Source organism: Citrobacter sp. MGH106, assembly GCF_001037495.1.
Classification (GTDB): Bacteria; Pseudomonadota; Gammaproteobacteria; order Enterobacterales; family Enterobacteriaceae; genus Citrobacter; species Citrobacter murliniae.
The window spans coordinates 2987280-3448652 of record NZ_KQ089822.1 but is presented as its reverse complement, the minus strand read 5'-3'; the positions used below and the strand labels follow the sequence as shown (position 1 = coordinate 3448652).

Below are 461373 nucleotides of genomic sequence, written 5' to 3'. Positions count from 1 at the left end.
TCAATGTATTATCGCCAATAAAACAGATCGCTAACGGTGAAATAAGAATGCTATCATTCGCACCAGACGATGCAGGCAACCGCTGGCACACGGCATTCACCCCGGAGCAACTGATGAACAACGAAATTTCGCTGAAGTATTATGATATTGCCGACGAGTATGCGACGGAGACGACAAAGCCGGTGAACGAGCCGGAACGCGACTCCCTGGCGCATTACTTCCAGCTACTGATCACTCGTTTAATGAACAACGAGGAGATCAGCGAAGAAGCGCAGCAGGAGATGGCTGGTGTTGCTGGCATCGACGAACAGCGTATCGATGAGATAGCGGAGTTTCTCAATCGCTGGGGTAACGAGTAACCAAAGGCGTAGCCTGCACTGGCATTGTGTTTTACACTGCGCACAGCAATAATTTAGTAGATTAACGATTAACCAGGCGGTAAAGCAATGAACGGAACAATCACAACGTGGTTTAAAGATAAAGGCTTTGGATTTATCAAAGATGAAAACGGAGATAACCGTTATTTTCATGTGATTAAGGTTGCTAACCCTGAGCTGATCAAGAAAGATGCGGCGGTGACTTTCGAACCCACGACCAATAACAAGGGTTTGTCAGCTTATGCGGTGAAAGTCGTACCAGAGAGCAAGTACATTTATATCGCGGGCGAGCGACTAAAGCTCACGGCGATCAAGTCTTACCTGGTATACAGTGAAGAAGTGCCTGTTGAGACTCGCATTGATAAAGAAAATGCGGTGTTGTCTGTGGGCGTACTGATGAACAGCATCAAACCGAAGTCAGATGTGAAGCCCGGAGAAATGCGTACGCTGAAAAAGTTGGCAATCACCACCTTCCAGGGAACAACGCTGATCTTCTCGGAAGATGAGATAGACATCGACGCCACGGTGAAACTCCTCAAGGTCTGAAATCTTTTGGACTGACTGTGATCCGAAATTCTGCGCCGTTCAGGTGCAGAATTTCGGGGGGTATTTTTGTTCTTTTAACTCTGTGACAGATGGCTTTTGTTCGAAGTCTGAGAGTAATATCGCTATGGAAATACGCCATGGGATACTATTTAAGGTACTATCTTAACGGCTGACACAAACAGATGCTGTCCATAACGCATTGTATCCATTCTCAAACCATTTATCCCCAAGAATATCAATATCTCCATTGTCATGAAATTTAACAAAAGCCGCTATATCAATTTTTTCTCCGGTTTTTATATAAGAAGCAATTCCTTCGCAATACCAAAAGTCTGTTTTTTTATTTAGCGAGACAAAATAGCGGCTATCGCCCCATTGCAGATCAAATTTTATTCCTACATCAGAGCGAATAAAGTTTGAAATGTTAACAATAGAAGGTTTTTCATCTTCATAATAGAAACGACATTCATCAGATGTTTCATAGTTAATTTTTTTAGTTAGCATGTTTTTTTTGACGCCTTCAATGATTTTTATTTTTGCGCTTTTAGATGGAATTCTTCCGGCATGGCTTAATAACTTAAATAATTCATTTTGGAGATATGAATAAGTAATGTCATCAATGTCTGAGCTGAATTTTGATAACTGTTTTTCAGTTATCTTTCCATCCAGTTCAGGATATGTCTTATTATAAATGTCAATGCTTATTTCAGCGTAGCCTATATATTTGCTTGGACCAAAGCACCATTCATTATTGAGTTCATCTTTATAAGCATACCAGCATTTAAATCGTCCAGACTGTTCAAATATTGGATTTCTAGGCGTTTCGTTAAGTGCTTGAGTAAAAGAAAAAATATTATCAACGATTTCTTCTTTTGAGTTTACTAGCCGTAACATCATAATCTCCGAAATTAGCGATTTCCAGATTAGCGCCATTACCGCATTTAGATCCATTAAATCCATATGTTTCTGAGATGTTTATCACGAATTATTAATGATCTTGTGACTACTTACATTGACTCGCTATGTAGCACACATTGTATGAGGAGCACTAAGTCTTACCGGATATATAAGAAAATCCATAATTATCGGGTTACATTTCGATTGAAATACAGCAATCAACCCTCAGTGTTTTTTTTCACCCCTGACACCGCTTCCTGATTAAGTTCTTTTCGCATCACTGCATTCTGCAGCGTCACGCCACGTCGAACAGGATGTTTTCGCTTCACCAAATAAAAACCATGACGTAAAAAGAAAGACTCCGCGGTTTTGCTCACGTGCGATGTGAGTTCGTTCAAACCGAGTAATCTGGCCTCTTGATGAATGCGATTCATAAGCAAAGTACCAACGCCTTGCCCAGGACAGGTTCCTGATACGAAAAAATGGTCAATATATCCATTGGGCTGAACATCAGCATACCCGGCTATTTCACCATCAATCTCAACGACAAAGGGTTGTAACGTCCTCATATGGCTGGCCCAAAGTTCCTGATCAATATCCGCTGGAGCCCACGCATCGATTTGTTCTGGCGTGTAGTCGCGTGACGCGATGTTATGTACGGACGATAAAAAGACGCGAAATAATGCGGCCTCATCCCCATTTTTGAAACGTCGAATTTCCATCAATTCCTCTTGAACCGCGGTGCCAGATGCAATACTCCACAGCCATGATACACCTGTAGAATCTGTCAAATTGAGTTAATTGGACTCAGCTCTGTGCATGCAGAGAATAAATGTGGTCGATTTTACCACCCGGAACCTCATCCAGAAGTATGAGTGTGGCCAGAAGGTTCCCACTTCAGTGTGAACGCCACTGAGTGTTTCCATTGCCAGAGTTTACATAAAGCCTGGCAATGGAGGCGTTATGAGCTGGCGGCCTTTTTTATATCTTATTATTAATCCTCATCCGGTATTGAGCACCCGGCGCGGGCATCTGCGTCTGGTACAGGGATGACTTTGCATTCTGTTAACAAACACGATATAACAAACCTTCTTTGGATGTTTAGATGTCCATACGTTTGGAAGGTTATATGCAAACAACACAACAAAATGCGCCGCTGAAGCGCACGATGAAAACGCGTCACCTGATTATGCTCTCCTTAGGTGGCGTTATTGGCACAGGGTTATTCTTCAATACCGGGTACATCATTTCCACCACTGGCGCGGCGGGGACGTTGCTGGCCTACCTGATTGGCGCGCTGGTGGTCTGGCTGGTCATGCAGTGTCTGGGAGAATTGTCGGTGGCGATGCCGGAAACCGGAGCGTTTCACGTCTATGCTGCGCGCTATCTTGGTCCGGCGACAGGTTACACCGTCGCCTGGCTCTACTGGCTGACCTGGACCGTGGCACTTGGTTCGAGCTTTACCGCCGCCGGATTCTGCATGCAGTATTGGTTTCCGCAGGTACCGGTATGGATCTGGTGCGTGGTTTTCTGCGTCATTATTTTTGGCCTGAACGTTATCTCTACGCGCTTTTTTGCCGAAGGGGAGTTCTGGTTCTCGCTGGTGAAAGTGGTCACCATCATCGCGTTTATTATTCTCGGTGGAGCGGCTATTTTTGGCTTTATCCCGATGCATGACGGTTCGCCCGCGCCGGGGCTGAGTAATATCACGGCAGAAGGCTGGTTCCCGCACGGTGGTTTACCTATCCTGATGACCATGGTGGCAGTGAATTTTGCTTTCTCTGGTACTGAGCTTATCGGTATTGCTGCAGGTGAAACGGAAAACCCACGCAAGGTCATTCCGGTGGCAATTCGTACCACTATCGCGCGACTGATCATTTTCTTTATCGGCACCGTATTTGTGCTGGCAGCGTTGATCCCGATGCAGCAGGCTGGCGTGGAGAAAAGCCCGTTTGTGCTGGTGTTTGAGAAGGTAGGGATTCCGTATGCCGCCGATATTTTTAATTTCGTGATCCTGACGGCCATTCTTTCTGCGGCGAACTCCGGACTGTACGCCTCCGGGCGTATGTTGTGGTCGCTGTCGAATGAGCGCACGTTACCTGCCTGTTTTGCGCGGGTGACGAAAAACGGTGTGCCGCTGACGGCGTTGTCGGTCAGTATGCTTGGCGGCGTGCTGGCGCTGTTTTCCAGTGTGGTTGCCCCGGAAACAGTATTTGTCGCACTCTCGGCGATCTCCGGGTTTGCGGTTGTCGCGGTGTGGCTTAGCATCTGCGCCTCGCACTTTGTTTTTCGCCGCCGGCATCTGCAGCAAGGTAAGGCATTGAGTGAATTACATTATCGCGCACCGTGGTATCCGCTGGTGCCTGTACTGGGGTTTGTGCTGTGTCTGGTGGCTTGTGTGGGACTGGCATTCGATCCGGCGCAGAGAATTGCGTTGTGGTGCGGGTTACCGTTTGTTGCGCTGTGTTATGGTGCTTATTTCCTTACTCAACCCCGTAAAGCAAAACAGGAGCCAGAACATGTCGCAGAATAATCCGTTAAGCGCTCTCCTTGATAAACAGGACTTCCTGTTGCTGGATGGCGCAATGGCGACGGAACTGGAAGCGCGTGGCTGTAATTTAGCCAATAGCCTGTGGTCAGCCAAAGTGCTGGTAGAAGATCCGCAGCTTATCCGCGAAGTTCACCTTGATTACTATCGGGCGGGGGCGCAGTGCGCGATCACCGCCAGCTATCAGGCAACGCCTGCAGGCTTTGCCACGCTCGGACTGGATGAAGCGCAGTCAAAAGCGCTGATTGGCAAAAGCGTGGAGCTGGCACGTAAGGCGCGCGAGGCGTATCTGGCGGAGAATCCGCTGGCAGGGGGACTGCTGGTGGCTGGCTCCGTGGGGCCATATGGTGCGTATCTGGCGGATGGTTCAGAGTACCGCGGCGATTACGAGCGAAGTCAGGAACAGTTTCAGGCGTTCCATCGTCCGCGCGTAGAAGCCTTGCTTGATGCCGGGGCCGATCTGCTGGCCTGTGAAACGATGCCGAATTTTGCTGAGATTAAAGCGCTAGCGGAGTTGCTGAGCGCGTACCCGCGAGCGCGGGCATGGTTCTCTTTTACTCTGCGTGACAGCGAACATCTGAGCGATGGTACGCCGCTGAGCGAAGTTGTCGCGTTTTTGGCTCACTATCCGCAGGTAGTGGCGATTGGTATCAACTGTATTGCGCTGGAAAACACGACCGCTGCGCTACAGCATCTGCATGGATTAACGACGCTGCCGCTGGTGGTCTATCCCAATTCGGGGGAGCATTACGATGCGCAGAGCAAAACCTGGCATCATCATGGTGAAGGTTGTGCGCGGCTGGCGGATTATCTGCCTCAGTGGCGGGCTGCCGGTGCGCGGTTGATTGGCGGGTGTTGTCGCACCACGCCAGAGGATATTGCCGGGTTAAAAGCCTGTTTTTGAGCGTTACCGGGCCGGAAGGCCCGGTAAATCATCACGCCGCATCCGCTAATACAAACATCCCGTACGGGTGGATTTCGAGATAGTAGTGCTCACCGACGTCCGGCTGCAGGCGGGTTGCGTTAACCTGCAGTAAGATTTCCTGCCCGTGCCACACGACGGTCACCTCATACTGCGGCCCCATATAGGCGACGTGCTGGATCACACAGCGCTGGCTCTCTTCACCGCGATCGCTCAACGTAATTGCTTCTGGTCGTACGCCGACCGTGCCTTCGCCCTGAGTAGCAAAATGCAGTGGTCGCGGCAGTCGGTAACCGTAGATATCAACATATTCCTGACTGAACGCCGCCGGAAACAGGTTGGCGTCACCCATAAAGCTTGCCATAAAACGTGACGCAGGTTGACGGTAGAGATCCTGCGGCGAGCCGATCTGCATGATATGTCCCTTGTTCATTACCAGCACGGTGTCGGAAACGGCAAAGGCTTCACTCTGATCGTGGGTCACGTACAGCGAGGTGATATCAAACTGCTTTTGCAACTCACGGATCTTATCGCGCATGCTACGACGCAGGTTGGCATCAAGGTTGCTGAGTGGTTCATCGAACAGCAGGACTTTCGGTTTGAGGATCAGCGCGCGCGCCAACGCCACACGCTGCTGCTGTCCACCGGAGATCTGATCGACATAACGGTCTTCGAATCCTTCCAGATCGACCATCGCCAGCGCTTCTTTTACGCGGGCCTTCACTTCCGCGCGTGAGATACCGAGCATTTTCAGACCATAGCCGACGTTCTCTCCCAGCGACATATGCGGGAACAGAGCGTAGGACTGAAACACCATACAGATATCGCGCTGCTGAATAGAGCGATGGGTGACGTCTTCGCCATCAATGTAAATCTGCCCCTCGCTCGGTTTTTCCAACCCGGCGACCAGACGCAGAATGGTAGTTTTTCCGCAGCCTGACGGCCCCAGCAGCGTCACCATTTGCCCTTGTGGGATGGTGAGGTTGATATTGTCGATAACCGTGTTGCTGCCGAATCGCTTGGTGACGTTGCGCAGCTCAACAAAATTTTTCTGACTCATAGTGCGCTCCATTACGCCTGGTTTTTGGCTTTTGAACGGGAGGTACGTGATTCACCGATCAGCCAGTCAAAGATGAAAATAATCGCCAGCATCACCACGATCAGAATCGAACCGTAGGCAATCGCCACGCCGTATTCGCCGTCTTCCACGCGGTTCAGGATGTAGGCGGTCGCCACGCGGGTATCCGGCGTCACGAGGAACACAATGGCGCTGACGGTGGTAATGGCACGGACAAAGCTGTAGATGAGCGCCGAGAGGATCGCCGGGCGCAGCAGTGGCAACAGGATGTGCGTGATGGTTCGCAGCGAACCGGCGCGCAGGCTGAGTGACGCTTCATCCAGTGATTTGTCGATCTGTCCGAGTCCGGCGATTCCCGCGCGGATCCCGACCGGTACGTTACGCATGACCATCGAGATAATGACTATCGCCGCCGTTCCGGTGAGATACACCGGTGCGCTGTTAAAGGCCAGAATGTACGATACGCCAGCCACGGTGCCGGGTACTGCAAAACACAGCATGGTAGTGAACTCGATGGTCTTCTTGCCTTTGAACTGCTGGCGCACCACTACCCAGGCAATCAACAGGCCGAAGATGGCGGTGATGGGGGCGGCAATACCTGCGTAAAGCAGGGTATCGAGCAGTGAAGGCCATGCTCCGTCGCTCATGCCCTGGCCGAACAGCTTGGTAAAGTTCGCCAGCGTCAGGGTGTAGTCCACGCCCCAGTTAACGGTAAAACTACCGTAGAAAATGCTGCCGTAGAGCAGGGCGTTAAAGGCAATCCACACGGCCAGTAGGGCGACGACGCTCCACACCAGGGTCACCGGCAGCGGCTGCACGTCGCCACGATAGGATTTACCCGAAACGGTGACGTACGAGCGTTTACCGATCCACATGTACTGCACGCAGAACACCAGCAACGAGAACAGCAGCAGGAATGCACCAAGCGTACTGGCGGCCTGGTAATCGAGCTGTGAGCCGGTGATGTAGAAGTAGATTTGTGTTGCCAGTACGTCAAAGTTACCGCCGAGGACCAGGGGGTTACTGAAGTCGGCCAGCGATTGCACCACGACAATCAAAAAGGCGTTAGCCAGCGCCGGTTTCAGCAGCGGGACAAATACACCGTTAAAGGTCTGCCAGCGACTGGCGCGTAGGGTGTAGGAGGCCTCTTCCAGCGAGGGATGAATAGTCTTGATCGCCCCGTCGAGGATCATAAATGCCATTGGGGTGAAAGCCAGCACTTGCGCCAGCCAGATGCCGGTAAAACCATACAGCCAGTTGGTATTCGTCAGCCCGAACCACTCCACCATAAATTCGGTGATGTAGCCGGAGCGTCCCATCATCAGAGTGACGCCTAAGCCGACGACAAACGGCGGAGTGACGATCGGCAGAATCGAGAAAATACGACCAATGATGGCGCTGCGTCTGGCGATACGGGTGGTGTAAATCGCCAGCACCAGACCGAAGAAGGTACAGCCGACGCCGACGGCAATCGACAGCATAATGGAGTTGAGGATCACCTGAATGATATGCGCCTGTGACAGCACATTCATAAACGCCAGTGGCGCAAACTCTCCGGTGTCGTTGGTGAACATCGGAATGAAAATGGCGATGCTTGGCCAGACGATAAAAATACCGATCAGCGCGACAATAGCCGTAAGTGAACCGATGACGAAACGGTCGCCGCCCAGCCATTCGAGGCGGGTGAGCGCCAGGGTCATGATCGCGCCCAGGGCCACAAACAGTACGATAGTGGCATAACCTAAACCGCGTCCTTCTAGTGTGGCGCTGGCGACAATAAAGGCCATGCAGAAAAACGCCCAGCCCGCATCGAGATAGTGGCGGCTGCGCTGTTCGCGTCTGGCTTCCTGGAACGGGCGCACCAGCAGCAGGCTCGGCAGCAGATACCATAACCAGCTGATATTGAAATGCGACCAACTGTAAGCAGCGATAATTTCATCGCTTGTCGATTCCAGCAGGCCGTAGTCCAGACTCCAGCTTGGCAGCAGGGCAAATGCCAGCCAGCCCAGCAAAACCCAAAGGAATATCGCATCCCGTTTTTTCACGGGATGGAGTGCAAGTGTGTGTGACATAAGCGTTCCGGTGTTGTATGTAGGCCCGGTAAGCGCGAGCGCCACCGGGCATTAACCGCAAAATGTGGGCTTATTTCCCCATCTTCACTTCGCTGACCCACTTGTTGATCAAGGCTTTACGCACATCGGTAGAACCATACTTATCCATGTCGTAATTGATAAGTTTCAGATCATCGAGTTTCAGTGAGTTTGGCGAGGTTTCGGCAGTGGTGTTGGTCAGGATCTGATAGGATTTGCCTTTCTTCCATGCCAGCTCCTGGGCGTCTTTCGACAGTACCCAGTCGACGAACAGTTTGGCGTTGTCAATATTACGAGCGCCTTTCAGAATGCTGACGCCACCAATTTCATAGCCGGTACCTTCGCAAGGGGAGATCAGTTCCAGCGGCGCGCCTTGTTCTTTTTCCAGCGAATAGTCGTGCAGGAAACCAATGCCGATAGCCGTTTCGCCACGGGCGGCGTTACGTGCCGGGGCTATGCCGGATTTGGTGTACTGGGAGACGTTGGCGTTGAGTTGCTTCAGATAATCAAAGGCCTGATCTTCACCCCATAGCTGGGCAAAGGTCGCCAGTGCGGTGTAAGCCGTGCCTGAACTTTGCGGGTCGGCAATCTGAATTTCACCTTTGTATTCCGGTTTGGTTAGATCTTTCCAGCATTTTGGTACTGGCAGGTTTTTCTCTTTCAGACGCTGGGTATTGACGCCAAAGCCCAGAATACCGACGTAAACCGCCGAGGAGAGGTTACCTTTAACCTTGGCGGGATCGCGGAATTTCTCCATGATCTGGCTGAGGTTCGGTGATTTATAGGGCTGCAGCAGACCCATTTCACCTGCCTGAGATTGCGGATCCAGCGTACCGCCGTACCAGACATCCGCCTGCGGGTTTTTCTTCTCGGCATCGACTTTCGCCAGCGTACTGCCCGATCCGTTACGGATGAACGAGGTCTTCACGTCATATTTGTCGCCGAAAGCTTTGGTTTCGGATTCACACATCTCGTTGGTGGCACTGCAATAGACCACCAGGCGACCTTCTGCTTGTGCAACGCTGCTTAAGGCAGCCAGCGCAATGCCGGATGCAATCAGGGTAGAGGTAAGCGTCAGTTTCATTGTTTTATCCTTTGACTGAGAGAAGGGGTAATGCCTGCAATAAGTAGCGGCATCAGCAATAAACCCATAAAGACAGCGGCTACCGAGAGCAAACTGAACATTCCCGACCAGCCGTAACGTTCTATGACCAGCGACAGCGGCCAACCCGCCAGCGCGGCCCCCAGATAGGCGAACAATCCGAGAAAACCCGTGATTGAACCTGCCGCCGCCTTGTGTCCGCATTCGACAGCTGCCAGGCCAATCAACATTTGTGGGCCAAAAACAAAAAAGCCCACGGTAAAGAAACAGACCGCCAGCAGTGCGTAGTGGTGAACCGGTGCCAGCCACAGGGCAGCGACAGAGACCATCAGCCCCAGCGTGAACAACAAAATCATTGGCGCGCGTTGTCCACTGAACAGCAAATCTGATCCCCATCCGGCAAACAGCGCCCCGAGTAAACCACCGACTTCAAACAGCATCACTGTGGCATTGGCGCTGAGCAGGTTGACGCCGTGGCTTTCCGTCAGCCAGATGTTGCCCCAGTCATTGAGGGCAATGCGGATCAAATAGACCAGTACATACGACACGCCGAGCAGCCAGATCATCGGGTTCTTCAGCATCGTCGTGCGTAACATTTGCCACAGTCCCATCGGCGGGCTTTGCTGCTCCTGGCGCAACTCCAGCGGGTCATGTCGCCATTCTCCAACCGTGGGTAATCCCTCTTCCTGTGGCGTGCCTTTGAGTTGCAGAGTAAGCCAGATGCCTAATGCCATGCTGATGATCCCAGGTGCCAGCATGGCGGCCTGCCAGCCCCACCAGTGGGCGGCAAAGGCGCTAATCAGTGGGATCACCGCTCCACCGATGTTGATCGACATATTCCAGCAGCCCCACCAGAAGCCGCGCTCGTTGCGTGAATACCAGTGGGTCAACAGTCGGGCGCATGGCGGCCAGCCCCAACCCTGGAAAAAACCGTTTAACGTCCAGACAGCAAGCAACAGGGGCAGTGATTCGCCAAACGCAAACACCACGTTTAATATGCCGGTGGCGAACAGGCCGATGCCCATAAACGCGCGCTGCCCGTGGCTGTCATGCCATAATCCGGCGGTGAATTTCGACAGGCCGTACGTCAGATAGAACAGCGATCCCAGCAGGCCGATATCGCCTTTATCCAGCCCAAGATCGGTTTGCAGCGCCGGAAGTACGTAGTTGACGCTTTTGCGCGTCAGGTAAAACGCGGCGTAGCCAATCACCATGCACATTAGCAGCCGGGGGCGTAGTGCCCGATATTGTTGGTCTGTTTTGCTGGCTGAGCGTGCGTGCATAGATAGCCGTCTCCGTTTTGCTGACTATATGAAAGTGAAACCGAAAGGGGATGAGAGAAAGTCCGGACTGACTAAGACTTTTTCCTGGTTAATGGCGGGTTTGTTGCAAATTTGTGGGCAGGTTAACAATTACCCGCGTACCATTCTGCGATTCGATCGTCAACTCGCCGCCGAGTGCATTAACGCGCTCACGCATTCCCTGGATACCGAAGCCAGGGATTTTTTCGGGTAGAATACCGACGCCGTTATCATCAACTTCCAGATGCAGGCTGTTTTCTCGCTGGCGTAACGCAATCGACACCTCGCTGGCGTCAGCATGTTTGCAGACGTTATTGAGTAATTCCTGCAAAAGACGATAAAGGGTGAATCTGACCGTTTCATTTTCTGGCGTATTTTCCATCTGATACTCAAACCGACAACGAATACCCCGTTCGGCAAACGCAAATTCGTTCACCAGATGATGTAGCGCATCTTTAAAGGACAGCTCGTCGAGAGCGGGAGGGCGTAACTGGCGCAACAACTGACGGGTAGAGTGGTGAATACGTCGGGCAAGATCGTTGATCTGATTGGCGGCCTCGAGTGTTTGTTGTGGATTGTGCGCCCGTTTGACTAACTGCGACTGGATTTGAATCGCGGTAATGTTCTGGCCAATTTCGTCATGCAGTTCCCGCGCCAGGTTCTTGCGGGTATTTTCTTCGGTGCGGATCAGTTGTTCGGTCAACGCTCGCCGCGCTGTCAGTTCAGATTCCAGACGCTGGCGATAATGATGCAGGTTCTGCGCCAGATGCTGCTGGCGACTGATGGCGATGCCCAGCCCGATGCCCAGCAGTGCCTGGGTGGCGAGAAAAATCTCCAGTTCGAGTAGATTGCTGAATCCTACGCCTATCTGCCGGGCGATGGTGATCATCATGCTGCCGAGTAGCCCGGACAATACGCCCCCCTGCCAGCCAAATTTCCACGCCATCACCACGTTTGGCAGGAATACCACGATCAGCAGCAGTCGCTCGATATCCGGTGACAGAACCATCTGCGTACCGATGCCGATAATAAAAAACAGGCTGCACCAGATAATAAGCGACGTGCGCAGCGGTGGATTGGTGGTATCCAGACCGAGCAAATGATACCGGTGCTGCTGGCGGAGAAACTCGTAGATCAGATAGACAAATGGCGTCAGCAACACGCCACCGGTAAACGATGCCAGACCCGTCAACATAGCCGGACTTTGAATAAAGGGCGAAAGCAGGGCGGTGTTGAGTAATGACGTCACGGTCACCGCGGCCAGTAACAGCGTTAATCGCTGCCAGTAAAGGGGGAAGCGGTGCCAGTAGGATTGCCCAATGCTCGCTGGGATCAGGCTGATAAACGGCGCTGCCAGCAGGATGTAGCCATTCAACAACTGCTCGCTGTGCAACCACAACAGCATCAGCACCGGCGGCAGCACCAGCGCGGGCCAGTACCGGCGCGAAAGCAGGATCAGCAGAGCAAGGTAGACGCCGTGAGGCAGAAATAACGCCGCCTGTTGGCCGTTATGGGTCAGGTAAAAACCTAGCGTCCACAGCATCAGCCAGCCCGATCCCCAGGCCAACAGGATAAAAAGTGAGATCACCCCATGGCGAGCCGATCGTGACATTAATGCCCCGTCAGCAACTGGTGGTCGAGGGCGAAATGCACCAGATCGATGGTGCTGTGACATTGCAGCTTGCCCAGTACGTTAGCGCGGTGGACATGGACAGTTTTATGGCTGAGATCGAGCTTAAAGGCGATTTCTTTCACGCTATCGCCTTTGACCAGCAGATCAAAGACTTCCCGCTCGCGTGGGGTCAGTACTTCCAGAACCTGCGCGGGCTGTTCACCACCGCGTAGCGCCCGTAAGGCATCGGCACACAGGTAATGCCCGCCCATACCCACTGAGCGTACAGCCTGTACTAATTCCTCGGGGCCGCAGCGTTTGGTCAGGTAGCCGCTGGCTCCGGCATCCAGTGCGCTTTGAACAAATGTAGGCGCGTCGTAAATGCTGAGAATGATGGCGCGAAAGCCGGGTTTCTGCGACCGCAGTCGTTTTAACAGGCTCAGACCATTTTCATCCGGCATGGCGATGTCCATTACCGCCACGTTGACGTCATCGCGCAGTAATGCGGGCCAGGCTTGTGCCGCGCTGCTGTACTGACCGATGACGTCAATGTCATCTTCGAGGCTGAGTAATTGCGCAAAGCCGGAACGCACCACCACATGGTCATCCACCAGCACAACATGAATCATGATATTGCTCTCTTGTCTGACAATGACGTCTATGATGCCTGCCAGGGCTGTGCTGGCAATCAATCAGGTATAGTTATGTAACGGATGTAACAAAATCGCAATAAAAAGGCGTGGCGCGGTTTTTGTGGAAAATCACTAACCTTTGCCGGTTTTTTTCTAAAAACGCTTTGTTCTTAGCCAGAATTTTTAATTCCTTTATCAAATTCAGCCGCAACGAAATACTGCCTCCATAACAAGACAGGGGAGCAGACAATCATGGGTATTTCATCGCGTAACACACTCCTTGCCGTACTGGCATTGGTTGCATTTCAGGCGCAGGCGGTCAATGTCACCGTCGCGTATCAGACTTCCGCCGAACCCGCCAAAGTGGCGCAGGCGGACAACACCTTTGCCAAAGAGAGCGGGGCCACCGTTGACTGGCGTAAGTTCGATAGTGGCGCGAGCATCGTGCGGGCGCTGGCTTCCGGCGATGTGCAGATTGGCAATCTCGGTTCCAGCCCGCTGGCGGTCGCCGCCAGTCAGCAGGTGCCGATTGAGGTTTTCTTGCTGGCCTCAAAACTGGGTAACTCCGAAGCGCTGGTGGTAAAGAAAAATATCAGCACACCGCAGGATCTGATTGGTAAACGTATCGCCGTGCCGTTTATCTCCACGACCCACTACAGCCTGCTGGCTGCACTCAAACACTGGGGTATTAAGCCTGGCCAGGTGGAGATTGTGAATCTGCAACCTCCGGCGATTATTGCCGCCTGGCAGCGCGGAGACATTGATGGTGCTTACGTTTGGGCGCCTGCGGTAAATGCACTGGAAAAAGACGGCAAAGTATTAACCGACTCCGAAAAAGTGGGGGAATGGGGGGCGCCGACGCTGGATGTGTGGGTGGTGCGTAAAGATTTTGCCGAGAAGCATCCTGAGGTAGTGAAAGCCTTTGCCAAAAGCGCGATTGCTGCACAGCAGCCCTATATCGCTAACCCCTATGAGTGGCTGAAGCAGCCGGAAAATATCAGCAAGCTGTCGCGCTTAAGTGGAGTGCCGGAGGCAGACATTCCTGCGCTGGTGAAGGGTAATACCTATCTGACACCGCAACAGCAAACCGCCGAACTGACCGGGCCGGTAAACAAAGCGATTATCGACACCGCGCAGTTCCTCAAAGAGCAGGGGAAAGTACCTGCCGTAGCGACGGACTACAGCCAGTACGTCACCGATCGCTTTGTGCAATAAAGGGGGCGCTGATGCTGCAAATCTCTCATCTTGCCGCCAGTTACGGTGGAAAACCTGTGCTGGACGATATCAATCTGACCCTGGATGGCGGTGAACTGCTGGTGGTGCTTGGGCCTTCAGGCTGCGGGAAAACCACGTTGCTGAATCTGATTGCCGGATTTGTACCTTATCAGCACGGCAGTATTTTGCTGGAAGGGAAAAAGGTCGAAGGTCCTGGGGCTGAACGTGGCGTTGTGTTCCAGAACGAAGGTCTGCTGCCCTGGCGTAACGTGCAGGATAACGTCGGGTTCTGTCTGCAACTGGCTGGCGTAGAGAAAATGCAGCGTCAACGTGTCGCTCTGGAAATGTTGAAGAAAGTTGGATTAGAGGGCGCAGAAAAACGCTTTATCTGGCAGCTTTCTGGCGGTCAGCGTCAGCGCGTGGGTATTGCCCGGGCGCTGGCGGCGAATCCGCAATTGTTGCTGTTGGACGAGCCGTTTGGGGCGCTGGATGCGTTTACCCGCGAACAGATGCAAACCCTGCTTCTTAAGCTCTGGTATGAGACGGGTAAACAGGTGCTGCTGATCACCCACGATATCGAAGAGGCCGTGTTTATGGCAACGGAACTGGTGCTGCTGTCCCCAGGTCCTGGCCGGGTGCTTGAACGTTTGCCGCTCAATTTCTCCCGCCGCTTTGTGGCCGGAGAAGACAGCCGCAGTATTAAGTCCGATCCGCAGTTTATCGCGATGCGTGAGTATGTGTTAAGCCGCGTCTTTGAACAACGGGAGGCTTTTTCATGAGTGTGGTGATTAACGATAAACCCCGGCAGCGCGCGCTGAGCTGGCGCTGGCCGTTCTCTCGCCAGATTACGTTAAGTCTCGGTACGTTGACCGTTATCCTGGCGATATGGTGGACGGTGGCAGCTCTGCAATTGATCAGTCCACTGTTTTTACCCTCGCCGGGGCTGGTGTTACAAAAACTTATTACCATTGCCGGGCCGCAAGGCTTTATGGATGCCACGTTGTGGCAGCACCTGGCGGCAAGTCTGACGCGTATTGTGATAGCTCTGCTGGCAGCGGTGTTGCTTGGTGTTCCTGTGGGGATTGCGATGGGGCTGAGTCCGACTGTGCGCGGTATCCTCGATCCGATTATCGAACTGTATCGTCCGGTTCCACCGCTGGCCTATTTGCCGCTGATGGTCATCTGGTTTGGGATCGGCGAAACCTCCAAGATCTTGCTGATCTATCTGGCCATTTTTGCACCTGTTGCAATGTCGGCACTGGCGGGTGTTAAAAGCGCGCAGCAGGTGAGGATTCGGGCCGCGCAATCGCTGGGGGCCAGCCGTATACAGGTATTGTGGTTTGTTATTTTACCGGGGGCATTGCCGGAAATTCTTACCGGATTGCGCATCGGACTGGGCGTGGGCTGGTCGACGCTGGTGGCAGCAGAGCTGATTGCCGCGACGCGAGGTTTAGGTTTTATGGTGCAGTCAGCCGGTGAATTTCTGGCAACGGATGTGGTGCTGGCGGGGATCGCGGTGATTGCCGTTATCGCCTTTATTTTAGAACTGGGTCTGCGTGCGCTCCAGCGCCGTCTGACGCCCTGGCATGGAGAAGTACAATGAGTGAACGTCTGAGTATTAGCCCGCTGGGGCCGTATATTGGGGCACAGATAACAGGTGCGGATCTGACCCGTCCACTGAGCGATAACCAGTTTGAACAGTTGTACCATGCGGTACTGCGCCACCAGGTGGTATTCCTGCGCGATCAGGTTATTACGCCGCAGCAACAACGGGCGCTGGCGCTACGTTTTGGCGATCTGCATATTCATCCTGTCTATCCCCATGCTGAGGGGGTGGAGGAGATTATCGTGCTGGATACGCATAATGATAATCCGCCGGATAATGACAACTGGCACACCGATGTGACGTTTATTGAGACGCCGCCTGCCGGGGCGATTCTTGCAGCTAAAGAGCTGCCCTCAACCGGTGGTGACACGCTGTGGACCAGCGGAATTGCCGCCTATGAGGCGCTATCTGCGCCGTTTCGCCAACTGCTAAGGGGTCTGCGGGCTGAACATGATTTCCGTAAGTCATTTCAGGAGTTTAAATATCGTAAGACTGAAGAGGAGCACCAGCGCTGGCTGGAGGCGGTAGCAAAGCATCCGCCGTTGTTGCATCCGGTCGTGCGCACGCATCCGGTGAGCGGTAAACAGGCACTGTTTGTGAATGAGGGATTTACGACACGGATTGTCGATGTGACGGAGAAAGAGAGCGAAGCGCTGCTCGGATTCCTGTTTGCCCACATCACTAAACCGGAGTTTCAGGTGCGCTGGCGCTGGCAGCCCAACGATGTGGCGATTTGGGATAACCGTGTGACGCAGCATTATGCTAATGCTGACTATCTGCCGCAGCGACGCATTATGCATCGGGCGACGATTCTGGGGGACAAACCATACTTCCGTGCGGGCTGATTGCCTGCTGGCGCTTCGCTGACCTGGCCAACAATGTGGCTGGCCGTATAACGCGAAGCGCCATCTGGCAAAATAACTTAACGCAGTATTTTTTTCTCTGCCAGATCCAGTGCGAAGTAGCTGAAGATCAGATCCGCGCCCGCGCGTTTGATCGACCCTAAGCTTTCCAGCACCACTTTCTCTTCATCTATTGCTCCCGCCATCGCCGCGAATTTGATCATCGCGTACTCACCGCTGACCTGATAGGCGCCAATCGGCAGTTCCGTGCGTTCGCGGATATCACGCAGAATATCAAGGTATGCACCAGCCGGTTTTACCATCAGACAGTCTGCGCCCTGCGCTTCATCAAGCAGCGATTCGCGGATCGCCTCGCGACGGTTCATTGGGTTCATCTGATAGGTTTTACGATCGCCTTTCAGCGCAGTGCCTGCGGCTTCACGGAACGGGCCGTAGAACGATGAGGCAAACTTGGTGGAGTAGGACATGATGGCGGTATCGGTGAAACCCGCGGCGTCCAGCGCCTGGCGAATAGCCTGTACCTGGCCGTCCATCGCAGCGGAAGGGGCAATGAAATCAGCACCCGCAGCAGCGGCGACGACTGCCTGCTTGCCGAGGTTGGCAAGGGTCAAATCGTTATCAACACCATGTTCGCATAACACGCCGCAGTGACCGTGCGAGGTGTATTCACAGAAGCAGGTATCGGACATGACGATCATTTCCGGGACAGTTTGCTTGCAGATACGAGACATGCGCGCTACCAGCCCGTCTTCTTTCCAGGCGTCGCTGCCGGTGTCATCTGTGTGGTGGGAAATACCAAAGGTCATCACCGAGCGGATACCGGCATTGGCAATACGTTCAATCTCGCGTGCCAGATGTTTTTCCGGAATGCGCATCACGCCGGGCATCGCCTCGATGGCTTTGTAATCGTCGAGTTCTTCTTCAACAAAGATCGGCAACACCAGGTCATTTAAGCTGAGTGTTGTCTCTTCAAACATAGCGCGCAGCGCAGGGGATTTGCGCAGGCGGCGAGGGCGTTGGATTAGGTCTGTCATGGTATGCCTGATGTTTGTGGAATCGAAGGCCGTAGTATACCCGAACCAGAGTGAAGGGAGTTTATGAAAGTTGCTTTCTTGTGGCATACCGGAGAATGCGGCTGGGTGAATCAGGCAAACGGGTCCGCATCAACCGTTTGCCTTTTGAGCAGTCAATCAGGACGCGGGAATGACCAGCGGCTTATTACCGCTTAATTCTGTGACCAGATTATTGATACCGTCACTCATATTGGTAAATCGGGTCAGCGGAGAACGGGTGACCACGACAAAAGCGCCGACATTTTTCTGCGGGATCATCGCCATGTAAGTAATGAATCCACCGCCGCCGCCGGTTTTCTGAATAATCCCCGGACGACCATTTTTCGGTGCCATATACACCCAACCCAAACCAAGCGCATCGGCTTTGCCTGGTACATCCATTCCGATCACTTTGGTCAGTTGTGTACGCTGATAAATCAGTGTCTGCATCCGGTCAGCCTGCTGGCTACGATGATAGAAGTCAGATGAGAGATACTGTTGCATCCAGCGCATCATATCACCAGGTGTAGAATAGACGCCGCCGCTGCCCATCGCCGCCAGCGTATTGTTACACGGGCTGGCCCCTTTTTCCGCGACCATCAGACGTTTGCACTGATCGGGTGAGGGGGTGAAAGTGGTGTCTTTCATCCCGAGCGGTCGGGTGATTTTCTCTTCAAAGAGTTGCGGATAAGGCTTACCGGACGCCGCTGCCAGCGCATCGGCCAGCAGGTCGAATGCCAGGTTTGAATACGAAGCCTGCGATCCTGGTGCGGCTTTCAGCGTCGCGGTAGAAAGGTAGCTCCAGCGCTGTTCGCGCGTAGGCCAGACAAATACCGGACGCTTTGCTGCACCGCCAGGCTGTTCGCGCGGCAGGGCGCTGGTATGCGTTGCCAGATTCACCAGGGTGATTGGCGTTCCCTGATATGTGGGGACGCGTGCGCCGGGAGGTGCATATTTACTCAACGGATCGTTGAGTTTTACCGTGCCTTGATCGAGTAATTTAACCAGCATTTCACTGGTCATCAATTTTGTAATCGAGGCGATTCGAATCACGGAATCCAGTTGCGGGTGAACATTATTGCCGGGGCGCGTTTCACCAAAGCTGCGAAATACGCGCTGATTACCATCAATCACCACGAGTGCCATCCCCGTAGCCCCACTGCCGTAGAAAATATGATCGGCGTAGCGATCAACGATGTCGGAGGCGAAGACCGGATCGGTTATAGGCTGTGCCGCCTGGACAGATGTCAATGACGCCGCACACAGCGCGGCAGAAAAAAGCAGACTACGTTTCAACGGTGGTGTCCATGAGTTAGAGGAAGTAAAAGGTGACGTGCGTATGCGTATTTATACTACTGAACGGCATATTGCAAAGCGCTAATACGCCAATGATAGTGTGAAAAACGTAACGATGAGTAAACGTGAGCTTTTCCCTGATAGTGGATGTTCGCTTTTGTGATCTTACGCTGTGATAATCTGAATATGCTGGAACGCAGTGTTAGGTGAAAACCACAGAAACAATTCTTCAGAACCGGGTAGCGAACTAAGTTCGCTGATTCTGGTCACAATGGTCGGTTTCAGCTTGTGTTTTTGGGCGTTAGCCGTCTTGCCACCGTCTGTGGCAAATGCACAGCAGTCGTCATAACGATAAGAAGTTAGCAGGAGAGCACTATGTTTAAGTCTTTTTTCCCAAAGCCGGGGCCGTTCTTTATTTCGGCATTTATTTGGGCACTGGTTGCCGTTGTATTTTGGCAGGCAGGTGGGGGAGCCTGGGTGGCGCGCATTACTGGCGCATCGGGGGACGTACCGATTAGCGCAGCGCGATTCTGGTCGCTGGATTATCTGATTTTTTATGCTTACTACATTTTGTGCGTCGGCCTGTTCGCGCTGTTCTGGTTTATCTACAGTCCACATCGCTGGCAGTACTGGTCCATACTCGGCACGTCGTTGATTATCTTTGTGACCTGGTTTCTGGTTGAAGTCGGGGTCGCCGTTAACGCCTGGTATGCGCCATTTTATGACCTGATTCAAACTGCACTCAGCGCTCCCCATAAGGTGAAAATTGAGCAGTTCTATCATGAAGTGGGGATCTTTCTTGGTATTGCGCTGATTGCCGTCGTCATTGGCGTGATGAACAATTTCTTCGTCAGCCATTATGTTTTCCGCTGGCGTACCGCAATGAACGAACATTATATGGCGCACTGGCAGCATCTGCGTCATATCGAAGGTGCCGCGCAGCGTGTGCAGGAAGACACTATGCGTTTTGCCTCGACGCTGGAAGATATGGGCGTCAGTTTTATCAACGCCATCATGACGCTGATTGCCTTCTTGCCGGTACTGGTTACGCTTTCTGCGCATGTCCCTGATTTGCCAATAGTCGGACATGTGCCTTATGGTCTGGTGATTGCTGCGATTGTCTGGTCGCTGATGGGAACCGGGATGCTGGCGGTAGTGGGGATAAAACTTCCGGGTCTGGAGTTCAAAAACCAACGTGTGGAAGCGGCTTATCGTAAAGAACTGGTGTACGGTGAAGACGATGCCAACCGCGCGACGCCACCTACCGTTCGCGAACTGTTTCACGCGGTGCGTCAGAACTATTTCCGCCTCTATTTTCACTATATGTACTTCAATATCGCCCGCATTCTTTACCTGCAGGTTGATAACGTTTTCGGGTTGTTCCTGCTGTTTCCATCGATTGTTGCCGGTACGATTACGCTCGGTCTGATGACGCAAATTACCAACGTGTTTGGACAGGTGCGAGGATCGTTCCAGTATCTGATTAACTCCTGGACGACGTTAGTCGAACTGATGTCTATCTATAAGCGTCTGCGCAGCTTTGAACGTGAGCTAGATGGCAAGGAAATTCAGGTAGTTACCAATACACTTAGTTAACAAAGGAGATGTTATGTCGACGGTTTCCCGTCTTTACCCCTGGTCTTGTCTGGCTGTACTGGTGTTGGTGGGGTGTAGCAGCCAACCCTCGCAGCCGTTAAAAAAAGGGGAGAAAGCCGTCGATGTGGCGAGCGTCGTGCGTCAGAAAATGCCGTCCAGTGTGAAGGACAGAGACGCCTGGGCGCAGGATCTGGCGAAGACGTTTGAAAGCCAGAAGCTGGCACCGACGGTCGAGAACGTCTGTTCGGTGCTGGCAGTGGCGCAGCAGGAGTCCAACTATCAGGCCGATCCGGTCGTTCCTGGCTTAAGTAAAATTGCCTGGAAAGAGATCGACCGTCGTGCTGAGCGTATGCATATTCCGGTGTTTCTGGTTCATACCGCACTGAAGATTAATTCCCCGACAGGAAAAAGCTACAGTGAGCGCCTGGATTCAGTGAAGACGGAAAAGCAGCTTAGCGCCATCTTTGATGATTTTATCAATATGGTGCCGATGGGACAGACGCTGTTTGGTTCACTAAATCCGGTTCATACCGGCGGTCCGATGCAGGTCAGCATTGCGTTTGCGGAACAGCACACGACGGGATACCCATGGAAAATGGCAGGAACAGTGCGTCAGGAAGTGTTCAGTCGCCGTGGTGGGCTGTGGTTCGGAACTTATCATTTGCTGAACTATCCGGCGAACTATAGTGCACCTGTTTTCCGTTTCGCTGACTTTAATGCGGGCTGGTACGCCAGCCGGAATGCCGCTTTCCAGAACGCTGTCAGTAAAGCCAGCGGTGTGAAGCTGGAACTGGATGGTGACTTGATTCGCTACGACAGCAAAGATCCAGGTAAAACGGAGCTGGCAGTACGTAAACTGGTTGGGAAGCTGAATATGAGTGAGAGCGATATTCGGCGTCAACTGCAAAAGGGCGACAGCCTTGCTTTTGAAGAGACCGCGCTTTATGAGAAGGTCTATAAGCTGGCTGAAGCGAAGGTGGGCAAAGCGTTACCCCGTGAAATGCTGCCGGGTATTCAACTGGAAAGTCCGAAGATCACCCGCAACCTGACCACTGCGTGGTTTGCTAAACGGGTGGACGAGCGCCGGGCGAAATGTATGGCTCAGTCTGCTTTATGATGGCGTTGGCGCCAGCGCATAAAGCCAGCGACGATGCCAAGGATCAGCCCTCCGGCCAGGAAGGGGATCACGCCAAAAATCGTACCGACGCCAAAACCGATTTCGATTCGTGGACGTCCGGTTTCCTGCATTTGTAGCTGCATCAGTTGCTCGTAAATTCCGGGTGCGTGAGCTAACAGATTTAAAATCTGTGCTCCCACCCAGAAACAGAACAGTACAAATACGGCATACGCAATATTGCCGGTCAGGGAGGAGGTATCCCGATACTTGCCCTTAAAAAGGGTTTTAGAGAGCGTAAAATCAGCCATAAAGACCTCCGGAAATAACCTGCTTCTTTCGACGTAATGCCAACAACTGACAGTGAGTTTGACAGGTGATCGCCATTGTCAATATCAGAATGATGGTAATTTCAGCCAGGGATTATTCCTGGATTTAAGTTTTTTGCGGATAGTCACAAATCTTTAACCTTAAGTGAAATTTTGTGACATTTAAGAAATTCCGCATACACCACAGACGTCTCAGAGAAAATGTGCGAGGATGCGCCTAATGTGTGTTTCTCCGGAGCTGCTATGAACCTGCCTGCTAAAATTCGCCGTGACTGGCACTACTATGCGTTCGCCATTGGGCTTATCTTTATTCTGAATGGTGTGGTGGGATTACTGGGTTTTGAAGCTAAGGGATGGCAAACCTATGCGGTGGGGCTGGTCACATGGGTGATCAGTTTTTGGCTCGCCGGACTCATTATACGCCGTCGTGTGGAAGCTGATGATGTGAAAGATACCCAATAACGTTTTGTTATACCCCTCATACTTCAAGTTGCAGGAGTGTTGACTTTCCTGGCTCACCCCAGTCACTTACTGATGTAAGCTCCTGGGGATTCACGGCGTGGCCGCCTTTCTGTAACCCGAAATATTTAGGGTATATCAGGCATTCTGGTCAGTTTTACATACTGGTTTTCAACGCACTATCCGCAGCGTGGCGTTCCAGCGCCAGTTCGATCAGACGGGTGATCAAATCGGTATAGCCTAAACCGCTCGCCTGCCACAGTTTTGGATACATACTGATATTGGTAAAGCCTGGCAGCGTGTTGATCTCATTGATCACCACGTCGTTTTCATCAGTCAGGAATACATCCACCCGGGCCATGCCGGCGCAGCCCAGCGTCTGGTATGCCTGAATCGCAATCTCGCGGATCTTATCGTTAATTTCTGGCGCAATCGCCGCAGGAACGACAACTTTTGCCCCGTTGTCGTCAATGTATTTGGTGTCGTAAGCGTAAAAATCACTGTTCAGAACGATCTCGCCACAGGTGCTGGCCTGGGGGTGATCGTTCCCCAGTACCGCGCATTCGATCTCGCGGCCTTTGATCCCTTGTTCCACAACCACCTTATGATCGAATTCAAATGCCAGCGCGACGGCCTGGTTGTACTGTGCTTCGCTGGTGACTTTGCTAACGCCAACGGATGACCCCTGATTGGCAGGTTTCACGAACAGTGGGAGACCCAGGCGTGATTCAACCTCGGCAAAGCTGATGGTGTGGCGGTTTGCGCGGGTGAGCGTAATAAATGGTGCGATGTTTAACCCGGCATCACGCAGCAGACGTTTGGTCACGTCTTTATCCATACAGGCTGCGGAACCAAGCACATCGGAGCCGACGAACGGTAAGTTCGCTACGCGTAGCATGCCTTGCAGAGAACCATCTTCTCCCAGCGTACCGTGAACGATTGGAAAAATAACATCCACCGTTGGCAGCGGCTGACCATTCTGCGCGTCGATCAGTTGATGCTCTTGTTTACCCGGTACCTGAGCGAGGCTGGTTAGTGAAGGACGCAACGCAATATGAGCCGGATCGTCTGCATTAAGCAGATAATTACCGGCATCGCTGACGTGCCATTGCCCTTGTTTATCAATACCTAACAACACAACATCAAAGCGAGTCTTGTCGATGGCATCGACAATATTTTTAGCCGATTGCAATGACACTTCATGTTCTGCTGACTTACCACCAAATACGATTCCTACCCGCAACTTTGCCATCTTAAAAACCCATTCCATGAATGCAAAGCACATACATTACCACGACAAAACGCAGGATTCCTCGGCTTCTGGCAGAATGTTTTCGTGAAGTACAGGGGAACAAATTTGTTTAAACACGAGTGTGCTGGTTAAAGCATAATCACCTGTATAAAGTGTGGATTTGATGTGATGGATATCACAATTATGATGAGCGGGGAGATAAAATACTAAACTGTGATACATCGCACCGCTGAACCTCCGTCTGGATACGTAATTTGTTAAGCTGCTCGCAGTTTTCAGCTGCTTATCGTTATGAGTCTTATGGAATCCTGGAGAATTAACCTTATTTCCGTTTGGTTCGGGTGCTTTTTTACCGGACTGGCGATCAGTCAAATCCTGCCTTTTTTACCGCTCTATATCTCCCAGCTTGGGGTGACCTCGCATGAAGCGCTGTCGATGTGGTCCGGCTTAACGTTTAGTGTCACTTTTCTTATTTCTGCCATTGTTGCACCGATGTGGGGTAGCTTAGCCGATCGCAAAGGGCGCAAATTAATGCTATTGCGCGCTTCGTTAGGGATGGCCATCGCGATTTTACTGCAGGCATTTGCGACTAACGTCTGGCAGCTTTTCCTGCTCCGTGGCGTGATGGGGTTAACATCGGGATATATCCCCAATGCGATGGCGCTGGTCGCGTCACAGGTACCGCGTGAACGCAGCGGTTGGGCGCTGAGTACGCTCTCTACGGCGCAAATTAGCGGTGTTATTGGCGGGCCGCTGATGGGTGGGTTTATTGCCGATCATATCGGCTTACGGGCGGTATTTTGTATTACTGCGGCGCTGCTGGTAGTAAGTTTTCTGGTCACATTGTTTTTAATTAAAGAGGGCGTGCGTCCGACGATTAAAAAAAGTGAACGTTTAAGCGGCAAGGCGGTTTTCGCCTCACTGCCTTATCCGGCGTTGGTGATTAGCCTGTTTTTTACCACTATGGTTATTCAGCTGTGTAACGGCTCAATAGGTCCCATTCTGGCACTGTTTATCAAATCTATGGTGCCAGACAGCACAAACATTGCTTTTCTCAGCGGCTTAATTGCTTCGGTACCTGGCGTATCGGCGCTGATATCGGCGCCCCGACTTGGAAAACTGGGCGATCGAATTGGCACGGAGCGAATTCTTATGGCGACGTTAATCTTCGCCGTGGTGCTCTTTTTCGCCATGTCCTGGGTTACTACGCCATTGCAGTTGGGAATATTGCGTTTCCTGCTTGGTTTTGCCGATGGCGCGATGCTACCTGCTGTGCAGACGTTGCTGGTCAAATATTCCAGCGATCAGATTACCGGTCGCATCTTTGGGTATAATCAGTCGTTTATGTATCTGGGTAACGTCGCAGGGCCATTAATGGGCGCAACGGTATCTGCAATGGCGGGTTTCCGCTGGGTTTTTATCGCGACCGCATGTATTGTACTTATTAATATCTGGCAACTGGCCATCGCGTTACGACGCCGGCGTCTTGCGCACTAAGCTCACGTAGGTATTGTATATCTGTGTGATTATTCATCCCCTTACTCTTTAATATTGAATAGTTCTGGAGTAAGGGGCATTGCACATTATTTTGTGTTGTGATTGTTTTCGCAAAACGTCTTATTATTTATAAAAATACAACTTTTATCCCCTAGGCAGTCGTGAGCCATAATGCTAACGTGACCCATATTTTGTAAAGGGAATACGAAAATGAAAAATCTCGTCACCGAGTTACTACTTAAGCTTGCCCAAAAAGAAGAAGAGTCGCAGGAGCTGGCTGCCCAGGTAGAAACGTTAGAGTGGGTTATCATGGAGATGCTAAGCAATATGGCGAAAAATGATCAGCAAATATTGATTCGTCAAATTGAGGGGGCGCTGGCGGGCGTAAGCCGTATGCCGGCATTTTTGACAACTCTGCATAATCCGGGTGAAAGCCTACCAAAAACGTATTGAGCGATCTCCAGAAATTCACTACTCCCTGACATCATAAAAGTGTCACATCAAATACTTATAGTCACTTTGTTTTAATTTTACTGTATTTATACATGGAGAAAATAAAGTGAAACAAAGTGCACTCGCTATTGCCCTGTTACCATTACTGTTTACCCCGGTTATTTATGCTGAATCATCTGCTGTACCGGTTATGGATAATCGTGCCGCCCAGGGGGATATCACCACGCCAGGTGGGGCGCGCCGATTAACCTCTGATCAAACGGCGGCTCTGCGTGATTCACTGATTGATAAACCTGCCCGGAATATTATTTTATTGATCGGTGATGGCATGGGGGATTCAGAAATTACAGCAGCTCGCAATTATGCCGAAGGCGCAGGTGGATTTTTTAAAGGTATTGATGCATTACCTCTGACCGGGCAATACACACATTACGCGTTGGATAAAAAAACGGGTAAACCTGATTATGTAACGGATTCTGCGGCGTCAGCAACGGCGTGGACGACCGGCGTTAAAACCTACAATGGTGCGTTGGGCGTTGATATTAACGAAAAAGATCACATCACGATTCTGGAAATGGCGAAAGCCGCAGGTCTGGCGACAGGCAACGTTTCTACTGCTGAGTTGCAGGATGCGACTCCGGCTGCCCTGGTGGCGCATGTGACCTCACGTAAATGCTACGGTCCGAGTGTAACCGCTGAAAAATGCCCGACCAATGCGCTGGAAAAAGGTGGTAAAGGGTCGATCACGGAACAATTATTGAACGCCCGCGCCGATGTTACGCTTGGAGGTGGGGCAAAAACCTTTGCAGAGACCGCGGCAGCAGGTGACTGGCAGGGGAAAACGCTGCGTGAACAGGCACAGGCGCGTGGATATCAGTTGGTGAGCGATGCCGCAACGCTTGCAGCAATCACTGAAGCCAATCAGGATAAACCGTTGTTGGGTCTGTTCTCCGAGGGCAACATGCCGGTACGCTGGGAAGGTCCGAAAGCGTCATATCACGGCAACATTGATCAACCCGTCGTGACTTGTGCGCCGAACCCAAAGCGTAACGATACCGTGCCCACGCTGGCACAGATGACGGATAAAGCGATTGAGCTGTTGAGCAAAAATGAGAAAGGTTTCTTCCTGCAAGTTGAAGGGGCGTCAATCGATAAGCAGGATCACGCCGCTAACCCATGTGGGCAGATTGGAGAAACGGTCGATCTGGATGAGGCGGTGCAGCGTGCGCTAGCATTTGCGAAGAAAGATGGCAACACCCTGGTTGTAGTTACCGCCGATCACGCCCATTCCAGCCAGATTGTTGCGCCGGATACGAAGGCTCCGGGTTTAACCCAGGCGCTGAACACCAAAGATGGCGCGGTAATGGTTATAAGCTACGGCAACTCCGAGGAAGAATCCCAGGAGCATACCGGCAGCCAGTTGCGTATTGCGGCCTATGGACCACATGCTGCGAATGTTGTCGGCCTGACCGACCAAACCGATCTGTTCTACACCATGAAAGCCGCATTAGGGCTTAAATAAGCAGACATCCGGCGGCAATACTTTTGCTGTCGGGTGGTTTTTTTGTGTTTAGCAGCCAGACTTATACCTACATGCTGTCGTTCAGAATAGGGCGGCGTTTAGAGTTGCATGCTTATAAAAGGATGGTGCTATGAAAATAACATTACTGGTTACGTTGCTATTTGGTCTGATTTTCTTAACTACCGTCGGTGCTGCCGAGAAGACATTAACCCCGCAACAACAGCGTATGACCACCTGCAACCAGCAAGCGACGGCGCAAACCTTAAAAGGGGATGCCCGTAAGACGTACATGAGTGATTGCCTGAAAAACAGTAAATCTGCTCCAGAGGAAAAGAGCCTGACGCCACAGCAGCAGAAAATGCGTGAGTGCAATGTCCAGGCGACAGAGCAGTCTCTGAAAGGCGATGATCGTAATAAGTTTATGAGTGCCTGTCTGAAAAAAGCTGCGTAATACATACGGGTGAGCAGAGAAAATCGCTCACCCGAAATATCATACTTTCACCGCCAGACCCCTTCCTATAATTTGGGAAATTTGTTTCAGAATATTCCCAAATACGATGAATGATGAAAATTTCTATCAAAAAAAGGTCGTACAGAATGAAGCGTTATTATCACTTCATCGAAATGACCATCAGCGCTCCGGACTGCGATTTGCCCGACGGATCAGGCTGCCGCGTGCGGTAGGGCTGGGGGGAATGTTTTTCCCCATTGCTTCTGTATTAGTTTCACAGCCGATTACCGGCGGCTGGTGGCTGTTGTTGGTGGGATGGGCCTTTGTCTGGCCACACCTGGCGTGGCAGTTGGCGAGCAAAGCAGAAGATCCTCAACATGGTGAATTCACTAATTTAAAAGCGGATGCGATCCTGGCGGGTATGTGGATGGGGATTATGGGGGTTAACCTGCTGCCATCCACGGCACTGCTGATGATTATCTGCATCAACCTGATGGGCGCAGGTGGTGTGCGATTATTCATCGCGGGTGCCGTGTTGTTGGTGGTTTCATGCCTTGTCACGTTGCAGTTAACGGCTATCTCCGTTGCTTTTAGCAGTACACAATTGAGCGTATTGCTATCTTTGCCGGTGCTGGTTATTTATCCGTTGCTGTTTGCCTGGGTCAGCTATCAAACGGTAATAAAGCTGGCGGAGCATAAACGTCGGTTGCAGGTAATGAGTACGCGGGATGGTATGACCGGGGTGTATAACCGACGCCATTGGGAATTTTTACTGCGCAATGAATTTGATAATTGTCGTCGCTATCAGCGTGATGCCACGTTACTGATTATTGATATCGACCACTTCAAGAGCATCAACGATACCTGGGGACATGACGTCGGGGATGAAGCTATCGTCGCTCTGACTCGTCAATTGCAGATGACATTACGCGGCAGTGATGTCATAGGGCGTTTTGGCGGTGATGAGTTTGCTGTGATTATGTGCGGAACGCCGGCAGCCAGCGCTATTGCAGCAATGTCGCGAGTCCACGAACGGCTCAGCCAGTTACGCTTATCATGCGCTCCGCAGGTTGCCCTGCGGATTAGCGTGGGTGTGGCGCCCCTGACCGCAGAGACTGAACATTATCGAGAATGGTTAAAATCGGCGGATATGGCGTTATACAAAGCAAAGAATTCCGGACGTAACCGCACTGAAGCGGCGGCCTGACGTCCGGTTATCCACTCAGGATTTGCTGAGTTTCTCCGATTGTTCCATACACTTAACCATCGCTTCAATCACCGAAGAACGGAAGCCGCGTTCTTCCAGGACACGGACAGCTTCAATGGTGGTTCCACCAGGCGAACACACCATATCCTTCAGCTCACCAGGATGTTTACCCGTTTCGAGGACCATTTTGGCCGATCCCATCACCGCCTGTGCCGCGAATTTATACGCCTGTGTGCGCGGCATGCCACCCTGAACAGCTGCATCCGCCATTGCTTCGATAAACATAAAAACATATGCCGGTGCTGAACCGCTGACCCCAACGACTGGGTGAATCATTGATTCTGCGATGACTTCCGCTTCACCAAAGCAGCGGAAAATATTCAACACGTCAGCGGTATCTTCTGGTGTAACCAACGCGTTTGGTGTCACAGATGTCATACCGGCATTAACCAGTGACGGAGTGTTTGGCATTGCGCGAATAATTTTGCGGTCATGACCCAATGCACGGGCGAGCTGATCGAGGGTGACGCCAGCCGCAATAGATACGACCAGTGAATCTTTGCTCAGGCTGGAGGTAATTTCACTCAGCACTTTAATCATGATGCCTGGTTTCACGGCCCCAAAAACAATGTCGGCAATTTGCGCGACTTCCTGCGCAGATTGTGCTGCATTAATGCCGTACTGGTCGTGCAGGGCGGCGACTTTTTCGGGGGAAGGGGTATAGACCCAGATTTGTCCGGGGAGAACCTGGCCGCTGGCGATCAGGCCGCCAAGAATCGCTTTGCCCATGTTACCGCAGCCGATAAACCCAATTTTCTTGTCCATTGTGTCACTCCCTATACGTGATACTCGTTGTTTTACCTGGGAAAGGTAAGCTTAGCGCGGAATGAATGTGTTCAGAAGGAGAAACAGCACTTTGCTGGAAAGTAAAAGCACGAGACAATACGCGATTGCACATGAGTCGGGAGGTGATATGACAATATGGGTGGATGCGGATGCGTGTCCTAATGTGATTAAAGAAATATTATACCGTGCTTCTGAACGTATGCAGATGCCGCTGATTCTGGTGGCAAATCAGAGTTTGCGCGTCCCGCCTTCGCGTTTAATCCGTACCTTACGTGTTCCTGCCGGGTTTGACGTCGCAGATAATGAGATTGTGCGCCAGTGTAATGTGGGCGATTTAGTGATCACGGCGGATATCCCGTTGGCTTCTGAGGTTATTGAAAAAGGTGCGGCTGCACTAAACCCACGCGGAGAACGTTATACCGAAGCGACAATCCGTGAACGCCTGACGATGCGTGATTTTATGGATACCCTGCGTGCCAGTGGGATCCAGACCGGCGGGCCTGATAGTCTTTCACCACGCGATCGCCAGCATTTTGCAGCTGAACTTGATAAATGGTGGTTGGAAGTTCAGCGCAGAAAATAGTGGCTGTAATTTATTTTTTACACTTTCATCATGGTGAATTCTTGTTATAGTAGGGCTTAATTAATTTAATTGCCCTAAATGGAATGTATTGTTTACACTTTGGTGATGTACTAGTTTGATGGTATGATTATAACTTTAACAGCATCAGATCCCGCTCGCTTGCGGTTCTCTGGGGAATTTCTGTGATGACGCAACCTCTTTTTCTTGTTGGCCCCCGGGGGTGTGGTAAGACGACAACCGGAATGGCGCTCGCCGAGGCTATCGATTTCCAATTTGTTGATACCGATCGCTGGTTGCAATCTCATGTACAAATGACCGTGGCGGAAATTGTCGAAAGAGAGGGATGGGAGGGGTTTCGCGCCCAGGAGACGGCTGCTCTGGAAGCCGTTACCGCACCTTTAACCGTTGTTGCGACCGGCGGCGGTATCATTCTCACCGAATACAACCGGCACTACATGCGCAATAGTGGTGTAGTCATTTATTTAAGCGCACCCGTATCAGTGCTGGTTAACCGCCTGGAGGCCGCGCCGGAAGAAGGGTTACGCCCGACCTTAACCGGTAAACCATTAACTGAAGAAGTGCAGGAAGTGCTGGAGCAGCGCGATGTCCTGTATCGGGAAGCGGCGCACTACATTGTTGATGCAACAAATAAACCTTCTCAGGTTGTTGCCGATATTCTGGGGCTACTGTCGCAGCCGGCGTCACGGTTACAGGGTGGTGTCTATACTTAAAGCTCATCCACTCAAAAGGAAGAGATATGCCGACAAAACCACCTTACCCGCGCAAAGCTACCATTGTGACAGTTGAGAAAGGGACGCCTGGCCAGACGGTAACCTGGTATCAACTTCGCGCCGATCATCCTAAACCCGATTCATTGATCAGTGAACATCCTTCCGCGCAAGAGGCCATGGACGCCAAAAAGCGCTATGAGGATCCCGATAAAACCTGACGCCAGGCGTTGCTGGTAAAGAAATCAGAGTACCCTCTGCTCGTATCGGTATCACATTTTTCGCACGTCGTCATACACAGCGAAAATTGAAAATTAAACGATAACAACATAATACTGGAATGATTAGGAATCTTTACATTATGCCTTGCTTATCTGCTGCTACGCTTTTGAGCATTTGTAGCGCAGGTAGGTGTCCGGCATTTGCCTGGGAATTCATGACGCAGTAAGAAGACGGTGGAGTAACAAATGAGTACGTCGCTGGCTATCCTCACGATTGGTGTTGTCCCGATGAGTGAGGTATTACCGCTCCTGACGGAATATATTGATGAGCAACACATCACGCACCATAGTCTGCTGGGGCAGATGCAGAGGGAAGATGTGATGCTCGAATATGCCGTATCGCCAGGTGATGATTTGTTATTAACGTTGCTCAGCGACCATCGGCTTGCTCATGTCTCGCGCCAGAAAGTTGAGCGCGATCTCCAAAGCATTGTTGAAGTGCTGGATAACCAGGGTTTTGACGTCATCTTATTGATGAGTACTGCTTCAATTGCCCGCCTGACGGCACACAATAGCATCCTGCTTGAGCCCCTACGTATTATCCCCCCTCTGGTGGCATCGATTGTGGATGGGCATCAGGTCGGGGTGATTGTGCCTGTCACTGAGTTGCTTGAGGCCCAGGTGAGTAAATGGCAGGTATTACAGACCCCGCCAGTTTATGCCGTGGCAAATCCTCTTGATGGATCCGCACAACAACTGATCGATGCGGGGAAAGATCTCATTGAGCAAGGTGCTGATGTGATCATGCTGGATTGTTTAGGGTTTAATCAGCGACATCGTGATTTACTGCAAAAATCGCTGGATGTTCCGGTGCTTTTGTCTAATGTCCTGATTGCGCGGCTGGCTTCAGAACTGCTCGCTTAATTTTGCGTGACAGGTGGAACGTCAGGCCCCTATATTGTTTGTTAACTTAATAACGAGATAGGGCCAGTTGTATGCTTCAAAGTAATGAATACTTTTCCGGCAAAGTAAAATCGATTGGTTTTACCAGCAGCAGTACTGGCCGTGCCAGCGTTGGCGTCATGGCGGAAGGCGAATACACTTTCGGTACTGCGGCACCTGAAGAGATGACGGTGGTTAGCGGCGCGCTGAATGTGTTGCTGCCAGGGGAAACTGAGTGGAAAGTGTATGCTGCAGGGGACGTGTTCAACGTGCCAGGGCACAGTGAGTTTCATCTGCAGGTGGCAGAGCCAACATCGTATCTTTGCCGCTATTTGTAATTGTAAAATGCCGGATGACGAAGCTGCCATCCGGCACATCCTAATCAGCGCTGTGCTTCTCCGCCTAATCCTTCCACCAGGCTTTTGATTAACGCCGCCAGTTCTCCGGTCATCAGGATGAAATCGGCATCAAAACGTTGAGCATAGTCTTCTCTGTCGATGTCTTCGTTTTGATCGCGCAGTTCATCACTGAACTTCAGACGCTTTAGTGAGCCATCGTCACACATCATAAACTGAATACGTTGTTGCCAGTCGAGAGCCAGTTTGGTGACGACTTTACCGGCTTCAATGTGAACGGCAATCTCGTCGCTCACCAGATCCTGTTTCTTCGCGCGGATCACGCCGCCATCTTCCAGCATGGCTTTCAGTTCAGCTTCATCCAGCAACTGGAAGCCCTGGGCGACAGAGCCGGAACGCACCCATTCGGTGAGCGTTAACTCGATCGGATTTTCCAGCGCTAACGGAACAACCGGCAGAGAACCCAGGCTTTTACGCAACAACGCCAGCGTATCTTCCGCTTTCTTCGCGCTTGCGCAGTCGACCATGATCAGGTCATTGACGGTGTCTATCCACATCATTGTCTGGCTGAAGCGGCTAAAGGCGCGCGGCAGCAATGAATGCAACACTTCATCTTTAAGCGAGTCTTTTTCGGTCTTTTTGAGTTTGCGACCCTGCTCAGCTTCCAGTTTGAATATTTTGGCTTCAAGCGCCTGCTTAATCACAGGGGATGGCAGGATTTTCTCTTCTTTGCGGGCGCAGATAATAATTTGGCCGTTGGCGGTATGCGTCAATGCATCGCTGTGCGATCCCATCGGCGGAACCCAACCCATTTTTGCCATATCCTGGCTGCCACAAGGGGTAAACGTCATTGAGGCTAGCTGTTTTTCCATCTCTTCGGCACGCAAAGAAACATCGCGGCTAAGACGGTAAACCATTAAATTTTTGAACCACAGCATGATAATTTCCACGGCCTTGTCGTTAAATCCAGCGGGCATAATAGCGAATTGTCGCTATGCTTGCATTGTTAATCGGGAAGAGGGACATACAGTGCGTATAGGTATCGATTTAGGCGGCACGAAAACAGAAGTGATTGCGCTAGGTGATGTGGGCGAACAGCTTTTTCGCCATCGCCTGCCCACGCCGCGTGATGATTACCGGCAAACAATAGAAACAATCGCTACGCTGGTGGAAATGGCGGAAAACGCAACCGGCCAGACGGGAACCGTTGGTATGGGGATCCCAGGTTCGATTTCCCCTTACACTGGTGTGGTGAAGAACGCCAACTCGACCTGGCTCAATGGTCAGCCTTTTGATAAAGATTTAAGCGCGCGGTTGAAGCGTGAAGTGCGTCTGGCAAACGATGCCAACTGTCTGGCCGTTTCTGAAGCGGTAGATGGCGCGGCGGCGGGTGCGCAAACCGTGTTTGCAGTGATTATCGGTACGGGATGTGGTTCTGGCGTGGCTTTGAATGGGCGAGCGCATACCGGTGGCAACGGTACGGCGGGAGAGTGGGGACATAACCCGCTACCGTGGATGGATGAGGATGAACTGCGTTATCGGCAGGAAGTGCCTTGTTATTGCGGCAAACAGGGCTGTATTGAAACCTTCATTTCTGGGACAGGGTTTGCTACGGATTATCATCGGCTGAGCGGAAATCAGCTAAAAGGCAGTGAAATTATTCGCCTGGTAGATGAGCAGGATGCCCTGGCTGAGCAGGCACTGAGACGATATGAGTTACGCCTGGCGAAATCGTTAGCTCATGTGGTGAACATTCTTGATCCTGACGTCATTGTACTGGGCGGCGGGATGAGCAATGTCGACAGGTTGTATCAAACGGTCCCGTCGTTGATTAAGCAGTTTGTCTTCGGCGGCGAGTGTGAAACGCCTCTACGAAAAGCGCTGCACGGTGACTCCAGCGGCGTACGCGGTGCGGCCTGGCTGTGGCCGCAAGAGTCATAATCTCTTTTGCCGGATAACCCGTCATACTTCAAGTTGGCTGCGCGTTACCCGGCTCATCCATTAACCTCATTCTGACGGGCCGCCGCTCCACAGCATTCAAATCTGCTCCTGACAGATTTGTCACTCCCCCAGTCACTTACCTGAGTAAGCTCCTGGGGCTTCACTCAATTGCCGCCTACAAGCAACTCGAATTATTTTGGGTATGCACGTTTATCTGTGCTGTCCGGCATTACAACAGAGTCTGGCCTATTCCACCGCAAACATCCTGTCGAGTTTGCTGTAACCCAGTCCATTGATTTTTTTAACTTTTATCTGCACCGGAATACGCTCTTTCATCGCTTCGACGTGGCTGATAACCCCAATGGCCTTGCCGGTAGCGTTAAGGGCATCCAGCGCGTCCAGGGCGGTATCAAGCGTCTCGCTGTCCAGCGTGCCAAAGCCTTCATCGAGGAACAGGGAATCAATTCGCGTCTTGTGGCTGACCAGATCGGACAGCGCCAGCGCCAGTGCCAGACTGACGAGGAAGCTTTCGCCGCCGGAAAGTGTCCGGGTATCGCGAACGGCATCGGCCTGCCAGGTATCAACCACTTCCAGCTCCAGCGCTTCGCTGGCTTTTCTCTGTAGCAGGTAGCGGCCATGCAGGCGGGTCAGTTGGTTATTGGCCAGCCAGACCAGATTATCCAGCGTCAGCCCCTGCGCAAATTTGCGGAACTTGTCACCTTCTTTAGAGCCGATAAGGGCGTTCAGATAACCCCAGTCTTCGACCTGCTGCGAGACCTTTTCAATCTCCTGCATCAGACTCTTTTGTTGCTGACGGTTTTCGGCATCTTGCTTGAGCTGCTGGCGAATTTCTCCCTGACGAGTGGTGTTATCCCGTAGCCTTTGAGCGAGCTGCGTCAGCGTATCGCGAAGATGTTCCTGACTAAGGGTGAGGTCCGCGCCGACGGGCGGTTGCTGTTGGTGCGTCGCCAGCGCCTGTGTCGATTGATTGACCAGTGTTTGAGCCTGCTGTAACTGGCTTTCCAGCGACTGCTTTAGCTGTTCGAGTCGGTTAAAGGTCTCTTCATCCAGCAGGGCGGCAAGAAAAGCGTCGCGATCGTCGAAGATGCTGGTTTGCAGTGCGGCATCAAATTGCGCCTGAATCTCAGCGACGCGTTGGAGGTCTTGTGCCTCCTGCTGTTGCAGTGTTTGCAACTGGCCCTGTAACGAAAGGCAATCATCGTGCACCTGTCGCCAGTTTTCCAGTGACAGGTTATCTTCGTTATCCTGAATGACTTCGGTCTCAGGTAGTGTTTCCAGCAGAGGAGTAAGTTGCGCAATCTGCGCTTGTAGCTCGGTCAGTTCACTCTGGCGGCTCTGCCATATTTGTGTTTCGCTTGCCCGCTCGCTGAGCCACGCAGCTTCTTCACCATTGGCAGGAAGAGACAGGCCATTCCGGGTTAGCTCAGCCTGCAACGTGCTCTGGCGTTGATCAATCTGTTGCTGCAGGTGAGAGATTTGTTCTGTATGCGCGGTGATTTGTGCCTGCAGGGCATGGCGCAGGCTCAACTGGTGAAGTTGTTGCTCGTGCTCTTCTTCGGCGGCGAGCCAACTGGAGATATCGTCCTGCGGTTGGAGGGTAATGTTCAGACCGGCGGTCACTGTTTGCCACTCTTGAGTAAGTGCTTGCTCCTCCTGAGAAAGCGTCTGCGCTTCGTGTTCATCACGCTGTAGCTGCTGAGTTATTGCGTCGAGCTGCCCACGTAGGGTAGAGCCTTCATCAGCCAGCGTTTTGACCTCTTTTTCTAACGCTTCACGCCGTGCCTGGTTGACGCTCAGCTCAAGCGTTTGATAAGTCGCGATCGCCGGATGCGTGGTGGAGCCGCAGAGTGGACACGGTTGGCCTGACTGCAGTAATGCCCGCTGACTTTCCAGATCTTTAATGCGGGCTTCCTGATCGCAAATCGTTTTTACATCAGCAAGTTGCTGATTCTTATCTTTATAGCGCTGGCGTTTATCCGCCAGAGCGGCGTTGCGCTGAAGCTGCTCCTGCTGTCGCTGTTGGATAGTCGTGCGCAGTTGCGTTAGCTGTTTTTGCCTGGGGGCAATTTGCCCATGAAGCGTGCTCAGACGCTGGCGTAACGGACGAAGCTGTGCATGTTGCGCCAGCGCCAGGGATACGTCTTCAGCCGAAAGTGACAGCGTCGGTTGCGCAAGAGCCTCCAGTTTACGCGTGTCGTTCTCCCGCAACTGTTGCCACTGGCGTAGCTGGTTTTTGGCGTCAGACTGCTGGGCAAAGAGTGCTTTCCACCCCGCCAGTTCGCTGTTCCATAAACGGAAACGGTCATGCTCGGCCAGCCAGTTCGTTAACGTCTGTTTTGCGGTTAACATTATGACGGATTGCCTTTGCGCATGCTGACGAATGCGACTGCGCAGCGCTAAGCTGTGGTGTAAGCGAGCATTCACTTCTTGAATATTCTGGCGTGTTTGGGTGAGTGTAGCCGTTTGTTCCTGAATTCGATCCCAGTACGGGCGTAATGCTCTGGCAGGTAGTGCCAGGCTGAGTGACGCCAGCTGCGGCTGCGCTTGTTCCTGCGCCTCTTGTGCGACCCGCAACGCATGCTGATGGCGGTTTATTTCCGTCTGTAGCTCATTTTGCCGAATTAACCAGTTGAGGTGCTGTTGCTGAGTTTGCTGACTGACAATATGCTGTTTTTCTTCGTCAGTAAGTACCTGCAAACTTTCTGTGAGCGATTGCACCTGTTCTGTTGCTAACAGCGAAACGCCGCTGGCCTGCGCCTGCAGTTTTTCCAGCTCTGTGCGGGCCGTTTTGTGTTTTTCAAATACCATCGCCGAGATTTGGCCGTAGATCTCTGTGCCGGTCAGCTCTTCCAGCAGTTCGGCACGTTCTTTCGGTTTGGCGTTAAGAAACGCGGCAAACTGCCCCTGTGAAAGCAGCATGGAGCGGGTAAATCGTCCGTAGTCCAGCCCGGTGAGCGTGGCGGTCATCTCCAGTTTGTCTTTGACTTTATCTGCAAGGATTTTCCCGTCGGCGCAACGGGCAAGCTCTACGCGTGGGACCTGCAGGTTACCTTCTGGCTGGTTACGGGCACGGTTCTGGCTCCAGAAGGCACGATAGGCTTCGCCTTTGACTTCGAATTCCACTTCCGCCAGACACTCTGCGGTGTCGCGGGTCATCAGATCGTTTTGTGACTGAGATACGTTACTCAGTCGCGGTGTTTCGTGGTACAGCGCGAGGCAAATAGCATCCAGCAGTGTGGTTTTTCCAGCCCCTGTCGGACCGGTGATAGCGAACAAGCCGTTGCTGGCGAACGGCTCTGCCGTGAAATCGACTTTCCATTCCCCTTTCAGGGAGTTCAGGTTTTTCAGGCGCAAGCTGAGAATTTTCATGCTTCATGCTCCCCGGCGAGTGTCTGTAATGTGGTACTGAACAGCTGATTCAGGCGCTCGCGCTGTGGTTCTTCCAGCTCTTCCAGCGCCAGGCGGCGGTCAAAGACTTCTGTCACGCTCAGTTCGCTCAGCGTTTCGCGTCGTTCATTCGCCATAATACGTTCACGCTGTTCCCGGCTGCGGCGTACCAGCAAGACTTCTACCGGTAAGTCTTCAGTTAAGGCCTGAATTTTACGCTGCATATCGTGCAGATAATCATCAGTGGTAATTTCGATATCTAACCAGACGGGTGGTTCCTGATCTGTGTCGCGCCACTGCTCAAGTTGAGCAGTAATAGACGCTAAATCGCCTTTCAGTACCGCAAGCGGCTGTGTAACCGGCACGGTGAGGTTTTCAACCGCGCGCAGCTTACCCTCTTCGAAACTCACCAGATGAACGCATTTATTTTTGCCGCACTCATCAAAACTCAGCGCAATCGGCGAGCCACAGTAGCGAATATGCTCTGTTCCGCCGATGACCTGCGCCCGGTGAATATGTCCCAGCGCGATGTAATCCGCTGGCGGGAAATTTTGTGCCGGAAATGCATCCAGCGTGCCAATGTAGATGTCACGAACGGCGTCACTTTTACTGGCACCGACGGTAGTCAGATGCCCTGTCGCAATAATGGGCAGGTTCTGGTCGCCGCGTAGCTTACAGGCGTCCTCATATTGCTGTTGATAATAGTCGGTGATGGCTCCCAGCAGATGCTGCTGCTTTTCTCCGCCTGTGAGTCCTGCCTGGCTGGTGATGATGTCGCGTGGACGTAAAAAAGGGATCGGGCATAATATCGCACCCGGCGTGCCGTCGCGGCGCTGGAGTATCTGTGGCGCATGACCTGCGCTGGCGACCACCGTGGTGTTCAGAAACGCCAGAATATCGCGGGATTCATTGAGCGTGGCGACAGAGTCGTGGTTTCCTGCCAACACCACCAAATGACAACCTGTTTGTTGCAGATTTACAACAAAGCGATTGTATAGCTCACGGGCGTAGCTTGGGGGAGAGCCGGTATCAAAAATATCGCCAGCCACAATAATCGCATCCACCTGATGGGATTGTGCCGTATCCAGAAGCCAGTCGAGAAAGGCCTGATGCTCAGCGGCGCGGCTCTTGCTGTAGAAGTTTTGGCCCAGATGCCAGTCAGACGTGTGAAGGATGCGCATAAGTGTTCCATGGCAAAAAACGTGAACAGGATTATAACCTTTGCAGGACGGTAATATCTTGCCTCCGGGCTGTCATAATTCAACAACCTTCGTTAAACCTGGACTATCTTTTCATAAATCTGTCATAAATCTGACGCATAATGACACCGTATTGATGATAAACGAGTTAATTAAAAAACAGGGCAAATCATGGCGAGACGTATTCTGGTCGTAGAAGATGAAGCTCCAATTCGTGAAATGGTCTGCTTCGTGCTCGAGCAAAACGGTTTTCATCCCGTAGAAGCCGAAGACTATGACAGTGCTGTGAACCAACTTAATGAACCCTGGCCGGATCTCATCCTGCTGGACTGGATGCTTCCGGGCGGGTCGGGTCTGCAGTTCATTAAACATCTCAAGCGAGAAGCGATGACGCGGGACATTCCTGTGATGATGCTGACGGCAAGAGGGGAAGAGGAGGACCGCGTGCGTGGTCTGGAAACCGGTGCAGATGACTATATCACTAAGCCGTTTTCTCCCAAGGAACTGGTAGCGCGTATTAAAGCCGTTTTGCGTCGTATTTCGCCAATGGCGGTTGAAGAGGTCATTGAGATGCAGGGCCTGAGCCTGGATCCAACCTCGCATCGTGTGATGACCGGCGAGGATCCGCTTGATATGGGACCCACCGAATTCAAGTTATTGCATTTCTTTATGACCCACCCTGAGCGCGTCTACAGTCGCGAGCAATTACTCAATCATGTCTGGGGCACCAATGTTTACGTGGAAGACCGGACAGTAGATGTGCATATCCGCCGGTTGCGCAAGGCGCTGGAGCACAGCGGACACGATCGCATGGTGCAGACGGTGCGTGGGACGGGATATCGTTTTTCGACCCGCTTCTGACTGGTAAGAATACAAGCCTAATGGACCTGGCTGTAAATGGAGTATGACGTTTGCTTGAACGATTGTCATGGAGAAGGCTGGTACTGGAGCTGATACTTTGCTGCATACCGGCTTTTATCCTTAGTGCTTTTTTCGGTTATCTGCCCTGGTTTTTACTGGCGTCGGTAACAAGCCTGCTTGTCTGGCATTTCTGGAATTTATTACGTTTGTCCTGGTGGTTGTGGGTCGACAGGAGTATGACACCACCGCCGGGGCGAGGAAGTTGGGAACCGTTGCTGTACGGTTTGCATCAAATGCAGCTACGTAACAAGAAGCGCCGTCGTGAACTGGGTAATCTGATCAAACGCTTTCGTAGTGGGGCTGAATCACTCCCCGACGCGGTTGTACTGACTACCGAAGAGGGCGGTATTTTCTGGTGTAATGGCCTGGCGCAGCAGGTTCTGGGATTACGCTGGCCGGACGATAGCGGCCAAAATATTCTTAACCTGCTGCGTTACCCGGAATTCACGTTGTACCTGAAAACGCGCGACTTTAGTCGACCGATCAATTTGGTTCTCAATACCGGACGACATCTGGAAATTCGCGTGATGCCCTATACCGATAAGCAATTGCTGATGGTGGCGCGTGATGTCACCCAGATGCACCAACTGGAAGGCGCGCGGCGTAACTTTTTTGCCAACGCCAGCCATGAGCTGCGTACGCCAATCACGGTGCTGCAAGGCTATCTGGAAATGATGCAGGAACATCCCCTGGAAGGTGCAACGCGAGAAAAAGCGCTGCACACCATGCGTGAGCAAACACAGCGTATGGAAGGGCTGGTTAAGCAACTGCTGACATTGTCGAGAATCGAGGCCGCACCAGCGCTGCTGTTGAATGAAAAAGTCGATGTGCCGGTGATACTGCGCGTGGTTGAACATGAGGCGCAAACGCTGAGCCAGAATAAACACACCTTTACCTTTGACGTTGATAGCCAGCTAAGTGTGTTGGGTAATGAGGAGCAATTGCGCAGTGCTATCTCGAATCTTATCTATAACGCGGTCAACCATACCCCTGCGGGAACGCATATCACCGTTCGCTGGCAGCATGTGACTCAAGGCGCTGAATTCAGCGTCGAAGACAACGGCCCCGGCATTGCTTCTGAGCATATCCCGCGTCTGACTGAGCGATTTTATCGCGTGGATAAAGCGCGATCCCGGCAAACGGGCGGTAGTGGATTAGGGCTGGCGATCGTGAAGCATGCGTTAAATCATCATGACAGTCGGTTGATTATCGACAGTGCACCAGGAAAAGGAACGCGGTTTAGTTTCATACTCCCGGAACGTTTAATTGCCAAAAGTAACCGCTAACGCTCATTTGTAATGTTAACTTTCCAAAAGCCAGCGCAAGCTGGCTTTTTTCATCATCGTCAATAATGACATCCTGAATTTTACGACGTTTGATTGTTTTTTGTTCGCATTATTGCCCATGACTTTTTCACGGGAATGGTGTTTTGTGCTGGTTCAATTTTTCATATCACTATATTGTTCTGGTTTTTAGATCCCACCTTGCTTTAAAACGTTATAAGCGTTTAAATTGCGCACCAAGTGCTGTCATACCGACTGCATTTACGCGGTAAATCGAAAAACTATTCTTCGCTGCGTCTGGTTGGGAGGATATCCCGCTGGAATTGATTAAAAATGCCGCTGTATTGTCCCTCAGGGAACGGCAGAAAATTAAACGTTTTCAACACCACATCCACAGGCTGTAAGACTTTATGACCCATCAGTTAAAATCACGCGATATTATCGCCCTGGGATTTATGACATTTGCACTGTTCGTTGGTGCAGGTAACATCATTTTCCCCCCAATGGTTGGTTTGCAGGCCGGCGAACACGTCTGGACTGCGGCTTTTGGCTTTTTGATTACCGCCGTTGGTCTTCCGGTGCTTACCGTTGTAGCGCTGGCGAAAGTCGGTGGCGGTGTAGACAGCCTGAGCACCCCGATCGGCAAAGTAGCAGGTTTACTGCTGGCTACCGTTTGTTATCTGGCGGTAGGGCCGTTATTTGCTACTCCGCGTACCGCGACAGTCTCTTTTGAAGTGGGAATTGCTCCGCTGACTGGTGACTCGGCGCTGCCGTTGTTTATCTATAGCGTGGTTTATTTCGCGATTGTTATTCTGGTGTCGCTCTATCCGGGCAAACTGCTGGATACGGTGGGGAATTTCCTTGCGCCGCTGAAAATTATTGCGCTGGTTGTGCTTTCTGTTGCAGCGATTGTCTGGCCTGCGGGCCCGATCAGTAACGCCATGGAAGCCTATGAAACCGCAGCGTTTTCTAATGGCTTCGTGAACGGGTATCTGACAATGGATACGCTGGGTGCGATGGTCTTTGGTATTGTTATTGTTAATGCCGCTCGTTCGCGTGGCGTTACTGAAGCGCGTCTGCTGACCCGTTATACCGTCTGGGCGGGTCTGATGGCTGGTGTGGGCTTAACGCTGTTGTACCTTGCGTTGTTCCGCCTGGGTTCTGACAGTGCGACGCTGGTCGATCAGTCTGCTAATGGTGCTGCGATTCTGCATGCGTATGTTCAGCATACCTTCGGTGGCGCAGGTAGCTTCTTGCTGGCCGCACTGATTTTTATTGCTTGTCTGGTGACTGCAGTTGGCCTGACCTGTGCGTGCGCTGAGTTCTTTGCCCAGTATGTGCCGCTGTCTTATCGTACGCTGGTGTTTATCCTCGGCGGCTTCTCGATGGTGGTATCGAACCTGGGTCTGAGCCACCTGATTCAGATCTCCATTCCGGTGCTGACGGCTATCTATCCGCCATGCATCGCACTGGTTGTATTAAGCTTTACCCGCTCATGGTGGCATAATTCTTCCCGCGTCATTGCACCTGCGATGTTTATCAGCCTGATTTTTGGTATCCTTGATGGCATTAAAGCTTCTGCAATTGGCGACATCTTACCGGCCTGGACCCAGCGTTTACCGCTGGCGGAACAAGGTCTGGCGTGGTTGATGCCAACAGTCGTGATGGTGGTCCTGGCAGTAATCTGGGATCGCGCAGCGGGTCGACAAGTGACCTCCAGCGCACACTAAAATCACTGACAATAAGTTTTAACCACGGGGCTATTAATATGGCCCCGTGGTTTTTTTATTGTGTTAACAGGTTAGGAATCGATGGAAAGTAATAACAAGCTAAAGCGTGGGCTGAGCACCCGGCACATTCGCTTTATGGCATTAGGTTCAGCAATTGGTACCGGGCTGTTTTATGGTTCGGCCGATGCCATCAAAATGGCGGGGCCAAGCGTACTTTTGGCCTATCTTATCGGTGGCGTGGCGGCGTACATAATTATGCGTGCGCTGGGCGAAATGTCAGTTCATAACCCTGCAGCCAGCTCTTTTTCGCGCTATGCGCAGGAAAACCTCGGGCCTCTCGCGGGCTACATTACCGGTTGGACCTACTGTTTTGAAATCCTGATTGTCGCCATCGCCGATGTTACTGCCTTCGGTATTTATATGGGTGTCTGGTTCCCGGCCGTACCGCACTGGATTTGGGTCCTCAGCGTGGTATTGATTATCTGCGCCATTAACCTGATGAGCGTGAAGGTGTTTGGTGAACTGGAGTTCTGGTTCTCATTCTTTAAAGTCGCCACTATTATCATCATGATTGTTGCTGGTTTCGGCATCATCATCTGGGGCATTGGTAACGGTGGGCAACCGACCGGCATCCACAACCTGTGGAGTAACGGCGGCTTCTTCAGCAACGGCTGGCTCGGTATGGTGATGTCGCTGCAAATGGTAATGTTCGCCTATGGCGGGATTGAGATTATTGGCATTACCGCAGGTGAAGCAAAAGACCCGGAAAAATCTATCCCGCGTGCTATCAATTCTGTACCGATGCGTATCCTGGTGTTTTACGTGGGTACGCTGTTCGTCATTATGTCCATCTACCCGTGGAACCAGGTCGGCACAGATGGAAGCCCGTTTGTACTGACTTTCCAGCACATGGGGATTACTTTTGCCGCCGGCATCCTGAATTTTGTGGTGCTGACCGCTTCGTTGTCGGCGATCAACTCTGACGTCTTTGGCGTAGGCCGTATGCTGCACGGTATGGCGGAGCAGGGCAGCGCGCCGAAAATGTTTGCTAAAACCTCACGTCGCGGTGTGCCGTGGGTGACGGTGATGGTGATGACATTCGCACTGTTGTTTGCGGTTTATCTCAACTACATCATGCCGGAAAACGTCTTCCTGGTGATTGCCTCACTGGCAACGTTTGCCACGGTATGGGTGTGGATTATGATTCTGCTGTCGCAGATTGCCTTCCGCCGCCGTCTGCCGCCGGAAGAGGTTAAGGCGCTGAAATTCAAAGTGCCTGGCGGAGTGACGACGACCGTTGTTGGCCTGATTTTCCTGGTCTTTATTATCGCGCTCATCGGTTACCACCCGGATACTCGTATTTCGCTTTACGTTGGTTTCGCGTGGATTATCCTGTTGTTGGTTGGCTGGGTATTTAAGCGTCGTCGCGAGCGTCAACTGGCTGAAGCACAGTAATTTTTTTCCGGATGACCGCTATGTCTTATCTGGCCTACTCGAGAGTGTGTAGGCCAAAGATGCGTAGCGCCATCCGGCGAAATCTCCTCCCCCGAACTCCTCCCCCAATAAACGTTAAGATGATGAGTGATCCTGCACTTCGCTATGGCAAGGTGGCTTCATTTTCATCAAAGGGGATACGTGATGTTGAACGCCTGGCACCTTCCGGTTGCCCCATTTGTTAAACAAAACAAAGATCAACTGACGATTACGTTATGGCTGGCGGGAGATAATCCTCCCCAACGTATAACGCTACGCGCGGAAAATGATAACGAAGAGATTTCGCTGATTATGCGTAAGCAGCGCAGCCAGCCTCAGCCTGGCGTTACTGCGTGGCGAGCCGCAATCGATCTTTCCAGCGGTCAACCTCGTCGGCGTTATAGCTTTAAATTGTTGTGGCTTGATCGTCAGCTGTGGTTTACCCCGCAGGGATTCAGCCGTATTCCGCCAGCGCGTCTGGAACAGTTCGCCGTGGATGTGCCGGATAACGGACCGCAATGGGTAGCCGATCAGATTTTCTATCAGATTTTCCCGGACCGTTTTGCACGTAGCCAGTCACGTGAAGCGTATCAGAACAACGTTTATTACCACCATGCAGCAGGACAGGATATTGTGCAGCGTGAGTGGGATGAGCCGCTGACTGCGCAGGCTGGCGGTTCCACGTTCTATGGCGGTGATCTGGACGGTATCAGTGAGAAACTGCCCTATCTGAAAACGTTGGGTGTAACCGCGCTATATCTGAACCCGGTGTTTACCGCACCAAGCGTACATAAGTACGATACTGAAGATTATCGTCATGTTGATCCACAGTTTGGTGGCGACAGGGCGTTACTGCGCCTGCGACACAATACACAGGCGCAGGGAATGCGGCTGGTTCTGGACGGCGTATTTAACCACAGCGGCGATTCGCACGCCTGGTTTGACCGGCATAGTCGGGGAACGGATGGCGCATGCCATAACCCACATTCCCCCTGGCGCGATTGGTACCATTTTTCAACGGAAGGCGTCGCGCTGGACTGGCTGGGGTATTCAAGCCTGCCCAAACTGGACTTTGCATCTGAAAGCCTGGTGAATGAAATCTATCGCGGCGAAGACAGCATTGTCCGTCACTGGTTAAAAGCACCATGGAATATGGATGGCTGGCGGCTTGATGTCGTACACATGTTGGGTGAAGCCGGTGGTGCGCGCAATAACCTCCAGCATGTTGCCGGGATCGCCCAGGCGGCTAAAGAAACTCAGCCAGAAGCATACATTGTTGGCGAACATTTCGGTGATGCGCGTCAGTGGTTGCAGGCTGATGCTGAAGATGCCGCGATGAACTATCGTGGCTTTACCTTTCCCATATGGGGATTTCTTGCCAATACCGATATCTCTTATGATCCGCAGTTTATTGATGCCCGAACCTGTATGGCGTGGATGGATAACTATCGTGCAGGTTTATCACATCAGCAGCAACTGCGCATGTTCAATCAGCTCGACAGCCACGACACGGCCCGTTTTAAATCGCTGCTAGGTAAAGATGTCGCGCGCCTGCCGCTGGCGGTAGTCTGGTTGTTTACCTGGCCGGGGGTTCCCTGTATCTACTACGGTGATGAAGTTGGGCTGGACGGTAATAACGATCCGTTTTGCCGCAAGCCGTTCCCATGGCAGAAGGACAAACAGGATTCTGACCTGCTGGCGTTGTATCAGCGGCTGGCTAAAATGCGTCATCTGAGTCAGGCGCTACGCCACGGCGGTTGTCAGGTGATTTACGCAGAGGATAACGTGGTGGTATTTGTGCGAGTACTAAACCGACAGCGCGTGCTGGTAGCAATCAATCGTGGCCAGGCCTGTGAAGTGGTGTTGCCAGCCTCGCCATTGCTCAATGCCAGCCAATGGCTGCACAAAGAAGGCAAAGGCCAGCTCGCGGATGATATTCTGACGCTACCTGCGATTTCTGCCTCAATCTGGATGTGTCATTGATACAAACGCGCAATCTCCTCACTGGTCAGCAGCGTTTCCCGCCACCAGCGCTGCGCCAGTCCGTCATTGCTATTGCGCCACGCCATATAGGCGACGTCTTTTTGACGAAAAGACAACACGGGTTTTTCCACCAGCTCGCCTGTGGCTAACCATGGGCTTGCGATGTGGCGTGGGAGAAATCCGCAACCGGTTCCCGCCCGCAGTAACATCACTTTACTGTGGAAATCATCGACACGAATCTGCGCCTGTTCATCCATCAGGTTGCTTTGTAACGGATGACAATAGCGGGCGCTGTCGCTGATGACTATCGCCCGGTGCAGGCACAGTTGTTCATTGGTTAAACTATCCGATGCCGCTGCCAGTGGATGCCCGGGTGCGACAACAAACACATTATCCAGCGTGCCGAGCATTTTGTAAGACCAGGCCGCTGATGTTGGTGGCTCATTAATAGCGCCCAGAATAATATCCGCTCCGTTATGGGTGAGTTCTTCCCAGGAACCTGCCAGCGTGTGGTGAGTAAAGTTGAGGCGAGTTTGTTTATTGAGTGCGTAAAAAGCTTCGATAATCGGCACCAGTGCGGCGAAGGGGAAGGAGGCATCCAGCGCAATTGCCAGCTCTTTTTCCCAGCCAGCGCTCAGTTGTAACGCCTGTTTTTCGAGGTCTTTGGCAGCGCTGAGGAGCAAACGTCCTTTTTCCAGCATCATCAGGCCGGTATCGGTAAATTTTGCCCGATGCCCGGAACGGTCGAGCAATTCGATATTCAGATCGTTTTCCAGCTTCTGAATCATATAGCTGAGTGCGGCAGGGGTTTTAAACAGTGATTCGGCAGCGGCAGCAAATGAACCATGCCTGTCGAGTGCGTCGAGGATGAGCAGAACGTCCAGATTGATGCGCATAAGCTGAATATATCCTGAAAATTAAACACCTCATTTTTACAGAATAGAGAAAAACAATGCCAGTGAATAAATTAGATAAGACATTCGCATTTTTTTGATGATGATTGAGATATATCTCAAGACAAAATTATTATCATCACTCGATGATAAGTTTTCTTTAATAACTCGTTAGAAAATTCCCGCTATACTCAACAAGCTTTCTGATTCAGGATCCTGCTGCTGACGGCAGTTACAGACCGTTGCCTTTTAACTCATTGATTAAGAAGGTGTGCTATGTCTATTCGGGAACTGATTGACCCACAAAACTCAACGCTTATTTTTATTGACCATCAACCGCAAATGTCATTTGGTGTGGCGAATATTGATCGCCAGACGTTGAAAAATAATACTGTAGCATTAGCCAAAGCCGGAAAAATATTTAATGTTCCAGTGATTTATACCTCGGTTGAAACGAAAAGTTTTAGCGGATATATCTGGCCGGAATTGTTAGCTGTTCATCCTGATGTCAAGCCTATCGAGCGTACTTCAATGAACTCCTGGGAAGATGCGGCCTTTGTTAAAGCAGTGGAAGCGACCGGGCGTAAAAAACTGATTATCTCTGCACTGTGGACCGAAGTTTGCCTGACATTCCCGGCGTTGATGGCGCTGGAAGCGGGTTATGAAGTGTATGTCGTCACCGACACTTCCGGCGGTACATCCGTGGATGCTCATGAACGTTCTATCGATCGTATGGTGCAGGCGGGTGCGGTACCTGTTACCTGGCAGCAGGTGCTGCTGGAGTACCAACGCGACTGGTCACGTAAAGAGACTTACGACGCGGTGATGGACCTGGTGCGCGAACACAGCGGTGCGTACGGTATGGGCGTGGATTATGCCTATACCATGGTACATGGTGCACCAGAACGTAAGATTTAATTCCGCTGGCGGGGCAATCCCGCCATTATCCTTCAGCAAGGAACCCTTCATGGCGCAGAATAAACATGTGACATTGGTGATTACTCACACCTTGCGGCCTGACCAGGCGCAGCGGTATGAGCAGTGGCTGGGGAAAATCATGCCAGTGGCCGCAGAGTTTCCTGGTCATCTTGGCGCTAACGTCATTCGCCCTACCGACGGACAAAACCTGTGGAACATTATTATCCGCTTTGACACCGTCGAGCATCTGTATAACTGGACCCAGTCTGATACGCGCCGTGCGCTGGTCGAGGAGATCGCGCCATTGCTGGCGGAGGGCGACAAAACCGAGATTCGTACGGAAGCGGCATTTTGGTTTACCCCGCCTGCATCACATGTTCGCCAGCCTAAACGCTGGAAGCAGTTCCTGATAACTCTGCTGGTGATTTTTCCCAGCACCAATCTGGTGCCGTGGCTGACCGGCATCGTGCTGCCCTCAATGAAGGGATCATTGCTCCTGCATCTGATTAATGATGCCTGTGTGGTTGCGCTGGTGGTCTGGTTCTGGATGCCTATCGTAACCCGTCTGTTTGCCGGCTGGCTGAAAAAAGCCTGACCGGTTTCTCAGGAGATTGTTATGTCTCAAACTGCAACACTTATTCTGACTCACGGAAAAATCCATACTCTTGATCGCCAAAGCCCTCAGGTGGACGCCGTGGCGATTAAAGATGGAAAAATTCTGGCGACCGGCTCTCATGATCAGATCATGAATTTTGCGACTGATGGGACACAGATTATTGATCTGAAAGGTCATACAGTGATCCCAGGTTTAAACGACTCACATCTGCATCTCATTCGCGGAGGGTTGAATTACAACCTTGAGTTACGTTGGGAAGGTGTGCCGTCGCTGGCGGATGCGCTACGTATGCTTAAAGATCAGGCTGACAGAACACCCTCGCCGCAATGGGTTCGCGTGGTAGGCGGCTGGAGTGAATTTCAGTTCGCTGAACGCCGTATGCCGACGCTGGAAGAACTCAATGAAGCCGCGCCGGATACACCGGTATTTGTGCTGCATCTCTACGATCGGGCGTTGCTAAATCGCGCGGCCCTAAAAGCGGTCGGTTACACCAAAGCAACGCCGGATCCGGTAGGGGGAGAAATTGTTCGCGATGGCAATGGTAATCCTACGGGGATGCTGATCGCCAAACCGAACGCTATGATCCTCTACTCTACGCTGGCGAAAGGACCAAAACTTCCGCTGGAAATGCAGGTTAATTCCACCCGTCAGTTTATGCGAGAGCTAAATCGACTTGGGCTCACCAGCGCCATTGACGCCGGCGGCGGCTTTCAGAATTACCCGGAAGATTATGAAATTATCGAGCAACTACATGCCAATAAGCAGATGACGGTCCGTATTGCCTACAACCTGTTTACCCAGCGTCCTAAGCAGGAACTGGAAGATTTCGAACGCTGGACCGATATGCTCAAACCAGGGCAAGGGACTGATTTTTATCGTGCTAATGGAGCAGGGGAAATGCTGGTCTTCTCGGCGGCGGATTTTGAAGACTTCCTGCAACCGCGCCCGGATTTACCTGAAGGCATGGAGGATGAGCTGGAACGTGTCGTCCGCCACCTGGTGGAGCATCGCTGGCCGTTCCGTCTGCATGCAACCTATGATGAGTCCATCAGCCGGATGCTGGATGTCTTTGAGAAGGTGAATCGTGATATTCCGTTCAACGGCCTGCACTGGTTCTTCGATCACGCAGAAACGATTACCGAACGTAATATTGAGCGCGTAAAAGCGCTGGGTGGCGGTATTGCAGTTCAGCATCGGATGGCGTTCCAGGGCGAGTATTTTGTCGATCGCTATGGAAAAGATGCGGTTAAACATACGCCACCGGTAGCAAAAATGTTGGCGGCTGATGTTCCGGTTGGACTGGGGACCGACGCAACCCGCGTGGCAAGTTACAACCCGTGGACGGCGCTCTACTGGCTGGTTTCCGGACGTACTGTCGGCGGGATGGCGATGTACGACGATAACAACCGACTGGCGCGCGATGTGGCGCTGGAACTGTGGACCGCAGGCAGTGCCTGGTTCTCCAGCGAGCAGGGTAAGAAAGGCCACATTGAAAAAGATCAACTTGCCGACCTGGTGGTGTTATCAAAAGATTATTTCAGCGTACCGGAGGAGGAGATCAAAGGTATTGAGTCGGTGATGACCATTGTTGATGGCAAAGTCGTTTATGCTGCCGGGCATTTCACGCCGCTGGCACCGCCTGCGATCCCTGTTGTCCCTGACTGGTCACCAGTGGTAAACGTTCCGGGGCATTATCGCTCTGCGCCACCTACTACTGCGAAAGTTGGTGCTATGGTCCAGATGCATCAGTGTTGCGGTAGCTGCGGCGTTCACGGACATCAGCACGATATGGCGCGTAAATCGGGGATCCCGGTGTCAGACGATCGTGCGTTTTGGGGCGTGTTGGGTTGTTCTTGTTTCGCGTTTTAATCATTGCCCGGTGGCGCTTCGCCGCCATCCGGCAACAAAAAAGGCTCGCCTGCGCGAGCCTTTTTGCTAAACGTTAGCCTATTACAGGCTGGATACGTTTTCGGTCAGGTATTTTGCAACGCCGTCCGGAGACGCGTTCATACCTTCTTTACCTTTTTCCCACTGAGCCGGGCAAACGTCACCGTGCTCTTCGTGGAACTGCAGCGCGTCAACCATACGCAGCATTTCGTCAATGTTACGACCCAGCGGCAGATCGTTTACAACCTGGTGACGAACAACGCCGTTAGCGTCAATCAGGAAAGAACCGCGCAGAGCAACGCCCGCTTCCGGGTGCTCGATGCCGTAGGCTTTCTGGATTTCGCGCTTAACGTCAGCAACCATTGCGTATTTCACTGCACCAATGCCGCCTTTGTCGACAGGGGTGTTACGCCATGCGTTGTGGACGAATTCAGAGTCAAAAGAAACACCAACGACTTCAACGCCGCGTTTCTGGAATTCTTCGTAACGTTTGTCGAACGCGATCAGTTCTGACGGGCAAACGAAGGTGAAGTCCATTGGCCAGAAGAACAGAACGGTGGTTTTACCGTTGGTATGCTGTTTGAAGTTGAAGTTTTCAACAATCTCACCGCTACCCAGTACCGCAGCTGCTGTGAAATCCGGAGCCTGACGAGTTACCAGTACCATATAATTCTCCTGCAAAGTTAAGGGGTTTTTGGAACGCAACGCGGGCCAGTATAGAGACTGTTCGGGAATAAGACAAAGAGGCGCTGGCAATCAATGAGACAGGTTTTGGCTATCAATGCATTACCGGATAGCGGTTTCGCCTTATCCGGTCTGCAACCCCTGATACAACAGGCAGGCCTGATAAGCGTAGCGCCATCAGGCAATCAAAGAGCCTTGCTGCTGGCCTGCGCCATCATGCGCGGATAAAACTGCCAGAAACGTGCTTCCAGGGCATCGTAATGCGCATCCAGGTCATACCAGGAGTCGCGCAATGCGTCGAGTTTTGGACGGCGGCTGGCCATGCCGTTTAAGACATTCTGAATAAAGTCCATATCACGATAGCGCTCCAGCCATTTCTCTGACCACATAAAGTTGTTCAGATTCACAAAGCGCGGCGGCGATTCAGGCAGGATAGTGGCAACCTGCGTGTGGGCGTAGCTGACAAAGGCCGCGAGCGGGAAGTCCGGTGATATTTCTGACCAGTGACGCGACAGGAAGTGATCCCACATGACATCCAGCGTAATAGGCGCGACGCGGCGAGTCTCGCGGCGAAACCACTCTCGGGCTTCACGCACTTCAGGCAGGTTATCGGTCATTACGTCGATACGACGGTGCATAAAAATGCCTTCCACCACGTCAGGTGGAAAACTGGCTTCCGGGTTCCCCCGAACAAAATCGGCCAGTAAATTGCCAGAAAGCGAGCTGTCGGCAAGATGGGCTAAGTGCAGGTGTGCTAGAAAATTCATATCCACTTCATCCTTCAAACTGCCCCTTTGTTGGCTGCTGAGTTACTCGTCTCATCCATGAGACTCGCCCTTACGGACCGCCGCTCCGCGACGTTCAAATCTGTTCCCTATAGATTTGTCACTTACCCCAGTCACTTACTAGTGTAAGCGCTTGGGGACTCATTCAGTTGCCGCCTCGATGCATCTTGAATGATTTTTGCGTATAGATTATGTCACTCATCTTGAGGGGTAAAGGTTGCAGGGAGAGCGCCCCGGCACTAGACTACCCGCCTCTTATTTTAGTCTGAGTCAGTGTCATGCGCGTTACCGATTTCACCTTTGAACTACCCGAATCCCTGATTGCCCACTATCCGCAGGCAGAGCGCAGTAGCTGCCGCTTGCTGTCACTGGATGGGCCGACTGGCGCGCTGACACACGGTACTTTCACTGATTTGCTCGACAAGCTCAACCCCGGAGATTTGCTGGTCTTTAACAACACCCGCGTAATTCCGGCGCGTCTGTTTGGCCGTAAAGCCAGCGGCGGCAAGATTGAAGTGCTGGTCGAGCGTATGCTGGATGATAAACGTATTCTGGCACATATTCGCGCATCTAAAGCGCCGAAGCCGGGTGCTGAATTGTTGTTGGGCGACGATGAAAGCATTAAAGCGACAATGGTTGCCCGTCATGACGCACTGTTCGAAGTGGAGTTTGACGACGAGCGCAGCGTGCTGGACATCCTGAATGCTATCGGCCATATGCCACTGCCGCCGTATATCGACCGCCCTGACGAAGATGCCGACCGCGAACTGTATCAGACGGTCTACAGTGAAAAACCCGGTGCCGTGGCGGCGCCGACTGCTGGTCTGCACTTTGACGATCCGTTGCTGGCAAAACTGCGCGATAAAGGCATTGAGATGGCGTTCGTGACGCTGCACGTTGGCGCGGGGACGTTCCAGCCGGTGCGTGTCGACACCATCGAAGATCACATCATGCACTCCGAATATGCGGAAGTGCCGCAGGATGTGGTCGACGCGGTGCTGGCGGCGAAAGCACGCGGTAATCGTGTTATTGCGGTGGGGACGACCTCGGTTCGCTCGCTGGAAAGCGCGGCGCAGGCGGCTAAAAACGACCTGATTGAGCCATTCTTTGGCGATACGCAAATATTTATTTACCCAGGCTATCAGTACAAAGTGATCGATGCGTTGGTGACTAACTTCCATCTACCTGAATCAACATTGATTATGTTGGTTTCAGCGTTTGCGGGCTATAAAAACACCATGAACGCCTATCATGAAGCCGTAAAAGCGGAATATCGCTTTTTTAGTTACGGGGATGCCATGTTTATCACGTACAATCCGCAAGCTATTTCCGAGCGTGTCGGGGAGTAAATCCCCGGCATGAGTGTTTAACGTCAGACTGTTTTTCTGACGCAGGAGTTAAAATGAAATTTGAACTGGACACCACAGACGGTCGCGCTCGCCGCGGCCGCCTGGTTTTTGATCGTGGCGTAGTAGAAACGCCAGCCTTTATGCCGGTTGGTACTTACGGCACCGTGAAGGGCATGACGCCGGAAGAAGTTGAAGCTACCGGTGCACAAATTATTCTCGGTAACACTTTCCACCTGTGGCTGCGCCCGGGTCAGGAAATCATGAAGTTGCATGGCGATTTGCATGATTTCATGCAGTGGAAAGGGCCAATCCTCACCGATTCCGGCGGCTTCCAGGTCTTCAGCCTGGGCGACATTCGTAAAATTACCGAACAGGGTGTGCATTTCCGCAACCCGATCAACGGTGATCCGATTTTCCTTGATCCAGAAAAGTCGATGGAGATCCAATACGATCTCGGTTCCGATATCGTGATGATTTTCGACGAATGTACTCCTTATCCGGCTGACTGGGACTATGCTAAACGCTCGATGGAGATGTCTTTGCGCTGGGCGAAGCGTAGCCGTGACCGTTTTGACGGGCTCGGCAACAAAAATGCGCTTTTTGGCATCATTCAGGGCAGCGTTTACGAAGATTTACGTGATATCTCTGTCAAAGGTCTGGTAGATATCGGCTTTGATGGCTACGCTGTCGGCGGTTTGGCTGTGGGTGAGCCGAAAGCAGATATGCACCGCATTCTGGAGCATGTTTGCCCGCAGATTCCGGCAGATAAACCTCGCTACCTGATGGGCGTCGGCAAACCAGAAGATCTGGTTGAAGGTGTACGTCGTGGTATTGATATGTTTGACTGCGTGATGCCAACACGAAATGCCCGTAATGGTCATTTGTTTGTGACTGACGGCGTGGTAAAAATTCGTAATGCGAAACATAAAAGCGACACCAGTCCGCTCGATGCCGAGTGCGATTGCTACACCTGTCGCAATTATTCACGCGCCTACTTGCATCATCTTGACCGTTGCAACGAAATATTAGGCGCGCGACTCAATACGATTCATAACCTTCGTTACTACCAGCGCTTGATGGCGGGTTTACGCAAGGCTATTGAAGAGGGTAAATTAGAGAGCTTCGTGACCGATTTTTACCAACGTCAGGGTCGACCTGTTCCACCTTTGAACGTTGATTAATTTTAATAATGAGGGAATTTGAATGAGCTTTTTTATTTCTGATGCGGTAGCGGCAACAGGTGCTCCGGCGCAGGGCAGCCCGATGTCTCTGATTCTGATGCTGGTGGTGTTTGGTCTGATTTTCTATTTCATGATCCTGCGTCCACAGCAGAAACGCACCAAAGAACATAAAAACCTGATGAACTCCATTGCCAAAGGTGATGAAGTGCTGACTAACGGTGGCCTGGTCGGTCGCGTGACCAAAGTAGCAGAAACTGGCTACATCGCTATCGCGCTGAACGACACCACTGAAGTGGTTATCAAACGTGATTTCGTAGCTGCCGTTCTGCCGAAAGGCACGATGAAGGCGCTGTAATTTATTGTTTTCCCGAAGGGAACTGCCGTGTTAAACCGTTATCCTTTGTGGAAGTACATCATGCTGGTCGTCGTGATTATCGTCGGCCTGCTTTACGCACTTCCCAACCTGTATGGTGAGGATCCGGCTGTTCAAATCACTGGCGTGCGCGGTGCCGCCGCCAGTGAGCAAACGCTGATCCAGGTCCAGAAAACGTTACAAGAAGAAAAAATTACACCTAAGTCTGTGGCTCTGGAAGAGGGCGCTATTCTTGCGCGCTTCGACTCCACCGATACCCAACTGCGCGCACGTGAAGTGCTGCTGGGCGTGCTGGGTGATCAATATGTCGTGGCGCTTAACCTTGCTCCGGCAACACCACGCTGGCTGGCTGCTATTCACGCAGAACCGATGAAACTCGGTCTTGACCTGCGTGGCGGCGTTCACTTCCTGATGGAAGTGGATATGGACACCGCGCTGGGTAAACTGCAGGAACAAAATATCGACAGCCTGCGCAGCGACCTGCGTGAAAAAGGCATTCCTTATACTACCGTTCGTAAAGAAGATAACTACGGTCTGAGCATCACCTTCCGTGACAGCAAAGCCCGTGACGAGGCTATCTCTTACCTGAGCAAGCGTCATCAGGATCTGGTGATTTCAAGCCAGGGCAGCAATGCGCTGCGTGCGGTGATGACTGATGCGCGTTTGAGCGAAGCTCGTGAATACGCGGTACAGCAGAACATTAACATTCTGCGCAACCGTGTTAACCAACTGGGTGTCGCTGAGCCGGTTGTTCAACGCCAGGGCGCTGACCGTATTGTGGTCGAACTGCCTGGTATTCAGGACACCGCGCGTGCGAAAGAAATTCTGGGTGCGACTGCTACGCTGGAATTCCGTCTGGTAAATACCAACGTTGATCAGTCTGCTGCTGCATCCGGGCGCGTACCGGGTGACTCAGAAGTGAAACAGTCCCGCGAAGGACAGCCAGTTGTGCTGTATAAACGCGTGATCCTGACCGGCGACCATATCACCGACTCCACGTCGAGCATGGATGAGTATAACCAACCGCAGGTTAACATCTCGCTGGATAGCGCGGGTGGTAACATCATGTCTAACTTTACCAAGGACAATATCGGTAAGCCGATGGCGACCTTGTTCGTCGAGTACAAAGACAGCGGTAAAAAAGATGCCAACGGCCGTGCGATGCTGGTGAAACAGGAAGAGGTGATTAACATCGCCAACATCCAGTCTCGCCTGGGTAACAGCTTCCGTATCACTGGAATTAACAACCCGAACGAAGCGCGTCAGCTGTCGCTGCTGCTGCGTGCCGGTGCGTTGATTGCGCCGATTCAGATTGTTGAAGAACGGACTATCGGCCCGACTCTGGGTATGCAGAACATCAAGCAGGGTCTGGAAGCCTGTCTGGCTGGTCTGGTGGTTTCTATCCTGTTCATGATCTTCTTCTATAAGAAGTTCGGCCTGATTGCGACAAGTGCGCTGATTGCCAACCTGGTACTGATCGTCGGTATCATGTCGTTGCTGCCGGGTGCCACGCTAAGTATGCCGGGTATTGCGGGGATCGTCTTAACCCTTGCCGTCGCGGTCGATGCGAACGTACTGATCAACGAACGTATCAAAGAAGAGTTGAGCAACGGACGTTCGATACAGCAGGCGATCAACGAGGGCTATGCGGGCGCGTTCAGTTCCATCTTCGATGCGAACATTACGACGCTGATTAAGGTCCTGATCCTGTATGCAGTCGGTACTGGGGCAATTAAAGGGTTCGCGATTACTACCGGTATTGGTGTGGCGACGTCGATGTTCACCGCGATCGTCGGTACACGTGCCATCGTAAACCTGTTGTATGGCGGCAAGCGCGTCAAAAAGCTGTCAATCTGAGGAGTGCGATGTGGCACAGGAATATACTGTTGAACAATTGAACCACGGCCGTAAAGTCATCGACTTTATGCGCTGGGACTACTGGGCTTTCGGCATCTCTGGTTTTCTGCTGATTGCGGCCATCGTGGTGATGGGCGTACGCGGATTTAACTGGGGGCTCGATTTTACTGGTGGTACGGTAATTGAAATCACGCTGGAAAAACCAGCGGAAATGGACGTGATGCGCGATGCGCTGGAGAAAGCGGGCTTCGTTGAGCCGCTGCTGCAGAACTTCGGTAGTAGCCACGACATTATGGTTCGTATGCCGCCAACTGAAGGTGAAAACGGCGGGCAGGTACTGGGTAGTAAAGTGCTGAGTGTAATTAACGAAGCAACTAACCAGAATGCCGCTGTGAAACGTATCGAGTTCGTCGGACCCAGCGTGGGTGCTGATCTGGCGCAAACCGGTGCGATGGCGCTGATGGTGGCGCTGATTTCCATCCTTGTGTATGTCGGTTTCCGCTTTGAGTGGCGACTGGCCGCTGGGGTCGTGATTTCCCTTGCGCACGACGTGATTATCACCTTAGGGATCCTGTCGTTGTTCCATATCGAGATTGACCTGACAATCGTCGCATCGTTGATGTCGGTAATTGGTTACTCGCTAAACGACAGTATCGTGGTATCTGACCGTATTCGTGAAAACTTCCGCAAAATCCGTCGCGGTACGCCTTACGAAATCTTTAACGTGTCACTGACCCAGACGTTGCACCGTACGTTAATCACCTCCGGTACGACGTTAGTGGTTATTCTGATGCTGTACCTCTTTGGTGGTCCGGTGCTGGAAGGCTTCTCGCTGACCATGCTTATCGGTGTCTCCATCGGTACTGCCTCGTCTATCTACGTAGCATCGGCGTTGGCGTTGAAGCTGGGTATGAAGCGCGAGCACATGCTGCAGCAGAAGGTCGAGAAAGAAGGGGCGGATCAGCCGTCTATTTTGCCGTAACCGAAGCTGCGCGTAAAAGCTGGAATCCCGATCGCAAGGTCGGGATTTTTTTTGCCTGTAGCACGCTGATTTCGTGTGGATATTAGCGAGTGGAGTAGAATCGCCCCAAGCTGGGGTGACCCGGTGAGGCACAGTGTTGCGGGGCTTGATCCCCGTTGGCCTTGTCGCCGCGTGGCAACATGCGCCCGAAACGGGCCAGAGGGAAACTTTTGGCCCTTTTTGCAAACACTACTGACAGTATGCTGTCAGTAGTCCTGTTTTATAGTCCTTCTGAGATTACCCACAAAGGCAGGAGGATGTATGAATAACGTGATTAACTGGTTTGAAATCCCGGTAGCGGAAATGGATCGTGCCATTGCTTTTTATGAACCGGTGATGCAGGTTTCGCTGCGTCGGGAGAATATGGATTGTGCTGAGCTGGCAGTGTTCCCGCATCAGGACCCAGCCCCCGGTGGCGCACTGGCTAAATTTGATGGTATTACGCCTTCGCAGCAGGGCGCTATTATTTATCTGCATACGGACGATCTCCCGGCTACGCTTGCGCGTGTCGAAACAGCGGGTGGTAAGTGTGTGTTTGGACCACTTGAGCTGGGGCAGGATATTGGCACGATTGCGTTATTTACCGATAGTGAAGGTAATCGCGTTGGCTTGCACCAGCCTGCATAATATTTCTAAATACAGAGGGTTAAGATGACCAGGCGCGCTGACCGTTTATTTCAGATTGTACAGATCCTGCGTGGCAGGAGGCTGACAACGGCGGCGCATCTGGCGGAGCGGCTCGAGGTTTCTCCTCGCACGATCTACCGCGATATCTGCGATTTATCATTATCCGGCGTGCCTGTTGAAGGGGAGGCGGGCAGCGGGTACCGTTTAATGGCAGGATTTGATCTGCCACCATTAATGCTCACTCACCGTGAGTCAGAAGCACTGATGGTCGCAATCCGATTACTGAAAACCTGGGGCGGTGATTCGCTCTCGCGGGAGCTGGAATCGGCGCAGGAAAAAGTGTTGGCGATCCTGCCAGAAGAGAGTCGTCGCAGGGCAGAACAGACGCGTATTTTTGCCCCTGACTTTGGAACTCAATTACATTCTCGTAGCACATTTGATCTTATACACCGGGCTGTATCTACCCAACAGGTTCTGGCACTGCATTATCGTGACGAAGCCGGGCAACTCTCCTGGCGAGATGTGCAGCCGCTGGGGTTATTTTTCTGGGGAGAGCACTGGCTACTGGTTGCATGGTGTGAAAGGCGTGAGGATTATCGTTGTTTTCGTGTTGATCGTTGTCTCTGTGTTACCCCTGTGGACAGGCATTTTCGTGAGGATACCGGACGTTCGCTAAGCGACTTTTTGCGTAAAGTTCGCTGTGACGATAAGCCATAAAAAAGCCAGCGGTTAAGCTGGCTTTAACATGCTGGTCTCCGGGTTGGCGCAGTGCCGCCCGGTATCAGGCAAAATTAGAAGTTGTAACCGACAACCAGATAGCCGCCCCAACCGGTAGAACGAACGTTTTCTTTCATCCAGCTCAGATCAGCGTCATCGTTCCACTGACCGCCGTTGTGCCAGTAACGAGCGACGACGGAATAGTGCCAGTGGTCGTAGTTCAGTGCCAGAATGTGGCTGGAGGCGATAGAGTCGTTAGTACGCTGTTTAATACCATTCTCAGCATAAGCACTCTTATCACCGAGATCGGAACCCCAGTCAAAGTTAGTGAAACCAATGTAGCTCAGGTTACCACCCCACAGTTCGGTAATTGGCACAAAGTATTTCACTTTGAAACGGTAGCCGTCCCAATCGTTTTGATTTTCTGCACCGTAGTTCTGCCACTGATACTTAGCGTATACGTTCATGGACAGGCTCATCGGCAGGCCAGTGTCGATATCGGTACCCAGACCCATATACCAGGTGCTCTGACGGCCATCTTTGTTACGACCCATGTCGTAGATATAGTTGTTGGCGAAGTACCACTCTTTGAACGGACCAAAGCTCAGATCAGTACCGGTCAGTTTGTCGATGGAGAAACGCGGTTCAATTTCCATAAACAGCGGGGAACCGTGGTTCCAGATACCTTTCGCATCGGTGTTACCACCGAAGAAGACTGGCGCATCCATGTAACCATAGAAGTCGAACCAGTCTTTCTTAGCGAAAGCTTCATATTCCAGATAGGTATCGTTACGGATCTGTGGTCCGAAACGGGTGTGGTAGCTACCTACTACGTTAACGCTCTGATGCCACCAGTCGGAAAGATATTGCGGTTTGTCATTTTCTGCCGCATTAGCAGTAAAGGACGAGGAGAGCGCCAGTACTGCACCGGCTGCAAGTAATGTTTTTTTCATATGTATGCCACTGTTTGAAATCCCTTTCGGGAGTGAAAAAGGCGCAATTTGCGTTTCTAAATATTTCGTATTTCTTCGGAGCCTATTATAAAAATCATTGTTCACAAAAATATGTCTTGTTTCACAGTTCTATCATTTACGTAATCGATTGCGTTCACGTTTGCGTACTTTAGGCGGCGAATTGTACTGGCTCCCATGAATGTTGCCAAGTTTTACTAAAAATCTCGATGATGTCAGAGGAGTAACAAAATGAAGGCTGGTGATGTTGCGGAACGCACAAAACGTTCCGCAAAAAAGTTTATTGTGTCACAGGCTGGATGTCGTGGATGCGTACAAACCCCAGTTGCTCCGGAGACAGGCCATTAAGCTGTAACGAAATGTCTACGTCGCTGGGTGCAAGAATACTTGCCGGAGCGTTTATCAATTGATTCTGAACATTCACCTCCTGATAGTTGTCCGTGGTGCCCTGAATTTGTCCGTACTCTACGGTGGCGCTAAAAGCGGGTAAAGGGGTGTCGGATTCGCCCTGAATACGTAATGTCAGGCGCGTACCGTCTGCATTTGGTGCAATATTCACCAGTGACATGCGTAACGTACCGATCTGACTGTTCAGTCGGGCGGGGGTTTTGGAACCCGGTAGTAAATAGACGCCACTGGTGGATTTTGCATTCAACATATTCTGCTGCGTTATTTTCACCGTTTCCTGATTAAGCTGTGTCATCTCTTTGTTCAGCGTGCTGACGCTTTGATGCATTTGGCGTACTTCGCTTTGCTGTGCACAGGCGCTAAGACTAAAGAGACTTCCCACCAGGAGAATTCTTAGGTAACGTCTTGTCATGTAGGTTACTTCCTTTATTGTCGCGATAGCATAATGGTAGTGTGCAAAGAGCACGAAGGCATCGATCCTTTATCTCAAAAGTGCTCTGCCTTTGTTGTCACGCCAGTTCAGGGTAAAATAGATTTCTGTTAACCACCTGGTCAGGACGCCGTATGCATTGCCCATTCTGTTTCGCCGTAGACACTAAGGTAATTGACTCTCGTCTTGTAGGCGAGGGCTCCTCGGTACGCCGCCGCCGGCAGTGTCTGGTCTGTAACGAACGTTTTACCACTTTTGAAGTGGCTGAACTTGTCATGCCGCGCGTTGTAAAAAGCAATGATGTGCGTGAACCTTTTAATGAGGAAAAACTGCGTAGCGGTATGCTCAGAGCACTTGAGAAACGACCTGTTAGCGCTGATGACGTCGAAATGGCGTTAAACCATATAAAATCCCAGCTGCGCGCGACAGGCGAACGTGAGGTTCCGAGCAAGATGATCGGTAACCTGGTGATGGAGCAACTGAAAAAGCTCGATAAAGTCGCCTACATCCGCTTTGCCTCGGTCTACCGGAGCTTTGAAGATATCAAAGAATTTGGCGAAGAGATTGCTCGCCTACAGGACTAAGCCATGCAGGATGAATTTTACATGGCGCGAGCGCTGAAGCTTGCTGCGCGCGGACGTTTTACCACACATCCCAACCCCAACGTAGGCTGTGTGATTGTTAAAGATGGCGAGATCGTCGGTGAAGGTTATCATCATCGCGCAGGTGAACCGCATGCTGAAGTTCATGCGTTGCGGATGGCGGGTGAGAAAGCAAAAGGCGCAACGGCCTACGTTACGCTGGAACCCTGCAGCCACCATGGTCGGACTCCGCCGTGCTGTGATGCGCTGATCGCCGCAGGCGTGACGCGAGTTGTGGCCGCCATGCAGGACCCCAATCCGCAGGTCGCTGGGCGCGGGCTTTATCGCCTGCAACAGGCGGGCATTGACGTCAGCCACGGGCTGATGATGAGTGAGGTTGAACAACTTAATAAAGGCTTCCTCAAGCGGATGCGTACAGGATTCCCGTATGTGCAGCTTAAGCTTGGCGCATCGCTCGATGGCCGCACTGCGATGGCCAGCGGCGAAAGTCAGTGGATAACCTCGCCCGAGGCGCGCCGCGATGTGCAGCGCCTGCGCGCACAAAACCATGCCATTTTGACCAGCAGCGCCACGGTACTGGCGGACGATCCTCAGCTTACCGTCCGTTGGGAGGAGTTGGGGGAGTCAACCCAGGCTCTCTATCCGCAAGAAAATCTGCGTCAGCCGATCCGCATTGTCCTTGATAGCCAAAACCAGGTGACGCCGGAGCATCGTATTGTGCAGCAGCCGGGAGAAACCTGGATTGCCCGTACTCATGACGATCCTCGCAGCTGGCCGGAGGCGGTTCGTAGCCTGAAGATTCCTGAACATAACGGGCATCTGGACCTGGTGGTGCTGCTGATGCAACTAGGCAAGCAACAAATTAACAGCATTTGGGTTGAGGCTGGCCCGACGCTTGCGGGCGCGTTATTACAGGCCGGAGTGGTTGATGAGCTAATCATCTATGTTGCGCCTAAACTGTTAGGGAGCGATGCACGAGGATTATGTGTGCTGCCAGGACTTGAGAAACTGGCTGATGCCCCCCATTTCAAATTCAATGAGATACGCCATGTAGGTCCGGACCTTTGCCTGCATTTAGTGGGCGCATGATCTCCCGGTTCGAAAGGGAAGCAGCGCACAGATTATTATGATAAAATCCGCCCCCCTGCGGGGTCTAGTGAATCCGAAGGAAGAATATGAACATTATTGAAGCTAACGTTGCTACCCCGGACGCTCGCGTCGCCATCACCATTGCGCGTTTCAACAACTTTATCAATGACAGCCTGCTGGAAGGTGCGATCGACGCCCTGAAACGTATTGGTCAGGTTAAAGATGAAAACATTACCGTCGTTTGGGTTCCAGGCGCGTATGAGCTGCCGCTGGCGGCAGGTGCGCTGGCAAAAACCGGTAAATACGACGCGGTGATTGCGTTAGGCACGGTGATTCGTGGCGGTACCGCACACTTCGAATATGTGGCTGGCGGTGCAAGCAATGGCCTGGCGCATGTCGCTCAGGACAGTGGCATTCCGGTAGCCTTCGGTGTTCTGACCACCGAAAGTATTGAACAAGCCATTGAACGCGCTGGCACTAAAGCCGGCAACAAAGGCGCAGAAGCTGCACTGACTGCACTTGAAATGATTAATGTATTGAAAGCCATTAAGGCCTGATTTTTGTAAGGGGAAATCCGTGAAACCTGCTGCTCGTCGCCGCGCCCGTGAGTGTGCCGTCCAGGCGCTCTACTCCTGGCAGTTGTCCCAGAACGACATCGCTGATGTTGAATACCAGTTCCTGGCGGAACAGGACGTAAAAGATGTCGACGTTCTGTATTTCCGTGAACTGCTGTCCGGGGTGGCGACTAACAGCGCGTACCTGGATGGACTAATGAAGCCTTACCTGTCTCGCCTGTTGGAAGAGCTGGGTCAGGTAGAAAAAGCCGTGCTGCGTATTGCGCTGTTTGAACTGTCTAAACGTAGTGATGTGCCGTATAAAGTGGCCATCAACGAGGCGATTGAACTGGCGAAAACCTTCGGCGCTGAAGATAGCCATAAATTCGTTAACGGCGTACTGGATAAAGCAGCACCTGCGATTCGCCCCAACAAAAAGTGATCTCCAGGCCGGTAGGATAGCGGAATTATATTTCCGCTGTCGCCGGCCTTTTCTTTTTTCCTGCTGAGGCATAACGTATGGCATGTGGCGAATTCTCCCTGATTGCCCGTTATTTTGACCGTGTTAGAAGCTCTCGTCTTGATGTCGAAACCGGTATTGGTGACGATTGCGCACTCCTGAATATCCCTGATAAACAAACCCTGGCGATCAGTACTGACACGCTGGTAGCGGGTAATCACTTCCTTCCTGACATCGATCCCACCGATCTGGCCTGGAAAGCGCTGGCAGTGAACTTGAGTGATCTGGCTGCGATGGGGGCTGATCCTGCATGGCTAACGCTTGCGCTCACTTTGCCTGACGTCGATGAAGCCTGGCTCGAAGCCTTCAGTGATGGCCTGTTTGAACTCCTCAATTATTATGATATGCAACTGATTGGCGGTGACACCACGCGTGGGCCATTGTCGATGACGTTGGGTATCCATGGCTACGTCCCGGTAGGACGGGCCTTAAAACGCTCCGGTGCGAAGCCAGGAGACTGGATCTACGTGACCGGTACGCCAGGCGACAGCGCTGCAGGGCTGGCGATTTTGCAGCACCATTTACAGGTTGCAGATGCAAAACATGCGGACTATTTGCTTAAGCGGCATCTGCGTCCAACGCCACGAATTTTGCAGGGCCAGGGCCTGCGCGACCTGGCGAGTGCGGCAATCGATCTTTCTGATGGTCTGATTTCTGATCTGGGGCATATCGTCAATGCCAGTGGCTGTGGCGCACGGGTTAACGTCGATGCCTTGCCATATTCGACAGCGCTTGCCCAATGCGTTGAGCCTGAACAGGCGTTGCGTTGGGCGCTCTCGGGTGGTGAAGATTATGAGTTATGCTTTACTGTACCGGAAATAAACCGTGGCGCCCTGGACGTGGCGCTGGGGCATCTGGGCGCATCATTTACCTGCATCGGACAGATGAGTGCTGACGTGGAAGGCATTCACTTTACGCGTGACGGCAAGCCTGTCACTTTTGACTGGAAAGGATATGACCATTTTGCCACGCCTTAAAAAAGATGTCGCAAAAAGCCGTTTGAGTATGCGCAATCCGTGGCACCTGCTGGCCACCGGATTTGGCAGTGGGTTGAGTCCCATTGTACCGGGCACCATGGGATCGCTGGCGGCGATCCCATTTTGGTATCTAATGACGTTTCTGCCGTGGCAGCTCTATTCTCTGGTTGTCATGCTGTCGATCTGCATCGGCGTCTATCTTTGCCATCAGACGGCGAAAGATATGGGGGTGCACGATCACGGCAGCATTGTCTGGGACGAGTTTGTCGGGATGTGGATAACCCTGATGGCGCTGCCGACCAATGACTGGCAGTGGGTTGCCGGCGGATTTGTGATCTTTCGTATTCTGGATATGTGGAAACCCTGGCCGATTCGTTGGTTCGATCGTAACGTGCATGGCGGTACGGGGATCATGATTGATGATATTGTGGCCGGGATCCTTTCTGCTGGGATCCTCTATTTTATCGGGCATCACTGGCCGATTGGGCTGTTCTGAGAGTGAACAGGTATGCCCGATAAGCGTAGCGCTATCGGGCAATTTGTTATTTAAATCCCACGACCGGATGCTGTTTGTACGGCATTTCCAGCTCAGCAATCTGCTCTGGTTTCAGCGTTAAATCCACCGCGTTAAGTAATTCATCTAACTGTTCTTCACGCGATGTGCCGATAATCGGTGCGGCAACACCGGGTTTGCTCAGCAGCCATGCCAGAGCCACCTGCGCACGTGTTGCGCCAATTTCCTCACTGACTCGGGTCAGTCGTGCAGCAATTTGCGCGTCGTTTTCATCGCTCTCGTTGTACAAATTTTTGCCAACCTCATCAGAAACCAGACGCGCTGTCGTCTCTCCCCATGGCCGCGTCAGGCGACCACGCGCCAGCGGACTCCACGGGATCACCGCGACACCTTCCTGAGAGCAGAGAGGCAACATTTCGCGCTCTTCTTCGCGGTAAATCAGGTTGTAGTGATCCTGCATGCTGACAAACTGCGCCCAGCCGTGTTGTTTTTGCAGGGCCAGCGCCTGAGCAAACTGCGAAGCGTGCATGGAGGATGCGCCGATATAGCGTGCTTTCCCGGCTTTCACCACGTCGTTGAGAGCTTCCAGCGTTTCTTCAATTGGCGTGTTGTAATCCCAGCGGTGAATTTGCAGGATATCGACATAGTCCATGCCGAGTCGTCTCAGGCTGTCGTCAATAGAACGCAAAATTTGCGCACGGGATAACCCTTCCGGCAGGTCGTCAACGCGGTGAAAAACTTTGGTTGCCACCACCACCTCCTCACGACGGGCGAAATCGCGCAGGGCACGACCGACAATTTCCTCACTGCTGCCTGCGGAGTAGCTGTTAGCGGTGTCGAAAAAGTTGATGCCACCCTCAAGGGCGTGTTTGATGATTAGGCGACTGCTTTCTTCAGGCAGCGTCCAGGCGTGATTACCACGGTCAGGTTCGCCAAACGTCATGCAGCCCAGACAAAGACGAGATACCCGAAGGTCGGTTTTTCCTAAGGTGTTGTATTGCATGCTGCAGCTCCCGCTATGAATAATCTCTTAAGCATAGCAGGAGCGAAGAGGGGATTATGCCAGCCAGGCCTTGATTTTGGACTCAATTCCAGCGGCGTCAAGACCAAGATCTGCGCGGGCTTCGTCCTGGGTGCCTTGTGGAATAAAGAAATCAGGCAGACCAATATTGAGCACAGGAACCGGCTTGCGGTGTGCCATCAGCACTTCGTTTACGCCACTGCCAGCACCGCCCATAATGGCATTTTCTTCCAGCGTGACCAGCACCTCGTGGCGGGCGGCCATCTCCAGAATTAATGTTTCATCCAGCGGTTTGACAAAGCGCATATCGACCAGCGTAGCGTTCAGCGCTTCCGCAACTTTAGCGGCTTCTGGCATCAGTGTACCAAAGTTCAGAATTGCCAGTTTCTCACCGTGGCGCTTCACGATCCCTTTACCAATCGGTAATTTTTCCAGCGGTGCCAGCTCAACGCCAACGGCATTACCGCGCGGATAGCGTACGACGGTTGGGCCGTTATTGTAGTGATAGCCGGTGAACAGCATCTGACGGCATTCGTTTTCATCACTCGGGGTCATAATGACCATTTCCGGGATGCAGCGCAGGAAGGAGAGATCGAACGCCCCCTGGTGGGTTTGCCCGTCCGCACCCACGATCCCCGCGCGGTCAACGGCAAACAGTACCGGCAGTTTCTGAATGGCGACATCGTGCAGCACCTGATCGTAGGCGCGTTGCAGGAAGGTGGAATAGATAGCGACGACGGGTTTATAACCGCCAATCGCCAGACCAGCTGCAAAGGTCACCGCGTGCTGTTCGGCAATCGCCACGTCAAAGTAGCGGTCCGGGAACTTGCGTGAGAATTCCACCATCCCAGAGCCTTCGCGCATCGCCGGGGTGATTGCCATCAGCTTGTTGTCTTTCGCTGCGGTTTCGCACAACCAGTCACCGAAGATTTTTGAATAGCTCGGCAGACCGCCGCTGCTTTTCGGCAGACATCCGCTGGAAGGATCGAATTTTGGCACTGCGTGGAACGTGATCGGGTCTTTTTCTGCAGGCTCGTAGCCACGACCTTTTTTGGTCATGATGTGCAGAAACTGCGGGCCTTTCAGGTCACGCATATTTTTCAACGTGGTGATGAGTCCCAGTACGTCGTGACCGTCTACCGGGCCGATATAATTAAAGCCCAGTTCTTCAAACAGCGTGCCCGGCACCACCATGCCTTTGATGTGTTCTTCAGTGCGTTTGAGCAGTTCTTTAATTGGCGGCACGCCGGAGAAGACTTTCTTTCCGCCTTCGCGTAGCGAAGAATAGAGCTTGCCAGAGAGCAGTTGCGCCAGATGGTTGTTCAGCGCGCCGACGTTTTCCGAAATAGACATTTCGTTGTCATTCAGGATAACCAGCATGTCAGGCTTAATATCCCCCGCGTGGTTCATGGCTTCAAACGCCATTCCCGCAGTGATAGCTCCGTCGCCAATCACGCAAACGGTGCGGCGCTCTTTGCCTTCTTTCTCGGCGGCAACCGCAATACCAATGCCTGCGCTGATAGAGGTTGAGGAGTGCCCAACGCTTAATACGTCATACTCGCTCTCGCCGCGCCATGGGAACGGATGCAGGCCGCCTTTCTGACGAATGGTGCCGATTTTATCGCGGCGACCGGTAAGAATTTTGTGCGGATAAGCCTGATGTCCCACATCCCAGATTAACTGGTCGAAAGGGGTGTTGTAGACGTAGTGCAGCGCGACGGTAAGCTCCACAGTGCCCAGACCGGAGGCAAAATGCCCGCTGGAACGGCTCACGCTGTCGAGCAAATAGCGGCGCAGTTCGTCGCAAAGCTTTGGCAGGCTCTCTTTTGGCAGCAGTCTTAACTCCTGGGTGGAGTCGACCAGCGCCAGGGTCGGGTATTTGGCTATATCAAAACTCATCGCAAGCTCATTGGATATGTTAGTTTATTTATCACGCTGGATTATGTAGTCCGCTAGCGCTTCCAGTGCCGAGGTATCGAGTGACTGTGCGGCCAGCAAACTTAACGACTGGCGGGCGTCCTCAATCAAATCCCGGGCTTTATTCCGGGCTTGCTCAAGACCCAGAAGTGCAGGATAGGTACTTTTGCCAAGCTGCTGATCGGCACCCTGACGTTTACCCAATGTTGCAGTATCGCCTACCACATCCAGTATGTCATCCTGAACCTGGAAGGCCAGACCGATGCTTTCTGCGTATTTATCGAGTATTGCCAGGCATTCTCGCCCTTTATCACCCGCGCTTAACGCACCCAGACGAACGGCGGCGCGAATCAAAGCTCCGGTTTTATGGCGGTGAATACGCTCCAGCGCATCCAGCTCAACCTGGTGACCTTCTGCTGCCAGATCAAGTGCCTGTCCGCCGCACATACCGGCGATACCGCTGGCCTGAGCCAGTTCAGAGATCATGGCGATGCGGTCACGGTCAGCGACTTCCGGCATCGGCGCGTCGCTGATGATGGAAAACGCCAGCGTTTGCAGCGCATCTCCGGCCAAAATCGCGTTTGCCTCGCCAAATTTCACGTGGCAAGTTGGCAGGCCGCGACGCAGGTCATCGTCGTCCATGGCGGGCAAATCATCGTGCATCAGCGAATAAGCATGGATGCATTCGACGGCGGCTGCGGGAGCGTCAAGTGTACTCAGGCTCACGCCAAACATCTGACCGGTGGCGTAAACCAGGAACGGGCGCAGACGTTTACCGCCTAATAATGCGCCATATTGCATGGTTTCAACCACGGGAGTGTTCTGAAAGGGCAGTGGCGCGATAAAACGGCTCAGTGCCTGGTTGGCCTGCTCAACGCAAGCCTGAAGCTGCTGCGTAAAATCCATTTATTCATTATCCGGTGTAAAAGGCGTAAGGGCGGCGTCTTCCGTATCTGACAGCAGAATTTGCACGCGCTGTTCAGCCTGTTGCAACTTCACCTGTCCCTGACGCGCCAGCTGTACGCCACGTTCGAATTCGTTCAGCGCCTCTTCCAGCGGCAGGTCGCCGCTTTCCAGACGGGTAACAATCTGTTCCAGCTCGCTCAGCGATTTTTCAAAGCTGGCGGGCGCTTCATTTTTCTTCGGCATAATGAATGTCTGACTCTTAATATTTTCAGCCTGGTCATGGTAACGGACTCAGCGCAATTATCAAATAACGCGCAATGGTAAGGCAATGTGCACAGGATGACCATGATGGTGGTATACTTGCGCGCCTGGATGCAGCCGCAGGGTATGGGCTGCTGTATTTTTCCCATTACAAGTCGTTCAGACTTGCCAAAGAACCATTGCCGCCATGAAGTTTATCATTAAATTGTTCCCAGAAATTACCATCAAAAGCCAATCTGTGCGTTTGCGCTTTATAAAAATTCTGACAGGGAACATCCGTAACGTTTTAAAGCACTATGATGAGGACCTTGCCGTCGTCCGTCACTGGGATCACGTTGAGGTTCGCGCTAAAGATGAAAGCCAGCGCCTGGATATTCGTGACGCACTGACTCGTATTCCAGGTATCCACCATATTCTCGAAGTGGAAGACGTGCCGTTCACTGATATGCACGATATTTTCGAGAAAGCGCTGGTGCAATACCGCGATCAACTAGAAGGTAAAACCTTCTGTGTGCGCGTCAAGCGTCGCGGTAAACATGAGTTTAGCTCCATCGAGGTGGAACGTTATGTTGGCGGTGGACTGAATCAGCATATTGAATCCGCACGCGTGAAGCTGACGAAACCTGATGTGACCGTCAATCTTGAAATCGAAAATGACCGTCTGCTGTTGGTAAAAGGTCGCTATGAAGGAATTGGCGGTTTCCCTATCGGGACGCAGGAAGATGTTCTTTCCCTGATTTCCGGTGGTTTCGATTCCGGCGTCTCCAGCTATATGCTGATGCGTCGCGGCTGTCGCGTACACTATTGTTTCTTTAACCTCGGCGGTGCCGCGCATGAAATCGGCGTTCGTCAGGTGGCACATTACCTGTGGAACCGCTTTGGTAGCTCGCATCGCGTGCGTTTTGTCGCTATCAACTTTGAGCCGGTGGTCGGTGAGATCCTGGAAAAAGTCGACGATGGTCAGATGGGCGTGGTCCTCAAACGTATGATGGTTCGCGCGGCGTCTAAAGTGGCCGAGCGTTACGGCGTACAGGCGCTGGTGACCGGTGAAGCGCTGGGCCAGGTGTCCAGCCAGACGCTGACTAACCTGCGCCTGATCGACAATGTATCTGACACGCTGATCCTGCGCCCGCTGATTTCTCACGACAAAGAGCACATCATTAATCTGGCGCGGGAAATTGGTACTGAGGATTTTGCCCGCACCATGCCGGAATACTGTGGTGTGATCTCGAAAAGCCCAACGGTGAAAGCCATCAAAGCGAAGATTGAGGCCGAAGAAGAAAACTTCGACTTCTCGATCCTCGATAAAGTGGTTGAAGAAGCCAATAATATTGATATTCGCGACATTGCCCAGCAGACGCAGCAGACTGTCGTGGAAGTAGAAACCGTGAGTGGTTTCGGCCCGAACGATGTGATTCTGGATATCCGTTCTGTGGATGAACAGGATGACAAACCGCTGAAGGTTGAAGGTGTCGATGTGGTTTCTCTGCCGTTCTACAAACTCAGCACTAAATTCGGCGATTTGGACCAGAATAAAACCTGGTTGTTGTGGTGTGAACGTGGCGTGATGAGTCGTCTGCAGGCGCTCTATCTACGCGAGCAGGGCTTCGAAAATGTGAAGGTGTATCGTCCTTAGTTCTTTTGTTGCCCGGTGGCGATTTGCTTACCGGGCTTACAAACGATAAATGACGTCATCCGGCAACGTTATTCAAATCGAACGGGGAGTGTCTTCCCGTTCGATTCCCAAACCCCCTGATAAACACCCCCTTTTAAATCCAGCGTCATCTTCTCTTCAGAATCTGCAGAGGCTGTCGTTTTTAATTCATAATGCTGATTATTTTCAGCGTCACATTTACCGGTTAGTTCAATAGGTGCACCAAACTTCTCGTAGTAGTAGGCTCCGTTCAGATATCCATCTTTGCAGTTTGCCTGTAACACAATGCGCATACTTTTCCCCAGTGTGCCATAGAGCAACTTGCCGTTAAGACCCGGTGCAGAAGGGTGCGGTTTTTCACTGTTTGCGGTTGTCAGATACTGGCCATAAGGCGTGAGTTGACTGCGCAGCGTTGCGGTAGGAATCTTCGTCGTGAAGTCGCCCAGGTCGTCAAGTGCGCGGTTGGCATGATTGCTACAGCGTTCGTTCAGGAAGACCAGTTGCTCTTTTTGCAGAGAGTATTTGTCGACATAGTACAAACCGTCGGTGTAGGTGGCGCATGAGGCGTAGAAGTCGGCATAGTTAAAATCCTCGCCTTTCTCTTCTTTGAGCTGCTCAGGCGTCCGCGATTTATTTTGCTCAATAAACGCATCGATTTGGCCGCGAATATCTTTTCTGACGCGCGTATTTAATTCTGCGATGGTGGCTGAGGAAAACAGATCGTTGAGCGTAATATTCGCGCCGTTGGTTAAATCGAAATTTATCGGCACATTGTACGATTCACAATACGCCCCGCATCCTTCGGCGAATATGTTCAGCGACAGGATTTTGTCATCGCGATACTCAACTGTGTAGTCAAGGTTTGCCGTGCCATCAATGCCTGATCTGGCGAGCTGATCCAATGTGATCTGTGGGTTATTACCCGGTAACTGATTGAGGACGTTTGCGAAAACATAATCATTGATGCGCTTTGCGACCTTTGGGTTTTCAGTCGAGGAAAACCAGGGCAGGCGATACTGTATTTCAGTGCTATCAGGATAGCGGTACTCAATGTTCTTTATTTCAAGTTGGGTTGCTGTGGAGTAGCTGGAAAGGAGCATTAAAGCCACTCCGCTCAGATATCCTTTCATAACGGTTCCTTTTATAGGGAGTGGCCTGAAGTGTTACTCGTAGTAGTTATAAATACCCGCAGCTATGACCAGTTGTGACGCCACTTCATGGGCTTTTTCGCGTCCAACCAGCAGATCGATTATTTTCAAGCCGAAGTCGATAGACGTCCCTGGCCCCTGGCTGGTCAACAGGTTGACGCGAGGATCCCATACGACGCGCTTATCCTGCCACTGCTCCGCTGGAATGCGGTCTTTCAGCGCCGGGAAACCGGTCATGTTGCCGATGGGGAAAATATCATGTGGGACGAGTACGGTTGCCGCTGCGGCGCAAATCGCGGCGACAATTCTCCCGGAGCGGTGAAACTGTTTTACGGTTTCAACCAGCAGTGGGCTGTCACGGAAACATTCCGCGCCTTTAATACCGCCGGGCAGGATGATGATGTCATAATCGCCATCAGCGACTTCGACCAACGGCGCATCCGCCAGGAGCTTCACGCCGCGTGAGCAAACAATCGTCAGGTCGCCATCGCTGGCGACACTTGCGGTAGTTACCTGAATGCCTCCACGCACCAACAGGTCGATAGTGGTGACCGCTTCGGTCTCTTCACTACCAGGGGCGAGACATACCAGTGCTTGAGCGCTCATACTCACTCTCCTTTCGCTTAACCATTTCAAACAGGCGGGCATTTTCCGGGACGGCGATGCCGTGCGCACGTGCGCGTTTTAACAAATAGCCGGTAATGTAATCGATCTCGGTATGACGCAGGGCTTGAATGTCCTGCAGCATTGATGAGATGTTTTCCGCCGTACTGTCAATCACTTGCTCGACATAATAACGTAAATCATCCACTGATGTATGGTGACCTTCGCGTTCAATGACCGCAGCTACTTCCTGGCATATCAGCGCTATTTTTTCAGGATGTTGGCGTAGTTCGCCGTTAGGGCAGTCCCATAGCGCGGTGAGCGGATTAATGACGCAATTTACTGCCAGTTTACGCCACAGCTCAGCGCGAATGTTGTTATGCCAGGCAACGTCCGGCAGCACATCCTGCAGGATTTCGGCCAGATAACTAAAATCACCATCTTGCTCACGCGCCGGGCCGATACGCGTTGTACCTTTCGCCACATGAATAATGACATTGCCGTCACGACGCGCTGCCTGCGTCGTGGTGCCTATTAACAATGGCTGCGGAATGTTATGCAGTTCTTCTATCGTTCCCATTCCATTGTGAATCAACAGAATAGGCGTGGTTTCAGGCAGAACTGTAGCCAGGCTCTTTACCGCATCAGAAACCTGCCAGGCTTTTAGTGTGACCAGCAACAGATCGCTTTTCGCCAAAAAGTCGGGGTCGTTTGCCGTCAGGGATTCATTAAAAACTGACCCATCCGTGTCAATCAGGTTAACGCTGCAATAAGGTTGTGGTACGCGTAGCCACCCTTGTACCTCATGTCCATGTTTGCACAGCGCTGTAAGCCAAAGTTGCCCTAAGGCTCCACATCCCAGTACGGTAATTTTCATTCTTCCTCCTCACCTGCAACAGCACCAGGTGTTAATCCATATCGGCCGCACCCTATTATTGTTCGCGGATATCAGTACCACGTACAATTAAAAGGTACAGCCTAGTATAGCGCTGTCTGTTGAGTAACTTTGCAGGTATTATGCTTCGCATCAAAAATGAAGGGAGAAGAAAAGATGCCATCTTTCGATATTGTCTCTGAAGTTGATCTTCAGGAAGCCCGTAACGCGGTCGATAATGCGAGCCGCGAAGTAGAGTCACGTTTTGATTTTCGTGGCGTAGAGGCTACTTTTGAGCTGAACGAGTCAAATAAGACCATTAAGGTGCTGAGCGAATCTGATTTCCAGGTTAATCAGTTGCTGGATATTTTGCGTGCCAAGCTCCTGAAGCGTGGTATTGAAGGGACTTCGCTGGACGTGCCGGAAACCTTCGTGCACAGCGGCAAAACCTGGTTTGTGGAAGCGAAACTGAAGCAGGGCATTGAAAGCGCAGTGCAGAAGAAAATTGTGAAGCTGATTAAAGACAGCAAGCTGAAGGTGCAGGCGCAGATTCAGGGCGAAGAAATTCGTGTGACTGGTAAGGCTCGTGACGATCTGCAAGCCGTTATGGCGTTGGTTCGCGGTGGCGATTTGGGGCAGCCATTCCAGTTCAAGAACTTCCGCGATTAAGTTCTTATGCCGGATGGTGGGTTACTCACTATCCGGCAAGCTCACGATCACGCCTGGCTTATCGCCTGCTCAACTTCAAATCGATTGGTCACTTTACTGTCGATTTTCACGTAGGCCGAATGTTCATTCGCCACAATCAACACTTCGCTCACCCCTTCTTTGGCCAGCAAACGCTGCTTAAGTGTGTCATCCGCGGCAATTTCCGGTGGAATTTCGACACGCAGGCTACTGACATACGGCGGCTCTTTCATTGTGCTTGCGACCAGCAGCCAGACCGCTGCCAGCAATGCACCGGCGAGGAATACAGCCTGGCCATCAAACATCTCGACAACCCATCCACCAAGTGAGCCGCCAATCGCGACACCGAGAAACTGGCTGGTGGAGTAAACGCCCATTGCCGTCCCTTTATAACCTGCGGGAGACTCTTTGCTGATAAGCGAAGGGAGGAGGGCTTCCATGAGGTTAAAGGCAAGGAAGAATAACTGAACACCCGCAATCAGGCCCCAGAAATGAATGTTTGCGATCCACAATACAATCTCTGCGGCAAGAATTAGTACCACACACGACAGGAAAACCCGTTTCATCCGACGTTTTACTTCGGCATAGATGATGAATGGCACCACAGAAACAAAAGACAGCAGCATCGTTACCAGATAAATTTTCCAGTGTTCCGCTGCGGGGAAACCCGCTTTCGCAAGCTGGCCAGGCAACGCGACAAAGGTGGACATTAGCAAGATGTGCAGGCACATGATGCCGAAATTGAGCTTCAGGAGTTTAGGCTCTGCCAGCACTTTGCGGAAGCTGCTTTTTACCATGCCCGATTCGCGGTTCAGCACATGGGTGGTGCTATTGGGGACTACCCAAATCGTCAGCACGATGCCGGTGGTGGCGAGGGCTGCAATCATCCAGAACAGCGCGTGTAATCCCAGCGCATGGGTGACGATCGGACCTAACACCATTGCAATGGCAAAAGTGATACCGAAGCTGACGCCGATAAACGCCATCGCTTTAGTGCGGTTTTGCTCACGCGTTAAGTCGGACAGTAACGCCATCACGGCGGCAGCAATCGCCCCGGAACCCTGCAGCGCGCGACCGAGAATAATTCCCCAAATGGAGTCTGAAAGTGCAGCAATCACGCTGCCAAAAACGAATATCGCCAGCCCGCCAACGATAAGCGGTTTTCGACCAATGCGGTCAGAGACCAAACCAAAGGGGATCTGGAAAACGGCTTGCGCCAGGCCATAAATGCCGATGGCAAGACCAATAAGCGCTTCGCTGGCACCCTGTAGCGCCATACCGTATGTGGTCAGAACCGGCAGGACCATAAACATGCCAAGCATGCGCAACGAGAATACGGTCCCTAAACCCCAGGTGGCGCGCAACTCACCAGGCGTCATTTTATAATCGTTCATTCCCACCTCTGTATTAATTTCGCGCCTAGTGTAAAGCGGTATGGTGGCGGGGTAAATACACGGTTAATGAGTAAATATTACGTTTCAGGAGGGATTGTGACGCACATAAAAAAGGGTGCCTAAGCACCCTTTTTCGCATCAGCAGATTTTACCAGACGTAAGTCAGCAGGTTCTGCGAGTTTGGCACCATAAAGTCGACGGACATCATCACGCTCAGCGCAGTAATGGCGATGATGGAGAAACCGAACAGCTTACGTGCCCAGACCCGGTCATCTTCCACTTTATAACCACGCAACGCCATGCCTAGCCACCAGACACTCACTGCTGCTGCAACCACCAGATATTTGTATCCAGCGTAACCGCCCAGTGAGAGCATCAGCGTAGCGATGGCAAACGCAATGATATACAGAGTGATATGGTTCTTCGCGACTGAAATGCCTTTTACCACCGGCAGTACCGGGATGTTGGCTGCCTGATAATCCTTAAAGCGGAAAATCGCAATCGCGTAAGAGTGCGGCATCTGCCACAGGCTGAAAATAGCCAACAGAATCAGTGCACCGCTATCGAACTCACCAGTTACCGCACAGTAGCCAATCACCGGCGGCGCAGCGCCGGAGAGTGAGCCAATCAGCGTGCCGTAAACCGAGTGACGCTTCATGTACAGACTATATACGCCAACATACACGACGAAGCCCATAACCCCCAGCCAGCAGGCCAGAGGGTTAGCGCCAAACCACAGCAGCGTAAAGCCAGCAATACCCAGCAGGGTGGCGTATACCAGCGAGACCGCAGGGGAAATCAGACCCTTAACCAACACGCGGTTTTTGGTCCTCTCCATCTTCCTGTCGATATCCCTGTCGATGTAGTTGTTAAATACACAACCCGACGCCACAACCAGTGACACCCCAACCAACGTGTAGATAAACAGGGGATAGTCAATGCTGCCTTTAGAGGCCAGCAGGAATCCCCCAATCACCGAGATCAGGTTGCCAAAGATGATGCCTGGTTTCGTTACTTGCAGGTATTGCTTAAACATCATAATCGCCGCTCTTAGTGCATCATCATGTTGTAGTTGAGGTTCCACATAATCCAGATGGAGCCCACAACCAGGATGGCGATGATAAGCACAGTAAAGACAAAGGCCGTCATGTTCCAACCTTCATCAGATTTGGTATTCATGTGCAGGAAGCACACCAGGTGCACCAGAATCTGTACCACTGCCATCGCCAGAATAGTCCCCAGAATGACGGCCGGAGAGGCAGAACCTGTCATTACCATCCAGAACGGAATGACCGTCAGGATGATCGACAGGATAAAACCTGTCATGTAGGTTTTTACGCTGCCATGGGATGCGCCGCCGCTCTCGTTAGAATGACTCATTACATCGCCCCCATCAGATAAACAACAGTGAACACACAGATCCACACCACGTCCAGGAAGTGCCAGAACAGGCTCAGGCACATGATACGGGTACGGTTAGTACTGGTAAGGCCACGACGAGCAACTTGCACCATCAACACTGCCATCCAGATAAGACCGGAGGTGACGTGCAGACCGTGGGTACCGACCAGCGCGAAGAATGCTGACAGGAAGCCGCTACGATCCGGGCCCATACCGTTAACAATCAGGTGATGGAATTCATAGAGTTCCATCCCGATAAATCCGGCACCAAACAAGAAGGTCAACGCCAGCCAGGAGATAACCTGGCTCTTGTTGTTCTTGTACATGGCGATAGCCGCCATGCCGTAAGTAATGGAGCTGAATAACAGCAGGAATGTTTCAACCAGAACGAACGGCAGTTCAAAAATGTCCTTACCTGTTGGGCCACCTGCGGTGCCGTTCACCAGAACGGCATAGGTTGCAAACAGAATAGAGAACAGAATGCAGTCGCTCATCAGGTAGATCCAAAATCCGAAGATTTTGGTCTGGCCTGCATCGTGGTGCCCGTGTTCGTGCGCGTGGGCATTCGCGTGCGTCAAAGTATCAGTTGCCATTTTTCAGCCCTGCCTTAGTAATCTCATCGAAATGCTGGTTTTCCAGTTTTTCGACTTCCGGTACCGGCACGTAGTAATCCACGTCTTCATCAAAGCTTTTCACAATCCAGCTGATGATCATGCCTGCGAAGCTTGCAATCGCCAGCCACCAGATATGCCAGATCATGGCGAAACCAAACAGTGTTGCGAAGGCGGTAATGACGATACCTGCACCGCTGTTTTTCGGCATATGAATCTCTTCATAGTGCGCAGGCTGTTTGTACGCGTCACCTTTTTCTTTCATTTCCCAGAAGGCATCACGCTCGTGAACGTGCGGCACAACGGCAAAGTTATAGAACGGAGGCGGGGAAGAGGTTGCCCATTCCAGTGTACGGCCACCCCATGGGTCACCGGTCAGGTCACGGTTCTGCTCGCGGTCGCGAATAGAAACGAAGATCTGAATCAGCTGGCACAGGATACCCAGTGCAATCAGCGCGGCACCGCAAGCGGCAACGACCAGCATCGGATGGAACTGAGGGTCAATCTGCTGGCTGAGGCGACGGGTCATCCCCATAAAGCCCAGCACGTACAGCGGCATAAATGCCACGAAGAAGCCGATGATCCAGAACCAGAATGCGCGTTTGCCCCAGGTTTCGTTCAGCGTGAAGCCGAACGCTTTTGGCCACCAGTAGGTCATACCCGCGAAGCAACCGAACACGACGCCGCCGATGATAACGTTATGGAAGTGCGCAATCAGGAACAGACTGTTGTGCAGTACGAAGTCTGCACCCGGAACCGCCAGCAGCACGCCGGTCATACCGCCGACTGAGAAGGTTACGATGAAGCCAATCGTCCACAGCATTGCTGAGTGGAATACGATGCGGCCCTGATACATGGTGAACAACCAGTTGAAGATCTTCACCCCGGTCGGGATGGCGATAATCATCGTGGTGATACCGAAGAAGGCGTTTACGTTAGCGCCCGCACCCATGGTGAAGAAGTGGTGCAGCCAAACAACGAACGACAGTACGGTGATACACACGGTTGCCCACACCAGCGAGGTGTAACCAAACAGGCGTTTACGCGAGAAGGTTGCAGCGATTTCGGAGAAAACACCGAAGACCGGCAGAACCAGAATGTACACTTCCGGATGGCCCCAGGCCCAAATCAGGTTGATGTACATCATCATGTTGCCGCCCATATCGTTGGTAAAGAAATGGGTACCCAGATAGCGATCCAGGGTCAGCAACGCAACGGTGACGGTCAGGATTGGGAAGGAGGCGATAATCAGTATGTTTGCGCACAGAGATGCCCAGCTAAATACTGGCATCTTGAACATAGTCATACCTGGTGCACGCATCTTAATGATGGTCACAAAGAAGTTGATACCGGTCAGTGTTGTACCGATACCGGACAGCTGGACCGCCCATATCCAATAATCGACCCCGACGCTTGGACTGTACTCTATTCCCGAGAGTGGCGGATACGCCAGCCAACCGGTCTGTGCGAATTCACCTACGCCCAGAGACAGGTTAACCAGGATTACGCCGACAACGGTGAACCAGAAGCTCAGGTTGTTCAGGAATGGGAATGCAACGTCACGTGCGCCGATCTGCAGTGGAACCACCAGGTTCATCAGACCGATAACAAATGGCATTGCTACGAAGAAGATCATGATCACGCCGTGAGCCGTGAAGATCTGGTCGTAGTGGTGAGGAGGCAGGAAGCCCGCTTCACCCGCAGAAGCCAGCGCTTGCTGACTACGCATCATGATGGCGTCAGCAAAGCCACGGATCAACATGACGATTGCGACGATGACATACATGATGCCAAGGCGTTTGTGGTCAACCGAAGTTAGCCACTCTTTCCACAGGTAGGTCCACTTACCAAAGTAAGTGATAAGGCCTAGTAAGGCCGCTCCACCGATGATAATGGCAGCGATCGTAACCATGACGATTGGTTCATGGAACGGGACTGCATCCAGTGTCAATTTTCCGAACATCGTATTCTTCCTCGGCCCCTTAGTGAGCGGATTCCGCGTGGCTCATGTCCATGCCTTCCATCCCTTCGTGTGCGCTGTGCTCACCTTCTGGTTTGGTCATGTCCATGCTCTTACCGTGAGCCATAAATTTGTTAATAACGTCTTTAAACAAATCCGGTTTCACGTTGGAGAAGTATTCCACCTGGTTGTATTCACTTGGCGCAGCCACTTTCTCGAACGCCGCCATGTCACTCATGGTGTTCGTGGACTGTTTCGCTTTAGCAACCCATTGGTCGAATTCGGTGCGGTCCTTTGTTGCGATAGCCTTGAACTTCATACCGGAGAAGCCTGGTCCGCTGTAGCTTGCGGAGATACCATCATAAGTACCGACTTCGTTAGCGATCAGATGCAGGCGAGTCTGCATACCGGCCATGGCATAAATCTGGCTACCCAGACGCGGGATAAAGAAGGAGTTCATCACGGAGTTGGATGTCACTTTGAATTCAACCGGAGTGTTCGCCGGGAAGGCGATTTCATTCACGGTAGCGATACCCTGTTCCGGATAGATGAAGAACCATTTCCAGTCCATGGAAACCACTTCGATGGTAATGGGCTTCTCGTCATGCGCCAGCGGTTTACTTGGCTCAAGTGCGTGAGTGGTTTTCCAGGTGAGTACAGCAAGGAAAATGATGATCAGAATCGGCACCGTCCAGACCACAGCTTCCACTTTGTTGGAGTGTGACCAGTTCGGGCTGTACTTCGCATCTTTATTGCTTGCACGGTACTTCCAGGCAAAACCAACAGCCATCAAGATGGCAGGAATAACGACAATCAACATCAGGCCAAATGCCGTCAGTATCAGTGAACGTTGTTCCAGTCCAATCTGTCCTTTAGGGTCAAGCAGCGCAGAATTACAGCCACTGAGTAATGCAGTGCCTGCAATTAATGACAACCATCCCAAACTTTTATTGTATTTCCTGAGTCTCATTTAACGACCTCAATTCCACGGGACCGGGTGGCGTTTAAAGTGTGAGGGCATTTTACGGGAAGGTTACATTACTGTAAACATCATTGGATCTGTGTTACCGGGTTCTGCCGTGCGTGTCACATATGTTGCAATATATGTCAGGTTGGCTTTAAGAACCTGTTGCAACATCATGTTATAACGAAAGCGGGTTCATGGAGAAGGCATAGAGGGCAATTGGTATAACCAATGGTAAAATAAAACAATTGTTTAACAATTGATTATCAATAAAGAGACAATTGAAGGGCGGAAAATAAATCTGTCTTGGCTGAATCGAGTAAGGAAAATAGAATTTATAAAAGGCGTCAATAATTTCCAAATTCTATGGGGCACAAAACAACAAATATTATTTTTATCAATCGTTGTTTATTTAGCCGTTATAATTACGCAGGGTGATTACAACGGCCAAATAAACCGGTCAAATTACGCCAGACGCGTTTTGCGTAGAGCCAGGTAATCCAGCAGTCCACCGAATACGATCCCACAGACGGCGATCAGGACCGCAACTTCAAGGAGTTCCGACAGGAAGGAGAAATTGGTGTAATCGAGGGCGTTCATCGTTAGCAGTAACAGCCATACAGCCAGTAGACAGCAGCCCACCAATAGCGTCATTAATGCCAGATTGTATGCTCCGCGGAATTCCGTGCGCGGGATAAAACTTTCGTTTTGCCAGCTATGTTCCAGCGTCTGACGGCAAACCAGCAACAACACGAGACCTGGGATCGCGGCAAACACAGAGAACAGATAAAATGTTGGCCAGCCGTGCGCTTCGACAAACCAACCCGCTACCGGACCTACGTAAACGCGTCCAACTGCGGAAAGGGCTGAGAGCAGGGCGAATTGCGTTGCAGAAAAAGATTTATTACACAACGTCATTAACAGGGCGACAAACGCCGCTGTCCCCATGCCGCCGCAGAGGTTTTCGAAGAATACTGCCGCGCCCATACTGAACATGTGCTTATCAGTAATGGAAAGTAACCAGTAGCCTGCATTTGACGCCCCTTGCAGAACGCCGAAAATCAGCAATGCACGGAACAGCGACAGACGCTGCATCAGGATCCCGCCGTAGAGTGCGCCAACAATTGTGGCCAGCAGCCCCAGCGTTTTATTGACGACGCCGACTTCGCCTGCGTCAAATCCGACGCCGCGAATTAAAAATGTCGTGGTCAGGCTCATGGCGAAGGCATCGCCAAGTTTATACAGCACAATGAGCAGCAGGATAAGCCAGGCGTTGTTACGCCCAAAGAAGTCACGTAGTGGGGCGACAACCGCTTGTTCCAGCGTTTTGGGAACCGGAATAGTATCTGTGGGTTCTGGGGCCAACAGGGTGGCGATAATACAAGGAATGAGTAGTGCTGCCATCAACCAGTACATTCCTTGCCAGCCCAACCAGCGATCGGCCATCCACAGGGCCAGTCCACCGGAAACCAGCATCCCCAGGCGGTAACCCAGCACGCTGATTGCAGCGCCGGTTCCTCGTTCTTCTGCGGGCAAAACGTCCGTTTTCCATGCGTCAAAGACGATATCCTGTGAGGCTGAGCAGAACGCGATGACTACTGCGAGTGCAGCCATCCAGCGTAGTTGCGAGCCAGGTTCCAGGAATCCCATTGCGGCGATAGAAATGAGTAGTAATAGCTGGGTAGTGAGCAGCCAGCCGCGACGTCGCCCTAAAAAAGGTGGCGTGTAGCGGTCCATAACCGGGGACCAGAGGAACTTAAAGACGTAGGCCTGGCCGACCAGAGAAAAGAAGCCGATGGTTTTAAGGTCGATATTCTCAACCGTCATCCATGCCTGGAGCGTACCGGAGGTCAGTGCGAGTGGTAAACCGGAGGCAAAGCCTAGCATCAGCAGAATAGCTGATTTCGGTTGCTGGAAAATGCGTAAATAGTGACTGGGCATGAGTATTTAAAGCTGACCCGGCGTTAGCCGGGTCAGGATGCAGAAATTAACGTGCGTTCTGCTTGATGAAATCATGAACGCTGGTGTCCTGAGACATATCAGAGATGGTGTCTGTCAGGACGCTGTTAACGGCGTCCGCAATATTTTTGTTAGAGGCCTGGAAAGCGCCTTCAACAGAGTAGCTTGCGCGGTAGTTTTTCGTCATCTTGTTGCCGTTTGCCGCGGTTGCGATAATAGCGATGTCGGCTTTGGTGGCGATGTTATAGCGCACGCTACCTTGAGACACATCAGCATACAGTTGGCTAACGATGATTTGCAGGTTAACTGCACCGTTCGGACCTACCATGTAACCGCGCGCGGTCATCTGTTTCTCCAGTACTTCTTGCAGCAGGAAACGCAGATCGCGGGAAGCAGTCAGAGTAACCAGTTGATTGTCGCGGGTCACTTTCGCCAGTGCCTGATCCTGACGCTGGTCGGCGCCGTTGATGCTGACAGTCACACCCATCAGGCTAGGATCCTGCTGCGGCAGGGTAATTCTCGGAGAAACGTTAATGGTGGTGGGGGGAGTTGCGCAGCCAGCCAACATAAACAGCGCGACTAAAGGAAAGAGGATTTTTTTAAACATGCCAGGGCTCTCAGCGAATCTAAATTGTATGGTTAGAGAAATTTCCCGCCATCATAACATCGCCAACGACGAGGGGAAGTGGGTAACGCATGTAAATTCATCGCGTTGTCCGTTTAGTTACTTTGTAGATACCATAAGTGGAGTTTTTGCAATCAAACGAACAGATGAACCAGTGAACTTCATTCGTTTGAATGAGAAAATCAGACAAACGCTAATTATTTGTTGCTTAGGTGTAATGAAAACGGTAAAAGCGGCTAGTATTTAAAGGGATGGGTGACATCTCAGCGTTGTCGGAGGAAATATTTCATGATGATTCGTGAGCAAATAGAAGAAAAATTAAGGGCAGCGTTCCAACCCGTGTTCCTCGAAGTTGTGGATGAAAGCTATCGTCACAATGTTCCGGCAGGTTCTGAAAGCCACTTTAAGGTTGTGCTGGTCAGCGATCGCTTTGCAGGTGAGCGTTTTCTTAATCGTCATCGGATGATTTACGGTACGTTAACGGCGGAGCTCTCCACAACCGTGCATGCACTAGCCCTGCATACCTACACGACTAAGGAGTGGGAAGGGTTGCAGGATACTGTTTTTGCCTCTCCTCCCTGTCGTGGAGGTGGAGCGGGAAGCATCGCGTAGAAAAACGGATTTGCAACAACCGGCGCTTTTCCAGTATGTTGCTACAGATTATGTGAAAACGGCCTACGGGCCGTTTTGTTTTGTCTGAATTCTGAGCGAGCCGTATAGTATTCAGACAAAAATTAGCCGGGAATTGTGAAAAAAGCCGCAGCAACGCGCGATAACCGTTCTCGACTCATAAAAGTGATGCCGCTATAATGCGCGTCTTATTTTTCGGAATGTCTTCGGGATGATTCTGACGACAGGGAATGTGATTGATTATGAGAACATCCCGGTTCCGCGAAGCCAACAACCTGTGCTTGCGGAGAAGAGTTGACCGAGCACTGTGATTTTTTGAGGTAACAAGATGCAAGTTTCAGTTGAAACCACTCAAGGCCTTGGCCGCCGTGTAACGATTACTATCGCTGCTGACAGCATCGAGACCGCTGTGAAAAGCGAGCTGGTCAACGTAGCGAAGAAAGTGCGTATTGACGGTTTCCGCAAGGGAAAAGTACCGATGAATGTTGTTGCTCAGCGTTATGGCGCATCTGTTCGCCAGGACGTTCTGGGTGACCTGATGAGCCGTCACTTCGTTGACGCAATCATTAAAGAAAAAATTAATCCGGCTGGCGCACCGAACTACGTTCCGGGCGAATACAAACTGGGTGAAGATTTCACTTACGCGGTAGAATTCGAAGTATACCCGGAAGTTGAATTGACCGGTCTGGAAGCTATTGAAGTTGAAAAACCAGTTGTTGAAGTGACCGACGCTGACGTTGACGTTATGCTGGACACCCTGCGTAAGCAGCAGGCAACCTGGAAAGACAAAGACGGCGCTGCTGATGCAGAAGACCGTGTAACCATCGACTTCACCGGTTCTGTAGACGGTGAAGAGTTCGAAGGCGGCAAAGCATCTGATTTCGTACTGGCGATGGGCCAGGGTCGTATGATCCCGGGCTTTGAAGAAGGTGTTAAAGGTCACAAAGCTGGCGAAGAGTTCACTATCGACGTGACCTTCCCGGAAGAGTACCACGCTGAAAACCTGAAAGGTAAAGCCGCTAAATTCGTTATCAACCTGAAAAAAGTTGAAGAACGTGAACTGCCGGAACTGACTGAAGAATTCATCAAACGTTTCGGCGTTGAAGATGGTTCCGTTGCCGGTCTGCGCGCTGAAGTGCGTAAAAACATGGAACGCGAGCTGAAAGGTGCCGTGCGTAACCGCGTTAAGACTCAGGCGATCGAAGGTCTGGTGAAAGCCAATGACATCGACGTTCCTGCTGCTCTGATTGACAACGAAATCGATGTTCTGCGTCGTCAGGCTGCTCAGCGTTTTGGTGGCAACGAGAAACAAGCTCTGGAACTGCCGCGTGAACTGTTCGAAGAACAGGCTAAACGCCGCGTAGTTGTTGGCCTGCTGCTGGGCGAAGTGATTCGTACCAATGAGCTGAAAGCTGACAAAGAGCGTGTTAAGGGCCTGATCGAAGAGATGGCTTCTGCTTACGAAGATCCGAAAGAAGTTGTTGAATTCTACAGCAAAAACAAAGAGCTGATGGAAAACATGCGCAACGTCGCTCTGGAAGAACAGGCTGTTGAAGCGGTTCTGGCGAAAGCGAAAGTGACTGAAAAAGCCACTTCTTTCAACGAGCTGATGAACCAGCAGGCGTAATTCGTCGCTTTTTTAGCACGAAATATATACGCAAGCCCGTCACCTTCAGGTGGCGGGTTTTTTTTTGTCATGGATTTTGCATGGGAAGAGTGCGAAAACAGCGTTTCAGTGTTAGCGTTACAACAAAAGATTGTTATGCTTGAATTATGGCGATGTCGTACCCATTACAGAGGGACTAGCTGATAATCCGTCCATAAGGTTACAATCAGCACAGCAGGTTTTTTCAAATTTTATCCAGGAGACGGAAATGTCATACAGCGGCGAACGAGATAACTTTGCACCCCATATGGCGCTGGTGCCGATGGTCATTGAACAGACCTCACGTGGTGAGCGCTCTTTTGATATCTATTCTCGTCTACTTAAGGAACGCGTTATTTTTCTGACTGGCCAGGTCGAAGACCATATGGCTAACCTGATTGTGGCGCAGATGCTGTTCCTGGAAGCGGAAAACCCGGAAAAAGATATCTACCTGTACATCAACTCCCCGGGTGGGGTGATTACCGCAGGGATGTCTATCTATGACACCATGCAGTTTATTAAGCCGGACGTCAGCACCATTTGTATGGGCCAGGCGGCCTCAATGGGCGCGTTCCTGCTGACTGCAGGGGCAAAAGGTAAGCGTTTTTGCCTGCCTAACTCTCGCGTCATGATCCACCAGCCTCTGGGCGGTTACCAGGGCCAGGCGACGGATATTGAAATTCATGCCCGTGAAATTCTGAAAGTGAAAGGGCGCATGAATGAACTTATGGCGCACCATACGGGTCAATCTCTTGAGCAGATTGAGCGTGATACTGAGCGCGATCGCTTCCTCTCCGCTTCTGAAGCGGTGGAGTATGGTCTGGTCGACTCGATTTTGACCCATCGTAATTGATGCCTGAGGTGCAGGTGTGCCGCTACACACTTTATCCTTAAAGTTACCTCTTTGTAGGCTGCCAGTGCTTACCCCTGTTACTTACTTATGTAAGCGGCCGGGGATTTGCTTAGTTGCCGCCTCGATGTAGCTCGAATGATTTTGTGTATATACTAATGAAGGGCGGCACAACGCTGACAAGCGGCCTTGCGCCTGAGAATGGCATTTGCGTCGTCGTGTGCGGCACAAAGAACAAAGAAGAGGTTTTGACCCATGACAGATAAACGCAAAGATGGCTCGGGCAAATTGTTGTACTGCTCTTTTTGCGGCAAAAGCCAGCATGAAGTGCGCAAGCTGATTGCCGGTCCATCCGTGTATATCTGCGACGAATGTGTTGATTTATGTAACGACATCATTCGCGAAGAGATTAAGGAAGTAGCACCGCACCGTGAACGCAGTGCGCTGCCGACGCCACACGAAATTCGCAACCACCTGGACGATTACGTTATCGGTCAGGAACAGGCGAAGAAAGTGCTGGCGGTCGCGGTATACAACCATTACAAACGTCTGCGCAATGGCGACACCAGCAATGGCGTCGAGTTGGGCAAAAGTAACATCCTGCTGATTGGCCCGACGGGTTCCGGTAAAACGCTGCTGGCTGAAACGCTGGCGCGCCTGTTGGATGTTCCGTTCACTATGGCTGATGCCACCACCCTGACCGAAGCCGGTTATGTGGGTGAAGACGTTGAAAATATCATTCAGAAACTGTTGCAGAAGTGCGATTACGACGTACAGAAAGCGCAGCGCGGGATTGTCTATATTGATGAGATCGACAAAATCTCGCGTAAATCAGACAACCCGTCTATTACGCGTGACGTTTCCGGCGAAGGCGTACAGCAGGCGCTGCTGAAACTGATCGAAGGGACAGTTGCTGCAGTTCCGCCTCAGGGGGGACGTAAGCATCCGCAGCAGGAGTTCTTGCAGGTTGACACCTCTAAGATCCTGTTTATCTGCGGTGGTGCTTTCGCAGGGCTGGATAAGGTGATTGCTAACCGTGTTGAAACCGGCTCCGGCATTGGTTTTGGTGCGACGGTAAAAGCCCAGTCTGATAAAGCCAGCGAAGGTGAACTGCTGTCGCAGGTCGAACCGGAAGATCTGATCAAGTTTGGTCTGATCCCTGAATTCATCGGTCGTCTGCCGGTTGTGGCAACTCTGAGCGAACTGAGTGAAGAAGCGCTGATCCAGATCCTGAAAGAACCGAAAAACGCCCTGACCAAACAGTATCAGGCGCTGTTCAATCTTGAAGGTGTCGATCTGGAATTCCGTGAAGAAGCTCTGGATGCGATTGCTAAAAAAGCGATGGCGCGCAAAACCGGTGCCCGTGGTCTGCGTTCTATCGTGGAAGCTGCGCTGCTCGACACAATGTACGATCTGCCTTCTATGGAAGACGTCGAAAAAGTAGTGATCGACGAGTCCGTGATCAGTGGCCAAAGCAAGCCGTTATTGATTTACGGTAAGCCGGAAGCACAGCAGGCATCTGGTGAATAATTAACCATTTTATACAATCGGTTAATCAAAAAGGGGGGATTTTATCTCCCCTTTTATTTTTCCGTAAACATGGCGTTGAATGTGTGGGAAACATCCCCATATACTGACATACATGTTAAAGGTGGTATGAAGCACAGCAATGCCATCCGATTACCTGGCGGACACTAAACTAAGAGAGAGCTCTATGAATCCTGAGCGTTCTGAACGCATTGAAATCCCCGTATTGCCGTTGCGCGATGTGGTGGTTTATCCGCACATGGTCATACCCTTATTTGTAGGGCGGGAAAAATCTATCCGTTGCCTTGAAGCGGCTATGGACCATGATAAAAAAATCATGCTGGTCGCGCAGAAAGAAGCTTCAACGGATGAGCCGGGTGTAAACGATCTTTTCACCGTCGGGACCGTGGCCTCTATTTTGCAGATGCTGAAACTGCCTGACGGCACCGTAAAAGTGCTGGTCGAGGGGTTACAGCGCGCGCGTATTTCTGCGCTGTCTGATAACGGCGAGCATTTCTCTGCGAAAGCGGAGTACCTTGATTCGCCAGCCATTGATGAGCGCGAACAGGAAGTGCTGGTGCGGACCGCAATCAGCCAGTTCGAAGGCTATATCAAGCTGAACAAGAAAATCCCACCAGAAGTGCTGACGTCGCTTAACAGCATTGACGATCCTGCGCGTCTGGCGGACACCATCGCTGCCCATATGCCACTGAAGCTGGCGGACAAACAGTCCGTGCTGGAGATGTCCGACGTTAACGAACGTCTGGAATATCTGATGGCGATGATGGAATCTGAAATCGATCTGCTGCAGGTTGAGAAACGCATTCGCAACCGCGTTAAAAAGCAGATGGAGAAGTCCCAGCGTGAGTACTATCTGAACGAGCAAATGAAAGCCATTCAGAAAGAGCTCGGCGAGATGGACGATGCGCCGGATGAAAACGAAGCGCTGAAACGTAAGATCGACGCGGCGAAAATGCCGAAAGAGGCAAAAGAGAAAGCGGAAGCTGAACTGCAGAAGCTGAAAATGATGTCTCCAATGTCGGCAGAAGCGACTGTAGTACGTGGCTACATCGACTGGATGGTACAGGTTCCGTGGAATGCGCGTAGCAAGGTCAAAAAAGACCTGCGTCAGGCGCAGGAAATCCTTGATACCGACCATTACGGTCTGGAGCGCGTGAAAGACCGTATTCTCGAGTATCTTGCGGTTCAAAGCCGTGTGAACAAAATCAAGGGGCCGATCCTGTGCCTGGTTGGACCGCCGGGGGTGGGTAAAACCTCTCTGGGCCAGTCCATCGCTAAAGCGACCGGGCGTAAATACATTCGTATGGCGCTGGGCGGCGTGCGTGATGAGGCTGAAATTCGTGGTCACCGCCGGACTTATATTGGTTCGATGCCGGGTAAACTGATCCAGAAAATGGCCAAAGTGGGCGTTAAAAACCCGCTGTTCCTGCTTGATGAGATCGACAAAATGTCTTCCGACATGCGTGGCGATCCGGCTTCCGCACTGCTTGAAGTGTTGGATCCAGAGCAGAACGTGGCGTTCAGCGATCACTACCTGGAAGTGGATTACGATCTCAGCGACGTCATGTTCGTTGCGACCTCTAACTCCATGAACATTCCGGCGCCGTTGCTGGATCGTATGGAAGTGATCCGTCTGTCCGGTTATACCGAAGACGAGAAGCTGAATATCGCCAAACGTCACCTGCTGCCGAAGCAGATTGAGCGTAACGCGCTGAAAAAAGGCGAGCTGACGGTCGACGATAGCGCCATTGTGGGCATTATTCGTTACTACACTCGTGAAGCAGGCGTACGTAGTCTGGAGCGTGAAATCTCCAAACTGTGCCGTAAAGCGGTTAAACAACTGTTGCTCGATAAGTCACTGAAGCATATCGAAATCAATGGCGATAACCTGCATGATTACCTGGGGGTACAGCGCTTTGACTACGGCCGTGCGGACAACGAAAACCGCGTTGGTCAGGTTACGGGGCTGGCATGGACGGAAGTAGGTGGCGATCTGCTGACCATTGAAACCGCTTGTGTACCGGGTAAAGGCAAGCTGACCTACACAGGTTCTCTGGGTGAAGTGATGCAGGAATCCATTCAGGCAGCGCTGACCGTGGTTCGTGCGCGTGCGGAAAAACTGGGCATTAATCCGGATTTTTACGAAAAACGCGACATCCACGTCCACGTACCTGAAGGGGCAACACCGAAAGATGGTCCGAGTGCGGGTATTGCCATGTGTACTGCGCTGGTGTCTTGTCTGACTGGTAACCCGGTGCGTGCAGATGTAGCAATGACCGGCGAGATCACTCTGCGTGGTCAGGTTCTGCCTATCGGTGGTTTGAAAGAAAAATTGCTGGCAGCACACCGTGGCGGCATCAAAACGGTCTTAATTCCAGATGAAAACAAACGTGACCTGGAAGAGATTCCGGACAACGTAATTGCCGATCTGGACATCCATCCGGTGAAACGCATTGAGGAAGTTCTGACTCTCGCACTGCAAAATGAACCGTCTGGAATGCAGGTTGTAGCGGCAAAATAGTGACCTCGCGCAAAGAGCACTAATAAAAACAGGGCTGGCAGGTCATTTCGGACTTGCCAGCCTTTTTTTGTATAGCTAATTTAGATGACGGATTAGGTCTGCCATCATTAACGGGTGTTGTAAGGGCATGGCAGGCCTGATATAACTGCTGCGCGTTCGCACTTTGAAGGATTCAGGTGCGATATAAATTATAAAGAGGAAGAGAAGAGTGAATAAATCTCAACTGATCGACAAAATTGCTGCAGGGGCTGATATCTCTAAAGCTGCGGCTGGCCGTGCGTTAGATGCAATTATTGCTTCTGTTACCGAATCTCTGAAAGAGGGTGATGACGTAGCGCTGGTAGGTTTTGGTACTTTTGCCGTTAAAGAGCGTGCTGCCCGTACTGGTCGCAACCCGCAAACTGGTAAAGAGATCACCATCGCCGCGGCAAAAGTACCGGGTTTCCGTGCAGGTAAAGCACTGAAAGACGCGGTAAACTAAGAGTGATCCCCTTGGGGATGTGACAAAGTACAAGGGCGCATCAACTGATGTGCCTTTTTTATTTCCCATTCCGGGACTTTCTACGTGTTGTGGGCTGACAATTGCCCCTGTTTCTTGTCACAATAGACCTTTCCGCGCAGCGTTCAGAAAACGCTATGCTGCGTGAGGTATACAGTCACCTACAGCGGAGTGTGGTTACACCATGATGGACAGCTTACGCACGGCTGCTAACAGTCTCGTGCTCAAGATTATTTTCGGTATCATTATCGTGTCGTTCATTTTGACCGGCGTGAGTGGTTACCTGATTGGCGGAAGCAACAACTACGCCGCAAAAGTGAATGGCCAGGAAATTAGCCGCGGGCAGTTTGAGAATGCGTTTAACAGCGAACGTAATCGCATGCAGCAGCAGTTGGGCGATCAGTACTCTGAACTGGCGGCAAACGAAGGCTACATGAAAACGCTGCGTCAGCAGGTGTTGAATCGTCTTGTGGACGAGGCTCTACTGGATCAGTACTCCCGTGAGCTTAAGCTCAGCATCAGCGACGAGCAGGTTAAACAGGCTATTTTTGCTACTCCTGCTTTCCAGGTTGATGGCAAATTTGATAACAACCGCTACAACGCGATTGTGAATCAGATGGGGATGACTGCAGACCAGTATGCTCAGGCACTGCGTAACCAGCTCACCACGCAGCAACTGATCAACGGCGTTGCCGGGACAGATTTCATGCTGAAAGGTGAAACGGATGAGCTGGCGGCGCTGGTCGCACAACAACGTGTCGTGCGTGAAGCGACGATTGACGTCAACGCCCTTGCTGCGAAGCAATCGGTGACCGACCAGGAAGTAGCCAGCTACTACGAGCAGAATAAAAATCGCTTTATGACGCCGGAGCAGTTCCGTGTGAGTTACATCAAGCTGGATGCTGCAGCAATGCAGGAAACAGCCAGCGATGCTGATATTCAGTCTTACTATGACCAGCATCAGGATCAGTTCACCCAACCTCAGCGTAGCCGTTACAGCATCATTCAGACTAAAACGGAAGATGAAGCCAAAGCGGTACTGGATGCGCTGAACAAAGGCGGCGATTTTGCCGCTCTGGCCAAAGAAAAATCCGCCGACATTATCTCTGCCCGTAACGGCGGTGATATGGGATGGCTGGAAGAATCTACTACGCCGGATGAGTTGAAAAATGCTGGCCTGAAAGAAAAAGGTCAGCTGTCAGGTGTGATCAAATCTTCGGTTGGTTTCCTCGTTGCCCGCCTGGACGATATCCAGCCAGCACAGGTTAAACCTCTGAGCGAAGCGCGTGATGATATCGCGGCGAAAGTGAAGCAGGAAAAAGCGCTGGATGCTTACTATGCGTTGCAACAGAAAGTGAGCGATGCTGCAAGTAACGATAACGAATCCCTGGCGGGGGCTGAGCAGGCTGCTGGCATGAAAGCGGTCGAAACGGGCTGGTTTAGCCGTGACACCCTGCCGGAAGAGCTGAATTTCAAACCTGTCTCTGACATCATTTTTAACGGTGGTCTGATTGGTGAGAATGGTTCTCCGGGCAGTAACTCTGACATCATCACAGTGGATGGCGATCGTGCGTTTGTGCTGCGTATTGCGGAGCATAAAGCAGAGGCTGTTAAGCCACTGGCGGATGTGAAAGAGCAGGTCATCGCGCTCGTTAAGCATAATAAAGCTGAGCAACAGGCGAAACTGGATGCAGACAAACTGCTGACTGAGCTGAAAGCCGGTAAAGGTGATGAAGCAATGAAAGCAGCCGGTCTTAGCTTCGGCGAAGAGAAGACGCTGAGCCGAACTGGCCAGGATCCCGTGAGTCAGGCTGCATTTGGCCTGGGGCTGCCAGCGAAAGACAAGCCGAGCTACGGTGTGGCGAACGATATGCAGGGCAATGTAGTTCTGCTGGCACTGGAAGAAGTGAAAGCGGGTTCTATGCCTGAGCAGCAGAAGAAAGCGATGGTTCAGGGGATTACCCAGAATAACGCACAGATTGTCTTCGAAGCGCTGATGAGCAACCTGCGTAAAGCTGCAAAAATTAAAGTCGGTGATGCGCTGGAACAGCAGCAGTAACCGAGGCTCTTCGCAAAAAATTGCAAAAAGTTGTATTCCCCAAAGGCCGCTTTCGCGGCCTTTTCCATTTCTGATATTTGCTATTTGTCTGCTGTTCTTCACCTCGCTATCGTGACTCTACTGTTAACAAACAAGGAGCAAACAGTATGAAACATGGAATCAAAGCACTGCTTATTACCCTTTCGTTGACTTGTGTGGGTATGACACAAAGTGCGCTGGCGGCGGAACCTGTCGCAAACAGTCAGATGACCCAGACCAAAGCAGATACCTCTGGTGCGGCGCATGGAAAAGCAACTGCACCGGCAAAATCCAGCGATGATGAAGGCACCAGGGTAAGTATCAATACAGCCTCTGCGGAGGATTTAGCGCGGGTTATGAATGGTGTGGGATTGAAGAAGGCGCAGGCGATAGTCAGTTATCGGGAGGAGTACGGACCGTTTAAAACCGTCGATGATTTAAAGCAGGTGCCGGGAATGGGAAGTTCACTTGTGGAACGTAATCTGGCATTTTTAACACTTTAATAACTTGCGCAGTGGCAAAAATTTGCCAGACTATAGAGGTCATACCAGTTATGACCTCTATACTCGTCGCCTTTCAAGCTGTAGATGTGTTGGTTACGCTCACTTGCCCGAATTATACGCTTGCTGCGTTACTCGGTCTGCGACCTCCCTCTTAGGGGCCAGCGCAAGCGCTGTTCAAAACACAGCGTGTTTTGTCCTGCAACTCGAAATCCTTAGAGTATGTTCTTATAAAAAAATTAGGGTTCCCGCGCTATGCAAACACAGATTAAAGTCCGTGGTTATCATCTCGATGTCTATCAGCACGTCAACAATGCCCGTTATCTTGAGTTTCTGGAAGAAGCCCGCTGGGACGGTCTTGAAAACAGTGATAGCTTTCAGTGGATGACCGCACACAACATCGCTTTTGTGGTGGTTAACATCAATATTAACTACCGGCGTCCTGCTGTGCTGAGCGATCTGCTGACCATAACCAGCCAGGTACAACAGTTAAACGGAAAAAGTGGAGTTTTAAACCAGACAATCACTCTGGAGCCGGAAGGGCAGGTCGTAGCCGATGCGTTAATTACTTTTGTCTGCATTGATTTGAAAACTCAGAAAGCGCTACCGCTGGAAGGAGAGTTGCGAGAAAAGCTGGAGCAGATGGTGCAGTAATTGTCGGTTGCCTGATGGCGTTTTTCTTATCAGGCCCAGAAGTTCATTATTTGTAAGCCGGATTAGGCGGTTATGCCGCAATCCGGCTCAATTCAAAAATTACTTTAACCCGGTCTTGCGCTTCATTGCAGCCATAATCTCGGATTTATCCGCCAGATAATGGTTCAGACCGTTAGCGCGCAGATTACAGGCGGCACAATGACCACAACCGTCGCCCTTAATTCCGTTGTAGCAGGTCAGTGTCTCATTACGCACCAGATCCAGTTTGCCCCAGTAATCGGCCAGCGCCCAGGTTTCAGCTTTATCAATCCACATCAGCGGGGTTTCAAAGCGGATGTCTTTTGCCATCCCCAGACTAACGGCATGGTTCAGCGCTTTGACAAATTCATCGCGACAATCCGGATAACCGGAGAAATCGGTTTCGCAGACGCCGGTAATGACAGCCTCCGCTTTCACCTGGTAAGCATAAATAGCCGCCAGCGTTAAAAACAGAATATTGCGCCCTGGCACAAAGGTATTGGGGATGCCGTCAGCATCCGGTTCATAATCCGGAACCGGAATATTATCCCGGGTCAGACTACTGACAGCCAGTTCGCTGAGCAGCGTGACATCAAGGACTTTGTGTGCACGGGCACCAAGTTTTAAGGCCAGGTCACGTGCGACATCAATCTCAGCGCGATGGCGCTGACCATAATCAAAGGTCACGCAGTGCACTTCATCATACTGATGCAGCGCTTGCGCCAGACAAGTGGTGGAGTCCTGACCTCCACTAAATACTACAACGGCACGTTTCATGGCTTTTCCTGACAAATAACAAAAATCCTATGGTAGCGCCTGGGCGTGGCGCCGACCAGCTTCTTCACACTGAAGGGGGTGGGAGCCAGGCTTCGGCGAACTCAAACCAGCCTCGTGGGTTCAGGCGTACGCCATTTACGCCTGGTGGAGCGCTAATGCGATAGTGATAATTGAACAGCGGCGTTAGCGTGGCGTCATTCATAAGGCTGGCGAAAACCTGTTGTAAAGCCGCGTGTCGATGGCCCTCATCAGCCTGAATTTGCAGTGCATCCAGCGTCGCTTGCAGATGGGAGAACGCTGGAGCGTCCAAAACATGCGGCCATAGCTGATCGCAGCGCAACCACTGTTCGAGGGTATATTCTGGCGCCTCGCCAATTAGCCTGTCACCCATCATCAGGTCAGCCTGGGCCAGAGGATGGTCGCCATCCCAGTTCTTCGCATTATGAAAAATCAGCGTTAATTCGCAGCCCAGTATTGCCAGCGCCTGGCGAAGCTGTTCGGCCATGGCGTGCAGTTCAACCGGAAGGTGATAGGCCAATGTCAGTTTTTCCGGCAGTGGTACTTCGTCCTGGTTATCCCATTGTGGGATGGTCCACCCTGGCAACAGCGCATTGCTTGGGGTAATGAGATTTTCATCCACATCAAGAGTTTGTAACAGGGAAGAACGATGAATGATATTGACCAACCGGCGAGCCTGGAGCGTGTTCAGACGAGAACTTTTCCGCAGCGTCAAATAGCAAAATCCGAGGCTGATCCCGCTGCTAACCTGACTTAGCATGGCAAGCTCGTCAGGTTTACCAATCGCAATTTGCACCGGATGACGACAGCTGGTACCCAGGTCCTGGGCGAAAAGTTGCGGGGTGATCCAGTATTCAATAGCTTTCAGTAACGGATGGTTTAGATGATAGTGCTCATGGCTCTCTATGCGTACCAGATCGGGTGTAAACAGCGTCAGCCGGAACGGACCGGTGCCGACGAGTGGCTGTTCAGGATGGGCAAGGTGGCTGCTGTAGCTTGCCAGACGGTGCGCCAGCCAGAAATCAGGACGATGGAGAATAAAGGTCAGACATTGAGGATGCGTTACTTCAATGCGTTTAATGCTGATAAACAATTTATTGAGCGCAGGAAGTTCGAGCAGCATTAACAGGCGCTGATGTAGCTGTGCAGTATTTACCGCATCACCATTATGCCAGTACAGCGTGGAGCGAATATAGAAATCCCAGCGCAGGCCGTCGGCGGAGATATCCCAGTGATGAGCTAAATCTCCACAGGGGCGTTGGGTATAACTATCAAAGCGGGTCAAGCCAGAGAATATCTGCCCGGCGAGGTGTTGTTCAGCACGACCGGGGAGAAAGCCTGGATGTAGCGGATCAAGCTGGCGGTAATAGGGGATACGCAATGTCGGTGTATCGTTTTGCCACTGCCCCCCCATAAACGGTTGCAGCAGAGTTCTTAACTCTCCGGGGGCCAGCTGGGCCAGTTCCAGTACGCTGAGTTGTTCTCCCTTTTGTAATGCCTGTTCCATCATCGTGTTGCGCAGTGAGTCGGGTGTTACCAAAAAGCGCAACAGGCCCCGTTTTCCGCGCCCGGGCTGTGCTTCCCATATCAGCCATCCGGCATCCTGCGCCTGTCTCAGTAACGTTCTTGCATGGCGCTCGCTGCAAAAACATCGCTCAGCCAGTTCGCCAACGGTGACCGACTGGGGTTCTCCGCTCGACGGCTGCCAGAGGCGTTGGTACTGGTTCAGGCGATTTAAAAGTCGCATTTATACTTCATCATTCAAGCTGCCTCTTTGTTGGCTGCACATTACCCGCCCCTTAAGGGGCCGCTACAGGTAGAGTTCAAATCTGCTCCGCCCCTGTCACATACTGGAATATATGTTCCTGGGAATTCCTTCACTTGCCGCCTCGATGCTTCTCGAATGATGTTGTGTAAAGAAACCCGGAACAATTTGTTTTATCTATTCACTATTACTTCCGTATATCTCAGGTGATACTGAAGCACAAGTTAACTGCGTCACAGTGTGGAGAAAGAAATGGCTCGTCTGGCTGCGTTTGATATGGATGGCACCCTTTTGATGCCGAATCACCATTTAGGTGATGAAACGCTCTCAACGTTGGCACGCCTGCGTGAACGCGATATCACTCTGACGTTTGCCACCGGTCGCCATGTCCTGGAGATGCGCCATATTTTAGGTACGATCTCGCTGGATGCCTTTTTGATAACGGGCAACGGGACGCGCATTCATTCGCTGGAAGGCGATGTACTTCACCGTCAGGATCTGAACCCCGCTGTGGCTGATATTCTCCTGCATCATGTGTGGGATACGCAGGCCAGCATGCATGTCTTCAACGATAACGGCTGGTTTACCGGACAAGAGATCCCGTCGATCCTGAAAGCGCATGTATACAGTGGATTTCGCTATCAGATAGTTGATGTGAAACGAATTCCGGCCCATCAGGTAACGAAGATCTGTTTCTGCGGCGATCATGACGATCTCATCCGCCTGCGCATTCAATTAAATGAGGTGCTGGGCGAGCAGGCAAATCTCTGTTTTTCCGCCGTAGATTGTCTGGAGGTTCTGCCGCTGGGCTGCAATAAAGGCTCCGCGCTGGCGGTGTTGAGTGATCATTTAGGTTTTTCGATGGCAGAGTGCATGGCATTTGGTGACGCCATGAACGATCGTGAAATGTTGGGCAGCGTCGGGCGCGGGCTGATTATGGGGAACGCCATGCCGCAATTGATTGCTGAACTTCCTCATTTATCGGTGATTGGGCATTGCCGCAATCAGGCTGTATCTCACTTTTTGACGCATTGGCTGGATAATCCGCATCTACCTTATTCCCCCGAATGAGAGATCCCTTCCAGCAAGCCAGACCTTTAGGTCTGGCTTTTTTTTATCTGCTTTAGTCGATATTCAGTAACCGGGATATTTCCGCTTTCCATGGCGCTAAATCACCGATATGCACACTGACCCATTGCGGGTTGTAGTAAGTCTCAAGATAGCGTTCGCCGCTGTCGCACAGAAGCGTCACCAACGAGCCAGTTTCTCCTGCATCGCGCATGCGGGCGGCAAGTTGTAACGTTCCCCACATATTGGTTCCTGTTGAGGCACCGACTTTTCGGCCCAACTGTGTTTCCAGCCAATGTGCAGTGGCAACGCTGGCTGCATCCGGTACGCGCAGCATTTCATCGACGACATCGGGAATGAAAGACGGTTCTACGCGCGGGCGACCGATACCCTCAATTTTACTTCCCACAGGGCTGCGTAACGTGGCATCACGATCCTGCCAGTATGGCAGAAAGACAGAGTTTTCCGGGTCAACTACCATCAGATGAGTGTCATAACCCTGGCAGCGAATATAGCGGCCTATCGTTGCTGATGTACCACCGGTTCCGGCGCTCATCACGATATGTCTGGGAACGGGGTTGGGTTCACATTCCATCTGGCGGAAGATGCTGTCGGCAATGTTGTTATTGCCACGCCAGTCGGTAGCGCGTTCGGCGTAGGTGAATTGATCCATGTAATGACCGTTTAGTTCACGTGCCAGTTGCTCGGACGCAGCATAAATTTCGCAGGCGCTTTCCACAAAATGACAACGGCCGCCGTAAAACTCAATCTGTTCAATTTTACGTTTTGCCGTACAGGAAGGCATAACGGCAATAAACGGCAGTCCTAACAGCCGGGCGAAATAGGCTTCTGAAACCGCCGTTGACCCCGAAGACGATTCAATAATGGTGGTGCCTTCTTTGATCCAGCCATTACACAATCCGTACAGGAACAATGAACGCGCCAGTCGATGCTTCAGGCTGCCAGTTGGATGCGTACTCTCATCTTTCAGGTAGAGCTGAATACCTGGAAACGCCGGGAGTGACAGGCGAATGAGATGCGTATCTGCGGAGCGCTGATAATCCGCATTGATTTCATTAATGGCGTTTTTAACCCAGGATCTATTCATCATTAATATCCATTTGTCATTTTGTGCCTAGATTAGCGAAAAGCACGGAAAAAATTGTTGCCATTTAGCCTTTAAAATAGAATGTAAGGAGAAAATTCTTCTCTGTGGAGTGGATATGTTAGACAAAATTGACCGTAAGCTGCTCGGCTTACTGCAACAGGACTGCACCCTTTCTTTGCAGGCATTGGCGGATGCCGTTAATCTGACCACCACTCCCTGCTGGAAGCGACTCAAGAGGCTGGAGGATGACGGCGTACTCCTCGGTAAAGTCGCGCTACTGGATCCGGAAAAACTGGGGCTGGGTTTAACCGCATTTGTGTTGATTAAGACCCAGCATCACAGCAGTGAATGGTATTGCCGCTTTGTCACTGAAGTCACCGGCATGCCGGAGGTACTGGGTTTCTGGCGTATGGCGGGGGAGTACGACTACCTGATGCGGGTTCAGGTCGCCGATATGAAACGTTATGATGATTTCTACAAGCGCCTGGTGAACAGCGTACCGGGGCTATCGGACGTTACCTCAAGCTTTGCCATGGAACAGATTAAATATACTACTGCTCTACCTATTGAATAATTCTTCCGGCGGTCATTGCCGAAAATCAAGTCAGGACATAACGCGTGCGATTATTTGCTCAATTAAGCTGGTACTTTCGTCGGGAGTGGCGTCGCTACCTCGGGGCAGTGGCCTTGCTTATCATCATCGCTATCCTTCAGCTTATTCCACCAAAAGTTGTGGGTATTATTGTGGATGGCGTCAGCACTCAGCAGTTCACGACTGAACAAGTGCTCTTGTGGATCGGCACGATTGCTCTGATTGCTGTGGTGGTCTATTTGCTGCGCTATGTCTGGCGCGTGCTGCTGTTTGGTGCTTCCTATCAACTTGCTGTCGAGCTGCGGGAAGATTATTACCGCCAGCTTAGCCGCCAGCATCCTGAGTTTTATCTGCGCCATCGCACGGGTGATCTGATGGCGCGCGCCACTAACGATGTCGACCGGGTGGTGTTTGCTGCCGGGGAAGGTGTACTGACGTTGGTGGACTCACTGGTGATGGGATGTGCGGTATTGATCGTGATGTCGACGCAAATTAGCTGGCAGCTTACGCTAATCGCCTTATTGCCGATGCCGGTGATGGCACTGATGATTAAACGTTACGGCGATAGGTTGCATAACCGCTTTAAACTGGCGCAGGCGGCATTCTCCAGCCTTAACGATCGTACTCAGGAGAGCCTGACCAGCATTCGTATGATTAAAGCCTTTGGCCTGGAAGACCGTCAGTCGGCCTTATTTGCGGCAGACGCCGAAGATACCGGGAAGAAAAATATGCGCGTTGCGCGTATTGATGCCCGCTTCGACCCAACAATTTATATCGCTATTGGCATGGCGAACCTGCTGGCAATTGGCGGCGGAAGCTGGATGGTGGTTCACGGATCGCTAACGCTAGGTCAGTTGACCAGTTTTATGATGTATCTCGGTTTGATGATTTGGCCAATGCTGGCGCTGGCGTGGATGTTTAACATCGTCGAGCGCGGTAGCGCTGCGTACAGCCGCATTCGAGCCATGCTTGCCGAAGCTCCTGTGGTAGATGATGGCGTGGAGTCAGTGCCGGAAGGTCGTGGAGAATTGTCGGTAGCGATCCGCGAATTCAGCTATCCGTTAATGACTCACCCAACGCTTGAAAACGTCAGCTTTCAGCTTAAGCCTGGGCAGATGCTGGGTATCTGTGGTCCGACAGGTGCAGGAAAAAGTACCATTCTGGCGCTGATCCAGCGCCACTTCGATATTACGCAGGGCGATGTGCGTTTTCATGATATTCCGTTAACGCGCTTACAGCTTGATAGCTGGCGCAGTCGGCTGGCAGTTGTTAGTCAGACACCATTTTTGTTTTCGGATACGGTCGCCAACAACATTGCGCTTGGACGCCCGCAGGCGACGCAGGACGAGATTGAACATGTGGCGCGCTTAGCCAGCGTACACGAGGATATTTTACGTCTTCCCCAGGGGTATGACACCGAAGTCGGTGAGCGTGGCGTTATGCTGTCAGGTGGGCAAAAACAGCGTATTTCCATCGCCCGCGCGTTGCTGCTCAATGCGGAAATCCTGATTCTGGACGATGCCCTGTCGGCGGTAGATGGTCGTACTGAGCATCAGATCCTGCACAACCTGCGGCAGTGGGGCGAAGGGAGAACCGTTATTATCAGCGCTCACCGCCTGTCTGCTTTGACGGAAGCCAGCGAGATTATTGTGATGCAGCATGGACATATTACCCAGCGTGGCGAACATGATTATTTGGTGCAGCAACCAGGCTGGTATCGTGATATGTACCGTTATCAACAGCTGGAAGCGGCGCTGTCTGACGCCCCGGAAATAAATGAGGAGGCGGCTAATGCGTAGCTTTGGGCAATTATGGCCGACCCTGAAAAGACTGCTGGTGTATGGATCACCGTGGCGAAAACCGCTGGCCATTGCGGTGGTCATGCTGTGGGTAGCCGCGGCGGCCGAAGTCAGTGGTCCGCTGTTGATTAGCTATTTCATCGATAACATGGTGGCGAAAAACAACCTGCCGTTAGCGATGGTCGCCGGGTTGGTCGCGGCTTACATAGGTCTGCAACTGCTGGCTGCGGGTTTGCACTACGCGCAGTCACTGTTGTTTAACCAGGCCGCTGTCGGTGTGGTGCAGCAGCTACGTACGGATGTTATGGATGCCGCGTTGCGCCAGCCACTGAGCGAATTTGACACCCAGCCAGTCGGGCAGCTTATCTCCCGCGTAACCAACGACACTGAAGTTATTCGCGATCTGTACGTGACGGTAGTGGCGACGGTTCTGCGCAGTGCCGCCTTAATTGGCGCCATGCTGGTGGCAATGTTCAGTCTGGAATGGCGTATGGCGCTGGTGGCAATGGCTATTTTCCCCGCTGTGCTGGTGGTGATGGTGATCTATCAGCGTTACAGCACACCTATTGTGCGCCGCGTTCGCGCCTATCTGGCGGACATTAACGATGGCTTTAACGAAGTCATTAACGGTATGAGCGTGATCCAGCAGTTCCGCCAGCAGGCGCGCTTTGGTGAAAGAATGGGCGAGGCCAGCCGTTCGCACTATATGGCGCGAATGCAGACCCTGCGACTGGACGGTTTTTTATTACGACCGTTGCTTAGCCTTTTTTCTGCGCTGATCCTTTGTGGTTTATTAATGCTGTTCAGCTTCACGTCTGGCAGCACAATTGAAGTCGGGGTTCTGTATGCGTTTATCAGTTATCTCGGGCGTCTGAACGAACCTCTGATCGAGCTGACGACTCAGCAATCGATGCTGCAACAAGCAGTTGTCGCCGGTGAACGTGTTTTTGAACTGATGGATGGGCCGCGCCAGCAATATGGCAAGGATGAGCAGCCTCTGAGGAGTGGAAATATTGAGGTTGATAATGTGTCATTTGCTTATCGCGATGACAATCTGGTCCTGCAAAATATCAACCTGTCTGTTCCTTCGCGCAGTTTTGTGGCACTGGTCGGACATACCGGAAGCGGCAAGAGTACGCTCGCCAGCCTGCTGATGGGCTACTACCCGCTGACTCAAGGGGAAATCCGTCTTGACGGACGACCTCTCTCCTCATTGAGTCATGACGTCCTGCGTCAGGGTGTAGCGATGGTGCAACAGGATCCGGTGGTGATGGCAGATACCTTTCTGGCTAACGTCACGCTGGGTCGTGATATTTCAGAAGGTAGGGTCTGGCAGGCACTTGAGACCGTGCAACTGGCGGAACTGGCTCGTGGCCTGAGTGATGGCATTCACACCCGACTGGGTGAGCAAGGGAATAATTTGTCCGTCGGGCAGAAACAGCTGTTAGCGCTGGCGCGGGTACTGGTTGAAACGCCGCAGGTACTGATCCTGGATGAAGCCACCGCCAGTATTGACTCGGGAACGGAACAGGCAATTCAGCAGGCGCTGGCGGCGGTACGTGAACACACTACGCTGGTGGTGATTGCGCACCGGTTATCAACGATTGTGGATGCAGACACTATTCTGGTGCTGCACCGTGGTCAGGCCGTTGAACGCGGTACGCATCAGCAATTACTGGCGGCGCAAGGGCGATACTGGCAGATGTATCAACTGCAGTTAGCCGGTGAAGAGCTGGCGGCCAGCGCGCAAGAGGACTCGCTTATCGCCTGATGCACCAGCTTCGCTGTAGCCAACGCTGTTGGTGCAAAAAAATAACGCATCATGCACTGTCATGGTGCGTTTTTCTTTCCATTTATTGTTTCTGATGTACATCACGTTTCAGCCTTTCAACTCGATCCCCTGTTTTCTGCACTAAATAACGGTCCATTTCTGTTTTTTCGATTCCTGGCACACCCCTTGCAATATTCATCCCGTGTATCTGCAGCCACTACTGAATTCTGACTGGAGGGGATCTATGAAGCTGGTTACCGTGGTAATCAAACCGTTCAAACTGGAAGACGTCCGTGAAGCACTGTCGTCTATTGGTATTCAGGGGCTGACCGTCACCGAAGTGAAGGGCTTTGGACGACAGAAGGGCCATGCCGAGTTGTACCGGGGGGCCGAATACAGCGTCAATTTTTTACCGAAGGTGAAGATTGATGTGGCAATTGCCGACGACCAGCTTGATGAAGTTATTGATGTCATCAGTAAGGCGGCCTACACCGGAAAAATTGGCGACGGCAAAATATTCGTCGCCGAGCTGCAACGTGTGATTCGCATTCGTACCGGCGAAGCCGACGAAGCCGCACTGTAACTTCTGGCACACAGTGATAGGAAACCAAAAAATGAAGATAGCAACGATGAAAACGGGTATTGCTTCACTGGCGTTGCTGCCGGGGCTGGCGATGGCGGCACCGGCAGTCGCAGATAAAGCTGATAATGCCTTTATGATGATTTGCACCGCATTGGTGCTGTTTATGACCATTCCGGGCATCGCGCTGTTCTACGGCGGTTTGATTCGCGGTAAGAACGTCTTATCGATGCTGACTCAGGTCACAGTGACGTTCGCGCTGGTCTGCATTTTATGGGTTGTTTATGGCTACTCGCTGGCTTTTGGCGAGGGGAATAATTTCTTCGGTAACTTCAACTGGGTAATGCTGAAAAGCATCGCGCTGACGGCGGTTACGGGGAGTTTCTATCAGTATATCCACGTTGCTTTCCAGGGCTCGTTCGCCTGCATTACCGTTGGGCTTATCGTCGGTGCACTGGCTGAACGAATCCGCTTCTCTGCGGTACTGATTTTTGTGGTGGTGTGGCTAACGCTTTCCTACATCCCTATCGCGCATATGGTATGGGGCGGTGGACTGCTGGCTTCCCATGGCGCTCTGGATTTTGCTGGCGGAACGGTTGTACATATTAACGCGGCGATTGCCGGTTTAGTTGGGGCTTATCTGATTGGCAAACGTGTTGGGTTTGGCAAAGAAGCCTTTAAACCGCATAACCTGCCAATGGTCTTTACCGGTACCGCTATCCTCTATATCGGCTGGTTTGGTTTTAATGCCGGTTCTGCAGGAACGGCAAATGAAATCGCTGCGCTGGCATTTGTGAATACAGTTGTTGCCACTGCTGCTGCCATCCTGGGGTGGATCTTCGGTGAGTGGGCATTGCGTGGCAAACCATCTTTATTAGGTGCATGCTCCGGTGCTATTGCAGGTCTGGTTGGCGTGACGCCTGCCTGTGGCTATATCGGAGTTGGTGGGGCGCTGATCATCGGAGTCATTGCCGGTCTGGCTGGCTTGTGGGGGGTGACGATGCTGAAACGTTTTCTGCGTGTCGATGACCCCTGTGACGTGTTCGGTGTCCACGGTGTCTGCGGCATTGTTGGCTGTATCCTGACCGGGGTATTTGCAGCCAGCTCGCTGGGGGGAGTGGGCTTTGCTGAAGGCGTTACAATGGGGCATCAGCTACTGGTTCAACTGGAAAGTGTAGCGATTACCATCGTCTGGTCCGGCGTGGTAGCGTTCATCGGTTATAAGCTGGCAGATATGACCGTGGGGCTGCGTGTACCGGAAGAGCAGGAGCGTGAAGGGTTGGATGTTAACAGCCACGGTGAAAACGCCTACAACGCGTGATCCCTCGACTGCTGGTTTCGGCCTACAACGAGTATGCTTGTAGGCCGAAACCGGCATTTATTAATTACGGTTACGCATGACCCCTTCCTGTACGGTAGAAGCTACCAGCACGCCGTCCTGAGTATAAAACTCCCCACGAACAAAGCCCCTGGCTCCGGAGGCGGAAGTGCTCTCCACGTTATACAGCAACCATTCATTGATATTGAAAGGACGATGGAACCACATCGAATGGTCGATAGTGGCTATTTGAATACCTTTCTCCAGGAAACCAATGCCGTACGGTTGCAGCGCAACGGGCAGGAAATTCAGATCAGAAGCGTAGCCAAGGAGGTATTGATGTACGCGCAAATCGTCCTGCAGCGTGCCGTTGGCACGGATCCACACCTGACGGGTTGGTTCGGCAACATGACCTTTTAACGGGTTATGAAACTCTACTGGACGAACCTCCAGCGGACGGTCGTTGATAAACTTTTCTTTCAACAGCGGCGGCAGCAGATGAGCCACAGAGCGGGCAATTTCCGTTTCCGATTTCAGCTCTTCTGGGCCCGGTGCGGCAGGCATGGTTTTTTGATGTTCAAACCCGTCTTCCGGCGCCTGAAAAGAGGCGGTCATATAAAAAATGGGTTTCCCGTTCTGAATAGCGGCAATGCGGCGAGCGCTGAAGCTGTTACCATCGCGCAGAACTTCTACATCGTAGATTATCGGTTTTTGGCTATCTCCCGGGCGTAAAAAGTAGCTATGGAAAGAGTGCACCAGACGTTCTTCCGGCACGGTCTCTTTTGCGGCGTACAGCGCCTGGCCGACGACCTGTCCCCCAAAAACCTGACGCAACCCTAAGTCTTCACTTTGGCCCCGAAAGAGTCCTTCTTCAATTTTTTCCAGATTCAACAATGTCAGCAAATTTTTCAGTGCCAGACTCATACGTGCTCTCCAGGTGATATCGATGTCGCAGCGAGGTAGGCAGAGTATAACGCAATTTTGAAAGTGGTCCGATGGGTGCAATTGTCTGAATAACAGGTCTATTACAGGCAAAAATAGCTGATTTGTGCCACACTTAGTCACGTTATGTTTTTGTTAACCACTCTTCTGGCGGGGATAGTTCTCGCTGGTGCATAGATGATAAGGAGAATTTAATGAAACTCGTGCACATGGTAAGTGGTTTAGCGGTTGCGGTCGCGCTGGCGGCCTGTGCTGATAAAAGTGCAGATATTCAGACACCTGCGCCAAGCCCTAATACGTCAATTGCTGACACACAGTCAAAAATTCAACAGCCGAATGTTTCTGGTACAGTTTGGATCCGCCAGAAAGTCGCTTTGCCACCGGATGCTGTGCTGACCGTCACGTTGTCGGATGCTTCACTGGCCGATGCTCCGTCAAAAGTGCTGTCACAAAAAGCGGTTCGAACCGAGGGCAAGCAAGCGCCATTCAGCTTCGTGCTCCCGTTTAACCCGGCAGATATTCAGCCCAATGCACGCATCCTGCTGAGTGCGGCTATCATGGTGAATGATAAGCTGGTCTTTATTACCGATACTGTTCAGCCAGTCATCAATCAGGGCGGAACTAAAGCCGATCTGACGCTGGTTCCTGTTCAGCATACGGAAGTACCGGTGCAGGCAGGTGGCGGGGCAGCGACTACGGTTCCTTCGACTTCTCCGACCCAGGTGAATCCTTCTTCTGCCGTTCCTGCTCCCACACAGTATTAATGCAGTTTATAACCCTCTCCGTCAGGAGAGGGTTAATACACCCAGCGATACCGTTGCAAATCGATTTGCCCACTACCTGAAACCACCACACCTTCCGCCAGCAATGCCTGACGCTGTCGTTGTAGATCGGGACCGGTCAGGGATATTGCGCCATGGCGATTGACAACTCGATACCAGGGCAGGGCGCTGCCTTCCGGGAGTCTCTTTAGCACACCTCCCACCTGGCGCGCTGCTCGCGGTGAACCGGCGAGCCGGGCGACATCACCATAAGTGGTGACAAATCCTTCCGGGATTGAGGCGACGATTTGCCAGACGCGTTGGGGGAAAGAGTCTTGTATATCCATCATTTATTCCTGCAATAATCTTCCAGCATAATCCGGAATGGCGAGGGAGTGAAGCCTCATTGAGCAAGAAAACAGCATCCGATGCTGGATGGGTTGCAATTACAGGGTGCAGCAGTGATAATGCGCCTGCGCGTTGGTTAACAACGCTCTCAATGGGGGCTCTGTTGGTTCTCCCGCAACACTACTCTGTTTACCAGGTCAGGTCCGGAAGGAAGCAGCCAAGGCAGATGACGTGTGTGCCGGGATGTAGCTGGCAGGGCCCCCACCCAATTCTGCTTTACTGCAATCTCCTTCTCTTAATCTTCTCTTTCTTGTCATCGTAATGTCATTTTATTGTCATCAAATGCTGTCACTGTGTTTCAGGGATGTTATTTGATGTTTTTACTGCCTCAATCTCGCCGGAAAGATATGGGTCTTGTACCCGCTATGCTTTGGCTGACCACAAGGATTTATTACGATGCCTACCGCAGTATTGAACGTCAAAATTGATGAAGCGCTAAAAGAAAAACTTCGCCATTACGCTGAAGTGAATAATGAAAATTTAAGTATATCAACGGAAAAGCTGCTGCTTATTGCATTTTCCGCAGTAGAAGAGGCGGGAGTCTCCGCTGATGATATTGACAGCCAGCATACGGAAGAATCCGTGGTTGATGCACTGACTCCTAAAGAAATCAAAGCATTGCGCAGATTACTGAAGAAGAAAAAATGAAACAACAACCGCTCTCAAGCGCCTGTAATTATGGCGAAGCCTGTGAATTGCTGCGTTCCGGTTATGTGAAGCATGTTCGCCTGAGCTGGAATGTCGGCAGTGATGAATTTTTCCGTATCGCTTCTGACTGGTGTGATGCCGGGGCAAAGATTAAAAAAGACGGCGATAATTTTATTATCTCCCTGAAAGGCTTCCCGGTTCCCCGCCAACAGTAATGTTGTCTGCCTCTAATGGGCAATGGCAAGTAACGAGCCTTTAGGCTCGTTACTTAGATTATTTTGCGTAGTTTTCCACTACTGGCCTGTAAGCGCAGGTCATCCCAAATTGGTTGTAACGTCTTAAAGGCTGAACGCATTGTGTCATCCGGTAGCGCGAAAGGCATGCGTAAGAAGCGATCGAATGCGCCAGCCAGACCGAAACGCGTTCCGATACCAAGCTGAATGCCTGCATTTTCTGCACGAGTGGCAAATAATGTCGCCAGCGTGTCAGGTAATTCGACCCAGAAAGATAATCCTCCCTCTGGGTGGGTAAAACGCCACTCCGGGAAATGCGAGCTCATCAGAGCGCGGCACAAATCACGTCTTGTCGTGAGCAACTGTCTTCTGTCGGGAAGAAAAGTGGCTGCGTTATCCAACAGCCAGCCGGTGGCGAGTTGCTCAAGAACGGGTGAACCCAGATCAAATGTATCGCGGGTCTGTACCAGCGCGGCAATAGTACGTGACGATGCGCGAACCCAGCCCAGACGTAGTCCTCCCCAGAAGCTCTTACCCGCGGAACCCAGCAGAATGATGGGGGCGTCGCGATTGTATGCGGCGAGCGGAGGTGGCGGTGGTGCGTCATACCACAGGTTGACCATGGTTTCGTCCACCACCAGTGTTGTATGTGTTCTGGCGGCGATATCGGCCACGACCTGGCGAGTTGCAGCATCCATACAGCGTCCGGTTGGATTGTGAAAATCTGGCATCAGGTAGGCCATTCTCGGGGCAGTTTGCGCGATAGTGGCGACCAGACCGGCTGTATCCCAGCCGTGTTCAGGCAGTGACACACCGACGGGGCGGCAGGATGCACCCTGAATCGCAGCAATGGCAAGCGGATACGTGGGATGATCAACCAGTACGCGATCGCCTGGCCCCGTGAGCAATCGCAGGATCAACGCCAATCCGCTGACCGCACCATTCACTACCATTATCTCATCAGCCTGCGTGGGTAATCCGCGTTCGCAATAATGTTGGGCGATGGATTCACGCAAAGAAGGTAATCCCTGCGACAGATAGCCCGAACTCAGCAGGTGTTGCGGCATAGCAAACAGCGCCTGCTGGTAAGCCTGATGAATTTCCGGACCGGCGCTGAGCGCCGCGGTAGAGAGATCGAGCGCTGTACTGGTGTGCATCCTTGTTGGGACCAGGCGAATATGTTCCGGTAGGATCACCCTTGAACCACTACCGTGGCGGCTTTCGAGATACCCTTCTTCACGTAGCTGCGCCAGGGCGCTGGCGATGGTTGTCCGGCTCACTTCCAAAACGGCAGCGAGTTCGCGTTCGCCGGGCAATCGACTATCCAGTGCCAGCCGACCATCGAGTATCAGTAGACGCAGCGCTTCTGCCAGCTGCCGCCAGAGAGGCATCCGCGAAGGGACTTCCTGCCAGTGACCAAGCAGGCGTTGAAGAGACTGACTTCCGTAGCGGCGAGATGACATAGCAGTCCACTTTTTGAAAACTGGACATTAATCATAGTGCCAATTGCAGCGAAGATGAAGGTTATCTGAGCGGAGACAGGGGAAAAGTATGCTGCGTCGTTTACTTCAACTGTATATAGGGTTGGCGCTTTATGGTGTGTCGACAGCCATGTTTGTGCGTGCGGATTTAGGGGCCGATCCCTGGAACGTTTTCCACCTTGGTGTGGCGAATTTACTGAAGATGAATATCGGTGTGGTGATCATTGCCGTTGGAGTTCTGGTGCTCCTGCTGTGGATACCACTGCGTCAGCGCCCGGGGTTTGGCACACTGAGTAATGTCATTATGATCGGACTGGCTGCAGATGTGGCGCTGATGGTTATTCCGCAATTTGAATCTCTTCTTACGCGCAGCGGGTTGTTAGTTTCCGCAGTGATACTGAATGCGCTGGCGACCAGCCTGTATATTGGCGCTGGTTTTGGTGCTGGGCCGCGTGATGGTCTGATGACGGGTATTCATGCGCGTACTGGCTGGTCAGTCCGAACCATTCGTACCGCAATCGAAGTGTCGGTTTTGCTCACAGGCTGGCTACTCGGTGGGACCGTGGGGATAGGGACGGTATTGTATGCGCTGGCTATTGGTCCGTTAATTCAGCTTTGCCTGCCGTGGTTTCGGCATCAACCGCAATCTCGTATTCGGGTTCGCGATGAGCCTGCGGCATGATCCCACGTGGGCGACTAAACTTAACCTCTACTGACGCGGTCGGAATCGGCTTGCCGCGCAGTACACTTCGGAGGTTTTTCTCATGAAGTATGTCGATGGTTTTGTTGTTGCCGTACCCGCTGAAAACAAGGAGGCGTATATCGCGATGGCGGCAAAAGCTGCTCCGCTTTTCAAGGAGTTCGGTGCATTGCGCGTTGTGGAGTGCTGGGCGGATGATGTCCCCGACGGCAAGTTGACCGATTTTCGCATGGCAGTGCAAGCGCAGGATCATGAAGAAGTGGTATTTAGCTGGATTGAATATCCTTCAAAAGAGGTGCGTGACGCGGCGAATCAGAAGATGATGTCCGATCCCCGTATGAAGGAGTTCGGTGAGTCCATGCCATTTGATGGCAAACGCATGATCTACGGTGGATTCTCGCCCATTATGGATGACTGACGTGACTGGCTGTGCGGCGTGCCGCCAGCCATCTCAACCGCTTATCAGCGCCACGCTAAAGCCGCTTTTTTGCCCACAATATAAATTCTTGTTTCACCAGAGCTTTGCTGTAAAGCCAGCCCTGACCGTACTGCACGCCATGATCACGTAACCAGCTTTCCTGATTTGCGGTCTCAATACCTTCCGCCACCATTTCCAGCTTCAGCGTTTTGGCTATCTCGATAATATGCGGAGTCACGTTATTGTATTCCAGTGCATCCACGAACGATTTGTCTATCTTCAGAATATCCACATCCAGATCTTGTAAATAACTTAGGCTGGAGTAGCCGGTGCCAAAGTCATCAATGTAAATAGAATGCCCCGCCTGGCGGTATCTGGCGATAAACGGTGCACTGGTTTTCGGATCGGCAAATGCGCGTTCGGTCAGTTCCAGGGCGATTTGCGAAGGTTTGATCTGCCAGTGATTTACCTTCTGGCTTAACAGGGTTGGGAGGGTTTCTGATGTCAGGTTGTCTGACTCAAGATTGATGGATATATGCTGTTCTGGATGCTGGTGTAGCCATTTACCCAAATCGTCGAATACGCTTTCAATAATCAACTGAGTAAGTTGCTTTGACAGCCCGGTTTGCTCCGCCAGTCCGACGAAAATCTCCGGTGAGAGGAAACTCCCGTCAGCCTGTGGCCAACGGGCCAGCGCCTCGGCTCCGACCACTTTTCCGGTCCTGAGCGAAATAATCGGCTGATAATAAACTTTAATATCCCGATGACGGATAGCTTCCTGCAGCTGGTGACGAGGGGACTGTAAGCGACGAAAAATGCTCAGAATAAATGCGGCAGTTAACAGACCAATAATAATCCCCGCCGGGAGCCAGATAAGCGCCTGTCTGTGCCATATTTTTTGCAGAGGCAGTGTCGATGCCCAGCTTACGATAGTGATGCCTAATTCGGGGAAGGGGCGGGCATTATAGATAACGCCATTTTTTTCTAAGTGCGTAATGGCATTATCTATTTGAAGGTTATGCAAGATGTCTGGTGGGAGATTATCGCTACTGGCGACGACCGTTTTGCGCGTGGTGCCAATTATGGCGACATCAATCGGCCATGAGCCAAACGGAATGACGTCAATGAAGGAATTGGGATCGATCATCACAACATAATGCTCGCTGCCTAATGCCGCCATAAAACGCTGGATGCCCAAATCGTTTTGGGTGGTTAACCATGCCTGGTAACCATCACGCGTGATTTTCATTGCCGGTGGGAATGCGGCAGCCCGACTCCTTTTCTCCAGGGAAGAGCATTGTGGAACGTTGTTCTTGAGATACAGCACTTCCTGAATATAACGGTAGCTGTATGACAATCGACGCATTTCCAGCAAATGTTCTTCTCCGCAAGGTACTCCCTGAAAAGTTTCAATTTTGCGTAATGCTTTTTTCGCCTGATCGCCGACTCTTTCCGTACGTAAAGCGACCCTGTTGGTGAAGGAGTCAAGTTCATCAATAAATTTCGTTTCGACCTGACGATGCGCCAGCCACAGGCTTAAACCAACAGGCGCAAGGATGGACAGAATAAGCACACCTGTCATCAGACCTATCAGATATCGTGTTGTCACAGTGATGTCCTTATTAACACAGCGTATGGAAAGTATATCTGAAAGCCAAAAAAGCTATTCGATGGGTATCATATATTTAGGGCCATTTATCATCTTGTTAATTACCCATAGTACAAATCAGGTTGAGATATGTACGGGAGTGGTGTATTTTTTTAGTTATGTTATAACGTAACAATTTGAGGTAATCATGAAACCGGATATCCATCCTTTTTATCGTACCGTGGTGTTTCACGACACCAGTGCCAATGAGTACTTTAAGGTTGGTTCGACCATTAAAACAGAACGTGAGATTGAGTTTGAGGGCCAGGTGTACCCATACGTTACCCTTGATATCTCTTCTAAGTCTCACCCGTACTATACCGGAAAACAAAAAACCTTCGATAACGAAGGTAGCGCGGCGCGTTTCCAGAAACGTTTTGGCCATTTCATTGGCGCTAAGCGAGGTTAAGATGCAGGTACTCAATTCACTTCGTAGTGCAAAACAACGACATCCTGACTGCCAGATTGTCAAACGCAAAGGGCGCTTGTACGTCATCTGCAAAACGAATCCGCGATTTAAAGCGGTACAGGGTCGGAAGAAAAGACTTTAGTTATTTTGCCAACATCACTGGGACTCAAGTGCGTGCCATTCGGGTACGCACTTTTTTTATTAGCGATTACTGACTGGTCTGTGCACGGGTCAGGGTGAAGATGTCGTAGAAAGAGAGTTCGCCTTTACGTGTCATCATTTTTTGCAGTTGTGCTTTATGCTCACTATCTACCCGAGGAGAGTGCAGTATGGTATCGATGAGTGAGGATGGAACAAAACGTGTGTTGTACCATTCGCCGTTATAGCAGACTCTGAAATCCAGTACGTCAATATCCTCAAAGCGATAACGCGGTGCCACGTCAAAAAAGAAAAAACCATTCAGTATTACGAACAGTACCACCAGCAACCATACTGAATCGACCAGTGTTTCTGATTGCAGCATAACCGCCAGCGTAGCAAACCAGGCAATATACATGCCGATAAATAACCCAGGATGTTTGCGAATGAAGCTGATGCTAAAGCGCGGTCTGTTGTCGCGCTTCTCGCGAATATTTAAGTCGTCGATTGTTTCGGTAAGCAGGCGCTGTATTTCTGTCATTTCTTGCCTTCGTGATGTCTTCAATAATCAGGAGGGATCGGCCTATTTTAAGAGGGGATCCTGTCTGAAAAAAGTAACAGATTAACCACAATTTAGCATAACAGTTACATTTCTGTTCACAGCGTTTTGATGACCCGCGCAGGATTACCCCCAACTACGGTATTTGCCGGGACGCTTTTGGTTACTACGGCACCTGATGCAACAACGACGTTGTCACCCAGAGTTACGCCAGGATTTATCACGGCTCGCCCACCTATCCAGACGTTATTCCCGATAGTCACCGGTTTTCCCAGTTCCTTACCACTGTTGCGCTCATCGGCATCCAGCGAGTGGGTTGCGGTATAGATATGGACTCCCGGTGCAAGCATACAGTTATTGCCAATATGGATCGGGCAGACATCAAGCATGACGCAGTCGAAATTGGCATAGAATTCTTTGCCGAGGTAGATGTTATAGCCGTAATCGCAACGAAATGTAGGTTCGATATAAGCTCCCTCGCTTTGACCCAACAGGTCATGCAGAATAGCCTGCCGCTTATGTTGTTCATCGGGGGCGGTGAAATTATATCGATGGATCAGTTGGCGTGCGCGAAGCCGATCTTTGCGTAAAGTATCGTCTGCCGGGCGATACAATTCGCCGGCGATCATCTTTTGCTTTTCCTCACTCATTGCGCATTTTCCTGTTTGCTGATGGTTAATCTCAGTACACTAAAACGCAATGCAATTAAGGGGAACGTTCCCGGTACTTCTGTGTGATCACTGTCACATGATTAGAGTTAAGTAATAGTTAGAAACGAGAAAACGGTCAGTCAGACAAACAAATGTACCGCTATACCTGACTTAACCTCGTGAGCAATTAGCGAATGAATTTCCAAACGGAAGTTGGGATCTTGTCGTACAGCTTATTCATGGTCAATTCAGCAAGACGATGATCTGCTGCTGAGTAAAATACAGCCAGTTCATTGTCAGACAATTCATATTTATTTTTCTCAATAACGCGTTCAAGTGTGTCTATTGTCTGGCAGCGTCGCAGGCGCATCAAATAATCAGTTTTAGTTAATGGTTTATCGGACATAACTCTTACCTATGATTGTAATAATTTTTAACAAGACAAACTTACAGGATTAGCCCTGGTGGCATTGACAAAACAGCGAAACAACCGATTACCGGACTTTCGCCATTTCTGTAGATCCTGCGTATTAATACCATAACTGCTGAACAACATAAAAGTGTCATCCAGGTATTCATCAATCTGAGCGATCAGCTTATTGTCCTCATTGTACTTAATTTTATAATTAAGTGCGAAGGTTGCAATATGCTCTATCAGTTCATTGAGCTGCAAGCTGGTTGCTGAAGTCGGGTCATTAACCCAACCATGGTTGCTTTGTTCAAGGTTTGCAAGACAGTCATGATACAGGGTTTCACAGAGAAATTTAAGCTGTGCGATATCATGTCTTTTGGGTGAGTATTCATCCATAACGCATCCCCTTCTTAGAGGCTTAACTAACCGAACACCTTTCGGGATGGATACAACAAACTACTTGGAACTTGCCCGCGACTCCTGATGGTTTAACTATAATCTACTCTAAAAAAGATTTCATCGTCGTATCACGAAAAATTACATTTACGGCAAATTATGATGCAGTTCCATTTTTACACTTTAACTGATAAATACAGGTATTCGAAATGGAACAATTTCTTTATTGTTCGGGCAATCATCAGGTTATCTTGTTTAGGTTTAGCAACAAAAGGCAACAGTCTACAATGCAATGAGTGACTAGGATTAATCTTAATATTTATTAAAGTAAATAAGAAACCTCAGGATTCTTTAAGAATAGCCTTTAAGCCTACAGGGATTATATCGCTTATTTACCTTACAGAAAATAAACGAAATCACAATAAGCTCAATTTATGATTTTTTCAAAAAAAAGGCCGCTTGCGCGGCCTTATCTTTAGCAATGAATCAATGATGATCAACCGGGTGGCTGTGTTCAACATCTTCATTCTTGCGGCTAAAGCGGCGGCGGACCACCACAAAGAACACCGGAACGAAGAAGATAGCCAACACGGTTGCAGTGACCATCCCGCCCATTACACCTGTACCAACGGCGTTCTGCGCGCCACTACCCGCGCCAGAGCTGATAACCAGCGGCATAACACCCAGAATAAAGGCCAGTGACGTCATCAGGATCGGACGTAAACGCATACGAACAGCATCCAGCGTCGCCTCAACCAGACCTTTACCCTCTTTATCCATCAAGTCTTTGGCGAATTCGACGATAAGTATCGCGTTCTTCGCCGACAACCCAATGGTTGTGAGCAGGCCTACCTGGAAGTAAACGTCGTTGGTTAAGCCGCGCAAAGTCGCTGCCAGCAACGCACCGATAACCCCCAGTGGAACCACCAGCATAACAGAGAACGGAATTGACCAGCTCTCATACAGCGCCGCCAGACACAGGAAGACGACAATCAGTGAAATGGCATACAGGGCAGGGGCCTGGTTGCCAGACAGTCGTTCCTGGTAGGACATACCAGTCCAGTCATAACCGATACCGGATGGCAATTTGCTGGCCAGTTGCTCCATCATCGCCATAGCTTCACCCGTACTTTTACCTGGTGCGGCCTGGCCCAGAATTTCCATGGAAGGCAGACCGTTATAGCGTTCCAGACGCGGCGAGCCATATTCCCAACGCGAGGAAGAGAACGCGGAGAACGGTACCATTTGTCCATCGCTACCGCGGACATACCAGTTTCCAATATCTTCCGGCAACATACGGTATTTGGCTTCAGACATGACGTAAACTTTCTTCACACGACCACGGTCGATGAAGTCATTCACGTAGCTTCCGCCCCATGCTGCACCCAGTGTTGTATTAATATCACTAATGGAGACACCCAGAGCCTGCGCTTTTTCCTGATCGATATCGATCTTGAATTGCGGAGTATCTTCCAGACCGTTAGGACGTACGCCAACTAACAGATCAGGATGTTTCGCCACTTCACCGAACAGCTGGTTACGAGCCTGGGTCAGTTTTTCATGGCCCAGTCCGGCCTGGTCAATTAACTGAAAGTCAAAGCCTGTTGCTGTACCCAGCTCAACAATCGCCGGCAGGTTAAAGGCAAAGACCATTGCGTCTTGAATTTTCGAGAATGCCGCCATCGCACGACTTGTAATCGCTTCGACCTTATTCTCTTCGCCTGGACGTTCACTCCAGTCTTTCAATGACACGAACGCAATACCGGTGTTCTGACCACGTCCCGCAAAACCGAAGCCGTTAACGGCAAAGACCGATTCAACGTTCGCTTTTTCTTTGGTCAGATAGTAATCCGTCATTTCGTCCAGCACTTTCTGGGTACGCTCTTGCGTTGCACCCGCAGGCAACTGAGCCATGGACAGGAATACCCCCTGGTCTTCATCCGGCAAGAAGGAGCTTGGCAGACGAACGAACAGATAGGCCATGCCCACCACGATGATCAGATACAGCGCCAGATAACGACCCGTGCTGCGCAGAATGCCGCCTACACTGTCGGTATAGTGGTTCGTGCTCTTGTCGAACATGCGGTTGAACCAACCGAAGAAACCTTTCTTGCCTTCTCCGTGATCGCCCTTAGCAATCGGTTTGAGCATGGTTGCGCAAAGAGCAGGGGTCAGGATCAGTGCCACCAGTACCGACAACGCCATCGCAGAAACAATGGTGATGGAGAACTGACGGTAAATCGCCCCGGTAGAGCCACCGAAGAATGCCATCGGAATAAATACCGCTGACAGCACCATCGCGATACCCACCAGTGCGCCCTGAATCTGGCCCATTGATTTACGCGTCGCTTCTTTTGGCGGTAGTCCTTCCTCGGACATGACACGTTCAACGTTCTCGACCACAACGATGGCATCATCCACCAGCAGGCCGATGGCGAGCACCATCCCGAACATCGTCAGGGTATTTATCGAGAAGCCGAAAATGGCAAGGACCGCAAAGGTACCCAACAATACGACCGGTACGGCAATAGTCGGAATCAACGTCGCGCGGAAGTTCTGCAGGAACAGATACATAACCAGGAACACGAGGATGATTGCTTCTGCCAGTGTTTTCACTACTTCGTGAATAGAGATTTTTACGAACGGTGTAGTGTCATACGGGTAAACAATTTTCAGGCCTGACGGGAAGAACGGTTCCATCTTCACCAGTTCAGCGCGAATAGCCGCAGCAGTATCCAGAGCGTTCGCACCGGTTGCCAGTTTGATACCCAAACCAGACGCAGGTTTACCGTTGAACTTCGCAATGATGTCGTAGTTTTCACCGCCCAGCTCAATCTTCGCTACATCGCGCAGACGAACCTGGGAACCGTCCTGGTTCACTTTCAGCAGAATTTTGCCAAACTCATCGGTAGAGGTCAGACGCGTTTGAGCAATAATAGAGGCGTTCAGTTGCTGGCCTTTCACCGGTGGCGTACCACCAAGCTGACCGGCTGCAACCTGGGCGTTCTGTGCTTTAATCGCGGTAATCACATCAACCGGCGTAAGCTGGTATTTGTTCAGCTCAGTCGGATCCATCCAGATACGCATTGCGTACTGAGAACCGAACAGCTGTACGTCACCAACACCCGAGGTACGGCTGATAGCGTCTTTCATGTTAGCGGCGACGTAATCCGAAATATCTTCCTGCGTCATCGTGCCGTTGGTGTTGATAACACCAACAACCATCAGGAAGCTACTGGATGACTTCTCAACGCTAACCCCTTGCTGTTGTACTTCCTGAGGCAGCAACGGCATCGCCAACTGCAGTTTGTTCTGCACCTGTACCTGGGCGATATCCGCATCAGTACCAGACTGGAAGGTGAGGGTGATCTGCACGGTACCCGTGGAGTCACTGTTTGAGGACATGTACATCAGGTTATCGATACCGTTCATATTCTGTTCGATAACCTGCGTAACAGTATCCTGTACTGTTTTTGCATCAGCGCCAGGGTAGGTCGCGGAGATCGTCACTGCAGGTGGTGCAATAGTAGGATATTGCGCCACCGGCAATTTGAGGATCGCGAGCCCCCCTGCCAACATGATGATTATGGCGATCACCCACGCAAATATGGGGCGATCGATAAAGAAATTAGGCATGTCTTAACGGCTCCTGTTTAAGTTAAGACTTGGACTGTTCAGGCTGGTTACCGCTTGCGGCTTGCTGGTTATTATCAGCGGTGACTTCCTGCGCTTTTACCTGTGCGCCAGGACGTACTTTTTGCAGCCCACTTACAATCACGCGGTCGCCCGGCTTAAGTCCTTCAGTGACCAGCCATTTATTGCCAATCGCTTGTGCTGCCACAATTTGGCGGGTTTCCACTTTGTCATCCGCACCGATAACTAATGCGCTGGCATCACCACGCGGCGTACGGGTAACGCCCTGCTGAGGTACAAGTAATGCGGTCGGATTGGTCCCTTCTTCCAGACGTGCACGGACAAACATACCCGGCAGTAAGGTGTGATCCGGGTTAGGGAAGATTGCGCGTAACGTAATCGACCCGGTGGTTTGATCAACCGTCACGTCAGAAAACTCCAGCGTACCGGACTGCGGGAATTTAATTCCGTCGCTGGTGACCAGTTCGACTTTTGCTTTACCGTTCTCTTGTTTCAGCGTGCCATTCGCCAGCTCTTGTTTCAGGCGCAGGAAATCGTTGCTTGACTGCGTCACGTCGACATAGATTGGATCCAACTGCTGAACGGTTGCCAGTGCGGTCGCCTGACCGTTTTGCACCAGAGCACCTTCAGTGACCGATGACTTACCAATGCGGCCGCTGATTGGCGATGTGACTTTGGTATAGGCCAGATTGATACGAGCAGTTTCTACTGCCGCTTTAGCTGCAACAACGGCGGCATTCGCCTGTTGTGCATCTGCCTGCGCGCTATCGTAATCCTGTTGACTGATGTACTTGGTACCCAACAATTTCTGATAACGTTTAACCGTCAGCTGAGCGATATTTGCCGCTGCTTGTGCTTTGGCCAGATCGCCTTTTGCGCTTTCATACGCGGCCTGGTAAGTAGCAGGATCAATCTGATAGAGAGACACACCCGCTTCGATGTCACCACCTTCTGTGAAATTACGCTTCAGGATAATGCCGCTGACCTGAGGGCGAACTTCCGCAATGCGGTAAGCACTGGTGCGACCCGGGAGTTCAGTTGTGATCTGTAGAGGTTCAGTTTTGAGCGTCACAACTCCAACTTCTGGCATCTGCTGGCCCCCTTGTTGGGCCTGTTTGTCGTCACATCCTGTTAGCGCTAAGCTGCCTGAGAGCATCAGAACGACTGCCAGAGGCGTTAACCCTCTGTTTTTGTTCATATGTAAACCTCGAGTGTCCGATTTCAAATTGATCAATGGCTTAAAGCCCATAAACCCATTGCTGCGTTTATATTATCGTCGTGCTATGGTACATACATTCACAAATGTATGTAAATCTAACGCCTGTAAATTCACCGACATATGGCACGAAAAACCAAACAACAAGCGCAGGAAACACGTCAGCACATTCTGGATGTCGCTCTGCGTCTGTTTTCGCAACAAGGGGTATCATCCACCTCGCTCGCGGAGATCGCAAAAGCTGCTGGCGTCACTCGCGGTGCAATCTATTGGCATTTCAAAAACAAGTCGGATTTATTCAGTGAAATCTGGGATCTGGCAAAACCCAATATTGATGAACTAGAGACTGAGTATCAGGCAAAATTCCCCGACGATCCACTATCAGTATTAAGAGAAATTTTAGTTTACGTTCTTGAAGCTACCGTGACAGAAGAACGCCGGCGTTTATTGATGGAGATTATATTCCACAAATGCGAATTTGTCGGGGAAATAGCTGCTTTTCAAATGGCGCAACGCAGCCTGTGTCTTGAAAACTATGACCGTATTGAACAAACGTTACGTCACTGTATGAACGCAAAAATGTTGCCAGAGAATCTGAACACGCGCCGTGTAGCGGTCTTAATGCGCAGCTACCTTTCCGGGATTATAGAAAACTGGTTGTTCGCCCCGGAATCTTTTGACCTGAAAAAAAACGCACGTGAATACGTCGCAGTGCTGCTGGAAATGTGCCTTCTTTGCCCAACGCTGCGAGTGCCGGAAACAAGCTAACCCCTCGATTTCAGTCCAGGAATTTTCCTGGACATTTTCCCTGGCGCTATTCTGTCTGTCAGCGCCGTGATATTCTAGCCGCTTGACTATTTTCGGTCACTTTCCGGTTAGAAACGTTCATTCTCATGACTATGTTGCAGCTTTATAAACGCTCAAAGCATCTTATTGCTATTACCACTTTATTCTTCATTATTTTGCTGTCTTGTCAGTCATCCGCATTTGCGCGAGCGCAACAGAATGGTGAACTGCCGACGAAAGCGGATATCCAGAGCCAACTGGATGCGCTGAGTAAGCAAAAAGATCTTTCCGCGCAGGATAAACTGGTTCAGCAGGATCTTATCGAGACCCTCGCCACGCTGGATAAGATTGACCGCGTGAAGGATGAGACCGTTCAGCTTCGCCAGAAAGTTGCCCAGGCGCCAGAGAAAATGCGCCAGGCGACGGAGGCGTTAAATTCGCTCAGTGATGTCGATAATGACGATGAAACGCGAAAAACGCTGAGCACGCTCTCTTTACGACAACTTGAAACACGCGTCGCTCAGGTGCTGGATGACCTGCAAAGCTCGCAAAACGATCTGGCGGCTTACAACAGCCAACTGGTCTCGTTGCAGACGCAGCCTGAGCGTGTACAAAATGCGATGTACACCGCATCACAGCAAATGCAGCAAATCCGCAATCGCCTGGATGGTACCAACGTCGGTGAAGCGGCATTACGCCCCAGCCAGCAGGTTCTGCTGCAGGCGCAGCAAGCGCTACTCAATGCGCAGATCGATCAGCAGCGTAAAAGTCTGGAAGGCAACACGGTTTTGCAGGACACCTTGCAGAAACAACGTGATTATGTGACAGCCAACAGCAACCGACTTGAACATCAGTTACAGCTCCTGCAGGAAGCGGTGAACAGCAAACGGCTGACGCTCACCGAAAAGACGGCGCAGGAAGCGGTAACGCCCGATGAAGCTGAACGTATCCAGACCAATCCGCTAGTCAAACAAGAACTTGAGGTCAACCATCAGCTAAGCCAGCGTCTGATTTCCGCCACCGAAAACGGCAATGCGCTGATGCAGCAAAATATCAAGGTCAAAAACTGGCTTGATCGGGCGATGCAGTCTGAACGCAACATTAAAGAACAAATTGCTGTTCTGAAAGGTAGTCTGCTGCTGTCGCGTATTCTGTATCAACAACAGCAAACATTACCCTCAGCGGATGAACTTGCTGATATGACCAATCGGATCGCCGATTTGCGTCTGGAACAATTCGAGGTTAACCAGCAGCGTGACGCGTTGTTTCAGAATGACGCTTTTGTCGCCAAACTGGAGGAAGGGCACACCAGCGAAGTGAACACTGAAGTTCATGATGCCTTGCTCCAGGTCGTGGATATGCGCCGTGAGCTGCTGGACCAACTGAATAAGCAATTGGGTAATCAGCTGATGATGGCCATTAACCTGCAGATTAACCAGCAGCAGTTAATGAGCGTATCGAAAAATCTGAAAGGGATCCTGACCCAGCAAATCTTTTGGGTTAACAGTAACCGTCCGATGGACTGGGACTGGATCAAAGCCTTCCCTCAAACGTTAAAAGATCAGTTCAAGTCGATGAAAATCACGGTGAACTGGGAGAAAGCCTGGCCAGCGGTATTTATTGCTTTTCTGGCGGGGCTACCGCTGTTGTTGATTGCCGGACTAATTCGCTGGCGTTTGAAATGGTTGAAAGCGTACCAGGAAAAACTCGCTGCTGCGGTAGGTAACTTGCGTAATGACAGTCAGCTCAATACGCCAAAAGCGATACTGATTGATCTGATTAGAGCGTTACCTGCATGCCTGATTATCCTTGCCGTTGGTCTGATCCTGCTTACCATGCAACTGAACGTCAGCGATCTGTTGTGGGCATTCAGTAAGAAGATGGCTATTTTCTGGCTGGTGTTTGGTTTGTGCTGGAAAGTACTGGAAAAAGATGGCGTGGCGATCCGCCACTTCGGTATGCCTGCGAAACAGACCAGCCACTGGCGTCGCCAGATTGTGCGCATTAGTCTGGCATTATTGCCGCTGAACTTCTGGTCAGTGGTTGCTGAACTCTCGCCGCTTAATCTGATGGACGACGTTCTCGGACAGGTCGTCATTTTCCTGAACCTGTTGCTGATCGCCTTCCTTGTATGGCCAATGTGTCGCGAAAGCTGGCGTGATAAAGAGTCGCATGGTCTGCGCCTGGTCACTATTACCGTGCTGTCGATTATCCCGATTGCGTTAATGGTGCTGACGGCTACCGGTTATTTCTATACCACGCTGCGCCTGTCTGGGCGCTGGATTGAAACGGTCTATCTGGTCATTGTCTGGAACCTGCTGTATCAGACTGTACTGCGTGGGCTGAGCGTGGCCGCACGTCGCATTGCCTGGCGCCGTGCATTAGCGCGCCGTCAGAACCTGGTAAAAGAAGGGGCCGAAGGCGCTGAACCGCAGGAAGAACCGACCATTGCGCTGGAGCAGGTTAACCAGCAAACGCTGCGTATTACTATGCTACTGATGGTTGCTCTGTTTGGCGTTCTGTTCTGGGCAATTTGGTCCGATCTGATCACCGTGTTCAGCTACCTCGACAGCATCACGCTCTGGCATTACAACGGTACAGAGGCCGGGGCCGCAGTCGTGAAAGATGTCACCATGGGCAGCCTGCTGTTTGCGATAATTGCGTCAATGGTGGCATGGGCGCTGATCCGCAACTTGCCCGGACTGTTAGAAGTGTTAGTGCTCTCACGACTCAAAATGCGTCAGGGCGCATCTTATGCCATCACTACGATCCTCAATTACGCAATCATTGCTATCGGCGCGATGACGGTGTTCGGATCGCTCGGGGTGTCGTGGGATAAACTACAGTGGCTGGCTGCGGCCTTGTCGGTCGGTCTCGGTTTTGGCTTGCAGGAGATCTTCGGTAACTTTGTCTCGGGCCTGATCATTCTGTTTGAACGCCCGGTCCGTATTGGCGATACGGTCACGATTGGGACGTTCTCTGGTACGGTAAGTAAGATTCGCATTCGTGCAACCACCATCACCGACTTTGATCGCAAAGAGGTGATCATTCCGAACAAAGCGTTTGTAACGGAACGTCTGATCAACTGGTCGCTCTCTGATACCACCACACGCCTGGTGATCCGTATTGGGGTTGCTTATGGCTCAGATCTGGACAAGGTGAAGAAGGTGCTGCTGCAGGCGGCGCAGGAACATCCGAAAGTGATGCATGATCCGGAACCGGCGGTGTTCTTTACCGCCTTTGGTGCCAGCACGCTGGATCATGAGCTGCGATTATATGTTCGTGAACTGCGCGATCGCAGCCATACGGTGGATGAACTTAACCGCGCGGTTGACCGTCTGTGCCGTGAAAACGATATTGATATCGCCTTTAACCAACTCGAAGTTCATCTGCATAACGCCAAAGGTGACACAGTGACTGAAGTTAAACGTGACTTCAAAGGTGATGACCCGACACCGGCTGTGGGGTGATAAGTAAACGCCTTATCTGGCCTACGAAGTGCAATAATTCTGGACTCGTAGGCCGATACCAACAGATTCAGCTCTTTTTATGATGCAGGGAGCTGCTGTATTTTCTTTTCGTAATCCCGCTTAACAATCTCCAGCGCTTTCAGTACGGTTTCAGGCGCAACCTGATGCTCTTCCAGAAGCATAATTAAATCGACAGCCAGTTTGATGTCGTCCGGGGCGTTCTCAAGTGACATAATTTCTCCGGGGTTAACGGGTTAAACGCGCCAGCACGTTTTCTATTCTTTCCAGCGCATGACGACAGCGCGCCAGACGCGCTTCGAAAGCTTCCACTTCACGATGCAGTTTTTGCTGTTCTTCAAAGCCTGTAGCCTGAGCCAGACGCTCTTTGCGTTCACGCGTCATCTCGATCAGACGGCGCTCAAACTCCTGGTGCTGGACGCGCTTGCGCTGCCAGCGAGCGAGCCCAGGGGAGGCACTGTCCCACTCCCTGAGCGACCAGGTAGCAGTTTCGCGCATAATAGCCTCTAACTGTGAGGCAAGGTGTTCCGCAAGCCAGGTAATTTGTGGTAGTTGTTGCTGTTCAACCGCGTGGCGCAGTGCGATGAGATTCGCGCTAGCTTCATCCAGACAGGCCTGCAACAGCGTACTGCGCGTGCGAAAAAGATGGCGATCAAAACGGGCGCTGAGTGTTGCGTGGTGCGCCAGTGGTGCGCAAAGTTGTTGCAGGCTGTTGAACTGGCTTTCGAGCTTCTGTAACAGCATGACGGTTTTCACGATAACACTCCGATGAAAATGAGAACTGTTATGCTAAAGTAGCGATTCTCTGTGTTAAGTACTTAAACTATGCAACGCATTATTCTAATCATCATTGGCTGGATAGCGGTAGTGCTGGGAACGCTGGGTGTGGTATTGCCATTATTGCCCACTACGCCGTTTATCCTGCTGGCTGCCTGGTGTTTTGCCCGCTCATCGCCGCGTTTTCACGACTGGCTGCTCTACCGTTCATGGTTCGGCGGCTATCTGCGCCACTGGCAAAAACACCGTGCGATGCCTCCGGGGGCAAAGCCGCGCGCTATATTGTTGATATTGGTTACATTTGGCATCTCGCTGTGGCTGGTTAATATGATGTGGGTGCGTGGATTACTGTTGGTTATTCTCGCCTGTTTATTGATTTTCATGTGGCGGATACCGGTGATTGATGAAAAGCAACAAAAGCACTGAAGCGCAATAATGCCAGTTGCAATTGTCTCACGCAGCCAGTAAATTTGACCGTTTTCGAGCACAGGCGCAGGCGGTCAAAGGTTAAACAAATGTAACCTTTGCTCTTATATAGACACAAAATCATTCAAGTTGCGTCGAAACGGCAACTGAATGAATCCCCGAAGCTTACATCAGTAAGTGCCTGGGATGAATGAAGGCAGCCAACAAAGAGGCAGCTTGAAGGATAAAGTGTATAGTGCGCCGTGAAGCAATACTGTATTAATCAGGCACAAACTTATGACCGCGACTGCACAGCAGCTTGAGTTTCTCAAAAATAGCATCAAAAGCATCAACGACTACCCAAAACCTGGCATTCTTTTTCGTGATGTCACCAGCTTGCTGGAAGACCCGAAAGCGTATGCACTCAGCATTGAACTGTTAGTTGAACGCTACAAAAATGCGGGCATTACTAAAGTTGTCGGCACCGAAGCGCGTGGCTTCCTGTTTGGCGCACCGGTAGCGTTGGGGTTAGGCGTTGGTTTTGTACCCGTACGTAAACCGCGTAAGCTTCCACGTGAAGTGATTGCTGAGAGCTATGAGCTTGAATACGGCACCGATCAGCTGGAAATCCATGTTGATGCCATCAAGCCGGGTGACAAAGTACTGGTAGTGGACGATTTGCTGGCAACCGGCGGAACAATTGAAGCAACAGTGAAGCTGATCCGTCGTCTGGGTGGTGAAGTCACCGATGCGGCTTTTATCATCAACCTGTTCGATCTGGGCGGTGAACAGCGCCTGGAAAAACAGGGATTGACCTGCTACAGCCTGGTTCCGTTCCCGGGACACTGATTTCGGACGATCTTTTATCGGCCAAAGTAATACCGAGACACACAACCTCGCCGTCTGCGCGAGGTTGTGTTAGCATTACCCCCTTGTGAATCCACCCTCCAGCCTTTCAGAGCCTGCCAATGAGTTATCAGGTCTTAGCCCGAAAATGGCGCCCACAAACCTTTGCTGACGTCGTCGGCCAGGAACATGTGCTGACGGCACTGGCGAACGGCTTGTCGTTAGGGCGTATTCATCATGCTTATCTTTTTTCCGGCACCCGTGGCGTCGGAAAAACCTCTATCGCCCGTCTGCTGGCGAAGGGACTCAACTGTGAAACCGGCATTACCGCTACACCTTGCGGTGTGTGTGACAACTGTCGTGAAATTGAGCAGGGGCGTTTTGTCGATTTGATTGAAATTGACGCCGCGTCTCGTACTAAGGTCGAAGACACTCGCGATCTGCTGGATAACGTTCAGTATGCGCCGGCGCGTGGCCGCTTTAAGGTCTATTTGATCGATGAAGTGCACATGCTGTCGCGCCACAGTTTTAATGCGCTACTTAAAACGCTCGAAGAACCGCCTGCACACGTTAAGTTCCTGCTGGCGACTACCGATCCGCAGAAGTTGCCGGTTACTATTCTGTCTCGCTGCCTGCAATTCCACCTTAAAGCGCTGGATGTCGAACAAATTCGCCATCAGCTTGAACATATCCTCAATGAGGAAAACATCACCCACGAACCACGCGCACTGCAGCTGTTATCTCGTGCTGCAGACGGTAGCCTGCGCGATGCGCTGAGTCTGACCGATCAGGCGATTGCCAGCGGTGATGGGCAGGTCACGACTCAGGCAGTGAGCGCGATGCTCGGCACGCTTGATGACGACCAGGCGCTTTCTCTGGTTGAAGCTGTTGTGGCAGGGAATGGCGAGCGTGTTATGGCGCTGGTGAATGATGCCGCCGCTCGCGGAATTGAATGGGAAACGTTGCTGGTTGAGATGTTGACCCTGCTTCACCGTATTGCGATGGTTCAGCTATCGCCTGCGGCATTGAGCAGCGATATGGCTGCCATTGAACAGCGTATGCGTGATCTGGCACGCACTGTACCGCCGACCGATGTGCAGCTTTACTACCAGACCCTGTTAATCGGGCGCAAAGAGCTTCCGTATGCGCCGGACAGACGAATGGGTGTAGAAATGACGCTGCTGCGTTCGTTAGCTTTTCATCCGCGAGTTCCGTTACCGGAACCTGAAGTACCGCAACAGTCATTTGCGCCCGCTGCACCTACCGCGGTGATGACACCGACGCAGGTCCCTGTACAGCAGTCTGCACCTGCACCTGCACATTCGGATGTACCGTTATCTGACGCTACCAGCCGGGTTCTTGCCGCGCGCAACCAACTGCAGCGAGCTCAGGGAGCAACCAAAACAAAAAAGAGTGAACCGGCAGCCGCTCCCCGCGCGCGGCCGGTGAATAATGCTGCGCTGGAAAGACTGGCTTCGGTGTCGGAACGTGTTCAGGCTCGTCCGGCAGCGTCTGCGCTGGAGCAGACTCCGGCGAAAAAAGAAGCCTATCGCTGGAAAGCAACCAATCCGGTAGCAGAAGTAAAAGAGGTTGTTGCCACACCGAAAGCGTTGAAAAAAGCGCTGGAGCATGAAAAAACGCCGGAGCTGGCCGCTAAGCTGGCAGCAGAAGCGATTGAGCGCGACCCCTGGGCCGCGCAGGTTAGCCAGCTTTCGCTACCCAAGCTGGTAGAGCAGGTGGCGCTTAATGCCTGGAAAGAAGAGAATGGCAATGTCGTTTGCCTGCACTTGCGTTCCACGCAGCGGCACCTCAATTCCAGTGGCGCACAGCAGAAACTTACGGAAGCATTGAGCGCCTTAATGGGCTCAGCAGTTGAATTGACCATCGTTGAAGATGATAATCCTGCGGTGCGAACGCCGCTGGAGTGGCGTCAGGCCATTTATGAAGAGAAACTCGCGCAGGCGCGTGAGTCGATTATTGCGGATAATAACATTCAGACGCTGCGTCGTTTTTTTGATGCGGACCTGGACGAAGAGAGTATTCGCCCCATTTGATCGTAAGCCATATCTCATGGTTTTATGGTCGTCATCCCTTAACGTGATTGAGAGAGAAGCCTATGTTTGGTAAAGGCGGTCTGGGTAACCTGATGAAACAGGCCCAGCAGATGCAAGAAAAAATGCAGCAGATGCAGGAAGAAGTCGCCAAGCTGGAAGTGACTGGCGAATCAGGCGCAGGTCTGGTTAAAGTGACCATCAATGGCGCGCACAACTGCCGTCGCGTGGAAATCGATCCTAGCCTGCTGGAAGACGACAAAGAGATGCTGGAAGATCTGGTTGCTGCGGCATTCAATGATGCGGCACGTCGCATTGAAGAGACCCAGAAAGAGAAAATGGCCTCTGTTTCTTCCGGTATGCAACTGCCTCCTGGCTTTAAGATGCCGTTCTGATGCAAACCAGCCCGCTGTTAACTCAGCTTATGGAAGCACTGCGCTGTCTGCCGGGCGTAGGCCCGAAGTCAGCGCAGCGCATGGCGTTCACGCTGCTACAGCGCGATCGCAGCGGCGGGATGCGTCTGGCGCAAGCGTTAACGAAGGCGATGTCGGAAATCGGTCACTGTGCTGATTGCCGCACCTTCACAGAGCAAGAAGTATGTAGCATCTGCGCGAATCCGCGTCGCAAGGAAAATGGTCAAATTTGCGTGGTTGAGAGTCCGGCGGACATCTATGCCATTGAGCAAACAGGGCAATTTTCCGGGCGTTATTTCGTGCTGATGGGACACCTGTCGCCGCTGGATGGTATCGGGCCTGATGATATCGGGCTTGACCGTCTGGAACAGCGTCTGGCGTCTGAGCAAATCAATGAAGTTATCCTTGCGACCAATCCGACGGTCGAAGGAGAGGCTACCGCCAACTATATTGCCGAGCTTTGCATGCAGTATGACGTTGAAGCCAGCCGTATCGCTCATGGCGTACCGGTAGGCGGCGAGCTGGAAATGGTTGACGGCACTACGTTGTCCCATTCTCTTGCCGGACGGCATAAGATTCGTTTTTAATCAATCGGGAGCAAAAATTTTTGCTCCCGCTTGAAATACCCCTCCGCTATCCCCATCTCCCTCTCAACGCTTTTTTACCTTGTAATTGGCATTGAGGTATTTTCGACATGAAAGGACAAGAAACTCGTGGTTTTCAGTCAGAAGTAAAACAGCTTCTGCACCTGATGATCCATTCTCTGTATTCCAATAAAGAAATCTTCCTGCGTGAGCTTATCTCTAACGCCTCTGATGCGGCAGACAAGCTGCGTTTTCGCGCGCTGTCTAACCCGGACCTGTATGAAGGTGACGGCGAACTGCGTGTGCGTGTCTCCTTCGATAAAGATAAGCGTACGTTGACCATTGCCGATAACGGCGTGGGGATGAACCGTGATGACGTTATCGATCATCTGGGGACCATTGCTAAATCCGGTACCAAGTCTTTCCTCGAATCCATGGGATCCGATCAGGCTAAAGACAGCCAACTGATCGGCCAGTTCGGGGTGGGCTTCTACTCTGCATTTATTGTTGCTGACAAAGTTACCGTGCGGACCCGTGCGGCGGGCGACAAACCGGAAAACGGCGTGTTTTGGGAATCTGCTGGCGAAGGCGAGTATACCGTTGCGGACATTACCAAAGACGATCGCGGTACGGAAATCACTCTGCACCTGCGTGAAGGTGAAGATGAATTCCTTGATGACTGGCGCGTGCGCTCCATCATCAGCAAATATTCCGACCATATCGCACTGCCGGTAGAGATTGAGAAACAGGAAGAGAAAGACGGTGAAACCGTCGTTTCCTGGGAGAAAATCAACAAGGCGCAGGCGCTGTGGACGCGTAACAAGTCGGAAATCAAAGACGACGAGTACAACGAGTTCTACAAGCATATCGCGCACGATTTCACTGACCCACTGACCTGGAGCCACAACCGTGTGGAAGGTAAGCAGGAGTACACCAGCCTGCTGTATATCCCGTCTCAGGCGCCGTGGGATATGTGGAACCGCGATCATAAACACGGTCTGAAGCTGTACGTCCAGCGTGTATTTATCATGGACGACGCTGAGCAGTTCATGCCGAACTACCTGCGTTTTGTGCGCGGTCTGATAGATTCCAACGATCTGCCGCTCAACGTTTCCCGTGAGATCCTGCAGGACAGCAGCGTCACCCGTAACCTGCGCAGTGCGCTGACCAAGCGTGTGCTGCAAATGCTGGAAAAACTGGCGAAAGACGATGCAGAAAAATACCAGACCTTCTGGAAACAGTTTGGCCTGGTACTGAAAGAAGGTCCGGCGGAAGATCACGCCAATCAGGAAACTATCGCTAAACTGATGCGCTTCGCGTCCACACATACCGATTCCTCTGCACAAACGGTGTCGCTGGAAGACTATGTGTCACGCATGAAAGAAGGGCAGGAGAAAATCTACTACATCACTGCAGACAGCTATGCGGCAGCGAAGAGCAGCCCGCACCTGGAACTGCTGCGTAAGAAAGGCATCGAAGTCCTGCTGCTTTCTGACCGCATCGATGAGTGGATGATGAACTACCTGACCGAGTTCGACGGTAAAGCGTTCCAGTCTGTGGCTAAAGCTGACGAGTCCATCGACAAGCTGGCGGACGAAGTTGACGAATCGGCAAAAGAGGCGGAAAAAGCGCTGACGCCGTTCGTTGAGCGCGTGAAAACTCTGCTGGGCGATCGTGTAAAAGAAGTGCGTCTGACGCACCGTCTGACCGACACTCCGGCGATTGTCACTACCGACGCGGACGAAATGAGCACTCAGATGGCGAAATTGTTTGCCGCTGCGGGCCAGGCTGTACCGGAAGTGAAATATATCTTTGAACTCAATCCGGATCACGTGCTGGTAAAACGCACGGCAGATACCCAGGACGAAGCACAGTTTAAAGAGTGGGTTGAACTGTTGCTGGATCAGGCGCTGTTCGCTGAGCGCGGCACGCTGGAAGATCCTAACCAGTTTATCCGTCGTATGAATCAGCTGCTGGTTTCCTGATAGCTGTTCTTTAGTGCCGGATGGCGATTATCCGGCACAATGCCGAGTATTTTTGTAAGCCGGATTAAGGTGCGAGCACCTTAATCCGGCTTTTTACCTTCTGAAACCGCTCTTTTCTTAATTTTCCCGCCATTAACCGTTTCAGCGGCAAGCACCTTTCTTGAGCCAATTGCGTGATGGTGGTATCGTTTAGCGCTTTTTAAAAATATCGACAACCTTTAAGGGGATTTTCGTAATGCGTATCATTCTGCTTGGCGCTCCGGGCGCGGGTAAAGGAACTCAGGCTCAGTTCATCATGGAGAAGTACGGTATTCCGCAGATCTCCACCGGTGACATGCTGCGTGCTGCCGTGAAATCTGGCTCCGAGCTGGGCAAACAAGCGAAAGACATCATGGATGCCGGTAAACTGGTAACTGATGAGCTGGTGATCGCGCTGGTAAAAGAGCGTATCGCTCAGGAAGACTGCCGCAATGGTTTCCTGCTGGACGGCTTCCCGCGCACTATTCCGCAGGCTGACGCCATGAAAGAAGCGGGTATTGTTGTTGATTACGTTCTGGAATTCGCTGTACCGGACGAACTGATCGTTGACCGTATCGTAGGTCGTCGCGTTCATGCGGCCTCTGGTCGTGTCTATCACATCAAATTCAACCCGCCTAAAGTTGAAGGTAAAGACGACGTGACCGGCGATGAGCTGACCACCCGTAAAGATGACCAGGAAGAGACTGTGCGTAAGCGTCTGGTTGAATATCATCAGATGACTGCTCCGCTGATTGGTTACTACCAGAAAGAAGCGGAAGCGGGTAATACTAAATATGCGAAAGTAGACGGTACTCAGGCTGTTGCCGCCGTTCGCGCTTCTCTTGAAAAAATCCTCGGTTAAGTTTTACTGCAGTCAGTGCCGGATGGCGGTGTGAACACCTTATCCGGCCTACCGTTTTCGTGTAGGCCCGATAAACGTAGCGCCATCAGGCATATTCTTATTTTACCTCTTACAGCAATTAGTTCTTCTTCCTCGCTTTTCCGCTACAATTATCAACAATTTGAATCGATAAGAGGCGGTAATGCGTCAGACGAAAACCGGTATCCTGCTGGCTAATCTTGGCACCCCCGATGCCCCAACCCCCGAAGCCGTTAAACGCTATCTGCGTCAGTTTTTAAGCGATAAACGCGTGGTCGATACTTCCCGCCTGTTATGGTGGCCATTGTTGCGCGGTGTGATCCTGCCGCTGCGCGCGCCGCGCGTGGCAAAGTTGTACCAGTCCATCTGGATGGAAGATGGCTCGCCGTTGATGGTATACAGCAGGGCGCAGCAGCAGGCTCTGGCTGCACAGTTGCCGGATACCCCCGTTGCCCTGGGTATGAGCTACGGTTCCCCCTCGCTGGAAAGTGCAGTAGATGAACTGCTGGCGAATGGGGTCGAGCACATCGTAGTTTTAACGCTTTACCCGCAATATTCCTGCTCTACGGTGGCGGCGGTGTGGGACGAACTGGCGCGAATTTTAGCGCGTAAGCGGGGCATTCCCGGTATCTCCTTTATTCGCGATTATGCCGATGACAGCGCCTATATTGATGCGCTGGCTAAAAGCGCCCGTGACTCGTTTGCACGACATGGCGAACCCGATTTGCTGCTGCTTTCATACCACGGTATTCCGCAACGTTACGCCGATGAAGGTGATGATTATCCGCAACGCTGTCGCGACACCACGCGTGAGCTGGTGTCGGCCCTCGGTATGGCGCCGGAAAAAGTGATGATGACTTTCCAGTCCCGTTTTGGCCGGGAGCCGTGGCTGACGCCCTACACCGACGAAACGCTAAAAATGCTGGCGGAGAAAGGTACCGGTCATATCCAGGTTATGTGTCCGGGATTTGCGGCAGATTGTCTCGAAACGCTGGAGGAGATCGCGGTGCAAAACCGGGAAATATTCCTCGAGGCAGGTGGTAAAAAATATGAGTATATTCCGGCGTTGAATGCCGCACCGGAACATATCGAGATGATGCTGAAACTGACTGAAGCGTACCGCTAAAGCTGCGCCCTATAGAAATGCGCGCCATCCTGCAGGGCATCGTCGGCGGTTTTCATCATCCGCGAATAGTGCAGGAAGGCGTGCAGCATGCCGGGGTACATTTTGTACTGACAAGGCTGCTGGTGCGCCTGTAGCGTCTGATAGAGTAACCGACTGTCGTCGATCAGCGGATCGAACTCCGCACCTGCGATAAAACATGGCGGCACGTCGCGCGTCAGCTCATTGTTAAACAGGCAATAATAGGGTGATTCACGATCTTCAGTGCTACGCAGATACGCGTTCTCGTACATCTCCAGATCCTGATGAGTTAAGCCATCCCACTCTCCCCCCATCAGCCGGCGGCTAAGTGAATCGCGTAAACCGTAAAGCCCGTACCACAGCAGCACGCCTGTCACCTTGCCACATTCTATCTGCTTATCACGCAACCATAGTGCACTGGCGAGCGCCAGCATTGCGCCGGCAGAATCACCAGCAAAACCGATGTTACTCACATTAAGTGAGTACTCACGGGCGTGAAGATGGAAGTACTGACACACGGCGACAATTTCTTCGATGGCCTGCGGGAAGCGAGCCTCCGGTGACAGCGAATAGTCGATACCAATCACGGTACACTGGGTGTAGTGCGCCAGCAGACGCATAATGCGATCGTGTGTGTCGAGATTGCCAAGTATAAAACCCCCGCCATGCAGGTAGTACAGCGTGGCCTTGCTATAGGACTGCGGCGAATAGATGCGTGTGGTAACGGGGCTTTGTGCGGTAGAAATGACACACTCTCTGGTACTCATTTGTGGGCCATCGGCATTCCAGAACTGCCGTTCATGGATATAATGCTGACGTTGGGCCACAAAATCATCGGCGGCGGGCCACGGCGGCAGGTCATCACGATGAAAATTCACCACGGCTTTCATTTCGTCTGAAATTCTGTCAAGTACGGGGATCTTGTTATCTGGCTTCATAAAACGCTCCTTGTGAAGGGTGATTTATTGTAGAAACTGATGCCGGATAAACTGAGATCTCACCGTCTGATATTGAAACTTATGCCTCATCGCATGCGCAGTCAGGAATGTGCTACCATGCACCGCTTAGTTAACCACCCGTAAAATCGACCATGAAATTTCCCGGTAAACGTAAATCCAAACACTATTTTCCTGTCAACGCGCGCGATCCGTTGCTGCAACAAATTCAAACTGAAAACGAGACCAGCGCAGCCTGGGTGGTCGGTATTGATCAAACGCTGGTGGATATTGAAGCCAGAGTTGATGACGACTTTGTGAAACGTTATGGATTAAGCGCCGGGCATTCTCTGGTGATTGGTGATGATGTCGCAGAAGCGCTCTACCAGGAGCTGGTACGTGAAAATTTGATCACCCATCAGTTTGCAGGTGGAACCATCGGCAACACTATGCACAACTATTCGGTGCTGGCGGATGATCGCTCAGTACTGCTGGGCGTCATGTGCAGCAATATCGAAATTGGCAGCTACGCGTATCGCTATTTATGCAATACCTCCAGCCGCACAGATTTGAACTACCTCCAGGGTGTTGATGGCCCTATCGGTCGCTGCTTCACTCTGATTGGCGAATCCGGTGAGCGTACCTTTGCAATAAGCCCCGGGCATATGAATAAGCTGCGTGCGGATAGCATTCCTGAATCAGTGATTGCCGGTGCTTCTGCGCTGGTGCTGACATCGTATCTGGTGCGCTGTGAGCCGGGTGAGCCGATGCCGGAAGCAACCATGAAGGCGATTGAGTTTGCTAAAAAGCACAATGTTCCGGTGGTACTGACCCTGGGAACGAAATTCGTTATTGCTGATAACCCGCAATGGTGGCAGGAATTCCTGAAAGAGAATGTCTCAATTCTGGCTATGAATGAAGAAGAGGCTGAGGCGCTGACCGGTGAAAATGATCCGCTACTGGCTTCTGACAAGGCGCTGGACTGGGTGGATCTGGTGCTGTGTACTGCGGGACCCGTGGGGCTGTATATGGCCGGCTTCACGGAAGATGAGGTCAAACGCAAAACTCAGCATCCGCTGCTGCCGGGGGCCATTGCCGAATTCAATCAGTACGAGTTCAGCCGCGCGATGCGCTATAAAGATTGTACGAATCCGCTGCGCGTTTATTCGCACATTGCGCCGTACATGGGCGGGCCGGAAAAAATTATGAACACCAACGGGGCTGGTGATGGTGCATTGGCGGCATTGCTGCATGATATTACCGCCAACAGCTACCACCGCAGCAATGTACCGAACTCGAGTAAACACAAATACACCTGGCTGACTTATTCATCGTTAGCTCAGGTATGTAAATATGCTAATCGCGTGAGTTATCAGGTGCTGAATCAGCATTCTCCGCGCCTGACGCGGGGTCTGCCTGAACGTGAAGACAGCCTCGAAGAGTCTTACTGGGATCGTTAATCGAAGGGCCCGGTAGCGTTGAGTTTACCGGGCCTGCGTGTTTAACTGACTGGCATCCGGAGCATTAACCCGTGACCATTTCACCGGCAGGCGGCGTTTCGATCAGTTCGAGCATCGTACGTGCAATTTCACGCTCGCCCATCACTACCTGATTGGCTCCGCGCTCGGTGATGTACTCTACTTCATCGTCATAATGTGCGCGGGCGATAATCTCAATCGTCGGGCATTTCTCACGCGATGAAGCGACAATTTCACCCGCTTCATAACCATTCGGGATCGTCAGCAACAGCCAGCGAGCACAATCCAGGTGCGCCAGATTCATAATCTCTTCGTTAGCAGCATTTCCGAGAACGGCGCGGATCCCTCGTGCACGAAGTTCATCCACGCGGGTACGAGAGGTTTCGATAACCACCAGAGGAATACCCGCTGCCATCAATTTGTCACCCAACAGACTGCCGACGCGGCCATAACCAACCAGCAGGGCATGATTACAGATATCGACCGGGATTTGTTTCTCTTCTTCGATAGCTTCTTCGAGTGTCTGCTCTTCCAGCGTTTCGGTTTTTGCGAGGTATTTTTCCAGCACGGCGAACAGTACCGGGTTGAGCATAATGGAGAGGATCGCCCCGGCCAACACCAGGTTTTGTCCGGCCTGCGGCAACAGGTTAAGCGCCATTCCCAGCCCTGCCAGGATAAAGGCGAATTCACCAATTTGCGCCAGGCTGGTGGCAATGGTTAATGCCGTGCGCTGTGAGTGACCAAACAGGCGTACCAGGAAGTATGCGGCAACCGATTTACCAAATATGATAATGGCCAGGGTACCCAGTACCGCCAGCGGCTGTTGGATCAGAACTAATGGGTCAAACAGCATCCCGACGGAAACAAAGAACAGCACAGCAAATGCATCGCGCAGCGGCAGGGTGTCGTGCGCCGCACGGTGGCTCAATTCAGATTCGTTCAATACCATCCCGGCGAAGAACGCACCAAGCGCAAAGGAGACATCAAACAGCTCCACGGCACCAAAAGCGATACCCAGGGCGAGAGCCAGTACTGATAAGGTGAACAGCTCACGTGAGCCTGTTGCGGCACTGCGGGCCATAATCCACGGCACCAGGCGACGGCCAACCAGCATCATAATCGCGATAAACGCCACTACTTTGCCGATGGTGATGCCCATATCTACGGCCAGCGAAGCAAAGCCGACATTGTCTTTTTCCAGCATTCCGGCGACGGCTGGCAGGAGAACCAGCGTCAGAACCATCATCAGATCTTCTACAATAAGCCAGCCGATGGCGATTTGCCCGCGCTGGCTGTCAATCAGTTGTCGTTCTTCAAGAGCACGCAGTAGCACCACGGTACTGGCGGTTGAAAGACACAGTCCAAAGACGATACCGACCATCAGCGACCAGCCCAGCACAGCTGAAAGCGCCATACCCAGCAGAGTCGCCACGGCTATCTGGGCGATCGCGCCGGGAATGGCGATGGACTTTACCGCCATCAAATCCTTCAAAGAAAAGTGCAGCCCGACGCCAAACATCAGCAAAATAACGCCAAGTTCCGCCAGCTCCGGCGCAAGCTTGGTATCAGCAACAAAACCAGGTGTAAATGGACCGGCCAGAACGCCCGCTAACAGATATCCCACCAGAGGAGAAATACGCAGTTTATTGGCAAGCATGCCGAATATAAAAGCGAGCACAAGGCCGCCAACAATGGTGGTGATAAGCGGGGTGGCGTGATGCATTCCGTCTCCTTTGATTGCTGTGTTGATCCTGAAAAAAACTAACTCCGGGTAATAGTTTATGACAATTTTGATGATTATGTTTATGAATAATTATTGAATTTTGATGAAAACAGGATTTTAGACATAAAAAAGCACGGATCGGAAAAGCTGAGGGGTATATTCGGGGTAAAGGCTGATGGTCTCTGTAAGTGTGAGCGGCCAAAAAGTACTTTTGGCCGCAGGAAAATCAAGCTTTATGTCGGTTATCAGGTAAGAATATGGTCAGTATCCCAAGAAGTGGAAGGAAAGCACATATTTTATAGACCAAATCGATACTGGTATGGTCGGCAACCAGCCCCAACACCGCAGCGCCGAGGCCCCCCATGCCAAAGGCAAATCCGAAGAATAGCCCAGAAACCATGCCGATACGCCCTGGAAGTAGCTCCTGCGCATAGACCAGAATGGCCGAAAAGGCCGATGCGAGGATAAAACCAATAATCACGGTTAAAATCCCGGTCCAGTGGAGCGTTGCATAGGGTAAAACGAGGGTAAATGGCGCTACACCAAGGATAGAGCCCCAAATAACATATTTTCTGCCAATCTTATCGCCTAATGGTCCACCAATAACCGTTCCGGCCGCAACGGCAAACAGGAAAGCAAACAGGTGAAACTGGGCATTTTGTACCGATAATCCGAATTTTTGCATCAGATAAAAGGTGTAATAGCTGCTGATGCTCGCCATATAGAAGTATTTGGAGAAAATCAGCACCAACAGAATGCCAACGGCCAACACCACCTTATTACGTGGTAGTGGATTCACAATAGCGACTTTCGGCTTACCTTTACTCATTCGATGCTGTGCTGCATACCAGCGGCTGATTTGCGCCAGTACCACAATCGCTAATAATGCCGCCAGAACAAACCACGCCACATTACCTTTTCCATATGGCGCGATGATGACAGCCGCCAGTAAGGGCCCCAGAGAGCTCCCGAAGTTGCCCCCGACCTGGAAGATCGACTGAGCAAGTCCATGGCGACCACCGGAGGCCATACGCGCCACACGGGACGATTCTGGGTGAAATACCGATGAACCGGTACCGACCAGCGCAGCGGCAAGCAACACCATGTGGAAACTGCCCGCCATGGCCAGTAAGACGAGCCCGCTGAGTGTGAAGCACATTCCAATGGGGAGCGACCACGGCATCGGGTATTTATCCGTCCAGTAGCCGACAACAGGCTGAAGCAGAGAGGAGGCCAGCTGGAAGGTCAGAGTAATCATCCCGATCTGCATAAACGTCAGCGAGAACTCTGACTGCAACAGCGGGTAAATCGCCAGGATCAGCGACTGAATCATATCGTTAAGCAGGTGGGAGAGGCTGATGGCACCTAAAATGCCAAATGAGGTGCGTGCTTTTTGCGACGGCGCAGCGGAGCCGGGGATCGGTTGAGCGGTTTGATTCGTTGCCATAGGTTCACTTCAATGATTATTAGAGGGTGCAGATGAAATTATTATCCGACTAACATACCTGCGGTTGGTGTTTGAAGGAAGTCTCATTTCTGAAAACATTTTCGGCTATTATTTCATATCATTGTAATTTCAGCGGTTGATATTGAGTCAGGGAGAGAAACATGAAATTTTTGCAACGGGGCGTGGCGCTGGCGTTATTGGCCGCATTTGCGGTGGCAGGTCAGCCTGCTCAGGCTTACGAAAAAGATAAAACCTACAAAATTACTATTCTGCATACCAACGATCACCACGGCCATTTCTGGCGCAGCGAATATGGTGAATACGGACTTTCAGCGCAAAAAACGCTGGTGGATGGCATTCGTAATGAGGTTGCTGCAGAAGGCGGTAGCGTACTGCTGTTATCCGGCGGCGATATAAATACCGGCGTACCGGAGTCTGATCTCCAGGATGCGGAGCCTGATTTTCGTGGTATGAACCTGATTGGTTATGACGCAATGGCGGTGGGAAACCACGAATTTGATAATCCATTGACCGTATTGCGACAGCAGGAAAAATGGTCAAAATTCCCGTTTCTTTCTGCCAATATTTACCAGAAAAGTACCGGTGAGCGTTTATTCAAGCCGTGGGCCATTTTTAAGCGTCAGGATTTAAAAATTGCCGTTATTGGTCTGACTACTGACGATACGGCGAAAATTGGTAACCCGGAATTTTTCACCGATATTGAGTTTCGTAAGCCTGCGGACGAAGCCAAACTGGTGATCCAGGAACTCAATATGGGTGAAAAGCCAGATGTCATTATTGCTACCACACATATGGGGCATTATGACAACGGCAACCATGGTTCAAACGCTCCAGGTGATGTGGAAATGGCGCGCAGCCTGCCTGCGGGAGCGCTGGCGATGATTGTGGGTGGTCACTCACAGGATCCAGTGTGTATGGCGTCGGAGAATAAAAAGCAGGTTGATTACGTGCCGGGAACACCATGTGCGCCAGACAAGCAAAATGGTATCTGGATTGTACAGGCGCATGAGTGGGGGAAATATGTTGGTCGTGCAGACTTTGAATTCCGTAACGGCGAAATGAAAATGGTGAACTACCAACTTATTCCGGTAAACCTGAAGAAAAAAGTCACCTGGGATAACGGTAAAAGTGAGCGCGTACTTTACACCCCGGAAATCGTTGAAAATCAGCAGATGCTCTCTCTGCTGACGCCTTTCCAGAATAAAGGCAAAGCGCAACTGGAAGTTAAAATTGGTAGCGTAAATGCGCGTCTCGAAGGTGACCGTAGCAAAGTGCGGTTTGTGCAGACCAATATGGGGCGTTTGCTTCTGGCCGCACAAATGGCGCGTACCAGCGCTGATTTTGGTGTGATGAGCGGGGGGGGCATTCGTGACTCCATTGAAGGCGGTGATATTACTTATAAGAGCGTGCTGAAGGTACAACCGTTTGGCAACATAGTGGTGTATGCCGATATGAGCGGTAAAGAGGCCATTGACTATCTGACCGCGGTAGCGCAAATGAAGCCTGACTCCGGTGCTTATCCTCAGTTTGCTAACGTCAGCTTTGTGGCGAAAGACGGCAAGCTGAATGATTTGCAGATCAAGGGCGAACCTGTTGATCCTGCAAAAACCTATCGCATGGCAACGCTAAGCTTCAACGCCACGGGGGGAGATGGGTATCCGCGAATTGATAACAAACCGGGATACGTGAATACCGGGTTTATCGATGCGGAAGTGCTGAAAGAGTTCGTACAGAAGAATTCACCGCTGGATGCCAGCGCGTATGAACCGAAAGGTGAAGTGAGCTGGCAGTAACAGGGCTATTTTGTTCGCCATTTTGAACCCGGGCACTGCTCGGACAGAATGTGCAGAGTTGCGCCCTGTATCAGTAGCAGGCCCGGTAAACGTTGCGTTACCGGGCAAAAGAGAGTTAGTCACGACGTGCGATATCAGCGAATTTAGCATCCAGAATTTTTGCCAGATCGCTTGCGGCCAGTTCGATGTCCAGCCCGCGTTTACCACCGGAGACATAAATGGAGTCAAAGGTTTGGGCTGGTGCATCGATCACCGTAGGCAGGCGTTTTTTCTGTCCCAGCGGACTAATGCCGCCAACCAGATAGCCGGTAACGCGCTGTGCGACCATGGGGTCGGCCATATCGACTTTTTTAGCCCCTAACGCTTTCGCGACTTTTTTCAGATCCAATTGTCCGGCGACCGGCGTGACGGCGACCGCCAGCTGTTTCATATCGCCATTCATAGCAACCAGCAATGTCTTGTAGACCTGATCTGCATTCAGACCTAATTTACGTACCACTTCGTCGCCAAAGTTTGTCTCCGACGGATCGTGATCGTAGGCGTGGATCTGAAAAGAAATCTTGTTTTTTTCGAGTAATTTAACGGCGGGTGTCATAGCAATTATTCCTGACTAACACTAAATACGCTTTAAGCATACGCCTGATGATGGTGTAAAAAATAGTACCATCTTGCGCAATAGTATTGGCAGGATGCTGACTTTGAGCGACAATCAACCTGGATCGATGCATTAAGCATCGGCATAATAATAACGATGAAATTCCTCTTTGACGGGCCAATAGAAATATTGGCCATTTTTTTATCGTAACATCTCCGGCAAATTTCCTTCTCCATATAGATGAAGCGCGCCCACAGCCACCACATAGCGGCCAGCTGGCATTGCACAGAGTCGATCCCGCCAGGCTTCATTTCGCTGGTGCATCAGTACGTCATACAACGACTGACTGAAGGTATTGGGTAGCTTAAGATCGCTATTCTCCGGTGGCGTTTTTAGCCACCACCCCATCATCTGTTGCAGCAGTCTGGCGTTGGTATGCCAGTGTGTCAGGGTGTCGTCCAGTAAAGCCAGACCATTATCCGGTAACTGACACAACAGATCGATTTGGCTGGATGCGCCTTCCAGCTCAACGATTGGCCTCTGCTCCCGTTTTGCCGCCTTTAGCAACTGGTAATCAATTCCGTATTCTGCTCGTAGCCCCAACTGTTGCGCTTGTGTTGCCTGTAGCACCATAGCGATTTGCCATAACGGTTGAGTCGAAAAGAGGGAAGGGGAAATACCCAGTTCATCGGTAATTTTATGCAGTTGCTGACGTTGATCTTCACTTATCCGCTCGTCAAGCGGCGCAAAGGAGGGGAGATCGCTAAAAGGGGAATCGTTGCCGGAAACGTCGGCTTCAACGATCAAGGCATCTGCTTGCCGAAGTTTTTTGAGCAGTTTTGCCGGGAGTGGGGCCATATCGCGGGTGCCCATATGGATACTACCCACGAGATGAAAATGGCGATTGCCGGGCAAAGAGATGTCAATGGCAGGCCAGGTATAATGGTTGCCGCGTAGTGCAGACCATAATGCTTTTACCCGGTATAACAGATCCATACGACCTCCCGTTGAAAAATCTCATGCTAGCGCGTGGTCATGGAAGGTGCAATGAGTGAAATGCCGGATACGTGTTGCTAATGGTATCCGGCAAGGCGATTACTCTTTGGGTTTAAAGCGCAGTAATCGGTTAGCGTTGCTCACTACGGTAATCGAAGAGAGCGCCATCGCAGCACCGGCAACCACAGGATTAAGCAAGGTTCCGGTGAAGGGCCACAAGATCCCGGCGGCAACGGGGATGCCGATGCTGTTGTAGATAAATGCGCCGAGTAGGTTTTGTTTCATGTTACGCAGCGTCGCCCGCGAGATTGACAGCGCATCCGCAACGCCCATCAGACTATGGCGCATTAGCGTAATTGCTGCGGTTTCAATGGCGACATCGCTACCGCCACCCATCGCAATCCCCACATCGGCCTGGGCCAGTGCGGGTGCATCGTTAATACCGTCCCCAACCATGGCAACCTGACGCCCCTGGCTTTGCAGGCGTTTAATCGCATCGGCTTTGCCGTCAGGCAGGACGCCCGCAATCACTTCATCAATACCCGCTTCTTTAGCAATGGCGTTGGCGGTGGTCGGGTTATCCCCTGTGAGCATCACCAGACGATACCCAGCGCGGTGCAGACGCTGAAGTGCCGCCACGCTGTCACTGCGCAGTGGGTCACGTACTGCCAGCAGAGCTGCCGCTTTCCCGTCAATGGCCAACAGCACAGGGGTTGAACCCTGAGAGGCCTGTGCTGTGATTTCGGCGTCCATTGCTGTGGTGACAACCTGTTGTTCATTGAGCAGGGCCTGGTTCCCCAGAAGTAGTGAATGACCTTCCGCTTCGCCGCTGACTCCTAATCCGCGCAGCGTTCTGAAGCCATTCACCTGTGGCAGCACGGCATCACCGGCTTTGTCCAGAATTGCGCGGGCCAGCGGGTGGCTGGAACCTTGTTCAAGGGCCGCTGCCAGACGTATCACCTGAGCTTCATCGATATCACCGAACGTTTTGATGGCAACAACCTGCGGTTTACCTTCGGTCAGCGTCCCGGTCTTATCAAACACGACGGTATCAAGTGTGCTGGCACGTTGTAGTGCATCGGCATCACGTACCAGGACGCCAAACTCTGCGGCACGACCGACCCCCGAAATAATTGACATCGGCGTTGCCAGGCCCAGCGCGCAAGGGCAGGCGATAATCAGTACGGTGGTGGCAATGACCAGCGTATATACAATCTGCGGCGCCGGACCGAAGAAGTACCATATAGCGGCACTTACCAGTGCGATGACCACCACAACCGGCACAAATACGGAGGAGATTCTGTCGGCAAGTTTGCCAATTTCTGGCTTACTGCTTTGTGCCTGACGCACCATGCGAATAATGCGTGACAGCGTGGTGTGGCTGCCAACGGCACTGGCGCGGAACAGTACACTGCCATCCTGAACCACGGTACCCGCGTGGACACTGTCGCCTTCTCCTTTTTGTTGCGGGATCGGCTCACCGGTCAGCATGGCTTCATCCATCCAGGCTTCACCCTGGGTGATTTCGCCATCTACCGGAACACGGTCGCCAGTGGTCAGGCGCAATAGCATTCCTGTTTGAACATCTGCCAGAGGGATACTTTTTTCACCTTTCTCAGTGACCACGCGTGCTGTTGGTGGGGTGAGGTCGAGCAGTTTTTCCAGTGCTTTAGAGGAGCGCTGACGAGCGCGCGCTTCCAGCATATGTCCGAGGTTAATCAGACCAATAATCATCGCACTGGCTTCATAATAGAGGTGTCGCGCTTCCATCGGGAACCATTGTGGCCAGAGGTTAACGCTCATGGAATAGAGCCATGCCACACCTGTACCCAGCGCCACCAGCGTATCCATTGTCGCGGTGCCGTTCATCAGGCTTTTCCACGCGCTGCGGTAAAAATGGCCGCCTGCAAATACCATTACGGCGAGCGTGGCGAGGCCAATTACCAACCACAGGCTGCGGTTGTCGGCGGTGACCATCATGTTATCGCCAATCATTCCCCATACCATGACAGGTATGCCCAGCAGTAGTGCGACCGCAGCCTGCCAGCGAAAGCGTTTCATAGTGGCAACGGCTGTTTCCTGCTGGCGCTCACGACGTTTAACATCATCTTCAATGGCTTCTGCGCCGTAGCCCGCTTTTTCCACGGCCTGAACTAATTGTTCGGCGGACGCACTGCCCATGACCAGCGCAGTACGTTCCGCCAGGTTCACCCGTGCCTGCGTGACGCCCGGTACGTTTTGCAACGCATTTTGTACACGAGAGACACAGCTGGCGCAGCTCATGCCGCTTAACAGCAACTGTTGGCTGTCATCTTCAGCCGTAGCTGCCGGAAGCTCAGGAGGGACCGCTGCCAGCGCTTCCGACGGGATTGATGACTCCGCCAGCGGTTTAGCCTTTGGGTGGCTTAACTCTGCGCCATAACCGGCTTGCTTGATGGTTTCAATCAGTGCTTCAGCGCTGGCGCTACCAGTGACGTGCGCTTCAGTCACGGTGACATCCGCTTGCTCAACATCCGGACGTTGTTCCAGGCTTTCTTTTACGCGTTTAACGCAATGACCACAGGACAAACCGTCCAGGGTCAGGTCGATCGTTTGAGACATAACAAACTCCTTTCTTACGGGATTAACTGACTGTGATAAAGGTTAAACCTTCCAGCAAGGGGAAGGTCAAGGGAGTTTTTAGAAAAGATGAAAAAAGGCAGAAAGTCGGGAACGCAGCGACCGGCGTTCCCGGTAAGTTATTGATTGAGGACGATGAGTGGCGTTTGATTTGCCGGTTCATTTATCACCGTGAGATCGGCGCCGTAAAGCGCATTCAACGGCTGCTGTTTCAGTACCTCCTGCGGGCTATCGTTATCGACTATCTTGCCGTGTTCCATCAGCACGACACGGTCGGCATAGCGTGCAGCAAGATTGAGATCATGCAGTACGCAGCAGACATTAAACTGCCGTTCACGTACCAGATGCCGCAGTAAACGAAAAAGGTGCTGCTGGTGGTGAATATCCAGTGCGGAAGTAGGTTCATCCAGAAACAGCCACTTTGGTGCAGGTTCCGGCTCCCAAAGCTGTACCAGCAGACGCGCTAACTGTACTCGCTGCTGCTCTCCTCCCGACAAGTGTCGATAGTCGCGTGTAGCCAGGTTCTGGCAATCACATAAGTTCATGATATGGTCAGTTTCATCACCCGTGTTGCGCGTGCGATACGGATGCCTGCCCATACGAATGACTTCCTGAACGCTAAACGGGAACGCCATATGGCTGTTCTGGCGCATCACCGCGCGAGTTTTTGCCAGCTCGGTTATCGACCATTCATTCAGCGGTTTGCCGAGCAGCGAACAGCGTCCACTTTGTGGCTTCAGATAGCCTGTGAGCTGACGCAACAACGTTGATTTCCCTGCTCCATTGGGACCAAGTATGGCGATGATTTCGCCGCCTGGTAGCGTCAGAGAGACGTTATCAGTGAGTCGACGCCCATGAATGCTGTAAACCAGATTCTCGGCGATAATCATGACCCCCTCCGGCTGCGCAGTATCAGCCACAGAAAATATGGCCCGCCAATCAGGCTGGTCAACAAACCGACGGGCATTTCTGCTGGCTGCACCAATGTACGGGCCAGGGTGTCGGCAACCAGTAATAAACATGCGCCTGCCAGTGTGGAGCAGGGAATAAGCCAGCGATGATCGGCACCAGTGGTCATTCTGATCAGATGTGGAATCACCAGACCAATAAAGCCAATCACTCCGCTCACCGAAACGGCTGCGCCCACCAGCAGTGAGCTTAGCAACAGCAGTTGTTGCCGTTTACGTTTTACGTTCACTCCCAGGTAGTGTGCCTCTTCATCACCTAACTGCAGCAAATTTAGCGTTCCGGCGAGACAGGCGGTTACCGCAACGGCAGGAAGCACAAAGGAGCTGGCTACCAGCAGCGTTGGCCACTGCGCCTGCCCGAGATTACCCATCATCCACAGTGTCAGCTGGCGTAACTGCTGTTCATCGCCAATGTAACTCAGCACGCCGATTGCCGCGCCGCACAGGGCATTGATGGCGATCCCGGCTAACAGCAGTTGCATCATACCGCCGTGGTGGTGGCGCTGGCTTATCAGGAAAATTATCGTGCAAACCACCATGCTGCCTGCAACGGCAAAAATCATCTGCTCATACAGCACCAGCACAACAGGGAACGAAAACGGAATCACAATCGCGATGCCAACCATCAGCGCAGAGCCACTGCTGACGCCCAGCAGACCAGGGTCGGCCATCGGATTGCGAAAAAGTCCCTGCATGATGACACCTGCTGTTGCCAGCGCACCACCAACGAGGACGGCCAGTAAGACGCGCGGCAGGCGAATATTTAACCAGATATCACGATATTCTTCATCGAACAGAGCGCTGAAGCTAATGTTCAGCGCTCCCTGGCTGGCACCGAAAAGCATCAGCGCGAGCAATAATAGTGACAGGCCCGTCAATATGCTGACGGACGAAAGTGAGTCCTTGAGCACGCAAAACTCCATAACGTCTTTGCGGCGCGGAGCTCCCGCGCCGCGAGGGGATTACGCAGGTTTCAATTCAGGTTCAACCAGACTGTAGATCTGATTGTTAAGTGCAGGCGCATTGGCCAGTTCGCGAATATGTGCGGCAACATCCGCACGCATTACAAACCCGTGGCACTCCTGGCCTTGTATTCGCTGCGCCTTGCCTGTTGCTTCACCATTAAGCAGTCCGCCAGGGCGGAGAATGGCGTAGTCCAGTTGACTGGTTTGCAACCAGCTTTCAGCCAGCGATTTTTCCCGTACAGCCTGACCAAAGGCGGCCTTTGCCCGGGCGGATAAAAAAGGCCAACTGTCACCGCAGCCCAGCGATGTCACGAGGATCATCCGTTTGATGCCCGCTTTCTCGGCTTCATCAATCACGGTTCTGTGCGCCAGATAATCCTGAGTGCCGCCCATTGAGGAGATCAGCGTGGCATGTGGACCTGCAGCGCGGCAGGCGCAGGCGACTACCTGGCTATCGCAGGCATCGCCAATAAAAACCTGCACACCTCTTTCCTGTAATCCGGCAGCAACCTGTGCGTTGCGAATAACAGCAATCACCGGGCGTTGTTCTGCCAGCGCCAGTTCAAGTGTTTTTGCTCCGACACCGTTACCACCCGCGCCGAAAATAAGCCATGGAGACATCAGGCAAGTTCCTTTAGCGTTGAAGCCAGCGCGTGAAAGGCGCTGACCTGTTCGGCCAGTAGCTGGCGATGCTCATCCCTGCCGAGGAATATCTTGAACATTGCGCTACCCGCCTGGTTAAAGAAGAGGATGGACGCGGTGTCCATACCCATAAATTTGCGTTCAATCAGGGCAATATGCGTGCAGTTTTCTGCCTTGATATGACCGGTCATTCCTTTTTTCCCGCGCAGGTTGAAGTAGCCGTGACGGTGAAACCCGGATGGCAGTTCGCCAGTGAATTCCAGAATGACATCAGCAGTATGGACCAGGGTTGTGACTTTTCCCCACTCGCTGACCGTTTCCCAGACGGTATCAAACTTATCGCCGGAAACCAGCGTCAGGGAAGGGAGGTTTTTCACTACTTCCAGCAGCGTGGTGTTGTACTGGGCGGCGATGGCTTCCAGCGTACCGTCCGGCTCAGTTTTTAAAAAATCCTGTAAAGAGACATGGCTCATAAATCACTCCTGTTATGGTTGCTCTACCGCAATACGCGGTGCGTTAAGTTCCTGAATAAGCTCATCAAGGGACTGTAAAATATTGCTTGCCCAAAAGCGTCCTTCATTGGTCAGGCGCAGACAGGTGCTGGCATCGCGCGTCAGGCCAGCCTGGTGCCATTGGCTCAGTAAGGGGAGTAGTTTCCGAGCATGAGGCGTGAGTTCATCCAGCGGGACGCGGGCTGTTTCAATGCCTGCCTGTAGCGTATGTCGCCACTGGAAACCGCGCTCGGCGGTACGCATCATCATCATTAGCGGCTTTTTCCCGGCGGCAATGGATTCATGCCAGGTGGTCAGATTGCGTTCGACCATCCAGGAGTAGCCATTAACCGATCCCCCCGCGCCAGAGCCAAACGCCAGGCAGTCGGCCCCCTGTTTAATCAGCAGGTTGTACAGGTTGCGCTCGCGCGTTGTACGCGCCCAGTGGCTGTTGCTGATGCAGCGCCAGCCCGCGTTATCCATAAATTCACAGCCCTGTAGATAGAGATCGCGGCGCTCGGCTGGGGAGGGCACGGTCGTACGTCCGGTTTCAACCGCTTTGCCAAGAGGGGTATTAGGAATGAGGTTTAGTGCATAGAGGTCAACACCGTCGAGACCGATATCACGTGCGATTGCCAGATCTTCGCCCCACAGTTTTGCGTCCTGTCCCGGCAGACCAAACAGCAGATCACATACCACGGCAGCACGATCCCGCTGAACCAGCCCTTGCATAAATGCAATGGCGGTTGGGCCATCTGAGGTTCGGGCCATTTTTTTGCGGATCCGACTATTAAAAGACTGAATACCGATCGAAAACCGATTAGCCCCGGCATCCAGGCAGGCATCGATTCGGGCATCGTCAAAGTTGAGTACCCGACCTTCAATCGTTATTTCACAATCCGGAGCCAGAGGTAGCTTTTCACGCAGCGCAGTGATGATTCTGGCCAGATCCCGTGCCGATAGCGCCGATGGTGTACCGCCGCCAAAATAGACGGCGTGAATCGGTGCTGACTGGTGTAATGGGCTGTCGGCCTCCATCTCTATTTCACGCAATAGTGCGTTGGTATAGCGAGTGCAGTGATCTTCTTCAAACCGGTTTTGATAAAAACCGCAGAAAGTACAGTGTGTTGCACAAAAGGGGATATGCAGGTACACCAGTCGTTTACGTGGAGGGACGGTCTGGCTGATGACATTCTGCCAGGTTTGTGACAACAACTCTTTTGCAACAGGGATAGCCCCGCGCCACGGCATCGTGGCGCGGCGATCCTTAAATGGTTGGTTTCCCTCCAGAGCAAAATGTGGGGTGAGATCCAGCGTGTCTTGAGTTTTCATACTTCTTTATAAATCCCTTTCGTGTGGCCAGAATTGCTGGTGTAGCGCTTCAACCGCGTCAGCGACGCGAGGACCCATGCCCAGGATCAGCGCCTGGTCTATCGTCACAATGCGCTGATTTTTCCAGGCGGCGGTGCGGGTAATACCGGCAATAGCGCTGAGACGATTAAGATCGCCATCCACCATTTGTGACGTCACGACGATGACCTGCGGATTTGCGGCAATCAACGACTCTGCGCTGTAGCTTTTATACTGGGCATGTGAGGCGACATTCTGTGCCCCGGCAAGCGTCAAAATGGCATCGGCAACGCTGCCTTTCCCGGCTACCTGTGGCGCGCTGCCACCAGCGGAGAGGATAAACATGGCTTTAACCGGCGCTTTTTTTGCCGCCACACTCTGCTGAACGCGATCCAGACGCTGATGAATACGCTTGACCAACGCATCGCCTTGTTCAGGCATTCGCAGTGTTTTTGCCAGCTCATGGATATTGGCGTACATCTGTTCAACCGTGGCCGGTACACGCGGCAAGGTGACAACATTCACTTTTTGTGCCCGCAGTTGATCCAGTACGATCTGCGGGCCAGCGTCCTGCCAGGTGATAAAGCTGTCCGGATGCAGCGATAAAATGCCTTCGCTGCTCAGTTGCTTCCAGTAACCGATATGTGGAAGCGCTGCAGTTTCTGGCGGATAAGAGGTGGTTTCATCGACGCCAACCACGTAGTTCCCGGCACCTATGGCGTAGATCAGTTCGGTCAGCGATCCGCCCGCCGCCACCAGACGTTCGGCGGACTGCGCGTTGAAGATGCAGGCGAGGCTCAGTAAACCAATAATGAGTTTCTTCATTGTCAGAAATTCCACGCAAAGCCAACCGCGGCATTGAAACCCGCTTCCGGAATAGATTCATGTGCGGTTCTGTAACGTTTATCGGTCAGGTTATTGAGTGCCAGATTGACCTGATACTGATCCTGCGGACCGAATTCGGTATTGAAGGCGAGATTAAGCGTTGCCCAGCCCGGATAATTTATTTCCGTACTTCCGGTGTTATCTTTGGCGCTGGAGGCCGCGCGGATAAACACATCTGAGGTCACGTTAGCGGCATTCAGCAGCAAGGTATGTTTCAGACCCACGCGTCCAGTCAGTGTTGGTTCGCCGGTATCCCAGGTTTTCATGGTGTCGCCTTCATACTGGCGGCGAATAATGTTGCCGCTCAGATAGGGGGAAACTGCCCATCCGTTGTACTCTGCGCTTAACTCCATGCCCCAGGTTTTGGCGCGATCGATGTTGTCGTAGTAGAAATAGCCTCCTCGTGAAGAGTTGCTATTGCCGTTGCACACGGGGTTGCCGGCACAAGCCAGGCTGGCGATATAGTCTTTGGCTTCTGAATAGTAAATCGCGCCGTCAATCAGCCACATCCCCCCTTTATAACGGGCTCCCAGCTCATAGTTATTGGAGTGTTCCGCTTTCAGGTCTGGATTACCGTAGGTGACGCTGCCACCCGCAGATGTCTGCATAAACAGCTGAGTGAGCGTCGGGAAGACATAACCCTGCGCATAGGCTGCACGTAGCTCGAGATCTTTAAAGCCGGAATAACGCAGGCTGGTAGAGGTGACCAGTTCATCGTCATGTACTGAGTTTCCTCCTGCTGATTGCCATGTGGTCCCGCTGCTTTGCGTCGTTTGCGTATCGTTACGATTGAGTTTTGAAGAGAGCCAGTATTGGCGAGCACCAACGGTCCACGTCCAGTTATCGGCAAAACGCCAGTCGTTTTGTGCAAACAGAGAGGTGTTGCTTTGTTCGGCTTCAATATGAGATAGCGTCCGGGTTTGTATATCAAAGTAGCCGGTCGCCGCCGTCTGACGCGTATTGCCGTCTGTGTCTTGCTTCACTTTGTCGTGTTGATACTGAGTACCAATGACCAGTTCATTGTTCGCCGGAAGGGAGAAATTACCCTGAAGCGTGACACCCTGGGTGTATTGTTTATCGTTGGTATAAGTCTGCTTATTCACCGTCAGCGCTTTGATCGCTGGGTTGGGAATAACCTGAGTGGTTTTGACCCGGTTCTCAAACTTACGCTCTATCGTCTGATTGTATGCGTCAATATGGATTTTCTTCAGGTAATCCCCGTCTGCCGCATAGTCATAGAACAGACCTACTTTTTCGCGTTCCAGTTTAGGTATTTTGACGCTGAAGTCGTCGAACTGACCTTCCGGATCGTTAAACCAGGTTTGTGTGGACAGTTTGTAACGGTCGAGTGACAGACCGATTTTATGGCGATCGAGGTTATAGCCAAGCCAGACGCCCTGGCCGTTATTGCGGAAGTTGGTATTCGATAACCTTCCGTCAGGCGTATCGCGATCGCCCTGATCGGAATAGCTACCATTGATACGGTAATCAAAATTTTCAATGCTACCCCAGGCGGCTGCCGATTCTTCCCATCCTGCCGTCGCGGAGTTGTAGACTGCTTTAATGCTCCCGGCAAGGGGCTTATCGCCGCCTTTTTTCGTAATAAAGTTCACCACCCCGCCAATAGCCTGCGAACCATAGAGTACGGAGTAGGGGCCTTTGACAACCTCAATACGTTCCAGGGCTGATTCGTCAATAAGCAGGCCAGCGCCGTAGTTTTGACCGGCGCGCTGGTAGCTGACGACCTGACCGTCTATGAGTATCAGTACGCGTGAAGAGGCTTCACCGCGGATGCGGATTTGTTTTCGGCCTGCAAGGGCGTTATCAGTGACTTCAACGCCGGGTATATCCTTTAAATCGTCGGCAATAGAAACGTTGGTGGAGTTTTGCAACGTCTGGCGGTCAATAACCTGAATCGTCGCCGGGCTTTCCCAGAGACTGCTTTCCGAACGGTTTGCCGTGACGATCACCGTGTCGTCGGCTGATGCTGATGTGTGTGTGGTCGTAGTTGTCGATGCTGAAACAGCCCCTGAAACACATAATGTCAGAGCTGAAAGAATAAACGGCCTTTGGCTAATCCGTGGCAACATAAGAGAACCTTTTATTGAATGTTAATGATCATCATTATCATTCGCGTTTGTATATAAAATTGTATCCAGATGTTCAATATCAAAGGTGTAAAACCAATGCATCTTTTGATTTGAATCAATTTTGTATCGTTGATGCGGGTGGAATTGTGATCGGGATGGCGCATAACCTTGTGAATAGGCTGGCTTTTTAAATTAATCGTTGATGTACCTGTTGGGGCGTTTCGCCGGATAAGGGATTACTGCAATCTGGGCTATAATGTGGCTCTGCATTGAGAGAGCTGTGGGGGATGATGTGAATATTAGTGATGTGGCGAAAAAAACCGGATTAACCAGTAAAGCTATTCGCTTTTATGAAGAGAAAGGGCTGGTGACTCCGCCGCTGCGTAGCGAGAACGGATACCGCACTTATACCCAGCAACATCTGAATGAACTGACGTTGTTGCGACAAGCGCGGCAGGTTGGGTTTAATCTCGAAGAGTGCGGTGAGCTGGTGAACCTGTTTAACGATCCGGCACGTCACAGCGCAGATGTAAAAAAACGTACTCTCGAGAAGGTGGCTGAAATCGAACGGCATATCAGCGAATTACAGGCGATGCGGGGACATTTGCTGGCGCTGGCAAACAGTTGCCCTGGCGATGACAGCGCCGAATGTCCAATTATTGATAATCTCTCCGGCTGTTGTCATCACAAAGCAAAGGTTTAGCGGCGAGAGGGATTGAGCATAAATACTACCGTACCGCGATACCACGGGGATTTTTCAAGCTGAGCTTCAGCCTGCGGATCCCGGCTACCGTTTTGCACCAGCCCAAGCTTAAATGGTATGCGTAACCGGATGAGCGCGGGCAAATACGCCTGATAATTTGCCACAGTGTGACGTCCCTGATAGCTCTGAACTACCAGTTCATCGACCGGCAATGCGTTCAGCGTGGCGATATCGCCGGTTTTCGCCCAGTCCAGCAGCCCGGTAACGCCAAGGGCGAACTCTTGCGGTAACTGTTGGCGAAGCTGACGCAGGAAGTGAGCGTAATCCGTGAGCTGATGAGTTGCAGCGTCAAAATCAACCTGCAAACCGACAACGTGATTCCCGGCAGACTGCCAGCGTTGCAACAGCCGTATGATACGCGCCGGAATCTCTTCCGGCACGTCGAGGGTGGTGAAGCGTACGGTCAGCCAGATTGTTGGAAATGTCAGACGACTGACCGGCAAGCCGAGCCGCTGAAAGATTACTTCCCCTGACTGAATGACTACTTCACCCTGATGCAAATAGACCGTTTGCGCGTTCTGGAGTTCGTTGCTGGCTTTCACCCCTGACCACAACCAGAAGGCCGGATGGTCGCGGGCGGTGACAATTTCCGTAGCCTGTACCTGTCCGGCCAGCAGCGCAGCTACCAGTAATATTTGAGTTTTTGCGCCCACGGGCTTCCTGGATACTGTGTCTTCAGTTGCGTGAACCACTCTTTACGCTGTGATTTATCCACCTCTGCGCCACCGCATTCGTTCGAACCTGATGGTGCATAGCACATGATGGCGCGATACAACGCAAAGCTTTTATCCTCGAGTTCCGCTTTTGGTGCAGCAATAACCTGCTGATAGTAGCGCTGTCTGTCGTACTGACCGAACGGTTCTTTACGTGAAATTGCCACTTCCAGCACATCATTGCCTGTACTGTTTGCCCACAGATCAACACGGGTTTGCGTGGTACGGAAAAACTCACCCAGACAGTTCAGAGCGTGGGCATCATCCGCTTTTTTGCTTAGCACTGTGACTGTTTCAGTCAGGCTACGGCATGCGTAACCGGCCTGAGCGGCATCGCCGTTCCAGTCAAAGGTGTTCAGATTGACATCAGCAAACGCATCTGCGGATACCGGTTGCGTAATTGCGCTGGCAAGTTTTCTGTCATTCAGCCAGTCGCCAAAGCGATTCTCGGTTAAATCCCGCACCAGTAGCGTATGCAGCGCGATGGTACGCTCTTCATTATTTGGTCCGTGGGTTGCCTGCTGGCGCAGTAGTTCAGGAGAGGCTTGTGTTTTCAGCACCTGTGAACGAAAACGCAGGTTTGTAACCATGCTGTTCGGGGCGAAAACTGCCGCCACATCGCCGCTGTAGACCAGCGTTGCCGCCAGTTTAGCCTGCACATATTGTTGCTGTTCGTTATTCTGGCTATGTTTCAATAGTTGCTGCCAGAACTCACGCGCCGCAGACCACTGCTTTTGCCCCATCAGTGCTTCGCCATAAAGCACTTGTTCGCTGAAGGCGAGAGTGTCGTTTGCGGGGAGTTTCTGCGCCGGGGTTACTGCCTGAACAATGGCTGTGTAGTTGCCAGTCGCCATCCACAGATTTAGTTGCAGGTTGTGCCACAGCGGCAGTTTTCCGCTCTTCTCGAAAACGGGCTTGCTGGCGTCGAGCTGCGCCTGAGTCAGTGTCGGTTTGTCGTCGTTGTTTAGTCGCAGGGCGCGCAGCAGTTCGATATAGCTGACCCATGGGGCGTCAGGGAAGGTCTCAACTGCAGATTGCTCCAGGAACTGCATGCCAAAAACATTATCGTATTCGATGACCGCGCTACGCAGTTGCGGTGCGTCGGCTGCCTGCTGGAAGCCTTGCTCATACAGTGTTGCCAGCGGCGCCCACGCTTGCAAATACCAGTTAATACGGCGCAGCATACCGCGCGCAGAATCGGCGTAAAGTCCCTGCGGGAAGTGTTGCAGATAAGTTTGTGCCAGAGTCTGTGCCTGAGCGGCATCCTGGCGGTTGATTCTGGCGATATCAAAATCACCGTATTCACCGACGCTGTTCTGACTACTTTTATTCAGCGCCGTGCGCATCAACATGTATTGCGCTGTTTCTGCCAGCCACGGACGATCGCTGGTGGCAAGCTGCGTGAAATTCTGTTCCGCATTGACGTAGTCGCCTTCATAGAAACGCGCGGCGGCGATCAGATAGGTTTTATACTGTTGCGCGGATGAATCGGCTGGGATTGAGGTGAGGGAGGACGTAATCTGCTCGCCGGTCGCGCCGGACAATAACCCCAACCGCGCCCGGGCTAACGCCTGGCGTTGTTCAACCGTTAACGAGGTATCGGCCAGTAGCGCGGCAAAAAACTGACTGACGCTGTCCCTGTTATTTGAAACATGGCGGTTTTCATTCTCTGTGTCGTCGGCATTTATCTCTTCGGCGGCGATCTGCAGCTTGTCCATCTGGCGAGCAAGCGTGTCATCTGCACGTTGCTCCGGCGTAGCGGCGGCTGGCGACGTGATTTCATCCCACTGCGGGTGATACGCAAAATAGAAATCGCGGGAGCGGGTGATATCCTCAGGCATTGACTGAACGGGCAGGGCGAATGATTTTTCCTGGCTTAACAATCGCAGCAGGTTATCCCGGCTGTCGTTTTGCGGGCTGAATACCGGGATACCTTTTAGCAGACAGTGGTCATCACTCCATTTGCAATCTTCCATATCAAAAGAAGCAAATGCCTGAGGGGCTCCTGACAACAATGAACAAAGGGCTAGAGCGAGGGATGTCTTCCTGACCATAATCTTATTTCCTGTATGATTTATTGTGATACGGCTTTGATAACCAGGGTGATACCCTCAATGGCAACCACTTCGACCTGCGTACCGGCAGTCAAATTATCGTTCGCACTGACCGGCCAGGAGCTGTCGCCAACGCGCATATGCCCGCGACCATTCACCAGCGTGGTCTCCAGAATAAACCGGCGACCGACCAGCTGCTGCCCGCGCTGATTGAGGTGGCTGTCAGCTGGTTTCTGCTCCTGTACGCGCTTTGCCAGCCACTTCCACCACAGCCAGGCTGCCAGCAACGTTAACAAGGCGAACATCGCACCCTGCCACGCCCAGTCGAGCGGAAGTAGCCAGACCACCAGACCGGTGATCACCGCTGCTACACCGCTCCACAGCAGATAACCGTTACCGCCCAGCATCTCGGCGGCCAGTAACAGACCACCGAGGCTAAGCCAGAAGATATGTGGGTGAACCAGAATCATCGCTATCATGATTTTTTCCGTTCGCTGGCGCTGTCCTTAATTAATTCGCTGATGCCGGCAATCGAGCCCATCAGGCTGCTGGCGTCCAGTGGCATCATCACCACTTTACTGTTATTTGACGAACCGATTTGTTGCAGCGCTTCGGTGTATTTCTGAGCCACGAAGTAGTTCACCGCCTGAATATCCCCGGCGGCAATCGCCTCCGAAACCATCTGAGTTGCACGAGCTTCGGCTTCGGCGGAACGTTCGCGCGCTTCTGCCTGTAAAAACGCGGACTGGCGTTCACCTTCCGCTTTCAGTATTTTCGACTGCTTCTCACCTTCCGCTTTGACGATCTCCGCCTGGCGGATCCCTTCGGCTTCAAGAATGTAGGCGCGTTTGGTACGTTCCGCTTTCATCTGGGCGTTCATCGCGTCGATAAGTTCAGCCGGTGGGCGTACATCGCGGATCTCAATTCGGGTGATTTTGATGCCCCAGGGATTGGTGGCTTCATCAACGATATGCAGCAGACGTGTGTTGATGTTATCACGCTGGGAGAGCATTTCATCCAGCTCCATGGAGCCGAGAACGGTACGAATGTTGGTCATGGTCAGGTTGATGATCGCCAGTTCAAGATTACTGACTTCATATGCTGCTTTCGGCGCGTCGATCACCTGAATAAAGCACACTGCATCGATAGAAACGTTGGCGTTATCTTTGGAGATAACTTCCTGCGACGGGATATCGAGAACCTGCTCCATCATATTGATCTTACGACCAATTCTATCCATGAAGGGCACCACGAGACTTAAGCCTGGCTGCAGGGTTTTGGTGTAACGGCCAAAACGCTCCACTGTCCACTGGTATCCCTGCGGGACGATTTTGACGCCTGCGCCGACGATTACCAGCGCGACAAAAATGAGAATGGGGATAAAAATGAGCATTGATGAAACCTCCTGTTGTGCTGTCCTTTACTACCTGATTAATCAAATTATACCCGATTAATCAGGGTGGGCTCCCCTATAATAAATTACAGGGATATATCCGTCATACTTCAAGTTGCTTGTGCGTTAGCTACGTTCGTTCACCCCAGTCACTTGCCGCCTTCATGCAACTCGAATTATTTTGGGTATAGACTGTCTGCACGAAAGATGTAAAAAAGGGATCTGTAATGGAAGAAAGCAGAATGTTGCTTCAGTTAAAAAATGTCGCCTGGCAGGCGGGAACGACGAAAATTCTCAATAACATCAGTTTTAATCTCAACGCCGGGGAATTTAAGCTGATTACCGGTCAGTCCGGCTGCGGTAAAAGTACGTTACTGAAGATTGTGGCGTCGTTAATTAGCCCGAGTGCCGGTGAGATTATTTTTGAGGGAAAGGAGATAACTACCCTCAAACCCGAAGCTTATCGTCAGCAGGTTTCTTATTGCGCGCAAACCCCCGCTTTGTTTGGCGATACTGTCTACGATAACCTTATTTTCCCGTGGCAAATCCGCAATAAACGCCCTGAACCTGATACGTTTCTGGCCGACTTGGCCCGCTTTGAACTGCCTGAGGAGATCCTCAAAAAAAATATTAATGAACTCTCCGGAGGCGAAAAACAGCGTATCTCATTAATTCGCAATTTGCAGTTTCTGCCCAAAATCCTGTTGCTGGATGAAATAACCAGCGCACTGGATGAGGCCAATAAACGCAACGTGAATGAATTAATTCACCGCTACGTTCGCGAGAAAAATATCGCAGTGCTGTGGGTTACGCACGACAAAGATGAAATTAATCATGCGGATAATATCATTACCCTTCAGCCGCATGCCGGAGAGATGCAGGAAGCAAGCAATGAACGAGCATAATATTACCAATGAATCACTGGCGTTAGCGATGATGCTGGTGGTAGTGGCGATACTGATTAGTCACAAAGAAAAACTGGCGCTGGAAAAAGATATTCTCTGGAGCGTTTGCCGGGCGGTGATCCAGCTTATTATCGTCGGCTATGTGCTGAAATATATCTTTGGTGTTAACCACAGCATTCTGACTCTAGTGATGGTGCTGTTTATCTGCTTTAACGCTGCGTATAACGCGCAAAAACGCAGTAAATATATTGATAAAGCCTTTATCTCGTCGTTTATCGCCATTACGTCGGGAGCGGGAGTGACGCTGGCTGTTCTGGTTCTGTCCGGTTCCATCGAATTCGCGCCAATGCAGGTGATCCCAATTTCCGGCATGATCGCAGGTAATGCGATGGTGGCGGTCGGGTTATGTTACAACAACCTGGGGCAGCGGTTTAACAGCGAGCAGCAGCAAATCCAGGAGAAATTGAGCCTCGGTGCCACGCCGAAAGTGGCGTCTGCGCCGCTTATTCGCGACAGCATTCGTGCGTCATTGATCCCGACGATCGATTCAGCGAAAACTGTGGGACTGGTGAGCTTACCAGGGATGATGTCGGGCTTGATCTTTGCTGGTATCGATCCGGTAAAAGCAATTAAGTATCAGATAATGGTGACCTTTATGCTGCTTTCTACCGCCAGCCTGTCGACCATTATTGCCTGTTATCTCACTTACCGGAAATTCTACAATTCGCGCCACCAACTGGTGGTGACGCATTTGAAAAAGCCGTGATGTGATGCCGGATGCGTTTTTTCTAGGCCCGATGAGCGTAAGCGTCATCGGGCAAAATCACGCAGATTAGTACAACAACGCGTACAGCTGGCGACGATATTTCGATGCCAGCGCATCACCGGTTCCCAGCGCAGCGAGAATTTCCTGGAAGGTCTTACGTGCCTGACCGTCTGCGGCCGCAAGATCTTTTCTCAGGTGGCTGAACAGCAGTTCCAGCGCCTCTTCGTTACGTCCGACCTGGTGCAGTTGTAACGCCAACTGTGCTGCCAGTGCCGCATCCTGAGGGTTGCTCGCTACTTGCTGCTGTAACTGCTGGATTTCCGGCGTATCTGCCGCTTGTTTCAGTAGTTCAATCTGCGCGACCAGCCCCTGATAACGGGTGTCCTGATCCTGTAACGGAATGGTTTTCAGTACCGCTTCGGCATCCTCCGAACGGTTAAGCGCGATTTGTGTTTCTGCCAGCAGCAGGCCGATTTCGCTGCTTTGGTTAGATAACTGCCAGGCTTCTTTCAGCAACGGCAGCGCTTCGGCGTGATTGCCGGCTTCAATAAACTCAATGGCCTGGCGCGCTTTCAGCTCCTCTTCACTTGGGAGCACTTTATCGAGCAGTGCGCGAATGACTTCTTCCGGCTGCGGCCCCTGGAATCCGTCTACCGGCTGACCGTTCTGGAACAGATATACCGTTGGGATAGCGCGCAGGCCAAACTGGGAGGCGATCATCTGTTCAGCGTCGCAGTCCAGTTTGGCGAGAATAAACTGACCGTTGTACTGCGCGGCAAGACTTTCCAGTACCGGCGTTAGTTGCAGACAATGCTGGCTACGTTCAGACCAGAAATAGAACAGGACCGGTGTGGTCATCGACAGCTCAAGGGTCTGCTGCAGGTTAGATTCGTTAATATTGACAATATTTTGTACGGACATGGAGTCACTCTCTATTCGTCTATTTGTTTTTACATGGGGGCAGACGTGCTGGCTTCAACTCAGCCCTGTAAAATTTTGTCCATTACGCGACCTGGCAACAGGCGTTTCAGCAGCATAACTGCCCAGGTCACCAGGGTGACGGGGTAGCGCAGTTTCGGTTTATCACTTTCAAAAGCATGGCGCACTTTGGCGACAACAGCCTCTGGGCCCAGCGTAAAACGCGCGGCAATGCCGGGATTTTCGACAGGAGAATCGCTTTGGGTCTGGTTAACGTTTTCGGTAAAACGGGTACGTATGGGGCCGGGTTCAATCAGGCTGACCTTGATTCCACTGTGGCGTAGTTCCATGCGCAGTGCATCGGACCACGCTTCCAGTGCGTATTTACTGGCGGCGTACGCCCCACGTCCAGGCGTGGAGATTAATCCCATTACTGAAGAGGTCATCACAATCCGCCCTTCGCCATGCGGTAACATGGCAGGCAGCAGGCGCATAGTGAGCTGATGCGCGCCAAAGAAGTTGGCGGAAAACTGTTGTTCCATCTGTTCACGGCTGATAGTGGTCAGCGGACCATACACGCCGTATCCTGCGTTGTTAAAGATCCCATACAAACGATTATCGGTCAGGGCGATCACCTCATCGGCAGCACGATCCACACTTTCTGGCGAATCCAGATCCAGCAATATGCCGGTGAATCCCATGCCATTCATACGTGCGACATCGTCAGGCTTACGGCAGGCTGCCAGAATTTGAAAACCCTGGCGCTTTAGCTCAAGCGCGCTTTCCAGGCCGATACCGCTGGAACATCCTGTTATTAAGACCGATTTTTGCATAACTTTACCTGTCAGGATCTCCGTTGATTTACGAGTCGTGGTTAACTAAAGGAGTGAGTTGTTTCGCCATCCAGTCGGCAATAAACGGCTGGGCGTCACGATTTGGATGAATACCATCATCCTGCATCCACTGGGGTTTCAGATAGACCTCTTCCATAAAAAAGGGCAACAGAGGAATATCAAACTCTTTGGCGAGCTTTGGATAAATAGCGCTAAAGGTTTCATTATAACGGCGACCGTAGTTTGCCGGCAGACGAATTTGCATCAATAACGGTTCGGCATTCGCGGCCTTCACGTCCTGCAATATTTTGCGCAGAGTCTGTTCGGTTTGCTGAGGTTGAAACCCGCGTAGTCCGTCGTTGCCGCCAAGTTCTACCAGCACCCAGCGAGGCTGATGCTGTTGCAGTAATGCGGGCAGACGGGACAGACCCTGTTGTGAGGTGTCGCCGCTAATGCTGGCATTCACCACAGATGTTTTGGTTTGCCATTTATCATGGAGTAGCGCTGGCCACGCCGCGCTGGCTGACATACGGTATCCGGCACTCAGGCTGTCACCCAGAATTAATAACGTGTCCGCTGCGGCGGCGCGGAACGTTAACAGGACCAGGAACAGGAAGGGCAAATGCCAGCGGAAAACATTGTTGAAGTTCATCATCTTAAGAAATCCGTCGGTCAGGGTGATCACGAGCTATCCATCCTTACCGGAGTTGAACTGGTTGTCAAACGCGCCGAGACCATTGCGTTGATTGGCGAGTCGGGCTCGGGAAAATCGACACTGCTGGCAATCCTCGCCGGTCTGGACGATGGCTCTGGCGGAGAAGTCTGCCTGGTAGGACAGCCGTTGCATACTATGGATGAAGAGGCCAGGGCACAACTGCGGGCGAAGCATGTCGGTTTTGTTTTCCAGTCCTTCATGTTAATTCCAACCCTGAATGCGTTGGAGAACGTTGAGTTGCCCGCGTTATTGCGGGGGGAAAATAGCGGGAAAAGCCGCGACGGTGCGAAAGCATTGCTTGAGCAACTGGGGTTGGGGAAACGTCTCGACCACCTTCCTGCTCAACTCTCAGGCGGTGAGCAGCAGCGCGTGGCGTTGGCGCGGGCGTTTAACGGGCGCCCTGACGTACTGTTTGCCGATGAGCCAACAGGCAACCTGGACCGACAAACCGGAGACAAAATTGCCGATCTGCTGTTTTCCCTCAACCGTGAACACGGCACGACTCTGATTCTGGTGACTCACGATCCGCAACTGGCGGCACGCTGTGACAGGCGTTTACGTCTGGTGAACGGGCAGTTGCAGGAGGAGGCATGATCGCACGCTGGTTCTGGCGCGAATGGCGCTCACCTTCATTATTAATCGTCTGGCTGGCGCTGAGTCTGGCGGTGGCCTGCGTGCTGGCGCTGGGCAACATCAGCGACCGTATGGAAAAAGGGCTGAGTCAGCAAAGTCGCGAGTTTATGGCGGGTGACCGGGCGCTACAAAGCTCGCGGGAAGTGCCAACATCATGGATTGATGAGGCGCGTCAACGTGGCCTGAAGGTGGGCGAACAGCTGACCTTCGCTACTATGACCTTTGCGGCCGATACTCCGCAACTGGCGAATGTCAAAGCGGTGGATGACGTTTACCCGATGTATGGTAATTTGCAAACCAACCCTCCGGGACTCAAACCACAGCCAGGATCTGTACTGCTGGCTCCGCGCCTGATGGCGCTGCTCAATTTAAAAATCGGTGATTCCATCGATGTTGGTGACGTCACCCTGCATATTGCCGGAGAAGTGGTACAGGAGCCAGATTCCGGCTTTAACCCGTTCCAGATAGCGCCGCGCCTGATGATGAATATGGCGGATGTTGCAAAAACTGGCGCGGTCCAACCGGGAAGCCGCGTGACATGGCGTTATAAATTTGGCGGTACGCCGCAGCAACTGGAAGGGTATGAGCAATGGCTGTTGCCGCAGCTAAAGCCGGAACAACGCTGGTACGGGCTGGAGCAGGATGAAGGGGCGTTAGGGAAATCGCTCGAACGCTCGCAGCAGTTCCTCCTGTTGTCGGCGTTGCTAACGTTGCTGCTGGCGGTTGCCGCCGTTGCGGTGGCGATGAGTCATTATTGCCGCAGTCGGTACGATTTGGTGGCGATTTTGAAAACGCTCGGTGCGGGCAGGGCGCAGTTGCGTAAATTGATTGTCGGACAGTGGCTGATGGTACTAGCGCTGTCTGGCATAACCGGCGGAGCATGTGGGCTACTGTTTGAGCGTGTTCTGGTGGTGTTGCTCAGGCCCGTATTACCCGGCGAATTGCCGCCAGCCAGTCTGTGGCCATGGCTGTGGGCATTAGGCACCATGACTGTTATCTCTCTGCTGGTGGGGCTACGTCCTTATCGTCTGTTACTGGCCACGCAGCCGCTGCGGGTGCTGCGCCGTGACGTGGTGGCAAATGTCTGGCCGCTGAAATTTTATCTCCCGTTGGTTTCGGTTGTTGTTGTTGCGCTCCTCGCGGGGTTGATGGGTGGCAGTATGCTGCTGTGGGCGGTGCTGGCTGGTGCGGTCGTACTGGCGCTACTGTGCGGCGTGCTGGGCTGGATGCTGCTCAACATGCTGCGTGGCATGACGTTAACCTCGCTGCCGCTGCGTTTAGCGGTCAGCCGACTGTTGCGTCAGCCTTGGTCAACGCTGAGCCAGCTCTCAGCCTTTTCACTCTCCTTTATGCTGCTGGCGTTGTTGCTGGTACTGCGTGGCGATCTGCTCGATCGCTGGCAGCAGCAAATGCCGCCGGAAAGCCCAAACTACTTCCTTATCAATATCGCGACTGAACAGGTTGTACCGCTGAAGGGTTTCCTGTCTGAGCATCAGATAATTACTGAGTCGTTCTACCCGATTGTGCGGGCGCGTCTGACGGCAATTAATGATAAGGCGACCGAGGGCAATCAGGATGAAGCGCTCAACCGTGAATTGAACCTGACCTGGCAGGATACCCGACCGGATCATAACCCGATTACCGCCGGAACCTGGCCGCCAAAAGCTGGTGAGGTATCGATGGAGGAGGGGCTGGCAAAACGGCTGAACGTGAAGCTCGGCGATCGTGTGACCTTTATGGGGGATACCCAGGATTTCAGTGCCACGGTCAGCAGCCTGCGCAAAGTGGACTGGGAAAGTCTGCGGCCTAACTTCTTCTTTATCTTCCCTTCCGGCGCACTGGACGGACAGCCGCAAAGCTGGCTGACCAGTTTTCGCTGGGAGAACGGTAACGGCATGCTGACACAGCTTAATCGCGAGTTTCCGACCGTCAGCCTGCTGGATATCGGCGCAATCCTCAAGCAGGTTGGTCAGGTTCTGCAGCAGGTCAGTCGGGCGCTGGAGGTGATGGTCGTGCTGGTAACTGCCTGCGGCATGTTGTTGCTCCTGGCCCAGGTTCAGGTCGGGATGCGCCAGCGTCATCAGGAACTGGTGGTCTGGCGTACGCTCGGGGCGGGTAAGAAACTTTTGCGTACCACGCTGTGGTGCGAGTTCGCCATGCTGGGGATGGTCTCCGGGCTGGTGGCGGCCATTGGTGCTGAAACGGCGCTGGCGGTTCTGCAAACCAAAGTCTTTGACTTCCCATGGGAACCTGACTGGCGACTGTGGGTAGTATTGCCGTTTTGCGGGGCGCTGCTGCTCTCATTATGTGGCGGATGGCTCGGCGCACGCCTGTTAAAAGGTAAAGCACTCTTCCGACAATTCAGTAATTAATTCATTTCAGTGATGATTACGCACCGGTTTTTTATATCGGTGCGTATTTTTTTCTATAGGGCACAAATTGATAACTCCTTGATATTTAACAGCACAAATCAATAAAAAACCGCCAACACGACAGGGTTAATAAAAGTTAATATTTGCATGCTGAATAATTGGCAGGCTATCTATCAAGGTAAAACCATGACTATAAAAAAAACAGCGCTGGCGGTATCGATCGGCGCAGCAGTGGCATTAACGACTTTCGCTTCTCAGGCGGAAATCACGGTCCTGAAACAAGATCCGCAGGCGGGCAATCCGCTGAGCCGTCTTAACTTCACCGTCGGCGGGAGTATTCGTCCACAGTTCCAGAATATGGCTGGCGATGATGGTAAGAATGGTTACAAACGTAATGGTTTTGACGGCGGCACGCGTTTCCGCTTTGCTGCTGACTACTATCTGTTTGATGACATCAGTTGGGTGAGCTACTACGAGCTGGGCGTTAACTTCCCGGCCATGTTCAACTGGGATAATCACTACGCTGACGGCGCCAACGATACCACGCGTCGTATGCTGTACACCGGTCTGAAAAGCGCGACCTGGGGTACACTGACCTTCGGTCAACAGAACAGCATTTACTATGATGTGGTCGGTGCGAAAACGGATATCTGGGACTACGACATGATCGGTCAGGCGCCAGGTAACGGTATTAATGGCGACTACGATGGCTCATATCGCACGCGTAAGTCTCTGAAGTATAAGAAAGCTGTTGGGGATGTTGATCTCTACGCTTCTTATCTGTTCAGCGATGATTACAACCCGAATAACGGCCTGCGCTACAAGCGTAAAGGTGGTGGCTCTCTGGGCGTGGATTACCACATCACTGATGACTTAACCTGGGGTACCGCGTGGAACTATACCCGTGCGGAAATGCGCGGCAACAGTAGCAAAACTTACGATCAGAACATCGTTGGTACCGCACTGAGCTGGAAACCGGACAACTGGACCTTCTCACTGGGTGGCGGCTGGTACCAAAACTTCATGACCACCAAAAAAGTATCGGTTAACGACTACTTTGCTGGTGACGCATGGGGTCTGGAATACTTTGCTGGTTACACATTCCCGGTTGGTCAGTATGCGGTTAAATCCATCCAGCCTTACTTCATGGGCGACCGTATCGAATACGTGAATGGTCGTAACTATCTGCGTACCGACAATGGGTTGGGTATCAGCTTCCAGCTGGATTATGGTTTCCGTGTGGATTACGAACACGTCTTTACCTCCAGCACCGACAACCTGGGCGACATGAACCTGGTGCGTCTGCGCTACGATTTCTAAGAACGCCCTGCTAAAACAGATGCCCGATGGTGCGATGCTAATCGGGTATTTGACCAGGCGCCGCCTATAAGCCGGATGATGCTATCCGGCTTTTTCGTTTTTCAACTATTCATTCCTGAAACTTGCATAAGCGCCTTCCTTACTCATTCAACGACATACTTCGCAACATCATGAAATAATTTCAAGGGCAGCAGGCTGTGATCTGTGTCATGTTAAGAATCAGCCTGTTAAGCAGGCCAAAAAAAACAACGCCGCATGAACGGCGTGGGACATTACATCACAACGTTAAAATGGAGAAGTTATGGGATTGCGTCAGAGTTTACGCGTCGCGAGCGGGGTACTGTTGTTGGCCTGTGGATTACAGTTTGCTCATGCGAATAGCGATCCGCACACCATCGTGTTCGGTGTTGCGCCGGGTCCATATGGTGATATGGTGAAACAGGCCATTGCCCCGACGCTGAAAGAGAAAGGCTACAAGGTAGTGGTGCGCGAATTCAGTGACTATGTCCAGCCGAATATGGCACTCTCCAACGGTAGCATTGACGCTAACTTGTTCCAGCACTCGCTCTATTTTGACAAATTCACCGCTGATAAAGGGTTGAAACTGAGCAAGCTCATTGTGGTCCCTACGGCCGGAATGGGTTTTTACTCGCATAAAATCAAAAGCCTGGATGAGCTGAAGAAAGGGGATGTCATCACCCTGTCAAACGATCCGACCAACCTGGCTCGTGGTCTGCGCTTCCTGCAATCAATCGATCTGATCACCATTAAAGACAATATCGATCCGACCAAAGCTTCCGAGCGCGATATTGCCAGCAACCCGAAGGGGTTGATCTTTAAGCCGCTGGAAGCCGCGCAACTGCCGCGTACGCTGGATGGCGTAACCGGGGCGCTGGTCAACGGCAACTTTGCTGTCGCGGCAAAACTGGATCTCTCCAGTGCCATTAAGCAGGAACATCTGGATGAGAACCTGAAAAATATCATCGCGGTACGCACTGAAGATGCGGATAAACCGTTCGCTAAAGATATCGTTGAGGCGGTGAAATCTCCGGCCTATCGTGCGGTGATTGACGATCCGAAAAATATCTACAGTGCCTTCCAGAAACCGGAATGGATGTCGGCAGCCAAATAATCGCTGCGCAAAAGGTTTAACAGGGCAGCGATGACTGCCCTTTTCGCATTTCTGAGGTGGCTATGATTGAGATAGATAAGGTTTGCGTGGATTTCACCGCAGGCCGTGGGCCGTCAACAAGGGCGGTTGATGACGTCAGCCTGCGTATCGGCGCGGGTGAGATATTTGGCATTGTCGGTACCAGCGGTGCGGGAAAGAGTACGCTTTTGCGCACCCTGAACGCCTTAACACGCCCAAGTCAGGGAAGCGTAAAGGTTAACGGAGTAGAAATCTCTGCGCTCGAAGGGGGGCATTTACGTAAGGCCCGCCAGCGTATTGGAATGATTTTCCAACACTTTAATCTGATGCATACCCGAACCGTTGCGCAAAACGTCGCCTTCAGCCTGAAAGCAGCCGGGTGGGAGCGCAGTAAAATCGGACCGCGCGTGACGGAAATTCTGTCACTGGTTGGGCTGTCCGATAAGGCTAACCGTTATCCCGTACAGCTTAGTGGTGGGCAAAAGCAGCGTGTTGGCATTGCCCGCGCTATTGCCAACCACCCGGATGTGCTGCTGTGCGATGAACCCACCTCTGCTTTGGATCTGGAAACCTCAGCCACTATTCTGGCTCTGCTCAAACAGATCAACCAACAGTTGGGGATCACGATCGTGCTGATCACTCATGAAATGAATGTGATCAAATCTATCTGCGATCGTGTGGCAGTGATGTCAGGCGGGAAAGTGGTGGAAACAGGCGAAGTGTTTGATGTCTTTGCCCACCCGCAGCATGCTTTCACGCAGCAACTGGTATCGCATACGCTCAATCTGACGCTCCCGGAACGGCTGCGGGAACATCTGCCCGGTCAATTGCTGAAAATCTTGTTTATCGGCGACTCGGCAGAACAGCCGGTGTTGTCTGAAGTGGCGGTAAAGTTTGGTGTAGCGGTGAATATCCTGCACGGCAAAATTGAGTATATCGGTGAGCGTGCGCTGGGGATCTTAGTGGTGCAACTAACTGCACCGCATAATCCTGGCGCGGTGGATGCCGCCGTGGAACACATTCGTCAACGTACCGCACAGGTGGAGGTGATTCGTGGATGATTTATTGCCGGATTTGACACTGGCGTTCAATGAAACTTTCCAGATGCTTAGCATCTCGACGGTGCTGGCGATTATTGGCGGTCTGCCGCTGGGCTTTCTCATTTTCGTTACTGACAGGCATTTATTCTGGCAGAACCGTTTTGTCTATCTGCTCAGCTCCGTGCTGGTGAATATCATCCGATCGGTGCCGTTTGTGATCCTGTTGGTGCTGTTGCTGCCGCTAACGCAGTTTCTGCTCGGTAATACCATCGGACCGATTGCGGCTTCGGTACCGCTCTCTGTTGCGGCAATTGCGTTCTATGCCCGGCTGGTGGACAGCGCGCTGCGTGAGGTTGATAAAGGAATCATTGAAGCGGCAGAAGCATTTGGCGCCAGCCCGATGCGTATTATCTGTACGGTTTTGCTACCGGAGGCCAGCGCGGGTCTGCTGCGTGGACTGACGATAACGCTGGTGAGTTTGATTGGATACTCCGCAATGGCCGGAATTGTTGGCGGCGGTGGCGTTGGCGACCTGGCTATTCGCTTCGGTTATTACCGTTACGAAACCCAGGTGATGATTGTCACCGTGGTGGCACTGATTATTCTGGTGCAGGTCGTACAGGTATTTGGCGACTGGCTGGCGAAACGTGCCGACAAGCGTGACAGGCATTAATACGCGCTAATAACAGGCCGGGCAAGCGTAGCTAAGCCCGGCATGCGAATTCTATTACTGCGCCTGAACCCAGTCGGCAACCTCCTGCCATGTGCCGCGAAAAACAATTTTTGCGGCTTTCTTTTCCAGCTGATAGCGATACATCGGATCGTAATATTCGTTGAGTAATGGCACCAGCCAGCCCATGTGACCATCGGTACTGCCATTAGTCTGCTGTTCCGTCAGAGCAACATCGAGCAATGCGGTGAGCTCTGCGAAGCGTTGTAACCCCAGACGACGGCGAATAGCGAACAGACCGTGGTGCAGATATTCGCTGTACTCTTGCCAGCCCTGGGTTTCCCCATAAGCTTGCGTAAAATCGTGGTGCATGCGCACGAAATATTCTTCACGCAGGCGTTCCAGACGCAGCTCAAAGGGATCTTCCACCACCGCAATGGATGCCTGAGCCATGCGTTCACGCAAGCATTCGGGCAAATGATTGGCACCAATCATGCGGCCTTCATCTTCCAGCACCCAGCGATGCAGGTCCTGACGGCTATCGGTTTTCAGCATCTCGACTGCCAGCAGATTTTCAAAACTGGCCTGGCTCAGTTGGGGTTCTACCGTGCGACCAAAAGAAGAGCCGCGATGGTGCGCCAGACCTTCGAGGTCCACGCCGTTCGGCTGCAGTTGCACCAACTGCGTTTTACCGCTCCCGGTACAGCCGCCAATTAAGATGATGGGTTTTTGTACCAGTTCTTCGGTCACTTGCATCGCCGCCTGCCGAAGCGCTTTATACCCGCCTGCTATCAATGGGTAATTGATGCCGGATTCGCGCAGCCATTGCTGCACAATATGCGAGCGCTGACCGCCGCGCGCACAGCATAAATATCCCTCAGGATGTAGACGACAGGCATCTTGCCAGGCTTTCATCCGCTGTTGACGGATGTCACCACTGACAAGTTGATGCCCAAGCGCGAGTGCCGCTTCCGGTCCCTGACGCTTGTAACAGATGCCGACCGCGGTACGCTCCTCGTTATCCATTAAAGGCAGGTTAATTGCGCCAGGCATGGCACCTTGTTGAAATTCGACGGGCGCGCGTACATCGATTAAAGGCGTACCGGCGAGCAGAATCGCACGATAGTCCGTTCCATCGTTCATGTTGAATCCTGAAAATACAAAACAGCAATGGAGGGGATTTTACGCGCTGATAGAGGGAGTGGGGAAGGATAAGATCCTTTCCCCGACATTTTATGTGTTACTTCAGCTTACTTTGCGCCCAGATAATCCCACTGGCGTATTCCGGCGGCAGAAGGGGAATGAGTGCTTCCAGCGTTGCGCTCAGGCGAGCGGTATCGCTGTCCGTCAGGTTCAAGTGACCGACCTTACGGCCTTCGCGCACCTCTTTGTCGTACCAGTGCAGGTGTACGAGTGGCAACTTCAGCCAGTCGTAGTTCAGGTCAGTACCGATAAGATTCACCATGACCGAAGGATTGTTCACTACCGGCGTGGGTAATGGCAGGTCGGTAATGGCGCGCAGGTGCAGTTCAAACTGGCTGATGCTGGCGCCGTTTTGCGTCCAGTGCCCACTGTTGTGTACGCGCGGGGCCAGTTCGTTAATCAGCAAGCCTTCCGGGGTGATGAAACACTCCATCGCCATTACGCCGACATAGCCCAATTCCTGCATAATAGCGGACAACATCGCTTCAGCCTGTTCCTGCTGTTTCGCATTGGCTTGCGGAAATACCACGCTGGTACGCAGAATGCCGTCCTGATGCAGGTTATGGGTCAGCGGATAAAAGACTGTGCTGCCGTCATGAGCGCGAGCGCCCACCAGCGACACTTCACCTGAGAAGTTTATGCCTCGTTCGACAATGCATTCGCCGTAGCAGTCGTCTGGAAGTTGTTCAGTTTCATTGACGCGTAAACGCCACTGACCACGACCGTCGTAGCCGCCGACACGACGCTTCACGATTGCCAGTTCACCCAGTTTGTCGAATATTGCAGACCACTCGCTATTATCCGCCAGCAGTTGCCACGGTGCGGTCGCCAAGCCGAGCTTGTCAAAAAGCTGCTTTTGCGTCAGACGGTCGGCAATAATCGGGAACACATCGCGGTTAACAAACGCCGGATGGCGGGCCAGCTCGCGAGTGAGTGCGGTTTCCGGCCAGCGCTCAATTTCAGCGGTAATCACGCTTTGCTGAAAGGGGACGGCCGCAGGTTCGGCATCCAGGCCAACGGGCCAGACTGCAATGCCCAACGGCTCGCCTGCCTGACGCAACATGCGTCCTAGCTGACCGTTACCAAGTATGCAAACCTGCTTCATGCCGCACCTCGCGGGTCCGGGTTCTCCAGCACCTCATCGGTTTGCGCTTTACGCCAGTCGATCAGACGCTGGTGTAGCGTTTTATCGTGGGTTGCCAGAATTTGCGCCGCCAGCAGTGCCGCATTTGCTGCGCCCGCTTTGCCAATCGCCAGCGTGCCAACCGGAATGCCGCGCGGCATCTGCACGATGGAATAAAGGCTGTCTACGCCGCTCAGGGCAGCACTTTGTACCGGAACACCTAAAACAGGTACCAGCGTTTTCGCCGCAATCATGCCAGGCAGATGTGCTGCACCACCTGCACCGGCAATAATCACCTGATAGCCGTTCTCTTCTGCGCTCTCGGCGAAGCTGAACAGTTTATCGGGGGTGCGGTGAGCAGAGACAACTTCAACGTGGTGCGGGACATCCAGGATTTCGAAGATTTCGGCGGCGAACTGCATGGTAGTCCAGTCGCTTTTGGACCCCATCACGATGGCGACACGCGCCGGATTATTGCGGGAAGACATGCGTCTTAAAACTCCTGTGGTGCGAAACACACTGCTTTCGAGGCGAGAGAGAATAGCATGATATACAAGCAAGGAAAACGGTTGCGCAGCGAAATGTTAACGCCTGGATGTAATCCCCTTGAGGGTTTACTGGGAGATTTTTCATGGCCAAACAGGCCGTTACGCTGGGCTGTAGGGAATTGGCAGATTTTCGGTTATTGAAGCATTGGGTTTTGTTATTAGCCGCCGGTCAAAGTGCGTTTCTTCGTTATGTCGGCGAGGAGCGTGCATATATCGGTGGCTTAGTTACTTCTTTCCACTCTTTTTTGAGAAGCGCGTAGATAAAGGTGTCATCGTGGGGCGCGAAGCGGACATTCTCCAGCGGTATCGCTTACAAAAGTAGCAGTGCTAAAGATACCGACCCTGTAAAAACAATTTTTTATGAATAGTGCAACCTGCGGATCGTTCTTTCAGTCGCTCACACGCCACCATGCCTTGACAACGCAATTTCGTATTTGGCATCCATTCGCATTCACCGAATGTCGGTACGATAATTCTGCTATTCAAATTGAGTACAGGATCACATTTAATCGCCTTATTACGGTTCAGCATGTTGAACAAGGTATATTTTCCACTACACAATGCCGATATCATTTATTCCAATAGCAAGAGGGAGCCATTATGGTTCGCAAAGGGTGTAATTCATTAGTCCGTGCTGAAAAAATATTAACCCATATTGCGTGGGTAGGTGTGGCGAGTTATATGGAATTATTAAAAAAATTTCAGTATCCCAAAAGTAGTCTGCTTAATTTATTGAATGTGATGGTGGAATGTGGCTTCTTAATTAAAAATAAAAATGGCCATTATTCACTGGGGATAAAAAACTACGAACTGGGATGTCAGGCACTGCACCGCCAGAATATTTTTGAAGTGACGAAGCGGCCAATGCAGGAGCTGTCGTTGAAAAGCGGCCTGGTTTGTCATCTGGGCGCGATGGAGAGCTATTCTGCTATCTATCTTGACAAGATTGAAAGCCCGGATTCGGTGCCGACCAGCAAAAGCTGGATTGGCAAAAAACTTGAATTACATATTACCGCACTGGGTAAGGCGTTATTGGCCTGGAAAACGAGAGAAGAGTTGGATTATTTTTTAGATGCTCTTACGTTGACTCCACATACGCGCAATACATTTACTGATAAAAAATTATTTCTGGAAGAACTGCAAAAAACGCGGCTTCGGGGATGGGCCATAGATAACGAAGAATCGACCTATGGTGCAGTATGTTTAAGTATGCCTGTATTCAATATGTATAACCGGGTTAATTATGCGATCTCGCTATCAGGCGATCCGGTGGTTTACTCAGGAAATAAGATCGACGGTTATCTGGAACTGCTCCGAAAGTGTGCCGGGCAAATATCATATGGACTGGGATACATAAGCGAAAATGAATATTTACGAAAAGGAAATTGAAGTAATGAAAAAATTCAGCGGCATTATTCCACCGGTATCCAGTACGTTTCATCGTGACGGAACCATTGATAAAACGGCAATGCGCCAGGTTGCCGACTTCCTGATTAATAAAGGAGTCGACGGGCTGTTTTACCTTGGCACCGGTGGTGAATTTAGCCAGATGAATACCACCCAGCGCATGGCGCTCACCGAAGAAGCCATATCCGTTGTTGGTGGGAGGGTTCCCGTATTGATTGGCGTCGGTTCGCCTTCCACTGATGAAGCAGTCAAATTGGCGCGGCATGCCGAATCCTGCGGTGCTGACGGTGTCGTCGCCATCAACCCTTACTACTGGAAGGTCGCGTCACGAAATCTTGACGACTATTACCAGCAGATCGCTCGTAGCGTCACTTTGCCGGTAATCCTGTACAACTTTCCGGATTTGACGGGCCAGGACTTAACCCCGGAGACAGTGAAACGTTTGGCCTTGCAAAATGAGAATATCGTTGGCATCAAAGACACCATCGACAGTGTCGGTCACTTGCGCACGATGATTAACGCAGTTAAGTCAGTGCGCCCGTCGTTTTCTGTATTTTGCGGCTATGACGACCATTTACTGAACACCTTGCTGTTAGGGGGGGACGGCGCGATTTCAGCTAGCGCTAACTTTGCACCGGAACTCTCCGTTGGTATCTACCGTGCCTGGCGCGAAGGTGATCTGGCAACCGCCGCCAACCTGAACAAAAAGCTACTGCAACTGCCATCTATTTACGCTCTGGAAACGCCGTTTGTCTCGCTAATCAAATACGGTATGCAATGCGTAGGGTTACCAGTAGAGACTTATTGCTTGCCGCCAATTCTTGAGGTGTCAGAAGAAGCCAAAGAAAAAGTCCATGCACTGTTGGTTGCGCAGGGTATTTTACCTGTCTGAGGAGAATCTCATGTCTGTACGCAATATTTTTGCTGACGAGAGTCACGATATCTACACCGTCAGAACGCACGCCAATGGCCCTGATGGTGAACTGCCGCTGACGGCGGAGATGTTAATCAACCGCCCGAGTGGGGATCTGTTTGGTATGACCATGAATGCCGGAATGGGCTGGTCTCCGGATGAGCTGGATCGGGATGGTATTTTACTGCTCAGTACGCTCGGTGGCTTACGCGGCGCAGACGGTAAGCCTGTTGCACTGGCGCTGCACCAGGGGCACTACGAGCTGGATATCCAGATGAAAGCGGCGGCTGAGGTTATTAAAGCGAACAGTGCCTTGCCCTATGCTGTGTATGTCTCCGATCCTTGTGATGGACGCACGCAGGGCACGACCGGGATGTTTGATTCGCTACCGTACCGTAACGATGCCTCAATGGTGATGCGCCGTCTTATCCGCTCTCTGCCCGATGTGAAAGCAGTCATTGGCGTGGCTAGCTGTGACAAGGGGCTTCCGGCTACCATGATGGCACTCGCCGCGCAGCATGATAAAGCGACGGTATTGGTGCCTGGTGGTGCGACGCTACCTGCAAGAGATGGGGAAGATAACGGTAAGGTGCAGACCATAGGCGCACGCTTTGCTAATGGTGAGTTATCACTACAGGACGCACGCCGTGCCGGCTGCAAGGCCTGTGCCTCATCCGGAGGTGGCTGTCAATTTCTGGGTACTGCCGGGACATCGCAGGTTGTGGCCGAAGGATTGGGGCTGGCGATTCCGCACTCGGCATTGGCCCCTTCTGGTGAGCCGGTGTGGCAGGAGATCGCCAGAGCTTCCGCAAGGGCGGCGTTGAACCTGTGCCAGCAAGGCATTACCACCCGGGAGATACTCACCGATAAAGCGATTGAGAATGCGATGACTGTCCATGCGGCGTTTGGCGGCTCGACAAACCTGCTGCTCCACATCCCGGCGATTGCCCATCAGGCAGGCTGCCATATCCCAACCGTTGACGACTGGATCCGCATCAATAAGCGGGTGCCCCGACTGGTGAGTGTGCTGCCCAATGGCCCTATTTACCATCCAACTGTTAATGCCTTCATGGCGGGCGGTGTGCCGGAAGTGATGCTGCATTTGCGCAATCTTGGATTGCTACATGAAGACGTTATGACTGTAACCGGCAGTACACTGAAGGAGAACCTGGACTGGTGGGAGCACTCAGAACGCCGACAGCGATTCAAACAACTACTGCGCGAACAAGAACAGATCGACGCTGACGAGGTGATCATGTCGCCGCAGCAAGCGAAGGCACGTGGCTTAACCTCAACAATTACCTTCCCAGTGGGTAATATTGCTCCAGAAGGGTCAGTGATCAAATCCACAGCCATCGATCCATCGGTGATTGATGATCAGGGAGTCTATTACCATAAAGGTGTGGCGAAGGTCTATCCGTCCGAGAAAAGTGCAATTTACGATATCAAGCACGACAAAATTAAAGCGGGCGATATTCTGGTCATTATCGGTGTTGGTCCTTCCGGTACCGGGATGGAGGAAACCTACCAGGTTACCAGCGCGCTGAAACACCTGTCATACGGTAAGCATGTTTCACTGATTACCGATGCGCGTTTCTCGGGCGTTTCCACTGGCGCGTGTATAGGTCATGTGGGGCCAGAAGCGCTGGCTGGAGGACCAGTCGGTAAATTACGCACTGGAGATATTATCGAAATTAAAATTGATTGCCGCGAGCTTCAGGGCGAAGTCAATTTCCTCGGAACCCGTAACGATGAAAAATTACCCTCAAGGGAGGAGGCAACAGCAATATTAAACGCCAGACTCAGTCATCAGGATTTACTTCCTGATCCTGAACTGCCCGATGATACCCGGCTTTGGGCAATGCTCCAGGCAGTTAGCGGCGGCACATGGATGGGTTGTATTTATGATGTGAATAAAATCGGTGCTGCGCTGCGAGATTATATTAATAAGAACTGATAGTAAAAAATAAAAAAATCCAGACACCCTAATAATTTGACTACGCGTTATAAATCATTTGCGTAGCCAGATTATTAGGGGTCGTTACCCTACAATGAGAGGACATTATGCCGCTAATTATCGTTGTGGCAGGGATTGCCTTACTCCTGCTTTTGACTATAAAAATTAAGCTTAATACGTTTGTATCTTTAATTATTGTCTCGATTGCTGTCGCCATCGCCAGTGGAATGGAACTGAATAAAGTCGTAACCTCGGTTGAGTCCGGTCTTGGCGGTACGCTGGGACATATTGGCCTGATATTCGGATTCGGCGTTATGCTCGGTCGATTACTGGCTGACGCGGGTGGTGCGCAGCGAATAGCTCTGACCATGCTGAATTATTTCGGGAAAAATAAACTTGACTGGGCGGTAGTCTGTTCAGCATTTATTGTCGGTATTGCACTTTTTTTTGAAGTCGGTTTAATCCTTCTGGTACCTATTTTATTCGCCATTGCCCGTGAAGCCAAAATATCGCCGATGTTTATGTGTGTGCCGATGCTCTCCGGTTTGCTGGTCGCGCACGGTTTTTTACCACCTCACCCCGGCCCGACGGTGATCGCCCGTGAATATGGTGCGGATGTAGGATTGGTATTGATATACGGTATTATTGTCGGCATTCCAACCTTTATTCTTTGCGGCCCGGTGCTGAATAAATTCTGCCAGCGCATTATTCCGGACGCCTTTAAAAAAGAGGGTAATATTGCCTCCCTGGGTGCAACCCGCCGATTCAGCGAAAGCGAAATGCCTGGCTTTGGGATCAGTTTTCTCACGGCAATGCTGCCAGTGATCCTGATGGCGGTAGTCACTATCATCCAGATGGCCCATGCCAAAAGCGCCGCGGACTCAGGCTTGTTCTACAACGTGATGCTGTTCTTAGGTAACTCGACGATCGCCATGCTGATTTCACTGCTGTTTGCGATCTATACCATGGGACTGGGCCGTGGGAAAACAATCCCTGACCTGATGGATTCCTGCGGGAAAGCGATTGCGGGTATTGCCGGTCTGCTGCTGATTATCGGTGGTGGTGGTGCATTCAAGCAGGTTCTCATCGACTCTGGCGTCGGTCAGTATATTTCCACCCTGGTGTCGGGCATGGATATCAACCCGATCCTGATGGCATGGGGCGTAGCCGCATTTTTACGTATTTGTCTGGGTTCTGCCACCGTCGCGGCGATCTCTACCGCCGGGCTGGTCATTCCGCTGCTGGCGGTACATCCTAATACCAACCTGGCCTTGATTACACTGGCTACCGGTGCGGGATCCTGTATTTGCTCCCACGTAAACGACGCCAGCTTCTGGATGATCAAAGACTTCTTCGGTCTGACCACCAAAGAGACGCTGTTGTCATGGACGCTGATGTCAACCCTATTATCCATATGCGGGTTGCTGTTTATTCTGGTTGCCAGCATTATTTTATAATAGTGTGTTCGCCAGTGAACCGCTTTGCCGGTTTACTGGCTCCCCTGTATCTCACAACAACAAGACAAAACTCAGACCTTCTGGTTGTCGCCTTATCTTATATGCCAACTCACAGATTTAACGGTCGGTGTCTTTGTCGTTTCGTTGGGAAAAGAGGGGGCCTGGATATTGATGCTGAAGCAGCCATACGCACTATCTTAAACACGACAGGGCATTTTTATTATTGTGGAAGGACGCTTCTGCTTTGCATTATCACGTTGTGTAGTAAACGTTACAGCAAATGGTCGCGATAATTTAAAACGGGAAAGCGATCAGTTCGACATTGTCTCGGGTGACTTTGACCATCGAGCCTTCAGTGTGCCATGCCCCGAGAACCACGCGGAAAGCGGGTTGTTTATTGGCGGTCAGTTTATGAACTGCCGGGCGATGAGTATGACCATGAATTAGCCACTGAACCTGATGTTTTTCCATCTCGGCAACGACGGCCTGTGGATTCACATCCATGATCTCCAGTGATTTGCTGCTGTTAGCGGCTTTGCTGTTGGCGCGCATTTTCGCGGCAATACGCTGGCGAATAAATAAAGGCAGGGCAAGAAACAGAGTTTGTAACCAGGGTTGGTGAACTTTGGCGCGAAAAGCCTGATAGCCCGTATCATCGGTGCACAGGGTGTCTCCGTGCATGATTAATACTTTTCGGCCATACAGATCGAGCACTTTTTCCTGCGGCAATAGGGTCATGCCGCTTTCACGGGCAAAACGTTTGCCGAGCAGAAAATCTCGGTTGCCGTGAATAAAAAAGCAGGGGATGCCTGAATCAGCCAGCGCTTTTATCGCGGCGGCGATTTGCTGATGCAGGGGATTGGGGTCGTCGTCGCCTATCCAGGCTTCGAAGAGATCGCCAAGAATGTACAGCGCATCAGCCTGGCGTGCTTCACCGGATAAAAAACGCAGAAAACCGGCGGTGATCGCCGGTTCTTCCGTGCAGAGGTGAAGATCTGCAATAAACAGTGTCGCCACGATTACTCGCTGACGGTCACGTTTTCGATGATAACGTCTTCTTTTGGTACGTCCTGGTGCATACCGCTGCGACCAGTGGAAACGCCTTTGATTTTATCAACCACGTCCATACCTTCGACAACTTCAGCAAACACACAGTAACCCCAACCCTGCATGCTTTCACCGGAGAAGTTCAGGAAGTCGTTGTCTGCAACGTTGATGAAGAACTGGGCAGTCGCGGAGTGCGGAGCCTGAGTACGGGCCATTGCCAGCGTACCACGAGTGTTTTTCAGACCGTTGTTGGCTTCGTTTTTGATCGCTTCTTTAGTGGCTTTTTGTTTCATGCCTGGCTCAAAACCGCCACCCTGGATCATGAAACCGTTAATCACACGGTGGAAAATGGTGTTGTTGTAGAAACCTTCGCGGCAGTAGTCCAGGAAGTTTTTAACTGTTTCAGGCGCTTTATCATCAAAAGTTTTGATTACGATATCGCCGTGATTAGTGTGGAAAGTAACCATTTTTGCATCCTGTTCCGATAGAGTAGTGCTTCGACCCTGGTCAGGGTCACATATAGGGGCTTGTTATAGCATAACCGCAAGGTTCGATCACCTTGCAAAGTGTGCTGCTTCGAGGCCAATTTATAGGTATTATAGGGCTTTGTTATCCACACACGTCTACACGGAATCTTCGATGTTAAAAATCTTTAATACACTGACGCGCCAAAAAGAGGAATTCAAACCTATTCATGCCGGGGAAGTCGGCATGTACGTGTGTGGTATTACCGTTTACGATCTCTGTCATATTGGTCACGGGCGTACCTTTGTTTCTTTCGACGTCGTGGCGCGCTATCTGCGCTTTCTCGGCTACAAGCTGAAGTACGTGCGTAACATTACTGATATCGATGATAAAATCATTAAGCGCGCTAATGAAAATGGCGAAAGCTTTGTGGCGCTGGTCGATAGAATGATCGCGGAAATGCATAAGGATTTCGACGCGCTGAATATTCTGCGTCCGGATCTCGAACCGCGAGCGACACATCATATCGCTGAAATTATTGAAATCACCGAGCAACTGATTGCTAAAGGTCACGCCTACGTGGCGGATAATGGTGACGTGATGTTCGACGTACCCACCGATCCGCATTACGGCCAGTTGTCGCGCCAGGATCTGGATCAACTGCAGGCGGGTGCTCGCGTTGATGTGGTCGATGTGAAGCGTAACCCAATGGACTTCGTTCTGTGGAAGATGTCCAAAGAGGGTGAGCCGAGCTGGCCGTCGCCGTGGGGCGCGGGCCGCCCTGGCTGGCACATTGAGTGCTCGGCAATGAACTGCAAACAGCTGGGTAACCATTTCGATATTCACGGCGGTGGTTCAGATCTGATGTTCCCACACCATGAAAATGAAATCGCTCAGTCCACCTGCGCGCATGACGGTGAATACGTCAACTACTGGATGCACTCTGGCATGGTGATGGTTGACCGCGAGAAAATGTCCAAATCGCTGGGCAACTTCTTTACCGTACGTGATGTTCTGAAATACTACGATGCCGAAACCATTCGCTACTTCCTGATGTCCGGTCACTATCGTAGCCAGTTGAACTACAGCGAAGAGAACCTGAAACAGGCTCGCTCAGCGCTGGAGCGTCTGTACACTGCGCTGCGTGGTACTGATAAATCCGTTGCGCCAGCCGGTGGTGAAGCCTTTGAAGCGCGTTTCATTGAAGCCATGAACGATGACTTCAATACTCCGGAAGCCTACTCTGTGCTGTTTGATATGGCGCGTGAGGTTAACCGTCTGAAAGGCGAAGATATGGCTGCAGCTAACGCGATGGCTTCACATCTGCGTAAACTGTCCGGTGTTCTGGGACTGCTGGAGCAGGAGCCGGAAGTGTTCCTGCAAAGTGGCGCACAGGCGGATGACGGTGAAGTTGCTGAAATCGAAGCGTTGATCCAACAGCGTTTAGATGCCCGTAAAGCGAAGGACTGGGCGGCAGCTGATGCTGCGCGTGACCGTCTGAACGAGATGGGGATTGTGCTGGAAGATGGTCCGCAGGGAACCACCTGGCGTCGTAAATAATCGTATTGCCGGATGGCGATGACGCTTATCCGGCCTGGAAAATATGAGCCGCTCTCAGGCCGGGTAAGGTGTTAGTCACCACCCGGCTTTTTAACGTCTGCGCCACCACAATAAACTCATCACTATCAATCCCGGCAGCCATACCCATATTAGTTCCGAGATAATGACCTGATATCCGTACGGCGTGGCATAGCGTGACAACGCAAACGGCGCGACCTTAATCACCTGCCACGGCGCAAAGAAGCGTTCATCTGACCATGGCCAAAGCCAGCCTACACTTTTGCCACCGGTAGTGACTGAATCCAGCAGGCTATGCGACAGCAGTGAAACTGTCAGGAATAGCCAGCAGCGAATCAAGCCGGTTTTAAACCATCGTCGGCCAATCATCACGCAGAGCAGCGGTACGACAAAGGCAAACAACAACGAGTGGGTAAATCCGCGATGGCCAAACACGTTTCCATAGGCGACGCCGAACTTAAATGACAGGACGTCCGCATCCGGCAGCATCGCCAGTACGATCCCGGTGAACAGTAAACGTGGTGGAATAACGTTGAGTCCCAGGCCTAAACCTAAACAAATCGGAACGGCAGCGTGGGTAATAATGGTTGGCATGAGGTTCACTTCGAATGAGAAAACAACATGTTAGAAGTTTACTGTGAAGAGATGATGAAGTCAGTTACCTGACAATGGAGAAAACTGGCCGGATAAGGTGTAAACCGCATCCGGCACTCGGGATCACGCGACGACGTTAATGCTGTGACCTTCAAAACTGACGGTCTGTCCGGCAACGATTTTGCAGCGTTTACGCGTTTCCACTGCACCATCGACCTTCACTAACCCTTCGCTAATGGCAATTTTTGCCTGGGCACCGCTTTCGCTCCAGCCTTCCAGCTTCAGCAAATCGCAGAGTTCAACGTGTGGGTGCTTACCCAGTGAAAATGTGGCCATCTTAAACTTCCTTTACATCGTGATATTCAACGCACGCTTGCAGCGTGTTTTCGATAAGTGTTGCGACAGTCATTGGGCCTACGCCGCCGGGTACTGGTGTGATGTACGATGCCCGCGCAGCCGCATCGTCGAACACCACATCGCCAACAACCTTGCCATTCTCCAGACGGTTGATGCCGACATCAATCACAATTGCACCTTCTTTGATCCACTCACCGGGAATAAAGCCAGGTTTGCCGACGGCTACAATCAGCAGGTCAGCATGTTCAACGTGACGACGCAGATCTTTGGTGAACCGATGGGTGACCGTGGTAGTACAACCCGCCAACAGCAGTTCCATGCTCATCGGGCGACCAACAATATTTGATGCGCCAATAACCACGGCATTCAGGCCATAGGTGTCGATGTTGTAACGCTCAAGCAAGGTCACTATTCCGCGCGGGGTACACGGGCGCAGGCGCGGCGCGCGCTGGCACAGGCGTCCGACGTTATACGGGTGGAACCCGTCGACGTCTTTATCCGGCGCAATGCGTTCCAGCACTTTAACGTTGTCGATACCCGCCGGTAACGGCAGCTGTACCAGGATACCATCGATGGTGGTATCCGCATTGAGCGTATCGATCAGCTCAAGAAGCTCCGCCTCGCTGGTGGTTTCAGGCAGGTCATAGGAGCGGGAGACAAACCCCACTTCGTCGCAGGCTTTGCGTTTACTTGCTACATAAATTTGCGAAGCCGGGTTGCTACCTACCAGCACAACAGCTAATCCTGGGGCGCGTAATCCAGCCGCTAAGCGTGCCTGAACTTTTTGAGCAACCTCAGAGCGCACCTGCTGCGCAATCGTTTTACCGTCAATAATCTTTGCTGCCATCAGAGAGAGGATTCCGTCTGTTACGTTAAACCGAAGGGGATGTGACTATTTTGTCAGAAGCGGGGCGTGCTGTCAGTTTTCGTTTGCGATTTTACGTGCGATTGCGGGAGTACTGTCAGAGAGCAGGGTGGCGCAAGACACAGGATCCAGCGGAATAAATAGTGCGCGTGCTAATTAAAATTAACGTTAATTAAACAATTCATCACCCTGATGTTTTCATGGTTAATGCTTAAGAAACCAGACTGTTACGTCCCATTATGAGTATATTCAACGTATTTTTACACAGATTTTTCCTGGATCCCATTAAGAATTAGCCAGGTGCATTTAAAGGATTTGCAGGTATTTTTCATTAATTGAAATGTTTAATTTATCCCTGTGACGAATTGTCATATTCGTGAAGATAAATTAGTGAACTTACGGCTCGGGATAGTGGGAGTAAAAGGTTAGCTAATTCTTTTACGATATATATCTTTACAGGATGCAGAGATAATTTGCCTGACATTTAATGTCGATAATGATTCAAACGGATCCCGCAGGATGCTGGAGCCGGATGTGTGTAATTCAAGGGAACTCCATGAAACGTAAATTAATAACCTCTTCTGTTATTGCCAGCCTGATGTTAGTTGCCGGGTCAGCGGTAGCGGCAGATCCGGTAAGTGTTAGCGGTGGTACCGTTCACTTTGAAGGTGAACTGGTCAATGCAGCCTGTGCGGTAAGTACTCAGTCAGCCGATCAGATTGTTACTTTAGGGCAGTATCGTACCGCCAGCTTTGCTGCTGTTGGTGATACCACAGCACAAATTCCGTTCTCCATCGTGCTGAACGACTGCGACCCAACAGTTGCAGCTACTGCTGCCGTTGCATTCTCTGGTCAGTCGGACCTCACCAACAACAGTCTGTTGGCTGTGTCTTCCTCGGATAACAGCACCACGGCGACTGGCGTAGGTATCGAAATTCTTGACAGTAAGTCCACTGCACTGAAGCCTGATGGTGCGACCTTCTCTACTGCCCAGGCGTTGGTTGAAGGTACTAACACCCTGCGTTTCTCTGCGCGTTATAAAGCGACTGTAGCAAGCACAACGCCAGGTCAGGCAAATGCTGATGCCACCTTCATCATGAAGTACGAATAAGCCGTTCTGATTTGCACAAGGAAGATGATCGCCTCACTGGATGAGGCAATATCCGGGGATGAAGAGGGATGTGGCAGATGATAAGGAAAGGCATGGCGCTGGCTGGATTGCTCTGCGTACTGCCTGCGTTTGCACAGACGGTAATACTGGAAAGCGGTAGCCTTCACCTGCGTGGGCAGCTTGTCAACGGGGCTTGTACGGTCGCCACCGACAGCCAGAGTTTGCGGGTGCAGATGGGGCAATATCGCACGAATGCATTTGCCGAACCGGGAAGCTTTGCCTCTACCAGCGTACCATTTTCGCTGCGGTTAACGTCGTGCAGTTCCGATGTTTATGACCATGTTGGGATTGCCTTTGCCGGAGTGACTCCTGCAGAAGATCCACAGGTTTTCCTGGCCAGCGGCGATGCTTCTGCGGCTTCGGGGATCGGTCTGGCATTATTTGATGAAGGGCAAAGGCAAATTATCCCGAATGCGCTGCCGCTTCATTACGCTCCGATTTTAACGCAAGAGATGACTTTTCATTTCACCGCTCGCTATCGGGCTGTCTCGGAACATATTACGCCGGGAACGCTTCGTTCAGATGTGTGGTTTACGTTGGTGTATCCCTGATTTAACTCCCAACGATAATCGCACTAAAGGTATTTGTAGCTATGTTTAATTATCTAAAATCAGGCGTTATCATTTTACTGGCCTTATTTTCAGTTGCCGGTGCACAAGCTGCCGGGGGAATTGCATTAGGCGCAACTCGTGTTATTTATCCTGCCGAAGCCAAACAAACTTCTCTTGCTATTAGTAATAGCGATACAAAAGAGCGTTACCTGGTTAATTCATGGATTGAAAACAGCGCTGGCGTTAAAGACAAATCATTTGTTGTCACGCCACCGTTGTTTGTCAGCGAACCTAAAAGTGAAAATACGCTGCGTATCATCTATGTCGGTCAACCGCTGCCTAAAGATCGCGAGTCGCTGTTCTGGATGAATGTGAAGGCGATTCCGTCGGTAAATAAAAACAGCCTTGAGGGTAAAAACGTTCTGCAACTGGCGATCCTGTCGCGTATCAAACTCTTTGTCCGACCGAACAATCTTCCGCATATATCGGAAGATGCACCCGGCATGCTGCAGTTTTCTCGTTCCGGCAACCACCTGAAAATCACGAATCCGTCGGCGTATTACGTCACGCTGGTCAACCTTAACGTAGGAAAAACGAAGGTTGATAACGTCATGGTGGCACCTAAGAACGATACGCAGATCCTTTTGCCCGCTGGCGCTCAGGGAAATGTGACGTTCCAGACGGTCAATGATTACGGCGCAGTGACCACTGCCAAAACGGTTAGCGTGCGTTGAGAAAGCGATGAACAAGACAACGTATTTACCTGGCCTGTTACCGGGGTTTACGCCACCGCTGGCGGGTGTGGCGTTGTCCACGCTGGCAGCGCTCTTTCCGATGTTGAGCTACGGAGAAAGCTATTTTAATCCTGCATTTTTATCTGCAGATACGGCATCCGTAGCGGATTTGTCACGTTTTGAAAAAGGCAATCATCAGCCAGAAGGCGTCTATCGCGTTGATATCTGGCGCAATGATGAATTTATCGCCACTCAGGATATTCATTTTGCACCGAGTACGGAAAAGACGGGTGATAAATCCGGGGGGCTGATGCCGTGCTTTGGTCTCGACTGGATTAAGCGGCTGGGCGTCAATATTGCCGCGTTTCCAGAACTCAATCAGGACCCAAACAACACATGCATTAATTTGCCTGCGGCGATCCCTGGCAGCGAAATCACCTTTGATTTTTCTACTCTGCGCTTAAATGTCAGTCTGCCGCAGGCCTCGATGTTGAACAGTGCACGCGGTTACATTCCACCAGATGAGTGGGATGAGGGGATCCCCGCCGCGCTTGTTAACTACAGTTTCACCGGTAGCCGCGGGAGTGACTCTGACAGCTATTTTTTAAGTATGTTGAGTGGCCTGAATTATGGTCCCTGGCGGCTTAGAAACAATGGTGCGTGGAGCTATTCCAAAGGCGACGGATACCACTCGCAAAGCTGGAAAAATATAGGCACATGGCTTCAGCGCTCCATTATTCCGCTAAAGGGCGAACTGGTGATGGGCGACAGCAACACCGGCAATGACGTTTTTGACAGCGTCGGGTTCCGTGGTGCGCGCCTTTACTCGTCAGACAGTATGTATCCTGACAGTTTGCAGGGATATGCTCCAACCGTGCGCGGGATTGCGCGTACCGCAGCGAAGCTAACCATTCGTCAGAATGGCTACGTTATTTATCAAAGTTATGTGTCACCCGGAGCTTTCTCTATTACCGATCTGAACCCAACGTCCTCCAGCGGTGACCTTGAGGTGACGGTGGATGAAAGAGATGGTAGTCAGCAACGCTATACGGTGCCGTACTCCACGGTTCCGCTGTTACAGCGTGAAGGGCGCATTAAGTATGATCTGGTCGCCGGGGATTTTCGGAGTGGAAATAGCCAGCAGGATTCACCGTTCTTCTTCCAGGGGACGTTAATCGCCGGGCTGCCTGAAGGCTATACCGCCTATGGTGGTACGCAACTGGCGTCACGCTACAGTTCGGTAGTGTTGGGCACGGGGAGAAATCTGGGAGACTGGGGTGCGGTCTCCGTCGATTTAACCCATGCGCGTAGCCAACTGGCGGATGACAGCACGCATCAGGGACAATCTCTGCGTTTTCTGTACGCGAAGTCATTGAACAATTTTGGTACCAACTTCCAGTTGCTGGGATATCGCTATTCGACGCGTGGGTTCTATACCCTCGACGATGTGGCTTATCGCAGTATGGAAGGCTATGAGTACGAATACGACAGCGAGGGTAATCGCCACGAAGTTCCGGAAGTGAAGAGCTATCACAATTTGAGCTACAGCAAAAAGGGCCGGTTCCAGATCAATATCTCGCAGAATCTGGGGGATTACGGGTCGCTGTATGTTTCGGGTAGCCAGCAAACATACTGGAATACCTCAGATACCAACACCTGGTATCAACTGGGATATGCCAGCGGTTGGCAGGGAATTAGCTATTCACTCTCCTGGTCGTGGAACGAATCGGTAGGGATCTCCGATACCGATCGCATTCTGGCGTTCAATATGTCGGTGCCGTTCAGCTTGCTGACCGGACGACGCTACTCGCGTGATAACGCGCTCGATCGTACCTACGCCACCTTTAATGCGAACCGCAACAGCAACGGACAAAATAGCTGGCAGAGCGGTATCGGCGGTACGTTGCTGGATGGGCGTAATCTGAGCTATAGCGTGAATCAGGGACACAGCAGCACTAATGGTTATAGCGGAAGCGCCAGCGCGAACTGGCAGGCGGCTTATGGCACCTTGGGCGTGGGATATAACTACGATCGCGATCAGCATGACTATAACTGGCAACTTTCCGGCGGCGTTGTAGGACATGCGGACGGCATTACCCTTAGCCAGCCGCTGGGCGATACCAATGTCCTGATTAAAGCACCGGGCGCTCAGGGCGTACGGATAGAGAACCAGACAGGTGTTCAAACCGACTGGCGCGGCTATGCGGTTATGCCGTATGCCACCGTCTACCGCTACAACCGTGTTGCGCTCGATACCAATTCAATGAACAACAATACCGATGTAGAAAATAACGTTAGCAGCGTGGTGCCGACGCAGGGGGCGCTGGTTCGTGCGGCGTTTGATACACGTATCGGCGTGCGGGCACTTATGACGGCGAAGCTTGCCGGAAAACCTGTGCCATTCGGCTCGGTGGTACGTGAAACCATAAGCGGTGTTACCAGCATGGTGGGCGAAGATGGGCAAATCTACCTGAGCGGGCTGCCGCTGAAAGGGGAATTGTTGATCCAATGGGGGGAAGGAGCAAATGCGCGTTGCACAGCGCGTTATACCTTGCCTGAAGAGAGTCTGAAACAGGCGGTAACGCTCACTAATGTGACATGCGAACGCGCGTCGGGACGACAGGATTAAAACAATGAGACGACAAACGGGTTTGTTACTGGGGGGCGCTTTACTGCTATTGGCTAATTCGGCATCGGCAACGGTTTGCCAGAATTCTACTGGCACGCCAACAGATGTTTTTTACGATCTGTCGAATGTCTTCAATAGCAGTAATAATCGACCAGGACAGGTGGTGACGTTACCGGAAAAATCCGGCTGGGTTGGCGTCAATGCAACCTGTCCGGCAGGAACGCATGTTGATTATACCTATCGAAGCTATGTGACTGAACTTCCTGTCCAAAGCACGGAAGGTGGCTTCCAGTATCTGAAACTCAATGATTACCTGCTGGGGGCAATGAGTATTACCGACAGCTACGCAGGATTATTTTATCCGCCGCGTAATTACATCCGTATGGGGACTCACCCTAACGTGCCAAATCAGAAGCCGTTTGGTGTGATGGATTCAAAACTGGTATTCAAATTAAAAGTGATTCGTTCATTCATTAACATGGTGCCGATCCCGCGGCAAACTATGTTCAGCGTCTATGTCACGACCAGTACCGGTGATGCCCTGAGTATGCCGGTTTACACCATCAGCTATAGCGGGAAGGTAGAAGTACCGCAAAACTGCGAAGTGAATGCCGGGCAGGTTGTAGAGTTTGACTTTGGCGATATTGGCGCCTCGCTATTTAGCAAGGCAGGGGTGGGTAATCGACCGGAAGGTATAAATCCGCAGACTAAAACGGTTGCTATTAAATGCACCAACGTGGCAGCACAAGCCTATTTGTCCATGCGCGTAGAAGCTGAGAAAGCCTCCGGCCAGATGATGGTATCGGATAACCCGGATTTAGGCTTCATCGTTGCTGACAGCAGTGGCGTACCACTGACGCCCAATAATCTGTCCAGTACTATTCCGTTTCGTCTTGATGATAACGCCGCTGCGAGCGTTGGGATTCGGGCGTGGCCGGTCAGCGTGACGGGCAATAAACCGACAGAAGGGCCATTCACTGCCCGTGGATATCTGCGAGTGGACTATGACTAAGGCGCGAGAAAGAGTGATTCGTACACTTATCGTGATGGTGTCTGTTCTGTCATTTAGCTCCCAGTGTTGGGCGGACACTTCATTGGGTGAGATCAATATTGAGCTGCGTGGCAATGTGGTGGATTTTACCTGCGTGGCGATTGCCAGTGACAGTAACAAAACCGTTGAATTGGGCAAATGGCCAACAAAACAGTTGAAAACCACTGGTGATACCACTCAACCGGTCTCTTTCACGCTAAAACTTGAGGGTTGTCCGCCTGGGTCTGCGTCAATAACATTTTCTGGTACCCCTGCGTCGGGCACAAGCTTGCTGGCGCTGGATGATGCGGTAATGGCGCAAAAGGTAGCGATCGAGCTGCGCGACAGCGACCGTACGCGATTGCCTCTGGAACAGGCCAGTCAGGCTGTGAGCATTGACGAAAATGGCAATGCCACGTTGACCTTTTTCGCAAACTATATTGCTTTAGCGGAAGGGGTACAGCCAGGGCTCGCCAGGGCAGATGCTACGTTTATGATTAACTATAATTAAATTAACCTGTTACCTTCCGCCTGCCTGCAACTCGAATTATTTACGGCACATACTGATAATACACTCCCGAACGACATCTCGCCGGGAGTGTTATTACATTAGTTCGTGCATTTTCGCATAATCGATAAGCTCAACAATGGTATGCAAGCCAAGCTTGGAGTAGATATTGGCTTTGTGAGCACTAATGGTTTTATTGCTGAGTAAAAGTTGTTCAGCAATCTCTTTATTGGATAAGCCGTTTGCGAGGTACCGCAAAACCGTCACCTCACGATTGGAAAGTGGCATGTCATTCAGAACTCCTTTTCGTATATTAATGTTATTAATAAAGTTAAGGGTGTCAGAGGGGAAAAATGAATATCCTGATAAAATCATTTTTACCGCATTATAGATATCATTCAGATCCTTTCTTTTACTGACAAAACCATTTGCTCCGGCGCGGATAGCGCGTCCTGCATAAAAAGATTCAGACTTTGAGGACAGAAAAAGGACCCGGGTTTGCTCCTGCAGAGATTTTATTCTTTTGAGTAACGTGAACCCATCAGAACCTGGTAGTTCTATATCCAGAATTACCAGATCAACAGGATACGTACGCAAGTGGTCTATTGCCACGCGGCTGTCATCTGTTTTCAAGACAACCTCGATATTACTATTTTTTTCGAGCAGTACTTCTATAGACATTCTGACAATAGGGTGTTCGTCCATAATTATAACGGATGCTGGTTTCATTTTAGTATGCCTCAAACTGTTCGTGTATCTTGCGATTTTGATAAAACATCAGGCGTTATTAGTATTGTCAAATAGCCATCAATTGTTCGTGGAGGAGAACCGAATAAATATTGTTTCATCCTTGTTTATTCGGTTGCTCTTTATCAGAACAATGAGTTTGTGGAATATCCATTTCACACCAGGAAAAATTTGCAAATAATCAGAAGACAGTAGTGATTATACCTGCTCTGCTCTTTCGGAAAAGACTTACGACACATAACTTATTAATGCCTGTTAGGATATTCTGAAAGATTCGGGTATGTTAATGGCTATTGGTATTATTTTCCTGCTATTTGAATTATGGCAGATTGAAAAATTTTTTTAAATACTAAAAACAACACAACCCACTAATTGTTTAGGGTTTGTTAAGAAGAATATGAAGCTCATTTATGACGAGTTAAGCACAGAATCCGTAAGGCTTAGCTGATTATGCACGGTAAACATAATACCAGGAATAGTTGTAAATATTAAGAAATTGTGAAATTAACGCATTGTTTCTTAGTTTGTAATAAGTAATTTCTTAAAAAATCTTATATCACAGCAAGTTAAGATGTTAAATAAAATGAGGGGAGGTAACATCCAACCGATGTATCAGATGCAAAAAACGTTGGCGATGAGGCAATCCCAGATGCGTAATCAGTTGATTCAGTCGATAGATAATGCGGTGATACGGTTGCTTCTGCAAATGAGCAATTTCCTTTAAGGAGGTACCTTGTAATAGTAATGAAACCATCTCCCAGTCAGCCTGACTTATGCGTTCTGCTCGAATAAAAGTTGGAGATAATAAAGCGTGACGCAGGTCTGGGAGATGCTGGCGACGTGACAGGATATAAAACGGCCCAGCCATTGCAATAAAATTCCTCAAGCTCTGGTTTTCACTGGCAAGTAATAAAAAAATTTGTATGTCATTTCGCTGTCTGGCGAGTTGGCGTAGGCATTCGAGGGTATCGAAATAAGAACTTACAATGCCGTCCATATCAACGACCAACTGACGAAAGCCTGGGTCCTGCAGGCAGTTTTGGGCTGAGTCAATAGTCTGAAAGACAGCTGTGCGTGTACCAGAAAATAAATAACGATTCAGCGTATAGGCGAGATAGTAATCGGCTGTGATAATCGCCTGAGATATAGTATCGCCCGGTAATGTGTAATTGAGTTTTTGTGCAAGATATTCAATCCTGTCAAAAACCTGTGGCGTACAGTGATGATATTGATGGGTACAGTCAGTCTTTCGTAAACGGCGATGTCGTTCCCTGCGCATCCTTTCCTGTTTCCTTTCCGTTTTTATTATGCTTTGTCTGGATAGATTGCTGGCCATAAATATCCCTGACCCAGATTTGCGCCAGCTTGAAGGGCAATTTTCTTATGCTTCTCGGTTTCAATACCTTCAATGATCACCAGATCCGCAATTTTTTTCCCCATCTGAATGAGTTGAGGAGTTTGCCAGGAATTTTACTCATTGCCCAAAAGGTATTTTTATCCAGTTTAATACCTGACAGGTGCCATTTAGCTGCGATGAATGCTGCCATCAGGTCTTCATTAACGTCATCCAACCAGATGGGGATACCGCAGGTCTCAACGCGTTGAATTGCGTCTAACACAGTTGTGCGTTGGCATGCGCTGAGAGAGAGAAAAGTTTCCGGATCCTGTATTTCAATGATGAGTCCTGGAGGATAAGACGTAATTTGGGCATGAAAAAATGGCCAATCCGCCAAGGCCTTCATGGGTAAATTCAACGAGTAATGTTGATCCTGTCGAAAGTGTCGGACATTGGTAACTTGTTGGAAGAACAGGTTCTGTCTGCGCTGCAAGGACAGCTGAGTGAAATATTCTTCGCTGTTTATGTGGGCGGGAAGATGCGTGAGAACTTCAAAACCGTAGCGGCATGCGGTAGACAAATCTACAATTGGCTCACATTTGAGCGCGAATTGCAGAGGGGTTGCATCGCTGTTTTTTGAGGAAACTACAGTACGCTCAGATTTATCATTCCATAATAACAGGCTCGGTGTCACGATATCCCCCCGGGAGCTGAGTAAATATTACCGAGTGTGTCCTTTTGTTTCCCCGGAAATAATATACATAGGGCATTGTGGCAGCATAGAAATCGGTACAGTAGGCGCCGATACTTAATTACTGATGAGACATTTCGCAATAAAAAAACAATCAATGAGAAACTCTCTAGTTTTGCAGAAAACTCAGATTAGCCCTGATGTATCTCAAGAATTGCTGATCGTTTTTGACATGTAGCTTTTTCATAATACTTCGACGAGTCGCTTTGGCCTGGACGTCGCTGATTGAGAGCAGGTGCGCTGTTTCAGCCAGTGTGTAACCGCTGGCCAGGAACATTAAGAACTGGCGTTCTGCAATGGAAAAATTGCGGGTGGTACAGTAGTGACAGACAGTGGCTGGTACGCTGTGTCGGAGCGCGCGTTTTTGTAAAATGAGCACCATTTTTCTGGTTATCTCTTCGACATCATCTTCCCGGTAAATCAGTGGCAGCATGTACAGGCAGGGCCTAAACATCAGTTTATCTTTATCGTGTTCATTACAAATGACGACACGATGCTGGCGTCGGGTGTGGACAGGAACCTGGTAACATCCTGCGCTTGCCCAATCTTCGTCCAGCGATATAAATGCGATATCCGCGCGATCGATATCTTCGACTGGTAAGAAGCAAATCTCCTGATGCCACTGAGCTGCCAGGCGGGTAATAATGATTTTCAGTCCATGTTCGAAGTGACTATTTTCTTCTTTGATGGCGATAATTAACATTAAAGAGGTCCTAAACCGCAGGGGAGGGGATAGGAGAATGTTAAGCAAAATCATTAATTTTCTAAATACATTTAACCTTAAACGAGGCTTTACGGTGCCTGAGTTCTTACCAGGTGATTTCCTGGATACCTGTGTATGTCCGGAAAAAATCAACATTCGTACACTTCGTCAGCAACCAGAACAAAAGGCATTGACTCAGCAGGCACTGACCGTATAATTCACGCGTTTCATCCGCATGAAGTCATCACTTCACAATGCGCCCTTAGCTCAGTTGGATAGAGCAACGGCCTTCTAAGCCGTAGGTCGTAGGTTCGAATCCTACAGGGCGTACCATTTCGACAAAATCACTCCTTACTCCTGTTGCATCCACAGCATTAAACCAGCCGGATTGCGATTTACTTTTTCTGGGAATATTTGGATGTATTAAGAATGTAAAACGGGAGCTTGCTGGCTCCCGTTTTTGATTACTACTCCGCCAGAATTACCGCACAACAAGTACGGGACATTTCGCATGGCGAACCACGGCTGACGCCGTTGAGCCCAGCAGATAGGTACTAAAACCTGGCTTATGTGAAGCGATGACGATGAGTTCGGCATCCACTGCTTCCGCCAGTTTGAGAATCTGATCTTTTGGCGGACCATAAACCACATGGGACTGAGTCCTGCCGGTGGGGATATTGAATTGTTTAATTATTTCTTCCAGCTTTTCGGTCGCCTTGGCCTGGAGGCCGCTTCTGTCTGGAAATTCGTTGGAGTAGGCCAGCCCCAGCGATGCGTAGAACGGTACAGTAGGTATAACAGCTAAGAAATGGACTTTGGCGGTCTTGGCATGCGCCTTTACCTGAGGAATAACATGGCGAGTTAAATCGGCTTCAGAGATATCAATCGGCACCAGAATTGAGCGATACATATTCACCACCTCCTGTTTGTTTACCTCTGTATTGAGTGTAGCGAATTTATGTTCTGTATAAGAAGTGACCAGATCAAGGTTTTGTGAATAAATCTCTATGAAAAATAATGCGACGAACTTCTTTCTTTTTTACATCATTTCATTGTATATTTTTTTATATAACGAATGATGTCCAGAGCTTATATTCATCTCAGTGCTGCTTTTCCCGCCTTTTACTCTGACATTTTATTAAATAATAGATTATTAAACTTATAATCCATGTTAAGTCATTGATTTTTAACTAAACCATATATTTTTATTTTGTTCTTATCAAATATGCGACGGTCTTCAAATTTGCCTGAATGCTGATTCTCATTTCCTTCTGCGCTTGATAAATATCAATAAGTAATAGACTTAGTATAATTATTGTCTACCCATTAAAGAGTAGGTGTCTTGTGGGAATTTAAAATGAGAAAAATAAATAAAACCATCCTCTGGACGATGCTGCTGTGCATTGTTCTTGGTGCGGTTATTGTTTTAGCTGGGCAATGGACATTGCATAAAACTTCGAGCACTGAATTTTGCCTGTCTTGCCATACGATGCAGGCACCATATGAGGAATATACAGGATCGGTTCATTTTCAGAACAAAAGAGGAATTCGGGCAGAATGTGCGGATTGTCATATTCCGGAAGGTGGACTGGATTTCCTCGTCGCTAAGCTGCGAGCAACAAAAGATGTTTATCATCAGTTTGTTACCAAAAAAATCGATACTCCGGAAAAATTCGAAGAACATCGACTGGAGATGGCACAAACCGTCTGGGCACAGCTGAAAGCCAATGATTCTGCTACCTGCCGTAGCTGTCACAGTATGGACGCGATGGATCTTGAAGCGCAAAGCGCTGATGCCCAAAAAATGCATAAAATGGGCATTCAGGAAAAGCAAACCTGTATTGATTGCCACAAGGGCGTTGCCCACTTCCCACCTGAAATCAAAATGGATGACAGCGCTCTCAAAGGACTTGAAGCACAGTCGGCCTCCACTCCTGCTACGGCAAAAGAGCTTTATGTCGTAACTAATACCGCACTCGGTGATTTGGGAACTGTCTATCCCGCTACAAAAATGCAGGTGTTGAAATCGACAGAAAACTCGCGGCTGGTTGAGATCCGTGGAAGCCAGATGCAGGGAACTGAACAGGTGATTTACTACGCAGCAGGTCAGCGTTTAATTCTGGCCAGCCTAAGTGAAAAGGGACAGCAGTCACTCAACATTCTCTCCGAATGGAAAACCGATGATTACGGTAATACATGGCGGGACGTGGCGTTACAGGGAGAGTGGAGCGGTTCTGCTCTCGCCAGTCGTGAGCCAATGTGGGACTACGCTCGCAAACTCGACAATGTGTACTGCGCAGGTTGCCATGCGCCTATTCCTGCGAACCATTTTACGCTCAATGCCTGGCCTTCAGTGGCAAAAGGGATGGGCGCTCGTACCAACATCAGTGAAAACGAACTGGATATCCTGAGCCGTTACTTCCAGTACAACGCAAAAGACATAAATAAATAAGCGATAACACCAGGAGAAATCATGAAACTCACAAGACGTGACTTTATCAAGACGGCTGGCGCGGCAACCGGGACTATGGCGATTTCTTCGGTGATCCCGATGCCAGCCTGGGCTGAAGGCCAAAATGGTGGGGCAATCCTGACAGCTGCACGTTGGGGAGCGGTGTATGTGGAAGTTAAAGACGGCAAAGTCGTTTCTTCAAAAGGCGCATTGCCTAAAACGGTGCCTAACTCATTGCAGCAAACCGCGCCCGACCAGGTACATACCAATATCCGCGTGAAATATCCGATGGTGCGCAAAAGCTATCTGGAAAACCCAGGTAAAGCGGATGGCAAACGAGGGAGCGATCCTTTCGTGCGTGTCAGTTGGGAGCAGGCGCTGAAACTCATTCATGAACAACATAGCCGGATCCGTAGCAGCTATGGCCCGGCTTCAGTGTTTGCTGGTTCTTATGGCTGGCGCTCCAGTGGTGTGCTGCACAAAGCGCAAACCTTACTGCAACGTTACATGAGTATGGCTGGGGGATACGCCGGACATACCGGGGATTATTCAACCGGAGCGGCCCAGGTCATCATGCCTTACGTTGTAGGCTCAGTTGAGGTATATGAACAACAGACTACCTGGCCAATGGTACTCGAGCACAGCCAGGTCGTGGTGTTGTGGGGAATGAACCCGCTCAATACGTTAAAAATTGCCTGGAGCAGTACGGATGAACAAGGACTCGAGTATTTCAATCTGCTGAAAAAATCAGGAAAAAGCGTTATCGCTATCGATCCAATGCGTTCAGAAACAATTGAATTCTTTGGTGATAATGCCACCTGGATTGCACCGCATATGGGGACAGACGTCGCCATGATGTTGGGTATTGCACATACGTTGGTGAAGAAAAATCTCCATGACAAAGCGTTCCTGGAAAAATACACCACCGGATATCCGCAATTTGAGGAATACCTGCTCGGCAAGAGCGACAATATTGAGAAAACTGCTGAGTGGGCATCAGGCGTCTGTGGTGTACCTGCAGAACAACTGGAGAAGCTGGCGGAAATTTTCTCCAGTAACAAAACCATGCTTATGGCTGGCTGGGGGATTCAGCGTCAGCAATATGGTGAGCAAAAACACTGGATGCTGGTGACACTGGCGGCGATGCTGGGGCAAATTGGTACAGAAGGCGGTGGCTTCGGCTTCTCCTATCATTACTCCAATGGCGGGAACCCGACACGTACTGGTGGGGTATTACCGGCTATCTCGGCCAAAGTGGAAGGCGGTTCGTCAGCTGGAAATGACTGGGCGGTTTCCGATGCCGTGACAAATCTTCCCGTGGCGCGAATTGTCGAAGCGCTGGAGAATCCGGGTGGAAAATATCAGCATAATGGTAAAGAGCAGACCTTCCCGGAGATCAAAATGATCTGGTGGGCTGGTGGCGCTAACTTTACCCATCACCAGGATACAAATCGTTTAATCAAAGCCTGGCAGAAGCCAGAACTGGTTGTTATCTCCGAGTGTTACTGGACTGCTGCGGCTAAACATGCCGATATTGTTCTGCCCATCACTACATCGTTTGAGCGCAACGACCTGACCATGACCGGCGATTACAGCAACCAGCATCTGGTGCCGATGAAGCAGGTTATTGAACCGCAGTTTGAAGCACGTAATGACTTTGATGTGTTTGCCGATCTCGCTGAAATGCTTAAGCCTGGCGGAAAAGCGGTCTATACCGAAGGCAAAGATGAAATGGCGTGGTTGAAGCAATTCTATGATGTTGCTCAAAAAGCCGCCCGTGCCCAGCGCGTTGCCATGCCTCAGTTCAATGCGTTCTGGCAGCAGAATAAATTGATCGAAATGCGTGAGAACGAAAAGAACAACAAATATGTGCGTTATGCTGATTTCCGCAATGATCCGGTTATGAATCCACTCGGAACGCCAAGCGGTAAGATTGAAATCTACTCGAAAACGATTGAAGGCTACAAATATAAAGACTGTCCGCCACATGCTTCGTGGATTGAACCGGATGAGTGGAAAGGGTCTGCGGATAAGGATCAGCTACAGCTGCTAACGGCGCATCCGGCACATCGCCTGCACAGCCAGCTGAACTACGCTTCGCTGCGTAAAGAATACGCTATTGCAAATCGTGAGCCGGTGACTATTCATCCGGATGATGCAAAAGCGAGAGGTATCGCCGAGGGAGATCTGGTGCGTGTCTGGAATGATCGCGGACAGGTGTTGGTTGGGGCGCACGTCAGCGACGGGATCAAACCAGGGATCATCTGTATCCACGAAGGTGCCTGGCCTGATATTGAGAATGGTATTTGTAAAAATGGCGGTGCTAACGTACTGACTGCGGACATTCCAACCTCAAGACTGGCGAATGGCTGTGCGGGGAACACAAGCCTGGTATACGCGGAAAAATATACTGGCGAAGCACCAAAACTGACCGTATTTGATGAACCTGAAATCGTAACCATCTAGGTTCGCCTGTGCTGCTAAGTCAAACGGGAACCGCAAGGTTCCCGTTTTAAAGCCCTAATCTTTCTGGCCGCATTCTTGCTGCTGCATCTGTACCTGCAGTCATGAATATCTACTCCAGAACAATCACATCCCCAGTTGCAGGTGCGCTTATTTCAGGTAGCCACAAGCGCCCCCACGATCCGGTACAATGACAGCCAAGGAGTCTTTCTGGTTTCTGTTGATTCAGAAATTGCCGGACTTGCCATAGTTTAAACGGCGAAGCACAACGTAGATGAAAGCCGCCAATCAGGGCGTGGATCTTCGTGATTCCGGTTATATTTTGGCAATGGCGTACGATGTTCTCTATCCCACGATGCCCACAGCCGGTAATAATAACTAAGCCGCGATCAGATTTATAAATCAATACACCTTCGTCAGCGATGTAGTCCTGTCGCATGGTGCGCTCACGAATAACACCATAGGCTCGCGGTGTGGGAACGCTTATCTCTCCAGACCACAGAAAACGTTCGCTGATGGATAGCGGTTCCTGGGTGTACTCCATACTGAGGCGAGAGTAATCATTATCGCGTGATAATTTCTTGATTTTTGAGGTATATCCAAAAAGGGATATTGCAGAGTAACGCTCACAGGCTATTTGGGGATGGCAGATGACGCGAGTGTTGTCCGCCAGCCAGGACACACCGCCGCAGTGATCATAATGACCGTGTGAGAGTACCGTAGCCGTTAATTGAGACAGGTCTACGCCCATCAGCGCGGCATTAAGCTTAAAGCTATCGTCCGGCCCGGTATCAAACAGAATTGTGGTCGTTTCATCCTGGACTAACAGACTGAGCCCTGGTTTTGCCTGCAATGATGTTTCTGCACCGGCAGCGCGCCTGTTTTCCAGCAACACTGTGATGGTTAAAGCCATGGCTGACTCCAGCGTTAAAGCGCCATACTGTAACGCGCGGAATTTAAGAGCGCTGTGATCTCAGCGCTCTTTGCTGTTAATCAGCGTTAATAGTAGCGGTTGTCATCATCGTTATGATGGTGATTATGCCGCCATGCATGTTGGTTTTCTCTCTGCTCACGCTCCTGGCGGTCATGCTCTTTTTCGTGATTTTTGTGATTAGCTATTGCCGTAGCAACAGCTGCAGCACCGACTCCAGCGGCGGCAGCAGAAAGGTACGGATGTTCAGCACAGCCTGACAGGCTGGCCATGATGACCATTGCGGATATCAGCTTTTTCATTATGGTGTAATCCGTTATTCACGCACAATTTTGCCAGCGTTACCGGCATCAGGATCAATCCAGCTACCACGACCATTCGCTTTAATGGTGTATGTTGAATACCCAACGCGGAAGGTCATCGTATCTTTATAAGTATTGATATCACGCACTTCGTTACCATTTACGTAGACGGTGGAGTCTTCGATGTGAATATCTACACTGCGCTGACCATTCTCAAAATTTGCAACGTAATTCCCGGAGAACTTGCCATAAATTCCGGCCTGATCATGATTGCGCGGCTGATCTTCGCCATGTCGGTGATGTCGATTCTGATGGTTTTCTGTGTTGTCGATAAATCCATGATCACGATTCCACTCATAGGATTTATTAACATCGCAGCCGTTGAGTTCGCTCATCTGCGTACAGCCCGAGCGTTCATATTTTTTCTGCATTGCAGGAGTAATTGCGCATGCAGTGGTGGCGGTTGTCAGACCCAGGACAAAGACGGCCAGCAGACGTTTTTTCATTCTGTTACTCACTATCATCATTGAATTTATTTATAGGAATACTAACTTTCTTTACGTCATGTTTATGACGGAAGCAGTCTCCCACTAAATATTAATAAAACATACCAGGGGGATTCCTAATTTATATTCATCGAAAGGTTGTTGTTATTGATAAAAGCAACATCATGAGCTGGATGTTTACGTATTTTATACAAGTTGTTTATGTCTCAGGTGTTATTTTACTTTTTAATGAGGAGTTTAATAGAATATTAATATTGACATTAATAATTCGGTGAGGATAAACGAAAATACAGGCCTGTTGATAGACAAGCCTGTGAAGGGGCGGTTTTTTGATTGTAACCTATTGTTATTATGGTTTTTTTCAAAAGACTGGTATCAATTATCCCTGTGTCGGGATACGTTCACGGTGTTTTTCTGCCTGCAGTTCATGTGAATATGAATGGCTGTTATTCATCGACTGGTGAACGACCATCGCTTGTTCATGTTCATTCATTTGTGAGAAGGATGGAGCAATAGTTTGCCTGGATTTGCTGTTATACGCCTGTATCTCATGTGCCTGAGCCATTTTTTGATGGGCTGGAGCATCGCTGTTATTCATCATTTGATGAGCCGTCGCCGCTTGCTGATGGGTTCCTGAAGATTCTGCCGCATTAACGCCAGCTGAGATAAAAAATGCAATAGCTAAAAAAGACGATATTTTATTCATCATATTCTCCGGTTTGGTTTGACGGAGGGAATTATAATAAACAGGTACGCTCAACGACGTGACAGGATTATGACGGTTGTGTCAGAGAATAAATCTGCAATGGTGCCTCAGCGCCATTGCAGATGATTAAATCGCATGTTTTGGTAGCGTCAAAATAAAGCGGGTGGCGCGTGGGTCAGATGTCACAGAGACCTTGCCCTGATGAGCAGTGACAATTGATTTCACAATAGCCAGTCCAATACCGCTACCTTCGCCCTTACGCTGTCGCGATGGGTCCACCCGATAGAAGCGGTCGAAGAGCCGGGGGAGGTGTTCTGCGGCAATGGGGGGGCCGGGATTCTCGACGATAATCTGTACCTGCCCATCAGCCTCTTTCACCCGCACAGTCACAGACTCGCCTTTTGGGGTGTAACGCATGGCGTTAGAAATAAGGTTACTCATGGCTCGGCGTAACATTAAAGGATCGCCGGATACCCAACACGCGCGGCCTTCAAAACGCAAACTGACTTCACGCTCTTCCGCCCACGCTTCAAAAAAGTCGAATACTTTGCTGACTTCATCCGCCAGATTTAGTGCAGTCTTTTCCGGGATCAATTGATTATTGTCCGCTTGCGCCAGGAACAGCATGTCGCTCACCATCTTCGACATTCGACCAAATTCTTCAAGGTTCGAATAGAGCACATCTTCCAGCTCTTTTTGGCTGCGGGGCTGGCTGAGCGCAATTTCCGTCTGCGTGACCAGATTGGTTATTGGGGTGCGGATCTCATGGGCAATATCTGCTGAGAAATTGGACTGACGTTTAAACACATCCTCGATTCGTTCAATCATATGGTTAAACGAAGCTACCAGTTGCTCCAGTTCAATAGGTACAGCCTGTGGATCCAGGCGGACGTCGAGATCCTTAGAGGTAATATTCTGGATTCGGCGGCTGACGTTACGGATTGGTGCGTGGCCTTTATAAACAGCGAACAGCACGATAAAAATAATCATCATGCTGATCAACGATGCCGTCATAATCAGTTTGTTTTTCAAGTCATTAATGTAGTGCAGATGAAAATCTATCGATAATGCCATATACAGCGTATAGGCTGCTTTTCCGTCAGGTAGTTGGCCAATTGGCAAACGAATCATTCGCCAGTTGGAGGACATTTTTTGCCCGTGGGCATGTTCCTGTGAATGCAGCATTGGGCCGGATAATAAAAAGACGTTATTACTATGGGCATTTTTATCCGGCTTAGCGCTGGCGATAAACTGGCGGAGATCCGGCGCACCTGGCGAATGGAAAATCGCTTTTTGATTGGCATCTTCAAGTGAAATAATGACGTTTGAATATCCAGCAACCACGTTTTTTAATGTTTCCAGTCGTCGAAATTCCGGCTCGTCGGGATGATTAAGAATGCGTTCCAGCGTGGTGCTTATTTCTTTTAAGTCATTGATATCCTGCTCGGCGAAATGAACTTTCACTGAGTGGATCATTATCCAGGCAAAGGCGAAAAACGAGGCGATAGTGGCCAGACTAATAAAAAAGGTCAGACGCGTTGCCAGCGAAAAAGGGCGTTGCAATCGTTTAATGACCATCCGGTACCTCAAGCATATACCCCACGCCGCGCACGGTCTGAATCAGCTTCGGTTCAAAATCATTATCAATTTTGGCGCGCAGCCGTTTAACGGCGACATCAATCGCATTGGTGTCGCTGTCAAAATTCATATCCCAGACCTGAGAAGCGATAAGTGACCGGGGCAAGACTTCACCCTGATGGCGAAGGAAAAATTCGAGCAGCGTAAACTCTTTGCTGGTGAGGGTAATGCGCGTCCCGCTGCGGGTCACTTTTCTGCTGACCAGATCAACCATTAAGTCCGCGACCTGAAACTGACTTTCAACAATCACCGCAGCCCCTCGTCGCAACAGCGTTCTGACCCGCGCCAGAAGCTCGGCAAAGGCGAACGGTTTAACCAGATAGTCATCGGCACCCAATTCCAGGCCTTTGACCCGGTGTTCAATCGTACCCAGCGCAGTGAGAAGAAGGATTGGCATACCTTTGTTGGCGGTGCGCAGCATACGTACAATATCCCAGCCGTTTACGTCAGGCAGCATGATGTCAAGAATGAGCAAGTCGTAATCGCCGGTCATAGCCAGGTGATATCCGTTCAGACCGTTATCTGCTAAATCCACAACAAAACCTGATTCTGTCAGGCCCTTGGTCAGGTATTCGCCAGTTTTTTTCTCATCTTCGACTATCAAAATCTTCATCACATTCTCCTTCACGCACTGGCTGTGCGGGTTTTCAATTCTAGAGGAGCCGGATCGGATAGCAATGAGTTATTGGGAAAATGACAGTTTTGTCATTTACCTGTCACCGGTTAAACAGAGTCAATTAGGTAAGGTACAAGTCGATAAATTCACACTCATTTTACGGTTATCAGTCCGGTCCGGACGAGAAGAGCTATGTGCAAATTTAAACTTCTTACCCTCAGCGCTATTTTTGTTCTCGCCGGTTGTTCTCTGGCTCCGGACTATCAGCGCCCGGCCTTGCCGGTGCCGCAGCAATTCTCTTTAAGCCAGAACACGCTGGTTTCTGCACCAGCGGGGTATCAAGATACGGGGTGGCGCACCTTCTTTGTGGACGAGCAGGTAAAGGCGTTGATAGGTGAGGCGCTGCTCAATAACCGTGATTTACGCATGGCAACCCTCAAGGTTCAGGAAGCGAGGGCACAATATGGCGTGACGGATGCTGACCGTTATCCGCAGATTAATGCAGGCTCCAGCGGCACGTATAGCGGAAAATTAAAAGGCAATACCAGCACTAACCGGGAATTTGAGGCCGGGCTGAATCTCAGTTTCGATTTGGACTTTTTCGGTCGGCTAAAAAATATGAGTGAAGCCGACCGGCAGAACTTCTTTGCCAGTGAAGAAGCACGTCGGGCGGTGCATATCCTGTTAATCTCCAATGTATCGCAAAGTTATTTCAATCAGCGTCTGGCTTATGCGCAGCTGAAAATTGCGGAAGAAACGCTGCAAAATTATCAGCGTTCTTACGCCTTTGTCGAGAAACAGTTATTAACCGGAAGCACCAATGTTCTGGCGTTGGAACAGGCTCGGGGCGTGATTGAAAGTACGCGCAGCGATATCGCAAAACGTAAAGGTGAACTGGCGCAGGCGAATAATGCATTGCAGCTGTTGCTCGGAACCTACGGAAAATTACCAGACGATCGGTCGCGCAGCCATGGCGATATTAAAGCAGTGACGTTGCCGCCAGCGCTCCCTTCGCAAATACTGCTCCAGCGGCCAGATATTATGGAAGCTGAGCATGCTTTAATGGCGGCAAATGCCAATATTGGCGCTGCGCGAGCGGCATTTTTCCCGTCAATTACGCTAACCAGTTCAGTATCCGCCAGCAGCAGCGACCTCTCCAGCTTATTTAATGCCGCCAGCGGCATGTGGAACTTTGTCCCGAAAATCGATATTCCGATTTTTAACGCCGGACGTAATCAGTCAAATCTCGATCTGGCAGAAATTCGTCAGCAACAGTCGGTAGTAAATTACGAGCAAAAAATTCAGAACGCGTTTAAAGAGGTGGCTGATGCGCTGGCGTTACGTCAAAGCCTCGCCGATCAGATTACCGCCCAGCAACGCTATCTGGAGTCCCTGCAGATCACTTTGCAACGCGCTAGAGCACTTTATCAGAATGGTGCAGTGAGCTATATCGAGGTGCTGGATGCAGAACGTTCTTTATTCGCAACGCAGCAATCGCTGCTCGATCTTAATTACGCCCAACAGGTTAATGAAATTAAACTGTTTGCTGCCTTAGGCGGCGGTTGGGCGGAATAACCCTATATTCGTCATATTTAAGTTGCATTAAACTGTCAGGAGAATGATTTATGAATATTACCGCCAAAGCCGCTCTGTTTAGTTTTTTATCTGTGGTTATGTTTAATGCTCAGGCAAATGAGCATCAGCATGGTTCCATGATGAATATGGAGCCAACGGCTCAACAGGAACAAACAATTAGCGCAACCGGTGTGATTGAATCTATTGATACAGAAAATAAAAAAATCACCATTAAACACGAGCCTATTCCGGCGGTGAACTGGCCCGCAATGACGATGCGTTTTACGCAAGTCTCAGATACACGTGCTGATGATATTAAACCAGGCGATAAAGTGGCGTTTACTTTTGTGCAGCAGGGAAATCTCTCTGTCTTACGAGATATTCACATCAGTAAATAACGAAGTCCGCAGGTCTCTTCTGTTCTTACCCGGGTTGTTTTGCACGCGGGTAAGACACTCGCGCAATGGAAATCACTATGGCGTCTTTAAAAATTAAAAATACCGCGCTTATACTCGCAGGCATGATTGCCGGTGGGATTATTTCTGTCGGTGTTTATACCTATTTTTCATCAGCAAACGTTTCGGCCGATACAGCGTCACCTTCGCCAAAAGAAGCCCGTAAAGTTCTGTTCTGGTATGACCCAATGTATCCGAATACACGCTTTGACAAGCCAGGTAAATCGCCGTTCATGGATATGGATCTGATCCCGAAGTATGCCGATGAAGAGACTGCGAGCGCTTCTGCGCCGGGAGTGCGTATCGATCCGACTCAGACTCAGAATCTGGGATTAAAAACGGAACCTGTGCGCCGTGGGCCATTACTGTATGCGCAAACATTTCCAGCAAACGTCAGTTATAACGAATATCAGTTTGTCATTGTGCAGGCGCGTTCCGCTGGTTTTATCGAAAAGGTCTATCCGCTCACCGTGGGTGACAAAATTAAAAAAGGCGCGCCGCTAATCGACCTGACAATCCCGGATTGGGTTGAGGCGCAGAGTGAATACCTGCTGTTACGTGAGACCGGCGGTACCGCCACACAGGTTGAAGGTATTCTGGAAAGGTTACGTCTGGCCGGTATGCCAGAGGCGGACATTCAGCGTTTAACATCTACCCGCAGAATTCAGACACGCTTCACCCTGAGAGCACCTATTGATGGGGTGATTACCGCATTTGATTTGCGTACCGGCATGAACATTTCAAAAGACAATGTTGTGGCGAAAATTCAGGGTATGGATCCGGTGTGGGTCAGCGCGTCGGTCCCGGAGTCTATCGCCTGGCTGCTTAAAGATGCCTCGCAGTTTTCTATCACCGTGCCAGCCTGGCCTGATAAACCCTTTACCATCAGCAAGTGGAGCATTCTGCCGAGCGTCGATGCTACCACACGAACTCTCCAGCTACGTTTGCAGGTTGATAACCCTGACGAGGCGCTTAAACCGGGGATGAATGCTTATCTGAAGTTGAAAACGCAAAGTGAACCGATGTTGCTTATCCCATCTAAAGCGCTGATTGATACCGGCACGGAGCAGCGGGTGATCACCGTTGATAACGAAGGACGGTTTGTACCGAAGCAGGTTGCGGTATTCCATGAATCTCAGGGGCTAACGGCTATTCGCTCTGGTCTGGCTGAAGGTGAAAAAGTCGTTTCCAGCGGTCTGTTCCTGATTGACTCCGAGGCGAATATCTCCGGTGCGTTGGATCGTATGCGGGCCCGGCAAAGTGATGCGCCAGATGCCGCAGCAATGCCCGCTCCGGCGACCCATGCACACTGAGGATATGACAAATGATTGAATGGATTATCCGTCGCTCGGTAGCTAATCGTTTTCTGGTGATGATGGGGGCGTTATTTCTCAGCATCTGGGGAACGTGGACCATCATCAACACGCCCGTGGATGCTTTGCCGGATCTCTCTGATGTTCAGGTGATCATCAAAACCAGCTACCCCGGCCAGGCCCCGCAAATTGTTGAAAACCAGGTTACATACCCACTGACCACCACCATGCTGTCAGTGCCGGGGGCTAAAACAGTCCGTGGCTTTTCGCAGTTTGGCGACTCCTACGTATATGTCATTTTTGAAGATGGCACTGATCCTTACTGGGCGCGCTCCCGCGTCCTGGAATATCTCAACCAGGTGCAGGGGAAATTGCCAGCGGGTGTCAGTGCGGAAATGGGACCGGATGCCACGGGTGTTGGCTGGATATTTGAATATGCATTGGTGGATCGCAGCGGAAAACACGATCTGGCCGAATTACGTTCTCTTCAGGACTGGTTTTTAAAGTATGAACTGAAAACCATCCCTAACGTGGCGGAAGTCGCCTCGGTTGGGGGAGTGGTCAAAGAGTATCAGGTCGTTATTGACCCAATGAAGCTGACGCAATATGGCATCAGCTTGTCTGAAGTGAAGTCTGCGCTGGATGCGTCTAACCAGGAAGCGGGCGGTTCTTCCGTGGAGATGGCGGAAGCGGAATACATGGTTCGGGCCAGCGGGTATCTGCAAACACTCGATGATTTCAATAACATTGTACTGAAGTCAGGGGCAGACGGTGTGCCGGTTTACCTGCGTGATGTTGCGCGCGTACAAATCGGACCGGAAATGCGTCGTGGGATCGCTGAGCTGAACGGTGAAGGCGAAGTGGCTGGCGGAGTCGTCATTCTGCGTTCAGGTAAAAATGCGCGTGAGGTGATCTCTGCCGTTAAAACCAAACTTGAAACGCTAAAAAGCAGCCTGCCGGAAGGCGTTGAGGTAGTTACAACATACGATCGCAGTCAGCTAATTGATCGTGCGATTGATAACCTGAGCTACAAGCTTCTGGAAGAGTTTATCGTCGTGGCGCTGGTTTGTGCTCTGTTCTTGTGGCATATCCGCTCGGCACTGGTCGCGATTATTTCTCTCCCGCTGGGCCTGTGTATTGCATTTATCGTGATGCATTTTCAGGGACTGAACGCCAATATTATGTCGCTTGGTGGGATTGCCATCGCGGTTGGCGCGATGGTTGATGCCGCGATCGTGATGATTGAGAACGCGCATAAGCGGTTGGAAGAGTGGGAACATCAGCATCCGGGTGAAAAGCTGGATAACGCAACACGCTGGCAGGTGATCACTAACGCCTCGGTAGAAGTTGGTCCGGCGCTGTTTATTAGCTTACTGATTATTACTCTGTCGTTTATTCCCATTTTCACCCTTGAGGGGCAGGAGGGACGGCTCTTTGGGCCGCTGGCGTTTACCAAAACCTATGCCATGGCGGGGGCGGCGTTTCTGGCAATCGTGGTGATCCCGATCCTGATGGGGTTCTGGATCCGCGGCAAAATTCCGGCGGAAAGTAGTAATCCGCTCAACCGTTTCTTGATTCGTATTTACCATCCGCTACTGCTGAAAGTACTGCACTGGCCGAAGACCACCCTGCTGGTGGCGGTGCTGTCGATTCTTACGGTTATCTGGCCGATTAATAAAGTCGGTGGCGAGTTCCTACCGCAGATTAATGAAGGTGACCTGCTGTATATGCCATCAACACTGCCGGGGATTTCGGCGGCGCAAGCGGCGGACATGTTGCAAAAAACCGACAAGCTGATCATGACAGTTCCGGAAGTGGCGCGCGTGTTTGGTAAGACCGGCAAGGCTGAAACGGCAACTGACTCCGCGCCGCTGGAGATGGTCGAAACTACGATCCAACTGAAGCCACAGGATCAGTGGCGTCCGGGGATGACGATGGACAAAATCATCGAGGAGCTGGACAAAACCGTACGCTTGCCTGGGTTGGCGAATCTGTGGGTGCCGCCGATTCGTAACCGTATCGATATGCTTTCCACAGGGATCAAAAGCCCAATCGGTATTAAGGTGTCGGGGACCGTGTTGTCAGATATTGACGCCACGGCTGAGCAAATCGAAGAAGTGGCCAGAACCGTACCAGGTGTGGCTTCGGCACTGGCGGAGCGACTGGAAGGTGGTCGCTATCTCAGTGTGGATATTCACCGTGAGAAGGCCGCGCGCTATGGCATGACCGTAGGTGATGTGCAGCTGTTTATTACCTCGGCAGTGGGGGGCGCCATGGTGGGGGAAACGGTTGAAGGGATTGCACGCTATCCGATCAATCTGCGCTATCCGCAAAGCTTCCGCGATAGCCCTGAAACGTTGCGTCAACTGCCGATTTTGACTCCAATGAAACAGCAGATCACGTTGGCTGATGTGGCGGATGTGAAGGTCGTTTCCGGACCGTCGATGCTGAAAACCGAGAATGCACGGCCCACCAGTTGGATCTATATCGACGCACGCGATCGCGACATGGTCTCGGTGGTTAACGATCTAAAAAAAGCGATCGCCGAAAATGTACAGTTAAAGTCGGGGACCAGCGTGGCGTTCTCCGGTCAGTTTGAGCTTTTAGAGCGAGCCAGCCATAAGCTAAAACTGATGGTACCGATGACGCTAATGATTATTTTCGTGCTGCTTTATCTGGCATTCCGTCGCGTTGGAGAGGCGCTGCTGATTATTACCAGCGTGCCATTTGCGCTGGTGGGGGGGATCTGGTTCCTCTACTGGATGGGGTTCCATCTGTCGGTAGCGACCGGAACCGGATTCATCGCACTGGCAGGAGTAGCCGCTGAGTTTGGCGTAGTGATGTTGATGTACCTGCGTCACGCCATAGAAGCCGAACCGGCTCTGGAAAATCCACAAACTTTTACAGCGGATAAGCTGGATGAAGCGCTCTACCACGGGGCAGTACTTCGTGTTCGTCCCAAGGCGATGACCGTGGCGGTGATTATCGCCGGTTTATTGCCAATATTGTGGGGAACAGGGGCCGGGTCGGAAGTCATGAGTCGTATTGCCGCGCCGATGATTGGCGGCATGATAACCGCGCCGCTATTGTCGCTATTTATCATTCCTGCGGCGTATAAACTGATGTGGCTACATCGACATCGCTCTCAGAAATAGCGTCCTGAAAGCGCGTGCTTCTGACCGGGGCGCGCGCTATGACTCCAGCGCTTTTACCCGTTTTCGGTATTCTCCCGGCGTGCAACCGAATTGTCGGAGAAAGACTTTGTGAAACGATGACTCGCTGGCATAGCCTACCGATTCGGCAATGACAATCAGTGGCTGAGAGCCACGTGACAACATCTGAGCGGCGAATTGCAGACGTAATGTGGTTAATACCGCGAGTGGAGTAGAGTTTGAGACCTCGCGGAATAACTGCGCGAAACTAGCCCGCGACATATGCGCGCGTTGTGCCAGTTCTTCCACAGTCCAGGGATGCGCGGGCGATTCCAGCATCAGGAAAACCACGCCCCCCAGTCTGGGGTGCAACAACAAACTTAGTACGTTCTTTGCGGGCGTAGCCTGTGTCAGCCATTGCCGAACGGCGAGTGTGAACAGCGTTGCGCACTGCTGACTGCATACCACATCCGATCCCGGCAGGTCGGTTGAGGATTCTTCCTGAAGTAGCACAATCATCGCCCTGAGCCAGTGGCCGACGTGGCTATTTTCATCCGGTGCCAGTATTAGTGCTTCCGGCAGCGTGGTTAAAAAATAACGAGAGGAGGGCGGTAGCCGTAAACTGCCGCAGACGATATGCGTTTGTTCCTCACCAGACTGGCAAAGCCGATGCGCTGAGTTTTGCGCAAGGATCACAATCGAACCAGCACGAAGCGTAAACGAGGTTCCATCAGGCATGTCCAGTTGGGCAGCCCCCTGGGTCACGGTGTGCCAGCGGATAACTGACAATTCGCCCGCAGCGTGTGGCAATTGCCAGTCTCTGCTGAGCAGGCAATTTTTATCAATAGATCCCTGCGGGTCGTTAAGCATCAGTAATCGGCTAAGGGTATCCATAAAGACTCCTGAACAATTTTTATTGTTGGGGGATAGCAGCACTAATAACATACTTTTATATTAAATTATTAATGTCAAAAAGTTAGTGTATTTTCAATATATCGACTGAGTAAGTTATTTATTGCTGTTTAGACGATTGGACAAAAACAATCGCGTTATGGATAGGCTTTTCTGGCATATCGCTCCGTATACTTTGGATTAACAAATGAACAGTGACTTTGCGGAGAGACAGCATGAATCAATACCAGGCAATCATTATTGGTTTTGGTAAAGCGGGTAAGACGCTGGCGGCGGCCCTGGCACAAAAGGGCTGGCAGGTGGCTATCATCGAGCAGTCCAATACTATGTACGGTGGAACATGTATCAATATCGGCTGCATTCCAACCAAAACCCTGGTGCATGATGCTGAATTGCAGCATGACTTTGCCGCAGCGATGCAGCGTAAAGCCTCTGTTGTGAGCTTCTTGCGTGATAAAAACTTCCATAATCTCGCTGATCTGGACAATGTGGATGTGATTGAAGGGCGCGCTGAGTTTATCGACAACCATACCGTGCGGGTGATTCAGCCGACCGGAACACTTGAAGTTCGCGGCGAGAAGATCTTTATCAATACTGGCGCGCAGTCAATTATTCCTGATATTGCAGGCCTGTCCGGTACTCCTGGAGTCTTTGACAGTACCGGGCTGTTGAATCTGACGCAGCGCCCACAGCGTCTTGGTATTTTGGGCGGGGGATATATTGGCCTCGAGTTCGCGTCCATGTTCGCCAACTTTGGCAGCCAGGTAACAATCTTTGAAGCGGCACCGCTGTTTTTACCGCGTGAAGATCGGGATATCGCCGAGGCCATCGCCCAAATTTTGCGTGACCAGGGCGTAGAATTAATTCTCAACGCCAATGTACAGTCGGTATCGTCCCATGACGGCATGGTGCAGCTACAGACGCCGGAAGGTCTTCGAACTGTGGATGCGCTGCTGGTTGCCTCAGGGCGAAAACCCGCGACTGAGCATCTGCAGCTAAAGAACGCCGGGGTGGATGTGAACGAGCGCGGTGGGATTATTGTGAACAAATATCTGCGGACTTCTGCAGATAACATCTGGGCGATGGGTGATGTAACCGGTGGTTTGCAATTTACCTATGTTTCACTGGATGATTTCCGCATTGTCCGCGACAGCTTATTTGGCGAAGGTTTACGCAATTCAGGCGATCGCCAGAATGTGCCGTATTCCGTTTTTATGACGCCGCCGCTCTCTCGTGTAGGGATGAGTGAAGAACAGGCTCGTGCCAGCGGGGCAATGGTCCAGGTGGTAACGTTACCTGTCGCGGCAATCCCACGAGCGCGGGTGATGGATGATACACGCGGCGTCCTCAAAGCCGTGATTGATGTAAACACTCAACGTATATTGGGAGTATCACTATTGTGTGCGGACTCTCATGAGATGATTAATATCGTCAAAACCGTTATGGATGCAGGGTTACCTTATACCGTATTGCGTGATCAAATATTTACGCACCCGACGATGAGTGAATCACTCAACGATCTTTTTTCTCTCATAAAGTCATAAATCCAGGGATCTGCCTTAAGGGTGATTTTGCATTCAGCTCGGACAGAAATTAATCAGTAGTACTTATTTTCTAACGTTATACCCTCTGTAAGATAGTATGCCATTATCGTTTAATACGGTAATTACCGGGGTCAGCTTAATGCTGGCCTTTTTTAACTTAAGTTAAATTTACCTACACACCTACAATATTAATTATTCGCTTTATTAAAATAATCCATCATGATTATATCATTTGCTAATGATATTACGCCGTAAGCATCCATTTTCCTGTCAGCGATTAAACCATAGCTGGCGCTCAGCTTAGTCGTTCCGCCTTGCCCACCCATTGTTATCTATTATACCCGGCTAAATTTACGTTATTTTTATCCCTAAATGGAATTATAGAATTGTTTCTTATTCCTTTTTGTTATTGTTGATGCGCAACTTCACATGGTTTTAGGCCTGGCTTCAGCTAGAATTAATTCTCATCAAACGTTTTTACATATCAATGTAAGATTAAAGATAGTTAAAAACTTAAGTTCGCATCAACAGTTTGACATGGAATCCACTAAGGTTATTAAGCACCAGGGGTGGATGCTGATCTCGTGTTTTGTCGGTAATCGAGACTGAGACCGAGACATATCTTAAATATGGAAATAAGGGTTTTTGTATGAGTTTTGGATTAGCCAAGGAAAACAAGTTTGAAATCATCGCCATCCTTCGTGAGGAGTTGCACAAAAAGACGAAGCTGGAAGTCTTATGTGAAAACAGCAGTGTTATCACGCAGTTAGAAAAGATTGATTTTGAACACTTTATGATTTCCTGGCACGAAGACATCATCCCTGAAAAGGTCCAATACTTTATCCTGCACAGCGATAGCGGGATTATCAAATTCAGCGCCAGACTCGAAAAGAGTCCGACAGCAGGTGCGGAGGCAGGATTATCTTATGCCATCCCGGATATGATTTTCTTTGCCCAGCAGCGACAGAATCAGCGGTTCTCTTTTTTGAAGGGCTATGATTTTTTCTGTTTTGGTCGTTACAAAAACGGAGAAAACTACTCATTTAAGATAAAAAACATCTCACAGGGCGGTTGCGCATTAATTGTTAAAGATGTGAATGCACGTTTTCTTTATAAAGATGCAGTGATTAAAGGTGCCTCTCTGGATTTTGATACGTTTGGAAATTTGCAGCTTGATTTAAAAGTTATTGATGTCGTCATGATCAACGAATTTGATGAGGATAATCAATTGTATTCCTGCTATCAGATTTCATGCGGGTTTGATTTCAGGAACCGTCGTGAAGAGGCAGAAGTTGAGAAAATAATCATCAAATTTTTAATGAGTAACAAGATCAGAAGTTTATAAGGAATGGTGAACAGGATGTTGATGTGTGGCAGTGATAATTTTGTAGGCAACGGTATGTTCGCCTATCTGACAAGCAAACATGTACCGATCAAAACCTACCAGTTTGAGGACATGTTGCATCAATCATCATTGGGCCAGCATCAAACCATGGTTTTTAATATCATTAACAATGAACAGCCATGTTCCGCAATTGTGCAGTATTTGAATAAAAACAGATTTAAATTTTATAATAACGTTATCGTGATTGTTGCCGATAGTTTGGTGGCGAAATTATGTGTTGAGTTATTATATATTGAGAAAGTCATTGTCTTGACTGAAAAGTCTTCATTGCGTGATTTTTCTCAATTAGCCACGTTAGCAGTAGGGAAATGGAATCCCCGACTGTATCGTTCGCAAAAAAGATTAACCGAAAGAGAGCAGCAGATTCTGAATCTGCTGGTAAATGGTTATACAGCCAGAGAAATTTCGGAGTTAGTTAGCCTGAATTATAAAACTATTCAGGCTCACAAGATGAAGGCCGTCACCAAACTGGGGCTGAGCAATACATCTGATTTGAACAAGTTGATTGTCAGGTTTACACATAGTTTGTCTTTTTTACCCTAACCTATCCGTTCTTTTCTGATATCACACGCATAAAAGTAGATACAACCTGGGAGTGACTTTAACTGGTTTTTAATTTATATGGTTACAAAGGGGGAAGGGGGGATGTTAAATTCCAGTGAGCTGCTAAATGCGCTTGAAAAGGCGGCGAATACCACTCAGCTTTATATGGTTTATCAGCCTATATTTGACTTGCCCACCCAGAAAATTAGCGGGTTTGAAGCACTTATGCGTTGGAATAGTCCGCAAATGGGCATGATTTCTCCCGATGTTTTTATTACGCTACTGGAAGACCGCGGCAATATATTTTCAATTGAAGATATGGTTACCAATCCTCCGTGGGACGTTGCAGCAGCCTGGCCCGATCCCCTTTCGTTATCAGTAAATATTTCCGCACTTGAGTTCTGCGATCCCCTTTTACCCCAACGTATCAGGCAAAACCTTGCTGCTTGCGGACTCCCGGCCCGCCGATGCCAAATAGAGGTCACGGAAACCTCACCTTTGCGTGACTGCCATATAGCAGCTAAAAATATGACAGAGTTGAAATCGATAGGGGTGAAGTTAGCTCTGGATGATTTTGGCACCGGGCATGCTAATCTTAATTACCTGTTGAAATATCCTTTTGATACCTTAAAAATTGATAAAGAATTTGTCGCAGGAATTGAACCGGACACCCGATCAACAAAGATCGTCGAAGGTATTATTTCATTAGCACACAATTTTGGTATTGAGGTGCTGGCGGAAGGGGTGGAAACTCCCTCGCAGTTAGAACGTTTGAAGCATATTGGCTGTGATAAAATTCAAGGTTTTCTTATTTCTCCTCCGGTAATGGCCGAAGAGATCCCCGCACTGTTAACGCAAAATAACCGTTAACCTGTCAATGTCTCATTACCCCCTGATTTTCACCGGATGGCGGCGCTGACGCTTTATCCGGCCTGCTCGCAACATTCGTTTTAACTTCCCGCTCCATGCCTGTAGAACTGATAGTCAGCGGGCATAAAAAAGCCTCCTGTGAAAACAGGAGGCTGGTTAAGTTTATGCTGGGTTAGAACGATTTCTTAAAGCCAATCGATGCATTCACCGGGGCTTCAACCTGCGACTTATTGCTGCCATTGCTGAATTGGGTTCCCAGTTCACCGTAGACCTGCAAATTCCTGTCGATAGACCAGCTCAGGCCGGCTGCAACTTCAGTACTGGAGTACTGCTGTGATGATTCCAGCGTAGTGGTTGCGACCGCGTTGCTAAAGTGCGTTTTGTCTTTTGAACCCAGACCCTGCCAGACGTTTACCCGGCCATAAGGCTGGAATTTGCCATGGTTGGTATCGTAGTCGGCGACCAGGCGCACACCCAGACGAGCGGTAAATGAATCTGCGGTATCCAGATTAACCTTCGTTTTGGTTTCGCCATCCAGCGTACTGTTGTCGAAGTCGCTGTATTGGTAGATCAACTGCGCCTGCGGTTCAAGACTCCAGGCACTGGCGCCTAAACGGAATGATTTACCCACTTCCGTCGAAGCCGTCAGGGTATTGCCTCTCACGCTATATGAACCATTATTACCTGATGCGGACAGACGGGATTTATGGTTACCGTACTGCAGGACGTTATCGACGTACATACCATCGTCAGAGAACCAGGTAGCATAACCGCCGACGTAAAATGCGTTGTCGTCGATATTGCCGCCTTTACCATTGCTCCCCGTTTTCGTCCCTTGAACGTTACTGTCAATGTCGAGAACGCTGGCATACATACCGGCTTTCCAGCTTTCAGTAGCATACATATCGACGCCGACCTGGATACCCGTGGTATGTGAACTGGTTTGCGTACCTGCCGCATCATCCAGTTTGGTTTTACCGGAGTAACCGATCATTCTGGCCCAGGCGCGGTTGTCTTCATCAATACCCGGTTTAACATCATCCCCCATTCGCTGGTGCATGTTACCCAACAGGCTGATGTCTCCCTGACGAACGACGCTGGCGAGGCCGGAGTACAGCATTGTTTCCGGACGGTATTCGCTTCTCAGATACCAGTTTTCTCCCTGGCCTTGTGTGTTCCCGGCATGCAACTGGTACTCAAAGGCGCCCGCAGCCATGTGCGCGCTGGCCAGATGGAAAGCATCCTGTGAGGTTTGCGCCGTGGTAGTTGCACCATTGAGCGCGGTAACCACTTCGATACCATCACCAACTGTCGGAGCGCCCAGACCGGAACCGTCAACATCCAGCAGGGTACTGCCGCTGGCCTGACCGCCATCGATAATCAGGCGATCCGCAATGCCTGTTCCGCTGGTGTTCTGCGCTGCAGCAATTTGCAACGTACCATTTTCACCACGGTAATCCCCTTTGACGGTTATGGTTGAACCGACCTGTTGACCACGGAGCGATACATCACCACCGTTATCCAGTCCTGCCACCGTCTGGTTGTAACCCTGCGTATTCAGCGCGGTATCTGTAGCAACATAGTGGTGTGATGCTGCGCTCAGGGTATCGGTATTACCTGCCTCGAGTACGCCGTTGGCAATCAGGGTCGCTCCGCTGTAGGTATTGGAACCTTGCAGAACAGTGGTGCCGCTGCCTGTCTGATACAACTGGCCTTCGCCGCTGATATTACTGGTTAATGCCAGCGTATCGGCACGATCGATATTGAGAATGCCGTTATCAACGATATCCCCCTGTACGCTGCCGATATTACCGCCGTTACCCAGTTGCAACACGCCCTGCTCGATAGTCGTACCGCCGGTGTAGGTATTGTCCAGCGTCAGTGTCAGTATGCCTTTACCGGTTTTGGTCAATTGACCGGAACCTTCGACTTCCGTCAGCAGAGAAACATCATACCCATTTGTGTCGAATGTCCCGCCGCCGGATTCCAGAGTGACCTGACGCGCGGTATCAAATGCGTCGCCATATTTCAGCGTACCGCCATTGAAGGTGATCCCGGTATCTGCCGCCCCGAGGTTGGTATCACCAGCCACTTGTAACGTACCAGACGTAATGGTAGTTCCACCGCTGTAGGTATTGTCACCGGTGAGGATCAGCGTTCCGAGGTCACCTTTGTTCAAACCACCGGTTCCGCGAATCACACTGTCGATGGTCGCGGTGTAGTTGATACCGTCTACAGTACCATCGCCGACGCGAATCAACGTATCGGCCGTATCGGTAGTGATGGCTTCACCACCTACGCGATAGCCATCGGTAGCGAATTGCGCACCGCTGATGATCACGTCGCCTTTGCTGTTATCAACGGTAACGTTGCCTGCTTCCCCCTGGAAGACAGCAAATGCGGCATCGGTAAACGGTGCGTTTAATGCGCCTTCTGGTGTGGACTCATCGGTTGTCCAGTTGTCGTTGCCCTGGCTGGATTGCCAGATACCGTCACCACCGTTGATGACGCCGTTGTTTTTCAGTTCGCCATTCTCACCGCCGGTGCCGTCCCAGAAGCGCAGTGTCAGTCCTGCATGGTTGACCAGGTTGACCTGATTTTTCACCGAGGTTTGTACATACAGGCTGTCTGCAGCTTCCGGCGCGTTAGCAATGTCCATCACGTTGTTGGTTAACGTACCGGTGTAGTTAATGACGCGATAGACACCAACGTCGAAACTTCCGCCTGGCGATGTCTCAATGTTGAGTTTACCGTCAAGCGTCAGATCACCGTTCACATCAATCAGGTCGTTGAAGGCCCCGCCTGGGGTATAAGCCTGACCAAACTGATAATCCAGTTGGGCGTTATCACTGAGCGTCAGAGAGCCAGTCGTTAGTTTACCCACGCTGTTGATCGCTGCACCGGCGGTAATATGGGCGTTATCCAGCACATCGACTGCACCGCCGATAATACCGTTACCACCGAGCGTAGCCCCGGATTTTACGGTGACTTGACCTGTTGCGGCGGACTGATTACCGTTCACCAGCAGCACGCCCTGATCGACATCCGTGGTGCCTGTATAGGTGTTGTCGCCTTCCAGCGTTAACGTGCCGGTACCGATTTTCACCAGGTTGCCATCATTCCCGCTGATGACACCGCTGATAGTGTCATCAAAGTTCAGATTGCCCAGAGACAGGGATTTATTACCCAGCTCAACGTTACCCGCGCCAGACAGCGAACCGATAGACGTTGCGCTGTTTACCGCGCTGATGTCGACCATACCGCCAGCCTGGTTTTTGACGACAGCGTTTTCTGCCATCGCCAGGTCAGCAAAGGTCATCAATCCGCTGTTGGTCACATCGGCACTGCCGCCGCTGGTGTTGTCTTCCAGCGCCAGCGTACTGTCTTTCCCGACGTTAACCGTTGCGTCACCTGCAGTGGAATCCTGAGTTAATACTGCTTTCGCTTTGCCGGTCAGATTCAGCTTCGCGCTCGCGGCTGTCACATTGTCAGCCAGGGTTAGCAGGCTGTCGGCAATGTTCATGGTGAGCGATTGCAGACTGGTATCCGTCCCGCTAACGTTAACTGTCGCGCCTTTATTAACGGTAACTGTGCTGCTGTCATTGCTACCAAATGCGCCGGTTTTGCTTACGTTGACGGTAACATTGTTAGCATTGCCCGTACCTGCGACCTCGGTTTCCCCTTTGTAGCTGTTTGCTCTGTCGAGCGTCAGGGTACTGCCCGCATCGCTTGTACTGCTGGTGATTTTCAGTTTGCCATCACCGGTGATATCTCCGGTTGGGGTGAAGTGATGTGAGTTCAGGTCAAACACTTCTGCATCGGTATTCGCACCCAGCGTGATGGTACGATCGGTGCTTAGATCCGCGCCTAATTGCAATGTCGAAGCGTTGTTGATCTCCAGACCTGTGCCGCTTTGTCCGAGGTTATTGTCAGAAGAAATTTGCAGCGTACCGCCATCAATTCGTGTTCCGCCACGATACTCGTTGTCGCCGCTCAGGATCAGACGACCGAGGTCCGTTTTCACCAGTGTTAGCTTATCGCTCGTGCTGGCTTCACGGATGATGGATTCTATGGTGGCGGTGTAATTTTGCCCCGCGCCGCCGGCCCCTACGCGCAGCAGCAGTTCACCAGTCCCGGGTGTTTGACCCGCATGCGTCGCATTTTCTGTGGTGGCATAGGCGTTGAGCGCATCGCCTTTGACGACATAGCCATCAGCGTCAAACTGCGCCCCGGAGAAGTTGACTTCACCCGCAGCTTTATCAACGGTTACCGTACCGGCATTGCCCGTGAACACGGCGAAAGATTTTTGTGCCCATGGTGCGTTGCCTTCGCCGGTTGCCGTCGTCCAGTTGTTATCACCCTGGTTGCCGATCGCCATCCATTTACCATCGCCACCGTCAATTTTGCTGTCGCCTTCGATACCCGTTGCGCCGTGGCTTTGGCTGACGGTCGCACCGTCCCAGAATTGCAGGGTGACGCCATTGGCGTTAACCAGGTTTACCTGTTTATCGATAGAGGTCTGGACAAAAACGTTGCTCTTATCCTGACTGTCCGGGATCGCGCCCAGATCCAGCCCTTGGTTATCTAGCGTGCCGCCGTAATTATAAATACGGTATACACCCGGTCCGAAATTACCGCCCTGCGAAGTGGTGACATCCAGCGTACCGTCAAGTTGCAGATCGCCCGTGACGTTAATCAGGTCGTTCAGTTTGCCGCCAGGCGTGTAGGCCTGACCCAGCTCGAAGGCGGAGGTTGTTTTGTTGCCGAGTTGCAAACTGCCGTTAATGGATAACGTGCCTGCGCCACCGTCACCGGCGCTGATTGTCGAGGCATCGTTCATCACCACGTGACCGCCGATCACACCGTTACCACCCAGTGTGGCAGCGTTGCTGACAGTGGTTATGCCAGTAGCAGCACTCTGGTTACCATTAACCAACAGAGCCCCGCTCGTGACGGTAGTATCACCTTTATAGGCATTGTTCCCGCCCAAACGCGTAGTCCCGCCGCCAATTTGCTGCAGCGCGCCAATACCGGAAATGATGCCGTTGAGCAGCACGTTATTGGCACGATTAATGGTGAGTATGCCGTTGTCGAGAATATTCGACACTGCGCTGACTTCCCCTGTATTCCCGCCTGAACCTAACTGCAGCGTGCCACTCTGATCAATGGTGGTGGATCCGGTATAGGTGTTGTTGGCGGTGAAGATCGTAGTGCCGCCCGCCGCACGTTCAAAATTCCCGCTGCCGCTGATGATGCCGTTATAGATTTGAGCCTGGTTATTGTCGCCCGTTGTATCAAAGATGACTTTGCTGGCAGCGTTGTTAGTAGTGATGTTGTAATCGCCAATGGTGGCGGCATTACTGCTGGACTCACCGTGGTCGCCAGTGCGCAGCGTTGCCCCGTTATTAACGGCGATCGTTTCGCTCGCCAGTGTCAGACGATCCACGATGCGCATATCGGCCTGAGAGCCGGTAAGCGTGAGTGAGTCCCAACCGGTACCGATATTCGTGCCTGTGCCCAGATTATCGCTGCCCAGACTGCCAATTTTGGCACCCGTGCCATGCGTATCTGTAAAGGTGAGGGCGTTACCTGCACCTGCTGCAGTGATGATATGGCGCGTATTGCCCAGCTCGACGTTACCGATATTGGCTTTATTGTTTCCACTGGTTCCAGCGAAATTCATTTCACCTGCAAAGGTGCCTTTCGACCAGTTAACGGTATCCGTGCCAGCTCCGGTATTGATGACACCTACCGTTTCAACGCCGTTGATATTGATGGTGTCATTGCCGTTACCGGACTGAATTGCCACGGCTGTGTCGCTGGCGGCGCGGATAGTTCCCGTATTGGTAATGGTTTTACCGTTAGCGCCGCTGGCATCAATCACCGGACCATTGACGCTATTAGAGATGATTTTCCCGTTGTTGGTCAGAGAGTTAACATTTTTCGCGATAACGGCTGAATCACCCGTGCTGTCCTGAACGGTAATGTCGGCGCTGGTGGTGACATTACCACTGGTATTGGCGCGGATCCCGCTCCCTGTGGCATTACCTGCTGCGTTATGGACGAGCACGGTGTAACCCGTACCAATATTCAGATCGCCCTTCACAGCACTACCGTCGCGTTCTTCAAAAGCAAAACCGGTACCGCTGCCGGTGACATTCAGCTTATTGCCCGCACCGTCTTTTACATTCAGCGCAACGCTGGTACGGATACCTGAGCCGTCGTTGGCATTAATGGTGACATCATTGAGCGTAATGTCGCTACTGTTGGCGTCGTTCTGGATCCCCGCGCCAGTGCCCAAGGCACTGATGGAAACCCCTTTGGCTGTCAGAGAGCCTGCACCGGCATCCAGGCGAATACCGTCGGCGGTGCCATTCGTGATGATGGAGTCACCGGCCGCGGCGGTAATGTCCAGTACGGCACCGTTTGTCAGCAAAACGCCAGCGGTACCATCGTCGACCTTGATCTGTCCGAGCCTTTTGATCTGCGCATCAGAGCCGGAGGCGCGTACGCCAATACCGTTACTGACATGTAAAGCGTTGGACGAGTTATTTGTTAAACGTCCGCCCTGTTGCACATCGACACCGATGCTGTCGATACTGTCGAGATCCACCAGTGCTTTCGCGTTGAGAATAATATTCCCCAGATTTTTCGCTACATACGCGATAACCTTGTTCCCGCTGGCTTCGGAGGTGATGCTGGCGTCAGAGATGAGGGTGGTTTCGACAGGGTTGCCCTGGTTGGAGCCGTTTAAATTATGCGCCTGGCCGTCGACGATGCCGGCAGTGGTTTCGACACCGGTCAAATTAATGGTGGTTTTATCGCTGATATTACCGCTTGCACCGCCTTCAATCACAATGGCCGATGCGCCTTGACCACCGACGTTGAACGTCGCTTCACCTGTTTGAACGAGGGTATTATTCCCGGTACCCAGTACACCAACAGAATTCTTACCGCTGAGTGTCAGCTTAATATTGGAGGGGGTATCGGTTATCGGATCTTTACTGTTACCGGCAAATGTAGCGCCCTCAGCAATACGGAAGACAGTTGTATTGGTCTGGCCATTATCATTCATCTCCGTCTTGCCAATCTTCGCGACTGCCTTGGCGCCATACAAATAATAGCCAATCTGGTCGGTATTACTAAACACAGGGCTACTGTCGTTATTAATATTCGCCGTTGCGCTACCGCGAACGTGAACGCCGATGTCCCCGGTACCATTCAGCGTAATGCCGGAAGAGATATCAGCAACTGCCTGCTTGCTGGAGGAGCCTTCAACCCAAATGGCGTAGTTTCGCTCATTGGTTCCTCCTTCACCGTTCACCGTAATTTGACCGGCCTGGCTGGTGGTCACTTTGGCATCCGTGCTGTCTGCGCGGACATGAATGCCGATATTATTCTTGCCGTTAACATTAATCTCGCCATCATTACGGATAGTTTGACCCGCATTGGCGCCGCTGTTATGTACCGACATCCCGTAGTTTGGTAGCCCGGATGTCTTACCATTAACCGAAATTTTGCCGGAGTTGATGACATTCCCGGCCGCACCAGCAACCAGAATACCTGCAGCATTACGTACGCCTGTACCGAGGGTAATATCTCCCGCGTTAGTCACGGTACCAGTCCCTCGCGCGTGGATGCCGGCGCTAAGGTTTGACCCGCCAGCCATCGCAACATCCTGAGAGGTATTGGAACCATCACGGCCCAGATAAATAGATGCACCAGCGCTGTTAGTGAAGGTTGCGCCATCAGTTACTTCAACGCCGTAGGCTGTGCCTTTCCCGAAAGAGGCACCGTTGGCGTTACCGTCCACAATATTGATGGTTTTGTTGTTAACCCCGGTAGAGTTCCCCGATAATTGCATACCGATGGCCAGCGTAATTGGCGTTGTTACCGTGGTGTTGGTATCCCATGGGTTGGCAGCTGAGGCGGTGCCATAGTTATTCGTCGTGATGGCCTGGTTAATGATGCCATCGTTGGTAACGGTACTGGCCCCTTTGCCCTGCATACCGATAGCGCCGTAGCTATTCAGAGCCTGTCGCCCATCTTTATCGATGAACAAGCCGGAGTTGATGGTACCGGTGTTGGTTGCCGTAGCGTTTTCCGCCAGCATACCAATCGCCAGACTGTGGCCTGTGGAAGTACGTAGTACGTTGAGGGAGCCCTGGTTCGTAATAACGGCACCTTCCGTGCCTTTCATCACGCCATTAATGCTGCCGTCTACCGCCAGTACAGAATCTTGTGTCACTGTGCCTGTTGCGCCCGCGCCATGTGCGTAGACAGCGTGCAGCTCGGTATTACCGATCGTGGCGTTATTAGTATGACCCTCGCCATCAGTCCAGACTTTATAGTCCCAGTCAACCGAGCCGGTTACCGTATCGGACTGTAAAACGCTGGTAATCAACTTCGCATACCAGTCTTCAACATCTTTGAGCGACATGGTGGCGCGATTGGCGTCCAGCATCAGTTGCAGCTGGCTTACCTTGTTCCCTTGTGCATTTAAGACCGTTGTATCACTTTCGCCCAGCAGCCAGTCATTAAGGTCGCCAAGCTCTTCGGTATTGGTGATATCGAACTCCTGGGTACCGGTTTTCACCGCATTCCCTTCGCTGTCGTATCCGTAGGTATCGATCGTCAACACTTTGCCGAACTGGTCCATTGTCTGAGAACCGTTAAAGCTTTTATTCGGGACAACGGGGGCGGCGCCAAATGAGATGTAGTTGTCGGATATCCAGTTAACCTTGCTATCTGCGCCGCTGGCTTCGAGTAACGAGCTGTTTTTAGCCAGGAGTTTGATGGTGTTTTCATCATCACGGGCATTTTTCTGATCGTTACCAATGTTCAGATTGGCCGTCGAACCGTTGCTGGCCTGCGCAATGCCAAAGTTGTTATAGATTTTTGAAAGGGCTGCGTCGTAGGTGTTTAACGTAATGCCTTCTAACGGGGTTTCGGTCAGATAGTGAACCAGTTCATCGGTGTTGTAGACCTGCATATCTGCCGGGGTTTGTAATGCAGGGTCAATGACGGTGATTTTGTCATCCTGAGCAGGCGTCGTCGTCGGCTGGTTGTAGTAATACTTTTCCAGTTCTTCAACGGTTGTAATCGGAGTGGTAACGCCCCCAATGGTCGCCGTGAGGGTGATTTTCTTTTGCTCTAGCAACTGCTCAATAGTCGCCGATTCGACAAGGCCGGTTTGGCCTTGCTCAATCTTCGGCAATGCGCCAGTGACGTTTAACACCGCACCGTTAGTGGTGTTCTGGTAGAGGAAGCCATCATTGTGAACGTCGTCATTTGTACCAGGTTGAATGACAATATTATTATAATCGACAGAAATATCATGGTTGCCGATGTCATCCGCCGCCACGAGTGGCGAGGTGCTAATTAAGGCTGTAGCCGCGAGTACCGCGACAGTTTTACGCGAACTGCTTTTTTTCTTACCTTTGGTTAATTCGGAAACGACAACCCAGATACCGAGCGCCGCGTTCCAAATAATGCTGTAAACCTTGTTCATATATAACCCTCGTCTGCATTTCTGTATTGCATGTGTTATTACGTTGAGTTGTTGGCTATGGTTGGCACGCGGGTGTGCTACCGGGTAAATTAATTTTCGGAAATAGAGACCCCTTCCGGGCTATGCGGAATAAAAAAAGAGCCGTAAGTAAGCCTCTTAAAAAATAACCGTTATCAGTATCCTTAAATAAGTAAGTTACGACTGGCTATAGTGGGAGATGGTGTACTTTAGCCGGGTATTATGTTTACCGAGTTTTCTGGCGATGTTGCTTTTGTACGCTCCAATAGTTTTTTCGCTTTTTTGTGATGCTCCGGCGATTTGTGTCAGCGACCAGCCTCGGGCAAGCATCATCATTACGTTGAATTCGTTAGCTGTAATTTTATTGTTCAGTTCTTTGATATTGCGTGATTTTTTGTTTTGTGTGATACGAGTTATTGTATGCAGTAGCTGATCAAGGCTGGCGTCTTGATCCAGAAACTGCATGTTCATCCCGCAAACAGTTTGAAATATAGAGAAGGTGACTTCATCTGCCAGAACGATAATTTTCGTGGAGGGATGTAAAGCCATATTGCGGATAATCCGGGCATATTTTAATAAATCTGAATTGCCGGGGTTAATAATGATGCAATCTGTTTCATGAGATAGCTTGTTGACGGCAGAAAGCGTCTGTGAGGAAAAGTACGCGATATCAATTAATAATGATGAGCCACGTAGGATTTCTCGCATGCCTAGCCAGGGGTAAATTGAATCACCCAAAAAAACAGCCTTAGACATAACGATCTCCTTGAAATTTTGGTGCAAGCAATCGCCTCTTTTTTATGCTAAAAAAGAGTTTTTTACGACGCGTGAAGTGTTAATTAAATTTCGTATTCCGTTCTTCGGTTTGAACGCATCCTTATTTATTCGGATTTAACAGATATTCTCTGTATTGATTTAAATAATTAACTATTCTTAAAGTAGATATTACTCTTTGTGAAAATTTAAGATAAATCGTTTATTTCACCTCTGAGCAGATGATTGATAGATTTCGCTTATGAATCGTCGGGGTTTCCTGTCAGCCAGTGTGACAAAGACAGGGGATTCTTAGGGTTATAGATGGCTATTTTATAAAAATCTTTTTAATACAATAAGATATGTAGTGTTCTTAACAGATAGGGAAGGGGGTGAGAGAATTCTTAACCAGCGTCAGGGCAGTAAAGTATGAGGGTTGTTGGTAGATGAAAATATTGTCATATTTGAATTAAATGTCTTTAATTATTTATATTTTATGATTTTATCCTTAGTTTTATGTAAATTTTAAAATTTAATGTCAAAATGAGCTATTCGTGCTTAATGCGCAAATCACTCATGCCATCACCACTGTGTTCATCACGCAACCCGAGAATCCTCAACTGGCCAACAGCTCTTGTTCCACTTGTTGTACCTGTACTTCCAGCGTGTTACGGATCTCCGTTAATGCCCGTTGTTGATCTGAAAAATAAGCCTCTTTATCCGTCACTGAAGTGGCCAGGCGCCAGGCGTTTTCAGCTTCCAGTTCGGTAATCTCTTTGAGCAGAGCACTAATTTGCTCTCTGAGCTGCTGTATTTTGCTGCGTAAATGCTCCAGATCGTTCAGTCGGTCACTTGCCATCATTGGTTCAAGGCCGCTTTGCAGTTGGGTAAGCAATGCCCGAACGGCTGCCAGATCGGCATTTTGTCGCGCCTGATTAAGCTGCACCATCATCTGATGTGCCTTTTCTTTTAAATCATCTGCCACGACGTCCGGGTGGCAAAGGCGGCTGGCCTGACGCCACAGGCGTTTTAACTCATTACGTTCATTCGGAGATAGCCGCTGATCGCGGGTAAAGCGATGCTGAGCATCCTGCTGTTGTTCCTGGTATTCATCATATTCATGGCTGGCCTCTTCCTGAGCCTGCCGGGTAGCGCGGTCGTCCTGACGAGAAAAATCGTTTTCCAGTTCACGGATTTCTGCCAGCAGGGCGGTGATAAGCTCAGTTTGTTGCTGAATACGCTGACGGGTTTCCACGGACTCACGGGAGTCAGAACTCAGGTTCACCCAGTGCTGTTTGAGTTTTGCCAGTTGATCAACGGCCTGTGAAATATAGTGCTGGCAGGACTGATAATCTTTTTCCCGTCGTTTTCTCTCCGCTTCCTGTTTGCGCAGTGCGCTGGCGGCCAGTTGTTTGCGCAGTTCCAGAATCCGGCTCATTAACGGGCCGAGGCGAAGATGGTACAGGTCGTTAAATTCATCCAGGATTTGAATGTGTGTGTTGCGCTTATCAATAAGGTCTCGCAGTTGTGACTCGAGCGCTTTTAGTTCGAGTTTACTGGCTGCGATGCCAGGGTCTTGCCACGTTGATACCGCTCGCTGAGATTGTAACCAGCCGGAAATTTCGCGTAGGGCATCGTTGAAACGTCGCTCTTCGATAGCCTGTACTATCGCACCAGGAATGACTGCCAATGGTTCATTTTTCAGATGTGCCAGCTGCTGGAAAATAATCTCCTCATCTTCCAGTTCGATGGCGCTTTTGACGATTTCGAGTCGTTTAATGATCTTATTCATGACAGTCGTTGCCTGGCGTGGCTCAAAAACGAGTGACCGATACCAGAGTGGGTTCACCCGTTTGAAAATGTTGGAAAAACAGTAAAGCGCATTCTGTGGCCTGCGATGCCTTTTCGTCCAGAATAATTCACGGTAATTATAAAAAAGCGGCAGTAACGCGCATTTGTTCGGGTGTTCAAAGCCTCGTTTCATCTTTTATATCGTCCGCAAGCTGCGCGAACTCTGGTATTGAAGATTTTCGTGAGCGGTGACTTCTGATTTTTTATCCTGAGCCCCGGCGCGTTGAGTTAAGGCAGCCCGGCGTATCCAAACGATTGCGCCTTGCGACAACCAGGTTGAAATGTTAAAAGAAGCCCCTTCAATAAAAACCACACAGGGGTAGGGCGTGAAAAACGCGTCAACTGCATCTGACACTAGTGTGTCCGATGCCGCGTCGACTAATGAACCGACGCTTCAGCGGGGGTTGCAAAACCGCCATATTCAATTAATTGCGCTGGGTGGCGCAATTGGCACGGGCCTGTTTCTGGGGATTGGCCCGGCAATTCAGATGGCGGGACCTGCGGTCCTGCTGGGCTACGGTGTCGCCGGAATAATCGCGTTTCTGATTATGCGTCAGTTGGGCGAAATGGTGGTTGAAGAACCCGTTTCCGGATCGTTTGCCCACTTTGCCTATAAATACTGGGGACCCTTTGCCGGCTTTCTGTCTGGCTGGAACTACTGGGTAATGTTTGTACTGGTCGGCATGGCGGAGCTTACCGCAGCCGGGATCTACATGCAGTACTGGCTGCCCGATGTCCCGACCTGGATTTGGGCCGCCGCTTTCTTTGTTATTATCAATGCCGTCAATCTGGTCAACGTTCGTCTGTATGGTGAAACGGAATTCTGGTTCGCGCTAATTAAAGTGCTGGCGATTATCGGCATGATTGGTTTTGGTATATGGATGCTGTTTTCCGGCAACGGCGGTGAACATGCGAGCATCGATAATCTCTGGCGCTACAACGGTTTCTTTGCTACCGGCTGGAATGGTTTGATCCTGTCGCTGGCAGTGATTATGTTTTCTTTTGGTGGACTGGAGCTGATCGGCATTACAGCGGCTGAAGCACAGGATCCTCAAAAAAGTATCCCGAAAGCAGTAAACCAGGTGGTGTATCGTATTTTGCTGTTTTACATCGGCTCACTGGTGGTATTGCTGGCGCTGTATCCTTGGGTGGAAGTGAAATCAAACAGCAGCCCGTTTGTCATGATTTTCCATAATCTTGACAGCAACGTGGTGGCTTCAGCGCTCAACTTCGTTATCCTGGTAGCTTCGCTGTCGGTCTATAACAGTGGCGTGTATTCCAATAGCCGTATGCTGTTTGGCCTTTCGGTACAGGGGAATGCACCGAAGTTTCTAACCCGTGTCAGCCGTCGCGGCGTGCCAGTTAACTCATTGATTCTTTCCGGCGCTATCACATCGCTGGTGGTATTGATCAACTACGTGCTGCCGCAAAAAGCGTTTAGTTTGCTGATGGCGCTGGTGGTTGCGACCCTGTTGCTGAACTGGATTATGATTTGTCTGGCGCATCTGCGTTTCCGTGCGGCGATGCGTCGCAAGGGGCGTGATACCCAGTTCAAGGCGCTGTTATATCCGGTCGGAAACTATCTGTGTATTGCCTTCCTTGCTTTGATCCTGGTGCTGATGTGTACCATGGATGATATGCGCTTGTCGGCCATGCTGCTGCCGGCATGGATCCTGTTCCTGTTTGTTGCCTTCAAACTGCTGCGTCGTAAAGCCCGCTAATCGCTAACCGATCTCATCCTGATGATGAGATCGGTCATCTCTCGATCTTTATCGTGATTGAACTCGCAGTTCTGAATCGCTTCACAGGATCTTTGTTTTGTAATCGATTACTTTTTATTTGAACCTGTTTGTAATCGATTACTTTTTAAAGGTGAGGCAAAAAATGGTGTCGACAACCGAAAGTAGTGGAAAACAGAGCGTACGGTACAGACTGCTGGTGCCGAGGCTCTCGCTAATGATGTTTTTACAGTTCTTTATTTGGGGAAGCTGGTCTGTCACGTTGGGGTTGGTGATGAGCCAGCACAACATGTCGCTGCTGATTGGTGATGCGTTTTCCGCCGGGCCAATCGCCTCGATTTTGTCGCCGTTTGTCTTGGGGATGTTGGTGGATCGCTTCTTTGCTTCGCAAAAGGTGATGGCGGTGATGCACCTTGCTGGGGCTGCGATCCTCTGGTTTGTGCCGCAGGCGCTGGTGGCGCAAAACGGCGCACTGCTGATTGGTCTGCTGTTTGGCTACACGTTGTGCTACATGCCCACGCTGGCGTTGACCAACAATATCGCATTTCATAGCTTGTCCGATAAAGACAAAACTTTCCCGGTAGTGCGGGTGTTTGGCACTATTGGCTGGATTGTCGCGGGGATCTTCATCGGCGTAACCGGCATTTCAGATACGACAGGCATCTTTACGCTGGCTGCGGTTATTTCAGTGATTCTGGCGCTCTATAGTCTGACGTTGCCCAATACACCCGCTCCGGCGAAAGGGCTGCCGGTAAAAGTGCGTGATCTGTTTTGCGCAGATGCCTTTGCTTTACTCAAAACTCGCCACTTCTTTGTCTTCTCTCTCTGCGCGACGTTAATCTCAGTGCCGCTGGGGACATACTATGCGTACACCGCGTCGTTTCTGGCGGATGCGGGCGTTGGTGATGTCAGCACGGCCATGTCATTCGGCCAGATGTCTGAAATTTTCTTCATGCTGGTGATCCCGTTCCTGTTCCGACGACTGGGCGTGAAATACATGCTGCTTATCGGCATGTGCGCCTGGTTTGTGCGTTATGCCTTCTTTGCGCTTGGCATCAGTGAAGAGGGGCGTTTCCTGCTTTATCTCGGTATTTTGTTACATGGGGTGTGTTACGACTTCTTCTTTGTGGTTGGTTTTATCTACACCGACCGTATTGCCGGGGAAAAAGTAAAAGGTCAGGCGCAAAGCATGATCGTCATGTTTACCTACGGGATTGGCATGCTGCTGGGTTCGCAAATTTCCGGTGCGCTGTATAACCGACTGGTCGCGGGACAGACCGTGCCTCAGGCATGGACTACATTCTGGTGGATCCCGGCAGTCGCCGCCGCAGTAATTGCTGTGATTTTCCTTTTCTCTTTCAAGTATGACGAGAAAGAGCGCGCGTAATATTCAGGAGGGGTTATGAGAACCATTAAGGGACCGGGGATTTTTCTGGCACAGTTTATCGGTGGGCAACCTCCGTTTAACACCCTGAAAGGGCTGGCTGAGTGGGCGGCGGGATTAGGCTATAAGGCATTACAGATCCCGTGTAATCACAAGTCGCTGTTTGATGTCGAACAGGCTGCGGTAAGCCAGACCTACTGCGATGATATTCGCGGGATGCTGGCGGAACATGGGCTGGCGATCAGCGAGTTATCCACTCATCTCGAAGGTCAACTGGTTGCGGTCCATCCTGCCTACGATGATGCTTTTGCCGGATTTGCACCACAGTCATTACGCGCCGATCCCCAGGCCCGCCAGGCGTGGGCGACACAGACGTTACAACAGGCTGCGGCAGCTTCACAAAGGTTGGGGCTGACGGCGCACGCGACGTTTTCTGGTTCTCTCGCCTGGCCCTATTTTTATCCGTGGCCACCGCATAATCGCCAGCGTTTTGAGGAGGCATTTCAGGAACTGGCACGTCGTTGGCGGCCCATTCTTGACTGTTTTGATGAACACGGCGTGGATGTTTGTTATGAGATCCATCCAGGCGAAGATCTGCATGATGGTGTCACTTTCGAGCGTTTTTTGGCGCTGGTTGATGATCATCCGCGTTGCAATATCCTTTACGATCCCAGCCACCTGCTACTGCAACAGATGGACTATCTCGGGTTTATCGATATCTACCATTCGCGCATCAAAGCGTTTCACGTTAAAGATGCTGAATACCGTGCCAATAGCCGAAGCGGCGTGTACGGCGGCTATCAGCCATGGATTGACCGCGCCGGACGGTTCCGCTCGCTGGGGGATGGACAGGTTGATTTCAAAACGATTTTCAGCAAACTCACGCAATATGATTATCATGGTTGGGCAGTCCTGGAGTGGGAATGCTGTTTGAAAGAGGCAGAAACGGGGGCCAGTGAAGGTAGCGGGTTTATTCAACGCCATATTATTCCGGTTTCATCTCGCGCATTTGATGATTTCGCCGCTGGCGATGAGGTACGCAAATGATACAGGTTGGTATTATTGGTAGCGGATTTATTGGGCCTGCGCATATTGAGGCGCTGCGTCGGCTGGGTAATGTGAACGTGGTGGCACTTTGCGACAGCTCACAGGCCGTTGCTGATGAACGGGCTCGTTCGTTACATGTTCCCCATGCGTACGGTAGCGTTGAAGCGTTGCTGGCGCATCCGGGGCTACAGGTGGTGCATAACTGCACGCCGAATCATCTGCATGCTGACATCAATCGACAGATTTTGCGTGCCGGGCTGCATGTATTTTCTGAAAAGCCGCTCTGTATGACGCCTGATGAGGCTCATGAACTGGTGGAGCTGGCTGAGCAGGCGGGCGTGGTGCATGGTGTTAGCTTTGTTTATCGCCAGTTCGCAATGGTACAGCAGGCGGCCAGCATGGTACGCAACGGCAGCGTTGGGCGTCTGTTTGCCGTGCAGGGCTGCTATTTGCAGGACTGGATGCTGCTGGAAACTGACTACAACTGGCGCGTCGATGCAGCACTTGGCGGTGGCTCGCGGGCAGTGGCAGATATCGGCTCGCACTGGTGCGACACGGTGCAGTTCGTTACTGGCAAGCGTATTGTGGAGGTGATGGCCGATCTTGCTATCGTCTGGCCAACACGCAAAGCCAGCATTACCGGTGGTGCGACCTTTAATCAGCAGACCGCAGACCGACAGCTTGAAGATAAACCGGTTACTACCGAAGACTGTGGATCGGTGCTGGTGCGTTTTGAGGATGGTAGCAAGGGCTGTTTTAGTGTTTCTCAGGTCAGCGCCGGGCGAAAGAACCATCTGCGTTTTGAGATTAACGGCAGCCAACATTCTTTGAGCTGGGACCAGGAAACACCGCAGCAACTATGGGTGGGACATCGCCAGCAGACGAATCAGATCCTGACGGATGATCCGGGACTGATGAATGCCGAGGTAGCCGCAAGTGCGCATTTTCCGGGCGGACATATTGAGGGGTGGCCAGATGCGTTCAAAAATATGATGCTGCAGTTTTACCAGGCGGTGCAGGCAGGGAAAATGCCTGCGCCTGAGGCCCGTCGTTTTGCTTCGTTCACGGATGGCGCTGATGTGATGTATATCATTGATGCTATTATAAAAAGCCATCAGCAGCAGCGTTGGGTGTCGGTACAGCGTTAAATACGCATCCGGTTCGCCGGGCGGTGATTTTATGGTAGCCTCAACGCAAAGCGAAAACCGCAGGATGTGTCGTCGTTATGTCTATTCAAAAAATCGCCCAGCTTGCCGGTGTATCGGTGGCGACGGTATCACGAGTGCTGAATAACAGTGATACCGTCAAAGCCAAAAACCGCGAGCGCGTGCTACAGGCTATCAAGGAAAGCAATTATCAGCCCAACCTGCTTGCCCGCCAACTACGCACGGCACGAAGTTCGATGATCCTGGTGATGGTCTCCAACATAGCCAACCCTTTTTGTGCCGAGGTGGTGAAAGGCATTGAGGAGGAGGCTGAGAAGAACGGCTATCGCATTTTGCTGTGTAATTCTGGCTCTGATACGGCCCGCTCGAAATCAGCACTGAAACTGCTGTCAGGTAAAATCGTTGACGGCATCATCACCATGGATGCGTTTTCTAAATTACCAGAACTGACTACGTTGATTGGCGATGCGCCCTGGGTGCAGTGTGCGGAATATGCCGATAAAGGTGCGGTTTCCTGTGTGGGTATCAACGATGTGGATGCCGCGCAGTCGGTGATATCGCATCTGGTGGACAAGGGCTACCGGCGCATTGCGTTGATCAACCATGATCTGAGCTATAAATACGCGCGTTTGCGTGAACGGGGATACAAAGCGGCGCTGCATGCGCTGTCGCTTGAGTATCAGGCGGTGGAGTACGCCAGTGAATTAAGTTCCAGCGCTGGTATTGCCGCGATGGAAACCTTACTGGCGGCAGAGGTGAAACCCGATGCGGTATTTGCCGTGTCCGACACGCTGGCAGCCGGAGCCATGCGCGCGATTATCAACGCCGGGTTACAGATCCCACAGGACATTGCCGTGGTTGGATTTGACGGCACGGAACTGGCGGAAATGGTCTCCCCACAGCTTACGACCATTGAGCAACCCTCGCGCGATATTGGCCGCAAGGCGGTAGGGTTATTGCTAAATAGAATTGAAAATCCAGATGCCCCTGCCGAAAGGGTCATGATGGACTGGCGCTATATTTCACGCGCCAGCACCTGAGGACTACCGCTGAAATGCGCCTGACAGCGCACGAATATCATTCCCGGTAGGGGACTGATGAATGCGTAAACCAAACTCTTCGACCACGGCAAAAATATGGTCGAAGATATCAGCCTGAATACTTTCGTATTCCAGCCACACTACCGTATTGGTGAAGGCATAAATCTCAATAGGTAAACCGTGATCGTCCGGGGCCAACTGGCGAACCATCAACGTCATATCTTTGCGGATGCGTGGATGGTGACGTAAATATTCGTTCAGATAGGCGCGAAACGTCCCGATATTGGTCATCTGACGGTGATTTAGTACGGATTCAGGCGCATCTAACTGCTGGTTCCATTCATTAATTTCCTGATGGCGTGTCGTTAAATACGGTTTAAGCAAGTGCGCTTTATGCAGTCGCTGGCGTTCATCCTCATCGAGAAAATGAATGCTGGTGGCATCAATATTGATGCTGCGTTTAATTCGGCGACCGCCGGACGCTGACATCCCGCTCCAGTTTTTAAAGGAGTCCGATACCAGCGACCAGGTTGGAATAGTGGTAATGGTATTATCCCAGTTACGTACTTTGACAGTGGTTAAACCGATATCGATCACCGCGCCATCTGCGCCGTATTTCGGCATTTCCAGCCAGTCGCCCAGTTTGAGCATATCGTTGGCAGAAAGTTGTATTCCGGCGACCAGACCGAGGATTGGATCTTTAAATACCAGCATTAAGACGGCGGCCATTGCACCTAAGCCACTAATGAGTATTGCTGGTGACTGGCCAATCAACAGGGAAATCATCAAAATACCGATGATAATTGCACCGATTAACTTGATGCCCTGAAATATACCTTTTAACGGTAGCTGTGATGCGGCAGGGAGTTTCTGCGACAGATTGAGAATAACGTCCAGCAGGGAGAATAAGGATAGCAGAGCGTACATCATGATCCACAGCTGTGCGCAGGTCACTAATATTTCGGCGGCTTCGCTTCCTTTTTGTAACCAGAGCGCAGCCTGGATATTGACGATGATACCTTGCAGCGTAAACGCCAGACGATGAAATAATTTGTTCTGCGTGATGATTTGTAGCCACAGACGGGAGCTGGCGTTGGCACGTTTTTCAAATGCGCGTAGTACCACCCAGTGCAAAATAACGTGAACAATAATGGCGGTGATAAAAATAATGCCAAAAATCATCACCAGCGAAGTGGTGTGATTCATTTCAATGCCGAGTTCTTCTACCTGAGATATCAATTCCTGCATAACGTCTCCTTAATAAACAGCGGTCTATGATGACCGCTGTGCAGAGGTTATGCAAATGCGTACTCCTCACTCTCTATTTTGAGGCGACACAGGCACGGGTTTGTACGACATTCAGCGTGCGACGGAAAAATAACGTTGCCAGAAGCAGAACAATCATCATTGCGGCTTCGACGGCCAAAAAACCGATAACCGACCGCGTGTAATCACCGTGGTTATGCTGCTGCAGATGCAAAAACAACGCGCCTAACACGGCGGGGCCGAGCCCGAGTGTAGCCTGCTGTAGCGTACTCAAAATGGTCGTTCCGGCACCAGCATCATGTGTGGTGATATCGCGCATACCGATGCGATAAAAACTGTTCACAATCAGCGCCTGGCCGTAACCGATAAGCGCTGTCGCCGGGATCAGCGTGAACACTGAAGTTTGCAGGCCCGAATGCCAGAAGGTCAGTATGAGCCCTGTTAATCCTGTAATTTGAATGACCAGGCCGGTTAACAGAATACGCCCTGTGCTATAGCGGGCAATCAATCGCGGCGCATAACACGCTGAGATAAAATAGGCCGCGCCGAGGGCAATAAAGCTGTTGCCGGATTCCCACGGTGCCATACCAAGACCTGCTTGCAGGGTCAGAGCCATGCAGAACATAAAACCTGACCAGGCGCTAAAAAACAGTAATGCAATCAGGACACCGAACCGGATGCTGCTGAGCCTCAACAGGCGTGGTGGCAAAAGAGGCTGTTGCTGACGTTGTTCCTGGCGTAATGCATTGCTCCGCATCCACCACCCCAACGGCAGGATCGCGACAAGTGCTACCTGTGTCTGCCATGGCCAGCCGGTTTCTGGGCCTAATGCCATCGGAAAAAGGAGGCAACAGAGGATAGCTGCCAGACCGGTGGTTCCCAGCCAGTCAATATCGGCCCGGGTTTCTCGGGTAGTTTCGGGGACATAACGGCGGCTGAAAATCAGCACCAACAGGCAGATCGGGACATTAATAAAAAACGCGTTGCGCCAGCCCAGTCCGGCAATATCTGCTGAAACTAACCATCCCCCACCCATCTGGCCTACGATAAAAGCGATACCGCCAATACCCCCGTACAAACTGATGGCTCGCGCATGTGCTGTACCTTTCAACGTGACGTGAAGGGTGGCGAGAATCTGCGGTACGATTAGCGCAGCCCCCGCACCTTGTAAAACACGGGCACTCAGTAACATGTCTATGGAGTTTGCCAAACCGCAAAACAGGGATGCTAACCCAAACACGACGACGCCCCACATAAACAGGCGGCGGCGACCGTAGTTATCGCCGAGTTTGCTTCCTAACGCCAGACAGACGGCGAAGGTCACACCGTACAAGGCAACAATCAACTCAAGCTGGGTAGTGGTAGCCTGTAGCGACTGCGTAATGGAATCCAACGCGACATTGGTAATTGATGTATCAATAAGCGGCAGCATTTGGCCTGTGAGTAACAGCAGTAACCCTACGCGACCGGGTGAAACAACTGAGGTATTCATGGTAACTCCATTGCGTCATTCAGCAGATGGACGTAGCATCACTGAATAATTAAACGGGTACCAGTTCCTGGTTATACGGGTATTGGTACTACCATGCTGGAGTGTATATGGCGGTAATGGCACAACCTGAATCTGTGGCTATCCTTCCTGATGACAGCCGCAAACAGCTCGGTGCGTTTTTGCGTGCGCGACGAGAAAGCCTTGACCCGCAACGACTGGGGCTGCCGAGAGTCGGGCGGCGGCGAACACCCGGCCTGCGCCGCGAAGAGGTCGCGATGCTGGCTAATGTTGGTGTAACCTGGTACACCTGGCTGGAGCAGGGGCGCGAGGTGAACCCGTCGCAAACGGTACTGCTGAGCGTGGCGAATGCACTGCAATGCAGCCCTCTGGAAACCCGTCACCTGTTTGTGCTGGCAGGATTGACACCGCCGGAATCGACGGCGGCTACGGTGTGTGAAGGCATCAGTCCAGGCACCCGGCGGATGCTAGACAGTCTGATGCCGCAGCCTGCCAGCATCCAGAAACCCAGTTTTGACATTGTGGCGTGGAATGACAGTTTTTGCCGCTTAATGGGGATTGATTTTGCTACGCTTCCGGACGAAGACCGCAACTGTATTTACCTCTATCTCACCAATGAAACCTGGCGAAGCCGTATCGAAAATTGCGATGTATTACCGACGTTTGTCTCGTACTTTCGTGCAGCAATGGCGGAGCATCGGGGCGATCCGATCTGGGAGAATAAATTGGCGCGTTTTTTTGCCGCGTCTTCTGAGTTCGAAGCGTTGTGGCATCAGCGTTATGAGGTTCGGGGCGTGGAAAATCAGGTGAAAAACTTTCACCATCCGCAGTTGGGGCGTTTTAGTTTGCAGCAGATGTACTGGTATTCAGCACCTCGTAACGGTTCGCGACTGCTGGTTTATTTACCGATGGATGCAGCCGGGGAGCAAGCATTAGCGTGGCTGGATAAGCAGTAAAAAGCCCGATGGCGTAAGCCTCCCGGGCTGTATGGGGAAATCAGACTTCCGTCAGCGTTGTTTCCTGTGGCAGGCGTGATTTTGGCAGTGCGGCGTTGAAGTCCTCTACGCTGTGGTGGCCCACCGGGACGATAACCACGCTGGTGTAGCCTTTTTCTTTCAGGCCAAACTCTGCGTCGAGAACTGCGGCATCAAAACCTTCGATCGGCACGGCATCCAGGCCCATCGCCGCAACGCCCAACAGGAAGTTACCTACGTTCAGGTACACCTGTTTTGCCATCCAGTGGTTGTCATCTTTGAGCTCTTTGCGGTGCATGTCAGCAAAGAATGTGCGCCCTTTGTGGTTAGCCGCCTTGGCTTCCGGGGTCGCAAAACGACCATCGATCTCTTCTTGATCCACGACACGCTCCAACCACGCGTCGTCCATAGCTGTTTTGGCGCAGAACACCACGACGTGAGAAGCATCAAGCATTTTACGCTCGTTGAACACAAAGTTACCGGCGGCGGATTTTGCTACGCGCGCTTTCCCTTCGTCAGTGCTGGCAACGATGAAATGCCACGGCTGGGAGTTGGTGCTGGACGGACTGAACTGCAGCAGCGTTTTTAATTTTTCTGCCTGCTCAGCGGTCAGTTTTTTACTCGGATCGAATGCCTTAGTGGAGTAACGTTTTAAGGCGACAGAAACAATATCCATAAAAACTCCTGGTGGTTTTTCGTACCCTGCGGGTGCGTTTTAGTTTCAGCAGGGTACAGGGTTAGCGAAAAAAAGATAAGACGGAAAAATGCAAAAACACTTATCGGCGCTAACGATAAATCAGGTGGGGCGCAGGCGTTTTTGATCCCGTTTAGGAAGACCGTCAACAACCCGATGCCATGAGTCATTCACCAGCTCTGTTAGTAATGACTCGCTAATATCGTCACCAGGATAGACCGAGATCCAGTGCTTTTTATTCATGTGATAGCCTGGCTCGATGCTGCGGTAAATCTGCTGATTTAACAGCGATTTTTGCGGTTCAGACTTCAGGTTGACCAGAGGGCGTCCGCGTTGCTCGGAGACAATCATAAAAATCTTGCCGCCGACCTTAAAGACGTCAAACTCAGGGCCGAATGGCCAGCAGAGCTCGGTAAAAGGGAGTTCAAGCGCAACACGTTTCGCACAAGCGTGTAATGTCTGACCGTCCATTATTTTTCCTCGCGGGTGAGCGCACGCCACATAGCTTCAAATCCCATAGCAATGTATTCATTTGCACGGGCAGGATCGCGGGCGGCGAATTCCATTGTTGTTTCCGCCAGCGACAGAAAAAGCCCGTCGCCGAAGGCGCGATACTCGTCAGACATGAACTCGGGCCGCACGGAGCGATGACAAAGATCGCGTAGTTCCGGGAACATATCGTCAGCCTGTTGTTCGGTTTCTTTGGAGATTTTCTCGCTGACGGCAAGCTGGCGAATGGTACGGTGCCCGGTAGTGTGATTCAAACCCCAGCTAATGTAGCTGTTCCAGATGTAGTGAGTCATAGTTTTGGCATCGGTCACCGAACGGTCCAGATTAGCCATCATCGACTGACAGAGATCGTGCTTTAGATAGAGATAAAGCTCGTTGATGAGATCATCTTTTGTCGCGAAATAGCGAAACAACGTTCCCTCCGCAACCCCTGCATTACGGGCAATGACGGCGGTAGAGGCCGCAATGCCAGATTGTGCAAATGCTGTGGTTGCAGCTTCCAGTAATGCCATTTTTTTGTCTTCACTCTTCGGACGAGCCACTACACTTTACCCTTAAGTCTGTAAAAAACACGATTGAATCACGGCCTTTGCAGTACCGCAACGGCGAATGTCAAAGATTGAAAATCATCTTGACGGCGAACTTTCGATTTCTATAATGAGTGCTTACTCACTCATAATCAAGAGTCAGTCGCGCAAACCAACGGAAAGGAGGCGCGTTTAAGGTCAGGATATGAAGCGTCTCACAGTTTGTGTGGTTGTTATTATGCTCATTGCCGCTACTGCAAGTTTACCATTCGTACTCAATGCTGGATTTGGTCAGGCGCCGCAAGGGGCACAACTAAGCCAGGTTGAACAGTCGCCACACTATCGTGATGGACAGTTTCATAACCAGGTGCCTACACCGGGCTATACTGGCAACAAAAGTATGTTGGCGGCGTGGTGGGAGTTTCTGGTTGCTAAACGTGAAAATGCGCGGCCTGCACAACCGCTACCGCTGGTGGCGACCCATCTCGCGAGTTTATCACCGGAGCAAGATACCCTGGTCTGGCTGGGCCACTCCTCGTGGTACTTACAGTTGGCTGGCCAACGGATCCTTATTGATCCGGTGTTCAGCAATTACGCAGCGCCGTTTTCGTTTCTGAATAAAGCCTTTGTCGGGGATTACCCGTGGACGGCGCAGAACATGCCGGAAATCGATTTGCTGATCATCTCACATGACCACTATGACCATCTGGATCATGCAACCATCAAGGCGTTGATGCCAAAGATTAAACGGGTGATTACCCCGCTTGGCGTTGGTTCACACCTGCGTTACTGGGGAATGAACAGCGAGATAATAGAGGAGCGTGACTGGAATCAGTCCGTCAGAGTGACTGATTCACTGATTGTCCATGTACTGCCGGCGCGCCATTTTTCGGGGAGAGGCATTAAACGTAATCAAACGTTGTGGGCAAGTTTCATGTTTGAAACGCCAGAACAGAACGTTTATTACAGCGGAGACTCCGGCTACGGACCGCATTTTAAAGCGATTGGCGAGCAGTTTGGTACGGTCGATTTAGCCATCATGGAAAATGGTCAATATGACCAGGACTGGAAGTTTATCCACATGATGCCGGAAGAGACTGCGCAGGCGGCAGCGGATCTCCATGCGAAAGCCGTTTTACCGGGACATGCCGGTCGCTTCGTTCTGGCAAAACACACCTGGGACGATCCCTACAAACGCCTGGCGCTTGCCAGTCGCCTCAAAGATTACCGTTTGCTGACGCCTATGCTGGGTGAGCAGGTAGTACTGTCCGAACCAGACCAACAGTTTACGGCCTGGTGGCAGCAAACGGCCCAATGAACACAGGGAGATGACGATGACGATTTCTGCTCAGGTTATCGAAACAATTGTCGAATGGATTGATGATAATTTAAATCAACCATTGCGCATTGATGATATTGCCCGCCACGCGGGATATTCAAAATGGCACTTACAGCGTCTGTTTATGCAGTACAAAGGTGAAAGCCTCGGGCGTTACATCCGTGAACGTAAGCTATTACTGGCGGCGCGTGACCTGCGTGATACCGACCAGAAGGTGTACGATATTTGTCTGAAGTATGGCTTCGATTCACAACAGACTTTTACACGGATTTTCACTCGTACGTTTAGCCAGCCGCCCGGCGCTTATCGTAAAGAAAATCACAGTCGCACCCACTAGCGCAGCAAGGGTTCTCGCGGGATTAATCTGCCAGCGAGAACCAGCGTCGCCAGATGAAGCGCAGAACAAAATACTCAATCACCCCCAGCAGTAAAAACCACAGACAAAACAGCAAAGTATAAAACTGATTGAGATCCATTAAATGAAAGGCGGCGACGAACTTTTGTGCCAGCACCAGGCCGAGCGAGGGCGCAGGTAGCAGCAGGCAGGAAAGAAACGCCATCAGCAGGATCCCGGCGGCGGTCATTAGTGATTCAAGCGGGTGTTTCATAACATTGTTAAACTTGAGTTAAAAACCCATTGTCCGGGATATCTTCCGCTAACGCAAACCCTGCTTAAAGCCCAGACCAGATCTCACAATGTTTCTTCACCAGACCGCTTAATGACCCGCCTTTCGCGACGAAATCACGCATCTGTTGCGCTTCATTATGACCATTTTTCACCTGCTGTCGTAGGGCGGTAATCGCGCTGGTAGCGCCCACTTTTTTCGCCGAGGATGCAACGTTTTCCAGCAGCCGTAGCGTGTCATCCGCCAGACGATGATGATCCCCGGTGTTCACATCGGTTAATACCCCATCCATACCAAAACGGCAGGCCTGAAAACGATTAAATTTGTAAAGCAGGTAATCACGCTCCTGGTGTTTGAACGGACGTTCGGTTAATAACCAATGGGAGGTGGCCTGAATTAATCCTGCCATATTAACGGCATGGTCAAGGGTCAGTGGGGTGTCCATCACCCGAACTTCTACTGTGCCAAAGTGTGGGCTTGGGCGGATATCCCAGTGCAGATCTTTAATGCTGTCAATCATGCTGGTCCAGGACAGTCGGCGAAACAGTCCTTCAAATTCCTGCCAGGTTTTAACCCATGGCATGGGGCCGTTATCGGGAAATCCGGAGAAAATATTAAGGCGCGCGCAGGCAAATCGTGTGTCGGCTTCCTGCATGTAAGGTGAGGCGGCTGAGAGTGCAATAAAATGGGGAACAAACCGCGACAGGCCGTGCAGGAGGTAAATCGCGTCATCACCGTTTTCACAGCCAACGTGGACATGCTGACCAAACACAGTCGCCTGCTGAATGAGATAGCCAAAGTTTTCCAGGTTACGCCGGTAGCGCTCGTCATCACACACTTCCTGGCGCTGCCACTTTTGAAAGGGATGTGTACCCCCGCCGCAAATTTCGAGGTGGTATTTACCGGCAGATCGCATAATGACCTGCTGCATAGTGGAAAATTCCGCCGCTGCCTGATCAATGTTGCGACAGACGCCGGTCGCCATCTCCAGCATACTTTCGGTGATATCGTGTTTCACCTCTCCGGCGGTGAGTTGTGGTTTAACATCGTCGATCAGCCGAGAAGAGTCCTGACTCAGATCGAAACCTGGAGGGTTGACCACCTGCATTTCCAGTTCAATCCCTAACGTAAACGGTTCGGAGACGTGAAAATCGGGTAGTGACATAGCGCTTTCCCTTCTGCGTTGATTTTTAATCAGTATAGAAGGGCAGGGGGTTCTTCGTTCAGTGTCAGAAATCGCGCACCTGCGCTTTGACCGTAAAATGGCCGATGCTATAACTGTTTTTTACTTTTTATACAGGGGTGAACTGTGCCGGAAATAAATGTTTATGGGCAGACGGTAGGAGACGCACTTCCAGACTGGAATGGCGCGTCAGCACTGACTCGGATTTTACTGGAAGGGCATTATTGCCGTCTTGAGCCTTTGGATGCCGACAGCCATGCAGCCGATCTGTTTGACGCCTACGCGCAGGCTCCTGATGAGCGTGACTGGACCTGGCTTGCCAGCACACGTCCATCGAACGTTGAGGAGACCGTGCGCTGGATTATGGGGAAATCAACAGATGCGTCGCTGGTTTCCTATGCGGTGATTGATTTACGCTCAGGACGAGCCGTGGGTCTGGTGTGTTTTATGGCGATCGATCTTGTAAACGGCTCGGTGGAAATTGGTCATGTGACATGGTCGCCACGCATGAAAAATACGGTGCTGGGCACCGAAACCATCTGGCTGTTGCTGAACCAGGCATTTGCTATGGGCTACCGTCGCGTGGAGTGGAAATGTGACTCGCTGAATGTCGCGTCCCGTCGGGCGGCGGAGCGTTTAGGGTTTGTTCACGAAGGACGCTTTCGCCAGAAAATTGTGCGTAAGGGACGCAATCGCGACAGCGACTGGCTATCGATGATTGACGGCGAGTGGCCGCAATGTGACGCCGTTTTGCAGCGCTGGCTGGCCCCGGAAAACTTTGACGAAAAAGGGCGACAGCGAAAAACGCTGGTGGCATGTAGAGCGATTTAAGTTAACGCCCGCAGTTTGTGATATCTGCGGGCGAATTGGCATTTACCAACAGATAAAGCCGCCGTCCACCACCAGATCTACACCGGTGCAAAATGAGGCGGCATCGCTGGCAAGAAATAACGCCGGGCCTGCCATTTCTTCCACCTTAGCCATTCGCTGAATGGGCGTCTGGCTTTCAAATTCCCGTGTCTGATGAACCATCTCCGGACGGGTATTCATCGGTGTGGCGGTATAGCCTGGGCTGATTGAGTTCACGCGAATACCTTTTTCAATCCACTCCATCGCCAGGCTTTTTGAGAGATGAATGACGCCTGCTTTGGAACTGTTGTAATGCGCCTGTTCAAGTCCCCGGTTAACGATAATCCCGGACATGGAAGCGATGTTGATGATCGAACCGCCGCCGGATTCAATCATCAGTTCTGCTTCGGCTTTACAGGAGTTCCATACGCCGGTGAGATTGATGTCAATTACGCGTTGCCACTGCTCGCTCTCCATTTCCAGCGCGGGATTGGCGTTAGCGATACCTGCCGCATTCACTGCAATATCCAGACGACCGAATTGCTCTTTCGCCAGCGCAACTGCGGCGCGCAGGTCGTTAAGCTGCCGGACATCGCCCGAATAGAGTGCTGCCTGCCCGCCAATTGCTTCGATATTATTGACGGTCTCTTTTAGTCCGCCGTCTTCGCGCAAGTCAAAGCAAACTACGCGAGCACCCGCACTGGCGAGGGCATACGCGATAGTCTGACCAATACCGCTGCCTGCGCCGGTCACGAAAGCGACGCGCCCTTCAAGGTTAAACAGTTGTTGAGCAAAATCTTTTGCGATCATAGTGATGACTCTCCCTGCGAATACCCTTGCGGGCGTTACGACATAATCAGGCCGCCATCGATATTGATGGTTTGTCCGGTGAGATAACGAGCATCGTCAGAGGCCAGGAAAGCGACCAGTCCGGCGACATCCTCAGGTTTGCCCGCTCGTTTCATGGGAATGCCTTCAACCCATTCCGCCATCAGTTCACCTTTACCATAGCGTTTTTTATCGGTACTAAGGATCTCTCCCCATACGCGGTCGTTGTAATCCCACATTTCACTTTCGATAATTCCCGGGCAGAAAGCATTGACGGTGATATTCCACGGTGCCAGCTCATGCGCCAGACTTTGAGTAATACCGATCACGCCCATCTTGCTGGCGGCATAATGCGGGGTGTAGATAAAACCCTGGCGTCCCTGACCGGAGGACGTGTTAATCAGGCAGCCCTGGTTTTGTTTAACCATATATTTTGCGGCTTCCCTGCAGCAGAGCCACACACCGGTAGTGTTTACGGCGAGGACCTTTTCGAAATCCGCTTTCGGCATGCGGTCGAAATAATCGATAGTGATAACACCTGCGTTCTGGATGGATACATCAATGGTGCCAAAGCGCGCGGCGGCCTGTTCATACAGTGATTGCACCTGCGCCTCATTGGTGACATCAACCTGCAAAGACAGAATGTCGGCCTGGTAACGATGACGCAGTTGTTCAGCCGTTTCGTGGACACGTTCGGCATTGGATACCATCACCAGATTTGCGCCGTCTCGGGCGAAACGTTCGGCGATACCGGCTCCAATTCCCCGGCATGCGCCTGTGATGACGATTGTCTTACCATGAAAATCACGTTGCATATTTCTTTCCCCTGTATAAGCCGGGCATCAGATGCCCGGCGGAATGATGCTGATTAGCTGGATATCGTGTTTGCCGAGGGTGCTGCCGTCTGCTTTTCTTCATGGCGACGCATCAGAATGACCTTGTTCTGTAGCTTTTGCTGGAACTGGTCGACGACCACAGCAGTGACGATAACAACGCCTTTAATCACCATTTGCCAGAAATCGCTGACACCCATCATCACCATGCCATCCGCCAGAAAGACGATTACAAAGGCACCGATAATGGAGCCAGAAACCCGTCCGCGTCCGCCAGCAAGAGCGGTTCCGCCCAGGACGGTGGCTCCAATGGCATCCATTTCAAACATGTTTCCGGTCATAGGATGTGCAGTTTGCAGTTGGGATGCCACAATCAGACCGACAAAAGCGGCACACAACCCGGAGAAGGCGTACACGAAGATTTTCGCTTTTACGATAGGTACGCCAGCCAGGCGCGCAGCAGATTCGTTCCCCCCGATAGCGTAGATATAGCGACCAAGCGGGGTTTTGGTGGTGATCCAATAGCCCAATATCAGGAAAGCAATCATCAACCAGATGGGCAGATAAATCCCCAGTAGCGTGCCTGAACCCAGCGTGGCAAAGCCCGTGTTACCCAGTGCTTCTATACCGTTAAGGTTGGGGTAGGTGCTACCGTCATTAAACAGCAAGGCGGAACCCCTGGCGACGTACATCATGCCGAGGGTACAGATAAAGGGTGCAACTCCGAAGCGAGTGATTACCGCGCCGTTAACAAATCCAACAATGATGCCGAAGATAGCGACAAAGAGAATAACTTCTGGCACGTTGAAAAAGAGGATATTACCGCCCCAGATGGGCAGTCCATTGGTAAGCAAGGCTCCGGCGACCATGCCGCAGATCCCGGCGACGGCTCCGACTGACAGATCAATGCCTCCTGTCAGGATCACCAGCGTCATACCAATCGCCAGTAACCCGGTGATCGCAACATGCTGGGTCATAATCAGCAGGTTAGATGTGGTCAGGAAATTCGGTACCATCACGCTGAAGAATGCGATCACCAGCAGCAGAGCGATAAACGTTCTGGCCTTCAGCAGGTACATATAAATCATATATTTCTGGTTCATGATGGATTCCAGCCTGATTAATCTTGAGGTGTAGAAGCCGCGATCAATTTCTCGCGAGTGACCGCATGGCGAGGGACATCTGCGGTAATGCGGCCATCGGCCATCACCAGAATGCGGTCCGCCAGCGCCATCACTTCGTCCAGCTCTGATGAGGAGAACATCACCGCCAGCCCTTGCTGAGCCATTTTGCCGATAAGGTGATATACGTCAGTTTTGGCGCCTACATCGATGCCGCGAGTAGGTTCATCGAGGAAGACCACTTGTGGTTGCGTCATTAATGCTTTGCCGAGCACAACCTTTTGCTGGTTGCCTCCACTCAATGAGGTGATAGGCAGCTCGGGATCGCTGACTTTGATGGCCAGCTGCTGGATCATATTCTTCACGCTGGCCTGTTCTTTATGCGGGTTGAGCCATTTCCAGGCACGGCGAAATCCTTTCAGGCTGAAGTCAGACAGCGTCATGTTGGACTGAATTGACATCATCTGAATGACTCCTTCGCCCTGTCTGTCTTCTGGTACCAGCGCCAGCCCTTTTTTCAGTCGGGACTGAAAGTGGGCTTTATTAATGCATTCACCGTTGAGCTGAACATTCCCACTCTGGCAAGGCATCAGTCCAACCAGGCCTTTGAACAGTTCTGTACGTCCTGCGCCCAGCAGACCGTAGATTCCAATCACTTCACCTTTACTTAAGCTAAATGTTACGTCATTGAGCTTATAGCCGCCGCTGGGATGGAGCGCTGTGAGTCCCTGAACAGAAAGGATCGTGTCACCTTTTGGTGCAGGCTGATAATCGAAATGTTTTTTCTTATCGCCAACCATTTGCTCAATGATCCATGGAATGCTGGCATCGCTGACCGTTCTTTCACTGATAAATCGACCATCACGGAAGATAGTGATGTAGTCACCAATTTCCATCAGTTCTTCAAGACGATGAGATATATAGATGATGGTAACGCCACGCCGCTTGAGCTGCTCAATCACATTGAACAACACCTTTACCTCAGACTGGCTGAGGGCTGACGTTGGTTCGTCCATAATTAGAACGCGCGTATCTTTTGAAAGGGCACGGGCAATCTCAACCAGTTGCTGGTGGCCAATCCCGAGCTCATCCAGGGGCGTATACGGATCAACTTCCAGCTCAAGTCTTTCCAGTAAAGATTTAGCCAATGCATACTGGTACTTTTCGTTAATTCTCCCTTTCTGAAAGAACTCATTAGCCATGAAGATGTTGTCCATGACGTTCATATTTGGGAATAGATTCAATTCCTGGAAAATAATGCTAATACCCTGTTTTTCAGCCTGATGAGTTGAGTTCAGGGAAACTGGCTTGCCGTCCAGATAGATTTGACCGGACGATGGGCTTTCAACACCAGCAAGCATTTTCATCATGGTGGATTTACCGGCACCATTTTCTCCGATCAGCACGTTTACTTTATTACGATATACCCGGTAATTAACGCTATCTAATGCGACTACCCCAGGGTAGACGCGTGACAGATCGCGGGTTTCGATAATAACTTCTGATTCGACTGGATGGGGAGCGACGATATCTTGCTGTTGCATTTTACTGTCCCCTCATCTTTTCTATTTTTGCCGGTGTAATATCCGGGAGCGTTTGCGGAATATCCCATGAAGAAAAAACACCATAGACTTGTGTTAATTCACCAGTTTTAAGTTGCGACGCTTGAATCATCTTTATCGCTTGTTCGTTAATGGCCCGACCATATTCGCCAAATAATACCTGGTCGTTGAAGTCGCCATAGCTGGCACCTTTATAGGCATCGCGTAATTGCGTACCACGCAGGGTTGGGCCTATCTGTACGATAATATTGCTGCCGCTTTTATCCGTGATAGTCATTTTTCCACTGCGGGAAGTGGTATCAAGATGACTAATTGGCCCCTCTACTTTCACGTAAAAGATACAGGGGTTTTCTTCCTGGGAACGGTAGCCAAGATTTTTACAGGCGCTATCAATGTCTGGCTCGGTTTGTAACGCGGCCATTAATTCAGCTACCGGACGAGCCTGTCCAACAATTTGTGGGACAATTTTGCTTTGCCACGTTTGGTCTATATTCGCCATATTTGGGTTTGGTGGAGATTTGAGATCCGCCAGCTCTTGCTGAGAGACGATGCGACATCCTCCGACGGTCAATACGGCCAGCGCCAGCCAGGCTTTTTTAGTCATAATATTCTCCTTTGCGCCTCGCGAGAGGCGCAATAACCCGAGATCAGGATTTGATATTGAAATCCTGTACTTTATCTGCGTTATCTTTAGTGATGAGAATGCCGCGGAACATGACGCGTTGTTTAGCTGGTTTTACGCCATTTTGCAGGTAGTTATCCAGGTCCGTGACGCCCTGTGCAGCGATCGCCTGAGCCTGAAGCATCACCGTGGCTTGTAGTGTTCCTGCTTTTACCGCATCGCGTTCGTCGTTGCTGCCATCAATGCCAACGACAATAACGTCGCTACGGTTGGCTGCTTTGAGCGCGGCGATGGCGCCAAGCGCTACAGGACCGTTACCGCAGATGACACCTTTAACGTCCGGATGTGCCTGCAGAATGCTGTCCATAATACGTTTACCGTCGATAAGCGTACCTTTTGCATCCTGTTTGGCGACGCTGGTCATGTCCGGGAACTGATCAATAACCTGGTGGAAGGACTTAGAGCGAGTAACGCAGTTATTATCAGCCAGGTTACAGGTCAATTCGGCATATTTGCCTTTTTCGCCCATCTTCTCAACAAATACGTTGGCCACTTCAGAACCAGCCTGGAAGTTATTATGGGTGATTTGTACAAGCGCAACATCATCAACCGGAATTTCCCTGTTGATTAATATGACAGGAATACCTGCTTTTTTTGCTTTTTCAATTGCCGCAACACTGGCGGTTGAGTCTGCATTATCCAGCACAATACCCTGGACTTTTTTGCCGATGGCGGTATCGATTAATTCATTCTGTTTTTTAACATCTTCACTGTGCGAAAGAATCGTGGTTTTGTAACCTAACTCTTGCGCTTTTTCACTGGCACCTTTTGCCTCAGAGGCGTAATAAGGGTTATCCAGTGAGTTAACCATAATCATGATTGTCCCTTTATCTGCGGCATGGGCAGTAAAAGACAAAGCAGTCAGGGTTGCAGCGGTGAGCAGCGTTAAACGTAATTTCATGACAATGTTCTCTCTGTGTTGTTATTGTCGGGTACGGTGAAACAACGTAAAGCCTTAATTCTTTTATGGGCCGGAGTTCTCCTTTTATCGTTGGTAAAAAATCGTCACGTATTTTCCCTGGTAAGGCGTCAGACGGACGAGGCCGGTTTCCATAATGTTCTGTCTACCGCATGACGCCATTCTTGCCACCTTTTTTGCAGACGGTGATGACGGGCCATGTCGGGCTGAAATTTGCTGTGTACGGTTAAAAAGGCTTTTAAATCAGTGAGCGATCCAGGGTGAAGTGCTTTACGCGCCAGTAATGCTGCGCCAATGGCCGAAAGTTCCGGTACATCGCTGCGCATCACGGGGCAACCCAATAGATCTGCCTGATATTGCATTAACCAGTCATTCCTGGTTGGTCCGCCATCAACCATCAATGCTGACAGGCTAAAATCATTATGCTGTTGCATAGTGACCACGACGTCGGCGATTTGGTAAGTAATCGACTCGAGCGCGGCGCGAATTAAATGCGCCCGCTTTACACCCCGACTGAGTCCGCAGATAACGCCGCGGGCGCTGTCATTCCACCAGGGCGCGCCTAGCCCGGTGAGGGCAGGGACAAAGTACACGCCGAGCGTTGATTCAACAGACTCTGGAAGGGTATTCAGCTCGTGAGTTAGTTCGGCGTCAGGCAGTTCGCTGAGTCCGGTGCTTTCCGCCATCCACGCAACTGCATCGCCGGTGTGTGGAATATTTCCTTCAAGGCCGTAAATGATGCTGTCGCCATCGTGCCAGGCGATAGTGGTAGCCAGCGCACCAATATCACTCTGCGCGGATTTCACCGGAGCCATTACAGAAGAACCTGTGCCGTACGTGGCCTTAACGCATCCCATCTCACCGAGAGCATGGCCGAACAAAGCGGCGTGTGAGTCACCGACCATCGACATCACCGGAATGCCGTCCGGGATCCCATTCAGTCCACGGGTGTGACCAAATAACCCGCTCGATGGTTTGATTTCCGGCAATGCGGCGCGAGGAATATGGAACAATGACAGCATGGTGTCATCCCACTCTCCGGTGTGCAGATTGAGTAACTGTGTGCGTGCAGCATTGGAATAGTCGCAGGAGAAAGCTTCACCACCGGTTAAGTTCCACAGCAGCCAGCTATCGATTGTTCCAAGACAAATTAGTCCCTGTTCCGCGAGCAGTGGGCCATCAGTCACCGATTCCAGCAGCCAGCGCATTTTAGATGCTGAGAACAATGGGGCTATTGGCAGGCCTGTCGTTGTTTTAATCAACTGCTCTTTATTATCCTGGCGCAGTGCCTCGCAGTAAGCTGCACTGCGGGTACATTGCCAGGTGATGGCTGAATTCAGTGGTTTACCTGTATGACGATACCAGCCAATCGCGGTTTCTCGCTGATTACTGATCGCCAGTGCCGCCACGTTTTCTGCCCCAACGTGATTCACCGCTTTGGCAATGACGTCAATAGAAGCGTCAATCAACATTTCGCCGGATTGTTCAACCCAACCTTCTCGCGGAGTATGAATGGCCAGTGGTTGGGAAAACTTTGCGACGACATTGCCCTGATCATCAAGCGCTATTGCTTTCGCATTGGTCGTGCCTTCATCCAGCGCAATAATGAACTCTTTCTTCGCTGCACACATAGATTATCTCCTGAGTCACATTGCGTCCCGGCGTTGTAGGGAAATTCTCCCTCATTGTCGCGTCATTACTTCATCAGGTTCAGTTGTGACATATCGAATCTTTAACTTGTGAATATATATTCGGTATTGATTATTTATTTAATACCTTAGCCACAATCTGGCTGTTGAGCTACAGAAAAAATCATCAATTGTGCTGGTAATCACACTTAGCCTGACCTGGGAATACCCACTCGCAGCAAAAATTATGAGAAGGTGAATCCTTTCAGTTTATTGAAATCAAAGAGTTTTATGATGGCCTTTGTGTCAGGTGCTCACAACACACAGGCCTGGTTGGAAGTTAAGATTAGCCTGTTATCAACATGCGGGCGGTAGGATAGTCGGTGATCAGAACGTCGATATAGCCGCCATTCAGCGCACCCTTAATCGCGGCAACCTTATCCGTTCCTCCTGCCAGTGCCACCACATTCGGACATTTTTTCACTTTGTCGAGGGCCATACCGATAACCGGATCTTCATCATCCGTTAATACCGGTTGACCATTTTTGTCATAGTAGTGCAGACAAATATCGCCAACGGCACCGCGATCGGCCAGGACTTGCAGCATATCTTCGTGATAGTAGTTACCTGAGGTTTTCAGTAACTGAGAAGGTTCCAGAATACCGACACCAACAATAGCGATATCGACATTATCGAAGCGAGAAATGACGTCAGCGACGTCTTTACTGGCGATGAGGCGATTTTTCTCTTCGACCGAGCCTTCGATGCTTTGTGATGGAAGTAACCAGGCTTCACAGTTCAAATGTTGAGCAAGTGTCTGTGTCAGAATGGTAGCCTGTACGTTACCGTTAGGTCCTACACCACCCAGTAGTTGAATAACGCCGCCTGCTTTAAGATTTTGGGTGTGGACTTCATCAACCATGGCGCGAATTGTTGAACTCCATGAAGATACCCCTACCAGATCTTTGGGCCGCAAGCGTGTTTCCAGGTAGTGTGCGGCGGCAGAGCCGATGGCCCGCTTGATAGTGTAATCACTGGCATCCTCTTCCGTATCCACCACAATTGCCTGCTTCAGCCCGTAGCGTTCTTCGATGCCTTTCTCAAGATTAAGGAAGATATTTGAGGGCTGGACGACGCTGATTTTTACCACACCTTCTTTTTGGCAGCGAGTGATGGCTCGGGATATAAAAGACTGAGAAAGCGAGAGAAGCTGAGCAATATCGGATTGTTTGCGTCCCTCAAGATAGTAAAGGGTTGCGATTTTAACCAATAGCCGTTGTTCATCCTGCTTAGCCATATATTTCCCCGAAAATCATTTACGTACCGCCATTATCTTAGAGTGTTTTATCATACGCGAAAAATGAAGACAGTTAAGTGTGATAAAGCTCTAACTTTAACCAATACTCAAAAACAGCTATGGACAAAAATGGAAAATGGGTCGCATAATTGAATAAAGAGTCATCTGTGAATATATATTCATGATGATTTCAGGTCAACTGAATATTACCCGGCATCAGTTTGCATGCGGTAAGGAGGCAGAATGTTCCTGAGTATGACGCAGCGCGCAAGCCTTGTGATGCAACGCCTGGGGATTTCTGGTTTTTTTAGTCCCTGATGGAATAAATATTCCACATTGAAAATAAATTCAGAGGTATTAAATGAATCCCTACAACTATGATGTCCAGACACTTGAGCGCAAAGCGCGAGCTGTACGCCGCCACATCGTTAGACTGAATGCTAACAGCCCTGCAGGGGGACATACTGGCGCAGACCTCTCTCAGGTCGAACTGCTGACAGCGCTCTATTTCCGAATTCTTAATGTTGCCCCGGATCGTATCAATGATGAAGAGCGCGACGTTTATATCCAGTCTAAAGGGCATGCGGTCGGGTGTTACTACTGTGTCCTGGCGGAGGCGGGTTATTTCCCCATCGATTGGCTGGAAACGTATCAACATGCCAATTCCCATCTCCCCGGACACCCCGTTCGCCAGAAAACACCGGGCATTGAACTGAATACAGGCGCGTTGGGCCATGGTTTACCTGTTGCGGTCGGATTGGCGTTAGCAGCGAAGAAGAGCAACAGCACCCGCCGTATCTTTTTAATTACCGGTGACGGTGAACTAGCTGAGGGAAGTAACTGGGAGGCGGCACTGGCTGCGGCTCATTATGGTCTGGATAATCTAATCATTATCAACGACAAAAATAATCTCCAGTTGGCTGGGCCGACCCGAGAAATTATGAATACCGATCCTCTGGCAGATAAATGGTTGGCTTTTGGCATGAATGTTATGGAATGTCAGGGGAATGACATGACGTCTGTTGTCGCTGCGCTGGATGGCCTGAAGCAGGAGGGGAAACCTAATGTCATTATTGCCAATACCACGAAAGGCGCAGGTATCTCCTTTATTCAGGGGCGTCCCGAATGGCACCACCGCGTACCGAAAGGTGAAGAGATTGAACTGGCACTGGAGGAACTGAAAGATGAGTAATGCAGAGCACCTCGCAAACGTTATGGTCCAGGCATTTATTGACGCAGTAGAACGTGGTGTCGATCTGGTGCCGGTAGTCGCCGACTCTACATCAACCGCAAAAATCGCCCCCTTCATTAAGCAGTTTCCAGGGCGTTTGGTGAATGTGGGTATTGCCGAACAAAGCATGGTTGGAACGGCGGCTGGTTTGGCCCTCGGCGGTAAGGTGGCTGTCACTTGTAATGCCGCGCCATTCCTGATCTCACGTGCCAATGAGCAAATTAAGGTCGACGTTTGTTACAACAATACTAATGTGAAGTTATTTGGTCTTAACGCGGGTGCCAGCTATGGTCCGCTGGCGAGTACTCACCACTCGATTGATGATATTGCCATTATGCGCGGCTTCGGCAACATTCAGATTTTTGCCCCATCTTCGCCGCGTGAATGTCGTCAGGTTATCGACTACGCCATCGGTTATCAGGGGCCGGTTTATATCCGTCTTGACGGGAAAGCACTTCCGGAGCTCCATGAGGAGAGTTATCGTTTTGTTCCAGGGGCGGTGGTGACGCTGCGTGAAGGAGGCAATGTAGCGCTGGTGGCGACAGGTTCGACAGTGCATGAAATCGTTGATGCTGCCGCGCTGTTGGCTGATTCCGGTATTCAGGCGACGGTGGTCAGTGTACCTTCAATTCGACCGTGTGATACGAAAGCGCTTTTATCTGCATTACAGGGCTGTAAAGCGGTGATTACCGTGGAAGAGCATAACGTTAATGGTGGTCTGGGAAGTCTGGTGGCAGAAGTGTTGGCAGAAGCCGGGGAGGGAGCGGTTCTGAGGCGGTTAGGGATCCCTGATGGTGAGTATGCAGCAGCAGCCGATCGTGGCTGGCTGCGTCAGTACCACGGATTTGACGCGCAGGCGATTGCCACTCTGGCACGTGAAATACTTTGAATACTAATCTGCCGCCAGGGAGATAACGTAGCTATCTGAAAACAGCCACTGCACACGGTATGTCCGGGCGGGTGTCAGCAGGAGCAACTGCTGTTTCTGAACGCTGACAATTTGATATTGCAAAAACCCGGCGTTTACCTGTTGTAAAGCTGGGGTCGCTTTGAAGGCGCTCTCTTTGGCGGAAAAAGCCAGTGTGAGCGCCTGTTCAAAGGGCAGTCCACTCTCTACCATCCATGCTTTTTCTTCATCAGTCACTATGCTGCTTGCCAGCTCCGCTGCGGTTTGTGGCGTAAAAATGCGTTCCATATCCACGCCAACCGGATATGAAGATACGACGGCAAGCGCCGTGTGTTCGCAATGACTGATACTGCCAAACAAACTTTCTGGCCACAGGGGCTGGCGACGGTCGCCGATGCCGGGGATGTTTTTGATGCCATATTCACGCAGGGCATGGACTGCGGCAATACGCCCCGCCAGGTGTTCTGATTTTCGCTTCCGTCCGGCAGAGATTAGCTGTGCGTGATGGGGGAGCCAGAGTAAATCGTGCTCGTGAAAGCTGTCGGGCTCAAATTCGACAAGATGCAGCGTGTGGTCTGCAAAGGGAAGTGGTGTGTGTGTTGTGCGCATTGTCTTTGACAAATTCCCTCTCCTCACCAGGAGGAGAGGGAAAAATATTATCAGAAGCGCGTGTTAACGCTCATGTACCACGTACGACCCGGCTCGTTATAGGTGTACGCACCTGCACCTGCCATATAAGAAACGTCGGTCGTGCTGCCAGTGGTTTGGGCATTACCTGCACGCCACAAACGTTTGTCGAAGACGTTATCCACGCCGCCGGTCAGGCTGACATTTTTCATCACATCCCAGGTCGCGCTCAGGCCGACAATGCTGTACGGACTCACCTCATTTGCGGAGCTGCCGGTAACCGGTTTACCCTGGTAATCGTATTTTTTCGGCTGCTGTTTGCCATACCAGGTGAAGGTAGACTGCAATGACAAATCTTCGCGAGCCTGCCAGCTTAAGGTAGAGTTCAGCGTATATTCTGGAATAATCGACAGGCGCTCGCCGGTCTCTTTATTCTTGCTTTGCAGCATGTAAGTGATGTTGTTCGTCCAGTTAACGGTTTCGCTCACTGGTACGTTCAACGTCCCTTCCAGACCTTCGACCACCGCTTTAGGCACGTTCTCCCACTGATAGATATCGGTGTAAGTTGTCTTGCCTTTATTGGTGATGGACGTTCTGTCAAATGGCGTGGTACCGGCTTCGATCTTGTTACGGTAATCGTTGCGGAACCAGGTTACGCCGGCCAGCCAGCCATCGCGCTTGAACTCCAGGCCAATCTCTTTGTTGATACTGGTTTCTGCTTTTAGATCATCGTTGCCCATCATATAGCAACCAATGCCGCTGGCGGCTCCGGTGGCATAGCAACCCTGACCTTTACTGTACAGAATATAGTTCGGGTTGAGCTGGTACAGGCTTGGTGCTTTGTAGGCGCGAGCGATCCCCATTTTCAGGGTAAAGTCATCACCCAGACCTTGTGACAGGTTCAGAGAAGGACTCCAGTTATCGCCCACAATGCTGTGATGGTCGAAACGCAGGCCCGGTGTCAGCATGGTGCTGTCGGTCAGCTCCATATTGTTTTCAGCAAACAGGGAGAAAATTTCCGCTTTGGAATACGGGCTACGATCGGTGCTGTTGAAGCCAGGGATGTTGCCGCCCATAAAGGTTTGCGAGTTGGACAGCATGTCTTTCATACGCTGTTGGTTCCATTCGGTACCGAGCGTCAGATTTTGGTTAACCAGCAGATCCAGCGGAATACTGATTTCACTGTGCAGCATGACATCGTTCAGATCGGCATCAACATATTTTTGCGATGCGTTCGGGTCAAAGATCCCTTCTGTACCCCCGGCTAAACCTTCCGGCGTACGGGAGTTACGCGTATGTTCATACTGCACCCAGTTGCTGGTGGTAACGCCGTTATCCCAGCCGCCGTTCCAGGTCAGGGAGTAGTTTTGACGGTACAGACGATTGGTCTCTTTACCGTAGTTATCTTTCACCAGTTGGTTGGTGTTGGTGTTTTGGGTGTCGCCAGCGTACAGGTTGCCCTGGCGGCTATAACCGGCTTCAAGTTCCAGTGACTGGAGTGGAGCGAAATCCCAGCGTACAACGCCGTTGATGTCTTTGTTGATCACACCTTCGCGACCGGCAGGTAACGTGTTGGCATAGGTGCCGGTACGCTCTGACTGATGTCCCTGGTTGATATCCCATGCGTCGGCCTGGGTTTTATCGAGATTACCGTACAGGCGGAAGCTGAAATCCCCACCCATCGGGCCATTAAGGCTAAAGGTGGTACGTTTGGTCGAGCCTTCGTCTTTGTGTTCCGGGGCGTTGAAATAGGTATCCCAGGAACCGTGCCATTCGTTGCTGCCTTTTTTGGTGATGATATTCACCACGCCGCCCGCAGCACCGTTGCCGTAGCGTGCAGCAGCAGGGCCACGCAGTACTTCAATGCGCTCAATCATTTCCGGGGGTACCCAGGAGGTATCACCACGGGTATCGCGCTCGCCGCGCCAGCCCTGACGTACGGAGTTGCGGCTGGTGACTGGCTTACCGTCGATCAGGATCAGGGTGTTTTCTGGTCCCATACCGCGAATATCGATCTGACGGTTGTTACCTCGCTGACCGCTGGTTGAGTTACCGGTCAGGTTAACACCAGGCATGGTACGGATGATTTCCGAGACATCGCGAGCGGGAGGATTCTTACGGATTTCATCAGCAGTGATGGTTGAAACGCCTGGCGCCTGCAGGTTCTGTTGGGCGGCAGTGACGACGATGGTGTCTTCATGAGAGACGGCGGCGCTGTCGGTGTTATCTTCTGCCATTGCTGGCAGTGCTACCCCGTAAATACCTAAATTGACCAATAAGGCCAGTGAATGAATCTTGTTGTTCATTGTATGTCCTGCTTTCTTTTAGCCACGAGTACCAATGTGCCGTTTTGAAGCACCAGGCCTGATGTCGCCCGCATCTGCGAAAACTATCCATTCCAGAAAAGTTCGCAGCGCCAGGTCGGTTTATAAGTGGTGAAATAATGCGCGCGCTTCCCACAGCGCGGTAATACGCTATTGCAAATGCAAATAGTTATCAATAATATTATCAATATATTTCACGCCTAAATAAAAAATTGCACAATAAACATGGGGTTATGACGGTGACGACGTTAATGATGGGAAGCGAAGCGTGGTGGCAGTCAAAACAAGGCCCTGAGTGGGTGCGCGAGGATAGCGGTGATTACCGTGTGACCTTTTGGTGGCGTGATCCGCAGGGAACGGAGAAAACGTCGGCACTTCGTCATGTGTGGGTCTACATTACCGGTGTGACCGATCACCATCAAAATGCCATTCCCCAGTCGATGCAACGCATTGATGGTACAAATGTTTGGTGCTGGAGCACCACTATGAGCGCTCACTGGCGCGGTAGCTACTGCTTTATCCCCTCTGAACGAAACGATATTTTTGCCGCGTTATCTGTTGGTGATACGCCAGACAGAGCGACTCTTCGGGAAGGTTGGCGCCAACTGTTGCCGCAGGCGATTGCCGATCCCCTCAATCCCCAAAGCTGGCAAGGCGGGCGTGGTCATGCGGTTTCGGCGCTGGAAATGCCTGATGCGCCCGTCCAGCCAGGCTGGGATTATCCTGAAACCCCTGACACACCCGCGATATGCCTGCAATGGCGTAGCGCACGGCTGGGTAATACGCGACGCGTGTGGGTATTTACCACTGGCGAGGTCAGCCCTGAGGATCGCCCGCTCGCTATTCTGCTGGATGGCCAGTTTTGGGCGCAAAGTATGCCCGTCTGGCCAGCACTGACTTCACTTACTCACCGCAATCAGCTTCCAGCTGCCGTTTATCTCCTGATCGATGCCATCGACACGTCTCATCGCAGCCATGAGTTGCCGTGTAATGCTGATTTTTGGTTGGCAGTACAGCAGGAGTTGCTGCCACTGGTGAAGGCGACTACCGCATTCAGCGATGACCCGCAGCGCACCGTGGTGGCCGGGCAAAGTTTTGGCGGATTGTCATCGATGTACGCTGGATTGACCTGGCCTGAACGTTTTGGCTGCGTGCTCAGCCAGTCCGGCTCCTACTGGTGGCCTCATCGTGATAGTCATCAGGATGGGGTGATTATTGAACAACTAAAGGCGGGAGCGTTAAGCGCTCGGGGCCTGCGTATTGTTCTGGAAGCCGGTACTCGCGAACCGATTATTTTTCGCGCGAATCAGAGGCTTTACGCCCAGTTCCCTCCCGATTCACGGTCTTTTTTCTGGCGTCAGGTTGATGGTGGACACGATGCGCTTTGCTGGCGCGGCGGATTGATGCAGGGGCTGATGACGCTCTGGCAACCGCTTATCGACACGATTTAACCGGACGATGTTCCACGACAGGAGTTGAGTATGGAATTCAGTAATCCCTTCGATAACCCGCAGGGGCAATTTTACATTCTGCAAAACCCACAACGTCAGTTTAGCCTTTGGCCGCAGCAGTGCTCACTTCCTGTTGGCTGGCAGGTTATATGCGAACCGCAATCTCAGGAAGTATGTCAACAATGGCTGGAGGCGCACTGGACCACGCTGACGCCTGCAAATTATGCCGATCGACAGGAGGCAGAATGACTCAGCGTTTACCGTTAGTTGCGGCTCAGCCGGGTATCTGGATGGCAGAAAAACTCTCCACATTACCCTCGGCATGGAGCGTAGCGCACTACGTAGAATTAACCGGGGAACTGAATGCGCCGTTGCTGGCGAAGGCCGTAGTTGCGGGACAGCAGCATGCCGATACTCTACGCATGCGCTTTACTGAAGATAACGGTGATGTTTGGCAATGGGTTGATCCTGCTCTGACTTTTGCCGAACCTGAGATTATCGATCTGCGCGGGAAATCTGCTCCGCATGAGGCTGCATGCGCGTTAATGCAGGCCGATCTGCAGCAGGACTTACGCGTCGACAGTGGGAAATCGCTGGTCTTTCATCAGCTCATTCAGATGGAAGATAACCGCTGGTATTGGTATCAACGTTACCATCACTTGCTGGTCGATGGTTTCAGTTTCCCGGCAATTACTCGCCATATAATCGCAATCTACAGTGCATGGCAGCGTGGCGAAAAGACGCCTGACTCGCCTTTTACGCCATTTGTCGAAGTGGTGGAAGAGTATCAACAATATCGCGACAGTGACGCGTATCTACGCGACGGCGCTTTCTGGAACGAGCAGCGGCGGCAATTACCGCCACCGGCATCGCTGTCCAGTAAACCGCTGCCGGGACGGGCGACCACTGCGGATATTATTCGCATGAAATTGTCAGCACCTGACGGCTCATTCCGTCAGCTTGCCGCTCGTATGCCCGACGTTCAGCGCGCGGATTTAACACTGGCTCTGGTTGCATTATGGCTGGGACGTTTATGCAGCCGGATGGATTATGCCGCCGGGTTTATCTTCATGCGACGCATGGGGTCAGCAGCGTTAACGGCAACCGGTCCGGTACTGAATGTTCTGCCATTCGGCGTCAGTCTTGATGCGGCGGAAAGCCTGCCTGAACTGGCGAAACGCCTTGCCGGGCAGCTAAAGAAAATGCGCCGACATCAGCGCTACGATGCGGAGCAAATTGTGCGTGACAGCGGGCGAGCCGCCGGTGAGGAGCCGTTGTTTGGTCCTGTACTGAACGTGAAAATTTTCGACTATCAGTTAGACATTCCCGGTGTACAGGCGCAAACCCATACGCTGGCGACGGGGCCGGTTAACGATCTCGAACTGGCGCTATTTCCGGATGAAAATGGTGGCCTGAGCATTGAAATCCTGGCAAATAAACAGCGTTACGATGAAGCCACGCTGACACAGCATGCCTCGCGTTTAGCAGGTCTTATCGACCAGTTTGCTGAAAATCCGGCGCTGTGCTGCGGCGAGGCAGAGATGCTGCTGCCGACAGAACACGCACAGCTGGCGAAGATTAACGATACTGAAGTTGAGATCCCGTCCACTACGCTAAGTGCGCTGATTGCGACACAAAGCGATAAAACACCGGATGCCCCGGCGCTGGCCGATGCCCGCTATCAGTTCAGCTATCGCGAAATGCGCCAGCAGGTGGTTGCGTTGGCAAAACTTCTGCGCGAACACGGCGTGCGGCCGGGAGACAGCGTGGCGGTGGCCTTACCACGTTCCGTTTTCCTTACGCTGGCGCTGCACGGTATTGTCGAAGCCGGAGCCGCCTGGCTACCGCTTGATACCGGATACCCGGACGATCGTCTGCGGATGATGCTGGAAGACGCTAAACCCACGCTGTTAATTACTACCGATGAACAGCTGGCGCGCTTTAGCGATATTCCTGGGCTGGAAAGCCTGTGCTACAACGCGCCTCTGCCAGCACGCGATTGCACGCCATTGGCGTTATCACAACCAGGCCATACGGCCTATATCATTTTCACCTCCGGATCGACGGGCAGACCAAAAGGCGTGATGGTAGGGCAGACCGCTATCGTTAACCGCCTGCTATGGATGCAAAATCACTATCCGCTGACGGCAGACGATGTGGTGGCGCAAAAAACGCCATGCAGTTTTGATGTTTCGGTATGGGAGTTTTTCTGGCCATTTATTGCCGGTGCAAAACTGGTGATGGCTGAGCCTGAGGCTCACCGTGACCCGATCGCGATGCAACATTTCTTTGCGCAATATGGCATAACGACAACGCACTTTGTACCGTCAATGCTGGCGGCTTTTGTCGCTTCGCTGACGCCGGAAACGGCGCGGGAGAGCTGCGCCACGCTGAAACAGGTATTCTGCAGCGGTGAAGCCCTGCCGGCAGAGTTATGCCGCGAGTGGGAACAACTGACGCATGCTCCGCTGCACAATTTGTACGGTCCAACTGAAGCAGCAGTCGATGTGAGCTGGTATCCGGCCTGGGGTGAAGAACTCGCCGCAGTGACCGGCAACAGCGTGCCGATTGGCTATCCGGTCTGGAACACCGGCTTGCGGATCCTCGACGCCATGATGCGCCCGGTGCCTGTCGGCGTAGCGGGGGATCTGTATCTGACGGGGATCCAACTGGCGCAAGGGTATCTGGGTCGACCGGATCTGACGGCGAGCCGTTTTATCGCCGATCCGTTTGCGCCGGGTGAACGTATGTATCGTACCGGTGACGTGGCGCGCTGGCTTGAGTCTGGAGCGGTTGAGTATCTTGGGCGCAGTGATGACCAGCTAAAAATTCGCGGGCAGCGCATTGAGCTGGGCGAGATTGACCGGGTGATGCAGATGCTACCCGATGTTGAACATGCTGTTGCCCATGCCTGCGTGTTCAACCAGGCAGCGGCGACAGGTGGCGATGCGCGACAATTGGTGGGATATCTGGTGTCTCAATCGGGTTTACCATTAGATATTCCTGCCTTGCAGGAGCGTCTGCGCGAGAAACTGCCTGCGCATATGGTGCCGACGGTCCTGTTACAACTGGCTGAATTGCCGCTTAGCGCTAACGGTAAGCTGGATCGTAAAGCGCTGCCAATGCCGCAGTTAGCGGCTCGAACGCCAGGACGCGCGCCGCAGCCTGGCACGGAATCAATGATTGCCCAGGCCTTCTCAGCTTTGCTGGCCTGTGAGGTCAATGATGTTGACGCTGACTTCTTTGCGCTTGGTGGCCATTCGTTGCTGGCAATGAAGCTGGCAGCGCAGCTGAGCCAGCTCTTTGCGCGTCAGGTTACGCCGGGGCAGATTATGGTTGCCTCCACAGTCGGACAACTGAGCGCATTGCTGGACGGCGCTGATGACGAACAGTCGCAGCGCCTGGGGTTTGAAGCGTTGCTACCGTTGCGCGAGAGTCATGGTCCGACGCTGTTCTGCTTCCATCCGGCATCGGGCTTTGCCTGGCAATTTAGCGTGCTGTCACGTTATCTCACGTCGCAGTGGTCAATTATTGGTATCCAGTCGCCGCGACCGGATGGGCCAATGCAGACGGCGGAAAACCTCGACGAGGTCTGTGAACATCATCTGGCAACGCTACTGCACCAACAGCCTCATGGTCCCTACTATTTGTTGGGCTACTCGTTGGGTGGCACGCTGGCGCAGGGCATTGCGGCGCGTTTGCGAGCCCGGGGGGAAACCGTCGCGTTCCTTGGCCTGCTGGATACCTGGCCACCGGAGACGCAAAACTGGCAGGAAAAAGAGGCTAATGGATTGGATCCTGCCGTGCTGGCGGAAATCGATCGTGAGCGTGAGGCCTTTCTTGCTGCACAACAGGGGAATGCTTCGGAGGCATTATTCAGCGCTATCGAAGGTAATTACGCCGATGCGGTTCGTTTGTTAACTACGGCGCACAGCGCAAAATTTGATGGCAGAGCAACGTTATTTGTCGCCGAGAAAACGCGCCAGGCAGATCCCCAAACAGCCTGGGCTCCGTGGGTTGGGGAGTTAGCGGTATATAGCCAGGATTGTGCGCATGTCGATATTATTTCCCCGACAGCATTTGAAAGGATAGGTCCCGTTATAAATGCGTTGATCAATAAGCGGTAAACAAATCAGCATTGCGATAGATACCCGTCATACTTCAAGTTGTTTGGGTGTTGGTTACCCCAGTCACTTATCAGGTAAGTGACTGGGGTTCGATAAGTTGCTGGCTTCAAGCAACTCGAATAATTTTGGGGGGAGATATTTGAATAAACTCATAATGTAAAAAATATGTTATTAATTTGTGTGTTTTTTTGTTTGTCTCAAACGTAAATGGAAAGGATATTAATTTCTAATACAACATTTGGTAGGCATTTACGTGTAAAGATTGTTTCAGATAATTCTGAGTAGCTGTTAGACTCCGGCTAAGGAAGTATTTTTCTTTTGGCAAAGATTTCAGGTTATACAGAATGTCATCACTCAATATAAAGCAAGATAGAGATTCGGAATTCACTGCTTATCCTCAAACCACAGTAAATGGAAATGAAATTGATTTAGTGGGCCTGATCGAGATTTTATGGCGAGCCAGGACGAAAATCATCGCTACCGTTTTCGCATTTGCCTGCATAGGCCTTCTGGTGTCTTTTCTGCTTCCTCAAAAATGGACCAGCGAGGCGGTTGTAACGCCAGCAGAACCTGTTCAGTGGCAGGAACTTGAGAATACGTTAACCAAATTACGTGTGCTCGACATGGACATTAGCGTCAGCCGTGGGGATGTGTTTAACCTGTTTATCAAAAAATTCCAGTCTCCATTACTTTTGGAAGAATATCTGCGCTCTTCACCCTATGTATTAGAACAATTGAAGGGTGCCGATTTCGACGAAATGGATCTTCATCGGGCGATCGTAAGGCTCAGTGAAAAAATGACAGCGGTTGACAGCAATTTGAGTAAAAAAAATGAAACCGCGCTCTATACCGCATGGACGTTGAGTTTTACTGCACCATTAGCAGAAGAAGCACAGGCGGTACTGACCGGCTATATCCAGTACATTTCCGATCTTACTGAGAAAGAAACGCTTGAGGATATTCGCAACAAACTGGCCATTAAAACCAGCTTTGAGAAAGAAAGACTCGAAATGGATCGGGTAAGGCTCAAGAATCAACTGGAAGCGAATATTCAGCGACTAAACTACTCGCTGGAGATTGCTAATGCTGCGGGAATTAAAAAACCCGTTTACAGCAATGGCCAGGCGGTGAAGGATGACCCTGATTTCTCTATTTCATTGGGTGCTGATGGCATCACGCGTAAATTAGAAATAGAAAAATCGGTAACAGATGTTGCGGAAATTAACGGTGAATTACGTAATCGCCAATATCACGTTGAACAGCTGTTATCGACGAATGTGAATGACGTCAATTTTACGCCGTTTAAATATCAACGTTCACCTTCACTACCGGTGAAAAAAGATGGACCGGCTAAATCGATGATCATTATTCTGGCAGCTTTGCTTGGTGGAATGATAGCGTGCGGTGGGGTGTTGCTGAGCCATGCCATGATGCATCGTAAACACAATGCAGAATTCCTGGGGCAGTCGTTGGTGTGAGTGATTTTGTATGGCGGCAGAAATGTCGCCATACACTACATCCCGTTATTTCTTGCGCCCAAGCGGCACTACTAACGGTGTTCCTGCAACGGGATCATCAATAATCATACAACGCAATCCATAGATTTTTTCGATGAGTTCCGCCGTGACAATCTCTTTTGGCGCACCCTCGGCAATGATTTTTCCATCACGAAGTGCAATCAGGTGCGTGGCATAGCGACAGGCCTGATTAAGGTCGTGCAGAACAGCGGCCAGCGTATATCCTTTCTCACGATTTAGCTCGCTCAGCAGTTCCAGCAGATCGATCTGATGGCTGATATCCAGCCAGGTGGTTGGCTCATCAAGCAACATAATGGATGTTTCCTGTGCCAGCACCATCGCTATCCATGCGCGCTGACGCTGTCCACCGGAAAGGGTATCCACACTTTGTGCCGCCAGGTGGGTGATGCCCGTGGCTTGCATAGCATTTGCCACTGCGTTTTCATCTTCTTGGCGCCAACGGGTAAATAACGGCTGATGCGGGTAGCGACCGCGGGCAACCAGCTCCTGTACGGTAATATCGCCAGGCGTGGTGGCGTTTTGTGCTAACAGACCAATTCTGCGCGCGACCTCTTTACTGGCGTAGTGCTGAATATGCTCCCCGTCCAGCCAGACCTTGCCGTGTTCAGGCGTCATCAGGCGGCTTAACGTGCGTAACAGCGTCGACTTACCGCAGCCGTTAGGGCCAATTATTGCGGTAAAGTGGCCGTCGGGAATTGATACATTAAGGTTTTCTGCCACGGTAAATTTGCCATAACCCAGCGTTAACTGGTCGCCACGCAAACGGGCTACTGATTCGGTCATTTTTTGCGGGACTCCTGAATTAACAAGACGATAAGATAAATACCGCCGAGGCTTACGGTGACAACGCCAACCGGAAGCTGATAAGGCATAAATAGTTGTTGGGCGCATAAATCGGCCATCAGCAGTAGCAATGCGCCGCACAGTGCTGACTGGGTTAATCCCCAACGTGCCGTACCGCTAAGCCGGCGGGCAATATGCGGTGCGACAAGTGCAATAAAAGAAATTGGGCCAGCCAGCGCAGTGGCTGCAGCGGTCAGAACAACCGCAACCAGCATCATCATCAGACGCGAGCGTTCTACGCTGACTCCCAGCGCGCAGGCGCTGTCATCGCCCATTTCTAATAAACGCAGACGGCGCACCAGCAGTGCGGCACATACCAACATCACGATAATCAGCGGTGCAGAAGGCCAGGTTTTAGCCCAGGTCAGACCGTTGAGCGATCCGGCGTTCCACAATCCAGCCGTCAACGCGGTTTCTAAAGACGCCTTCAGCAGCAGCCAGGTATTAAACGCCACCAGCATGGCACGAATGCCGATACCGATAATGATAAGTCGGAAAGTGTCGATACCATTACGCCATGCCAGCGCCCAGACCACCAGTGAGGTCAGGATCCCGCCGAGCATCGCCGCCAGCGCGATAGCGGTAAGATGCTGACCAAATAACACCATTGCTACCAGAACACCGCTCCAGGCTCCGGTATTGAAGCCCATAACGTCCGGACTGCCCAGTGGGTTACGCATCAGCGACTGGAATATCGCGCCGCTAACGCCCAGGGCCGCACCAATCAACAGCGCCATCAATACGCGCGGTAAACGCCATTCGGTCACAACCAGCGTAATGCTGCGCGGCGCATCGCCCAGCAGAGCGGCAATAATCTGTTGGGTTTCCAGCGTTACGACGCCGCTACGCAGGCTCCACAATCCGACGGCGAGGCAGCCCACAATCAGCAGCAGACAACTGATAAGCAATCTGCGGGGAAAATGCATCATGCACCACCTCCGCGTTGTTTACGCCGGACCAGGAAGATCAGTACCGGTGCGCCGATAAACGCGCTGACTACGGAGACGCGCAATTCGCCGGGGACAATCAGACGACCGATGATATCGGCAATCAGCAGCAAAGAGGGGGTTGCCAGTAGGGTCACTGGTAGCGACCAGCGATGATCGGCTCCCACCAGCCAGCGTGCCATATGTGGCATCATCAGGCCGATAAAGGCGATAGGACCGACAATAGCGGTTGCGCTACCGCACAGTACGGTAATCACCAACAGACCAATAAGTTGGGTGCGGGCGACTTTGCTACCCAGCGCGGTAGCGGTGTCGCTTCCCAGGCTCAGGCTGTTCAGGGAACGGCTCAGAAACAACGCGACAGCACCGGCAATAAGCACCGGAGCCAGCACCACTTTCAACGTTTGCAGGCTACGAATATCCAGCGATCCCGCTTGCCAGAAACGCAGCTGATCATAGACGTCCGGGTTGAGCAGGGCGATACCGCTGGATAATCCCTCCAGCACTGCCCCCAGCGCGACACCTGCCAGCGTCAGACGCACCGGGCTTAACTGTCCTCCACCCTGACTGCCGGTAAATGCCACAATCAGCGACGCGGCCAGCGCTCCGGAAAAGGCCATCAACAACTGCTCTTGCGGGGAGGAAAAACCGAACAGCGATGCACCCAGCACAATGGCAAAGCTGGCCCCGGAATTGACACCGAGAATACCTGGATCGGCAAGTGGGTTACGTGTGAGCGTCTGCATTAATGCGCCAGCCAATCCCAGCGCACCGCCTGCAAGGAGTCCTGCCAGCGTGCGCGGAAGTCGCGCATCCAGCACGATGGTGCAATCAGCACTTTGACAGGTGCCGGTCAGCGCATCCAGAACCACAGACGCGGGTATCGACCTGGCGCCAATAACCAGACTTAATGCGGTGGAGAGAACAAGTAATAACAATAGTCCGGGCACGGCAAAGGCGCGTGTCACGGAAACAGAGCATGACATATCAACTTCCCTGATAATGATAGTAATTATCGTTATCGATCTTATTTGGGTATGTTAGCATGTGCAGCCACAGAATGGATATTTAAAAAAACAGGTATGCACCTCATTCTTCAGGCTGCGACCTCAATGAGAGCATGTATCTTAAGGCTTTGTAATGAATAGAAAACCCTGGCTGCTGAATCTCAGCCTGTTAAAGACTCATCCTGCATTTCGCGCAGTCTTCCTTGCTCGTTTTATTTCCATCGTCTCTCTGGGACTACTCGGCGTCGCGGTTCCGGTACAGATCCAGATGATGACCCAGTCTACCTGGCAGGTCGGTCTGTCGGTGACGTTAACCGGTAGCGCAATGTTTATTGGTCTGATGGTTGGTGGTGTACTGGCCGATCGTTATGAGCGCAAAAAGGTGATCCTGCTGGCACGCGGAACCTGTGGTATCGGGTTTATTGGTCTGTGCCTGAATGCGCTACTCCCGGAGCCTTCACTGCTGGCTATTTATATTCTGGGCTTATGGGACGGTTTTTTTGCCTCGCTGGGTGTGACGGCGCTGCTGGCGGCGACTCCAGCGCTGGTTGGGCGTGAAAATCTGATGCAGGCCGGGGCGATTACCATGCTGACGGTACGTCTGGGATCGGTTATTTCACCGATGATTGGCGGGGTATTACTCGCCACCGGCGGCGTTGAGTGGAACTATGGTTTGGCAGCCGCGGGAACCTTTATTACCTTGCTACCGCTGCTCAGTCTTCCTGCATTGCCACCGCCACCGCAACCACGTGAACACCCGCTCAAATCGCTGCTGGCGGCGTTTCGCTTTCTGCTCGCCAGCCCGCTGATCGGCGGCATTGCGTTGCTTGGCGGCCTTCTGACGATGGCCAGTGCGGTGCGTGTCCTATACCCCGCTCTGGCCATCGGCTGGCAGATGTCTGCCGCACAGATTGGTCTGCTGTATGCCGCCATTCCGCTGGGTGCCGCAGTGGGGGCATTGACCAGTGGGCAACTGGCGCACAGCGTTCGCCCTGGTTTAATCATGCTGGCCTCTACCGTGGCCTCTTTCTTCGCCATCGGATTGTTTGCGTTGATGCCGGTCTGGGCGCTGGGCGTTATCTGCCTCGCGCTGTTCGGCTGGCTGAGTGCGGTCAGTTCTCTGTTGCAGTACACGATGTTACAGACGCAGACGCCGGAAGCGATGCTCGGGAGAATTAACGGTTTGTGGACCGCGCAAAATGTGACCGGAGATGCCATTGGTGCGGCGCTGTTAGGCGGACTGGGCGCGATGATGACGCCGGTAGCATCGGCGAGCGTCAGTGGATTTGGTCTGGTAATTGTTGGCCTGTTATTGCTGCTGTTACTGGGGGAACTACGTCGATTCCGTCAGGCACCGCCAGAACCCGATATCGCCTGAGGGTTTATCTGACCTGTGCCCTAAGCCGGGTAAGGCAAAGCCTTCACCCGGCAATGATGTCAATCTGCTTCGACTTAACTAAACAGTGCAGCGAGACGTTGTAGTAACAGCGTGGCGCTGTAGTAATCCAGACGGAACGTTTCGGTTCCCAGCGCGTAAACGCGTTTATTTTGCACTGCAGGCAGGTGTGCAAGCAGGGGATTCGCGTAAATGGCGTCAGCGTCTTTGCTGTCTCCCGCAAACAGAAACAGCGCTTCACCGTTCAGACCTGTCGCCAGGTTTTCACCACCAAGCTGGATGATATCGTGACGTTTACCCTGGCTCTGGCTGGTGTGCAGTCCGGCAGGCAGTGGTGCCAGCGTGAATCCCAATTGTTCCATCAGCTTGCCCTGCGCAGACTCTGGTGTCCACAGATTGGCGCTATGCGCGGCAGCGGTATACACCAGTGCGCTAACAGGCTGCGGCGGCAGGGTAATACGCTGTTTGACCGCCAGCAGTTGTTTATCAAACTCGGCAATACGCGCCGCCGCCTGTTCCTCATGACCGGTGATTTCACCTAACTGCGTCAGCAGTGATTGCCAGCTTTTGTCGTCGTAATTAATGATAAGCGTTGGGGCAATGGTGGAAAGTTGATCGTAGAGCGCGAGAGCGGAATCTCCTCCGGTGGCGCTGATCAGAATCAGGTCGGGCATTTGTGCCGCAACGGCTTCGGCGCTCGGTTCACCAATATACAGGCGGCTCAGCTTGCGGGCTTTTGCCACGTCACTCCACTGGCGTAAAAATCCCTGAGCGTCACCAATGCGATTGTTTGGCGTGGTAGCGCCGCTGGCGATGATGGGCGCATCAATGGCCAGCAGAGAGCCAGTCAGAGTGACGCTGGTGGAAACAATACGTTGAGGCTTTTGTTCCAGCGTGTGCGTCCCCCGGCTGTCGGTAACCTGACGCGGCCAGTCAGCGGCATGACTTAAAGAAATTCCTGAAATAGACAGTCCAACCAGTAAGAGCGCAGTGCGGTAAAAAGCGGGGAGTCTCACAAATAAGCTTCCTGTTATCAATGTAGTTAATGCTTCTCATTTTCATTGTTACGGGACAGGTATGCAAGCCTAAGTCGCACATTGTGCTACCGCAAGAGTTGACATGCTGTCGCTTTGCTTTTAGGTTAGCGACCGAAAATATAAATGATAATCATTATTAAAACCTTTATCATTTTTTGGAGGATGATATGGATACGTCACTGGCCGAGGAAAAAACGCAGACTATGGCAACTCTCGCTCCCGACAATTTTTTCTTTATGTCGCCGTATCGTAGCTTTACGACGTCAGGATGCTTTGCCCGCTATGCGGAACCGGCAATTGATGGCGATTCGCCAGACAGCCCTTTCCAACAGAAAATGCACGCACTGTTTGCCGATGCTAAATCGCACGGTATCGCAAACCCCATCATGGTTGGAGCTATTCCTTTTGACACCCGCCAGCCGTCATCACTGTTTATTCCTGAGTCATGGCAGACTTTCTCCCGCACGGAGAAGCAAAAATCATCACGTTACTTTACCGCGCATCAGTCACTGAGCGTCATTGAGCGTAAATCGATCCCGGAACAGGACTTTTTTGAACAGATGGTTTCCCGGGCGGCAGCGCTGACGGCAACCCCGGAAGTTGACAAAGTGGTGCTGTCACGCCTGATCGATATCGAGACGGATGCTGTCATTGACAGCGGTGCGCTGCTGGAACGTCTGGTGGCGCAAAATCCGGCGAGCTACAACTTCCATGTGCCATTAGAAGATGGTGGCGTCCTGCTCGGGGCCAGCCCTGAATTGCTGTTACGTAAAGAAGGCGAACATTTTAGCTCACTGCCGCTGGCGGGTTCTGCTCGTCGTCAGCCGGATGATGTACTGGATCGGGAAGCGGGTATCCGCCTGCTGGCCTCCGAGAAAGACCGACATGAACATGAACTGGTGACGCAGGCGATGAAAACGGTTCTGCGCGAACGCAGTAGTGAACTGCAACTCCCGTCATCTCCTCAACTGGTGACGACACCAACGCTTTGGCACCTCGGTACACCGTTTGAAGGTAAAGCCAACGCCCAGGAGAATGCGCTGACGCTGGCATGCCTGCTGCACCCAACACCTGCGCTGAGCGGCTTCCCGCATCAGGTCGCCACGAAATTGATCGCGGAACTGGAGCCATTTGACCGTGAACTGTTTGGCGGCATCGTCGGTTGGTGTGATGCCGAAGGTAATGGCGAATGGGTGGTCACGATCCGTTGCGCGAAACTGCTGCGCAATCAGGTGCGTTTCTTCGCTGGTGCCGGAATTGTCCCTGCCTCATCTCCTGTTGCGGAGTGGCGCGAAACTGGCGCCAAGCTTTCGACTATGTTGAATGTTTTTGGACTGCATTAAGAGCCTGGTCCATCAGGTTATTTTATTTGCCAGTTTGGACACGGACAGCGCGGAGCAACCGGATTGTACTTGTAGTACGTGAGGATTGTGAGCACTGCCCAGGGGCAAACTGGCTGCAACAATATACGCCTTATTGACAGGCTCTAAGGAGTGATGATGAGTATTCCTTTCACCCGTTGGCCGGAAGAATTTGCCCGTCGCTACCGTGAAAAAGGCTACTGGCAGGATCTGCCACTGACTGACATTTTAACCCGCCATGCCGACAGCGATCACACGGCAGTCATTGATGGGGAACGCCATCTTAGTTACCGACAGCTTAACCAGGCGGCTGACAATCTCGCCTGCAGTCTGCGTCGTCAGGGGATCAAACCCGGAGAAACTGCGCTGGTGCAGTTGGGCAATGTGGCCGAGTTGTATATCACTTTCTTTGCGCTGCTTAAGCTGGGTGTTGCGCCCGTTTTTGCATTGTTCAGCCATCAGAGAACAGAGCTTAATGCTTATGCGACACAAATTGAGCCAGCGCTGCTGATTGCCGATCGCCAGCACGCGCTGTTCGCCGGTGACGATTTTCTGAACACGTTTGTAGCGCAGCACAACTCCGTGCGCGTGGTGCTGTTGCTCAATGATGAGGGTGAGCACAACCTGCAAAATGCGATAAGCCAGCCTGTTGCTGATTTTAGCGCCACGCCGTCGCCTGCCGATGAAGTGGCGTATTTCCAGCTTTCCGGTGGTACCACCGGCACACCAAAGCTGATCCCGCGTACTCATAACGATTACTACTACAGCGTGCGTCGCAGTAATGAGATTTGTCATTTTACTGAGCAAACGCGTTATTTGTGCGCTATTCCGGCGGCGCATAACTACGCCATGAGTTCACCAGGTTCGCTGGGCGTATTCCTGGCGGGTGGAACCGTGGTACTGGCGGCCGATCCGAGCGCGACGCTGTGCTTCCCGCTGATCGAAAAGCATCAGGTTAACGTTACGGCGCTGGTGCCGCCTGCGGTGAGTCTTTGGCTACAGGCGATTGGAGAGTGGGGCAGCAATGCGCAACTGGCTTCCCTGACGCTGCTTCAGGTGGGGGGGGCGCGACTTTCTGCAACGCTGGCGGCACGTATCCCGGCGGAAATTGGCTGCCAGTTGCAGCAGGTCTTTGGTATGGCGGAAGGGCTGGTGAACTACACCCGTCTGGACGACAGCCCGGAACGCATCATCAATACCCAGGGGCGGCCAATGTGTCCGGATGATGAAGTCTGGGTAGCGGATGCTGATGGTAACCCTTTACCACAGGGCGAAACAGGACGCCTGATGACGCGTGGCCCGTACACTTTTCGTGGTTATTTCAAAAGCCCCGAGCACAATGCCAGCGCGTTTGATGCTAACGGGTTTTATTGCTCCGGCGATCTGATCTCTATCGATCATGATGGTTACATCACCGTGCAAGGGCGTGAGAAAGATCAGATCAACCGGGGTGGGGAGAAGATCGCCGCGGAAGAGATTGAAAACCTGTTACTGCGTCATCCGGCGGTGATCCACGCTGCGCTGGTCAGTATGGATGATGAGCTGATGGGTGAGAAAAGCTGCGCCTGGCTGGTGGTTAAAGAGCCGCTGCGTGCGGTACAGGTACGTCGTTTTCTGCGCGAGCAGGGCGTGGCGGAGTTCAAATTACCGGACCGTGTGGAGTGCGTTGAGTCATTGCCGCTGACCCCGGTCGGTAAAGTGGATAAAAAACAATTACGTCAGTGGCTGGCATCACGCCCACTGGCCTGAAGGAGAATAAAAGATGGCGATTCCTAAACTGCAGGCTTATGCACTGCCCACAGCGCTTGATGTTCCGGTGAACAAAGTCGACTGGGCGTTTGAACCAGAGCGTGCTGCGCTGTTGGTACACGATATGCAGGATTACTTTATCAGCTTCTGGGGCGAAAATTGCCCGATGATGAAGCAGGTGGTGGCGAACATCGCCGCGCTGCGCCAGTACTGCAAAGAACACAATATCCCCGTCTATTACACCGCACAGCCGAAAGATCAGAGCGATGAAGATCGGGCCCTGCTTAATGATATGTGGGGACCGGGTCTGACACGCTCGCCTGAGCAGCAAAAAATCGTTGATGCGCTGGCGCCGGACGAAGCGGATACCATTCTGGTGAAATGGCGTTACAGCGCATTCCATCGCTCTCCGCTGGAACAGATGCTGAAAGAGACCGGACGTAATCAGCTGATTATTACCGGCGTTTATGCCCATATCGGGTGTATGACTACGGCAACGGATGCCTTTATGCGCGATATCAAGCCGTTTATGGTGGCCGATGCGCTGGCGGACTTTAGTCGTGACGAACACATGATGTCGCTGAAATATGTGGCAGGGCGTTCCGGTCGCGTGGTGATGACGCAGGAGTTATTGCCGACACCTGTTCCCACCAGTAAAGAGGCACTACGTAGCGTTATTCTGCCGCTGCTGGATGAGTCCGATGAGCCGATGGATGATGAAAATCTAATCGACTACGGTCTGGATTCAGTGCGTATGATGGCGCTGGCGGCACGCTGGCGTAAAGTGCATAGCGATATCGACTTCGTGATGCTGGCGAAAAATCCGACGATTGACGCCTGGTGGAAACTGCTTTCCCGCGAGGTGAAGTAATGGCCAGGTTTGATTTCGCAGGTAAAACTGTCTGGGTGACTGGCGCAGGTAAAGGTATTGGTTACACCACGGCACTGGCGTTTGTTGACGCCGGTGCGCGGGTAACAGGGTTTGATCGTGAGTTTTCTCAGGATGTGTACCCGTTTGCCACTGAAGTGTTGGATGTGGCAAATGCCGGGCAGGTGGCTGAGGTGTGTCAGCGCGTGTTGCAAAAGAGTGAGCGGCTGGATGTGCTGGTCAATGCCGCTGGGATTTTGCGTATGGGGCCAACTGACGCACTGAGCCAGGAAGACTGGCAGCAGACGTTTGCTGTCAATGTCGGTGGCGCGTTTAATCTGTTTCAGCAGACGATGGCGCAGTTTCGTCGCCAGCAGGGCGGGGCGATAGTGACCGTAGCTTCTGATGCAGCGCACACGCCGCGGATCGGTATGAGTGCTTATGGGGCGTCAAAAGCCGCGCTGAAAAGCCTGGCACTGACTGTCGGTCTGGAACTGGCAGGCAGCGGTGTGCGCTGTAATGTGGTTTCTCCTGGATCGACCGATACTGATATGCAGCGTACGTTGTGGGTCAGTGATGACGCCGAACAGCAGCGTATTCGTGGGTTTGGCGAGCAGTTTAAGCTCGGTATTCCGTTAGGGAAAATCGCCCGTCCGCAGGAAATTGCCAACACCATTTTATTCCTCGCCTCCGATCTGGCCAGCCATATTACATTGCAGGACATCGTGGTGGACGGCGGCTCTACGCTGGGAGCATGACGATGATCTGGAAACGACATTTAACCCTTGATGAACTGAATGCAACCAGTCAGAACACGCTGGTTGCGCATTTAGGTATCAACTATACCCGACTGGGTGATGATGTACTGGAAGCCGAAATGCCGGTGGATGCTCGTACCCATCAGCCGTTTGGTCTGCTGCATGGTGGCGCGTCGGCGGCGCTGGCGGAAACGCTGGGATCGATGGCGGGCTACCTGATGACTCGCGACGGACAATGTGTGGTGGGCACGGAGTTGAACGCGACGCACCATCGCGCGGTTTCGCAGGGAAAAGTGCGTGGTGTTTGCCAGCCGTTGCATCTCGGTCGTCAAAACCAAAGCTGGGAAATCGTGATTTTTGATGAGCAGGGACGTCGCTGCTGTACCTGTCGTTTAGGAACTGCGGTGATGGGGTGAAGTTGCCGACAGAGTAAAATGAAATTGCATTGTTAACAGGTAAATGAAGTGATCTAGTTAACAATGCAATGTAAATAGTCAGTAGTGTCTCGGGTTTATGTGGTTGTCAGGTTGTTAAATCCGGAAAAGATGTTATAGAAACAAAATGTAACATCTTTCTGGAACACGCAAACGGATAACAACTATGAACAAATCAGGGAAATACCTCGTCTGGACATTGCTCTCCGTCATGGGAGCATTTGCCCTGGGATATATTGCGTTAAACCGTGGTGAACAGATCAACGCGCTGTGGATAGTGGTAGCGTCGGTCTGTGTCTATCTTATTGCCTATCGTTTTTATGGCCTGTACATCGCTAAAAATGTACTGGCGCTTGACCCGACGCGTATGACGCCAGCCGTGCGCCATAACGACGGTCTGGATTATGTTCCCACCGATAAAAAAGTGCTGTTTGGTCACCATTTTGCGGCAATCGCCGGGGCAGGTCCGCTAGTCGGTCCGGTGCTGGCGGCGCAGATGGGCTATCTGCCGGGGATGATCTGGCTGCTGGCCGGGGTAGTTCTGGCGGGCGCGGTGCAGGACTTTATGGTGCTGTTCGTTTCAACCCGTCGCGATGGCCGTTCCCTTGGCGAACTGGTGAAAGAAGAGATGGGGCCGACGGCAGGCGTTATTGCGCTGGTGGCATGCTTCATGATTATGGTGATTATCCTCGCGGTACTGGCGATGATCGTCGTCAAAGCGCTGACTCACAGCCCGTGGGGAACCTACACCGTGGCGTTCACTATCCCGCTGGCGATCTTTATGGGCGTTTATCTGCGCTATCTGCGTCCAGGTCGCATTGGTGAAGTGTCAGTCATTGGCCTGGTGTTCCTGGTATTTGCCATTATTTCCGGCGGTTGGGTTGCCGAAAGCCCGACCTGGGCACCGTACTTTGACTTTACCGGCGTGCAACTGACCTGGATGCTGGTGGGCTACGGTTTTGTGGCAGCCGTGCTGCCGGTATGGCTGCTGCTGGCTCCGCGTGATTACCTCTCTACCTTCCTGAAAATCGGGACGATTGTTGGCCTGGCGGTGGGTATTTTGATCATGCGCCCGACGCTGACCATGCCTGCGTTAACCAAGTTCGTTGACGGTACCGGTCCGGTGTGGACTGGTAACCTGTTCCCGTTCCTGTTTATTACTATTGCCTGCGGGGCGGTGTCTGGCTTCCATGCGCTGATCGCTTCCGGTACTACGCCGAAGATGCTGGCGAATGAAGGGCAGGCCTGTTTTATCGGCTACGGTGGGATGTTGATGGAGTCCTTTGTCGCTATTATGGCGCTGGTCTCCGCCTGTATCATCGATCCGGGCGTTTACTTTGCGATGAACAGCCCGATGGCGGTGCTGGCTCCGGCGGGTACAGTAGATGTGGTGGCTTCTGCAGCACAGGTAGTGAGCAGTTGGGGCTTTGCGATCACCCCGGATACTCTGCATCAAATCGCCAATGAGGTCGGGGAGCAATCCATTATTTCCCGCGCAGGTGGTGCACCAACGCTGGCTGTGGGGATGGCGTACATTCTGCACGGTGCGCTGGGTGGCATGATGGATGTTGCGTTCTGGTATCACTTCGCCATTCTGTTTGAGGCGCTGTTTATTCTGACGGCGGTTGATGCCGGTACACGAGCCGCGCGCTTTATGCTGCAAGACTTGCTGGGCGTGGTGTCGCCGAGCCTGAAGCGTACCGACTCGCTGCCTGCTAACCTGCTGGCGACAGCGCTATGCGTACTGGCCTGGGGTTACTTCCTGCACCAGGGCGTGGTGGATCCATTAGGTGGTATCAACACTTTGTGGCCGCTGTTTGGTATCGCCAACCAGATGCTGGCAGGTATGGCGCTGATGCTGTGTGCCGTGGTCTTGTTCAAGATGAAGCGCCAGCGTTACGCATGGGTAGCCCTGGTACCAACGGCGTGGCTGCTGATTTGTACGCTGACCGCTGGCTGGCAGAAAGCGTTTAGCCCTGATGCGAAAATTGGTTTCCTGGCTATCGCTAACAAGTTCCAGGCTATGATCGACAGCGGTAACATTCCGGCGCAGTATACTCAGTCACAGCTCACGCAACTGGTGTTTAACAACCGTCTTGACGCCGGGCTGACTGTCTTCTTCATGGTCGTCGTGGTGGTACTGGGTCTGTTCTCCATCAAAACAGCGCTGGCAGCACTGAAAGAGGACAAACCAACATCGAAAGAAACACCGTACGAACCGATGCCAGAGAATGTTGAAGAGATTGTGGCGCAGGCGAAAGGCGCGCACTAAAATTCTCTTAACCAATAAGCCCTCTCCTGAACGGGGAGGGCGTTTGTACGATAGGGAATTACTATGTTTGAAACGCTCTCAAAAGCCGGCAAATATTTAGGCCAAACCGCCCGATTAATGATTGGCGTGCCAGATTACGACAATTATGTTGAGCATATGCGCGTCACACATCCGGACCAGGCACCTATGAGCTATGAAGAATTCTTCCGTGAGCGGCAGGATGCGCGCTATGGTGGGAAAGGCGGCGCACGCTGCTGTTAATGCTCTTCATCTCACACGCTAAACGACTCCACCTTTTCAAATGCGGCACGCAGGGTTGCTGGTGTTAATGTCACCGGCAGCGCGTGAATAGATTCCACCGGGCGCAGAGTATGCGCAATCACTTTATCGATCTCGGCGTGGTTAGTGATATCTACTTCTAACTGGGCCAGCCGGGTAGGTAAATTGAAGCGCTGATAAGCGGCAATCAATTGCGCCAGCACATCGTCTTGTCCCAACAGCGCGCTCTGCACCAGTATGCCGTACGCCACTTTGGTGCCATGTAAAAATTTCTCCGTCTGTGGGAGCACGGTCAGGCCATTATGTACCGAATGTGCTGCTGCCACGCGAGTGTAACGCTCACCCAGACCACCAACCATTCCGCCACCTGCAATAATCGCATCCACCACATCGCAAAAAGCCTGGGTCAGTTCGCCACGCTGTTTATCTGCCAGCGCCTGTTCGCTGCTTTCGAGCAGGACGTCGCGGATCGCCAGTGCGCCGTTGAGCCCAAGACGTACGGTTAGTGGCAAGGTTTCGGGTTGTGGCGCAAGTACGACGGCTTCATACCACTTCGCCAGCGTGTCACCGATACCCGCCAGTAAATACTCCTCCGGTGCATTGAGTAGGATCCTCGGCTCCACCAGCACCAGGAAATTGGCATCATCGAATATTTCGAAATGCAGTGCCTGACCGGCATCGTTATACCAGACAGAGAGGGGAGTCCAGGCCGCGCAGGTGGCGGAAATGGTTGGGATTGCCACGAAAGGTAAATTCAACCGACGAGCCAGCGCTTTAGCCGTGTCGAGCAGTGCTCCGCCGCCCACGCCAATCACTATGCTGCGGTCATCTCCCGCATCTTTTGCCAGTTGGCACACATCTGTTTCACTGCAATGTCCGGTAAAGAGCAGATGCTTTGCACCGGTGAGATTAAACGCCTCGGGCAGCCAGGGACGGGCAGCGGCGATGGCCCGTTCGCCATAAACCCAGACGGCCCGCGCGAGTTGCCCGGCAGAGAAAAAATCTTCCAGCCTGGAAAGGCTACCGGTATGGGAAAAATAATTGGCCGGGCCGGTGACGACGCGAATCTCGGTATTACTCATGTTGTGTTGTCCTTTTGGCTGTCCTGTCGAGGCAGGTTATTTTTATATAGACGTCTGAACGTCTTGATTGCCAAATACTAGCATCGTGTTATAGTGGCTTCAACAACAACATCACCCGCTGGGATAACAATAATGAGTAATAACCCGCTGATTGTGCAAAGCAAACTGCCAAATTTAGGTACCACTATATTCACGCAAATGAGCGCGCTGGCGCAGGCTTATCAGGCGATTAACCTCTCCCAGGGTTTTCCTGATTTTGACGGCCCGCACTATTTACAACAACGCCTGGCATATCATGTGGCGCAGGGCGCGAATCAGTATGCGCCGATGACGGGTGTACAGCCGCTTCGCGAAGCCATCGCTGACAAAACCGCCGGGTTGTACGGCTACAAGCCAGATGCTGATAGCGAAGTTACGATCACCGCAGGTGCGACAGAAGCGTTGTATGCCGCTATTACAGCTTTGGTTCGACCCGGAGATGAGGTTATCTGTTTTGATCCCAGCTACGATAGCTATGCGCCTGCAGTGGCGTTATCCGGTGGCGTAGTGAAACGCATTGCGTTGCAACCGCCGCATTTTCGTGTGGACTGGCAGGAGTTTGCCGGGTTACTCAGCGATCGTACCCGCTTGGTTATTCTCAATACGCCGCATAATCCTTCCGCGACAGTCTGGTGCAATGCGGATTTCGACGCGCTGTGGCAGGCGATTAAAGGGCATGAGATTTTTGTCGTTAGCGATGAAGTCTATGAACATATCTGCTTTGCCGCGCACGGGCACTCCAGCGTGCTGGCGCATCCGCAGTTGCGGGAGCGAGCTGTCGCCGTTTCGTCGTTTGGAAAAACCTATCATATGACCGGCTGGAAGGTCGGGTACTGCGTTGCGCCACAGGCCATCAGCGCAGAGTTGCGCAAAGTGCATCAGTATTTGACTTTTTCAGTCAACACGCCGGCACAGCTGGCGCTGGCGGATATGCTGCGGGCAGATCCAGCGCATTATCGTGACCTGCCGACGTTTTATCAGAAAAAACGTGATGTTCTGGTGGATGCGCTGCGTGACAGTCGGCTGGAAATTTTGCCCTGTGAAGGGACTTATTTTCTGCTGATCGATTACAGTGCAGTCTCTGAACTCAACGATGTTGAGTTTTGCCAGTGGCTGACCAAAGAGGTAGGTGTCGCGGCAATCCCGCTGTCCGTTTTCTGCGCCGATCCTTTCCCACATAAACTGATTCGTCTGTGTTTTGCCAAGCAAGAATCGACGCTGTTGGCGGCGGCAGAACGCCTGTCTTCGCTGTAGCTATTTCACAGTCCAGGCTTTGGAAAATCGACGGTCGGTAAATAACTCTTGCAGGCCGTTGATTTGTTTCAGTCGCAACACCTCGTCATTATCCATTCCCAACTCTGTGCTTATTTTCTCTTCGCTCCAACCCAGTTGCGACAACTCTCTCACGATTTCAGACATGGCGTGAATTTGATGCCGCCCGCGGGCACGGTTATGGCGGATTGTCGCCGCCATACGTTCATGGCGTTCACGATGTAAACAGGTGACGGGAAGATAACCTTTTAACCGTGATTTCAGGGAAGGTTTGTTTTTGCCTATTTCATGGCGGTGAAAACCATCGACAATCTCATACTCTTCTGCGCTTGATTCAACGACGACAATAGGTTGTGTGAATCCATCTGCCTCAATGGATTTCAGTAGCAGTTTTTTCTCCGGAGGAGCAACGTTGTTCGGGTTGTAATCATTTGGAGAGATATGTTCGTTTTTTATCCATAACACGCAATCTACCGGTTCATTACGAAATGGACTGACGCTGTGAATTGCCATTCTGAATTCATTGATGGCATCAATTCGTTCTTCTTCTGACAAACCAGAAAGAAACCCGGTAAGTTCCTGAGTTAATCGATGTTGCATAAGAGTCCCCATTCGTGACGTTTTGCTTTCATACGATCGCTATAACGTTGGTAGTTTTTAGGTTTAGTGGGACTAAATGAAAGGGCGCGGCACCAGTAGTCATTATTCAGGAGCACTTTGCAAATACGCCGCCACGACGGAATATCTTTTGAACCGATATCACCCTCTTGCATCAGAGGAATGTCATCTATTCCCTTATTCCTGTACCACTGTAAGTAGACCGCAATTTTGTTGCGGTAATGTTCTGCCGTTGGCACTGGCATGCTGTTCAACAGTAACAGGGCATACTCTTTCCAGTCTAAGTGCTCTGGCTTCAATATTTTCCGGTGACCGTAAAAATGGTTGTCCTGCCCGGCATAAATACCACCACTTTTCACGCCGCTAACGCGGGCGCACATGGCTGCCCAGCGCTCAGGCTCTATAACATGATACAGCCATAGCCCCTGGCGTTGTTCCGGTCCAAACGGTTCACAAATACGCATGTAACGTGTAGGAACGCCAGCCTGATACATCAGGTTATACAAGGGATTACACGGCTTTTGCGTTTTAGCGAACCACGTCCAGATGTCAGCAGTTTTCCAGTCATAAATGGGATAGATATACCAGGTATGCCCCCCAGGCGCTGAGGTGGTCCAGGGTTTATCATCGGCAAAGCGCTGTTTTCGCGAGTTAGCTATCGCTACAAAGCGGTTATATGACTCATCTGAACGTATACCTACCATCATGGCTGCTGGGCGTTTTTCAGAAAACCAATCAGCAAATTCGCGAACAAATTGCTCAAAGGTCATGCCGGATTGATAGAAGGGAAAATAAGACGGATCGGTAATAGCATCTGCGGGAGGTTGACGAACCCACTGTGCATTCGGTTCCCAGCACTGCCATTCGGGTTGATACTGTGAGAGTGAATTTTGTGTTGTTAGCGGTAACGCCACCCAATAAAACGCTTCGATAACATCAGAATAAAGTTCGCGTAACTCCTCTATATGATTGATTGTGCATGAAAATTGTGCCTCCCAGTCGATAAACAAGACGCTGATTTTTTTATGTAACTGGCGTGCAAGCATTGCTGTTAAATGCAGCATTAGCCCGGAATCCTTACCTCCTGATAACGAAACACATATGCGAGGTAAAGTCTCTAGCGTCCAGGATATGCGTTCCTGGGCCGCTTCAAGTACGTTTTGTTTAAGCGGGATTTTGTAAACAGACATATCAAATCCATATGAGATATTACGGGTGACATTCATAATAAATGCTCGTAATAAGATATGCTATTTTGCGTATCGTGCAATCTTTATATATAAATATTCAAATGTTGTATTTGTTACGTAATGACATTTTCTCCATGAATGTATTGTGTAAAAACCTGTTGTATCAAATCACATTCCACTATCCGTTATTTTTTTTATGGTATTAGCGAATCCCTGATTATTAAGTGATGCTCGGTTGTACATTAAAAAAAGCTGTACTTTGGGTAATGCCACATCAATTTTAATCTGTTTAAGATTAAGCGGTGCTGCATAAAAGTCGTAAGCCTCTCGCGGTACCAGACCAATAATATCGGTAGTGGCTATGATATTAGTTATGGAAATTAAAGAGTCACTGTAGAAACCGATTTTACGATTGGTTAAAAAAGAACTCGCTCTTGATTGAAATTCTTTAATGCCTGAGTCATCGGAGAGAAATAATGTAAATTGCTCTTCCAGTATTTGTTCAAGTGTACTGGATTGATTGATCCTTGGGTGATTTCCGCTGCAGATTAACACGTTTTCGATGGTTTTGAATGGGGTGCATATAATTGAGCGATTAGCAATCTGTGACAGCGTGATTATCAGATCAGCTTTTCGGTAAGCCAATAAATCTTCAGCTGTTTCTGCAGACATTAAGATATCCCGATGCTCAATTTCAACGTTCGAATCCTCTCTGAGATATTGAACTAACTTCATCACGCCTGTGGTGGTAATAATTTGCGGACTGTAAATGATAAATTTCTTCTTCAGAGTGGAGTTATTCATTATATTTATTGTCTGCTCCAGACTATTGAGATTATTTTCGAGATGGTGATGCAGGTTTATCCCTGTCACGGTAGGGGTAATTCCCTTTCCGGAGCGGATAAACAGAGGGTCATTAAACTGAGTGCGTAATCTATGTAGCGACTGGCTGACTGCGGATGGCGTAATGTACAGCGTTTCAGCTGCCTTGCTAATACTTAAATGTTGATAGATGCATTCAAAAATAACCAGCAGGTTGAGATCGAATTTTTTGAGGTCGTAAAGGTTAGCCATATATCCATTCCTGTCTTAGCTTTGCTCTGAAATATTCCGTTTCATTATGTCTAAGTTATTAATCATTCTTAGCACATATCCATTTAAATCTTAATGAACAGTTAACTAAAACTAAAGTAGCACAGCCTGTGTTAATTGTACGAGGAAAAAGTGTGATGAGCGATCGATATGAAAATGATAATAATCACTCATCGTATTATCTTTATTCAGTGCCCATAATGATGTTCAATTTTTCCTTATCTGGCAAACCTACTTCCTGTTGCAATGTATTGTCTTTACTCATGTAATAGATTGCCGGTGTCACGTTAGCGCCCAAATCGTCCATTAATTTTTGATTGATATTCAGTGCCTTCAGTTGCTCTGAAGGGGGAGATGCCGGCATGTCCAGTTTCATTTTACCGCTGGAGGCCTCATAGTCGTGCCAGGTCTTAGCCGGATCTTTGGTTGCCAGAATTGCCGCCGCAGTAGCCGGGCTTTCGGGTTTAATCACGCCTACCAGCAGCGTTCGTAACTGAACTTTACCAGATTCAACCCATGGACGCGCTTGCTGCCAGAACTGTTTGCAGTACGGGCAGAAAGGGTCGGCAAATACATAGACGATAACCGGAGCCTCTTTTTTGCCGTCCAGGATCCAGTGTGCTTTTTCCATACGCTGCCACATTTCGCGCCCTGCAGGTGCATAGATTTCTTTTTCTATCAGCTCATTACTGAGGTTTTCGCCTTTTTCGTTATACATATAGCCGGAGATAGCATGTTTTCCGTCTGGTGTGACATAGATAGTCACGCCCATGTCCTGGTATTTTCCCAGGTAGCCTTTCATCCCACCCGGCGCGTCAAACGGCTTCAGGATTGTAATGCCTTGTTTCTCAATCGCTTTAACGGCGTCCGGGAGGTCTTCGGCGTGTACGACGGCAGGTAACAGGGCTAAGAGTAATGTACGTTTGAGCATTGATTTTCCTTATAAAATCAGAAGGAAAGGGGGCTGAGTTGTAAAACCTATCACAGCCATAGGTAAGACCGACAGTCTGTCGATTGCCCTTTCGTTCGCTGGGTGATGTAATCCCAATCGCTGTTACAACCTTTGTTAAGGTAATGTAGAGCGCAACACTTAGCCAGCACTGCTGGCACTGAAGTTATCTGCGGGTAACTCGGGTAATGGGGCTCCCTGCAAAGGGGGCCTTTTTTACTTTTGGCTTAGAGTTATCAAAATGGGTTGAGTCGGTTGTTAGTTAACGCTTATTGATTTGATAAAGGAAACGCATTAGCCCTGAGAAGAGATTTTCGTTAACTTATCCCTCAACGAAAACACGGAGGAAGTACAGATGTCTTTGATTAATACAAAAATTAAACCTTTCAAAAACCAGGCGTTCAAAAACGGTGAGTTCATCGAAGTAACCGAGAAAGATACCGAAGGTCGTTGGAGTGTCTTCTTCTTCTACCCGGCTGACTTTACTTTCGTTTGCCCGACCGAACTGGGTGACGTTGCAGACCATTATGAAGAACTGCAGAAGCTGGGCGTAGACGTTTACTCTGTTTCTACCGACACCCACTTTACTCACAAAGCATGGCACAGCAGTTCTGAAACCATCGCCAAAATCAAATATGCGATGATCGGTGACCCGACTGGCGCCCTGACCCGTAACTTTGACAACATGCGTGAAGATGAAGGTCTGGCTGACCGCGCAACTTTCGTTGTTGACCCGCAGGGCATCATTCAGGCAATCGAAGTTACCGCTGAAGGTATCGGCCGTGATGCGTCTGACCTGCTGCGTAAAATTAAAGCAGCTCAGTACGTTGCTTCTCACCCAGGCGAAGTTTGCCCGGCGAAATGGAAAGAAGGCGAAGCCACATTAGCTCCATCTCTGGACCTGGTTGGTAAGATTTAAGTCGCATAATTTGTAGGCCGGATAAACGCAGTGCATCCGGCATTCCACAGGCGCAAATTTGCGCCTGTTTCATTCCAGCACCATGACGCAAGTTGCATTAATGCAGTCCCGCGAAGTCGGCTTGCATGATGATGTTTTCAGAGAGGGAAGAACAATGCTCGACACAAATATGAAAACCCAGCTCAAGGCTTATCTTGAGAAACTGACCAAACCTGTTGAGCTGATTGCAACGCTGGATGACAGCGCTAAATCGGCAGAAATCAAGGAACTGCTGACTGAAATTGCTGAGCTTTCAGAGAAAGTCACCTTCAAAGAAGACAACACTCTGGCAGTACGTAAGCCCTCGTTCCTGATTACGAATCCGGGCTCCAGCCAGGGGCCGCGTTTTGCCGGTTCCCCATTGGGCCACGAGTTTACCTCACTGGTACTGGCACTGTTGTGGACCGGTGGTCATCCGTCTAAAGAGGCGCAGTCTCTGCTGGAGCAGATCAGCGCCCTCGACGGGGATTTTGAGTTCGAAACCTATTACTCTCTGTCCTGCCATAACTGCCCGGACGTGGTGCAGGCACTGAACCTGATGGCGGTTCTGAATCCGCGTATCAAACATACGGCGATTGATGGTGGCACATTCCAGAATGAGATTACCGATCGTAACGTGATGGGCGTTCCGGCGGTGTATATGAACGGTAAAGAGTTTGGTCAGGGCCGTATGACGCTGACTGAAATCGTGGCAAAAGTGGACACTGGCGCAGAGAAACGTGCAGCGGAAGAGCTGAATAAGCGTGACGCTTACGATGTGCTGATCGTCGGTTCTGGTCCTGCTGGGGCTGCTGCTGCAGTTTATTCTGCGCGTAAAGGTATTCGAACCGGCCTGATGGGCGAACGCTTTGGTGGTCAGGTACTTGATACCGTTGATATCGAAAACTATATCTCGGTGCCGAAAACCGAGGGGCAGAAACTGGCAGGCGCACTGAAAGCACACGTTGATGATTATGATGTTGATGTCATTGATAGCCAGAGCGCCAGCAAACTGGTTCCGGCGGCGACGGAAGGTGGCTTGCATCAGATTGAAACCGCTTCCGGCGCGGTACTGAAAGCGCGCAGTATAATCATTGCGACCGGTGCTAAGTGGCGCAACATGAACGTTCCAGGCGAAGACCAGTATCGCACCAAAGGCGTTACCTATTGCCCACACTGTGACGGCCCGCTGTTTAAAGGTAAACGCGTAGCAGTCATTGGCGGTGGTAACTCTGGCGTTGAAGCGGCTATCGATCTGGCTGGTATTGTTGAGCATGTGACTTTGCTGGAGTTTGCTCCGGAAATGAAGGCTGACCAGGTTCTGCAGAATAAAGTTCGCAGCCTGAAAAATGTCGATATCATTCTGAATGCACAAACAACCGAAGTGAAAGGCGATGGCAGCAAGGTTACCGGTCTGGAATATCGCGATCGCGTCAGTGGCGATGTCCACAATGTCGAATTGTCAGGTATTTTTGTTCAGATTGGCCTGCTGCCGAATACCAACTGGCTGGAAGGCTCCGTTGAACGTAACCGCATGGGTGAAATTATCATCGATGCCAAGTGTGAAACCAGCGTGAAGGGCGTTTTCGCGGCTGGCGACTGCACTACCGTACCGTACAAACAGATTATCATCGCCACCGGCGAGGGCGCGAAAGCATCGCTGAGCTCCTTTGATTATCTGATTCGTACAACTACAGCATAAGAAAAGTAAGACTCACCTGCAAAACCAAAACCGTCAGTTACCCACTGGCGGTTTTTTTATTTTCCCCGCCCCCTATTGTCAATTCTTGAAACAATAAATCTGATAAGACATCGTTTTTAACGTAGCGAATGATTTATTTAATCAAAGAATGATTTAGCCCTTTCGATATTATAACGCCTCTGTTTGTTACATATATTCATTATGTGAATGAGGGGCTTTTCATTCATGGATTTAAATTATGAAGCCCTGACGAAATTTGAGTCGGCAGGGTTGTTGTTACGTGATTTTTTTATTTCTTATGACGGGGGTTCACTTAAGTCTGCTTATATTTCACTGGCTGATGAATCGGGTAATTTCACTGGTCAGGACTGGCTGGATATCGAATACGATTTCAATGCGCTTTTTGTCGGCCCGTTAGCGTTGAAAGCTGCACCCTACGCCTCGGTGTACCTGGAAGACGAGGCGCTGGTGATGGGAAAAGCCACCTTGTGCCACCGGGAGTTCATGGAAAAACTCGGATTGTCTGCAAATCAAGAAAATAGCATGCCAGATGATCATATTTCTTATGTCCTGGAGTTGGCTGTTTTACTGAGTGCCAATGCCAGAAAATCTGCTGAATATATTCCGGTATTTAATCAGTATGTAATGGAATATATAGCGAAATGGGTGCCGGATTATATCGATAAAATCAAAATAAATGCACAAACCGCCGCACTGCAAAACATAGCGGAAAAATTATCTTATTGGCTTGGTGAATTAATAACGAGAGTATCATATGAGCAATGAACAGGGACTTCTGAACAGACGTTCTTTTTTAAAGGGACTGGCTGCACTTAGTGCTGTAGCCGCCTTACCGGGGGGATTATTGTCATCGCGCTGTGCTTACGCGCAACCGCCAGTTCCATTTAACCCTAAAACTTACACTATTCATCGCAATGCATGCCCACGTAACTGCTACGACACCTGCAGCCTGAAAACCTGGGTGAAAGATGATGTGATCACCTTTGTGGAAGGGGCTACGGAGTCCACATTTACCCACGGGACGCCTTGCGTGAAAGGACTGACTTATCCTCGCCGGGTGTACAGCCCCGATCGCATTAAATATCCAATGGTTCAGGATGGCCGTGGTAGCGGCAAATGGCGTCGGGTTTCCTGGGATGAGGCGATGCAACGGATTGCCAAAAAAATGCTGGAAATCAAAAAGAAAGACGGCTCAATGCTGGGGCTGGCTCTGTCTAAATATTCCGGCAACCTCGGAGTGATGGGGTATGCCGTTGAAGGGATGATGTCTTCTCTGGGGTACACCACGCGCTTCGCCGGTACACCGTGCTGGCCTGCGGGTATTGATGCTCAGAATTACGATATGGGGGATATGTGGTGTAACGATCCGGAAGATTTTGTGAAAGCAAAATACATTATCATCTGGGGGGCAAACCCGGCGTGGTGCTCCATGCACACAATGAAGTACATCTACCAGGCTCGGGAAAAAGGCGCGAAGATTGTCGTTATTGATCCGCTGCTGACGCAAACGGCAGCAAAAGCCGACCTGTACCTGCGTGTTCGCCCTGGTTCAGATGGCGCGCTGGCCCTCGGCATGGCACGGCATCTGGTGGATAAGGGGCTGGTTGATCAGGATTTTGTGAACAACTATTCCCATGGCTACGCGGAATTTGAAGACTATCTGCGTAATAACGTCACCGTTGAGTGGGCGTCAGAAATTTGTGGTCTGTCAGCAGAAGTTATCCGCGAGCTGGCGGAGGAGTTTACCGCTGTTAATCCTGCCACCGTGTGGATTGGCTACGGTATGCAGCGGCACGTCAATGGCGGTGCAAACGTGCGAGCGATCGATGCCTTTGTGGCGATGACTGGCAATATCGGTATTGAAGGTGGCGGCGCTCGCTACGGACATTTGCAAACCTGGGGCTACAGTTACCACGGCATGATGCAGAAACCGCCAGAGGGTTCTGTGGGGATGAAAGGTGCTGGTGGCCCGGTGGGTGAGTTTGTCAGCGATAGTGGTGAAAAAAGCGAATACTCTGATCGTGCGTTGAATATCAACCAGACGGCACAGGGCATTCTCGACGCCAGCGAACCACCGGTACGAATGTTATGGGTGGCCTCTAAAAACCCGTTTGCCCAGGATTTCGATCGCAACAAGATGGTTAAAGCGTTCGACAAACTGGAAATGGTGGTTTGCGTCGATCAGTTCTTTAACGAGACTGTTCAGCATGCGGATATTGTATTACCCGTCACCACAACCTTTGAGCAATGGGATGTATCTTCGTCTTATTGGCACTATTGGTTATCCGTCAACCAACCGGCGATTAAACCGTTGTATGAGTGCAAAAGCGACCCGGAAATAGCCGCACTGTTATCTAAAACCATCAATAAACTGGAACCTGGTTCGTGTACCTTCCCGCAAGAGTTTGATGCCAAAAGCTGGCTGGATCAGGAATTCAATGAGGCGATGGGTAAACAATTTGGGATTGCTGGCTGGGACGACCTGCTTGAAGGGCCTCGCAAAGCGAAAATGGTCAGCTCTGCGGCCTGGTATGATCGCAAATTCAAAACGCCATCTGGCAAGTACGAGTTTAAATCTGAGCGCTGTGCGGAAAATGGCCACACTGCCTTACCTGAATATAAAGCTGGTGCCATGGGAACGCTGCCGTTCCACCTGTTTACACCTCACCTCCAGTACGGATTGCATTCACAGTTCGTAAATCTGGACTGGATGCAGGTTTTCTGGCCTGAACCGTTCGTTTATATCCATCCGTTTGCCGCACAGAAAAAGGGTATTGCTGAAGGCGATCTCGTCAAAGTTTTCAACGAGGCGGGTCACGTTGAGCTGCGCGCCAAAATCACTACCAACGTCCCGGAAGATTTCCTTGTGATGTATGAATCCTGGTTCAATAAGCTTAGTTACAACGTCCAGAACGTGGTTAAGGACACTCCGGCAGATATGGGCAAAATGGCGACCGGTGCGCCAGGTGCGGCCATTCACAGTCAATTTGTTGATATTACTCTGTTGGGAAGTAAAGGAGCCGCAGCATGAGACGCGCGTTTTTAGTCAATAGCGATAAGTGCATCGGCTGCCGTGGCTGCGCGATGGCGTGTAAAAGTTTTAACCAACTGGAGCCGGAGCGGTACTGGCGTTATGTCTATCCGCTGGATAAAGAAATTTATCCGCATGAGGAGCGGGCATTTTACTCGCTGGCCTGCAACCATTGTGAAAACCCGGCCTGTCTTGCAGCCTGCCCGGTAGAGGCATACACCAAACGTGAAGACGGCGTGGTTGTGCATAACCCGGAGCGCTGCATCGGGTGTAAAAACTGTATCCGCAATTGTCCTTACGGCGCTCCGCGCTTTAATGAGGAAACGAAAAAAGCGGAAAAATGCAGTATGTGTTACGAGCGTCTTGATATCGGTATGAATCCGGCGTGTGTGAATGCCTGCCCGGTGGGGGCGCTGACGCTTATTGACCTGGATGCCGACCCCATACCAAATAATGCGGTGCAGTACCCGCCGGGATTCCCGCGTATGCCGCAGCTTAACCCCGGGACGCGTTTCATACTGGCACGTCAACCGAAGCAACCGGAGGGCAAGTAATGGAAAAATACGAACTTCCTCTGGTGGTCTTTACCGTACTCAGCCAGATGTCGGTGGGGATGACGTTAATCCTGACGTTGCGTACGCTGCGTGGAGAACTGGAAAGTAAACGTCTTTATTGGCTGGTCAGCGGACTGTTACTGGCGGTGGCATCCGTTGCGGCGGTATTACACCTCGCGCATCCGGATCGTGCCTACAATGCCCTGATTAACTTACAGCACGCCTGGCTGAGCCGCGAAATTCTCGGCGCAACGTTATACGGCGCGGCGGTCGGCGTAACGTTTTTGGCTAAAGGGCATAAGATCCCGGCTGTACTGGCATCCCTTCTCGGTATGGCGCTGGTGGCGGTGCAGGGCATGACCTATGCCGCGCCAGCGATGGTCGCTATCGCCAATGGTCTGACGATGCTGCTGTTCTTTATCACTGTATGGGTAATGGGTTGTGCGGCGATCCCACTGTTGAATCTCACGCCGGCAGTTGCTGCATTGCGTCAGGGGATCCTGGTCTGCATGGCGGTACTGATTGTCGCGCCGATTATCTGGCTAAGTGGTGGAACAATCATGCAGATGACGGCTCATGCCTGGCTTACATCCCCGCTTTACCTGGCAAGTCTGGTGTGCCTGGCGGTGGCGTTCGTGCTGAGCCGCAATGGTGAACGTAGAGCGAAAACACTCTTTGTACTGCTGTTCATTGGCGTGTTTTTGAGTCGTTTGACCTTCTTTGGTGATACCGTCAGCACCATCGTGAATATTGGTCATTTGTACTGAGGGCCATAAAATATAAACCCCAGCCAGGTAAAATCCTGGCTGGGGTTTTCTGTCTTATCTTAGTTCGAATTAACGCACAACCAGTACCGGTAGAGTTGCATGGCGAACCACGCTGGAGGCGTTAGAACCGAGGAGGTGCGTGCTAATTGACGGATTGCGTGAGCCAATGACCACTACATCCGCATTCAGTTCTTCACCCAACTCATTGACGACGTCACGCACGCTGCCAAAGCGGACATGCTGCTTGATCCGCGAAGGATCGATGCTGAAGTGGCCGACCATAGTTTGCAGACGAGTTTCTGCTTCGTGTTGCAGATGCTCTTCAAAACGGCGAACGTCAGCGGCAAAACGGTGCAGGCTTAAGCTGGCTGAACCCGGAAGCACATGCAGCAGGTGGATCACACCTTTATCTTGTGCCAGAAATTCTGCATGGCGAACAGCCTTGTCGCTCAGTTCCATTTCAAATACATCAACAGGCATTATGATTGTGTTGTACATAAGCATTCTCCTTGTCATTACATGAATACATAACAGCATACTATTAAATATGATTCTGTCAGTCACGACACAGATTTATGTTTTGCCAACAGAAGTGCGGGAAACAGCAATAAAGCTAATGCAACGGTGGGAGGAATGAAACCGGAAAGAGGATGCGGATGCATCCCCTGTAAGATAAAGCGGGTGCTTTGATAAGACAGAGTTAGCGCAGGTAGTCGCCCGCTGCTTCAGGCTGGTACTCAAGCGCAATGACTTCAAGGTGAGTTGATGTACCGCCTGGTAGCTCCCAGTGGATAGTGTCGCCAACGCGCAGACCCAGCAGGGCGGCACCAACGGGCGCCATTACCGAAAGCTGAGTATTGCTGTCAGTCATATTGGCCGGATACACCAGAGTACGCACACGGATTTCGCCATCACTCAGATTGCGGAACTTCACACGACTGTTCATGGTCACCACATCGTGCGGCATGGTTTCTGGAGAACACATTTGGGCACGATCCAGCTCGGCGTTTAAAGCGTCGGCAATCGGTAAACCAGCAAACGCAGGTTGCTCCAACAGGCGGTCAATGCGTTCGGCATCGAGGTCGTTAATGATGATAGTTGGTCTGGACATTTATTACTCCATGTCGTCGATACTGCGGGTGCGCAGGTAAATAATCCCAAAAGAAAACCCTCACCGTCAGGCGGCAAGGGTTTAACTTCACCGATGATACTGAGACTTACCCCAGGTTTGAAGTGATTTAGTTCACATTCAGGCGATCAATAACCGACTTTATCAAGTACGAATCGTTTACCGCAGTTACCAGGATGCGGTTGTGACAGGAACGATGTCGCAGAAAGCGGGGCGTTAATCATAGCGGCCTTAAGCGTAAATTGAATTTCCGTCAGATAAGCCGGGTTACCGTGGCAGCTTAATTTCACCGCTTTCACGCTCTCTTTGCTCCATGTTTTGGCAATTGCTGCGTCAAAATCATCGCGACTGACCGTTTTTCCATAGTTGTCCGCAAGAAAGACGCCCAATGCGCTGTTCTTTACTTCATTATTCAGACGCACCATCGTACCGAAGTATGCGTCAGGGTCAAAACCAAAGCAGGCCCCGTGTTTGGCGTATTCGTAACGCTCCAGGCAGGATTTACCACCGGCACCGGGCATCACAGTGCTTAGTTTTGCCGCACTTTCCGGTGACAGACCGGTTTGTGGTGCGGCACATTTACGACTGGCACGGGCTTCCGGCAGGTTGGGAATAGGGCGAGTTGCGCAGCCAAAACGCATCCACCGACGATTATCCACACCGCGCGCGGCGATTGATTTAGGCAGACCTGGCCACAAGCCGTGAACGGTCAGGAAATCCGCTTTGTTTGCGGTCTCTTTTTGCAGGCGGCATTCGTCGGGTTCCTGACGGTTACGTTCATGTTGACTCTGACAAAACCCAGTCTGCCAGGAGAGTGCCAGCACGTAGCTGCTAAAATCGCTGTACTGTTTTGCCTGAAGCTCGTCGGCCTGAGCCACTGAAACCGGGAGCACAAGCGTAGCCAGTAAAGAACAATAACGCCATCTTGATGTCATGATGAATTCGGATACTTATATGATTTCTGAATGTCATCTATTTAACCATAAAAAATGCCAGTCAGGTTTAGCTGACTGGCATCATTTTAGCTATGCGTTGAGCGGGGAGATTAGCTCCACATTGCCAGAATCGGCCAACCGACCAGCAGGAGCATAGAGATATAAATTACGCCGAAGATCGCGCCAAGACGCCAGTAGTCTTTTGACTTCACGTAACCGCAGCCGTAGATAATTACGCCAGGGCCGGTTGCATACGGAGTCAGACAACCCATGATACCGATGGACAGAACCAGCAGAATACACAGATGTTCCATCGGCACGCCCGGAATACCTTTACCGACGGCCAGAATAACCGGCAGCATGGTTGCGGTATGCGCAGAAAGGCTGGCAAACAGGTAGTGAGCAAAGTAGAACACCAGCACCAGTACGATGACAGTCGCATTAGGCGAGAAGCCTTCCAGGTGGGTGCTCATGGTATTGGCGAACCAGTCGATAAAGCCAGAACGGGTTAAACCGTTTGCCATCACCACCAGTGTAGCGAGGTTAACCAGCGTGTTCCATGCACTGTTATAGCGGGTGATGTCTTTCCACGGAACAACGTGCAGAGCCAGCATCAGGGAGACTGCCAGCAGACCTACTGCAGTCGCATCAATCAGTTCACCACCGAAGACCCACAACCCTAAGCTGAGCAGAACCAGACCTATCAGGGTCATCTCTTTACGGGTCAGTTTACCCATAGTTTTGAGTTCGTCACCGGCCCATGCGGCAACTTCGGCACTATGCGTTACTTCCGGTTTGTACAGAACGTAGGACAGCCACGGGGCAACGATCAGTAAAATAATCCCGACCGGCAGGAAGCTCAGGAACCACTGCAGCCAGCTGATTTGAATGCCCGCGATTTTGTTAACGAACTCCAGGCCCAACACGTTCGGCGCAGCGCCGGTAACGAACATAGAGGAGCTAAGGCTGGTACTGATAACCATCATCCACATCAGATATCCGCCGATACGGCGAGCGGAAGGATCGTTCGGGAATGATTTAAACAGCGGCGGCAGGTTTTTGATAACCGGGAATACGGTACCACCGGTACGCGCGGTGTTGGACGGTGTAAACGGCGCCAGCAGAATGTCGATAATAACAATCGCATAGCCCAGCGTCAGGGTACGTTTACCCATGAATTTCACCAGGAACAGCGCGATACGACGGCCCAGGCCGGTGACTTCATAACCCAGTGCGAAAATGAAAGCACCAAATACCAGCCACACAGTGGTGCTGGAGAAGCCTGCCAGCCCCCATTTCAGAGCCTGTTTACCGGCGTTGAAGTCCGGGTTAGCCAGCTCTTTGGCATCAAAAAGCAGGTAATTACTGCCGATAACGCAAATTGTGACGGCAATGAAGCTAATCGCCGTTGCCGGGATTGGCTCGAGGATCATACCGACAATCATCGCCACAAACACGGCAAAGTAGTGCCAGGCCTGTGGAGGCATTCCATCTGGGACGGGGATAAGAAACATGACGCCCATTACAATCAATGGAGCGAATAACTTCCATATACTATCTTTTGATAAAGACATGAATGATTCTCCGGAAAGGATCTTTAATTGTGATAATGATGAACTTGCGAAATCTGGGCTAAGAACCAGGTGACAATCAGCAGATCGGCGCAGCCTCCAGGACTGAGATTGCGTTCGATGCACTGTTGGTCGAACTGGTGCAGGTAATAGAGATCGGAGGAGGTACGAATTCCCCCTCGCTGCAATAATTTGGCGGCGTGCTGCTGTAGCCAGCGCAGACCTTCAGCGCCACCACGTGAAGCGACATTGGTGTCGCCATTGATAGACATCAGCAGCAATAATGTGTCGAGTAACGCCAGTTCAGGATCGCGACCCTGAGCCAGTAGTGCGCGGTAATGCGGCAGGGCATGCTCAATGACGAGCGGATATCCCGCTTCGGCTTCACCCCGTGCGCCGGTTAATCCCAGTTGCTGATAAAGACGTTGGCCAGCCGTGAGTTGTTGATTGTTCTGGCGCAGTTCGCGCTCGGTCAGGCCGCGGCAAAAAGTTGCCGCCGTAGAGCAAATGGTTTCTGCTGTAACAGCCTCACTCCGCTGGTGCAGGCGGCCGATGGCGGCGCACAGCAATCCCAGTGAAAAAATACTGCCTTTATGGGTGTTCACCCCTGCGGTGGCGCGAAACATATCGGCTTCGCAGGCCATGCCTAATGGACGCAGTCCTTTCAGCACATCTTCAGACGCCGACTGAGCACTAAATGCCCCATATTCAACGAAACGCGGCAGCCAGGCCTGAATGGCCTGTGCGCTACGGTGAAAATCCTCCAGCGCCATGTCTTTATGTGCGCCGTTATTAATGCGATCCACCAGACCGGGTTTTGGCGATAAGTTGACTTCAGTCAGCATGGCGCGCCACGCCAGCGTGGCGTAGGCGTCGGGTAAATCTACAGGAAGGACTGCGGTATCAGTCGATGTTGCGGGAATCGGCATCATGTAGCAGTTCCTCCATGCGAATAAGTAAGTCAGAAAGCGCGTGGGTTTTACCCCGCGCGCATTCGGCAGCGCTTTGTCCGCACAGCAGACAGCGGCGGGCAGGGAGCGCGAAGTGACGACGAGACAGTATTTCCCCCTCAGGGGTCAGGACATCGATATCCCATAACCGTCCCAGCGGGTGCGAATGCTCAAGCTCGATAGTGGCGAGCTTGAGGTTGTTGGCCGGTGCTGCAATGGACAATAAGCCTTCCGGCCCACTGGCTGAGACCAGTGCGGTTTGCTCCCTGACCGTCCAGGCTGATTTCTCCGCCAGCGTGAGCAGGGCGGTCATACCGTGGTTAAAGATCTGGCGGGTTAATTCGCTATCTTTAATCGGACCTGGCGCTACCACAGTAAATGAGACCAGCGGCGCACGATGGCGCGCCAGCCAGGCATGCTGCCGGGCTTGTCTCTCATCACGGCTGGTGAGCAGCTCGGGAATAGAAACAGCATGGCGGGTGGCCAGTTCAGGGAGCAGGTGCATGGCTTATTCCTTCACCTGATGCACAACGTCAATCACCGAACCATCGCGATAACGCACAACGGCAATCACGCGGTCGGTGAATTCGATGGCACGAGGTTGACCGGTGAGCTGCAGCGCGCGTTCGCGCAGCCATTCGATGGATACCACTTTCATACCGGCTTCTTTCAGGCGTTCAGCCAGTTCCGGACGAGCAGGGTTAACGGCAATACCGTGGTCAGTGACCAGAATGTCAACACTGGAACCGGGCGTTACGCAGGTCAGTACGTTATCAACCAGCGTCGGGATACGACCACGCACCAGCGGCGCGACGATGATTGAAAGCGCTGCAGCGACGGCGGTATCGCAGTGACCACCGGATGCGCCGCGCAGTACGCCATCAGAGCCGGTCAGCACGTTAACGTTGAAGTTGGTGTCTACTTCCAGGGCGCTCAGTACCACAACGTCCAGACGGTCAACCGATGCACCTTTCGAACCCCAGTTGGCATACTGGTTGGCACTGATTTCGATGTGGTTCGGATTACGCGCCAGGGATTCTGCGGCGTTACGGTCGAAGCTCTGTACGTCAAGCAGTTTGCGGATTAAGCCTTTTTCATGCAGGTCAACGATGGTGGCAGTGATGCCGCCCAGGGCAAAGTCAGCACGGATGTCGCGGCTGCGCATTTTGTCTTCCAGGAAGCGGGTAACGGCCAGTGAAGCCCCGCCGGTTCCCGTCTGCAAGGAAAAGCCTTCGTTGAAGTAACCGGAGTTGGCAATGACGTCCGCCGCGCTACGGGCAATCAGCAGTTCACGCGGGTTGGTGGTCATGCGAGTTGCATCGGCGCCGATTTTGTCAGCATCGCCGACTCTTTCGATCTGTACGATCAGATCGACCTGATCCTGTGCGATGCTGGCCGGATTGTGCGGATAGGTCAGCAGTTGTTCGGTCAGCAGGACAACCTGTTTGGCGTTTTCAGCATCAACACGGGCGTAGCCCAGTGAACCGCAGCACGCTTTACCGGTGTAGCCGTTAGCGTTACCAAACTGATCGCAGGACGGTACGCCAAGGAATGCCACATCAATGCTTAACTCGCCGCTCTGTACCAGATGTACACGACCGCCGTGAGAGTGGACCTGTACGGGTTCAGCCAGCAGACCGCGGGAGATCTCTTCAGCCAGCGGTCCGCGCAGACCGGAAGTATAAATGCGGGTAACTACACCCTGGCGAATATGTTCAACCAGCGGAGCGTGGCAGTCGCTCAGGGAACTGGAAGCCAGTGTCAGATTTTTAAAGCCCATCGCGGCGATGGTATCCATCACCAGGTTGATCGTCAGATCGCCACCGCGGAATGCGTGGTGGAAAGAGATGGTCATCCCATCCTGTAAACCGGAACGACGAATGGCGTCTTCCAGGTTAGCGCACAGCTTTTTGTCACGCGGTTTTTGCGCCTGCAAATCCCGTTTTGCGGTGCTCTGATAAGCGGAAAGTTCGCTTTCTGCATGACGACTCCAGGTCGCCACGCGATCCTGTCGTTGAGATTGTTCGATTTTCTGCGTCATTTTTTTGCCTTATTCTTCGCGAATGCCGGAAAGTTCTGCACAGGAGATAACCAGAAGGGCGCGCTCGATTACCGGGCTGTCGACCATCTTGCCGTTCAGGGAAACAACGCCACGGCCTTCGCGGGCAGCAGCTTCAGCGGCTTCTACAACCAGGCGTGCATGAGCCAGTTCTTTGCGCGTTGGCGCATACAGGTTGTGCAGGAGTTCAATCTGACGTGGGTTGATGAGCGACTTACCGTCAAAACCCAACTGTTTAATGTGCGAGGCCTCGTGCAGAAAACCGGCTTCGTTGTTAGCGTCGGAATAGACGGTATCGAAAGCCTGAATGCCCGCAGAGCGCGCGGCTTGCAAAATTGAGCAACGGGCAAACAGCAGTTCGGTACCTTCCGGTGAGCGTTCAGTTCGCAGGTTACGCACGTAGTCTTCCGCACCGAGAGCAATACCGATCAGGCGTTCGGAAGCATGGGCAATTTCCACTGCGCGGGTAATACCTAAAGGCGATTCGATAGCGGCCAGCAGACCGGTGCTGCCTGGCTCGCGACCGCAGGCTTTTTCAATGCGCAGGATTTCGCTTTCGATATCGATAACATCCTGGGCGGTATCGGTTTTCGGCAGACGAACAATGTCAGCGCCGCCGCGAACGACCGCTTCCAGGTCGTTAATGCCCCATTCGGAGTCAAGGGCGTTAACACGTACGATAGTTTCAACGTCGTGATACAACGGATGTTGCAAAGCGTGATATACCAGACGACGCGCGGTATCTTTCTCACGTAACGCGACGGAATCTTCAAGGTCGAACATCAGCGCATCGGCTGGATAGATAAACGAGTTGCTGACCATTGCGGCATTGGCGCCCGGCACGAACAGCATACTGCGGCGTGTGCGGGATTTACGTTGTTGCAAAGAAGCGGAAATCACTGGCAATCCTCCCATGGCAGTGCCGGAATACCGCTGGCGCGGGCCAGTAAAGCTTCCAGTCGCGCACGTAAAATGCAGTCCAGTGCGCCTTTATCATCAACATTTAATTGCACGCCGCTTACGTTATAGCGGGACAGTACGTCCAGAATGGTGGTGCGGATGGCATCGCCAAACTGTTTTTCAACGCTACTGTTGACCTGCAGGTCAATATCCTGCGTATCGAGAGGGGCGATGCGTATCATCACATCACCAGACTCAAGAGTGCCTGCGACGGCTGCCTGCTTTATTTTCATTTTTCACCTGTTGCTAATGCGGGGGTATTTTGGCGGACTACCGCGTCCGATGAGGCCCGTTCAACCATGCTTTGCAGATAGTGCAGAGTGGCTTCTGGTACCAGGGAGGCGATAGCCGTGAGATCTTTTTTAACCAGCAGCTTGCGCACCCAGGAGGCGGAAATCGGCATCTCCTGGAAGCACAGCCGCTCAATTTCCACCAGTTCAATCGGTGGGGCGGGGAGCGTTGGGGTCTCCAGCCAGTAACGCATATCGTTGTTGTACTGGGAGGTGACGGTGCAATACGGTTCAGTACCGACGAAGCGGTGCGTGACGCCAAGTGCCGGGGCCAGGTATTGGCGGAAGATTTTCAGGTCTATTTCGGTGTAGCAGTGGTTAATAACACTCTGCTCTTTGATGAAGTAGCATGGGAAAGTTGCACGGGAAATGATGTATTCCGATCCGCGATGCACGGTTAAACGCGGAATATCTTTGGTTCCTTTGAGTACCAGGTCCAGCCGATCTTCATAGGGAAAGCGTGAGGTGTCTTCTTTTACTAAAAACAGATGCAGCCAGTCGCACTGCGCGGCTGCCTGCTGGATCAGAAAACGGTGGCCGTTGGTGAACGGGTTGGCGTTCATGACGATGCAGCCAATTTTTTGCCCTTCATGGCGCTGTTTGGCCAGCGATTCGGCGTAACGTTTCAGGCGAGTGGTACTGTTTTCCATCAGCACCATAATGCCTGGTACGCTGGTGAGCGTAGAAAAACCACACTGTTTAAACAGCGACTCATACTCGGTTTTGGTATAGATGAAGAGGTGAGTGCAGTGCCGCTCATAGGCGAGATTGATAAGCTCAGTAGCCAGCGTCAGCGCTAAGCCTTCACCGCGTACGGATTCACAGATCGCGACGCATTTAATGATATTTCCAGCGATGCCACCACAGGCAATAAGGCGGTCTTCACGGGTGACGGTGATAAATACTTCAACGGTAGTGTCAACGCTCAAATCATTCTCTTTCAGAAATTGAGCGATAACCGCCATCTTTTTATTTTCTGAGCGTTTAACTTGCGTGAATATATTATTACCTAACATAGTAAAAAGAGCCCCGATGCTATATTTGTTACTGGGTTTCTGTTTTTGTTGCTCTGTTTAGCAACCTGATAACGTTTTTTTTGCAATTGAAGGGAATTGTTTTTTATTACGGAGTATTTCTTTTTTTCCCTGCTGTATACATCGTAAGGAGTATTTTGGAGGCAAATTTTGATTTATTTCACAATAAGTTAGAAGGTTTTAATGTGTTTTATGGTTTTAAGTTTTTTAATTAATTTAATCACCATTTGCGGTGTGGTTTTTATTTGTTTAATTGATTTAAGGTGGGGAATCTGTAACGATCCTGCTTTATTCTTCAACTTGTGAATAGAACATTTTTATTACAAATACAAAATAAGTTGTTGGTTAACGTCGGCAAGGAAAGTTTATGGTAATCCAGAAAAATAAAACACGGTTTTCTTTTTTTCGCAGGCTGGCGTTTCCATTACGTATTTTTCTGCTTATCCTGGTAGTTTCCATTCTTATCATTGCGGCACTGGCAAAATACTTCACCGCCAGCTTTGAAGATTATCTGGCGACGCATGTCCGCGACATGGCGATGAACCAGGCGAAGATCATCGCTTCCAATGACAGCGTTATCGCCGCAGTCAAACACCGCGATTATCAGCGTCTTGCGACCATTGCCGACAAACTGCAAAGTGGAACGGATTTTGACTATGTCGTAATCGGAGACAATCACTCGATTCGCCTTTACCATCCGAACCCGGAAAAGATTGGCTACCCGATGCAGTTCACCAAGCCGGGAGCTTTAGAAAAAGGGGAAAGTTATTTCATTACCGGTAAAGGATCTATCGGGATGGCGATGCGAGCGAAAACCCCCATCTTTGATGATGATGGCAAGATTATTGGTGTTGTCTCAATAGGATACCTGATTAGCAAAATTGATAGCTGGCGTTCGGATTTCTTATTGCCGATGGCCGGGGTGTTTATTCTGTTGCTACTGTTACTCATGCTGCTCTCCTGGTTTTTTGCTGCACACATCCGCCGTCAGATGCTCGGTATGGAACCCAAGCAAATTGCTCGCGTGGTCCGTCAGCAGGAAGCGCTGTTTAGCTCAGTGTATGAAGGTTTGATTGCCGTTGATCCTGAAGGATTCATCACGGCAATTAATCGCAGTGCGAGAAAAATGCTGGGGCTGTCATCGCCAGGACGGCAATGGCTGGGAAAACCGATTGATGAGGTTGTTCAGCCCGCGGACTTCTTTACTCAGCAGATTGCGGAGAAACGTCAGGATGCGATGGTGAATTTTAATGGGTTGAGCGTTATTGCCAACCGTGAAGCTATCCGCTCTGGTGACGAATTACTTGGGGCGATTATCAGTTTTCGCAGCAAAGATGAAATTGCTACCCTCAATGCGCAATTAACGCAAATTAAACAATACGTTGAGAGCCTGAGAACGCTACGCCATGAACACCTGAACTGGATGTCTACGCTCAACGGCCTGCTGCAGATGAAAGAGTACGATCGGGTGCTGGAGATGGTTCAGGGAGAATCTCAGGCTCAGCAGCAGCTCATCGATAGTTTACGCGGCTCATTTGCCGATCGTCAGGTTGCTGGTTTGCTGTTTGGTAAAGTGCAGCGTGCGCGGGAATTAGGGTTAAAAATGATCATTGTTCCCGGTAGTCAACTACATCAACTCCCTGAGGGGCTGGATAGCACAGAGTTTGCAGCAATTGTTGGTAATCTGCTTGATAATGCATTCGAGGCCAGCTTACGTACCCAGCAAGGGAATAAGGTCATCGAACTCTTTTTGAGCGATGAAGGGGATGAGGTGATCATAGAAGTGGCCGATCAGGGCTGCGGTGTGCCGGAAGCATTGCGTGAAAAAATATTTGAACAGGGTGTGAGTACCCGTACCGATGAACCAGGTGAACATGGCATCGGTTTGTATCTGATTGCAAGTTATGTGAGGCGCTGTGACGGGGTTATTACACTCGAAGATAATGATCCCTGCGGTACTTTATTTTCTCTATTTCTTCCGAAAGTGAAAAAAAACGATGACGGAACCATTAACGCTATTGATCGTTGAGGATGAAACGCTACTGGCGGAAATGCATGCTGAATATATTCGCCATATACCTGGCTTCAGCCAGATATGGCTGGCGGGTAATCTTGAGCAGGCGAGGATGATGATTGAGCGTTTCAAGCCGGGGTTGATTCTCCTGGACAACTATTTACCGGACGGCAAGGGCATCACCTTACTACATGAGCTGACCCAGGCGCGTTATCCTGGCGGTGTGGTGTTTACGACGGCTGCCAGCGATATGGACACAGTTTCAGAAGCCGTGCGTAGCGGGGCTTTTGATTACCTGGTTAAACCGATTGCTTATGAGCGCCTGGGACAGACGCTTACGCGCTATCAGCAGCGCAGACGCATGCTGGCAGGTAACGACAGCGCCAGTCAGCGACAGATTGATGAAATGTTTAATGCCTACGCGCGCGGAGAGCCGAAAGGGGATCTGCCCACGGGTATTGATGTCTTAACGCTGAATGCGGTGTTGAAATTATTTACCGACCCAACGGTACATCATACAGCGGAAACGGTAGCACAGGCGTTAACCATCAGTCGCACAACCTCAAGACGTTACCTGGAATATTGTGCCGGCCGCCATTTGATTATTGCGGAGATTATTCACGGTAAGGTAGGAAGGCCGCAGCGTATTTACCACGGTGGCTGATACCGTCATCCTTTAAGCTGCCTCTTTGCTGGCTGCCTTTAGAAACCCCAGTCACATCGTTATCTATATGTGACTGGGGATGTCCTCACTTGCTGCCTCAATGCAGCTTAAATGATTTTGCGTATCAAGGTCGGATATTAACTGGTCGCGTTAACCACCAATTACAGCGGATGTTGCAGGCACCATCACTTCAGTTGCGATAATCACAATCAACAACCCGACCATGACCGGAACAGAAGTCCGTTTTACCACTTCAAACGGTGAAATCTTCGCCATGCCCGCGACAGCCACAACCACGCCAGATACCGGGGAAATTGTGCGTCCAAGGTTTGATGCTTGCAGCATCGGGATGGAGAGGTATGCCGGGTTAATACCGGAAGAGTGTGCCAGTTTAGGGATCATCTCAACGAAGGCATAGAATGGCGCGTTACCGGAGCCGGTGGTCATTGCTGCCAACATGGTCAGAATAACCAGTACCAGCATCAGAATAATACTTGCTGAACCAAACGATGTAGCGATAGAAATCAGACTCTGGATAAAGCCGATAGTGCTGAGACCCTGGGCAAAAACACCGGCCGCGACTAACAGCATAACCACGTTAGCAAAGGCATCCGCCATTCCGCGATAGGCGACTTCCAGACCTGAGAACACCTTCTGGGTATTGAATCCACGCACAAACTCCAGAACCGCAGCGATGAGCATGCAGAGGACCAGAATAGTGATGATGTGCAGTTGTGGGCCCCATTTGCCATCAAAAATCAGTACGCCAACGATAGGGGTAAACGGCAAAATGGCATAAAAAGACGGAGCAGTCGTGGTGATCTCGGCCACGTCTAACATTTCGTGTGAGATGTTCTCTTTTTTATCCAGATAGCGCTGCCAGAAAAAGTGCGCAATCGCCATACCGATAATGGCGGCGATGGAAATTGGCAATGTTGTTTTAAACGCGAAGTCGATCAGCGGCATTTCTGCTGCTTTTGCTGCCAGAACCACATCCCCTGAGGTTGGAGAAAGAATGATGGCGGCAGGAGATGCACAAATGGCTGCTGCAGCACCGCGGCTGATTCCAACGTTAACCATGACCGGAAATAGCGTCGCCATCAATAATACACCCAGCCCTGTCGCGGAGGAGACCGCCAGTGACATCAGGCAGGCAACAAAATAAGCGGCAATCATCAGAATATAAGGCGAGTTGATATATTGCAGAGGTTTCGAGGCCAGCTTAACGACCATATCGTTCGCGCCAATATGCGTCATATAGGCGGCAAAACCGCATAGCATCATAATCATCATGCCGAGATCGCCACCACGGCTCATCAGCAAAATTTTAATATATTCAACAATATCTGTCGCTGTATAGCCAGTCGTTGCCGCGCTGGAAGGCAGAACTTTGTGTCCCATCAGGGCGCTGACAATCAGTAAAACCAGACCACCGACAAACAGTACACCGGTCGCCGAATAACCTTTAATGATGTAGCGTGCTACACCCACAATAACCACAACCCCAATAAGGAGTTCAATAAATGTCAACATTGTTTCCCCTGTCGCGTAAACGCCCAGAAAGTAAAAAATAAAAAAGAGCATAAAGTGGAGTCAGAATGTGCCTAATAAACGGTCATCTATTGCTGATTAAAATCAATAAAGATACGGATTAAACCGATGGCCAAGGCATTTTTCAAACATAGCCGATGAAAAGGGAATATCGCAATAAAAAAAGAGTGAGGTGCAGTTGTTGTACGTTATTTGATGCGTTATTGATATTGTTGTGTTAATAAAATGTAGAATTATTTGGAGGATACTCGTAAAACAAGCAATCCAGGTTAATAAAAGTTACGAGTTACATGCGAAAAGGCTTAGTAAATATATGGATAATAACCATTAAATTATACGCTATAGAATAATCTGATTTTTTAAAATAGTATTTTTTGTTAAGCTGTCATTAAGGTTGAGTTTGCTACAATTAATCTTAAATTTCTGGACGGTAATTAAGTTGTGATTGTCGCTAAACGATATTTATTCATTTTTTCATTTCTTTTTATTCAGTTAACTATTATTCCTCAGGCCTATGCGGAAGATAAAGGCTGGTTTGATACTTTTAAAGATAATGTCAGTGAAACCTGGCAGCAGCCGGAACATTATGAGCTGTATGTGCCCGCTATTACTTGGCATGCGCGCTTTGCCTACGATAAAGATAAAACAGATCGCTACAATGAACGTCCCTGGGGGGCTGGATTTGGTCAGTCGCGTTGGGACGATAAAGGCAACTGGCACGGACTTTATATTATGGCCTTTAAGGACTCCTACAATAAGTGGGAGCCGATTGGCGGCTATGGCTGGGAAAAAACCTGGCGACCACTGGTTGATGATAACTTCCATATGGGATTGGGTTTTACGGCGGGCATGACTGCTCGTGATAACTGGAACTACATCCCGGTGCCCGTGTTGCTGCCGCTGGCATCAATCGGTTATGGCCCGGCAACGTTTCAGATGACCTACATTCCAGGAACGTATAACAACGGAAATGTCTACTTTGCCTGGCTACGTTTCCAGTTTTAAGGGGCTACCTGTATTGTCAGTTGGAATATTAAAATCCCTTTAATAACAAAATGATATGAACTTTACCTGAAAAATAACGCGACATTTATCACTTTTTGGCAAGGTTTGACTGGACAAACAGCACCACAATTGTTGTACTGATACCCGACACAGCATTTGTGTCTATTTTTCATGTAAAGGTAATTTTGATGTCTAAGATTAAAGGTAACGTTAAGTGGTTTAATGAGTCCAAAGGATTCGGTTTCATTACTCCGGAAGATGGCAGCAAAGACGTGTTCGTACACTTCTCTGCAATCCAGACCAATGGTTTTAAAACTCTGGCTGAAGGTCAGCGTGTAGAGTTCGAAATCACTAACGGTGCCAAAGGCCCTTCTGCTGCAAACGTAACCGCTCTGTAAGCATACGACAGCAAGAATTCAAAACCCGCTTAATTGCGGGTTTTTTTTGTCTTCAATGTGCGGTGGAGGCGGAAACCAACCAGAATGCCAGTGCCGTCATCGCAAACGACCCCAGCAGATTAATCAGCACATTCACCATCGCCCAGCCAAAGCGTCCATCCTGCAGTAAAAACACCACTTCTGCGGAGAATGTAGAGAATGTTGTCAGCCCTCCACAAAAGCCCGTGGTAATTAGCACTTTCCACATTGGGTCAATGTGGGCCATGCGATTGAACCACGCCAGCCCCATACCAATGATAAACGCGCCAATAAGGTTTGCAGCCAGCGTACCTAAGGGAATGGCTTGATGAAGCGGGTTAAACCGCATACTCAACATCCATCTTGCAACGCTACCTGTACCACCACCTATAAAAACAGCTAATAGAAGTTGTAACACGGCATAATCCTGCTATTTGATTTTATACTCATCATACTTCAGGTCGTTGATGCGTTGACTGCGCACTTTCATCCCAGTCACATAGTTATCAATGCGCCAGGGGACTCGTGCGCTTGCCGCAACCTGAAGTATGTAGAGTATACAGGGCGAATGTAACGCTGAGTCATTATTGTTGATGAGCTTAACAAATTTTTCTGGAGGGAATATGTTCGTTGCAGCAGGGCAATTTGCCGTCGGTCCCTCATGGGAGAAAAATGCAGAAACGTGCGCCTTATTGATGTCACAGGCTGCCAGAGAGGGCGTATCGTTGCTGGTACTGCCTGAAGCACTGCTGGCTCGTGACGATCTTGACCCGGATCTGTCCGTGAAGTCTGCTCAACTATTAGAGGGGGGATTTCTGACGCGGTTGTTACGTGAAAGCGCACAAAACGATATGACAACGATTCTGACCATTCATGTACCTTCATTGCCTGCCCGGGCGTTTAACATGTTAGTTGCTCTACGAAGAGGAAAGGTTGTTGCCCATTATGCGAAATTGCATCTCTACGATGCCTTTTCGATTCAGGAGTCGCGTAATGTGGATGCAGGCGACGCCATAGCGCCGCTGTTGGACGTAGACGGGTTAAAGGTAGGGTTAATGACCTGCTATGACTTACGCTTTCCTGAGCTGGCGTTAGCCCTCGCTTTGCAGGGGGCAGAAATCCTCGTCTTACCTGCGGCATGGGTTAGGGGATCTATGAAAGAACATCATTGGGCTACGCTGCTGGCGGCAAGAGCGCTGGATGCCACCTGCTACTTGATTGCGGCAGGAGAGTGCGGTAATAAGAATATCGGTCAAAGCCGGGTGATCGATCCCTTTGGCGTGACCATTGCTGCCGCTGCAGAGACACCCGCGCTGATTATGACAGAGGTTTCTGCTGAGCGGGTGAGGCAAGTCAGGGCGCAACTTCCGGTGTTACGTAACCGGCGCTTTGCGCCACCGCAATTATTATGACGTTTTTTTAAACAAGGCTTGATTCACCTTGTTACAGATTGCTATTGTGTGCGCGCGTCGAAAGGCCGTTAATATTCTCAGGTTAATATGGCGCTTATGCAGCCTGGTTTAAGTCAAGAAGGTATCTATGGGTGAGATTAGTATTACCAAACTGCTGGTGGTTGCCGCACTGGTCGTTCTGCTGTTTGGTACCAAGAAGTTACGTACACTGGGTGGAGACCTGGGAACGGCAATTAAAGGCTTCAAAAAAGCGATGAACGATGAAAATGCCGATGCGAAGAAAGATGCTGACGGTAGCGTTCAGGCTGAGAAGCTTTCTCATAAAGAGTAATGTCTGGAAGACCATTGCTCTGCATGAAAAAAAACCGGCAATTTGCCGGTTTTTTATTGCTGAAATGTAAGCGAGTATTACGCGATTACTTAACTTCCAGCCCTTTTGCCTGCATATCTGCATGGTAAGAAGAGCGAACAAACGGACCGCAGGCGGCATGGGTAAAGCCCATCGCCATTGCTTCGGCTTTCATTTCATCAAACTCATCCGGGCTAACATAGCGCTGAACCGGCAAATGGTGACGGCTTGGCTGCAAATACTGCCCCAGCGTCAACATCGTTACGCCATGACGGCGCAGATCGCGCATAACTTCAATGATTTCGGCATTGGTTTCACCCAGACCCACCATCAGACCTGATTTGGTTGGGATCTCCGGATGCGCTTCTTTGAAACGTTCCAGAAGTTTCAGCGACCAGTTGTAATCAGCACCCGGACGAACGTTGCGGTAAATACGCGGCACGTTCTCGAGGTTGTGGTTGAATACATCTGGCGGGGTTGCCGTAAGGATATCCAGCGCGCGATCCATACGACCACGGAAGTCCGGTACCAGCGTTTCGATTTTAATCGTAGGGCTTTTCTCACGGATAGCAGTGATGCAGTCAGCAAAGTGCTGAGCGCCACCATCACGCAGATCGTCACGGTCGACTGAGGTGATGACGACATAGCGTAGCGCCATGTCTGCAATTGTCTGAGCCAGTTTTAATGGTTCGTTGGCATCAGGGGCAACCGGACGTCCATGGGCAACGTCACAGAACGGACACCGGCGGGTACAAATTGCGCCGAGGATCATAAAGGTTGCGGTTCCGTGATTGAAACATTCAGCCAGGTTAGGGCAGGAAGCTTCTTCGCACACAGAGTGCAGGCCATTTTTGCGCATTGCTGCTTTGATGCCCTGGATGCGAGTGGAGTCCGCTGGAAGTTTTATTTTCATCCATTCCGGTTTACGCAGCAGGGCTTCGCGCTCTGTTGCCACATTTTTTACCGGGATAAGAGCCATCTTATCGGCATCGCGGTATTTAACACCGCGTTCCATCACAATGGGTTTACTCATAGCGTGCGTGTTCCAGTTGCGAATAACGAAGGAAAGCGTTTCAATTCAAGGGAATGTTGTATTTATCAACTATTTTTGAATTAGTGATACGCAGTATATCATTGAAACGGGCCATAAAGCAGCCTGACAGGCTGGCAAAATGTAAAATAGTTGTTGTTTTGTGCCATTTGCCCAACATTTGCTGTGGCAAAGTATGCCCCGCTTTTCAGACGTCACTTTGATCGTATGACCTGTCATATCCAGGTCCTTCAATGCGCACGTTTAGTCCGATATATATTCATGAGGCGGGTTGCCCAGCAGCGCTAAGATGTTTGCTAACAAGCGAGGGCGGACGCTCTCTGTTGTTGCATTACTATCCCACTGCGATACCTTCGCCATCTCCATCCCGGCATAGCCGCAAGGATTGATGCGCTGGAAAGGTGACAAATCCATATCCACATTTAACGCTAAACCGTGAAATGAACATCCTTTACGGATACGTAACCCTAACGAGCAGATTTTCTTTTCACCAACATAAACGCCTGGCGCGTCGGCTCGCGGGTGAGCGTCGATGCCCATTTCAGCAAGGGTGTTAACAACAGTGTTTTCCAGCAGCGTGACCAGTTCGCGTACACCCAGCTTACGTCGCTTCAGGTTCAACAGAACATACATAACCTGCTGGCCTGGTCCGTGGTATGTCACCTGACCGCCACGGTCGCTCTGGATAACCGGAATATCCCCCGGCATCAGTACGTGCTCTGCTTTACCTGCCTGACCCTGAGTAAAGACAGGATAATGCTCTACCAGCCAGATTTCGTCATGGCTGTTTTCATCGCGGGTATCGGTGAATTCGTGCATGGCCAGAGAGACTGGCTCGTAAGGCTGAAGACCAAGATGGCGGACAAGAATTTTATCCTGATACAAAACGGCATCTCCGTAGATACTCGTCGTCTTTCAAGTGGCAAGTAGGGTGTTGGCGCTAACTCACACCAGTCACTTACTTGAATAAGCTCCCGGGGATTCGCTGTCTTACCGTCTTGCTGCAACTCGAAATTCAGAGTAGAGAATGTAAAAGAGGGGAAAAGTATATCACAGGGGTGGGGGAGAGAGGTTACCCGAGCGGAGTGCTCCGGGTAACCGACAGGCTTTTACAGCACCATACGAACGATGTCGATATTGCCTAATTCTTCGTACAGTGTTTCAACCTGCTCAATGTGCGTAGCAGTGATCGTAATAGAGACCGAGTGGTAGTTGCCTTTGCTGCTCGGTTTTACCGTTGGGGAGTAATCACCTGGCGCATGGCGCTGTACCACTTCAACCACCTGATCAACCAGCTCAGGCAACGCCTGCCCCATTACTTTGTAAGTAAATGGAGTAGGGAATTCAAGCAGTTCGTTAAGTTTGGTTTTCATGTCAGCTCCGGCGTTACATCAAAAAATAATAACTCCCACGCTGAGTGGGAGTTATCTGGATACCTAGTATATGGGGACGTAAATCACACTTTCAAGTGTTCAATTTTTAGCCAAACCAGTGATGGAACATTAATTTAATGTAATCAATGATTTTACCAAAGAAGTTACCTTCCGGGATTTCCTGCAGTACAACCAGTGGACGTTGTTCAATGGTTTTCCCATCCAGCTGGAAGTTAATAGTGCCGACAACCTGGTTTTTCTGCAGCGGAGCATGCAGTTCAGTTGTATTCAGAACATAGCTCGCTTTCAGGTCTTTCATACGGCCGCGCGGAATAGTCAGGTAGACATCTTTATCAACGCCTAACGATGCACGATCGGTATTACCAAACCAGGCTGGTTCAGAAGCGAACTCTTTACCGACTTTCAGCGGATTTACGGTTTCAAAGAAACGGAAGCCCCAGGTTAGCAGTTTTTTGCTTTCGGTTTCACGGCCTTTATAGGTGCGACCACCCATGACTGCGGAGATCAGACGCATCTGACCTTCGGTTGCCGATGCCACGAGGTTATAACCAGCCTTATCGGTGTGACCGGTTTTAATCCCGTCAACATTCAGGCTGTTATCCCACAGCAGACCGTTACGGTTTAGCTGACGGATGCCGTTAAAAGTGAACTCTTTTTCTTTATAGATAGAGTATTCATTAGGCACGTCGCGGATCAGTGCCTGACCAATCAACGCCATATCGCGTGCAGAGCTGTACTGACCTTCAGCATCCAGGCCATGAACGGTCTGGAAGTGGGTGTTTTTCAGCCCCAGTGCATTCACATAGCTGTTCATCAGACCGACGAAAGCATCCTGGCTACCGGCAGAGAAATCGGCCATTGCTACACAGGCATCGTTACCTGATTGCAGGTTAATCCCACGGATCAGCTGTGAAACGGGAACCTGCATACCCGGCTTGAGGAACATCAGGGATGAACCTTTAAATACCGGGTTTCCTGTAGCCCAAGCGTCATTGCCGACGGTGACCAGATCGGTTTCTTTGAACTTGCCTGCTTTCATTGCCTGGCCGATGACGTAGCTGGTCATCATTTTGGTCAGGCTGGCGGGATCGCGGCGTGTGTCAGCATTTTGTTCTGCCAGAACTTTGCCTGAATTGTAATCGATCAGGATATACGACTCCGCATCGATCTGCGGAACGCCCGGGATCATGGTTTTGATATTCAGGTCATCGGCATGGGCAGCAGAGAGAGAGGCTGCGCAGAGAGCCGCGGTGAGCGCCATGCGCTGCACGAAACGAGCGGAAAAAGTGGTCTTCATGGTCTGAACTACGACGTCCGTGATGAAATTAAAAAAAGTGCCCTACTATAGCAAATGCGTAACTTACAGGCATCCGACTTTCCGCGTGACTTTGTTAATGTCATTTACAGAAATTGACAACTCGGATACCTGGTTTACGTTACTACACGCCGGTGATGAAGGACTGTAATTGTGCTTCGGATTGAAGACGTTGCTGCAACGTAGAGGCTTCAGCTTTGCTGGCGAACGGCCCCATCTGAATACGCCAAACGGCACCGTTTTGTACCACACGGCCCGGAACGCCAAACTGCTGGCTTAAACGTTTCTGATACTGCTGCGCGCGGCTCTGCTCACTGACGGCACCAACCTGAACCACATAACGCCCGTTGGCTGTTGCCGCAGGAGTGACGGCGGCAGCGGGAGCGGATACCGGAGCGGTTGAGGTGACTGGCGTAGCGACAGTGGGCTGTGGAGCAGGCGTTGGTTCGCTGCCTTCCAGCACACCAGCGGCGAGCGTCGTTGGTGCACCGAGGAAACCACCGCTATTAACCGGCGCGCCGGTTGGGTCATCGCTTTTCAGCGTTGAATTACTGATAGGGCGGATATCCGTTTGCGGCTGACCTGCATCCGGCGCGGAAGGCATACCGCCACCACCGCTCAAATCTGGACGTGAGGGCAGGGCGTATGTTTGTTTCGCAACAGTCGTACAAGCCATGCCGGGTCCTGACAAAGAACCATCCGGCGCGACGATAATAGGATCTACGCGCACTTTGGTGTTGTTCGAGGTGTTCAGGCGATCGGCGGATGCACGCGAAAGAGATATGATGCGATCGTTACCATAAGGGCCGCGATCGTTAATGCGCACCACGATCATCCTGCCATTGGCCAGGTTAGTTACCCGGGCATAGCTTGGGATCGGTAGTGTCGGATGCGCCGCAGTCAACTGCATCGGATCGAACGCTTCCCCTGAAGCGGTTAAATTGCTACCAGGTTCCGCGTCGTAAATAGCAGCCAGACCGGCCTGACTGAAGCGAGAGGGATCCTGGACTATCTTGTAACTCTTACCGTCACGCTGATAATCCTGATTCGCCGTCGGGTTCAGGGGTTCAAAGCGCGGATCGGCCCCGCTGATTTCAACAATCGGACCATTACACACCGCAGGCTGCGGCGCGACAGCAACCTGTTGCTGACCATCATCATTCGAACATGCCGCGAGCATTCCTGCTGCGATGCAGATTCCAAGCCACTGCTTACGCATTGCGTACCCCTTACACGCTTTTCGACAACATTTTTCTATGGGTGTGGATCGACATGACAATCCCGAACCCGGCCATCAGCACTATCAGTGCAGAGCCTCCGTAACTGACCAGTGGGAGTGGAACCCCTACAACGGGCAGAATACCGCTCACCATACCAATATTTACGAAGACATAAACGAATAATATCAACATTAAACCGCCAGCCATGACGCGACCAAAGGTCGTTTGCGCTCGGGCAGCGATCCATAATCCGCGCATAATCAGCAGAATGTACAGCGTCAGCAGTATTAATATCCCGACCAGGCCAAGCTCTTCGGCTAAAACGGCAAAGATAAAGTCCGTATGACGCTCGGGTAAAAACTCCAGCTGTGACTGCGTTCCGTGTAGCCAGCCTTTACCGCGCAGACCGCCGGAACCAATAGCAATTTTAGACTGAATAATGTGATAACCCGCACCCAGCGGATCGGTTTCTGGATCGAGAAGCATCATTACACGCTGGCGCTGGTAATCATGCATCAGGAAGAACCAGAGTATCGGGATAAACGCTGCGACCAGTACAACGGCGACGCCGATTAAACGCCAGCTTAAGCCTGACAGGAACAGAACGAACAAACCGGAAAGGGCAACCAGGATAGAGGTTCCCAGGTCAGGTTGCGCGGCAACCAGCAAGGTAGGCATGAAAATCAATACCAGCGCAATGGCGGTATTCTTCAGCGATGGCGGACAAACATCACGGTTAATAAAGCGAGCCACCATCAGTGGAACGGCAATCTTGGCAATTTCAGAGGGTTGAAAACGCACGATGCCCAAATCGAGCCAACGCTGCGCGCCTTTGGAAATCGCGCCGAATGCATCCACCGCGACCAGCAGGATGATACAGATGATATAGAGATAGGGCGCCCAGCCTTCATAAACCCTGGGGGGGATTTGCGCCATTACCACCATGATCACCAGACCCATCGCGATCTGGCCTACCTTGCGCTCCATCATGCCAATATCCTGGCCGCTGGCGCTCCAGATAACCAGCGAGCTGTAAACCAGCAGCGCCAGCAAAATGAGTAACATAGTGGGATCGATATGAATTTTATCCCAGAATGTCTTTTTGTTCGGATTATCCGTCACGATTATTGGTCCTCAGCTGCTGCAACCGCTGGGTTTTCCGCAGGCAGATTGGTGTTGTTGTCGCCCAACATAATGTGGTCAAGGATCTGGCGCATGAGCGTACCTACAGCCGGACCGGCACCACCGTTTTCGAGGATCATCGCGACGGCGACCTCAGGTTTATCGTAGGGCGCGAATGCCGTCATCAGCTTATGGTCGCGTAAACGTTCGGCGATTTTATGCGCATTATAGGTTTCGTTGGCTTTTAGACCAAAGACCTGCGCAGTACCGGATTTCGCGGCAATTTTGTACGGTGCGCCAGCAAAATATTTGTGTGCGGTACCGTTGGGGCGGTTCGCTACGCCGTACATACCGTCTTTGGCGATTTCCCAGTAACCGGAGTGAATGTCACCGACGGGAGGTTCATGCGGCTGTACCCACGGCACTTGCTTGCCGTTTTCCGCTGTGCTCATCAGCAGATGTGGGACTTTGACCATGCCGTCATTGATAAGGATCATCAGCGCCTTACTCATCTGGATAGGGGTTGCTGTCCAGTAGCCCTGACCGATACCGACCGGAATTGTATCACCCTGGTACCACGGCTTTTTAAACCGTTTTTGCTTCCATTCGCGGGTAGGCATGTTACCTGCGCGCTCTTCGGCGAGATCGATGCCAGTGTAATGGCCGTAGCCAAATTTACTCATCCACTCCGAAAGTCGATCTATCCCCATATCATAGGCGATTTGATAGAAAAACGTATCTGCCGACTCTTCCAGAGAGCGGGTGATATTCAGATGACCATGGCCCCACTTTTTCCAGTCACGGTAGCGTTTTTCAGAGCCGGGCAACTGCCACCAGCCTGGATCGAACAGGCCGGTATTACGGGTAATCACGCCCGCGCTTAACGCGGAAACCGCCACGTAAGGTTTAACCGTTGAAGCAGGGGGGTAAACACCTTGCGTCGCGCGGTTAACCAACGGGGTATTGGGATCGTTAAGTAACCCTGAATAATCTTTACTGGAGATACCATCTACAAACAGGTTAGGATCGTAGCTGGGCATTGAAACCAGCGCCAGTACACCACCGGTGCGCGGGTCTGTTACGACAACGGCGGCGCGGCTACCCGCCAGCAGCGTTTCGATATACTGCTGAAGCTTCAAATCAAGCGTGAGATAAATATCATGCCCGGCCTGCGGTGCGACCTCTTTTAACTGGCGAATGACGCGACCACGGTTGTTTACTTCAACTTCTTCATAACCGGTCTGGCCGTGAAGTACATCTTCGTAATAGCGCTCGATACCCAGTTTGCCAATATCGTGGGTGGCAGCATAGTTGGCCAGCTTGCCGTCTTTATCCAGGCGTTCAACGTCTTTATCGTTGATCTTTGATACGTAGCCAATAACGTGAGTCAGCGCTGAGCCGTAGGGATAGTAACGGCGTTTGTAGCCTTTTACTTCGACGCCAGGAAAACGGTACTGATTAACGGCGAATCGCGCCACCTGCACTTCCGTCAGGTTTGTTTTCACTGGGATTGAAGTGAAGCGATGGGAACGTGAACGCTCTTTCTTAAAGGCGGCAATATCGTCGTCATTCAGATCAACCACGCTCCGTAGCGCGTCCAGCGTTTGCTGAACGTTATCGACCTTCTCCGGCATCATTTCTATTTGATAGATGGTGCGGTTTAGGGCGAGGGGAATGCCGTTGCGGTCATAAATGATGCCGCGGCTGGGCGCGATAGGCACCAGTTTGATACGGTTTTCGTTTGAGCGGGTCTGATAATCAGTGAAACGAACGATTTGCAGATTATAAAGGTTGGCGATCAGCACACCGGTGAGCAGCAAAATCCCCAAAAAAGCAACCAGCGCCCGACGCACAAACAGCGCGGACTCAGCCGTATAGTCGCGAAAAGAATTCTGTAGTTTCATCCGCTGCTTAATCTACTCAAGACTCAATGATCACTCACGGTGATATGGATGGTTGGTGGTAATGCTCCACGCCCTGTATAGACTCTCTGCTACCAGTACCCGAACAAGCGGGTGAGGAAGGGTTAATGCAGAGAGTGACCAGCTTTGTTCCGCTGCGGCTTTACAGGCTGGGGACAGTCCTTCCGGTCCGCCAATCAGGAGACTGACATCACGACCATCCAGTTTCCAGCGTTCCAGCTCGGTTGCCAGCTGTGGCGTATCCCAGGGTTTTCCGGGAATATCGAGGGTGACGATGCGATTTTTGCCTGCGGCAGCCAGCATCTGTTCACCCTCTTTGTCGAGAATGCGTTTTATATCCGCGTTCTTGCCGCGTTTTCCTGCCGGGATTTCGATAAGCTCAAAGGGCATGTCTTTTGGAAACCGGCGGAGATACTCCGTAAACCCGGTTTGCACCCAGTCAGGCATTTTTGTACCCACAGCGACAAGTTGCAGCTTCACGCATTAACTCCAGAGTTTTTCCAGTTCGTACAGGCGACGGCTCTCTTCCTGCATAACGTGGACAATCACATCGCCGAGGTCAACAACGATCCAGTCAGCTACGTTCTCGCCTTCTACGCCAAGCGGCAACAGGCCAGCTGCGCGGGATTCCTGAACAACGTGGTCAGCGATAGACATGACATGGCGGCTGGACGTGCCAGTGCAGATAATCATGCAGTCAGTGATACTGGATTTGCCCTGAACGTCTAAGGCGATGATGTCTTGACCTTTCAGGTCATCAATTTTGTCGATTACAAAATCCTGGAGTGCTTTACCCTGCAAGTGTTCCCCCTGGGTGAAAAGAGTTAAAAACGTCTGTTAGTATACCTGAACCAGAGGCGATATCGGGACAAATGTCTCCGAAAGCGCTTTTGAAGTGCGCTATCATCCCACCCCACGCAACAGAATGCATCGCCATTTTTGTAAAACAATTTCTGCAAAGCTCTGAAGGGCGGGAAAAGTCAGGCTGCGGAGAATAGCAGCCTGTCATGGGGTGTCAATGGGCGAAAGGCTCCTGAGCAGAAAAAACAGAGCTTTCACTCACCTTCGTGCCAAACTGCCCGGCTATTCAGGACTTTCAGCACGGCAAAATTGTCACAGAAATCAATCGCGCTCCAGCAACCTTGTTCGACGCGAAAATGCCACATTGACGCCGCAGGCATTGACAGAAGACGGGCGATCAACACGCTCAAAACACCCTGATGGCTGACCACAAGCAGGTTCTCGCTTTCTTTATAATCAGCCAGTTGTGCAATAAACCGTTCAACGCGTTGTGAAAACGCCTGAAATCCTTCGCCATTGGTCGGCGTTGCATTTTTCCAGTCGTTACACCATATGGCGTAATTCTCTGCGTCCTCACGCGCAAGGTCGCGATGATGACGCATTTCCCAGTCGCCAAAGAACATCTCGTTTAGCTCAGGCATAATACGTAGCGGAACATCGCGATCCGCCAGGATCAACTGTGTCGTATGGCGAGCTCGCTCAAGTTCACTGCACAGCACGTGTTCAACAGGAACGTTGCGTAACAGCGTCGATAACGTTTTGGCCTGAGCAATTCCCCGCTCAGTCAACGACGTAGGCGCATGGCCGCTGTATAATCCGGCCACATTGGCTTCGGTTTCTCCGTGGCGTACTAACCAAAGTCTCATTGTTTCCTCGTGAGGCTATTCGCACAAAATATGATGTTTGCCCTGATTGCGCAGAGATTTTTCAATAAAATACTCTTTTTTAAGTGGAGCGGCACGATGTCTTTATTGAAGAGCGCGCATGGTGGGAACACACGAGAAGCCGCAGCATTGTTGGGCATCCCGCCTGAGCAATTGCTGGATTTTAGCGCGAATATTAATCCGCTGGGTATGCCAGCAAGTTTAAAACGCGCGCTGATCGACAATTTGGATTGCGCTGAACGTTACCCGGATGTCGAATACGCCCATCTGCACGCTGCACTGGCAGAGCATCACCACATTCCGTCCTCGTGGATCCTCGCCGGAAACGGTGAAACAGAGTCAATCTTTACGCTGGTTAATAGCCTGAAGCCGCGCAATGCGATGATCGTTATCCCCGGATTTGCTGAATACCGCCGGGCGCTGCAATGGGGTGAATGCGCAATACATGAATTTGCGTTGCGTGAAGAAGACGGCTGGCAGCTTACTAATGCCATTCTCGATGCGTTAACGCCGCAACTGGACTGCCTTTTTCTCTGTACGCCCAACAACCCTACCGGGCTGTTGCCTGATAACCACCTGCTACAAGAGATTGCAAAACGTTGTGAAACCCTCGGAATTGCCCTGATCCTTGATGAAGCGTTTATTGATTTTATTGCTGGTGAGCAGGGATTCATCCCGCTGTTGCAAGCGAATCCACATATTTGGGTACTGCGCTCACTAACCAAGTTTTATGCGATCCCTGGACTGCGTTTGGGGTATCTGATCAACAGCAATGAGCAGGCCGTCGCGCACATGCGCAGTCGGCAAATGCCCTGGTCAATCAATGCATTTGCCGCCCTGGCGGGAGAGATGATCCTGCGGGATAGCGCCTATCAACAGGCAACATGGAAATGGCTGGAGCAAGAAGGGAAGCGTTTTGATCAGCAGTTGAAAAATCAGCCCGGTTTAACGGTTTATCCTGGTCTGGCAAATTATCGCCTGTTGCGTTGCGATCGGGCTGGTATTGATCTGCAAAGATCGCTACTCGAGCAGCATATTTTGATCCGCAGTTGCGCTAACTACCCGGGGCTGGATGCGCGTTATTACCGGGTAGCTGTTCGTGGAGAGGAGGAGAATAACCGTCTGCTGGCGGCATTAAGCCTCACGCTTAACGGTACAGCCCTTGCTGATTGATATAGTCCAGAACGGAACCGGGCAATAAGTCGTCGCATGGCTCGCCCTTTTCGATACGCTCGCGAATAAGCGTGGCGGAAATATTGAACCACGGCGTTTCTGCCAGGTAAATCTTTCCTGAGGGAAGGTTGTGTAAGTCATCTGGCGTGTGGGTCAGATGACGTTCCAGCCATTGTTGATGCCGTTCCTGAACCATTTCCAGCGGATACCCCGGACGTCGACATACGATGAGGTGGGTATTGTCCAGGATGGTGTCGGAGTCGTGCCAGGAAGGGAAGGTGAGCAGCGAGTCCTGACCAATAATAAAGGCCAGCGGAACCTCCGGACCTTGCTCCGCGCGCCACTCTTTTAGCGTCTGTGCGGTATAGGAGGCGGTATCACGTTTCAATTCACGTTCATCCAGGATAAACAATGGCTTATCGGCGATTGCCAGTTCAACCATATGCTTACGCTGTGCACTGGAGGCCTCAGGTTGTGCACGATGGGGCGGCACATTATTAGGCATGATGATGACCCGGGAAAGGCCAATCAGATTAGCCAGAATTTCAACGGGTTTAAGATGACCATAATGCACCGGATCAAAGGTGCCACCGAACAGAGCCTGCAATGATTTCATATCAACCATCAATAAATACATCGGCCAGTGGTTTATGGCACAGCAAAAGGGAAAGTCCCTCAAGCTCAGCCCATACTGACTGACCGTAGTCTTGTTTAAGCGTTATTTCCGTACGTGTTAGCAGCGTCACTGCCTGACGTAGCTGCTCAGGAGACAGCCGATTTAGCGCATCTCCCATCATGCCACGACGATTTTGCCACACCCGATGTTTATCAAACAACGTGCGTAACGGCGTATGGGTAGACTGGCGTTTAAGATTTACCAGCAGCAATAGTTCACGCTGCAGAGTTCGCAGCAGAATGACCGGTTCACTACCTTCAAGGCGCAACTGCTGCAAAATGTGCAACGCGCGTTTGCTTTTGCCCATCAGCAGCGCATCCACCCAGTGGAAGGGGGTAAAGTGCGCGGCATCGTTAACGGCTTGCTCCACGCGCGGAAGCGTGAGTTTGCCATCGGGCCAGAGTAATGATAATCGATCCAGCGCCTGTGCCAGCGCTAACAGATTGCCTTCATAGCAATAGCACAATAGCTGGTTGGCGGCGTCATCCAGTTGCAGGTTATTTTGCTTCGCCCTTGCAGCAACCCAGCGCGGAAGCTGTGCCTGCTCTGGTGTCTGGCAACTGATCTGGACCGCATTGCTTGCCAGTCCGCTATACCATGCGGCATTTTCCTGCGCTTTGGTCAGCTTATTGCCGCGAACAATCAGCAGCAGATCGTCATGGAGCAGGGTGACGAGCGTGGCAAGCTGTTCGTTAATCGCTGCATTTGGACCATTTTCGGGCAACTGCAGGAGCAAGGTCTGACGGCTGGCAAACAGGCTCATTGCCTGGCACAGTGAAAAAATAGCGCCCCAGTCGGTGCTGGTGTCGATGGTGAAAGCGTGGTGTTCTTCGAACCCTTGCGTAGCGGCAGCCAGACGAATCGCGTCCTGGCTTTCCTGTAACAGGAGGGGATCGTTGCCCAGTAGTAAATACGCCGCGCGCAGCCCTTCTTTGAGCTGTGCGCGGAGTTGTTCAGGGTACAACTTGAGCATCAGTTACCCAGCGTGGTGGAAACACGCGCCGGAGAAGATGCTGGCGCTGCTGTTTTCGTCACCGCAGGCTGTACATCATCACTGGATGACTGAGCATCGGCGATATGTACGCTTGGCAGCTTACGAATCAACTGTTCGGCTGCTTTGTCATACATCTCTTTGATGATCATATCCTGCTCGTTATCCTTCGCCAGTGCCGCTTGTGGGTTGTCAAAGAACGAACGATAGACTTTAGCGCTGATCGGATAAATATCATGTCCAGGGATCAATACCGAGGCATTGACTGACATCACCATCTGGTATTCAGCCGTTTGACCGTTCTGGAACACAGACGCCGTATCCTGAGAGATGCTGACCGTACCAAGACGTAAGGACGTGACATCTTTACGCATTGAACCGTCTTCAAGCAACTCCACGCCGTTAAGACGCAGCTGATTACGTACCGCGCGGCTTAAGGGGCCGTTCGGATCGCCTGAGTTCAGAATCATAGTTTTCATCGTGGGGGGCACCTGCGTGGTACTACGCAGATGCCAGCCACACCCGGCGGTGACCAGCACCACCAGGGATAACAACAATGTTGTCAGATGTCGCACGCTTCCTCCCGCGCTTAGCCAACGACCAGATTGAGGAGTTTACCTGGTACATAAATCACTTTACGTACGGTAACGCCATCAAGATATTTTGCCACCAGGTGTTCCTGGCCAGCACGTTCACGAACCTGCTCTTCAGTGGCGTTTACCGGAACGGTGATTTTGCCACGTACTTTACCGTTAACCTGGACAACAACCAGCGTAGAGTCTTCGACCATTGCGCTTTCGTCAGCAACAGGCCATGGCGCGTTGTCGATATCGCCTTCGCCTTTCAGCGCTTGCCACAAGGTGAAGCAAACGTGAGGGGTGAACGGGTTCAGCATACGTACAACGGCCAGCAACGCTTCCTGCATCAGGGCGCGGTCCTGTTCGTCTTCGGTCGGTGCTTTCGCAAGCTTGTTCATCAGTTCCATAATTGCCGCAATCGCGGTGTTAAAGGTCTGACGACGGCCGATATCATCGGTAACTTTAGCAATAGTTTTGTGAACGTCACGGCGCAGAGCTTTCTGATCTTCGCTCAGGCTTTCAACGTTCAGGCTGGCAACATCACCCCTGGAGGTGTGCTCATAAACCAGTTTCCAGACACGTTTCAGGAAGCGGTTTGCCCCTTCAACGCCAGATTCCTGCCATTCCAGGGTCATATCAGCCGGAGAGGCAAACATCATAAACAGACGTACGGTGTCCGCGCCGTAACGCTCAACCATCACCTGCGGGTCGATACCGTTGTTTTTAGACTTGGACATTTTGCTCATGCCGGTATACACCAGCTCATGACCTTCCGCGTCCTTCGCTTTAACGATACGGCCTTTTTCGTCGCGCTCAACGATCGCGTCAACCGGAGAAACCCAGTTACGTTCGCCGTTTGCACCAACGTAGTAGAAGGCATCTGCCAGCACCATGCCCTGACACAGCAACTGTTTCGCTGGTTCGTCAGAGTTCACCATGCCCGCGTCACGCATCAGTTTGTGGAAGAAGCGGAAGTAGAGCAGGTGCATGATGGCGTGTTCAATACCGCCAATGTAGATGTCAACCGGCAGCCAGTAGTTCGCGGCTTTAGAGTCCAGCATGCCTTCCTGATACTGCGGGCAGGTATAGCGCGCGTAGTACCATGAAGATTCCATAAAGGTGTCGAAGGTGTCAGTTTCACGCAGCGCAGGCATACCGTTAACGGTGGTTTTCGCCCACTCAGGATCGGCTTTGATCGGGCTGGTGATACCGTCCATGACCACGTCTTCCGGCAGAATAACCGGCAGTTGATCTTCCGGGGTTGGCAGTACGGTGCCATCTTCCAGAGTAACCATCGGGATCGGCGCGCCCCAGTAACGCTGACGGGAAACACCCCAGTCGCGCAGACGGTAGTTGACTTTGCGCTCACCAACCCCTTTAGCGACCAGTTCGTCGGCAATGGCGTTGAACGCGTCTTCAAAGGACAGACCGTCAAATTTACCTGAGTTGAACAGCACGCCTTTTTCAGTCAGAGCCTGTTCGGACAGATCCGGTTCTGAACCGTCAGCAGCCAGAATGACCGGCTTAATGTTCAGACCGTATTTGGTGGCAAATTCGTAGTCGCGCTGATCGTGGCCAGGAACGGCCATTACAGCACCCGTGCCGTATTCCATCAGCACGAAGTTCGCTGCCCATACCGGGATCTCTTCGCCAGTCAGCGGGTGAATCGCTTTAAAGCCAGTGTTGACGCCTTTCTTCTCCATGGTTGCCATTTCGGCTTCGGCAACCTTGGTGTTGCGGCATTCGTCGATGAAAGCCGCCAGTTCCGGATTGTTTGCCGCCGCTTTCTGCGCCAGCGGGTGACCCGCTGCAACCGCCAGGTAAGTGGCACCCATAAAGGTGTCCGGGCGGGTGGTGTAAACGGTGAGCGTGTTGTCATAACCGGTGACATCGAAGGTGATTTCCACGCCTTCAGAACGACCGATCCAGTTACGCTGCATCGTTTTCACTGTGTCAGGCCAGTGATCCAGGTTATCCAGGTCGCGCAACAGTTCGTCAGCGTAAGCGGTGATTTTGATAAACCACTGTGGGATCTCTTTACGCTCAACTTTGGTATCGCAGCGCCAGCAGCAACCGTCGATAACCTGCTCGTTCGCCAGTACGGTTTGGTCGTTCGGGCACCAGTTGACCGCAGAGGTTTTCTTGTACACCAGGCCTTTTTTATACAGCTCGGTGAAAAACTTCTGTTCCCAGCGGTAATATTCCGGGGTGCAGGTCGCCAGCTCGCGGCTCCAGTCATAACCGAAGCCCAGCATTTTGAGCTGGTTTTTCATGTAGGCGATGTTGTCGTACGTCCATGGTGCCGGGGCAGTGTTGTTTTTAACCGCCGCGCCTTCAGCTGGCAGGCCGAACGCATCCCAACCAATGGGCTGCAGGACGTTTTTGCCCAGCATACGCTGGTAACGGGCAATCACGTCACCGATGGTGTAGTTACGTACGTGGCCCATGTGTAGTCGACCAGAAGGATAGGGAAGCATAGACAGGCAGTAATACTTCTCTTTGCTCTCGTCTTCGGTAACTTCAAATGTGCGCTTCTCATCCCAGTGAAGCTGTACTTTGGATTCTATCTCTTCCGGGCGGTATTGCTCTTGCATGGCAGCCAGTGGTCCTGTTTTCAATACAGCTACAAACGTAGCTTTAGATGTGGTGTTTCAGATCCGCATAGCATAGCCCAAACGCCCGCGTCAAAACAGCCTTTCGCGCATTCAGCATTGAATTCTCGCAAGGATAAATCTTGCACGAATTTACATACTCTGTGGACAGTCTTGCAAAGCGTTTCGTAAATAACGTCTATTATTATAGACAGTTAACGACCCAGGAGGCGAAGCGATGAACAAGGTTGCTCAATATTACCGTGAACTGGTGGCGTCACTTAGCGAACGTCTGCGCAATGGCGAACGCGACATTGATGCGCTGGTAGACCAGGCGCGCCAGCGCGTTATGCAGACCGGGGAGTTAACGCGAACCGAAATCGATGAGCTGACGCGGGCGGTCAGGCGCGATCTGGAAGAGTTTGCGCTGAGTTATGAAGAGAGTCTCGACGAGGAGACTGACAGCGTCTTTATGCGAGTGATTAAAGAGAGCATCTGGCAGGAGCTGGCGGATATTACTGATAAAACGCAGCTGGAGTGGCGTGAGGTATTCCAGGATCTGAGCCATCACGGCGTGTATCACAGCGGTGAAGTGGTGGGGCTGGGCAATCTGGTGTGCGAGAAATGTCATTATCATCTGGCGGTGTACACGCCGGACGTGCTGCCGTTATGCCCGAAGTGCGGGCATGACCAATTCCAGCGGCGGCCATTTGAGCCGTAATGCGGCGTAAAAAATGGCCCGGATACTCTCCGGGCCATATGTTTTATACGAGGGGACGCTAACCGGGTTCAGGGAACAATCAGCGTCATGTAAATATTGGTTCTGACATTTCCCGGTACCGCCGCCGACTGGTCGGTCAGATAGGTTAATTTCCCGGCAAAGGTTAACACGATAGAATCATCGCTTCCGCTCGCGGCCGGTAGCGTGTAAGCAGCGAGATTGCGAATCGCACCGTCACTAATATCCCCTCCCGTGCCCATCACCTTCATTTGTACCCCGACGCCTTTCGCCGGATTCTCACCATACGCATCATCCAGCTCATTGGCGAAAACAGTGCCATTATCGCCGTCAACCATTTCGCCTTCAAAACGGATAATAGCCCCGTTGCCATCCGGACCGTTTTTCACACAGTCCCCGGTTATGGTGAGCGTGCTGTTGTTAAATGAGACCCAATTAAAGGTTGGCTGTATTGCCACCTCGCCCATATCGAGATTCATAATTTCTACATTGCCCTTAATTTCACAGGAGGCCTTAATCACCCCAGTGACGCTGATGGGAATATCGACACTCTCCCCCTTTTGCATATACGCCCCACCCATAAACTCCCCAGCCGCCAGGGGCAGACAACTGACCCACAGAAGAAGCGCAGCGCCAGAGTATTTGAATAAATAATTGTTCATAGCGTGTCCCTCGCGCATTACTGAATTTTAATGTTCAACACCGCAGTGGATTGAAACTGGCCGGGTTTTATGTCGCCAAATCGGTAGTAGTAGGCGTAGAGCTTAAACACAAGCTTCGGTGAGACAGAGTCGATATCGCCATCCCGCAAATAGATCGGTTGGCCGAATATCACATCGACTTTGTTCTCTTCGCTCGTATTTCCATCCTCAGTAATGTTGTACTGGAATGTGGCGCCGAGCCCCTCTGTGTAACCGTCACCTTTTACTGAATCCAGAACGTTATCCATCCCCGGATGAAGATTGCCCGTATCACTGATTGTGAATTGCACATTCAGATCGCTGTCGCACCTAATAGGTCCTATCGATTGACGTACCTTCGTTGAGCTAAGCCTTCCAAGACCACCGTGTTCGCCTGGGTCCTCTGCCAAATGGTTGGCCATGGCGGTTCGCATAGTAAAGCTAAGCTCCGATGTTGATGGTACATTGCATGTTGCAACAGCACGGGAGCCGCCGCTAATACCAAAGATAACCGATTCAGAAGGGGTACCCTCCTCTCCCCCAGCTCCCCCAGCGCGCAATTTAAGTATGGGTTGCTCGCTAAAAACCCCGCCTTTTGGGTCCTTTGGGCCAATAGCCAAAAACTCATACTTCGGGTATTTGGCAACAGTGAAGTACCGAGGTAGGGTGTCCTCTGAGGCAGGAATCTCCCAACGCCTGGAGGTAAATGACCCGTTGGTTAACACCACGTCCTTTTCCATACCGGAAAAGTTATTCATTGCAATATCCGCCGTAAGCTTCACCCCGATGCCGGAAATCGACGTTTGCTGCGCATCGTACACCCCCGCAGGGGCGTAGGAGGACACCATCTCCAGCTCTATCCACCCGCCATCTTTATTACACTTGACACTACCGGCAAAGCCGTCACCCACTTCATATGAGACTATCCCCGGGCTCGGCTCGTCGTACTTGTTATAATCCAGCCACACCCCCCCATAAAATAAGCCTGCATCTGATACCGGATCAATCTGACAGTCCGCCAACGCGCTCTGGGAGCATCCTACTGCCAGCGCGCCCACCATGAGTAAAACCAGCTTCCCTTTCATTATTTACATTCTCCTTTGGCCATCGTTACCCCGGTGACCGGCGGTGTCGCCGCACTGTGGTACACCATGCGACAGGATTGATTATTGCCCCACTTCGCCAGCAGCGTGGTGTTATCACTCAGCCCTGCGAGGTACACCTCGCCGTCATTACCGACAATCGCGCTTTGCCCGGCGCCGCTTTCCTGCGTCACCATCGCACCAAACGGCACTACGCTGCCGTTGCTGCGCAGCAAGGTAACCAGCGCTCTTTCACCGACATTTGCCTTGTATTCTGCCCGCACCAGCGCGCCTCGCGTTGGCACCAGCGTCTGGCTGGTTTCTGTCAGATCGATATCTTCCGGCAGCGTTTCGGTATCCAGATTCACTTCGTTTTCACGGTATGGCGTCATGGTGTTCACCACCGTATACCCCCGGAAGTCAGTACGAACCCCGTCGTTATTCGCTACCCGCACACCGGACGCTCCTGGAATTTTCACCAGCGCGTTGGTTTCACCCAGCTCCTGTGCCAGCGTTACCCCGTTGGCGTGAGCGATCACCGACCCCGACATACCGTAGTCGGTCCTTTTGCTATAATCATCGTAACTGTAGCCGCCCTGAACCGTACCGTAGGTCCCGTTGTAGGTTGCGCGCAGGCTGCCGTTATAGGTGTTATCGTCGTCGTCAACGTCGACGTAACCTTGTTGCACACTCCAGTTCAGCGCGTCGCCTTCCAGGGCATAGCCGCTAAGTGTGGCAGAGTGAACCGTGTCGCCACCTTTGGTTGAGTTCATGCTGTAGGTCGCCCATGACTTCGGCAGCAGTTTTTCCAGCGGTACGGAGATACTCAGCGAGAAGACTTCATCTTTGCTGTAGCGTTCGCGCCGGTCATAGGATTGGGTGTTCTTGTTGTAGCTGTAGCCCAGGCTGTAGCTCACCGCGCGCCAGTGGTTGTTCCAGCTTACCCGCCAGGAGTTCATCTGTTGCCCGGTGTTCCAGTAATCCTCGCGTACCAGCGAGCCGGATATTGAACCAAAGTTACCGCCAAACGGTTGGCTCAGGCTGATTTCACCCCGGTTACGACGCCGGTCAGGAAGGATAGGGCCGCTGTTACCCCAGGTATCGAGGATGTCCGCCATCTCATAGTAACCGTCACTGTTGTAGCGGTATCCTGCCATGGTGAGGGTTGTGCCCGTTTCCTGGATAGATTTGCTGTAGCGAATGCGTGATGATTGCCCGCTCTCTTTTACCTCTTCATCAATCGGTTCTTCTGGCGTACCCCAGGATTGCGTGACATCCACAGACAGCGCCCCCCAGCCCCCCATATTTTTACCCAGCCCAATGGCCAGCGACTGGTAATGGCTGGCGAACTGCCCACCGCCGTACAGGGTTAGCCCCCAGGGCAGGCCGTAGCTCGCCGAGGCCTGGGTAAACGACGTTTCATTCACCCCTGAATCATCCGGGCGATAGCGCCCGGTGGTTATTGCATAATCCAGCGTGCCTTCACGCTGCAGGTTGGCCAACGATGCGTACGGCACGACAAAGTTCTGTTCTGAGCCATCCTGCTCTTTTACCGTAACGTATAAATCCCCGGAGCCGCCCGTTGAGTACAAGTCCTTGATGGAGAATGCACCCGCAGAGACATAATTCTGATAAATAACGTAATTGTTTTGCCGGACGATAATCTGCGCGTTAGTACGGGCAATCCCCTGTACTACCGGTGCGTAGCCACGCTGCGAGTCGGGCCGCATGCTATCGTCGCTTTCGATTTGCGCACCGGTAAACGGCACACTGGTAAACACATCGGAATTGGTCATGCTCTCGCCAAGGGTCAGTTGGCTACCCCAGGCCGGAATATTGCGCTGGGCATACGTGTACGCAGAATCCCATTCCTCGCTGCCGTCGTCATTGTGGTTCCACGTCGAGTAGTTGCGGATACGCCAGGCACCGATATTCATCCCCGGCCGCAGGTTGGCGTACCGGCTATCAGATATGTCGCCGCCGTGTCGCTGGCGGGTTTCATCGCCGGTGAAGTCATAGTTGAGGATCAGCGCGTTGATACCTTCATCCCAGTCTTCCGGTGGAATATATCCCCGGATGTCGTTGGCCAGCGCTGCCTGCGGAACGCTTATCTGTAATTGCTGTTTATTAAAATCAAAGAGGGTGGAGAGGCTTTTAATCGCCAGCAGATTCGCGCAGTCATTGCCTTTCTGCGTCAGCGCAGGGTAGGCGGAAACATTGACGCCGTATTTTTTTAGCTGCGCGACGCTGAGGCAAGGGGTTAGCTGGCCGTCATTATCAACGGAGAAGTTTATATTCTGGGTATCAACCCGACGCTTGTTGACCAAAATATCAACGCGATAGTTGCCAGGAGGCTGACCGCCTTTTTCAAACACCGAGAGATCTACCGGCATCTCGCCGGAGCCGGAGTGCTTAAAAAATGCCGAGTTGAAACGCGAAGGCGTGGACATCGCCTTTTTCGTATCCGTGTTGTTTTCAGCCGCGTAAATAGGTGTACAGCTTAATCCACAGGCCAGCATAATTCCCAGCGCCAGCTGGGTTTTATGAAGCGGCGCAGATGTGGTTATTATTTTCATGTCAACCATCCATCAATAAGGATAACTAATCCATCAGTCAAATATGTGTATGGAAATCTTCGCCAACACCACCCTGGTCATTTATTATTGCGAACGATACATCTCCCCCGGTTACGCCTTTCGGTAAATCAAAACGGGCACTTTCGCCTGGGGCCACATAGGTGACGTGTTCCACCTTTTTGCCAGCGACGGTTATTTTGCTGAAGTTAAAATAGTAGGCGGAAGCATTGTTCACCTGAATCTGATTTCCGCTGCGTTGCCAGGTGAGTTTATTTTTTTGGTTAGCCGGAATGAAGTTATCTAATGACTTTGGACGGTAAATTAATTTAATTACCGTATTTATCGCGATCTGAATGCTGTTGTCCGCTTTTGACTCGCTGGGTATGCCTTTAACATTCAGCCAGAATAAAGATTCTTTATTTTCTGGCAGTGGGGTTGTGAGAATAATGCGCAGTACATTCTTTTGCTTAGGGTCAAGGCGGAACAACGGTGGTGTAATGATAAATGGCGCTTTCTGCGCTTTATTACCATCCGGCATCTCAACCCATGACTGTACTAAATAAGGAGAACTGTCAGGGTTTTCCAGGTTAATGGATGCCTCTTTTTTCGCGCCGTTATAAATGACCCGCGTTCCCATTAACGACACGTTGGCATAGGCACTGGATAAGGTGAATGCGCCTAATAGCATACCGATAATGATTTTTTGAATTCCCTTCATTGCTTATTTCCTCGAAAACCAAAATATAATTACACCAAAGCTCGTTAATTTTGCTTGATTTCAACGGTAACGGTAGTGGCCGTTTTCCCGCTGGTAACTGTGTCACCAATGCGCATATATCCGGCCTCAAGCTGAAACTTAACGTCTTTGGTGGTATCTATATAGTGCAGTGACGATGGCTCACCATCGCCAAGAAATGTGCCGTCCGGATAAAAAGCCCCGGTGGAGTCAACATATTTCAGGTAGTGCGCTACGCCCTCGGCTTCGCCGCTGCTGGCTATTGCATTTGGGTAATTACTGACCGGCATTCCGCTAAACGTCAATGTGTACTGACCGTTTTGCCCACACTGGCTGATGGATGCATTAATCGTCTCGCGACCTTCAGGGACAGGCGCGCCTAAGCTCACTTCATTGACATCTTTCTTGCTGACGGAGGCAAGATCAATCACCGGCCCGCCCTCTAATATGATCTTGCAAGCTGATGCTACCAACCTGGCGTATACATCCAACCTGATAGAATCTACTTCTTCTTCAGCCCATGCTGGTGAATTACCTATCAGCATTAGGGGAATAATCGTCGCGAGAACAATTTTCCTGGTTTGTATCATCCTGGATATCTCCCTCAAACAGGCGTGTGAAAACACAATGTTGCGGATATATCCCCTCAAGGAGGGGATATATTGATTACACCCGTTTGTGCAAATTACTGACGATAATATACGTTCAGCGTTACCACAGATTTGGTGAGACCGGCTGGCGTATTTTCACCATCAACTTCAGCCGTTTTCAGATAACCTGATTCAATCGGGAAACTAAAGCCCGTACTTGATTGTGCTTTAGTGCGTTCATCGTTATCAAGGTATACCTGGTTTCTGGATGGGTTAGTCAAATATACGTGGTCTGATATATGAGTAGGACGCGCATCTCGCAGGTAATGCGCAACAACTGTATTTGATGGTGCTTCAGTGTTCACAATACCGTTATCATACCCTGGCGGGATGTCAGCAATGAAGTTTAATTCAACTTCGTAGCCTGCCGGGCAATCTTTAATCATGAAATAGTCAGCCTGGTTTGCCAGTTCGCTACCTATACCGGTCTCTTTCACCTGTGCAACGGTCACGGTACGCAGATCGATATTCGCATTACCGTTCTCACCAATGGTGCAACCTTTTTCGATGATTTCACCGTTAATGGTGATGGTGTCGCTTGCCATAACGTGGCCGGAAATCAGTGCGGCCATTACGGATGCTGCTAAAAGTACCTTTTTCATTTAAAACTCCATTTTTTCATGTCAAAAACATGGTACTAACGATGCAAAAAGATATTTATCTTTCTCGTAAATATATTGATGCAGATAATAAATAGTAAATCTGCAACGAAAAGATTGTAGCCATGGAGATTCATACAATAAAATTGTTTAACCAAATATATCGCACACAGCAATTAGGTAAAAAGAAATAATATTCACCGTGAAAAGGAATTTGGCTTTTTTCTGAGTTGATACCACAAGAAAACAAGGCTATGTAGATGATATGTTTATTAATCGATGTAATATGAACGCTTTTAAGAACATATCAGAAAGTTGTTTTTAAGAATATATTTAGATTCTGGCCCTGTAGGTCTTTGTTCTTGATAATGAGATTACAGGTAAAAGTAGGATAGCTTCGTACTTTTTGTCCTTCTTTTCTCTTCGGGCTAAGATCCGGAAAAACGATTCATTAAGCTATGTATTCTCTCGACTAATACGAAACAAGGCCATCGCATTTTATTACGATGGTCTTAATCAAGACATTCATTACGCGTAAAATTTCAATCTTTTCGCCAGTAAATCGACAAACCCCTAGCGATCAACATCGACCATCACCTTCGCGTTCGGTTTATTCCCCGTCAGGAAGTAGTAATCTACGACCGTCATGCCCTGCGTGTATTTCCCCTGCGTTTCCACGCCAACCCATCGTTCTACGGTGGTGAACAATTCGGGTTGGAGAAGCCAGGCGATGGTACACGGGTCATGCAATGGCGCGCCGATAAAGCCCCATTTTTCGTCTTTGTGGTATTCGAGGAAGAAATCCAGTAATTCGGCCACGATGGTGGAAATCGGGTTGCCGATAGCGCGGAAGCGCTCGGTGTCTTCATGATAAATCTGCGCTTTGTGCGTGACGTCCAGCCCGGCCATGACAATAGGGATCCCAGACTGGAAGACGATTTCTGCGGCTTCCGGGTCAACGTAGATGTTGAACTCGGCGGCAGGTGTCCAGTTACCGAGCGCCATTGCACCGCCCATGATCACAATTTGCGCGATTTTATCGTGCAGTTCCGGGTGGCTATTAAGCAACAGGGCGACGTTGGTTTGTGGTCCGGTTGATACAAGCGTCACCGGTTCGTGGCTTTCGCGCAGTGTTTTTGCCATCAGTTCGACGGCGTTACAGTTAAGCGGTGCGAATGAGGGTTCCGGCAGAGCCGGGCCGTCAAGACCGCTTTCGCCGTGAACGTTGTCGGCGATAATCAGTTCACGCATCAGCGGTTTTACCGCACCGCCCGCCACTGGGATATCAGGGCGTTTCAGCAGCGTCAGCATTCTTAGCACGTTACGCAGGGTTTTCTCCGGCGTCTGGTTACCGGCAGAGGAGGTAATGGCTTTCACTTCAAGTTCGGGAGAAGCGAGTGCAAGAACAATGGCGATCGCGTCGTCATGACCGGGATCGCAATCAAGAATGATCGGCAGTGCCATAGCAATTCCTTGTTCGCGTGATTTTGTAACAAGGTTAAAGCTGGCTAATGAAATGAACGAGAATAGAAATGCTAAAGCGTGATGTAACGCGCACTCTACCGAGTGCGCGCAGGAAGAATTAATGCAGAATTTTAGCGAGGAAGTCTTTGGCGCGGTCTGATTTCGGGTTGGCGAAGAAGGCCTCTTTTTCCGAGTCTTCAACAATTTTCCCTTCATCCATAAAGATAACCCGGTTAGCCACTTTACGCGCGAAGCCCATTTCATGAGTCACCACCATCATGGTCATGCCTTCATTGGCCAGTTCAACCATAACGTCCAGTACTTCGTTGATCATTTCAGGATCAAGTGCCGATGTGGGTTCGTCAAACAGCATGGCGATAGGGTCCATACACAGCGCGCGGGCGATAGCAACACGCTGCTGCTGACCACCGGAGAGCTGCGCCGGAAACTTATTGGCATGGGCTGATAACCCTACGCGTTCGAGCAACTTTTGCGCTTTTTCTCGAGCGGGCGCTTTATCGCGTTTGAGCACTTTTACCTGGGCCAGAGTCAGGTTCTCAATGATCGACAGATGGGGGAACAGTTCAAAGTGCTGGAACACCATGCCGACGCGGGAACGTAGTTTTGCCAGATCGGTTTTTTTATCATTCACAACGGTACCATCAACGGTGATGATACCCTGCTGCACAGGCTCCAGCCCGTTTACCGTTTTAATTAGTGTTGATTTACCGGAACCTGACGGGCCGCAGACCACCACCACTTCACCTTTTTTCACTTCTGTGGAGCAGTCGGTCAGCACCTGAAAGTGACCATACCATTTAGAAACATTTTTCAGGGTAATCATTAAACTGTCCTTTTCTTCAAATAGCTGACCAACAACGATGCGCTCAGACTGAATACAAAATAGACGGCGCCAGCAAACAGGATCATCTCAACCTGAGTGCCGTCACGCTCGCCAATGGTGGAGGCGGTGCGGAAGAAGTCTGCCAGACTCAATACGTAGACCAGGGAGGTGTCCTGGAACAGAACGATGCCCTGGGTAAGCAGCAGCGGAACCATGGCGCGAAATGCCTGTGGCAATATGATGAGCTTCATCGATTGCCAGTGGGTCATCCCCAGTGCCAGCGCAGCGCTGGATTGCCCGCGGGAAATACTCTGGATCCCTGCGCGGATAATCTCCGAGTAGTAGGCGGCTTCAAACATCGAAAACGCGACCATTGCTGAGATCAGACGAATATCGGTTTTCGGTGACAGACCCAGCACGTTTTGCAGGAAGCCAGGCACGATCAGATAGAACCACAGCAGCACCATCACCAGCGGAATGGAACGGAATACGTTAACGTATATTTTCGCAAACCAGGCAATTGGCGCGAAGCTGGACAGACGCATGACCGCCAGGATGGTTCCCCAGACGATACCGATGATGACCGCCGTAACGGTAATTTTCAGCGTGATGAGCAGCCCATCCAACAGATACGGCAGGGAAGGGACAATCGAGCTCCAGTCAAAATCGTACATTATTTGCCTCCTATGTTGCCAGGCAGGCGGATTTTACGTTCGACAAGATTCATCACCAGCATAATAAAGGCGTTAATCAGTACATAGGCCAGGGTAATGGCCGTAAACGATTCCCATGCGTGGGCTGAGTAATCCAGCAGTTTTCCTGCCTGTGCCGCCATATCGACCAGACCGATGGTCGAGGCGATGGCTGAGTTTTTCACCAGGTTCATCATCTCTGAAGTCATCGGCGGAACGATCACGCGGTAGGCGTTAGGCAGCAGAACATAGCGGTATGCCTGTGGCAGAGTCAGACCCATTGCCAGCGCTGCATTTTTCTGCCCGCGAGGCAGAGACTGAATCGCAGCGCGAACCTGTTCGCAGACGCGAGCGGCAGTAAACAGCCCCAGACAGATCATCGATGAAAGGAAGAACTGAATATTGGGATCCAGTTCAGCCTTGAACCACATGCCGAGATTCTCCGGCAGCAATTCAGGGACCACCAGATACCAGGTGAAGAATTGTACAATCAGCGGAACGTTGCGAAACAGTTCAACATACAGCGTGCCGAGCCCGGCAAGGAAGCGGTTGGGAACAGTACGTAAAATACCGAACAGAGAACCCACCAGGAAAGCGATAATCCAGGCAGTGATAGATAACGCGACCGTAACCTGGAAACCACTCCAGAGCCAGCCGAGATAGGTGGTGTTGCCGAACGGGGCTTGTTGTAAAAAAATGCCCCAGTTCCAGTCTATAGACATAAATCTACTCCAGAAAAAAAAGGGTAGCAGCGCTACCCTCGAAGATTGTTATCCAGCGTTTTTCGGTTTTCGAGCCTGATGGGGAACGACCATCAGGCTTATAGTCTGTCCGTGCTGAAAAACAATCGAGAGGGCAAGGTAAACTCGCCCCATTTATTTTAGTTAGTTAAGTGCTTTGTCATTCGGTTCTTTAAACAGGGCTTTCATCTCGTTTGACAGCTCGAAATTCATGTTCAGGTTTTTCGGTGGAATTGGGTTTTTAAACCACTTATCAAACCATTTTTCTGCTTCACCGGAGGTCTGAGCCTGAGCGATGGTGTCATCCATCAGCTTCTTGAATGCGACGTCGTCTTTACGCAGCATACAGCCGTAAGCTTCCTGAGATTGCGGCTTACCGACGATCTCCCAGTTGTCCGGTTTCTTCGCTTTCGCGCGCTCGCCAGCCAGCAGTGCGTCATCCATCATAAAGGCAACGGCGCGACCGCTTTCCAGGGTACGGAAAGAGTCACCGTGGTCTTTCGCGCTGATGATGCGCATATCCATTTTTTGTTCTTCGTTCAGCTTGTGCAGCAGCACTTCAGAGGTAGTACCGGAAGTGACGACCACGGCTTTGCCTTTCAGATCCGGGAAGTCTTTAATATCGCCGCCTTTTTTCGCCAGCAGACGCGTGCCTACAACGAAAATGGTGTCAGAGAAAGCAGCTTGCTTCTGGCGTTCAACGTTGTTGGTGGTGGAGCCACATTCAAAGTCGAAGGTCCCGTTTTGCAGCAGGGGAATACGGTTTTGCGAGGTAATCGGAATCAGTTTTACCTGCAGGTCAGGCTTGTTCAGCTTTTTCTTCACGGCTTCAACGATCGCGTTGGAGTAATCCTGTGAATAACCGACCACTTTTTGCTGATTATCGTAGTAAGAAAACGGAACCGATGATTCACGGTGCCCGACGACGATCACGCCATTTTTTGCGATCTTGTCCAGCGTGCTGCCTGCTGCGGGCGCTGCGTCTTCTGCATGCGCCAGACCGGCGGACATTCCCATAACCAGCATGGCAGTGGCGAGCTTACGTAATTGCATATCCAACTCCTTTATCGTCTGCGCCAGGGACGCATTGATACCCATTGTGATGTTGTTATTGTTTGCAACTTAAATGTGCAGTCTTGTGTGTGTTTGTTAACATTTAGTTTGGATGAATGTAAAGAATTTGCTGTGTTATTGTTTATTTTTGCGAAGTGCGCCGCACCGTTTAGGGGCAAAAATATCTTGTTGCACTTTTTAGGTGCTACCAGTGATCCGCTTTGGTGCGACCAGGTTGCACATTCATCCAAATTGCTATTGTGTTATTTAATAAAGCAATTGACGTGCCAGAATGGGAAGTTCGGTGGGTTTCGATGCAAGATAGTATTTAGCTTATCCGGCCTACAGTGAGGTTGTAAGCCGGATAAAATGTTTTCGCGCCGTCATCCGACGGTACAGCCGCTTTACTTACGACGTTGACGCAGACTCATCAACACTGCGCCAAAACCAAGCAGTGCGGTGATAAGCCACAGCGGCCAGTTGCCGGTACGGGCATAAGGTGTGAGACCCGTTGTCGGCGTGACGCTGGTGGTCAGTACCTGGCGGGTAAACTGCGGGATCATGGCCTGCACGTCACCCTGCGGACCAATCACCGCGGTAATCCCGTTATTGGTGCTACGCAACAGCGGACGCGCCAGCTCCAGGGAACGCATACGTGCCATCTGGAAGTGCTGCCACGGGCCGATGGATTTACCAAACCAGGCATCATTGGAGATGGTCAGCAAGTAGTCCGTATCCGGACGGAAGTTATCGCGTACCTGTTCGCCAAGGATAATTTCGTAGCAGATTGCCGCAGTCAGTTTAAAACCGTGTGCGTGCAGCTGTGGCTGGATATACGGGCCACGGCTAAACGAGGACATTGGCAGGTCAAAGAACGGCGCTAACGGGCGCAGAATCGATTCCAGCGGAACAAATTCACCAAACGGTACCAGATGGTTCTTGTTGTAGCGATTTGTGGAGTCGTAGCTGTACGGACTGTCTTTACCCAGCGTGATGATGGTGTTGTAGGTATCGTAACGATTCTGTTTGTTGAGGCGAGCGTCAACAATCCCGGTGATTAAGGTACTGTTTTTGGATTTTAACAGGTCATCCATCATGCTGAGGAAACGCTGCTGATTGATTTCCAGATCCGGGATGGCGGACTCCGGCCAGATAATCAGCTGTGATTTACCCATCTCGGGCTGGGTAGCGTCGAGATAAATCTTCAGCGTGTTGAGAAGTTGGCCCTCATCCCACTTCAGTGACTGCGGAATGTCGCCCTGTACCATGGAAACCTGGGTGGTTTTTTCCGGTTCGAGGGTATACCACTGAATGTAGCGTAGCGGGAAGGGCAGGGCGAAAAGCACGACGGCCGCCACCAGCGGACGCCAGTTACGCGTGACTAACGCCAGTACCAGCAGACCGCTGACCATCATCAGCAGGAAGTTAATCGCCTCAACGCCCATTACCGGTGCCAGCCCTTTCAATGGGCCATCAATCTGACTGTAGCCAAACTGCAGCCACGGGAAGCCGGTCAGCACCCAACCGCGCAGAAATTCGGTTATCTGCCAGACAACCGGTGCGGCGATTGCCACCCGTAGCCAGGTGGTTTTCGGCCACAATCGCGACAAAATACCGGCAAACAGACCGGTGTAGAGCGAGAGGTACGCGGCAAGCAGTACCACGAGGAAAACGTTAACCGGTCCCGGCATACCGCCAAATTGCGCGATGCTGACGTAGACCCAGTTGATGCCGGAGCCAAAAAGCCCCATTCCCCAGAAATAGCCAATAGCGGCAGACTGGAGTGGGCGGCGGTTGAGGGTGAGAGCCTGCAGGCCCATCAGCGAAACAATCGCTGCAGGCCAGATGTCATACGGAGAGAAAGCCAGCGTCCCGCAGGCACCGAATAATAACGCCAGCAGCAGGCGAATGCGCTGGCGTTCAATTAATGGGGCAAATGCCATGTAGTCTTTGATCCAGTATCGGGTTTATTCGTCCAGTTTGGGCTGGGGTGAGTCGTCCGGAATTCTGACATGAACCTGAATAATACGACGGCTGTCGGCCATTGCTACTTTGAACTGGTAACCATCGATGTCGATAGTCTCACCGCGAGCGGGCAGATGACCAAAGGCCTGCATGACCAGCCCGCCAATGGTATCCACTTCTTCGTCGCTAAAGTGGGTGCCAAAGGCTTCGTTGAAGTCTTCAATTGGCGCGAGCGCTCGGATAGTCCATGTATGGCGACTGAGCTGACGGAAATCAATATCGTCTTCTTCGTCGTACTCATCTTCGATTTCACCGACGATCAGTTCAAGGATGTCTTCAATAGTCACCAGACCAGACACTCCGCCGAATTCGTCGATGACGATAGCCATATGGTAACGCTGAGAACGGAACTCTTTCAGCATGCGGTCAACACGCTTGCTCTCAGGTACGACAACTGCCTGGCGTAACACTTTTTCCATGCTGAAGGCTTCGGAATCGCTGCGCATGAACGGCAGCAAGTCTTTGGCCATCAGAATCCCTTCAATGTGATCTTTGTCTTCGCTGATCACCGGGAAACGCGAGTGAGCAGACTCGATAATAACATCGAGGCATTCATCCAGGGTCTGGTTGCGTTTGAGGGTAATCATCTGGGAGCGGGGGATCATGATGTCGCGAACGCGTTGGTCCGCAATGTCCATCACCCCTTCGAGCATATCGCGCGTATCTTCATCGATAAGGTCGTTCTGCCCGGAATCACGGATCAGCTCCAACAGTTCGTCGCGGTTTTTAGGTTCACCGTGGAAAAGTTGGCTCAGTAACAGGGAAAAAAATCCCTTTTTGCTGTTTAAGGTGTCACTACTGTGTGAATTGTCGTCGCTCATGGCGTCGTATGGGTTCTCATGTTAGTTAATATTAAGCACGTCGAGCAAATACTCTGCGTCAGACGGCAACAACAACCGCCGGGCGTTAGCCCGGCAGCTTATTCTTTCTCGGCAATGTACGGATCCTCATAGCCCAGAGCAAGCATAATCTCTGTTTCAAGGGATTCCATCTCTTCCGCTTCGTCGTCTTCGATATGGTCGTAACCCAGCAAATGCAGGCTACCATGCACCACCATATGCGCCCAGTGGGCTTCCAGCGGTTTGCCTTGCTCCTGCGCTTCTTTTTCAACTACCTGGCGGCAGATGATCAGGTCACCCAGCAGCGGCAGCTCAATCCCCGGAGGCGCTTCAAACGGGAAGGAAAGCACGTTGGTAGACTTGTCCTTTCCGCGATAGGTCAGGTTCAGTTCGTGACTTTCGGCGTCATCAACCAGGCGAATAGTCACTTCTGATTCTTCCTGGAACTGCGGGATCACTGCATCCAGCCATGCCTGAAACTGACTCTCTTGCGGTAAGCCGGATTCATTTTCACATGCCAGCTGTAAATCGAGGATAACCTGACTCATTTTTGTTCCTGTTCCTGAGCTTCGCGTTTACGTTCCGCAGCCAGCTCGGCTTTTCGTTTTTGTTCTGCTTCTTCCCAGGCCTCATACGCCGTCACGATACGGGCAACTACCGGGTGGCGCACCACGTCTTCGCTATGGAAGAAATTAAAACTAATCTCGTCGACTTCAGCCAGCACTTCGATGGCATGACGCAGGCCGGATTTGGTGCTGCGCGGTAGGTCAATCTGGGTAATGTCGCCAGTGATAACGGCTTTGGAGTTAAAGCCGATACGAGTCAGGAACATTTTCATTTGTTCGATGGTGGTGTTCTGACTCTCATCAAGAATGATGAACGCATCGTTCAGCGTACGACCGCGCATATAAGCCAGTGGTGCGACCTCAATGACGTTACGCTCAATCAGCTTCTCTACTTTCTCGAAACCGAGCATTTCGAACAGAGCGTCATACAGCGGGCGTAAATACGGGTCGACTTTCTGGCTCAGATCGCCTGGCAGGAAACCCAGTTTTTCACCGGCTTCAACCGCCGGACGGGTCAGCAGAATACGGCGGATTTCCTGACGCTCAAGCGCATCTACCGCCGCGGCAACGGCAAGGTAAGTTTTACCCGTCCCTGCAGGGCCAACGCCGAAGGTGATGTCGTGGTCAAGAATGTTGGCGATATACTGCGCCTGATTCGGCGTACGCGGTTTAATCACCCCGCGTTTGGTTTTGATGTTCACCGCTTTGCCAAACTCAGGCACGCTGTCTGCGCTCTGTTCAAGAACACGCGCTTCTTTGATCGCCAGGTGAATTTGTTCTGGCTCGATGTCCTGCGTCTGGCCGCGCATCGGGGCGGTATCAACGTAGAGACTGCGTAAAATATCTGCCGCAGCGGTGACGCAAATCGGACGACCGGTCAGTTTAAAGTGGTTATCGCGGCGGTTAATTTCGATGCCGAGGCGACGTTCCAGCTGTTTGATGTTGTCATCAAACGGACCGCAAAGACTCAACAAACGGGCGTTGTCTGCGGGTTCAAGGGTGATTTCTCGAGTGTCTATGTTCAAACCGTTCCTCTTATGCATGTATCGCCGGACGTTGAACATTCACCGGCATGTAAGGAAATTATTCACGCCACAGAGAAAAGGCGCAAGCATTGCGATAAATATGGGGATTGGGTAAGGAATTGCAAGGCCGCCTGTCATACTTCAGGCTGCAGATGCGTTGGCTTCGCTTGTTCACCCAGTCACATAGTTATCTATGCTCCTGGGGATTCACGCTCTTGCCGCCTTTCTGCAGCTCGAATTATTTAGGGGGAGGTGATGCCTTAAGATTAAGGCTGATAAATACCTACGCCGAGATCGTTTTCTTTGCGGGTGCGTGCAATGACTGACTCAGGACTTTCTGCGATGCGCAGGCCCATTTCGTCTTCAGTGCGTACCACTTTACCGCGCAGAGAGTTGGTCCAGACGTCGGTAATTTCAACGTCTACGAACTTACCAATCATTTCCGGGGTGCCTTCAAAGTTCACCACACGGTTATTTTCGGTACGTCCAGACAGTTCCATAATGCTTTTACGCGACGTGCCTTCAACCAGAATACGCTGAGTCGTGCCGAGCATACGGCGACTCCAGGCCATCGCCTGCTGGTTGATGCGTTCCTGCAGAATATACAGGCGCTGTTTTTTCTCTTCTTCCGGAACGTCGTCAACCATATCGGCTGCTGGTGTGCCAGGACGCGCAGAGAAGATAAAGCTGTAGCTCATGTCGAAATTGACGTCAGCAATCAGCTTCATGGTCTGCTCGAAATCTTGCGTGGTTTCACCAGGGAAGCCAACAATGAAGTCAGAGCTAATCTGGATGTCCGGGCGCGCGGCGCGCAGTTTACGGATGATCGCTTTATATTCCAGCGCGGTATGGGTACGGCCCATCAGGTTCAGGACGCGATCCGAACCACTCTGTACCGGCAGGTGCAGGAAGCTCACCAACTCCGGGGTGTCACGATAGACTTCAACGATATCATCGGTGAACTCGATCGGATGGCTGGTGGTAAAGCGAATGCGATCGATCCCGTCGATAGCGGCAACCAGACGCAGCAGGTCGGCAAACGAACCAATTGTGCCGTCGTAGTTCTCACCACGCCAGGCGTTGACGTTTTGCCCCAGCAGGTTCACTTCACGTACGCCCTGAGCTGCAAGCTGGGCGATTTCGAACAGAATGTCATCCGCCGGGCGGCTGACTTCTTCACCACGGGTGTACGGCACCACGCAGTAAGTACAATATTTATTACAGCCTTCCATGATGGATACAAACGCGCTTGGACCTTCAGCACGCGGTTCAGGCAGGCGGTCGAATTTTTCGATTTCCGGGAAGCTGATATCCACCACCGGGCTACGGGTGTTGCTACCGCGCACTTTATTGATCATTTCCGGCAGGCGGTGAAGCGTTTGTGGCCCAAAAATAATATCGACATAGTGTGCACGTTGACGAATGTGATCACCTTCCTGAGAGGCAACACAGCCACCGACACCAATAATAAGATCGGGATTTTTCTCTTTTAAGAGTTTCCAGCGACCTAACTGGTGGAAAACTTTTTCCTGAGCCTTCTCGCGGATTGAGCAGGTATTCAACAGCAACACATCCGCTTCTTCCGCCACGTCGGTCAGTTGATATCCGTGAGTGGCATCCAGCAGATCGGCCATCTTCGATGAATCGTATTCGTTCATCTGACAGCCCCAGGTTTTAATATGGAGTTTTTTGGTCATCGACTTGCTCTTGCGAAATTGTGGCTGAAATGCAGGGCGCATAGTGTACTGCTTTGGCGCGGTTGTGACCAGTATGACCGATGTCAGCCTCAAGGGGTAAAAAATCCTGTAAACTTACACAATACATGTAACAGGATGATTGACCATGACAAATCAACCAACGGAAATTGCCATTGTCGGCGGGGGGATGGTCGGCGGCGCGCTGGCGCTTGGACTGGCGCAGCATGGATTCTCGGTAACGGTTATTGAACATGCCGTTCCTGCGCCGTTCGTGGCTGACGGACAACCTGATGTGCGTATTTCGGCGATTAGCTCGGCATCTGTGTCGCTGTTGAAAGGGCTGGGCGTCTGGGATGCGGTACAGGGTATGCGCAGTCATCCTTATCGTCGCCTGGAAACCTGGGAGTGGGAAAACGCTCATGTGGTGTTTGATGCCGCTGAGCTTAAACTGCCATTGCTGGGCTATATGGTGGAAAACAACGTCCTGCAACAGACGCTCTGGCAGGCGCTGGAAGCCCATCCAAAGGTGACTTTGCGCGTGCCGGCATCACTGATCTCTCTGCATCGCCATAATGACCGGCATGAGCTTGAGCTGGCAGGCGGTGAAAAGATCACTGTGAAGCTGGTGATCGGTGCCGATGGAGCGAATTCTCAGGTACGCCAAATGGCCGGAATTGGCATTCATGCCTGGCAGTATGCGCAATCCTGTATGTTGATAACCGTTAAATGCGAGAACTCACCAGGAGACAGCACCTGGCAGCAGTTTACCCCTGACGGTCCTCGCGCGTTTTTACCGCTGTTCGATAACTGGGCTTCGCTGGTGTGGTATGACTCTCCGGCAAGGATCCGCCAGTTGCAGAGTCTCAGCATGCCGCAGCTACAGGCCGAGATCACCAAACACTTTCCTGCACGGCTCGGACACGTTACACCAGTCGCAGCGGGCGCGTTTCCGCTTACTCGTCGCCATGCGTTGCAATATGTGCAGCCAGGTCTGGCGCTGGTGGGTGATGCCGCGCATACCATTCATCCGCTGGCGGGGCAGGGGGTTAATCTGGGATACCGCGACGTTGATGCCCTGATTGATGTGCTGGTTAATGCCCGTAGCTATGGTGAATCCTGGGCCAGTCAACAGGTGCTGAAACGCTACCAAAACCGTCGTATGACCGATAACTTCATTATGCAGAGTGGGATGGATCTGTTCTACGCCGGGTTTAGCAATAATCTGCAGCCGCTGCGTATTATGCGTAACCTCGGGTTAATGGCGGCAGAACGAGCCGGTGTGTTGAAGCGTCAGGCGCTGAAGTATGCGTTAGGGTTGTAGTGCGTATGCGGGCCTACGCAATTCGCCGTAGGCCCGATAAGCCTTTTGCCATACGATATTGAGAGCGCAGAAAAGCAAAAAGCTCGCCGAAGCGAGCTTTTTTAATATGGCTGGGGTACGAGGATTCGAACCTCGGAATGCTGGTATCAGAAACCAGAGCCTTACCGCTTGGCGATACCCCAACGGGTGCACCCACAAAGTGGACGACTTTTTGAAATTGGCTGGGGTACGAGGATTCGAACCTCGGAATGCTGGTATCAGAAACCAGAGCCTTACCGCTTGGCGATACCCCAACAATTTTTTGGATTTACCGAATTAAATCGATACGTCCTTAATATGGTGGCTACGACGGGATTCGAACCTGTGACCCCATCATTATGAGTGATGTGCTCTAACCAGCTGAGCTACGTAGCCATATATTATCATATTCTTCGATGGCTGGGGTACCTGGATTCGAACCAGGGAATGCCGGTATCAAAAACCGGTGCCTTACCGCTTGGCGATACCCCAATGACCGTCGCGGTGAACCGCTATATCGAAGAAAAAATGGCTGGGGTACCTGGATTCGAACCAGGGAATGCCGGTATCAAAAACCGGTGCCTTACCGCTTGGCGATACCCCATCCGTGCAACGCTTACGGGTGAATGGTGCGGGAGGCGAGACTTGAACTCGCACACCTTGCGGCGCCAGAACCTAAATCTGGTGCGTCTACCAATTTCGCCACTCCCGCAAAAAAGATGGTGGCTACGACGGGATTCGAACCTGTGACCCCATCATTATGAGTGATGTGCTCTAACCAGCTGAGCTACGTAGCCATCTTTTTTTCGCGTTACCTTATCGGCGTTGCGGGGCGCATTATGCGTATTGAGCTTTGAAGCGTCAACCCCTTTTTCATGGAAAATAGCTGGAATGTGACTGTTTGGTTAGGTTGCGAACAGCATGACGCAATATTCGGCAATTATTAGTTATTAATTGTTTTTCCGCACGTTAAATCGACATAAAAAAAGAGCCCCGCAGGGCTCTTTTCTGATGATTTGCTTACTTATAAGCTGACTGATGCACGCCAACTGCACGGCCTGATGGATCGTTCATGGTTTTGAACGCTTCATCCCATTCAATTGCTTTTGCTGAAGAACAGGCGACAGACGGACCGCCAGGAACGCATTCAGCAGCGCTTGCTACCGGGAACAGTTCTTCGAAAATCTCACGGTACAAGTACGCCTCTTTCGATGATGGCGTGTTATACGGGAAGCGGAAGCTGGCGGTTTCCAGTTGCTGGTCGGAAACTTGCTCTGCTGCCACTTCTTTCAGCGTGTCAATCCAGCTGTAACCGACGCCGTCAGAGAACTGCTCTTTCTGACGCCACGCCACGCTGGCTGGCAGGTAAGATTCAAAGCATTCGCGCAGGACATGTTTTTCCATTTTCCCGTTGCCACACATTTTATCCTGCGGGTTGATGCGCATCGCCACATCGAGGAATTTTTTATCCAGGAAGGGAACGCGGGCTTCGACACCCCAGGCAGACATCGCTTTGTTGGCACGAGCACAGTCAAACATATGCAGCGCTTGTAGTTTACGCACGGTTTCTTCATGCAGCTCTTTCGCGTCTGGCGCTTTATGGAAGTAGAGATAGCCGCCAAAGACTTCGTCTGAACCTTCACCCGACAGCACCATTTTAATGCCCATCGCTTTAATTTTACGAGACATCAGGTACATCGGTGTTGAGGCGCGAATTGTTGTTACATCGTAGGTTTCGATGTGATAGATGACGTCGCGGATCGCATCCAAACCTTCCTGCACGGTGAAGTGGATCTCGTGATGCACGGTGCCTAAGTGGTTCGCCACTTCTTGCGCGGCTTTCAAGTCTGGTGCGCCTTCCAGACCCACAGCGAAGGAGTGCAACTGAGGCCACCAGGCTTCGCTGCGTTCCTGATCTTCAACACGACGCGCCGCGTATTTTTTGGTGATGGCAGAAATAACGGAGGAGTCCAGTCCGCCGGACAGCAGTACACCGTAAGGGACATCTGACATCAGATGGCTTTTGACGGCGTCTTCCAGCGCCTGACGCAGTTCGTTTTTATCCGTCACATTGTCTTTTACCGCATCGTATTCAAACCAGTCGCGCTGGTAGTATTGACGAATTTCGCCATCTTTGCTCCACAGATAGCTACCGGCCGGGAATTCTTTAATCGTGCGGCACACCGGAACCAGCGCTTTCATTTCTGAGGCGACATAGAAGTTACCGTGTTCGTCATAGCCCATATACAACGGGATGATCCCGAGATGATCGCGGCCAATCAGGTAGGCGTCTTGTTCGCTGTCGTACAGCGCAAAGGCAAACATACCCTGCAGGGAGTCGAGGAATTCTGGCCCTTTTTCCTGATACAGCGCGAGGATAACTTCACAGTCAGAACCGGTCTGGAACTGGTAGCGGTCGCCGTATTCAGCGCGTAACGCCTGGTGGTTATAGATTTCACCGTTCACCGCCAGAATATGTGTTTTTTTCATGTTGTACAGCGGCTGAGCACCTGCGTTGACGTCGACAATCGACAAACGCTCATGTGCCAGAATGGCGTTATCACTGGCGTAAATACCCGACCAGTCCGGGCCACGATGACGCATCAGACGGGACAATTCCAGGGCTTTTTTACGCAGCTCAACTGCGTCTGTTTTAATATCGAATACGCCAAAAATAGAACACATAACCTTCTCCGTTAACCTGTTGCGTGATGCTTTTTGTGTTTGCTTGATTAAGAAAATGCCGCAAAGGCGGTGGAGGCGCAAGCAGTTTGGCGTACTGAAAGTAAAAAACTCAATGATGATTATTGAATGGTGAAAAAAGATTACGTAATAAGCGTATTTATTGATGAATTATCAGTAAATCGGCAGTTTTATTGAATGGAGTGATTTTGTGTGCCGGATGGCGCGTTTACGCTGATCTCCGGCACAGAAGTGCTTAGATAACATCTATCTCGGCAACGGAAGGGTAGATCCAGCTTGGTCGGAACGGCATGCTGTCGATATCGTCAAGCGTGGATACGCCAGACAACACCAGGATGGTTTCAAGGCCAGCCTGGAAGCCTGCCAGAATATCTGTACGCAGGTTGTCACCGACAATAACGGTCTCTTCGGAGTGCGCCTGCATTTTGTTGAGTGCCGCGCGAATAATCCATGGGCTGGGTTTACCGACATAAAATGGTTTACGCCCGGAGATCTTTTCGATACCGGCGCAGAGCGCACCACAGGCGGGATAAAAACCGCGGCCATGGGTATCCGGGTTGGTCGCGATAAAGCGCGCGCCATTGGCAACAAAATATGCCGCTTTATGCATCATGTCCCAGTTGTAGGAGCGCGTCTCGCCGACAATCACGAAGTCGGGGTTAACATCGGTAATGGTAAAGCCGGCTTTATACAGTTCGTGGATCAGCGCGCCTTCACCCACGACGTAGGCTTTTTTCCCTTCCTGGCGACGCAGAAAATCGGCAGTGGCCATGGCGGAAGTATAAAAGACGCTATCGGGGACATTCACACCCGCCGTGGCGAAGCGGTTCGCCAGATCCTGCCCGGTCTGAGAAGGGTAGTTAGTCAGCAGGACTAACGGCAAACCTTTTTCTAGGATGCCGGTCAGAAACTCTGCCGCACCCGGTACGGCAACATTGTCGTGCATCAGCACGCCGTCGATATCACAAATTACATTCTTGATGGTCATGAACTACCCAGGGAATTTGTCAGGAGTCTGATAGTAACCCAATATTCTATGAGAGCATTAATTTTCCAGCAAACGTTGCAGCAACGAACCGTTGAGCATAGCGCGTTTCACCAGCGCAAATGCGCCAATGGCTGAGCGGTGGTCTAGCGTGGAGCGAACCACGGGCAGATTGTGGCGAAACGCCTTCAACGCCTGGGTATTAATGCAGCTTTCTATTGCCGGAAGCAGCACTTTATCTGCCTCAGTAATCTCACCGGCAATGACGATTTTTTGCGGGTTAAACAGGTTAATGGCGATAGCGATGGTTTTACCCAGATGGCGACCAACGTGCTCAATGACTTCCGACGCCAGGTTATCGCCTTTATTCGCAGCCTTACAGATGGTTTTAATGTTGCAATCATCCAGCGTCAGTCGACTCGGATAGCCTTGTTTGAGTAAGTTTTGTACGCGATGCTCAATGGATGCGTTAGCTGCAATAGTTTCCAGACAGCCAAAATTCCCGCAGTGGCAGCGTTCACCCAGCGGCTCAACCTGAATATGACCAATTTCACCGACGTTGCCGTTGCGACCAATGAAAATTCGGCCATTTGAGATGATCCCAGCCCCGGTCCCGCGATGGACGCGCACCAGAATGGAGTCTTCGCAATCCTGACTTGCCCCAAAATAGTGCTCGGCAAGTGCCAGACTGCGGATGTCGTGGCCGACAAAGCAGGTTACCTGAAAACGTTTCTCCAGCGCTTCGACCAACCCCCAGTTTTCAACCTGAATATGCGGCATGTAGCGGATAACGCCGCTTTCGGGATCAACCAGCCCTGGCAGAATGACAGAGATAGCAATCAGTTCACGGATTTTCCGCTGGCAGCTATCAATAAAGGTGGAAATCGTATTGAGCAGCGCATACTCCAGCGTTTCCTGTGTGCGCTCGGGAAGAGGATAATGCTCTTCTGCGACCACTTTGCTGCTCATATCATAGAGTGTGAGCGTGGTGTCGTGGCGGCCCAGGCGTACGCCGATAGCGTGGAAATTGCGGGTTTCGGTGACGATAGAAATAGCGCGGCGGCCTCCAGTGGAGGCCTGCTGATCAACCTCTTTGATCAGCCCGCGTTCAATCAGTTGACGCGTAATTTTTGTTACGCTGGCGGGGGCAAGTTGGCTCTGCTCGGCAATCTGAATTCGCGAGATTGGCCCATGCTGGTCAATCAGGCGATAAACTGCCGCGCTGTTAAGCTGTTTTACGAGATCAACATTACCTATTTGAGCTTGTCCGCCTGGTGTCATTCTTTCTCTTACTCAGTAACGACCTCGTTGCCATTAACGATGGTCTTGATAATTTTAAAGTCGTGCGTGAACGCGGTCAGGTTGGCTACTTTGCCTGGCGCGATGCTGCCGAGTTGTTTGTCGACGCCGATTGCGCGAGCAGGGTAGAGAGTCGCCATGCGCAGGACTTCATCCAGTGCAATACCGCAATGTTCAACCAGATTACGTACGCCTTCGATCATGGTTAATGAAGAGCCGCTCAGCGTGCCGTTCTCATCCACACACAGTCCATTGCGGTAGTATATTGTTTTACCAGCGAAAATGAACTGTTCAATATTTGCACCTGCCGGGGCGGTTGCGTCGGTCACCAGGCACAGTTTGTCACCTTTCAGGCGCTTGGCGTTACGAATATTAACGTAGTCAACATGCAGACCGTCGGCGATGATACCGCAATAAATATCGGCCTCATCAAGTATTGCGCCTGCCAGACCTGGTTCGCGGCCAGTAATATAAGGCATCGCGTTGAACAGGTGCGTTGCAAAGGTGATACCCGCACGGAATCCAATTTTGGCTTCTTTTACCGTTGCGTTAGAGTGGCCTGCTGAAACGACAATACCTGCATTTACCAGCTTTGTTATCACTTCGGTTGGGACCATTTCTGGTGCCAGCGTCACTTTGGTGATGACGTCCGCATTATCGCACAGGAAATCGACCAGCGCAGCGTCAGGCTGACGGACAAAACCCGGATTATGGGTACCTTTTTTCACCAGGTTCAGCCACGGACCTTCAAGGTGAAGTCCTAATGCCTGGTTGGGGTGTTTCGCCAGGTATTCGCGCATTACGCGAACGCCTTGTTTCATCAGGTCATCGCTGGTGGTAATTAGCGTGGGCAGGTAGTTAGTGCAGCCTGATTTTTCATTGGCTTTCTGCATGATTTCCAGCGTCTCAACGGTGACGGCTTCTGCCGTATCGTTAAACTGTACGCCGCCGCAGCCGTTTAACTGCACATCAATAAAACCGGGGGAAATAATGGCCCCATTCAGTGAGCGTTGTTCAATCCCGGACGGTAATTCCGCCAGTGGGCAGACGCTGGCTATCAGGCCATCAGCGACAACAATCGCATGGTCATCAAGAATTTCGTGACCGGTAAAAATCCGGCCCTGGGTTAAAGCATACATTCCGACCCCCGATTTCAAAAAATGCCGCCCTGCAACTTTTTCGGCAGGGCGGAGATACCATTACAGACCTTTAATATTTTCCGCTTCTAACTCGTTGAAGTATTTCAGCGTTTTCACTTTCAGTTCCATTGTTGAAGGCTCATCGCAGACAACGACGGCTTTCGGATGCAACTGCAGGCAACTGATGGTCCACATATGGTTGACGTTACCTTCAACGGCTGCTTGCAGCGCCTGTGCTTTTTGATGGCCCAGCACCAGGATCATCACTTCTTCAGCATCCAACAGGGTGCCAACACCTACGGTCAGCGCATATTTAGGCACCTGGCTTACGTCGCCATCAAAGAAGCGTGAGTTAGCTACGCGAGTGTCATGAGTCAGCGTTTTGATACGTGTGCGGGAAGCCAAAGAAGAGGCAGGTTCGTTGAACGCGATATGTCCGTCGTTGCCTACGCCACCCATAAACAGATGGATTTTACCGTAAGAACGGATTTTTTCTTCATACTGACGGCATTCTGCATCAATATCCGGCGCGTTACCATTGAGGAGGTTAATATTTTCTGCTGGAATATCAACATGATCAAAGAAGTTACGGTGCATGAAGCTGTGGTAGCTTTCCGGATGCTCTTTCGGCAAACCTACATATTCGTCCATGTTGAAAGTGACAACATGTTTGAAGCTCACCTGGCCCGCTTTGTGCATTTCGACTAATGCTTTATAGGCTGTCAGCGGTGTACCACCAGTTGGCAGGCCCAGAACAAACGGACGATCTGCCGTTGGTTTAAACGCGTTAATACGGTTAACGATATGGCGAGCAGCCCATTTGCCGACTTGTTCAGCGGTATTCAGGGGGATCAGTCTCATTCTTCACCTCAAAAGTAAATGTAAGCAATTGGCGGATTGAGTCGCTGTGCTGTATTAAGCGTAACCTGGTTTTGCATCGGTAAGGATCAATCCGTTTCGATTTTTTGAATGATAAAATAAGTTTTCGTAGTTAGCCAGTGAAAGGGAGGGTTTATAACGATATTTGGTGACTGGAATCACAAAAAACATGCTTTTAATTTGCGATACGAATTAATTTTTCACACACTCTGAATGTAGATGAATGGTTAATATCGTTGTTCCAGAAAATCTTGTTGTTGGTAATGGTCGCACAATAAAAATATGGCTTCAAAGGAGCCTAATCGGGGTCTCGTAGGGGGAATAAAATGAATATTTTAGGTTTTTTCCAGCGGCTGGGTAGGGCGTTACAGCTCCCCATCGCTGTGCTGCCTGTCGCGGCACTGTTGCTGCGATTTGGCCAACCAGATTTGCTTAACGTACCCTTCATCGCGCAAGCGGGTGGGGCCATCTTTGATAACCTCGCGTTAATATTTGCCATCGGTGTGGCATCCAGCTGGTCTAAAGACAGCGCAGGTGCTGCAGCGTTGGCAGGTGCGGTCGGTTATTTCATATTGACCAAAGCAATGGTTACCATCAACCCGGCGATCAACATGGGCGTGCTGGCAGGTATTATTACCGGTCTGGTCGGTGGTGCGGTGTATAACCGCTGGTCTGGTATCAAACTGCCTGACTTCCTGAGCTTCTTCGGCGGTAAACGCTTTGTGCCAATCGCCACCGGTTTCTTTTGCCTGGTGCTGGCTGCTATCTTCGGCTACGTGTGGCCGCCGGTGCAGAACGCTATCCATGCAGGTGGTGAGTGGATCGTGGGCGCTGGCGCGCTGGGTTCCGGTATCTTTGGTTTCATCAACCGTCTGCTGATCCCAACCGGTCTGCATCAGGTTCTGAACACCATTGCCTGGTTCCAGATTGGTGAATTCACCAATGCGGCAGGCGCAGTATTCCACGGTGACATCAACCGCTTCTATGCGGGCGACGGCACTGCGGGTATGTTCATGTCAGGCTTCTTCCCGATCATGATGTTTGGTCTGCCGGGTGCGGCGCTGGCGATGTACTTTGCAGCACCGAAAGCACGTCGTCCGATGGTTGGCGGTATGCTGCTGTCTGTGGCGATCACTGCGTTCCTGACCGGTGTTACCGAGCCGCTGGAATTCCTGTTCATGTTCCTGGCACCATTGCTGTACCTCCTGCACGCACTGTTAACGGGTATCAGCCTGTTCGTCGCAACGCTGCTGGGGATCCACGCGGGCTTCTCCTTCTCCGCAGGTGCTATCGACTACGTGTTGATGTACAACTTGCCGGCAGCAAGCCAGAACGTCTGGATGCTGGTAGCGATGGGGCTGGTGTTCTTCGTCATCTACTTTGTGTTGTTCAGCGCGGTTATTCGCATGTTTAACCTGAAAACGCCGGGCCGCGAAGATAAAGAAGACGAAATTGTTACTGACGAAGCAAACAGCAATACCGAAGAAGGTTTAGCGCAACTGGCCACCAACTACATTGCTGCGGTTGGCGGTACGGATAACCTGAAAGCGATTGACGCCTGTATCACTCGTCTGCGTCTGACCGTTGTCGACTCTGGTCGCGTCAACGATGCGATGTGTAAACGTTTAGGCGCATCCGGTGTGGTGAAACTGAACAAGCAAACTATCCAGGTCATCGTGGGTGCGAAAGCAGAATCCATCGGCGACGAGATGAAGAAAGTTGTGGCCCGTGGTCCGGTTGCAGCAGCGTCTGGTGAAAGTGCACCAGCAGCAGCGGCTCCGGTTGTCAAACCGCAGGCGGTCGCGAATGCGGTAACTGTCGAAGCACTGGTTTCTCCGATTACCGGTGATGTGGTTGCCCTGGAGCAAGTTCCTGATGAAGCTTTCGCCAGCAAAGCGGTAGGTGACGGCGTGGCAGTGAAACCGACGGATAAAATCGTTGTTTCCCCGGCAGCAGGCACCATCGTGAAGATCTTTAACACCAACCATGCGTTCTGTCTGGAAACAGAAAAAGGCGCGGAAATCGTTGTCCATATGGGTATCGATACCGTTGCGCTGGAAGGCAAGGGCTTTAAACGTCTGGTTGAAGACGGTGCGGAAGTTACTGCAGGTCAACCTATTCTGGAAATGGATCTGGAGTATCTGAACGCCAATGCACGTTCAATGATTAGCCCGGTTGTTTGCAGCAACAGCGATGATTTCGGTGGTCTGGTGATCAAAGCCGAAGGTCATGTGGTTGCAGGTCAAACGCCACTGTACGAAATTAAAAGTAAATAATCGCTGTAGCCGGATAAGGCGCAAAGCGCCGCGATCCGACAACTAACACGCGATATTTAAGCGGCGGGGGATTATCCTCCGCCGCTTTTTTTTGCAGCAATTGCCCCCATAATGCCTGTCTGATACGTATTTTGCGTAACTAAGGGTTGTCAGTCTGTCCGGGTTATAAGATCATACGCCGTTATACGTTGTTTACGCTTTGAGGAATCCACGATGAGTGAGGCTGAAGCCCGCCCGAGTAACTTTATTCGTCAGATCATCGATGAAGATCTGGCCAGTGGTAAGCACACCACTATCCATACCCGTTTTCCGCCGGAGCCAAATGGCTATCTGCACATTGGCCACGCGAAATCCATCTGTCTGAACTTTGGTATTGCGCAAGACTACCAGGGCCAGTGCAACCTGCGTTTTGATGATACGAACCCGGTTAAAGAAGACATCGAGTACGTTGAATCGATTAAAAATGACGTTGAATGGTTAGGTTTTCACTGGACTGGCGATATTCGCTACTCTTCGGATTACTTCGATCAACTGCACGCTTATGCGGTAGAGCTTATCAACAAAGGTTTGGCGTACGTCGACGAACTGTCTGCTGACGAAATCCGTGAATACCGCGGTACGCTGACCCAGCCGGGCAAAAACAGTCCGTTCCGCGATCGTAGCGTCGAAGAGAACCTTGAACTGTTCGAAAAAATGCGTACCGGTGGCTTTGAAGAAGGTAAAGCCTGCCTGCGTGCGAAAATCGACATGGCTTCACCGTTTATCGTTATGCGCGATCCGGTGCTGTACCGCATTAAGTTTGCCGAGCATCATCAGACCGGTAACAAGTGGTGCATCTATCCGATGTACGACTTTACCCACTGCATCAGCGATGCGCTGGAAGGTATCACGCATTCACTGTGTACGCTGGAATTCCAGGACAACCGTCGTCTGTATGACTGGGTGCTGGATAACATCACTATTCCGGTTCATCCGCGCCAGTACGAATTCTCGCGCCTGAATCTGGAATACACCGTGATGTCCAAGCGTAAGCTGAACCTGCTGGTTACCGACAAGCATGTTGAAGGCTGGGACGATCCGCGTATGCCGACTATCTCTGGTTTGCGTCGTCGTGGTTACACGGCCGCTGCTATCCGTGAGTTCTGCAAACGCATCGGCGTGACCAAGCAGGACAACACCATTGAGATAGCCTCTCTGGAATCCTGTATTCGTGAAGATCTGAACGAAAACGCTCCGCGCGCGATGGCAGTTATTGATCCAGTGAAACTGGTTATCGAAAACTATCCGCAGGGTGAAAGCGAACTGGTTACCATGCCGAACCATCCGAATAAACCGGAAATGGGCAGCCGTGAAGTACCGTTCAGCGGTGAAATCTGGATCGATCGTGCTGACTTCCGCGAAGAAGCTAACAAGCAGTACAAGCGTCTGGTAATGGGCAAAGAAGTCCGTCTGCGTAATGCTTATGTTGTTAAAGCCGAGCGTGTAGAGAAAGATGCAGAGGGTAATATCACCACTATTTTCTGCACCTATGATGCTGATACGCTGAGCAAAGATCCGGCTGATGGGCGTAAAGTAAAAGGCGTTATTCATTGGGTTAGCGCTGCACATGCGCTGCCGATTGAAATCCGCCTGTATGACCGTTTGTTTAGCGTACCAAACCCAGGCGCCGCGGACGACTTCCTGTCCGTCATTAATCCTGAGTCACTGGTTATCAAACAGGGTTACGGCGAGCCGTCGCTGAAGTCTGCAGTTGCGAGCAAAGCGTTCCAGTTTGAACGTGAAGGTTACTTCTGCCTCGACAGCCGCTACGCAACAGCGGACAAGCTGGTATTTAACCGTACCGTTGGTCTGCGTGATACGTGGGCGAAAGCGGGCGAATAAACCGCAGCAATACATCCTTTCAAACGCCGCATTCTGCGGCGTTTTTTTTGCCAGAAAACACGTAACAACTCTGTTTGCGGAGCAAAATAATTATTATTCAGGAATGAATTTTTCCATTTCTTATTTTTGAATCAAAACCTTGAGTGAAGAGCTTCTCTGGGCTGAAACCGATTTCATCTTCATGGAAAACAAGCATTTTTTCATTTTTTCAACGCTTTTTTATTTATCGATGAAAATGTAACAGAAAGCAATGAAATATGTGCGGTTGCCCATGTTCTTACATAATGGTTACAAAAAGAGATTGATAATTCGCGTCGCGAAAAATAGTCTATCCATTGTAGTCAATGAGGTTTTCTCAGCGCTACTTTTTTAATTTTTGTTTTTTCGCTGTTCGCTTTTAGTCGGCAGCATTTTATACGTCAAAGAGGATTAACATATGCGTACGTTTAGTGGCAAACGTAGTACGCTGGCGCTGGCTATCGCCGGTATTACAGCAATGTCGGGTTTGGTTGTCGTTCCCCAGGCGCAAGCCGAAGGTTTTTTTGATGATTCAACACTGACTGGCGGCATCTATTACTGGCAGCGTGAGCGTGACCGTAAAGATGTTACCGATGACGACAAATACAAAACCAACCTTTCTCACGCCACCTGGAACGCTAACCTCGATTTCCAGTCCGGTTATGTGGCCGATATGTTCGGCCTTGATGTGGCTGCTTTTACCGCAATTGAAATGGCGGAAAATGGCGACAGCGGGCATCCAAACGAAATTGCATTCTCGAAAAAAAATAAAGGCTATGACGAAGATTATTCCGGCGATAAGAGCGGAATAAGTCTGTATAAAGCGGCGGCGAAATTTAAGTTTGGCCCGACCTGGGCGCGTGCCGGTTATATTCAACCTACCGGGCAGACTCTGCTGGCTCCGCACTGGAGCTTTATGCCAGGGACCTATCAGGGTGCTGAAGCTGGTGCCAACTTTGACTACGGCGATGCTGGCGCGTTGAGCTTCTCCTATATGTGGGCAAACGAATATAAGGCTCCGTGGCACACCGAAGTCGATAAATTCTATCAGGCCGATAAAAAGACTAAAGTTGATTACCTCCATTCCATCGGCGCTAAATATGATTTCAAAAATAACCTGTTGCTTGAAGCGGCATTTGGTCAGTCCGAAGGCTATGTTGATCAATACTTCGCGAAAGCCAGTTACAAATTTGATTTAGGCGGCAATCCGTTTACTACCAGCTATCAGTTCTATGGTGCGCGTGACAAGGTTGATGACCGCACCGCTAGCAACATTTATGACGGTACAGCCTGGCTGCAGGCGCTGACCTTCGGCTACAAAGTGGCGGAAGTGGTTGATCTGCGACTGGAAGGAACCTGGGTTAAAGCAGACGGGCAGCAAGGTTACTTCCTGCAGCGTATGACCCCGACGTATGCGTCTTCAAACGGTCGTCTGGATATCTGGTGGGATAACCGTTCTGACTTCAACGCCAACGGTGAAAAGGCAGTCTTCTTCGGTGCGATGTACGACCTGAAGAACTGGAACCTGCCTGGCTGGGCTGTGGGTGCATCATACGTTTACGCATGGGATGCCAAGCCATCTACCTGGCAGATCAACCCGGATGCGTACTACGACAAAAATCGTACTATCGAAGAATCATCTTACAGCCTGGATGCGGTCTACACCCTGCAGGACGGTCGAGCGAAGGGCACTATGTTTAAACTGCACTTCACCGAGTACGACAACCATTCAAACATTCCGAGTTGGGGTGGTGGTTACGGCAACATCTTCCAGGATGAGCGTGACGTGAAGTTCATCGTTATTGCTCCGTTCACCATCTTCTAATGCGAACAGCGGCGGGCCTGGTGCCTGCCGCATTGTTGAGGAGTGTGCTATGAAAAAATTGATACTCATCACCGTTATGGCATCGGGGCTGGTGGCCTGTGCACAATCACCGGCACCGAAAGAAGATAGCCGTCTTAAAGAAGCCTACAGCGCATGCATTAATACCGCGCAGGGCTCACCGGAGAAAATAGAGGCCTGCCAAAGCGTGTTAAACGTGCTGAAGAAAGAAAAGCAGCACCAGCAGTTTGCCAATGAAGAAAGTGTTCGCGTGCTGGATTACCAGCAGTGTATTCAGGCTACGCGCACGGGCAACGATCAGGCTGTCTCTGCCGATTGTGACAAGGTCTGGCAGGAAATTCGCAGCAAGAACTCGGCAAAATAAAACGCGGTTCGAACAAAACGGGCGGAGATATTTCTCCGCCCGTCTGCATTTCAGAGTTTATTGTCTGCCGGTTGATAATTTCGGCTTAAACGGACAAACAGCATTGCCGTGGCGGAGAGCCCGCAAAGTGCTGCACACATCAGCCACCATCCAGGTGAACTTTTATCTCCTGTTAACTGAACCAACGCTGTTGATATTACTGGCGTCAGACCGCCAAAAATAGCAGTGGCAAGACTGAAAGCCAGTGAAAAACCCACTGTACGTACATAAACAGGCATCACCTCAGTGAGCGCTGCAACCATTGCCCCGTTGTACATGCCAAAAAAGAACGAGAACCAAAGCAGTACCAACGTCATACGGGTGAAATCTGGCGCGGCAGTCAGCCAGTGCATTACAGGCCAGGTGGTGATCAATGCGAGCACGGTAATACCCATCAGCACCGGACGACGGCCAATTCGGTCTGAAATTGCACCTCCAATTGGCAGCCAGATAAAGTTAGAAATACCGACCAGCATGGTGACAATAAGGCTGTCGCGGGCGCTGAGGTGTAGCACGGCTCTGCCGTAGGTCGGGGTATAAACGGTGATAAAGTAAAATGTGGTAGTGGTCATTGCCACCAGCAGCGTACCCGCTGTGATGAGACGCCAATTTTTGATGATAGTGGTGAAAATTTCCCTGGTGTCGGGACGGTGCGTGCGTTGTAAAAATGCGTCAGTCTCCTGAAGCGAGCGGCGGAGAACGAAAATCAAAGGAATAATCATGCAACCAATAAAAAATGGAATGCGCCATCCCCATTCAGAGATCTCATCGTGCGCCAGCGTGGCGTTCAGACCGTAACCAATCAGAGCCGCCACCACAATGGCAACCTGTTGACTGGCAGACTGCCAACTGGTGTAGAAGCCTTTATTCCCCGGTGTGGCAATTTCAGAAAGATAAACAGAGACGCCTCCTAACTCCACACCAGCAGAGAATCCCTGTAATAATCGTCCCAGTAATACCAGCGCAGGGGCCAACAGACCGATACTTTGATAGCCGGGAACCAGGGCAATTAGCAGGGTACCGCAACCCATAATCGCGAGCGTTACCATCAGCCCTTTACGGCGACCAATTCTGTCTATGTAAGCTCCCAGTACAATTGCACCAACAGGTCGCATTAAGAAGCCCGAACCGAAAACGGCAAAGGTCAGCATCAGGCCAGCAAATTCACTCTCTGCGGGAAAGAACGTTTTTGCAATATAGGTGGCGTAAAAACCGAACAGAAAAAAGTCGAACTGTTCGAGGAAATTACCGCTGGTTACCCGCAGTATTGCGCCGAAAGTACCAGCGCGCGATGGTTGTTGTGTCATTGGGTTTGCTCTCCATTGTCTTTATCTTGTTTTTATAGAGGTAAGAGTGTGTGGGTTAGTCGCCTGCGACTCCCGCCTGTTTTCCGCGCCGTCTTTCTATTGCCCACTTGAGTAAGGAAGCGCAGCGGTAAAATCCGTGGGCAAATTTTCCGTAAGGAATGGTCAGAAAGAGTGCCATGACCACGCCGAGATGAATGGCGAGCAGAATAGCCATCCAGGAGGTGTCTCTACCTGCCAGCAACGCTAAACCAGTCAGGCTGGTCAGTAGCAGCAGCAAAATAAAACCGCGATCCATTGGTTTTTGCCGCGCGTCACCATGTAGCAGTGAGCGCTTAAGATTCAGCCATAACAAGCCAGCAGGGCCTACAACTAAACCAATACCGCCCAAGGTGCCAAGGATCACTGGAAGACTAAAGAACGGGTAGGGTGCTTCTATACCTGCGAAGTAGTGATAGCCCGTCGCTACGATGGTGGCGGCAAAGCAGAGCATAAAACCGTAGAAGGTGAAGTGATGGAAACGGCGACGCATCAGAGTGAAGGCATCATCCGCTTCGTTACAACCTTTGCCGTGCCCACCGTCGAGATATTTCAACGTCAGCGCATTGTGTGAGGCTTCAGCAATTTCCGCGGAACGCGGCATACCCGGGGAGATCTCTCGCCAGAAGCGGATCACGCCTGCCATAAGCAAACCTATTGCCAGGATAAAAACAGAGCCAAACATCCATGCCAGCAGGTTATGCGGAAAAATTTGATAGAAATCCCCGGCCAGTGGAGGATGGAGTAATGAACCCTTTAAACCCATGGCGAGGAGCAGAAACACGATAAGGCCGAAAACCAGCGACAGCGTCGTGGTTACGCCTGCCCGATGATAAAGCGCGCCAAAGGCCGCAGGTTGGGCGTAGTGCTGATAGGTTTCCAGCCGTACTTCCGCCATCGCTTTCGGTACATTGAGAGCAAATTCATGGGGCGGAGCATATTGGCAGGCGTGCAGACAAGCACCACAGTTATGGCACAAGTTTGCCAGATAGTTTATATCCGCTTTACCAAATTCCAGACGCTGAGTCATCGCCGGAAAAACTGCGCAAAAACCTTCGCAATAGCGGCAGGCATTACAGACCTGCATCACACGTTCAACCTCTGCTTCCGGCTCGGTAAGAATTTGCGCTTCAATGATCAATTTCTCAAGCTGCTTCATGATGAGCCTCCTTTTGTGCAGCCAGGGCGGCCTCTTTTCCGGCAATACAGCCAAAAGTTGTGCCGATAGACATTCCTACACCAGCGGTATAGCCTTTACCCAGCACATTGCCCGCCATCATCTCTCCGGCAACGAACAGGTTGCGGCTTGGCTGTCCGGCAAAGTGTACTGCGGCATGTTCGTCCACTTTCAGCCCCAGATAGGTGAAGGTGATCCCCGGGCGTAAGGCATAGCCATAGTAAGGTGGCGTATCTAATGGTCGTGCCCAGTGTGTTTTCGCCGGTGTCAGACCTTGTGTTGCGCAGTTATCCAGCGTGGTGTGATCGAATTGCCCAGGCAGGCAGGCGCTGTTGTACTGCATGATGGTGTGGGTAAAGCGTTCGGCATCCAGTCCCAACTGGCGAGCAAGCTCTGTCAGCGTATTGGCCTGTGCGCCAGGAAAGACCGGAGGCATGAAGTGGCCGATCGCTTTACTGTCGATAATGGAGTAGCCAATTTGTCCGGGCTGATGGGCAACCAGCCGTCCCCAGATAGCGTAACGTTTTGGCCAGAAATCTTCGCCTTCATCATAAAAACGTTCAGCATCACGATTTACCACTATGCCCAGCGAGACACAGTCCACACGGGTGCAAATTCCGCCATCGTATAATGGTGCTCTGGCGTCAATCGCCACGCAGTGTGACTGGGAGGGATCGCCGACAATGTCCGCCCCGGCATCGATCATAAATTTAAGCAGTACGCCCTGGTTAAAGCGTGTGCCGCGAATAAGAAAGTTATCCGCAGGCCACTCGCCGCGGGCATTCTTGCCCCACGCCTCCCGCAGCCATTCGCGGTTAGATTCAAACCCCCCGGCGGCAAGCACGCAGGACTTAGCCACAATGCGCTCTTTGCCTGCCAGTGCCGCTACGAACTCGCCATTATGCAGTTCTAGCGCCTGGATCGGTGTGTTATAGCGAATTTGCACGCCCAGCTTTTCTGCGCTGCGATAATAGGCATTCACGAGAGCTTTTCCGCCGCCCATAAAGAAGGCGTTAGTGCGCGCCACATGCAAAGCACCGGAAAGAGGGGGTTGAAAATTAACGCCGTGCTGGCGCATCCAGTCGCGACATTGCGAAGAGGTACGTATCACCAACCGCGCCAGTGCTTCGTTGGTATTTCCTTCAGTTACACGCCAGAGATCCTGCCAGAACTCCTCTTCTGGATAGCTCTCCACCAGGACATCCTGTGGGGCATCATGCATACAGCGTAAATTACGCGTGTGTTGGGAATTCCCTCCGCGCCATTCTCGGGGGGCTGCTTCGAGCAGTAATACAGAAGCCCCTTGCTCCCGGGCGGTTAAGGCGGCACATAATGCGGCATTGCCGCCGCCAATCACCAGAACATCAACCATCGTATACTCCATTACCATTTAACTAATTGTTAAATTTGTAATTAAAATGTATACGTGTAAGTTGTGTGGGCGCTACGCTGTGATGCTAAATAGCCCTTTAGTTATTGTAAAGAATTGCGCCTGGCCAGCTTCCCGCTTCCACCAGTTGACACATCACTTTGGTCAGTATCACGCGGGCAGCGAGACCTGCGGGGGTAAGTTCATCATCAGAAAGGCTGACAAGAAAATTAGGGCGGCTAAGTATTGGATTATGGACGCCGATCACTCTTAGCGTCTCTTTATCGAGATGCGAAATCGCCGCGCCGGGTTGTAATGTGGCACCGATTCCACTGCGAACGGCGCTCATCAACAGCGTCAGACCATCAATTTCTGTAGTGATCTCAATGTTCAGAGCATGTTCCTGGCAGATAGCATCCAGTCTGCCGCGCAGGCCGTGACCCGGGCTTGGCATTATCAATGGAATATTAACCAGCTGGGCAGGGGCGATATTGTCATCCGTAATATCATCCAGTAAAGCATGGGTGCCAATCAAAAATAGCCGTTCTTCGAGAATCGGTCTGGCACTCCAGCGCAGGATTTTTTCCTTTTGAAACACCACTGCTAAATCAATTTGGCGGGTATTAATCATCCGCTCCAGGTTACCGGAGAGGCTTTCCACCACATGCAGGCGGACATCTGCATAGTTTTCCCGCATTGCATTAATGAAAGGCACACCGAGCACGGATGCGGTACTGGGAGCCATTCCGACGCTGACGTGACCGGAAAGCCGGGCCTCTCGAGCCGCGAGGATCGCATCGTCTGCGTGACGTAATGCCAGTTGTGCCTGGGAGTAAAAAGCCAGCCCGGCGCTGGTGGGCGTCACGCCACGAGAGGTTCGTTGCAGCAGGCGAATAGCGAGTTCGTTTTCCAGCCGGGTCATTTGCTGGCTGAGAGCCGAAACACCAATATTGAGATCGAGCGCCGCGCTGCCCATACTGCCGGTTTCTACAATACGAACATAATAGCGTAGCTGGCGAAGCTCCATTTCGGCTCTCCGATGAGGTAGGGTGAATTTTACATTAAAGCTGCATTGACTCGAAAGGAAGAGGCCCCCGGCCAGGTTTAGCTTATAAAAAAAGCCAACCGCAGGGTTGGCTTTTCAGAAAACATCATATTATTTGGCGTCGTGCGCATGCTCATCTTCGCGGCAATCGCCTTCAGCGCAGTGACCGTACAGATAGAGGCTATGGTTGGTTAAGCGAATACCATGTTTAGCCGCAATCTCACGCTGACGCGCTTCGATGGAATCATCGCTAAATTCGACCACTTTGCCACAGTCGAGGCAAATCAGGTGATCGTGATGATGCTGTTGGGTTAATTCGAAGACGGATTTGCCACCTTCAAAATTATGGCGGGTTACGATACCGGCATCATCAAATTGGTTCAGCACGCGATACACGGTCGCCAGACCAATCTCTTCACCCATGTCTATCAGGCGTTTGTATAAGTCTTCCGCACTGACGTGATGGTTATCCGGTTCCTGAAGAACTTCCAGAATTTTTAAACGAGGAAGCGTTACTTTCAGGCCAGCCTTCTTTAATGCGGTATTATTGTCAGTCATGCGGAATCTGTCCTGTAGCTAAGCGGTTCACTTCATTAACAGAAGTGACAGAAATTGCACTTGAGATAATGCGTATCATTATAGAACTGCCATGTCTAAATGAAAACAGCAAGTCTCTGGCAAATATTGTTAATCAAAACGTGGTATCGCCGACAAACACTCTGTGCAATACCCGATTGGCATCCAGCCATTGTACAGGGTCAGGCGAGAAAGTTACAAATTTGTAGCAATTATTTTGATTGGTTTTATCTATTGATGCGGCGTAGATACGTTTCTACGCCGCATGAAATCAGGCGTTAATGATTTCGTCGAGATGCAGTTCTTCAGAAATCTGTTTAACCCATTTTTCTACGCGTTCAGCGGTCAGCTCAGGCTGGCGATCTTCATCAATAGCCAGACCGACAAAGTGGTCATCATCAGCCAGGCCTTTAGACGCTTCAAAGTGATAACCCGCCGTTGGCCAGTGACCGACGATGGTTGCGCCGCGTGGTTCGATGATGTCGCGGATGGTACCTAACGCATCACAGAAATATTCTGCGTAGTCTTCCTGGTCGCCGCAGCCAAACAGCGCAACCAGTTTACCGTTAAAATCAATGTCTTCGAGAGTAGGGAAGAAGTCGTCCCAGTCACACTGCGCTTCACCGTAATACCAGGTTGGGATACCGAGCAGAAGAATGTCATACCCTTCCAGGTCTTCTTTGCTGCTTTTTGCAATGTCATGTACATCGGCAATGTCTTTACCAAGCTGTTTTTGAATCATTTTTGCGATGTTTTCGGTGTTACCGGTGTCGCTGCCGAAAAAGATGCCAGTGATTGCCATGAGTAAAATAACCTCTTGAAACTTATTGAAATGGTGGTGGCGCAATGCCCACGGATAAGGGCAATCATAGCAGAACAGTCAGGCATGCGGAAACAGCAAACACGCGGGACTGCACTCTGTGCTACACGATTTATGATTTAGAGCAGAAATTCAGACTATGCCTGACCACGCAACGTGGCGAGTTGGTTCATCAGCATCTCTTCGATGAGTTCACTGCGACTCATGTTACGCGCGTCCGCCAGCTCGTTCAGAGCGTCAACGGCGTCGGCATTCAGTTTCAGTTCGACACGCTTAAGCCCGCGAACTTTGTCGCGTTTAAGCTGATTACGTTTATTAATACGTAACTGTTCATCACGCGAAAGCGGATTGGTTTTGGGTCGTCCCGGGCGACGCTCCTGCGCGAACAGATCTAATGTCGTACGGTCCGTTTGTTCTTTGGCCATGATCTTGGTGACTTCGGGGAAACAATCAGCCAGGCGTCTGCCCGGATGGATAGCGCGCCATCATACATCAGCAGGGGGGGCGCGCCAACGCCCACGCACGTAATCGCGCGCGGACGCTGAGTTTTTAATCAGTTGGCCTTGTCCGTCAGATAACGACGGATGGCGCGTAGGACCGCATCTGGTTTTTCTGCGTGTACCCAGTGACCTGCACCTGCAATAACATGCGCCCTTGCCTGAGGGAATTGCGCCAGTAATTGGTCACGGTACGCTTCGGTAACATACGGCGAGTTTCCACCAGGGATGAACAGCGCCGGATGATCCCATGCAGGTATGGTTTCCCAGCCCACAATATGAGGATACTGGTCCCACAATGCGGGGACATTGAAACGCCACTCGCCGTCAACAAAGGATTTCAGCAGAAACTGGATTACGCCTTCTTCTTTCAGGTACTGGCGCATCACGCTTGCCGCCTGCTGGCGTGATGCGGCTTGTGCATCCGTCACGGCATTAATCGCCGCAAAGATCTCATCGTGACGACGGACATGGTAGTCAACCGGTGCAATATCGATAGCCACCAGTTGATCGATACGTTCAGGTGCCAGCGCGGTTAGCGCCATCACCGCTTTGCCCCCCATTGAGTGACCAATAAAAGTCGCTTTTTCTATTTGTTGGGCGTCCAGTGTATCCAACAGGTCTTGCGCCATGGCCGGGTAATTCATCTCTGGCGAACGAGGGGAGAGCCCGTGATTTCGCATATCAACCTGAATGATGTCGTGATCGACTACCAGGTCACGTGCCAGTATGCCCAGGTTATCCAGGCTGCCAAACAGACCGTGAACCAGGACGATGGGGGAATTATTGTGCAGGTTTTGTGCAGATTGCGCTCGGATATTCAATTTCATGGCAAAGTTCTTTTTTTCACACTAGCGGGTTAGGGTATCATGTTGACCATTCTGCCACAGGGCTGCAACAACTACGGTTACTCCGAGTTTTTCTGGCCATCAGGCTTGACGCTATCCGCTGTTGGGATTTGCCTTTACACTAGGTGTAATAATCCCAACAACTTGTATTCAGCTAAGACACCGCACTGGATTAAGATGAAAACGATTGAAGTTGATGATGAACTCTATAGCTATATTGCCAGCCACACCAAGCATATCGGCGAGAGCGCATCCGACATTTTACGGCGTATGTTGAAGTTTTCTGCCGCATCACAGCCTGCCACTCCGGTGGTAAAAGAAGTCCGCGCCGTGCAACCTGTCGTGGAAGCCAAGCCGGTCGACCCCGTTAAAGATAAAGTGCGCGCCATGCGTGAACTGCTGCTTTCCGATGAATATGCGGAACAGAAAAAAGCAGTGAATCGCTTTATGCTGGTGCTGTCTACACTCTATTCACTGGATCAGCACGCGTTTGCTGAAGCAACGGAGTCGTTACACGGTCGCACACGCGTCTATTTTGCAGCGGATGAACAGACGCTGCTGAAAAATGGTAATCAAACCAAGCCGAAACATGTGCCTGGCACACCGTACTGGGTGATCACCAACACGAATACCGGCCGCAAATGCAGCATGGTTGAACACATCATGCAGTCAATGCAATTCCCTGCGGAATTGATTGAAAAGGTTTGCGGAACAATTTAATCCTTGCATTAGAGGGACCAGGCAATGGCAATCCACAAGCGTGCAGGTCAGCCTGCACAACAGAGTGATTTGATTAACGTCGCCCAACTGACGGCACAGTACTATGTACTTAAACCAACAGCCGGGAATGCTGAGCATGCCGTTAAGTTCGGGACATCCGGGCATCGTGGTAGTGCAGGTCGTCACAGTTTTAACGAGCCGCATATTTTGGCAATCGCCCAGGCCATTGCCGAAGAACGTGCGAAAAACGGGATTACCGGGCCTTGTTATGTGGGCAAAGACACCCATGCGCTGTCTGAACCGGCATTTATCTCTGTACTGGAAGTGTTGGCGGCAAACGGTGTTGATGTCATCGTGCAGGAAAATAACGGCTTTACGCCAACGCCTGCCGTGTCAAATGCAATCCTGGTCCACAACAAAAAAGGCGGCCCGCTGGCTGATGGCATTGTCATCACGCCGTCTCACAACCCGCCGGAAGATGGTGGCATTAAATACAACCCGCCAAACGGTGGTCCGGCAGATACCAACGTCACTAAAGTGGTGGAAGATCGTGCCAACGCGCTGCTGGCTGATGGACTTAACGGTGTTAAGCGAATTTCACTGGATGCGGCGCTGGCGTCGGGTCACGTGAAAGAACAGGATCTTGTGCAGCCGTTCGTGGAAGGGCTTGCAGATATTGTCGATATGGCAGCGATTCAAAAAGCGGGTCTGACGCTGGGTGTCGATCCGCTGGGTGGCTCCGGTATCGAATACTGGAAGCGTATTGCCGAGCACTACAAACTGAATCTGACCATTGTTAACGATCAGGTTGATCAGACCTTCCGCTTTATGCATCTCGACAAAGACGGTGCTATCCGTATGGACTGCTCCTCCGAGTGTGCGATGGCGGGTCTGCTGGCGCTACGTGATAAGTTCGATCTGGCATTTGCTAACGATCCAGATTATGACCGTCACGGCATCGTCACTCCGGCCGGGTTGATGAACCCGAACCACTATCTGGCAGTCGCGATCAACTATCTGTTCCAGCATCGCCCGCAGTGGGGCGAAGACGTTGCCGTTGGCAAAACGCTGGTGTCTTCAGCGATGATTGACCGTGTGGTGAATGATTTAGGACGTAAACTGGTTGAAGTACCGGTTGGCTTTAAATGGTTTGTTGATGGCCTGTTCGACGGTAGCTTCGGTTTCGGCGGCGAGGAGAGCGCGGGGGCTTCTTTCCTGCGTTTCGACGGTACACCGTGGTCGACCGACAAAGACGGGATCATTATGTGTCTGCTGGCGGCCGAAATTACTGCCGTGACCGGTAAGAACCCGCAAGAGCATTACAACGAGCTGGCCGCGCGTTTTGGTGCGCCGAGCTATAACCGTTTGCAGGCAAGCGCGACCTCCGCGCAGAAAGCAGCGCTGTCTAAACTCTCTCCGGAGATGGTCAGTGCCAGCACGCTGGCGGGTGATCCGATCACCGCGCGTCTGACGGCGGCGCCAGGCAATGGTGCTTCTATCGGCGGTCTGAAAGTGATGACTGACAATGGCTGGTTTGCCGCACGTCCGTCAGGTACTGAAGACGCCTATAAAATCTACTGCGAGAGCTTCCTGGGTGAAGAACACCGCAAGCAGATTGAAAAAGAAGCGGTTGAGATTGTCAGCGAAGTGCTGAAAAACGCGTAACCAGAAAAGGAGCCGAAAGGCTCCTTTTTTACATCTGGTACCCGGTGAAATATCACGGCATAAACCGATAGCCAATCCCGGTTTCGGTTATAAAGTGACGAGGGCGCGCCGGGTCTACTTCCAGTTTCTGGCGCAAGTGCCCCATATAAATTCGCAGGTAGTGGCTGTGCTCGACGGCGTTGGGACCCCAAACCTGATTCAACAGCTGACGCTGGGTCAGCACCTTCCCGCTGTTATTGAGAAGTATCGCCAGCAGGCGAAATTCAATTGGCGTCAGGTGAATTTCCTCTTCGCCACGATGTACCAGACGCGCGGCAATATCCACTTTCACATCGGAAAAATGCACGACTGGCTCGGGTGCGGGTCCAATAGCGTGGCGGCGTAATGCCACACGCAAACGCGCCTGCAGTTCGCCAATGCCAAACGGCTTGCTGAGATAATCATCAGCACCGGCATCCAGTGCGGCGATTTTGTCGCTCTCTTCACTGCGAGCTGAAAGCACTATAACGGGAATAGCGCTCCATTGTCGCAGGTCGCGAATAAAATCAGTGCCGTCACCGTCTGGCAGGCCGAGATCGAGAATGATGAGATCGGGTTTACGCGTCGCGGCCTCCAGCAGGCCACGTTGCAACGTTTCTGCTTCATACACGCGCAGACCATCGGCTTCCAGCGCGGTGCGCAGAAAGCGACGAATGGCCTGTTCATCTTCAACAATCAATACGTTTGTCACATATCCTCATGAAAATCTTCAAGTTCAGGGGGTAATTCTTGCGGCAGTGTAACACGGAAGCAAGCGCCACCCTGCGGTCGATTATGGGCGGTAATGGTCCCGCCATGCACGTCGACAATAGCCTGGCAAATTGCCAGTCCCAGCCCAACGCCCGGTACTGATGACTCTTTGTTCCCCCGGGAAAACTTGTCGAAAATACGTTGTTCCTGGCCTGACGGAATGCCAGGCCCGTTATCCCACACGTCCAGTTGCAGGTGTTCGCCCTCAACCTGTGCTTCAATTCCTATTTGTGCCTGCGGGCCTGCGTATTTGACGGCGTTTTCCAGCAGATTAATCAGCACTCGTTCAAAGAGTGGCCCATCAACGTGTATTAGCGTCAATGGCTCAGGAAGTGACAGATTAATTGGTGCAGCCAGGCCAGGCTCCAGCATCTGTAAGGCGCTGCCCACCACTTCCTCCAGCGTTAACCACTCTTTCTTAAGATTAAAGCCGCCAGACTGAATTCGCGCCATATCCAGCAGATTATTTACCAGCCGGGTCGTGTTAAGGACATGCTGGCGAATTTCGCTGGCCTGACGGGCGTGCTTCGAGCCTTCCGTTGCCAGATCCAATGTTAAAATCTCCGCCTGACCGAACAGCACCGTTAACGGCGTGCGTAAATCATGAGAAAGGGCGGCGAGCAGGGCGTTGCGGATGCTCTCGCGTTCGCTGGCAAATCGCGCCAGCTCTTCGCTGGCAGTCAGCGCCAGTCGCTCCAGGGCGCTGGCAACCAACAAGGTAAAGGTTTCCAGCAGTCGTTGTTGTTCCGGGATCATCAACTGTCGAAGATTCCCCGGTTCTACTATCAACAGTCCATACGTTTTGTCGGCGCTTTTTAACGGTAAGATCTGATACGGTACGCCCGGTAAGGTATCGGTGCCGGCCCCGGCCGGTTGTCCCTTATCAAAGCTCCAGCGGGCAATGGCATCATCCCAGGGCGTCGTGCCTTGTTGATGCGTCAGCGGAGCCAGTTTGCCGTTCTCATCGGGCAATAAAACCTGACTGCGGGCCTGAAAGGTTGAGGTAATAAACTGCTCACTGGTGGCAGCGATATCTTGTTGACTCCGCCCCACGGCCAGGGCTTTGGACATCTCGTACAGATGCCGCGTGCGCTGTTCCCGGTAGCGAGCGACTCGTGCCTGATAGCGCACTCCTGCGGTCAGATTCCCGATGACCAGACCGACCGTCAACATAACGGCGAATGTGAGCAGATACTGGACGTCCGAAACGGCCAGCGTACCGCGCGGGGCAATAAAGAACAGATCGAAGCTGGCGACGTTAATAAAGGTCGCCACCACAGACGGCCAGCGTCCGTAGAACAGGGCGATCACTACCACGCCTAACAGGTAGAGCATTACCAGATTGGCGGCATCAAAGGCAACCAGCCACTGCATGGCTATCAGCGTTGTGAAGGCGCACAGTGCAGCTGCAACCAGACAGCCCTGAATCTGTACCCGCCACTTATCTTTAAAGGTACGCGTGTCAGCAGCCTGAACCGCCGGACGTGGAGGGGGATCGTCCAACGCGACAATCATCAGATCGAGATCCGGTGCGCGATGGGCCAGCTTGTCGGCAAAAGAATCACTGCGCCACCTGCGTCGCGTTGTCGGACGCCCCAGCACGATTTTTCCCAGATTGTGCTCCCGGGCGTAGCGGACGACCGCTTTATCTTCTGCGGGATCGGAGAGGGTGGCTGTTTCTGCTCCTAATTCCTGTGCCAGTCGCAAGGCGCCAAGAATTGCGCGACGTTGCTTTTCGGGTAACTGATGCAGTGCGGGTGTTTCGACATACACGGCATGCCAGATACTACCGAGACGTGCAGCCAGACGTGCGGCGGCACGCACCAGCTTTTCGCTGCCGGTGTTGTGTCCGATACACAGCAGGATGGCATCGCGGGTGTGCCAGACTTTTTCCTCTCCAGGGTGACCTCGCCAGGCGCGCATTTGATCGTCTACCCGATCAGCTGTACGTCGCAGGGCCAGTTCGCGCAGTGCGATCAAATTGCCTTTGCGGAAGAAGTGTTCGATAGCCCGTTCTGCCTGACCGGCAATATAGACTTTGCCTTCGTTCAGACGTTGGCGCAGATCGTCAGGGGGGAGATCGACCAGTACCACATCGTCAGCCGCATCGAAAAACGGATCGGGGACGGTTTCGCGGACCTGAATACCGGTAACGCCGCTGACGATATCGTTCAGGCTTTCCAGATGCTGAACGTTAACAGTGGTAAAGACATCAATTCCAGCTTCCAGCAGTTCTTCGATGTCCTGCCAACGGCGAGGGTGACGCGAGCCTGGCGCATTACTGTGCGCCAGTTCATCCATTAAAATCAGGGCAGGGCGACGGGCAAGGGCGGCATCGAGATCAAACTCGCTGATGTGCCGCCCACGGTGTGACTGGCGTTTCAGCGGCAGCATGGCGAGTCCGTCCAGCAGTGCGGCGGTCTCTTTACGCCCGTGAGTTTCCACCACGCCGATCAACACATCCAGCCCTTGCGCCCGTAACCGCTGGGCCTCAGCCAGCATAGCCCAGGTTTTCCCGACTCCAGCGCAGGCACCGAAGAAGATTTTCAGCTTTCCCCGGTGCGGGGCGGCGGTCTGTTCCAGTAAGCGATCCGGATTGGGGCGCAAGGGTTCTTCTGTCATGACCTTTTTCTCAGCGTTTATCCAGCGCTAAATTAAGTTCCACCAGGTTCACTACCGGCTGGCCGATAAACCCGACCAGCGGCTTATGCGTGTATTGTGCAACTAACTGCGTTACCTCTTCAACGCTGAGGTTACGGGCTTGCGCCACGCGGGGGATCTGCCAGGCTACCGCGTTCGGTGTCAGATTATTGTCCAGTCCACTGGCAGACGCCGTGACCAGTTCCACCGGAACAACTGGGTTAGCCTGCGGATTTGCAGCACGCAGCGCGGCAATCCTGCTTTGCAATTGTTTATCCAGCTCCGGGTTGCTGGCCGCCAGGTTACTGCCGCCTGAACCCATTGGATTATAGGGCATTTCCGCCGTCGCTGAAGGGCGTCCCTGAAAATAACCGGCGGCGGTAAAGTTCTGGCCGATGAGTTCAGAGCCGCGAACGACCTGACCCTCACGGAGCAGTGACCCGTTAGCCTGATGGGGAAACCACCATTGCCCCAGTGCGGTTGTCAGCAAAGGATATGCTCCGCCGGTGATAAGTATCAGGAAAATCAATGTTGATAGTGCAGGACGTAATCCACTCATCTGAAACCTCACACCAGACCCAGCAGGGTCAGCAATAAATCAATCACTTTGATACCAATAAATGGCACAACCAGACCGCCCAGACCGTAGATCCATAAGTTACGGCGCAGCATGGCGGAAGCCGATAACGGTTTATAGCTCACGCCCTTCAGCGCCAGTGGGATCAGAAAGACAATAACCAGCGCATTGAAGATGACCGCGCTCAGGATTGCCGAATCCGGCGAATGCAGGTGCATCACGTTAAGTGCGTTGAGCTGCGGGTAGGTTGCGGCAAACGCAGCCGGGATAATGGCGAAATATTTCGCAACGTCGTTGGCAATACTGAAGGTGGTCAGCGAGCCACGTGTCATCAGCATCTGTTTGCCAATATGCACCACTTCAATCAGTTTAGTGGGGTTAGAGTCCAGATCGACCATGTTGCCCGCTTCCTTCGCGGCCTGGGTCCCGGAGTTCATGGCAACCGCCACATCTGCCTGAGCCAGTGCGGGGGCGTCGTTGGTTCCGTCGCCGGTCATCGCCACCAGACGACCTTCCGCCTGGTACTGACGAATAAGTGCCAGCTTGGCTTCCGGTGTGGCTTCCGCTAAAAAGTCATCCACCCCGGCTTCTGCCGCAATCGCGGCGGCGGTTAGCCGGTTGTCGCCTGTGATCATCACCGTTTTGATACCCATTTTGCGCAACTGGGCAAAACGTTCTTTGATCCCGCCTTTAACGATATCTTTCAGCGCAATCACACCCAGTACGTGCGAACCTTCGGCAACGACCAGCGGCGTCGCACCAAGGCGAGCGACGTTTTCGACCTTCTGCTCAACATCGGCAGGGAAGTGCCCTCCGTTGGCTTCGACGTGACGACGAATGGCGTCTACTGAACCTTTGCGGATCATGCGGTTGTCGATATTGATACCGCTCATCCGGCTTTGTGCGGTAAACGGTACAAATGTGGCGTGCAGCGATTGCACGTCGCGTATGCGCAGATTAAAGCGCTGTTTTGCCAGCACCACGATGCTACGACCTTCTGGCGTTTCATCCGCCAGTGACGAAAGCTGTGCGGCGTCGGCCAACGTTTTTTCATCAACGCCCTGGGCGGGAAGAAAATCTGAAGCCTGACGGTTGCCCAGCGTAATGGTGCCGGTTTTATCCAGCAGCAGTACGTCCACGTCACCTGCTGCTTCTACCGCTCGCCCGCTGGTGGCGATGACATTCGCACCCAGCATGCGGCTCATTCCGGCGACGCCAATTGCGGAGAGCAGGCCACCGATAGTGGTGGGGATCAGGCAGACCAGCAATGCAACCAGAACTGTGACGCTGACCGCGCTGCCGCCCCAGGCGGAAAACGGCCACAGCGTAGCGGTTGCCAGCAAAAAGACGATAGTCAGGGCGATCAGCAGGATCGTCAGCGCGATTTCATTTGGCGTTTTCCGCCGTTGGGCGCCTTCGACCATTGCGATCATTCGGTCGAGGAATGTTTCGCCGGGGTTGACGCTGCATTCGATCACCAGCCAGTCGGAGAGGATGCGAGTTCCTCCGGTAACTGATGCGAAGTCACCGCCGGATTCGCGGATAACCGGCGCAGATTCCCCGGTAATGGCGCTTTCATCCACCGATGCGCCGCCTTCGATGACTTCGCCGTCGCAGGGGATAATATCGCCTGCTTCAACCAGCACCACATCCCCTTTACGCAGTTCGCTGGCAGGAACATGATCCATTGACGAGCCGTATTTGGGTTCGCGTAATTTACGTGCGAAAGCTGTTTTTTTCACCCCTTTCAGGCTGTTGGCCTGTGCTTTGCTACGTCCTTCCGCCAGCGCCTCGGCAAAGTTGGCGAACAGAACGGTCACCCATAACCAGAGACTTATCGCCCCGGTAAATATTGGGTTCCCGATCATGTGCCCGGTTGCCATCGCTACGGTTATCAGCGTGGTCAGCAGGCTGCCGATCCAGACGATAAACATGACCGGATTGCGCCACTGGGTATGTGGGCTTAATTTTTTGACGGCGTCCATAAGCGCTTGCGCGACCAGAGAGGGTTCGAACAGCGCCAGTTGCTTGCGACTCATAATAATGTGCTCCGCATCGCTCAACGTAAAGAGAGGTATTCTGCGACCGGGCCAAGCGCCAGAGCAGGAATAAAGGTAAGAGCGCCAACCAGTAACACCGTACCGATTAACAACCCGACAAACAGCGCACCGTGTGTGGGCAGAGTGCCAGGGCTTGCGGATTGGCTCTTTTTACCGACCAACGACCCGGCAATTGCCATCACCGGAATAATGACGCCGAAGCGCCCGAAGAACATGCAGAAGGCCAGCAGGCAGTTCCAGAATGGGCTGTTGGCGCTTAACCCGGCAAAGGCGCTACCGTTGTTGTTCGCTGCAGACGATACGGCGTACAGCACCTCACTGAAACCGTGTGGCCCAGGGTTGAGCATCGCGCTGCGCCCGGCGTCGCTCATCATGGCAATCGCTGTACCAAGCAGCACCAGTGCAGGGGTAACCAGAATCGCCAGCGCTGTCATTTTCATTTCGCGCACGTCGATTTTCTTACCCAGATATTCCGGGGTACGGCCAATCATCAGTCCGGCGATAAATACGGCCAGCAGAACAAACAGCAGCATGCCGTATAAACCTGAACCCACGCCGCCAAACACCACTTCGCCAATCTGCATCAACCACATTGGCACCATCCCGCCCAGCGCGGTGAAAGAGTCATGCATAGCGATGACCGCCCCGCAGGATGCTGCCGTCGTGACGACCGCAAACAGACTGCTGACCAGCACGCCAAAGCGGCTCTCTTTACCTTCCATGTTGATATTGCTGTCTGCGCCAAACGCCATCAGATGTGAATTACCCTGAATCTCAGACCACATCACGATCGCCACGCAGATGACAAAAATCAGCGACATTGCCCACAGCAGAGTACGTCCCTGACGGCGATCGCCCACGACGTCGCCAAAAGCAAAGCACAGGGCGGCGGGAATTAAAAAGATCGCCAGCATCTGCACCATGTTGGTCAGTGCGGTTGGATTTTCAAACGGATGTGATGAGTTAGCGTTAAAGAAGCCGCCACCGTTAGTGCCGAGCATCTTAATGGCTTCTTGCGAGGCGACCGGACCCATCGGCAGCAGTTGTTTAGCGCCTTCAAGCGTGGTGAACGCCTGGTAAGGCAACAGGTTTTGCAGCGTGCCTTGCTGTATAAAAAACAGGGCGATGAGCAGAGCAATGGGCAGCAAGATCCATAACGTAATGCGCACCAGATCCACCCAGGCGTTACCCAGCGTGTTCATACTTTGGCGTGTGAAGGCGCGGATCAGGGCGAAAATCACCGCGATGCCGGTCGCCGCTGACAGGAAATTCTGTACGGTCAGCCCGGCCATTTGGCTGAAGTAGCTTAAGGTGGTTTCGCCGCTGTATGACTGCCAGTTGGTATTGGTAACAAAACTCACGGCGGTATTCAGCGCGAGATGCCATGAGAGTCCCGGCAATTGCTGAGGGTTCAGTGGCAGCAAACCTTGCGCCATCAGCATCGAAAACAGTACCAGCAGACCCAACATATTGAGTGCAAGAATTGCCAGCAGATACTGCTTCCAGTTCATTTCGTGTTGCGAAATGCCCAGCCCACGCCAGAGCACACGTTCAATGCCGGTCACGCCCGGCAATGATGCGTCATTGATAAGCCTTGCCAGCCCTGCGCCCAATGGTCTGGCTACAACAAAAAGAACCAGTAAGAAACTGGCGATGAGTAAAAATCCTTGTGCCGCCATCAGAACGCCTCCGCATTGATCAGGGCATACACCAGATAACCTAATAATAAAAACACCAGCACAATGCCGGTTATCACGCCTGCACTCACGGTGCACCTCCAGTGGCATAAATGTGATAACCAGAGCGTAGTTTTTTGGTTGCAAAGATTTCGCAAAAATCGGCGGGCGGGATGTAAAAAAAGTATAAAAATGGCAAAGGCCATTATTTAACTAATGATTAGTATTAATTTAACTTTTATGTAACTAAATTACGAATTTAAGTTAAACGAAGCATCAATAGATAAAAATAAGTGGTCGGATGAGTAGTAAAATTACACACAAGGCGGTATTATTTTCATCAGTTAACCAAGTTTATTTTTCCGGTGCGATTCACCGAACAGATATAGGGGAGAAAAGTATGGATCTTTACAAAGAATATCCAGCACATGTTGTCTTATTACGCCGTACTTTCGCCGTTGTGGCGGGCGTGCTGGCGCTACCGGTCATGCTGTTCTGGAAAGACCGCGCCCGTTTTTACAGCTACCTGCACCGCGTCTGGTCGAAAACCAGCGATAAGCCGGTGTGGATGGATCAGGCTGAAAAAGCGACCTGCGATTTCTATTAATTTATCGAAATTGCTCAAGAAAACCGCTAACAGTAATGTAGCGGTTTTTTTTATGCTCCGACGTCTACACTTATTCAGATAACGGATAAGGAGTTGTGATGAACGAGAAAATCCCGGTGGGTATAAGTGCCTGCTTGCTAGGTGCTAACGTTCGCTTTGATGGCGGACATAAACGGCTGGCTTTTGCCGTGGAAGACCTATCTCCGTGGGTGCGCTTTGAGCCAGTGTGTCCGGAAATGGCCATTGGATTGCCAGTGCCTCGTCCTGCGTTACGTCTGGTAAAAAACGATGATGGTGCTATTTCTCTGCGTTTTAGCGATAAGCGGGAAGGGAACCTCACTGATGCCATGACGGTTTTCAGTAACCAACAGATCGGGCAGTTTGAACATCTGTGCGGCTACATCGTCTGCGCAAAATCCCCCACCTGCGGAATGGAACGTGTCCGCGTGTACGATGCTGACGGTAAAAATAACCGCAAAGCGGGACGCGGTATCTACACATCATTATTGATGGACGCATATCCGTGGTTGCCAGTAGAAGAGGATGGGCGGTTGCATGACCCGCAAATCCGCGAAAACTTTGTTGAACGAATGTATGCGCTGCATGAACTAAATGGTATTCGTGAGCAAGGGCTGACACGCGGAGCACTGATTGACTATCACAGTCGCTATAAGCTGTTGCTGTTGACGCATTCTCAGCCAGCATATCGGGAGCTCGGGCGTTTTGTGGCAGCGGTTCACGAATGGGAAAGTCTGGATGCCTTTTTTATCGCTTATCGCCAGCAGTTGATGGCTTTGATGTCGCATCAGGCTACCCGGCGTAACCATACTAATGTTTTGATGCACGTTCAGGGGTATTTTCGTAAGCAGCTCAATGCTCGTCAGCGTCAGGAACTCGCAACGCTGATTGATGATTATCGGCGCGCAACGCAGCCACTGCTTGCTCCCGTGACGCTGCTCAAACACTATATGGCAGAATACCCGGATACCTGGCTTTCCGGACAGCGCTACTTTGATCCCTGGCCCGCAACGTTACGTTTGCGCTATGGAAGCTAATTGTCTTATTGATTTGGGAGCTTTATGACCACCCATTTGGTCTGGTTTCGTTGTGATTTACGTCTGCACGATAATCTCGCCCTCGCCGCCGCGTGCCGTGATCCTTCTGCTCGGGTACTGGCGTTATATATTGCCACTCCCGAACAGTGGACGTCACATAACATGGCTCCACGCCAGGCGGCGTTTATTAGCGCTCAATTAAATATGCTACAAACGGCACTGGCAGAAAAAGGCATTCCCCTTCTGTTTCATGAAGTTACCGATTTTTCCGCCAGCGTGGATACAGTAAAAAACGTCTGTGCGCAGCATGATGTCAGCCGGCTTTTTTATAACTATCAGTATGAAATAAACGAACGACAGCGTGATGTAAGTGTGGAAAAGTCATTGCCACACGTGATCTGTGAGGGTTTTGACGACAGCGTGATCCTGCCTCCGGGGGCGGTGATGACCGGCAATCATGAAATGTATAAAGTCTTTACGCCATTTAAAAATGCCTGGCTGAAACGTCTAAAAGACGGTGTTCCTGAGAGTGTTGCCGCGCCAAAGAGACGAGACAGCAGCACTATTTCCGCACCGTTAACCGCAATTACGCTGAGTTATCCGCAGCAGGATTTTGATGTGCGACATTTCCAACCGGAAGAAAAATCGGCTATCGCGCAATTACGTCAGTTTTGCCAGCAGGCTGTCGCGGAATATGAACAACAGCGTGACTATCCGGCAATTGATGGCACCAGCCGGTTATCCGCAAGTCTTGCAACCGGTGGATTATCGCCGCGTCAATGCCTGAACCGGTTGTTAGCAGAACAGCCGCAGGCACTTGAGGGCGGGAGCGGAAGCGTCTGGTTGAATGAGCTTATCTGGCGCGAGTTTTACCGCCATTTAATGACATACCACCCGGCACTGTGTCGTCATCGTCCCTTTATTCGCTGGACCGATCGTGTTCAGTGGCAGGATAACTCTGCACATTTTCAGGCGTGGCAGACGGGGCAAACGGGATATCCCATTGTGGATGCCGCCATGCGCCAGCTTAACACCACAGGATGGATGCATAACCGTTTACGCATGATTACCGCCAGCTTTCTGGTGAAAGATCTGCTGATTGACTGGCGTAAAGGAGAGCAGTATTTCATGTCGCAACTGATCGACGGCGATCTGGCAGCCAATAACGGTGGCTGGCAGTGGGCGGCGTCAACCGGAACTGATGCCGCGCCGTATTTTCGTATTTTTAATCCAACGACTCAGGGGGAAAAATTCGATCGTGACGGTGAGTTTATCCGCCAGTGGGTGCCGGAATTACGCGAGGTGCCAGGAAAAGCAATCCACGAGCCGTGGAACTGGGCGGAAAAAGCGCAGGTGACTCTCCATTACCCTCGCCCCATTGTCGACCATAAGCAGGCGAGATTAGCCACGCTCGCGGCCTATGAGGCGGCGCGAAAAGGGTGAGTGCGTGGTGGATTTCTGCGTAATGCATTCCAGCAGAATGCACATGTTGCTAGCGGGCGCATTTAGCGCTGAATCGTGTGCGTAAGACCGTTACTGCCTGAATGCACCAGTTACGCCTGGGCAGTAAAGTCCCGTCATCTTCTTTCAGGTGACGGAACACGATGACAACGGCAACGACTTCCACTCCGCATGATGCGGTATTCAAAACGTTTTTACACCATCCCGAAACTGCGCGGGATTTCCTCGAGATTCACCTTCCGGCTTGTCTGCAAAAGCTTTGCGATTTTAATACGTTGAAGCTGGAGTCAGAGAGCTTTATTGAAGCGGATTTACGTTCTTGCTACTCCGATGTGCTCTGGTCGCTGCACACACGCGACGGTGGCGGTTATGTCTATGTTGTTATAGAGCATCAGAGTTCAGCCGATCCGCATATGGCTTTTCGTTTGCTGCGTTATGCGATGACGGCCATGCAGCGCCATCTGGACGCCGGACACAAGGAACTGCCGCTGGTAATACCGATGTTGTTTTATCACGGTAACCGCAGCCCGTACCCGTATTCACTGTGTTGGCTGGATGCGTTTGCAGATCCTGTGGCGGCAAGGCAACTCTATGCCAGTGCATTTCCACTGGTGGATATAACGGTAGTACCCGATGATGAAATCCTGACGCACAGGCGAATGGCGTTGCTGGAACTCATGCAAAAATATATCCGTCAGCGGGATTTGATGGGACTGGTAGAACAACTGGCTACGCTGTTACTTACAGGATGCGCTAATGACACGCAGCTACAGGCGATGTTTAATTACATTCTGCAATCCGGCGATGCATCTCGCTTCAATGAATTTATGCAAGAGATGGCGCAACGGATCCCCCAACACAAGGAGAGGCTGATGACTATTGCGGAGCGATTACGGTTAGAGGGATTACAGGAAGGGGTACAGCAAGGTAAACGCGAGGCTGCATTACGTATAGCGCAAACAATGCTGGCGCAAGGAATAGCTCGTGAAATGGTGTTACTGGTTACAGGTCTGTCGGAAGAGGATTTGGCAGTTAATAATTCGTAATCTCTTGATAAAAAACAGGCCCGAGTCGTAGTACATCATCGGGCCTGTAAACTCAGGACTCTACCGCCAGTGGACGGTTTCTAAACTTAAGCGACTGATACAACCAAATTAGCAGTACCAGCGCGACACAGGCCAGGGCTCCCCAGGTAATCTCGCTAAAGACATCAATATAGGCATTGATGGAATAGTTGATGGCCCCGGAGGCATCAAATGTGCCCTGGGATGTCTGGTCGGCAATCACTCCCGCCAGGTAGTTGGCAATGGCACCCGAAAGCAGCATATAAATACCGGTTAATACGCCGGTAACGCCCGGGATCTCAATGCGCGTAATTTGCGACATCGCGACCGGATCGATAAACAATTCGGCAAATCCCATCACCGCCAGCCCAAGGATCATCAGTGGCATAGAAGAATGCCCGTAAGCTGCTGACCAGCGGGCGCTTAAGGTCAGAATACAAAAACCTGCGCTCATTAATCCCAGACCGAGGGCAAATTTACCCCAGATACGCACAGTGCGGTTGCCACCCACGCTTTCTTTAACCACCCATGCCAGCACGATGCCGCACAGCATCACGGCGAAGGCGTTGACCGACTGGAACATCGCGGTAGGAACGGAATATCCCAGAATGTCGCGATTAACAAAGCGGTCGATATAGAGGCTAATAGAACTGCCGCCCTGTTGAGCAAAGGCCCAGAACAACAGGCTGAAGAAGGTCAGAGTAACGATAAGCCCCAGTTCTTTACGCTGCTTCTGTGTTTGTGCCTGACGGTAGATTTTTGCCAGAACAGCCAGACCAATGACGGTGGCAACGATCAGTGCATACACGGACCACTCTTTCCAGAACAGGACGGTAATCAGCAGCGGGGCTGCCACCAGTAATACCAACAACCAGGCCCAGTTTGGCAGAATAAACGTTCTGGCGAACAGGACAGCTTTGTTGACACCAGTGGTGTGGGCGAAATGGCGGTTTCCGCATAAGAAAATCACCAGTCCTGCCAGCATGCCGATTGCGGCCAGCGCGAAGCCCATGGCCCAGCTGTACTCTTCCTGCACATAGCCACAGGCGATAGGGGCGATAATCGAACCGATGTTACCTGCGGCATAAAGCAGAGAGAAACCGCCGTCGCGACGCGGATCTTCCGGCTGATACAGTTCGCCCAGCAGGCAACTGATGTTGGATTTAAACAGACCGTAACCGCAGACGATAATTGCCAGAGACAAATAGAGGAACGCCGGCGCCATTTCACTGGCACCCAGCACCAGGTGCCCCACTGCCATTAAAAATGCGCCAATCATGACTGCCATGCGGTTGCCGAGCACTTTATCCGCCAGGTATCCTCCCAGAATTGGGGTGACATACACTAGCGAGCAGTAGGCACTGAAGAGTTCATATGCATGATTATCGTTGTACTTAAGCTGGTTAGTGAGATACAGGATCAGCAGTGCACGCATGCCGTAAAAACTGAAGTACTCCCAAATTTGCAGTGCGACGACGTAATAGATAGCGCGCGGCTGAGATGCTTGTTTATTCATTCTATTCTCGAAGTGAATGCCTCACGACAGGATGAACGTACTGTGTGAGCGTGTTTCCTTGAAATGGTAACTTTGATACAGATCTGATTATTTTTGCAATATGCTGTCTGATTGCATAAATATACATGAATAAGATCTCCTGGTGGTAAGCAATTTATCTTCAAAGTCCATGTGATTGTTTCTTGATGTGTCAGTGAAATGGCTATCGACGAACGGAGGCGGGGACGCTATTTTAGCTTAAGCTGTGTTGCTGATTGGGCATGCAGAATTTTTGACAACGAGGGCGATGATGAAAAACACCGAACTGGAACAACTGATCAACGACAAACTGAACAGCGCGGCCATTAGCGACTACGCGCCGAATGGTTTGCAGGTTGAGGGCAAAGAGACGGTGCATAAAATCGTGACCGGCGTGACCGCAAGCCAGGCATTATTGGACGAGGCAGTGCGTCTGCGGGCTGATGCGGTCATCGTTCATCACGGTTACTTCTGGAAAGGCGAATCCCCGGTTATTCGCGGCATGAAGCGCCATCGTCTGAAAACACTGCTGGAAAATGATATTAACCTGTATGGCTGGCACCTGCCGCTGGATGCGCACCCGGAACTGGGGAATAACGCGCAGTTAGCTGCGCTGCTAGGCATTACCGTGATGGGGGAAATTGAGCCTCTGGTGCCGTGGGGCGAACTCGCTATGCCGGTTCCGGGGTTAGAGTTGGCATCCTGGATAGAGGCGCGCCTGGGACGTAAACCGTTATGGTGTGGTGATACAGGGCCGGAAAAAGTTCAGCGCGTCGCCTGGTGTACCGGTGGCGGCCAAAGTTTCATTGATAGCGCGGCCCGTTTTGGCGTCGATGCTTTTATTACCGGTGAAGTCTCCGAACAAACCATTCACTCAGCCCGTGAGCAGGGGCTGCATTTTTATGCAGCCGGACATCATGCCACCGAACGTGGCGGTATTCGCGCGTTAAGTGAATGGCTGAATGAAAATACTGATTTGGATGTTTCTTTCATTGATATACCCAATCCGGCGTAATTAAAGAGGGGCGAAAGTGCAGCGAGCGCGTTGTTATCTGTTAGGTGAAACTGCGGTGGTTCTGGAACTGGAACCACCGATTACGCTGGCGAGTCAGAAACGTATTTGGGGCCTGGCCCAGCGTCTGGTAGATGCTCCGAATGTGCTGGAAGTCATTCCTGGAATGAACAACATCACGGTGACTCTGCGCAACCCACAAACGCTGGCGCTGGATGCAATTGAACGTCTGCAGCGCTGGTGGGAAGAGAGTGAAGCGCTGGAACCAGATTCGCGCTTTATTGAAATACCGGTTACCTATGGTGGTACGTGCGGACTGGATCTGGCAGAGGTTGCGCAGCACAGTGGATTAAGCCAGAAGCAGGTTGTCGAACTGCATGCGTCAGTTGACTATGTAGTCTGGTTTATCGGCTTTCAGCCGGGATTCCCCTATCTCGGGAGCTTACCGGAGCAACTGCATACACCAAGACGTGCTGAACCGCGCCTGCTTGTTCCGGCAGGTTCAGTTGGCATCGGTGGCTCACAAACCGGTATCTACCCACTATCAACACCAGGAGGATGGCAACTGATAGGGCATACCTCGGTTAAGTTGTTCGATCCGCAGCGGGATGAGCCGATCCTGTTACGGCCAGGGGATACCGTGCGATTTGTCCCGCAGAAGGAGGGGGTATGTTAAAAATCATTCGTGCGGGCATGTATACCTCCGTGCAGGACGGTGGCCGCTACGGTTTTCGGCAATCAGGAATTAGCCACTGTGGGGCGCTGGACAAACCGGCGCTGAACGTAGCCAACCTGCTGGTGGGTAATGACGCAAATGCCGCAGCACTTGAAGTGACGCTCGGTCAGTTGGTGGTGGAATTTGAGGCGGATGGCTGGTTTGCATTAACCGGCGCGGGGTGTGAAGCGCATTTAGACCGTACCCCTGTGTGGAGCGGATGGCGACTGCCGGTTAAAGCCGGGCAACGCCTGATGCTAAAACGCCCGCATCGCGGGATGCGCAGTTATCTGGCGGTGGCGGGTGGCATTGATGTTCCCGAGGTGATGGGCTCATGCAGTACCGATCTGAAAGTAGGTATCGGTGGGCTGGAAGGGCGTCTGTTACGCGATGGCGATCGGCTGGCGATTGGTGTTTCAACGCGACAGTTCAGCGGGCCGCAGGGGGTCAAACAGCTTTTGTGGGGCAACCGTATTCGCGCGTTACCCGGACCTGAATATCACGAATTTGATGACGCATCACAGGCATCATTCTGGCGATCTCCGTGGCAGCTCAGCCCACAGAGTAACCGGATGGGGTATCGATTGCAGGGTCAGCCACTTACACGTACCACCGATCGTGAGCTGTTGTCGCACGGTCTGCTCCCCGGCGTGGTTCAGGTACCGCACAATGGTCAGCCGATTGTGTTGATGAACGATGCTCAGACGACGGGTGGCTATCCACGAATTGCCTGTATCATCGAGGCGGATATGTACCATCTGGCGCAAATCCCTCTCGGCCAGCCGATTCATTTTGTTCAGTGTTCGCTGGAGGAGGCGCTGAAGGCGCGTGCCGATCAGCAACGTTATCTGGAACAGTTAACATGGCGACTTAACGATGAAAATTGATCTGAATGCAGACCTCGGCGAAGGCTGCGCAAATGACGCCGCGCTGTTGCAACTGGTGTCATCAGCCAACATTGCCTGTGGATTCCATGCCGGGGACGCGCAAACCATGCTTTTAAGCGTGCGTGAAGCGCTAAAAAATGGGGTGGCGGTGGGGGCTCATCCAGGTTTCCTGGATCGGGAAAACTTTGGTCGTAGTGCCATGACTTTGCCCACTGAAACGGTATATGCGCAGACGCTGTATCAAATCGGCGCGCTGGCTGCCATCACTCGGGCTGAAGGCGGCGTCATGCGCCACGTCAAACCACACGGGATGCTCTATAACCAGGCGGCGAAAGACCCACAACTGGCTGACGCGATTGCCAGAGCGGTTCATGCCTGCGATCCATCACTTGTGCTGGTGGGACTTGCGGGGAGCGAGCTGATTCGGGCCGGGGAACATTATGGCCTGGTGACACGCCAGGAGGTTTTTGCCGATCGAGGCTATCAGGCAGATGGCAGTCTGGTTCCCCGTAGCCAGCCGGGCGCGTTGATTGAAAATGAAGAACAGGCACTGGCTCAAACCTTAGAAATGGTGCAGTCCGGCAGAGTGAAAAGCCAGACCGGAGAATGGGCGAGCGTGACTGCGCAGACGGTATGTATTCATGGTGATGGTGAGCACGCACTCGCTTTTGCCCGCCGCTTACGTACCGCGTTCGAAGCAGAGAAGATTCAAATTAGCGCATAATTTTTTACATACAAAACAATAACATATTACACAACAACATAGACGGGAATATATTATGGGAGAGGTCATTTCTCTCTGGCCATTGACGGGGATTGCTGTCATTGTGGTCGGATTTCTTTTACGTTTTAACCCGGTATTGGTGGTTATCATTGCCGGGATCGTCACGGGGCTGGCGGCGCATATGCCGATCGCCACGATCCTCGAAAAGTTGGGAGAAGGTTTTCTCAACACCCGCAACCTGCCGTTTATCCTGCTGATCCCTCTGGCGGTTATTGGTCTGCTGGAGCGCCACGGTCTGAAAGAACGTGCTCAGGCATGGATCGCGAAAATCCGCAGCGCCACCAGCGGTCGTCTGTTAATTGTCTATCTCTTTATTCGTGAAGCGACCGCGGCGCTGGGGCTGACAAGTCTGGGTGGCCATCCGCAAATGGTTCGCCCGCTGCTGGCACCTATGGCTGAAGGGGCCGCTGAGAAAAACCATGGTGAATTGCCCGGGTCAGTGCGCTATCGGTTGCGTGCAATGTCGGCGGCGACCGATAACGTCGGGCTGTTTTTTGGTGAAGATATCTTTGTTGCCTTTGGCGCGATCATTTTCATGCACAACTTTATGCTGGAGTCAGGCGGGATCCAGACGGAGCCGTTGCATATTGCCCTGTGGGGGATCCCAACGGCGATTTGTGCGTTCCTGATCCACGGCGCACGCTTGTGGCGCCTTGATAACTACCTGCAACGCGAAGTAGCGAAAGCGAATGCCGCAGCTAAAGGAGAAGCGAAATGAATTTTCAGCAAAGCTATCTCTACTGGCTGGCGGGTGCGGTATTACTGATTGTGGCCGTCATGTCCTGGCAGGACAAAGCGAACCCCCGGCGTTTAACCACCGGTCTGTTCTGGGGCGTGTACGGTGTGCTGTTTCTGCTGGGTGACTGGACGTATTCACTTTTTGGCGATAAACGCACTGTGCATATCGCTGTCGGTGTCGCGGTCGTGTTACTGGCCCTAATCGCCGGTTTCGGCGGCGTCAAACTGGGAAGCTATCATCAACGTACGCAACAACAGCGCGAGGAAAGCGCCACCCGGTTGGGCAATCGTCTGTTTTTCCCGGCGCTGGCCATTCCGGTGGTTACCGTGATTGGTGTGTTGATGTTTAACCATATTCCGGGCTTACAGGATGCGTTGTTTGGGCCGGGTAACCACGCCACGCTGGTGACGCTCTTTTCGATGACCGCTGGCTCGTTGATCGGCCTGGCAATGGCGATAAAAATGACCCATGAACGTGTACATCAGCCAATTCAGGAAGCTCGTCGTCTGCTGGACTCTATTGGTTGGGCGTTCATCCTGCCACAGATTCTGGCCACGCTGGGGTTGTTGTTTACGGCGGCAGGCGTCGGCAGTGGTATCTCTTATCTGACTCAGGAATATCTCGCGGTGGATAGCCGCTTTATCGCGGTGGCGGTGTACACCATCGGTATGGCACTGCTGACGATGGTTATGGGTAATGCGTTTGCGGCCTTCCCGATTGTGACCGCCGGGATTGGTATTCCGATACTCGTGTTGCAGCATGGCGGTAACCCTGCGGTGATGGCGGCAATCGGCATGTTCTCCGGGTATTGCGGTACGCTGATGACGCCGATGGCGGCGAACTTTAACATTGTGCCGGCGGCATTGCTGGAACTGCCGGATAAGAACGCAGTGATTAAAGCACAGGTGCCAACCGGCGTGCTGTTGCTATTGGTCAACGTATTCCTGATGTATTTCCTGATGTTCCTGTAAGGAGGAAGGATGAAAACGGTACTTATCACCGGATTTGAACCTTTTGGCGGCGAATCAGTTAACCCTTCCTGGGAAGTGGTCTCGGGTCTCGACAATGCTATTATCGGTGAGTGTCGCGTTGTGGCACGCCAGCTTCCGTGCGTATTTGGTGAGTCTCTTGCCGTACTCAATGCTGCGATTGACGCGCTGTCGCCGTCGCTGGTACTGGCGGTAGGTCAGGCTGGAGGCCGTACAGATATCACCGTTGAGCGCGTGGCGATCAATGTTGACGATGCACGTATTGCGGATAACCACGGGCAGCAGCCCGTTGATGAACCGATCGTAGCGGATGGCCCGGCGGCATGGTTTAGCACGTTGCCGATTAAAGCGATGGTTGCTGCCATGCGCAGCGCAGGTATTCCTGCATCGGTTTCTCAGACTGCGGGTACCTTCGTCTGCAACCACGTGATGTATGGGCTGCTGCATAAGTTACGTAACACGCCGACAGTGAAGGGGGGATTTATTCATATTCCCTATCTGCCGGAACAAGCGGCGGCGCATCCAGGTGCGCCGAGTATGGCGGCAGAAACGGTGCGTCATGCACTGGAGATTGCGATTGTTACCGCCTTGCAGGTGGATCGCGATATCGCAGTGACGGGCGGAGCAACTCATTAACAAAGGACAGTATTATGCCTGAAGGCCCGGAGATCCGCCGTGCGGCGGATAACCTGGAGGCGGCAGTCAAAGGCAAACCTCTGACGGATGTCTGGTTTGCCTTTGAGCAGTTAAAACCGTATCAATCTCGACTGACTGGACAGAGGGTTACCCATATTGAAACCCGGGGTAAGGCATTGCTGACCCACTTTTCGAATGGTCTGACGTTATATAGCCATAATCAGCTTTATGGCGTATGGCGAGTGATTGAGACGGGGAAAATCCCGGAAACCAACCGGGTATTACGCGTCAGGCTGCAAACGCTCGATAAAACTATTCTGCTCTACAGCGCCTCTGACATTGAAATCCTTACGCCTGAACAGCTAACCAACCATCCGTTCCTGCAACGGGTTGGACCTGATGTGCTGGATCTGCGCTTAACGCCTGATGATGTGAAAGCGCGTCTGCTTTCACCTCGTTTTCGCAATCGGCAGTTTTCCGGTCTGTTCCTGGATCAGGCGTTTCTCGCGGGGTTGGGTAACTATTTACGGGTAGAAATTCTCTGGCAGGTGGAACTGACAGGGCAACATAAAGCCTCGCAACTCAGCGATGAACAGCTCGACAGGCTGGCGCATGCACTGCTCGATATTCCGCGTTTATCTTACAATACGCGCGGTCTGGTTGATGAGAATAAACATCACGGCGCGCTATTTCGCTTTAAGGTTTTCCATCGGGACGGTGAAGCATGCGAACGTTGTGGCGGTATTATCGAGAAAACGATGCTCTCTTCACGACCTTTTTACTGGTGTCCGGGATGTCAGCATTAAGCTGGCTGCCTGGGGGCATGCTGTGAAATAAACCGCGCCACCGCCGGACCAGTCAATAAAATACTGAACAGCCGCAGGGTCTGCATCGCCATGATCAGCGCCATATCGGCGTGACTTCCTGCGGCAATCACCGCGACACTGTCCACCCCTCCTGGGCTGGTAGCCAGATAAGCGGTGAGGAAGTCGATCCGCATGTAATGCGCCAGTCCCCAGGCCATGGCCGCGCAAATCGCCATCAGTGAAAAAATAGACAACAGGATCTGTGGCAAGGGACGCAGTGCCATAAAAAAGATTTGCTTGTCAAAACCCAGACCAATTTGCCAGCCGATGGCCATGTACGCTATGGCCAGTAGCCATTCCGGCAGTTCAATCACCATTACACCGCCAGCGTTCAGCAATGCACCCACCAGCATTGGCAGCAGCATGACGCCAGAGGGGATGCGCAGTACGCGCCCGGCAATTCCGGCAACGGCGGCCAGTGCCAGGGTACTGAACAGGTTAACACTCAGTGGCGGAAACCAGATGATTTGCTCGCTGACCGTTTGCGCCAGGTCACCCATCACCAGTCGGGTGACCAGCGCCGCCGCGCCTACCACAAGTAAAACCCGCAGATACTGCATGAATGCCACCAGACGAATGTCAGCGCCATAATCCTGCGCCATGGCAACCATCGCCGCCGCTCCGCCTGGAGATGAGCCCCACGCGCCCGTATTACCGGGAAGTTTACTGTAACGTACTAACAACCAGCCTATTGCTGCACTGCTGATAAGGGTTGCCAGCAGAATGACAATCACCACCGGCCAATGCGCTGCCAGCGTCGTAAAAATGGAGCCAGTGAGGTTTTGCGCAATCATACAGCCGAGGATGGCTTGCGCACCAAGAAACGTGCAGCGAGGGGGATGCAGCGAAATACCGCGCATACTGAAAATAATACCGACGATCATCGACCCGAGCAGTAATGGCCCCGGAAGATGGATAAACAGAAAGAGCAGGGAAAGAAGAAGTGACAGTAAAAACAGTGCACTCCACTGCAAAACAGGCATCCCATACTCCTGAGTAGAATTAAGCAAGTCTCAGTAAATCATAGAGAAAGGATGAGAGGATTAACACAATGCATGTCAAGAAAAAGGGAATATGCCGGATGGTGACGCATCGCCATCCGGCAACAGGAATTAACGCTTAATGTCAGACTTAAAATCGCGTTTGTCGTAGCCGGTGTACAGCTGACGAGGACGGGCGATCTTCATGCCATCAGTATGCATTTCGTTCCAGTGAGCAATCCAGCCAACGGTACGCGCCATGGCGAAAATCACGGTGAACATGGAGGACGGAATACCCATCGCTTTCAGAATGATACCGGAGTAGAAGTCTACGTTCGGGTAGAGTTTCTTCTCGATGAAGTACGGGTCATTCAGTGCGATGTGCTCAAGCTCCATGGCCACTTCCAGCAGGTCATCTTTGGTGCCCAGCTCTTTCAGGACTTCATGACAGGTTTCACGCATAACGGTGGCGCGTGGGTCATAGTTTTTATAGACACGGTGACCAAAGCCCATCAGACGGAAAGAATCATTCTTGTCTTTCGCGCGGCGAACAAATTCCGGAATGTGTTTAACCGAGCTGATTTCTTCCAGCATCTTCAGTGCGGCTTCGTTTGCACCGCCGTGTGCCGGTCCCCACAGGGAAGCAATACCTGCTGCGATACAGGCAAACGGGTTAGCGCCAGAAGAACCCGCCGTACGTACGGTAGACGTAGAAGCGTTCTGCTCGTGGTCGGCGTGCAGGATCAGGATACGGTCCATTGCGCGTTCCAGGATTGGATTCACTTCGTATTTTTCGCACGGCGTGGAGAACATCATATGCAGGAAGTTACCGGCGTAGGAGAGGTCGTTACGCGGATAAACAAACGGTTGGCCAATGGAGTATTTATAGCACATCGCTGCCATGGTAGGCATTTTGGACAGCAGACGGAAAGCAGCGATTTCACGGTGACGCGCATTATTCACATCCAGCGAGTCGTGGTAGAACGCGGCCAGTGCGCCGGTAACACCGCACATGACGGCCATCGGGTGAGAGTCGCGGCGGAAACCGTGGAACAGACGGGTAATCTGCTCATGGATCATGGTATGGCGAGTGACCGTGGTTTTGAACTCGTCGTACTCTTCCTGCGTCGGTTTTTCGCCGTACAGCAGGATATAACACACTTCCAGATAGTTGGACTCGGTCGCCAACTGGTCAATCGGGAAGCCGCGATGCAGTAAAATACCTTCGTCACCGTCGATGAAAGTAATTTTGGATTCGCAGGATGCAGTAGAGGTGAAACCTGGGTCAAAAGTAAACATCCCTTTTGAGCCAAGGCTACGAATATCAATAACATCTTGACCGAGCGTACCTTTCAGCACATCCAGTTCAATAGCAGAGTCACCATTTAGAGTGATTTTTGCTTTAGTATCAGCCATTTACGGTCTCCTTAGCGCCTTATTGCTTAAGACTGCCGGAACTTACATTTGCCTTCGTACATTGGTGAACCGTTACCAGTTTGTTATTTGGCTCGCCGCTCTGTGGAAGAGGGGACAACCTGGGTACAGAGCTATGGGCGCTTGCAGGTAAAACGGTCTGTTCATGGCGAATAAACAGCAAATCAAGAACTTAGCAATCCGAATTATTAAACCTGTCTATCACTAATAACTGTCCTGAAGGTATTGGTCAATACTTCCACACTGTTGCATAACTAAATCTCCGGTGAAAGAGTGACCCCATAACTTTTACGCATTATATGCCTTTTCTGGTGTCGTTTGTAACAACTTTGTTTAATGTTTGTCAAATCAGATGATTAAAAATTAAAATAATGTTGTTATCGTGACCTATGTCACTGTTCGGGATAAAACCCGACAAACTATATGTAGGTTAATTGTAATGATTTTGTGAACGTCCTATACTGCCGCCAGGTCTCCGGAATACCCTGCAATCCCGAGCCAACCAGCGTTGTAACGTGTCGTTTTAGCAACTGGAAGCAGTGTTTTATATGACGCGTAGTTATAGTAAGGACGCTGTCTGACCCGCACGCAGACCGGAGGAAGGAAATCCCGTCGTCTTTCAGGCTACAGGTGTCTTCATCTTCTGTACCCGAAGTCCAAAGGGAATAATAAGAACAGCATGTGGGCGTTATTCATGATAAGAAATGTGAAAAAACAAAGACCTGTCAATCTGGATCTGCAAACGATCCGGTTCCCAATCACGGCGATAGCGTCCATTCTCCATCGCGTATCTGGAGTGATCACCTTCGTGGCGGTCGGGATACTGTTGTGGTTATTGGGTACCAGCCTTTCCTCCCCTGAAGGTTTCCTCGCGGCGTCATCCATTATGAATAACTTCTTTGTGGAGTTAATTATGTGGGGAATTCTGGTCGCGCTGGCATATCACGCTGTAATGGGCATTCGCCATCTGTTAATGGATTTTGGCTACCTTGAAGAAACCCTCGAAGCAGGGACGCGTTCCGCCAAAATTTCTTTTGTTATCATTGTCGTGCTTTCACTTCTCGCAGGAGTCCTCGTATGGTAAGCAACGCCTCCGCATTAGGACGCAACGGCGTACATGACTTCATTCTGGTCCGTGCTACCGCTATCGTTCTGACGTTATACATCATCTATATGGTCGGCTTCTTCGCCACCAGCGGCGAGCTGACCTGGGAAGTCTGGACCGGTTTTTTCTCATCGGCATTCACCAAAGTCTTCACCCTGCTGGCACTTTTCTCCATCTTGATTCATGCCTGGATCGGCATGTGGCAGGTGTTGACCGACTACGTTAAACCTCTGGCCGTGCGCCTGATTCTGCAACTGGCAATTGTCGTTGCGCTGGTGGTTTACGTCATTTATGGATTTGTTGTGGTGTGGGGTGTGTAATGAAACTGCCAGTCAGAGAATTTGATGCTGTTGTGATTGGTGCCGGCGGCGCAGGTATGCGCGCGGCGCTGCAAATTTCCCAAAGCGGGCAGACCTGTGCGCTGCTTTCCAAAGTGTTCCCAACCCGTTCCCATACCGTTTCTGCGCAGGGTGGCATCACCGTTGCGCTCGGTAATACCCATGAAGATAACTGGGAATGGCATATGTACGACACCGTAAAAGGGTCGGATTACATTGGTGACCAGGACGCTATTGAATATATGTGCAAGACCGGTCCGGAAGCGATTCTGGAGCTGGATCATATGGGGCTGCCGTTTTCACGCCTCGACGATGGCACTATCTATCAACGCCCGTTTGGCGGTCAGTCGAAAAACTTCGGCGGCGAGCAGGCGGCACGTACCGCAGCGGCGGCGGACCGTACCGGTCATGCGTTGTTACACACCTTGTATCAGCAGAACCTGAAAAACCACACCACCATTTTCTCGGAGTGGTATGCGTTGGATCTGGTGAAAAACGCCGATGGCGCAGTGGTGGGTTGTACCGCACTGTGTATCGAAACCGGTGAAGTCGTCTACTTCAAAGCCCGCGCTACTGTGCTGGCAACCGGCGGGGCAGGTCGTATTTATCAGTCTACCACCAACGCCCACATCAATACCGGTGATGGTGTTGGTATGGCTATCCGTGCCGGTGTACCGGTGCAGGATATGGAAATGTGGCAGTTTCACCCAACCGGTATCGCCGGTGCAGGTGTACTGGTAACAGAAGGTTGCCGCGGTGAAGGCGGTTATCTGTTAAATAAACATGGCGAACGCTTTATGGAGCGTTATGCCCCGAATGCGAAAGACCTTGCGGGTCGTGACGTGGTGGCGCGTTCCATCATGATCGAAATTCGTGAAGGTCGTGGCTGTGACGGTCCGTGGGGTCCACACGCCAAGCTGAAACTCGACCATCTGGGTAAAGAAGTGCTGGAATCCCGTCTGCCGGGTATTCTGGAACTGTCCCGCACCTTTGCCCACGTTGATCCGGTGAAAGAGCCGATTCCGGTAATCCCTACCTGCCACTACATGATGGGCGGTATTCCGACCAAAGTGACCGGCCAGGCGCTGACTGTGAATGAGCAGGGTGAAGATGTGGTGATTCCTGGGCTGTTTGCGGTTGGCGAAATCGCCTGCGTATCGGTCCACGGTGCTAACCGTCTGGGCGGCAACTCGCTGCTGGACCTGGTGGTATTCGGTCGTGCGGTTGGCCTGCATCTGCAGGAATCTATCACTGAGCAGGGTGATCTGCTGGATGCGACCGAAGAAGAGATCGATGCTTCTCTGGCCCGTCTGAACCGCTGGAACGGTAACCGCGACGGCGAAGATCCGGTAGTTATTCGCAAAGCGCTGCAAGAATGTATGCAGCATAACTTCTCGGTCTTCCGCGAAGGTGATGCGATGGCGAAGGGGCTTGAAGAGTTGAAAGCAATTCGCGAGCGTCTGAAAAACGCCCGTCTGGATGATACGTCCAGCGAGTTCAACACCCAGCGCGTTGAGTGTCTGGAGCTGGATAACCTGATGGAAACCGCGTACGCCACGGCGGTGTCCGCCAACTTCCGTACCGAAAGCCGCGGCGCGCATAGCCGCTTCGACTATCCGGAACGTGATGATGAAAACTGGCTGTGCCATTCCCTGTACCTGCCAGAATCGGAATCCATGACTCGACGTCAGGTCAATATGGAACCGAAACTGCGCCCGGCATTCCCGCCGAAGATTCGTACTTATTAATGCGGAGACAGGACAATGAAACTCGAGTTTTCGATTTATCGCTATAACCCGGATATCGATGATGCTCCGCGTATGCAGGATTACACCCTGGAAGCGGAAGAAGGGCGCGACATGATGCTGCTGGATGCATTGATGCAGCTGAAAGAAAAAGATCCGTCACTGTCGTTTCGTCGCTCCTGCCGTGAAGGGGTGTGCGGTTCTGATGGTCTGAATATGAACGGCAAAAATGGGCTGGCGTGTATCACTCCTATTTCTGCGCTGAATCAGCCGGGTAAGAAAATTGTCATTCGCCCGCTGCCAGGTTTACCGGTCGTACGCGATTTGGTGGTAGACATGGGACAATTCTACGCACAGTATGAGAAGATTAAGCCTTACTTGTTGAATAATGGGAAAAATCCTCCTGCTCGTGAGCATTTACAAATGCCAGAGCAGCGTGAGAAGCTCGATGGGCTGTATGAATGTATTTTGTGTGCATGCTGCTCAACGTCCTGCCCGTCATTCTGGTGGAATCCGGACAAGTTTATTGGCCCGGCAGGACTGCTGGCCGCCTATCGCTTCCTGATTGACAGTCGCGATACCGAAACCGACAGCCGCCTCGAAGGTTTAAGTGACGCTTTCAGCGTATTCCGCTGCCATAGCATCATGAACTGCGTCAGCGTATGTCCTAAGGGGCTGAACCCGACGCGCGCCATCGGCCATATTAAGTCGATGCTGTTGAAACGTAGTGCGTAAGTAACAGATGCCGGATGGCGGCATAAATGCCTTATCCGGCCTACAGGTGAGTCACTGTAGGCCGGATAAGCACAGCGTCATCAGGCATGATATATGCAGGAAACCTCTAAAAACTGCCATGAATTAGAGAGCAATAATCGAGGCGTTCGGCGCGATACAAGGCGCGGTCTGAACGACGAAGATTATTAGACAGTTTTTAAAGGTTCCTTCGCGAGCCAGATTAAACAAGAGCTCGCAAGTGAACCCCGGCACGCACAGCGGTGTGCGTGGTAGTATCCACGGCGAAATAAGCATATAGATGCTTAAGGGATCACGATGCAGAACAGCGCTTTGAAAGCCTGGTTGGACTCTTCTTACCTCTCTGGTTCAAACCAGAGCTGGATAGAACAGCTCTATGAAGACTTCTTAACCGACCCTGACTCGGTAGATGCTAACTGGCGTTCGACGTTCCAGCAGTTACCTGGTACCGGAGTCAAACCGGATCAACTCCACTCAAAAACACGTGATTATTTCCGTCGACAGGCGTTGGTTACCCCACGTTATTCTTCTTCTATCTCCGACCCTGATGCCAATGTGAAGCAGGTTAAAGTCCTGCAGCTCATCAACGCATATCGTTTCCGTGGTCATCAGCATGCGAATCTCGATCCGCTGGGACTGTGGCAGCAAGAGAATGTGGCCGATCTGGATCCAACTTTCCACGATCTGACTGATGCTGATTTCCAGGAAAGCTTTAACGTAGGTTCTTTTGCCGGCGGCAAAGACACCATGAAGCTGAGCGACCTGGTTGAGGCGCTGAAACAAACCTACTGCGGCCCTATTGGCGCCGAGTATATGCACATCACCAGTACCGAAGAAAAACGCTGGCTTCAGCAGCGTATCGAATCTGGTCGTGCCGCATTCAGCAGCGAAGAGAAGAAACGTTTTCTCAGCGAACTGACCGCAGCAGAAGGCCTGGAACGCTATCTGGGCGCGAAGTTCCCGGGTGCAAAACGCTTCTCGCTGGAAGGCGGCGATGCGTTAATTCCGATGCTTAAAGAGATGATTCGCCATGCCGGTAACAGCGGCACGCGCGAAGTGGTTCTGGGCATGGCGCACCGTGGCCGTCTGAACGTGCTGGTCAACGTGCTAGGTAAAAAACCACAGGATCTGTTCGACGAATTTGCAGGCAAACATAAAGAACACCTCGGTACGGGTGATGTGAAGTACCACATGGGCTTCTCATCTGATATCGAAACCGAAGGCGGTCTGGTTCACCTGGCGCTGGCGTTTAACCCGTCGCATCTGGAAATCGTCAGCCCGGTGGTTATCGGTTCCGTTCGCGCGCGTCTGGACAGACTGGACGAGCCGAGCAGCAATAAAGTGTTGCCGATCACCATTCACGGTGACGCCGCAGTGACCGGACAGGGCGTAGTTCAGGAAACCCTGAACATGTCGAAAGCGCGTGGTTACGAAGTGGGCGGTACCGTTCGCATCGTTATCAATAACCAGGTCGGCTTTACAACGTCTAACCCACTGGATGCACGCTCTACGCCGTATTGCACTGATATCGGTAAGATGGTCCAGGCGCCTATTTTCCACGTCAATGCGGATGATCCGGAAGCCGTCGCTTTCGTGACCCGTTTGGCTCTGGATTTCCGTAATACCTTTAAACGTGATGTCTTCATCGATCTGGTGTGCTACCGCCGTCATGGCCATAACGAAGCCGACGAGCCGAGTGCGACCCAGCCGCTGATGTATCAGAAAATCAAAAAGCATCCGACTCCGCGCAAAATCTACGCTGATAAGCTGGAAGCCGATAAAGTCGCAACGCTGGAAGACGCCACCGAAATGGTCAACCTCTATCGTGACGCGCTGGATGCCGGCGAATGCGTAGTGAAAGAGTGGCGTCCAATGAACATGCACTCCTTCACCTGGTCGCCGTACCTCAACCATGAATGGGATGAAAACTACCCGAGCAAGGTTGAAATGAAGCGTTTGCAGGAACTGGCAAAACGCATCAGTACTGTACCAGAAGCGGTTGACATGCAGTCGCGCGTTGCCAAGATTTACGGCGACCGTCAGGCGATGGCAGCAGGCGAGAAGCTGTTCGACTGGGGTGGTGCTGAGAACCTGGCTTACGCAACGTTGGTTGACGAGGGCATTCCGGTACGACTGTCTGGTGAAGACTCAGGTCGCGGTACCTTCTTCCACCGCCATGCAGTTATTCACAACCAGGCAAACGGTTCTACCTACACGCCACTGCAGCATGTGCATAACGGTCAGGGCACATTCCGCGTTTGGGACTCCGTGCTGTCTGAAGAAGCGGTACTGGCATTCGAATATGGTTATGCCACAGCAGAGCCGCGCACGCTGACTATCTGGGAAGCGCAGTTTGGTGACTTTGCCAACGGTGCGCAGGTTGTTATCGACCAGTTCATCTCCTCTGGTGAGCAGAAATGGGGTCGTATGTGTGGCCTGGTGATGCTGCTGCCACACGGCTACGAAGGGCAGGGACCAGAGCACTCTTCCGCACGTCTTGAGCGTTATCTGCAACTTTGCGCTGAGCAAAACATGCAGGTGTGCGTTCCGTCTACCCCAGCACAGGTTTACCACATGCTGCGTCGTCAGGCGCTGCGCGGTATGCGTCGTCCGCTGGTGGTGATGTCGCCGAAGTCATTGCTGCGTCATCCGCTGGCAGTGTCTACGCTCGACGAACTGGCTAATGGTACGTTCCTGCCAGCCATCGGCGAGATAGATGAACTTGATCCGCAAGCCGTGAAGCGCGTCGTGATGTGTTCTGGTAAGGTTTATTACGACCTGCTGGAGCAGCGCCGCAAGAACAACCAAAAAGATGTCGCCATTGTACGTATCGAACAGCTCTATCCGTTCCCGCATAAAGCGGTACAGGAAGCGCTGAAACCTTTTGCTCATGTGCATGATTTTGTCTGGTGCCAGGAAGAGCCGCTCAACCAGGGCGCATGGTACTGCAGCCAGCATCATTTCCGTGAAGTGATTCCATTTGGGTCTGCTCTGCGTTATGCAGGTCGCCCGGCCTCTGCCTCTCCGGCAGTAGGATATATGTCCGTTCACCAGAAACAGCAACAAGATCTGGTCAATGACGCGCTGAACGTCGATTAAATAAAGGATAAATAATGAGTAGCGTAGATATTCTTGTTCCCGACCTGCCTGAATCCGTAGCAGATGCAACGGTTGCAACCTGGCACAAAAAACCGGGCGATGCAGTACGTCGTGACGAAGTACTGGTAGAAATCGAAACTGACAAAGTGGTACTGGAAGTACCGGCATCAGCGGACGGTATTCTTGATGCAGTTCTGGAAGATGAAGGGACCACTGTCACTTCTCGCCAGATCCTTGGTCGCCTGCGTGAAGGCAATAGCAGTGGTAAAGAGACCAGTGCTAAATCTGAAGAGAAAGATTCTACCCCGGCACAGCGTCAACAGGCGTCTCTTGCCGAGCAGAATAACGATGCCCTGAGCCCGGCGATCCGTCGCCTGCTGGGTGAGCATAATCTCGAAGCCAGTGCCATCAATGGTACCGGTGTCGGTGGTCGTATCACGCGTGAAGATGTTGAAAAACATCTGGCTAAAGCTCCGGCAGCAAAAGCGGAAGCGAAAGCCCCGGCAGCGGCGCCTGCAGCACAGCCTGCGCTGGGTGCTCGCGGTGAAAAACGCGTACCGATGACCCGTCTGCGTAAGCGCGTAGCTGAGCGTCTGCTGGAAGCGAAAAATTCGACAGCAATGCTGACGACGTTCAACGAAGTCAACATGAAGCCGATTATGGATCTGCGTAAGCAGTACGGCGACGCGTTCGAAAAACGTCACGGTATCCGTCTGGGCTTTATGTCCTTCTATGTTAAAGCGGTTGTTGAAGCGCTGAAACGCTATCCGGAAGTGAACGCTTCTATCGATGGCGGTGACGTGGTGTACCACAACTACTTTGATGTGAGCATGGCGGTATCTACGCCGCGCGGCCTGGTAACTCCGGTTCTGCGAGATGTGGATCTGCTGGGTATGGCTGACATCGAGAAAAACATTAAAGAGCTGGCAGTAAAAGGTCGCGACGGCAAGTTGACGGTTGAAGATCTGACGGGGGGTAACTTCACCATCACTAACGGTGGTGTGTTCGGTTCCCTGATGTCCACGCCAATCATTAACCCGCCGCAGAGCGCCATCCTGGGTATGCATGCCATCAAAGATCGTCCGATGGCTGTAGACGGCAAGGTTGAAATCCTGCCGATGATGTATCTGGCGCTGTCTTATGACCACCGTTTGATCGATGGTCGTGAGTCAGTAGGCTTCCTGGTGACCATTAAAGAGTTGCTGGAAGATCCAACGCGTCTGCTGCTGGACGTGTAGTACCTGAGAGTATCACCTGCCCTGTAGGCCGATAAGCGTTGCGCCATCCGGCATGAAAAACGCAACGGCCTACAGGTTTAAAGATAACGATTACCTGAAGGATGGACAGAACACATGAACTTACATGAATATCAGGCAAAACAACTTTTTGCCCGCTATGGCTTACCGGCACCGGTGGGTTATGCCTGTACTACTCCGCGTGAAGCCGAAGAAGCCGCATCAAAAATCGGCGCAGGCCCGTGGGTAGTGAAATGTCAGGTTCACGCTGGTGGCCGTGGTAAAGCGGGCGGTGTGAAGGTTGTTAACAGCAAAGAAGACATTCGCGCTTTTGCTGAACACTGGCTGGGCAAACGTCTGGTGACCTACCAGACAGATGCCAACGGTCAACCGGTAAATCAGATTCTGGTTGAAGCTGCGACCGACATTGGTAAAGAACTTTACCTCGGTGCAGTAGTTGATCGCAGCTCCCGTCGCGTGGTCTTTATGGCCTCTACCGAAGGCGGCGTGGAAATCGAAAAAGTGGCGGAAGAAACCCCGCACCTGATCCATAAAGTGGCGCTCGATCCGCTGACGGGTCCAATGCCGTATCAGGGCCGTGACCTGGCGTTCAAACTGGGTCTGGAAGGTAAGCAGGTTCAGCAATTCACCAAGATCTTCATGGGTCTGGCGACCATTTTCCTTGAGCGCGACCTGGCGCTGATCGAAATCAACCCGCTGGTGGTGACCAAACAGGGCGATCTGATCTGCCTCGACGGTAAACTAGGCGCTGACGGCAACGCACTATTCCGCCAGCCGGATCTGCGTGAAATGCGCGATCAGTCTCAGGAAGATCCGCGTGAAGCTCAGGCTGCACAGTGGGAACTGAACTACGTCGCGCTGGACGGTAACATTGGTTGTATGGTTAACGGCGCTGGCCTGGCAATGGGCACCATGGACATTGTTAAGCTGCACGGTGGCGAACCAGCTAACTTCCTCGACGTTGGCGGCGGTGCGACTAAAGAGCGTGTCACCGAAGCGTTCAAAATTATCCTCTCTGACGACAATGTTAAAGCCGTACTGGTTAACATCTTTGGTGGCATCGTGCGTTGCGACCTGATCGCCGACGGTATCATCGGCGCGGTAGCGGAAGTTGGTGTTAACGTTCCGGTGGTTGTGCGTCTGGAAGGTAACAACGCCGAACTCGGCGCGAAAAAACTGGCTGACAGCGGCCTGAATATTATTGCAGCGAAAAGTCTGACGGATGCAGCTCAGCAGGTTGTTGCCGCAGTGGAGGGGAAATAATGTCAGTTTTAATTAATAAAGATACCAAGGTTATCTGCCAGGGCTTCACCGGTAGCCAGGGGACATTCCACTCTGAACAAGCGATTGCTTACGGTACGCAAATGGTTGGTGGTGTAACGCCGGGTAAAGGCGGTACAACTCACCTGGGCCTGCCAGTGTTTAACACCGTGCGTGAAGCGGTTGAAGCCACCGGCGCGACTGCGTCTGTTATTTATGTACCGGCTCCGTTCTGCAAAGACTCCATTCTGGAAGCCATCAACGCAGGTATTAAACTGATTATCACCATCACTGAAGGCATCCCGACGCTGGATATGCTGACCGTGAAAGTGGCGCTTGATGAAGCGGGCGTGCGCATGATTGGGCCGAACTGTCCTGGCGTTATCACCCCAGGCGAATGCAAAATCGGCATCATGCCGGGTCACATTCACAAGCCGGGTAAAGTGGGTATCGTTTCTCGTTCTGGTACGTTGACCTATGAAGCGGTTAAGCAGACGACTGACTATGGTTTCGGCCAGTCTACCTGCGTAGGTATCGGTGGTGACCCGATCCCTGGCTCAAACTTTATCGACATCCTGAAACTGTTCCAGGAAGATCCACAGACTGAAGCGATCGTGATGATCGGTGAGATCGGCGGTAGCGCGGAAGAAGAAGCGGCGGCGTACATTAAAGATCATGTGACCAAGCCAGTTGTTGGCTACATCGCGGGCGTGACCGCGCCGAAAGGCAAACGTATGGGGCACGCGGGTGCGATTATCTCTGGTGGTAAAGGTACGGCTGATGAGAAATTTGCCGCACTGGAAGCCGCGGGGGTGAAAACCGTGCGCAGCCTGGCCGATATCGGTGAAGCGCTGAAAACTGTGATTAAGTAATTCTCAAAAAGTAGTAATAAAGCCCGACCCCTTCGTGCAACCGGCTGTATGCGTTGTGCGAAGGACGCAGGGCTGGTCCGTTTTCGACATGGTTGGCCATCTGATGATGGCCTTTTTTATGTCTTTTTCGTTTTTTGTTCCTGCCGAATATCTGTAACCCGTCACCCGTTCTCTGAAGGCAGAATATAATAAATTAAAAGATGGCCAGTGACGCAGTCGTACTCACCGCACTATTGTGGTTAAGACGACACATTATTCATCTTGCAATTTGATCATAATCATCTTCATAAATAAGATTATTTTTTGCGGTAAGCATCATTCTTTCTTTAGGCTAAATTCTGCATATTACCGGCTTAAATATCATGAATACCGGAGGAAGGCGTGCCGCTGAAAATTCAGGATGACTACTTGCAGAGTTTTTTCTCTATAGCTGAGATCTTCTCTGGTGCGACCGGATTAGCAACGGTAGTCGTTGATGTTACAGGTAAGGCAATATCTGATTGTCATGGCTTCAATTCATTTTGTTCATTAATGCGTACCAATGAACTGTATCGCCCGAGTTGTCAAAAGTGTGATAAGTATTGTGCTTTTGAGGGGTTAAAGCAGGTTAAACCCAGAATACTCTGCTGTTATGCAGGATTAAGCCTATTCTCAATGCCGTTAATCCATGAGGGCAATCTGTACGGCTTTATTATTTGTGGTCAGGTACGGGCAAAACATCAGGAATATAAAACAATTGTGATTGATGACAAACCACAATGGATGAATGAACCTCGGATAAAAGCTGAGTGGGAACGGGTTACTGTAGTGGATAATAACACACTGGTGGCATCGGCAAATTTACTGAGGTTTATTGTTGATAACTTTGAACATCAGGAACAACAGGTTGATGCTTCCTTCGGATCGCAAATTAATACTATTCGCCCATATTATACGGAGCTTTCTCGTCACGAGAGAAAACTATCAGCGGCACTTCGCTATATTGATGATAATTTATATGGTGAATTATCTCTGGAGACTGTGGCAGCGCACGTTTGTTTAAGTGCGAATTATTTCAGTCGTTTTTTTAAGAAACGTCAGGGTGTTAATTTTAAAACCTGGGTGAATCAGAAAAAAATGCAAAAGGCGGGGGAGTTATTGCACGACCCTGTTCATTCGATAGACAGCATTGCCCGGAAACTTCACTACGCACAAACCAGTTATTTTTGCCGCGTATTCCGGGCAGCGCATCAAACGTCACCTCAGTCTTTTCGTCACGCCAGACTCTCGCAGTAAAGGTTTTCCGGCAGCGTGATGGCTTCGGGAATAAAAGAGAGTCGATCGCTGAGGGTGACGACATCACCAATGACGATAAGCGCAGGTGGCACAACGTTTGCTTCCTGTGCTTTATTCAATAATGCACCGAGCGTACAGGTCAGGCGGCGCTGATTTTCCCGCGTGGCAGACATGATAACGGCGGCGGGCGTGTCTGCCGATTTTCCGCCCATCAACAGTTCCTCGCAGATAAATGCCAGGTTGGCGATACCCATCACGATAACCAGCGTACCGTTGAGTCTGGCCAACTGACGCCAGTCCTGCTGCTGGTTGCCTTCTCGTGTATGGCCTGTCACTACGTGAAACCCGGATGCGAAATCGCGATGAGTGACCGGAATACCGGCGCATGCAAGGCCGCCAATGGTGGAACTGATACCGGGCACGACTTCAAATGGAATCCCGATCTCTACGAGTCCCTCAACTTCCTCAGCTCCACGACCAAAAACGTAAGGATCACCGCCTTTTAAACGCACGATGTTGTCATGCGTTTCAGCGTACTGAATAAGCAGTAAGTTGATTTCATCTTGTGGCACACAATGAAAGCCAGGGGTTTTTCCGACATTGACAAGTTTACACTCAGCGGATGCCCATTCCAGAATTTTAGGATTGACCAGACGATCGTAAATAATGACATCAGCTTGTTTAATGCACATCATCGCTTTGAGGGTGAGTAATGAAATATCACCGGGACCTGCTCCGACGAGCCAGACCTTTCCGAAAGTTTTCACATTGTGTCCTTTATCACGGCTAACAAAAAAATGGCAGAAACTACATTGCGGAATGATTAAAAGCAGTCGTTTGCCCATAAGTTATAACGCTAAATTGTCCTAAATTATCGCAGGGACAATATTGATTAAACTCGCAAAGTTTTTTCTGCAATAAACAAGATAACATGAAAAATTATTAAGAACTTATTGGCACTATTTGCCTGGATTTAACCTTATTTAAATTGTGTTTATTGCTGTGCTTGAGTATTATTGGTTAATATTTATCCGCCGCCAGTGTGAGTAAATCATGGATTGGATCAATGACATCAATGGACAAAATAAAATATAACTCTCGATGCTCATCTGGGTGAATCGAATTATTTTTTATAAATTAAACTATTTTTGTACGCTGCATATGGAAGAGGTTATGAGAGGAAAAATACCCAAGACGGAGTTGCTGGTAACTTTTGAAGTGGTTGCGCGTCATGAAAGTTATACCCGGGCGGCAGAAGAGCTTGCTCTGACACAAAGCGCAGTTTTCCGCCAGGTTAATGCTCTGGAAGATTTTCTCAATACATCGTTATTTAATCATGCCAAAAAGCGCATTTTTTTAAATGCGGCTGGGAAACATTATTTAAGTATTGTTAAGGAAACGCTAAACAAACTTGAACGTGATACGACAACAATAATGACCTGGCAACCGACCGTGCAGGTTATCGAACTGGCGGTTAATCCTACCTTCAGTACACATTGGTTGATCCCCAACCTGCGCGAATTCAACAAACTTAACCCTGATATTATCGTTAATATCCATTCTTTGGCGAATATCGGTGATTTTCTCAATCGTGAGTATGATGCCGCGATCATGCGGGAAGATTTTTACTCGCCATGGTCAGAGGTTGAGTATCTTTTTGAAGAGGAAATTTTGCCGGTATGCAGCAGATGTCTGCTCTCTGAATCCAATCAGAAACTGGCTGTCGATGATCTGCTAAATGAGTTTACCCTGTTGCACCAAAGCACGCGTATCAAAGGCTGGCAGGAGTGGTTTGCGCTGTCCAATGTCAGTAGCCCACTGGTGAATAAAGGTCCGCGTTTTGATTTATTGTCGATGCTGATCGCCGCCGTGCGTTCTAATTTGGGCGTGGCTCTGTTACCCCGTTTTGCTATTCAGCACGATCTGGACAGTGGTGATATGGTCATTCCCTGCGACGTTCCTATGCGTACCGGGAACCGTTTCATTATGACGTGGCGTGAAGAAAAATCGGAATCCCTGCATTTACAGATTTTCCGCAACTGGTTATTGAATAAATCCGTGGTCTCTAAAGTGGGCTGCTGATACCGGATGATAACGCCGGTCTGCTATCTGATGAAATGGTAGGCCGGATAAGCGAACATGTTATCCGGCAAAAGTCTCGTTACCAGTCGATCCCGACCTGTGCCTGAATACCACTATCAAACGCGTGCTTAACCGGGCGAATTTCACTCACCGTATCGGCAAGTTCCAGTAATTGCGTGTGGCATCCACGTCCTGTGACGATCACGCTCTGTTCTGCAGGGCGATTCTCGATAGCGCTGATAACCTCCTGCGTATCCAGATAGTGATAAGCCAGCATATAGGTGAGTTCATCCAGCACCACCAGGTCGTAATGTGCATCGGCTAGCATGCGCTTACTTTCCTGCCAGACCGCTGTTGCCGCCTCGATGTCGGCTTCCCTGTTCTGGGTTTCCCAGGTAAAACCGGTACCCATGATATGAAATTCAACACCGAGCGGCTGTAACGTGTTGTACTCGCCATTATCCCACTGGCCTTTAATAAACTGCGCGATGCCAACGGTTTTTCCGTGACCTACCGCGCGCGTTGCCGTCCCAAAGGCTGCGGTGGATTTACCTTTACCGTTGCCGGTGAAGACTATCAGAATTCCTTTCTTCTCCGTTGCCGCCGCCACGCGGGTATCAACCTGTTCTTTCAGTTTCTGCTGGCGCTGGCGGTGTCTGTCATTGTTGACTCGCGCTTCCATTGTTGCTCCTTATTTCCCTGCCGGACAGGTTGAGCAGCGATGTTGCTGTTCAAACTGACTGAAGAAGTTATTGCCCTTGTCATCCACCAGCACAAAGGCCGGCATGTTTTCGACTTCCATCATCCAGACCGCTTCCATGCCGAGTTCCGGATACTCAAGGCAGCGCAGGCTTTTCACGTACTGCTGTGCCAGTAAGGCTGCTGCGCCTCCTATGCTGCCAAGGTTAAATCCGCCATGCGTGTGGCAGGCATCGGTTACCTGCTTGCTGCGGTTGCCCTTTGACAACATGATCAGACTGCCACCCGCTGCCTGGAAAGCATCGACGTACCCATCCATGCGCCCGCCGGTGGTGGGACCCATTGAGCCACAAGCCTGATTATTTGGAGTTTTTGCCGGGCCAGCGTAATAAACGATATGGTTTTTCATGTACTCCGGCATCGGTTCGCCGTTATCCAGACGTTCTTTGATTTTGGCGTGGGCGATATCACGGGCGACGACAATCGGGCCACTTAGCGATAGTCGGGTTCCAATCGGCAGTGTGGACAGATCATGCAGAATATCGCGCAACGGGCGGTCCAGATTGAGCTGTACGGTCTGAGCACCATTTTCTACGCGGTGAGAATCGGGAATGAATTTGCCCGGATTATGTTCGAGTTTTTCCAGCCAGATACCCTGTTTATTAATCTTGGCTTTAATATTGCGGTCAGCAGAGCAGGAGAGTGCCATAGCGATAGGGCAGGAGCCGCCGTGGCGTGGCAGGCGAATAACACGAATATCGTGCGCAAAGTATTTGCCGCCAAATTGTGCCCCGATGCCAAACTCACGGCTGGCATTGAGAAGAGTGGCTTCCAGTGCCGTATCGCGGAACGCCTGACCCAGTTCGTTCCCGCTGGTGGGCAGGTTATCGTAATATTTAGTTGATGCCAGTTTTGCGACTTTCAGCGCCTGATCGGCAGACAGACCGCCAACGACAAATGCAATGTGATATGGCGGGCAGGCGGCTGTTCCCAGTGATTTCATTTTATCAATCAGGAAGGCAGTGAGTTTTTCCGGCTGTAAAATTGATTTGGTTTCCTGGTACAGCGCTGCTTTGTTAGCTGAGCCACCACCTTTGTTGACGAACAGGAACCGGTATTCATTACCCGGGGTGGCGCTAATGTCGATTTGGGCGGGCAGGTTAGTCTGAGTATTGACCTCGGAATACATATCCAGCGGTGCGTTTTGCGAATAGCGCAGGTTGTTTTCCGTGAATGTGGCATATACGCCATGGCTTAATGCTTCGGCATCATCACACCCGGTCCAGACATTCTGCCCTTTGCTTGCCACAATGGTTGCGGTCCCTGTATCCTGGCAGTTAGGCAATACGCCTTTAGCCGAAACCTCTGCATTGCGCAGTAGCTGGAGTGCGACGTATTTATCATTACTGCTGGCCTGTGGATCGTGCAGAATACTGGCGATCTGTTTCAAATGTCCGGCGCGCAGGAAAAATGAAGCTTCATAAAATGCCTGCTGTGCCAACAGGGTTAACGCCTCGGGCGCAACCTTGATCACTTCCTCTCCGTCTAACTCTGTTACCGTAACGTGTTGGTTACTGAGTAATTCGTATTCTGTATTATCTTTACTCTGAACAAAGAGTTCCTGCCAGACAAATGGTTTAGACATAGTACTTCTCACCTTTTCGTGTTTTGCCGATACACGTCATCCTTCACGCTGCCTCTTTGTTGGCTGTCTGCGTTCACCCCAGTCATTTACTTATGTAAGTTCCCGGGGTTCACGTAGTTGCCGCTTTGATGCAGCTTGAATTATTTTGTGTATAAATTTCGAGCCTGATTTCAATACCAGATAAGCGTTATCTGACGTTGGCTTAATGCGCTAAAAAGACATTGGCTTTTGTCGCGTCGGCGACATATTCGATGGTTTTCTGGGCGCGAACGCTGTTGCCCGCTTCATCCAGCGGTGGGGAATAGACGGCAATCGCATATTCACCTGGGACGACCGCAACCATTCCGCCGCCGACACCGCTCTTTGCCGGGACGCCGACGGTGTACAGCCACTTACCACTGCCGTCGTACAGCCCGGCAATCGCCATTTCCGCCAGCACCTGAGGTACATAACTTTCATTCAGTAACTGCTTGCCGTTAAACGGAGATTTACCTTTGTTGGCGAGTACGGCACCCATTTTGGCCAGTTGCTCAACGGTGATATCCACGGAACACTGACGGGTATAAATTTCGACGGCTTCATCCGTGTTGCCATAAAAGCTGTTATAGGATTCCATCAGTTTGGCCAGTGCCTGGTTGTGCTGGTTGGTCTCCATTTCGGATTTGAAAACAGGTTCGTTAACAGTGAGACTTGCATCTGCCCACGCGTTCAGGTTGTCGAGGATTTTGTTCCAGCGGTCGGTTTTATCTTTGGCTTCAATCAGGCTAACGGTGCTCATCGCGCCTGCGTTAACCAGTGGGTTTTCCGGCGCGCCTTTGGTCAGTTCGACGGCTAAGCCTGAATTGAATGGCATGCCGGTGGCATTGGCACCGAGTTTATCCAGAACAACCTGAGGGCCGTGCTGTTCCATGGCGAGCGCCATGGTGAAAACTTTACTCAGTGATTCCATCGGGAATGCTTTTTTAACATCGCCAACCTGGAAGATTTTTCCGTCAACCGTTGCGATGGTGATAGCAAAATTGTTGGGACTGTAGGTCGCGAGGGCAGGGATATAGTCGGCGACTTTTCCGTCATTGTTACTTTTGTATTTCTGATGCGCCTGTTCGATAAGTCTGGCGTAGTCCGGCGTGGTTTGCGCGAATGTGGTTGCGCTAAATAATACGCTGAAGGAAAAAATACCCACGCCGAGAAGAGTTTTATTCATGGTGCATTCCTGTTGGTGTGCTCATCATGGTGCCGGAGGGCGGCTTACCACCTTCCGGCTTACGGGTTATTAACCGTCTCGAAAACCGGATAGCGCGGCCGCTATCCGGTTTCACTGTGGTATTAAGACAAAGCAACTTCCGTTTCGGTAACCGGGCGTTCCTGTTCCGGGGTTTTTACTGGCGCAGTGCCGCGACAACCCTGGCCGAAGTGTTCGCCTTCCCAGCGACCCACAATGGCAGCACCCATTGCGTTACTCATTACGTTAGTGGCTGAACGACCCATATCGAGGAATGGATCGACGCCCATCAGCAGGATCAGACCGGCTTCCGGAATGTTGAACTGGTTCAGGGTTGCGGCAATAACCACCATAGAGGCACGAGGCACACCCGCCATCCCTTTAGAGGTCAGCATCAGGATTAGCAACATGGTGATTTGTTCGCCCATGCTCAGCTCGATATTGCACGCCTGGGCAATAAATACGGTGGCAAATGAGCAGTAGGCCATGGAACCGACCAGGTTAAAGGAGTAACCGATAGGCAGAACAAAGCTGGCGATTTTTGAAGAAACGCCGAACTTTTCCAGTTTATCCAGCGTGCCCGGGAAGGCTGCTTCAGAACTGGAAGTGGTAAAGGCCAGCAGAGCAGGTTCGAGGATGGCTTTAGTAAGACGGCTGATGCAAGGACCGACGATCATAGTCGACAGGCCAATCAGAATTGCCCACAACATACCCAGCGTCAGGTAGAACTCACCCATGAAGATCCCGGCGCTAACCATCACACCCAGACCACGTTCGGCAATCAGACCTGAAATAGCGGCAAAAACGGTCAGAGGTGCGAACAGCATTACGTAGCCAGTCAGCTTCAGCATGACGTGGACCAGTGAGTCGAGAACCTTAACGATAGGCTCGGCTTTTTCGCCAATCGCAGCCAGGCTGCAACCCAGGAAAATCGAGAACACGACGATCTGCAGGATTTCGTTACGCGCCATCGCATCAACGATACTGGTCGGTACTGCGTGCGAAATAAATACCTTCAGCGTAAACGGCTCTGACTTAACGGCGGCGACAGCGCCGACATCATGCGGAACAAAGTTGATGCCTGCGCCCGGCTGGAAGATATTAACAATAACCAGACCCAATGCGATTGACAGCAGTGAGGCGCAAATAAACAGGAAAAAGGTTTTGGAGAATATACGTCCCAGCGTTTTTGCATCACCCATTTTGGCAATGCCGACAACCAGAGTTGATATAACTAATGGAGCGATAATCATTTTCACCATACGTAAAAATATAGTGGTGAAAATGGAAATATCTTGAGCATATGATTTAGCTGTTTCAGCTGCGGCCATATTATTGATGAGCACCCCGGCAACCATGCCGAGTAACAGGCCTAATATGATCATCTTCGTTAAACTAATTTTCTTCATGTTTACTCCATCGGATAAAGGCTGGTAATTGAAATTGTGTAGGGTGGCGAGCACCTGAGCCTGGACAGCAGCTCAGATGCACGCCTGTTGTGACCAACCGCATGAATAATTCGAAGCACTGTGATACAGCTGAATTCTGTGCTCCAATGGCTGTTATTGTGTTTTTTTGTTACAGATCGAACTCAATACTTAATAATGGAGCGTGTTGTTGCGCACCATAAACATCATTGTCACCGACATTGCCGGAAATAATATCGCGCGGCATGACGATTTTTACTGCATTCGCTGGGTCGAACCACACAATATTATGAATAAAGTCAGGTTTGACATTATATAACCCAGCAATAAGTTGCGGTGTTAATTGCTCCGAGGCTTTTACTCGCTGATAGTCTTCCCTGGTTTTAAATAAAATATCTAATACCAGTTCATACGGTCCGGCGTTTTTGGAGCGAATTACTTGCGCCAGTGAGCAAATAGACTGTTTCATGCCTGAACTCCTTCTGGCGTCACCTGTTCAATGTGGAAATCAAAACGCAGTGCATCGCTTGCTTCAATCAGGTGATAGATTGAGAACTCATACACAGGCCCACTCTGAATGTCAGATGGTGAGAACGGGAAGGCGAGGTTGCCCGCAGTCGCAATACGATTTTCATAGCCGTAGTGCAGCAACGTAGAACGCACCAGTGAGCAAACACTGTTGGCGATATCTTGGGTTGGCGCGACCACGTCCAGTAAAATCCCCAGCTCATGACCGGCAGTTTTCATCGGCTCATGATTGCCCATCACGCCGTTCTTACCATACAGGTGGAACGTCATGCGGATACTGTCGTCATTCAGTGAAAGGTTACGTGCCACGCTGGCCTGTACCTCTTCAAGAATGGTGTCGATACCGGCAATCATAATCGGATCGCGCGTTCCGGCGATGGTCAGGCAGCGGAAACCAACCTGACGCGCACCTTCCAGTTTCAGCGCATACGGTGTCTCTTCATGACGCGAACCGCTGACGTACACTTCACCTTCATTAACCGCTGTAAAGGTACACGCTTTCAGGTTCAACACGCCGCCCGGTCCCGGCAGGAAGTACGGATCTGACTTCTCATACAGGGTGTGCGCCGCAGCAGAAGTTTCAGTGAACTTACGCTTCGGATTGAACGCTTTCAGCGTAAAGCCGTTGTCGTCGATGATTCCCATCGCACAATCCGAACCAGAACCTGGGGTGGCGGCGATGGCAGCACACTCAAGGATCTTACCGCAATGAAGCGCCAGACCTTCATCAAAGCCTTGCATAATCGGCAGTGCAGCGAAGCATGCCGGATCGTAGGCTCGTCCGCCCAGTACAACCTGTGCACCGGCTTTCAGTGCGCGCTGGAAAGGCTCAACGCCCATCTGTGCAACGATGTAGGTGCTATCTTCGATAGCTTCGTGAGTCAGTTCAGGTACAAAATCCAGTGCGGTGATTTTGCCGTTATCCAGGGCCTGATGAACGACTTCTTTGTCGACATCGGACGGGATCAACGCCATGGAGAAAGACAGTTTTTCTTCCTGGGCGATCTCATGGATTATCTGGCGACACCACTCCAGGTGCGGAGCTGCGCCGGAACCACCGGCGGTACCGATCACGACCGGGATGTTATTCTTAACGCCTGCCACGATCATATAGCGCAGATCGCGTTTCACACCGGCCCTGTCAGTGAAAGGCTTACCTGCCCCCAGGTAGTGGGGGCCAGGATCGGAGGAGCCTGCGTCAACAGCAATAAGATCCGGCGATTCTTCCATGGCTTTACGAAAACTCTCTTCCGGGAAGCCATAACCCAGAATAGCTGTAGGCGATAAGATCTTAAATGTGCGAGCCATTTCTTAATCCTTAGTCTGCAACAACGCGATGGTGCGGTTCATTTCGTTAAACACGATGTTGAGACCTTCATCGAAGCCCATACCCGGTTTGATCAGCATGCGCATTGGACGCGCAGCCAGCGCGACATGTACGCAGGTGCGAGCACTGATCTCGGTTTCGTTACAGGTTCCGCCCTGGTAGGCTTCCATTGCGTGTTTGTTACAGTAGAGCACGGCATCAACAATGTTATGAATGCCACCGAGATCCGGAGTTTTGATCTGCACCATGTGGCAGCTGCCAGCATCAGTGAAGTCCACGATATCCTGATAGGTGTTACACCATTCATCAGCAACGATTTTTACGCCGGATCCCAGACGGGTCAGTTCTTTGGTGATTGCGGTCAGCATGCGGATTTGATCCGGCTTGTTACCAGCATCAACCGGACCTTCAATGTACAGCGGCAGACCTTGTGCTTCTGCCTCCAGGCTGGCGATGTATTCGGCGCAACGAACCGGGTCCATATCAAAAATCAGACCGATAGTGCCGTACACATCAATATGCAGCGTTGGGTGATAACGATCGCTGGTACGCAGGCTTAAGATGCGGTTAGACAACCAACGCACATACTCACGCAGTTTTTCGCCTTTAAAGCCCAGCTTCTCTTCTACGTTGTTGATCAGCGCATGCGGCAGTACGTCCACGCCTTTGAGGATCATTTTGTCGACGGCGATATAACGGTCATCACCGCTTTGACCAAATAATGGAATTGCTTCCGGTACACATGGCAACTGCCATTCATCGCAAACAACTTCTGTTTTCAGGCGTCCTGTGGCCAGTGCTGCGGCATCAAGCAACGCCTGAGACAAACCGTAACGTACAGCGGTATGCAACAGATGACCGTCAATACGCAGTTGGTCAAAGAAACGGGCGTTCGGTAAGAACGAATCTACGTCACGACCTTCCAGCAGCGGTTTGATGTGATCGTTCAGGAAAGGAATGAAGTTCTCAGCCAGGAACAGTGGGTCACGACCGCCTGCACCGGAGTACTGTACGGCCGCGCAATCACCAACGGCCACCGCGCCGTTTTCCAGAATCAACTGCACTGAAACGCATTCACCCGCCTGACGAACAGAGGTAAACCCAGGCGTCACCGGAGAGCCGGTATAGATAAACCCATCGTGACCAGCTCCGTCTTTAATAGCTTGCTGATCGTCAAAATAAAATGAGGAGTAGCCAGCGGTGAAAAGGGCCTGTTTAATTTTCATTATGGTCTTCCTATTAATTTACTGTGGGATACGGCGTTGATGTCATCAATGACCATCTGGAAAGAAGGTTTACGACCTTCAAAATGTGCGCGCTCTGCGACGTAGTCGTGGTGCAGGGCGAGAATATCTTTCGGCAGCGGAACCGCACCGGCTTCGAGAATACGGATTGCGCCAGTGTTATCACGAACTGGCAGGATTTTGCCGGCGTTACAGGCGGCAGGGGCGAAAGGTACATCCAGCACACCGGCTTCAAAAGCCAGTACGGTGCCGCGTGCAATGTCGCCATTACCCAGCTCGAATACTCTTTTCAGTACCGCGCGAACTTCGCTCTTAATCAGATCGACTTCCTGCTCTACAGCTGCGCATTGCGGGAATTTCTGGTCGCTGACCATGTTGAGCATCTGGCGTGAAGCTTTAAGTCCTTGGGCATTAGCCGCAGCCGTTGGGATACCGAACGCTTCATGCGGGCTTTTGGTGATGACTTTAGTTGCACCGGACATACCTGCAACCGCAGCACCCCAGGCGATAACGGAGAACGCTTTTGCTTCATCTTCCGGGAAACCGCCCATCCACTGGTGGAATACGGTGCTCAACTCGTAATCATCGAAGCCATAATTCTGGAAGTATTCGTGGGACAGTTCACGCAGAGCCTGAATCGCCGCGATATCCTGAGTCAGGCTACCCACCTGGCCGTAACCGACGGTAATGGATTTCACTCCTTGTTCCAGCGCCAGCAGACCTTCGATAATCGCGACCGAGTGAGACATAAACGGCGGGATCAGGGTGCCGGTCAATGGGCCAAACGGCTCGCGGTTAATACGAATGCCGTTTTCTTCGTACAGCCCCATCAGACGGTCGCAGTACTGCCAGTCACGGATGGATTTTTCCAGGGTGACACGTTTGGCATAAGGGATGTTGTAGGAGATACCGCCGCCTTCGTAGCTGGTAAAGCCACTGGCCATCGCGATCTCTGCCAGCAAGCGTGCATCCGGGGTACCGTGGCGAACCTGGATAGGTTTTTCCAACGATTCAGTCATACGGCGGCAGGCAGCAACCCCGTGATTGACCACCGGTAAACCATTAAGCTTGGAGGTTCCTGCTTCGATGGATTTCTGGATCCCGACGGCAGCTTCTTCATAACGATTCAGACGGGTATAGGCATCGATGGTACTTGGCAGAAGGTCGCACTCTTCCTGCAAGGTTTTGAGCAACTCAATGTGCTCATCCATTAATGCAACACCTGCACGTGGCTGGCTCAGGGTTTTACCTTCCTGATCGGCCTTCAATAGCGCGAGGGAGAAGCGTTTTTTATCTGGAATTGCTTGCTGGTATTTCACGCCATCTTCGAAGTTCTCAACGTCTTTGCCGGTTTCCCAGGTTTGCAGCACCTGATGCCTTTCGGTCATGAATTCGTCATGGGTCAATTTTTTATTTCGAAGTTCCATTCGTAGCTGCCTTAATTGTTATAGGGTTAAACACTGAATGCTGGTGCGAGCTGCGGCTTGCGGGTACAGCCTGGCGACGTTTGCCAGTAGCGGGAGCAGGCCATTTGAATCGCGGTAATACTCAAACTGATTAGGTAACAAAATTCTTTTACCCTGGTCGTCCAGCTCCCGGTATTTGAGCCAGTTATGAATATCGAACTGGCTGGCGCGCGAGAGCCATCCACCTGAACCGACAACTTTGCGTACGGTGGTGAGATCGCGACCCATCTGTAAATCCACATTACCTACGCAGGTACAAACCTGCTTTTTAGTGCCCGCGTGGCGCTCAGTGGCATAGCCCACGCACAAACCTGCCAGCAGAGTGTCGAAATATTTCTCCTCCTCGCTGAGTGGCAGGTAATCCGGATGCCCAACCAGATGACGCAGGTAGCGATAAAATGCTTCCTCACGTTGTGGCTGCTGGGCAAAGATAACTTTCACCATATCCTGCGTGCTTTCTCCGACCACGACGGCGGAAACGCGCATTCCCAAATCGCCTTCAACGGTACGTTTGACGAAAGGTTCAGGAACACCATGCAGGACGGTGTCGGGAGAGAGGATATTCGCGCTGGCTGAATAGACGTCCGTAGTGGCGCCGCCCATATCAATCAGCATGAATTCTTTCCATGCACTGTCGTAATCGCTAATCGCTTTTACCAGTTCATACACTGTCCACGGCGTCGGCATGGGTTCTTCGCCGGTTTCTCCAACGATGACGTCCAGACCTTTGCCTTTAACGATGCGAGACAAGAACACATCACAGATAGCCTGACGAGCGGCAAACGGGTTCGGGTGATCGAGATCCGGCAGAATGTTATCTACCGTGGTCAGATCCTTATGCCCCAGAATCGTTTGTATATCGTCCTGAATGTCCCGGTTTCCGGCGTAAATAATGGCGCAGTCAAGCGTGGACTCTGCCAGCGCATGCGCATTAGCCAGGCCGTAGCTTTCTTCACCACCATCCGTGCCGCCGGTAAACAACAGGATGTCTGGCGGTGATGACTCCAGCTCCCGAATGTCATGGCGGTTCAGCTTGTATGAATAATATTGCGCGATTTTTGCTCCTGCCGAATGAGCGGTAACTTTCGCCGATTCCAGCGTAATGGAAGGCACCAGCCCCATTGCTGCAACGGCGAGCCCACCTTTGGCAGACGAGGAGTATTTCAACTGCACTTCACCACTTTTCAGTAACGGGCGAGCATCGGCAACATTCAGCACCTGATTCAGGCTGGCAAAAAAACCGTCTGCCAGATGATGTGTGGTGGTTGGGGTCAGGACATGGTTTACCAGGGTTAATTCCTCTCCTTCATGCGCGAAGAGGGCTGCCTTGGTCCATGTCGAGCCGATATCGACAGAAACTGTTTGCATCAGATGGCCTCTTCAAGGCAACGCTGTTCGAGGCCATTATGTTGATGGATATCATTGGTGATAAGCGCACAGACATCTTCGAGATCGTGACTTGGTGCGAAGACGCGGTTAAAGCCCATCTCTTTAAACTTCATTTCCACTTCGGCGAAGTCATGCTTACCTACGACCAGGTTGCCGCCGACATAGAGCAGAATGTCGCCGAGGCCGCGTTCGATGCAGCGCTCACGTAAACCGAGGCAGTCGATATCACCGTGACCGTAGATGGATGACACCACGATGGCGTCGGCACCGGTTTCAATCGCAGCATCAATATATTCATCCTGACTCACCATCACCCCAAGGTTGATTACGTGAAAATCATGAGCAGTAAAAACGCGATCCAGAACTTTATTGCCTACTGCATGGCAGTCAGCACCGATGACGCCAATAACAAGTGTAGATTTCTTCATGGGTAATCCTCTGTAGGGCTGATGGTCAATAAGTAAAAATTATTTTTTAATATTTAAAGCATGGATTGTGGCAACCTCTTAATAGGATTGGAGTGTCTGTGTAAGCGAAAAAGGAAGCAATTGATCTATTTTCAAAATAACCTTCATAAAATGATTGTTATATTTCATTTTTAATAAATGGCTTTAAAAACAATGCATTGCGTTTTGTCTTTTGAGGTTTTCTTAATTTGTTTGAGAATTCGCTAATAAATGACTTGCTATGTTTGTGATCGAAATCTTATTTTGTTGCGAGCCTTTTTTAAGTGTCGTTTTAAATAATTTAAAAACTTATGCTTACTAAATAACTTGTGAACAACCTAACGGTTTTTTATTTATTGATCTTATATGTCAAAAATATTATTTGTTAAATTTAAGATAAAAATGATAATAGATTGTTCAGAACATATTTAATCTTTGGACCATATGCGCAAAAGGGGAGGGAGTGATAACTTGCGGTGATGATTCGGACAGGAAAGCATGGCATTTGAGAAGGGGAGGTATCTTCATTGAGGTTGAGAATGCAGTGAGTTTCTCTTCCAGCTGAGATAGTTACATTTTGGTGTTAATTATAAGTAAAATTAAAATGAATAATTTGTATAAATTTAAAATTCCACGACTTGCTAAAAAAAATCTGTGAGCTACCTAACAATAGTTACTCTTTATCTGCTATCGCATTTTGCCGTCTGAGCTGGTTAAAAGATCGTGTAGATTTAAATAAATAATCTATCATTTGTAGTAACGGCAATTACTCATTGAAAAACAAATCGTTAACATGATGTTTACTAGTTACTCTCGTGGTAAACATTGTTAACATTAAAATTGAAAATTGATTTAAATCAATGTTTAAAACTTGGTAAACACTACAAAATGAGGTTAAATTGCTGCAGATCAAATTGGTCTGGAAGTGATAAATTAGCTATAAATTGATCACTATCGAAAAATGCAAATTTACCTCGATAAAAACCTGTTTATTGTAAGGATTTTACGGCGTAATATAATTGCGGGATCAATTTGAGTGTTTTATTAACATGTTTGTAACTTTTCGGCATTGCCTTTTCTTCAAATGAGAAGAAAGAGCAACGGCGGATGGAAGCAAATAAATTTGTATTGGGGCATGCGTGTGACCCTTTCTAACGGGGTTCACTCTCGGAGTCTTCATGCGATGAGCAAGGAGTCATGATGTTAGATATAGTCGAACTGTCGCGCTTACAGTTTGCCTTGACCGCGATGTACCACTTCCTGTTTGTGCCACTAACGCTGGGTATGGCGTTTTTGTTGGCCATCATGGAAACGGTCTACGTCCTTTCCGGCAAACAGATTTATAAAGATATGACCAAGTTCTGGGGCAAGTTGTTTGGTATCAACTTTGCTCTGGGTGTGGCTACCGGTCTGACCATGGAGTTCCAGTTCGGGACTAACTGGTCTTATTATTCCCACTATGTAGGGGATATCTTCGGTGCGCCACTGGCGATCGAAGGCTTGATGGCCTTCTTCCTCGAATCCACCTTTGTAGGTCTGTTCTTCTTCGGCTGGGACCGTCTGGGTAAAGTCCAGCATATGTGCGTCACCTGGCTGGTGGCTTTGGGTTCTAACCTGTCCGCACTGTGGATTCTGGTTGCGAACGGCTGGATGCAGAACCCAATTGCAGCAGATTTCAACTTTGAAACCATGCGCATGGAGATGCTGAGCTTCTCCGAACTGGTGCTTAACCCGGTTGCACAGGTGAAATTTGTACACACCGTGGCTTCTGGTTATGTTTGTGGCGCGATGTTCGTTCTGGGGATCAGCTCCTACTATATGCTGCGCGGTCGTGACTTCGCGTTTGCTAAGCGCTCCTTTGCTATCGCTGCCAGCTTCGGTATGGCTGCCATTCTCTCTGTTATCGTTCTGGGTGATGAATCCGGTTACGAAATGGGTGACGTGCAGAAAACCAAACTTGCCGCAATTGAAGCTGAATGGGAAACTCAGCCTGCCCCTGCATCCTTTACGCTGTTCGGTATCCCGGACCAGGATGCGCAGGAGAACCATTTCGCTATCCAAATTCCTTATGCGCTGGGCATCATTGCCACCCGTTCTGTTGATACACCCGTCATTGGTCTGAAAGATCTGATGGTGCAGCATGAAGAGCGTATCCGTAACGGGATGAAAGCGTATCAGCTGCTGGAAGAACTGCGTGCTGGCTCCACCGATCAGGCCGTTCGCGACCAGTTCAACAGCATGAAGAAAGATCTGGGATATGGTCTGCTGCTGAAACGCTATACCGATAAAGTTACCGATGCGACCGAAGCGCAAATTCAGCAGGCAACGAAAGATTCCATTCCTCGTGTTGCTCCACTGTACTTCGCGTTCCGTATCATGGTGGCTTGCGGCATCCTGATGCTGGCGATTATCGCTGTATCCTTCTGGACCGTGATCCGTAACCGTATCGGCGAGAAAAAATGGCTGCTGCGTACGGCGCTGTATGCGATTCCATTACCGTGGATTGCCATTGAGTCCGGTTGGTTTGTGGCAGAGTACGGCCGTCAACCGTGGGCGATTGGTGAAGTGTTACCGACAGCCGTGGCGAACTCTTCGCTGACTGCTGGCGACCTCATCTTCTCGATGCTGTTGATTTGCGGCTTGTATACCCTGTTCCTGGTGGCTGAACTGTACCTGATGTTCAAGTTCGCACGCCGTGGTCCGAGCAGCCTGAAAACCGGTCGTTATCACTACGAGCAGTCCACTGTGACTTCTCAGCCGGCACGCTAAGACAGGAGTCGTCAAATGATCGATTATGAAGTATTGCGTTTTATCTGGTGGCTGCTGGTTGGCATTCTGCTGATTGGTTTTGCGGTCACCGATGGTTTCGACATGGGGGTGGGCATGCTCACCCGTTTCCTCGGTCGTAATGATACCGAGCGTCGAATTATGATTAACTCCATCGCCCCGCACTGGGACGGTAACCAGGTTTGGTTGATCACCGCTGGTGGCGCATTGTTCGCTGCCTGGCCGATGGTTTATGCCGCTGCGTTCTCCGGATTCTATGTGGCGATGATCCTTGTACTGGCGGCATTGTTCTTCCGTCCGGTCGGTTTCGATTACCGCTCGAAGATTGAAGATATGCGCTGGCGCAACATGTGGGACTGGGGCATCTTCATCGGTAGCTTCGTTCCGCCTCTGGTGATTGGTGTGGCATTCGGTAACCTGCTGCAAGGGGTTCCGTTCCACATGGATGAGTACATGCGTTTGTACTACACCGGTAACTTCTTCCAGTTGCTGAATCCGTTTGGTCTGCTGGCAGGTATCGTGAGTGTTGGGATGATCATCACCCAGGGCGCGACCTATCTGCAGATGCGTACCGTAGGCGAACTTCACCTGCGTGCACGTACGACTTCTCAGGTTGCTGCGCTGGTCACTCTGGTCTGCTTCGCTCTGGCTGGTGTCTGGGTGATCTACGGTATTGACGGTTATGTTGTGACTTCTGCACTGGATCACCATGCAGCTTCTAACCCGATGACTAAAGAAGTGGCGCGTGTTGCGGGTGCCTGGATGGTGAACTTTAACAATGCACCAATCCTGTGGCTGGTTCCGGCTCTGGGTGTGGTTCTGCCACTGTTGACCATCCTGACTTCTCGTATGGAGAAAGGGGCCTGGGCGTTTGTCTTCTCTTCACTGACCCTGGCCTGCATCATCCTGACTGCTGGTATTGCAATGTTCCCGTTTGTAATGCCATCCAGCACCATGATGAACGCGAGCCTGACCATGTGGGATGCTACCTCCAGCCAGAGAACATTGAACCTGATGACCTGGGTTGCGGCGGTGTTTGTACCAATCATTCTGCTGTACACCAGCTGGTGTTACTGGAAGATGTTCGGTCGCATCACCAAAGAAGATATTGAAAGCAACACCCACTCTCTGTACTAAGTAAGGAGCTAAAAATGTGGTATTTCGCATGGATTTTGGGAACGCTTCTTGCCTGTGCATTTGGGATAATCACAGCGCTGGCGCTTGAGCACGTTGAAGCAGGCAAGGCCGGACAAGAAGAAAGTTAATGATCAACATTATCGCGATGCAATATACAACATCGTTTTAGGTGCATCGCGGCGGCAAGGCTGCGAAACCCCAGGAGCTTACATCAGTAAGTGACTGGGGTGAGCAGGTGCAGCCAACAAAGAGGCAGCTTAAAGGATGATAAAGTATATTTATGCGGTAATGGATAAGCGCCCCTTGCGGGCGCTTTCCTTTGTGCTGGCAATCGTGTTGGCTGGCTGCATATTCTGGGATCCCACACGCTTCGCGGCAAAAACCAGTGAGCTGGAAATCTGGCATGGATTTTTGTTGATGTGGGCGGTTTGTACTGGCGTAATCCACGGCGTTGGATTTCGTCCTCGTGCGGTTCACTGGCAGGGCATCTTCTGCCCGCTGATAGCGGATATCGTGCTTGTTGCTGGTCTGATTTTCTTCTTCTTTTGAATAAGAAACATCCTTAAATATTTATGGGCTTGCATAAGCCCATAATTTTTTACTCTCCGTTTACTTTCCCCCATTCCAAAGCATCATTCCCGCGCGTATAGTAGCACCGGTTAAAAGTACTAACTTTTGTTGCATTACCGGGATGTAAAGTGAATACAACGCTATATACAACAGCATTCTTGAAGCATCGAGACGGCAAGGTCAGGATTCTCCAGACGCTTACAGAAGTAAGTGCCCGGGGGCAGTGGACAAAGCCAAAGAGGTAGCAGGAATGAATAAGTATATATTTCGATGGCCGGTTCGTGTCTACTACGAAGACACCGATGCCGGTGGGGTGGTTTACCACGCCAGTTATGTCGCTTTTTATGAAAGAGCACGCACAGAGATGCTGCGTCATCATCACTTCAGTCAGCAGGTACTGCTGGCCGAACGTGTAGCCTTTGTGGTGCGCAAGATGACCCTGGAGTATTTTGCGCCTGCCCGGCTTGACGATATGCTCGAAGTCCAAACCGAAATTACGTCAATGCGTGGCACCTCATTGGTTTTCACGCAACGCATTGTCAACGCAGAGAACACCGTGCTGAATGAAGCCGAAGTTCTGATTGTTTGCGTTGATCCACTCAAGATGAAGCCTCGTGCGCTTCCCAAGTCTATTGTCGCGGAGTTTAAGCAGTGACTGACATGAATATCCTTGATTTGTTCCTGAAGGCAAGCCTTCTGGTTAAACTTATCATGTTGATTTTGATTGGTTTCTCAATCGCATCCTGGGCCATTATTATCCAGCGAACCCGTATTCTTAATGCCGCTTCGCGTGAAGCGGAAGCGTTTGAAGACAAGTTTTGGTCTGGTATTGAATTGTCGCGCCTGTATCAGGAAAGCCAGGGACGTCGTGATAATTTGGCGGGATCGGAACAAATTTTCTACAGCGGGTTCAAAGAATTTGCTCGTTTGCACCGGGCAAATAATCATGCGCCGGAAGCGGTTGTTGAGGGGGCGTCCCGTGCGATGCGTATCTCCATGAACCGTGAGCTCGAAACGCTGGAAACGCATATTCCGTTCCTGGGAACCGTGGGCTCTATCAGCCCATATATCGGTCTGTTCGGTACGGTTTGGGGGATCATGCACGCATTTATCGCACTCGGTGCTGTAAAACAGGCAACCCTGCAAATGGTCGCTCCGGGTATTGCGGAAGCGTTGATTGCAACAGCTATCGGCCTGTTTGCGGCAATCCCGGCGGTTATGGCTTATAACCGTCTGAATCAGCGCGTAAACAAGCTGGAACAGAATTACGACAACTTTATGGAAGAGTTCACCGCGATTCTGCACCGCCAGGCGTTTACCGTTAGCGAGAGCAACAAGGGGTAAGCCATGGCCAGAACGCGTGGACGAGGTCGTCGCGAACTCAAGTCCGAAATCAATATTGTACCGCTGCTCGACGTATTGCTGGTGCTGCTGCTGATCTTTATGGCAACAGCGCCGATCATTACCCAGAGTGTGGAAGTCGATCTGCCGGACGCGACTGAATCGCAAGCCGTCAGCAGCAACGACGAGCCGCCGGTCATTATTGAAGTTTCCGGTATTGGGCAATACAGCGTGGTAGTTGAAAAAGATCGTATGGATCAACTGCCGCCAGAGCAGGTTATCGCAGAAGCGAAAAGCCGCCTGCAGGCCAATCCGAAAACAGTCTTTTTAATCGGTGGTGCGAAAGACGTGCCTTATGATGAAATAATTAAAGCGCTGAACTTGTTACACAGTGCGGGCGTGAAATCTGTTGGCTTGATGACGCAGCCAATCTGATGTCTGCGTATTCCTGGCTTGAAAGATAGCGCGTAACAGGCGAACAGTTTTTTGGGAACCGAGAGTGTCAAAGGCAACCGAACAAAACGACAAGCTCAAACGGGCGATAATTATTTCAGCGGTGCTGCATGTTATTTTATTTGCAGTACTGATCTGGAGTTCGTTCGATGAGCATATTGATGCTTCAGCCGGCGGTGGTGGCGGTTCGTCCATTGACGCCGTTATGGTCGATCCTGGCGCCGTTGTCCAACAGTACGATCGCCAGCAGCAACAGCAGGCAAGTGCGAAACGTGCAGAAGAACAGCGTGAAAAACAGGCGCAGCAGCAAGCCGAAGAGCTTCGTGAGAAGCAGGCGGCAGAGCAAGAGCGACTGAAGCAGCTGGAGAAAGAACGTTTAGCCGCGCAGGAAAAAGTGCGCGAGCAGACGGAACAGCAAAAGCAGGCGGAAGCCGCGGCTGCGAAAGCGCAAGAACAACAGAAACAGGCTGAAGAAGCTGCAGCGAAGGCTGCTGCGGATGCGAAGGCCAAAGCTGATGCTCAGGCGAAACAAGCCGCTGAAGCCGCGAAGAAAGCGGCTGCTGACGCACAGAAGAAAGCCGAGGCTGAAGCCGCTGCAAAAGCAGCTGCAGATGCCAAGAAAGTCGCTGAGGCGCAGGCTGCTAAAGCCGCCGCTGAAGCTGCGAAGAAAGCACAGGCTGAGGCCGCTAAGCAAGCTGCAGCCGAGAAGGCTGCTGCTGAGAAAGCTGCCGCTGCAGCAGAAAAAGCCGCTGCTGCAAAAGCTGCTGCCGCTGAAAAGGCCGCTGCCGATAAGAAAGCGGCTGCGGAAAAAGCTGCAGCAGACAAGAAAGCTGCTGCCGAAAAAGCGGCTGCTGATAAAAAAGCCGCCGCAGATAAAGCGGCTGCCGCTAAAAAAGCTGCAGCAGAGAAAGCCGCCGCAGCCTCTGGTGTTGACGACTTGTTAGGTGACTTAAGCTCCGGTAAGAATGCGCCGAAATCGGGCGGTGGAGCGAAAGGAAACGGTCAGCCAGCGAAAGATAGTGGTACAAGTGGTGCAAACGGTGGCGCATCAGGTGCTGATATCAGTGCTTACGCATCTCAAATTCGTAATGCGATTCAGAGCCGTCTGTATGGTGCTGATTTGTATGCAGGCAAATCTTGTGTGTTGCATATCAAGCTGGCACCAGATGGACTGTTATTGGATGTGACCGAAGAAGGTGGCGATCCAGCATTATGTCAGGCTGCGTTGACGGCTGCAAAAACAGCCAGAATTCCTAAACCGCCTAGCCAGGCTGTTTATGAAAAAGTAAAAGATGCCAAACTGGACTTTAAACTGTAATCATTTCCCCGAGATTTCGGGGAAAACGGTCTAAGGTTGAGACAGAGTTCTGGTAGTTTTGTGTATTTGAGTTTGTTAACATTCTGCTAAATTATCGTGGGCTTTCCGTCCAGATAAGGGAGATATGATGAAGCAGGCATTACGAGTAGCATTTGGTTTTCTGATGCTGTGGGCAGCGGTGCTGCATGCAGAAGTACGTATCGAGATCACCCAAGGGGTGGACTCGGCGCGCCCGATTGGTGTAGTCCCGTTCCAGTGGGCTGGGCCGGGCGCTGCTCCCGAAGATATCGGTGGTATCGTAGGTGCAGACCTGCGTAACAGCGGTAAATTTAACCCGTTAGACAGGTCTCGTCTGCCACAGCAGCCGGGCTCTGCGGCAGAAGTTCAGCCGGCTGCATGGTCTGCGCTGGGTATTGATGCTGTGGTTGTGGGTCAGGTTACGCCTAATCCGGACGGTTCCTACAGTGTTGCTTATCAACTGGTAGACACTGGCGGCGCACCGGGTACCGTACTGGCGCAGAACACGTATAAAGTGAACAAGCAGTGGCTGCGTTACGCGGGTCACACTGCAAGTGACGAAGTGTTTGAAAAACTGACCGGTATTAAGGGCGCGTTCCGTACCCGTATTGCTTATGTCGTTCAGACCAACGGCGGCCAGTTCCCGTACGAATTACGTGTTTCTGACTACGATGGTTACAACCAGTTCGTTGTTCACCGTTCTCCGCAGCCTTTGATGTCGCCGGCATGGTCTCCGGACGGTTCTAAACTGGCTTATGTAACCTTTGAAAGCGGACGTTCTGCGCTGGTTATCCAGACGCTGTCTAACGGTGCGGTTCGTCAGGTGGCTTCGTTCCCGCGTCACAACGGTGCTCCGGCATTCTCTCCGGATGGCAGCAAACTGGCGTTTGCTCTGTCTAAAACGGGTAGCCTGAACCTGTATGTGATGGATATTGGCTCAGGCCAAATCCGTCAGGTGACTGATGGTCGTAGCAATAACACCGAACCGACCTGGTTCCCGGATAGCCAAAACCTGGCCTTTACCTCTGACCAGGCAGGTCGTCCGCAAGTGTATAAAGTTAACGTTAACGGCGGTGCTCCGCAGCGTATTACCTGGGAAGGTTCGCAAAACCAGGATGCTGATGTAAGCAGTGACGGTAAGTTTATGGTAATGGTAAGCTCAAATAGTGGGCAGCAACACATTGCCAAACAAGATCTGGTAGCGGGTGGCGTACAAGTTCTGTCGTCAACGTTCCTGGATGAAACGCCAAGTCTGGCACCTAACGGCACTATGGTAATCTACAGCTCTTCTCAGGGGATGGGATCCGTGCTGAATTTGGTTTCTACAGATGGGCGTTTCAAGGCGCGTCTTCCGGCAACCGATGGACAGGTTAAATTCCCTGCCTGGTCGCCGTATCTGTGATAATAAATAATTGATTAATAAAGGAATCATTGAAATGCAACTGAACAAAGTGCTGAAAGGGCTGATGATCGCTCTGCCTGTTATGGCAATTGCGGCATGTTCTTCTAACAAGAACGCCAGCAATGACGGCAGCGAAGGCATGCTGGGTGCCGGCACTGGTATGGATGCAAACGGCAGCGGCAACATGTCCTCCGAAGAGCAAGCGCGTCTGCAGATGCAACAGCTGCAGCAGAACAACATCGTTTACTTCGATCTGGATAAGTACGATATCCGTTCTGACTTCGCTGCAATGCTGGATGCGCACGCTAACTTCCTGCGTAGCAACCCGTCTTACAAAGTCACCGTAGAAGGTCATGCGGACGAACGTGGTACTCCTGAGTACAACATCTCCCTGGGTGAACGTCGTGCTAACGCCGTTAAGATGTACCTGCAGGGTAAAGGCGTTTCTGCTGACCAGATCTCCATCGTTTCTTACGGTAAAGAAAAACCTGCAGTACTGGGTCATGACGAAGCGGCTTACTCCAAAAACCGTCGTGCCGTACTGGTTTACTAAGAGAATTGCATGAGCAGTAACTTCAGACATCACCTGTTGAGTCTGTCGTTACTGGTTGGCATAGCGGCCCCCTGGGCCGCTTTTGCTCAGGCGCCAATCAGTAGTGTCGGCTCAGGCTCGGTCGAAGACCGTGTCACTCAACTCGAGCGTATTTCTAACGCTCACAGTCAGCTTTTAACCCAACTCCAGCAACAACTCTCCGATAATCAGTCCGATATTGATTCCCTGCGTGGTCAAATTCAGGAAAGTCAGTATCAGCTGAATCAGGTTGTTGAGCGCCAGAAGCAGATTTTGTTGCAGATGAATAATCTTGGCAGCGGTAGTGCGCCGGCAGCGCAGTCTGTGGATAGCGATCAGGGCGGGGCAGCAACCCCTGCGCCTGATGCAGGTGCTACCGCAGCGTCAGGTGTGCCCGCGCAAACTGGCGATGCTAATACCGATTACAATGCAGCAATTGCTCTGGTGCAGGATAAATCCCGCCAGGATGACGCGATTGTGGCATTTCAGAACTTCATCAAAAAATATCCGGATTCGACTTACCTGCCTAATGCAAATTACTGGCTGGGTCAGTTGAATTACAACAAGGGTAAAAAAGATGATGCGGCGTTCTATTTTGCTTCGGTAGTTAAAAACTTCCCGAAATCACCAAAGGCTGCAGACGCAATGTATAAAGTTGGCGTCATCATGCAGGACAAAGGCGACACAGCAAAAGCTAAAGCAGTTTATCAGCAGGTTATCACTAAATATCCTGGCACTGATGGCGCTAAACAAGCGCAAAAACGCCTTGGCGCGATGTAATGCACACCATGCGACCAGAAATCGCGTTATTTCTGGTCGCGTCGTGTGATTCCTAAGCAGTTGAGTTATTTACATCGAAATTTTTGTTGCGCTAAAATCTGAAATCAGTAATATATGCCGCCGTTGCCAAGGGATATCAAACAGCCCGAAAGCGGCGAGAAAAGTGGGGCGTTAGCTCAGTTGGTAGAGCAGTTGACTTTTAATCAATTGGTCGCAGGTTCGAATCCTGCACGCCCCACCACTAACTTAGCAGTAAGCAGTATCCAGCGTAGTATCGGGTGATTAGCTCAGCTGGGAGAGCACCTCCCTTACAAGGAGGGGGTCGGCGGTTCGATCCCGTCATCACCCACCACTCGGGGCGTTAGCTCAGTTGGTAGAGCAGTTGACTTTTAATCAATTGGTCGCAGGTTCGAATCCTGCACGCCCCACCAATATTAACATCGTACTCAGATGTTAGCCGTGAAGGATAACGTTGCGTCAGCAACGGCCCGTAGGGCGAGACGAAGTCGAGTCATCCTGCACGCCCCACCAATTTATTAAATTGGTGTCGAGTAAAAATATTTCAGGTGATACCCGAAAGGGTCGTTAGCTCAGTTGGTAGAGCAGTTGACTTTTAATCAATTGGTCGCAGGTTCGAATCCTGCACGACCCACCATCCTGAAAAGGTTAAAGTAGTAAACCCCATATGGGGGCGTTAGCTCAGTTGGTAGAGCAGTTGACTTTTAATCAATTGGTCGCAGGTTCGAATCCTGCACGCCCCACCAGTGTAAAAAGGCGCCCTAAAGGCGCCTTTTTGCTATTTGCGATTTATAAGATTCGAACCTGCAGCAGGTTCGGGTCTCACGAAGTGAGACAACGGAGCCGTTTGCGGCGACGGCCCGGAGGGCGAGCGAAGCGAGTCATCCTGCACGCCCCACCAGTGTAAAAAGGCGCCCTAAAGGCGCCTTTTTGCTATTTGCGATTTATAAGATTCGAACCTGCTTCCCTGATGCGCTTCGCTTATCAGGCTTACAAAACATATCCGGCATTCATCAAACGCAATTATTGTGACTTTTATACGCCAATCCGCTATCTTGTTTAGCATATAAAACAAATATAGCCGATTGCAGCGTGCATCTCGCTTTAAGTCGGTTGTTTCGTTAAGCCAGTAAAACGAGAAAGCATGATGAGCGTGATGTTTGACCCTGAAGCTGCAATCTATCCGTTTCCGCCGAAGCCTGCACCGCTGAGTGTGGATGAAAAGCAATTCTATCGCGAAAAAATCAAGCGCCTGTTGAAAGAGCGCGATGCAGTGATGGTTGCGCACTATTATACCGATCCTGAAATCCAACAATTGGCTGAAGAGACCGGCGGTTGTATTTCTGACTCACTTGAGATGGCGCGATTCGGATCAAAACACCCAGCATCCACACTGCTGGTTGCGGGCGTCAGATTTATGGGAGAAACGGCCAAAATTCTTAGCCCGGAAAAAACTATCCTGATGCCAACGTTGCAGGCGGAGTGTTCATTAGATTTGGGCTGTCCGATCGACGCCTTCAGCGCATTTTGTGATGCTCACCCGGATCGCACAGTAGTGGTTTACGCTAATACGTCAGCCGCCGTTAAAGCGCGTGCTGACTGGGTGGTAACATCCAGTATCGCCGTTGAACTTATTGAGCATCTTGATAGTTTAGGTGAAAAAATCATCTGGGCACCGGACAGACATCTCGGCAACTACGTGCAAAAACAGACCGGTGCGGATGTGCTCTGCTGGCAGGGAGCCTGCATTGTCCATGACGAATTTAAGACCCAGGCATTAACGCGCATGAAAGGGCTTTATCCTGACGCCGCTGTTCTGGTACACCCTGAATCCCCTCAGTCGATTGTTGATATGGCCGATGCAGTGGGGTCAACCAGTCAGCTAATTAACGCAGCTAAAACGTTACCGCACAGACAACTTATTGTGGCGACTGATCGGGGCATTTTTTACAAAATGCAGCAGGCTGTTCCTGATAAAGAGTTGCTCGAGGCTCCGACGGCTGGTGAGGGGGCAACCTGTCGCAGCTGTGCACATTGTCCGTGGATGGCGATGAACGGCCTTAAGGCGATCGCTGAAGGTCTTGAGCAGGGTGGAGTGGCTCATGAGATACAGGTTGATGCAGCACTGCGAGAAGGGGCACTATTGCCGTTAAACCGCATGCTGGAATTTGCGGCTACACTACGAGCTTAATTATCGCGTTTCGCTCTGGGGGGAAAGATGGATTTTTTTAGCACGCAGAATATTCTGGTTCATATTCCGATTGGTGCAGGTGGTTACGACCTGTCATGGATTGAAGCGGTAGGTACTGTCGCTGGTTTACTGTGTATTGGCCTGGCTAGCCTGGAGAAAATCAGCAATTATTTCTTTGGTCTGATCAACGTTACGTTATTTGCGATTATTTTTTTTCAGATCCAACTCTACGCCAGCCTGTTGTTACAGGTGTTCTTTTTTGCCGCCAACATCTACGGCTGGTATGCATGGTCTCGGCAAACCAGTCAGCATGAGGCTGAACTGAAAATTCGCTGGCTGCCGTTACCAAAAGCGCTAAGCTGGCTGGCTGCTTGCGTGGTGGCGATTGGTTTGATGACGGTGTATATCGATCCGGTGTTTGCGTTTTTGACCCGCATGGCAGTGAATATTATGCAGGGGCTGGGGTTACAGGTTGCCGCACCAGAACTTCAACCCGACGCTTTCCCGTTCTGGGATTCCTGCATGATGGTGCTGTCAATTGTGGCGATGATCCTGATGACACGCAAATACGTCGAGAACTGGCTTTTGTGGGTGATCATTAACGTTATCAGTGTGGTGATCTTTGCCCTGCAAGGCGTGTATGCCATGTCGCTGGAATATATGATCCTGACGGTTATTGCCCTCAACGGCAGCAGGATGTGGATAAACAGCGCGCGCGAACGCGGCTCACGCGCGCTTTCCCATTAGTGATGGTGATGTGAATGACCGGACAGTCCCTGATAAAGGTGACAGTCCGGTCCATTACATGGCTGATACTCCATCTGAATGGTCGCGTGTTCAATTTGATAGTGATGCGTCAGGAAGTGCTGAATGCGCTCCAGCAAGGCATCATGATCGTGTGGTGGGATCACCTGCACATGCAATGTCATTACCGGTTTTTCTCCCACCATCCAGACGTGCACGTGATGCACATTGCGAACTTCAGGAATATCCCGACTAAGATGGCGCTGTAGTGCAGCAATATCCAGTGCAAGCGGCGCACCTTCCAGCAATTCATTCACGCTATCTTTCAATAAACGCCAGGCGCTGCGCAGTACCAGCACGGAAACCAGGATAGAAAGAATGGGATCCGCAGGCGTCCAGCCGGTCCATATAATGATCAGCGCAGCGATAATCGCACCTACCGAACCGAGTAAATCGCCCATCACGTGTAGTGCAGCGGCGCGGACGTTGAGGTTTTTCTCTTCACTTCCGCGATGCAGAACCCAGAAGGCGAGTACATTAGCCAGCAAACCCGCGACGGCGATAACCATCATCATTCCGCCAGCTACTGGTCGGGGCGTATGGAAGCGCTCAATCGCTTCCCAGACGATTAAAATAGTGATCACCACCAGCGCAATAGCGTTAACAAACGCGGCCAGTGTGGTGAGTCTCAGCCAGCCGAATGTGTGATGGATAGTGGGAGGACGACGGGAAAACTGGACGGCCAGCAGTGCGAAAAGTAGCGCGGCCGCATCGGTAAGCATGTGCCCGGCATCCGCCAGTAGCGCCAGAGAGCCTGAAAGTATTCCTCCCACCACCTCAACCAGCATAAATCCTGCTGTAATACAGAATGCGAACAGCAGTCGACGGGCATTGTTATCTTTGTGCTGGTCCGGGGAAGTATGAGTGTGCGAGTGAGCCATAGTGTCATCCCTTTGTTATTCTCATCTTTACTGTATGACATCATACCGGGTTTGGGCTGACAAAATTAAAAAGGAGAGCTTTTGCTCTCCTGTTATTAGCCATATTTTAGCTTTACTGGGTGGTACCATCAGTTTTGGTATCGACATCATTATTGATGCCGTTTCCGGTCTCGACCTTCTTATTCACATCCGGACAGCGACCGTCTTTACACATAGAGTTTTTGTGCACCTCGTCTTTTGTCATTCCTTCATGGTTCATCGATGAACCGTTCGGGTGCAGCATGGTTCCACCCGAATTGATTTTGTTATTGTTGACGTTATTTGGTGCAACGTTTTCACGGGCGTCAGGTGCTACTTGACCAGCATCCGCCGAAGAATTTGCCTGGCCGTTATTGGACTGAGCGTTTGTCTCTGCAGCCAGCGCTGCGCCGCTGGCGAGGCTAAGAGTTGCAGTAAGAAAGAGTGAGGCCAGCTTTGTCATTGTCATTTGCATAATATGCTCCTGTAATGGTTAATATGTCGGATAACCTCTTCCAACAGTGCATGTGCCAGTTAAATCGTCAGGGTGTGGTTTAATGTTTCAGTATGGAAATAAAAACCAGCATGGAATCTTGAAAATAATGAAAAAGTAAGTTGTTACAGTTAAAAATTGTAGTTTAGATCTCGTTTTTCGCTACTTTATTGCGTTTTTTTGATTGATTCCAGGATTAATCCGTCCAAACTGTAAAACCCCGTTTACACTTTATGATTGAAGATATAGATTGGAGGGATTGCATTCATTTATATAAGTATGGCAACGCTGGAATAATCATGAATTATCAGAACGACGATTTACGTATTAAAGAGATCAACGAGTTATTACCGCCAGTCGCACTGCTGGAAAAATTCCCTGCTACTGAAAATGCCGCAAATACGGTTGCTCACGCCCGTAAGGCGATTCATAAGATCCTGAAAGGGAGCGACGATCGTTTGCTGGTCGTTATCGGACCGTGTTCTATTCATGATCCGGCCGCAGCCAAAGAGTATGCTGCTCGCCTGCTGGCACTGCGTGAAGAGTTGAAAGATGAGCTTGAAATCGTCATGCGCGTCTATTTTGAAAAGCCGCGTACTACCGTGGGCTGGAAAGGGCTAATCAACGATCCGCATATGGACAACAGCTTCCAGATCAACGACGGTCTGCGTATAGCGCGTAAGTTGCTGCTGGATATTAACGATAGCGGCTTACCGGCTGCGGGTGAATTCCTTGATATGATCACCCCGCAATATCTCGCGGACCTGATGAGCTGGGGCGCGATTGGTGCGCGAACTACCGAGTCCCAGGTGCACCGTGAGCTGGCCTCTGGTCTTTCCTGCCCGGTTGGATTCAAAAATGGTACCGATGGCACAATTAAAGTCGCCATTGATGCAATCAATGCCGCAGGTGCGCCGCACTGTTTCCTGTCTGTGACCAAATGGGGTCACTCCGCAATTGTGAATACCAGTGGTAATGGCGATTGCCATATCATTTTACGCGGGGGCAAAGAGCCGAATTACAGTGCTCAACACGTTGCTGACGTGAAAGAAGGGCTGGTCAAAGCGGGTCTGTCTCCGCAGGTCATGATCGACTTTAGCCATGCGAATTCCAGCAAGCAATTTAAAAAGCAGATGGATGTTGCTAAAGACGTGTGCGGGCAGATTGCCGGTGGCGAAAAAGCGATTATTGGCGTGATGATTGAAAGCCATCTGGTTGAAGGTAATCAGAACCCGGATAGCGGCGAACCGCTGACTTACGGTAAGAGCATCACCGATGCCTGCATTGGCTGGGAAGATACTGACTCTGTGCTGCGCCAACTGGCAAAAGCGGTGAAGGTTCGTCGCGGCGAGTAATACCCTTTTCTTTGTTTATAAACCGGCTAAACAGGCCGGTTTTTTTATCTCTGATTTCTCATAATCACAAAGAGTTAGATACGATCTTAAAAGTTTTGACGTGACTGAGATCAAAATTTTACACCTATATCGATCGTAATATAAATTTTTACATAACGATTGATAATACAAATGAATAAACCTACTTACTTAGCAACACTGTTGCCTGTTCTCATTACTCTGACATCCCAAAGTGTCCACGCTGAAGCGGCGTCTGAAGATGAAATTGTCGTCACCAGTCAGCCTTCCGGCAATCCAGCTTCTGCGCCTTCCGGTGCAGGATTTAAAACGAATGATATTGATGTTGGTCCGCAGGGAAATAAAGCCTGGGTCGATACGCCATATTCGACGACCACGGTCACTAAAATGATGATTGAAAATCAGCAGGCGCAAAGCGTGAGTGAGTTGTTGAAATATTCACCCAGTACGCAAATGCAGGCACGTGGCGGTATGGATGTTGGTAGGCCGCAAAGCCGTGGTATGCAGGGTAGCGTCGTTGCCAACAGTCGCCTGGATGGCCTGAATATTGTTTCAACAACTGCGTTCCCGGTTGAAACACTGGAACGTCTGGATGTACTGAATAGCCTGACGGGGGCATTGTATGGCCCGGCCAGCCCGGCGGGGCAATTTAATTTTATTGCAAAACGTCCGACGGAAGAGACGCTACGTGAAGTGACTCTGGGTTATCAGAGTCGCAGTGCGTTCACCGGGCACATTGATCTGGGAGGGCATATTGATGATGACAACCGTTTTGGCTATCGCGTTAATATCCTGAATGAGGAAGGGGAAGGAAACCTGGACGATAGTACGTTGCGTCGTAAGCTTCTCTCCGTGGCGATGGACTGGAATATTCAACCCGGTACGCAGTTGCAGTTGGATGCCAGCCACTATGAGTTTGTCCAGAAAGGATATCCGGGCAGCTTCAGCTATGGTCCAGGTATTAAATTACCTTCTGCGCCTGATCCCAAAAATAAAAATCTTGCACTCAGTACTGCCGGTAACGATCTGACGACGGATACCGTCAGTACACGGCTGATTCATTATCTGAATGATGACTGGTCGGTAACGGCTGGTGTTGGCTGGCAGCAGGCGGATCGCGCGATGCGCAGCGTATCGAGCAAAATAATAAATGATCAGGGTGATATCAGCCGCACGATGAAAGACTCCACTGCAGCGGGGCGTTTTCGTGTACTGAGCAATACTGCCACTCTCAATGGTCATGTGGATACTGGCTCCATTGGGCACGATATTGCACTTTCAACTACGGGTTATGTTTGGTCTTTGTACAGTGCAAAAGGCACCGGCTCTTCTTATAACTGGGGCACCACTAACATGTATGACCCTTCGGAGATGACGGAGAAAGGCGACGGAAAAATCAGAACCAGCGGTGACCGCTATAAATCCGGAGTGAATACACAACAGAGTATTACCGTGGGCGATACGATCACGTTGACACCGAAATGGTCAACAATGTTTTACCTCAGCCAGAGTTGGATCCAGTCACAGAGTTATAATAAGAACGGGCATAAAACCAGCCAGATTGATGAGGATGGATTAAGTCCGAATGCGGCGCTGATGTATAAAATTACGCCAAATGTGATGACCTATATTAGCTATGCAGAGTCCCTGGAACAGGGGGGAACCGCACCAATCAACAGCGATGTGAAAAATGCCGGACAAACGCTGGATCCGTACCGCAGTAAGCAATATGAAGTAGGGCTTAAAGCGGATGTTTCAGGGTTGAATTTGGGCGCGGCTCTGTTCCGGCTCGAACGTCCTTTTGCCTATGTAGATCCCAATGATGATGTCTATAAAGAACAGGGTAATCAGGTAAATAATGGTCTGGAACTGACCGCATCCGGAAACGTCTGGCAGGGGTTGAATGTTTATAGTGGAGTGACATTCCTCAATCCAAAATTGAAAGATACGGCCAGCGATTCAACCAGCGACAAGCAGGTGGTCGGGGTTCCCAAAGTACAGGCTAATATGTTGGCTGAATACAGTTTACCTTCTATACCGCAATGGGTTTATAGCGCGAATATTCACTACACCGGTAAGCGAGCGGCTAACGACACTAATACCGCGTGGGCTGGCAGCTACACCACGTGGGATTTAGGAACTCGCTATACAACCAAAATCAGCAATGTGCCTACCACCTTCCGGGTTGTCGTGAACAACGTGTTCGATAAGCATTACTGGGCCTCCATCTTCCCGTCAGGGACTGATGGTGATAACGGTTCGCCGAGCGCATTTATCGGCAGCGGACGCGAAGTTCGTGCTTCCGTGACGTTAGATTTCTAAAGGCTGGAATGATGACGTTAACCCGTATTTTCCCCGCACTGATCTGTCTGGTGGCGGGGAGCTTATTTGCCGCACAACCGCAAAGCGATGTCCGTATCGCATCGCCATGGCCTGCACAAAACACCATTATCACTATGTTAGGTTATGGCGAAAATATTGTTGGTACATCAATGATAGCGAAGAAAATACCGCTTTTCCGCCAGAGTTTACCGCGTATTGATGATGTCGCTGTCGTCAGTGTTAACAGCGGTCATGAGTTGGATCCGGAGCAAATTATCTCGCTTGGTACGCAACTGTTATTCGTGCCGAAATCGATGACTGTACCAGGCGAATCATTACTCCAGCAGGCTGGTGTGCGTATTCTTGCCTTCGAAGCGAATTCCATGACTGCATTAACGTCCCGGGTACAGAAAACGGCGGATGTTCTTGGACCTGATGCTCAGCAGAAAGCCTTGCGTTACCAACGCTATTTTGACCATAACGTGGGGCTGGTGAAGGACCGTTTAAAAGATCTCTCTGACAATCAGCGAGTGACGATATATCACAGTATGGGCAACCCGCTGACAACCAGCGGTCGCCCCTCTCTTAATCAGGATTGGATGGATCTGGCTGGGGCAAGGAATATTGCTGAGCACTGGTTTGACAGCAAATCAAACCGAACGGGGGAGGTGGCGCTGGAACAGATCGTTGCGGCTAATCCGGCGGTTATTGTAGCAATGAATAAACGCGACGCAGAAGCCATTATGGCTTCCCCTCAGTGGGCGCAAGTCGATGCAGTGATTCATCATCGAGTCTATGTTAATCCGAAAGGTATGTTCTGGTGGTGTCGGGAGACCAGCGAAGAGGCGCTGCAATTTCTCTGGCTGGCTAAAACGCTTTACCCACAACGTTTTGTTGACATAGATATTCGCCAGGAAGTTCTTGATTTTTATCACGATTTTTTTGGTATCTCGCTCAGTGACTCACAGGTCAGTGATGTGCTCACTCCGCCGAAATGATTCGGCAGATAAGGAAAATGATGTCGTCATCTGCTGATATACAGATGCGGGAGTCAATTGACGAACGCTATCGTCTTGTTATCCGTAAGCGATGGGTGCTGGCGCTGGTGATTATTTTGGCGATAGCAGCCTCATTGGTGCTGGATTCGACCCTTGGCCCGTCTGGCCTGGCTCTTGCCGATCTCTGGCAAGCGCTACTCCATCCGCTAAGTGTCAACGCCGGAACCCGCGTAATAGTCTGGGATATCCGCTTACCTTACGCGCTAATGGCGTTGTTGGTGGGAATGGCGCTCGGACTGGCGGGGGCAGAGATGCAAACTATCTTAAATAACCCGTTGGCGAGCCCGTTTACGCTTGGTGTCTCGTCTGCGGCAGCCTTTGGTGCGGCACTGGCGATTGTATTGGGTATTGGTATTCCGGGGGTATCCGCCACATGGTTTATCCCTGCGAATGCCTTTATTTTTGCGCTGCTCTCCGCCTTACTGCTTGACGGCATCACCCGCTGGACCCGTGTAGCAACATCCGGTGTGGTGCTGTTTGGCATTGCGCTGGTCTTTACCTTTAACGCGCTGGTGTCAATGATGCAGTTTGTTGCCGATGAAGACACACTACAGGGACTGGTTTTCTGGACAATGGGTAGTCTGGCCCGCGCTTCGTGGGAAAAACTTGGCGTACTGGCCGTCGCTGTTGTCATTGTCTTTCCATGGTCAATGCGTAGCGCCTGGCAACTCACGACGCTGCGCCTGGGCGAAGATCGGGCGATGAGTTTTGGCATTGATGTGCGGAGGCTACGCCTGTCATCACTTCTGCGCATCAGCTTATTGTCGGCGTTGTCGGTGGCTTTTGTAGGCCCCATCGGCTTTATCGGACTGGTTGCACCGCATATTTCACGCATGTTATTTGGTGAGGACCATCGTTTTTACCTGCCCGGAAGTGTACTGACGGGGGGACTGGTGCTCTCGCTGGCGTCTATTGCGTCGAAGAACATTATTCCCGGTATCATTATCCCTGTTGGAATAGTCACATCGCTGGTGGGGGTCCCCTTTTTCCTGAGCATTATTCTGCGGCATCGGGGGAGCATGTCATGAGTGGGCTAATTCTCCGGGGAGTGGACGCGGGATATCCTAAACAACCAGTGATTCATAATCTCAATGTCGCCGAGCTGCCACGCGGTAAAATCACTGTATTACTGGGACCTAACGGTTGCGGGAAGTCAACATTGCTACGTTCGCTGGCAGGGTTGAATAAAGCCAGCGGTGAGGTGATTCTTGACGATGAGAATTTAACATCGTTGCCGTTTGCTAAACGTGCTGAGAAGGTGGTGTTTTTACCACAGTCGCTGCCGCAGGGTGTTCATTTGCATGTGCTGGAGTCAATTATCGCTGCACAGCGGGCGTCCTGTAGAAGAGATGATGAAAGCAGCAACGCTCAGGCGCTGGCAATACTTGAACAACTTGGGATTGCGCATCTGGCGCTGCACTACCTCGATCAACTTTCTGGTGGGCAGCGACAACTGGTCGGTCTGGCGCAGTCTTTGATCCGTCGACCTGACCTGCTGTTGTTAGATGAACCACTCAGTGCACTGGATTTAAACTATCAGTTCCACGTGATGGATTTAATCCATCGCGAAACACTGGCGCGCAATATGGTCACCGTAGTTGTGGTACATGATATTAATATCGCGCTGCGCCATAGCGAATACGTGTTAATGCTCAAAGACGGGAAACTGGTTGCCAGCGGTGAGCCTGAGGAGGTCATTACCGCAGAGAGTTTGGCTGAAGTGTACAATGTTCGGGGTCGTGTGGAACGGTGTTCACAGGGAAGGCCGCAAGTGATACTCGACGGCGTGATTGACGTATAAAAAGAACAGCAGAATAAGCAATAGTAGGCCCGGTAAGCTTGCGCTACCGGGCAAAATACATTACTTCGCTTTACCCTGGTTGGCAACGGCAGCAGCTTTTGCTGCGATTTCGTCGGCGTTACCCAGATAGTAATGTTTGATTGGTTTGAAGTTTTCGTCAAACTCATACACCAGCGGTACACCGGTCGGAATGTTGAGTTCCAGAATTTCATCTTCGCCCATATTATCCAGGTACTTCACCAGCGCACGCAGGGAGTTACCGTGAGCGGCGATAATCACGCGCTCACCGCTTTTCATGCGCGGCAGAATGGTTTCGTTCCAGTATGGGATAACACGATCGATGGTTAGCGCCAGGCTTTCAGTTAGCGGTAGCTCTTTGTCGGTCAGTTGTGCATAACGCGGATCGTGACCCGGATAGCGCTCATCGTCTTTGGTCAGTTCTGGCGGGGTTACCGCAAAACCACGACGCCATTGTTTAACCTGCTCGTCACCGTATTTTTCTGCGGTTTCTGCTTTGTTCAGACCCTGCAGCGCACCGTAGTGACGCTCATTCAGTTTCCAGGATTTTTCAACAGGCAGCCAGGCCTGATCCAGTTCATCCAGCACGTTCCACAGGGTGTGGATGGCACGTTTCAGCACAGAGGTGTAAGCAAAATCGAAGCTGTAGCCTTCCTCTTTCAGCAGTTTACCTGCTGCCTTTGCTTCGCCCACGCCTTTCTCTGACAGATCGACATCATACCAACCGGTGAAGCGGTTTTCGTTGTTCCACTGACTTTCACCGTGACGTACCAGAACCAGCTTAGTTACAGCCATACTCTCACTCCTCAAGCTTTATCGAATGATAATAATTCTCATTATATTGCCGTGATGCGTCAGCGGCAATGCTTACGCATAACCATAGCGAAAATAGCGACACAGTGTAAGGTTCTTGTGAACTCAAGGTTGCTATTTTGTCTTTGAACGGTGGGATTATGAGCGGGTTTGATGTGGGTAATAAACAACGAGCCCGATAAACTTACGCTATCGGACTCGTTACGGTTAATTATCAGGCAGGAATAAATCGATATTCCGTCACGCTGGCGTACTCTTCGCCAGGGCGCAGGAAGCAGTCTGGTTGAGGCCATTCCTGATGATTCGGGCTGTCCGGCAGGAATTCACTTTCCAGCGCCAGACCCTGCCAGTCGGCATAAGCTTCTGGTCCACGAGAGGGGGTGCCGCCGAGGAAATTCCCGGAGTAGAACTGCAATGCCGGAGCAGAGGTGTAGATCTCCATGTGCAGTTTTTCATCCTGCGACCACAGGTGAGCGACCGGTTTGCGGATATCGCCCTGTGCCTGTAGCAAGAAGGCATGATCGTATCCCTTAACCTTGCGCTGGTCGTCGTCGGCCAAAAATTCGCTATCGATAACTTTTGGTGCGCGGAAATCAAAAGAGGTTTCCGCAACGGATTTCAGACCAGCGCGTGGGATCCCTGTTTCATCAACCGGCAGGTACTCATCGGCCAAAATCTGTAGCTTATGTTGACGAACATCGGTTTTGTCACCGTCGAGATTAAAATAAACGTGATTCGTCATATTCACCGGGCAGGGCTTATCGACCGTCGCGCGGTAGGTGATCGAAATGCGGTTATCGTCAGTCAGACGGTACTGCGCCGTTGCGCAAAGATGGCCAGGGAAGCCCTGGTCGCCATCTTCAGACGTTAATGCAAACAACACCTGACGGTCGTTTTGATTCACTATCTGCCAGCGTCGTTTATCGAAACCGTCTGGCCCGCCATGTAACTGGTTTTCACCCTGGCTTGGCAGTAATTCGATGATTTCACCAGCGAAAGTGTAACGACTGTTAGCGATACGGTTAGCATAGCGACCTATTGAAGCGCCCAGAAACGCGGCCTGATCCGGGTATTGCTCCGGGCTGGCACAGCCAAGCAATGCTTCGCGCACGCTACCATCGCTGAGCGGAATACGGGCAGACAAAAGAGTCGCGCCCCAGTCCATCAAGGTGACAACCATCCCTGCGTCATTACGCAGGGTTAGCAGGCGAAACGGCTGGCCGTCGGGGGCCAGTACGGGAATTTCGTTTAGCACTGTCCGGCTCCTTGTGAAGGTTTACAGACGTAGAAGGTCTCTTTGATACCTGTTTTTGCTTCGTACTGTGTGGCGACAGCCTGCTGTACGGCAGGAACCAGAGCTTGCGGGATCAGCGCCACAATGCAGCCGCCAAAACCGCCGCCGGTCATGCGCACACCGCCCTGATCGCCGATGGTAGCTTTAACAATCTCGACAAGCGTATCAATCTGCGGCACGGTGATTTCGAAGTCATCGCGCATTGAAGCATGAGATTCTGCCATCAGTTGGCCCATACGCAGCAGGTCGCCTTTTTCCAGTGCGTCTGCCGCTTCAACGGTGCGGGCATTTTCTGTGATCACGTGGCGAACGCGTTTGGCTACGATCGGATCCAGTTCGTGCGCGACGGTGTTAAATGTCTCAAGACTGACATCACGCAGTGCTGGTTGCTGGAAGAAACGCGCGCCGGTTTCGCATTGTTCACGACGGGTGTTGTACTCACTGCCAACCAGCGTACGTTTAAAGTTGCTGTTGATGATCACGACAGCAACACCTTCAGGCATGGAAACCGCTTTAGTGCCCAGCGTACGGCAGTCGATCAGTAGCGCATGATCTTTTTTGCCCAGTGCGGAGATTAGCTGATCCATGATGCCGCAGTTACAACCAACAAACTGGTTTTCGGCTTCCTGACCGTTCAGGGCAATCTGTGCGCCATCGAGCGGCAGATGATAAAGCTGCTGGAACACGGTGCCTACGGCCACCTCCAGCGAGGCGGAGGAACTTAAGCCCGCGCCCTGTGGCACATTGCCGCTAACCACCAGATCGGCACCGCCAAAAGTGTTATTACGCTTTTGCAGATGTTTCACGACGCCACGCACATAGTTTGACCATTGCTGGCTGTCATGGGCGATAATCGGTGCATCAAGAGAGAACTCATCAATCTGATTGTCGTAGTCAGCTGCGATCACGCGGACCTTGCGATCGTCCCGCGTCGCACAACTGATAACGGTTTGGTAGTCGATGGCGCAAGGCAGGACGAAACCGTCGTTATAATCGGTATGTTCGCCAATCAAATTAACGCGACCCGGAGCCTGAATAGTGTGGGTGGCAGGGTAGCCAAAAGTTTCTGCAAACAGAGATTGTGTTTTTTCTTTCAGACTCATTATTTAAACTCCGGATTCGCGAAAATGGATGCCGCTGACCGCACGCAGACGTTCAGCGGCTTGTTCTGCCGTCAGGTCGCGCTGGGTTTCCGCCAGCATTTCGTAACCGACCATAAATTTACGTACGGTAGCGGAACGCAGCAGGGGCGGATAAAAATGCGCATGCAACTGCCAGTGCTCATTTTCTTCGCCATTAAATGGCGCACCGTGCCATCCCATGGAATAGGGGAAAGAGCACTGGAACAGGTTGTCGTATCGACTGGTCAGTTTTTTCAGTGCCAGCGCCAGGTCGGTACGTTGCTCGTCGGTCAAATCGGTAATACGCAGCACATGTGCTTTCGGCAGCAGTAGCGTTTCGAACGGCCATGCTGCCCAGTAAGGTACTACCGCCAGCCAGTGTTCGGTCTCCACAACCGTACGGCTGCCATCCGTCAGTTCACGCTGGACATAATCGAACAGCATTGGCGTGCCCTGTTCGGTAAAATATGCTTTTTGCTGCCTGTCTTCGCGTTCGGCTTCGTTGGGCAGGAAACTATTGGCCCAAATCTGCCCGTGTGGATGCGGGTTTGAGCAGCCCATCGCCGCACCTTTATTTTCAAACACCTGAACCCAGGGGTAGGTTTTCCCCAGATCTGCTGTCTGTTCTTGCCAGGTTTTCACTATTTCCGTCAGCGCAGGAACGCTGAGTTCCGGCAACGTTTTACTGTGATCGGGCGAGAAGCAAATAACGCGGCTGGTACCGCGTGCGCTCTGGCAACGCATCAATGGATCGTGGCTGTCTGGCGCGTCCGGGGTATCGGACATCAGGGCAGCAAAATCATTGGTAAAGACAAAGGTACCCGTGTAATTCGGATTTTTATCGCCAGTGACGCGTGTGTTGCCCGCACACAGGAAACAGTCCGGATCATGAGCGGGCAAAACCTGCTTAGACGGTGTTTCCTGCGCCCCTTGCCAGGGACGCTTAGCGCGATGTGGCGAAACGAGGATCCACTGCCCGGTAAGTGGGTTAAAGCGGCGATGTGGATGATCGATGGGATTAAATTGTGTCATGACAAATCCTTAGTCCGGGTATCCTTGCGGATGGCGTGACTGCCAGTGCCAGGTATCCTGTGCCATTTCATCCAGCGTACGGGTAACCCGCCAGTTCAGTTCGCGGTCAGCTTTGCTGGCATCAGCCCAGTAAGCAGGAAGATCGCCGTCACGGCGTGGCGCAAAATGGTAGTTAACTGGTTTACCGCAGGCTTTGCTGAAGGCGTTGACCACGTCCAGAACGCTGCTGCCGACGCCGGCTCCGAGGTTGTAAATATGCACGCCCTGAATACCAGCCAGTTTTTCCATGGCGGCAACGTGACCGTCAGCGAGATCCATCACGTGGATATAATCACGAACGCCAGTGCCATCTTCGGTAGGATAGTCGTTGCCAAATACGGCAAGAGACTCGCGGCGGCCAACGGCAACCTGAGCGATGTAAGGCATCAGATTATTTGGAATACCTTGCGGATCTTCACCCATATCACCTGATGGGTGTGCGCCAACCGGATTGAAGTAGCGCAGTAGGGCAATGCTCCACTCTGGTTGTGCTTTTTGCAGATCGGTCAGGATCTGCTCCACCATCAGTTTGCTTTTGCCGTACGGGCTTTGCGGAGTACCAGTGGGGAAACTTTCAACGTAAGGAATTTTTGGCTGATCGCCATAGACTGTTGCGGAGGAACTGAATATGAAGTTCTTCACGTTAGCAGCGCGCATAGCGTTTACCAGACGCAGAGTACCGTTCACGTTGTTGTCGTAGTACTCCAGCGGTTTGGTGACAGATTCACCAACAGCCTTCAGGCCAGCAAAGTGAATGACCGTATCAATGGCATGATCGTGCAGAATTTCGGTGAGCAGTGCTTCGTTACGAATATCACCTTCAACGAAGGTCGGATGCTTTCCACCTAAACGTTCGATCACCGGCAGGACGCTGCGCTTACTGTTGCAGAGGTTATCAAGGATCACGACGTCGTGACCGTTTTTCAGTAACTGCACACAAGTGTGGCTTCCTATGTAACCGCTACCACCTGTAACCAATACTCTCATAATTCGCTCCGTTAAGCCTATGGTATGCAATAACCATAGCATAACAAAGATGCGAAAAGTGTGACATGGAATAAATTAGTGGAATCGTTTACACTTGGATAAAATCACAAATTGACGTCAATTATTTGATTGTAACTCATAGAGTTTCTTAATGATTGCGCCTTTTATCCGAAAAAGATCGTGAAAAAAGGCGCCTCTAAATGCCAGCGAATGAAAACTAACGCAGGGATGTTTGTCGATAGATATAGATATCGCCCTCAGGGATAAACTCCAGTCGATGAGTTATACAGGTTGGCGCATCTTCGGCGTGGTGAGAAACAAACAACAACTGAGTTTCTCCTTCACTGATAAGGATATCGACAAAACGGCGGATCAACTGACGATTTAGCGGGTCCAGCCCTTGCAACGGTTCGTCGAGGATCAGCAGAGTAGGATGCTTGACCAGCGCGCGGACAATCAGTGCCAGCCGTTGCTGTCCCCAGGAAAGACTGTGGAACGGGGCATCCGCAGTGCGTTTATCCATTCCCAAAATATCTAACCAACGTTGCGCCAGCTTATGTTGCCGGTCTGAAACCGCCTGATAGATGCCGATTGAATCAAAGAAACCCGAGAGAATGACGTTGCGCACTGTGGTACTCACCCGGTAGTCCAGATGCAGACTGCTGCTGACATAGCCAATGTGCTTTTTAATATCCCAGATGGTTTCACCGCTGCCACGTCGGCGGCCGAACAGGGTCAGATCGTTGCTATAACCTTGCGGATGATCGCCGGTGATTAAACTGAGCAGGGTCGATTTCCCTGCGCCATTAGGGCCGACAATTTGCCAGTGTTCACCCGGCTTTACCTGCCAGCTCAGGCCATGGAGAATAGGACGATCATTATAAGAGACTACGCCATCTTTGAGCACAATGCGGGCATCGTCTGTGGGAAGTGCGAGGCTGACTGAAGGTTCATCAGGCTCGGGCAACGTAATACCGTCAAGTTGTTCGCTGTGAGCAAGTTGGGCAATCAGCGCCTGTTGCAGTAAGTCGGCTTTCTCGCTGCTTTCTGTCAATGTGCAATCGGCAAGCACGCCTGCAAACTGCACGAAGTCTGGAATTTCATCAAAGCGGTTGAGGACCAGTACCAGCGTATAGCCCGTCTGATGCAACGAAGCGAGCAGATCCGCTAACTGTTGACGTGACGCAACGTCCAGCCCGTCAAACGGTTCATCAAGTATCAGTAACTCCGGTTCCGACATCAGCGCCTGGCAAAGTAAAGCTTTGCGTGTTTCACCGGTAGAGAGGTATTTGAAACGTCGGTCGAGCAGGGAGGTAATACCAAACTGTTGCGCCAGCGTTGAACAACGGGCGGGATCGTTAACTTCAGCCTGGATAATCTCTGCGGTGGTTCGTCCGGTATCGTCTTCACCCGGACTAAGAAGATCGGTATTGTTACGCTGCCATTCATCGCTGACCAGCTTTTGTAGCTGCTCAAATGAGAGTCGGGTTATACGCGTGAAGTGGCACTGGCGTTCACCTTTGAGTAGCGGTAGCTCTCCCGCCAGTGCCCGGGCCAGTGCGGATTTCCCGCTGCCATTAGAGCCAACAAACGCCCAGCTATCACCTGCGTTCAAAACAAAGGTATTCAACTGCAGCGTTTTCGTGTCACTCAGACGAAACGTGCCTTGCGAAATTTGCAACGATGACATTTTGTATCCCATTTATTGCAGCGATTAATAACAGGGATACGTGTTCTGCGGGTCGATGTCAATCGACTTAGCACAACGTGGCGATAATCACTCGGTCGGCATTGAAATACGCTGTCACAGCGGTGCCTTCTGTCAGGTCTGCCGCCTCTTCACGTGGCAGGGTGGCACATAGCGTTTGGCCATCGGGTAGGGTCATTAACACCTCGCACTGTTCTGTCCCGCGCTCAATATGGCTAATTGTCCCTTGCAACTGGTTGTCAGCGGCCTGAGCCACGCGTTTATCCTGCGTAATCCCTACCCACGGTGCTTTAAGCAGAACCAGAACTTCTTTGCCTTCTTCAAGCCCGAGACGTTCACCGCTTTGCGCCGTCAGTGCGACTTTTAGCCGCGTTTCGCCATCGGCCAGCAGGACATCGACATGCTGCTGAACCTGATTGTGGTCGCGAGCGGTAATAGTGCCAAACCACTGATTTCGGGCACTGGTTTGCAGTGAAAAACGGGAGATAGCCGCCAGCAAGCTATTGAGCGGGAGCGCATCGTCATCGCTCAGAACATCAAACGCTTTTTGTTGGATTTGTGCAAGTAAATCATACAGTTGAATCAGGCGCTGACCATAACGGGTCAATACCGCGCCGCCGCCGCCTTTGCCACCAGTAGCACGCTCAACCAACGTCTGCTCGCTGAGCTGGTTCATTTCGTTAATGGCATCCCAGGCACTTTTATAACTGATGCCCGCATCCTTCGCGCCCTGGCTGATGGAGCCGGAAAGCGCAATGTGCTTTAGCAGAGAAATGCGGCGGGGATCGGCAAACAGTTTTTCCTGAAGTTTCAGGGTAAGGAGGATTTCGGCCTGCATAACGAGCTCCTGGCAAAAAAGGGTATTGTGACGGAAAACCGCGCGCGCGCAAAGCCGACAGCACAAAAGGGGAGTGCTTTTCTACGTTATGTGGTTAGAATACAACTAAGGACTATATCTGGAGTTGACCATGTTAGAGTTATTGAAAAGTCTGGTATTCGCCGTAATCATGGTACCTGTGGTAATGGCCGTCATTCTGGGTCTGATTTACGGACTGGGTGAAGTGTTCAACATTTTTTCCGGTATCGGTCAGAAAGACCAGTCCAGACAGAATCATTGATTCCCCAAACGCCCGCTCAGTCGGGCGTTTTATCTTCTTCGTCCTTTAAGTCGCATTTTTGTTATTTGCCTCCGCTCAATATCACTCGAAATCCTTTGTGCATCGTTCCTCAAGATCCTGCTTTTCTTGCCGATATTTTCTTTGTGTAACCTCTAATTGGTATCAATAACCACTGGGAAAACCCTGGTTTAATCGTTATATTGTTGCATACATAACGAAACTCAAAGGAGTTACAGATGGCACGTTCATGGTTACGCTTGTTTGCAGGGGCAACGCTCTCTCTTTCTGTTGCCGGGCATGCGCTGGCGGATGAAGGTAAAATTACGGTGTTCGCAGCGGCTTCGTTGACAAACGCGATGCAGGACATTGCAGCGGTTTATAAAAAAGAAAAGAATGTCGATGTTGTCTCCTCTTTTGCCTCATCTTCTACGCTGGCGCGTCAGATTGAAGCTGGAGCACCAGCCGATCTATTTATTTCTGCCGACCAGAAATGGATGGATTATGCGGTAGAGAAGAAGTCTATCGATACTGCAACGCGTAAGACGCTGCTTGGGAACAGCCTGGTTGTTGTGGCTCCTAAAGCTAGTGAACAGAAAGACTTTACCATTGACAGCAAAACTAACTGGACCAGTCTGTTGAACGGTGGACGTCTGGCTGTTGGTGACCCGGAACATGTTCCGGCGGGCATTTATGCCAAAGAAGCGCTGCAAAAACTGGGAGCATGGGATACCCTGGCACCAAAACTGGCGCCTGCTGAAGACGTCCGTGGTGCGCTGGCGCTGGTAGAGCGTAATGAAGCGCCGCTGGGGATCGTTTACGGTTCCGATGCTGTTGCCAGCAAAGGCGTAAAAGTTGTGGCAACTTTCCCGGAAGATTCACACAAAAAAGTGGAATACCCTGTCGCGATTGTTGATGGGCACAAAAACGCAACGGTCAGCGCGTTCTATGATTACCTGAAAGGACCGCAGGCTTCTGAAATCTTTAAACGTTATGGATTTACGACCAAGTAATGATACTCAGCGATCCTGAATGGCAGGCCGTTATACTGAGCCTGAAAGTTTCTTCCCTGGCCGTGCTGTTTAGTCTGCCGTTTGGGATCTTCTTTGCCTGGTTGCTTGTGCGATGCAAGTTTCCAGGTAAAGCGCTGCTCGACAGCGTTTTGCATTTGCCTCTGGTTCTGCCGCCGGTGGTAGTGGGTTATCTGCTGTTGATCGCCATGGGGCGGCGCGGATTTATCGGCGAGCGGTTGTATGACTGGTTTGGTATTACCTTTGCGTTTAGCTGGCGCGGTGCAGTTCTTGCCGCGGCAGTGATGTCCTTTCCACTCATGGTGCGGGCTATCCGTCTGGCGCTCGAGGCAGTCGACGTCAAACTGGAGCAGGCAGCTCGAACGTTGGGCGCTGGACGCTGGCGCGTATTCCTGACCATCACATTACCATTGATGCTGCCTGGGATCATTGTTGGTACAGTACTGGCGTTTGCCCGATCACTCGGTGAGTTCGGTGCGACCATTACCTTTGTTTCCAACATTCCAGGTGAAACTCGCACGATCCCTTCTGCGATGTATACCCTAATCCAGACGCCTGGCGGCGAAAGCGCGGCGGCAAGGTTATGCATTATTTCTATTGTGCTGGCCCTGATTTCACTGCTTATTTCTGAATGGCTGGCGCGGATTAGCCGCGAGCGGACGGGGCGATAATCATGCTGGAACTTAATTTCTCTCAGACGTTAGGAACCCACTGTCTGACGCTCAATGAAACGCTGCCTGCCAGCGGTATTACGGCTATTTTTGGCGTTTCCGGCGCAGGTAAAACATCGCTGATTAACGCGATTAGCGGACTGACTAAGCCGCAATCCGGACGCATTGTACTCAACGGTCGGGTGTTGAATGACGTTGAAAAGGGAGTCTGCTTAACTCCTGAAAAACGCCGGGTGGGCTACGTTTTCCAGGATGCGCGACTGTTCCCGCATTATAAGGTACGCGGTAATCTGCGCTACGGCATGGCGAAAAGCATGACCGGACAGTTTAATAAGCTGGTAGCGCTGCTGGGAATTGAGCCGTTGCTTGACCGTTTGCCGGGTAGCCTTTCCGGCGGTGAAAAACAGCGTGTAGCTATTGGTCGGGCGTTGCTTACCGCACCGGAGTTGTTGCTGCTGGATGAACCGTTAGCGTCGCTGGATATTCCGCGTAAACGGGAACTGTTGCCTTACCTGCAACGCCTTGCGCGTGAAATCAATATTCCTATGCTATATGTCAGCCACTCTCTGGATGAGATTTTGCATCTGGCCGATAAAGTGATGGTGCTGGAAAACGGGCAGGTAAAAGCGTTTGGCTCGCTGGAAGATGTCTGGGGCAGTAGCGTTATGCACCCCTGGCTGCCAAAGGAACAACAGAGCAGTATTCTGAAAGTCAGTGTGCTGGAGCACCACCCGCATTATGCCATGACCGCGCTGGCGCTCGGCGATCAGCATCTGTGGGTAAACAAGCTCGATGAGCCGCTGCAAAGCGTGCTGCGTATCCGCATTCAGGCATCTGATGTTTCACTGGTATTACAACCGCCGCAGCAAACCAGTATTCGCAACGTATTACGCGCGAAGGTCGCGCAGTGTTATGACGATAACGGGCAGGTGGAAGTTCAGCTTGAGGTGGGCGGTAAAACGTTGTGGGCAAGAATCAGCCCATGGGCCAGAGATGAGCTGGGCATCAAACCTGGCCTGTGGTTGTACGCACAAATTAAGAGCGTATCGATTACCGCCTGATTACAACAGGTGAGAATAGATAAACTTCGCGATGCTGTCAGTGGTGTTGTCGCCAATCACAATATTGGCGCGAGCTTTGACGGCATCGTCTGCATTACCCATCGCAACACCGGTTCCTGCGGCTTCCAGCATGCTGATATCGTTAAAGTTATCGCCAAAAGCTATCACATTCTCCATTGAGCCGCCTTGCGCTTCAATCCACTGGGTAAGGCGTCTTCCCTTGCTGTTGCCTTTACGGGCAATATCGACCTGATCGTGCCAGGACCATTCGCATTCCAGTCCCAGTTGTTGCTCAACGTGTTTACCAAACTGCTGCAGTTTTGGAATATCTTCGTCGGTCAGAGCAAATTTCCACACGGCATTAACGTCACGTGCGGCCTGTGCCAACGACGACACCTGAGTGAATGTTGGACGCTGTTCCGGCGGCAGGGTTTGCGCCCAGTTAGCGGTACGAACCACATGCCCGGTCGGGCGCTCATACAACATGGCCTCATCTACGTACATCAGACCATGGATCTGATGCTCATCCAGCATATCGATCAGCTGCAATGCCTGCTCCACAGGAAGCGGATCGGATTCCAGTACGTTTTTTGCCTGATAATCATACAAGTAAGTACCGTTACAGCAAATTGCAGGTGTATCCAGCGCCAGTGCCTGATAAAAAGGATGAATAGCAACGTGATGGCGACCTGTGACAATGATAAGTTGGTAGCCTGCTTCCCTTGCACGAGAAAGGGCCTCGAGGGAGGATGGTAACAAGGTTTTTTTCGGCGTCAGCAAGGTACCGTCTAAATCCAGGGCAATCACGCGTGCGGTCATAGGTTTTTCCAGATTAAGGTTGATAATTTTGTCTGCAGGAATGGTACACCGAGTCGGGAGCCGGACAAAATTATGAGCCTTAATTAAGCATTCCCCGTTAAAAGCGTCTACTTTAGGCGTGTATCAGGCAATTGCAGCCACTTGCCAAAAGCAAAGGAGTATTCATGAAGCAAACCGTTTATACCGCCAGCCCTGAGAGTCAGCAAATCCATGTCTGGAGCCTGAATCACGAAGGTTCGCTAACGCTTGTGCAGGTGGTTGATGTACCGGGTCAGGTACAGCCGATGGTTGTCAGCCCGGATAAGCGCTACCTCTATGTTGGTGTGCGCCCGGAGTTTCGTGTGCTGGCGTACCGTATTGCGCCAGATGACGGTGCGCTGACCTTCGCTGCGGAATCCGCACTGCCGGGAAGCCCGACGCATATTTCCACCGACCATCAGGGGCGTTTTGTCTTTGTTGGATCGTATAACGCCGGTAGCGTTAGTGTGACGCGTCTGGAGGATGGTTTGCCGGTTGAATTGGTGGATGTGGTGGAAGGTCTGGACGGATGCCACTCGGCTAATATCTCACCGGATAATCGCACTCTGTGGGTTCCCGCATTGAAGCAGGATCGTATCTGCCTGTTTGGCCTCTGTGATGATGGCAAACTGATAGCGCAGGATCCCGCGGAAGTGACCACCGTCGAAGGTGCAGGGCCACGCCATATGGCGTTCCATCCGAATCAGCAATATGCCTACTGTGTCAATGAGCTGAACAGTTCGGTTGACGTCTGGGAATTGAAAGATCCGCACGGCAAAATTGAGTGTGTACAGACGCTGGATATGATGCCTGCTGATTTTTCTGATACCCGCTGGGCTGCGGATATCCATATTACGCCGGATGGCCGCCATCTGTATGCCTGTGACCGTACCGCCAGCTTGATTACTGTGTTCAGCGTTTCAGAAGACGGTAGCGTGCTGAATAAAGAGGGCTTCCAGCCAACCGAAGCGCAGCCGCGTGGATTCAATATCGATCACAGTGGTAAATACCTGATTGCTGCCGGGCAGAAGTCACACCATATTGCGGTGTATGAAATCGCTGGTGAGCAGGGACTTCTGACTGAGAAAGGTCGCTATGCGGTAGGACAAGGCCCAATGTGGGTAGTGGTTAACGCATATTAAGGTTTTATGCCAAATGGCCTACGATGAGCGCAAGCCTCGTAGGCCGGATAAGGCTCTAGCAACCATCAGGCAAGGTGTTTCCCTGGAGATCGGAAATCGGTCTCCATAAATTGTCCTTATCATCAGCCCATAAATTCAATAGCAGAGAGAAAAAGCGTTCAGCGGGTGGGGAGAGAGCTACGTCTTTACGCCGAATAATCCCCAGGGTGCGCCTGATCACCGGTTCAACCAGCGGGATGCCAATAAGCGTTGAATGGGGTATTTGCGGCATTGCCAGTCCCGGTAGCGCAGAAACTCCCAGGCCAGCCTCAACAAGACCAAGTGACGTCGATAAATGGCGAACCTCGTAAAACCAATCTAGCCTCCACGGTTTGTCTGCCAAATATTGCTCAATCAGCAATCGATTACCGCTTGATGAACGAACGCCAATCAGCTTGTAATTCAGCAATTCCTGCCACTCAACCAGTTGTTTATTGGCGAGTGGATGATCGCGTCGACATGCCAGAACAAACGGTTCGTTAACCAGCGGAGTGAAGTCGATAGAGGAATTTGTGATGTTATTCATGTTTATTCCAAAATCAGCCTCGTTGCAAAGTACGGACTCCATACAACTATTCGTACCTTGTTCAATTATTCGCACTTTAATATTGGGATACAGCTCATTAAATTTTCTGATCACCAGGGGTAAAAAATAGAAAACGGCTGTTGGAATACACGATAACGTCACAATTCCATGATGATACGCATTCATTTTGCTAATGTTAAAGATGGTTTCATCCAATGATCTAATTAATTCTCTGGCTTCAGGTAGCAGCATTCGGCCCGCTTTTGTTAATGTGACTTTTCTGGTCGTTCTCTCAAAGAGTTGAGTGTGTAAATATTCTTCCATTTTTTTAATTCTGCGTGTTAATGCAGGTTGCGTAATATTAAGTGATTTTGCAGTATTGTTAAAAGAACCAGACTCAGCCAACGTAACAAATGCCTTTATGCTCGAGAGTTCATGTTTCATTCTGACTCCAACCTAAATAAGGAATGTCCAGCTTTAGATGAAAGTAACCAGTCTACCTGCAATCCTGAAATTTCAATTAATGAAAATAAGTTATTAATCACATAGGCAATGTCATTAGTCACATTATTTTTCACATGTAACTATGTTCTCAGTAAAAACAATATTTGAGGGCATTGTCGTGAAAAAAATACCTTGCGTTATGATGCGCGGAGGAACTTCCAGAGGCGCATTTTTATTAGCAGAACATTTACCTGAAGAAAAAAGACAGCGTGATGATATATTGATTAAAATAATGGGGTCCGGGAATACCCTGGAAATTGATGGTATTGGTGGTGGCAATCCACTAACCAGTAAAGTCGCGATCGTGAGTCGTTCCCACGATTCCCGAGCAGATATCGATTATTTATTTGCTCAGGTGCTGGTCCATGAGCAACGTGTCGATACCACGCCGAATTGCGGTAATATGCTTTCCGCTGTTGGAGCGTTCGCCATCGAAAAAGGGCTGGTTACACCCTCAACGCCGACGACCTGTGTACGTATTCGCAATGTAAACACCAATACGTACATCGAAGCTGAGATACAAACACCGTATGGTGATGTTGAGTATGAAGGTACAGCAAGAATAGACGGTGTGCCGGGAACATCTGCACCTGTTGGGTTGACGTTCCTGAATGCAGCCGGTTCCAAAACCGGGCATATCTTTCCGACAGGCCAAATTATCAATTATTTCGATTCTGTCCCTGTGACCTGCATGGATATGGCGACACCGGTCGTTATTATTCCTGCAGAGTCCTTAGGTAAAACCGGATATGAATTACCGGATGAGTTAGATAGTGACAACGAATTATTGACACGCATAGAGTCTATCCGCTTGCAGGCGGGTCAGGCAATGGGGCTGGGTGATGTCAGTAATATGGTCATTCCCAAGCCTATTCTTATTTCAGCAGCCAAAAAAGGCGGGGTAATTAATGCCCGTTATTTCATGCCTCACACATGTCATAAAGCTCTGGCGATTACAGGAGCAATTGCCATTGCCAGCAGTTGTGCTATTGAAGGAACCATTACGCGTCAGATAACGCCAGGGGTTAGTTACGGAAATATCAATATCGAACATCCTAGCGGCAGTCTTGATATTCATTTGACTAATAATGGGCAGGATATTTCTACTATTCGAGCATCAGTTATTCGTACTGCCAGAAAAATATTTTCAGGTGAAGTTTATCTTCCCTGACTGTATTTAATTTATTTTTTTTCTGTGGTTACGGATGTTGAATAGAAGATTCTGTATTTTTATACGGATTAATCAGGACTAAAAATGAACATAAAATCATTATGGAAGCTAATATTAATATTAGCGATCCCTTGTATTATAGGACTCATTCCTGCACCAGCAGGATTAAGTGAGTTGGCTTGGGTACTTTTTGGGATCTATCTTGCCGCTATTGTTGGCCTGGTTATTAAACCTTTTCCCGAACCCGTGGTGTTGTTAATTGCCGTTGCTGCATCAATGGTCGTTGTTGGAAATTTAGGAGCTGGGGTACTGAAAACCAGTAGCGTGCTGAGCGGTTATGCCTCCGGTACGACATGGCTGGTCTTCTCTGCATTTACGCTTAGTGCGGCCTTCGTAACGACCGGTTTGGGTAAGCGAATTGCCTATATTTTGATCGGTAAGATCGGCAATACCACTTTGGGGCTGGGTTACGTCACCGTTTTTCTTGATCTGGTGCTGGCTCCAGCAACGCCCTCCAATACTGCGCGAGCGGGAGGGATTGTGTTGCCAATCATCAATAGCGTGGCGGTTGCTTTGGGTTCCGAGCCTGACAAGAGTCCACGCCGTGTCGGTCACTATTTGATGATGACCATTTATATGGTCACTAAAACAACCAGCTATATGTTTTTTACTGCGATGGCTGGAAATATTTTGGCGTTGAAAATGATCAATGATATCTGCCATCTGCAATTAAGCTGGGGGGGATGGGCGCTGGCGGCGGCTTTGCCGGGGCTGGTAATGCTACTGTTGACGCCATTAATTATCTATTTTATGTATCCGCCAGAAATTAAAAAAGTCGAAAATAAAACTATCGCTGAAGCGGGTCTTCAGGAATTGGGGCCGATGAAGGGGCGTGAGAAAATGCTGTTGGGCATTTTTGTTCTCGCGCTATTGGGATGGATCTTCAGTAAGAGTCTCTGTGTCGATGAATCAACGATTGCCATTGTCGTAATGGGGTTGATGTTATTGCTGAGAGTTGTGACCTGGGATGATGTGGTTAAAAATAAAGGTGGTTGGAATACCTTAATTTGGTATGGTGGAATTATTGGACTAAGCTCTTTATTATCAAAAGTCAATTTTTTTGTCTGGTTAGCGGAACTCTTTAAAAACAACCTCTCTTTTGGCAACCATGGGAACGTAGCATTCTTTGTTATTCTATTCCTGAGTATTATTGTTCGTTATTTCTTTGCTTCCGGGAGTGCTTATATTGTTGCGATGATGCCAGTATTTGCCATGTTAGCGAATGTCTCAGGTGCCCCGCTGATGTTGACCGCATTGGCATTACTCTTTTCTAACTCCTATGGTGGAATGGTAACACATTATGGTGGTGCTGCGGGGCCTGTTATTTTTGGGGTCGGATATAACGATATTAAATCGTGGTGGCTGGTTGGAGCAATGCTGACATTTTTGACATTTCTTGTTCATATCACACTGGGTATATGGTGGTGGCAGTTATTAATTGACTGGAACATGTTGTAATTAGAAAGTAAGTCACAGATTGAATAAATCTATTTGTTGTCAGCTATGCTTACGCGCAGATATAGTAATTCGGAGTATCAAATGATTAAGTTATACGAGAAAGGGATTTATCTATCCTCTAATAATAAAATTCTTGCTGAAGAATGTGTTACAGAACATGCCGATAAAAATGAGTTGAAAAAAGGAACTATCACATGGTCGATTCTCTCTTCACATAATACATCCGGTTGCATGAACAAACTTAAAATTAAGTTTGATGCATTGGCATCACATGATATTACTTTTGTGGGTATTATTCAGACGGCAAAAGCTTCAGGTATGGAGCGTTTTCCATTACCTTATGTTCTTACTAACTGCCATAATTCATTGTGTGCGGTAGGAGGAACCATTAACGGTGACGATCATATTTTTGGTCTGTCAGCGGCGCAGCGCTATGGCGGTATTTTTGTGCCACCGCATATTGCGGTAATCCATCAATATATGCGCGAAATGATGGCGGGTAGCGGTAAAATGATCCTTGGTTCTGACAGCCATACCCGCTATGGTGCTTTGGGAACTCTGGCCGTTGGGGAAGGGGGCGGAGAGCTGGTTAAACAACTGCTAAATGATAGCTGGGATATCGATTATCCCGGCGTGATTGCGGTTTATCTGACAGGAAAACCCAAGCCTGGTGTCGGCCCGCAGGATGTGGCATTGGCTATCATTGGCGCAGTGTTTAAAAGTGGCTATGTCAAAAATAAAGTCATGGAGTTTGTCGGTCCAGGCATCAGTCATCTCTCTACTGATTTTCGTAACAGTGTTGATGTGATGACGACGGAAACCACCTGTCTCAGTTCTGTCTGGCAAACGGATGATCAAACTCGCAGTTGGCTGGCGTTACACGGTCGCGAGCAAGACTACCGCCAACTCAATCCGCAGCCAATGGCCTATTACGATGGGTGTATATATGTCGACCTGTCTGCAATTAACCCGATGATTGCGCTACCGTTCCATCCCTGTAATGTTTACGAGATTGATATTCTCAATGAGAATCTGATGGATATTCTTCGCGAGATTGAAATTGAGTCTGCGCGTATCACGCAAGGGAAAGCCAGTCTCTCGTTGCTGGATAAAGTTGAAAATGGTCGCTTAAAGGTTCAGCAAGGGATCATTGCCGGATGTTCGGGTGGCAACTATGAGAATGTTATTGCCGCCGCTAACGCGCTACGCGGTCAGTCCTGTGGCAATGATACTTTCTCGCTGGCCGTATACCCCTCTTCGCAACCCGTGTTTATGGACCTGGCGAAGAAAGGTGTAGTGACGGATTTGATTGGTGCTGGTGCGATAATCAGAACGGCTTTCTGTGGCCCTTGCTTCGGTGCAGGTGACACGCCAATTAATAATGGACTTAGCATCCGCCATACCACGCGTAATTTCCCGAACCGTGAAGGCTCTAAACCAGGTAATGGTCAAATGTCCGCCGTTGCGTTAATGGATGCTCGTTCGATAGCTGCTACGGCGGCAAATGGTGGATTTCTGACTTCCGCGACGGAGCTGGATTGCTGGGACAACGCGCCAGACTATACGTTTGATATCTCGCCTTACAAAAGTCGTGTCTATCAGGGGTTCATCAAAGGAGCAACGCAGCAATCACTCATCTACGGACCAAACATTAAAGACTGGCCGGAGCTGGGTGCACTGACTGACAATATTCTGCTGAAAGTGTGCTCAAAAATTCTCGATGACGTGACTACTACCGATGAGCTGATTCCATCCGGTGAAACCTCCTCCTACCGTTCAAATCCACTGGGACTGGCGGAATTTACGCTTTCGCGCCGGGATCCAGAGTATGTGGGAAGGAGCAAAGCCACCGCTGAATTGGAAAAACGGCGGCAGGCTGGTGATACGAGTGAAGTGGCGTTGATTTTTGAACGCATTCAGCAGATTGCCGGTCAGGAAAATATTAACCCTCTGGAAACGGAGATTGGCAGCATGATATACGCCGTAAAACCAGGCGATGGCTCAGCGCGTGAGCAGGCGGCAAGCTGCCAGCGTGTGATTGGCGGGCTGGCAAATATCGCCCAGGAATATGCCACCAAGCGTTACCGTTCTAATGTCATCAACTGGGGGATGTTGCCGTTGCAAATGGCAGGCGAACCGCATTTTGAGGTGGGTGAGTATATCTTTATTCCAGGTATTCGATGTGCACTGGATGAGCGCCGTAGTGTGATAAAAGCGTACGTTCTTAATGAGGATGCATCTGTCAGGGAAATTAGTATGTATATGGAGAGCCTGACTGCGGAAGAACGAGAAATTATTAAGGCAGGAAGTTTGATTAACTTTAATAAAGCGCGTTTGATGTAAGGCAATCAAAAAGGGTCGCTACGCGTTAGTAGCGACCCTTTTGTAGGTTGGATAAAACGAAATTACTGCTTCGGCTCTGCAACCACTTTACTACCGACACCGCGGTTGTTGTATTCCCACATGCGGTTAAAGTTGGTGTCGTTCAGGTTACGCTGAATTTCACCTTTATCATCTTCCGCACCGGTGTTACCCGCGAATGGACGCTTGGCGATAACACTGTCAGCCCATGGTTTCGCCATGTTAAAGCCTTCGTTGATCATGCTGTCACGAATAACCACCTGACCATTAGTGCTCGCATCAACATCCAGCGAGCGGCCCAGTTGCGCCACACCATCGCCACTTGCCGTAAAGCGGCTGTTGGTGGCGAGGAAGCCGTAGTAAATGTTCGACAGCGTTGCCGGGGCAAATACGTAAGCTTCCTGCTGAGTTCGTGAGTTCACCACACGGAAATCAGTATTATCAAACACCACCGCGCCGCGACCAGACACGATATCCACATCGCCTTCAATGTAGCTGTTAGTGACCAGTGTACGCGGTTGACGATCGTTTTCCAGACGGTTTTGCACGCCGCTATTAGTGACGAAGAAGGTATTCTGGCGACCCAGGATATTGACGTTGTTAATCTGAACTTTATCGCCATCGGTACGCAGCGCAACTGCCGGGTGATTACCTGCATCAACGCTGTCACCCAGATTGTTTTCAATGGTCAGATTCTGCAATTGCAGGCCGTTGTTTTGTGACCAAACCACCGCAGAACACATCACGCCAATATTCGGACCGCGCTTGTTCTGGCAGTTATCGAACATATACCACGCCGGTTTGCCTGGCATATATTTACCACCCGGGTTCACTGAACGACGCCAGTCTGCGGTGCTCATATCACCGTCAATGGCCTGGCCGATTTTCACATCAAGCGGTTTTTCGCCTGTACCGTATAAGGTCAGGCTACCCGTGGCAGCAGGGATGTAGACCGTGCCCTGATATTCACCCGGCATAATGGCGATATATTGACGTTTATTGGTACGTTTTATGATTGCTGCATCAACCGCCGCCTGAATAGTGGTGTGGGTAACGCCTTGCGTACCTGCCGGGCCGACAACAAAATCAGGCTGCGCTGGCAGGGAAATAGAAGAAGGGGTCCACGGCGCAGTATTTGGCGTCAGTGCTGAAAAATAGTGTGCGGCAACGAAATTTTTGGCTTCACTCGCCGACAGAATCGGGCGCGAGGAGGTGCCAGGCGCGGTCTGATCGGAAGGAATTTGATCGGGCGAGGTTGAGCTACAGGCAGTCAGCGTCACGCCAAAAGCCATAGCCAGCGCCAGACGGGAAACTGATGATATGTTCACAGGTTGCTCCGGGCTTTGAAAGTTATCCATTGAAGCCTGCTTTTTTATACTAAGTTGAGCGAAACGGGAAGGCGAAAAGGTAAAAAGTTGTTTTTTATCGCAGCAATGTCTGGCGTTGAGAGTCCTTATATCACAATTAGATAACAATTGTGGTCCATCAGGTTGACAACATCCGCAGGATGCAAAATAAATGTCTATACAACCTATGACAAGTGGTGAGTCGAATGCAGCAGTTTTTCCCTGATGATGCTATCTGGCGCAATGTCCGCCTGGCGACCATGGATCCTGAACGTGATACACCGTATGGCCTGGTGGATGGCCATGCGCTGATCGTCCGTCAGGGTAAGATTCGAGATATTGTGCCTGAATCATCGTTATACCTTACCCACGATAATACATTTGATATGCAGGGGCGGCTGATTACACCGGGTCTGATTGACTGTCATACGCACCTGGTGTTTGGCGGGAATCGCGCAGGCGAATGGGAACAGAGACTGAACGGAGTTTCCTATCAGCAAATCAGCGCCCAGGGGGGAGGAATCAATGCTACCGTCTCTGCGACTCGTCGAGCCTCAGCCGAACAACTCTTTCGCGTAGCGCAGGCGCGGATGGCGCAGCTAAAAAACGAAGGCGTTACGCTACTGGAGATTAAATCAGGTTACGGCCTGGATTTAGCGACTGAAGAGAAGATATTACGCGTGGTGTCAGCACTGGCGGCGGAAAATATCATTGAAATCAGCCCTACGCTGTTGGCTGCGCATGCCACGCCTGTGGAGTACCGTGACGACCCTGATGGCTACATTACGCTGGTATGCGAGACTATTTTGCCGCAGTTGTGGAAAAAAGGTCTGTTTGAGACCGTCGATCTGTTTTGTGAAAGCGTCGGGTTCACGCTGACACAGAGTGAACGTGTATTTCAGGCCGCTCAGGCACTGGGCATCCCGGTGAAAGGTCATGTTGAGCAACTCTCATTGCTTGGTGGTGCGCAACTGGTAAGCCGCTACCACGGTTTGTCAGCCGATCATATTGAATACCTGGATGAAGCCGGAGTGGTGGCGATGAGCCAAAGTGGTACGGTCGGGGTTCTGTTGCCGGGGGCATTTTACTTCCTCAAAGAACAGCAGCGCCCACCAGTGGAATGGCTGCGTCACTATCAGGTGCCAATGGCGGTGGCAACGGATTTCAATCCTGGCACTAGTCCGTTTATTAGCCTGCACTGGGCGATGAATATGGCCTGCGTACAGTTTGGCTTAACGCCAGAGGAGGCCTGGGCTGGCGTAACCCGTCATGCGGCTCGTGCGCTTGGTTGTCATGACACTCACGGACAACTGAAGGCCGGATTCGTTGCCGATTTTGTGGTCTGGGATGCGCAACTGCCGGTGGAAATTCTCTACGAACCTGGCCGCAACCCACTTTATCAACGTGTATTCAGAGGGCAAATATCATGATGAACTGGCAACCCGCATCACCTGCGCTCTGGCAGGGACGCGATGATCGTGTTGAGTCAGAGAATGCGTTGCGTCTGTTTCAAACCATCACGCTCAGTCCAGCGTTCGCCCCTGAAATGTATCGTGAACAGATTGCGCTGCTTGGATTTGCCTGCGACGAAGGTGTGAAACGTAATCAGGGGCGTGCGGGGGCGGCCGGTGCACCCGACGCGCTGCGTAAGGCGCTGGCAAATTTAGCCAGTCACAGTGGTCATGACAGACTGGTGGACCTGGGAAATATTGTAGCGCAGTCCCCGGACCTTGAAGGTGCACAGCAGGCGCTACGCAGTGCGATACAACGCTGTCAGCTGGCAGAGATGCGCACCTTTGTATTAGGTGGCGGGCACGAAACCGCATTCGCTCACGGTGCAGGTCTACTGGATGCGTTCCCGCGTTCAAAAGTGGGTATAGTGAATCTCGATGCACATCTGGATTTACGTCATGCCGAACAGGCCACATCAGGGACGCCGTTTCGCCAGCTGGCAGAGCTTTGCGACGAGCAGCAGCGCGAGTTTTATTACGCCTGCGTGGGTGTCAGTCGGGCGGCAAACACTCAGGCGTTGTGGGATGAAGCGCAACGACGCGGTGTCACTGTGGTGGAAGATTTGCATTGCCATCAGGCGCAGGCACAGATAGCACAGTTTGTCGCCAGCGTAGATGTTATCTATCTGACGATTGACCTCGACGTTTTACCGGTCTGGGAAATGCCGGCGGTGTCTGCGCCTGCTGCGCTGGGCGTTCCGCTGGCGACGGTACTGGGTTTAATTGAACCTCTTTGTTGCAGTGGTAAATTACAGGCGGTGGACATGGTTGAATTTAATCCCCGCTTTGACGATGATGGCAGGGCAGCACGCGTTGCGGCGCGGCTTGGCTGGCAAATCGCGCACTGGTGGCGCTGACATGCCTGATAGTGGTTCGCTTATCAGGCCGATGCCGTGGTCGCTATCTGGCAATTAAAACTCTCTGCTTAAGGAAGGCTTACGCATGCTCCCATCCCGCAACCGTTCAGCTCCGGCCCCTTTTTACGAAAAGGTCAAACAGGAGATCAGCGACAAAATTGCCAGTGGCATCTGGCAAGCGCACGACCGTATCCCGTCGGAAGCGGAACTGGTGGCGCAGTATGGTTTTAGTCGAATGACCATTAACCGGGCGCTGCGTGAGCTAACGGATGAAGGATTGTTGGTGCGCTTGCAGGGGGTCGGGACATTTGTCGCCGAGCCAAAAGGTCAGTCTGCGCTGTTCGAAATTCGCAGTATCGCGGATGAAATCATTGCCCGGCAGCATCAGCACCGGTGCGAGGTTTTGACGCTGGAAAGAACTCAGGCAAGTGCTCTGCAGGCTACGGCGTTGAACGTTGCAGAGGGCACGTCCATTTTTCACTCCATCATGGTGCACTATGAAAACGATCAGCCGGTGCAGATTGAAGATCGCTGTGTGAATGCAGAAATTGTGCCGGAATACCTGACGCAGGATTACAGCCAGACTACGCCGCACGCTTACTTGTCGCTGATTGCGCCGCTGACAGAAGGTGAGCATATTGTGGAAGCCGTGCGAGCCAGTGCAGAAGAGTGTGCGCTACTGAACATTAAAGAACATGATCCCTGCCTGCTAATCCGTCGCCGGACCTGGTCGGCGTCACATATTGTCTCCCATGCCCACTTGCTCTTTCCGGGTTCCCGCTACCGTCTGCAGGGACGTTTTATGTCCTGATACGAGGACGCAAAAACCGTGATTGCTGACGCAATATAACAAAAATGTATCTCAATTGTTAAATACAGCCTTGCGACAACTTGTATAGACAAGTATATGTTACTTATCTGTCCGATCGTTCGTGAGGAGTGTTTTACCATGCCCCAAAGCAAGTATCGTCAGCAGGATATTCGGGCCCCAAGAGGCACGAACTTAACAGCCAAAAGCTGGTTGACCGAAGCGCCGCTGCGCATGTTAATGAATAACCTTGATCCCGAGGTGGCGGAAAATCCCCACGAGCTGGTGGTTTACGGCGGGATTGGTCGCGCCGCGCGTGACTGGGAATGTTATGACGCCATCATCAAGGCGCTGACCGGACTGGAAGCCGACGAAACTTTGTTAGTGCAGTCCGGTAAACCGGTCGGCGTGTTCAAAACCCATGACAATGCACCACGGGTCTTAATCGCCAACTCCAATCTGGTCCCGCACTGGGCGACCTGGGAACACTTTAACGAACTGGACGCGAAAGGGCTGGCGATGTACGGCCAGATGACTGCCGGGAGCTGGATCTACATTGGCAGTCAGGGCATCGTGCAGGGAACCTATGAAACCTTCGTCGAAGCAGGACGTCAGCATTATCAAGGCAACCTGAGCGGACGCTGGGTGCTGACCGCCGGATTGGGGGGGATGGGCGGGGCGCAACCGTTGGCCGCAACCCTGGCGGGCGCCTGTTCGCTGAACATTGAATGTCAGCAAAGCCGTATCGACTTCCGTCTGCGTACCCGCTATGTGGATGAGCAGGCAACTTCGCTTGATGACGCACTGGCGCGTATCGAAAAATACACCCGCGCTGGGAAAGCGGTTTCCATTGCGCTGTGTGCCAACGCCGCTGACATTGTGCCTGAACTGGTCAAGCGTGGTGTGCGTCCGGATATGGTTACCGACCAGACCAGCGCCCATGACCCGCTGCACGGTTATTTGCCGTCCGGCTGGAGCTGGGAAGAGTATCAGGCGAAAGCAATATCCGATCCGCAGGGTACGGTTCAGGCAGCGAAACGTTCGATGGCGACGCATGTGCAGGCGATGCTGGCCTTTAGCAAACTGGGCGTTCCGACATTTGACTACGGCAATAACATTCGTCAGATGGCAAAAGAGATGGGTGTGGAAAATGCCTTTGATTTCCCTGGATTTGTGCCGGCCTACATTCGGCCGCTGTTCTGTCGCGGCATTGGCCCGTTCCGCTGGGTGGCGCTTTCCGGCGATCCGCAGGATATTTATAAGACCGATGCCAAAGTAAAAGAGATCGTGGCCGACGATAAGCATCTCCATCACTGGCTGGATATGGCGCGTGAGCGGATTAATTTCCAGGGGTTACCTGCGCGTATCTGTTGGGTAGGGCTGGAGTGGCGACAAAAGCTGGGTCTGGCGTTTAACGAGATGGTGCGTAGTGGTGAAGTTTCCGCACCTATCGTCATTGGTCGCGATCACCTGGATTCTGGATCGGTTGCCAGCCCTAACCGTGAAACCGAATCCATGCGTGACGGTTCAGACGCCGTGTCCGACTGGCCGCTGCTGAACGCGCTCCTTAATACTGCCAGCGGTGCGACCTGGGTATCACTGCACCATGGCGGCGGGGTAGGAATGGGCTTCTCCCAGCATGCCGGGATGGTGATTGTCTGCGATGGTACTGATGAAGCCGCCGCACGTATCGCCCGGGTATTACATAACGATCCGGCGACGGGCGTGATGCGTCATGCCGATGCCGGGTATGACATTGCTGTGGAATGTGCTGTCGAAGAAGGGCTGAACTTGCCGATGGTTGCCGCAACGCAGGGGAAACGCTGATATGAATACCATTACCTTAACGCCGGGCCATCTGAGCTTTGCACAGTTGCGCGATATCTGGCAGCAGCCGGTACAGTTGAGACTGGATACCAGCGCGGTTGACGCCATTAATGCCAGTGTGGACTGCGTCAATAAGATTGTTGCCGAAGGCCGCACGGCTTACGGCATCAATACGGGTTTTGGCCTGCTGGCCCAGACTCGTATTGCCACTGAAGATTTGCAAAATCTCCAGCGTTCGCTGGTGCTTTCTCATGCGGCGGGCGTCGGCGAACCGCTGGATGATGCGATGGTGCGTCTGATCATGGTGCTGAAAATCAACAGTCTGGCGCGCGGTTTCTCCGGTATTCGCCTGAGCGTGATTGAAGCGCTGATTGCACTGGTGAATGCGGAGGTTTACCCGTTGATCCCGGCGAAAGGCTCGGTCGGGGCATCGGGCGATCTGGCTCCGCTGGCGCATATGTCGCTCACCTTGTTGGGTGAGGGTAAGGCACGCTGGCGGGGAGAATGGCTTCCGGCCGCAGAAGCGCTGAAGAAGGCCGGGCTGGAGCCGATCACGCTGGGGGCGAAGGAAGGACTGGCGTTGCTGAATGGTACACAGGCATCCACGGCTTTTGCTCTGCGCGGGTTGATTGAAGCGCAGGAACTGTTTGCCTCGGCGACAGTATGCGGGGCGCTGACCACCGAAGCGGTGCTGGGCTCCCGACGTCCGTTTGATGCCCGTATTCATGCCGCCCGGGGACAGCGTGGGCAAATTGATGCCGCCTCTCTTTATCGCCACGTGCTGACCGATTCCACAGCGCTTTCGCAGTCGCACCATAACTGCGAAAAAGTGCAGGATCCATATTCTTTGCGCTGTCAGCCGCAGGTGATGGGGGCGTGCCTGACGCAAATGCGCCAGGTCATGGAGGTGCTGCTGGTGGAAGCCAATGCAGTTTCAGATAACCCGCTGGTGTTTGCCGAAGAGGGCGATGTTATTTCTGGCGGCAATTTCCATGCGGAACCGGTGGCGATGGCGGCGGATAATCTGGCGCTGGCGATTGCGGAAATAGGTGCTTTATCAGAGCGACGTATTGCGTTGATGATGGATAAGCACATGTCACAGTTACCGCCTTTCCTGGTCAAAAACGGCGGGGTCAACTCCGGCTTTATGATTGCTCAGGTCACAGCCGCCGCGCTTGCCAGCGAAAATAAAGCACTGGCGCACCCGCACAGCGTAGACAGTTTGCCGACCTCGGCTAACCAGGAAGACCATGTGTCAATGGCGCCTGCGGCCGGTCGTCGACTGTGGGAGATGGCGGCCAATACGCGCGGGGTGATTGCCGTGGAGTGGCTGGCGGCCTGTCAGGGAATCGATTTGCGAGAAGGGCTGACCTCAAGTCCGCTGCTGGAACAGGCGCGTCAGGCATTGCGTGAACAGGTTTCACACTATACACAGGACCGTTTTTTCGCCCCGGATATTGAGTGCGCGACCGAGTTGTTAGCGCAGGGAACCTTGCTGAAGCTGGTGCCCGAGTTTCTGTAAGAAAATGCCGGATGGCGCTGACGCTTATCCGGCACAGAGATTAACTGAACAGTGTGGTGATTGACGCGCTGGCGAGCGAGTGGAAATGGACGTTAAATCCGACCATCGCTCCGCTGGCGCCCTCATCAACATCAAGACGCTCCACATCCAGCGCATGAACAGTAAAGATATAACGATGCGTTTCCCCTTTTGGTGGCGCCGCGCCGCCATAGCCCGCTTTACCAAAATCCGTGCGAGTCTGAATGACTCCCTCCGGCAGTGCAACCAGACCGGAGCCGAATCCTTGTGTCAGCACACGGGTATCTGCAGGCAGGTTGACTACCACCCAGTGCCACCAGCCGGAGCCGGTTGGCGCATCAGGATCGTAACAGGTCACGACAAAGCTTTTGGTCCCGGTAGGTACATCATCCCATAGCAGATGCGGGGAGATATTATCTCCGTCATACCCCATACCGTTAAATACATGGCGATGCGGGAGCTTCTCCCCGTCGCGCAGATCGTTACTCATTAGTTTCATGCTGACTCCTCTCGTTAGCCAAAAAGTGTAGCCAGAAACCTCATAACTTACCGCCGATTATTGGCTAAAAAATGTTTCATTGCGCACAGCATCGTTCACGACCTGCGTCAGGCGACGCAGTTGATCTGGCTGGATAATGTACGGCGGCATCAGGTAGATGAGTTTGCCAAACGGCCGGATCCACACGCCTTGTTCAACGAAGAACTTTTGTAACGCCGCCATATTCACCGGATGCGTGGTTTCTATCACACCGATGGCGCCGAGTACGCGTACATCGGCGACATATGCGGAATCAGCCGCAGGTGCCAGTTCGCTGCGCAATTGTTCTTCAATAGCTGCGACCTGTGCACGCCACTCGCCTGTTTCCAGCAGAGACAAACTGGCGGAGGCGACGGCGCAGGCCAGTGGGTTACCCATAAAAGTCGGGCCGTGCATAAAGCAGCCAGCCTCTCCGTTGCTGATGGTTTCCGCAACCTGACGGGTGGTCAGAGTGGCGGAAAGTGTCATCGTCCCGCCGGTTAATGCTTTACCAAGGCACAAAATATCCGGCGCAATGTTGGCGTGTTCACAGGCAAACAGCTTCCCGGTACGGCCAAACCCGGTGGCGATTTCATCGGCAATCAGCAGGATCCCTTCGCGGTCGCACATCCTGCGAATGCGTTTTAACCATTCAGGATGGTACATGCGCATGCCGCCTGCACCCTGCACAATCGGCTCCAGGATAATGGCTGCAATCTCATGGCGATGCGCGGCCATCAAACGGGCAAAGGGCACGATGTCCAGCTCATTCCATTCGCCGTCCATCCGACTCTGCGGGGCAGGAGCGAAGAGGTTTTCCGGCAGATACCCTTTCCACAGGCTGTGCATTGAGTTGTCGGGATCGCAGACCGACATCGCGCCGAAGGTGTCTCCGTGATAGCCGTTACGAAATGTCAGGAAACGCTGGCGAGATTCGCCTTTTGCCTGCCAGTATTGCAGCGCCATTTTCATTGCCACTTCGACGGCAACAGAGCCTGAATCCGCGAGGAAAACGCATTCCAGTGCCTCTGGTGTCATGGCGACCAACTGGCGGCACAGCGAAATGGCAGGGGCATGGGTAATGCCGCCAAACATCACATGTGACATGTCATCGATCTGCGTTTTCA

Annotated in this window: 417 protein-coding genes, 13 tRNA genes, 2 other RNA genes, 2 pseudogenes and 1 other annotated feature (1 of these 435 cut by a window edge); of the genes and pseudogenes, 216 read left to right on the top strand and 218 right to left on the bottom strand. The window is 51.3% G+C overall.

Annotated features, from left to right (window positions below; translation table 11 throughout):
• Positions 1–113 precede the first annotated feature (113 nt).
• Positions 114–359, top strand: a complete 246-nt coding sequence (locus tag SK36_RS16160; RefSeq protein ID WP_045449467.1) for a DUF2543 family protein — start codon at positions 114–116, stop codon at positions 357–359.
• Between the two features lie 87 nt (positions 360–446).
• Complete coding sequence (locus SK36_RS16155; protein ID WP_045440360.1) at positions 447–923, top strand: cold-shock protein; 477 nt, start codon at positions 447–449, stop codon at positions 921–923.
• A gap of 162 nt (positions 924–1085) precedes the next feature.
• On the opposite strand, the gene SK36_RS16150 is transcribed toward SK36_RS16155, so the two are convergent.
• Together SK36_RS16150 and SK36_RS16145 are read right to left on the bottom strand one after the other, a co-directional pair.
• Positions 1086–1883 carry a hypothetical protein gene (locus SK36_RS16150; RefSeq protein WP_048221974.1) on the bottom strand — a complete coding sequence of 266 codons (798 nt, stop codon included), beginning with the start codon at positions 1881–1883 and terminating at the stop codon, positions 1086–1088.
• 155 nt (positions 1884–2038) lie between these two features.
• Entirely contained in the window at positions 2039–2542 is a 504-nt protein-coding gene (locus tag SK36_RS16145) for a GNAT family N-acetyltransferase (RefSeq protein ID WP_048221973.1), read from the bottom strand.
• A 407-nt stretch (positions 2543–2949) separates the two neighbouring features.
• Here SK36_RS16145 and mmuP point away from each other — a divergent pair, with 407 nt between their 5' ends.
• Together mmuP and mmuM are read left to right on the top strand one after the other, a co-directional pair.
• A complete protein-coding gene (gene mmuP / locus SK36_RS16140) occupies positions 2950–4353 on the top strand; it encodes an S-methylmethionine permease (RefSeq protein ID WP_048222773.1) in 1404 nt (467 codons plus the stop codon).
• A complete protein-coding gene (mmuM, locus tag SK36_RS16135) occupies positions 4340–5272 on the top strand; it encodes a homocysteine S-methyltransferase (RefSeq protein WP_048221972.1) in 933 nt (310 codons plus the stop codon). Before mmuP ends, mmuM begins: the two co-directional genes overlap by 14 nt.
• A 31-nt stretch (positions 5273–5303) precedes the next feature.
• Here mmuM and fbpC read toward each other — a convergent pair whose 3' ends face one another.
• The 6 genes from fbpC to SK36_RS16105 all read right to left on the bottom strand — a co-directional run bounded on the left by fbpC (position 5304) and on the right by SK36_RS16105 (position 13102).
• Entirely contained in the window at positions 5304–6350 is a 1047-nt protein-coding gene (gene fbpC, locus SK36_RS16130) for a ferric ABC transporter ATP-binding protein (RefSeq protein WP_045440372.1), read from the bottom strand.
• A gap of 11 nt (positions 6351–6361) precedes the next feature.
• Positions 6362–8440: an ABC transporter permease gene (locus tag SK36_RS16125; protein WP_045440374.1), complete on the bottom strand. Its 2079-nt coding sequence runs from the start codon at positions 8438–8440 to the stop codon at positions 6362–6364.
• 70 nt (positions 8441–8510) lie between these two features.
• Positions 8511–9542, bottom strand: coding sequence for an ABC transporter substrate-binding protein (locus SK36_RS16120; protein ID WP_045440378.1), 1032 nt, complete (start codon positions 9540–9542; stop codon positions 8511–8513).
• Positions 9539–10843 carry an MFS transporter family glucose-6-phosphate receptor UhpC gene (gene uhpC, locus SK36_RS16115; RefSeq protein WP_048221971.1) on the bottom strand — a complete coding sequence of 435 codons (1305 nt, stop codon included), beginning with the start codon at positions 10841–10843 and terminating at the stop codon, positions 9539–9541. The genes SK36_RS16120 and uhpC overlap by 4 nt, the downstream gene beginning before the upstream one ends.
• An 88-nt stretch (positions 10844–10931) precedes the next feature.
• The gene (locus tag SK36_RS16110) at positions 10932–12473 is read right to left on the bottom strand and encodes an MASE1 domain-containing sensor histidine kinase (protein WP_048221970.1); all 1542 of its coding nucleotides are present in this window, start codon (positions 12471–12473) and stop codon (positions 10932–10934) included.
• The gene (locus SK36_RS16105) at positions 12473–13102 is read right to left on the bottom strand and encodes a response regulator transcription factor (RefSeq protein WP_048221969.1); all 630 of its coding nucleotides are present in this window, start codon (positions 13100–13102) and stop codon (positions 12473–12475) included. The genes SK36_RS16110 and SK36_RS16105 overlap by 1 nt, the downstream gene beginning before the upstream one ends.
• A gap of 255 nt (positions 13103–13357) precedes the next feature.
• On the opposite strand from SK36_RS16105, the gene tauA reads away from it, so the two are divergent.
• Genes tauA through tauD form a run of 4 tightly spaced genes read left to right on the top strand, consistent with a single transcriptional unit; the run spans position 13358 to position 16771 of the window.
• Entirely contained in the window at positions 13358–14320 is a 963-nt protein-coding gene (gene tauA, locus SK36_RS16100) for a taurine ABC transporter substrate-binding protein (RefSeq protein ID WP_048221968.1), read from the top strand.
• 11 nt (positions 14321–14331) lie between these two features.
• Positions 14332–15099, top strand: a complete 768-nt coding sequence (gene tauB, locus SK36_RS16095) for a taurine ABC transporter ATP-binding subunit (RefSeq protein WP_048221967.1) — start codon at positions 14332–14334, stop codon at positions 15097–15099.
• Positions 15096–15923, top strand: coding sequence for a taurine ABC transporter permease TauC (tauC, locus tag SK36_RS16090; RefSeq protein WP_045440395.1), 828 nt, complete (start codon positions 15096–15098; stop codon positions 15921–15923). Before tauB ends, tauC begins: the two co-directional genes overlap by 4 nt.
• On the top strand, positions 15920–16771 hold the full coding sequence (gene tauD, locus SK36_RS16085) for a taurine dioxygenase (RefSeq protein ID WP_048221966.1): 852 nt from the start codon (positions 15920–15922) through the stop codon (positions 16769–16771). The genes tauC and tauD overlap by 4 nt, the downstream gene beginning before the upstream one ends.
• Positions 16772–16848: 77 nt before the next feature.
• Here the strand turns inward: tauD and hemB are convergent, their stop codons facing one another.
• On the bottom strand, positions 16849–17823 hold the full coding sequence (hemB, locus tag SK36_RS16080; protein WP_045440399.1) for a porphobilinogen synthase: 975 nt from the start codon (positions 17821–17823) through the stop codon (positions 16849–16851).
• A 156-nt stretch (positions 17824–17979) separates the two neighbouring features.
• Positions 17980–19137 (bottom strand): D-alanyl-D-alanine-carboxypeptidase/endopeptidase AmpH, encoded by a 1158-nt coding sequence (ampH, locus tag SK36_RS16075; protein WP_045440403.1) that lies wholly within the window; start codon positions 19135–19137, stop codon positions 17980–17982.
• Between the two features lie 375 nt (positions 19138–19512).
• Between ampH and sbmA the strand changes: the two genes are divergently transcribed.
• Both sbmA and SK36_RS16065 read left to right on the top strand, forming a co-directional pair.
• Positions 19513–20733, top strand: coding sequence for a peptide antibiotic transporter SbmA (gene sbmA, locus SK36_RS16070; protein WP_048221965.1), 1221 nt, complete (start codon positions 19513–19515; stop codon positions 20731–20733).
• 13 nt (positions 20734–20746) lie between these two features.
• Positions 20747–21850 carry a DUF1615 domain-containing protein gene (locus tag SK36_RS16065; RefSeq protein WP_048221964.1) on the top strand — a complete coding sequence of 368 codons (1104 nt, stop codon included), beginning with the start codon at positions 20747–20749 and terminating at the stop codon, positions 21848–21850.
• On the opposite strand, the gene SK36_RS16060 is transcribed toward SK36_RS16065, so the two are convergent.
• On the bottom strand, positions 21835–22158 hold the full coding sequence (locus SK36_RS16060) for a DUF2755 family protein (RefSeq protein ID WP_045440411.1): 324 nt from the start codon (positions 22156–22158) through the stop codon (positions 21835–21837). The genes SK36_RS16065 and SK36_RS16060 overlap by 16 nt on opposite strands.
• A 261-nt stretch (positions 22159–22419) precedes the next feature.
• Between SK36_RS16060 and SK36_RS16055 the strand changes: the two genes are divergently transcribed.
• Positions 22420–22638, top strand: a complete 219-nt coding sequence (locus SK36_RS16055; RefSeq protein WP_045440413.1) for a DUF2754 family protein — start codon at positions 22420–22422, stop codon at positions 22636–22638.
• A 154-nt stretch (positions 22639–22792) separates the two neighbouring features.
• Here SK36_RS16055 and ddlA read toward each other — a convergent pair whose 3' ends face one another.
• Positions 22793–23887: a D-alanine--D-alanine ligase gene (gene ddlA / locus SK36_RS16050; RefSeq protein ID WP_048222770.1), complete on the bottom strand. Its 1095-nt coding sequence runs from the start codon at positions 23885–23887 to the stop codon at positions 22793–22795.
• 300 nt (positions 23888–24187) lie between these two features.
• Here ddlA and SK36_RS16045 point away from each other — a divergent pair, with 300 nt between their 5' ends.
• The 5 genes from SK36_RS16045 to adrA all read left to right on the top strand — a co-directional run bounded on the left by SK36_RS16045 (position 24188) and on the right by adrA (position 29017).
• The gene (locus SK36_RS16045; RefSeq protein ID WP_048222768.1) at positions 24188–25384 is read left to right on the top strand and encodes a multidrug efflux MFS transporter; all 1197 of its coding nucleotides are present in this window, start codon (positions 24188–24190) and stop codon (positions 25382–25384) included.
• Between the two features lie 210 nt (positions 25385–25594).
• Positions 25595–25837 (top strand): sigma-S stabilization anti-adapter protein IraP, encoded by a 243-nt coding sequence (locus SK36_RS16040; protein ID WP_045440415.1) that lies wholly within the window; start codon positions 25595–25597, stop codon positions 25835–25837.
• Between the two features lie 106 nt (positions 25838–25943).
• Complete coding sequence (phoA, locus tag SK36_RS16035; protein WP_048221963.1) at positions 25944–27359, top strand: alkaline phosphatase; 1416 nt, start codon at positions 25944–25946, stop codon at positions 27357–27359.
• A gap of 130 nt (positions 27360–27489) precedes the next feature.
• Positions 27490–27810, top strand: a complete 321-nt coding sequence (psiF, locus tag SK36_RS16030) for a phosphate starvation-inducible protein PsiF (protein ID WP_045440421.1) — start codon at positions 27490–27492, stop codon at positions 27808–27810.
• 91 nt (positions 27811–27901) lie between these two features.
• Positions 27902–29017, top strand: a complete 1116-nt coding sequence (gene adrA, locus SK36_RS16025; protein WP_136345278.1) for a diguanylate cyclase AdrA — start codon at positions 27902–27904, stop codon at positions 29015–29017.
• Positions 29018–29032: 15 nt separating this feature from the next.
• On the opposite strand, the gene proC is transcribed toward adrA, so the two are convergent.
• Positions 29033–29842 carry a pyrroline-5-carboxylate reductase gene (proC, locus tag SK36_RS16020; RefSeq protein ID WP_048221961.1) on the bottom strand — a complete coding sequence of 270 codons (810 nt, stop codon included), beginning with the start codon at positions 29840–29842 and terminating at the stop codon, positions 29033–29035.
• A 148-nt stretch (positions 29843–29990) separates the two neighbouring features.
• On the opposite strand from proC, the gene SK36_RS16015 reads away from it, so the two are divergent.
• The 5 genes from SK36_RS16015 to ppnP all read left to right on the top strand — a co-directional run bounded on the left by SK36_RS16015 (position 29991) and on the right by ppnP (position 32675).
• The gene (locus tag SK36_RS16015; protein WP_045440426.1) at positions 29991–30446 is read left to right on the top strand and encodes a YaiI/YqxD family protein; all 456 of its coding nucleotides are present in this window, start codon (positions 29991–29993) and stop codon (positions 30444–30446) included.
• A gap of 185 nt (positions 30447–30631) precedes the next feature.
• Complete coding sequence (gene aroL, locus SK36_RS16010; protein ID WP_048221960.1) at positions 30632–31177, top strand: shikimate kinase AroL; 546 nt, start codon at positions 30632–30634, stop codon at positions 31175–31177.
• A gap of 26 nt (positions 31178–31203) precedes the next feature.
• Complete coding sequence (gene yaiA, locus SK36_RS16005) at positions 31204–31395, top strand: protein YaiA (RefSeq protein ID WP_045440432.1); 192 nt, start codon at positions 31204–31206, stop codon at positions 31393–31395.
• A 246-nt stretch (positions 31396–31641) separates the two neighbouring features.
• A complete protein-coding gene (locus SK36_RS16000; protein ID WP_048221959.1) occupies positions 31642–32319 on the top strand; it encodes an AroM family protein in 678 nt (225 codons plus the stop codon).
• Positions 32320–32390: 71 nt separating this feature from the next.
• Entirely contained in the window at positions 32391–32675 is a 285-nt protein-coding gene (ppnP, locus tag SK36_RS15995) for a pyrimidine/purine nucleoside phosphorylase (RefSeq protein ID WP_045440436.1), read from the top strand.
• A gap of 44 nt (positions 32676–32719) precedes the next feature.
• On the opposite strand, the gene rdgC is transcribed toward ppnP, so the two are convergent.
• Positions 32720–33631 (bottom strand): recombination-associated protein RdgC, encoded by a 912-nt coding sequence (gene rdgC / locus SK36_RS15990; RefSeq protein ID WP_045440439.1) that lies wholly within the window; start codon positions 33629–33631, stop codon positions 32720–32722.
• A 91-nt stretch (positions 33632–33722) separates the two neighbouring features.
• Here rdgC and mak point away from each other — a divergent pair, with 91 nt between their 5' ends.
• Positions 33723–34634, top strand: a complete 912-nt coding sequence (gene mak, locus SK36_RS15985) for a fructokinase (RefSeq protein WP_045440442.1) — start codon at positions 33723–33725, stop codon at positions 34632–34634.
• 246 nt (positions 34635–34880) lie between these two features.
• Here mak and sbcC read toward each other — a convergent pair whose 3' ends face one another.
• Positions 34881–38024 carry an exonuclease subunit SbcC gene (gene sbcC, locus SK36_RS15980; RefSeq protein ID WP_048221958.1) on the bottom strand — a complete coding sequence of 1048 codons (3144 nt, stop codon included), beginning with the start codon at positions 38022–38024 and terminating at the stop codon, positions 34881–34883.
• The gene (gene sbcD / locus SK36_RS15975; RefSeq protein WP_045440447.1) at positions 38021–39223 is read right to left on the bottom strand and encodes an exonuclease subunit SbcD; all 1203 of its coding nucleotides are present in this window, start codon (positions 39221–39223) and stop codon (positions 38021–38023) included. The genes sbcC and sbcD overlap by 4 nt, the downstream gene beginning before the upstream one ends.
• 189 nt (positions 39224–39412) lie before the next feature.
• Between sbcD and phoB the strand changes: the two genes are divergently transcribed.
• From phoB to malZ, 5 genes are all read left to right on the top strand, one after another.
• Positions 39413–40102 carry a phosphate response regulator transcription factor PhoB gene (gene phoB / locus SK36_RS15970; RefSeq protein WP_045440451.1) on the top strand — a complete coding sequence of 230 codons (690 nt, stop codon included), beginning with the start codon at positions 39413–39415 and terminating at the stop codon, positions 40100–40102.
• A gap of 50 nt (positions 40103–40152) precedes the next feature.
• A complete protein-coding gene (phoR, locus tag SK36_RS15965) occupies positions 40153–41448 on the top strand; it encodes a phosphate regulon sensor histidine kinase PhoR (RefSeq protein WP_045440453.1) in 1296 nt (431 codons plus the stop codon).
• A 407-nt stretch (positions 41449–41855) separates the two neighbouring features.
• Entirely contained in the window at positions 41856–43175 is a 1320-nt protein-coding gene (gene brnQ, locus SK36_RS15960; protein WP_045440455.1) for a branched-chain amino acid transporter carrier protein BrnQ, read from the top strand.
• Positions 43176–43256: 81 nt separating this feature from the next.
• Entirely contained in the window at positions 43257–44630 is a 1374-nt protein-coding gene (gene proY / locus SK36_RS15955) for a proline-specific permease ProY (RefSeq protein ID WP_045440458.1), read from the top strand.
• A gap of 183 nt (positions 44631–44813) precedes the next feature.
• Positions 44814–46631, top strand: coding sequence for a maltodextrin glucosidase (gene malZ, locus SK36_RS15950; RefSeq protein ID WP_048221957.1), 1818 nt, complete (start codon positions 44814–44816; stop codon positions 46629–46631).
• Here malZ and SK36_RS15945 read toward each other — a convergent pair.
• Positions 46625–47527, bottom strand: a complete 903-nt coding sequence (locus SK36_RS15945) for a LysR family transcriptional regulator (RefSeq protein WP_045440465.1) — start codon at positions 47525–47527, stop codon at positions 46625–46627. The two genes, malZ and SK36_RS15945, sit on opposite strands and share 7 nt — an antisense overlap.
• Positions 47528–47800: 273 nt before the next feature.
• On the opposite strand from SK36_RS15945, the gene SK36_RS15940 reads away from it, so the two are divergent.
• Genes SK36_RS15940 through SK36_RS15930 form a run of 3 tightly spaced genes read left to right on the top strand, consistent with a single transcriptional unit; the run spans position 47801 to position 50927 of the window.
• A complete protein-coding gene (locus SK36_RS15940) occupies positions 47801–48442 on the top strand; it encodes a hydrolase (protein WP_045440467.1) in 642 nt (213 codons plus the stop codon).
• Between the two features lie 49 nt (positions 48443–48491).
• Complete coding sequence (locus tag SK36_RS15935; RefSeq protein ID WP_045440468.1) at positions 48492–49037, top strand: antibiotic biosynthesis monooxygenase; 546 nt, start codon at positions 48492–48494, stop codon at positions 49035–49037.
• A gap of 21 nt (positions 49038–49058) precedes the next feature.
• Positions 49059–50927, top strand: a complete 1869-nt coding sequence (locus SK36_RS15930; RefSeq protein WP_045440469.1) for an amidohydrolase — start codon at positions 49059–49061, stop codon at positions 50925–50927.
• Positions 50928–51008: 81 nt separating this feature from the next.
• Here SK36_RS15930 and SK36_RS15925 read toward each other — a convergent pair whose 3' ends face one another.
• A complete protein-coding gene (locus SK36_RS15925; RefSeq protein WP_045440472.1) occupies positions 51009–51611 on the bottom strand; it encodes a peroxiredoxin in 603 nt (200 codons plus the stop codon).
• A 203-nt stretch (positions 51612–51814) separates the two neighbouring features.
• On the bottom strand, positions 51815–52396 hold the full coding sequence (gene acpH, locus SK36_RS15920) for an ACP phosphodiesterase (protein ID WP_048221956.1): 582 nt from the start codon (positions 52394–52396) through the stop codon (positions 51815–51817).
• Between the two features lie 296 nt (positions 52397–52692).
• Between acpH and queA the strand changes: the two genes are divergently transcribed.
• The 7 genes from queA (at position 52693) to SK36_RS15885 (ending at position 59539) form a co-directional block, all read left to right on the top strand.
• Positions 52693–53763 carry a tRNA preQ1(34) S-adenosylmethionine ribosyltransferase-isomerase QueA gene (queA, locus tag SK36_RS15915; RefSeq protein WP_045440477.1) on the top strand — a complete coding sequence of 357 codons (1071 nt, stop codon included), beginning with the start codon at positions 52693–52695 and terminating at the stop codon, positions 53761–53763.
• 53 nt (positions 53764–53816) lie between these two features.
• On the top strand, positions 53817–54944 hold the full coding sequence (tgt, locus tag SK36_RS15910; protein ID WP_045440480.1) for a tRNA guanosine(34) transglycosylase Tgt: 1128 nt from the start codon (positions 53817–53819) through the stop codon (positions 54942–54944).
• A 22-nt stretch (positions 54945–54966) separates the two neighbouring features.
• Positions 54967–55299, top strand: coding sequence for a preprotein translocase subunit YajC (gene yajC, locus SK36_RS15905; RefSeq protein ID WP_002890398.1), 333 nt, complete (start codon positions 54967–54969; stop codon positions 55297–55299).
• Between the two features lie 27 nt (positions 55300–55326).
• Positions 55327–57174 (top strand): protein translocase subunit SecD, encoded by a 1848-nt coding sequence (secD, locus tag SK36_RS15900; protein WP_071828898.1) that lies wholly within the window; start codon positions 55327–55329, stop codon positions 57172–57174.
• A gap of 10 nt (positions 57175–57184) precedes the next feature.
• Positions 57185–58156, top strand: a complete 972-nt coding sequence (gene secF, locus SK36_RS15895; protein ID WP_045440487.1) for a protein translocase subunit SecF — start codon at positions 57185–57187, stop codon at positions 58154–58156.
• Positions 58157–58456: 300 nt separating this feature from the next.
• Positions 58457–58822: a VOC family protein gene (locus SK36_RS15890; RefSeq protein WP_045440489.1), complete on the top strand. Its 366-nt coding sequence runs from the start codon at positions 58457–58459 to the stop codon at positions 58820–58822.
• Between the two features lie 24 nt (positions 58823–58846).
• Positions 58847–59539 carry a helix-turn-helix transcriptional regulator gene (locus SK36_RS15885; RefSeq protein ID WP_048221955.1) on the top strand — a complete coding sequence of 231 codons (693 nt, stop codon included), beginning with the start codon at positions 58847–58849 and terminating at the stop codon, positions 59537–59539.
• A 74-nt stretch (positions 59540–59613) separates the two neighbouring features.
• Here the strand turns inward: SK36_RS15885 and SK36_RS15880 are convergent, their stop codons facing one another.
• Both SK36_RS15880 and SK36_RS15875 read right to left on the bottom strand, forming a co-directional pair.
• On the bottom strand, positions 59614–60492 hold the full coding sequence (locus tag SK36_RS15880; protein WP_045440493.1) for a nucleoside-specific channel-forming protein Tsx: 879 nt from the start codon (positions 60490–60492) through the stop codon (positions 59614–59616).
• A gap of 298 nt (positions 60493–60790) precedes the next feature.
• Entirely contained in the window at positions 60791–61330 is a 540-nt protein-coding gene (locus tag SK36_RS15875) for a SadB/YajI family lipoprotein (protein WP_045440494.1), read from the bottom strand.
• A gap of 152 nt (positions 61331–61482) precedes the next feature.
• On the opposite strand from SK36_RS15875, the gene nrdR reads away from it, so the two are divergent.
• From nrdR to pgpA, 6 genes are all read left to right on the top strand, one after another.
• Positions 61483–61932: a transcriptional regulator NrdR gene (gene nrdR / locus SK36_RS15870; RefSeq protein WP_003021571.1), complete on the top strand. Its 450-nt coding sequence runs from the start codon at positions 61483–61485 to the stop codon at positions 61930–61932.
• 3 nt (positions 61933–61935) lie between these two features.
• Complete coding sequence (gene ribD / locus SK36_RS15865) at positions 61936–63039, top strand: bifunctional diaminohydroxyphosphoribosylaminopyrimidine deaminase/5-amino-6-(5-phosphoribosylamino)uracil reductase RibD (RefSeq protein ID WP_048221954.1); 1104 nt, start codon at positions 61936–61938, stop codon at positions 63037–63039.
• Positions 63040–63125: 86 nt separating this feature from the next.
• Positions 63126–63596 (top strand): 6,7-dimethyl-8-ribityllumazine synthase, encoded by a 471-nt coding sequence (ribH, locus tag SK36_RS15860; protein WP_045440500.1) that lies wholly within the window; start codon positions 63126–63128, stop codon positions 63594–63596.
• Between the two features lie 19 nt (positions 63597–63615).
• Positions 63616–64035: a transcription antitermination factor NusB gene (gene nusB, locus SK36_RS15855; protein WP_045440503.1), complete on the top strand. Its 420-nt coding sequence runs from the start codon at positions 63616–63618 to the stop codon at positions 64033–64035.
• A gap of 77 nt (positions 64036–64112) precedes the next feature.
• Complete coding sequence (gene thiL / locus SK36_RS15850; protein WP_045440505.1) at positions 64113–65090, top strand: thiamine-phosphate kinase; 978 nt, start codon at positions 64113–64115, stop codon at positions 65088–65090.
• Positions 65068–65586, top strand: coding sequence for a phosphatidylglycerophosphatase A (gene pgpA / locus SK36_RS15845; protein WP_045440507.1), 519 nt, complete (start codon positions 65068–65070; stop codon positions 65584–65586). Before thiL ends, pgpA begins: the two co-directional genes overlap by 23 nt.
• Positions 65587–65632: 46 nt before the next feature.
• Here the strand turns inward: pgpA and yajO are convergent, their stop codons facing one another.
• The 4 genes from yajO to xseB are packed head-to-tail and all read right to left on the bottom strand — an operon-like array spanning position 65633 to position 69691.
• Positions 65633–66607, bottom strand: a complete 975-nt coding sequence (gene yajO / locus SK36_RS15840) for a 1-deoxyxylulose-5-phosphate synthase YajO (RefSeq protein WP_048221953.1) — start codon at positions 66605–66607, stop codon at positions 65633–65635.
• Positions 66608–66661: 54 nt separating this feature from the next.
• Positions 66662–68524 (bottom strand): 1-deoxy-D-xylulose-5-phosphate synthase, encoded by a 1863-nt coding sequence (dxs, locus tag SK36_RS15835; protein ID WP_045440511.1) that lies wholly within the window; start codon positions 68522–68524, stop codon positions 66662–66664.
• 24 nt (positions 68525–68548) lie between these two features.
• On the bottom strand, positions 68549–69448 hold the full coding sequence (gene ispA / locus SK36_RS15830; protein WP_048221952.1) for a (2E,6E)-farnesyl diphosphate synthase: 900 nt from the start codon (positions 69446–69448) through the stop codon (positions 68549–68551).
• Complete coding sequence (gene xseB, locus SK36_RS15825; protein WP_045440516.1) at positions 69449–69691, bottom strand: exodeoxyribonuclease VII small subunit; 243 nt, start codon at positions 69689–69691, stop codon at positions 69449–69451. It abuts the gene before it with no gap.
• 205 nt (positions 69692–69896) lie between these two features.
• Here xseB and thiI point away from each other — a divergent pair, with 205 nt between their 5' ends.
• Positions 69897–71345 carry a tRNA uracil 4-sulfurtransferase ThiI gene (thiI, locus tag SK36_RS15820; protein ID WP_045440518.1) on the top strand — a complete coding sequence of 483 codons (1449 nt, stop codon included), beginning with the start codon at positions 69897–69899 and terminating at the stop codon, positions 71343–71345.
• A gap of 68 nt (positions 71346–71413) precedes the next feature.
• Here thiI and SK36_RS15815 read toward each other — a convergent pair whose 3' ends face one another.
• Genes SK36_RS15815 through panE form a run of 3 tightly spaced genes read right to left on the bottom strand, consistent with a single transcriptional unit; the run spans position 71414 to position 73991 of the window.
• Entirely contained in the window at positions 71414–72493 is a 1080-nt protein-coding gene (locus SK36_RS15815) for a hypothetical protein (RefSeq protein ID WP_048221951.1), read from the bottom strand.
• A gap of 33 nt (positions 72494–72526) precedes the next feature.
• Positions 72527–73117 carry a protein deglycase YajL gene (yajL, locus tag SK36_RS15810; RefSeq protein ID WP_048221950.1) on the bottom strand — a complete coding sequence of 197 codons (591 nt, stop codon included), beginning with the start codon at positions 73115–73117 and terminating at the stop codon, positions 72527–72529.
• Entirely contained in the window at positions 73080–73991 is a 912-nt protein-coding gene (gene panE, locus SK36_RS15805; protein WP_048221949.1) for a 2-dehydropantoate 2-reductase, read from the bottom strand. Before panE ends, yajL begins: the two co-directional genes overlap by 38 nt.
• Positions 73992–74165: 174 nt before the next feature.
• Here panE and SK36_RS15800 point away from each other — a divergent pair, with 174 nt between their 5' ends.
• Complete coding sequence (locus tag SK36_RS15800; protein ID WP_045440528.1) at positions 74166–74657, top strand: YajQ family cyclic di-GMP-binding protein; 492 nt, start codon at positions 74166–74168, stop codon at positions 74655–74657.
• A gap of 47 nt (positions 74658–74704) precedes the next feature.
• Here SK36_RS15800 and SK36_RS15795 read toward each other — a convergent pair whose 3' ends face one another.
• The 8 genes from SK36_RS15795 to SK36_RS15760 all read right to left on the bottom strand — a co-directional run bounded on the left by SK36_RS15795 (position 74705) and on the right by SK36_RS15760 (position 83571).
• The gene (locus tag SK36_RS15795; RefSeq protein ID WP_045440531.1) at positions 74705–76069 is read right to left on the bottom strand and encodes an MFS transporter; all 1365 of its coding nucleotides are present in this window, start codon (positions 76067–76069) and stop codon (positions 74705–74707) included.
• Positions 76070–76217: 148 nt separating this feature from the next.
• Positions 76218–77108 (bottom strand): heme o synthase, encoded by an 891-nt coding sequence (gene cyoE, locus SK36_RS15790; RefSeq protein ID WP_136345280.1) that lies wholly within the window; start codon positions 77106–77108, stop codon positions 76218–76220.
• Positions 77109–77119: 11 nt separating this feature from the next.
• Positions 77120–77449 (bottom strand): cytochrome o ubiquinol oxidase subunit IV, encoded by a 330-nt coding sequence (locus SK36_RS15785; protein ID WP_045440536.1) that lies wholly within the window; start codon positions 77447–77449, stop codon positions 77120–77122.
• Positions 77449–78063, bottom strand: a complete 615-nt coding sequence (locus SK36_RS15780; protein WP_045440539.1) for a cytochrome o ubiquinol oxidase subunit III — start codon at positions 78061–78063, stop codon at positions 77449–77451. The genes SK36_RS15785 and SK36_RS15780 overlap by 1 nt, the downstream gene beginning before the upstream one ends.
• Positions 78053–80044, bottom strand: coding sequence for a cytochrome o ubiquinol oxidase subunit I (cyoB, locus tag SK36_RS15775; protein WP_048221947.1), 1992 nt, complete (start codon positions 80042–80044; stop codon positions 78053–78055). Before cyoB ends, SK36_RS15780 begins: the two co-directional genes overlap by 11 nt.
• A gap of 19 nt (positions 80045–80063) precedes the next feature.
• Positions 80064–81011: a cytochrome o ubiquinol oxidase subunit II gene (gene cyoA, locus SK36_RS15770; protein ID WP_048221946.1), complete on the bottom strand. Its 948-nt coding sequence runs from the start codon at positions 81009–81011 to the stop codon at positions 80064–80066.
• Between the two features lie 459 nt (positions 81012–81470).
• Positions 81471–82946: a muropeptide MFS transporter AmpG gene (gene ampG / locus SK36_RS15765; RefSeq protein ID WP_045440544.1), complete on the bottom strand. Its 1476-nt coding sequence runs from the start codon at positions 82944–82946 to the stop codon at positions 81471–81473.
• A gap of 46 nt (positions 82947–82992) precedes the next feature.
• Entirely contained in the window at positions 82993–83571 is a 579-nt protein-coding gene (locus tag SK36_RS15760) for a lipoprotein (protein ID WP_045440546.1), read from the bottom strand.
• A gap of 306 nt (positions 83572–83877) precedes the next feature.
• Between SK36_RS15760 and bolA the strand changes: the two genes are divergently transcribed.
• The 9 genes from bolA to fadM all read left to right on the top strand — a co-directional run bounded on the left by bolA (position 83878) and on the right by fadM (position 94513).
• Positions 83878–84201 (top strand): transcriptional regulator BolA, encoded by a 324-nt coding sequence (gene bolA, locus SK36_RS15755; RefSeq protein ID WP_045440548.1) that lies wholly within the window; start codon positions 83878–83880, stop codon positions 84199–84201.
• Between the two features lie 346 nt (positions 84202–84547).
• Positions 84548–85846 carry a trigger factor gene (tig, locus tag SK36_RS15750; RefSeq protein WP_048221945.1) on the top strand — a complete coding sequence of 433 codons (1299 nt, stop codon included), beginning with the start codon at positions 84548–84550 and terminating at the stop codon, positions 85844–85846.
• A 247-nt stretch (positions 85847–86093) separates the two neighbouring features.
• Complete coding sequence (gene clpP, locus SK36_RS15745) at positions 86094–86717, top strand: ATP-dependent Clp endopeptidase proteolytic subunit ClpP (protein WP_003021624.1); 624 nt, start codon at positions 86094–86096, stop codon at positions 86715–86717.
• A gap of 252 nt (positions 86718–86969) precedes the next feature.
• Entirely contained in the window at positions 86970–88244 is a 1275-nt protein-coding gene (clpX, locus tag SK36_RS15740; RefSeq protein ID WP_045440553.1) for an ATP-dependent protease ATP-binding subunit ClpX, read from the top strand.
• 184 nt (positions 88245–88428) lie between these two features.
• Positions 88429–90783, top strand: coding sequence for an endopeptidase La (gene lon / locus SK36_RS15735; protein WP_045440556.1), 2355 nt, complete (start codon positions 88429–88431; stop codon positions 90781–90783).
• 190 nt (positions 90784–90973) lie between these two features.
• Positions 90974–91264 (top strand): nucleoid-associated protein HU-beta, encoded by a 291-nt coding sequence (gene hupB, locus SK36_RS15730; protein ID WP_219352570.1) that lies wholly within the window; start codon positions 90974–90976, stop codon positions 91262–91264.
• A 202-nt stretch (positions 91265–91466) separates the two neighbouring features.
• Positions 91467–93341 (top strand): peptidylprolyl isomerase, encoded by a 1875-nt coding sequence (gene ppiD / locus SK36_RS15725; RefSeq protein ID WP_045440559.1) that lies wholly within the window; start codon positions 91467–91469, stop codon positions 93339–93341.
• Positions 93342–93487: 146 nt separating this feature from the next.
• Positions 93488–93862: a helix-hairpin-helix domain-containing protein gene (locus SK36_RS15720; protein ID WP_045440561.1), complete on the top strand. Its 375-nt coding sequence runs from the start codon at positions 93488–93490 to the stop codon at positions 93860–93862.
• Positions 93863–94114: 252 nt separating this feature from the next.
• Positions 94115–94513 carry a long-chain acyl-CoA thioesterase FadM gene (fadM, locus tag SK36_RS15715; protein WP_045440562.1) on the top strand — a complete coding sequence of 133 codons (399 nt, stop codon included), beginning with the start codon at positions 94115–94117 and terminating at the stop codon, positions 94511–94513.
• A gap of 99 nt (positions 94514–94612) precedes the next feature.
• Here fadM and queC read toward each other — a convergent pair whose 3' ends face one another.
• Both queC and SK36_RS15705 read right to left on the bottom strand, forming a co-directional pair.
• The gene (gene queC, locus SK36_RS15710; RefSeq protein WP_045440563.1) at positions 94613–95308 is read right to left on the bottom strand and encodes a 7-cyano-7-deazaguanine synthase QueC; all 696 of its coding nucleotides are present in this window, start codon (positions 95306–95308) and stop codon (positions 94613–94615) included.
• Positions 95309–95372: 64 nt separating this feature from the next.
• Complete coding sequence (locus tag SK36_RS15705) at positions 95373–97073, bottom strand: SgrR family transcriptional regulator (protein WP_048221944.1); 1701 nt, start codon at positions 97071–97073, stop codon at positions 95373–95375.
• A gap of 270 nt (positions 97074–97343) precedes the next feature.
• Between SK36_RS15705 and cof the strand changes: the two genes are divergently transcribed.
• Positions 97344–98162 (top strand): HMP-PP phosphatase, encoded by an 819-nt coding sequence (gene cof, locus SK36_RS15700; RefSeq protein ID WP_045440571.1) that lies wholly within the window; start codon positions 97344–97346, stop codon positions 98160–98162.
• A 52-nt stretch (positions 98163–98214) separates the two neighbouring features.
• Here cof and SK36_RS15695 read toward each other — a convergent pair whose 3' ends face one another.
• Positions 98215–99270 carry a PLP-dependent cysteine synthase family protein gene (locus SK36_RS15695; RefSeq protein ID WP_136345282.1) on the bottom strand — a complete coding sequence of 352 codons (1056 nt, stop codon included), beginning with the start codon at positions 99268–99270 and terminating at the stop codon, positions 98215–98217.
• A gap of 112 nt (positions 99271–99382) precedes the next feature.
• Between SK36_RS15695 and decR the strand changes: the two genes are divergently transcribed.
• The 5 genes from decR to amtB all read left to right on the top strand — a co-directional run bounded on the left by decR (position 99383) and on the right by amtB (position 105330).
• Positions 99383–99841, top strand: a complete 459-nt coding sequence (gene decR / locus SK36_RS15690; protein ID WP_045440577.1) for a DNA-binding transcriptional regulator DecR — start codon at positions 99383–99385, stop codon at positions 99839–99841.
• A 44-nt stretch (positions 99842–99885) separates the two neighbouring features.
• On the top strand, positions 99886–101658 hold the full coding sequence (locus tag SK36_RS15685; protein WP_045440579.1) for a SmdA family multidrug ABC transporter permease/ATP-binding protein: 1773 nt from the start codon (positions 99886–99888) through the stop codon (positions 101656–101658).
• Positions 101651–103429, top strand: a complete 1779-nt coding sequence (locus SK36_RS15680; RefSeq protein ID WP_048221943.1) for a SmdB family multidrug efflux ABC transporter permease/ATP-binding protein — start codon at positions 101651–101653, stop codon at positions 103427–103429. Before SK36_RS15685 ends, SK36_RS15680 begins: the two co-directional genes overlap by 8 nt.
• Positions 103430–103673: 244 nt before the next feature.
• The gene (gene glnK, locus SK36_RS15675; protein WP_002891893.1) at positions 103674–104012 is read left to right on the top strand and encodes a P-II family nitrogen regulator; all 339 of its coding nucleotides are present in this window, start codon (positions 103674–103676) and stop codon (positions 104010–104012) included.
• A 31-nt stretch (positions 104013–104043) separates the two neighbouring features.
• Positions 104044–105330: an ammonium transporter AmtB gene (gene amtB, locus SK36_RS15670; protein WP_048221942.1), complete on the top strand. Its 1287-nt coding sequence runs from the start codon at positions 104044–104046 to the stop codon at positions 105328–105330.
• A gap of 60 nt (positions 105331–105390) precedes the next feature.
• On the opposite strand, the gene tesB is transcribed toward amtB, so the two are convergent.
• The gene (tesB, locus tag SK36_RS15665; RefSeq protein ID WP_048221941.1) at positions 105391–106251 is read right to left on the bottom strand and encodes an acyl-CoA thioesterase II; all 861 of its coding nucleotides are present in this window, start codon (positions 106249–106251) and stop codon (positions 105391–105393) included.
• Positions 106252–106463: 212 nt separating this feature from the next.
• Between tesB and SK36_RS15660 the strand changes: the two genes are divergently transcribed.
• Positions 106464–107033: a YbaY family lipoprotein gene (locus tag SK36_RS15660; RefSeq protein WP_045440593.1), complete on the top strand. Its 570-nt coding sequence runs from the start codon at positions 106464–106466 to the stop codon at positions 107031–107033.
• Between the two features lie 32 nt (positions 107034–107065).
• On the opposite strand, the pseudogene SK36_RS15655 reads toward SK36_RS15660, so the two are convergent.
• Positions 107066–107455, bottom strand: a pseudogene (locus tag SK36_RS15655) (MGMT family protein).
• An 84-nt stretch (positions 107456–107539) separates the two neighbouring features.
• Here SK36_RS15655 and ffs point away from each other — a divergent pair.
• The 3 genes from ffs (at position 107540) to SK36_RS15645 (ending at position 108301) form a co-directional block, all read left to right on the top strand.
• Positions 107540–107636: signal recognition particle sRNA small type (gene ffs / locus SK36_RS23870), an RNA gene on the top strand.
• A gap of 198 nt (positions 107637–107834) precedes the next feature.
• Positions 107835–108086: a hypothetical protein gene (locus tag SK36_RS15650; protein ID WP_048221939.1), complete on the top strand. Its 252-nt coding sequence runs from the start codon at positions 107835–107837 to the stop codon at positions 108084–108086.
• The gene (locus SK36_RS15645) at positions 108083–108301 is read left to right on the top strand and encodes a hypothetical protein (RefSeq protein WP_045440600.1); all 219 of its coding nucleotides are present in this window, start codon (positions 108083–108085) and stop codon (positions 108299–108301) included. The genes SK36_RS15650 and SK36_RS15645 overlap by 4 nt, the downstream gene beginning before the upstream one ends.
• Positions 108302–108354: 53 nt before the next feature.
• On the opposite strand, the gene yczR is transcribed toward SK36_RS15645, so the two are convergent.
• Entirely contained in the window at positions 108355–109782 is a 1428-nt protein-coding gene (gene yczR, locus SK36_RS15640) for a MocR-like transcription factor YczR (RefSeq protein ID WP_048221938.1), read from the bottom strand.
• Positions 109783–109870: 88 nt separating this feature from the next.
• On the opposite strand from yczR, the gene yczE reads away from it, so the two are divergent.
• The gene (gene yczE, locus SK36_RS15635; RefSeq protein ID WP_045440605.1) at positions 109871–110482 is read left to right on the top strand and encodes a membrane protein YczE; all 612 of its coding nucleotides are present in this window, start codon (positions 109871–109873) and stop codon (positions 110480–110482) included.
• Positions 110483–110564: 82 nt separating this feature from the next.
• A complete protein-coding gene (locus SK36_RS15630) occupies positions 110565–110918 on the top strand; it encodes a DUF1428 domain-containing protein (protein WP_045440607.1) in 354 nt (117 codons plus the stop codon).
• A 55-nt stretch (positions 110919–110973) separates the two neighbouring features.
• On the opposite strand, the gene SK36_RS15625 is transcribed toward SK36_RS15630, so the two are convergent.
• Positions 110974–112527 carry an EAL domain-containing protein gene (locus SK36_RS15625; RefSeq protein ID WP_048221937.1) on the bottom strand — a complete coding sequence of 518 codons (1554 nt, stop codon included), beginning with the start codon at positions 112525–112527 and terminating at the stop codon, positions 110974–110976.
• A gap of 187 nt (positions 112528–112714) precedes the next feature.
• On the opposite strand from SK36_RS15625, the gene SK36_RS15620 reads away from it, so the two are divergent.
• Both SK36_RS15620 and ykgO read left to right on the top strand, forming a co-directional pair.
• Entirely contained in the window at positions 112715–112975 is a 261-nt protein-coding gene (locus SK36_RS15620) for a type B 50S ribosomal protein L31 (protein WP_045440619.1), read from the top strand.
• Between the two features lies 1 nt (position 112976).
• Positions 112977–113117, top strand: a complete 141-nt coding sequence (ykgO, locus tag SK36_RS23865) for a type B 50S ribosomal protein L36 (RefSeq protein ID WP_075261793.1) — start codon at positions 112977–112979, stop codon at positions 113115–113117.
• 66 nt (positions 113118–113183) lie between these two features.
• Here ykgO and SK36_RS15615 read toward each other — a convergent pair whose 3' ends face one another.
• The 6 genes from SK36_RS15615 to acrA all read right to left on the bottom strand — a co-directional run bounded on the left by SK36_RS15615 (position 113184) and on the right by acrA (position 119982).
• On the bottom strand, positions 113184–113654 hold the full coding sequence (locus SK36_RS15615; RefSeq protein ID WP_045440622.1) for a YlaC family protein: 471 nt from the start codon (positions 113652–113654) through the stop codon (positions 113184–113186).
• Between the two features lie 116 nt (positions 113655–113770).
• Positions 113771–114322: a maltose O-acetyltransferase gene (gene maa, locus SK36_RS15610; protein ID WP_048221936.1), complete on the bottom strand. Its 552-nt coding sequence runs from the start codon at positions 114320–114322 to the stop codon at positions 113771–113773.
• A gap of 187 nt (positions 114323–114509) precedes the next feature.
• Positions 114510–114728 (bottom strand): HHA domain-containing protein, encoded by a 219-nt coding sequence (locus tag SK36_RS15605; protein ID WP_002892050.1) that lies wholly within the window; start codon positions 114726–114728, stop codon positions 114510–114512.
• 27 nt (positions 114729–114755) lie between these two features.
• Positions 114756–115130: an Hha toxicity modulator TomB gene (tomB, locus tag SK36_RS15600; RefSeq protein ID WP_003021733.1), complete on the bottom strand. Its 375-nt coding sequence runs from the start codon at positions 115128–115130 to the stop codon at positions 114756–114758.
• A gap of 486 nt (positions 115131–115616) precedes the next feature.
• Complete coding sequence (gene acrB, locus SK36_RS15595; RefSeq protein WP_045440626.1) at positions 115617–118766, bottom strand: efflux RND transporter permease AcrB; 3150 nt, start codon at positions 118764–118766, stop codon at positions 115617–115619.
• Between the two features lie 22 nt (positions 118767–118788).
• Positions 118789–119982, bottom strand: a complete 1194-nt coding sequence (gene acrA / locus SK36_RS15590; RefSeq protein WP_045440628.1) for a multidrug efflux RND transporter periplasmic adaptor subunit AcrA — start codon at positions 119980–119982, stop codon at positions 118789–118791.
• Positions 119983–120123: 141 nt separating this feature from the next.
• Here acrA and acrR point away from each other — a divergent pair, with 141 nt between their 5' ends.
• Entirely contained in the window at positions 120124–120768 is a 645-nt protein-coding gene (gene acrR, locus SK36_RS15585) for a multidrug efflux transporter transcriptional repressor AcrR (protein ID WP_048221935.1), read from the top strand.
• 125 nt (positions 120769–120893) lie between these two features.
• Positions 120894–124256, top strand: coding sequence for a mechanosensitive channel MscK (gene mscK / locus SK36_RS15580; protein ID WP_048221934.1), 3363 nt, complete (start codon positions 120894–120896; stop codon positions 124254–124256).
• A 77-nt stretch (positions 124257–124333) separates the two neighbouring features.
• Here mscK and rsmS read toward each other — a convergent pair whose 3' ends face one another.
• Together rsmS and priC are read right to left on the bottom strand one after the other, a co-directional pair.
• Positions 124334–124489 carry a pleiotropic regulatory protein RsmS gene (gene rsmS / locus SK36_RS23860; RefSeq protein ID WP_071828900.1) on the bottom strand — a complete coding sequence of 52 codons (156 nt, stop codon included), beginning with the start codon at positions 124487–124489 and terminating at the stop codon, positions 124334–124336.
• A gap of 13 nt (positions 124490–124502) precedes the next feature.
• Positions 124503–125030: a primosomal replication protein N'' gene (gene priC, locus SK36_RS15575; RefSeq protein ID WP_045440636.1), complete on the bottom strand. Its 528-nt coding sequence runs from the start codon at positions 125028–125030 to the stop codon at positions 124503–124505.
• 69 nt (positions 125031–125099) lie between these two features.
• Between priC and SK36_RS15570 the strand changes: the two genes are divergently transcribed.
• From SK36_RS15570 to hemH, 8 genes are all read left to right on the top strand, one after another.
• Positions 125100–125477, top strand: a complete 378-nt coding sequence (locus tag SK36_RS15570) for a DUF454 family protein (RefSeq protein WP_048221933.1) — start codon at positions 125100–125102, stop codon at positions 125475–125477.
• A gap of 276 nt (positions 125478–125753) precedes the next feature.
• Positions 125754–126305, top strand: a complete 552-nt coding sequence (gene apt / locus SK36_RS15565; RefSeq protein WP_045440640.1) for an adenine phosphoribosyltransferase — start codon at positions 125754–125756, stop codon at positions 126303–126305.
• A gap of 119 nt (positions 126306–126424) precedes the next feature.
• Positions 126425–128356, top strand: coding sequence for a DNA polymerase III subunit gamma/tau (gene dnaX / locus SK36_RS15560; protein ID WP_048221932.1), 1932 nt, complete (start codon positions 126425–126427; stop codon positions 128354–128356).
• Positions 127689–127753: a sequence feature (DnaX frameshifting element), on the top strand. Its footprint overlaps the gene before it by 65 nt.
• Positions 128357–128418: 62 nt before the next feature.
• Positions 128419–128748 carry a YbaB/EbfC family nucleoid-associated protein gene (locus tag SK36_RS15555; protein ID WP_003021764.1) on the top strand — a complete coding sequence of 110 codons (330 nt, stop codon included), beginning with the start codon at positions 128419–128421 and terminating at the stop codon, positions 128746–128748.
• The gene (gene recR / locus SK36_RS15550; RefSeq protein WP_045440647.1) at positions 128748–129353 is read left to right on the top strand and encodes a recombination mediator RecR; all 606 of its coding nucleotides are present in this window, start codon (positions 128748–128750) and stop codon (positions 129351–129353) included. The genes SK36_RS15555 and recR overlap by 1 nt, the downstream gene beginning before the upstream one ends.
• A gap of 107 nt (positions 129354–129460) precedes the next feature.
• Positions 129461–131335, top strand: coding sequence for a molecular chaperone HtpG (gene htpG / locus SK36_RS15545; protein ID WP_045440650.1), 1875 nt, complete (start codon positions 129461–129463; stop codon positions 131333–131335).
• A 235-nt stretch (positions 131336–131570) separates the two neighbouring features.
• Positions 131571–132215 carry an adenylate kinase gene (gene adk, locus SK36_RS15540; RefSeq protein WP_045440652.1) on the top strand — a complete coding sequence of 215 codons (645 nt, stop codon included), beginning with the start codon at positions 131571–131573 and terminating at the stop codon, positions 132213–132215.
• Positions 132216–132396: 181 nt separating this feature from the next.
• The gene (gene hemH, locus SK36_RS15535) at positions 132397–133359 is read left to right on the top strand and encodes a ferrochelatase (protein ID WP_045440655.1); all 963 of its coding nucleotides are present in this window, start codon (positions 132397–132399) and stop codon (positions 133357–133359) included.
• Here the strand turns inward: hemH and aes are convergent.
• Positions 133356–134315: an acetyl esterase gene (aes, locus tag SK36_RS15530; RefSeq protein WP_048221931.1), complete on the bottom strand. Its 960-nt coding sequence runs from the start codon at positions 134313–134315 to the stop codon at positions 133356–133358. The genes hemH and aes overlap by 4 nt on opposite strands.
• 152 nt (positions 134316–134467) lie before the next feature.
• On the opposite strand from aes, the gene SK36_RS15525 reads away from it, so the two are divergent.
• Positions 134468–135772 carry an inosine/guanosine kinase gene (locus tag SK36_RS15525; protein WP_045440663.1) on the top strand — a complete coding sequence of 435 codons (1305 nt, stop codon included), beginning with the start codon at positions 134468–134470 and terminating at the stop codon, positions 135770–135772.
• A 64-nt stretch (positions 135773–135836) separates the two neighbouring features.
• Here SK36_RS15525 and ybaL read toward each other — a convergent pair whose 3' ends face one another.
• Entirely contained in the window at positions 135837–137513 is a 1677-nt protein-coding gene (gene ybaL, locus SK36_RS15520; protein WP_045440666.1) for a YbaL family putative K(+) efflux transporter, read from the bottom strand.
• A 226-nt stretch (positions 137514–137739) separates the two neighbouring features.
• Positions 137740–138960 (bottom strand): MFS transporter, encoded by a 1221-nt coding sequence (locus tag SK36_RS15515; RefSeq protein ID WP_045440668.1) that lies wholly within the window; start codon positions 138958–138960, stop codon positions 137740–137742.
• 161 nt (positions 138961–139121) lie between these two features.
• On the opposite strand from SK36_RS15515, the gene ushA reads away from it, so the two are divergent.
• Complete coding sequence (ushA, locus tag SK36_RS15510; protein ID WP_048221930.1) at positions 139122–140774, top strand: bifunctional UDP-sugar hydrolase/5'-nucleotidase UshA; 1653 nt, start codon at positions 139122–139124, stop codon at positions 140772–140774.
• 115 nt (positions 140775–140889) lie between these two features.
• Here the strand turns inward: ushA and ybaK are convergent, their stop codons facing one another.
• The 10 genes from ybaK to SK36_RS15460 all read right to left on the bottom strand — a co-directional run bounded on the left by ybaK (position 140890) and on the right by SK36_RS15460 (position 152375).
• Positions 140890–141369, bottom strand: a complete 480-nt coding sequence (ybaK, locus tag SK36_RS15505; protein WP_045440673.1) for a Cys-tRNA(Pro)/Cys-tRNA(Cys) deacylase YbaK — start codon at positions 141367–141369, stop codon at positions 140890–140892.
• Between the two features lie 201 nt (positions 141370–141570).
• A complete protein-coding gene (locus SK36_RS15500; protein ID WP_048221929.1) occupies positions 141571–142365 on the bottom strand; it encodes a TraB/GumN family protein in 795 nt (264 codons plus the stop codon).
• 99 nt (positions 142366–142464) lie between these two features.
• Positions 142465–144966, bottom strand: coding sequence for a copper-exporting P-type ATPase CopA (copA, locus tag SK36_RS15495; protein WP_048221928.1), 2502 nt, complete (start codon positions 144964–144966; stop codon positions 142465–142467).
• A gap of 137 nt (positions 144967–145103) precedes the next feature.
• Positions 145104–145874 carry a heme ABC transporter ATP-binding protein gene (locus SK36_RS15490; RefSeq protein ID WP_048221927.1) on the bottom strand — a complete coding sequence of 257 codons (771 nt, stop codon included), beginning with the start codon at positions 145872–145874 and terminating at the stop codon, positions 145104–145106.
• A complete protein-coding gene (locus SK36_RS15485; RefSeq protein ID WP_048221926.1) occupies positions 145871–146863 on the bottom strand; it encodes a FecCD family ABC transporter permease in 993 nt (330 codons plus the stop codon). The genes SK36_RS15490 and SK36_RS15485 overlap by 4 nt, the downstream gene beginning before the upstream one ends.
• A 51-nt stretch (positions 146864–146914) precedes the next feature.
• The gene (chuY, locus tag SK36_RS15480; RefSeq protein WP_045440683.1) at positions 146915–147538 is read right to left on the bottom strand and encodes an anaerobilin reductase; all 624 of its coding nucleotides are present in this window, start codon (positions 147536–147538) and stop codon (positions 146915–146917) included.
• Positions 147538–148032: a heme utilization cystosolic carrier protein HutX gene (gene hutX / locus SK36_RS15475; RefSeq protein WP_045440686.1), complete on the bottom strand. Its 495-nt coding sequence runs from the start codon at positions 148030–148032 to the stop codon at positions 147538–147540. Before hutX ends, chuY begins: the two co-directional genes overlap by 1 nt.
• A gap of 12 nt (positions 148033–148044) precedes the next feature.
• Positions 148045–149382 (bottom strand): heme anaerobic degradation radical SAM methyltransferase ChuW/HutW, encoded by a 1338-nt coding sequence (gene hutW / locus SK36_RS15470; RefSeq protein WP_048221925.1) that lies wholly within the window; start codon positions 149380–149382, stop codon positions 148045–148047.
• 6 nt (positions 149383–149388) lie between these two features.
• Positions 149389–150225 (bottom strand): heme/hemin ABC transporter substrate-binding protein, encoded by an 837-nt coding sequence (locus tag SK36_RS15465; protein WP_048221924.1) that lies wholly within the window; start codon positions 150223–150225, stop codon positions 149389–149391.
• A gap of 2 nt (positions 150226–150227) precedes the next feature.
• A complete protein-coding gene (locus SK36_RS15460; protein WP_048221923.1) occupies positions 150228–152375 on the bottom strand; it encodes a TonB-dependent receptor plug domain-containing protein in 2148 nt (715 codons plus the stop codon).
• A gap of 292 nt (positions 152376–152667) precedes the next feature.
• On the opposite strand from SK36_RS15460, the gene cueR reads away from it, so the two are divergent.
• Positions 152668–153078: a Cu(I)-responsive transcriptional regulator gene (gene cueR, locus SK36_RS15455; protein WP_045449474.1), complete on the top strand. Its 411-nt coding sequence runs from the start codon at positions 152668–152670 to the stop codon at positions 153076–153078.
• Here the strand turns inward: cueR and SK36_RS15450 are convergent.
• Genes SK36_RS15450 through SK36_RS15435 form a run of 4 tightly spaced genes read right to left on the bottom strand, consistent with a single transcriptional unit; the run spans position 153075 to position 157298 of the window.
• A complete protein-coding gene (locus SK36_RS15450) occupies positions 153075–153791 on the bottom strand; it encodes a DUF3142 domain-containing protein (RefSeq protein WP_048221922.1) in 717 nt (238 codons plus the stop codon). The genes cueR and SK36_RS15450 overlap by 4 nt on opposite strands.
• A complete protein-coding gene (locus SK36_RS15445) occupies positions 153761–155905 on the bottom strand; it encodes a PA5441 family protein (RefSeq protein ID WP_048221921.1) in 2145 nt (714 codons plus the stop codon). The genes SK36_RS15450 and SK36_RS15445 overlap by 31 nt, the downstream gene beginning before the upstream one ends.
• A 20-nt stretch (positions 155906–155925) precedes the next feature.
• On the bottom strand, positions 155926–156384 hold the full coding sequence (locus SK36_RS15440; protein ID WP_045440699.1) for an NfeD family protein: 459 nt from the start codon (positions 156382–156384) through the stop codon (positions 155926–155928).
• Positions 156381–157298: an SPFH domain-containing protein gene (locus SK36_RS15435; protein WP_045440701.1), complete on the bottom strand. Its 918-nt coding sequence runs from the start codon at positions 157296–157298 to the stop codon at positions 156381–156383. The genes SK36_RS15440 and SK36_RS15435 overlap by 4 nt, the downstream gene beginning before the upstream one ends.
• 227 nt (positions 157299–157525) lie before the next feature.
• On the opposite strand from SK36_RS15435, the gene fetA reads away from it, so the two are divergent.
• On the top strand, positions 157526–158203 hold the full coding sequence (gene fetA, locus SK36_RS15430; protein ID WP_045440710.1) for an iron efflux ABC transporter ATP-binding subunit FetA: 678 nt from the start codon (positions 157526–157528) through the stop codon (positions 158201–158203).
• Positions 158190–158969, top strand: coding sequence for an iron efflux ABC transporter permease subunit FetB (fetB, locus tag SK36_RS15425; protein ID WP_045440713.1), 780 nt, complete (start codon positions 158190–158192; stop codon positions 158967–158969). The genes fetA and fetB overlap by 14 nt, the downstream gene beginning before the upstream one ends.
• A 66-nt stretch (positions 158970–159035) precedes the next feature.
• Here the strand turns inward: fetB and SK36_RS15420 are convergent, their stop codons facing one another.
• From SK36_RS15420 to tesA, 3 genes are read right to left on the bottom strand one after another with little or no spacing between them, the layout of a single operon-like run.
• On the bottom strand, positions 159036–159890 hold the full coding sequence (locus SK36_RS15420) for a co-chaperone YbbN (protein ID WP_045440715.1): 855 nt from the start codon (positions 159888–159890) through the stop codon (positions 159036–159038).
• Between the two features lie 59 nt (positions 159891–159949).
• Positions 159950–160720, bottom strand: a complete 771-nt coding sequence (locus SK36_RS15415; protein WP_045440718.1) for an SDR family oxidoreductase — start codon at positions 160718–160720, stop codon at positions 159950–159952.
• A 28-nt stretch (positions 160721–160748) separates the two neighbouring features.
• Positions 160749–161375: a multifunctional acyl-CoA thioesterase I/protease I/lysophospholipase L1 gene (gene tesA, locus SK36_RS15410; RefSeq protein WP_136345285.1), complete on the bottom strand. Its 627-nt coding sequence runs from the start codon at positions 161373–161375 to the stop codon at positions 160749–160751.
• On the opposite strand from tesA, the gene ybbA reads away from it, so the two are divergent.
• The 6 genes from ybbA to SK36_RS15380 all read left to right on the top strand — a co-directional run bounded on the left by ybbA (position 161343) and on the right by SK36_RS15380 (position 168623).
• Positions 161343–162029: a putative ABC transporter ATP-binding protein YbbA gene (gene ybbA, locus SK36_RS15405; protein WP_045449477.1), complete on the top strand. Its 687-nt coding sequence runs from the start codon at positions 161343–161345 to the stop codon at positions 162027–162029. The two genes, tesA and ybbA, sit on opposite strands and share 33 nt — an antisense overlap.
• Positions 162026–164440 (top strand): putative ABC transporter permease subunit YbbP, encoded by a 2415-nt coding sequence (gene ybbP, locus SK36_RS15400; protein ID WP_048221920.1) that lies wholly within the window; start codon positions 162026–162028, stop codon positions 164438–164440. The genes ybbA and ybbP overlap by 4 nt, the downstream gene beginning before the upstream one ends.
• A gap of 186 nt (positions 164441–164626) precedes the next feature.
• On the top strand, positions 164627–165760 hold the full coding sequence (locus tag SK36_RS15395; RefSeq protein ID WP_045449479.1) for a porin: 1134 nt from the start codon (positions 164627–164629) through the stop codon (positions 165758–165760).
• A gap of 301 nt (positions 165761–166061) precedes the next feature.
• Positions 166062–166892 (top strand): MetQ/NlpA family ABC transporter substrate-binding protein, encoded by an 831-nt coding sequence (locus SK36_RS15390; RefSeq protein ID WP_045440722.1) that lies wholly within the window; start codon positions 166062–166064, stop codon positions 166890–166892.
• 62 nt (positions 166893–166954) lie between these two features.
• Positions 166955–167971, top strand: coding sequence for a virulence-associated ABC transporter ATP-binding protein SfbB (sfbB, locus tag SK36_RS15385; protein WP_045440724.1), 1017 nt, complete (start codon positions 166955–166957; stop codon positions 167969–167971).
• Positions 167964–168623 carry a methionine ABC transporter permease gene (locus tag SK36_RS15380; protein WP_045440727.1) on the top strand — a complete coding sequence of 220 codons (660 nt, stop codon included), beginning with the start codon at positions 167964–167966 and terminating at the stop codon, positions 168621–168623. The genes sfbB and SK36_RS15380 overlap by 8 nt, the downstream gene beginning before the upstream one ends.
• Positions 168624–168677: 54 nt before the next feature.
• Here the strand turns inward: SK36_RS15380 and mnmH are convergent, their stop codons facing one another.
• From mnmH to purE, 3 genes are all read right to left on the bottom strand, one after another.
• The gene (gene mnmH, locus SK36_RS15375) at positions 168678–169763 is read right to left on the bottom strand and encodes a tRNA 2-selenouridine(34) synthase MnmH (protein WP_048221919.1); all 1086 of its coding nucleotides are present in this window, start codon (positions 169761–169763) and stop codon (positions 168678–168680) included.
• 97 nt (positions 169764–169860) lie between these two features.
• On the bottom strand, positions 169861–170928 hold the full coding sequence (gene purK, locus SK36_RS15370; protein ID WP_045440793.1) for a 5-(carboxyamino)imidazole ribonucleotide synthase: 1068 nt from the start codon (positions 170926–170928) through the stop codon (positions 169861–169863).
• Positions 170925–171434 carry a 5-(carboxyamino)imidazole ribonucleotide mutase gene (gene purE, locus SK36_RS15365; protein WP_045440795.1) on the bottom strand — a complete coding sequence of 170 codons (510 nt, stop codon included), beginning with the start codon at positions 171432–171434 and terminating at the stop codon, positions 170925–170927. Before purE ends, purK begins: the two co-directional genes overlap by 4 nt.
• A gap of 660 nt (positions 171435–172094) precedes the next feature.
• Between purE and SK36_RS15360 the strand changes: the two genes are divergently transcribed.
• From SK36_RS15360 to SK36_RS15345, 4 genes are all read left to right on the top strand, one after another.
• Entirely contained in the window at positions 172095–172883 is a 789-nt protein-coding gene (locus SK36_RS15360; RefSeq protein WP_045440798.1) for an IclR family transcriptional regulator, read from the top strand.
• Positions 172884–172887: 4 nt separating this feature from the next.
• Positions 172888–173793 (top strand): dihydrodipicolinate synthase family protein, encoded by a 906-nt coding sequence (locus SK36_RS15355; protein WP_136345286.1) that lies wholly within the window; start codon positions 172888–172890, stop codon positions 173791–173793.
• A 10-nt stretch (positions 173794–173803) separates the two neighbouring features.
• A complete protein-coding gene (gene yjhG, locus SK36_RS15350) occupies positions 173804–175771 on the top strand; it encodes a xylonate dehydratase YjhG (RefSeq protein WP_048221917.1) in 1968 nt (655 codons plus the stop codon).
• A gap of 107 nt (positions 175772–175878) precedes the next feature.
• Entirely contained in the window at positions 175879–177228 is a 1350-nt protein-coding gene (locus SK36_RS15345) for a GntP family permease (protein ID WP_045440810.1), read from the top strand.
• A gap of 294 nt (positions 177229–177522) precedes the next feature.
• Here SK36_RS15345 and lpxH read toward each other — a convergent pair whose 3' ends face one another.
• Both lpxH and ppiB read right to left on the bottom strand, forming a co-directional pair.
• On the bottom strand, positions 177523–178245 hold the full coding sequence (gene lpxH / locus SK36_RS15340) for a UDP-2,3-diacylglucosamine diphosphatase (RefSeq protein ID WP_048221916.1): 723 nt from the start codon (positions 178243–178245) through the stop codon (positions 177523–177525).
• A gap of 2 nt (positions 178246–178247) precedes the next feature.
• On the bottom strand, positions 178248–178742 hold the full coding sequence (gene ppiB, locus SK36_RS15335) for a peptidylprolyl isomerase B (RefSeq protein WP_003021875.1): 495 nt from the start codon (positions 178740–178742) through the stop codon (positions 178248–178250).
• A gap of 172 nt (positions 178743–178914) precedes the next feature.
• Between ppiB and cysS the strand changes: the two genes are divergently transcribed.
• Positions 178915–180300, top strand: a complete 1386-nt coding sequence (cysS, locus tag SK36_RS15330; RefSeq protein WP_048221915.1) for a cysteine--tRNA ligase — start codon at positions 178915–178917, stop codon at positions 180298–180300.
• A gap of 90 nt (positions 180301–180390) precedes the next feature.
• On the opposite strand, the gene SK36_RS15325 is transcribed toward cysS, so the two are convergent.
• From SK36_RS15325 to folD, 3 genes are all read right to left on the bottom strand, one after another.
• The gene (locus tag SK36_RS15325; RefSeq protein ID WP_048221914.1) at positions 180391–180912 is read right to left on the bottom strand and encodes a metal-dependent hydrolase; all 522 of its coding nucleotides are present in this window, start codon (positions 180910–180912) and stop codon (positions 180391–180393) included.
• Between the two features lie 123 nt (positions 180913–181035).
• Positions 181036–181248 (bottom strand): ribosome-associated protein YbcJ, encoded by a 213-nt coding sequence (ybcJ, locus tag SK36_RS15320; RefSeq protein ID WP_045440819.1) that lies wholly within the window; start codon positions 181246–181248, stop codon positions 181036–181038.
• A 1-nt stretch (position 181249) separates the two neighbouring features.
• Positions 181250–182116 (bottom strand): bifunctional methylenetetrahydrofolate dehydrogenase/methenyltetrahydrofolate cyclohydrolase FolD, encoded by an 867-nt coding sequence (gene folD / locus SK36_RS15315; RefSeq protein ID WP_045440822.1) that lies wholly within the window; start codon positions 182114–182116, stop codon positions 181250–181252.
• A 574-nt stretch (positions 182117–182690) separates the two neighbouring features.
• On the opposite strand from folD, the gene fimA reads away from it, so the two are divergent.
• The 6 genes from fimA to sfmF all read left to right on the top strand — a co-directional run bounded on the left by fimA (position 182691) and on the right by sfmF (position 188760).
• Positions 182691–183245 (top strand): type 1 fimbrial major subunit FimA, encoded by a 555-nt coding sequence (gene fimA / locus SK36_RS15310; protein WP_045440823.1) that lies wholly within the window; start codon positions 182691–182693, stop codon positions 183243–183245.
• A 77-nt stretch (positions 183246–183322) separates the two neighbouring features.
• Entirely contained in the window at positions 183323–183856 is a 534-nt protein-coding gene (gene fimI, locus SK36_RS15305) for a type 1 fimbrial protein subunit FimI (protein ID WP_045449483.1), read from the top strand.
• Between the two features lie 41 nt (positions 183857–183897).
• A complete protein-coding gene (fimC, locus tag SK36_RS15300) occupies positions 183898–184590 on the top strand; it encodes a type 1 fimbria chaperone FimC (RefSeq protein WP_048221913.1) in 693 nt (230 codons plus the stop codon).
• Positions 184591–184597: 7 nt separating this feature from the next.
• A complete protein-coding gene (locus tag SK36_RS15295) occupies positions 184598–187219 on the top strand; it encodes a fimbrial biogenesis usher protein (RefSeq protein WP_048221912.1) in 2622 nt (873 codons plus the stop codon).
• 4 nt (positions 187220–187223) lie between these two features.
• The gene (fimH, locus tag SK36_RS15290) at positions 187224–188231 is read left to right on the top strand and encodes a type 1 fimbria D-mannose specific adhesin FimH (protein ID WP_048221911.1); all 1008 of its coding nucleotides are present in this window, start codon (positions 187224–187226) and stop codon (positions 188229–188231) included.
• On the top strand, positions 188224–188760 hold the full coding sequence (gene sfmF / locus SK36_RS15285; protein ID WP_048221910.1) for a fimbria assembly protein: 537 nt from the start codon (positions 188224–188226) through the stop codon (positions 188758–188760). The genes fimH and sfmF overlap by 8 nt, the downstream gene beginning before the upstream one ends.
• A 93-nt stretch (positions 188761–188853) precedes the next feature.
• Here sfmF and fimZ read toward each other — a convergent pair whose 3' ends face one another.
• The 4 genes from fimZ to fimW form a co-directional block, all read right to left on the bottom strand.
• A complete protein-coding gene (gene fimZ / locus SK36_RS15280; protein WP_045440834.1) occupies positions 188854–189486 on the bottom strand; it encodes a fimbria biosynthesis transcriptional regulator FimZ in 633 nt (210 codons plus the stop codon).
• A 592-nt stretch (positions 189487–190078) separates the two neighbouring features.
• Complete coding sequence (gene fimY, locus SK36_RS15275; protein WP_269429437.1) at positions 190079–190840, bottom strand: fimbria biosynthesis regulator FimY; 762 nt, start codon at positions 190838–190840, stop codon at positions 190079–190081.
• 76 nt (positions 190841–190916) lie between these two features.
• Positions 190917–191534: an EAL domain-containing protein gene (locus SK36_RS24735; protein ID WP_197086129.1), complete on the bottom strand. Its 618-nt coding sequence runs from the start codon at positions 191532–191534 to the stop codon at positions 190917–190919.
• A gap of 166 nt (positions 191535–191700) precedes the next feature.
• A complete protein-coding gene (fimW, locus tag SK36_RS15265) occupies positions 191701–192294 on the bottom strand; it encodes a fimbria biosynthesis transcriptional regulator FimW (RefSeq protein ID WP_048221908.1) in 594 nt (197 codons plus the stop codon).
• A gap of 37 nt (positions 192295–192331) precedes the next feature.
• Between fimW and SK36_RS15260 the strand changes: the two genes are divergently transcribed.
• Both SK36_RS15260 and SK36_RS15255 read left to right on the top strand, forming a co-directional pair.
• Complete coding sequence (locus SK36_RS15260) at positions 192332–192511, top strand: hypothetical protein (protein WP_045440841.1); 180 nt, start codon at positions 192332–192334, stop codon at positions 192509–192511.
• A 39-nt stretch (positions 192512–192550) separates the two neighbouring features.
• A tRNA-Arg gene (locus tag SK36_RS15255) sits at positions 192551–192627 on the top strand.
• Positions 192628–192775: 148 nt separating this feature from the next.
• On the opposite strand, the gene uspF is transcribed toward SK36_RS15255, so the two are convergent.
• Positions 192776–193204 carry a universal stress protein UspF gene (uspF, locus tag SK36_RS15250; protein ID WP_045440843.1) on the bottom strand — a complete coding sequence of 143 codons (429 nt, stop codon included), beginning with the start codon at positions 193202–193204 and terminating at the stop codon, positions 192776–192778.
• Positions 193205–193651: 447 nt separating this feature from the next.
• On the opposite strand from uspF, the gene SK36_RS15245 reads away from it, so the two are divergent.
• Together SK36_RS15245 and SK36_RS15240 are read left to right on the top strand one after the other, a co-directional pair.
• Complete coding sequence (locus SK36_RS15245) at positions 193652–194746, top strand: NapC/NirT family cytochrome c (RefSeq protein WP_048221907.1); 1095 nt, start codon at positions 193652–193654, stop codon at positions 194744–194746.
• 21 nt (positions 194747–194767) lie between these two features.
• Positions 194768–197212, top strand: a complete 2445-nt coding sequence (locus SK36_RS15240) for a trimethylamine-N-oxide reductase 2 (RefSeq protein ID WP_045440847.1) — start codon at positions 194768–194770, stop codon at positions 197210–197212.
• A 109-nt stretch (positions 197213–197321) separates the two neighbouring features.
• On the opposite strand, the gene SK36_RS15235 is transcribed toward SK36_RS15240, so the two are convergent.
• The 6 genes from SK36_RS15235 to cusR form a co-directional block, all read right to left on the bottom strand.
• On the bottom strand, positions 197322–198122 hold the full coding sequence (locus tag SK36_RS15235) for an MBL fold metallo-hydrolase (RefSeq protein WP_045440849.1): 801 nt from the start codon (positions 198120–198122) through the stop codon (positions 197322–197324).
• 86 nt (positions 198123–198208) lie between these two features.
• Positions 198209–198442, bottom strand: coding sequence for a membrane lipoprotein lipid attachment site-containing protein (locus tag SK36_RS15230; RefSeq protein ID WP_045440851.1), 234 nt, complete (start codon positions 198440–198442; stop codon positions 198209–198211).
• A gap of 14 nt (positions 198443–198456) precedes the next feature.
• Positions 198457–198948 (bottom strand): hypothetical protein, encoded by a 492-nt coding sequence (locus SK36_RS15225; RefSeq protein ID WP_045440861.1) that lies wholly within the window; start codon positions 198946–198948, stop codon positions 198457–198459.
• A 379-nt stretch (positions 198949–199327) separates the two neighbouring features.
• Positions 199328–199654, bottom strand: a complete 327-nt coding sequence (locus SK36_RS15220) for a hypothetical protein (protein WP_048221906.1) — start codon at positions 199652–199654, stop codon at positions 199328–199330.
• A 126-nt stretch (positions 199655–199780) separates the two neighbouring features.
• Positions 199781–201232, bottom strand: a complete 1452-nt coding sequence (locus SK36_RS15215; RefSeq protein ID WP_045440865.1) for a Cu(+)/Ag(+) sensor histidine kinase — start codon at positions 201230–201232, stop codon at positions 199781–199783.
• The gene (cusR, locus tag SK36_RS15210) at positions 201222–201905 is read right to left on the bottom strand and encodes a copper response regulator transcription factor CusR (protein WP_045440867.1); all 684 of its coding nucleotides are present in this window, start codon (positions 201903–201905) and stop codon (positions 201222–201224) included. The genes SK36_RS15215 and cusR overlap by 11 nt, the downstream gene beginning before the upstream one ends.
• Before the next feature lie 195 nt (positions 201906–202100).
• Here cusR and SK36_RS15205 point away from each other — a divergent pair, with 195 nt between their 5' ends.
• The 4 genes from SK36_RS15205 (at position 202101) to SK36_RS15190 (ending at position 208406) form a co-directional block, all read left to right on the top strand.
• The gene (locus SK36_RS15205; protein WP_045440869.1) at positions 202101–203483 is read left to right on the top strand and encodes an efflux transporter outer membrane subunit; all 1383 of its coding nucleotides are present in this window, start codon (positions 202101–202103) and stop codon (positions 203481–203483) included.
• A gap of 50 nt (positions 203484–203533) precedes the next feature.
• Entirely contained in the window at positions 203534–203881 is a 348-nt protein-coding gene (gene cusF / locus SK36_RS15200; RefSeq protein ID WP_045440871.1) for a cation efflux system protein CusF, read from the top strand.
• Between the two features lie 77 nt (positions 203882–203958).
• Complete coding sequence (locus tag SK36_RS15195; protein ID WP_048221905.1) at positions 203959–205251, top strand: efflux RND transporter periplasmic adaptor subunit; 1293 nt, start codon at positions 203959–203961, stop codon at positions 205249–205251.
• Between the two features lie 11 nt (positions 205252–205262).
• On the top strand, positions 205263–208406 hold the full coding sequence (locus tag SK36_RS15190; RefSeq protein WP_048221904.1) for a CusA/CzcA family heavy metal efflux RND transporter: 3144 nt from the start codon (positions 205263–205265) through the stop codon (positions 208404–208406).
• A gap of 36 nt (positions 208407–208442) precedes the next feature.
• Here the strand turns inward: SK36_RS15190 and rclR are convergent, their stop codons facing one another.
• Positions 208443–209297: a reactive chlorine-specific transcriptional regulator RclR gene (rclR, locus tag SK36_RS15185; protein ID WP_048221903.1), complete on the bottom strand. Its 855-nt coding sequence runs from the start codon at positions 209295–209297 to the stop codon at positions 208443–208445.
• A 233-nt stretch (positions 209298–209530) separates the two neighbouring features.
• On the opposite strand from rclR, the gene rclA reads away from it, so the two are divergent.
• The 4 genes from rclA to SK36_RS15165 all read left to right on the top strand — a co-directional run bounded on the left by rclA (position 209531) and on the right by SK36_RS15165 (position 213677).
• Entirely contained in the window at positions 209531–210859 is a 1329-nt protein-coding gene (gene rclA / locus SK36_RS15180; RefSeq protein WP_048221902.1) for a reactive chlorine resistance oxidoreductase RclA, read from the top strand.
• 649 nt (positions 210860–211508) lie between these two features.
• Entirely contained in the window at positions 211509–212204 is a 696-nt protein-coding gene (locus SK36_RS15175) for a flagellar brake protein (protein WP_048221901.1), read from the top strand.
• A gap of 21 nt (positions 212205–212225) precedes the next feature.
• Positions 212226–212807, top strand: a complete 582-nt coding sequence (locus SK36_RS15170) for a helix-turn-helix transcriptional regulator (protein ID WP_190284553.1) — start codon at positions 212226–212228, stop codon at positions 212805–212807.
• A gap of 102 nt (positions 212808–212909) precedes the next feature.
• A complete protein-coding gene (locus tag SK36_RS15165; RefSeq protein ID WP_048221900.1) occupies positions 212910–213677 on the top strand; it encodes a putative bifunctional diguanylate cyclase/phosphodiesterase in 768 nt (255 codons plus the stop codon).
• 172 nt (positions 213678–213849) lie between these two features.
• Here the strand turns inward: SK36_RS15165 and SK36_RS15160 are convergent, their stop codons facing one another.
• The 3 genes from SK36_RS15160 to SK36_RS15150 form a co-directional block, all read right to left on the bottom strand.
• Entirely contained in the window at positions 213850–223188 is a 9339-nt protein-coding gene (locus SK36_RS15160) for an autotransporter outer membrane beta-barrel domain-containing protein (RefSeq protein ID WP_048221899.1), read from the bottom strand.
• A 195-nt stretch (positions 223189–223383) separates the two neighbouring features.
• Complete coding sequence (locus tag SK36_RS15155; RefSeq protein WP_048221898.1) at positions 223384–223962, bottom strand: helix-turn-helix transcriptional regulator; 579 nt, start codon at positions 223960–223962, stop codon at positions 223384–223386.
• Between the two features lie 613 nt (positions 223963–224575).
• A complete protein-coding gene (locus SK36_RS15150) occupies positions 224576–225751 on the bottom strand; it encodes a coiled-coil domain-containing protein (protein ID WP_048221897.1) in 1176 nt (391 codons plus the stop codon).
• 385 nt (positions 225752–226136) lie between these two features.
• On the opposite strand from SK36_RS15150, the gene pheP reads away from it, so the two are divergent.
• The 5 genes from pheP to SK36_RS15125 all read left to right on the top strand — a co-directional run bounded on the left by pheP (position 226137) and on the right by SK36_RS15125 (position 232186).
• The gene (gene pheP, locus SK36_RS15145; protein WP_045440895.1) at positions 226137–227531 is read left to right on the top strand and encodes a phenylalanine transporter; all 1395 of its coding nucleotides are present in this window, start codon (positions 226137–226139) and stop codon (positions 227529–227531) included.
• Between the two features lie 163 nt (positions 227532–227694).
• Positions 227695–228936 (top strand): MFS transporter, encoded by a 1242-nt coding sequence (locus tag SK36_RS15140; protein WP_045440896.1) that lies wholly within the window; start codon positions 227695–227697, stop codon positions 228934–228936.
• Positions 228937–228951: 15 nt separating this feature from the next.
• Positions 228952–229980, top strand: a complete 1029-nt coding sequence (locus SK36_RS15135) for a sugar phosphate isomerase/epimerase family protein (RefSeq protein WP_048221896.1) — start codon at positions 228952–228954, stop codon at positions 229978–229980.
• Positions 229977–231128 (top strand): Gfo/Idh/MocA family protein, encoded by a 1152-nt coding sequence (locus SK36_RS15130; RefSeq protein WP_048221895.1) that lies wholly within the window; start codon positions 229977–229979, stop codon positions 231126–231128. Before SK36_RS15135 ends, SK36_RS15130 begins: the two co-directional genes overlap by 4 nt.
• A gap of 77 nt (positions 231129–231205) precedes the next feature.
• Entirely contained in the window at positions 231206–232186 is a 981-nt protein-coding gene (locus SK36_RS15125) for a LacI family DNA-binding transcriptional regulator (protein WP_045440902.1), read from the top strand.
• A gap of 3 nt (positions 232187–232189) precedes the next feature.
• Here the strand turns inward: SK36_RS15125 and SK36_RS15120 are convergent, their stop codons facing one another.
• Positions 232190–233434: a mechanosensitive ion channel family protein gene (locus SK36_RS15120; RefSeq protein ID WP_045440904.1), complete on the bottom strand. Its 1245-nt coding sequence runs from the start codon at positions 233432–233434 to the stop codon at positions 232190–232192.
• A 73-nt stretch (positions 233435–233507) separates the two neighbouring features.
• On the bottom strand, positions 233508–234944 hold the full coding sequence (locus tag SK36_RS15115; RefSeq protein ID WP_048221894.1) for an MFS transporter: 1437 nt from the start codon (positions 234942–234944) through the stop codon (positions 233508–233510).
• A gap of 107 nt (positions 234945–235051) precedes the next feature.
• On the opposite strand from SK36_RS15115, the gene SK36_RS15110 reads away from it, so the two are divergent.
• Positions 235052–235918 carry a helix-turn-helix transcriptional regulator gene (locus SK36_RS15110; protein ID WP_048221893.1) on the top strand — a complete coding sequence of 289 codons (867 nt, stop codon included), beginning with the start codon at positions 235052–235054 and terminating at the stop codon, positions 235916–235918.
• Positions 235919–235958: 40 nt separating this feature from the next.
• On the opposite strand, the gene nfsB is transcribed toward SK36_RS15110, so the two are convergent.
• The 3 genes from nfsB to SK36_RS15095 all read right to left on the bottom strand — a co-directional run bounded on the left by nfsB (position 235959) and on the right by SK36_RS15095 (position 237682).
• Positions 235959–236612 (bottom strand): oxygen-insensitive NAD(P)H nitroreductase, encoded by a 654-nt coding sequence (nfsB, locus tag SK36_RS15105; RefSeq protein WP_045440910.1) that lies wholly within the window; start codon positions 236610–236612, stop codon positions 235959–235961.
• 120 nt (positions 236613–236732) lie between these two features.
• Complete coding sequence (locus SK36_RS15100) at positions 236733–237101, bottom strand: MmcQ/YjbR family DNA-binding protein (RefSeq protein WP_045440911.1); 369 nt, start codon at positions 237099–237101, stop codon at positions 236733–236735.
• Complete coding sequence (locus SK36_RS15095) at positions 237101–237682, bottom strand: TetR/AcrR family transcriptional regulator (RefSeq protein ID WP_048221892.1); 582 nt, start codon at positions 237680–237682, stop codon at positions 237101–237103. Before SK36_RS15095 ends, SK36_RS15100 begins: the two co-directional genes overlap by 1 nt.
• A gap of 190 nt (positions 237683–237872) precedes the next feature.
• Between SK36_RS15095 and SK36_RS15090 the strand changes: the two genes are divergently transcribed.
• Positions 237873–238985, top strand: coding sequence for an MBL fold metallo-hydrolase (locus tag SK36_RS15090; protein WP_048221891.1), 1113 nt, complete (start codon positions 237873–237875; stop codon positions 238983–238985).
• A 16-nt stretch (positions 238986–239001) separates the two neighbouring features.
• Positions 239002–239343, top strand: coding sequence for a RamA family antibiotic efflux transcriptional regulator (locus tag SK36_RS15085; RefSeq protein WP_045440915.1), 342 nt, complete (start codon positions 239002–239004; stop codon positions 239341–239343).
• 22 nt (positions 239344–239365) lie between these two features.
• Here the strand turns inward: SK36_RS15085 and SK36_RS15080 are convergent, their stop codons facing one another.
• Positions 239366–239614, bottom strand: a complete 249-nt coding sequence (locus SK36_RS15080; protein ID WP_045440916.1) for a DUF1158 domain-containing protein — start codon at positions 239612–239614, stop codon at positions 239366–239368.
• 64 nt (positions 239615–239678) lie between these two features.
• Positions 239679–240797: a YbdK family carboxylate-amine ligase gene (locus SK36_RS15075; protein WP_045440919.1), complete on the bottom strand. Its 1119-nt coding sequence runs from the start codon at positions 240795–240797 to the stop codon at positions 239679–239681.
• 144 nt (positions 240798–240941) lie between these two features.
• Here SK36_RS15075 and SK36_RS15070 point away from each other — a divergent pair, with 144 nt between their 5' ends.
• Positions 240942–241646, top strand: a complete 705-nt coding sequence (locus tag SK36_RS15070) for a GNAT family N-acetyltransferase (protein WP_048221890.1) — start codon at positions 240942–240944, stop codon at positions 241644–241646.
• Between the two features lie 42 nt (positions 241647–241688).
• Here SK36_RS15070 and SK36_RS15065 read toward each other — a convergent pair whose 3' ends face one another.
• The 8 genes from SK36_RS15065 to SK36_RS15030 form a co-directional block, all read right to left on the bottom strand.
• On the bottom strand, positions 241689–242474 hold the full coding sequence (locus SK36_RS15065; RefSeq protein ID WP_048221889.1) for an SDR family oxidoreductase: 786 nt from the start codon (positions 242472–242474) through the stop codon (positions 241689–241691).
• Between the two features lie 35 nt (positions 242475–242509).
• Positions 242510–243307, bottom strand: a complete 798-nt coding sequence (locus SK36_RS15060) for an SDR family oxidoreductase (RefSeq protein ID WP_048221888.1) — start codon at positions 243305–243307, stop codon at positions 242510–242512.
• 53 nt (positions 243308–243360) lie between these two features.
• A complete protein-coding gene (locus tag SK36_RS15055; RefSeq protein WP_045440927.1) occupies positions 243361–244428 on the bottom strand; it encodes an ABC transporter permease in 1068 nt (355 codons plus the stop codon).
• Between the two features lie 17 nt (positions 244429–244445).
• Positions 244446–245990: a sugar ABC transporter ATP-binding protein gene (locus SK36_RS15050; protein WP_048221887.1), complete on the bottom strand. Its 1545-nt coding sequence runs from the start codon at positions 245988–245990 to the stop codon at positions 244446–244448.
• Between the two features lies 1 nt (position 245991).
• Complete coding sequence (locus tag SK36_RS15045; RefSeq protein ID WP_045440931.1) at positions 245992–246612, bottom strand: DUF2291 family protein; 621 nt, start codon at positions 246610–246612, stop codon at positions 245992–245994.
• Between the two features lie 43 nt (positions 246613–246655).
• The gene (locus SK36_RS15040) at positions 246656–247591 is read right to left on the bottom strand and encodes a D-ribose ABC transporter substrate-binding protein (RefSeq protein WP_045440932.1); all 936 of its coding nucleotides are present in this window, start codon (positions 247589–247591) and stop codon (positions 246656–246658) included.
• A gap of 128 nt (positions 247592–247719) precedes the next feature.
• Positions 247720–249240: an FGGY family carbohydrate kinase gene (locus SK36_RS15035; RefSeq protein ID WP_045440934.1), complete on the bottom strand. Its 1521-nt coding sequence runs from the start codon at positions 249238–249240 to the stop codon at positions 247720–247722.
• 343 nt (positions 249241–249583) lie between these two features.
• Positions 249584–250534, bottom strand: coding sequence for a sugar-binding transcriptional regulator (locus SK36_RS15030; protein WP_045440936.1), 951 nt, complete (start codon positions 250532–250534; stop codon positions 249584–249586).
• A gap of 361 nt (positions 250535–250895) precedes the next feature.
• Between SK36_RS15030 and SK36_RS15025 the strand changes: the two genes are divergently transcribed.
• Entirely contained in the window at positions 250896–251726 is an 831-nt protein-coding gene (locus tag SK36_RS15025; protein WP_045440938.1) for a transketolase, read from the top strand.
• On the top strand, positions 251719–252654 hold the full coding sequence (locus SK36_RS15020; RefSeq protein WP_048221886.1) for a transketolase family protein: 936 nt from the start codon (positions 251719–251721) through the stop codon (positions 252652–252654). Before SK36_RS15025 ends, SK36_RS15020 begins: the two co-directional genes overlap by 8 nt.
• 3 nt (positions 252655–252657) lie before the next feature.
• Here the strand turns inward: SK36_RS15020 and entD are convergent, their stop codons facing one another.
• Together entD and SK36_RS15010 are read right to left on the bottom strand one after the other, a co-directional pair.
• The gene (entD, locus tag SK36_RS15015; protein ID WP_048221885.1) at positions 252658–253281 is read right to left on the bottom strand and encodes an enterobactin synthase subunit EntD; all 624 of its coding nucleotides are present in this window, start codon (positions 253279–253281) and stop codon (positions 252658–252660) included.
• Between the two features lie 50 nt (positions 253282–253331).
• Positions 253332–255605: a TonB-dependent siderophore receptor gene (locus tag SK36_RS15010; protein WP_045440945.1), complete on the bottom strand. Its 2274-nt coding sequence runs from the start codon at positions 255603–255605 to the stop codon at positions 253332–253334.
• 251 nt (positions 255606–255856) lie between these two features.
• Here SK36_RS15010 and fes point away from each other — a divergent pair, with 251 nt between their 5' ends.
• The 4 genes from fes (at position 255857) to wzz(fepE) (ending at position 262679) form a co-directional block, all read left to right on the top strand.
• Positions 255857–257074: an enterochelin esterase gene (gene fes, locus SK36_RS15005; protein ID WP_075261792.1), complete on the top strand. Its 1218-nt coding sequence runs from the start codon at positions 255857–255859 to the stop codon at positions 257072–257074.
• A gap of 30 nt (positions 257075–257104) precedes the next feature.
• Positions 257105–257323, top strand: coding sequence for an MbtH family protein (locus SK36_RS15000; protein WP_045440946.1), 219 nt, complete (start codon positions 257105–257107; stop codon positions 257321–257323).
• Positions 257320–261201 (top strand): enterobactin non-ribosomal peptide synthetase EntF, encoded by a 3882-nt coding sequence (gene entF, locus SK36_RS14995; protein WP_048221884.1) that lies wholly within the window; start codon positions 257320–257322, stop codon positions 261199–261201. The genes SK36_RS15000 and entF overlap by 4 nt, the downstream gene beginning before the upstream one ends.
• 344 nt (positions 261202–261545) lie before the next feature.
• Entirely contained in the window at positions 261546–262679 is a 1134-nt protein-coding gene (gene wzz(fepE) / locus SK36_RS14990) for an LPS O-antigen length regulator Wzz(fepE) (protein ID WP_045440950.1), read from the top strand.
• Positions 262680–262724: 45 nt separating this feature from the next.
• On the opposite strand, the gene fepC is transcribed toward wzz(fepE), so the two are convergent.
• The 3 genes from fepC to fepD are packed head-to-tail and all read right to left on the bottom strand — an operon-like array spanning position 262725 to position 265515.
• Positions 262725–263522, bottom strand: coding sequence for an iron-enterobactin ABC transporter ATP-binding protein (fepC, locus tag SK36_RS14985; protein ID WP_045440968.1), 798 nt, complete (start codon positions 263520–263522; stop codon positions 262725–262727).
• The gene (gene fepG, locus SK36_RS14980) at positions 263519–264511 is read right to left on the bottom strand and encodes an iron-enterobactin ABC transporter permease (protein WP_045440970.1); all 993 of its coding nucleotides are present in this window, start codon (positions 264509–264511) and stop codon (positions 263519–263521) included. The genes fepC and fepG overlap by 4 nt, the downstream gene beginning before the upstream one ends.
• The gene (gene fepD / locus SK36_RS14975; protein ID WP_045440972.1) at positions 264508–265515 is read right to left on the bottom strand and encodes a Fe(3+)-siderophore ABC transporter permease; all 1008 of its coding nucleotides are present in this window, start codon (positions 265513–265515) and stop codon (positions 264508–264510) included. The genes fepG and fepD overlap by 4 nt, the downstream gene beginning before the upstream one ends.
• 154 nt (positions 265516–265669) lie before the next feature.
• Between fepD and entS the strand changes: the two genes are divergently transcribed.
• The gene (entS, locus tag SK36_RS14970) at positions 265670–266914 is read left to right on the top strand and encodes an enterobactin transporter EntS (RefSeq protein ID WP_045440974.1); all 1245 of its coding nucleotides are present in this window, start codon (positions 265670–265672) and stop codon (positions 266912–266914) included.
• Between the two features lie 74 nt (positions 266915–266988).
• Here entS and fepB read toward each other — a convergent pair whose 3' ends face one another.
• Positions 266989–267948 (bottom strand): Fe2+-enterobactin ABC transporter substrate-binding protein, encoded by a 960-nt coding sequence (fepB, locus tag SK36_RS14965; protein ID WP_045440976.1) that lies wholly within the window; start codon positions 267946–267948, stop codon positions 266989–266991.
• A 188-nt stretch (positions 267949–268136) separates the two neighbouring features.
• Here fepB and entC point away from each other — a divergent pair, with 188 nt between their 5' ends.
• From entC to SK36_RS14930, 7 genes are all read left to right on the top strand, one after another.
• Positions 268137–269312, top strand: a complete 1176-nt coding sequence (entC, locus tag SK36_RS14960; RefSeq protein ID WP_045440978.1) for an isochorismate synthase EntC — start codon at positions 268137–268139, stop codon at positions 269310–269312.
• Between the two features lie 156 nt (positions 269313–269468).
• Entirely contained in the window at positions 269469–271079 is a 1611-nt protein-coding gene (gene entE / locus SK36_RS14955; RefSeq protein WP_048221883.1) for a (2,3-dihydroxybenzoyl)adenylate synthase EntE, read from the top strand.
• Between the two features lie 13 nt (positions 271080–271092).
• The gene (locus SK36_RS14950) at positions 271093–271950 is read left to right on the top strand and encodes an isochorismatase (protein WP_045440982.1); all 858 of its coding nucleotides are present in this window, start codon (positions 271093–271095) and stop codon (positions 271948–271950) included.
• Entirely contained in the window at positions 271950–272705 is a 756-nt protein-coding gene (gene entA, locus SK36_RS14945; RefSeq protein WP_048221882.1) for a 2,3-dihydro-2,3-dihydroxybenzoate dehydrogenase EntA, read from the top strand. The genes SK36_RS14950 and entA overlap by 1 nt, the downstream gene beginning before the upstream one ends.
• Positions 272706–272707: 2 nt before the next feature.
• On the top strand, positions 272708–273121 hold the full coding sequence (gene entH, locus SK36_RS14940; RefSeq protein ID WP_045449489.1) for a proofreading thioesterase EntH: 414 nt from the start codon (positions 272708–272710) through the stop codon (positions 273119–273121).
• 184 nt (positions 273122–273305) lie between these two features.
• Positions 273306–275411: a pyruvate/proton symporter CstA gene (gene cstA, locus SK36_RS14935; protein ID WP_045440986.1), complete on the top strand. Its 2106-nt coding sequence runs from the start codon at positions 273306–273308 to the stop codon at positions 275409–275411.
• A gap of 63 nt (positions 275412–275474) precedes the next feature.
• Positions 275475–275672 (top strand): YbdD/YjiX family protein, encoded by a 198-nt coding sequence (locus SK36_RS14930; protein ID WP_045440988.1) that lies wholly within the window; start codon positions 275475–275477, stop codon positions 275670–275672.
• 11 nt (positions 275673–275683) lie between these two features.
• Here SK36_RS14930 and SK36_RS14925 read toward each other — a convergent pair whose 3' ends face one another.
• Positions 275684–276772 carry an oxidoreductase gene (locus SK36_RS14925; protein WP_048221881.1) on the bottom strand — a complete coding sequence of 363 codons (1089 nt, stop codon included), beginning with the start codon at positions 276770–276772 and terminating at the stop codon, positions 275684–275686.
• 132 nt (positions 276773–276904) lie between these two features.
• Between SK36_RS14925 and SK36_RS14920 the strand changes: the two genes are divergently transcribed.
• On the top strand, positions 276905–278065 hold the full coding sequence (locus SK36_RS14920; protein ID WP_048221880.1) for a pyridoxal phosphate-dependent aminotransferase: 1161 nt from the start codon (positions 276905–276907) through the stop codon (positions 278063–278065).
• On the opposite strand, the gene SK36_RS14915 is transcribed toward SK36_RS14920, so the two are convergent.
• From SK36_RS14915 to dsbG, 4 genes are all read right to left on the bottom strand, one after another.
• Complete coding sequence (locus SK36_RS14915) at positions 278066–278683, bottom strand: IbrB-like domain-containing protein (protein ID WP_048221879.1); 618 nt, start codon at positions 278681–278683, stop codon at positions 278066–278068.
• Entirely contained in the window at positions 278668–279891 is a 1224-nt protein-coding gene (locus SK36_RS14910; protein WP_045440996.1) for a phosphoadenosine phosphosulfate reductase, read from the bottom strand. Before SK36_RS14910 ends, SK36_RS14915 begins: the two co-directional genes overlap by 16 nt.
• Positions 279892–280059: 168 nt before the next feature.
• On the bottom strand, positions 280060–280965 hold the full coding sequence (gene citR / locus SK36_RS14905; RefSeq protein WP_045440998.1) for a DNA-binding transcriptional repressor CitR: 906 nt from the start codon (positions 280963–280965) through the stop codon (positions 280060–280062).
• Positions 280966–281167: 202 nt separating this feature from the next.
• A complete protein-coding gene (gene dsbG / locus SK36_RS14900; RefSeq protein WP_045441000.1) occupies positions 281168–281914 on the bottom strand; it encodes a thiol:disulfide interchange protein DsbG in 747 nt (248 codons plus the stop codon).
• A 373-nt stretch (positions 281915–282287) separates the two neighbouring features.
• Between dsbG and ahpC the strand changes: the two genes are divergently transcribed.
• The 6 genes from ahpC to SK36_RS14870 all read left to right on the top strand — a co-directional run bounded on the left by ahpC (position 282288) and on the right by SK36_RS14870 (position 288944).
• On the top strand, positions 282288–282851 hold the full coding sequence (ahpC, locus tag SK36_RS14895; RefSeq protein WP_002894394.1) for an alkyl hydroperoxide reductase subunit C: 564 nt from the start codon (positions 282288–282290) through the stop codon (positions 282849–282851).
• 154 nt (positions 282852–283005) lie between these two features.
• Complete coding sequence (ahpF, locus tag SK36_RS14890; protein WP_048221878.1) at positions 283006–284571, top strand: alkyl hydroperoxide reductase subunit F; 1566 nt, start codon at positions 283006–283008, stop codon at positions 284569–284571.
• A 225-nt stretch (positions 284572–284796) separates the two neighbouring features.
• Positions 284797–285357: a TorD/DmsD family molecular chaperone gene (locus tag SK36_RS14885; protein ID WP_048221877.1), complete on the top strand. Its 561-nt coding sequence runs from the start codon at positions 284797–284799 to the stop codon at positions 285355–285357.
• A complete protein-coding gene (locus tag SK36_RS14880) occupies positions 285347–287623 on the top strand; it encodes a molybdopterin-dependent oxidoreductase (RefSeq protein WP_048221876.1) in 2277 nt (758 codons plus the stop codon). The genes SK36_RS14885 and SK36_RS14880 overlap by 11 nt, the downstream gene beginning before the upstream one ends.
• Positions 287620–288177, top strand: a complete 558-nt coding sequence (locus tag SK36_RS14875; RefSeq protein ID WP_045441010.1) for a 4Fe-4S dicluster domain-containing protein — start codon at positions 287620–287622, stop codon at positions 288175–288177. The genes SK36_RS14880 and SK36_RS14875 overlap by 4 nt, the downstream gene beginning before the upstream one ends.
• Positions 288177–288944: a dimethyl sulfoxide reductase anchor subunit family protein gene (locus SK36_RS14870; protein ID WP_048221875.1), complete on the top strand. Its 768-nt coding sequence runs from the start codon at positions 288177–288179 to the stop codon at positions 288942–288944. The genes SK36_RS14875 and SK36_RS14870 overlap by 1 nt, the downstream gene beginning before the upstream one ends.
• Positions 288945–289013: 69 nt before the next feature.
• Here the strand turns inward: SK36_RS14870 and uspG are convergent, their stop codons facing one another.
• The 10 genes from uspG to citC all read right to left on the bottom strand — a co-directional run bounded on the left by uspG (position 289014) and on the right by citC (position 297854).
• On the bottom strand, positions 289014–289442 hold the full coding sequence (gene uspG, locus SK36_RS14865; protein ID WP_005120854.1) for a universal stress protein UspG: 429 nt from the start codon (positions 289440–289442) through the stop codon (positions 289014–289016).
• A gap of 202 nt (positions 289443–289644) precedes the next feature.
• Positions 289645–290055: a nucleoside diphosphate kinase regulator gene (gene rnk / locus SK36_RS14860; protein ID WP_045441015.1), complete on the bottom strand. Its 411-nt coding sequence runs from the start codon at positions 290053–290055 to the stop codon at positions 289645–289647.
• A 146-nt stretch (positions 290056–290201) separates the two neighbouring features.
• Positions 290202–291008, bottom strand: coding sequence for a ribonuclease I (rna, locus tag SK36_RS14855; protein ID WP_048221874.1), 807 nt, complete (start codon positions 291006–291008; stop codon positions 290202–290204).
• A gap of 110 nt (positions 291009–291118) precedes the next feature.
• On the bottom strand, positions 291119–292582 hold the full coding sequence (gene citT / locus SK36_RS14850; RefSeq protein WP_045441017.1) for a citrate/succinate antiporter CitT: 1464 nt from the start codon (positions 292580–292582) through the stop codon (positions 291119–291121).
• Positions 292583–292605: 23 nt separating this feature from the next.
• Entirely contained in the window at positions 292606–293511 is a 906-nt protein-coding gene (gene citG, locus SK36_RS14845) for a triphosphoribosyl-dephospho-CoA synthase CitG (RefSeq protein WP_048221873.1), read from the bottom strand.
• Complete coding sequence (citX, locus tag SK36_RS14840) at positions 293483–294034, bottom strand: citrate lyase holo-[acyl-carrier protein] synthase (protein WP_048221872.1); 552 nt, start codon at positions 294032–294034, stop codon at positions 293483–293485. The genes citG and citX overlap by 29 nt, the downstream gene beginning before the upstream one ends.
• A gap of 3 nt (positions 294035–294037) precedes the next feature.
• Positions 294038–295570: a citrate lyase subunit alpha gene (gene citF, locus SK36_RS14835; protein WP_048221871.1), complete on the bottom strand. Its 1533-nt coding sequence runs from the start codon at positions 295568–295570 to the stop codon at positions 294038–294040.
• Positions 295571–295579: 9 nt separating this feature from the next.
• Positions 295580–296488, bottom strand: a complete 909-nt coding sequence (locus tag SK36_RS14830) for an aldolase/citrate lyase family protein (RefSeq protein ID WP_048221870.1) — start codon at positions 296486–296488, stop codon at positions 295580–295582.
• Positions 296485–296781 carry a citrate lyase acyl carrier protein gene (gene citD, locus SK36_RS14825; protein ID WP_045441022.1) on the bottom strand — a complete coding sequence of 99 codons (297 nt, stop codon included), beginning with the start codon at positions 296779–296781 and terminating at the stop codon, positions 296485–296487. Before citD ends, SK36_RS14830 begins: the two co-directional genes overlap by 4 nt.
• Complete coding sequence (gene citC, locus SK36_RS14820) at positions 296778–297854, bottom strand: [citrate (pro-3S)-lyase] ligase (RefSeq protein ID WP_048221869.1); 1077 nt, start codon at positions 297852–297854, stop codon at positions 296778–296780. Before citC ends, citD begins: the two co-directional genes overlap by 4 nt.
• 385 nt (positions 297855–298239) lie before the next feature.
• Here citC and dpiB point away from each other — a divergent pair, with 385 nt between their 5' ends.
• Both dpiB and dpiA read left to right on the top strand, forming a co-directional pair.
• Positions 298240–299901 carry a sensor histidine kinase DpiB gene (dpiB, locus tag SK36_RS14815; protein ID WP_045441024.1) on the top strand — a complete coding sequence of 554 codons (1662 nt, stop codon included), beginning with the start codon at positions 298240–298242 and terminating at the stop codon, positions 299899–299901.
• On the top strand, positions 299870–300550 hold the full coding sequence (gene dpiA / locus SK36_RS14810) for a two-component response regulator DpiA (RefSeq protein WP_048221868.1): 681 nt from the start codon (positions 299870–299872) through the stop codon (positions 300548–300550). The genes dpiB and dpiA overlap by 32 nt, the downstream gene beginning before the upstream one ends.
• Before the next feature lie 150 nt (positions 300551–300700).
• Here the strand turns inward: dpiA and dcuC are convergent, their stop codons facing one another.
• Positions 300701–302083, bottom strand: a complete 1383-nt coding sequence (dcuC, locus tag SK36_RS14805; protein WP_045441026.1) for an anaerobic C4-dicarboxylate transporter DcuC — start codon at positions 302081–302083, stop codon at positions 300701–300703.
• Between the two features lie 459 nt (positions 302084–302542).
• On the opposite strand from dcuC, the gene pagP reads away from it, so the two are divergent.
• Positions 302543–303106, top strand: coding sequence for a lipid IV(A) palmitoyltransferase PagP (pagP, locus tag SK36_RS14800; RefSeq protein ID WP_045441027.1), 564 nt, complete (start codon positions 302543–302545; stop codon positions 303104–303106).
• A gap of 188 nt (positions 303107–303294) precedes the next feature.
• Positions 303295–303504: a transcription antiterminator/RNA stability regulator CspE gene (gene cspE, locus SK36_RS14795; RefSeq protein ID WP_000034826.1), complete on the top strand. Its 210-nt coding sequence runs from the start codon at positions 303295–303297 to the stop codon at positions 303502–303504.
• 52 nt (positions 303505–303556) lie between these two features.
• Here the strand turns inward: cspE and crcB are convergent, their stop codons facing one another.
• Positions 303557–303940 carry a fluoride efflux transporter CrcB gene (crcB, locus tag SK36_RS14790; protein ID WP_048221867.1) on the bottom strand — a complete coding sequence of 128 codons (384 nt, stop codon included), beginning with the start codon at positions 303938–303940 and terminating at the stop codon, positions 303557–303559.
• Positions 303941–304145: 205 nt separating this feature from the next.
• On the opposite strand from crcB, the gene SK36_RS14785 reads away from it, so the two are divergent.
• Complete coding sequence (locus SK36_RS14785; RefSeq protein WP_045441029.1) at positions 304146–304934, top strand: deaminated glutathione amidase; 789 nt, start codon at positions 304146–304148, stop codon at positions 304932–304934.
• 127 nt (positions 304935–305061) lie between these two features.
• Positions 305062–305265 (top strand): twin-arginine translocase subunit TatE, encoded by a 204-nt coding sequence (gene tatE, locus SK36_RS14780; protein WP_045441030.1) that lies wholly within the window; start codon positions 305062–305064, stop codon positions 305263–305265.
• A gap of 85 nt (positions 305266–305350) precedes the next feature.
• On the opposite strand, the gene lipA is transcribed toward tatE, so the two are convergent.
• The 10 genes from lipA to SK36_RS14730 form a co-directional block, all read right to left on the bottom strand.
• Positions 305351–306316 (bottom strand): lipoyl synthase, encoded by a 966-nt coding sequence (gene lipA / locus SK36_RS14775; RefSeq protein WP_045441031.1) that lies wholly within the window; start codon positions 306314–306316, stop codon positions 305351–305353.
• Between the two features lie 261 nt (positions 306317–306577).
• The gene (lipB, locus tag SK36_RS14770; protein ID WP_048221866.1) at positions 306578–307219 is read right to left on the bottom strand and encodes a lipoyl(octanoyl) transferase LipB; all 642 of its coding nucleotides are present in this window, start codon (positions 307217–307219) and stop codon (positions 306578–306580) included.
• A 224-nt stretch (positions 307220–307443) separates the two neighbouring features.
• Positions 307444–307707 carry a DUF493 family protein YbeD gene (gene ybeD, locus SK36_RS14765; protein WP_003022706.1) on the bottom strand — a complete coding sequence of 88 codons (264 nt, stop codon included), beginning with the start codon at positions 307705–307707 and terminating at the stop codon, positions 307444–307446.
• Positions 307708–307813: 106 nt separating this feature from the next.
• Positions 307814–309025: a D-alanyl-D-alanine carboxypeptidase DacA gene (dacA, locus tag SK36_RS14760; protein ID WP_045441033.1), complete on the bottom strand. Its 1212-nt coding sequence runs from the start codon at positions 309023–309025 to the stop codon at positions 307814–307816.
• A gap of 142 nt (positions 309026–309167) precedes the next feature.
• A complete protein-coding gene (rlpA, locus tag SK36_RS14755) occupies positions 309168–310262 on the bottom strand; it encodes an endolytic peptidoglycan transglycosylase RlpA (protein WP_045441034.1) in 1095 nt (364 codons plus the stop codon).
• Positions 310263–310272: 10 nt separating this feature from the next.
• Positions 310273–311385: a peptidoglycan glycosyltransferase MrdB gene (mrdB, locus tag SK36_RS14750; protein ID WP_045441035.1), complete on the bottom strand. Its 1113-nt coding sequence runs from the start codon at positions 311383–311385 to the stop codon at positions 310273–310275.
• A 2-nt stretch (positions 311386–311387) separates the two neighbouring features.
• Positions 311388–313289, bottom strand: a complete 1902-nt coding sequence (gene mrdA, locus SK36_RS14745; RefSeq protein ID WP_045441036.1) for a peptidoglycan DD-transpeptidase MrdA — start codon at positions 313287–313289, stop codon at positions 311388–311390.
• Between the two features lie 30 nt (positions 313290–313319).
• Positions 313320–313787 (bottom strand): 23S rRNA (pseudouridine(1915)-N(3))-methyltransferase RlmH, encoded by a 468-nt coding sequence (rlmH, locus tag SK36_RS14740; RefSeq protein WP_003022725.1) that lies wholly within the window; start codon positions 313785–313787, stop codon positions 313320–313322.
• A gap of 3 nt (positions 313788–313790) precedes the next feature.
• Positions 313791–314108 (bottom strand): ribosome silencing factor, encoded by a 318-nt coding sequence (rsfS, locus tag SK36_RS14735; protein WP_045441037.1) that lies wholly within the window; start codon positions 314106–314108, stop codon positions 313791–313793.
• A gap of 254 nt (positions 314109–314362) precedes the next feature.
• Complete coding sequence (locus SK36_RS14730) at positions 314363–314974, bottom strand: adenosylcobalamin/alpha-ribazole phosphatase (protein WP_048221865.1); 612 nt, start codon at positions 314972–314974, stop codon at positions 314363–314365.
• A 96-nt stretch (positions 314975–315070) separates the two neighbouring features.
• Here SK36_RS14730 and cobD point away from each other — a divergent pair, with 96 nt between their 5' ends.
• Positions 315071–316165 carry a threonine-phosphate decarboxylase CobD gene (gene cobD / locus SK36_RS14725; RefSeq protein ID WP_048222759.1) on the top strand — a complete coding sequence of 365 codons (1095 nt, stop codon included), beginning with the start codon at positions 315071–315073 and terminating at the stop codon, positions 316163–316165.
• Here cobD and nadD read toward each other — a convergent pair.
• Genes nadD through leuS form a run of 4 tightly spaced genes read right to left on the bottom strand, consistent with a single transcriptional unit; the run spans position 316140 to position 321004 of the window.
• Positions 316140–316781, bottom strand: a complete 642-nt coding sequence (nadD, locus tag SK36_RS14720) for a nicotinate-nucleotide adenylyltransferase (protein ID WP_136345291.1) — start codon at positions 316779–316781, stop codon at positions 316140–316142. The two genes, cobD and nadD, sit on opposite strands and share 26 nt — an antisense overlap.
• 1 nt (position 316782) lies before the next feature.
• Positions 316783–317814, bottom strand: coding sequence for a DNA polymerase III subunit delta (gene holA, locus SK36_RS14715; RefSeq protein WP_045441039.1), 1032 nt, complete (start codon positions 317812–317814; stop codon positions 316783–316785).
• A complete protein-coding gene (lptE, locus tag SK36_RS14710) occupies positions 317814–318407 on the bottom strand; it encodes an LPS assembly lipoprotein LptE (protein WP_048221864.1) in 594 nt (197 codons plus the stop codon). Before lptE ends, holA begins: the two co-directional genes overlap by 1 nt.
• Before the next feature lie 14 nt (positions 318408–318421).
• Positions 318422–321004, bottom strand: coding sequence for a leucine--tRNA ligase (gene leuS / locus SK36_RS14705; RefSeq protein WP_136345292.1), 2583 nt, complete (start codon positions 321002–321004; stop codon positions 318422–318424).
• 235 nt (positions 321005–321239) lie between these two features.
• Between leuS and SK36_RS14700 the strand changes: the two genes are divergently transcribed.
• Positions 321240–321722, top strand: a complete 483-nt coding sequence (locus tag SK36_RS14700) for a zinc ribbon-containing protein (protein WP_048221862.1) — start codon at positions 321240–321242, stop codon at positions 321720–321722.
• 68 nt (positions 321723–321790) lie between these two features.
• Here the strand turns inward: SK36_RS14700 and SK36_RS14695 are convergent, their stop codons facing one another.
• The 16 genes from SK36_RS14695 to miaB all read right to left on the bottom strand — a co-directional run bounded on the left by SK36_RS14695 (position 321791) and on the right by miaB (position 339008).
• The gene (locus SK36_RS14695; protein WP_048221861.1) at positions 321791–322402 is read right to left on the bottom strand and encodes a fimbrial protein; all 612 of its coding nucleotides are present in this window, start codon (positions 322400–322402) and stop codon (positions 321791–321793) included.
• 17 nt (positions 322403–322419) lie between these two features.
• Positions 322420–323505 (bottom strand): hypothetical protein, encoded by a 1086-nt coding sequence (locus tag SK36_RS14690; protein ID WP_048221860.1) that lies wholly within the window; start codon positions 323503–323505, stop codon positions 322420–322422.
• The gene (locus tag SK36_RS14685) at positions 323505–326078 is read right to left on the bottom strand and encodes a fimbria/pilus outer membrane usher protein (protein ID WP_082138887.1); all 2574 of its coding nucleotides are present in this window, start codon (positions 326076–326078) and stop codon (positions 323505–323507) included. Before SK36_RS14685 ends, SK36_RS14690 begins: the two co-directional genes overlap by 1 nt.
• Positions 326079–326115: 37 nt before the next feature.
• On the bottom strand, positions 326116–326796 hold the full coding sequence (locus SK36_RS14680; protein ID WP_045441045.1) for a fimbrial biogenesis chaperone: 681 nt from the start codon (positions 326794–326796) through the stop codon (positions 326116–326118).
• Positions 326797–326840: 44 nt separating this feature from the next.
• The gene (locus tag SK36_RS14675) at positions 326841–327359 is read right to left on the bottom strand and encodes a fimbrial protein (RefSeq protein ID WP_048221859.1); all 519 of its coding nucleotides are present in this window, start codon (positions 327357–327359) and stop codon (positions 326841–326843) included.
• A 140-nt stretch (positions 327360–327499) separates the two neighbouring features.
• Complete coding sequence (locus tag SK36_RS14670) at positions 327500–328066, bottom strand: fimbrial protein (RefSeq protein ID WP_045441047.1); 567 nt, start codon at positions 328064–328066, stop codon at positions 327500–327502.
• A gap of 570 nt (positions 328067–328636) precedes the next feature.
• Positions 328637–329527: a pyrimidine-specific ribonucleoside hydrolase RihA gene (rihA, locus tag SK36_RS14665; RefSeq protein ID WP_048221858.1), complete on the bottom strand. Its 891-nt coding sequence runs from the start codon at positions 329525–329527 to the stop codon at positions 328637–328639.
• A 118-nt stretch (positions 329528–329645) separates the two neighbouring features.
• The gene (gene gltL, locus SK36_RS14660) at positions 329646–330371 is read right to left on the bottom strand and encodes a glutamate/aspartate ABC transporter ATP-binding protein GltL (protein ID WP_045441049.1); all 726 of its coding nucleotides are present in this window, start codon (positions 330369–330371) and stop codon (positions 329646–329648) included.
• Positions 330371–331045 (bottom strand): glutamate/aspartate ABC transporter permease GltK, encoded by a 675-nt coding sequence (gltK, locus tag SK36_RS14655; protein WP_045441050.1) that lies wholly within the window; start codon positions 331043–331045, stop codon positions 330371–330373. Before gltK ends, gltL begins: the two co-directional genes overlap by 1 nt.
• Positions 331045–331785, bottom strand: a complete 741-nt coding sequence (gene gltJ, locus SK36_RS14650) for a glutamate/aspartate ABC transporter permease GltJ (protein WP_045441051.1) — start codon at positions 331783–331785, stop codon at positions 331045–331047. The genes gltK and gltJ overlap by 1 nt, the downstream gene beginning before the upstream one ends.
• 162 nt (positions 331786–331947) lie before the next feature.
• Positions 331948–332856, bottom strand: a complete 909-nt coding sequence (gene gltI, locus SK36_RS14645; RefSeq protein ID WP_045441052.1) for a glutamate/aspartate ABC transporter substrate-binding protein GltI — start codon at positions 332854–332856, stop codon at positions 331948–331950.
• Positions 332857–333260: 404 nt separating this feature from the next.
• Entirely contained in the window at positions 333261–334799 is a 1539-nt protein-coding gene (lnt, locus tag SK36_RS14640) for an apolipoprotein N-acyltransferase (RefSeq protein WP_048221857.1), read from the bottom strand.
• 24 nt (positions 334800–334823) lie between these two features.
• Entirely contained in the window at positions 334824–335702 is an 879-nt protein-coding gene (corC, locus tag SK36_RS14635; RefSeq protein WP_045441054.1) for a CNNM family magnesium/cobalt transport protein CorC, read from the bottom strand.
• Positions 335703–335800: 98 nt separating this feature from the next.
• Entirely contained in the window at positions 335801–336268 is a 468-nt protein-coding gene (gene ybeY / locus SK36_RS14630; RefSeq protein ID WP_045441055.1) for an rRNA maturation RNase YbeY, read from the bottom strand.
• Positions 336265–337311, bottom strand: a complete 1047-nt coding sequence (locus tag SK36_RS14625; RefSeq protein ID WP_019076268.1) for a PhoH family protein — start codon at positions 337309–337311, stop codon at positions 336265–336267. Before SK36_RS14625 ends, ybeY begins: the two co-directional genes overlap by 4 nt.
• Before the next feature lie 266 nt (positions 337312–337577).
• The gene (gene miaB, locus SK36_RS14620) at positions 337578–339008 is read right to left on the bottom strand and encodes a tRNA (N6-isopentenyl adenosine(37)-C2)-methylthiotransferase MiaB (protein ID WP_045449497.1); all 1431 of its coding nucleotides are present in this window, start codon (positions 339006–339008) and stop codon (positions 337578–337580) included.
• 145 nt (positions 339009–339153) lie between these two features.
• On the opposite strand from miaB, the gene ubiF reads away from it, so the two are divergent.
• The gene (gene ubiF / locus SK36_RS14615) at positions 339154–340329 is read left to right on the top strand and encodes a 3-demethoxyubiquinol 3-hydroxylase (RefSeq protein ID WP_048221856.1); all 1176 of its coding nucleotides are present in this window, start codon (positions 339154–339156) and stop codon (positions 340327–340329) included.
• 107 nt (positions 340330–340436) lie between these two features.
• Here ubiF and SK36_RS14610 read toward each other — a convergent pair.
• From SK36_RS14610 to nagB, 12 genes are all read right to left on the bottom strand, one after another.
• Positions 340437–340511: transfer RNA gene (locus tag SK36_RS14610), tRNA-Gln, on the bottom strand.
• Between the two features lie 36 nt (positions 340512–340547).
• Positions 340548–340622, bottom strand: a tRNA-Gln gene (locus tag SK36_RS14605).
• Between the two features lie 44 nt (positions 340623–340666).
• A tRNA-Met gene (locus SK36_RS14600) sits at positions 340667–340743 on the bottom strand.
• 21 nt (positions 340744–340764) lie between these two features.
• Positions 340765–340839 (bottom strand) — tRNA-Gln (locus SK36_RS14595).
• A gap of 37 nt (positions 340840–340876) precedes the next feature.
• Positions 340877–340951, bottom strand: a tRNA-Gln gene (locus SK36_RS14590).
• 23 nt (positions 340952–340974) lie between these two features.
• Positions 340975–341059 (bottom strand) — tRNA-Leu (locus SK36_RS14585).
• An 8-nt stretch (positions 341060–341067) separates the two neighbouring features.
• A tRNA-Met gene (locus tag SK36_RS14580) sits at positions 341068–341144 on the bottom strand.
• Between the two features lie 223 nt (positions 341145–341367).
• Positions 341368–343032, bottom strand: coding sequence for an asparagine synthase B (asnB, locus tag SK36_RS14575; RefSeq protein ID WP_045441057.1), 1665 nt, complete (start codon positions 343030–343032; stop codon positions 341368–341370).
• A gap of 253 nt (positions 343033–343285) precedes the next feature.
• Positions 343286–344038 carry a ribonucleotide monophosphatase NagD gene (gene nagD / locus SK36_RS14570; protein WP_038638796.1) on the bottom strand — a complete coding sequence of 251 codons (753 nt, stop codon included), beginning with the start codon at positions 344036–344038 and terminating at the stop codon, positions 343286–343288.
• 57 nt (positions 344039–344095) lie between these two features.
• Positions 344096–345316, bottom strand: a complete 1221-nt coding sequence (gene nagC / locus SK36_RS14565) for a DNA-binding transcriptional regulator NagC (RefSeq protein ID WP_048221855.1) — start codon at positions 345314–345316, stop codon at positions 344096–344098.
• 8 nt (positions 345317–345324) lie between these two features.
• Positions 345325–346473, bottom strand: coding sequence for an N-acetylglucosamine-6-phosphate deacetylase (gene nagA / locus SK36_RS14560; RefSeq protein ID WP_048221854.1), 1149 nt, complete (start codon positions 346471–346473; stop codon positions 345325–345327).
• A 60-nt stretch (positions 346474–346533) separates the two neighbouring features.
• Positions 346534–347334, bottom strand: coding sequence for a glucosamine-6-phosphate deaminase (gene nagB / locus SK36_RS14555; RefSeq protein ID WP_003022803.1), 801 nt, complete (start codon positions 347332–347334; stop codon positions 346534–346536).
• A gap of 344 nt (positions 347335–347678) precedes the next feature.
• Here nagB and nagE point away from each other — a divergent pair, with 344 nt between their 5' ends.
• The 4 genes from nagE (at position 347679) to chiQ (ending at position 353734) form a co-directional block, all read left to right on the top strand.
• Positions 347679–349628 carry a PTS N-acetyl glucosamine transporter subunit IIABC gene (nagE, locus tag SK36_RS14550; protein ID WP_048221853.1) on the top strand — a complete coding sequence of 650 codons (1950 nt, stop codon included), beginning with the start codon at positions 347679–347681 and terminating at the stop codon, positions 349626–349628.
• 213 nt (positions 349629–349841) lie between these two features.
• Positions 349842–351509, top strand: coding sequence for a glutamine--tRNA ligase (gene glnS / locus SK36_RS14545; protein WP_045441061.1), 1668 nt, complete (start codon positions 349842–349844; stop codon positions 351507–351509).
• A gap of 436 nt (positions 351510–351945) precedes the next feature.
• On the top strand, positions 351946–353352 hold the full coding sequence (chiP, locus tag SK36_RS14540; RefSeq protein WP_045441062.1) for a chitoporin ChiP: 1407 nt from the start codon (positions 351946–351948) through the stop codon (positions 353350–353352).
• A 49-nt stretch (positions 353353–353401) separates the two neighbouring features.
• The gene (gene chiQ / locus SK36_RS14535; RefSeq protein WP_045441063.1) at positions 353402–353734 is read left to right on the top strand and encodes a ChiQ/YbfN family lipoprotein; all 333 of its coding nucleotides are present in this window, start codon (positions 353402–353404) and stop codon (positions 353732–353734) included.
• A gap of 50 nt (positions 353735–353784) precedes the next feature.
• On the opposite strand, the gene SK36_RS14530 is transcribed toward chiQ, so the two are convergent.
• From SK36_RS14530 to ybfF, 9 genes are all read right to left on the bottom strand, one after another.
• Positions 353785–355080 (bottom strand): MFS transporter, encoded by a 1296-nt coding sequence (locus tag SK36_RS14530; RefSeq protein ID WP_045441064.1) that lies wholly within the window; start codon positions 355078–355080, stop codon positions 353785–353787.
• Positions 355081–355135: 55 nt separating this feature from the next.
• Entirely contained in the window at positions 355136–356275 is a 1140-nt protein-coding gene (tcuB, locus tag SK36_RS14525; protein WP_048221852.1) for a tricarballylate utilization 4Fe-4S protein TcuB, read from the bottom strand.
• The gene (tcuA, locus tag SK36_RS14520; RefSeq protein WP_048221851.1) at positions 356262–357665 is read right to left on the bottom strand and encodes an FAD-dependent tricarballylate dehydrogenase TcuA; all 1404 of its coding nucleotides are present in this window, start codon (positions 357663–357665) and stop codon (positions 356262–356264) included. The genes tcuB and tcuA overlap by 14 nt, the downstream gene beginning before the upstream one ends.
• A 97-nt stretch (positions 357666–357762) precedes the next feature.
• On the bottom strand, positions 357763–358689 hold the full coding sequence (gene tcuR, locus SK36_RS14515; RefSeq protein WP_048221850.1) for a tricarballylate utilization LysR family transcriptional regulator TcuR: 927 nt from the start codon (positions 358687–358689) through the stop codon (positions 357763–357765).
• Between the two features lie 129 nt (positions 358690–358818).
• A complete protein-coding gene (gene fur, locus SK36_RS14510) occupies positions 358819–359265 on the bottom strand; it encodes a ferric iron uptake transcriptional regulator (protein ID WP_045441068.1) in 447 nt (148 codons plus the stop codon).
• Entirely contained in the window at positions 359258–359344 is an 87-nt protein-coding gene (locus SK36_RS24730) for a ryhB-regulated fur leader peptide (protein WP_100247215.1), read from the bottom strand. Before SK36_RS24730 ends, fur begins: the two co-directional genes overlap by 8 nt.
• A 210-nt stretch (positions 359345–359554) precedes the next feature.
• On the bottom strand, positions 359555–360085 hold the full coding sequence (fldA, locus tag SK36_RS14505; protein ID WP_045441069.1) for a flavodoxin FldA: 531 nt from the start codon (positions 360083–360085) through the stop codon (positions 359555–359557).
• A gap of 155 nt (positions 360086–360240) precedes the next feature.
• On the bottom strand, positions 360241–360528 hold the full coding sequence (gene ybfE, locus SK36_RS14500) for a LexA regulated protein (RefSeq protein ID WP_048221849.1): 288 nt from the start codon (positions 360526–360528) through the stop codon (positions 360241–360243).
• Between the two features lie 128 nt (positions 360529–360656).
• Positions 360657–361430 carry an esterase gene (ybfF, locus tag SK36_RS14495; RefSeq protein ID WP_045441071.1) on the bottom strand — a complete coding sequence of 258 codons (774 nt, stop codon included), beginning with the start codon at positions 361428–361430 and terminating at the stop codon, positions 360657–360659.
• 195 nt (positions 361431–361625) lie between these two features.
• Here ybfF and seqA point away from each other — a divergent pair, with 195 nt between their 5' ends.
• A complete protein-coding gene (gene seqA, locus SK36_RS24725; protein ID WP_045441072.1) occupies positions 361626–362168 on the top strand; it encodes a replication initiation negative regulator SeqA in 543 nt (180 codons plus the stop codon).
• A 24-nt stretch (positions 362169–362192) separates the two neighbouring features.
• The gene (gene pgm / locus SK36_RS14485) at positions 362193–363833 is read left to right on the top strand and encodes a phosphoglucomutase (alpha-D-glucose-1,6-bisphosphate-dependent) (protein WP_045441073.1); all 1641 of its coding nucleotides are present in this window, start codon (positions 362193–362195) and stop codon (positions 363831–363833) included.
• Between the two features lie 52 nt (positions 363834–363885).
• Here the strand turns inward: pgm and kdpE are convergent, their stop codons facing one another.
• The 6 genes from kdpE to kdpF are packed head-to-tail and all read right to left on the bottom strand — an operon-like array spanning position 363886 to position 371667.
• Entirely contained in the window at positions 363886–364563 is a 678-nt protein-coding gene (gene kdpE, locus SK36_RS14480; RefSeq protein WP_045441074.1) for a two-component system response regulator KdpE, read from the bottom strand.
• A complete protein-coding gene (kdpD, locus tag SK36_RS14475; protein ID WP_048221848.1) occupies positions 364560–367244 on the bottom strand; it encodes a two-component system sensor histidine kinase KdpD in 2685 nt (894 codons plus the stop codon). Before kdpD ends, kdpE begins: the two co-directional genes overlap by 4 nt.
• 10 nt (positions 367245–367254) lie before the next feature.
• Entirely contained in the window at positions 367255–367821 is a 567-nt protein-coding gene (gene kdpC, locus SK36_RS14470; protein ID WP_045441076.1) for a potassium-transporting ATPase subunit KdpC, read from the bottom strand.
• 8 nt (positions 367822–367829) lie between these two features.
• The gene (gene kdpB / locus SK36_RS14465) at positions 367830–369878 is read right to left on the bottom strand and encodes a potassium-transporting ATPase subunit KdpB (RefSeq protein WP_048221847.1); all 2049 of its coding nucleotides are present in this window, start codon (positions 369876–369878) and stop codon (positions 367830–367832) included.
• Positions 369879–369898: 20 nt separating this feature from the next.
• Positions 369899–371578: a potassium-transporting ATPase subunit KdpA gene (gene kdpA / locus SK36_RS14460; RefSeq protein ID WP_048221846.1), complete on the bottom strand. Its 1680-nt coding sequence runs from the start codon at positions 371576–371578 to the stop codon at positions 369899–369901.
• Positions 371578–371667: a K(+)-transporting ATPase subunit F gene (gene kdpF, locus SK36_RS24455; RefSeq protein ID WP_001670793.1), complete on the bottom strand. Its 90-nt coding sequence runs from the start codon at positions 371665–371667 to the stop codon at positions 371578–371580. Before kdpF ends, kdpA begins: the two co-directional genes overlap by 1 nt.
• Before the next feature lie 308 nt (positions 371668–371975).
• Here kdpF and SK36_RS14450 point away from each other — a divergent pair, with 308 nt between their 5' ends.
• The 4 genes from SK36_RS14450 to SK36_RS14435 all read left to right on the top strand — a co-directional run bounded on the left by SK36_RS14450 (position 371976) and on the right by SK36_RS14435 (position 375744).
• Positions 371976–372182: a YbfA family protein gene (locus SK36_RS14450; RefSeq protein ID WP_045441079.1), complete on the top strand. Its 207-nt coding sequence runs from the start codon at positions 371976–371978 to the stop codon at positions 372180–372182.
• A 98-nt stretch (positions 372183–372280) separates the two neighbouring features.
• On the top strand, positions 372281–373237 hold the full coding sequence (locus tag SK36_RS14445; protein ID WP_045441080.1) for a YbgA family protein: 957 nt from the start codon (positions 372281–372283) through the stop codon (positions 373235–373237).
• A 24-nt stretch (positions 373238–373261) separates the two neighbouring features.
• Positions 373262–374680 (top strand): deoxyribodipyrimidine photo-lyase, encoded by a 1419-nt coding sequence (gene phrB, locus SK36_RS14440; protein ID WP_048221845.1) that lies wholly within the window; start codon positions 373262–373264, stop codon positions 374678–374680.
• A gap of 161 nt (positions 374681–374841) precedes the next feature.
• The gene (locus SK36_RS14435) at positions 374842–375744 is read left to right on the top strand and encodes an Rpn family recombination-promoting nuclease/putative transposase (protein WP_045441082.1); all 903 of its coding nucleotides are present in this window, start codon (positions 374842–374844) and stop codon (positions 375742–375744) included.
• 52 nt (positions 375745–375796) lie between these two features.
• Here the strand turns inward: SK36_RS14435 and dtpD are convergent, their stop codons facing one another.
• Positions 375797–377278 carry a dipeptide permease DtpD gene (gene dtpD / locus SK36_RS14430; RefSeq protein WP_048221844.1) on the bottom strand — a complete coding sequence of 494 codons (1482 nt, stop codon included), beginning with the start codon at positions 377276–377278 and terminating at the stop codon, positions 375797–375799.
• A gap of 289 nt (positions 377279–377567) precedes the next feature.
• On the opposite strand from dtpD, the gene ybgI reads away from it, so the two are divergent.
• The 8 genes from ybgI to nei are packed head-to-tail and all read left to right on the top strand — an operon-like array spanning position 377568 to position 383864.
• Positions 377568–378311, top strand: coding sequence for a radiation resistance protein YbgI (ybgI, locus tag SK36_RS14425; RefSeq protein ID WP_045449503.1), 744 nt, complete (start codon positions 377568–377570; stop codon positions 378309–378311).
• Between the two features lie 16 nt (positions 378312–378327).
• Complete coding sequence (gene pxpB / locus SK36_RS14420; protein WP_048221843.1) at positions 378328–378984, top strand: 5-oxoprolinase subunit PxpB; 657 nt, start codon at positions 378328–378330, stop codon at positions 378982–378984.
• Positions 378978–379910 carry a 5-oxoprolinase subunit PxpC gene (pxpC, locus tag SK36_RS14415; protein ID WP_045441085.1) on the top strand — a complete coding sequence of 311 codons (933 nt, stop codon included), beginning with the start codon at positions 378978–378980 and terminating at the stop codon, positions 379908–379910. The genes pxpB and pxpC overlap by 7 nt, the downstream gene beginning before the upstream one ends.
• Positions 379900–380634 (top strand): 5-oxoprolinase subunit PxpA, encoded by a 735-nt coding sequence (pxpA, locus tag SK36_RS14410; RefSeq protein WP_048221842.1) that lies wholly within the window; start codon positions 379900–379902, stop codon positions 380632–380634. The genes pxpC and pxpA overlap by 11 nt, the downstream gene beginning before the upstream one ends.
• Before the next feature lie 55 nt (positions 380635–380689).
• Positions 380690–381412: a DUF969 domain-containing protein gene (locus tag SK36_RS14405; RefSeq protein WP_045441087.1), complete on the top strand. Its 723-nt coding sequence runs from the start codon at positions 380690–380692 to the stop codon at positions 381410–381412.
• Positions 381409–382404 carry a DUF979 domain-containing protein gene (locus tag SK36_RS14400; RefSeq protein WP_048221841.1) on the top strand — a complete coding sequence of 332 codons (996 nt, stop codon included), beginning with the start codon at positions 381409–381411 and terminating at the stop codon, positions 382402–382404. Before SK36_RS14405 ends, SK36_RS14400 begins: the two co-directional genes overlap by 4 nt.
• 9 nt (positions 382405–382413) lie before the next feature.
• Positions 382414–383058 carry a pyroglutamyl-peptidase I gene (pcp, locus tag SK36_RS14395; protein WP_048221840.1) on the top strand — a complete coding sequence of 215 codons (645 nt, stop codon included), beginning with the start codon at positions 382414–382416 and terminating at the stop codon, positions 383056–383058.
• Between the two features lie 14 nt (positions 383059–383072).
• Positions 383073–383864, top strand: coding sequence for an endonuclease VIII (gene nei, locus SK36_RS14390; protein WP_045441090.1), 792 nt, complete (start codon positions 383073–383075; stop codon positions 383862–383864).
• Here the strand turns inward: nei and SK36_RS14385 are convergent.
• From SK36_RS14385 to SK36_RS24880, 3 genes and pseudogenes are all read right to left on the bottom strand, one after another.
• Positions 383861–384907, bottom strand: a complete 1047-nt coding sequence (locus SK36_RS14385; RefSeq protein ID WP_048221839.1) for an AbrB family transcriptional regulator — start codon at positions 384905–384907, stop codon at positions 383861–383863. The genes nei and SK36_RS14385 overlap by 4 nt on opposite strands.
• 129 nt (positions 384908–385036) lie before the next feature.
• A complete protein-coding gene (locus SK36_RS14380) occupies positions 385037–386320 on the bottom strand; it encodes a citrate synthase (protein ID WP_045441092.1) in 1284 nt (427 codons plus the stop codon).
• A gap of 206 nt (positions 386321–386526) precedes the next feature.
• Positions 386527–386634: pseudogene (locus tag SK36_RS24880) on the bottom strand (hypothetical protein).
• Between the two features lie 383 nt (positions 386635–387017).
• Between SK36_RS24880 and sdhC the strand changes: the two are divergent.
• The 9 genes from sdhC to SK36_RS14335 all read left to right on the top strand — a co-directional run bounded on the left by sdhC (position 387018) and on the right by SK36_RS14335 (position 398041).
• Positions 387018–387422 (top strand): succinate dehydrogenase cytochrome b556 subunit, encoded by a 405-nt coding sequence (sdhC, locus tag SK36_RS14375; protein ID WP_045441093.1) that lies wholly within the window; start codon positions 387018–387020, stop codon positions 387420–387422.
• On the top strand, positions 387416–387763 hold the full coding sequence (sdhD, locus tag SK36_RS14370) for a succinate dehydrogenase membrane anchor subunit (RefSeq protein ID WP_045441094.1): 348 nt from the start codon (positions 387416–387418) through the stop codon (positions 387761–387763). The genes sdhC and sdhD overlap by 7 nt, the downstream gene beginning before the upstream one ends.
• A complete protein-coding gene (gene sdhA / locus SK36_RS14365; protein WP_045441095.1) occupies positions 387763–389529 on the top strand; it encodes a succinate dehydrogenase flavoprotein subunit in 1767 nt (588 codons plus the stop codon). The genes sdhD and sdhA overlap by 1 nt, the downstream gene beginning before the upstream one ends.
• A 15-nt stretch (positions 389530–389544) precedes the next feature.
• Entirely contained in the window at positions 389545–390261 is a 717-nt protein-coding gene (gene sdhB, locus SK36_RS14360; protein WP_045441096.1) for a succinate dehydrogenase iron-sulfur subunit SdhB, read from the top strand.
• A gap of 315 nt (positions 390262–390576) precedes the next feature.
• A complete protein-coding gene (sucA, locus tag SK36_RS14355) occupies positions 390577–393378 on the top strand; it encodes a 2-oxoglutarate dehydrogenase E1 component (protein ID WP_048221838.1) in 2802 nt (933 codons plus the stop codon).
• A 14-nt stretch (positions 393379–393392) separates the two neighbouring features.
• Entirely contained in the window at positions 393393–394616 is a 1224-nt protein-coding gene (gene odhB, locus SK36_RS14350) for a 2-oxoglutarate dehydrogenase complex dihydrolipoyllysine-residue succinyltransferase (RefSeq protein ID WP_048221837.1), read from the top strand.
• Positions 394617–394730: 114 nt separating this feature from the next.
• Positions 394731–395897, top strand: a complete 1167-nt coding sequence (gene sucC / locus SK36_RS14345; protein ID WP_045441099.1) for an ADP-forming succinate--CoA ligase subunit beta — start codon at positions 394731–394733, stop codon at positions 395895–395897.
• Entirely contained in the window at positions 395897–396766 is an 870-nt protein-coding gene (gene sucD / locus SK36_RS14340; RefSeq protein ID WP_048221836.1) for a succinate--CoA ligase subunit alpha, read from the top strand. Before sucC ends, sucD begins: the two co-directional genes overlap by 1 nt.
• A 381-nt stretch (positions 396767–397147) precedes the next feature.
• On the top strand, positions 397148–398041 hold the full coding sequence (locus SK36_RS14335) for a PocR ligand-binding domain-containing protein (RefSeq protein ID WP_045441101.1): 894 nt from the start codon (positions 397148–397150) through the stop codon (positions 398039–398041).
• Here the strand turns inward: SK36_RS14335 and cobA are convergent.
• Positions 398020–398808 carry a uroporphyrinogen-III C-methyltransferase gene (gene cobA / locus SK36_RS14330; RefSeq protein ID WP_048221835.1) on the bottom strand — a complete coding sequence of 263 codons (789 nt, stop codon included), beginning with the start codon at positions 398806–398808 and terminating at the stop codon, positions 398020–398022. The genes SK36_RS14335 and cobA overlap by 22 nt on opposite strands.
• A gap of 406 nt (positions 398809–399214) precedes the next feature.
• On the opposite strand from cobA, the gene SK36_RS14325 reads away from it, so the two are divergent.
• A complete protein-coding gene (locus SK36_RS14325; RefSeq protein WP_045449505.1) occupies positions 399215–400123 on the top strand; it encodes a LysR substrate-binding domain-containing protein in 909 nt (302 codons plus the stop codon).
• Positions 400124–400202: 79 nt separating this feature from the next.
• Here SK36_RS14325 and cobO read toward each other — a convergent pair whose 3' ends face one another.
• From cobO to glmS, 10 genes are all read right to left on the bottom strand, one after another.
• Positions 400203–400805: a cob(I)yrinic acid a,c-diamide adenosyltransferase gene (cobO, locus tag SK36_RS14320; protein ID WP_045441103.1), complete on the bottom strand. Its 603-nt coding sequence runs from the start codon at positions 400803–400805 to the stop codon at positions 400203–400205.
• A 9-nt stretch (positions 400806–400814) separates the two neighbouring features.
• A complete protein-coding gene (locus SK36_RS14315; protein WP_045441104.1) occupies positions 400815–402467 on the bottom strand; it encodes a class I fumarate hydratase in 1653 nt (550 codons plus the stop codon).
• Between the two features lie 202 nt (positions 402468–402669).
• Complete coding sequence (glsA, locus tag SK36_RS14310) at positions 402670–403671, bottom strand: glutaminase A (RefSeq protein WP_045441105.1); 1002 nt, start codon at positions 403669–403671, stop codon at positions 402670–402672.
• Positions 403672–403793: 122 nt separating this feature from the next.
• Positions 403794–405098 carry a dicarboxylate/amino acid:cation symporter gene (locus tag SK36_RS14305; RefSeq protein ID WP_045441106.1) on the bottom strand — a complete coding sequence of 435 codons (1305 nt, stop codon included), beginning with the start codon at positions 405096–405098 and terminating at the stop codon, positions 403794–403796.
• A gap of 169 nt (positions 405099–405267) precedes the next feature.
• Entirely contained in the window at positions 405268–405585 is a 318-nt protein-coding gene (locus SK36_RS14300; protein WP_045441107.1) for a DUF4387 domain-containing protein, read from the bottom strand.
• Positions 405582–406952, bottom strand: coding sequence for an acyclic terpene utilization AtuA family protein (locus SK36_RS14295; RefSeq protein ID WP_045441108.1), 1371 nt, complete (start codon positions 406950–406952; stop codon positions 405582–405584). The genes SK36_RS14300 and SK36_RS14295 overlap by 4 nt, the downstream gene beginning before the upstream one ends.
• A 3-nt stretch (positions 406953–406955) precedes the next feature.
• Positions 406956–408197 carry a methylaspartate ammonia-lyase gene (locus SK36_RS14290; RefSeq protein WP_045441109.1) on the bottom strand — a complete coding sequence of 414 codons (1242 nt, stop codon included), beginning with the start codon at positions 408195–408197 and terminating at the stop codon, positions 406956–406958.
• Positions 408197–409642, bottom strand: a complete 1446-nt coding sequence (locus SK36_RS14285; RefSeq protein WP_045441110.1) for a methylaspartate mutase subunit E — start codon at positions 409640–409642, stop codon at positions 408197–408199. The genes SK36_RS14290 and SK36_RS14285 overlap by 1 nt, the downstream gene beginning before the upstream one ends.
• 18 nt (positions 409643–409660) lie before the next feature.
• Complete coding sequence (gene glmL, locus SK36_RS14280) at positions 409661–411049, bottom strand: methylaspartate mutase accessory protein GlmL (RefSeq protein ID WP_045441111.1); 1389 nt, start codon at positions 411047–411049, stop codon at positions 409661–409663.
• On the bottom strand, positions 411049–411498 hold the full coding sequence (gene glmS, locus SK36_RS14275; protein WP_045441112.1) for a methylaspartate mutase subunit S: 450 nt from the start codon (positions 411496–411498) through the stop codon (positions 411049–411051). Before glmS ends, glmL begins: the two co-directional genes overlap by 1 nt.
• A 1218-nt stretch (positions 411499–412716) precedes the next feature.
• On the opposite strand from glmS, the gene cydA reads away from it, so the two are divergent.
• From cydA to pnuC, 19 genes are all read left to right on the top strand, one after another.
• Positions 412717–414285: a cytochrome ubiquinol oxidase subunit I gene (cydA, locus tag SK36_RS14270; protein WP_045441113.1), complete on the top strand. Its 1569-nt coding sequence runs from the start codon at positions 412717–412719 to the stop codon at positions 414283–414285.
• Positions 414286–414300: 15 nt separating this feature from the next.
• A complete protein-coding gene (gene cydB / locus SK36_RS14265) occupies positions 414301–415440 on the top strand; it encodes a cytochrome d ubiquinol oxidase subunit II (protein WP_045441114.1) in 1140 nt (379 codons plus the stop codon).
• A 14-nt stretch (positions 415441–415454) separates the two neighbouring features.
• A complete protein-coding gene (gene cydX, locus SK36_RS23815; protein ID WP_071828905.1) occupies positions 415455–415568 on the top strand; it encodes a cytochrome bd-I oxidase subunit CydX in 114 nt (37 codons plus the stop codon).
• A gap of 136 nt (positions 415569–415704) precedes the next feature.
• The gene (gene ybgE / locus SK36_RS14260; RefSeq protein ID WP_045441115.1) at positions 415705–415989 is read left to right on the top strand and encodes a cyd operon protein YbgE; all 285 of its coding nucleotides are present in this window, start codon (positions 415705–415707) and stop codon (positions 415987–415989) included.
• Positions 415990–416260: 271 nt separating this feature from the next.
• A complete protein-coding gene (gene ybgC, locus SK36_RS14255; RefSeq protein WP_045441116.1) occupies positions 416261–416665 on the top strand; it encodes a tol-pal system-associated acyl-CoA thioesterase in 405 nt (134 codons plus the stop codon).
• A complete protein-coding gene (gene tolQ, locus SK36_RS14250) occupies positions 416662–417354 on the top strand; it encodes a Tol-Pal system protein TolQ (protein ID WP_136345302.1) in 693 nt (230 codons plus the stop codon). Before ybgC ends, tolQ begins: the two co-directional genes overlap by 4 nt.
• A gap of 3 nt (positions 417355–417357) precedes the next feature.
• Entirely contained in the window at positions 417358–417786 is a 429-nt protein-coding gene (gene tolR / locus SK36_RS14245; RefSeq protein ID WP_045441118.1) for a colicin uptake protein TolR, read from the top strand.
• 64 nt (positions 417787–417850) lie between these two features.
• Entirely contained in the window at positions 417851–419122 is a 1272-nt protein-coding gene (gene tolA, locus SK36_RS14240) for a cell envelope integrity protein TolA (protein ID WP_048221834.1), read from the top strand.
• A 127-nt stretch (positions 419123–419249) separates the two neighbouring features.
• Entirely contained in the window at positions 419250–420542 is a 1293-nt protein-coding gene (tolB, locus tag SK36_RS14235; RefSeq protein WP_048221833.1) for a Tol-Pal system beta propeller repeat protein TolB, read from the top strand.
• 34 nt (positions 420543–420576) lie between these two features.
• Positions 420577–421095 carry a peptidoglycan-associated lipoprotein Pal gene (pal, locus tag SK36_RS14230; RefSeq protein ID WP_006685431.1) on the top strand — a complete coding sequence of 173 codons (519 nt, stop codon included), beginning with the start codon at positions 420577–420579 and terminating at the stop codon, positions 421093–421095.
• A gap of 9 nt (positions 421096–421104) precedes the next feature.
• A complete protein-coding gene (gene cpoB, locus SK36_RS14225) occupies positions 421105–421893 on the top strand; it encodes a cell division protein CpoB (protein ID WP_048221832.1) in 789 nt (262 codons plus the stop codon).
• Between the two features lie 165 nt (positions 421894–422058).
• Positions 422059–422134 (top strand) — tRNA-Lys (locus tag SK36_RS14220).
• Between the two features lie 35 nt (positions 422135–422169).
• Positions 422170–422245, top strand: a tRNA-Val gene (locus SK36_RS14215).
• 3 nt (positions 422246–422248) lie between these two features.
• Positions 422249–422324 (top strand) — tRNA-Lys (locus SK36_RS14210).
• Between the two features lie 148 nt (positions 422325–422472).
• Positions 422473–422548: transfer RNA gene (locus tag SK36_RS14205), tRNA-Lys, on the top strand.
• A gap of 33 nt (positions 422549–422581) precedes the next feature.
• A tRNA-Lys gene (locus SK36_RS14200) sits at positions 422582–422657 on the top strand.
• Positions 422658–422686: 29 nt separating this feature from the next.
• Positions 422687–422812, top strand: a non-coding RNA gene (locus SK36_RS23805) — RtT sRNA.
• A 246-nt stretch (positions 422813–423058) separates the two neighbouring features.
• A complete protein-coding gene (gene nadA / locus SK36_RS14195; protein ID WP_048221831.1) occupies positions 423059–424102 on the top strand; it encodes a quinolinate synthase NadA in 1044 nt (347 codons plus the stop codon).
• A 27-nt stretch (positions 424103–424129) separates the two neighbouring features.
• Entirely contained in the window at positions 424130–424849 is a 720-nt protein-coding gene (gene pnuC, locus SK36_RS14190) for a nicotinamide riboside transporter PnuC (protein ID WP_045441123.1), read from the top strand.
• On the opposite strand, the gene zitB is transcribed toward pnuC, so the two are convergent.
• The gene (zitB, locus tag SK36_RS14185; protein WP_048221830.1) at positions 424846–425787 is read right to left on the bottom strand and encodes a CDF family zinc transporter ZitB; all 942 of its coding nucleotides are present in this window, start codon (positions 425785–425787) and stop codon (positions 424846–424848) included. The two genes, pnuC and zitB, sit on opposite strands and share 4 nt — an antisense overlap.
• 112 nt (positions 425788–425899) lie before the next feature.
• Positions 425900–426274: a YbgS-like family protein gene (locus tag SK36_RS14180; protein WP_045449506.1), complete on the bottom strand. Its 375-nt coding sequence runs from the start codon at positions 426272–426274 to the stop codon at positions 425900–425902.
• Positions 426275–426597: 323 nt separating this feature from the next.
• On the opposite strand from SK36_RS14180, the gene aroG reads away from it, so the two are divergent.
• The 5 genes from aroG to SK36_RS14155 all read left to right on the top strand — a co-directional run bounded on the left by aroG (position 426598) and on the right by SK36_RS14155 (position 432852).
• A complete protein-coding gene (gene aroG / locus SK36_RS14175; RefSeq protein WP_048221829.1) occupies positions 426598–427653 on the top strand; it encodes a 3-deoxy-7-phosphoheptulonate synthase AroG in 1056 nt (351 codons plus the stop codon).
• 171 nt (positions 427654–427824) lie between these two features.
• Positions 427825–429993: a TonB-dependent siderophore receptor gene (locus tag SK36_RS14170; RefSeq protein WP_048221828.1), complete on the top strand. Its 2169-nt coding sequence runs from the start codon at positions 427825–427827 to the stop codon at positions 429991–429993.
• Between the two features lie 11 nt (positions 429994–430004).
• Positions 430005–430991, top strand: coding sequence for an ABC transporter substrate-binding protein (locus tag SK36_RS14165; RefSeq protein WP_048221827.1), 987 nt, complete (start codon positions 430005–430007; stop codon positions 430989–430991).
• 17 nt (positions 430992–431008) lie between these two features.
• Positions 431009–432079 (top strand): FecCD family ABC transporter permease, encoded by a 1071-nt coding sequence (locus SK36_RS14160; RefSeq protein WP_442854986.1) that lies wholly within the window; start codon positions 431009–431011, stop codon positions 432077–432079.
• On the top strand, positions 432076–432852 hold the full coding sequence (locus SK36_RS14155; protein ID WP_045441129.1) for an ABC transporter ATP-binding protein: 777 nt from the start codon (positions 432076–432078) through the stop codon (positions 432850–432852). The genes SK36_RS14160 and SK36_RS14155 overlap by 4 nt, the downstream gene beginning before the upstream one ends.
• A 60-nt stretch (positions 432853–432912) precedes the next feature.
• Here SK36_RS14155 and gpmA read toward each other — a convergent pair whose 3' ends face one another.
• The 7 genes from gpmA to modE all read right to left on the bottom strand — a co-directional run bounded on the left by gpmA (position 432913) and on the right by modE (position 440702).
• Positions 432913–433665, bottom strand: coding sequence for a 2,3-diphosphoglycerate-dependent phosphoglycerate mutase (gene gpmA, locus SK36_RS14150; RefSeq protein ID WP_045441130.1), 753 nt, complete (start codon positions 433663–433665; stop codon positions 432913–432915).
• Between the two features lie 232 nt (positions 433666–433897).
• Positions 433898–434938 carry a galactose-1-epimerase gene (galM, locus tag SK36_RS14145; protein ID WP_048221825.1) on the bottom strand — a complete coding sequence of 347 codons (1041 nt, stop codon included), beginning with the start codon at positions 434936–434938 and terminating at the stop codon, positions 433898–433900.
• Positions 434932–436080 carry a galactokinase gene (galK, locus tag SK36_RS14140; RefSeq protein WP_045441132.1) on the bottom strand — a complete coding sequence of 383 codons (1149 nt, stop codon included), beginning with the start codon at positions 436078–436080 and terminating at the stop codon, positions 434932–434934. Before galK ends, galM begins: the two co-directional genes overlap by 7 nt.
• Before the next feature lie 3 nt (positions 436081–436083).
• Positions 436084–437130 carry a galactose-1-phosphate uridylyltransferase gene (gene galT, locus SK36_RS14135; RefSeq protein ID WP_048221824.1) on the bottom strand — a complete coding sequence of 349 codons (1047 nt, stop codon included), beginning with the start codon at positions 437128–437130 and terminating at the stop codon, positions 436084–436086.
• 9 nt (positions 437131–437139) lie between these two features.
• The gene (galE, locus tag SK36_RS14130) at positions 437140–438156 is read right to left on the bottom strand and encodes a UDP-glucose 4-epimerase GalE (RefSeq protein ID WP_045441134.1); all 1017 of its coding nucleotides are present in this window, start codon (positions 438154–438156) and stop codon (positions 437140–437142) included.
• 217 nt (positions 438157–438373) lie between these two features.
• Positions 438374–439846 carry a molybdate ABC transporter ATP-binding protein ModF gene (gene modF / locus SK36_RS14125; protein ID WP_048221823.1) on the bottom strand — a complete coding sequence of 491 codons (1473 nt, stop codon included), beginning with the start codon at positions 439844–439846 and terminating at the stop codon, positions 438374–438376.
• 67 nt (positions 439847–439913) lie between these two features.
• The gene (gene modE / locus SK36_RS14120) at positions 439914–440702 is read right to left on the bottom strand and encodes a molybdenum-dependent transcriptional regulator (RefSeq protein WP_048221822.1); all 789 of its coding nucleotides are present in this window, start codon (positions 440700–440702) and stop codon (positions 439914–439916) included.
• A gap of 130 nt (positions 440703–440832) precedes the next feature.
• Here modE and SK36_RS23800 point away from each other — a divergent pair, with 130 nt between their 5' ends.
• From SK36_RS23800 to modC, 4 genes are all read left to right on the top strand, one after another.
• On the top strand, positions 440833–440982 hold the full coding sequence (locus SK36_RS23800) for an AcrZ family multidrug efflux pump-associated protein (protein WP_045441137.1): 150 nt from the start codon (positions 440833–440835) through the stop codon (positions 440980–440982).
• Between the two features lie 236 nt (positions 440983–441218).
• Positions 441219–441992 carry a molybdate ABC transporter substrate-binding protein gene (modA, locus tag SK36_RS14110; protein ID WP_045441138.1) on the top strand — a complete coding sequence of 258 codons (774 nt, stop codon included), beginning with the start codon at positions 441219–441221 and terminating at the stop codon, positions 441990–441992.
• On the top strand, positions 441992–442681 hold the full coding sequence (gene modB / locus SK36_RS14105) for a molybdate ABC transporter permease subunit (protein WP_045441139.1): 690 nt from the start codon (positions 441992–441994) through the stop codon (positions 442679–442681). The genes modA and modB overlap by 1 nt, the downstream gene beginning before the upstream one ends.
• A 2-nt stretch (positions 442682–442683) precedes the next feature.
• Positions 442684–443742, top strand: coding sequence for a molybdenum ABC transporter ATP-binding protein ModC (modC, locus tag SK36_RS14100; protein ID WP_045441140.1), 1059 nt, complete (start codon positions 442684–442686; stop codon positions 443740–443742).
• Here modC and SK36_RS14095 read toward each other — a convergent pair whose 3' ends face one another.
• A complete protein-coding gene (locus SK36_RS14095) occupies positions 443743–444561 on the bottom strand; it encodes a pyridoxal phosphatase (RefSeq protein WP_045441141.1) in 819 nt (272 codons plus the stop codon).
• A 164-nt stretch (positions 444562–444725) separates the two neighbouring features.
• Here SK36_RS14095 and pgl point away from each other — a divergent pair, with 164 nt between their 5' ends.
• Positions 444726–445721, top strand: coding sequence for a 6-phosphogluconolactonase (gene pgl / locus SK36_RS14090; RefSeq protein ID WP_045441142.1), 996 nt, complete (start codon positions 444726–444728; stop codon positions 445719–445721).
• A gap of 55 nt (positions 445722–445776) precedes the next feature.
• Here pgl and SK36_RS14085 read toward each other — a convergent pair whose 3' ends face one another.
• The gene (locus SK36_RS14085; RefSeq protein WP_048221821.1) at positions 445777–446730 is read right to left on the bottom strand and encodes a LysR family transcriptional regulator; all 954 of its coding nucleotides are present in this window, start codon (positions 446728–446730) and stop codon (positions 445777–445779) included.
• Positions 446731–446908: 178 nt separating this feature from the next.
• Between SK36_RS14085 and SK36_RS14080 the strand changes: the two genes are divergently transcribed.
• From SK36_RS14080 to SK36_RS14070, 3 genes are all read left to right on the top strand, one after another.
• Positions 446909–447961: a 4-oxalomesaconate tautomerase gene (locus tag SK36_RS14080; RefSeq protein WP_048221820.1), complete on the top strand. Its 1053-nt coding sequence runs from the start codon at positions 446909–446911 to the stop codon at positions 447959–447961.
• A gap of 84 nt (positions 447962–448045) precedes the next feature.
• Entirely contained in the window at positions 448046–449479 is a 1434-nt protein-coding gene (locus SK36_RS14075) for an anion permease (protein ID WP_048221819.1), read from the top strand.
• A gap of 81 nt (positions 449480–449560) precedes the next feature.
• Positions 449561–451822 (top strand): hydratase, encoded by a 2262-nt coding sequence (locus SK36_RS14070; RefSeq protein ID WP_048221818.1) that lies wholly within the window; start codon positions 449561–449563, stop codon positions 451820–451822.
• Between the two features lie 62 nt (positions 451823–451884).
• Here the strand turns inward: SK36_RS14070 and SK36_RS14065 are convergent, their stop codons facing one another.
• On the bottom strand, positions 451885–453168 hold the full coding sequence (locus SK36_RS14065) for a putative acyl-CoA thioester hydrolase (protein WP_048222753.1): 1284 nt from the start codon (positions 453166–453168) through the stop codon (positions 451885–451887).
• A 224-nt stretch (positions 453169–453392) separates the two neighbouring features.
• On the opposite strand from SK36_RS14065, the gene hutI reads away from it, so the two are divergent.
• The 5 genes from hutI to hutH all read left to right on the top strand — a co-directional run bounded on the left by hutI (position 453393) and on the right by hutH (position 459711).
• Positions 453393–454616, top strand: a complete 1224-nt coding sequence (hutI, locus tag SK36_RS14060) for an imidazolonepropionase (RefSeq protein ID WP_048221817.1) — start codon at positions 453393–453395, stop codon at positions 454614–454616.
• Positions 454613–455554 (top strand): formimidoylglutamase, encoded by a 942-nt coding sequence (hutG, locus tag SK36_RS14055; protein WP_048221816.1) that lies wholly within the window; start codon positions 454613–454615, stop codon positions 455552–455554. Before hutI ends, hutG begins: the two co-directional genes overlap by 4 nt.
• A gap of 85 nt (positions 455555–455639) precedes the next feature.
• Positions 455640–456365 (top strand): histidine utilization repressor, encoded by a 726-nt coding sequence (locus SK36_RS14050; protein WP_045441147.1) that lies wholly within the window; start codon positions 455640–455642, stop codon positions 456363–456365.
• Positions 456366–456503: 138 nt separating this feature from the next.
• Positions 456504–458189, top strand: coding sequence for a urocanate hydratase (gene hutU / locus SK36_RS14045; protein ID WP_048221815.1), 1686 nt, complete (start codon positions 456504–456506; stop codon positions 458187–458189).
• A gap of 1 nt (position 458190) precedes the next feature.
• The gene (gene hutH / locus SK36_RS14040; RefSeq protein WP_048221814.1) at positions 458191–459711 is read left to right on the top strand and encodes a histidine ammonia-lyase; all 1521 of its coding nucleotides are present in this window, start codon (positions 458191–458193) and stop codon (positions 459709–459711) included.
• 40 nt (positions 459712–459751) lie between these two features.
• Here hutH and SK36_RS14035 read toward each other — a convergent pair whose 3' ends face one another.
• Both SK36_RS14035 and bioA read right to left on the bottom strand, forming a co-directional pair.
• Complete coding sequence (locus SK36_RS14035) at positions 459752–460228, bottom strand: kinase inhibitor (RefSeq protein ID WP_048221813.1); 477 nt, start codon at positions 460226–460228, stop codon at positions 459752–459754.
• 57 nt (positions 460229–460285) lie between these two features.
• On the bottom strand, positions 460286–461373 hold the 3' portion of the coding sequence (gene bioA / locus SK36_RS14030; RefSeq protein WP_045441151.1) for an adenosylmethionine--8-amino-7-oxononanoate transaminase. It continues 202 nt past the right edge of the window; 1088 of the gene's 1290 nt are visible here — the last part of the coding sequence; the start codon falls outside the window, past its right edge; the stop codon is at positions 460286–460288.

Coding starts and splice junctions, on each gene's coding strand:
- SK36_RS16160 (WP_045449467.1), top strand. CDS start 114: ATGAACAACGAAATTTCGCTGAAGTATTATGATATTGCCGACGAGTAT.
- SK36_RS16155 (WP_045440360.1), top strand. CDS start 447: ATGAACGGAACAATCACAACGTGGTTTAAAGATAAAGGCTTTGGATTT.
- SK36_RS16150 (WP_048221974.1), bottom strand. CDS start 1,883: ATGGATTTAATGGATCTAAATGCGGTAATGGCGCTAATCTGGAAATCG.
- SK36_RS16145 (WP_048221973.1), bottom strand. CDS start 2,542: ATGGAAATTCGACGTTTCAAAAATGGGGATGAGGCCGCATTATTTCGC.
- mmuP (WP_048222773.1), top strand. CDS start 2,950: ATGCAAACAACACAACAAAATGCGCCGCTGAAGCGCACGATGAAAACG.
- mmuM (WP_048221972.1), top strand. CDS start 4,340: ATGTCGCAGAATAATCCGTTAAGCGCTCTCCTTGATAAACAGGACTTC.
- fbpC (WP_045440372.1), bottom strand. CDS start 6,350: ATGAGTCAGAAAAATTTTGTTGAGCTGCGCAACGTCACCAAGCGATTC.
- SK36_RS16125 (WP_045440374.1), bottom strand. CDS start 8,440: ATGTCACACACACTTGCACTCCATCCCGTGAAAAAACGGGATGCGATA.
- SK36_RS16120 (WP_045440378.1), bottom strand. CDS start 9,542: ATGAAACTGACGCTTACCTCTACCCTGATTGCATCCGGCATTGCGCTG.
- uhpC (WP_048221971.1), bottom strand. CDS start 10,843: ATGCACGCACGCTCAGCCAGCAAAACAGACCAACAATATCGGGCACTA.
- SK36_RS16110 (WP_048221970.1), bottom strand. CDS start 12,473: ATGTCACGATCGGCTCGCCATGGGGTGATCTCACTTTTTATCCTGTTG.
- SK36_RS16105 (WP_048221969.1), bottom strand. CDS start 13,102: ATGATTCATGTTGTGCTGGTGGATGACCATGTGGTGGTGCGTTCCGGC.
- tauA (WP_048221968.1), top strand. CDS start 13,358: ATGGGTATTTCATCGCGTAACACACTCCTTGCCGTACTGGCATTGGTT.
- tauB (WP_048221967.1), top strand. CDS start 14,332: ATGCTGCAAATCTCTCATCTTGCCGCCAGTTACGGTGGAAAACCTGTG.
- tauC (WP_045440395.1), top strand. CDS start 15,096: ATGAGTGTGGTGATTAACGATAAACCCCGGCAGCGCGCGCTGAGCTGG.
- tauD (WP_048221966.1), top strand. CDS start 15,920: ATGAGTGAACGTCTGAGTATTAGCCCGCTGGGGCCGTATATTGGGGCA.
- hemB (WP_045440399.1), bottom strand. CDS start 17,823: ATGACAGACCTAATCCAACGCCCTCGCCGCCTGCGCAAATCCCCTGCG.
- sbmA (WP_048221965.1), top strand. CDS start 19,513: ATGTTTAAGTCTTTTTTCCCAAAGCCGGGGCCGTTCTTTATTTCGGCA.
- SK36_RS16065 (WP_048221964.1), top strand. CDS start 20,747: ATGTCGACGGTTTCCCGTCTTTACCCCTGGTCTTGTCTGGCTGTACTG.
- SK36_RS16060 (WP_045440411.1), bottom strand. CDS start 22,158: ATGGCTGATTTTACGCTCTCTAAAACCCTTTTTAAGGGCAAGTATCGG.
- SK36_RS16055 (WP_045440413.1), top strand. CDS start 22,420: ATGAACCTGCCTGCTAAAATTCGCCGTGACTGGCACTACTATGCGTTC.
- ddlA (WP_048222770.1), bottom strand. CDS start 23,887: ATGGCAAAGTTGCGGGTAGGAATCGTATTTGGTGGTAAGTCAGCAGAA.
- SK36_RS16045 (WP_048222768.1), top strand. CDS start 24,188: ATGGAATCCTGGAGAATTAACCTTATTTCCGTTTGGTTCGGGTGCTTT.
- SK36_RS16040 (WP_045440415.1), top strand. CDS start 25,595: ATGAAAAATCTCGTCACCGAGTTACTACTTAAGCTTGCCCAAAAAGAA.
- psiF (WP_045440421.1), top strand. CDS start 27,490: ATGAAAATAACATTACTGGTTACGTTGCTATTTGGTCTGATTTTCTTA.
- proC (WP_048221961.1), bottom strand. CDS start 29,842: ATGGACAAGAAAATTGGGTTTATCGGCTGCGGTAACATGGGCAAAGCG.
- SK36_RS16015 (WP_045440426.1), top strand. CDS start 29,991: ATGACAATATGGGTGGATGCGGATGCGTGTCCTAATGTGATTAAAGAA.
- aroL (WP_048221960.1), top strand. CDS start 30,632: ATGACGCAACCTCTTTTTCTTGTTGGCCCCCGGGGGTGTGGTAAGACG.
- yaiA (WP_045440432.1), top strand. CDS start 31,204: ATGCCGACAAAACCACCTTACCCGCGCAAAGCTACCATTGTGACAGTT.
- SK36_RS16000 (WP_048221959.1), top strand. CDS start 31,642: ATGAGTACGTCGCTGGCTATCCTCACGATTGGTGTTGTCCCGATGAGT.
- ppnP (WP_045440436.1), top strand. CDS start 32,391: ATGCTTCAAAGTAATGAATACTTTTCCGGCAAAGTAAAATCGATTGGT.
- rdgC (WP_045440439.1), bottom strand. CDS start 33,631: ATGCTGTGGTTCAAAAATTTAATGGTTTACCGTCTTAGCCGCGATGTT.
- sbcC (WP_048221958.1), bottom strand. CDS start 38,024: ATGAAAATTCTCAGCTTGCGCCTGAAAAACCTGAACTCCCTGAAAGGG.
- sbcD (WP_045440447.1), bottom strand. CDS start 39,223: ATGCGCATCCTTCACACGTCTGACTGGCATCTGGGCCAAAACTTCTAC.
- phoB (WP_045440451.1), top strand. CDS start 39,413: ATGGCGAGACGTATTCTGGTCGTAGAAGATGAAGCTCCAATTCGTGAA.
- brnQ (WP_045440455.1), top strand. CDS start 41,856: ATGACCCATCAGTTAAAATCACGCGATATTATCGCCCTGGGATTTATG.
- proY (WP_045440458.1), top strand. CDS start 43,257: ATGGAAAGTAATAACAAGCTAAAGCGTGGGCTGAGCACCCGGCACATT.
- malZ (WP_048221957.1), top strand. CDS start 44,814: ATGTTGAACGCCTGGCACCTTCCGGTTGCCCCATTTGTTAAACAAAAC.
- SK36_RS15945 (WP_045440465.1), bottom strand. CDS start 47,527: ATGCGCATCAATCTGGACGTTCTGCTCATCCTCGACGCACTCGACAGG.
- SK36_RS15940 (WP_045440467.1), top strand. CDS start 47,801: ATGTCTATTCGGGAACTGATTGACCCACAAAACTCAACGCTTATTTTT.
- SK36_RS15935 (WP_045440468.1), top strand. CDS start 48,492: ATGGCGCAGAATAAACATGTGACATTGGTGATTACTCACACCTTGCGG.
- SK36_RS15930 (WP_045440469.1), top strand. CDS start 49,059: ATGTCTCAAACTGCAACACTTATTCTGACTCACGGAAAAATCCATACT.
- SK36_RS15925 (WP_045440472.1), bottom strand. CDS start 51,611: ATGGTACTGGTAACTCGTCAGGCTCCGGATTTCACAGCAGCTGCGGTA.
- acpH (WP_048221956.1), bottom strand. CDS start 52,396: ATGAATTTTCTAGCACACCTGCACTTAGCCCATCTTGCCGACAGCTCG.
- queA (WP_045440477.1), top strand. CDS start 52,693: ATGCGCGTTACCGATTTCACCTTTGAACTACCCGAATCCCTGATTGCC.
- tgt (WP_045440480.1), top strand. CDS start 53,817: ATGAAATTTGAACTGGACACCACAGACGGTCGCGCTCGCCGCGGCCGC.
- yajC (WP_002890398.1), top strand. CDS start 54,967: ATGAGCTTTTTTATTTCTGATGCGGTAGCGGCAACAGGTGCTCCGGCG.
- SK36_RS15890 (WP_045440489.1), top strand. CDS start 58,457: ATGAATAACGTGATTAACTGGTTTGAAATCCCGGTAGCGGAAATGGAT.
- SK36_RS15885 (WP_048221955.1), top strand. CDS start 58,847: ATGACCAGGCGCGCTGACCGTTTATTTCAGATTGTACAGATCCTGCGT.
- SK36_RS15880 (WP_045440493.1), bottom strand. CDS start 60,492: ATGAAAAAAACATTACTTGCAGCCGGTGCAGTACTGGCGCTCTCCTCG.
- SK36_RS15875 (WP_045440494.1), bottom strand. CDS start 61,330: ATGACAAGACGTTACCTAAGAATTCTCCTGGTGGGAAGTCTCTTTAGT.
- nrdR (WP_003021571.1), top strand. CDS start 61,483: ATGCATTGCCCATTCTGTTTCGCCGTAGACACTAAGGTAATTGACTCT.
- ribD (WP_048221954.1), top strand. CDS start 61,936: ATGCAGGATGAATTTTACATGGCGCGAGCGCTGAAGCTTGCTGCGCGC.
- ribH (WP_045440500.1), top strand. CDS start 63,126: ATGAACATTATTGAAGCTAACGTTGCTACCCCGGACGCTCGCGTCGCC.
- thiL (WP_045440505.1), top strand. CDS start 64,113: ATGGCATGTGGCGAATTCTCCCTGATTGCCCGTTATTTTGACCGTGTT.
- pgpA (WP_045440507.1), top strand. CDS start 65,068: ATGACCATTTTGCCACGCCTTAAAAAAGATGTCGCAAAAAGCCGTTTG.
- yajO (WP_048221953.1), bottom strand. CDS start 66,607: ATGCAATACAACACCTTAGGAAAAACCGACCTTCGGGTATCTCGTCTT.
- dxs (WP_045440511.1), bottom strand. CDS start 68,524: ATGAGTTTTGATATAGCCAAATACCCGACCCTGGCGCTGGTCGACTCC.
- ispA (WP_048221952.1), bottom strand. CDS start 69,448: ATGGATTTTACGCAGCAGCTTCAGGCTTGCGTTGAGCAGGCCAACCAG.
- xseB (WP_045440516.1), bottom strand. CDS start 69,691: ATGCCGAAGAAAAATGAAGCGCCCGCCAGCTTTGAAAAATCGCTGAGC.
- thiI (WP_045440518.1), top strand. CDS start 69,897: ATGAAGTTTATCATTAAATTGTTCCCAGAAATTACCATCAAAAGCCAA.
- SK36_RS15815 (WP_048221951.1), bottom strand. CDS start 72,493: ATGAAAGGATATCTGAGCGGAGTGGCTTTAATGCTCCTTTCCAGCTAC.
- yajL (WP_048221950.1), bottom strand. CDS start 73,117: ATGAGCGCTCAAGCACTGGTATGTCTCGCCCCTGGTAGTGAAGAGACC.
- panE (WP_048221949.1), bottom strand. CDS start 73,991: ATGAAAATTACCGTACTGGGATGTGGAGCCTTAGGGCAACTTTGGCTT.
- SK36_RS15800 (WP_045440528.1), top strand. CDS start 74,166: ATGCCATCTTTCGATATTGTCTCTGAAGTTGATCTTCAGGAAGCCCGT.
- SK36_RS15795 (WP_045440531.1), bottom strand. CDS start 76,069: ATGAACGATTATAAAATGACGCCTGGTGAGTTGCGCGCCACCTGGGGT.
- cyoE (WP_136345280.1), bottom strand. CDS start 77,108: ATGATGTTTAAGCAATACCTGCAAGTAACGAAACCAGGCATCATCTTT.
- SK36_RS15785 (WP_045440536.1), bottom strand. CDS start 77,449: ATGAGTCATTCTAACGAGAGCGGCGGCGCATCCCATGGCAGCGTAAAA.
- SK36_RS15780 (WP_045440539.1), bottom strand. CDS start 78,063: ATGGCAACTGATACTTTGACGCACGCGAATGCCCACGCGCACGAACAC.
- cyoB (WP_048221947.1), bottom strand. CDS start 80,044: ATGTTCGGAAAATTGACACTGGATGCAGTCCCGTTCCATGAACCAATC.
- cyoA (WP_048221946.1), bottom strand. CDS start 81,011: ATGAGACTCAGGAAATACAATAAAAGTTTGGGATGGTTGTCATTAATT.
- ampG (WP_045440544.1), bottom strand. CDS start 82,946: ATGCCCAGTCACTATTTACGCATTTTCCAGCAACCGAAATCAGCTATT.
- SK36_RS15760 (WP_045440546.1), bottom strand. CDS start 83,571: ATGTTTAAAAAAATCCTCTTTCCTTTAGTCGCGCTGTTTATGTTGGCT.
- bolA (WP_045440548.1), top strand. CDS start 83,878: ATGATGATTCGTGAGCAAATAGAAGAAAAATTAAGGGCAGCGTTCCAA.
- tig (WP_048221945.1), top strand. CDS start 84,548: ATGCAAGTTTCAGTTGAAACCACTCAAGGCCTTGGCCGCCGTGTAACG.
- clpP (WP_003021624.1), top strand. CDS start 86,094: ATGTCATACAGCGGCGAACGAGATAACTTTGCACCCCATATGGCGCTG.
- clpX (WP_045440553.1), top strand. CDS start 86,970: ATGACAGATAAACGCAAAGATGGCTCGGGCAAATTGTTGTACTGCTCT.
- lon (WP_045440556.1), top strand. CDS start 88,429: ATGAATCCTGAGCGTTCTGAACGCATTGAAATCCCCGTATTGCCGTTG.
- ppiD (WP_045440559.1), top strand. CDS start 91,467: ATGATGGACAGCTTACGCACGGCTGCTAACAGTCTCGTGCTCAAGATT.
- SK36_RS15720 (WP_045440561.1), top strand. CDS start 93,488: ATGAAACATGGAATCAAAGCACTGCTTATTACCCTTTCGTTGACTTGT.
- fadM (WP_045440562.1), top strand. CDS start 94,115: ATGCAAACACAGATTAAAGTCCGTGGTTATCATCTCGATGTCTATCAG.
- queC (WP_045440563.1), bottom strand. CDS start 95,308: ATGAAACGTGCCGTTGTAGTATTTAGTGGAGGTCAGGACTCCACCACT.
- SK36_RS15705 (WP_048221944.1), bottom strand. CDS start 97,073: ATGCGACTTTTAAATCGCCTGAACCAGTACCAACGCCTCTGGCAGCCG.
- cof (WP_045440571.1), top strand. CDS start 97,344: ATGGCTCGTCTGGCTGCGTTTGATATGGATGGCACCCTTTTGATGCCG.
- SK36_RS15695 (WP_136345282.1), bottom strand. CDS start 99,270: ATGATGAATAGATCCTGGGTTAAAAACGCCATTAATGAAATCAATGCG.
- decR (WP_045440577.1), top strand. CDS start 99,383: ATGTTAGACAAAATTGACCGTAAGCTGCTCGGCTTACTGCAACAGGAC.
- SK36_RS15680 (WP_048221943.1), top strand. CDS start 101,651: ATGCGTAGCTTTGGGCAATTATGGCCGACCCTGAAAAGACTGCTGGTG.
- glnK (WP_002891893.1), top strand. CDS start 103,674: ATGAAGCTGGTTACCGTGGTAATCAAACCGTTCAAACTGGAAGACGTC.
- amtB (WP_048221942.1), top strand. CDS start 104,044: ATGAAGATAGCAACGATGAAAACGGGTATTGCTTCACTGGCGTTGCTG.
- tesB (WP_048221941.1), bottom strand. CDS start 106,251: ATGAGTCTGGCACTGAAAAATTTGCTGACATTGTTGAATCTGGAAAAA.
- SK36_RS15660 (WP_045440593.1), top strand. CDS start 106,464: ATGAAACTCGTGCACATGGTAAGTGGTTTAGCGGTTGCGGTCGCGCTG.
- SK36_RS15650 (WP_048221939.1), top strand. CDS start 107,835: ATGCCTACCGCAGTATTGAACGTCAAAATTGATGAAGCGCTAAAAGAA.
- SK36_RS15645 (WP_045440600.1), top strand. CDS start 108,083: ATGAAACAACAACCGCTCTCAAGCGCCTGTAATTATGGCGAAGCCTGT.
- yczR (WP_048221938.1), bottom strand. CDS start 109,782: ATGTCATCTCGCCGCTACGGAAGTCAGTCTCTTCAACGCCTGCTTGGT.
- yczE (WP_045440605.1), top strand. CDS start 109,871: ATGCTGCGTCGTTTACTTCAACTGTATATAGGGTTGGCGCTTTATGGT.
- SK36_RS15630 (WP_045440607.1), top strand. CDS start 110,565: ATGAAGTATGTCGATGGTTTTGTTGTTGCCGTACCCGCTGAAAACAAG.
- SK36_RS15620 (WP_045440619.1), top strand. CDS start 112,715: ATGAAACCGGATATCCATCCTTTTTATCGTACCGTGGTGTTTCACGAC.
- ykgO (WP_075261793.1), top strand. CDS start 112,977: ATGCAGGTACTCAATTCACTTCGTAGTGCAAAACAACGACATCCTGAC.
- SK36_RS15615 (WP_045440622.1), bottom strand. CDS start 113,654: ATGACAGAAATACAGCGCCTGCTTACCGAAACAATCGACGACTTAAAT.
- maa (WP_048221936.1), bottom strand. CDS start 114,322: ATGAGTGAGGAAAAGCAAAAGATGATCGCCGGCGAATTGTATCGCCCG.
- SK36_RS15605 (WP_002892050.1), bottom strand. CDS start 114,728: ATGTCCGATAAACCATTAACTAAAACTGATTATTTGATGCGCCTGCGA.
- tomB (WP_003021733.1), bottom strand. CDS start 115,130: ATGGATGAATACTCACCCAAAAGACATGATATCGCACAGCTTAAATTT.
- acrB (WP_045440626.1), bottom strand. CDS start 118,766: ATGCCTAATTTCTTTATCGATCGCCCCATATTTGCGTGGGTGATCGCC.
- acrA (WP_045440628.1), bottom strand. CDS start 119,982: ATGAACAAAAACAGAGGGTTAACGCCTCTGGCAGTCGTTCTGATGCTC.
- acrR (WP_048221935.1), top strand. CDS start 120,124: ATGGCACGAAAAACCAAACAACAAGCGCAGGAAACACGTCAGCACATT.
- mscK (WP_048221934.1), top strand. CDS start 120,894: ATGACTATGTTGCAGCTTTATAAACGCTCAAAGCATCTTATTGCTATT.
- rsmS (WP_071828900.1), bottom strand. CDS start 124,489: ATGTCACTTGAGAACGCCCCGGACGACATCAAACTGGCTGTCGATTTA.
- SK36_RS15570 (WP_048221933.1), top strand. CDS start 125,100: ATGCAACGCATTATTCTAATCATCATTGGCTGGATAGCGGTAGTGCTG.
- apt (WP_045440640.1), top strand. CDS start 125,754: ATGACCGCGACTGCACAGCAGCTTGAGTTTCTCAAAAATAGCATCAAA.
- dnaX (WP_048221932.1), top strand. CDS start 126,425: ATGAGTTATCAGGTCTTAGCCCGAAAATGGCGCCCACAAACCTTTGCT.
- SK36_RS15555 (WP_003021764.1), top strand. CDS start 128,419: ATGTTTGGTAAAGGCGGTCTGGGTAACCTGATGAAACAGGCCCAGCAG.
- recR (WP_045440647.1), top strand. CDS start 128,748: ATGCAAACCAGCCCGCTGTTAACTCAGCTTATGGAAGCACTGCGCTGT.
- htpG (WP_045440650.1), top strand. CDS start 129,461: ATGAAAGGACAAGAAACTCGTGGTTTTCAGTCAGAAGTAAAACAGCTT.
- adk (WP_045440652.1), top strand. CDS start 131,571: ATGCGTATCATTCTGCTTGGCGCTCCGGGCGCGGGTAAAGGAACTCAG.
- hemH (WP_045440655.1), top strand. CDS start 132,397: ATGCGTCAGACGAAAACCGGTATCCTGCTGGCTAATCTTGGCACCCCC.
- aes (WP_048221931.1), bottom strand. CDS start 134,315: ATGAAGCCAGATAACAAGATCCCCGTACTTGACAGAATTTCAGACGAA.
- SK36_RS15525 (WP_045440663.1), top strand. CDS start 134,468: ATGAAATTTCCCGGTAAACGTAAATCCAAACACTATTTTCCTGTCAAC.
- ybaL (WP_045440666.1), bottom strand. CDS start 137,513: ATGCATCACGCCACCCCGCTTATCACCACCATTGTTGGCGGCCTTGTG.
- SK36_RS15515 (WP_045440668.1), bottom strand. CDS start 138,960: ATGGCAACGAATCAAACCGCTCAACCGATCCCCGGCTCCGCTGCGCCG.
- ushA (WP_048221930.1), top strand. CDS start 139,122: ATGAAATTTTTGCAACGGGGCGTGGCGCTGGCGTTATTGGCCGCATTT.
- ybaK (WP_045440673.1), bottom strand. CDS start 141,369: ATGACACCCGCCGTTAAATTACTCGAAAAAAACAAGATTTCTTTTCAG.
- SK36_RS15500 (WP_048221929.1), bottom strand. CDS start 142,365: ATGGATCTGTTATACCGGGTAAAAGCATTATGGTCTGCACTACGCGGC.
- copA (WP_048221928.1), bottom strand. CDS start 144,966: ATGTCTCAAACGATCGACCTGACCCTGGACGGTTTGTCCTGTGGTCAT.
- SK36_RS15490 (WP_048221927.1), bottom strand. CDS start 145,874: ATGATTATCGCCGAGAATCTGGTTTACAGCATTCATGGGCGTCGACTC.
- chuY (WP_045440683.1), bottom strand. CDS start 147,538: ATGTCTCCATGGCTTATTTTCGGCGCGGGTGGTAACGGTGTCGGAGCA.
- hutX (WP_045440686.1), bottom strand. CDS start 148,032: ATGAGCCATGTCTCTTTACAGGATTTTTTAAAAACTGAGCCGGACGGT.
- hutW (WP_048221925.1), bottom strand. CDS start 149,382: ATGAAAACTCAAGACACGCTGGATCTCACCCCACATTTTGCTCTGGAG.
- SK36_RS15465 (WP_048221924.1), bottom strand. CDS start 150,225: ATGAAGAAACTCATTATTGGTTTACTGAGCCTCGCCTGCATCTTCAAC.
- SK36_RS15460 (WP_048221923.1), bottom strand. CDS start 152,375: ATGTTGCCACGGATTAGCCAAAGGCCGTTTATTCTTTCAGCTCTGACA.
- SK36_RS15445 (WP_048221921.1), bottom strand. CDS start 155,905: ATGGTCAGGAAGACATCCCTCGCTCTAGCCCTTTGTTCATTGTTGTCA.
- SK36_RS15440 (WP_045440699.1), bottom strand. CDS start 156,384: ATGATAGCGATGATTCTGGTTCACCCACATATCTTCTGGCTTAGCCTC.
- SK36_RS15435 (WP_045440701.1), bottom strand. CDS start 157,298: ATGCTCATTTTTATCCCCATTCTCATTTTTGTCGCGCTGGTAATCGTC.
- fetA (WP_045440710.1), top strand. CDS start 157,526: ATGGAAGAAAGCAGAATGTTGCTTCAGTTAAAAAATGTCGCCTGGCAG.
- fetB (WP_045440713.1), top strand. CDS start 158,190: ATGAACGAGCATAATATTACCAATGAATCACTGGCGTTAGCGATGATG.
- SK36_RS15420 (WP_045440715.1), bottom strand. CDS start 159,890: ATGTCCGTACAAAATATTGTCAATATTAACGAATCTAACCTGCAGCAG.
- SK36_RS15415 (WP_045440718.1), bottom strand. CDS start 160,720: ATGCAAAAATCGGTCTTAATAACAGGATGTTCCAGCGGTATCGGCCTG.
- ybbA (WP_045449477.1), top strand. CDS start 161,343: ATGCCAGCGGAAAACATTGTTGAAGTTCATCATCTTAAGAAATCCGTC.
- tesA (WP_136345285.1), bottom strand. CDS start 161,375: ATGATGAACTTCAACAATGTTTTCCGCTGGCATTTGCCCTTCCTGTTC.
- ybbP (WP_048221920.1), top strand. CDS start 162,026: ATGATCGCACGCTGGTTCTGGCGCGAATGGCGCTCACCTTCATTATTA.
- SK36_RS15395 (WP_045449479.1), top strand. CDS start 164,627: ATGACTATAAAAAAAACAGCGCTGGCGGTATCGATCGGCGCAGCAGTG.
- SK36_RS15390 (WP_045440722.1), top strand. CDS start 166,062: ATGGGATTGCGTCAGAGTTTACGCGTCGCGAGCGGGGTACTGTTGTTG.
- sfbB (WP_045440724.1), top strand. CDS start 166,955: ATGATTGAGATAGATAAGGTTTGCGTGGATTTCACCGCAGGCCGTGGG.
- mnmH (WP_048221919.1), bottom strand. CDS start 169,763: ATGAACGATGGAACGGACTATCGTGCGATTCTGCTCGCCGGTACGCCT.
- purK (WP_045440793.1), bottom strand. CDS start 170,928: ATGAAGCAGGTTTGCATACTTGGTAACGGTCAGCTAGGACGCATGTTG.
- purE (WP_045440795.1), bottom strand. CDS start 171,434: ATGTCTTCCCGCAATAATCCGGCGCGTGTCGCCATCGTGATGGGGTCC.
- SK36_RS15360 (WP_045440798.1), top strand. CDS start 172,095: ATGGTTCGCAAAGGGTGTAATTCATTAGTCCGTGCTGAAAAAATATTA.
- SK36_RS15355 (WP_136345286.1), top strand. CDS start 172,888: ATGAAAAAATTCAGCGGCATTATTCCACCGGTATCCAGTACGTTTCAT.
- yjhG (WP_048221917.1), top strand. CDS start 173,804: ATGTCTGTACGCAATATTTTTGCTGACGAGAGTCACGATATCTACACC.
- SK36_RS15345 (WP_045440810.1), top strand. CDS start 175,879: ATGCCGCTAATTATCGTTGTGGCAGGGATTGCCTTACTCCTGCTTTTG.
- ppiB (WP_003021875.1), bottom strand. CDS start 178,742: ATGGTTACTTTCCACACTAATCACGGCGATATCGTAATCAAAACTTTT.
- cysS (WP_048221915.1), top strand. CDS start 178,915: ATGTTAAAAATCTTTAATACACTGACGCGCCAAAAAGAGGAATTCAAA.
- SK36_RS15325 (WP_048221914.1), bottom strand. CDS start 180,912: ATGCCAACCATTATTACCCACGCTGCCGTTCCGATTTGTTTAGGTTTA.
- ybcJ (WP_045440819.1), bottom strand. CDS start 181,248: ATGGCCACATTTTCACTGGGTAAGCACCCACACGTTGAACTCTGCGAT.
- folD (WP_045440822.1), bottom strand. CDS start 182,116: ATGGCAGCAAAGATTATTGACGGTAAAACGATTGCGCAGCAGGTGCGC.
- fimA (WP_045440823.1), top strand. CDS start 182,691: ATGAAACGTAAATTAATAACCTCTTCTGTTATTGCCAGCCTGATGTTA.
- fimI (WP_045449483.1), top strand. CDS start 183,323: ATGATAAGGAAAGGCATGGCGCTGGCTGGATTGCTCTGCGTACTGCCT.
- fimC (WP_048221913.1), top strand. CDS start 183,898: ATGTTTAATTATCTAAAATCAGGCGTTATCATTTTACTGGCCTTATTT.
- SK36_RS15295 (WP_048221912.1), top strand. CDS start 184,598: ATGAACAAGACAACGTATTTACCTGGCCTGTTACCGGGGTTTACGCCA.
- fimH (WP_048221911.1), top strand. CDS start 187,224: ATGAGACGACAAACGGGTTTGTTACTGGGGGGCGCTTTACTGCTATTG.
- sfmF (WP_048221910.1), top strand. CDS start 188,224: ATGACTAAGGCGCGAGAAAGAGTGATTCGTACACTTATCGTGATGGTG.
- fimZ (WP_045440834.1), bottom strand. CDS start 189,486: ATGAAACCAGCATCCGTTATAATTATGGACGAACACCCTATTGTCAGA.
- fimY (WP_269429437.1), bottom strand. CDS start 190,840: ATGGCCAGCAATCTATCCAGACAAAGCATAATAAAAACGGAAAGGAAA.
- fimW (WP_048221908.1), bottom strand. CDS start 192,294: ATGTTAATTATCGCCATCAAAGAAGAAAATAGTCACTTCGAACATGGA.
- SK36_RS15260 (WP_045440841.1), top strand. CDS start 192,332: ATGTTAAGCAAAATCATTAATTTTCTAAATACATTTAACCTTAAACGA.
- uspF (WP_045440843.1), bottom strand. CDS start 193,204: ATGTATCGCTCAATTCTGGTGCCGATTGATATCTCTGAAGCCGATTTA.
- SK36_RS15245 (WP_048221907.1), top strand. CDS start 193,652: ATGAGAAAAATAAATAAAACCATCCTCTGGACGATGCTGCTGTGCATT.
- SK36_RS15240 (WP_045440847.1), top strand. CDS start 194,768: ATGAAACTCACAAGACGTGACTTTATCAAGACGGCTGGCGCGGCAACC.
- SK36_RS15235 (WP_045440849.1), bottom strand. CDS start 198,122: ATGGCTTTAACCATCACAGTGTTGCTGGAAAACAGGCGCGCTGCCGGT.
- SK36_RS15230 (WP_045440851.1), bottom strand. CDS start 198,442: ATGAAAAAGCTGATATCCGCAATGGTCATCATGGCCAGCCTGTCAGGC.
- SK36_RS15225 (WP_045440861.1), bottom strand. CDS start 198,948: ATGAAAAAACGTCTGCTGGCCGTCTTTGTCCTGGGTCTGACAACCGCC.
- SK36_RS15220 (WP_048221906.1), bottom strand. CDS start 199,654: ATGAATAAAATATCGTCTTTTTTAGCTATTGCATTTTTTATCTCAGCT.
- SK36_RS15215 (WP_045440865.1), bottom strand. CDS start 201,232: ATGGTCATTAAACGATTGCAACGCCCTTTTTCGCTGGCAACGCGTCTG.
- cusR (WP_045440867.1), bottom strand. CDS start 201,905: ATGAAGATTTTGATAGTCGAAGATGAGAAAAAAACTGGCGAATACCTG.
- SK36_RS15205 (WP_045440869.1), top strand. CDS start 202,101: ATGTGCAAATTTAAACTTCTTACCCTCAGCGCTATTTTTGTTCTCGCC.
- cusF (WP_045440871.1), top strand. CDS start 203,534: ATGAATATTACCGCCAAAGCCGCTCTGTTTAGTTTTTTATCTGTGGTT.
- SK36_RS15195 (WP_048221905.1), top strand. CDS start 203,959: ATGGCGTCTTTAAAAATTAAAAATACCGCGCTTATACTCGCAGGCATG.
- SK36_RS15190 (WP_048221904.1), top strand. CDS start 205,263: ATGATTGAATGGATTATCCGTCGCTCGGTAGCTAATCGTTTTCTGGTG.
- rclR (WP_048221903.1), bottom strand. CDS start 209,297: ATGGATACCCTTAGCCGATTACTGATGCTTAACGACCCGCAGGGATCT.
- rclA (WP_048221902.1), top strand. CDS start 209,531: ATGAATCAATACCAGGCAATCATTATTGGTTTTGGTAAAGCGGGTAAG.
- SK36_RS15175 (WP_048221901.1), top strand. CDS start 211,509: ATGAGTTTTGGATTAGCCAAGGAAAACAAGTTTGAAATCATCGCCATC.
- SK36_RS15170 (WP_190284553.1), top strand. CDS start 212,226: ATGTGTGGCAGTGATAATTTTGTAGGCAACGGTATGTTCGCCTATCTG.
- SK36_RS15165 (WP_048221900.1), top strand. CDS start 212,910: ATGTTAAATTCCAGTGAGCTGCTAAATGCGCTTGAAAAGGCGGCGAAT.
- SK36_RS15160 (WP_048221899.1), bottom strand. CDS start 223,188: ATGAACAAGGTTTACAGCATTATTTGGAACGCGGCGCTCGGTATCTGG.
- SK36_RS15155 (WP_048221898.1), bottom strand. CDS start 223,962: ATGTCTAAGGCTGTTTTTTTGGGTGATTCAATTTACCCCTGGCTAGGC.
- SK36_RS15150 (WP_048221897.1), bottom strand. CDS start 225,751: ATGAATAAGATCATTAAACGACTCGAAATCGTCAAAAGCGCCATCGAA.
- SK36_RS15140 (WP_045440896.1), top strand. CDS start 227,695: ATGGTGTCGACAACCGAAAGTAGTGGAAAACAGAGCGTACGGTACAGA.
- SK36_RS15135 (WP_048221896.1), top strand. CDS start 228,952: ATGAGAACCATTAAGGGACCGGGGATTTTTCTGGCACAGTTTATCGGT.
- SK36_RS15130 (WP_048221895.1), top strand. CDS start 229,977: ATGATACAGGTTGGTATTATTGGTAGCGGATTTATTGGGCCTGCGCAT.
- SK36_RS15125 (WP_045440902.1), top strand. CDS start 231,206: ATGTCTATTCAAAAAATCGCCCAGCTTGCCGGTGTATCGGTGGCGACG.
- SK36_RS15120 (WP_045440904.1), bottom strand. CDS start 233,434: ATGCAGGAATTGATATCTCAGGTAGAAGAACTCGGCATTGAAATGAAT.
- SK36_RS15115 (WP_048221894.1), bottom strand. CDS start 234,944: ATGAATACCTCAGTTGTTTCACCCGGTCGCGTAGGGTTACTGCTGTTA.
- SK36_RS15110 (WP_048221893.1), top strand. CDS start 235,052: ATGGCGGTAATGGCACAACCTGAATCTGTGGCTATCCTTCCTGATGAC.
- nfsB (WP_045440910.1), bottom strand. CDS start 236,612: ATGGATATTGTTTCTGTCGCCTTAAAACGTTACTCCACTAAGGCATTC.
- SK36_RS15100 (WP_045440911.1), bottom strand. CDS start 237,101: ATGGACGGTCAGACATTACACGCTTGTGCGAAACGTGTTGCGCTTGAA.
- SK36_RS15090 (WP_048221891.1), top strand. CDS start 237,873: ATGAAGCGTCTCACAGTTTGTGTGGTTGTTATTATGCTCATTGCCGCT.
- SK36_RS15085 (WP_045440915.1), top strand. CDS start 239,002: ATGACGATTTCTGCTCAGGTTATCGAAACAATTGTCGAATGGATTGAT.
- SK36_RS15080 (WP_045440916.1), bottom strand. CDS start 239,614: ATGAAACACCCGCTTGAATCACTAATGACCGCCGCCGGGATCCTGCTG.
- SK36_RS15075 (WP_045440919.1), bottom strand. CDS start 240,797: ATGTCACTACCCGATTTTCACGTCTCCGAACCGTTTACGTTAGGGATT.
- SK36_RS15065 (WP_048221889.1), bottom strand. CDS start 242,474: ATGATCGCAAAAGATTTTGCTCAACAACTGTTTAACCTTGAAGGGCGC.
- SK36_RS15060 (WP_048221888.1), bottom strand. CDS start 243,307: ATGCAACGTGATTTTCATGGTAAGACAATCGTCATCACAGGCGCATGC.
- SK36_RS15055 (WP_045440927.1), bottom strand. CDS start 244,428: ATGAACCAGAAATATATGATTTATATGTACCTGCTGAAGGCCAGAACG.
- SK36_RS15050 (WP_048221887.1), bottom strand. CDS start 245,990: ATGCAACAGCAAGATATCGTCGCTCCCCATCCAGTCGAATCAGAAGTT.
- SK36_RS15045 (WP_045440931.1), bottom strand. CDS start 246,612: ATGACTAAAAAAGCCTGGCTGGCGCTGGCCGTATTGACCGTCGGAGGA.
- SK36_RS15040 (WP_045440932.1), bottom strand. CDS start 247,591: ATGAAATTACGTTTAACGCTGCTCACCGCTGCAACCCTGACTGCTTTG.
- SK36_RS15035 (WP_045440934.1), bottom strand. CDS start 249,240: ATGTGTGCAGCGAAGAAAGAGTTCATTATTGCGCTGGATGAAGGCACG.
- SK36_RS15030 (WP_045440936.1), bottom strand. CDS start 250,534: ATGGCTAAGCAGGATGAACAACGGCTATTGGTTAAAATCGCAACCCTT.
- SK36_RS15025 (WP_045440938.1), top strand. CDS start 250,896: ATGAATCCCTACAACTATGATGTCCAGACACTTGAGCGCAAAGCGCGA.
- SK36_RS15020 (WP_048221886.1), top strand. CDS start 251,719: ATGAGTAATGCAGAGCACCTCGCAAACGTTATGGTCCAGGCATTTATT.
- entD (WP_048221885.1), bottom strand. CDS start 253,281: ATGCGCACAACACACACACCACTTCCCTTTGCAGACCACACGCTGCAT.
- SK36_RS15010 (WP_045440945.1), bottom strand. CDS start 255,605: ATGAACAACAAGATTCATTCACTGGCCTTATTGGTCAATTTAGGTATT.
- fes (WP_075261792.1), top strand. CDS start 255,857: ATGACGGTGACGACGTTAATGATGGGAAGCGAAGCGTGGTGGCAGTCA.
- SK36_RS15000 (WP_045440946.1), top strand. CDS start 257,105: ATGGAATTCAGTAATCCCTTCGATAACCCGCAGGGGCAATTTTACATT.
- entF (WP_048221884.1), top strand. CDS start 257,320: ATGACTCAGCGTTTACCGTTAGTTGCGGCTCAGCCGGGTATCTGGATG.
- fepC (WP_045440968.1), bottom strand. CDS start 263,522: ATGACCGAATCAGTAGCCCGTTTGCGTGGCGACCAGTTAACGCTGGGT.
- fepG (WP_045440970.1), bottom strand. CDS start 264,511: ATGATGCATTTTCCCCGCAGATTGCTTATCAGTTGTCTGCTGCTGATT.
- fepD (WP_045440972.1), bottom strand. CDS start 265,515: ATGTCATGCTCTGTTTCCGTGACACGCGCCTTTGCCGTGCCCGGACTA.
- entS (WP_045440974.1), top strand. CDS start 265,670: ATGAATAGAAAACCCTGGCTGCTGAATCTCAGCCTGTTAAAGACTCAT.
- entC (WP_045440978.1), top strand. CDS start 268,137: ATGGATACGTCACTGGCCGAGGAAAAAACGCAGACTATGGCAACTCTC.
- entE (WP_048221883.1), top strand. CDS start 269,469: ATGAGTATTCCTTTCACCCGTTGGCCGGAAGAATTTGCCCGTCGCTAC.
- SK36_RS14950 (WP_045440982.1), top strand. CDS start 271,093: ATGGCGATTCCTAAACTGCAGGCTTATGCACTGCCCACAGCGCTTGAT.
- entA (WP_048221882.1), top strand. CDS start 271,950: ATGGCCAGGTTTGATTTCGCAGGTAAAACTGTCTGGGTGACTGGCGCA.
- entH (WP_045449489.1), top strand. CDS start 272,708: ATGATCTGGAAACGACATTTAACCCTTGATGAACTGAATGCAACCAGT.
- cstA (WP_045440986.1), top strand. CDS start 273,306: ATGAACAAATCAGGGAAATACCTCGTCTGGACATTGCTCTCCGTCATG.
- SK36_RS14930 (WP_045440988.1), top strand. CDS start 275,475: ATGTTTGAAACGCTCTCAAAAGCCGGCAAATATTTAGGCCAAACCGCC.
- SK36_RS14925 (WP_048221881.1), bottom strand. CDS start 276,772: ATGAGTAATACCGAGATTCGCGTCGTCACCGGCCCGGCCAATTATTTT.
- SK36_RS14920 (WP_048221880.1), top strand. CDS start 276,905: ATGAGTAATAACCCGCTGATTGTGCAAAGCAAACTGCCAAATTTAGGT.
- SK36_RS14915 (WP_048221879.1), bottom strand. CDS start 278,683: ATGCAACATCGATTAACTCAGGAACTTACCGGGTTTCTTTCTGGTTTG.
- SK36_RS14910 (WP_045440996.1), bottom strand. CDS start 279,891: ATGTCTGTTTACAAAATCCCGCTTAAACAAAACGTACTTGAAGCGGCC.
- citR (WP_045440998.1), bottom strand. CDS start 280,965: ATGGCTAACCTTTACGACCTCAAAAAATTCGATCTCAACCTGCTGGTT.
- dsbG (WP_045441000.1), bottom strand. CDS start 281,914: ATGCTCAAACGTACATTACTCTTAGCCCTGTTACCTGCCGTCGTACAC.
- ahpC (WP_002894394.1), top strand. CDS start 282,288: ATGTCTTTGATTAATACAAAAATTAAACCTTTCAAAAACCAGGCGTTC.
- ahpF (WP_048221878.1), top strand. CDS start 283,006: ATGCTCGACACAAATATGAAAACCCAGCTCAAGGCTTATCTTGAGAAA.
- SK36_RS14885 (WP_048221877.1), top strand. CDS start 284,797: ATGGATTTAAATTATGAAGCCCTGACGAAATTTGAGTCGGCAGGGTTG.
- SK36_RS14880 (WP_048221876.1), top strand. CDS start 285,347: ATGAGCAATGAACAGGGACTTCTGAACAGACGTTCTTTTTTAAAGGGA.
- SK36_RS14875 (WP_045441010.1), top strand. CDS start 287,620: ATGAGACGCGCGTTTTTAGTCAATAGCGATAAGTGCATCGGCTGCCGT.
- SK36_RS14870 (WP_048221875.1), top strand. CDS start 288,177: ATGGAAAAATACGAACTTCCTCTGGTGGTCTTTACCGTACTCAGCCAG.
- uspG (WP_005120854.1), bottom strand. CDS start 289,442: ATGTACAACACAATCATAATGCCTGTTGATGTATTTGAAATGGAACTG.
- rnk (WP_045441015.1), bottom strand. CDS start 290,055: ATGTCCAGACCAACTATCATCATTAACGACCTCGATGCCGAACGCATT.
- rna (WP_048221874.1), bottom strand. CDS start 291,008: ATGACATCAAGATGGCGTTATTGTTCTTTACTGGCTACGCTTGTGCTC.
- citT (WP_045441017.1), bottom strand. CDS start 292,582: ATGTCTTTATCAAAAGATAGTATATGGAAGTTATTCGCTCCATTGATT.
- citG (WP_048221873.1), bottom strand. CDS start 293,511: ATGATGCCGATTCCCGCAACATCGACTGATACCGCAGTCCTTCCTGTA.
- citX (WP_048221872.1), bottom strand. CDS start 294,034: ATGCACCTGCTCCCTGAACTGGCCACCCGCCATGCTGTTTCTATTCCC.
- citF (WP_048221871.1), bottom strand. CDS start 295,570: ATGACGCAGAAAATCGAACAATCTCAACGACAGGATCGCGTGGCGACC.
- citD (WP_045441022.1), bottom strand. CDS start 296,781: ATGAAAATAAAGCAGGCAGCCGTCGCAGGCACTCTTGAGTCTGGTGAT.
- citC (WP_048221869.1), bottom strand. CDS start 297,854: ATGTTAGGTAATAATATATTCACGCAAGTTAAACGCTCAGAAAATAAA.
- dpiB (WP_045441024.1), top strand. CDS start 298,240: ATGGTAATCCAGAAAAATAAAACACGGTTTTCTTTTTTTCGCAGGCTG.
- dpiA (WP_048221868.1), top strand. CDS start 299,870: ATGACGGAACCATTAACGCTATTGATCGTTGAGGATGAAACGCTACTG.
- dcuC (WP_045441026.1), bottom strand. CDS start 302,083: ATGTTGACATTTATTGAACTCCTTATTGGGGTTGTGGTTATTGTGGGT.
- cspE (WP_000034826.1), top strand. CDS start 303,295: ATGTCTAAGATTAAAGGTAACGTTAAGTGGTTTAATGAGTCCAAAGGA.
- SK36_RS14785 (WP_045441029.1), top strand. CDS start 304,146: ATGTTCGTTGCAGCAGGGCAATTTGCCGTCGGTCCCTCATGGGAGAAA.
- tatE (WP_045441030.1), top strand. CDS start 305,062: ATGGGTGAGATTAGTATTACCAAACTGCTGGTGGTTGCCGCACTGGTC.
- lipA (WP_045441031.1), bottom strand. CDS start 306,316: ATGAGTAAACCCATTGTGATGGAACGCGGTGTTAAATACCGCGATGCC.
- ybeD (WP_003022706.1), bottom strand. CDS start 307,707: ATGAAAACCAAACTTAACGAACTGCTTGAATTCCCTACTCCATTTACT.
- dacA (WP_045441033.1), bottom strand. CDS start 309,025: ATGAAGACCACTTTTTCCGCTCGTTTCGTGCAGCGCATGGCGCTCACC.
- rlpA (WP_045441034.1), bottom strand. CDS start 310,262: ATGCGTAAGCAGTGGCTTGGAATCTGCATCGCAGCAGGAATGCTCGCG.
- mrdA (WP_045441036.1), bottom strand. CDS start 313,289: ATGAAACTACAGAATTCTTTTCGCGACTATACGGCTGAGTCCGCGCTG.
- SK36_RS14730 (WP_048221865.1), bottom strand. CDS start 314,974: ATGAGACTTTGGTTAGTACGCCACGGAGAAACCGAAGCCAATGTGGCC.
- cobD (WP_048222759.1), top strand. CDS start 315,071: ATGTCTTTATTGAAGAGCGCGCATGGTGGGAACACACGAGAAGCCGCA.
- nadD (WP_136345291.1), bottom strand. CDS start 316,781: ATGAAATCATTGCAGGCTCTGTTCGGTGGCACCTTTGATCCGGTGCAT.
- holA (WP_045441039.1), bottom strand. CDS start 317,814: ATGCTCAAGTTGTACCCTGAACAACTCCGCGCACAGCTCAAAGAAGGG.
- leuS (WP_136345292.1), bottom strand. CDS start 321,004: ATGCAAGAGCAATACCGCCCGGAAGAGATAGAATCCAAAGTACAGCTT.
- SK36_RS14700 (WP_048221862.1), top strand. CDS start 321,240: ATGAACAAGGTTGCTCAATATTACCGTGAACTGGTGGCGTCACTTAGC.
- SK36_RS14695 (WP_048221861.1), bottom strand. CDS start 322,402: ATGAACAATTATTTATTCAAATACTCTGGCGCTGCGCTTCTTCTGTGG.
- SK36_RS14690 (WP_048221860.1), bottom strand. CDS start 323,505: ATGAAAGGGAAGCTGGTTTTACTCATGGTGGGCGCGCTGGCAGTAGGA.
- SK36_RS14685 (WP_082138887.1), bottom strand. CDS start 326,078: ATGAAAATAATAACCACATCTGCGCCGCTTCATAAAACCCAGCTGGCG.
- SK36_RS14680 (WP_045441045.1), bottom strand. CDS start 326,796: ATGAAGGGAATTCAAAAAATCATTATCGGTATGCTATTAGGCGCATTC.
- SK36_RS14675 (WP_048221859.1), bottom strand. CDS start 327,359: ATGCTGATAGGTAATTCACCAGCATGGGCTGAAGAAGAAGTAGATTCT.
- SK36_RS14670 (WP_045441047.1), bottom strand. CDS start 328,066: ATGAAAAAGGTACTTTTAGCAGCATCCGTAATGGCCGCACTGATTTCC.
- rihA (WP_048221858.1), bottom strand. CDS start 329,527: ATGGCACTGCCGATCATTCTTGATTGCGATCCCGGTCATGACGACGCG.
- gltL (WP_045441049.1), bottom strand. CDS start 330,371: ATGATTACCCTGAAAAATGTTTCTAAATGGTATGGTCACTTTCAGGTG.
- gltK (WP_045441050.1), bottom strand. CDS start 331,045: ATGTACGATTTTGACTGGAGCTCGATTGTCCCTTCCCTGCCGTATCTG.
- gltJ (WP_045441051.1), bottom strand. CDS start 331,785: ATGTCTATAGACTGGAACTGGGGCATTTTTTTACAACAAGCCCCGTTC.
- gltI (WP_045441052.1), bottom strand. CDS start 332,856: ATGCAATTACGTAAGCTCGCCACTGCCATGCTGGTTATGGGAATGTCC.
- lnt (WP_048221857.1), bottom strand. CDS start 334,799: ATGGCATTTGCCCCATTAATTGAACGCCAGCGCATTCGCCTGCTGCTG.
- corC (WP_045441054.1), bottom strand. CDS start 335,702: ATGAGCGACGACAATTCACACAGTAGTGACACCTTAAACAGCAAAAAG.
- ybeY (WP_045441055.1), bottom strand. CDS start 336,268: ATGAGTCAGGTTATCCTCGATTTACAGCTGGCATGTGAAAATGAATCC.
- miaB (WP_045449497.1), bottom strand. CDS start 339,008: ATGACCAAAAAACTCCATATTAAAACCTGGGGCTGTCAGATGAACGAA.
- ubiF (WP_048221856.1), top strand. CDS start 339,154: ATGACAAATCAACCAACGGAAATTGCCATTGTCGGCGGGGGGATGGTC.
- asnB (WP_045441057.1), bottom strand. CDS start 343,032: ATGTGTTCTATTTTTGGCGTATTCGATATTAAAACAGACGCAGTTGAG.
- nagD (WP_038638796.1), bottom strand. CDS start 344,038: ATGACCATCAAGAATGTAATTTGTGATATCGACGGCGTGCTGATGCAC.
- nagC (WP_048221855.1), bottom strand. CDS start 345,316: ATGACACCAGGCGGACAAGCTCAAATAGGTAATGTTGATCTCGTAAAA.
- nagA (WP_048221854.1), bottom strand. CDS start 346,473: ATGTATGCTTTAACCCAGGGCCGGATTTTTACCGGTCACGAAATTCTT.
- nagB (WP_003022803.1), bottom strand. CDS start 347,334: ATGAGACTGATCCCCCTGAATACCGCTGAACAAGTCGGCAAATGGGCT.
- nagE (WP_048221853.1), top strand. CDS start 347,679: ATGAATATTTTAGGTTTTTTCCAGCGGCTGGGTAGGGCGTTACAGCTC.
- glnS (WP_045441061.1), top strand. CDS start 349,842: ATGAGTGAGGCTGAAGCCCGCCCGAGTAACTTTATTCGTCAGATCATC.
- chiP (WP_045441062.1), top strand. CDS start 351,946: ATGCGTACGTTTAGTGGCAAACGTAGTACGCTGGCGCTGGCTATCGCC.
- chiQ (WP_045441063.1), top strand. CDS start 353,402: ATGAAAAAATTGATACTCATCACCGTTATGGCATCGGGGCTGGTGGCC.
- SK36_RS14530 (WP_045441064.1), bottom strand. CDS start 355,080: ATGACACAACAACCATCGCGCGCTGGTACTTTCGGCGCAATACTGCGG.
- tcuB (WP_048221852.1), bottom strand. CDS start 356,275: ATGAAGCAGCTTGAGAAATTGATCATTGAAGCGCAAATTCTTACCGAG.
- tcuA (WP_048221851.1), bottom strand. CDS start 357,665: ATGGTTGATGTTCTGGTGATTGGCGGCGGCAATGCCGCATTATGTGCC.
- tcuR (WP_048221850.1), bottom strand. CDS start 358,689: ATGGAGCTTCGCCAGCTACGCTATTATGTTCGTATTGTAGAAACCGGC.
- fur (WP_045441068.1), bottom strand. CDS start 359,265: ATGACTGACAATAATACCGCATTAAAGAAGGCTGGCCTGAAAGTAACG.
- SK36_RS24730 (WP_100247215.1), bottom strand. CDS start 359,344: ATGATACGCATTATCTCAAGTGCAATTTCTGTCACTTCTGTTAATGAA.
- fldA (WP_045441069.1), bottom strand. CDS start 360,085: ATGGCAATCACTGGCATCTTTTTCGGCAGCGACACCGGTAACACCGAA.
- ybfE (WP_048221849.1), bottom strand. CDS start 360,528: ATGGCCAAAGAACAAACGGACCGTACGACATTAGATCTGTTCGCGCAG.
- ybfF (WP_045441071.1), bottom strand. CDS start 361,430: ATGAAATTGAATATCCGAGCGCAATCTGCACAAAACCTGCACAATAAT.
- seqA (WP_045441072.1), top strand. CDS start 361,626: ATGAAAACGATTGAAGTTGATGATGAACTCTATAGCTATATTGCCAGC.
- pgm (WP_045441073.1), top strand. CDS start 362,193: ATGGCAATCCACAAGCGTGCAGGTCAGCCTGCACAACAGAGTGATTTG.
- kdpD (WP_048221848.1), bottom strand. CDS start 367,244: ATGACAGAAGAACCCTTGCGCCCCAATCCGGATCGCTTACTGGAACAG.
- kdpC (WP_045441076.1), bottom strand. CDS start 367,821: ATGAGTGGATTACGTCCTGCACTATCAACATTGATTTTCCTGATACTT.
- kdpB (WP_048221847.1), bottom strand. CDS start 369,878: ATGAGTCGCAAGCAACTGGCGCTGTTCGAACCCTCTCTGGTCGCGCAA.
- kdpA (WP_048221846.1), bottom strand. CDS start 371,578: ATGGCGGCACAAGGATTTTTACTCATCGCCAGTTTCTTACTGGTTCTT.
- SK36_RS14450 (WP_045441079.1), top strand. CDS start 371,976: ATGGATCTTTACAAAGAATATCCAGCACATGTTGTCTTATTACGCCGT.
- SK36_RS14445 (WP_045441080.1), top strand. CDS start 372,281: ATGAACGAGAAAATCCCGGTGGGTATAAGTGCCTGCTTGCTAGGTGCT.
- phrB (WP_048221845.1), top strand. CDS start 373,262: ATGACCACCCATTTGGTCTGGTTTCGTTGTGATTTACGTCTGCACGAT.
- SK36_RS14435 (WP_045441082.1), top strand. CDS start 374,842: ATGACAACGGCAACGACTTCCACTCCGCATGATGCGGTATTCAAAACG.
- dtpD (WP_048221844.1), bottom strand. CDS start 377,278: ATGAATAAACAAGCATCTCAGCCGCGCGCTATCTATTACGTCGTCGCA.
- ybgI (WP_045449503.1), top strand. CDS start 377,568: ATGAAAAACACCGAACTGGAACAACTGATCAACGACAAACTGAACAGC.
- pxpC (WP_045441085.1), top strand. CDS start 378,978: ATGTTAAAAATCATTCGTGCGGGCATGTATACCTCCGTGCAGGACGGT.
- pxpA (WP_048221842.1), top strand. CDS start 379,900: ATGAAAATTGATCTGAATGCAGACCTCGGCGAAGGCTGCGCAAATGAC.
- SK36_RS14405 (WP_045441087.1), top strand. CDS start 380,690: ATGGGAGAGGTCATTTCTCTCTGGCCATTGACGGGGATTGCTGTCATT.
- SK36_RS14400 (WP_048221841.1), top strand. CDS start 381,409: ATGAATTTTCAGCAAAGCTATCTCTACTGGCTGGCGGGTGCGGTATTA.
- pcp (WP_048221840.1), top strand. CDS start 382,414: ATGAAAACGGTACTTATCACCGGATTTGAACCTTTTGGCGGCGAATCA.
- nei (WP_045441090.1), top strand. CDS start 383,073: ATGCCTGAAGGCCCGGAGATCCGCCGTGCGGCGGATAACCTGGAGGCG.
- SK36_RS14385 (WP_048221839.1), bottom strand. CDS start 384,907: ATGCCTGTTTTGCAGTGGAGTGCACTGTTTTTACTGTCACTTCTTCTT.
- SK36_RS14380 (WP_045441092.1), bottom strand. CDS start 386,320: ATGGCTGATACTAAAGCAAAAATCACTCTAAATGGTGACTCTGCTATT.
- sdhC (WP_045441093.1), top strand. CDS start 387,018: ATGTGGGCGTTATTCATGATAAGAAATGTGAAAAAACAAAGACCTGTC.
- sdhD (WP_045441094.1), top strand. CDS start 387,416: ATGGTAAGCAACGCCTCCGCATTAGGACGCAACGGCGTACATGACTTC.
- sdhA (WP_045441095.1), top strand. CDS start 387,763: ATGAAACTGCCAGTCAGAGAATTTGATGCTGTTGTGATTGGTGCCGGC.
- sdhB (WP_045441096.1), top strand. CDS start 389,545: ATGAAACTCGAGTTTTCGATTTATCGCTATAACCCGGATATCGATGAT.
- sucA (WP_048221838.1), top strand. CDS start 390,577: ATGCAGAACAGCGCTTTGAAAGCCTGGTTGGACTCTTCTTACCTCTCT.
- odhB (WP_048221837.1), top strand. CDS start 393,393: ATGAGTAGCGTAGATATTCTTGTTCCCGACCTGCCTGAATCCGTAGCA.
- sucC (WP_045441099.1), top strand. CDS start 394,731: ATGAACTTACATGAATATCAGGCAAAACAACTTTTTGCCCGCTATGGC.
- sucD (WP_048221836.1), top strand. CDS start 395,897: ATGTCAGTTTTAATTAATAAAGATACCAAGGTTATCTGCCAGGGCTTC.
- SK36_RS14325 (WP_045449505.1), top strand. CDS start 399,215: ATGAGAGGAAAAATACCCAAGACGGAGTTGCTGGTAACTTTTGAAGTG.
- cobO (WP_045441103.1), bottom strand. CDS start 400,805: ATGGAAGCGCGAGTCAACAATGACAGACACCGCCAGCGCCAGCAGAAA.
- SK36_RS14315 (WP_045441104.1), bottom strand. CDS start 402,467: ATGTCTAAACCATTTGTCTGGCAGGAACTCTTTGTTCAGAGTAAAGAT.
- glsA (WP_045441105.1), bottom strand. CDS start 403,671: ATGAATAAAACTCTTCTCGGCGTGGGTATTTTTTCCTTCAGCGTATTA.
- SK36_RS14305 (WP_045441106.1), bottom strand. CDS start 405,098: ATGAAGAAAATTAGTTTAACGAAGATGATCATATTAGGCCTGTTACTC.
- SK36_RS14300 (WP_045441107.1), bottom strand. CDS start 405,585: ATGAAACAGTCTATTTGCTCACTGGCGCAAGTAATTCGCTCCAAAAAC.
- SK36_RS14295 (WP_045441108.1), bottom strand. CDS start 406,952: ATGGCTCGCACATTTAAGATCTTATCGCCTACAGCTATTCTGGGTTAT.
- SK36_RS14290 (WP_045441109.1), bottom strand. CDS start 408,197: ATGAAAATTAAACAGGCCCTTTTCACCGCTGGCTACTCCTCATTTTAT.
- SK36_RS14285 (WP_045441110.1), bottom strand. CDS start 409,642: ATGGAACTTCGAAATAAAAAATTGACCCATGACGAATTCATGACCGAA.
- glmL (WP_045441111.1), bottom strand. CDS start 411,049: ATGCAAACAGTTTCTGTCGATATCGGCTCGACATGGACCAAGGCAGCC.
- glmS (WP_045441112.1), bottom strand. CDS start 411,498: ATGAAGAAATCTACACTTGTTATTGGCGTCATCGGTGCTGACTGCCAT.
- cydA (WP_045441113.1), top strand. CDS start 412,717: ATGTTAGATATAGTCGAACTGTCGCGCTTACAGTTTGCCTTGACCGCG.
- cydB (WP_045441114.1), top strand. CDS start 414,301: ATGATCGATTATGAAGTATTGCGTTTTATCTGGTGGCTGCTGGTTGGC.
- cydX (WP_071828905.1), top strand. CDS start 415,455: ATGTGGTATTTCGCATGGATTTTGGGAACGCTTCTTGCCTGTGCATTT.
- ybgE (WP_045441115.1), top strand. CDS start 415,705: ATGATAAAGTATATTTATGCGGTAATGGATAAGCGCCCCTTGCGGGCG.
- ybgC (WP_045441116.1), top strand. CDS start 416,261: ATGAATAAGTATATATTTCGATGGCCGGTTCGTGTCTACTACGAAGAC.
- tolR (WP_045441118.1), top strand. CDS start 417,358: ATGGCCAGAACGCGTGGACGAGGTCGTCGCGAACTCAAGTCCGAAATC.
- tolB (WP_048221833.1), top strand. CDS start 419,250: ATGAAGCAGGCATTACGAGTAGCATTTGGTTTTCTGATGCTGTGGGCA.
- pal (WP_006685431.1), top strand. CDS start 420,577: ATGCAACTGAACAAAGTGCTGAAAGGGCTGATGATCGCTCTGCCTGTT.
- cpoB (WP_048221832.1), top strand. CDS start 421,105: ATGAGCAGTAACTTCAGACATCACCTGTTGAGTCTGTCGTTACTGGTT.
- nadA (WP_048221831.1), top strand. CDS start 423,059: ATGAGCGTGATGTTTGACCCTGAAGCTGCAATCTATCCGTTTCCGCCG.
- pnuC (WP_045441123.1), top strand. CDS start 424,130: ATGGATTTTTTTAGCACGCAGAATATTCTGGTTCATATTCCGATTGGT.
- zitB (WP_048221830.1), bottom strand. CDS start 425,787: ATGGCTCACTCGCACACTCATACTTCCCCGGACCAGCACAAAGATAAC.
- SK36_RS14180 (WP_045449506.1), bottom strand. CDS start 426,274: ATGACAATGACAAAGCTGGCCTCACTCTTTCTTACTGCAACTCTTAGC.
- aroG (WP_048221829.1), top strand. CDS start 426,598: ATGAATTATCAGAACGACGATTTACGTATTAAAGAGATCAACGAGTTA.
- SK36_RS14170 (WP_048221828.1), top strand. CDS start 427,825: ATGAATAAACCTACTTACTTAGCAACACTGTTGCCTGTTCTCATTACT.
- SK36_RS14165 (WP_048221827.1), top strand. CDS start 430,005: ATGACGTTAACCCGTATTTTCCCCGCACTGATCTGTCTGGTGGCGGGG.
- SK36_RS14160 (WP_442854986.1), top strand. CDS start 431,009: ATGATGTCGTCATCTGCTGATATACAGATGCGGGAGTCAATTGACGAA.
- SK36_RS14155 (WP_045441129.1), top strand. CDS start 432,076: ATGAGTGGGCTAATTCTCCGGGGAGTGGACGCGGGATATCCTAAACAA.
- gpmA (WP_045441130.1), bottom strand. CDS start 433,665: ATGGCTGTAACTAAGCTGGTTCTGGTACGTCACGGTGAAAGTCAGTGG.
- galK (WP_045441132.1), bottom strand. CDS start 436,080: ATGAGTCTGAAAGAAAAAACACAATCTCTGTTTGCAGAAACTTTTGGC.
- galT (WP_048221824.1), bottom strand. CDS start 437,130: ATGACACAATTTAATCCCATCGATCATCCACATCGCCGCTTTAACCCA.
- galE (WP_045441134.1), bottom strand. CDS start 438,156: ATGAGAGTATTGGTTACAGGTGGTAGCGGTTACATAGGAAGCCACACT.
- modF (WP_048221823.1), bottom strand. CDS start 439,846: ATGTCATCGTTGCAAATTTCGCAAGGCACGTTTCGTCTGAGTGACACG.
- modE (WP_048221822.1), bottom strand. CDS start 440,702: ATGCAGGCCGAAATCCTCCTTACCCTGAAACTTCAGGAAAAACTGTTT.
- SK36_RS23800 (WP_045441137.1), top strand. CDS start 440,833: ATGTTAGAGTTATTGAAAAGTCTGGTATTCGCCGTAATCATGGTACCT.
- modA (WP_045441138.1), top strand. CDS start 441,219: ATGGCACGTTCATGGTTACGCTTGTTTGCAGGGGCAACGCTCTCTCTT.
- modB (WP_045441139.1), top strand. CDS start 441,992: ATGATACTCAGCGATCCTGAATGGCAGGCCGTTATACTGAGCCTGAAA.
- modC (WP_045441140.1), top strand. CDS start 442,684: ATGCTGGAACTTAATTTCTCTCAGACGTTAGGAACCCACTGTCTGACG.
- SK36_RS14095 (WP_045441141.1), bottom strand. CDS start 444,561: ATGACCGCACGCGTGATTGCCCTGGATTTAGACGGTACCTTGCTGACG.
- pgl (WP_045441142.1), top strand. CDS start 444,726: ATGAAGCAAACCGTTTATACCGCCAGCCCTGAGAGTCAGCAAATCCAT.
- SK36_RS14085 (WP_048221821.1), bottom strand. CDS start 446,730: ATGAAACATGAACTCTCGAGCATAAAGGCATTTGTTACGTTGGCTGAG.
- SK36_RS14075 (WP_048221819.1), top strand. CDS start 448,046: ATGAACATAAAATCATTATGGAAGCTAATATTAATATTAGCGATCCCT.
- SK36_RS14070 (WP_048221818.1), top strand. CDS start 449,561: ATGATTAAGTTATACGAGAAAGGGATTTATCTATCCTCTAATAATAAA.
- hutI (WP_048221817.1), top strand. CDS start 453,393: ATGCAGCAGTTTTTCCCTGATGATGCTATCTGGCGCAATGTCCGCCTG.
- hutG (WP_048221816.1), top strand. CDS start 454,613: ATGATGAACTGGCAACCCGCATCACCTGCGCTCTGGCAGGGACGCGAT.
- SK36_RS14050 (WP_045441147.1), top strand. CDS start 455,640: ATGCTCCCATCCCGCAACCGTTCAGCTCCGGCCCCTTTTTACGAAAAG.
- hutU (WP_048221815.1), top strand. CDS start 456,504: ATGCCCCAAAGCAAGTATCGTCAGCAGGATATTCGGGCCCCAAGAGGC.
- hutH (WP_048221814.1), top strand. CDS start 458,191: ATGAATACCATTACCTTAACGCCGGGCCATCTGAGCTTTGCACAGTTG.
- SK36_RS14035 (WP_048221813.1), bottom strand. CDS start 460,228: ATGAAACTAATGAGTAACGATCTGCGCGACGGGGAGAAGCTCCCGCAT.